The sequence below is a fragment of the Pseudotabrizicola sp. 4114 genome, assembly GCF_031457365.1.
GTDB lineage: Bacteria > Pseudomonadota > Alphaproteobacteria > Rhodobacterales > Rhodobacteraceae > Pseudotabrizicola.
Window position 1 is genome coordinate 442309 of record NZ_JAVDWP010000001.1, and the last position, 450854, is coordinate 893162.

The following is a 450854-nucleotide window of genomic DNA, read 5'->3' on the forward strand; positions in this document are numbered from 1 at the left end:
ATCTACACCTATACCGAGGCTCAGGCCACAGCGGCCGAGGCCAGCAAAGCCGTGTATCAGGCGGCGCTGAACGCGGCGGGCAAAGGCGCGATCACCACCGAGATCCTGCCCGCGCCGGAGTTCTACTTTGCCGAGGACTACCATCAGCAGTATCTGGAAAAGAACCCCAACGGCTATTGCGGCATCGGTGGGACAGGTGTGACCTGCCCGATCGGCACCGGCGTCACGGCCTGATTTTGCCGGCGGCCAGCCCCTTGGCCAGCCATGATGTGCTGGTGATCGGGGCCGGGCCTGCGGGGTCGGCTGCTGCGGTCACCGCTGTTCGCGCAGGCTTGCGGGTGGCGCTGATCGACAAGGCCGCGTTTCCCCGTGACAAGCTGTGCGGCGGCGGCGTGACCGCGCGGGCGCATGCCCATGCGCAGGCGGTGTTCGGCGATCTGCCGGAGGGGGTGTTCCATATCAGCCGGGCGGTGCGGTTCTCGGACGGCACCACCACACTCGCACGGCTGGACCATACGCCGCCGATCTACATGACCATGCGGGCTGCCTTTGATGCCGAGTTGCGCGCCCGGGCGATTGCTGCGGGCGCGCAGGATTTTTGCGGCCAGCGCCTGAACGAGTGTGCGCCGCAGGCCGGGCGGGTCACGCTGGCGGATGGTCAGGTGCTGACCGCCCCCATGATGATCGGTGCCGATGGCGTTCATTCCGGCGTGGCCCGCGCCCTGTTTGGCCGGGCGATTGACCCCGCCACCATCGGCTTTGCGCTGGAGGCAGAGGTGCCGGGCCCACCGGGGCCGGAGACCGAGCTGGACATGACCGCGCTGCCCTGGGGCTATGGCTGGGACTTTCCAAAGGCGCAGGGGCGTACCTTGGGCATCGGCGGGGTATCAGTGCAGGACAAGGATATGCGCCCGCGCTTTCACGCGTGGCTGCGGGCGCGGGGTGTGGACCCTGCTGCCGTCAAGATCAAGGGTCACCATCTGCCTTCGGGCGCGTCGCGGGCGGTGCCGGGGCGGGGCGCGGTGCTGCTGGCAGGTGATGCGGCGGGGCTGGTTGACCCGATCACCGGCGAGGGCATCGGCTGGGCGATCCTGTCGGGGCAGCTGGCGGCAGAGGCGGCGGCAGAGGCGTTGCAGGCGGGCGCCCCACAGACCGCGCTAACGCGCTATCAGCACCGGATGCACCCGATCCGGGCCGAGCTGGTGCGGGCGCGCCTGCTGGCAAAGCTGGTGTATCACCCGCTGCTGCAGCCGCGCCTGCTGCGGGCGCTTGCGACATCGGACCATTTCCAGCGCCGCTATCTGGCGCTGCTGGCGGGCGAGATGGATTATGCTGACCTTGGCCCGCGCCGACTGGCCGGGGTGGCGTGGCGCGTGCTGCGGGCGCGCGCCGGTTCCAGTCACCTTGACGCCAGCGGCAGCGGCAGCTAGGGCCAGTGACGCACATGCCAGAGGTTTTGCCATGCCCACTTACACAGCCCTGACCACCCTTGCCGGTGACGATGCCGCCGAGGCCTTGGCCCAAGCGCTGGAGCGGATGCAGCCCGAGCCGCTGGAAGTGGAAATCTATGATGATGCCGAGATGCCGGGCCTTGCCCGCGTGGTCGGGCTGTTTGCCAAAGAGCCGGATGCCACGTTGCTTGACGTGCTGGCCGAGGCGTTTGGCGCGACCCCGTTCAGCGTGACCGAACAGGCGCAGCGCACCTTTACCGCGCTGACCACCCTGCCGGGTGAGGCGGCGGCCAAGGCCCTGGCCGAAGCGATCGAGGCGATGGAGCCCCCGCCCTATGGTGTGGGCGCGTTCGAGATTGAGGACGAGTCGGGGCTGTGGGAGGTGGGGTCGTACTTCCTGGATCAACCCGACGCCGGAATGCTGGACGCGCTTGGCGCGGCGCATGGGGCCAAACCCTTTGCGATTTCGGAACTGCCGGAGATCGACTGGGTGGCCAAGGTGCGGCGCGAGCTTGCCCCGGTCGAGGCCGGACGGTTCTTTGTGTTCGGCAGCCATGATGCGGAGCGCGCTGCAGATCTGGGGCCGGACCGTGTGGCGTTGCAGATCGAGGCGACGGTGGCCTTTGGCACCGGCCACCATGGCACCACGCTGGGGTGTCTGCGCGCCTTTGACCGGTTGTTCAGCGATGGCTTCGCACCTGCAAAAGTGGCCGACATCGGCTGTGGCACCGCCGTTCTGGCGATGGCGGCGGCGGCGGTTCTGCCGGATGCGCTGGTGCTGGCCAGTGACATTGACGAGGTGGCGGTGGATGTGGCCCGCGCCAATGTGGCGATCAACGGGCTGGACGGCCGGATCGAATGCATGGAGGCGGCGGGTTTTGCCCATCCGCGTCTGGCCGAGGCGGCGCCCTATGATCTGGTCTTTGCCAATATCCTGAAAGGTCCGCTGATCGAGCTGGCCCCGCCGATGGCGGCGCATCTGGCACCGGGGGGCGTGTGCATCCTGTCGGGGCTGCTGGTGGTGCAGGCCGAAGCGGTCACAGCGGCCTATGTCGCGGCCGGGTTTGAGCCGGCCGCGCGCGAGGATATCGGCGAATGGTCCACGCTGGTTATGCGGCGTTTGTGAGACAAAGGCCGGCGATTGTCGCCGGAAAGCCGCCTTTATTGCCCGAAAGCTGCCACATTTTCGCCCTACCCTGACAGGGTGGGGCGTATGAGTGTGGAGACTGGTCATGTCTGACCCAAGCATCACAGAATTCAACACCCGCATTGCGCGTATTCAAAACGCCCGCGCCAAAGGCCATGGCTTTGAGGCCGAGGGCACGCTTGGACGATCTTTTTACACCCGCTCTGATCCAAGATATCGTCGCAGGTGGCGTGTGCCGGTCCTGCGTCCGCTGGTCTTTGCGCTGGTGTTCGGCACCTTGCTCAAGGCGCTGCTTCTGAACCAACTGGGTGCAGCGGCCTATGAGGCGCGCGTCGCTGGGCTGTTGGCGGGGCAGGGGATTGATCGCATTGGCGGCTGGCTGATGCAGGCTGACCCGGTCACCTTGGCTGTGGCCCGCCAGATCGCGCTGTTCGGGCGTGTCGAGGGCTGATCCGTTCCGGCACGACGGGCACACCAAAAAGGCCGCCAGAGCGATGCTCGGCGGCCTTTGTATTCGGCTGATCCTTGGGCGAAGCCATTGGCCGTCAGCCAAAGGTTCAGCGGGTCAGAGTCTCGATGTCGCCGCGGCACAGGCCGATATCGTCCAGCTCACGGTCCGACAGACGGGACAGGGCTTTACGGGTCACGCGGGCGTCGTTCCAGGCAGACACAGCGGCAAACATGCTGCTGACGCCCTGAACAGCGCGGAAAATCGAGATGGCGCCGAACGGCGCCGTGCGGGTCGTCTCATAGGCGGCCATGGCGGTTATCCTTTTTAAACTGCTTATGTGAGAGGCACTTTTGCCCTCGCTCTGCCAGATAACGATGCGGCATGCGCAAAGCAAGATAGCCACTTGGCATGGCAGCCATGCGCCAATTGCATGGGCCTTCGCCCCAATTCCGCCTTGATTTTAAGGGTCCCGGGTCGTTTGGTCGCCAATCACGCGCCGAAGGTCGCTTTTGCTGCGACTGCGTAACAGGTGTGTGACCAAAGCGCAGGGTCAGGCGGGGCCGTCACGGGCCCTGGGGAATTGGCTTGGCGAATGTTCCCCTTTCGTGCTAGCTCTTGAAAAAGCAGGACAACCGGAAAACGGGGGCGAAGGCAGGTATGCGGGTGCTGGGAATCGATCCGGGGTTGCGAAACCTTGGCTGGGGCGTGATCGACGTGGCAGGCGCGCGCATCACCCATGTCGCCAATGGCATCTGTCATTCCGACGGGCGCGAAGCGTCTTTGGCCGAGCGTCTGCGCAGCCTGCACGCCCAACTGACCGAGGTCTTGCGGGTCTGGCAGCCCGATTCTGCCGCCGTGGAGCATACGTTTGTGAACAAGGACGCGGTGGCGACGTTGAAACTGGGACAGGCGCGCGGCATTGCGCTGCTGGTTCCGGCGCAATTCGGGCTGGCGGTCGGGGAATACGCGCCCAATGCGGTCAAGAAATGCGTGGTGGGCGTCGGGCACGCGGCCAAGGTGCAGGTGGATCATATGGTGCGTCTGCAACTGCCGGGCGTGGTGATCGCGGGGGCCGACGCCGCCGATGCGCTGGCCATCGCGATCTGCCACGCGCATCATCTGCAATCATCGGGCCGGCTGGAGGCCGCATTGAAAAGGGCTGCAGGATGATCGGAAAAATCTCGGGCCGGCTGGACTGGCGGGGATCAGGCGAGGTGCTGATCGACGTGCGCGGCGTGGGCTATATCGTGCATGTGTCGGACCGCACCCTTGCCGGCCTGCCGCTGCTGGGCGAGCCGGTGTCGCTCTATACCGAACTGCTGGTGCGTGAGGATCTGCTGCAGCTGTTCGGCTTTCCGACCATGCTGGAAAAGGAATGGCACCGGCTGTTGGTCACGGTTCAGGGTGTGGGCGCCAAGGCGGCCTTGGCGATTCTGGGCGCGCTCGGGCCCGAAGGGGTCGCACGGGCGATCACGCTGGGCGATGCGCGGGCGGTGCAGGCGGCCCCCGGCGTCGGGCCGAAACTGGCGCAGCGGGTCATTCTGGAGCTGAAGGCCAAGGCTCCGGCAGTGATGGCGGCGGGCGTCAGCCTGTCGGCGCGGGCCGAGGTGGATGAGCAGGTGATTGAGGATATGGCGGCGGAGGCGGTGGCCCCGGCCCGGGCCGCCCCGAAGAAGGCGGCCCGGGCTGATGAGGGCCCGGCCCGGCGCGCAGGCTTTACCGCCGACGCGCTGTCGGCGCTGCTGAACCTGGGCTACGGGCACGGTGATGCCGCGCAGGCGGTCGCCACCGTCGCAGGCGAAGAGCCGGAGGCGGACACCGCCACGCTGATCCGCAAGGCGCTGCGCCTGCTGGCACCGAAGTAGGGGGGCGCTGCCCCCCGCCCTGCGGGCCCCCCCGGAGTATTTGGAAAAGCTGCAATTCAGGGCCTGTCGGGGGCGTGGCTCTTTTCAAGGGCGCTGGCATTTCCCATATCAGGGGCTGTGACACAGGGGTTTGTGATGGGCGGATACGTCAAGACATTCATGCTGATGGCGGCGCTGACGGCGTTGTTCATGGGATTGGGCGCGATGCTGGGCGGGGCCAGCGGGGCGGTGATTGCACTGGCCATCGCCGCAGCGATGAATGTGTTCGCGTACTGGAACTCGGACAAGGCCGTGTTGTCGATGACCGGGGCCAAGGCGGTGGATGAGACCAGCGCACCGGCTCTGGTGCGGATGGTCAACCGGCTGGCCGATGGTGCGGGCATGCCGCGGCCAAAGGTCTATGTGATCGACACCGACCAGCCCAATGCCTTTGCCACCGGGCGCAACCCCGAGAATGCGGCGGTGGCAGCGACCACGGGGCTGTTGCGGCGGCTGAGCGAGGAAGAGGTGGCGGCGGTGATGGCGCATGAGCTGGCGCATATCCGCAACCGCGACACGCTGATCATGACGGTCACCGCGACCTTTGCCGGGGCAATTTCGATGCTGGCCAATTTCGCGCTGTTCTTTGGCGGCAGCCGTGACCGGCCCGGCGGCATGATCGGCACCATCGCGCTGATGATCCTGGCCCCCTTGGCGGCGGCCCTGGTGCAGATGGCGATTTCCCGCTCGCGCGAGTATGAGGCGGACCGGGTCGGGGCCGAGATCTGCGGCAATCCGTCCTGGCTGGCGGCGGCGCTGCGCAAGATCGAGGCCTTTGCCAAGGGCATCGACAACAACGCGGCCGAGCGCAATCCGGCGATCGCGCATATGTTCATCATCAACCCGCTGCATGCCCATGCGCATGACAGGCTGTTTTCCACCCACCCCAACACCGCCAACCGGATTGCCGCGCTGGAGGCGATGCAGCCGGTGGCGCAGTCTTCGGTGTCACGGTCTTCGGTGCCGCGTGCGGGCGCGCGCGTTGCGCCGAAATCGGGGCCATGGGCCTGATGCGGGGGGCGTGATCTGACCGCTTGCAAAACCCCCGGCGTTCGGGGATTGTTCCGCCATGTTGCAGCCAGACCCCGCCCTGCGCCCCGAGCGCCTGCCCGAAGACACTGACCGCGCCTTGCGCCCGCAAGGGCTGGACGAGTTTATTGGCCAGCAGGAGGCGCGGGCCAATCTGCGCGTGTTCATCGAAGCCGCGAAGATGCGCGGCGAGGCGATGGACCACACGCTGTTTCACGGCCCGCCGGGCTTGGGCAAGACCACACTGGCGCAGATCATGGCGCGCGAGCTGGGGGTGGGGTTTCGCATGACCTCTGGCCCGGTGCTGGCCAAGCCGGGTGATCTGGCGGCGATCCTGACCAATCTGGAGCCGCGCGATGTGCTGTTCATCGACGAAATTCACCGGCTTTCCCCCGTGGTGGAGGAAGTGCTTTATCCGGCGCTGGAGGATTTCGCGCTGGATCTGGTGATCGGTGAAGGGCCTGCTGCGCGTACGGTTCGCATTGAATTACAACCGTTTACGCTGGTGGGGGCCACCACGCGGCTGGGTTTGCTTACCACGCCGCTGCGTGACCGCTTTGGCATTCCGACCCGGCTGGAGTTTTACACCGAAGCCGAGTTGTTCGAGATCGTGACGCGCGGGGCGCGTCTGTTGGGCGTGCAGGCCGAACCCGAGGGCTGTCGCGAGATTGCCCGCCGCGCCCGGGGCACGCCGCGTATTGCGGGGCGCCTGCTACGCCGGGTGGTGGATTTCGCGCTGGTGGAAGAGGGCGGGCGGATCAGCCGCGCGCTGGCCGACCGGGCGCTGACGCGGCTGGGGGTCGATCATCTGGGGCTGGACGGGGCCGACCGGCGCTATCTGGTGCTGCTGGCCGAGAATTACGGCGGCGGCCCGGTGGGGGTGGAGACGATTGCAGCGGCCCTGAGCGAGCCGCGCGATGCGATCGAAGAGGTGATCGAGCCCTATCTTTTGCAACAGGGCCTGATCCTGCGCACCCCGCGCGGGCGGATGCTGGGGACCAAGGCGTGGCGGCATCTGGGGCTGGAAGCGCCAAGGACGCCGGGGCAGGGTGATCTGTTCGAGGGGTGAGCCTGTGGCCGATGTGGAAGCGCTCCGCGCGGGAGTATTTTCAAAAGGTGCAAGACCTCAGGCGCGCGACAAGTGGCTGAGGGTGTCGGGACCAAGAGTTTCGTGACCGATCAGCCGGAAGGCGGGGGCGTCGGCGAGGCGGGTCAGTTTGAGCGGGCCAAGGGCGGCGGTGCCGTCCGCGCCGATCAGTTTGCCCGCGCTCAGGTGGATCAGGTCATCGACAAGGCCGCCTGCGATCAGGGCGGCGGCGATGGTTCCGCCGCCTTCGCTCAGGATCCGGGTGATGCCTTCGGCGGCGAGCAGGCGCAGCGCCGCTGTCATGTCCAGCCGGCCCTGTGGTGCGGGGCAGGGCAGCAGGCGCGCGCCAGTGGCGGCCCAGGCCTGTTGGGCGGCATGGGGCGCGTCGGGGGCGTGGAGGATCCAGACCGGATGCTGGCGTGCGGTGGCGCCAAGGCGGCTGTCGGGGCGGTGCGACAGGGTGCGGTCCAACAGGATGCGCAGCGGCTGATGGGTGGCCCCGAGGTCGCGCGCGGTCAGATCGGGGTCATCGGCGCGGGCGGTGCCGGAGCCGACCATCACCGCATCATGGCTCAGGCGCAGACCATGTACATAGCGGCGGGCCTGCGGGCCGGTGATCCAGCGCGACTCGCCGCTGGCGGTGGCGATGCGCCCGTCGATGGTGGTGGCGAGTTTCAGGGTGACGAAAGGCAGGCCTTTGGTCACGCGCTTGAGGAACCCTGCGTTCAGGCGAGTGGCTTGTTCTACAAGGATATTTTCGGTAACCGCGATCCCCGCTGCGCGCAGCATGGCATGCCCCTTGCCCGACACACGCGGGTCGGGATCAGTGAGGGCGGTCACCACGCGGGCAACGCGGGTGGCGATCAGCGCTTCGGAACAGGGCGGGGTGTGGCCGTGATGGGCGCAGGGCTCCAGCGTAACATAGGCGGTTGCCCCCTGCGCATCGCCCGCCATGTCCAGCGCGCGGCGTTCGGCATGCGGTCGGCCGCCCGGCTGGGTCCAGCCCCGGCCCAGTATGCGCCCCTCGCGCACGATCACGCAGCCCACCGCCGGGTTGGGCCAGGTGCGGCCAAGCCCCCGCGCGGCAAGCGCGAGGGCGTGGGCCATATGGGTGTCGTCTGTCGGGTTCACTCTTCGGTTTTTTCTCCGGGCCGGAGTTCGCTGACGAATTTGTCGAAGTCGTCGGCGGCCTGGAAGTTCTTGTAAACGCTGGCAAAGCGGACATAAGCCACGGTGTCGATCCGGGCGAGGCTTTCCATCACGATGTCACCGATGGTGCGCGACGGGATATCGGTGTCGCCGATGGATTCCAGCCTGCGGACGATGCCGGAGATCATCTGGTCGATGCGCTCGGGGTCAATCGGGCGCTTTTGCATGGAAATGCGGATCGCGCGTTCGAGCTTGCCGCGATCAAAATCTTCGCGTTTGCCGGAGGATTTGATCACCACGAGGTCGCGCAACTGCACGCGTTCATAGGTGGTAAAGCGCCCGCCACAGGCCGGGCAGAACCGCCGCCGCCGGATGGCGACGTGATCCTCGGCCGGGCGCGAGTCTTTGACCTGGGTGTCGATATTGCCGCAGAATGGGCAGCGCATTGGCTCCCTCCTCGCTTGTTCGTTGATATGCCTGCCTCTGGTCCCGGTGTTGCCCCGGGTATGTATCCACGAACTATAGGGGGAAGTCGGCGATCTGGGCTAGGGTGAAGTTGCAGGCACATGATCTGGGGGGGCATGTGTGGCGTCGGAGACTCAGGAGGGACGGGTTTGCGGCTGGGATGCGTATGGCGGACGTATGGCTTTGCGCATGACACGTGCGTCGGGCGGCACAAGCGCCCGCACGCCGCGCACAGCGTCAAGGGATGGTTCAGGAAAACAAGGCATCACCCAACTGGTCGATGGCCTGCTTTGCCTTGGCGATGCTGGCCCCGGTCGCGTCATCAAGGCTGGGACGGGTGTCGGCACGGATCAGCTGGTGGGTTTTGACCTCGTCGCCAAAGGTCTTTTCGATACGGGCTGCGATGCGAAACACGCTGCCCTCTTTGATCGGCTCGGGGAAAATACGGAAGTCGTTGTGCAGAACGGGTTCAGCAGCGGCGGGTGCGGTGGTGGATTTGCCGAACAGGCGGGAGAGGAATGAGGTCATGGGGGCTCCGGTGTTTCAGGGACCATAATGATAGCGGTACCGGAAAATTTCCAGCACGTCTTTCGGATGGTGTAGGGCGGGGTTCACTCCGCCATTGGTCTCATGAGGCGCGCGGCGGGGTGAACCCCGCCTTACGGATGGGTTTGACAGGCCGGGGCGGGGAACGTCCGCGCGGGTGACGGGCGGAGCGGCAGGATGGGTGGGTTCAACGAAGACTGAAAATCATGTTAGTCGAGGTTCAAAGACCTGACGGACCGCCAATCATATGCTCTGACGCGGCTTTGCTCTGCGGGAATGTCATCTCGCGTTAGTCCAGTGCTGGCGTAGAACCCATCGGCGAAAGAACCCTCTGACGGCATTGGCGCACCGCTATCAAGGCTGTCCTTTGACACGACCAGTACTGAAACATTTGGATGTCCGTGTTCGGCACAGAGTGCAGCGGCTTCGTTGAGATAGCTGCTGAGACCTTGGCCGTTGACTTTCGACATGCCAAGTCTGCGCGCCAGTTCGGAATAGGTAAGGGCCAGCTCACCAGCCAAAGACGCCTTTGCGACAATCTTAATTGTCGCAAAGGCGCGTTCTTTTGTGAGCGCAGAGACTTTGCGGTGCATCGTCACTGATCCAGGAACGACCGCAGCTTCCGGCTCCGGCTCGGGTGCTTCAGCTTCCTAAGCGCTTTCGCCTCGATCTGCCGGATCCGTTCGCGCGTCACGCTGAACTGCTGGCCTACCTCTTCCAGCGTGTGGTCGGTGTTCATGCCGATGCCAAAGCGCATGCGCAGGACGCGTTCTTCGCGCGGGGTGAGCGAGGCCAGAACGCGGGTCGTGGTTTCCTTCAGGTTTTCCTGAATGGCGCTGTCCAGCGGCAGGATCGCGTTCTTGTCTTCGATGAAGTCGCCAAGCTGGCTGTCTTCCTCGTCGCCGATCGGGGTTTCCAGCGAAATCGGTTCCTTGGCGATCTTCATCACCTTGCGGACCTTTTCCAGCGGCATCTGCAGCTTTTCGGCCAGTTCTTCCGGCGTCGGCTCGCGGCCGATTTCGTGCAGCATCTGGCGGCCGGTGCGGACCAGTTTGTTGATCGTCTCGATCATGTGGACCGGAATCCGGATCGTGCGGGCCTGATCCGCGATGGACCGGGTGATCGCCTGACGGATCCACCAGGTGGCGTAGGTCGAGAATTTATAGCCGCGACGGTATTCGAATTTATCGACGGCCTTCATCAGACCAATGTTGCCTTCCTGAATAAGATCAAGGAACTGCAAGCCGCGGTTGGTGTATTTCTTGGCGATGGAGATCACGAGGCGCAGGTTTGCCTCGACCATTTCCTTCTTGGCTTGACGCGCCTCTTTCTCGCCCTTTTGCACCTGATTGACGATGCGGCGGAATTCGGAAATGTCGACGCCGATATACTGGCCGACCACGGCCATCTCGGCGCGCAGTTCTTCGACCTTGTCGCGCGAGCGTTCCATCAGCGCCTGCCAGCCGCGACCGCCCTTGGCGGCCATGCGGTCGCACCATGACGGGTCCAGCTCATAGCCCTGATATTCGTCGATGAATTCGCGGCGGTTGATGCGGGCGGCATCGGCGAGTTTGACCATGCCCGAGTTGATGGTCATGATCTTGCGGTTGATGCCATAAAGCTGGTCGATCAGTGCTTCGATCCGGTTGTTGTGCAGGTGAAGTTCGTTCACCAGCACCACGATTTCCGAGCGCAGTTTCTGATAGGCGGCTTCATCGGTGGCGGAGAAGCGGGCTTTTTCGGACAGGGTGGCGGTCATCCGCGCTTCCTGCATATCGGCCAGCTTGACATAATCGCGCGCGATGACGGCGAGGGTTTCCAGAACCTTTGGCTTCAGCGCCGCTTCCATCGCGGCCAGCGACATGTTCGACGCTTCGTCATCATCATCGTCATCATCGCTGCGCATCAGCGGGTTGCCGTCGGCATCCAGCTCGGGCTCTGACGATTCCGTCCGGCGCGGGGTGGCGGCGGCGGACACGTCCACGCCTTCCAGACCGGGGGCACCGATGGGGCCGTCCATGTCTTCTTCGCCATCGAGGCTGCGGCCAAAGGTGGCCTCGAGGTCGATCACGTCGCGCAACAGGATGTCTTCGTTCAGCAGTTCGTCACGCCAGATCGTGATGGCCTGAAAGGTCAGCGGGCTTTCGCACAGGCCCAGGATCATCGTGTTGCGACCGGCCTCGATCCGCTTGGCGATGGCGATCTCGCCCTCACGCGACAGCAGTTCCACGCTGCCCATCTCGCGCAGGTACATCCGTACCGGGTCATCGGTGCGGTCGAGCGTTTCGGTGGTAGAGCCTGCAACCGCCACTTCGCGCGAGGTAGAGGTGGTTTCGACCAGATCGCCGCCGATCACCGGATCGGCGTCTTCAACCTCGTCATCCTCGATCACGTTGATGCCCATTTCGGACAGCATCGACATGACATCTTCGATCTGTTCCGACGACACCTGTTCCGGCGGCATGACCTGATTGAGCTGCTCGTAAGTGATGTAGCCACGCTCGCGGGCGTCGGCGATCATCTTCTTGACGGCGGTCTGGCTCATGTCGAGAGAGACATCGGCCTCGTCTGCTTCGGGTTTGCCGTCGTCGGTGTCTTTCAGGGCCATGGGTGCTCCTTGAGGGCGCGAAGGGCGAATCGGTGCGGACGTTTCCGAATCAATACCGCGAATCACGCCGGGATAAAGGTCGGAGTCTGCATTTTCTTGCCCGATTGGTCGGGAAAAGGGTTACTCATTGCTTACCACCACGCCCGCCACGGGTGAAATCAATGGAGTCGTGCAGCGAACGGGCGCGGGTCAGCTCATCACGGTCCAGTTCCACACCGTTCGGTGCAATGACTGATTCGCCCTTGGCATCCTGTGGACCACGGGCGGCGGAGTGGCGGGCCTCGGCGGCTTTGGACACGCGCCAGGTCAGGCCTTCGTCAGCCACGCCTGTTACATCGTCTTCTGCATCGGCAATTTCAAGTCTGTGCGCGCGATCAGCCTGCAACCGGGCCAAGGCTTCGGCCAGACAATGCTCGGCGGCGTCGTCCGGGGCGCCCGGTCCGATGGCGGCGGTGATGCGGACATGGGGGTGCAGCAAAACGGCTTCGGTCGGCAGCGGCGCCTCGGTCATCAGCAGCCCCGGCAGATCGGGCGCGGACTGGTGATAGAGGATCAGGCTGCGCAGCATGTCATGGCCATGACCGATGAAATCCAGCCGCTCCAGCGCTGATTCGAACCGGGCGATCAGGCTGGGGTGGTGGATGCAGGCGGCAAGCACCACCGCCTCGCGCAGGGTGTCCTGCACCAGACCCTCGGGAGTGGCGAGCAGGGACAGCTTGGTGCTGGCCATCGGCGCGACGGGTTGGAACGGCTTGCCCCTTTGGCCCGGCTGCCACGGCGCGCGGGGCGCGCGCGGGGTAAAGGGGGCAAACGGGCGGGCATTGGTGCCGAACAGATCGCCGCGCAGGCGCTTGATTTCCTCGCCGTAGTGACCCCGGATCGACGGATCTGCGATGCGTTTGAGTGCTGCGCGCAGGGTTTTGTCCAGTGCGGCCTTGCGTTCGGGGCTGTCGAAATTCTTGCCCTCGGTCTCGCGTCGCCACAGCAGGCTGACCATCGGCTGGGCGGTGTCGATCACCTTTTGCATCGCAGGCGCGCCCTGCTGCTTGATCAGGTCATCGGGGTCCAGCCCCGGTGGCAGCACGGCAAAGCGCAGGCCCTTGCCCGCCTCCAGCAGCGGCAGGGCGAGGTCGATCACCCGCAAAGCGGCCCGGATGCCCGCCGTGTCGCCATCAAGGGCGATCACCGGCTCATCCGCGATGCGCCACATCAGGCGCAGCTGGTCTTCGGTGACGGCGGTGCCGAGGGGCGCGACGGTGGCCTGAAACCCGGCCTCGGACAGGGCGATCACATCCATATAGCCTTCGGCCACGATCAGCGGCTGGCCCTTGCCCGCCGCCTCACGCGCCGGGGCGTGATTGTAGAGGTTGCGGCCCTTGTCGAACAGCTCGGTTTCCGGCCCGTTGAGGTATTTGGCGTTGTCTTTCGGGTCCATCGCCCGGCCACCCAGCGAAATTGCCCGGCCCCGGGCATCGCGGATGGGGAAAATGATGCGGTTGCGAAAGCGGTCATAAGGCTCGCCGCCCTTGTCGGACTTGGCGCACAGCCCCGAGGCCACCAGAAGGTCATCGGAAACCCCCTTTTGCTTCATGGCCAGTTGAAGCCCGTGCCAGCCATCCGGGGCAAAGCCGATCTCCCACCGCTCCACCGCCGCCTCGGACAACCCGCGTTTGGCGATATAGGCGCGGGCATCGGCGGCGGCGCCGGTTTTCAGCTGCAGGCGGAACCATTTCACCGCCTCTTCCATCACCTGCGCCAGCTGGGTGCGGTGATCCTGCTTTTCCGCCGCACGTGGGTCGCGGGCGGGCATCTGCATTCCGGCCTCGCGCGCCAGAATCTCCACCGCCTCCATGAAGCCGGTGTTTTCGGACTCCTTGATGAAGGTCAGCACGTCGCCTTTGGCATGGCAGCCGAAGCAGTAGTAAAACCCCTTGCGGTCATCGACATGAAAGCTGGCGGATTTTTCCTGATGAAACGGGCAGGGGGCCCACCAATCGCCCTTGGCCATGTTCGACTTGCGCATGTCCCAGGTGACCTTGCGCCCCACGACTTGTGAGAGCGAGATCCGGGTGCGCAATTCATCAAGGAAACCGGGTGGCAGGGACATGGGGTCTATATCGGGGTTCCGGGCTTTCGAGTCCAGCGCGGGCGGCGGCTTCGGACGCCTCCGGCGGGAGTATTTTGAAAGCAGCAATGCGGGGGCGTTGTCTGTGGTGGCTGGCGGCGGTAAGGGCGGGGCAGCGAAATGGGGGCGGATATGGACGCGGATCAGATCGGGGCTTTGTTCACGCGGGCGGATGGCAGCTATTTGTGCGCCCGCTGGGGGCGGCCCATCGTGCCGGTGGTGTTCGGGGTGGATGATGCCACGCTGGGGGTGATCAAGGGCGCGGTCGAGGCGGTGGTGGCCTTGGCCGGGCACAGCATCGACGAGACCGACCCTGAGCTGGGCGCGAACCTGATGGTGTTTTTCGTGCGCGACTGGGATGAGCTGCGCGGGGTGCCCGGTCTGGGCCGGCTGATCGAAGGTCTGCCCGCGCTGCTGGACCGGCTGGAGGCAGCAGAAGCCAACCAGTACCGGGTGTTCCGGTTTGACGCGGCGGGGGCGATCAAGGCCTGTTTCGTGCTGGTGCGGATGGATGCGCATCTGAGCGACCTGCCCGCCGAGACCTTGGCGTTGTCGCAGGCGGTGCAGACGGTTTTGTCATGGAGCGAGCGGGCGTTTGCCGGGGCATCGCCATTGGGGATGGTGGATGGCGCGGCGGTGCTGAAGCCTGACATTGCCGGGGTGATCCGGGCGGCCTATGGCCCGATGATGCCGGTGGTGGCGCGCGATGCCAGCCACGCGTTGCGGCTGGCGGCGCGGATCAGTTTGACGGAGGGACGGGGATGACCGAGATCGACATCTTGCCGGAGCCTTCGGTCAGTTCGTTGGCGTGGGCGAGGTAGATCAGGGCGCTGTTCTTTGCGTCATAAATCCGGGTGATGCGCAGGGATTTGAGGATCAGCGACTGGCGTTCGGAAAACACGGTCTCGCCGCTTTTGTCGTCATCAATATCGCCGATGGTGATCGGGCCGGTCTGCACGCAATCGACAGCGGAGTAAGACGGATCCTCGAACCAGTTGCCGTTCGACAGCCGGTCGATCAGCGAGCGGTCGAAATAGGCGAGGTGGCAGGTGACGCCTTGCACTTTGGGGTCAGCCACGCTTTCGATGATGATGTCATTGCCGACCCAGTCAACGCCGACACGGCCGACTTCTTCGGCAAGGCTCGGGGTGGCGAGGGTCAGGGCGAGCAGAAGGGCGGCGCGGTGCATGGGGGGTCTCCGGTTCAGGACGGGGGGTAACGTGGTGCGGCGGGGCGGGTTCCGTGGGATTGGAAAAGGGGATGGCTGTGCAGAGTGGAAAGAGGGGCGCGCATCGGTTTGAGGTCCGGGTCTACTATGAGGATACAGATCTGGCGGGCATCGTCTATTACGCCAACTATCTGAAATTCATCGAGCGGGGCCGCAGCGAATGGGTGCGGGCCTGCGGGGTCGATCAGGCGCGGCTGCGGGCGGAGGAGGGCATCGTTTTTGCCGTGCGGCGGGTGGAGGCGGATTATCTGCGGCCGGCGGTCTTTGAGGATCAGTTGGTGGTGACCACGGAACTGGTAGAGCTGGGGGGCGCCAAGATCGTGCTGGATCAGGCGGTCTGGCGCGGGGAGGAACGGTTGTTTGCGGCCCGGGTGGTGCTGGTCTGTCTGGGATCTGAGAAGGGGGCCGTAAGGATACCGGCCGGGGTGAGGGCTGTGTTGCAGGGGGGTGTGTAACACAGGGGGAAGGGTGTTTGTGCGAGTAAAATCAAGAGGTTGATAGGTTGATTTTAACGAAGTTTTAACGCTTGAGGGAGGCGAGGACGGGGTCTGGGGGGCGTTGGCTCGCACCTCTGGCGGTCAGTCCGCCGTCGTTTCTGACGGCGGTGCCTTTGGCGAAAAGGTCACCGTGACCGGACTCGTTCCTGACGATCTGAGGGGCCCCGGCCAGGAGTTGTGGTCAAAGCCCGGATGCCATGTGCGCAGCTCCGTCGGCGAAATCCACTCCAGCTCCAGCTGTTCGGCAGGCGCATAGGCCTCAAACTGATACAGCGAATTCATGAAGGCGTTGCAGTCCTCGGAAACGCCTGCGGGAAGGATGGACACCTGAATGCTGGTATCCCCCGACAGGAAGACCGAGCCTCTTCGTGGGCATTCCTTGACAACGACATGATGATCGCCGTCCGGCGATGACAGGTCGGCATGGGTCACATCCTCCTGACAGGCGGCCAGCAAAAGCAGGCAGGCCAAGACGCCATGTCGGGGTCGGAGCAGGGGGGCGGCGATCATCCGGTCATATCCCGCTGGCGTCATGGACGACATCGCCGCTGAAGCTGCAGGCCGCGCCGTGATAATAGGTGCAGCCGGACACTTCTTCCATGCGGAGGGTGTAGGCATCGAGAAACTGCAGATTGATCCGGCAGAACTCCTGGTTCGTCTGCGACACCTTTTCGCTGGCGACAAATCCCTCATTCGGGACCTCAAGGGTAGCTGTCTCTGCCTCCGCTTCGATGACCAACTCCCCGCTGATGCCGCCGCCGCATCCCGGCAGATCACCGGTCATCGGGACGGTTGTGGTGATGTCGATCGCGTAGCGCGCTTCGGACAGGGGGGTGAGCAGAACGCTCAGATTCTGGCCGGAGTCGCCTTGATACATCCCGCTGCGCGGGTCGTAATCCTCGGCATGGAGGGGAGCCGCCGACAGCAACATGCTTGCGGCGATCACGCCTGGTCCAGACATTTTGAGAGCGTTCATGTTTCCTCCAGACGCATCGTGGGGGAGGCGCGGAGCGGTCCCGGCTTCCTATGGTGCCACATTAAAAGAGAAATCCGGGTGAGCAATGGAAACCCGACGCGCGTCCGGGTCTGAGACGCACACCGGCGGATTTGCGCAGACAGGGCAGGAGGCTGCGTGCCGCCGTGCCGCCGGTCCAGCCGCGTGGCTCCTGTCCGCCTGACGACTGCCCGAGCCGGCCCGCGCCCTTTGCCTGTTACAGGATGTTTCAGCCATCTGCCGCCTTGTGACGCAGTTGTGTTGGCAATCCGCTTCAAATCCGGATAGAATCACTGCTAACAGGCGGTCAACAAGGCCCCGATAACAAGAGCAGGCGTAATGGAAACCGAAACCCTTGCGATGGCGCAGGAGATTGATTTCTCCTTGATCGCCCTTTTTGCACGCGCAACGCTGACGGTGAAGGTCGTCATGCTGATGCTGATGGTGATGTCGTTCTGGTCCTGGGCGACCATCGTGCAGCGCCATATCATCTATCGCGCCGCGCGCCGGGAGGCCGAGGTGTTTGACCGCGCGTTCTGGTCGGGCGAGCCGCTGGACGAGCTGTTTGAAAAGATCGGGCCGACGCCCGAGGGGGCGAGCGAAAAGATCTTTGCTGCCGGGATGATGGAATGGCGGCGCAGCCACCGGCAGGATGGCGCGCTGATCGCGGGCGCGCAGGCCCGGATCGACCGGGCGATGAACGTGGCCATCGCGCGTGAGAGCGAGCGGCTGAACACCGGGCTGTCGTTTCTGGCGACCACTGGTGCAACTGCGCCGTTCATCGGGCTGTTCGGCACGGTCTGGGGCATCAAGCACAGCTTTGAGCAGATCGCCATCAGCCAGAACACCAACCTGGCCGTTGTGGCCCCCGGCATTGCCGAGGCGTTGCTGGCGACCGGCATCGGTCTGGTTGCCGCTATTCCAGCGGTGGTGTTCTACAACAAGCTGAACTCTGACAGTGAGCGGATTCTGGGCGGCTATGAGAGCTTTGCCGATGAATTCGCGACCATCCTGTCGCGCCAGCTGGACACCTGAGCCATGGCGGGCGGGGTTCAACAGAAATCTGGCGGCGGGTCGGGCCGCCGTCGCCGGGGCAAGTCGGCGGCGATGGCCGAGATCAACATCACGCCGTTTGTCGATGTGATGCTGGTGCTGCTGATCATCTTCATGGTGGCCGCGCCGATGCTGACGGTGGGGGTTCCGGTGGAGCTGCCGCGCACGGCGGCGAGTGCCTTGCCGACCGAGCAGGAAGAGCCACTGACCATCACGCTGACGGCGGACGGGCGGACCCTGATTCAGAATACCGATGTGGCGATTGATGAGCTGATTCTGCGGCTGACGGCGATTGCGGCAGAGCGGACCAGCAACAAGGTGTTTTTGCGTGCCGATGGGGCGATCCCCTATCAGCGGGTGGCGGAAGTCATGGGCGCGCTGAATGCGGGCGGGTTCAACTCGATCGGTCTGGTGACCGATACGGACGGGCCTGCGATGAACGGCAGCGGCAACTAAGGCCGATTGGGAAAACGCACGCGCAATGCAGACGGGCACCCTCATTTCCGGCGCTGGCCATGCGGCTTTGATCCTCTGGGTGATGCTGGGGGATTGGCTGTTCACGCGCAAGGATGCTCCGCCGGTCGAGGTGGCGGAGGTGTCGCTGATCTCATCCGCCGAATTTGACGCGATGGTGGCGGCGGCGCCCTCGACGCCGGAGCCTGCGCCTGCGCCGGAACCCGCGCCCGAGCCGCCTGCGGCAGAGCCGGAGCCTGCGCCTGCGCCTGAGCCTGAGCCTGAGCCTGAGCCTGAGCCGGTCGTAGAGCCGCCGCCGCCGGTGGTGCCGGACCTGCCTGCGCCGGTGGCCGAGCCGGAGCCTGTGCCAGAGCCGGAACCCGTGCCTGATCCGTTGCCGGAAAACAACGGCGTGGCCGATGCGCTGCCGTTGCCGGTGGACCCGGACCCGATCCCCGAAGTGCCGTTGCCGCCGACCGCCAGCCCCCGGCCCAAGCCCGCGCCGCGCGTGGCTCCGGTGCCGGTGGATGCGCCCGAGCCGGTGGTCGATGTGGCCGAGGCCCCGGTCGAGGCGGTGACGCCGGACCCGGTCGATGAGCCCGAGGTGGTGGAGCCCGAAGAGCCCGAGGCGCAGCCCGAAGAGGCGGGCACCGTGCTGGAGACCGAGGCCAACCAGACCGAGCAGGTCGAAGCCTCTGGCGCGCCGCCAAGCAGCCCGCGCCCGCGTGGCCGCCCGGTGCGCAGTGAAGCACCGCCGACCCAGACGGCGGCGGCAACGCCGGATCCCGCGCCAACCCCCACGCCTGCGCCGACACCTGACACCAATGCCGATGCCGTGGCGGCAGCGCTGGCCGAGGCTTTGGCGGCAGAAGATCCGGCCCCGACCGGCGGCGCCACCAATGCGCCGCAGGGGCCGCCGATGACCAGCGGCGAGCGGGATGCCTTGCGCGTGGCGGTGCAGCAGTGCTGGAACGTCGGCTCGCTGTCGTCGGATGCCTTGCGCACGACCGTGGTGGTGTATGTCTCGGTGGCGCAGAACGGGGTGCCGGATGCAGGCTCGATCCGTCTGATCGACTCGACCGGCGGCTCTGAGGCGGGCGCGCGTGGCGCATTTGAAGCGGCGCGGCGGGCGATTATCCGCTGTGGCGCGCGCGGTTTCCCGCTGCCGGCCGACAAATATGACCAATGGCGTGAGATGGAGCTTGTGTTCAATCCTGACGGGATGCGGATGCGATGATCACGTTTACGCCAGATTTTGCCGAAACGGAGCAATGCCTGTTCCTTTTCCCCCTGACCCCGGCGATGGCTGCGCTATGCTGCCCGCAACAGACCGAGGACAACCCGAGGCCATGATGACAGTAAAACGCTTTCTGATTCCCGCCCTTGCGCCGGTTCTGGCCCCCGTTCTGGCTATCGTCTTGATGAGCCTGTTCGGGGCGCAGAGCCCGGCACAGGCTCAATCCGGGCCGTTGCGCATCGAGATCACCGAAGGGGTGATTGAACCCCTGCCGTTTGCGGTGCCAGATTTTGTTGATGAGGGCGGCGCAGGCGAATACGCGCGCAACATCGCCCGCGTTATCGCCAGCGATCTGTCCGGCACCGGATTGTTCCGCGAGATCCCGCGCGAGGCGCATATCGCGCGGGTCAGCAGCTTTGACAGCTCTATCGGCTATGAGGACTGGAAGGCGATCAACGCGCAGGCGGTGATCACCGGGGCGGTGACGGTTTCGGGCGACCGGATCGTGGTGAAGTTCCGGCTGTTTGACGTGTTCAGCGGCCAGCAACTGGGCGAGGGGCTGCAATTTGCCGGCACCACCCAGACCTGGCGGCGGATGGCGCATAAGGTGGCGGATGCCGCCTATAGCCGGATCACCGGCGAGGGCGGGTATTTTGATACCCGCGTGGTGTTTGTCAGCGAATCCGGGCCAAAGAACCAGCGGCTGAAGCGGCTGGCGGTGATGGATTACGACGGTGCCAATGTGCAGTATCTGACCGACTCGTCGTCCATCGTGCTGGCGCCCCGGTTCTCGCCCACCGGCGACCGTATTCTGTACACCAGCTATGCCACCGGCTTTCCGCGTATTACGCTGATGGATGTGGGGTCATTGCGCACCCAGACGCTGGCCGAGCAGCAGGGCACGATGACATTCGCGCCACGCTTTTCGCCCGATGGCGGGCGTGTGGTGTTCTCGCTGGAGCGCGGCGGCAATTCGGACCTGTATATGCTGACCGTGGGCTCGGGCAATCTGAGCCAGCTGACCAATGCGCCGTCGATTGAGACCGCGCCGAGCTTCAGCCCGGATGGCAGCCAGATCGTGTTTGAAAGCGACCGTTCCGGCACGCAGCAGCTGTATATCATGCCCGCAGGCGGCGGTGAGGCGCGGCGGGTCTCAAACGGGCAGGGGCGCTACAGCACCCCGGTCTGGTCGCCGCGCGGCGACATGATCGCCTTCACCAAGCAGCATCAGGGCCGGTTCCACATCGGCGTGATGCGCACCGATGGTTCGGAAGAGCGGTTGCTGACGGCGTCGTTTCTGGATGAAGGCCCGACCTGGGCCCCGAATGGCCGGGTGATCATGTTCACCCGCGAAACCAGCGGGGCAGGCGGATCGGCGGCGCTGTATTCGGTGGATATTTCCGGGCGCAACCTGCGTCAGATCCCGACGGACGGTGCGGCATCTGACCCGGCGTGGTCGCCGCTTTTGCCCTGAGCTGAAATGGCGCGCCCGATTCACAGGGCGCGCAAACTCTGATAAGATCATGGCATCGAGCCAGGAATAAAGGAAACTGAATATGTCGCTTCTTCCCAAGGCCCTTCTCCTTGTCGCTGCCTTTGGGCTGGCAGCCTGTAACAACCCTGACCGTTTTGGCGCTGGTGGTGCCGGTGCGGGCGGCGCAGGTGGTGCGGGCGGCGGCATGGGCGGTGGTTTTGTTGACACCACGGGTCTGGGTGATCCGAACAATCCGCAGTCGATTGCCTATTTCAACCAGCGCGTCGGCGACCGCGTGCTGTTCCCGGTGGATCAGCACACGCTGACCGATCAGGCGCGTCAGGTGCTGTCGGGGCAGGCGCAATGGCTGATGACCAACGCCTCTTATGCGGTGATCATCGAAGGCCATGCCGATGAGCAGGGCACGCGCGAATACAACCTGTCGCTGGGCGCTCGCCGGGCGGCTGCGGTGCAGAACTACCTGATTTCGCAAGGCGTGCCTGCAGGCCGGATGCGCACGGTGAGCTATGGCAAGGAGCGCCCGATTGAAGTGTGCTCGACCGAGGCCTGCTATTCGCAGAACCGGCGCTCGGTGACGGTGCTGTCGATGGGCGCGGGGGCGTAAGCGGATGCTGCGGGCTGCCGTAACGGCGCTGGTGTTGATGGCGGGGCCTGCGTTTTCGCAGGCCAACGCGCAGACGCTGGCCGATATCCGGGCCGAGCTCGGCTCGCTTTCTGCCGCGTTCAACGGGCTGAAGGCGGAACTGGTGCAGTCCGGGGCCTCTGGCGGGGCGCTGGCCGGTGGCTCGGCGTTGCAGCGGATGGATGCGATGGAGGCGGAACTGTCGCGGCTGACCGCGCGGGCCGAAGAGATCGAGCTGCGGCTGAACCGGGTGGTCAGCGATGGGACCAACCGGATCGGCGATCTGGAATTCCGGCTGTGCGAAGTGACGCCGGGTTGTGACATTGCCTCGGTCGGCACCACGCCGCTGTTGGGCGGCGATAGCGGCGGTGGCGGTGGCGGTGGGGCTGCGGCCCCGGCGCAATCGCCCAATGCGGTGGTGATCGAAGAGCCGACCGGCCCGGTTGCGGGCGGGGTGGAGCTGGCGGTGGGCGAGCAGGCGGATTTTGACCGGGCCCGGGCGGTGCTCGGTCAAGGTGACTTTCGCACCGCCGCGGACCTCTTTGCGACCTTTACCCAATCCTATCCTGGCTCGCCGCTGAGCCAGGAGGCGCAGTTCAGCCGGGGGGAAGCCTTGGTGCAACTGGGGGAAACCTCGAATGCGGCGCGGGCCTATCTGGAGGCGTTTTCGGTGAACCCGGACGGACCGTTTGCCGCCGAGTCGCTGTTGAAGCTGGGTGAGTCCCTGGGTGTGCTGGGGCAGACGCCGGAAGCCTGCGTGACGCTGATCGAGGTGGGCACGCGCTATCCCGGCAGTCTGGCGGCAACGCAGGCACAGGTGGCGATGCAAGGGTATCAATGCCAGTGAGCGACCCGGACCGGACGGTCACTGACCTTGATCTGATTGAAAGCGCCCGTCGGGCGCTTTCATTGATTCCGGGGCAGGGCAGTGTCGGGTTGGCGGTGTCGGGCGGCGGCGATTCGATGGCGATGCTGCATCTGATGCAGGCGGTGGCGCAGCGGCCCTTGGCGGTGGCGACGGTGGACCATGGCCTGCGCGCCGGGGCGGCGGCAGAGGCGGCGCAGGTCGGGCAGGTTTGCGCCGGGCTGGGGCTGCCGCATGAGGTGCTGGTCTGGGCGCATGGCGCGGTCGAGGGCAATCTGATGGCAGCGGCGCGGCGCGCGCGCTATGGCCTGCTGGCCGATTGGGCGCGAAGGCGCGGTATCGGCGCGGTGCTGGTGGCGCATACGGCGGATGATCAGGCGGAAACCGTGCTGCTGGGGCTGGCGCGGGCGGCGGGGCTGGACGGGCTGGCGGGCATGCGTCCCGGCTGGCAGCAGGGGGGGGTGGCGTTTCACCGGCCTTTGCTGGCGGTGACACGGGCGGGGTTGCGTGGGTTTTTGCAGCGACGCGGGCTGTGGTTTGTGGATGACCCCAGCAATGAGGACCCGGCCTTTGACCGGGTGAAGATGCGGGCTGCGCTGGCGGGTCTGGCTGCGGTGGGGATCACCTCGACCGGGCTGGCGACGGTGGCGCGCAATCTGGCGGCGGTGCAGGCCGATCTGCGCGGGCTGGTGGCCGGTGCGGCTGAGCGGCTGGTGGTGGAGCGGGCGGGTGCGCTGGAGATGGACCGGGCGGGCTTTGCCGCATTGCCGGATGAGCTGGCGCGGCGGCTGGTACAGGCGGGGCTGATGTGGCTGTCGGGGGCCGACTATCCGCCACGTGCCGGGGCGCTGGCGCGGATGGTGCAGGGCTTGCGCGACGGGCGGGACGGCACGCTGTGGGGCAGCCGGCTGGTGCATCGCAAGGGCCGTGCGCTCTTGCTGCGCGAGCCGCGCGCGCTGGGGCGGGAGGTGGCTTTGGGTGCGGTGTGGGACGGGCGCTGGCGGGTGACGGGGCCGGGCGCGGGCGTGGTGCGGGCGGTGGGCGCGCAGGGGCTGGCGCAGCTGCCCGATTGGCGCGCGGGCGGGATCGCGCGCGAGGCCGCACTGGTCACGCCGGGGGTCTGGCTGGGGGACCGGCTGCTGGCGGCCCCGGCCCTCGCATCAGGATTAACGTCTGGTAAAGAATTTGCTGCGACATTGACGGCAGGTTTTGGCTTATTCCTGTTATCGCATTGAACCCAGCGCCGTTCTGTCTATCTTAGGAAAGAAGACCGTCGCCCCGTTCCGGGCGGCGGACATGTGGGGAGACGCTTGCGTGGGCAATGCACGAAATATCGCATTCTGGGTCGTTCTGTTTTTTCTGATCCTGGCGCTGTTCAATCTTTTCAGCGGGAATCAGACCGCCACCTCGTCGCGCCAGATCTCCTATTCGGATTTCGTGCAGCGCGTGGATGCGGGTCAGGTGTCCAGCGTGGTCATCGACGGCGAACGGCTGCAGGTGCGCGGCAGTGACGGCAATACCTATGCCGCCATCGTGCCGCAGGGCACCGATGTGACCGACCGGCTGGTCGCCAAGGGTGTAGAAGTGCGGGCCGAGGCGCAGCAGCAATCGGGTTTCGTCTCGATCCTGATGACGTTCCTGCCGTTCCTGTTGCTGATCGGGGTCTGGATCTTTTTTATGAACCGGATGCAGGGCGGTGGCAAAGGCGGGGCGATGGGCTTTGGCAAGTCGCGCGCCAAATTGCTGACCGAAAAGCATGGCCGGGTGACGTTTGACGACGTGGCCGGGATTGATGAGGCCAAGGAAGAGCTTGAGGAAATTGTCGAATTTCTGCGCAACCCGCAGAAATTCAGCCGCCTTGGTGGCAAGATCCCCAAGGGCGCGCTGCTGGTTGGCCCGCCCGGTACAGGTAAGACCCTGCTGGCCCGCGCGATTGCCGGCGAGGCAGGCGTGCCGTTCTTTACCATCTCTGGTTCCGACTTTGTCGAGATGTTCGTGGGCGTCGGCGCATCCCGGGTGCGCGACATGTTCGAGCAGGCGAAAAAGAACGCGCCCTGCATCGTGTTCATCGACGAGATTGACGCTGTGGGCCGTGCCCGGGGCGTCGGCATCGGTGGCGGCAATGATGAGCGCGAGCAGACGCTGAACCAGCTTCTGGTCGAGATGGACGGGTTTGAGGCGAATGAGGGGGTGATCATCGTCGCCGCCACCAACCGCAAAGACGTGCTGGACCCTGCCTTGCTGCGTCCGGGCCGGTTTGACCGCCAGATTCACGTGCCAAATCCCGACATCAAAGGGCGTGAGAAGATTCTGGGTGTGCATGCCCGCAAGGTGCCGCTGGGGCCGGATGTTGATCTGCGCACGATTGCGCGCGGCACCCCCGGATTCTCGGGCGCTGATCTGATGAACCTTGTGAATGAGGCGGCTTTGATGGCCGCGCGTATTGGCCGTCGCTTTGTCGCGATGGACGATTTCGAGAATGCCAAAGACAAGGTGATGATGGGGGCCGAGCGCCGCTCGATGGTGCTGACGCAGGACCAGAAGGAAATGACCGCCTATCACGAAGCTGGCCACGCCGTTGTCGGCATGGCTTTGCCGAAGTGTGACCCGGTCTACAAGGCAACGATCATTCCGCGCGGCGGTGCGCTGGGTATGGTGATGAGCCTGCCGGAGATGGACCGTCTGAACTGGCACCGCGATCAGTGCGAACAGCGCATCGCGATGACCATGGCCGGGAAAGCCGCCGAGATCATCAAATGGGGTGAGGATTCGGTGTCGAACGGGCCTTCGGGTGACATTCAGCAAGCCTCGGCTCTGGCGCGCGCCATGGTGCTGCGCTGGGGGATGTCGGATGTGGTCGGCAATATCGACTATGCCGAAGCGGCAGAGGGCTATTCCGGCAATACCGGCGGCTTCTCGGTCTCAGCCGAGACCAAGCGGCTGATCGAGCAGGAAGTGAAACGCCTGATCGACGAAGGCTATGAAACCGCGCGGCGCATCCTGATCGAAAAGAACACCGAGTTTGAGCGTCTGGCGCAGGGTCTGCTGGAATATGAAACGCTGACCGGCGACGAGATCAAAAAGGTGGTTGCCGGTGAAAAGCTGGGTGGCGATGACGATGCCGACAAACCAGCCTCGGGCGGCGGACTGGCGTCGATTCCGTCGATCCCCAAGCTGAAGCCGAAAGCCACCGGCGGGCTGGAGCCGGAGCCGACGGCCTGATACCCGGTTGATTGACATACCCCCGGAGCCTGACGGCTCCGGGGGTTTTTATTTGCGCAAAAGGGGTGGGGAATGGCGGCGTTGAAACCGACCGGTTTTGTGGGGCGGATCATCTGGCTGGGCGTGGTGCCCGACCGAGCGCGGCAGTTGCAGGCAGAGCCGGTGGCAACCTTGCGCGCGCATTTTGACGGGCCGATGGGCGAGGCGCATGGCGGGCTGACGCGGCCCGCCTGCAGCCGGGTCAAGGCGCTGTATCCGCGCGATACAGTGATCCGCAACACCCGGCAGTTTTCGGTGATGGGGGCAGAGGATCTGGCGCAGATCGCGCAGCGTATGGGGCTGGAGACGCTCGACCCTGCGCTGGTGGGGGCAACGATGGTGATCGAAGGCCTGCCGGATTTCACACATCTGCCGCCATCGTCGCGCCTGCAAGGTGAGGCGGGGGCAACGCTGGTGGTGGATATGGAAAACCGCCCCTGCGTGCTGCCCGGCAAACCGATTGAAGCAGCACACCCCGGCTTTGGCGCCAAGTTCAAGACGGCGGCCAACGGACGGCGCGGCATCACCGCCTGGGTGGAGCGCGAAGGGGTTTTCAGTCTGGGTGAGGCGATTTCGCTGTACGTGCCCGACCAGCCGGTCTGGGCGCATCTGGCCGAAGCGCGGCGCGGATAGCGGTTTGCGGCGATTTTTGCTGGCGACAGGTCGGAAATGCCTGTGTCGCAGGCACGTCCCCCGGTAACACTGGATCCAGGCGCCGCAAAAAGGTGCAAGCCTGACCCTGGGAGAGAGAGATGGCCTTTGCATCCGATATCGAGATCGCCCGCGCAGCAAAAAAGCTGCCGATTCAGCTGATCGGCGCGAAACTTGGGATACCCGAGGCCGATCTGCTGCCCTATGGCCATGACAAGGCCAAGGTCGGGCAAGGCTTTATCGCGTCTTTGCAGGGCCGCCCCGATGGCAAGCTGATTCTGGTGACGGCGATCAACCCGACCCCGGCGGGCGAGGGCAAGACCACGACGACGGTGGGGCTTGGCGACGGGCTGAACCGGATCGGCAAGCGCGCGGTGGTCTGTATCCGCGAGGCCTCGCTTGGTCCGAATTTCGGCATGAAAGGCGGGGCTGCGGGCGGTGGCATGGCGCAGATCGTGCCGATGGAAGAGATGAACCTGCATTTCACCGGCGATTTCCATGCGATCACATCGGCGCATAACCTGCTGGCGGCGATGATCGACAACCACATCTACTGGGGCAATACGCTGGACATTGACGCGCGCCGCATCGTGTGGCGGCGGGTGATGGACATGAACGACCGCAGCTTGCGCGATGTGGTGACCAGCCTTGGCGGCGTGTCGAACGGCTATCCGCGCCAGACCGGGTTTGACATCACGGTGGCGTCAGAGGTGATGGCCATTCTGTGCCTTGCGCGCGATCTGGACGATCTGGAAAAGCGGTTGGGCGACATTGTGGTGGCCTATACCCGTGCGAAAACCCCGGTGACCGCGCGCGACATCAGGGCGGATGGCGCGATGACGGTGCTGCTGAAGGATGCCATGCAACCGAACCTTGTGCAGACGCTGGAGAACAACCCGGCCTTTGTGCATGGTGGCCCGTTTGCCAATATCGCACACGGCTGCAATTCGGTGATCGCCACCACCACCGCGCTGAAGCTGGGCGAGTATGTGGTGACCGAAGCCGGATTCGGTGCCGATCTTGGGGCGGAAAAGTTCTTTGACATCAAGTGCCGCAAAGCAGGCTTGCGCCCGGCGGCGGCGGTGATCGTGGCCACGGTGCGGGCGATGAAGATGAATGGTGGCGTCGCCAAGGCCGACCTTGGGGCCGAGAATGTGGCGGCGGTGCAGGCAGGCTGCCCCAACCTTGGCCGTCACATCGCCAATGTGAAGGGGTTTGGTGTGCCGGTGGTGGTGGCGATCAACCATTTCACCACCGATACCGGGGCCGAGGTGCAGGCGGTCAAGGAGTATGTGGCGGCGCAGGGCGCCGAGGCGATCCTGTGCAGACACTGGGCCCAGGGCGGCGCGGGGATCGAGGATCTGGCGCGCAAGGTAGTGGAGCTGGCAGAAAGCGGTGTCGCGGACTTCGCGCCGCTTTATCCCGACGACATGCCGCTGTTTGCCAAGATCGAGACGATTGCCAGGCGGATCTATCACGCCGGGGCGGTAATCGCCGACAAGGCGGTTCTGGATCAGCTGAAAGCCTGGGAGACGGCGGGTTATGGCGCTTTGCCGGTCTGCATCGCTAAGACGCAGTACAGCTTTACCACCGATCCGACCGTGCGGGGCGCGCCGGTGGGCCATACCATCCCGCTGCGCGAGGTGCGGCTGTCGGCGGGGGCGGGGTTTGTCGTGGCGATCTGCGGCGAGATCATGACCATGCCCGGTCTGCCGCGGGTGCCGAGTGCCGAAGTGATCCGGCTGAACGCGGATGGCGATGTCGAAGGGCTGTTCTGAACGCCGCGCGGGCGCGCAGCGGGACAAATCCCCGCGTTGCCCTTTGCCGGGCGGCGCTTTATGTCGGGGCATCTCAACGGGAAGGAACTTATGCGCAAACCTGCCGAGTGTGAAACCATGGTCCATATCCGGGCCGAGATTGACCGGCTGGACGAAGATCTGGTCAGGTTGCTGGCCGAACGCGCGGGCTATATCGACCGCGCCGCCGAGATCAAGGCCGAGGTGGATCTGCCTGCCCGCATCGGCTCACGGGTCGAAGAGGTGGTCACGAATGTGCGCCGCCACGCGACGGCTTATGGCCTGCCGCCAGATCTGGTGGAAAAGCTGTGGCGGCGGTTGATCGACTGGTCAATCGCGCGCGAGGAAAACCGGCTTGGCCCGGATTCGATGCGAAAGGATGGTTGAGATGACGGCGGTGGTGATTGACGGCAAGGCGTTTGCCGCAGGGGTGCGGGCGCGGGTGGCGGCCCATGTGGCGCGCCTGTCTGAAGAGCATGGTGTGCAACCGGGGCTGGCGGTGGTGCTGGTCGGGGAAGACCCGGCGTCGCAGGTCTATGTGCGCAACAAGGGCGTGCAGACGGTCGAGGCCGGGATGACCAGTTTTGAGCACAAGTTGACGGCGGATACCTCGGAAGCGGATCTGCTGGCGCTGGTGCGCGCGCTGAATGCCGACCCAAAGGTGCATGGCATTCTGGTGCAATTGCCGCTGCCGGGGCATGTGAACGCCGATCTGGTGATCAACACGATTGACCCGGCCAAGGATGTGGACGGGTTCCATATCTCGAACGTCGGGCTGCTGGGGACCGGGCAAAAGGCGATGGTGCCCTGCACCCCGCTGGGCTGTCTGATGATGCTGCGCGCCTATCACGGGTCTTTGGCGGGGATGACGGCGGTGGTGGTCGGGCGGTCCAACATTGTGGGCAAGCCGATGGCCCAGCTGCTCTTGGGCGACAGCTGCACAGTGACCATTGCGCATTCGCGCACCCGCGATCTGGCGAGCGTGTGCCGGGGTGCGGATATTCTGGTGGCGGCGGTCGGCCGGCCAGAGATGATCACCGGCGACATGGTGAAACCGGGGGCCACGGTGATTGACGTGGGCATCAACCGGGTGGAGCGGGACGGCAAATCCCGGCTGGTCGGCGATGTCGATTTCGCCAGCGTCTCGGCGGTGGCGGGGGCGATTACCCCGGTGCCGGGCGGGGTGGGGCCGATGACCATCGCGTGCCTCTTGGCCAATACGCTGACCGCCTGCTGCCGGGCGCATGGGTTGCCTGAGCCGGAGGGGCTGACGGCCTAAGCCCGGCGCGGCATCGGGATGGCGCGGGCGACCGCGCCACCACACAGGATTGCCAGTGCGCCGGGCTGCATCAGCCCGGTCAGCGACGGATCATGGCTCCACAGCCCGCCGGTATAGGTGCCAAAGGCGGGCAGGATCAGCCGGTTGCGGTCGGCCAGAAAACAGCGCCAGACCTTGCCCGCCAGCCGCGCCTTGGGGTGGTAATGCCCCGACACCTCACCCTGCGCCCCCGGTTCGGCGATGTGGCGGAACACCAGCGCCCCCAGATGCACCTCGGCCCGGTGGCTGCCCGCAATCTCCAGCGGCCCGGCGTCATGGTTGCCCGCGATCCAGATCCAGTCGCGCCCGGCGATCAGCCGCGTCAGCCACAGCCGACAGGCCTCATCCAGCCCGTCCAGACTGGCGGCATCATCAAAGCTGTCGCCCAGACAGATCACCGACCGCGCCCCGGTGGCCTCGATCTCGGCCTCCAGCCGCAGCAGGGTCTCATGGGTTTCATAGGGCGGCAACAGCGCGCCGGCACGGCGGGCCAGACGCTCTGACTTGCCAAGGTGCAGGTCCGACACGCACAGGAGCCCGCGATCCGGCCAGAACAGCGCGCCCGAGGGGCGGGCGATCAGTTGTTCACCGGCAAGGGTCAGGGCAAAGCTCATGCCGCCTGATCTGCCCGCGCCGGGCGGTCAAGGCAATCCCCTGCCACATTGCTGCTTGCCAAATACTCCCGCCGGAGGCGTCCGACATCTCCCCCAGCGCGCCGTTTCAGGCCAGCCCCGCCGCTTCCATCAGCCGCCGGGCGGCGTCTTCGGCCAGCCGCTCGCGGCCTGCGCCTTGCACCGGGATGCGGCCCGGTTCGAGGAAAAGCGGCGCTGACAGCGGCGACAGGCGGGGCAGGCGGCGGGTCTCGATCCGGCCTGCGACGCGGGCGAGCAGGTCTTCGATGCGGGAAAAGTCGATCAGCCCGCGCATCGCCTCTTCCCGTGTGATCTGCAGCAGCAGGTGGTCGGGGTCGTATTTGCGCAAGGTGTCGTAGAGGATGTCGGAGGAGAATGTCGCCTGACGCCCCGATTTGCGCCGGCCCTGATGGCTGCGTTCGATCAGACCGGCGATGATGGCGCTGGCGCGGAAGGTGCGTTTCATCACCGCATTGCCCGCCAGCCATGTCTCCAGCCCGTCTTGCAGGGCGGTCAGGTTGAACAGGGGCGCGGCATCCTCAACCGCGTCGATGCTCCAGATCAGGGTGGCGTAATCGGTGGCGACAAAGCCGAGCGGGGCGAGGCCCGCCTCTTCCATCGCTTTGGTCAGCAGCAGGCCGAGGGTTTGCTGGGCGTTGCGACCGGCAAAGCCGTAGACCACCAGATGCTCGCGCCCGTCATGCGGGAAGCTTTCGCAGAGCAGGGTATCAGTGTCGGGCAGGCGTGACACCTCGCGCTGGAGGGAGAGCCATTGCGCGGTGTGGGCGGGCAGGTCGGGCCAGCGCTCTTGTTGGAATATGTCAAGAATCCGCTGGGTCAACAGTGTGGATGTGGCGAATTTTGTGCCATTGAACACAGCGACCCGTGGATCGCGGCCGGGCTGGTTGGTCACCTCGACCGTCATTTCGCGCAAGCCTTCATAGCGCACGACCTGCCCGCCGATCAGAAAGGTGTCACCGGGGGTGAGGGTGGCGGCGAAGGCTTCCTCAACTTCGCCCAGCGGGGTGCCGCCGAAGCGGTTCTTCAGACGGACTTTCAGAGTCTCGGTGTCGATGATGGTGCCAAGGTTCTGGCGGATCACCGCCGCCGCGCGCGGGTCGCGCAGGTGCCATTGGCCATTGGTCTGTTTCAGGCGCTGCCAGCGGTCATAGGCGCGCAGGGCGTAGCCGCCGGTGGCGACGAAATCGAGCGTGGCGTCAAAGGCCGGACGGGTCAGCGCGGCGTAGGGGCCTGCCGTGATCACCTCGGCATAAAGCTGATCGGCGTCGAAGGGACCGGAGCAGGCGGTCAGCAGGATGTGCTGGCACAGCACGTCGCGCGGGCCGGGGCCACGCGGCTCGCCATCCAGCGTGCCCTCGCGCACGGCATCAAGTGCGGCTTTGCATTCCACCACCTCAAAGCGGTTGGCAGGCAGTAGCAGTGCCTTGGAGGGCGCGTTGTAGCGGTGGTTGGCGCGGCCGATGCGTTGGACGAGGCGTTTGACGTTTTTCGGCGCGCCGACCTGAATCACGAGGTCCACATCGCCCCAGTCGATACCAAGGTCGAGGCTGCCGGTGCAGACAATGGCGCGCAATTGGCCCGCGACCATCGCGGCCTCGACCCGTTCGCGCTGTTCGCGCGACAGGCTGCCGTGGTGGATGCCGATGGGCAGGTCTTCGGTATTGGCGAGCCAGAGGTCGCGGAAGAACAGCTCGGCCTGCGCGCGGGTGTTGTGAAAGATCAGCGTGGTGCGGTGCTGTTTGACCTGCTCCAGAATGGCCGCCATCGCATAGCGCCCGCCACCGCCCGCCCAGGGCGGCGGCGTGTCGGTTTCCAGCATCTGGATGTCGGGGGGCGGGCCGGGGTCGGCGAGCAAAATGCCGGTGTCGGGGGCGAGGAAGCGGGCGAGGGCGGGCGGGTCTTCGACCGTGGCGGACAGACCGACGCGGCGCAACCCGGGCGACAGGCTTTGCAACCGGGCCAGCAGCAGCGTCATCTGGTCGCCGCGTTTCGATTCGGCCAGCGCATGCAGCTCATCCAGAATCACCCGTTGCAGGCCGGCAAAGATGCGCGGCGCGTCCTCATAGGACAGCAGCAGCGCGAGGGATTCCGGCGTGGTCAGCAGGATATGCGGCGGGTCGGCGCGCTGGCGGCGGCGCTGGGTATAGGTGGTGTCGCCGGTGCGGTCCTCGACCCGGATCGGCAGGTTTGCGCCCTCGATAGGCGTGCGCAGGTTGCGGCGGATGTCGGCGGCGAGCGCCTTGAGCGGGGAAATATAGAGCGTGTGCAGGCCCTTGGCCGGGGTTGCGGTCAGCTCGGCCAGCGTGGGCAGGAACCCGGCGAGGGTCTTGCCGCCGCCGGTGGGCGCGATCAGCAGGGTGGCCGGGTCGCCCGCGCGGGCCAGCATGTCCCACTGATGCGGATGCAGGCTCCAGCCTTTTGCGGTGAACCACTGCGACAGGGCGGGGGTGAGGGTGTCCATCCGCGCAAGGTAGCCGGGTGGGGGGCGGCGTCAACGCTGCAAAGGCAGGCAGTTGGTCAGGCGGTGGGGCGGGCGCTCAAAGGCCGCGCTGATTTTGCTTGAAGGCGGGTGCGCCGGGGCCTAATCGGTTGGGCATGCGAATGCTTTTCCTTGGCGATGTGATGGGCCGGACCGGACGCGCGGCGATTGCCGAGCGGTTGCCGGGTTTGCGGCTGGAATGGAACCTCGATTTCGTGGTGGTGAATGGCGAAAACGCCTCATCCGGCGCGGGTCTGACGCCGGAGCATGCGAAACTCCTGCTCGCGGCGGGGGCGGATTGTGTGACGCTGGGCGACCATGCTTTTGACCAGAAGGATATGTTGTCGTTCATCGAGCAGGAGCCGCGGATCATCCGGCCGATCAATTTCAGCAAGGTGGCACCGGGCAAGGGCTGGCGGGTGTTTACCGCGACCCAAGGCCGCAAGGTTCTGGTGGCGCAGGTGCTGGGGCAGGTGTTCATGAAGCGACCGTTTGACGATCCGTTTTCGGCGATTGAACAGGTGCTGAAGTCGCATCCGATGGGCGGCATGGTGCAGGCGGCGATTGTCGATGTGCATGCGGAAGCCACCAGTGAGAAGATGGCGATGGGGCATTGGTGTGACGGGCAGGCATCGCTTGTTGTCGGCACCCATACCCATGTGCCGACCGGCGACGGGCAGATCTTGACGGGTGGCACCGGCTATCTGACCGATGCCGGCATGTGCGGCGATTACAATTCGGTGATCGGGATGGAAAAGCTGGAGCCGCTCCGCCGCTTTATCACCGGTATGCCGAAAGCACGGTTCGAGCCTGCGGGCGGGCCTGCCACGCTGTCGGGGGTTTATGTGGAAACCGATGACCGCACCGGCAAGGCGGTCAAGCTGCGGATGATCCGGGTGGGCGGACGGCTGGAAGAGGCGCGGGTGTGAGGCGGGGCCAGCGGTTTGGGCCAGAGGCTGCGGTTCTGATCAGGCAAGGGGAATAATGGTGGGATTTGAGCTGGATCAGGCGGTACAGGCCTATGTCGCGCTGGCGATACTGGTGGGTATGCTGGCGTTGTTCGTGCGGGAAACCTATCCGGTCGAGGTGACGGCCATCGGCGGTGCCTGCCTGATGCTGGTGCTGGGGATCCTGCCGCAGGGCGATGCCGTGAACGCGCTGTCGAATGCCGCGCCATGGACGATTGCGGCAATGTTCATCATCGCGGGCGGGCTGGTCCGCACGGGCGCGCTGGATTCGGCGACGCAATATGCGCTGCGCTATGTGAAGACGCATCCGAAATCTTCGCTGGTGGTGATCTCGCTGGGTGTGATCGGCATGTCGGCGTTCATGAACAACACGCCGATTGTGGTGGTGATGATCCCGGTGTTCATGCAGATCGCGCGGCAACTGGCACTGTCGCCGTCAAAGCTGATGATTCCGCTGTCTTATCTGGCGATTCTGGGGGGCACGATCACGCTGATCGGCACCTCGACCAATATCGTGGTGGATGGTGTCGCGCGGGAGCGCGGGCTGGAGCCGTTCGGGATTTTCGAGATCACGCCGCTGGGCATTTGCGCGTCTCTGGTCGGGCTGACCTATCTGGCGCTGTTCACCAAGCGGCTGTTGCCGGACCGTGACAGCATGGCCATGATGCTGACCGACCGCAGCCGGATGAAGTTCTTTACCGAGGTGGCGGTGCCCGAAGACAGCCCGATCATCGGCCAGAAGGTTGATGAGGTCGGGCTGTTCAAGCGCGACAACATGCGGGTGGTCGATGTGTTGCGCGGCGATGCCAGCTTGCGGCGTCAACTGGCGGAGGTGGCGCTGGAGGTGGGGGACCGGGTGGTCTTGCGCACGCCGATGTCAGAGGTGCTGGCGCTGCAGGAATCAAAAGAGCTGCGGATGGTGGACAAGCTGTCTTCGGTCCAGACCTCGACGGTGGAGGTGCTGATCACGCCGGGCTGTGCGATGGTGGGGCGGTCTTTGGGCAGCCTGCGGTTGCGGCGGCGCTATGGGGTGTACCCGCTGGCAGTGCACCGCAAGAACCAGAACATCGGGCGGCAGCTGGATGATCTGGTGGTGCAGGTCGGGGATACGCTGCTGCTGGAGGGTGCACCCGCTGACATTCAACGGCTGGCGGCCGAGATGGACGTGGTCAATATCTCGGAACCGTCGGACCGGGCCTACCGACGGACCAAGGCCCCGATCGTGGTGCTGGTGCTGGCCGGGGTGGTGGGGTTGTCGGCGCTGAATGTGGCCCCGATTCTGCTGCTGGCGATGATCGGCGTGGGGGTGGTGCTCCTGACGCGCTGCATTGATGCGGACGAGGCGTTCGGCTTTGTCGATGGCCGGCTGATGGCGCTGATTTTCGCCATGTTGGCCGTGGGCGCGGGGCTGGAACATTCGGGCGCGGTGCAGCTGATCGTTGATCTGGTGTCGCCGTTCATGCGGGGTTTGCCCCCGTTCCTGCTGATCTTTGTGGTCTATTCGCTGACTTCAATCCTGACCGAGATTGTGTCGAACAATGCGGTGGCGGTGATCCTGACGCCGATTGTGATCGGCCTTGCGGCGCAGATCGGGGTTGATCCGAGACCGTTTGTGGTGGCAGTGATGTTCGGGGCTTCGGCCTCTTTTGCGACGCCGATCGGCTATCAGACCAACACTCTGGTCTATGGCCCGGGCGGGTATCGGTTCAGCGATTTTCTGCGGATCGGTCTGCCGCTGAATGTAGTGATGATGGTGGCGATCTCTGGATTGATCCCGCTGTTCTTTCCGTTCTGAAGGGAAATCGGATGCGTAAACTCTTGCTTTGCCTTGTCCTTGCCGGCTGTGTCGGCGGGGTGCCCGGCAACCCGGTGCCACAGGAGGCGCGGCTGTCGGCCGAGGTGTTGACGCTGACCTTGTCGGATGGCACGGTCTGCCGCGCGAACTGGGTGGCGGCCCCGGTCGGGCGGATGGAGGCGTGTGGTCCGGGCTATGGCTATGCGGTGCGGGTGATCGACAACCCCAACTTCCTGCGCCAGATCTGGACCGAGCTGACATCGGCGCTGGGGGCCGAGGGCGCGGTGGCGCCGCTGGCCGAGGTGGTGATCACCGATCCGGCGGGCGTTGACCGGGTATTTGCCTCGCCACCCCCGGTAAAGGACGTATTTTAAGGACGGGTTTTATGGCACCTAAATTTGGAACAAGCGGTCTGCGCGGGCTGGTCACGGAGCTGACGCCTGAGCTGGTGGCGGATTACACCCGCAGCTTTCTGGCGGTGTGCCCGGTGGGCACGGGCCTGTGGGTCGGGCGCGATCTGCGCGACAGCTCGCCGCAGCTGGCGGAAGAGGTGATTGCGGCGGCCCGGGCCGAGGGCGTTGCGGTGATTGATTGCGGGGCGGTGCCGACCCCGGCGCTGGCGATGGCGTCGATGGCGGCAGGGGCGGCGGCGATCATGATCACCGGCAGCCACATTCCGGCCGACCGCAACGGGCTGAAGTTCTATGTGCCGGATGGCGAGATCACCAAGCGCGACGAGACCGCTATCCTGGCCGGTCTGGGCCGGGCATCGGCGGGGCTGACGGCGGCGCGGCGCGGCACCTTTCAGGCGACGGGCGACTGGGCGGCGCGTTATCGCGCGGCCTATGGTCTGGCGCTGGAGGGGATGAAGATCGGGGTCTGGGCGCATTCGGCGGTCAGCCGCGAGGGCATGGTTGCCTGTCTGGAAGCACTGGGCGCACGGGTGGCGGTGCTGGGCCAGTCCGAAGACTTCATCCCGGTCGATACCGAAGCGGTGCCCGCCGATGTGCGCGCGCAGTTCAAGATCTGGGCCAATGGGGCAGAGTCGGAAGGTCTGGATGCGATTGTCTCGACCGATGGCGATGGCGACCGGCCCTTGGTGGCGGATGCCAGCGGGCAGATCGTGCCGGGCGATGTGCTGGGCCAGATCACGGCGGCGCTGGTCGGGGCCGGGGTGGTGGTGACCACCGTGTCAGCCAACACCGGGGTCGATCTGTCGGGGCGGTTCGGGCAGGTGGTGCGCACCCGCATCGGATCACCCTTTGTGATTGCGGCGATGGAAGCGGCGGGCGGGCGCGTGGTCGGCTATGAGCCGAATGGCGGCTTTTTGCTGGGCTTTGATGCCGAGGGGCCGGAGGGTCCGCTGCCGCGTCTGATGACGCGCGACAGCCTGCTGCCGATTGTGGCCGCGCTGATTGAGGCAAAACGCGCCGGGTCGCTGGCCGCGCGGGTGGCCGAAGAACCGGCGCGCTTTACCGTGACCGACCGGCTGGAGCATGTGCCGGTAGAGGCGTCGCAGGCGCTGCTGGCAGAGCTGGGCGATGGCGGTCTGGCCGGGTTTGCGGCACCTTTGGGCGTGGTGGCCTCGGTCGACCGCACCGACGGGCTGCGCGCCACGCTGGAGGGCGGCGGGATTGTGCATCTGCGCCCCTCGGGCAACGCCCCGGAGTTCCGGGTTTATGCCGAGGCCGATACGGTCGGGGCGGCGCAGGCGCTGATGGCGCAGGCCTTTGCACAGGTCAAGGCGCGTCTGGGCTGAGCCTTGCAGCGGGCGTGCGGGCTGGTGTAAGGGAACCCAACACGCAAGAGACGGGTAGGAGTACGGGTCATGGCTGGCCATTCAAAATGGGCAAACATCCAGCATCGCAAGGGCAAGCAGGACAAGCTGCGCTCCAAGATGTTTTCCAAGCTGGCGAAGGAAATCACCGTCGCCGCCAAGATGGGCATGCCCGACCCCGAGATGAACCCGCGCCTGCGGCTGGCGGTCAAGGCTGCCAAATCGGTGTCGATGCCCAAGGATGTGATCGACCGCGCCATCAAGAAAAGCCAGATGGGCGACGGCGCGGATTACACCGAGATCCGCTATGAAGGTTACGGCGTGAACGGGATTGCGATCATCGTCGAGACGATGACCGACAACGTGAACCGCACTGCCAGCAACGTGCGGTCGTATTTCAGCAAGGCCGGCGGCAATCTGGGCACCACCGGATCGGTGGCGCACAGCTTTGACCGGGTGGGCGAGATCTCATATCCCGCCTCTGTGGGCGATGCCGACACGGTGATGATGGCCGCGCTGGAGGCGGGTGCCGATGATGTCGAGTCCGATGAGGACGGCCACTGGATCTATTGCTCGGTCGAAGCCTTGAACGAGGTGTCGGACGCGCTGGAGAAATCACTGGGCGAATCGATTGAGTCGAAGCTGATCTGGAAGCCGCAGACCCTGACCGAGGTCGATCTGGACACCGCCCAAAAGCTGATGCGGTTGATTGATCTGCTGGAAGAAGATGATGACGTGCAGACGGTCACGCATAACTTTGACATCCCCGAGGACGTGGCGGCGCAGCTGTAAGCTGCGCTTTCCCCTCGGGCGACGACAGCGGGACGGCTGCTCAGGCGTTGCGCTGGCGCAGCCGCGCCATCCCGGCGGCGTTGATTGTGTCGAGCTGGTCATACAGCGCGAAATCCGCCGCATAGTGCGTGCGCACCGCGTCGCGCAGATCGGCAGGGATGCTGGCCGCCTCGCGTCCGATCACGCTGACATTCAGCCGGGGCGCGGTGGCGCTGATCCCCAATGCGGACAGAACCTGCGGCAGCATCGCATCCAGCTGGTGATAGGGGATGATCACATCGGCCAGCGGGTTGCCGCTCGCGTCCAGAAAGATGCGGCCCTGTGAATAGGGCTTGCCGGTGTGGTCAAACACATTCCAGTCGGCGGCCTGCCAGAATTCGGCAAAGCTCATGTCAGGGGGCAAGGGGGCCTCGACCTGATTGCCCTTGCGGTAGCGGAACCACGACAAGATCCAGTCCAGCGGGTCACGCATGACGCCAAAGCGGAAAAAGCTGTCGAACTCTTTGCCGGGGGTGTCGAACAGCGCTTTGAAATCCTGACGGATTTTGGCCAGCGGCAGGTGTTTGCCCTTTGGACCGGGTGGGCTGGAAATCTCGGCATGGTCGGCAAGGATGGCCTCGATCGAGGTGGATGCCGCCTTGGTATTCGCGACGAAGAGGAACTTGTGCTTTACACTGATCAGCATTCGGGATCCGCTGTTGCCCGACAGCCCACAGTGGCCCGCCGTTTACCGGCTAAATCGCCTGATTTGGCGGGATGATCAAGTGTTTCATGGCAGGGCGCACCGGGTAAGCGCAGGTCTGCGTAAGGGGGCGCCGGAGGGACGGTCCTTTGTTCCGGATGGGTTTAATTCTGCAAGGCCCTTGTCATCGGCGGGCAAATGGGGCATATAGGGCAGGCAAAGCTTCTTCTCTTTCGGTCTTCTGTCTGCTTCGGCCCACAGTCACACGATCTAGACGACTCTCGGCCGGGCCACCGCATGTTGTGGGTGGCATACACTACAGGAGATCTCACGATGGCCAATGGCACCGTGAAATGGTTTAACGCAACCAAAGGCTTCGGCTTTATCGCGCCAGAAGGCGGCCAAAAAGACGTGTTCGTGCACATCACCGCGCTGGAACGCGCTGGTATCCGTGCTCTGAACGACGGTCAGGCTGTGACCTTCGATCTGGAACGTGACCGCAACGGTCGCGAATCGGCGACCAACCTGGCTCTGGCCTGATTTATCAGGTCTGATCCTTCGGTCAGACATTTGAAACGGGGGTGGCGCAAGCTGCCCCCGTTTTGCGTTGTGGGGTTGGTCCGCAGCCCGGATCAGGCCCCGGCAATCAGTGCGGCGGCGATCAGCCACATCGTGATGCCGATGATCAGCTCCAGCCAGACCCAGGCCCTGGGGTTGGCAAACAGCGGCGCCAGCAGGCGCGCACCAAAACCAAGCGCGGTGAAAAACGCAAAGCTGCCGACAATGGCCCCCGCGCCAAAGTGCCACTGCTGCGGCGCATATTGCGCCGAAATCGCACCGAGCAGCACCAGCGTATCCAGATAGACATGCGGATTGGCCCAGGTCAGCACCAGAACTGTGGCGAGGGTTCGGCCTAGGCTGGTGGCATTCCCCTGCGCCGGGCGCAGCGCCTCGCCGCCCTTGAGCGCCGCGCGGAACCGCAACGCGCCATAGGCGATCAGAAAGGCCGCCCCGGCATAAAGCATCACGGTCGTGATCCACGGCGCAAGCGCTGCAAGGCTGCCAAAGCCCGCCACCCCGGCGGCGATCAGCAGCGCATCGGACAGCGCGCAGGTCAGCACCACGGGCAACACATGGTCGCGCCGCAGGCCCTGACGCAGCACAAAGGCATTCTGCGCACCGATGGCGGCGATCAGCGACAGCGAAGTGAGAAATCCGGCGACAACAGCGGTCATAGGTGGGGCCTTTCGATGTTGGCTTGCCTTAGACCGGAGACGAGGGGCAATCCAGATCATCTTTTTGGCAAGTCTCGACGTTGCCGGTCCTTTCCTGCCCTGAGACACGCTGCTTTGGCCACTCTGTGGGGCGGCTCGTGTCCGGCTATGCTGCTGGCGCAATAATCTGCCCCGAAGCCGGACCGGCGCTGACACCGGGTCCGGTACGATCAGGGTAGCGCCGAGCCGTGGCCACGCTGCGCAGATGTTACGGTTACAATAAGCCCCTTGTCACTGTCCGGCGCGCACCGCAGGTTGCGGGCATGACTGCGCCAAGACCTGCCGACACCCCCGTACAGGCCATCCTGTGGATGCTTGCCTCCGGCCTCAGCTTTGTGGGGGTGACGGGGATCGTGCGCTATCTGGGCACCGATCTTCCGGCGGCGCAATCGGCCTTTGTCCGGTTTGGCTGGGGCGTGGTGTTTCTGGCGCCGACCCTGATTCCGATGCTGCGCGGCGGGCTGCCGGGCCTGCATCTGCGGCTGCATCTGGGGCGCGGGCTGGTGCATGTGGCGGCGGTGGTGTGCTGGTTTTATGCAATGGCCCGGATCCCGGTCGCCGAGGTGACCGCGATCGGCTATCTGAACCCGGTGCTGCTGACGCTGGGCACGGTGGTGTTTTTCGGCGAGCGGCTGTCGCTGCGGCGGGTGCTGGCGATTGGCGTGGCCCTGATCGGGGCGCTGATCGTGCTGCGGCCCGGCCTGCGCGAGGTGACGGACGGCCATATCGCGCAGATCTGTGCGGCGGTGTTCTTTGCCGGATCGTACCTGTTCGCCAAACGCCTGTCGGCGGTGGCCAGCGCCGGGCAGATCGTGGCCATGCTGTCGCTGGTGGTGACTGTGGCGCTGGCCCCGTGGGCGCTCTGGGTCTGGGTGCCGATGAGCCTCGTGCAACTGGCATGGCTGGCTGTCGTGGCCGTTTGCGCGACAGCGGGGCATTACTGCATGAGCCGCGCTTTTGCCGCCGCCCCGATTGCAGTGTCGCAGCCGGTGGTGTTCCTGCAATTGATCTGGGCCGCGCTGTTGGGCTGGGCGGTGTTTGGTGAGGCGGTGGATCTGTTCGTGCTGATCGGCGGCGCGGTGATCGTGGGGTCGGTAAGCTATATCACCTGGGCCGAGGCCCGAAAGCGCCGGCGCGACGTGGTGCCCGAGGTGCTCTAGGCCCCGGCGTGGAGGGGGGCGCTGCCCCCCGCCTTCGGCTCCCCCCGGAGTATTTCCAAAGCAGCAATCACAAGGGCATCGTCCCTGCATTGCTGCTTTCCAAATACTCCCGCCGGAGGCGCTTTGAGGAGACGCGCGGCACGTGCGCGACGAGACAAAAAGCTTGCGCGTGTCGCGCGCTCCATTCTGTTGAAGTCGCGACAGTCAGGCCTGTGCCTTGCCTGCCAGAAAGGCGCGGGCGGTGTCGAGCGCTTCGCGGATGGTCACATCCATGTCGAGATAGCGATAGGTACCCAGGCGGCCGACAAAGGTGACGCCGGTTTCGGCCCGTGCCAGCGCCTCGTATTCGGCCAGCAGGGTCTGTTCGGCGCTGAGCCGGATCGGGTAGTAGGGAATGTCATCGGGCCCGGCGGCGCGGGCATATTCGCGGTAGCAGACGGTGCCTGCGTGCTGTTCCCATGGCGCGAAATGCTTGTGTTCGGTGATGCGGGTATAGGGCACGTCGGGGTCGGGGTAGTTCATCACCGCGCAGCCCTGATGGTCGCCGCTGTCGGTGAACCGCTCAAAGTCCAGCGTGCGATACCCCAGCCGCCCGAGGCGGAAGCCGAAATAGCCATCCAGCGCGCCGGACCAGAAGATGTGATCCGCGCCGGCGGCCATGCTGGCCTGATAGGGCGTGTTCAGCTGGGTGGTGATCAGCGGATGGTCGAGCAGGCGGGCGATCAGGGCGGTGTAACCCTCTTGCGGGATGCCCTGAAACCGGTGGCTGAAGTAGTTGTCATCATAGCTGAATCGCATCGGCAGCCGCTTGAGGACCGAGGCGGGCAGCGCGCGGGGCGACAGGCCCCATTGCTTTTCGGTATAGCCCTTGAAGAACGCCTCATAGATCTCGGGGCCGACCATCTGCAGCGCCTGTTCCTCGAAGTTGGCAGCCGGGGCATCTGCGGGGGTGGCGCGGCTGGCGATAAAGGCCTGCGCCTCGGCCGGGCGCAGGGTCTTGCCAAAGAACTGGTTGATGGTGTGCAGGTTGATCGGCATCGAATAGACCGTGCCGCGCGCCGTGGATTTCACCTGATTGCGATAGGGCATCATGGTGGCGCGCTGGCAGACATAGTCCCACACCCCGGCATCGTCGGTGTGAAAGATATGCGGGCCGTAGCGGTGGACCATGACGCCGGTCTCGGGGCAGCGTTCGGTGTGACAATTGCCGGCAATGTGGTCGCGGCTGTCGATCACGGTGCTGTGCAGACCGGCTTCGGCCAGTTCTCGCGCGATCACTGCGCCCGAGAACCCGGCACCGACAATCAGAATGGCCATGCAACAACTCCGCTTTGGGTGCTGAGATGTTTAGACGCCATGGGGTGCGGGCACAACCTGCACCGCAATGTGACTGCTGACCTCTTGCCCTGCCTGTTGCGATTGTGAAATTACGGTGTATCCGCCTGATCTGTGGGCGGAGAGGCAGGCAGGATCAGATGGCGGAAACAGAACACGGGGCGGCGGGCAGGCGGTTTGTGATCATCGGCCTGCCACGCAGCGGCACCACCTATCTGATGAGTTTGCTGAACTCGCATCCCGAGGTGACCTGTTCGGGAGAGGTGTTCAACCCCTATTCCATCATCGAAACCGGCGAGTCGGACTACGATACGGGTCGGCTTTTTGCGCGCGATACTGCGCCGCGCTATTTCCTGAAGGATTTTTTTGAGCGTTATGAAGCGGAGCCGTGGAAGCGGATCGGCTTCAAGCTGATGCTGGGGCATAACATCCGGGTTCTGACGCAGCTGCCAGAGCTGGCGGATATGTCGATCATCTATGTGCATCGCAACAACCGGCTGGCGCAGGTGGCGTCTTACCTGAAGGCGATGCAGACGCTGACCTGGGCGCAGACCAGCCGGACGCGCGAGATGAAGCAAAAGATCGTTGCGACGCCGCAACTGATCAGCCATCAATGGCACGAATACGCAGCGATGGATTTTCTGTTTGCCGCGTGGTTGCAGACCCTGCCCAACCCCAGCATCACGCTAGAGTATTGTGATATGTTCAGACCGGAGTTCAACGCGCAGATCTGTGGCTTTCTGGGGGTTGCGCCAGACCCGGCGATGGCATCGCCGCTGGTCAAGCAAGGTGCCAACCGGGTGCTCGACCGGTTTGAGGTGCCAGAACCGATCGAGGCCTATATGCGGCAGCTTGGTCATGCCGATTGGCTGGAAGACGAACTGAGCTGAATGAAAATTCTTTATGTCAATTGGGTCGATTATCTGGACCCGGAAGGCCGTGGCGGCGGCGTGTCGTTGTATCAGCGCAATCTGATGCGGGCGCTCGCCGCTTTCGAGGGTGTAGAGCCGTCGTTTCTGGCCTGTGGCACCTCGTATGATCCGATCCGGCGACAGCCGCGCTGGGAAAAGATGCGTCATGGCCCGCAGCAGGACCGCGCGCGGCGGTTTGATCTGGTGAACTCGGGGACGCTGGCACCCGGCCATGCGTCGTTCGGGCAGGCCGCGCAGGTCAGCCATCCGGCGACCGAGGCGGTGTTTTTCGATTTTCTGGCGCGGACCGGCCCCTATGATGTGATCCATTTCAACAATCTGGAAGGCATTCCGGTTGATGTGCTGCGGCTGAAAGAGCGGTTTCCGGCGAGCCGGTTGGTGCTGAGTTTGCACAACTATTACCCGTTCTGCCCGCAGGTGAATTTCTGGCAGGACGAGGCGCGCAATTGTGTCGATGACGAGCAGGGGCGGCGCTGCGTCACGTGTTTGCCGAACAGCTGGAACGCGGGCCAGATCCGGACGGGGCATGGATTGGCCTACCGGATGAAAGTGGTGGGGATTGCGCCCGACAGCTGGGTGTTCCGGCAGACATTCCGGGTGATCTTTGGTCTGGGGCGGCGTTTGGGGCGGCTGCGCGGGCAGCGCAAGCGGCAGACCTTGTTGGCGGGGTCGAGGCAGGCGGAGGCGGCGCGGGTGCAGGCCGGGCTGGCGTTTGTGCAGCGCCGGGCGGCGATGGTGCAGCGGATCAATGCGCAGTGCGATCTGGTGCTCTGCGTGTCGGACCGGGTGCGGCAGATCGCGCTGCGCGAAGGGATACGCGCAGACAAGGCGGTCACGAATTACATCGGCACGGTGGAGGCGCAAAACTATGCCACAGCGCCGGAGCGCGGGCCGATCCTGCGCCCCGATGGCACGGTCAAACTGGCCTATTTCGGCTATATGCGGCGCGACAAGGGGTTCTACTTTTTGCTCGACGCGCTGGAGGCATTGCCTGACGCCGATTTGGCCCGCCTGCATTTGGTTGTGGCCGCGCGGCGGGGCGAGGCGGAGGTGATGGCGCGATTGGCGGCACTGGCCCCAAGGATGGCGGGGTTTGAGCATCAGGATGGCTACGGCCATGGCGATCTGGACCGGCTGCTGGAAGATGTGGGCGTCGGCCTGTTGCCGGTGATGTGGGAGGATAACCTGCCACAGGTGGCGATCGAGATGCATGCGCGGCGTATTCCCTTGTTGTGCAGCGATCTGGGCGGCGCGCGCGAGCTGGGCAACAGCCCGGAGTTCGTGTTTCCGGCTGGTGACATGGCGGTGTTCGGTGCGCGGATCAGGGCGATCCTGTCGGGCGAGATCGTGGCGGAGGATTACTGGCGCGGGGCCATGGTGCCAGAGACCATGGGGCCGCACATCGACAAGCTGCTGGCGCTTTATCGCGGCTGAGGCGCGAGACGTTAAGGCGGGGGCGGCTGGCCTGTGGTGAGGACCGATTGCACAAAGGGGCTGTCGGTCCAGCGGACCGATACGGCAGGGTCAAAGATCGTCTCGCGCCCCTCGGCGATCAGGTCAAGGTATTTGCGGTATTCTTCGGCATTGTTGAAATGCTGGCCGCGCGCCACCTCGGACACCGCCTTGGCGCGGAAGGCGGCGTTGTATTTGAAATGGCCAAACAGTAGCGCGCGCGGCGACAGCCGGGTTTCGCCGACATAATGCAGCCCGTCGGTCAGGCGCATCCAGGGCTGGTAGCGCAGCAGCGCGATTTTCTGGGCCACGAACAGCTCGGGTCGCGAGCCGGGCAACAGGCGGTGGCGGGTCGCTGATGTCCAGGTCGGGGCATCAGAGAACGGGCCGCGCCCGAGCGAGGTGCTCAGGAACGGCGCGCGGTCGATGTAGGGGGCGGCGGTGAACGGGGCCTGATCGGCGAAGTCGGTCGCGGAGAGCGGGCCTTGGGGGTACATGTCCAGCATAAAGATCCGGGCGGCGTCGCAGTCCTGGAATTCGGGGCGGGCGAGCAGGTCGGGCAGGTGGCCGCTGGCGTCTGCGGTCCATGTCAGCAGCTCATCGGCATCCGCGATCAGCGACCAGCGGTCAGCGCGGTAGGCCGCGATCAGCGCCTGTTGCCAGAGCACGCCGTAATGCGATTGGCCGTAGTCGGAATCGACCGAGAACAGCGCCACATCGGGCTGGTCGGCGAGATACTCGAGTGTGCCGTCATCGGACCCGTTGTCGGCGATCAGGAAGCTGTCGACGCCAAGGCTGCGGTAATGGCTCAGGAAATGCGGCAGCATGGTGATTTCGTTGCGCAGGCAGGCCACCACCGCGACCGGGGCGGTGCTGGCCCGGTCCAGCCGCGCGGGCGGCGAGATCAGGTCGAGCGCGTGGGATTGCGCGCCAAGACGAGCGGGCAACAGGGTGGGCCAGATCTTGCCTGTTGCCGGGCGGCGGGTTTTGGCCACGCGGGCGGCTTCGGCTTGCAAGGTGTGGCCGTCGAGATGGGCCAGCTTGACGTCCGATCCGGCAAAGGGCAGGCAGGCGTTTTCCCATTTCGGCACCGCCAGCCCGCCGGGCCGCGCATGGCGCAGGACGTGGACGCGGTAGCCATCGCCTGTCACGTGGATGCCCGAGAGCGACAGCAGATCGCCGACCAGCTTATCCTCCATGAACGAGGCCTGAATCAGGCGCTGGCCCTCGGCGGTGTCGGCGGCGGTCAGCAGAGCGCTGATGGCGGGCGGGCTGAGCAGATAGCCCGAACCGCCATCGGCATAGGTGGAAGGTTCGGGCGATTTGTCCAGATCATGGCGACCACGCAGGGAGGCCGATTTCTCCATATGCCAGGTGCGGTCCATCTGGCCGCGCGCGCGGGCCAGCGGGCGGCCGTAGTAATCGGCGCGCAGGTAGCTCAGGCTGAAGAAGTATTCCTCGACATGCAGAAAACAGTCGTCATCGACCTTGAGCATCCGGCGGCCGGGGAAGTGCTGGTGAACATGGGCAATGGCGGCAAGGGATTTCTGCGGCAGGCCTTCGTAATCATCGGGGGCGTCGAGGCAGACGATATCGGGCTCGGGCGGGGCCTTCGGCTCTCCACCGACCACGACGATATAGGGAATGCCGAGGCGGGTCAGGTCGGCCAGCCAGCTGGCGCGCATGGCGGGGATGCGGGTGGCCAGGTTGGGGCGACAGGACATGACCACGACGACCGTGTTGAACAGCGCGGTGGCGGCGTCGGGGGGCGGGGTGTTGTCATGGGCGGTGGGGTTTTGGGGCAGGCCAAGGGCGGTGTGGACCGGGGCGGCGAGGTCGGAGTCTGTGTGCATGGCGCGCAGGGCCTGCTGGGCGGCGGGCGAGGCGGCGAGCGCAGCAGCGGTGATTTCCCCGCTGTTGCGCAGGTGCTGGAGCTGTGTCAGCATGAGGCTGACCGCGTCGGCATCGCTGCGCAGCGCGCGCAGCAGGCCGAGGCTGACCGCCAGCCCCAGATGCCCGGCTGCGAGGCCGGAGAGGGCGAGGGCGTCGGTCAGACAGCGTTGCAGCGCGGCCATGCGCTGCGCCGGGGGCGTGTCGGGCCATGTGGTGATCAACGTAAAGGCAGCCTCGCCCAGACGACGCTCCAGCATCTCGAACGGCGAGGGGCGGGTGACGCGGCCAAGCGTGGGCAGGCTGCGGGTGAGGGCGGCGGGCACGTCGAAATCGGCATCATGCGTTGCGCCGGGGCGGAACAGGTCGCGCAGCAGGAGGTCAGGGTGCCACGGGGCAGTCTGGCGCAGGGTGTCGGTCGGCAGCAGGCAGAGCGCTGCGGAGTCGGTGCCTTGCACGTTGAGACGAGAAAGCTCTGACAGGGCGGCGGCGTGCTGGTGCGGGTTGGTCTGATCCGGGTCAGACAGCGTGGCAAAGGCCCGCTTTGCCGCCAACAGGTCGGGCGCGGAGGCGGACAGGGTCCGCGCGTCGGTGACGGTGGAAAGCCGCGACCAGAACCGGGGCGACAGGCCATAGGCCATCAGCGCGGTGGCTGTCACCGTGGCGCGCAGATCGGGCGGCAGGCGGGGCAACTCTACGATCAGCGCCAGCATGCCATCCATCAGGCAACGGCACGGGGTGCGGCCCCAGGGGTCTTTGGCCTGCGCGGTGATCAGCGCGCAATAGGCGTCAAGGATCTGCAGGCGCTTGGCCTCGGGCACCGGCAGGGTGCCGGGGCGGGCCACGGTCTGCGCGATCCAGCCCAAGGCCGAACTGGCCAGCCAGCCGCCGTGGCGGTTGGCCAGAAGGTGCATGCGGTTGATGACCTGATCGTGGTCGCCCGCCATCAACTGAAACGGCAGGCGCAACGAGACATAGCCCACCTCGTCGCTGGGGCGGACCGGGGGCAGCCCACGCGCGGCGATGGCGGGGTAAAGCAGGTCAAAGGCGTTCTGTTCGCAAAAGCTGGGGCAGAGGGTGAGGGCAAGCTGTTCGGTATCGGTGCCGGTCAGTTGCGGCAGGGCGGTGGCAAGCCAATCTGACAATGCCGCCCGATCAGGGCGGCTTGCCAGAAGTCGCGCAAGATCGGCGGTGAGGTCTGCCAGAGGCGAGGCGGCGGCGCTGCGCGGGGCGGCGGCCAGAGCGGGGGCCTTGGCTGTGACCGAGATGGCCGTGGAGGGCAGAAAATCCGTCCGGCCAAAGCGGACAGCGGCGGCGCGCAGGGCGGTCTGCACCTGCGGACCCAAGGTCTGCCACAGGCCGGAATAACGCACATGTTCAATCGCTTGCAGGGCGGCAAGATCGTCGTGGCCGAGACTGCCGCTGGTGGTCAGCCGCAGCAGGCGGTCGGCGAGGGCGGTGCGGTTGATCTGCATCGGCGCAAGGGCGCGCCCCGATGCAATGTCGATCACGTGCAGGCGGGCAGAGTCTTCGGGGCCGGTGTCGAGCCAGATCCGCCCCGGGATCAGCACTGCGGCGATGCTTTCGGGCAGGGCAAAGGTGTTTGGCACCGATGTCTGCGCCTGCGTGGCGGGGCGCAGCGGGATGGGCGCGGTTGATCCGGGCAGGATCACTGCATGGCGCGGCGTGGTCTGACCCCTTGGCAGCTGCTCGGCCAGTTCCATCCGGTCGGTCAGCACCAGCCCCTTGCCGGGCTGCACGCCCTGCCACAGCCGGTCGAAGGTCTGGTCGCGGGTCTCGATGGACTCCCACGGCACCGCACCTTCGACGCCGCATTGCGTGATCCGGCGCAGGTCGGGGTAGCCGCGCCGCAAGAGAAAGCGGGCGTGGCGGTCGAGGCGGGGCAGGCTGCGATAGCGGCCCAGCACGGTTCCGTCCAGATCGACGGTGACGGTCTGGGCGGCAAAGGTCAGCCGGACGGAAAAGCGGGTTTTGGGGAAGGTGACGGCGTGATGCTCTTCGCGGTGCCAGCCGGTGCGGTCCTTGCGGTTGACCACCGCCAGCCCGTCGCTGAGCCGCAGCGACAGGTGAAACGGGATGTGATCGGGGGTGTCGGTGTAGAAGTTCAGGTTGGCGTAATAGGTCCAGGCAGGGTCTACCTGACAGTGAAAGGCGGCGCCGTTTGCTGTGCGGAAGGGGATCATCCGGGGCCTTTTGCGGTGTTGATCTGGGCTTGGTTATGCGGCGCGGGGCCGGGCGATGCAATCATCCGATGGGCGGCAGCCGGAGAATGCGCCGGATGATGCGCGGCGTGGCCGGGTCCACCGTGCCGGGGGTGCCGATCCAGCCGCGCCACAGCCCGACCCACCACAGATGCAGCAGCAAGGGCAGGGCCTTGGGATAGTGCCGCCCGCCGTGTCGGTGAATCCCGGCCAGATGGGCCGTGGCGGCCCGAAGCGCCAGTCTGCGGTGCCAGCCGGCCGGCAGCGGCGGCGGAACATCGGGCTGCCACCGCTCCAGCGCCCGCACCCGGTTGCGCAGGGGGGGCAGGGGGATCTGGGCATTGGCGGCGATGGGCGTGGATGCCCATGCGACCGGGGCCTGCGCCCGACTGAGCCACAGTGCCTGTCCGGTCAGGGTGAGCTGCGCGTCAGCGCCACAGGGCGGGCGGGCAAAGCTGGCGCGGGTCAGGATGGCTTGCTGCGCCGGGTCCAGATCGAAGGCGTCATCCGGGGTGAGGGGCCGGGCGGGTGCATCCGGTCCGGGCTGGATCAGCGGCAGCACAACCGCCGCCAGATCGCTGTGCAGCAGCGCCTCTGCCGCCTGAGCCAAGGCCGCATGGTCAGGATGAACCTGTGCGGGCAGGTCGATGACAAGGCGGTCGTTGCCAATGGGCTGGTCCGCTGTGGCGCGGCCGAACAGCGGCGCGAGGGGCGAGTCAGGCGCGGGCAGCGGGTGCGGCGCGGCACCGGGCGCGGGCTGGCGGATGATGACAGGCGCATCCCCCGTCAGGCTGAGGGCGGTCAGCGCGCTCAGGTGGCGGTCCCAGCGCCAGTCGGGGTGCAACTGGTGGCGGGCAAAGAAGCGGGCGGCGTCGCGCCGGAACCGGGCGGCGCGGTCAGGAGTAGTGATCGCCTCCAGCCGTTCGCAACACAGACGCGTGGCCAGCCGGGCCAGCCCGGTTCCGGCACCGGATTTATCGGCGGCGCGGAAGATTTCGGCCGAGGTTTCCAACACCGGGAATTGCTCGAACACGCGGTCGCTGTCGGTGCGGGTGATCTGGCCCTCACGCTCCAGCGTGTAAAGATAGAGCGGTCTGGGGATATGGCGCAGCACATCGGTTTTCGCGGCGAGGCGATGAAAGAAGGTGTGATCTTCATACCACGTGCCCTCGTCAAAGCGCAGATCGCCGATGAAATCACGCCGGTACAGTTTGTTCCAGGCCGAGGGGAAATGGCAGATGACATCGGCCCAGTCCGGCAGGGGATAGGCCGTGGCAAGCGGCGGGTTGTCCGGCTCGGGGCGGCCATGGATTGCGGAATGCGGATGACGGCTGCCGTCAGGCGTACAAAAGGCGACTCCGCAGGCCACCCAACCGGCGGCGCTGGTGTCTAGATCGTCGTGCAGGGTTTGCAGGAACGCAGGCTCGAACCGGTCGTCGCCGTCGAGAAACGCGATGACCGGCGCGCGGGCAAGATCCAGCCCGGCGTTGCGCGCGCCGGACAGGCCCCGGTTTGCCTGCCGGATCAGCTGAAAGCGCGGGTCTGTGCCAATGGCGGCACGGGCCTGTGCGGCGGTGTCATCGGTGGAGCCGTCGTCGATCACCAGCGCCTCGAACCCGGGAAAGGTTTGCGCCCGGAGCGAGGCGATGGCGGCACCGATACAGGCGCTGACGTTATAGGCGGGAACGATCACGCAGATCTGCGGCGGGGCTGACGGCATCATCACAGGCTCCGTCCGGCAAGAGGGGCACCTGTGGCGGCGGGTGTACCCGCCCGGAGGGCGACGAAATCTGTGCGGCACGGATAAGCAGAAGGTGCGCGTGAGGTCGGAGCAAGCAAACGGATCATGCGCCAAGCCACCACAAAACCGGTACGATTGCCACCCAAAACATGTCGACCGAAGATGGCTTGATGGGCTGAAGGGTGTCGGGTTTTCAGTTGGTATGGGCCGGTGGCGCGGGGTGCAGGTCACCGGCAGATGTCAGATCACGTAGATATGGTCGGCCAGGTCGGCCAGATCGGTCACGCCGGGGATATGGATCAGCGTGTTGACACCGCCCAGATCAAGCACGGCCCCTTCGGCTGTCAGCCGGCCATATTGCTGCACGATCTGCGCCCCGGTGGGGGGAGGCCCATCGAACATCCAGTGCATCAGGTGGATCCGGTCGCCCTCGGTGGCATCGAAATCGCGGATGTAGGTCGTGCCATAGTGGCGGTAGAACAGAAATGTATCCGCCCCGGCATTGCCCCAGAGGTGATCGGTGCCTGCACCAGCAGCGATGGTGTCATTGCCCGCGCCTCCGGCGATCAGGTCATTGCCGGGGCCGCCCCAGATTGTGTCATTGCCGGTGCCGCCATGGACTGTATCGTCGTTCAGCCCGCCAAAGATCAGGTCGTCGCCGGCATAGCCGAACAGCTGGTCATTGCCCGCACCGCCGCCCATCATGTCGTTGCGCCCGCCGCCCATGACGGTGTCATTGCCCGGCCCGCCCCAGAGCGAATCCTGACCGCCGCCGCCGTCGAGCATATCATCACCCGTACCGCCGCCGATCAGATCATCGCCGTGCCGCCCACGGATCAGGTCGTTGCCGGGGCCGCCCCACAGATCATTGTTGCCCCCCGCAGCCAGAATGGTGTCGTGGCCAGGCCCTGCATACACCGTGTCGGCACCAAAGCCGGTATAGAGCAGGTCATCCCCCGGTCCCGCTTGCAGAAAATCGCGCCCCCCAGCCCCGGTCAGGATGTCGTTGCCATTGGTGCCGGGAAGGTCAAGGCTGGTGGTGGAAGGGTTCGCCCATGCCGGATCGGTGGTCCAGTCCGCCAGCTGCGCCCGCTCCACCGGGGCAGAGGGCATGACTGTGCCGCTGCCGCCTGTGCCACCGCCTCCGGTGCCACCTCCACCCGTGCCACCCCCTCCGGTGCCGCCTCCGCCCGTGCCGCCCGTACCGCCGCCGCCGGTGCCACCACCACCCGTGCCGCCGCCGCCCGTGCCGCCGCCGCCCGTGCCGCCGCCGCCTGTGCCGCCGCCGCCTGTGCCGCCGCCGCCCGTGCCGCCGCCGCCCGTGCCGCCGCCGCCCGTGCCGCCGCCGCCCGTGCCGCCGCCGCCTGTGCCGCCTCCGCCTGTGCCGCCGCCTCCGGTGCCACCGCCTCCGGTGCCGCCTCCGCCCGTGCCGCCGCCTCCGGTGCCACCACCACCCGTGCCGCCACCGCCTGTGCCGCCGCCGCCGGTACCGCCGCCGCCCGTACCGCCGCCACCCGTACCGCCGCCTCCGGTGCCGCCTCCGCCCGTGCCGCCTCCGCCCGTGCCGCCTCCGCCCGTGCCGCCTCCGCCCGTACCGCCGCCGCCGGTGCCACCACCACCCGTGCCGCCGCCACCCGTGCCACCGCCGCCCGTGCCGCCGCCGCCCGTACCGCCGCCACCCGTACCGCCGCCTCCGGTGCCGCCTCCGCCCGTGCCGCCTCCGCCCGTACCGCCGCCGCCGGTGCCACCACCACCCGTGCCACCACCACCCGTGCCGCCTCCGCCCGTGCCGCCGCCACCGGTGCCGCCTCCGCCCGTGCCGCCGCCGCCACCGGTGCCGCCTCCGCCCGTGCCGCCGCCGCCACCGGTGCCGCCTCCGGTAAGGTCCGGGCCTCCGGGGCTGAGGGCGCCGTCGCCTTCGCCATGGGCGGAGCCGCCGGTCGCGCTGGCGGTCAGGATCTCGACGGAAATGCGGGACGGACCGATGCCCTGAGGCAGGATTTCGGCCAGGGTGAGCGGTTGGCCGTCTGCCGAGAGGATGGTGACGCTGCGGCCGTTGAAGCTGATGGTGAGACCATCGCCGCGCGGGGAGACAGAAAGCTGGCCTGCGTCGCGCATCATGGGCCAGTCGGTCAGATCAAGCCGGTCGGCCCCGCGCTGAAAATCGGTGATCGTGGTTTGCGTGGCGCTGCTGCGCAGCACAAAGCTATCATTGCCGGTGCCGCCGGTCAGCCGGGTGCCGGAGGCGGCGGCGATCAGCACGTCATTGCCCGCACCGCCGGACAGAGCCTGACCGGGTGCGCCACTGGTGAGGATATCAGCGCCGGTGGTGCCGGTCACAGTGCCGCCGCGCCCGGTGCCGTCGATGACAGCGCCCATATCCCCGAGTGACCATTCGAGCAGTGTCAGGCCGCGCTCTGTCTCGCCTCCGACATAGAGGTACAGCCGGTCGCCGAAATGGACGATCTCGATTGCCGTGACATTGGACAGCCCGCCGGTGACGCTGTTTTCAATGGTGGCAAGGGCTTGCAGGGTGCCACCCGGCAACAGGCGGAACAGGGTCACGCCATCATCACCGCCGCCGGCCGCGACAAAGACCTGATCCCCGACGGTGATCGTATCGACCGCCCGGACCGATGCAAACCTTGTGTCACGGCTGTCGAGCAGATGATCGGTGATGCTGAGCTGCCCCTGTGCGGACAGCCGCATCACGGTGAGGCTGGAAGACCCCGCCGCTGCGGCAATCACAAAGGTCTGGCCGCCCATGCGCACCACGTCGAGATCGGACAGGCTGGCGACAGCAAGGCCATCGGTCGCGGACAGCGCAGAGGTGCGGGTCAGGCTGTTGGCCGCCGGGTTGTGGCGGTGCACCGTCAGGATCGTGCGGGTGGCATCAACGCTGAGCAGCAGCGGCCCGCCCGCGTCGGCCACCTGCATCAGAGTCTGGCTGCCAGTCAGGGCTGCCCCGGCCCCGGAAAGCTCGGTCATCGCGCCACGGGCCGGATCGAATACCGCAATCCGCCCGGTTGCCGGAGACAGGACATAGAACTGCGCGCCCGCATCCGGTTGATCCGCGGTCAGCATCCGCCCGGCAAACCCGGCGGGCAGTGCAAGCGAATAGGGCCGCCCGACCGCGCCTGCCAGATTGGACCCCCAGCCGGTCAGGCCGTTGGCCCCGGCGATGCCGACCATCAGAGCGGTGGTGCCGCCAAGATAGGCCACCGCCATATTTGTTTCGGCCAGCAGGCCGTGACCGGTTGAAATCGCGCTGGCTGCGATCGGGGCGAGCCGCCCGTCTGGCGCTATCTGATAGGTGGCCACCCCGCCATTGGTGCCCGAATAGGCCACCAGCCGCAAACCTGACGGACCAGTGATCACCGACAGATCAACGACACCCAGATCAACAGCCGCATTGCCGCTGCCAAAACGCTCCACCACACGCAACATATCAAAGCCCCCGATTGCCGACACCTGGAGGCGAGGGTGGGCAAGGGCCGGGAAATGGCCGCGACCGCAAGCGGGCGGTCTTCGGGCTTTTCAAGCGGAGTTATGAAAAGCTCGCTGAAATTGCTGTTCAATTTGTTCGGTTTCTGCAGAGGATATGATGATCTTTCCCATCCCAGGATCAGCGAAATTCTCCTTTGCGCAGCTCAGGATAGTGCGTAATGTCTGGCGTGGGCGATGGATGGTGTCGCATTGTGAAATGGGTGGCCGTGATGGTTTTGGTGGCTGGCATCGGGGTTGCTCCGCGCGCCGGGGTGGCTGGCCCCTTGACCTTTGACTGTGTCGGCCTAGGCGCCAAATCAGGGGATGCCGAAGCGGTGTGCGCGTTGTTCGGGCAGCGTCTGGCGGCGGCTTTTCCGGGCAGGCTGGTGACGCGTGCCCCCGCAGCAGATGTCGTGCTGGCGATAGACCGGGCCACTGCGCGCAGCTTTATGGCGCGGCTGGACTGGCGTGGGCAGCCGCCCGGCGAGATGCGTGGCATTGCACGGCAGGACGCCGATCTGGATGATGCGGCACGGTCTGAGCTGATTGACTCTTTGATGCACCTTTCATTGCGATGACAGATCGTGGCTGCTTTGCGTTGACCTGAAGCGTGCCCGTCGGGGCCGGATCACAAGGATATTGTTTGATGGCAAAAGATCACGCATTCGGAACCGGGGCCGGAGATGGGCCAATTGCCATCCGGCAGGCCGCGCTGCGCGAACCGGGTGATGTGGCCGGATCTGTCGCCACCACGGCGCAGGTTACAGTGGGGGATACGTTTTCCGGGGGCATCTATCCGGCCGCGCCCGGCACCCCACCGGATGCAGACTGGGTGCGGGTCGAGCTGGTGGCGGGGCAAACCTACGTGTTCACGGCCTATGGCATCGGGGGTGCTGCGGGGCTGCGCGATCCGATGCTGACAGTGCGCGATGGGGGCGGACGACAGGTTGCCTTCAATGATGACGCGGAGCCGGGCGCGGGCAACCTGATGTCGATGGTCCGGTTCACGCCGTCGACCAGCGGGATTTATTATCTGGATGTCCGCGGCGTTGGTGGCCACACCGGGCACTATACGCTGCGCACGGCCACGGATGTCTTTACGATTGAGCAGGGGGCGAGCCAGCTGACAGATATGGGCTGGGGCCTCTCCGGCTCTGCGTTGCGGCTGGCGGGGGTGACTGCGGGATCTGCCCTGACGGTCAACCTGTCAGCGCTGTCCCCCGAGGGGCGCGAACTGGCCCGCATGGCGCTGGAGACCTGGAGCGCGTACACCGGGATCAGTTTTGTCGAGACGGGCAATGCGGGCGCAACGATCAGCTTCCGGGACCGTGACCCGCAGGCGGGCCCGGGGCTTTATGCCTATGCCGGGCCGGTCAATATCGCATTCGATGGAAGCTATGCCACGGGTCAGGTCACGATCAGCACCGGGTGGTTGGGCACGTTTGGCACGACCTATGGCAGCTATTCCTATCTGACCTATCTGCACGAGATCGGCCATGCGCTTGGTCTTGGCCACGGCGGATTTTATGACGGGAATGCAGCTTATGGCAGGGACAACCACTATCTGAACGACAGCTATCAGATGAGCATCATGTCGTACTTCGGGATTGACGAAAACAGTTATGTCACCGGAACGAGCTATCTGCCGATCACGCCGATGCCGGCAGATATTCTTGCGATGCAAATGCTTTATGGTGTGTCACCTGTGGTTTTTGCCGGCGATACGGTCTGGGGCGCGCAATCCAGTATTCCCGGGCGTCTGGGCGTTGCGATGAGCGTCATGTTCGATGGCGCCGCGCGGCCTGGCTGGATGATTGGCGGGCAAGCCTTTGGCTTTACCATCATGGACAGCGGCGGTGTTGATACGATGAATTTCAGCCGCACCAGTGCCGCGCAGCTGATAGACATGCGGCAGGGCGGGATTTCCAACGTCTACGGACAGGTCGGGACTGTCGTGGTCGCGCTGGGCACGGTGATTGAGAACGCGGTCGGCGGCACAGGCGCGGATACGATCTATGGCAATGACGCGGACAACTTTTTCATGCCGCTTGCCGGCAATGACGTGATTTATGCCGGTGCGGGAAATGATGTGGTCTGGTCGTCATTCGGGAATGACTTTGTTGACGCCGGTGACGGCAATGATGAGGTCTGGGGCGCGCAGGGGTTTGACACGCTGTATGGTGGCAATGCCAGTGACACTCTGGGCGGCGGGATCGGCAATGACATGCTTTATGGTGGGGCGGGTCCGGATCAGGTCTGGGGCGGCGTTGGCGATGATGAGGTGAATGGCGGTACCGGCGCGGATGTATTGGCCGGGGGCGTGGGCCGTGACACGCTGGACGGCGGGGCTGGCAATGACATCATTTACTCCGCGCCGGACAATGATCAGGCCTATGGTGGAGCCGGGGATGATTTCATCTGGGGCGGGCCAGGCAATGACCTGATTTTCGGCGGCGACGGCAATGATACGATCGCGGCGGGATTGGACAATGACACGGTCTCGGGCGGGGCCGGGGCGGACACATTTGTGTTTTACCGCGACCCTGCGGTCACGCGGATCACTGACTTTTCACCGGCCGATGGTGACAGGCTGGACCTGACCCGTGTCTTGTGGGAGTCGCGGTTCGGCACGCTGACCCCGCAGCAGATTGAAAGCCGGTTTGCCAGCCTTGACGGCAACGGCAATACCGTTCTGTCTTTTGGTGACGCAGGCACGACGATTGTTCTGGTCGGATTTACCGACATTAACGTGCTGGATCAGCACATCTCGATTTTCTGACGGCGTGGAGGAGATGATTCCGGCCTGACCGCAGGGGTCATTTCATCAGCTGGGCATGCGCGGCAAGCGCGGCTTCGACATCGTCGAAATACGACAGCTTGCCCTGATGCAGCAGAATGGCGGCATCGCAGAACTTGCGGATATCGCTGGGATTGTGGCTGACCAGAACCGCGCTGGATTGCTTCATCCGTTCGGTAAAAACGGCAGCGCTTTTCTCGCGGAAGCGGGTATCGCCGACGGCCGTGACTTCATCGACCAGATAGATGTCAAAGGAGATGCCCATGGAAATGCCAAAGGCAAGGCGTGAGTACATGCCCGAGGAATACGTGCTCATCGGCATGTGAAAATGCTTGCCGAGTTCGGCAAAGTCTTCGACGAAATCAGTAAGGGTTTCGGTGTCGACGCCGTACACCCGTGCGATAAACTTGGTGTTCTGCGCGCCGGTCAGGTCCCGGTGAAAGCTGCCCGCAAAGCCGACCGGCCATGAGACGGTGCCCTGCACGATCACGCGGCCGGTGGTCGGTGGCATCGTGCCCGATATGATCTTGAGCAGCGTGGATTTGCCCGCGCCGTTCCGGCCAAGCAGAGCCAGGGATTTTCCCGTCGGCAGGACCAGGTTCAGATGGTCGAGGACGGAATACCATTCGCCCCGGACCCAGAACCCTTTGGACAGGTCTTCAAACACCATCATGGCCGTGAGCACCCCACCGGCATGCGGTCAGCCCCGGTCTCTCAGGCTGTAGTAGACCAGTGCAACTGTGGCCCAGGCCATCAGCAGAAAGCCCATGATCATGGCCATCAGGGTAAAGCGCATTGGATATTCTGCATCCTGCGCCTTTGTCGGGGGGATATAGGCGGCCAGATAAAGCGACTGGCGGTTGGCATTCGAGATCGCCGCGCTTTTGGCCGCAAGGGCGGCGGTGTAGTTGCGTTCGGCAAATTCAAGATCGACGCTCAGCCCTTCGTATTTGGCCATCATCTCGGGGTAGGTGTCGTCAGAGTTCGAATTTCCGGTGGTGCCAAAGAAATTGCGCTCTTGCTCGATCCGGTTGCGGATCACTTCGATCTGGCGGATCAGCTGCGCGCGTCTGGGATCGTCAACGCGGGTGGAGGGGTCAAGCAGGTCGAGTTCGACCAACGCCTGCGCCAGCTGTTGCTGAAGGTTGGACACGACGCCCAGCCGGCCCTGAATATCTGCAATCGGGTCCACAATACGCGACTCGGCACGAAACACCGTCAAAGCGCCGCGCGCCACCCGCAGGTTGGCCACTGCCTGCTCCAGCTCGCGGTCGGCATTGATCAGGGCATCCCGGCGTGAGGTGTCATTGAGCTGGTTGATCATGATCTGGCTCTCTTCGAGAATCACTTGCGCGATTGACTGAGCCGTATCGGGATCAAGGGCTTGCACGGTAACGTCGATCAGACCGGAAGAAGTATCGTAAGACAGGCGCAGAATCCGTTTCCAGAAACGGTACAGCTCTTCGGTGGTGGCATCTTCCCAGATGGAATACACCACATCGGTGGGCCAGCCCTGCTTGTAATGCGCGCGCAGGTCGATGCGGGCGTCGACCTTTTCCATCATGGTCTGGCTTTGCATGAATTCATGCAGCACGCCTGCGTTTACCCCCTGAGCCGACCCGGTCAGAAACGAAAGGCCGCCCAGAATGGCGCTGGCGCTGTTGCCATCCTCTTGCCGGATCGTGAACCCGGCGCGGGAGGCATATTGGTCATTGGCGAGGGCAAACAGATAAAACGCGCTGACAATACCGGGGAGAATGACAAGCGCGAGGAAAGACAGCATCAGGCCATAATGCCGGCGCTTGAGCATTGCCGGACCGGCCACGGGCCGCATCTGAGCCGCAGGTGCCGGATCAGGGACAGCAGCAGGCTTGGGCGCGGCCGGTGCCGGGGCTGGTTTTGGGGCGGCTGCTGCTGCCGGAGCCGGGCTGGCGGGTGCTTTTGGCGCTTCGGCAGCCGGTTTCGCCGGTGCCGGTTGCGGGGCGGCTGGTGCAGGGGCGGCGGCCGCCGGAGCGGCGGCGACGGGCGCGATTTTGGCTGCGGGGTTGGCGGGCGGGGGTGCTACCTGCGGAGCGGGGGCCGCGTTCGGGACGGGTGCCTGTTTCGCCGCCGGGGCCACAGCTACCGGCTTGGCAGCGGGCGGAGCCTGGGCAGGGGAGGGCACCGATTTGAGGGGAGATGACGCTGTTGCAGATGCAGATGAGGCAGGCGCAGGTGCCTGAGAGGCTGCTGTCGTGTGCGGTTTCGCCGGTTCGCTCAAATTAAGCCCGTCCTGAATAATTTGCACTCTGTACTTCATTACTACATAACCAGAGCCGGATTCACCAGAGCATCGAATGTTACGACGGTGAATAGTGAAGTCGTGCGGTGTCACGACTTCGGGAACAGGCTGTGGGAACAGACTGCGGGAACTGACGGACGGTGGCAGAGAGCAGCACGATGGCAATGACCAATACTCCGCACTTGCCGATGGACCGGCCCAGACAACGTCGCAGTTGGGCGACGTTCCGCACGGTGTCGGCGCTGATGTTGCGCGAGATGTCAACGCGGTACGGCCGGTCACCGGGGGGCTATGCCTGGGCCTTGCTGGAGCCGGTCGGGGCCATTATCGTCATGTCGGTCGGGTTCGGGCTGTTGTTTCGCAATCCGGCGCTCGGGAATGACTTTCTGTTGTTCTACGCAACCGGTTACATGCCGTTTTCGCTGTATCAGTCGATTTCGAATGTAACGGCGCGGTCGATTTCGTTTTCCAAACCCTTGCTGATGTATCCTGCCGTCACCTGGATGGATTCATTGCTGGCGCGGTTCATTCTGAACACGCTGACCGGTTTGCTGGTCACCATCCTGGTTTTCGCGGGCATTCTGGCGTTCTCAAGCACGACGACGATCCTTGATCTGCCTTTGATTGCTCTGGCGATGGGGCTGTCAGCGCTGTTGGGGTTGGGGATCGGCACCCTGAACTGCTATCTGGGCACGCGGATCGAAGTGTGGGACATTGCCTGGTCAATCCTCAGCCGGCCCCTGTTTATCGTCTCGGGGGTATTTTTCCTTTATGAGGGTATTCCGGAGGGCGCGCAGAACGTGCTGTACTACATGCCGTGGATGCACATTACCGGCCTGATGCGCGAAGGGTTTTACCCGACGTACCGGCCCGAATATGTGTCGGTCGGTTACGTGTTGCTATGTTCCATGCTGCCACTGGTCTTTGGCATGCTGCTGCTGCGGCGCTATCACAAGGATCTGTTGAACCGCTGAAGCGGTCAGGCAGTCAGGACTGATAGCCCGGCTGCTGGTCCCAGGCCCAGGCGTCGCGGATCATCTGGTCCATGGTGGAATGGGAGCGGACCCAGCCCAGCTGGCTTTCGGCACGCTGGCTGCCTGAGACCAGCACAGCGGCGTCACCGGCACGGCGTGGGCCCTCGATGATCGGGACCGGGCGGTTGGTGACCTGTCCGGCATGGCGGATGACATCTCGGACTGAAAAGCCGTTGCCGGTGCCAAGGTTGAACGCCGTGCTGCCCTTGCCATCCAGCAACCAGCGCAGGCCCAGAACATGCGCCTGCACCAGATCGGTCACGTGGATGTAATCGCGGATGCAGGTGCCGTCGGCGGTCGGGTAATCGGTGCCATGCAGCACCAGCGCATCGCGGCGACCGGCAATCGCCTCCAGCATCAGGGGGATGAGGTGGGTTTCCGGGCGGTGCTGTTCGCCCACCTCACCCTCGGGGTCGGCCCCGGCGACGTTGAAATAGCGGAAGATGACGTGTTGCAGGCCAAAGGCCGCGCCGAAATTCGCCAGAACATCCTCGATCGCGCGTTTGGAGGCGCCATAGGCATTGATCGGGCGTTGTACGGTGTCTTCGGTCAGCACCACGCCATCCTGATCGCCATAGGTGGCGCAGGTGGAGGAAAAGATGAAGTTGAGGCAGCCATGGGCGACCGCCGCCTCGGCCAGATTAAGCGCGCCGCCGATATTGACGCGCCAGTAATGCGCAGGGTCTTTCATGCTTTCGCCAACCAGCGACAGGGCGGCAAAGTGCATCACTGCCACCGGGCGATACTGCGCAAAGGCGGCATCGACCGCGGCACGGTCCATCAGATCGCCCTTGACCAGGGGGCCGAAGCGGACCGCCTGTTCCCAGCCGGTGGACAGGTTGTCAAACGTGACCGGGATGAAGCCCGCATTTCTGAGCGCCTTGCAGGCATGCGAGCCGACATAGCCCGCGCCGCCAGTTACCAGAACATGATCCAAAATCCGTCTCCGCATCTGTGGTTGCGTCTTGGTGACATGTGTGGATTGGGGCGGCAACCGGAAAACCGGGGGTTTTGCGGCAAGGAACCGGCATTTGAGGTTGAGCCTGTGGCGTTGCTGCCGCATACCGTGCGGGCCGGATCTGGCCGGGGCGATACAGGTTCACACAACAGACGATGCAGAGTTTCTGATGCGGACCAATGCGAAACTGGTCGCTGTGGTTGTGACATTCAACCGGCTTGCACAGGTGCAGCGCACGCTTGCAGCTTTGCTGAGCCATCCTCCAGAGCAGCTTCACGCAGTGATCGTCGTGGACAATGCCAGCACGGATGGTACGCCGGACTGGTTGGCGGATTGCCCGGATGCGCGGGTTCAGGTGGAGCGGCTGAGTGAGAACCGGGGCGGCGCAGGTGGCTTTGCCCATGGCATGGCCTGTGCTTGGCAAGGCCATGATGCCGACTGGATTGTGGTGATGGACGATGACGCCCGGCCCGGCCCGCAGGCCCTTGCCCGGTTTCACGCGTTGGACCAAGAGGGCGCTTTTGACGGGCTGGCGGGCGTGGCGGCGGCGGTGCGGCACCCTGATGGCAGGATCTGCCGGATGAACCGCCCCACGGTGAACCCGTTCTGGCACAGACGGGTGTTTCTGCGCACGCTGCTGGGGGGCGGGCGGGCGGCGTTTCATCTGGATGACGCGGCCTTTGCCGGGCAGGCGCTGCGCCCGATTGATGGCGCGTCCTTTGTCGGGCTGTTCCTGTCGCGGCAGGCGCTGGAGCGGGCCGGGCTGCCGGACCCGTCGCTGTTTATCTATGCCGATGATGCGATCTACACGATGACCCTGACCCGGGGCGGTGGGCGGCTGGGATTTGCCCCTCAGATCGGTTTTGAACATGACACCGCCTCGTTGGGTGAGGGGGGCATGGTGACGCCGTTGTGGAAGGTTTACTACTATCACCGCAACCGGCTGCTGCTGTACCGGTTGGCGGCTGGCTGGGCGTTCTGGCTGCTGTTGCCGCTGTGGCTGGTGCAATGGCCGCGACAGGCGCGGCTGTACCCCGAGGCGGCCCGGCCCGCGTTTCGCCGTCTGTTGTGGCGGGCGATTCGCGATGCTGTCACCGATGACAGATCGCTGAGCCATGCTGGGGTGATGCAGTTGGCCACCGCTCCGGCGGGGCAGCCTGATTAACAGGATGTTAACGGCGCAATCTGTGCGCTGCGGCATTATTAGGCCATTCGCGCCTAGGGTTTGTTCAACGCAAGAATGAACCCAGGAGCCACGGCAATGCCGGACACCACGCAAAACCTTGTCATGCCCTATATTCTGCCGGCACAGGCGCAAAAGCATGTGACCCATAACGAAGCGCTGCTTGTTCTGGATGGCGTGGTTCAGCTTTGTATCGAGGCGGTTGGCCAGAATGATCCGCCTGCCAGTTTTTCCGATGGTCAGATCTGGGGAATCGGGCCTGCGCCGACCGGGGCCTGGGTCGGAAATGTCGGTGCCTTGGCGATGCGGGCAGCGGGGGGATGGATCTATATCACCCCGCGTGAAGGGTGGCGCGCCTGGGACCGGACGACGGAGGCGATGCGGGTCTATCGCAACGGGGGCTGGGGCGGGTTGCCGCTGCAACAGGTCGACGGGCTGGGCATCGGCACCGGCTTTGACGCGACGAACCGGCTGGCGGTGGTGTCGCCCGCGACGTTGCTGACGCATGACGGAGCCGGGCATCAGCTGAAGATCAACAAGGCGGCTGCCGGGGACACTGCGTCGCTGCTGTTTCAGTCCAACTGGTCCGGGCGTGCCGAGATGGGGCTGTCCGGGTCTGATGCCTTTGCGATCAAGGTCAGTGCGGATGGAGCGGCCTGGGCTGATGCCTTGCTGGCGGCGCCGGGCAGCGGGCAGATCACGCTGCCCGCCGGGGCATTGGTGTCGGCTGGCAGCGCCGCCGCCCCGGCGCTGGGCTTTGCAGGCGATGTGGACACCGGACTGTTCCGCCCGGCAGCGGACCAGATCGGAGCCGCGACCGGCGGGGTCTTGCGCTGGCTGCTGGGCAACAGCGCCTGTCAGATTGACGTGCCGGTAACGGGGCTGGCGGTGACGCAGAGCGATGCCGATGTCACCGCTGGCCGCCTGATGCGCACGGGGGCCGGACCGGCGCAGGCGTTTCGTCGGGGCAACATTCTGGGCACCGTCAGTCACGCAAGTGGGGTGCCGACCGGGGCGGTGATCGAGCGGGGCGGCAATGCCAATGGCGAATATGTGCGTTTTGCCGATGGCACCCAGATCTGCGTCACCGTTGCGCAGACTGTGAATGTGACCACGGTTGCCGGTTCGGTGTTTCGCGGGATCGGGACTGCAACCCTTTGGCCAGCGGCGTTTTCGGCGGTGCCCTTCGTCATGCACCAATCGACGGATACCACGGTTACGCTCTGGGGTGGTCCGCAAGCCAACAACTCGGCAACGAGCGCCGTGCCCCGGCTCTTTGCGTCTGCCTCTGTCAGCGGGGTTCAGGCCTGGAGTCTTGGCATTGGCCGCTGGTTCTGATTTTGCATCTGGAGATGGCGATGAAGCTTACCTTTTCCCCTGTCCGTATGGACACAGCCCTGACCGCCAGCGTGCAGGGTGACACCATCACCCTCAACGGCGAGGCACTGGACTTTGGCCCGCTGCCTGATGGCGCGACCCTGCCGCGTGATGCGATCAATAGCCCATGGATCGCGGGCGATGTGAGCCGGGATGACGCAGGCGTACTGATTGTGCCGCTGATCCTGCCGCACGGGGCATCCGCCCCGCCCGAGACGTGCTGGCCCGAACCGCTGAGCGTGACGGGCGGCCCGGTTGCGCTGCCGCCTTATGCTATTGATTTTAATCAGGATGTGCCAAATGACGAAGATTGATTTTTCGATGATGGTAACGGCGGAGTCGCGTGCGGTTGCGGCCTTGTCTGTCGCGCGGAGCGAGGCGGCAGCGCGGCTGGCGGCGCTGATCGAGGCGGCCACTGCGGCATTGTCAGAGGGGATACCCCTGGCCGAGCAGCTCACCTGGTCGGCAAAGGAAACCGCCGCAGAGGCGGTTCTGGCCGGAACCGCCTCGCCGATACAGGAGGCTTTGCTGGAGGCAGAGGCGGGTCAGAGTGGCGAGACCGTGATGCAGCTGGCAAGCTCGATCCTGTCGCATGCCGAGGCGTATCGGGCTGAAGTGACCCGCTATGTCGGTCTGCGGCGTCAGGCCAGCGCGTCGCTTGCGGCCTGCAGCACGCCGGAGGAGCTGGCGCAGGTTCTGGAGATGTTGGAAGCACGTCTGTAGTCTCGACTGCGTCTGGTGATGTGTCGAAGCTGTTTCACCGGACGGATGAACTGAATCGGAGTGGGCGGAAAGCGCTTGCTCCGAACCCGCTGTAAGGGCAAGTCTGGGAGGGAATGCGCAAGAATAGGGGTGGAACCCGTGTTCGAATGCTTTCATAATTTGATAAAGTACATCAAGGAATGCCCATGCCAGTCACAGCAGATATGGATCTGGATTTTGCGATTGTCATCCTGCCGGATGAGCCATTGGCGGATCTGATTGTAGAACAGCTGGAGGCCGCACGACCCGGACGGGAACTGGTGCTGAAGTCCAACCTTGCCGAAGCGGCGGCGGCTCACGGTGAACGCCCGTTGCTGCTGGTGCTGGCCGATCCGGTCGAGGCGTTGGCACGCTGTCTGCAAAGGGCAGGGTCGGCGGGGGCAGCACTGGCTGCGTGGAAATCAGAGATTGCTCCGCTGCTGACCGCCGCCCGCCGCTTGCGGAGGCGGATCTGGCTGGTTGATGCACGGGCTGTGGCATCGGGTGATGCGGCAACACTGGCGCTGATCGCGCCGGGCAGTCTGGCGCAGGTTCGCGGCGACGTGCCGGCGCTGCCGGATGCGATTTACATGGTTCTGGCCGAGGCCCTGCTGGCCCGAGATGCCGAGGCGGGCCGGTTCGCCGGTGAGATTGCCGCCCTGCGCCGTGGCGCAGGCGCGGCGCTGGTTGACATGACCCTGTGTGAAGATGCATTGGCGCGCTATGCCGACTTGACGCAGGAAACCGCTTTGCTGCGGGATCATATTGCGCTTCATGCCGCCACAACCCTGCGCGAGGCAGCGGATACAAATGCCCAAGCTGAGGCGGCGGAGCAGGCAAGACTGTCGGCAGAGCTTGCAAAGCTCGAAGAGATCGTGGCCGACCGGAATCTGCAAAAAGCAAAAGCAGAGGCGCTTCAGCGCAAGCTGGATGACATTCAGGCCAAGGCAGTCCAGCGGGAGTTTGTGCTGAGCGGTATTCTTCTGGCTGATCAGGCGGCTGACCGAACCGAACAGGAACGTATCCGCGCCGATGGTTTGGAACATGAGCTGCACCGCGTTTATGGCTCGCGTTCGTGGCGCATCACACGGCCGCTGCGGGCCGTCCGGTCCGGGCGCAAAGGTTAAGGCCACCTTGTGATGAACAGTCCGGGTGTGATGCAAGGCGGCTGGCACGCATTGATTCCCCACAGACTGAAAGACGAGAGGGCCGGGGCCAGATGCCAACCGACATAACCGGAGACACGCAACCCGCTGCCCCGGCTTTGATGCGGGCCGCAGCGTACCTGTTTGTCGATGTGCAGCACGGGCTGTGCAACCGGCTGCGGGCGATGGCCTCGGCTGCGGCGATTGCAGAATCGACGGGGCGGCAGTTGGTCGTGATCTGGCGGCCCGATGCCCATTGCGAGGCCCGGATTTCAGACTTGCTGCGCTATCCGGGGCCGGTGCTGGAGGATGAAACGGCGGATGTGTTCCGGCATCTGGCGGCGCAGAGCTATAACTACATGGAAATCGAACCGGGGTCCTGCCACAATGCCCTCATTCTTGGCACGGGCGATGCGGGCGGGGATGTGTTCATCCGTTCAGCCTATTCGCTGAAAAGCCCCCATGTGACGATGATACGCGAGCAGGCATTTCTGCAATCTCTGGTGCCGTCAGAGGCGGTGCTGGATCTGGTTGCCCGGGTTCCGCACCCCTCTGACATTGCCGTGCATATCCGGATGGGGACGGGGCCGGAGTTTGAGCATCTGCCCTACGAATCCGCACGCAACTGGCCGCCAGAGCGGCACCTTGAACTGGTGGAATGGCGCAAGAAAAGCGATGTTTCGCGCTTTGTCAGGCGGTTGGAAAGCTTGTTTGCCAATGGCGCGCAGACCGCGTTTGTGGCCGCTGATCTTGCGGCGACCTATACCGCACTGCAGGATCACTTCGGATCAAAGATCCGCTTCCTGCCGCGCGACAGCTTTGACCGCTCTGCCCGCCAGCTGCAATATGCGCTGGCGGATCTGATGCTGCTGACCGCCGCCCCGATGATGCTGGCCAGTCACTGGAGCTCGTTTTCCGATGTGGCGCAGCGCCTGGCACGGCAGTTCCGCCCGGTCGAAAAAAGCGGCATCGACTTCTGAAGCCGGGGCGATCAGGCCCGGCTCAGATTGCAAGCGACGCAAGCGTCGGTGTTTGGGACACGGTTCCGGAGCCCCGGGGGGCGTGGAACAGCCGCATATCTTCCAGATCAAGGCGGAAGCTCTTTTTGGGCAGCGGAATGACCAGCGTATGAAAATTCCTGGCCCAAGCCAACGGATCCTGCGGCTGGATCGTGTGCAGCTGGACAATCCGGCCCGGAGTCTGACTGAGCCGGATCGGGTCGGCCAGTTGGGTATCAAGGCGGTCGTCGCCGACGACAGACCGGACAAACGGGTAAAGGTTTGTCTGCAGGCTGCTTTGGAGTGACCAGGCCAGACCCAGAGTATCGCCCGCCTGAAACTGGCCAAAGCCCAGACCGAAATTGAGTGTGAACCATCCCGGCGTGCCGGTGACCACGATATCCGCGTTGAGCAAGCGGCCTTCGGCAGAGTTTACGGTAATCGCAGCGCTGCCATTCGCCTTGTCCCAGCAGAAATAAACGTTGTGCGAGACATGCTTGCTTTCTTCGGCAATGCATTTGAACGAGGCCTCGCGCAACTGCCGCAAGAGCGAGGTCGTTTCAGCGATAACGGAATGAGTCATGCCCACTTTCCTTTGGCGAACCCGAGGGGTGCGGCCCTGTCGGGCCGTAGTTTCGTCTGCATTCTTGCAAGCACAGGGCCCAGCGGTGGCCCTGTGCCGATTTTGCCCGTGTCAGCCTTTGGCGCCTTGTCCGCGGGCGTAGACATCTTCGTAGCGGATGATGTCGTCTTCGCCCAGATAGCTGCCGGTCTGCACCTCGATCAGCACCATCGGCACCTTGCCGGGGTTTTCCATCCGGTGGACAGCGCCCAACGGGATATAGACCGACTGGTTTTCGGTCAGCAGCTTGACCTCATCGCCGACAGTGACGCGCGCGGTGCCTTCGACAACAATCCAATGCTCGGAGCGGTGGTGGTGTGACTGCAGGCTGAGCGCGGCACCCGGTTTGACGACAATGCGTTTGACCTGAAACCGCGAGCCGATCACCAGACTTTCGAACATGCCCCATGGCCGGTGGTCGGTCGGAAAGGCGGTGGCCTGCGAACGTCCCTTGGCCTGAAGGGCGGCGACGGCCTCTTTGACGCGCTGGCTCTGGGATTTGTGGGCGACCAGAACCGCGTCGGTGGTGGCGATGGCCACGATGTCTTTCAACCCGATCCCCACCAGCTCGACACGCGGCGATTCGGAACGGAGCAGGGTATCTTCGCAGCCGATCGCAGTGGCGTTTTCAGAGGCGACATTGCCCGCAGCGTCTGGCCCGGCTTCCTGCCAGACCGCATCCCAGCCGCCCAGATCAGACCAGCCGGCAGAAAACGGCATCACCGCAAGGTTGGTCGCTTTTTCCATGATTGCATAATCAATGGAAATATCAGGCACACTTGCCCATGCAGCCGGGTCCAGCCGGATAAACGACAGATCGGGTGCCGAATTCAGCACGGCGGAATTGACATGCGTCAGCACCTCTGGCGCGTGGCGCTCAAAGGCTTTGACCAGAGTGTCGGCGGTGAACAGGAAAATCCCCGCATTCCACAGGAAGGTGCCGGCGGCGATCATCTCGGCGGCCTGATCAGCTTTTGGCTTTTCGACAAAACGCGCCAACGATTGCGGAACCTTTGCCGCAGGATCAGAGCCGGGGGCCAGTTCCAGATAGCCATAGCCGGTTTCCGGCCGGGTTGGCGTGATGCCAAAGGTGACGATATCGCCCGCCAGCGCCCGCGGGGCCGCGCCCATCACCGCCTCGCGGAACGCGGCGGCATCGGGCACCACATGGTCAGACGGGGCGACCAGCAGCAGCGCCCCCGGTTGGGTGGTTTGCAGATGCAGGGCTGCGGCCAGCACGGCGGGGGCGGTGTTGCGCCCCTCTGGCTCAATCAGAATACCCTGCGGGCTGGTTTCCATCGCGGCGAGCTGTTCGACGACGATAAACCGGAAATCATTGCCGGTGATGACAAGCGGCGCGCTGAACCCGGTCCCAAGCAGACGGCGGACTGCGCCCTGAAACAGGCTTTCCTCGCCGGTCAGCCGGGAAAACTGCTTTGGAAACGACTTGCGTGACAAAGGCCAGAGCCGGGTGCCCGACCCTCCACACAAAAGCACCGGATGAATGATCGTTGTCATGAAAAAACCTGTCAGTTGCGAAATGTTGTCTGGTTGGCCAGAAACCAATCATAGGTTTCGGCAAGTCCTGCCTCAAGCGTGATGCGCGCCTGCCAGCCCATGCGGGCCAGACGGCTGACATCCATCAGCTTGCGCATGGTGCCATCGGGCTTGGTCGGGTCCGTGGTAATGCGCCCGGTAAAGCCAGTGACCGCAGCCACCATCTGCGCCAGTTCCAGAATCGAGACATCGGTGCCGGAACCGACGTTGATATGGCTCAGCATCGGCTGGGTATTGGCGTCATACTCGGCCTTTGGCAGGTCGAGTACGAAAAGCGAGGCCTCTGCCATGTCATCCACATGCAGGAATTCGCGCATCGGCTTGCCCGAACCCCAGATCGTCACCTCTTCCACACCGCTTTGCGCCGCTTCGTGAAAGCGCCGGATCAGGGCGGGCAGCACGTGCGAATTCTGCGGGTGGAAGTTGTCGCCCGGCCCATACAGGTTGGTCGGCATCACCGAGCGGTAATCGACGCCATGCTGACGGTTGTAGCTTTCGCACAGCTTGATCCCGGCAATCTTTGCAATCGCATAGGGTTCATTCGTCGGTTCCAGCGTGCCGGTCAGCAGCGCGTCTTCGCGCATCGGCTGGGGCACCGCTTTGGGATAGATGCACGATGAGCCGAGTTGCAGCAGCCGCGTCACCCCGGCGGCAAAGGACTGATGGATGATGTTGCATTCGATCATCAGGTTTTCATAGATGAAATCTGCCGGATAGGTGTTGTTGGCGTGAATGCCTCCCACCTTGGCCGCCGCCAGAATGACCACATCGGGCCGCTCTGCCTGCATGAAATTCTGCACGGCCTGCTGGCTTGTCAGATCAAGCTCGGCATGGGTGCGGGTCAGAAGGGACAGGTCTTCCCCTGCGGCTTTGCGCGCCTCAAGCCGGCGCAGGATCGCGCCACCAACCATGCCGCGGTGACCTGCGATATAAATTTTCATTCGTCGCTTTCCTTGTGACGATAATTTCAATCAGTTTAGCCAAATCAAACGGCCGACTCTCTCTGCATACGCAGCACGACGCACCCACCACCGATGGTCGCCGAACCCCTGCGCTGCCGGAGGCACCGCTTTGGATCTCCGGGCAGGTGACGGTGTGGCCCCGGCTGCCCTTTGGGCAAGGACTGTGATGATGTGACCGTCCTCCGTGCTGTAGATGTGAACCTGCCACGGCCGCAGACTGCCATTGCAGGGCTGACCCCTTGTCTGCCCTGAATTTATACGGTGGTTTGCGTAAGATGCCAGCCCGGGTGGCGAAATATTGGCCAACTTGCGTTATGCGCCTGAAAAACAGTCATGAAGATCAGTCGGGCAGCGGAGTGGCGGCCAGATCCCGGCCGTCACTCCGACGTAACCTGATTCCGCAGCCCGAAGGCAGAGCCAAACAGCCCCATGATCGAAGAGGCGGCAACCATCGGCGACTCTGTCACAAGGATCGTGTCTTTGGGATTGATCTTGAAAGACCGCGCCGCAAACAGGCCCGCCGCACTGGTCAGGTCGATCGTAAAGACCACCTGTGTCTTTTGTGGCCCCGAGCTATCCGTGCGCAGCGATTTGGCGGTATAGTTGCGCAGGATCAGGATGCCCTTTGGGTCCGCCCGTGTGTCAACCAGACCGCCGACCAGCGACAGGGCTTCCATCGCGCTGACCTCTTCGCGGTCGAAGTAGATCAGCTCTTCGCGTCCGGTGGCGCCCATGGCGGTAAAGTAGCGGCGGTCTTCTTCAACGAAAACCTTGTCGCCACCCTTCATCAGAACGTTTTTCGAGCCGTCCGAAAACAGGCTTTCGGAACGGATCTCATAGGTCCTGCTGTCACGGATCAGGCGGACCAGCGGGTTGCGCAAATTGGTGGCGATGCCACCGGCCTGTGCGATCAGCGACAGGATCGTGGTGTTGCGGTCCATCAGGGGATAGGGGCCTGCGCGCCCGACACCGGTGACGATGTCGACGGAATTCAGGCGGCCCACCTCGACCGTCAGCTGGACCTGAGCCGAAGGCACAGTGGGGGCCAGAGCCGTCTCGATTTCCTGCCGCACCTGCGAGGGAGTTTTGCCGCGCACCGCCACATCGCCAACGTAGGGCACAAACAACGTGCCTTCGGGCGATACGGTCAGGTTGGGCAGCGCCACCGAGCGTTCGCCCTGCGTCGCGATCAGTGAATTGTTCTGCGGATCCCAGATCACCAGCGAAATCTTGTCGCCTGACGCGATCAAAGGGCTGTTTGCGCCCGAACTGTTGGGCAGCCACAGGTAAGAGCCAGGCCACCCGGTCGGGGGCCAGTGCGCAACCTGACCCACCGTGTCGCGGGTCACCTCAACAACCTGGAATTCGGCGTTCTCATCCTTCTGGCCGCGCAGAACTTCACTCTGAAGCGCCGCGCCCCGGGGGGTCGAACAGGCAGCAAGAACCGACAGGCCCAGCACTATAACAGCCAATTTGGGAAGTCGCCCAACCATTGTCTTACGCTCACCCATCTCAATCGATTCTGTAAAAACGTTCTATAGCCATAGCATCAGACTGAACAGTATCATCAATACGTTGTCCACAGGGTGTTGTGGCATACTACAGGTGGCGTGAAGACACTGGGTGCGACCCACTTTAACATCGTGCTTCAAGCCCCTGACAACCGGTCATTTTTTTGATCCGGTTGCCAGCGCTTATTCCCTGGGCAGCTCTAGTTTTGCTGCGCAACGGTCAGCAGATACTTGCCGTAGTCATTCTTGCGGAATACCTCGGCACGGCGCATCAGATCATCTGCCGTGATCCAGCCCAGCAAAAATGCAATCTCATCCGGGCAACCGACCTGAAGCCCCTGACGCCCGGTCAGCGTGCGGACAAAGTTGCCCGCGTCCAGCAGGCTTTCATGGGTGCCGGTGTCCAGCCAGGCGTAGCCCCGGCCCATCTGTTCGACCTGCAGGCTGCCCTCTGCCAGATACATCAGCAACAGATCGACAATCTCCAGCTCGCCCCGCGCCGAGGGTTTGATCTGCCGCGCGAACTCGGGCGCGCGGCCATCCAGAAAGTACAGGCCCGTCACCGCATAGTTTGACGGCGGCGCGGTCGGTTTCTCGATGATCTCCTGCACCTTGCCGGTGCTGTCAAAGCCGACCACGCCATAGCGCTCGGGGTCGGTGACGCGGTAGCCGAACACCGTGCCGCCGGTGGTGCGGCTGTCGGCGGCTTTCAGCAATTCGGGCAGGCCGTGGCCAAAAAAGATGTTGTCGCCCAAGACCATGGCCGATGGCGCGCCATCAAGGAAATCTTCGGCCAGCAGATAGGCCTGCGCCAATCCGTCAGGGGAGGGCTGCACGATCCACTCAAAGCGCACGCCCCATTGCGACCCGTCGCCCATCAGGCGCTGAAACTGCGGCTGATCGTCGGGGGTGGTGACAATCGCAATCTCGCGGATGCCCGCCAGCATGAGGGCCGACAGCGGGTAATAGATCATCGGTTTGTCATAGATCGGCAGCAGCTGCTTTGACACGCCCATGGTGATCGGCCAGAGCCGGGTGCCGGAGCCGCCTGCCAGAATGATGCCTTTGCGCTGTGTCATGCCAATACCTTCAGTTCACTAAGAGCGTCCCGCAGACCTGCGCGCCAGTCTGGCCGCGCAAGTCCGAAGGTTGCTTCGTTTGTGGTGCAATCGAGACGCGAATTCAGCGGGCGCCGGGCCGGGGTCGGGTAATCGGCGGTGGGGATGTCCACAACCGCGACCTTGCGTCCGGAAAGATCAAAGATCGCGCGGGCAAACCCGGCCCAGCTGGTGTCGGGCGCGCCCGAGAAATGGTAGCTGCCCGACAGGGCAGGGTCGTCACGCAGCCGGTCCGCGATGGTCAGGCAGGCCTGCGCAATCGCCGCCGCCGGCGTCGGGCCGCCCACCTGATCGCCCACCACGGTCAGCCGGTCGCGGGTTTCGGACAGGCGCAGCATGGTTTTGACGAAATTGCTGCCATCGGGCGAAAACACCCACGAGGTGCGCAAGATGCCATGCGTCGCCCCAGTCGCGCGCAGCCGCGCCTCGCCCTCGGCCTTGGTGCGGCCATAAGCGCCAAGCGGGGCCACGGGGTCTGTCGGCAGAAATGCAGAGTCCCCAGCGCCGTCAAAGACATAATCGGTAGAGATATGGACCAGCGGCACACTCGCCTCGGCGCAGGCCCGCGCCATCGCTTCGGGGGCGAGGGCGTTGACCAGATGCGCGGTGGCCTCGTCGGTTTCGGCCTTGTCGACCGCCGTGTAGGCGGCGGCATTGATCACCGCGTCAGGACGGGCCGCCAGAATCGCGCGGGTGCAGGCGGCGGGGTCGGTCAGATCGGCCTGATCCCGGCCCAGAAACACCGCATCGGGCGCGAGCCGCTCCAAGGCGCGGGCCACCTGCCCGGTTTGTCCGAAGACCAGCAGTTTCATGACCTGGATCCCAGCCGCTGGCCCACGCCCTGACGGTCGAGCAGCGGACGCCACCAGCTTTCATTGTCGAGATACCAGCGCACCGTCAGGCGCAGCCCCTCTTCGACCGTGACCGAAGGCGACCAGCCCAGTTCTTCGCGCATCCGGGTCGGGTCGATGGCGTAGCGCGCATCATGGCCGGGGCGGTCGGTGACATAGGTGATCAGCCGATCATGCGGCGCGCCGTCCGGGCGCATTTCGTCAAGCAACGCGCAGATCGTGCGCACCAGATCAATGTTGCGCCGCTCATTCTCGCCGCCGATGGCATAGCTGCGCCCCGGCTGGCCCTTTTCCAGCGCCAGCAGCAGCGCGGTGGCATGGTCCTCGACATAGAGCCAGTCGCGCACATTCTCACCCTTGCCATAGACCGGGATCGGGCGGCCATGCAGCGCGTTCAGGATCACGACCGGGATCAGCTTTTCCGGAAAATGAAACGGCCCGTAATTGTTGGAGCAATTGGTCAGCACCACCGGCAAGCCATAGGTCTCGTGCCAGGCGCGCACCAGATGATCACTGGCGGCCTTTGACGCGGAATAGGGGCTGCGCGGGTCATAGGGCGTGGATTCGTTGAACTGGCCGGTCGGGCCAAGGCTGCCGAACACCTCATCGGTAGAGATGTGGTGAAAGCGGAAGCCATCCGGCCGCCCCTGCGCCTGCCAATAGGCGCGGGCGGCCTCCAGCAGGTTGAAGGTGCCGGTGATATTGGTGTCGATGAAATCGCCCGGCCCGTCGATCGAGCGGTCGACATGGCTCTCCGCCGCCAGATGCATCACCGCATCCGGAGCATGGATGCTGAAAATGCGGGTCAGGGCTTCGCGGTCACGGATATCCGCGTGCTCAAAGGCATAGAGCGGCGAGTCGGCGACCGAAGCCACGTTTTCCGGATTGGCGGCATAGGTCAGCGCGTCAAGATTGACGACATGGTGACCGTGCGCCACCGCCTGACGGACCACTGCCGAGCCGATGAACCCGGCCCCGCCGGTGACGAGAATTTTCATGGTGTCGTTCCTGTATCGAAGGGCGTGTCGAACGCGGCGAAGGGCTGGGCCGCGCGGTCCTTGTCGGACAAGACCGGCTGCGCGACGGGCAGGGGCCAGTCGATGCCGCAGCTGTCCCACAGCACCGCGCCGTCACAATCGGGCGCGTAGACATCGGTGCATTTGTATTGCACCTCGGTATCGGCAACCAGCGTGACAAAGCCGTGCAGAAAGCCCTTTGGCACCAGCAGTTGCTGGCCATTCTCTGCGGTCAGCTCGGCCCCGGTCCAGTGCCCATAGGTCGCAGAGCCCCGGCGGATATCCACGGCCACGTCAAAGATCGCGCCCCGTGTGCAGCGCACCAGCTTGTCCTGCGCGTGGGGGGGCTTTTGAAAATGCAGGCCGCGCAGGGTGCCCGGTTCGGCGGAAAATGAATGGTTGTCCTGCACAAAGGCAAAATCCAGACCGGCAGCCGCCATCCGTTCCGCATTCCAGCTTTCGCTGAACCAGCCCCGGGCATCGCCAAAACGCCGGGGCGTCAGCAGCATGACACCGGGCAGCGACGTTGGTTTTATGTCAAGCATCCGGGCTACCGTCCTACTGCATCATAGGCCACAAACCCGGCGTCGAGCACTGCGGCACGTTCATAGATATTCCGAAAATCCGCCATGCGGGCCACACGCATTGCACCGGACAGGCGGCTCAGGTCAAGGGCGCGGAATTCATTCCATTCGGTCAGCAGCATGACCAGATCCGCGCCTTCGGCGGCGGCATAGGCATCGGCGAACCATTCGACGCTGGGCAGCAGATGCTCGCCCTCGCGCCGGCCTTGCGGGTCAACCACATGCACCTTTGCCCCCGCGCCGATCATGGCGGGTACGATGGTCAGCGACGGTGCTTCGCGCATGTCGTCGGTGTTGGGCTTAAAGGTCACGCCAAGCACGGCCACGGTCTTGCCGTTGAACGAGCCGCCGCACAGCTCCTGCGCTTTGTCAATCATCCGGCGCTTGACCTCGGCGTTCACCGTGATCACGGTTTCGGTGATCCGCTGCGGCACCCCATGTTCCTGGCCGATCCGGGCAAGGGCCTGGGTATCCTTGGGAAAGCACGATCCGCCATAGCCGGGGCCTGCGTGTAAAAACTTGTTGCCGATGCGCCCGTCCAGACCCATGCCCTTGGACACGGCTTTCACATCCGCGCCCACCCGTTCGCACAGAGCGGCGATTTCGTTGATAAAGCTGATCTTGACCGCCAGAAAGCCATTGGCGGCGTATTTGATCATCTCGGCGCTTTCCAGATCGGTGAAAACGATCGGAAAATCGCGCAGAAACAGGGGGCGGTACATATCCGACATCAACTGCCGGGCGCGGTCACTGTCCAGCCCGATCACCACCCGGTCAGGGCGCATGAAATCGTCAATCGCGGCACCTTCGCGCAGAAACTCGGGGTTGGAGGCCACGTCAAACTCGGCGTCGGGCCGGGTATGCCGGATCACTTCGGCAACCTTGCGGTTGGTGCCGACTGGCACCGTGGATTTGGTCACCACCACAGCATAGCCAGTCAGCGCATTGGCAATCTCTGCGGCAGCGGCCATCACATAGGTCAGATCGGCATGCCCATCCCCGCGCCGGGTCGGCGTGCCGACCGCGATGAACACCGCATCGGCGCCAGCAACCGCCTGTTGCAGATCGGTGGTGAACTGGAGCCGCCCCGCTTCGACATTGCGCTGCAGCAGGGTGTCGAGGCCCGGTTCATAGATCGGAATGATTCCGGCCTGTAGCTGGGCGATTTTATCGGCTGATTTGTCGACGCAAATAACGTCATGGCCAAAATCTGAAAAACAAACTCCCGAAACCAGACCGACATAGCCGGTTCCAATCATTGCGACCTTCATATGTCCCTCCGTGAACAACGGCCCATGGCCCGCTTGTCCAGTATCACACTTGTTAAGATCCGGTGCGGATCACTGCCAATGTCTGGGGTGGTATCCCCGATGCCGCGGCAAAAAAAGGCTGAAAGTGCGGCAATCTGCACCTGTGAGGCAGGAAATGGTCATAAAGGCGCATTCCCGCTGAATGACACAGAGCGTTGGGAAGCGGTGCCGCAACGGGAGGCAGGGCCAGAGGTCAGCGGATCAGCCGGCCCCAGAGGTCATATTCCCCGGCCTCGTCAACCTTGACCGTGACGATATCGCCGGGAACCAGCGCCTGATACCCCTCGTCGATGAACAGGTTGCCGTCGATCTCGGGCGCATCGGCCATGGTGCGGCAGGTGGCGCCGTCGCCATCCACCTCATCGACGATGACTTGCAGGGTGCGGCCCACCTTGGCGGCAAGTTTCGCCTCGGAAATGCCTCGGGCCTTTTCCATGAACCGGTCCCAGCGATCCTGCTTTTCATCAGCGGGCACGTGACCCGGCAGGTCGTTGCTGCGCGCGCCTGCGACGTTTTCGTATTGAAAACAGCCGACGCGGTCCAGCTGCGCCTCATCCAGCCAGTCAAGCAGGGTCTGGAATTCGGCTTCCGTCTCGCCGGGGTAGCCGACGATAAAGGTCGAGCGCAGGGTGATGTCGGGGCAGGCGGCGCGCCAGGCGGCGATTTCATCCAGCGTCTTTGCCGCCGCAGCCGGGCGCGCCATCCGGCGCAGGGTGTCGGGGTGGGCGTGCTGAAACGGGATGTCCAGATAGGGCAGGATCAGCCCCTCGGCCATCAGCGGGATCAGGTCACGCACATGCGGGTAGGGGTAGACGTAATGCAGCCGGACCCAGGCCCCCAGCTTGCCCATTTCGCGCGCCAGATCGGTGATGTGCGCCCGTACCTCGCCGCCTTTCCAGGGCGACAGGTCATGCTTGCGGTCGACGCCGTAGGCGCTGGTGTCTTGGCTGATCACCAGCAGCTCGCGCACCCCCGCCTCGACCAGCTTTTCTGCTTCGCGCAGCACCGCATGGGCGGGGCGGCTGACCAGACGGCCGCGCATGTCGGGGATGATGCAGAACTTGCATTTGTGATTGCAGCCTTCCGAGATTTTCAGATAGCTGTAATGCCGGGGAGTCAGGCTGACACTTCGCGCGGGCAACAGGTCGATGAACGGATCGGGCGACGGCGGCACCGCGCCGTGCACGGCATCCAGAACCGCCTCGTATTGATGGGGACCCGTCACAGCCAGCACCTTTGGGTGCGCGCCGGTGATATACTCGGGCTCCGCGCCCAGACAACCGGTCACAATCACCCGGCCATTCTCAGCCAGAGCCTCGCCGATGGCATCAAGGCTTTCGGCCTTGGCAGAGTCGAGGAAACCGCAGGTGTTGACGATCACCGCATCCGCGCCCTTGTAATCGGGGCTGATCGCATAACCTTCGGCCCGCAGGCGGGTCAGAATCCGTTCGGAATCGACCAGCGCCTTGGGACAGCCAAGGCTGACCATGCCAATGGTCGGCTGCCCGGGGCGGGGGACCTCGGAAAAGGTGGCGCGCGGGGCCAGATCAGGGCGGAGGTTGGGTGGATTTTGCGACATGGCGCGGTCTATACCTGTGTTTTCCGCAGGCGGATAGGGGGTAAGACCCGCCTCAGGCGCCTCCCACCCGCCCACCCCGGCGCCCTCGGCGGGTCTTTTGGGATTCGATCTGCCGGTGTCGCCGCGTGGGGTGGGTGTCGGATGCGCGCCGCGCGGGAGTATTTGGGAAAGCTGCAATTGCAAGGGGCTTGCGGTTTTGGACCGGGCGCGGAAGGGTGTGGGCAAAAGGGGAGGGGTGAGGATGCAGGAGATGGAACGGCCTTTGGTGCTGTGCTGCCCGTTGCCGAGGACGTTGGAGCTGATTTTCACGCCGCAGCGGCTGGCAGAGCTGCGGGCGCGCTACCGGCTGGTGGAGACCACTGACGAAGCCCTGCCGGGGCTGGATGATGCGGTGCTGGAGCAGGCGCGCTATATCATCGGGCAACCGCCCTTGGCTGAGGCGACGCTGGCGCGGTTGAGTGCATTGCGCTGCATCTTCAATGTGGAATCCAACCTGATCAACAACATGCCTTATGATCAGGTGTTTGCGCGCGGCATCCATGTGGTGACGACGGGGGCGGTGTTTGCCGGGCCGGTGGCCGAGATTGGGCTCGGATTTGCACTGTCGCTCTTGCGCAATATTCACGGCGCCGATGCCGATTTCCGCGTCGGGCGCGAGGCCTGGGGCGGGGCGGGCAATACGCAGGCGCGGCTGTTGACCGGGGCAGAGGTCGGGATCATCGGCTTTGGCGATCTGGGGCGGGCCATGGCGCGCGTGTTGCAGGGCTTTCGCCCCCGGCTGCGCATTCATGACCCCTGGCTGCCAGAGGCGCGGATTGTGGAGGCCAGGGCGGAGCCGGCCACGCTGGAGGCAGTGATGACGCAATCGGATGTGGTGTTTGTCACCGCTGCGGTGACCTCGGAGAACCGGGGCTTTCTGGGAACGGAGGCCTTTGCCGCGATGCGCCCGGGTGCTGCGTTTATCTTGCTGAGCCGGGCGGATGTGGTGGATTTTCCGGCGCTGATGGCGGCGGTGGCCTCGGGTCATATTGTTGCGGCCTCGGATGTGTATCCCGACGAACCGCTGGCGCCGGATCATCCGGTGCGCGGCCTGCCGGGGTTTTTGCTGTCGGCGCATCGGGCCGGGGCGCTGGATGTGGCGTTTCAGCGAATGGGCGAAATGGTCTGGCAGGATATGGCACTGCTCGACAAGGGCCTGCCTCCCAACCTGTGCAAGCGGGCCGAGCGCGAGACGGTGGCGCGGATGCGCTCGCGGCCCGTGAATGTGAACTGACCCGATCGGCGGCGCCCCGCCGATGCGGTGACGCGCGTCGGCGGGGCTGTGCTGATGCGTTGCGGGCCGGGCGCATTGCGGCGTAGAATCGGGAAAACCCCGTGGGGAAGGCAGTCATCATGCGTTGGTTGATCCGTTCTGTTCTGGCCTTGTCTTTGCTGGTGTTTCTGGCGGTGGCGGCGGTGTTCATGATCCCGTCGGAGCGGATCGCTGCCCTTGCCGCCGAGCGCTTTGCCGAAGTGACCGGGCGCAGGCTGGTGATCGAAGGCTCGGTCCGGCCCAGTTTCTTTCCCACGCTGGGCGTGCAGACCGGGCCGGTTTCGGTGTCGAATGCCGATTGGGGCCTTGAGGGCGACATGCTGCGCGCCGAGGGGCTGAGCATCACGCTGGATCTGGCGGCGCTGATGGGCGGCGAGGTCAGGATCACCGGGATTTCGGCACAAGGCCCGCAGTTGGTGCTGGAACGGGCGCGGGACGGGCGTGAAAACTGGGTGTTCGGCGGGCAGGACGGTGGCAGCGCCGAGGCCGGGATGGCGGGCGAGGGCACGCCGTTCACGCTGGATCTGGCCGAGGTGTCAGACGGGCGTTTTACCTTTGTCGATCACGGCGCGGGCAGCCGGGTTGTGCTGCGCGCGGTCAACGGTGAGGCCCGCATTCCGGCGTTTCTGGGCGCGGCAGATTTCACTTTTGACGCAATCATGAACGAACAGCCGTTTGAAACCCGGCTCAACGTTGCAGAATTCGCACCTTTTCTGGAGGGCAGGCTTGTCGGCGTCGATCTGGCGCTGACAGCGGGCGAGGCTGATCTGCGCTTTGCCGGACAGGCGGGGTGGAACCCGCTGGCGGCTGAGGGCGACCTGGTGGCAAACCTTGCCGACCTGTCGGCCATCTCCGCGTTGGCGGGGATGGCAAAGCCTGATTTGCCGCAGGGCTTGGGCGCGCAAAAGGTGGAGGCGACGGGGCAGCTGACCCTGACCGACGCGCTGTCGCTGCACCTACGCGGCGGGGCGCTGACGCTGGATGACAACCGGCTGACGCTGGATGCTGACCTGACCACGGCGGGCGTGCGTCCGAACCTGTCAGCGCAGGTGCAGGCCGGGGCGCTGTCGCTGGCGGCGGCGATGAGCGGGTCGGGTGGCGAGATCGGCGGCGGCGCGCGCGGTGGCACGCAGGCCGATGGCTGGCCGACCGCGCCGATTGATGTCTCTGCTCTGGGGCTGATGGATGCGTCGGTTGCACTGACGGCGGACAGTGTCGATCTGGGCGTGGCAAAGTTTGGCACCACGCGGGTGGTGACCACGATTGACCGGGCGCGGGCGGTGTTTGATCTGCGCCAGATTGCCGCCTATCAGGGCACGGTCAGCGGGCAGTTCGTGGTCAATGGTCGCAACGGGCTGTCGGTGGGCGGCGATCTGGTGCTGTCGGGGCTGGCGATGCAGTCTTTGCTGATGGATCTGGGCGGCTATGACCGGCTGATCGGAACCGGCGATCTGGCGCTGAAATTCCTGGGCGTCGGCAATTCGGTCGATGCGATCATGCGCAGCTTTTCCGGCTCTGGCAATCTGCGCCTTGGCAAGGGCGAGTTGCGCGGGCTGGATATTGCCGGAATGTTGCGCACGCTGGATGCGGGCTTTGTCGGCGAAGGGCAGAAGACGATTTTCGAGGCGGTGACGGCGGGCTTTACCATCGACGGCGGCGTGCTCCGCAACAGTGATCTGGCGTTTCAGGCGCCCTATGTGACCGCAACCGGCAATGGCGAGGTCAACCTTGGCGCGCGCACGCTGGATTACCGGCTGCGCCCGGTGGCTCTGGCGGCGGTCGATGGGACTGGCGGGGTGATGGTGCCGTTGCTGATCACCGGCAGCTGGGCCAGTCCGCGGTTTCGCCTCGATCTGGAGGCCTTGGCGCGGGAGCGGTTTGAGGAACAGGCCAAGGAGGCGGAGGCGCGGGCCAAGGCCGAGCTGGAGCGCAAGGCCGAGCAGGAACTGGGCATCATTCGGCAGGAGGGCGAAAGTCTGGAAGACGCCGCCCGCCGCCGGGCGCAAGAGGCGATTGACGCCGAAGCCGGGCGGTTGCTGGAGCGGCTGCTGGGCGGCGGAAACTGAAGCAGGCGGCCCTGCGGCCGCCTGCCGTATCCCCCAAAGGGCTTAGTTGACTTCTGACGACGGGCGCGGCGTCTCTGCCGTCTCGGCGGGCAGCACTGGCAAGGTGACGCCCGGCAATGTGCCGGTCAGACTGTCCAGAAACGCCACCAGTTGCGCGGTTTCCTTTGGTGCGAGTTGTTCGCCCAGCTGGCTTTCGGCCATGACCTCGACCGCAACCGCCAGATCCCAGACCTTGCCGGAGTGGAAATAGGGTGCCGTCAGAGCGACGTTGCGCAGTGGCGAGGCGCGGAACACATATTCGTCATCCACGGTTTCGGTGACGGCAAAACGGCCCTTGTCCCCCGGCGGCAGAATCTCGGCGCCGGGTTTTTCGATCAGGCCAAAGGGATAGTAGCCATGGCCGCCGACGTTGACGCCCGAATGGCAGGATGAACAGCCCTTGTCCATGAACAGGGTCAGACCGGCCTTGGCATCATCGCTCATCGCGTTGTCGTCGCCGTTCAGCCAGGAATCGAACGGGGCGGGCGTGATCAGCGTGGCCTCGAACGCCTCGATCGCCTTGGCCATGTTGTCAAAGGTCACAGGATCGGGTTCAGCCGGAAAGGCGGCGGTGAACCAGGTCACGTATTGCGGCATGGATTTGAGTGTAACCTCGACCTGCTCGGGCGTGTTCGCCATCTCGACCCCGGCCTGAATCGGGCCTTTTGCCTGTGCGGCAAGGTCGTCGGCGCGGCCATCCCAGAACTGCGCCTCGTTGAGGACCGCGTTCAGCACGGTGGGCGAGTTGCGCGGTCCCTTTTGCCAGCCATGGCCGACGCTGGTTTCCATGTTGTCATCGCCGCCGGTCGCAAGATTGTGGCAGGACGCACAGGAAAACACCCCCGACGCCGAGAGGCGGGGATCAAAGAACAGCGCTTTGCCAAGCTCGATCTTCTCGGGCGTGACCGGGTTGTCCTTGACCGCCGGGATGGTCGAGGGCAGGGGTTTGAATTCATCCGCCGCGCGGTCGCGCAGCGCATCTGCCATGACCGGCCCGGCAAGGGCCGAGGTCATCAGAGCAAGGATCAGGGTTCGTTTCATGCCATATCTCCGTATGTCATAAGGTTGCTCCCGAAACCTTAGAACGATTCCAAACACGCGTCCGTGATCTGGATCAATTCTAAATCAATCATGCTGGCTGTGTGTTCTGGGACCGGAAAACGCGCGCCGCCAGGCGGGTGCTGGTCCGCGCGCGATCCGGCGGATCAGCGCGGCGTCAGGTCTGACGGGCTGTCAGGATCATAGGCAAGGCCAAAGCGGACGCCGTTCAGCGTATGGGTGCAGCAGGCGCAGCCTGGGCGCAGGTTTGCAGGCGACAGCTCTGGATCAACCAGAGCCAGACGGTTGGCGTCATCCACGAACAACCCGCTGAAATAGCTGCTTTCTCCGGTTGCAAAGAGGCGGCGGCGCTCGTCTTGCGTCCGCGCGACCATCCAGAACACCGGCTCTTCGCGGTCCAGCCGCGATACGGCTTCGGCATGCACGGCGGGCCAGTCCTGCCCGACCCTGGACAGCAGAAAGCGAAACAACGGGGTATAGTCAAACGCCCCCAGACGCCCGCTCTTGCGCATTTTGCCACGGGTCACGCCATCGGCTTCGGCGGTCTTTTCGGCCTTGGTGTGGCGCTCCCAGCGGTAGTCACCGCCGCCGGGATGCCGGACACCGCGCGCCAGCGTGTTGACCTTGCGGTAAAGCGGTTCTTTCTGTCCGCCCCGCCCCATGATCAGCGGCGGCGGTCGCGCCGCGCGCTCATCGGCTGGAATGCAACGCCAACATGCGCTTCGCAATAGGGTTTGCCGGGCAGGCTGGGCAGACCGCAGAACCAGAAATCCTCGGTCGCGGGGTCGCCGATCGGCCATTTGCAGGTGCGCTCGGTCAGTTCCATCAGCGTCAGGCGCTTGGCGTGCTTTTCGACCTCACGCACCGAAGCCAGTGCCTCGGGGCTGATCTCATTGGCCGACGGCTGCGGTGGCAGCGGCTGACCGGCGGGGATGATCGCCTTGCGCACCGGCAGCGGCGTCACATTCGACGGCGCTGCGGGGGCCGCTGCGGCGGGCCGCTCCGGCGCTGCCGGACGCGGGGCTGCCGCAACCGGCTCGGGGAGCGGCTCTGGCGCGCGTGGCGCCACAGGCTCTGGCTTGGCAGTCACGACCGGGGCTTCGTCCTCGGCCTCATCCTTGCCGCCGCCGACACGGTTCGACAGGCCCAGACGATGGACCTTGCCGATCACCGCATTGCGCGTGACACCGCCCAGTTCCTTGGCGATCTGGCTGGCCGACTGGCCTTCGGCCCACATCTTCTTGAGCGTTTCAACCCGCTCATCCGTCCAGGACATGGTGATCTCCGCTATTGGGCTGGGATAAGGACTTCGCCGCGCATTCTAACCGCGACGGCACGGGATACAAGCAGGCAGGCCGAAGATCAAGCGCCGCCCGTCGAATCCGCGTGCCGGAGTCCGGTTTGCCGCCAGTTTTCCGTTTACAGAACCGGAATCTTGGCCTATTGCAGCCCAATGACCCAACGGCACGCCCTTATCCGACGTCCCCGACGCTTCTGAGCGACAGGTTACGCATGGCCCGGCGCACAGGGCCACCCCCAGACATTGACAGCCCCGCATTGACACTCCCCGCGGGCACCCGCTACGCCTTGGCTTTCTCCTGTGTGCAAGCAGGGACAGTCCGTGCGCCGGTCCCGCCAGCTTCCGAAAGGCATGTGCCATGATTTCCGCCGTTCTGCCCACCTATAACCGCGCCCCCCTTGCCTTTGTGTCGGGGGAGGGCAGCTGGCTCACGTCCGAGGACGGCAGCCGATACCTCGATCTGGGGGCCGGCATCGCCGTCAACGCTCTGGGCCATGCCCATCCGGCACTCGTAGGGACGCTGACCGCGCAGGCGCAAAAGCTGTGGCATGTGTCCAACATCTACCGCATCCCGGAACAGGAGCAGCTGGCCGAGATGCTGGTGGACCTGACCTTTGCCGACACGGTGTTCTTTACCAACTCAGGCACCGAGGCGGCCGAGCTGGCCATCAAGATGGCGCGCAAGCACCACTATGACGCGGGCCACCCCGAACGCACGCAGATCATCGCCTTTGAAGGCGCATTCCACGGCCGCTCTACCGGCGCGATTGCGGCGGCCGGGTCGGAAAAGATGGTCAAGGGCTACGGTCCGCTGATGCCGGGCTTTACCCAGCTGAAATGGGGCGATCACGATGCCATCCGCGCGGCGGTCACCGACCAGACCTGCGCCGTGATCATCGAGCCGATTCAGGGCGAGGGCGGTATCCGCGTGGTGCCCGATCAATGCCTGAAGGGCTTGCGCGATCTGTGCGACAGCACCGGGACGCTTCTGATCTTTGACGAGGTTCAATGTGGCATGGGCCGCACCGGTAAACTTTTCGCCCATGAATGGGCCGGGGTCACGCCCGATATCATGATGGTCGCCAAGGGCATCGGCGGCGGCTTTCCGCTGGGCGCGGTGCTGGCCACCGAACGGGCCGCTTCCGGCATGGTCGCGGGCACCCATGGCTCCACCTATGGCGGCAATCCGCTGGGTTGCGCCATCGGGGCTGCGGTCACCGGAATTGTCTCCGAGCCCGCGTTCCTTGATGCCGTCAGCCAGAAGTCCGCGCAGTTCCGGCAGGGGCTCGAAGGGCTGGTCGCCAGCCATCCGAAGGTGTTTGCCGCAGTGCGTGGTCAGGGCCTGATCCTGGGTCTGAAATGCGTGGTGCCCAATACCGATGTGGTCAAGGCCGGCTACGGCCGCCACATCCTGACCGTCGCCGCCGCCGACAATGTGCTGCGCCTGCTGCCTGCCCTCAACATCCCCGAGGCGGACATCGCCGAGGCGCTCTCCCGCCTCGATGCAACCGCCACCGATCTGGAAGCCGCTCTCTGATCCGCTTGCACCTTTGATAAATACTCTCGGGGGTCCGGGGGCAGACAGCCCCCGGCGCTTGCCGCCAAAGAAAACGAAATGACATGAAACACTTTCTCGATATCCACACCACCGACGCCGCCGATCTCAGATCCATGATCGACTCGGGCCTTGCGATGAAATCCGCCCGGCTGGGCCGCCCGCGTGGCGCGCCTGATGATGATCAGCCGCTGGCCGGTCACATGGTCGCGCTGATCTTTGAGAAGCCCTCCACCCGGACCCGCGTGTCGTTTGATGTCGGCGTGCGTCAGATGGGCGGGCAGACCATGGTGCTGTCGGGCAAGGAAATGCAGCTGGGCCATGGCGAGACCATTGCCGACACCGCCCGGGTGCTGTCGCGCTATGTTGATCTGATCATGATCCGCACCTTCGAGGAGGCGACGCTGCAGGAGATGGCCGAACACGCCACCGTGCCGGTGATCAACGGTCTGACCAACCGCACGCATCCGTGCCAGATCATGGCCGATGTGATGACTTATGAAGAGCATCGCGGCCCGATTGCGGGCAAAAAGGTGGTCTGGGCTGGCGACGGCAACAATGTCTGCGCGTCTTTCCTGCATGCTGCCGGGCAGTTCGGCTTTGATTTCACCTTCACCGGGCCAGAGACGCTGGACCCGGAGCAGAAGTTTGTGCAATTCGCCCGCGCCAAGGGGTCGGATGTGCTGATCGAGCGCGATCCGCACACGGCGGTGATCGGGGCCGATCTGGTGGTGACCGATACCTGGGTCAGCATGCACGACCCCGAGTCGGCGAAAGAGCGGCGTCACAACCAGCTGCGCGGCTATCAGGTCAACGAGGCGCTGATGGCAGGCGCGAAACCGGACAGCCTGTTCATGCATTGCCTGCCCGCGCATCGCAATGACGAGGCGACCAGCGCCGTGATGGACGGCCCGCATTCGGTGATCTTTGACGAAGCGGAAAACCGGCTGCACGCACAAAAGGCGATCATGCGCTGGTGTCTGGGCAAGTAGGCCTTTTGTGGGTGAGGCGGGGTGAACCCCGCCCTACCCATAACCCCCGATACCCCATGGCACACCGCACCATGGTCTTGCCGTAGGGCGGGGTTCACCCCGCCATATGGTGCGGCAAAGGCGGGGTGAACCCCGCCCTACGGCGGGTGCGCAGGCGCGCCCGTGTCAGCCCATCTGGTGTTTCAGGATGACGGGGATGATCAGATCCTCCTCATCCTCCAGATGCCGGATCAGCTGACGCTCGAACGGGGCAAGGCTGGCGTGAAAGGCGAGGGCCGCCTCGCGCGGATCATTGGCTTGCAACGCATCGTTGGCCGAGGCGACAAAGCCATCAAGCAAAGCGTCCAGCGCGTGATGGTCGCGGTCCAAGAGCTCGAACCCGCGCGCAAGGCGCGGCTCCAGCTCCTGCATCGCCGGAAAATAGCTGGCATCTTCAACCTGATGATGGCCGATCAGCCCCTGCACCAGCTGTTCGCCGCCGCGCAGCAACCGGCCTTGCCAGCGTTGCGGGTCGATCCGGCCGCCGCTCATATGTTCGGCATCCAGCCGCAGGCCCGACATAAGGTCGCGAAAGCCCAGATGACGGTCGAGCCAGAACGCAGACAGTCCTTCGAACCCGGGCACATCTGACCAACCCGCGCGGGGCCAGTCGGCCAGCAGGGTGACAAGGTCGGGCGGCAGGCGGTCGCGGCTGGCAAGATCATCGGTCATGCCCCTCACATATCCCATCCGCGCGTGGCTTCAACCACCCTTGACGCCTTGGCGCCATGCGCAGATCACTTGCATCAACACCGAATTGGCATCAGCACAAAAGGACTTACCCCATGCATCACCGCTCGATCGCCGTCTATGATCGCTTCCTCGCCAACCTGTCGCGCATTCTGACCAAGGCCGAGGCGCATTGCACCGAACATGCCATCAAGCCCGAGGCGATGCTGACCTTCCGGCTGTTCCCCGACATGTTCCCCTTTGTCCGTCAGGTGCAGCTGGCCTGCGATTTCGCCGCCCGCGCCGCCGCTCGTCTGGCGGGAGAGGAGCCGAAGGGCTTTCCCGACACCGAGACCAGCTTTGCCGAGTTGCAGGCGCGGATCGAGGCGGCGCGCGGATACATGGCCGGGTTTGACGCCACCCGCTATGACGGGGCGGAAAGCCGCAAGATCACGCTGAAAATGCGTGGCCAGGACGTGACCATGACGGGCGAGAATTTCCTGAACCTGTATTCCCTGCCGCAGTTTCACTTTCACCTGACCACCGCCTATAACATCCTGCGTCACAATGGGGTGGCCTTGGGCAAGGGCGATTACATGGGCGGCTGACAGGTCATTCCGCGGGGCGTGGGGGAGCGTGTGGCACCGCCTGCACCTCATCCGCGCCCGCTGTGCGCCCTGCCAGCAGGGCCACCACGATCAGCAGCAGCGACAGCACGGCATAGGTGACGCGGAAGCCGATTGCCTCGGCGACGAAACCGATGCTGGCCGGGGCCACCAGAATGCCGGCGTAGCCCACCATGGTCACCGCCGCGATTGCTGTGCCCGAGGCGACACCGGGATAGTTCCCGGCGGCGGAAAACATGATCGGCACCATATTGGCGACGCCAAGGCCGGTGATAAAGAACGCCGCAATCGCCAGCGTATCATTGGGGGCAAGCGCTGCCAGCATCATCCCCGCCGCCGCCAGCAGGCCCGACACCCGCAGGGTGACGACCGCGCCAAAGCGGTTGCGCAGGGAATCTCCCGCAAACCGCATCAGCGCCATGGCCCCGGCAAAGAAGGCAAAGCCAAGGCCCGAGCGGAACACATCCGACCCCATATCCTTTTGCAGATAGAGCGCCGCCCAATCCAGCACCGCGCCTTCGGGCACCATCGAAAACAGGGCCATCGCACCCAGCAGCCACAACCCGGCCTCGCGCGGCAGCAGGGCGGTTTTTCCGACTGTACCTGTCGTGACCACCGGCACAGGGCCTTCGCCGCGCAGGAATGGCATCACCGCAAGCACCACCGCCGCCGTGATTGCGGCCACCAGTGCTGCCTGTATTTCGGCCCCCCAGTGTGAGATCACCCAGGCCCCGGCGAAGCCACCGACAAAGCCGCCAAGGCTCCAGAATCCGTGGCTGGATGACATGATCGCCCGGCCAAGGCGACGTTCCACCTCGACCGCGTTGGCGTTCATCGCCACATCCATGCAGCCGATCAGGGCACCAAGGATGGCCATGGCAGGCACCAGCAGCGCAAGGGATGGTGCAAACACCACGATGGGAAGCACCGCCGCCGACGACAGCGCAAAGACGCGCAGCACCGCGACGGAGCCGAAGCGCGCGATCAGGCGGCCGGTGAACAGCATGGCCCCCACAGCACCGAGGCCGAGCACAAGGATCAGGATGCCAAGGGTAAATTCGGTGATCTGATGCCGTGGCAGCAGCAGCGGGATCTGCGGGGCCCAGGCCCCCATGACAAAGCCCGCAGCGGCGAACATCGCCGCCACCGCCCAGCGGGCGCGTCTTGCCTCGGTCATGGTCATACCCGGTCTCCTTTTTGTGCGTCCTTGCGTAGACCGGGCGCGGAGAGGGGAAAAGCCCCCCTGGCTTCACAGATTATGTCAGCGCTAACGGAGGTGTGGCGCGCGCAAGCCGCGCGCAAAAGAAAACGGCGAACCGGGGGAGGACCGGTTCGCCGCAAAACCTGTTGGCGCAGGGAGGAGGAGAGCGCCTTCAGGAGGCTGGTGTCAGGCCGTAACCCGTTGACGGATCACGATTTCTGACGTGTTCATTTGCCGTAGGCGGCTTCGTGTGCAATATCTTCGATCGACACGCGGGCGACATTGATGTCGGCCAGATCGCGGTCGGACATTGCCGACAATTCGTTCAGGGTTTGCAGATAGACCGCGCGACGTTCGCGGGCCACATTCCACTTGGCCAGAACATCGCCCATCCATCCGCCGACCTGAAAGCCAGCAACCGTTTGCGTGTTCGTATAAGCCATGATCGTATCCTCTTCATCATCTTCGGATCGGACAAGGCGGCCCATCCGCCCTTTCCGTTGACTGTAAGATGGGGCAAATGCTGCAGGTGCACAATCCTGCGATTGGCCAAAGCCGATATGCGCGGACTGCATGGCTTATGCGGTGGCTCTTCAGGAAACAGTCATGTTTTGCCATATTAAAGCCATAGTCAGCGCTCGCTGACCCGCTTTCCGGTGCGTCACCCCGCGTTTGCGCCGTGTCCGGCTGCGGTGTCAGGCCCGGCCCAGCAGGCCCAGCATCTGTACCGCCGCCGCCTCTGGCGACAGCTCACCCGCCTCAACCCGCGCACCCAATGCCGCCATCGAGCCTTTGGCCGGTTCGCGGTCCAGCACCGCCAGCAGGCCGCGCCGCACCTCTTCGCCGAACCAGTGCCGGGCCTGATGGGCGCGGCGGCTGTCCCAGTGGCCGTGCGCGCGCCGCCAGTCGGCCAGCGCCTGCATGTCGGCCCAGGCCTCGGCCAGCCCGTCGTTTTCCACCGCCGACACACAGACCGCTTTGGGAAACCCTTCGGGGTCTTGCGCGCGGCGGCGCAAGAGGTGCAGCGCGCCGGCATAATCGGCGCGGGTGCGCATGGCGGCTGGTTTCAGATCGCCATCGGCCTTGTTGACCAGAATCATGTCGGCCATTTCCATGATGCCGCGCTTGACGCCCTGCAACTCGTCGCCGCCTGCGGGGGCAAGGAGCAGGATGAACAGATCGCAGATCTCGGCCACCACGGTTTCCGACTGGCCCACGCCGACGGTTTCCACCAGCACCACATCGAAGCCCGCCGCCTCGCACAGCGCCGCCGCCTCACGCGAGCGGCGGGCGACGCCGCCCATCTGCGCCTGACTGGGCGAGGGGCGGATGAAGGCGGCGGGTTCGCGGCTGAGCCGTTCCATCCGGGTCTTGTCGCCCAGAATCGAGCCGCCCGACCGGGCCGAGGACGGGTCCACCGCCAGCACCGCGACCCGCAGGCCCTGTGCGACCAGCATCATGCCGAACGCCTCGATAAAGGTGGATTTGCCCACCCCCGGCGTGCCCGACAGCCCGATCCGCAGCGCCTGCCGCCCCGCCGCGCGGGCGTTTGCGACCAGCTCCACCGCTTCCAGCCGGTGATCGGCGCGCGCGCTTTCCACCCGGGTGATCGCCCGCGCCAGGGCTCTGCGGTCGCCGGCGATCACGGCTTTGGCCAGTTCGGTCATCTGCATGCGTGCATCCATCTGTCACAACTGCTTGATATCGGTGTGCCATCCGGCACTTTCCCGCCGGTTGATGATCAACAGGCCCACCTTTTGCTCTGTCATGCCCTATAGTTTGCCATGATGCCAGTCTGAGCCGCCCGTCCGGCCAATTCCCCAAGGAGCCTTTGATGTTGCCTCGTTGTGTTGTCGCCGGACTTGCCGCGCTGTCTTTGTCCACGCCGCTTTTGGCGCAAGAGTCGAACGTGGCGCGCTATACGGTGTCTGTCAGCGGCCTGACGGCGGGAAAGGTGACGCTTGCGGCCCAGCATGAAGGCGCGCGCTATGTGATCAGCTCGAATTCCGCCTCTGCCGGGCTGGCCGGGGTGTTCCGTTCGTTCACCTTGGCCTCGCGCACGCAGGGCACCGAACGCAACGGGCGTCTTATCCCGCAGCGCTATTCGGCGGATGCCAAGGGCGCGCGGCAAGGGCGCGGTGCGGAACTGGCGTTTGATGGCGGGGTGGCCACGGTGGTCCGGGCCGATCCGCCCGAACCGGATGCCCCGGTGGTGGACCCTGCGCGGCACAAGGGTGTGGTTGATCCGCTGACCGGCCTCTATTCGGTGCTGCGCGACACCACGCCCGCGACGGCTTGCCGGGTTGATGTGAAGATGTTCGACGGCCACCGCGTCAACAGCGTCACGCTGTCGTCGCCACAGGCCGATGGTGAGGGGCTGACCTGCCGGGGCCTCTATCGCCGGATCGACGGCTATCCGGCCAGGGAACTGGCCAAGAAACCCGAGACAGCCTTTACCGTCACCTATCGCCCGGCCGAAGGCGGCGTGTTGCGGGTCACCGAAGTGTCGGTGGACAGCGCCTTTGGCCTCGCGCGGATGGTCCGTGACGACTGATCCGGCGCTTGGGTCTTGATCTGCGCGGTGCGGGGGCCTAACCCCGGCGCATGTCTGAGCCAAGTTTGCCCCCTGATCCGCTGCCAATTGACGAGGTGATCCCCGCGCTGCAAGCCGCGATGGCGGCGCAGGGGATGGCCGTGCTGCAAGCTCCCCCCGGTGCGGGCAAGACCACGCGGGTGCCGCTGGCGTTGCTGGGGCAGGTGACGGGGCGTATCCTGATGCTGGAGCCGCGCCGCCTTGCCACCCGCGCCGCCGCCGCGCGCATGGCCGACACGCTGGGCGAGCCGTTGGGACAGACCGTCGGCTACCGGATCCGGGGCGAGTCAAAGACCAGTGCCGCCACAAGGATCGAGGTGGTGACAGAAGGCATCCTGACCCGGATGATCCAGTCTGATGCCGAATTGCCCGGCATTGGCCTGATCATCTTTGACGAATTTCACGAGCGTTCCTTGCAGGCCGATCTTGGCCTTGCATTGGCGTTGGAAATCCGGGGGGCGTTGCGGCCCGATCTGCAATTGCTGGTGATGTCGGCGACATTGGATGCGGCCCCGGTGGCGGCGCTGATCGGGGATGCGCCGCTGATCACCTCGCAGGGGCGCGCGTTCCCGGTCGAAACCCGCTGGCTGCCGCGCCCGCCTGATGCCTCGCTGCGCCATGAGGCGGCGGTGGCGGGGTTGATCCGGCAGGCGCTGGATGAGGTGCCTGAAGGGGATGTGTTGGTGTTCCTGCCCGGCGAGCGCGAGATCCGCCGGGTCGAGGTGCAGATGCAGGGCATTCCGGGCCTGACCATCCGGCCGTTGTTCGGCGCGATGGAGTTTGCCGCACAGCAGGCGGCGCTTGCCCCAGCGCCGGGGCGCAAGCTGGTGCTGGCGACTTCAATCGCCGAAACCTCGCTGACCATTCCGGGGGTGCGGGTGGTGGTCGATGGCGGCCGGTCGCGTCGCGCGCGCTTTGACGCGGGCTCCGGCATGTCGCAGCTGGTGACCGAGCGGGTGACACGGGCCGAGGCCGAGCAGCGGCGCGGCCGGGCCGGGCGGGTGGCGCCCGGCGTGTGCTACCGGCTGTGGACGCGCGGCGAAGAGGGTGGCATGGCCGCCTTTCCCCCCGCCGAGATCGAGGCGGCGGATCTGACTCCGCTGGCGCTGGAGCTGGCGTTGTGGGGGGCGGTGGATCTGCCGTTCCTGACCCCGCCGCATCCCGGCGTGCTGGGGGAGGCGCAGGCGCTGCTGCACGGTCTGGGCGGGCTGGATGCCAAGGGCGGTATCACCGCCCATGGCCGCGCGCTTGCCGCGCTGCCACTGCACCCGAGACTCGCGCATATGCTGGTGATCGCCGGGCCAAAGGCGGCCCCGCTGGCCGCGCTGCTGGCGGAGCGTGACCCGCTGCGCGGGGCAGGGGCGGACCTGCTGGCGCGGCTGAAAGCCATCGACAAACCGCCTGCCGAAGCGCACCGCCCGACCATCGAGCGGATCCGGGTGGAGGCCCGTCGTCTGGCGCGGATGGTGCCGACCGCCCGGATGGCGGATCTGTCACCGGCGCAGATGGCAGCACTCGCCTATCCTGACCGCATCGGGCTGCGCCGCGCGGGCGACGCCCCGCGTTGGGTGCTGTCGGGCGGCAAGGGGGCGGCAATGGCAGCAGGTCAGCCGCTGTCGGGCGCGCGGCTGATCGTGGCCACCGATCTGGACGGCGACCCGCGCGAGGCGCAGGTGCGGCAGGCTGTGGCGATCACCGAGGCCGAGCTGCGTGCGCTGTACGCCGACCAGATCGTCTGGACCGATGTCTGCGAATGGTCGCGCCGCGACGGCAAGGTGCTGGCCCGCAAGCAGGAACGCTTTGGCGCGCTGGTGCTGGCCGAGCGCAACTGGCCCGACGCCCCGCCCGAGGCCATGGCCCGCGCCGCCCTTGACGGGCTGCGCCAGATTGGTCTGCCCTGGACCGCGAGCGCCCGCCGGTTGCGCGCCCGGTTGCGGCTGGCGCGGGGCGACGACTGGCCTGAACTGGACGATGCCACCCTGCTGAACACCGCTGAAGGCTGGCTGCTGCCGCATCTGGCAGGCAAACGCAGCGAGGCCGAGTTGCGCGCACTGGACCTGACCGAGCCGCTGAAGGCCCTGATCGGCTGGGAGCGGATGGCCCAGACTGACGCACAGGTGCCGGGCAGCTTTGAGACCCCGCTGGGGCGCAGGGTGCCGATTGATTATGACGGCGACCACCCGTCGATCGAGGTCCGTCTGCAGGAGATGTTCGGGGTGACCCGTCACCCCACCGTCGGCGCGGCCCGTTTGCCGTTGCGCATCACCCTGCTGTCTCCGGGCCAACGCCCGGTGCAGGTCACGCTGGACCTGCCCGGGTTCTGGGCCAACAGCTACGCCGATGTGCGCAAGGACATGCGCGGCCAATACCCGCGCCACCCCTGGCCCGAAGACCCGACCACCGCCGACCCGACCCTGCGGGCCAAGCCGCGCGGGACGTGAAGAAAATGGAACGCGCTGTCGCGCGTGAGGTTTTTGTCTCGGCTCTGGCCTGCGGCCAACCGCCTCGGGTCTGCGCTCCGCGCGGGGAGTATTTGGAAAAGCTGCAAAGTCGGGGCGGGTTCTTTGGCTTTGCAGCTTTCCCAAATACTCCGGGGTTTGGGGCAGCGCCCCAATACTTGGGTGGGGCAAAGGTGAATCGCTTGACGAGGGGGACAATCGCGCGTAAACGCAGCCAACGAATTCGAGGTCGCGCATGCGCGGGCCTTGTAGATTTTGCACCTTACGCCCTGCTGGCGTTGACTTGAAGGATTACGACGATGTCGCGCGTCTGCGAACTCTCGGGCGTTGGCCCGATGACCGGTAACACCATCAGCCACGCGAACAACAAGTCGCGTCGCCGGTTTCTGCCGAACCTGAACGAAGTTACCCTGATTTCTGACATTCTGGGCCAGTCGTTCAAGCTGCGGATCTCGGCCGCGGCCCTGCGCACGGTTGACCATCGCGGTGGGCTGGATGCGTTTCTGGCCAAGGCCAAGGACGTGGAGTTGTCCGGCACTGCGCTGAAGATCAAGAAAGACATTGCAAAGGCTCAGGCATCCGCCTGATCCGTTGTTGTCGCAATTGAAAGACCCGCCCGCAGGATTGCGCGGCGGGTTTTTTGTGTTTGGCGTCAGGATCATGAGTATTTTTGCCAAGATGAAAGCGCGGCGGCAGACTTGTCTGGCGCGAAGCGCTCGCATCCTGGCCTGATTGCGCCCGTCGGCGGATCGCGCCCGGTCTGAGCATTGCCGAAGCTAAAAGGGGATCAGGCCGCTGCACTGGCGGGGCAGCGGCGACGGCCTGAAACAGTGTGACGCGTCTGGCGCGGATCAGTTGGCGCAGAATGCCTCTGCCTGGTCGCCAAAGGCCTTGTAGCGACGCCAGAAATCATTGTCGTTGTCGGATTTCGACATCCGGACCTTCTGCGCGCGGTCGGGGTCTTTGAAGAAGGCCGCCGCCTTGCGCTGATCGCCGCCGCGCAGGGTCATGTCGGCGACCTGCTGCACACAGGCGCAGACCGGGCGGGTGGCGGCCTTGCGGTCAGAGCCGAGACAGGCGCGCTCAATCGGGCCGGCCAGCACGGCTGCGGTGGAAAGCGAGAGAAGCATGGCGGCGCAAGCTGCCAGAACAACAGGTTTCATCATCTTTATCTGCCTCATTGCCGGGGACGGGGAACCCCTCCGCCACAGGTCGTTTTTCTGACAGCATCATGACGATTCGTCCGGCGTTTTTCAATGCCGCAGCGCGGCTCGGCGGTGGATTGCCCAAAGCGGCCAGCCCTTGGGTGCCGGCTTGTCTGCGCCACAAGATCAAGCGGTTTGGCGTGCTGGTTGTGCCTGTGTCTGGCCCGTGATGACCCGGGTGATCTGCCCGCATCATCCGCCGGATGGCGGGAATCAGGGGGGCGGAACCGACTCAGCCTGCCCATTGTGCCGTCACCGGGCCGTAAACGCTGCATCCCCCTTCCCGGCCCCATATTTCCAAGCTATATGCCGCGCATGACCCAGCTTGATCTCATTCGCAATTTCTCGATCGTGGCCCATATCGACCACGGAAAATCCACCCTCGCCGACCGGCTCATTCAGTTGACCGGGACGGTGGCTGCGCGCGATATGAAGGCGCAGATGCTGGACAGTATGGATATCGAGCGCGAGCGCGGGATCACGATCAAGGCCAACACGGTGCGGATCGAGTATCCGGCCAAGGATGGCAAGACCTATATCCTGAACCTGATCGACACCCCCGGCCATGTCGACTTTGCCTATGAGGTCAGCCGCTCGATGCGCGCGGTCGAGGGGTCGCTCTTGGTGGTGGATGCGAGCCAGGGGGTTGAGGCGCAGACGCTGGCCAACGTCTATCAGGCGCTGGACGCCGGGCATGAGATTGTGCCGGTGCTGAACAAGATCGACCTGCCCGCCGCCGAGCCCGAACGGGTCAAGGCGCAGATCGAGGATGTGATCGGGCTGGATGCGTCGAACGCGATCAACATCTCGGCCAAGTCGGGTCTGGGGATTCCCGATGTGCTGGAGGCGATTGTCACCCGTCTGCCCGCGCCCAAGGGCGACCGCGATGCGCGGCTGAAGGCGATGCTGGTGGACAGCTGGTATGACGCCTATCTGGGCGTTGTCGTGATGATCCGCGTCATCGACGGCGTTGTGCGCAAGGGCGACCGCATCAAGATGATGCAGACCGGTGCGGTCTACGGCGTTGACAAGCTGGCGGTGCTGAAACCGCAGATGGTGGATATTGACGAACTGGGGCCGGGCGAGATTGGCATCTGGACCGGCTCGATCAAGCAGGTGCGCGATACCCGCGTCGGCGACACCATCACGTCCGAGAAAAAGGGCTGCGAAACCGCGCTGCCGGGGTTCAAACCGGCGCAGCCGGTGGTGTTCTGCGGCTTGTTCCCGGTCGATGCCGCCGATTTTGAGGATCTGCGCGATGCGATTGAAAAGCTGCAGCTGAATGATGCCTCGTTCAGTTCCGAGATGGAAACCTCGGCCGCCCTTGGTTTCGGCTTCCGCTGCGGCTTTCTGGGCCTGCTGCACCTTGAGGTGATCCGCGACCGGCTGGAGCGGGAGTATGATCTGGATCTGATCACCACCGCGCCGTCCGTGGTGTTCAAGCTGCATATGAAGGATGGCGAGGTGCGTGATCTGCACAACCCCGCCGACATGCCCGACCTGACCTATATCGACCACATCACCGAGCCGCGGATCAAGGCCACCATCATGGTGCCTGATGAATACCTTGGCGATATTCTGAAGCTGTGCCAGGACCGGCGCGGCATCCAGCTGGACCTGTCCTATGCCGGATCGCGCGCGATGGTGGTCTATGACCTGCCGCTGGCCGAGGTGGTGTTCGACTTCTACGACCGGCTGAAATCGGTGACCAAGGGCTATGCCAGCTTTGACTATGTGATCAGCGAATACCGCGAGGATTTTCTGGTCAAGATGTCCATTCTGGTCAACGAGGAACCGGTTGACGCGCTGTCGATGATGGTCCACCGCGACCGCGCCGAAGCGCGGGGCCGGGCGATGGTGGAAAAGCTCAAAGAGCTGATCCCCCGGCACATGTTCAAGATCCCGATTCAGGCCGCCATCGGCGCGCGGGTGATTGCGCGCGAGACATTGAGCGCGATGCGCAAGGACGTGACGGCGAAATGCTACGGCGGCGACGCCACCCGGAAGCGCAAGCTCTTGGACAAGCAGAAGGCCGGGAAGAAGAAGATGCGGCAGTTCGGCAAGGTGGAGATCCCGCAGGAGGCGTTTATCTCGGCGCTGAAGATGGATGGGTGAGGAAAGGCTCAACCAACCCTCGACTTGACGAGATGATGGCGTGTGCAGACTGAGTTCTCGTCGGGTCAAAGGTGGGCGCCCCTACATCACATCCGGCCGTTGAATGGTAAAATGTAGGGCGGGGTTCACCCCGCCGCCCAACCCTCACCCATAAACACCACCCCTCGGCGCGACCGTGACCACCAGCCGCCCATCCTCGATCCGGTAGACAATCCGCCACTCGCCGACCCGTACACGCCACTGGTCAAGTTCGCCCACCAGTTTGAGGCATCCCGGCGGGCGGGGGTTTTCCCCCAGCCCGGCAATGGCGCGTTTGATTGGGGCTGACAGGCGGGCATCTTTCATCCGCCGCAGTGCCTTGGCTGCTGAGGCGGAATACTCGATGCGATACGCGGTCATTCGGCAGCGTCAGCCGCTTCGATCTCGGCCCACAGCTGGTCATGCGGCACGGCTTTGCCCGGATCGGCCAGATACTCGGCATAGGCGGCAGCGCCCATTTTCGCCAGTTCCGCATCCTCCAGCGATTCGTAATAGGCCATCGCCTCGACCGAGATCATCACCGCGACCGGTTTGCCGTGCTTTTCGATGATCACATCCTCGCGCCCGTGCTGGACCTTGCCCAAGAGGTCAGACAGGGTTTCGCGGGCTTGCGAGACGGAGACGGTGATCATGGGTCTGTCCATTTTGTACGAAACTTACAAAATGGACGATAGGCCTTTGCAAAGGAAAAATCAACCGTCGCCGCAATCAACAAAAAGGCGGAGCCGCAGCCCCGCCTTTCCCATGGGTTTCCATAAACCCGTTCAGTTCGCGGCGATCCGCGCCTCTTCTGTGATCGTGGCACCGGCGACTTGCAGGTCGCGGCCGGCTCCGGCGACGGTGCCGCAGGCGGTGAGGGTGAAGGCGGCGAGCAGGGACAGGAGGGTCAGGCGGCTTTTCATCGGGGTTCCTCTCGGTGATTTCAGGATCAAACGCGCGGGGGCGGTTCTGGTTCCTTTTGCAGGCGGGCTTTTGCAATTTTAACCTGACATTAACGATCGGCGGCCATTGTGGGCGCATGCGTATGCTTGTCCTCCTTTTGTTGCTTTCTGCCTGCGGTGCCCAGCCTGCGCCGCAGTTTTTTGGTGCCGTGCGCACCGATGTCAGCCGCGACGGGCGCAACTATACGGTGTTTCAGAAGGGGGAGGCGGTGGAGGTGATCCGTCTGGGCTATGCGCGGCGCGGCGAGCATCAGGGCATCCGCGCCACCATGATCGCGCTGATCCCCGAGGTGACGAGGTGTAGGTTGATCGAGCAGAGTTTGCAGGGCGACAGCGGCGAGATGCGGGGGCGATTGCGGTGCTGAAGCACGGGGAGCATTGATCGCGCGGCGCGGCCCGCCCTATACAGACGGGCACGCTGACCCGAGGATGCCCGATGATCACCGACCCGCCTGCCTTTCTGCGCCGCTTGTTCGACCGCGCGGTCGAGGTGGCTGACCCGATGCGAAGCCTTGCCCAACATCTGCCGCCGCGCCCGGCGGGCCGGGTGGTGGTGGTGGGGGCCGGCAAGGCCAGCGCGCGGATGGCCGAAGCGGTGGAGGCGGCCTGGGGGCCGTGTGACGGGCTGGTGCTGACCCGCTATGGCTATGGGCGCCCCTGTCAGGGGATCGAGATTGTGGAAGCAGCACACCCGGTGCCCGATGCCGCCGGGCAGGCGGCGACCGCGCGGATGCTGGAGCTGCTGGAAGGGCTGGGGGAGGGGGATTTCGTGCTCGCCCTGATCTCGGGCGGGGCGTCGGCGCTGCTGGTGGCCCCCAGCCATGACGTGACGCTGGCGGAAAAGCAGGCGGTCAACGCGGCGCTGCTGGCGTCGGGCGCGCCGATTGACCGGATGAACACGGTCCGCAAACACCTGAGCCGGGTCAAGGGCGGGCAACTCGCCGCTGCCGCCTATCCGGCGCGGATGCTGACGCTGATGATTTCTGACGTGCCGGGGGATGATCCGGCCTTTATCGGCTCTGGTCCGACGGTGGGCGATGCGACCACGCCTGCAGATGCGATGGCGATCCTGACCCGGTGGCAGATCGCGGTGCCGGGGTCGGTGCAGGCGGCGCTGCAAAACGGCTCCAGCGTGGTGCCGCCGGGCGATCCGCGCCTGTCGCGGGTGACCAACCGGATCTATGCGGCCCCGGTGCAGTCGCTGAACGCAGCTGCCGCGATTGCGGCCGAGGCGGGGTGTGAGGTGCGGCTGCTGGGCGACGCGCTGGAGGGCGAGGCGCGCGAGGTTGCCGCCGCGCAGGCGCAGGAGGCGCTGCGGATCAAGGCCGCGCTGCGCCCCGGCGATGCCCCGGTGCTGCTTTTGTCAGGGGGCGAGTTGACCGTCACCCGGCGCGGGGACGGGATTGGCGGGCCGAATGCCGAATATGCGCTGGCACTGGCGATTGCGCTGAACGCAGCGCCCGGTATTCATGCCATTGCCTGCGATACCGATGGGGTGGATGGCGCGGCAGAGGTGGCGGGGGCGGTGATCTCCCCTGAAACCCTCGCGCGGGCACAGGCCGCCGCGCTGGACCCCGCAGCCGCGCTGGCGCGCAATGATGCCCACACGTTCTTTGCCGGGATCGGGGGGCAGGTGGTGACCGGCCCGACGCTGACCAACGTCAACGACTTTCGCGCCATTCTGATTGCACCTTAGTCGCGCGCAACCCTGATTGACGTACCTCAGATTTTGGGGCTAAGCCTGAAATATGGGCAGGCCAACCGTCACAGACATAGCGCGCGAAGCCGGGGTCAGCCTTGCCACGGTTGACCGCGTGCTGAATGCGCGCCCCGGCGTACGTGACAAGACCATTGCGGCGGTGACGGATGCGGTGGCCCGGCTGGGCTATGTGCGCGACATGGCGGCGGCCAATCTGGCACGCGGGCGCAGCCTTCGCGTTGCCATTCTGCTGCCCGATACCGAAAGCCAGTTTCTGCAGACGTTGCAGGATGCGCTGCAACAGGCCGCAACCCTTGCAACTTCCGCCCGGATGCAGGTTGAGCTGTTGCGCTTTCCGGCAAAGGATATGCACAGCCTTGCCATGATGCTGGCGGATCTGGCGGCGGGCGGTATCTCGGGCGTGGCGCTGATGGCCCCGGAAACCCCGGTGGTGCGCGATGCGCTGCGGGCGCTGCACGCGGCCGGGGTGCCGGTGGTGGCGATGGTTTCTGATCTGCCGAACTCCGGTGTCACCCATTTTGTCGGCATTGACAGCCATGCTGCCGGGCGGACTGCGGGCGTGCTGATGGGGCGGTTTCTGGGGGGAAAGACGCCGCGGGTGATGGTGATCGCCCAATCCATGCTGTTGCGCGACAGTATCGAGCGGCGTCGTGGCTTTGATGCCGTCATGCAGCGCGACTTTCCCGGCATCGAGGTGGGTCAGACGCTGGAAACCCACGGCGCGTCTGAGACCTTGCAGCAGGTGATGGCGGTGTCGCTTGCCGCCAGCGGGCCGGTCGGGGGCATTTACCTGTTGGGCAGCGGTCACCGGGCACTGGCGCAGGTGCTGTCCGACCTGGGTTTGCTGGGCCGGGTGGTGACCATCGGGCACGAGCTGACCCCGCACACCATTGCGGCGCTGGAGGCAGGTTGGATGGATGCGGTGATCGCGCAGAATGTCGGCCATATTGCCCGCAGCACCCTGCGCGTTTTGCAGGCAAAGGCCGATCAGCAGCCGATCAACGAATCACAAGAGCGCCTGCGGCTGGAAATTATCCTGCGCGAAAACCTGCCCCCGAGCCTGTGATCCATTGGTCAAAGCGGTTTGAATTCGCGCGCAGGCCCAAATGATGTGCGTACCTCAAAATTGATGGACAGGCCGGATTTCCCTGCCTATCGTCACAGCAGCAATCACGATGGCGGCCGGAGGAGGGACGTCCTTGTGTGTTTGCACTCAGGGAGGAACATCAATGAAGGCAAGACTTTTGACCGCAACCGCGGTCGGCGCTGTGTTGTCCGCCACCGTGCTGACTGCCAACGTCGCCTCGGCCCAATCCAATGAACTGACCTTGTGCTGGGCGGCCTGGGATCCGGCCAACGCGCTTGTCGAACTGTCCAAGGATTTCGAGGCACAGTCCGGCATCAAGATGAAATTCGAATTCGTGCCATGGCCCAACTATGCCGACCGGATGCTGAATGAGCTGAACTCTGGCGGCCAGCTCTGTGACCTGCTGATCGGTGACAGCCAGTGGATCGGCGGCGGCGCGGAAAATGGCCATTACATCAAGCTGAATGATTTCTTTGCGGCCGAGTCGATCAGCATGGACGATTTCGCCCCGGCCACCGTTTACGCCTATTCCACCTGGCCCAAGGGCGAGCCGAACTATTACGCGCTGCCCGCCATGGGTGACGCCAATGGCTGGTTCTACCGCAAGGACTGGTTCGAGCGGGATGACATCAAGGCCGCCTACAAGGAAGCCACCGGCCAAGACCTGCGCGAACCGCAAAGCCAGAAAGAGCTGCTGCAGATCGCGCAGTTCTTTCAGGGGCGCGAGATTGACGGCCAGACCGTCTATGGCGCGTCGATCTTTACCGAGCGCGGGTCGGAAGGCATCTCCATGGGGGCCACCGGCGCGCTGTACGCCTGGGGCTTCAAATATGAGAACACCCCCGGTGCCTATGACATGGAGGGTGCAGTAAACTCCCCCGAAGCGGTTGAGGCGCTGGAGTTTTACAAGGAGCTCTACAAGACCGCGACGCCCCCCGGCTATGACAACGCCTATATGGAACAGTCGCTGGATGCGTTCAAATCCGGTCAGGTCGCGATGGCGATGAACTGGTTCGCCTTTTTCCCCGGCCTTGCCGCTGACCCGACCGTGGGCGGCGACAAGATCGACTTTTTCGTGAACCCGGCCCAGAACCAGCCAGCCTCTACCCTTGGCGGGCAGGGCATTTCGGTGGTCAGCTATTCCGACAATGTTGATGGCGCTCTGGCCTATGTCAAATGGTTCGCCCAGCCCGATGTGCAGCAGAAATGGTGGTCGATGGGCGGCTATTCCTGCCATCTGTCGGTGCTGAACGACCCCGGCTTCAAGGACAGCGCGCCCTTTGCCGCCGACTTTCTGGCGGCGATGGATAACGTCTACGACTTCTGGCAGGAACCGGCCTATGCCTCGCTGTTGCTGGCGATGCAGGACCGGTTGCACAACTATGTGGTGGCCGATCAGGGCACCGCACAAGAGGCTTTGGACGGTCTGATCGCCGACTGGACCGAAGTGTTTGAAGACGAAGGCAAGCTGTAACGCCGCCTTTGCGGGTGCGCCGGGCTACCGGCGCACCCTTGTCCCCTCGCAGGACCGATTTCATGACCGATACGCCGATCGACCGAATGGCACGCGCCACGCCGCGCATCGTGGCCCGCCGCGTGCGCGGATTGTCAGACCGCGCCATCGCCTGGCTGTTCGTCGCCCCCACCATCTTTTTGTTGCTGGCGATCAACATCTTTCCGCTGATCTGGACCGTGCGGCTGTCGTTCACCAACTTCGCCGCCAACAGGCCGGGGCGCGAGGTGGAATGGGTAGGCCTGCGCAATTATGAGCGTATCCTGACCAGTGACGGCATCTGGTCGAACATGCAGACCACGGCGCATTTCCTGATCTGGACCATCACGCTGCAGGTGGTGATCGGGTTTACGCTCGCCTGGCTGATCAACCGCAAGTTCAAGGGCAATGACCTGTTGACCACGCTGATCGTGCTGCCGATGATGCTGTCGCCTGCTGTGGTCGGCAATTTCTGGACCTTTCTGTATCAGCCGCAGATCGGTCTGTTCAATTACATGGTCGAACTGCTGACTGGCACACCTGCCAGCTCATTTTCGATGCTCGGGGCCGGGGGGCTGGCGAAATGGTCGATCATCATCGTCGACACCTGGATGTGGACGCCCTTTGTCATGTTGATTTGTCTGGCGGGCCTGCGCTCGATCCCCGACTATATCTATGAGGCGGCAGAGGTGGACCGCGCCAGCAAATGGCGGCAGTTCTGGACCATCACCGTGCCAATGGTGCTGCCGTTTCTGATGCTGGCGGTGCTGTTCCGGGGCATCGAGAATTTCAAGATGTTCGACATGGTGGTGCTGCTGACTGGCGGCGGGCCGGGCAATGAGACCCTGCTCGCCAGTATCGACCTGAAGCGTGAGGCATTCGAGAAATGGCGCACAGGCTATTCCTCGGCCTATGCGATTATCCTGTTTGTGACCGTGTTTGGTCTGGCTTCGATCTATGTCAAAGCCCTGAACAAGGTGAAGGAGCGGTGATGAACCATCCGCCACGCCGCTTTCCAACCGCCCCCCACCCCCGGCCCCTCCCCACAAGGAGGAGGGGAGGTGCCCGGCCGGTCCACCTGCGCCTCCCGCCATCCGCTTTGCGCCTCCCTCCCCCCTCGTGGGGTCGGGGCATGTCCCCGACGGCTGGGGTGGGGGGGCTGCGCGCGGCCGGCAGAACCGGAGACCAGCCATGAGCGCTTATTCCGTCACCGAACCATCGCGCGCATCGAAATCCATCGCCGCCGTGCTGGTGGTGGTCTATGCGATCATCACCCTGCTGCCGCTGTTGTGGATCATCTCTACCGGGTTCAAATCCGGGCCTGACAGCATCAGCTATCCGCCACGCGTGCTGTTCGAGCCGAGTCTCGAAGGCTACGTCAACCTGTTCACCACCCGCACAAGGATCGGGGCCGAGCAGTTCGCCGCCCTGCCGCCGCCGGAGACCTGGTATGATGACATCGTGCGCCAGAGCGGCACCGTGATTGCCGGGCAGTCGCGGTTCGGCGAGCGCTTCATGAATTCGGTGATCATCGGCTTTGGCTCCACCGCGCTGTCGATCTTTCTGGGCACCCTGGCGGCTTACGCGTTTTCGCGGTTCAAGGTGCCGCTCAAGGATGATCTGTTGTTCTTCATCCTTTCGACCCGGATGATGCCGCCTATTGCCGTCGCCATCCCGATTTACCTGATGTACCGCGAGCTGGGCCTGTCGGACACCCATCTGGGCATGATCCTGCTCTATACGGCGGTGAACATCTCCCTCGCGGTCTGGCTGCTGAAAGGCTTCATCGACGAGATCCCGCGCGAATATGAAGAGGCGGCGCTGATTGACGGCTACACCCGGTTTCAGGCGTTTCGCAAAGTGGTGCTGCCGCAGGCCGCGACGGGCATCGCCAGCACCGCGATCTTTTGTTTGATCTTTGCCTGGAACGAATATGCCTTTGCCGTGCTGCTCACCTCGGGCAATGCCCAGACCGCCCCGCCCTTTATCCCGACCATCATCGGCGTCGGCGGGCAGGACTGGCCCGCCGTAGCGGCTGGCGCCACGCTGTTCCTGTTGCCGGTGATGATTTTCACCATCCTGCTGCGCAAGCACCTTTTGCGCGGGATCACCTTTGGCGCGGTGCGCAAATGACACGATTTTTCTGCGAAAAATCCGGGATGCCCGGTTCTGCCGCTGCCGCATTCGTCCTGGTCCAAATACTCCCGCCGGAGGCTCCTGCGGCGGGGGATAGGAGCCTCCGGCGGGAGTATTTTTGCCAAGATGAAAGGGCGTGCCCATGTCATTTCTGACCGGACTTCTGCGGTTGCGGCGGGGGCCGTGGGAGAACCTGTCGACGGTTCTGATCGCGCTGGGGGTGGTGATGCTGATGCAGCCGTTCTTTCTGTGGGCGTTTACCTACAGCTTTCTCGTGACTCTTGTCGGCACGGTGATGTTCATCATCACCAGCCATTTCCCGGAGTAGCGCGCTGTGGCTGAAATCGTGATCCGCAATCTGCGCAAGGAGTTCGGGGCATTTGCCGCCGTGCAGGGCTCGTCTTTCACCGTTGGGGACGGTGAGTTCTTCATGCTGCTCGGGCCGTCGGGCTGTGGCAAGACCACCACGCTGCGGATGATCGCCGGGCTGGAGCTGCCGACAAGTGGCCAGATCCTGATGGATGGCGAGGATGTGTCGCAGCGCCCGGCGTCACAGCGGGACATCGCCATGGTGTTCCAGATGTTTGCGCTGTACCCGCATATGAATGTGCGCCGCAACATCAGCTATCCGCTGGTGAGCCAGGGGGTGCCACGGGCGCAGGTGCAGGCCAAGGTGGCCGAGGTGGCGCGGATTCTGGGCATCACCGATATCCTCGACAAGCCGGTGGGCGGGTTGTCGGGCGGTGACCGGCAGCGGGTGGCGCTGGGGCGGGCCATCGTGCGCAACCCCAAGGCGTTCATGATGGATGAGCCGCTGGGGGCGTTGGATGCCGAGTTCCGCGAGCATATGGCGGAAGAGTTGCGGGCTTTGCATGACCGCATGGGGGCGACCACGGTCTATGTCACCCATGATCAGTTGGAGGCGATGCAGATGGGCGACAAGATCGTGGTGATGAATCACGGCGTTGTCGAGCAGTTCGGCACCCCGCAAGAGATTTACGACCATCCGGCCACGCTGTTTGTCGCCGATTTCATCGGCAGCCCGTCGATGAATCTCCTGCGGTTTCAGGGGGCGGTGCAGGCGGGCGATGCCTCGGTCCAGCTTGGCGGGGTGACCATTGCCACGCCCGAATTGCAGCAGGCCGCCAGCCCGCGCGATCTGGTGCTGGGGGTGCGGCCCGAGCATGTGGTGCTGAGCGACGCCGCCCCGTATCGCGGGCGGATTCTGGCCAGCGAGTATCTGGGCACCTCGCAGATCATCACGCTGGATTGTGCGCATGGCACGGTCAAGGCGCGCGCGCCGTCGGGTCAGGCGGTGCGCACGGGTGATACGGTGGGGCTGGATTTTCGCGCCAGCACGCTGGCGCTGTTTGATGCGGGCTCGGGTCAGGCGTTCCGCACGGCGGCCAATGCGGGGGTGCTGTATGGCTGAAGTCATCCTGTCCCATGTGTCCAAGGCCTTTGGCGCAACGCAGGCGTTGCGGGATGTCACGCTCACCATTCCCGATGGGGCGTTCGTGGTGCTGCTTGGCCCCACCGGCGCGGGCAAGACCACGACGCTGCGGCTGATCGCGGGGCTGGAGCGGCCTGACAGCGGTGACATCGTGATCGACGGCGAGTCCGTCCTCAACGACACCCCGGCGCAGCGCGATGTGGCGATGGTGTTCCAGCAATACTCGCTCTACCCGCATCTGTCGGTGCGCGACAATCTGGCCTTTCCGTTGCGCAGCCCGGTGATCAACATGCCCGAGCCTGAGATCACCAGACGGGTGCAGGCGGTGGCAGAGGCGCTGCGCATCGGCCACAAGCTGGACAACAAGGCCACCGCCCTGTCGGGGGGCGAGATGCAGCGGGTGTCGATTGGCCGCGCGCTGGTGCGCCAGCCGCGCATTTACCTGATGGACGAGCCGCTCAGCAGTCTGGATGCCAAACTCCGCGCCGATCTGCGGGTGGAGCTGAAACGCATCCATGCGGAACTGGGGGCGACGTTTCTCTATGTCACCCATGATCAGATCGAGGCGATGACCATGGCCACCCATGTCGGTGTGCTGGATCAGGGCCGGCTGGTGCAGTTCGGCACCCCGCGCCAGATCTACGAAGATCCGGTCAGCACCTATGTCGCCAGCCGTCTGGGTCAGCCCCGGATCACCCTGCTGCCCGCCGGCAGCTTTGGCCCCGGGGCTCCGGCGGGGGCGGTGCAGATGGGGCTGCGGCCCGAACATATCCTGATCGGCGAGGGCGAGCCTGCCACCGTGCGCCGGGTAGAGCGGCTGGGGGATCAGACCCGGTTGCATCTGGCCTTTGGCCCGCATGAGATCATCACCCTTGCCGATCCCCACACGCCGCTTGGCACCGGGGATACCATCGCCATCCGCCCGCAAAACCCGCTGTGGTTTGACGCGGGCGGTAACCGTCTCTGAGGAGCAGGCCCATGAAACAGTTCATGAATGTCAAGGAAAGCCTGATCACCGAGGCCATTGATGGCGTGGTGCGGGCCTCGGGCGGGGCTTTGGTGCGGCTGGATGGCTACCCGCATATCAAGGTGGTGCTGCGCAGCGACTGGGACCGCGCGAAGGTCGCGCTGGTCTCGGGTGGTGGCTCGGGGCACGAGCCGAGCCATGCCGGATTTGTGGGACAGGGCATGCTGACGGCGGCGGTGTGCGGCGATGTGTTTGCCAGCCCCTCGGTCGATGCCGTTCTGGCGGGGATTCTGGCGGTGACCGGCGCGGCGGGCTGTCTGTTGATCGTCAAGAACTACACCGGCGACCGGCTGAACTTTGGCCTTGCCGCCGAACGCGCCCGGGCGTTCGGGCTGAAAGTGGAAATGGTGATCGTTGATGACGATGTGGCGCTGCCTGATCTGCCGCAGGCGCGCGGGGTGGCAGGCACGTTATTCGTTCACAAGATCGCGGGAGCAATGGCCGAGGCCGGGGCCGACCTGGACACCATCGCCGCGGCGGCGCGGGTGGTGATCGGCGGGGCGGTTTCCATCGGCATGTCGCTGGACACCTGCACCGTGCCCGGCAGCCCGAAGGAAGACCGGATCGGCGCGGGCAAGGCCGAGCTTGGGCTGGGTATTCATGGCGAAGCCGGGACAGAGCAGGTGGCTTTTACCGGGGCAAAGTCGGCGATGGCCATGGTGGTTGACCGGCTGATGCCGCATCTGGGGCACGGCGATCATGTCGCGCTTCTGAACAATCTGGGCGGGACCACGCCGCTGGAAATGAGCGTGCTGGCCGAAGAACTGGGGCGGTCGGCTTTGGCCGACCGGGTGAAATGGATCATTGGCCCGGCCCCGCTGATGACCTCGCTCGACATGCACGGGTTTTCGGTGTCGCTGCTGCCGGTGACAGCGGAGCAGGAACAGGCGCTTGCCGCGCCGGTGGCCCCTGCCGCATGGCCGGGGCTGCACCGGCTTGGCCCGGTGGGCCTGCGGAACTTGCCCGACGGGCTGACCCCGATCCAGCCAGAGCCTTCGGCCCATCCGCAGCGTGCGGCCTTGATCGCGCGTTGCTGCGCCGCGCTGATCGCGGCCGAGGCGGATCTGAACGCGCTGGATGCCAAATCGGGCGATGGCGACACCGGATCGACCCTTGCGGGCGCGGCGCGGGCGCTCGCGGGCGCGTTGGACCGGATGCCGCTGGCCGACACCACCCAGCTGTTCCGCGCCATCGGCACCGAGCTGAGCCAGACCATGGGCGGCTCATCCGGCGTGCTGCTGGCAATCTTTTTCACCGCAGCGGGCGATGCGTCTGCGGGTGGCAGGAACTGGATCGGTGCCTTGGCCGCCGGGCTGGACCGGGTGCAGCAGGTCGGTGGCGCCCATCCGGGTGACCGTACGATGATCGACGCATTGGCACCGGCCCTGGCGGCGTTGCCCGAGGGCGTGTCGGCCGCCGCCACAGCGGCCCGGCAGGGCGCCGATGGCACCGCCACCATGACCCGCGCCAAAGCCGGGCGCTCCAGCTATCTGTCGGCTGACAAGCTGGCGGGATTTAACGATCCGGGCGCTGAAGCGGTGGCGCGTTTGCTGGAAAATCTGTCACGAATCGACTGACTGTGCCGGGCTTTCCGTTGAAAGTTTAAATGTGCAGCGATGATATATTGATTGTGTTGAGGAATTCGGTCTCTGTAGGCGCGAAGCCTGAACCGAGTATCCCCTATGATCCCCACAATTGCGCTGGAATCGCCGCTAGGCCCGGACCTTGCCCTGCTGATGCAGCGCCATACCACCGAAATGCACGCCGACACCCCGCCCGAGAGCATCCACATGATGGATGCCGCACAACTGGCAGGGCCCGGCATCTGGTTTTTCGTGATGCGCGAAGAGGGCGAGCCGATCGGCATGGGCGCGTTCAAACGGATTGACGCCACCCATGCCGAAATCAAGTCGATGCATGTGCTGGCCGAGGTGCGGGGCAGGGGCCTGTCGCGCCGGATGCTGGAACACCTCGTCGATGCCGCCCGCGCCGAGGGCTTTACCCGCCTGTCGCTGGAAACCGGGGTGCAGCCCACCTTTGTCGCCGCCCGGGCGCTATATTCAAATGCGGGCTTCACCGAATGTCCGCCGTTTGAAGGCTATACTGACGATCCCAATTCGGTTTTCATGACGCGCAGCCTTGTCTAACCCGCCCGCTTCGCGCAAAAAGGGCGCAACGGTCCCGTAGCTCAGCCGGATAGAGCAGCTGCCTTCTAAGCAGCGGGTCGGGGGTTCGAGTCCTCCCGGGATCGCCAAAACTGCCTTTTTGCCAGACCCACGACAGCCCAACCCCGCATCTGCCGCAGGGGGGAGCGTATGGGTCGCCTTCCCGTCAAACACCGATCACGCCAATTGCAAAACGACGAAACCGCCGATCTTGCGATCAGCGGTTTTCGTTGTGCATCAGTGATTTAATTGGTGGAGCCACGCGGGATCGAACCGCGGACCTCTTGAATGCCATTCAAGCGCTCTCCCATCTGAGCTATGACCCCACCGGGTATCGTCACGTTTCCGTTTCGATGGGCGGTATTTAGGCGAGGGCGTGGGGGGGTGCAAGTGGTTTTTTGCGTCCCGTCCCACGCCGATGCGAAATCTCAGGTCTCGTCGTCATCCCCGGCCACATCGGCCAGTTCGTCCAGCGAAACATTGTCATCTGCATCATCTTCCAGAAGATCATCATCCAGTTCCGCATCGTCGGTTGCGGTCTCCAGCAGATCGTCATCGGCTTCCAGATCATCGACCAGAACCTCTTCGTCCTTTTCAGGCACGACGCGGGCAATGACCGATGCCGCCATCTTGCGGCGGGCAGATTCGATATCCACGACCTCACCCGTGTAGGGGCTGACGATCGGGGAGCGGTTCAGGTCATAAAAGCGTTTCCCGGTGGTCGGGCAAATACGCTTTGTACCCCATTCTTCCTTGGGCATGGTGGTTCCCTTAAGGCTGTGGAATTGCAGTAACGGCGTCGCTTGCCACAAGGGCCCGCGTCTGTCAAAGGCTTTTGGCCAAAGGATGGCCAAGGTCAAAGGCTTTTGGCCGGAGTGGGCCAAGGACAAAGGCTTTTGGCCCCATTGCGGCCATTGTCAAGGTGGCTATTCTGTCCCGGCCTTGCAAGAGCGATACATGCACCAGCTTCCCGGTTCCCCTCCTGTCGAAATTACCCTGCGCCGGTCTGCCCGGACGCGGCGGTTTTCGCTGCGGGTGTCGCGGCTTGATGGCCGCGTCACCCTGTCGATGCCGCTGCGCGCCCGCGAGTCGGAAGCGTTGCGCTTTGCGGCCGAGCAAGAGGGCTGGATCCGCCAGACGCTGGCGCAGATGCCGGGGCGGCAGGTGGTGGGCTTGGGCGATCTGATCCCGGTCGAGGGCCAGATGCGGCAGCTGGTCGCGGGGGCGGGGCGCTCGGTCCGGCTGGAGGGTGATTCGCTGTTCATCCCGGGTGATCCGGCACAGGCCGGGGTGCGGGCCGGGGCCTTTCTCAAGGTGCTGGCGCGGGACCGGCTGGCCGCCGCCTGTGACCGTCATGCCGCCCGACTGGGTCGCCGCTACACCCGGCTGACGCTGCGCGACACCCGGTCCCGCTGGGGGTCGTGCGCGCATGACGGGGCGCTGATGTTTTCGTGGCGGTTGATCATGGCCCCGGCTCCGGTGCTGGATTACGTGGCGGCCCATGAGGTGGCGCATCTGGCGCAGATGAACCACTCGCCGGCGTTCTGGGCGGTGGTTGAGCAGCTGTTCCCCCGCTGGCAGGTGCAGCGCAGCTGGCTGCATGCCGAGGGGCAGGTGCTGCATGGCTACGTCTTTGGCCCGCAGAGCAACGCGATGGATTGACCCCGGCGCAAAAGCGGTGCTTGGCTTGTGATCATGCCCATCACACCCCGCCTGACCGATCCCAACGCCGCCGCCCATGAGCGCCTGTATCGCAGCCTGCGTCAGCAGGTGATGCATGGCGAGGTGCCGCCGGGCCAGCCGATGACCCTGCGCGGTCTTGCCAAAGACTATGGCGTGTCGATGACCCCCGCGCGTGAGGCGATCCGTCGTCTGGTGGCCGAGGGGGCGCTGACCATTTCCAGCTCGGGCCGCGTATCGACGCCCGAGCTGACGCCCGAACGGATCGAGGAACTGGCCGCGATCCGCGCCCTGCTGGAACCCGAGATGGCCGCCCGTGCCCTGCCGCGCGCCCATTTCGCGCTGATCGACCGTCTGGCCGCGATCAATGCCCTGAACGCCGAGGCGGTGCAGCGGCAGGATGCGGTGGCCTATGTGCGCACCAATCTGGAATTTCACCGCACGCTCTATCTGCGGGCGCAGGCCCCCGCGATGCTGGCGATCTGCGAGACGGTCTGGCTGCAACTGGGGCCGACGATGCGGGCGCTCTACTCGCGGTTGCGCCGGAAGGAGCCGCCGCAATACCACCGGCTGATCCTCGCTGCCTTGAAAGCAGGCGACGAGCCGGGGTTGCGGCTGGCGGTGCGGACAGATGTGACACAGGGGCTGCGCCATCTGGCGGGGTGACGACAAAACCAGTTGTGAAAACGCAAGGTTTTGGCGCTATTGTCGCCCGTATTGAAACAGTTGGCTCGCATGACCGCACATCACAACGCCTTCTTGCTGTCCGGCAGCCGGGTTGACCGTCGCACCACCAGCCTTGGCGTTTATGGCGCTGATGGCGGGCTGTTGCCCGATTGCGCGATCCGCACCGCCTCCTGGACGACCCTTTCGGCGGCGCAGGCCGGGGCGCCGTCTGACGCCCCGCTGATGTTCGGCCCGGCGCTGTTTGCGGGGTCGGTCGACAAGCAGTTCGGCTTTGTATTGCTCAACGCGCTTGGGCGGCTCTGGGCGTTGGAGGGGCTGCCGCCGGAGACTGTGATCACCTATGCCGCCAAACCGCTAGCCCGCGCACCCGGCTATGCCGTGGTGCCTGCGATCCTGCGCGGGCTGGGGCTGTCGAACCCGGTCATGATCACCGAAGGCGCGCTGCGGTTTGAAACCCTGCACACCGCCGAAGAGCGCTTTGGCGAATGCCGCGGCGGCACCGGCGAGCCTGCGTTTTACGACTGGATCGACCGCCGCTGGCCGCCCCTCGGCACGCCCGACCCGGATCGCAAGGTCTATGTCACCCGCAGCGGGCTTGGCCCGAAAGCGGGCCGCTATGCCTGTGAAGACCATCTTGAAACGCTGCTGGCGGCAGAGGGCTACCAGATCTATCGCCCCGAAGCGCATGATGTACAGCATCAGGTGCAGACCTTTCAGGCGGCGGGCAAGCTTATCTTTGCCGAAGGCTCGGCGCTGCACCTGTTCGCGCTGATCCGGCAGCCGGGGCAGGTGTCGGCGGTGATCCATCGGCGCGACGCATTGCCCGATGTGATGCTGGCGCAGATGGCCGACCGCCCCGGCACGCCCACCACCGCCCTGAATGCGGTGCAGACGCTGTGGTGGCCGCCGCAACGGGGTGAGCATCTGGGTCTGTCGGTGCTGGATTTCGACATGCTGCACGATGGTCTTGTGGCCCTCGGGCTGATCAGCGGCAGCGGCTGGCAGGCCCCGTCACCGGCAGCGGTGGATCGCTCTCTGGCAGCGGGTCTGGAGCCCGGAGAGCAGTTGATGGATACGGCCCAACGGGCCGGATGGTTGAAAACACAGCGCGAAGCGCGGCGAAAGGGATAGGGACATGTTCAAACAGGCCAATGGGGTGAAATACACCAGTTTCATGGCGGGGCTGCACCGCGAGGTGCTGTTTGACTGGTATATCGAAGTGGGGTGCCGCACCGGCCGCATATTCGCCAATGCGCGGGGCAAGACCATCGCGGTGGACCCGTTCTTTCGCGCCGAAGCCAATATTATCGGCTCGAAACCGGCGCTGCATGTGTTTCAGCAAACCAGCGATGATTTCTTCGCCGGTGAGTTTCTCAAGGCGATGAAGGTCAAGCTGTCGTTCAGCTTTCTCGACGGGATGCACCTGTTCGAATTTCTGCTGCGCGATTTCATCGCCACTGAAAAGGCCAGCGATTCCAAGGGGGTGATTGCCCTGCACGATTGCTGCCCGTTCAATCATGAGATGACCACCCGCGATCTGTCGGCGATCCCGAAACAGGCCTGGACCGGCGATGTGTGGAAGCTGATCCCGATCCTGATGGAATACCGCCCCGACCTGCGGATTACCGTGCTGGATGCCGCGCCGACCGGGGTGGTGCTGATCAGCGGGCTGGACCCGAAATCAAAGGTGCTGGACAAGAAATACGCTGAAATTACAGAACTTTACGCTGACATGACTTTGGAAGAGTTCGGGCTGGAGGCGTTTAACGCGCTGTTTGACTATGAGGATACTGCGGGTTTCATGGCGGCAGGCTATCCGCTGTTCTCTGGCGTGAAGCTGGCCGAAGAGGCTGCGTTGAAGCCCGAGAAAGTTACCCCCTGAGGCGCAGCCGGGGGGCTTGCAGCCCCCCGGACAAAAGCTCAGGCGTGGATTGCGCCATCGCCGCAGGCCAGTGCGGCCTCACGCACAGCCTCGCTATATGTTGGATGCGCGTGGCAGGTCAGCGCCAGATCTTGGGCGGAGGCCCCGAATTCCATCGCCACACAGACCTCATGGATCAGATCCCCGGCAGCGGGGCCGATGATGTGGCAGCCCAGAATCCGGTCGGTTTCCTTGTCGGCGATCAGTTTGACAAAGCCATCGGCCTGAAACACCGCCTTGGCACGGGCGTTGCCCATAAAGCTGAACTTGCCAACCTTGTAGGCGCGACCCTGTTCTTTCAGCTGCTCTTCCGTCGCCCCGACCGAGGCCACCTCCGGCGTGGTATATACCACACCGGGGATTACGTTGTAGTTAACGTGGCCATGTTTTCCGGCGAGTATTTCGGCCAGTGCCATGCCTTCATCTTCGGCCTTGTGGGCCAGCATCGGGCCGACGATCGCATCGCCGATGGCGTACAAGCCCTTGATATTGGTTGCAAAGTGATCGTCGGATTTGATCTGCCCGCGCGGCAGCATCTCTACCCCCAACGCCTCCAGCCCCAGACCGGTGACATAGGGCTTGCGGCCGGTGGCAACCAGAACGACATCTGCCGCAATCTCATGCGCGGAGTCGTCCTTGCGCAGCTTGTAGCTGACCTTGGCCCCGGTTTCGGCAAGTTCAGCGCCCTGAACGGCTGCGCCCAGAACGAACTTAATACCTTGTTTGGTCAGGATTTTCTGGAACGCTTTCGCCACTTCGGCATCCATGCCGGGGGTGATGGCGTCAAGGTATTCCACCACCGTCACCTGCGCGCCAAGCCGGGCGTAGACCGAGCCCATCTCCAGCCCGATCACACCGGCGCCGATCACCACCATGGATTTCGGTACCTCTGACAACTCCAGAGCGCCGGTCGAGGTCACGATGATCTTTTCATCAACGGTCACTCCGGGGAGCGACGACGGCTCGGAACCCGTTGCAATCACGATGTTTTTTGCGGTGTGAACGTCGTCGCCGACCTTGACCTGACCTGCCGCCGGGATGGTGGCCCAGCCTTTCAGCCAGGTGATCTTGTTCTTTTTGAACAGGAATTCGATGCCCTTGGTGTTGCCGTTGATGACATCATCCTTATAGGCCAGCATCTTGGCCCAATCGACGGTGGGGTTTGCCCCCATCAGGCCCATTTTTTCAAAGTTTTCATGGACTTCGTGCAGCTGATGCGTCGCGTTCAACAGCGCCTTGGACGGGATGCAGCCCACATTCAGGCAGGTGCCGCCCAGCGTGCCGCGCACTTCGACGCAGGCCACTTTCAGCCCCAGCTGTGCCGCACGGATCGCGCAGACATAGCCGCCGGGGCCTGCGCCAATGATGATCACGTCAAACTCTGCCACGGTCTTTCCTTTCGGCAATCACGGGTCTGGCCCGCGTATGGTTCATGTATGGCTGACGTATGGCGAAGCGCCTTACGTCAGTGCAGCCACAATCATCGTGATGGTGGCGGCAAAACCGATGCCCCAGACGACCGAACGCCAGGGGCGCAGGCCGAGGGCATAGGCGGGAATGTAGAGGACGCGGGCGGCCAGATAGACCCAGGCGGCGGTCTGGGTGACCGGGGTCGACTGCTGGCCGAGGGTGACGACTGTTACGGCGAGGGTGAACAGGATCAGGCCCTCGAAATGGTTGTTCAGGGCGCGTTGCAGACGCGCGGTGCGGATGGACAGCTGGCGCGACGGCGGTTTGTCGCGGGCCGAAGAGGTGTAGCCGGTGCCGAGTTCCATGTTCGCTGGGACCGCGAAGAGGAGGAACTGGATCGCCTGCAGCAGACCCGCGAGGGCGAGGGCGGTGAGTTCGGGGGTCATGGGGTGTCAACTCCGGCATGGGGGGGCGGGGTGAACCCCGCCCTACGCCCGTTTGAACCGTGGGGTAGGGCGGGGTTCACCCCGCCGCGCCTTTACAGATCCATCAGCAACCGGCGCGGGTCTTCCAGCGCCTCTTTGACGCGCACGAGGAAGGTCACGGCGCCTTTGCCATCGACAATCCGGTGATCGTAGGACAGCGCCAAGTACATCATCGGGCGGATGACGATCTGGCCGTTCACCACCACGGGGCGGTCCTGGATCTTGTGCATGCCGAGGATGCCCGATTGCGGCGGGTTCAGGATCGGCGACGACATCAGCGAGCCGTAGACGCCGCCGTTGGAGATGGTGAAGCTGCCGCCCTGCATGTCGGCCATGCTCAGCTTGCCATCACGGGCGCGGGCACCCAGTTGGGCGATGGTCTTTTCGATCTGGGCAAAGCCCATCTGGTCGGCGTCGCGCACGACAGGGACGACCAGACCGTTGGGGGTGCCGACAGCCACGCCCATGTGGACGTAGTGCTTGTAGATCACATCGCCGCCGTCGATTTCGGCGTTGACCTCGGGCACTTCCTTCAGCGCATGGGTGCAGGCTTTGACGAAGAACGACATGAAGCCCAGCTTGACGCCGTGTTTCTTTTCAAACGCGTCCTTGTATTCGTTGCGCAGGCCCATGATGCCCGACATGTCGACTTCGTTATAGGTGGTCAGCATGGCGGCGGTGTTCTGCGCGTCTTTCAACCGGCGGGCGATGGTGGCGCGCAGGCGGGTCATCTTGACCCGCTCTTCGCGGCTGGCATCATCGGTGCTGACCGGGCCGCGCGGGATGGCGGCGGGGGCCGGGGCGGGGGAGGCAGCCGGAGCCGGGGCTTTGGCCACGTCTTCCTTCATCACGCGGCCATCGCGGCCCGAGCCCTGCACCTGATCGCGGGTGAGGCCAGCTTCGGCCATGGCCTTCTTGGCGGATGGCGCGTCTTCGACATCCTTGCGTTCGGTCAGGGTTTCGGGGCCTGCGCCGGGGGAATTCACCGCCTCGGCGTCTTTGGCCTTGGGCTCGTCCTTGGGCTTGGCTTCGTCCTTGGGGGCGGCGGCGCCTTCGGTGATGATGCCAAGCCGGGCGTTGGCGGCGACGGTTTCACCCTCTGGCACCAGAATTTCGGCCAGCACACCGGAGGCGGGGGCCGGAACCTCGACCGACACCTTGTCGGTTTCAAGTTCGCACAGCATCTCGTCCTGTTTCACCACATCGCCGACCTTTTTGAACCAGGTCGAAACGGTGGCCTCAGAGACCGATTCACCAAGGGCGGGAACCATTACGTCAGTCATCTTTGTCTTCCTCCACGCCACTTCGGGCGTTTTTGACAGGGGCTGGCGGGGCCGGGCGGCGGCCCCGCGGCGGATGTCGTGATCAGAGTGTCAGGGCTTCGGATACCAGCGCATCTTGTTCCATCTTGTGCCGGCTGGCCAGACCCGTGGCGGGTGAGGCCGAGGCCGAGCGGCCAACATAGCGCGGGCGCGACTGGGTGGCGCCGATCTTGGTCAGCACCCATTCGATGTTGGGTTCGACAAAGGTCCAGTACCCCTGATTCTTCGGCTCTTCCTGACACCAGATGATTTCGGCGCCTTTGAACCGTTCCAGTTCCTTGGACATCGACTGAACCGGGAAGGGGTAGAACTGTTCCAGCCGCAAGAGATAGACATCATCGGCACCGCGCTTGTCGCGTTCGGCCAGCAGGTCGTAATAAACCTTGCCCGAGCACAGCACGACGCGTTTGATCTCGGCGTCGGGCTTCAGCGTGAGGTCTGAATGGCCCTTTTGCGCATCATCCCACAGCACGCGGTGGAAATACGAGCCGGTGGTGAAATCTGCGGCATCCGACACCGCCATCGGGTGACGCAGCAGCGATTTCGGCGTCATCAGGATCAGCGGTTTGCGGAAAGAGCGGTGAATCTGACGGCGCAGGATGTGGAAGTAGTTCGCCGGGGTCGAGACGTTGGCCACGATCCAGTTGTCATTTGCCGACATCTGCAGGAAGCGTTCGGGCCGGGCCGAGGAATGTTCCGGCCCCTGACCTTCATAGCCGTGCGGCAGCAGGCAGACGAGGCCCGACATGCGCAACCATTTGGATTCGCCCGAGTTGATGAACTGGTCGAACATGATCTGTGCGCCATTGGCGAAATCGCCGAACTGCGCTTCCCACAGGGTCAGGGCGTTGGGTTCGGACAGCGAATAGCCATATTCGAACCCAAGCACCGCATATTCCGACAGCATCGAGTCAATCACCTCATACCGCGACTGACCGGTGCGGATGTGGTTCAGCGGGTAGTAGCGTTCTTCCGTGCTTTGATCGACCAGACCGGAATGCCGGTGGCTGAAGGTGCCGCGCGTACAGTCCTGACCGGACAGGCGGACGGGCGTGCCTTCGGTGACAAGGCTGCCGAATGCGAGGGCCTCGGCGGTGGCCCAGTCAAAGCCTTTGCCTTCGGCGAACATCTTGGCCTTGTTGTCGAGCAGGCGGCCAACGGTCTTGTGCAGGTCAAAGGCTTCGGGCGGCGTGCTGAGGGCGACACCGATTTCGGCCATGGTTTCCGGTTTGATCGCGGTCTCGCCGGCCTGATATTCCTCGCGTTCACGCTCAAAGCCAGACCAGCGGCCATCGAGCCAGTCGGCCTTGTTCGGTTTGAAGCTTTTGCCCGAGTCGAATTCTTCGTTCAGGCGGGCCTGAAACGCGGCTTTCATATCCTCGATCTCGCCCTCGGGGATGAGGCCGTCCTTGACCAGACGTTCGGTGTAAAGCTGCAAGGTGGTCTTGTGCTTTTTGATCGCGGTATACATCGCCGGGTTGGTGAACATCGGCTCGTCGCCTTCGTTGTGACCAAAGCGGCGGTAGCAGAAGATGTCGAGCACGACATCCTTGTGGAACTTCTGGCGGAATTCGATCGCCACTTTCGCCGCATGCACCACGGCTTCGGGGTCGTCGCCGTTGACGTGGAAGATCGGCGCTTCGACCATCAGGGCGATGTCGGTCGGGTAGGGGCTGGAGCGCGAGAAGGCGGGCGCGGTGGTGAAACCGATCTGGTTGTTCACCACGATATGGATGGTGCCGCCGGTGCGGTGGCCTTTCAGCCCTGACAGGCCGAAGCATTCGGCCACAACGCCCTGACCAGCAAAGGCCGCGTCACCGTGCAGCAGGATCGGCAGCACCATGGTGCGGTCGGCGTCGTTCAGCTGGTCTTGCTTGGCGCGAACCTTGCCCAGCACGACCGGGTTCACCGCCTCAAGGTGCGAGGGGTTCGCGGTCAGCGACAGGTGGACCTTGTTGCCGTCAAACTCCCGGTCAGACGAGGCACCAAGGTGGTATTTCACATCGCCCGAGCCATCCACGTCTTCGGGCTTGTAGGAACCGCCCTGAAACTCGTGGAAAATCGCGCGGTAAGGCTTGCTCATCACATTGGCCAGAACCGACAGGCGGCCCCGGTGCGGCATGCCGATCACCACCTCTTTCAGGCCCAGCTGACCGCCGCGCTTGATGATCGCTTCCATCGCGGGGATCAGCGCTTCGCCGCCATCAAGGCCAAAGCGTTTGGTGCCCATGTATTTGACATGGAGGAATTTTTCAAAGCCTTCGGCTTCGACCAGCTTGTTCAGGATGGCGCGGCGGCCTTCGCGGGTGAACTGGATCTCTTTGCCGTAGCCTTCGATCCGCTCTTTCAGCCAGCTGGCCTGTTCCGGGTCGGAAATGTGCATGTATTGCAGCGCAAAGGTGCCGCAATAGGTGCGTTTGACGATATCCATGATCTGGCGCATCGACGCGACCTGCAGGCCCAGCACGTTGTCGATGAAAATCGGGCGGTCCATGTCGGCTTCGGTAAAGCCGTAAGAGCGCGGGTCGAGTTCCGGGTGCGGGGTCTGGTCGCGCATGTTCAAGGGATCGACATCGGCGATCAGATGGCCGCGGATCCGGTAGGCGCGGATGATCATCAGGGCGCGGATAGAGTCCAGCACGGCGCGCTGCACTTCGGTATCCGACAGCGACACGCCTTTTTCGGCGGCTTTGGCGGCGATCTTGGTGGCGGCGCCGCGGCCCTCTTTCGCGGGGGCAGCCACCGGCCATTCGCCGGTCAACGCGCCGGTCAGGTCATCCGATGGCATTGGCGGCCAGTCGGCGCGGGCCCAGCTTGGCCCGGCAGCGGCTGCCTGGGCATCGGATGAGCTTTCGCCAAGGTCGCGGAAAAACGCGGCCCATTGCGCATCGACCGACGCGGGATCAGCGGCATGGCGGGCCTGCAACTGGTCGATGTAATCGGCATTGGCCCCGTCAAGGAACGAGCCTGCGCGGAATTGGCTGTTGGGGGATTGCTCGGTCATGGAGTAACCTTATCTGGGTTGGGACCGTATCGGTTTTTTGAACCTGAGGGCAGGGCTGCGGACAGACCGCAGCCCCGGGTCTTTTACTTGCCAAGGGCTTTCATCACGGCTTCGCCCAGCGTGGCCGGGCTGTCGGCCACGATGATCCCGGCGCTGCGCATGGCTTCGATCTTGGATTCCGCGTCGCCCTTGCCACCGGCCACAATGGCACCGGCATGGCCCATGCGACGGCCCGGAGGGGCGGTGCGGCCGGCGATGAACCCAGCGGTCGGCTTCCAGCGGCCGCGCTTTTTCTCATCGGCCAGGAACTGCGCGGCCTCTTCTTCAGCCGAGCCGCCGATTTCGCCGATCATGATGATCGACTGGGTTTCCGGGTCGGCCAGGAACATTTCCAGCACGTCCAGATGCTCGGTCCCCTTGATCGGGTCGCCGCCGATGCCGACAGCGGTGGACTGGCCAAGGCCCAGATCGGTGGTCTGCTTAACCGCCTCATAGGTCAGCGTGCCGGAGCGTGAGACCACGCCGACAGAGCCGCGACGGTGGATATGGCCGGGCATGATGCCGATCTTGCAGGCGTCAGGCGTGATGACGCCGGGGCAGTTCGGCCCGATCAGGCGCGATTTCGACCCTTGCAGGGCGCGCTTCACACGCATCATGTCCAGCACCGGGATGCCTTCGGTGATGCAGACGATCAGCTCCATCTCGGCATCAATCGCCTCAAGGATCGAGTCGGCGGCAAAGGGTGGCGGCACGTAGATGACAGAGGCATTGGCTTGGGTCATGGCCTTTGCTTCATGCACCGAATTGTATACCGGCAGGTTAAGATGGCTTGAGCCACCTTTGCCGGGGGTGACGCCGCCGACCATTTTGGTGCCGTAAGCAATCGCCTGTTCGGAGTGGAATGTGCCCTGCGAGCCGGTAAAGCCCTGACAGATCACGCGGGTATTTTCGTTTACGAGAACGGCCATCGGGGCCTCCTGAAGAAAAAAGGGGTCTTTGCCGCAAGCGGCATGTGGGTGGTCCGCCGCTTGCGCGGGGGGTTATCTGTAATCGCCGATCCCGTGGTCGGGGCAGGAAATGGCGATTTCGCCCGTCGGAACCTTGCCTGACCGCGCCCAGTCGGACTGCTCCTGGCAGACCGGAACATGGTTGGTGTGGTTGTCCGGTGTGACAACCGCAGCGCCACAGGCAGCCAGCAGAGTCAGACCGGCAAGGCCGGAAACGAGCGATATGCGCATGAGATTTACCCTTTCACCGCTTTGACAATCTTTTCCGCCGCATCCGACAGGTTGTCGGCGGCAATCACGTTCAGGCCGGAGTTGCGGATGATGTCCTTGCCCAGCTCCACATTGGTGCCCTCAAGCCGGACCACCAGCGGCACCTTCAGGCCGACCTCTTTCACTGCAGCAATCACGCCTTCGGCGATGATATCACAGCGCATGATGCCGCCGAAGATGTTGACCAGAATGCCTTTGACGTTCGGGTCAGAGGTGATGATCTTGAACGCCTCGGTCACCTTTTCCTTGGTGGCGCCGCCGCCAACGTCGAGGAAGTTCGCAGGTTCCGCGCCATACAGCTTGATGATGTCCATCGTAGCCATCGCGAGGCCGGCGCCGTTGACCATGCAGCCGATTTCGCCATCCAGAGCGATGTAGTTCAGGTCGAACTTCGACGCGGCCAGTTCCTTCGGGTCTTCTTCCGACTCGTCGCGCAGGGCGGCGATATCGGGGTGGCGGTACATGGCGTTGCCGTCGAACGCCATCTTGGCATCCAACAGCTTCATGTTGCCGTCTTTCATGACGACCAGCGGGTTGATTTCCAGCATGTCCATGTCTTTGTCGACGAACAGCCGGTACAGGTTCTTGACGATCTGGCCGCACTGCTTGATCTGGTTGCCGGTCAGGCCCAGAGCAAATGCCACACGGCGGCCGTGGTAGTCGGAATAACCCGCTGCCGGATCGACGGTAAAGGACAGGATCTTTTCGGGCGTGTCATGCGCCACGTCTTCAATGCTCATCCCGCCTTCGGTCGAGCAGACGATGGAAATGCGGCTCGACTGGCGGTCGATCAGCAGGGCAAGATACAGCTCGCGCTCGATGTCGGAACCGTCTTCGATGTAGATGCGGTTGACCTGCTTGCCTTCTGGTCCGGTCTGCACGGTCACAAGGGTGCGGCCCAGCATCTGGCGGGCGAATTCGGCGGCTTCTTCCACCGAGCGGGCAAGGCGGACGCCGCCCTTTTCACCGGCCGCAGGCTCGATGAACGAGCCTTTGCCACGGCCACCGGCGTGGATCTGCGCCTTGACCACCCACAGCGGGCCATCCATTTCACCGGCAGCGGTTTTCGCCTCTTCGGCTTTCAGCACCACGCGCCCGTCTGAAACGGGAACCCCGTAGGCCCGCAAAAGTGCCTTGGCCTGATATTCGTGGATGTTCATATGCAGCGTCCTCTGGGTCGTGAATTTTGATGCGTCATGCCACGAATGCGGGCAGTAACCAAACAGGTTCGTGCGTGTTAGCGCAAAAGCAAGCTAAATTCCGCCATTTGTGATCACACGGTTAAAGGGTGTGATCACAGAATTCCGGGCTGTGATCACCTGTCTCTTCGCGCGGGTGCAAATAACGCTTGCGGCATGGTTTGCCGCTGATTCGGTGGTCTTTCAGGGTGCGGGTGTTGCGGCGATCAGAACCTGACCCCGCGGCAGCATGACCGGTTCGGCGGTGGCGTGCCAGCCGCTGCCGGTGCAGGCCTGCATCACATCGAACTGGCTGAAATGATAGGGTGGACGGTCTGGATGGGTGACCACGCCATCGGCCTGACGGCGCGACCCGGCAGCGGGGTCGGGCGACAGGAAGACCGAAAAGAGCAACCGGCGCAGCTGCGGCAGGCGGGGGCGGATCTGTATCAGCGCCGCCTTGAGCGTGGTGAGGGGCAGGTGGGTGAACACGCCAAAGACAATGGCGAAATCCATCGTGGGGGGCACGCCGGGGAGGGCGAAGGTGCTGTCTTCGATCAGGTGATGTTCGGGCAGGCGGTCGGGCTGGGCCAGTTCCACCGCGCGGCCCCGCAGCATCAGCGCGCGGCTGGCATCGGTGGCCCAGTAGTGGCCGGGATTGAGGAAGGGCACCGCCTTGCATCCCAGCCGCAGCGAACCTGCACCGATATCCAGCAGGCGGTGATCTGGCTGCATCCCGGCATCGCGCAGGATCTGCATCTGGATGCGTCCGGTCTCGTCCCAGCGCCCGCCGACGATGTCGCGGTGGCGGCCTTTGGCGAGGGCGGAGTCGTAGAAGCCGGGGACGAGGTAGGGGGAGACGGGATGAGCCATGGGGCTATTCCGCCGGAGGGCCGTCTTCCCGGCGGCCTGTGGCCTCCTGCACCAGCGCAAGGCAGAGCTCCGTCGCCTGTGCCATGTCCTGCACCGACACCCATTCCAGCGGGCCGTGAATGTTCTGCATACCGGTGAAAAGGTTGGGGCAGGGCACGCCCATTTCGGTCAGGCGCGAGCCATCGGTGCCGCCGCGAATGGGCACCGACACCGGCGTGACCCCGATCCGCGCGCAGGCGGCGCGGGCGAGGTCGACCGGCGTCATGTCGTTTTCCAGCCAGTAGCGCATGTTGCGGTATTGCGGCGTGATGGTGCAAGTAATCTCAGCCCGTGGCTCGGTGGCCTGCACCGCCTCGCACACGCGGCGCAGGATCTCGCCCTTTTGGGCCAGCCCGTCGCGTTCAAAGTCGCGCAGGATGAAGTGCAGCGTCATTTCGGACGCGCCGCCGGTCAAGTCGGTGGCGTGGATAAAGCCGTCGCGGCCAGCGGTGGTTTCGGGGGTCATGGTGGATTGCGGCAGGGCGGCGATGATCTTCGACGCCAAAGTGATCGCGTTGACCATGCGGCCCATGGCGGTGCCGGGGTGGATCGACACCCCCTTGACCGTGACGACCGCGCCGTCGGCGGAGAAGCTTTCGTATTCGACTTCCCCCACAGCACCCCCGTCGAAGGTATAGGCGAAGTCGGCCTTCAGGTCTGCAGGCAGCCGTTTGTCGACGCCGCGGCCGATTTCTTCGTCGGGGGTGAAGGCGATGCGGATGGGGCCGTGCGGGATGGACGGGTTTTCCAGCAGGTGGCGGGCGGCGGTCATGATGATGGCGACGCCCGCCTTGTCATCAGCGCCGAGCAGGGTGGTGCCAGAGGCGGTGATGATGGTGTGGCCCTGCTTGGTGGCGAGGTAGGGGTACTCGGACGGCGACAGGACCAGACCGGGCGCATCTGGAAAGGTGATGTCGCCGCCGTTGTAGCCGTGGATCACGCGGGGCTTCACGCCGGTGGCGTTGAACTGCGGGGCGGTGTCGACGTGGGCGAGAAAGCCGATGGTGGGGCCTTCGGCGGTCGCGGGGATCGTGGCGAGGACGGTGCCGTAGTCGGTCACCTGCACTTCGGCCGCGCCGATCTGGGTCAGCTCGTCGGCCAGGAGCCGCAGGATCTGCCACTGGATTTGCGTGGAGGGGCCAGTGGGGGAGGCGGCGTCACTCTGGCTGTCGAGGGCGGCGTAGCGGGTCAGGCGGGTTTCCAGCTCGGCGTCGAAAAGGGTCATCTTGGGCTTCCTTGGGGGTCTGCCAGAGTTGGCAAGACCTGCGGGGGGAAGTCAAGGGAGGGGGTGGGTGCCCCCTGTGTTACACGTTGCAAGATATCATGGAATCAATGGGTTAGGGGTGCAAAATTAAGGAATTGGTAAGGTTTTGCTGACGCCGCCCCACGGGCAGGATGCCTTAGGGCACAAGCGCTACCGGCGGGTCGCGGGGTGCAGCGCGGTTTCCAGAATGCCCTGCTGCGCGCCCAGAACCTGCGCGGTCCGGCCGACGATCAGCGGGTCGCAGGTGCCCACCACCTCCGTGTTCTTGCCCGGATAATCCACCGACGACAGGAAATGCCGCATGCAATTCAGCCTTGCGCGCTTTTTGTCATTGGATTTGACAATCACCCAAGGCGCATCGGCGGTGTCGGTGTAAAAGAACATCGCCTCTTTGGCCTCGGTATAATCATCCCAGCGGTCGAGCGAGGCCTTGTCGATCGGCGACAGCTTCCACATCTTGAGCGGATCGGTCTCACGCGCGGTGAACCGGGCGCGTTGCTCGGCCTGGGTGACGGAAAACCAGTATTTGAACAGCTTGATGCCGGACCGGACTAACATACGCTCCAGCTCCGGGGCTTGCCGCATGAATTCCAGATATTCTGACGGCGAGCAAAACCCCATCACCCGTTCGACCCCGGCCCGGTTATACCAGCTGCGGTCAAAGAACACGATTTCGCCAGAGGTCGGCAAATGCTGGATATAGCGTTGAAAGAACCACTGGCCCTTTTCGGTGTCGGACGGTTTGGTGAGGGCGACGACACGGGCATAGCGCGGATTGAGATGCTCCATGAAGCGCTTGATGGTGCCGCCTTTGCCTGCGGCATCGCGGCCTTCCATCAGGATCACAAACTTCTGGCCGGTCTCTTGCGCCCAGATCTGCAGCTTGAGGAGTTCGGCCTGCAGCTGGGCCTTTTCCGCCTCGTAATGCGCCCGGCCCAGCGGGCGGGCATAGGGATACTGCCCGGTTTCAAACGTCCGCCGGATCAGGTTTTCATCCACCGCCGGAAACCGGCGCGGGCCACTTGCGGCCTCGACGCTCGTGGCGTCAGCGGGCGCGGGGGGCGCGGGGAGCTCGGGGAGGGGCGGGGCCGAGAGGGCGGTATCCTGATGTTCCAAGCTGCTAACCTTCCCATGCGTGAGAGACGACTCGGCCTAGGAAAATAAGGCGTTTTGGCTGGGGTGGCGTTGATCTGAATCAAGGGGGAGGGGGGGAAGCTGTGTTGCATCAGCTTTAGTTGCGTTTCTCTTGCGCGGCCAGTTCATTTGCCTCCTTTAGCTTCGCATTCAACCAATCTCTGGCATATATTGCGATTTCAATTGCTTGCTTTTCTGGGTGTGTTTTGGGATTGGGGATGGACCAAACACCGCTTCTAGTTTTCACATCTGTGAGAACCAAATAGTGTTTCTGTTCTCGAATAGAACTCTTTGGAATTGTTCCTCCCGCGTAGAATCCATCTCTTGTATTTATGACTCCACTAGGTAGGTTGCGTGCTACTCCGCCACGCCCTACTACACTAACGCCGCGTATCGTCACTGATGCATTTCCAGAAATGGAAAAAATGTCATCTAATTTTACAGATCTGGGGCTTGCCTCTCGCTTTCCTTCAAAGACGTGATTCGCATGATCGCGTGATTGAAATGCGTAATGAAGCAAGATATCGTCTCTTTGTTGATGCAGAAGGCTGTCGGACCAACCCTTGGATGTTCCTTGATCTGTTGCGCGTCGAAGAGCGGAAACTGCCTTTACATAATGCTCAAGAATACCCGACCACGCGCGCCATAGCTTGCGTGTTTCCTTTGTTGTTACAAGTTCCACAACTAAATCCGCAACATACTCGACTTCGAGTTCGGCGTTGCTTAAAATATCTTCGTATCCTTGCCTCATATTTTGCTACCTTTTGATATACCCAACAAGTTCATGGTGGCCTATCGATGTTGGAAACCATCCTGCTCGCAAGACCTTAAAACTGCTAAACTACTAAGCTAATTTAAAATAAAAGCAATAACGCATGCGCTAGTGACAACACAGGGCCGCGCCCGACCTCGGGATGGCGCGCCGACGCTGGTTCTAGGCGCTTTATGGGTCAACATCTCCCACAGGAGTTCTAGGCGGAAACGTTGCAATGCGCCCTCCCGGGGGGAGGTCGGGCGCGGCCCGGGCCGCTTCGCGGCTGTTCCGGGCCAAGAGCTATTTGGCTAAGGATATTGTTTCAAAAGAAGAAAACAGAAGGCTCTAATGCAAAACGCGCGCCCCTTTCAGGGCGCGCGCTCAATCTCAAACTGTCAGCCGATCACGCCAGCGTCGGATCAATCGCCTTGCAGGCCTCGACCAGACCCTTCACGGCGTCGACCGATTTGTCGAACATCGCCTGTTCGTCCTTGTTCAGCGTGATGTTGACCACACGCTCCACGCCGCCGGCGCCGATCACGGTGGGGACGCCGACGTACATGCCGTTCAGGCCGAGGGCGCCGTCAACGTAAGCCGCGCAGGGCAGGAGGCGTTTCTGGTCTTTCAGGTAGGCTTCGGCCATCTCGATGGCGGAGGTCGCGGGCGCGTAGAAGGCGGAGCCGGTTTTCAAGAGGCCAACGATCTCGGCGCCGCCGTCGCGGGTGCGCTGCACGATGGCGTCAAGCTTGTCCTGCGTGGTCCAGCCCATTTGCACGAGGTCAGGCAGCGGCACGCCGCCGACGGTGGAGTAGCGGGTCAGCGGCACCATGGTGTCGCCGTGGCCGCCGAGCACAAAGGCGGTGACATCGCGCATCGAGACGTTGAATTCCACGCTCAGGAAGTGGCGGAAGCGGGCGCTGTCGAGCACGCCTGCCATGCCGACCACCTTGTTGTGCGGCAGGCCCGAGAATTCGCGCAACGCCCAGACCATCGCGTCAAGCGGGTTGGTGATGCAGATCACGAAGGCGTCGGGGGCGTGCTGCTTGATGCCCTCACCCACCGACTTCATCACCTTGAGGTTGATGCCCAGCAGATCGTCGCGCGACATGCCCGGCTTGCGCGGCACGCCTGCGGTGACGATGCAGACATCAGCCCCGGCGATGTCGGCGTAGGAGTTGGTGCCTTTCATTACGGCATCGAAGCCTTCGGACGGGCCCGATTGTGCGATGTCGAGGGCTTTGCCCTGCGGCGTGCCTTCGGCAATGTCGAACACGGTGATGTCGCCGAGTTCCTTGATCGCGGCGAGGTGGGCGAGCGTGCCGCCGATCTGGCCAGCGCCGATGAGGGCGATCTTGGGTCGTGCCATGGGTATTCTCCCGTCTGGTGGAATGAGTCGCGCCATGGGGTAGCCCCTTGTGACGAGTCTGGCAAGCGCTGCTTGGCGCGGTTTGTATGCGATTGTGTGCCGGGTGACTGGCGGGGCGGCGGTGTTTGCGCTAGCGGTGGCGCAAAGCGGAGGGGCGCGCGTGGAAGGTGTGGCATTCTGGGTGGCGGCGGTGGTGGCTGCCGCGCTGGTGGGCATGAGCAAGGGCGGTTTGCCTGCGGTCGGCATGCTGGGGGTGCCGGTGCTGGCGCTGGTGATCAACCCGGTGACGGCGGCGGGGCTGTTGCTGCCGGTTTATGTGCTGTCGGACCTGTTCGGGCTGTATGCCTACCGCCATGCCTTTGACCGCCGGGTGCTGGCGATTCTGGTGCCGGGCATGGTGGCCGGGGTGGTTGTGGGCTGGGCCACGGCGGCTTTGGTGCCGGGCTGGGCGGTTACGGCGCTGGTGGGGCTGATCGGGTTTGTGTTCGCGCTGAACCTGTTGGTGCGGCGCAAGGGGACGGTGGTGCCGCGCCCGGCGCGGGTCGGGCCGGGGCTGTTCTGGGGCGCGCTGACCGGGTTCACCAGTTTTGTGAGCCATGCCGGTGCGCCGCCTTATCAGGTCTATACCCTGCCCTTGGGGCTGACCAAGGTGGTGTTTGCCGGCACCTCGACCATCGCCTTTGCGATCCTGAATGCGGTGAAGCTGGTGCCGTACTGGCAACTGGGGCAGCTGAGCCCGGCCAATCTGTCGGTGGCGGTGGTGTTGATGCCGGTGGCGGCGGTGGCGGTGTTTGTGGGGGTAAAGCTGGTGAAGCTGCTGCCCGAGGCCGCGTTTTTCCGCTTTGTCACCTGGGCGCTCTTGGTGCTGTCGGTCAAGCTGATCTGGGACGGGATTTCCGGCGCGCTGGCGTGAGCGCATAAGAAAAGGGTGCCACGGGGGCACCCTTTTCCGGCCTTGAGGAAAGCCTTTTGAACATCGACCTTAAACGTCGTCGATGGTCTTCTTTACTGCGTCCTTGGTTTCGCCAACAGCTTTCTGGGCTTCGCCCTTGCGCTCTTGAACAAAGCCTTCGGCTTGCAGTTCCTTGTTGTCGGTTGCTTTGCCGACGGCCTGCTTCACGTTGCCCATGGCGTCGTTTGCAGTGCCTTTGATCTTGTCGCTTGTGCTGCTCATGGTTCATTCCCTCCATAAGGTGCAGTTGTATGGCAGACCAACGCAGCATCTGCAGGAAGGGTTCCGCGCTTTGCCGGGATTATTTCGGGGGGAGCCGTTTTTGTGGCGCAAGATTTTGTAGGCGTCAGATTTTGCGACCCCGCGCGGGCAACTCTTCGGTCACGGCCTCAAAGCTGTGGCCAGAGGCGACGAGGCACATCAGGCCATCGGGCAGGGTAACGGTGATGGTCCAGCTGCCGGAGGCGGGGGAGGCGAACACCTCGACCACGCCATTGTTGGCGGCGAGGCCCATGCTGCGGCGGGTTTCGCCATACCTTTCGGTGAGTTGGCCGAGGATCAGATCACGGCTGCCGCATTGCTGGGCGGAGTGGACGGTGGTGGCGGCAAGGATCAGCCCGGCAGCGCCGAGCGAGAAGGCGAGAAGCGTCTGGTTCATGGCGTGCCTTTCCGGTGTGTGTTGGGCGTCCCGAGACCAAAGCTGCGCCTTGAATACGTAGAATCGGTTAACCGGACGCCCGGCGCGGCGGCGGTCATGCTGCGATGCGGCAGATTTGCACTTGCGGTTTGTGACGGAATCGGGGTTTCTGGCGCAAGATTATTGCTTGAGGTCGAATCAATGGCTAAGCCCGCCCGCCCGTACCGATCAGTGCTCTATATCCCCGGCTCGAAGGAGCGGGCGCTGGAAAAGGCGCAAAGTCTGGCGGCCGATGCGATCATCTTTGATCTGGAGGACGCGGTGGCGCCCGAGGAAAAGGTCCGCGCGCGCGAGGTGTTGGCGCAGGCGCTGCATGCCGATTACGGGTCGCGGGCGCGGATCGTGCGGATCAACGGCTTTGATACCGCATGGGGCCGCGACGATGCGGCGGCCTTTGCCGATCATCCGGGGGTGGATGCAGTGCTGATCCCCAAGGTGAGCACGGTGGCCGATCTGGACGCGGTGGCGGCGCTGGTGCCGGGCAAGCCGCTGTGGGCGATGATGGAAACCGCGCTGGGCATGCTGAATGCCGGGGCGATTGCGGGCCATCCGGCGTTGCAGGGCATGGTGATGGGCACCAATGATCTGGCAAAGGAGCTGGGCGCGCGCAGCCGCGCCGACCGTCTGCCGATGCTGGCGGGGCTGGGGCTGTGCCTGCTGGCGGCCAAGGCGCATGACCGGGTGATCGTCGATGGCGTCTATAATGCGTTCAAGGATGACGAGGGTCTGCGCGCCGAATGTGTGCAGGGCCGTGACATGGGGTTTGACGGCAAAACCCTGATCCATCCGCTGCAACTGGAGATTGCCAACGCGGCCTTTGCCCCTGATGAGGCCGAGCTTGATCTGGCCCGCCGCCAGATCGCAGCCTTTGACGCGGCGCTGGCAGAGGGGCAGGCGGTGGCGGTGGTCGATGGCAAGATCGTGGAAAATCTGCACATCGTGACCGCCCGGGCGACCTTGGCGCGGGCCGAGGCGATTGCAGCGCTGGCGGTTTGAGGCCATGGTGCCGGCAGGCAACCAAAGGTGACCCATGACACTTCTTATCCTTGGCGTGGCGCTCTGGTGGGCCGCGCATTTCTTTAAACGTGTGGCCCCGGACGCGCGGGCCCGGATGGGCGAGGCGGGCAAAGGCGCGGTCTCGGTCGCCTTGGTGGTCAGCATCGGCATGATGTACTGGGGCTATGGTCAGGCGGATGGCCCGGTCTGGTGGGGGCGCAGCCCGGCGCTGGTCGGGATCAACAACCTGCTGATGGTGCTGGCGGTCTATTGCTATGCGGTGTCGGGCTCGAAAACCTGGCTGGCGCGCAAGGTGCGGCACCCGCAACTGACCGGATTCAAGCTGTGGGCGGTGGCGCATCTGCTGGTGAACGGTGATCTGCCGAGCTTTGTGCTGTTTGGCGGTTTGCTGGCCTGGGCCGTGGTCGAGGTCATCGTGATCAACCGCGCGCAGCGGGAGTGGGTGCCGCCGGCGCCGCGTCCGGTGGCCAAGGAGTTCGTGGCGATTGGCGCGACGATTGTGGTGACGCTGGTGGTGATGCTGATTCACAACTGGCTGGGCGTGCAGCCCTGGGGGTAAGGCGATGAAATTGTATCGGTTTCTGTCGGATGATGACACGTCGGCCTTTTGCCACAAGGTCACGGCGGCGCTGAACAAGGGCTGGGTGCTGCAGGGCGGGCCGGTCTATGCCTTTGACGCCGCGCGCGGCGTGATGCGCTGCGGGCAGGCGGTGGTGAAGGATGCGGCGGGCACCTATACGCCTGAGACAAAGCTGGGCGATCATTAGGCGGGTGCGTGCAAGCACGCCCATTGGCCGGAACTGGGAGACGGTGTGATGAAGACCAATCCGGGGCGTTTCTTTGAAGACTACCGGCTGGGTGAGGTGATTGCCCATGCGGTGCCGCGCACGCTGTCGGGCGGCGAGCGGGCGCTGTACCACGCGCTGTATCCGGCGCGGCATGCGCTCTGTTCGTCGGACCCGTTTGCGCAAAGCTGCGGGCTGCCTGCGTCGCCTCTGGATGATCTGGCGGCGTTTCATACGGTGTTTGGCAAGACCGTGCCCGACATCAGCCTGAACGCGATTGCCAATCTGGGCTATGCCGAGGGGCGGTGGCTGCTGCCGGTCTATCCGGGGGATACGCTGCGCGCGGAAAGCACGGTGATCGGGCTGAAGGAAAACTCCAGCGGGGCGTCGGGCGTGGTCTATGTGCGCACGCGCGGGTTCAATCAGGATGGTGCGCCGGTGCTGGAATATGTGCGCTGGGTGATGGTGAAAAAGGGGCGGCCGGATGCGCCCGCGCCCGCAGCCGTGGTGCCGCAGCTGGCAAGCGTGGTGGTGCCCGAGGCGCTGGTGATACCGGAGGGGCTGGATTTCACGCGGTACGATTTCGCGCTGGCGGGGGGGGAGCGGCATCGCTGGGGCGATTACACGGTGGGCGAGCAGATCGACCATGTGGACGGCGTGACGGTGGAAGAGGCCGAGCATATGCTGGCCACGCGCCTGTGGCAGAACACCGCCAAGGTGCATTTTGACGCGACCGTGCGCCCCGATGGCAAGCGGCTGATTTACGGCGGGCATATCATCAGTCTGGCGCGGGCGCTGTCGTTCAACGGGCTGGCCAACGCCCAGATGATCGTGGCGCTGAACGCGGGCGCGCATGCCAACCCGTGCTTTGCCGGAGATACGGTGCGGGCCTGGTCCGAGGTGCTGGACCGCGCGGAAACCCCGGCCCCCGGCGTGGGCGCGGTGCGGTTGCGGCTGGTGGCGACGCGCGGCGAGGCCTTTGCCCTGCGCGGGGCGGATGGCAGGTATCTGCCCGAGGTGCTGCTGGATCTGGACTACTGGGCCTTGATGCCGCTGTAAGAGGAAAAGATGCGGACAGGATTTGCGGGATCGGTTGTGGCGGGTGTTGTGGCTTTGGCCAACCCTGCGCTGGCGGAGGGTCTGTCGCCCGATGCCAAACGTTTTGTCGAAGGCAATCTGATCGGCACCTTCTATCATGAGATGGGTCACGCGCTGATCGATGTGTTGCAACTGCCCGTGCTGGGGCAGGAAGAGGACGCGGCCGATACGCTGGCGGTGGTGCTGATCCACGATCTGTGGGAGGCGGAGGACGCTGAATGGCTGGGCCGGGCGACGGCGGATTATTACTATTACACCGTGGATTGGTCGGGCGACGCGGCGGATGAGACAGAGTGGTGGGGCGTCCATGGGCCTGATGAGCAGCGCTATTACACGCACGTCTGCCTTTTCTACGGCACCGACCCTGAGAGGCTTGCCGAACTTGCGACCGAATATGAACTGCCCGAGGATCGCGCCGAAGGCTGCTCCGAGGAGTTCCGCCTGGCCGCCGAGTCCTGGGGGGCTTTTCTGGATGAGATCACGCTTGCCGAAGGCGATGCGCCCGCGCAAGGGCTGACGCTGGACGCGCGCAAGACCGCGCCCTATTACGCGCTTTTCGCCGAAGAGGTGCGCGTCTGGAACGAAACATTTGCGCTTCCCAGCCCGATCACGGTGCGGATTGAGGCCTGCGGCGAGGCAAATGCCTTTTACTATTCTGCCGACTCATCCATCACCATGTGCACCGAATATGTCGACTGGCTGATCTCGATCGCGAAGGAGGCGGATTTGTGATCACAGCCTGAAAATTCGTGATCACAAAGCCGGAAAATTTCAAGTGTTATCGCTAAAATGCTGCGCATGCACCATTGCGGCACGTGACAGGCCCAAAAAAAGCGCTATTCAGAGACATAACAATCGAAGCGCGCCCCGGGCCGGACCGTTCCGGGACAAGCCAGCGACGAAGGGAACCGAAATGGCGAACGTCAAACGGGGCAAACGGCCTCTTTCCCCGCATTTGCAGATTTATCGTCCGCAATTGACCTCGATCACCTCGATCCTGACGCGGATCACCGGCAATGCGCTGATCGTGGGCACGATGCTGGCGGTGTGGTGGCTGCTGGCGGCGGCGACCTCACCCGAGTATTTCGCGACGGCAGATGCGGTCGCGACCAGTTGGTTCGGCGATCTGGTGTTTACCGGCTCGCTCTGGGCGGTGTGGTATCACTACCTTGCCGGGCTGCGGCACCTGTATTTCGATGCGGGCAAGGGTCTGGACATTCCGACAGCGGAAAAGCTGGGCTGGGGTGTCATCATCGGCTCGGTCGTGCTGACCGTGATCACAATTCTTCTGGTTCAGTGAGGGGCAGGCAGATGCGGTATTTGACCGATCGTAAGCGGGCCGTTGGCAAAGGTGCATCCGGCACCGGGACGGAACATCACTGGGCGATGCAGGTGACTTCGGTGGGGCTGGCTTTACTGCTGCCCGCCTGGCTTTATATCTTTGGCTCGGCCCTTGGTGGCACGCAGGCGGAGGTGGTGGCGACATTCTCGCGCCCGTTCCCGGCGATCCTGACCGCGCTGCTGCTGGTGGTGGGGATGAAGCATTTCGCTGCCGGGGCCCAGATGATGATTGAAGATTACGCCCGTGGGGCGGCTCGGAAATGGGCGGTCATTCTGGTGACCTGTCTGGCCTGGGCGATTGCGGCGACGGGGCTGTTTGCCCTGGCGCGCATGGCGCTGTGAAGGAAAGAACATGACGGCTTATCCTTATGAAGTGCACGACTATGATGTGGTCGTGGTGGGTGCGGGCGGTGCGGGCTTGCGCGCCACGCTGGGCATGGCAGAGCAGGGGCTGCGCACCGCCTGTGTGACCAAGGTGTTCCCGACCCGCAGCCACACGGTTGCGGCGCAGGGTGGCATTGCTGCGTCGTTGGGCAACATGGGCCCCGACAGCTGGCAGTGGCACATGTACGACACCGTAAAGGGGTCGGACTGGCTGGGCGACACCGATGCGATGGAATACCTCGCGCGCGAGGCCCCCAAGGCGGTGTACGAGCTGGAGCATTACGGCGTGCCGTTTTCGCGCACCGAAGAGGGCAAGATCTATCAGCGCCCGTTCGGCGGCCACACGACTGAGTATGGCGAAGGCCCGCCGGTGCAGCGCACCTGTGCGGCGGCTGACCGGACCGGCCATGCGATCCTGCACACGCTCTATGGGCAGAGCCTCAAGAACAACGCCGAGTTCTACATCGAATATTTCGCGCTGGATCTGATCATCACCGATGGTCGTTGCACCGGCGTGGTGGCGTGGAAGCTGGATGACGGCACCATGCATGTGTTCAACGCCAAGATGGTGGTGCTGGCCACGGGCGGCTATGGCCGCGCCTATTTCTCGGCGACCTCTGCCCATACCTGCACCGGTGACGGCGGAGGCATGGTGGCGCGGGCGGGTCTGCCGCTGCAGGATATGGAGTTCGTGCAGTTCCACCCGACCGGCATCTATGGCTCCGGCTGTCTGATCACCGAAGGCGCGCGGGGCGAGGGCGGCTATCTGACCAACTCCGAAGGCGAGCGGTTCATGGAACGCTATGCGCCGCATTACAAGGATCTGGCGCCGCGCGATTACGTGTCGCGCTGCATGACGCTGGAGATTCGCGAAGGCCGGGGCGTGGGCGCGAATGGCGACCATATCAGCCTGCACCTGAACCATTTGCCGAAAGAAACGCTGGATCTGCGGCTGCCGGGGATTTCGGAAAGCGCGCGCATCTTTGCCGGTGTGGACCTGACCAAAGAACCGATCCCGGTGCTGCCGACCGTGCATTACAACATGGGCGGTATCCCGACCAACTATTGGGGTGAGGTGCTGAACCCCACCGCCGACGCGCCCGATGCGATTTTCCCCGGCCTGATGGCTGTGGGCGAGGCGGGCTGTGCATCGGTGCATGGTGCGAACCGGTTGGGGTCGAACTCTCTGATCGACCTTGTGGTGTTTGGCCGCGCTGCGGCCATCCGCGCCGGCAAGGTGGTGGACCCGGAGTCGGCGACACCTTCGACCAACGTGGCCGAGGTTGACCGTGCGCTGGCCCGCTTTGACGGCTTGCGCCATGCCTCGGGGGCGACCCCGACCGCCGATCTGCGGCTGGAGATGCAAAAGACCATGCAGGCCGATGCGGCGGTGTTCCGCACCGACAAGACCCTGGCCGAAGGCGAGCGCAAGATGACCGAAATCGCCGGACGTGTCGGCGATCTGAAGGTCACGGACCGGTCTCTGGTCTGGAACAGCGACCTGATGGAGACGCTGGAGCTGACCAACCTGATGCCGAACGCTTTGGCCACGATCTATGGGGCGCATGCCCGCACGGAAAGCCGGGGCGCGCACGCGCATGAGGATTACCCGACGCGCGATGATGCCAACTGGCGCAAACATTCGCTGGCCCATGTCGATGGCAACAAGGTCACGCTGAGCTATCGCGCTGTGCATGTCGATCCGCTGACCACCGAGGCCGAGGGCGGGATCAGCCTCAAGAAAATCGCCCCGGCAGAGCGGAAATTCTGATGCAGCATAGCCCGGCACATCGGCCCGTTTCCGCCGCCGCACGCGAATGTGCAGCGGTCGGGGCTGGTGTGGCCGGGGCCTTGCGTCATCCTGTGCGCCGGAGCGTGCAAAGGATGATGCAGATGCGTTGGATGGCTGTTTGTGGGGTGATGCTGTTGGCCGCTTGCGACCCGCAGCAGGTGGCCGATCAGGCCGGGCGGCGGATTGCCGCAACGGTGGTTCTGCCGGTGGTGCAACTGGATATGCCGACGCCTCTGGCGCGGCAGGCGACCGATTGTATCCTGCGCAATGCCACGGCGGCCGAGGTGCAGGCTTTGGCGCGGGATGTGGCGGTGGTGGCGGGGTCGTCGACCAAGGCCACGATCCGCGGCATTGCGCTGCGCCCCGAGACTTCGGCCTGTTTTGCCGCCAACGGCGTGCCGCAGGTGCGGCCATGATGCGGGCATCGGTGCTGGGCCTGCCGCTCTTGCTGCTGGCCTGTGGCCCGATCCCGGTGGCGCAGGCCGAGCGCGAGTGCTTTCAGCGCGCCCGTCTGGCGCAACAGCCGCGCGGCGAGATTGGCGTGGGCATGAGCTCGGATGGCCGGGCCCGGTCCCGTGTCAAGCTGGAGGTCAGTTCAGACTTTATCATGGGGCGTGACCCGTCGGCGGTCTACGACTCTTGCGTTGTTCAGAAATCCGGGCAGCCTCCCAGCCGCCCGCTCTATGCATTCCCGGAATGGAAGGGATAAACCATGGTCCAATTCACGCTTCCCAAGAACTCTACCATCCGCACCGGCAAGACCTGGCCGAAGCCGGAGGGCAAGAATGTACGCAAGTTCCAGATCTATCGCTGGAACCCGGATGACGGGAAAAACCCGCAGGTCGATACCTATTTCGTGGATATGGACACCTGCGGCCCGATGATTCTGGACGCGCTGATCAAGATCAAGAACGAGATCGACCCGACGCTGACCTTTCGCCGGTCGTGCCGCGAGGGGATCTGCGGGTCCTGCGCGATGAACATCGACGGGATCAACACCCTTGCCTGTATCTACGGGCTGGACGAGGTGAAGGGCGATGTGAAAATCTATCCTCTGCCGCATCTGCCCGTGGTCAAGGATCTGATCCCGGACCTCACGCATTTCTACGCCCAGCATGCCAGCATCATGCCCTGGCTGGAAACCAAGACCAACCGGCCCGCGAAAGAATGGCGGCAGTCGATTGATGACCGGGGCAAGCTGGATGGCTTGTATGAATGCGTGATGTGCGCCTGTTGCAGCACGTCCTGCCCGTCATACTGGTGGAATGGTGACAAGTATCTGGGGCCTGCCGCGTTGCTGCACGCGTACCGCTGGATCATCGACAGCCGCGATGAGGCGACCGGCCAGCGGCTGGACGAGCTGGAAGATCCGTTCAAGCTGTACCGCTGCCACACCATCATGAACTGCGCCAAGACCTGCCCCAAGGGGCTGAACCCGGCCAAGGCGATTGCCGAGATCAAGAAGATGATGGTCGAACGGGTGGTGTGACCCCTGTCGCACACTGATTTCAGGCCCCGGGTGATCCGGGGCCTTTTTCGTTGCGGCACTGGATATGCCGGGCGCTGTGGCCTAGGTTTGCCTGATGCGCCGCCCTGATCCGTGCGCAGGAAGGATCACCCTATGCCGCTCTTGCAACTGATCTATGCCTCGCGGCCCTTTGGCTTTGACGGGGCGACGCTGACTGCCATTCTGTTTGATGCCCGCCGCTGCAATACGCGCGATGACATCACCGGCGCGCTGATCTGCCGGGATGATCTGTTCCTGCAACTGCTGGAGGGGCCGGCGGCGGCGGTGGAGGCGGCCTATGCCCGCATTCGTGCCGATGACCGGCATATCGAGGTGCGCGAGTTGCTGCGGCGCGAGATTGGCGATGACGCCCGCCTGTTCGGGGCCTGGGCGATGAAGGATGATCCGGCGACCAGCCTGATCTGGTCGCGCGACGAGGTGGCGGCGGGCGTGCCGGAGCGGGCGGGCGAGGCGGCGGTGCTGGCGGTCTTTGCACGGCTGGCCGACGCGGGCTGACCATGCCGCTGTTGCTGCTTCTCCTGCTGCTGTCGGTGCTGATCTACATGTGGATCGCGCGGCGCAACAGCACGCTGACCCGCGCCTGCCGGTGGCGGCAGGAACGATCTGCCGGGCAATGGCGTTGTGCTTCGTGCGGGGCGGTTATGCCGGGCACGCAAGAGCCACGCGATTGCCTGCGGCCACAGGAATAGCCCAATGCCTCCCCGCTTTTGAGCAAGGTCCTGTGCGTGAGCGCAGGGTGTTGAGAGTGGCCGGAGGGGGCTTGGGCTGTTAGCTTCGCGGCCAGAACAGACGTAAGGGAATGGTATGGGACAGTTGGTTGACGGCGTCTGGCATGACGAATGGTATGACACCAAATCCACCGGCGGCGCGTTCGAGCGCAAGGAATCGCGCTTTCGCAACTGGGTGACGGCGGATGGCTCGCCCGGCCTCTCGGGCGAGGGCGGGTTCAGGTCGGAAAGCGGGCGCTATCACCTCTATGTCTCCTACGCCTGTCCCTGGGCGCATCGCACGCTGATCTTTCGGGCGCTGAAGGGGCTGACCGGGCATATCCCGATCTCGGTGGTGCATCCCGACATGCTGTCGGATGGCTGGACCTTTGCCACCGATTTTCCCGGCGCGACCGGGGACCGGCAGTTCGGCCTGCCGTTCCTGCGCGATGTCTATCTGCGCGATACGCCGGATATGTCAGGCCGGGTGACGGTGCCGGTGCTGTGGGATACGCAGACCGGCCGGATCGTCAGCAACGAGTCTGCCGAGATCATCCGCATGTTCAATTCTGCCTTTGACGGGATCACCGGCAATACCGATGACTACTGGCCCGAGGATTTGCGCGAAGGCATTGAACCGGTCAACGCCCGGATTTACGACACGGTGAACAACGGTGTGTACAAGGCCGGGTTTGCCACCACCCAAAGCGCCTATGATGAGGCGGTGCAGGCGCTGTTTGACTCGCTGGACTGGCTGGAGGCGCATCTGGGGGCGAACCGCTATCTGATGGGCGACCGGCTGACCGAGGCCGACTGGCGGCTGTTTCCGACGCTGATCCGGTTCGATCCGGTGTATCACCTGCATTTCAAATGCAACCGCCGCCGGATCATCGACTATCCGAACCTGTGGGGGTTCACGCGCGAGCTGTATCAATGGCCGGGCGTGTCAGACACGGTGCGGGTCGATCATTTCGTGCGGCATTATCACTACAGCCATGACACCATCAATCCGAACCGGATCATTCCCATCAATCCGGTGCTGGATTATGCTGCCCCACACGGGCGCGGCTGAGGCGCCCTGTTTGAGGGAGCCGTTGTGAAGCCTGATGTCCCCGCCCATGTGGCCCCCGAAGATGCTGCCGCGCGCCGCGCGGTGGCGCCGGTGATCTGCTATCCGGTGGAGGGGCTGCCCCCGCCCGACCTTGCGCCCTATCTCGCGGCCCGCGAGGGGTGGGAGCAGGTGGCCGAGGTCTTGGTGCCCGCGCGCGAGGCGCGATGCTTTGACGTGCCGGCGGGGCATTTCTTTCGCATCACGAGCGTCGAGGGGCCGCAGGTCGGCGATCTGAACCTGTGGAACGCGCAGGATCTGCACGAGCGCTTCTACAGCGGCAAAACCCGCGCGCTGCACGGCACGCATCTGAGCGCGGGGGACCGGATGTGGTCGAACCTGCCTTATCTGCGCGAGATGGCGCTGATCACGGCGGACACGCTGGACTGGTACGGCTTTGATGCCTTTGGCGGCGGGGTGCATGATGTGATCGGCACCCGCTGCGACCCCTATACGCACAACCTGCTGTCGGGTGGGCAGTATCATCACTGCTGCCATTCGAACCTGACGCGGGCGCTGGCGGCGCGGACCGGGCTGACAGCGGCAGAGGCGGAACTGCACGTGCATGACGTGCTGAACGTGTTCATGTGTACCGGCTTTACCCGCGAGACCGGGCAGTATTTCATGAAGGCCAGCCCGGTGCGGCCCGGCGATTTCATCGAGTTTCATGCGTCGATGGATCTTCTCGGCGCCTTGTCGGCCTGTCCCGGCGGGGATTGCTCAACCGTGCATTCGTCGGATCAGGCGGCGTGTTATCCGCTGCTGGTGCAGGTGTTCAGGCCACAGCGGGCGGTTCCGGGCTGGCAGGTCAGCCCGGCGAATGGCTATGACCGGAGCCACGGGCTGTAGCCGTCAAGGGCCTGTCTGCCCCCCGCGCTTCGCGCCCCCCCCGAGGATACTTTCGACAGAAAGCGGATCAGCTGTACCGCTCGACCGAGGCGGCCATCGCGTCACTGTAGCGGTCGCCATAGGCCCAGCCGATGGGGAGCGCGATTTCGATCCGTGCGAGGTCAGCGGCGGACAGGGTGATGTCCGGGGCCTGCGCCCAGGCGGAGAGGTGCGCCGCGCTGCGGGTGCCGGGGATCGGGATCAGGTGCTCGCCCAGATGCAGGCACCAGGCGAGGGCGAGGGCGGCAGGGGTGTGGCCCATGTCGGCGGCAAGCTGTTGGAAGGTCAGCAGCTTTTGTTTGTTCCGCGGCCAGTTCTCGGGTGAAAAGCGCGGAATCGTGGTGCGGAACGGGCCGATGTCGTGCAGGTCCGGGTCGATCATCGGATCGCCAAACGCCCCGCGCGCCAGCGGCGAGAACGGGACAAAGGCGACGCCCAGTTCGGCGCAGGTCTGGATCAGGCCCAGTTCGGGCTGGCGGGTCCAGAGGGAGTATTCGTTCTGCACCGCCGTCACCGGATGCACCGCATGGGCGCGGCGCAGGGTATAAGGCGCGACCTCGGACAGGCCATAGCCGCCGATCTTGCCCGCTTTGATCAGCGCCGCCATGGTTTCGGCCACCGCCTCGATCGGGCAGGCCGGGTCGTGGCGGTGCAGATAGAACAGGTCGATGCGGTCAACCCCCAGCCGTTTGAGCGAGCCGTCGAGTTCGGCGCGCAGATGGGCGGGATCGTTGTTGATGCCACGCGTGGCCCCGGGCACGATACCCGCCTTGGTGGCGATCACCGGGCGGTGCGGGCGGGTGGCAAGCCATTGGCCGATCACGGTTTCTGACACGCCGTTGCCATAGACATTGGCCACGTCAAGAAAGGTGATGCCATGGTCCCATGCTGCATCAAGGCAGGCGTGGGACTCGGGCGTGGTGGTCGGACCGAAGATGCCGCCAAAGGACAGGCAGCCCAGACCGAGGGCAGAGACGCGGGGGCCGTTGACCCCGAGGTGGCGGTATTTCATGGGCAATCCGGTCAGGGGGTCATGTAATGCAGCCCGGTGAACCGCGCGCGAAAGGCGCGGGTACGGGCGGCGACGGTTTCGGGCGCGTTGGAGCGCAGGCCTTCGGCGATCAGCGCGGCCAGCGCCGGGGCATCGGCAGGGGTGACGCCCCGGCGCACCAGTTCTGGCGTGCCGATGCGCAAGCCGTTCATATCGCCGGGAACCTCGGGAATCGGCAGGCCGATCCCACAGGCGAGGAACCCTGCCTTGCGCAGGGTTTTGGATGCGGCTTGCCCGCCGCCAAAGCCTGCAGCCTCGATGGCGAACTGGTGGGTCTGGGTCGCGCCGCGACCGGTGGCAAAGACCGGCAGGCCGAGGGCGCCCAACTCGCGGGCGAGGGCTTGCGCAAGCGCAACCATCGCCTGCGCATAGGCCGCGCCATGGTCGCGCCAGTCCAGCAGGGTGATGGCGAGTGCGGCGGATTTGGCGGCGTCAAAGTTCGCGGTCAGGCCGGGAAAAGCGATCTGGTCGAGCCGTTCGGCAATGGCGGCGTCATTGGTGACGATCAGCCCGCCCGCCGGGCCGCCGAGGGATTTATAGGTGCTCATCGTCATCAGATGCGCGCCCTGATGCAGCGGATTGCCCCAGGTGCCCCCGGCGATGATGCCGCATTGATGGGCGGCATCGAACAGGACTTTCGCGCCGACCTCATCGGCAATCTCCCGGATCTCGGCCACCGGGTGCGGGAACAGGTTCAGGCTGCCGCCGATGGTAATCAGCTTCGGGCGCGTTTGCAGGGCAAGGTCGCGAAGTCCGGGCAAATCAATGGTATAGCCATCGGAGTTGACCGGGGCAGGATGGGTGGTCAACCCGTAAAGCCCCGCGCATCCGGCGGCATGATGGGTGACATGGCCGCCGATCGCGCCGGGCGGGGCGATGATGGTGTCGCCGGGTTTGGTCAGCGCCATGAAGCCGTAAAGATTGGCCAGCGCCCCCGAGCCGACGCGGATTTCGGCGTAGTTTGCGCCGAAAACTTCGGCGGCGAGTTCGGCGGCAATGACCTCGATCTCTTCAATCGCCTCCAGCCCCATTTCATATTTATCCCCCGGATATCCGAGGCTTGGCCGGGAGCCGAGGCCGCGCGACAGGGCGGCTTCGGCGCGGGGGTTCATGATGTTGGTGGCGGGATTGAGGTTGAAGCAGTCCTGATCATGGACCTGCAGGTTCTGCGCGATCAGCGCCTCGATACGGGCGCTGACCTGCGCCGAGGGCGCGGTGGCGCGGGTGGCGAGCGTCTGGACATGGGCTTCGGTCGGAACCCAGGGGCGGGGGGCGAGGTGGGGCATCGGCTATCCTTTGGCAAAGGCGGCGTGCAGGGCCATGTCGATCATCGCGGCAAAGCCGGTTTCCCGGTCGGGCGCGGGCAGGGCCGCGCCGGTCAGGATGTGGTCTGACACGGTAAGGATCGACAGCGCCCGGCGCTGGTAGCGGGCGGCGAGGGTGTAAAGCTCGGCGGTTTCCATCTCGACTGCGAGGCAGCCATGGCGTTGCAGCTGATCGGTCAGGTCGGAGCGTTCGTCGTAGAACGTGTCAGAGGTGAAGATGCCGCCGACATGCACCGGCGCGCTGGCGGCGGCATAAGCCTTTGACAGCAGGCCGAAATCGGCGACCGGGGCAAAGCGCAGCTCGCGGAAGATGCTGGTGGAGGGCGAGCCGATGCTGGAGGCCGCTTGCGCCAGCACCACATCGCGCAGGGCGATCTGCGGCTGCAAGGCCCCGCAGGAACCCACCCGGATCAGGGTTTGCGCGCCATAGTCGCGGATCAGCTCGTTGGCATAGATCGACATCGACGGCATGCCCATGCCGGTGCCGTGGATGGTGACGGGGTTGCCGCGCCAGGTGCCGGTATAGGCCAGCATGCCCCGGGTTTCCGACACCAGACGGGGGCTGTCCAGAAAGCGCGTGGCCGCCCAGCGGGCGCGGTAGGGGTCGCCCGGAAGCAGGCAGGTTCCGGCAATCTCGCCCGGCTTGGCCCCGATGTGAAAGGTCATGTCGCCCCCTCGTGGCTGTCTCTGGGGAAGTTGTGCTTGGTTCGGTGGAGGAGGGCAAGCGCGATCGGGGGATGGCGGGCCGTTGCCGCCCGGGGTGTCGCCGCGAGGGGGGGAGGTGATTTTCCGGGCAGGGGGCGGGGAGGTTTGCGGAGCGGCGGTAAGGCGCTGATGTTGCAAGGAATTTTTGGTATGATTTGAGTCTGATCCGTGGCCGGTTTGCGTATGGTTTACGTCATGACATCTGTGCGGGATTTTTGTGCCCATGGCTTTGGTGCTGAGGGCGCAGGTGCTGATGGGGCGCCGCCCCCCACCCCAGCCCTCCCCACAAGGGGGAGGGCGGCACTTGGGGCAGGTCGCCGTCTTTTCCCCCAGAGGCCACCGCATGGTGCGGTGTCTCCCTCCCCCTTGTGGGGAGGGCCGGGGTGGGGGGTCGTTGGGGCAGGTCGCCGTCTGCTTCCGTCAGAGACCACCGCGTGATGCAGGTGTCTCCCTCCCCCTTGTGGGGAGGGCTGGGGTGGGGGGCGTTGGGGCAGGTTGCCGGGGTTGCCAGACAAAGGCCGCCGCGTGGTGCAGCGGCCTCCCCCTCCATGGGACGGGGGTCTGGTGACCCTCAGCTGCCGACGGAGCGGGCGGCGGCGGAGCCGCCGAAGCCGCCCCGGCTGGCGACGGCGGCGCGGCTCATCGGGGGCTGGCCTGCGGTGGTCGGGCCTTTGGCAAAGGCCGTGGTGCCCATCTTGCCGGTAGAGTTCAGCCGCGACAGCTGGGTGCCGCCGTTGGGCGTGGCAAAGCCGCCACCGGCCTTTGGCACCACCGGCTGCGCCATGGCGCGGCCGCCGCCAAGGGCCTGACCGATCAGATAACCCGCGAGCAGCGGCATGAAGATGCTGCCGCCGCCGCCGCCGGTGGCGGCTGCGGGATCGCCGCCGCAGGCGCCGGCGCCGTGTTCCTGTTCGCACAACTCCTGGCTTTCATAGCGCGGGGCGGTCTCAGAATGCACCGCCTGTGCCTCGGCAAAGGTTGTGGTGCAATCCTCGCGGGTGAACCAGCCGTTCTGCGCCGCTGCTGCCATGCAGCTTTCGACATCGGGAAAGGCCGCCGCGTCGGTCTGTTCTTCCTGCTGACAGGCGGCAAGTCCGAAGGCGGCTGCCCCCAGAATCCCCAGCGATACCGCGCGTGATCTTTTCATGGCTTTACCCTTCAATGAAATGCGGTTTGAACCGCGACAGGTCTTGCGTGATCAGGGCGCGGTCTTCGCGCAGGCCCATGCCGACGCAGGTTTCCCCCACCACCCAGGCCCCGATCACCGGGCGCATGCCGCCCATGACCGGCAGCGGCTGATAGGCCTGCACGATCATCGGGTGGCGGTCATACTCGCGGTTGGTCGCGCGCTCCAGCACCCGGCCCTGCGCGGTGATGGTGACCGACGCCCCCTCGCGCGAGAAGATGGGTTTGGTCACGTGCCCCCCCAGCATCAGATGGGCTGCATCGGCCAGACCCTTGGTGTCATCGGCAAAGAATGATGGCAACAGGTTGGGATGGCCGGGAAACAGCTGCCAGAGCACCGGCAGGATCGCCTTGTTCGACAGCAGCGCCTTCCACGGCGGTTCGATGAACCGGCATTGCGCCGATGCCAGATGCGCCGAGAATTCGTCGGCGAACAGGTCTTCCCACGGGTAGAGCTTGAACAGCGTGCCGATCACCCGGTCCTCAGAGTCGGTGAACTGACCCTCTTCGCTGATGCCGATCTTTTCCAGATCGGTGTAATGCGCGCCCATCCCGGCCTCACGTGCGGCCCAGGCCATGGTTTCGACCGTGGCGTAATCCTCGGGCGCGCCCGCCATGGCGGCGAAATGCAGGTCGGTGTCGGGCGGAAAGATCTCGGCAAACCGCTCCACCAGCGCTTCATGCAGGCGGTTGAACTGGTCGGAGCCTTCGGGCAGCACGCGGGCGGCCAGCTGATCTTCATACCACAGCCACTGAAAGCTGGCGGATTCATAAAGCGATGTCGGTGTATCGGCGTTGTATTCCAAGAGCTTGGCCGGGCCCTTGCCATCATAGGCCAGATCGAAGCGGCCATAGACCTCGGGCTCGCCCGCCTCCCAGCTGTCCTTGATGAAATCCCAGCGCAGGCGGGGCAGGCCCATGCGGTCCATCAGCGATTCATCGGCCAGAACGGTGCCGACCGCTTCGCGGCACATGGCATGGAGTTCGGTGCAGGGATCCTCGATCCGGCCCTCGACCTCGTCCAGCGTGAAGCTGTAGGCCGAGGTTTCGTCCCAATAGGGCTCGCCGTGCATGTCGGCAAAGGTAAAGCCAAGCTCTGCCGCCTTTGCGCGCCAGTCGGGGCGTTCGGGCAATGGGATACGGTCCAAATCTCTCTCCTGTGGTCGCCATTGATATGGCGGCGCGATAGCCTCAGGGCAACCTGTGCTCATGCAACCGTGTCGATATGTCCGGTCAGAATGTCTTGAAGGTCATCGTGGTCAGGGTGCGGCTGATGCCGGGAATGTCGAACAGGGCGGCGTTGAGGAACTGGCCCACGTCCTGTTCATCGGGGATGTAGACCTTGGCCATCAGATCATATTCGCCGCTGGTCGAATACATTTCTGACACCACCTCGCGGTCCCAGATGGCACTGGCCACCTCATAGGTCTTGCCGGGGGTGCAGCGGAACTGAACGAATACGCAGCGCATGGGGGTCTCCTGTCCTGTGACGCAGCCTAGCCTGTGGCGGGCGCGTGGAAAAGGGTCAGCCTTCGGTTTGTGTGCTCAGGGTGAGGGGGACGCTGGCGGGTTTGAGGTCATCCACCACCAGCGGCCCCTTGGGGAGGGCAAGCCGCGCGCGCACCACCCAGAACAGCCGCTTTTCCGCGCGGGTGATGGCGACATAGGCGAGGCGTTTCCACAGTGGCAACCCGGCTTCGGACCGCCCGGCTTGGGCTGCGGCAAAGAGATCGGGGGCGAAGACCTGCACGTTTTCCCATTGCGAGCCTTGCGCCTTGTGGATCGTGACTGCCGCGCCATGCAGAAACGCCGCCCCCATGGTGGCGGCCGAGGCGATGAAGGGTTCATCCTCATCCGGGCGTTCGATCTTGATGATGCTGGCGGCAGAGACTTGCGGATCTTCGGCGCCGACCACATGGATCTTGGCAAAACCGGGCTTGTTGCCGGGGCCGAGGTAGATCACCTGCGCGCCCTTGATCAGGCCCCGCGCCTCGAGATCGATGCGCTTTTTGCGGTGCTTGAGCGGCAGCTCGATCCCGTCGCAGATCAGCGGCTCGCCGGGCAACAGCGCGTCATCGGGCGCGCCATGCGCCGCGCGGAACGCGGTGATCAGCCGGATGCGGGTGGCATTGCGCCAGACCAAGGCAGGGGAGCGCGCCATCATGTCGGCATCGACCCGTTCGGCCCAAACCACGCGCTCGTCGCGTTTGGACGCGTCTTCGACCATGCGCTCGAACTGATCGAACCCGATGCTGTCATCGGCCAGCGCATGCGCCAGATCGAGGATCGGGTTGTCCTGCGCCTGCCGGTGGATGCGGCTGAGCATCAGTTTCTTGGACTCCCCAAGCCGGTCAAACACCATGCTGCCCGACTGCCCGACCGGGGCCAGCTGGGCGGGGTCGCCGAACAGCACCAGCGTCGGGAAAATCTCGCGCAGGTCGTCAAACTGCCGCTCGTCCAGCATCGAGGATTCGTCGATGAAGCCGACATCCAGCGGCTCTTCGCGCCGTTTCCAGCCTTGGATAAAGTCGGACCCCCGCAAGCCAGCCGCCGCCAAGGCCCCTGGAATCGAGGCCACTTGTTGATAAAAGGCAAAAGCCCGGTCCAGCGCCAGATCGGGCAGATCGTCGATCACCGGGCGGTTGCCGACGCCGGTCAGCCATTCCGCGATCTTTTCATATTGCGGGTCATAGACCGGGGTATAGAGAATGCGGTGGATGGTGGTGGCCGGAACCCCGCGCATCCGCAGGACTGAAGCCGCCTTGTTGGTGGGGGCCAGCACCGCCAGCGTGCGCCGTTCCTTGCGCCGCTTGCCCTCGTAATCGCCCGACACGATCTCGACCCCGGCGTCGATCATCGCGCGGGTCAGCTGCGCCAGCAGCATGGTCTTGCCCGACCCGGCCTTGCCCATCACCGCCAGCACGGTGGATTTGCCCTCACCCGGCGGGGTCAGCCCGCCATGGTCCAGATCAATCCCCGCCGCCAGCAGATCAGCGGCCACACGGTCATGCGCCTCGGCCTGATCGTCGGAAAGGGTCAGTTGGGCCAAGGCTGACTTGGCGGCGCGTGCGGTCATGCTCATGCGCGCGACCATAAGGCCAAGGCCCGGCCTGCACCAGACGCAACACGCCCGCGCCTCAGTTCTGCCGCCCGGTTTCGGGGTGCGCTCTGGGCAGACCGGATTGCATCTCGGCCCGCGCCACACGCAAGGCATCATCGACCTGAGCCGCGGTCGCGGTCAGCCCGTTTTGCAGGGCATATGACCGAAGATCTTCCAGCACATCGAAAATCCAGTCGTGGTGCATCATATCATCCGCAGAAATCCGGTCCGCTCGCCGACCCGCCACTGTCTGCTGCCCAGTATAGGCGCTTCGCCCGGCCGGGTATCACCACAAATGATCCGGCCATGAGAATACCGCCGCAAGCAAGCGCTTCCGGCGGTATGTATCGCGGTCTTTGGCGGTCTCAGCCCCGGCGGCTCGCTTCCAGCGTGTCGTCAAAGGTGCGCAGCCCGGTGGTGGGCGCCTGCACCAGCACCGCCATATTGCCGGGCTTGTGCTGGTTGCGCAGCATCTTGGTATGGGCCTTGGGGATATCGGCCCAGGGGAACACTTCCGACATGCAGGGGTCCAGCCGCCGTTCCACCATCAGCTTGTTGGCCGCCGCCGCCTGTTTCAGATGGGCAAAGTGGCTGCCCTGCAAACGCTTCTGGTGCATCCACATGTAGCGCACGTCAAAGGTGCAGTTGAACCCGGAGGTCCCGGCACAGATCACCACCATGCCGCCCTTTTTGCACACCAGACAGCTGACCGGAAAGGTCGCCTCGCCCGGGTGTTCGAACACCATATCGACGTTCACGCCCTTGCCGGTGATGTCCCAGATCGCCTTGCCGAACTTGCGGGCTTCAGTGAACCAGGTGGCATATTCTGGGCTGCCGACTTTTGGCAGCTGGCCCCAGCATTTGAAATCATTGCGGTTTATCACGCCCTTGGCGCCCATCGACATCACGAAGTCACGCTTGCTCTCGTCGCTGATGACGCCGATCGCATTGGCCCCCGCCGTGTTGATCAGCTGGATCGCGTAAGAGCCAAGGCCGCCCGATGCGCCCCAGACCAGCACGTTCTGTCCCGGTTTCAGATCATGCGGTTCGTGGCCGAACAGCATCCGGTAGGCGGTGGCAAGGGTCAGGGTATAGCAGGCCGATTCCTCCCAGGTCAGGTGCTTGGGGCGCGGCATCAGCTGCTGCGCCTGCACGCGGGTGAACTGGGCAAATGACCCATCCGGCGTCTCGTAGCCCCAGATCCGCTGCGTGGGCGAAAACATCGGGTCGCCACCGTTGCATTCTTCGTCATCGCCATCGTCCTGATTGCAGTGGATCACCACCTCATCGCCGACTTTCCAGCGCTTGACCTTGTCACCCACCGCCCAGACGATGCCCGAGGCATCCGATCCGGCAATGTGATAGGGCTGCTTGTGGCCGTCAAACGGGCTGATCGGCTGGCCGAGGCCCGCCCAGACGCCGTTGTAATTCACCCCCGCCGCCATCACCAGTACCAGCACCTCGTTGCTGTCGATGGCCCAGGTGTCCACCACCTCTTGCAGCATCGCGACTTCGGGCTCGCCGTGCCGCTCACGCCGGATCGCCCAAGAATACATCTGTTTGGGCACATGACCAAGCGGCGGCATCTCGCCGATCTCGTACAGGTCTTTGATCGGCGCCTCATAGGCGGCGATGGCGGGTTGGGTATCCAGAGCCATGGGGGCCTCCATCCTGATGTCATCCATGCCGCGCTGCAGAATCGGCGCGGGATGTGCCAAGGAATATGAACCATCGCGCAACATTACAATAGCTCAGAGGTCTGTTTTGTAATTTTATGTCCGCCGCGTCGCAGAAAGATCGGGCTCCACTGCCGGTTCGCCCAGCCGCTGCCGCACTGACGCCGCGTAAAACGCCAGCAAATCGCCCATTCCGGGCTGGATCGTGCCCGACTCGTCCAGAATGCCGCGACTGCACAGGGCGGCCCGTCCCTCGGCCTCGGCCTGCGCCAGCCCGCCGGAGGGCAGGCGCAGCACAGCCTCCACCGCCTCCAGCCGCGCCACCAGCTCGGGCACCGGCACCGCCATCGCGATTGAGGCCGCCACCAGCGGCGCGGGCAGCACCGGCACCACCCGCTCGACCTCGGCCATCAGCCGCAGGCCCAGAGCCTCCAGATCACCACCCGCCGCCTGATGCGCGCTGAGGGAAAGCGGTGTGCCAAAGCCTGCAGCCGCCGTGCCGAACAGATAGCGGTTGCCACCCGCCCGCTTCAGAGCGATGCGCAAGGCCTCCCACAGCACCCGGACAATCGGCGCGCGGAACCGCCGCCCGCCGATCCGCGCGGCCCGCACCAGCAGCGCATCCTCCAGCACCCGGTCATAGGCCAGCCCCACCGGCACAAAGACCACATCGCGCGCGCCTTTGCCGATCGCGGCCGGATCGAACCCGGCCCAGATATAGGACAACAGCCCCATCCGCGCGGCCCCCACCCGCCCGGCCAGGCTGAGCCCACCTTCGGGAAACACCGCCTGCGTGGTGCCTTCGGCGGTGGCCATCTGCACATAGCGCGCCAGCACCCGGCGATAGAGCGCGTTGTGGCTGCCGCGCCGGATGAAATAGGCCCCCATCGCCCGGATCAGGCGGCTCAGCGGCCAGACCCGCGCCCATTCGCCCACGGCATAGGAAATCGCGGCCCGCCCCGACACCAGCCAGGTGACCAGCACGTAATCCATATTGCTGCGATGGTTCATCACAAAGATCACCGTGGCGCGCGGATCAATGGCGCGCGCGGCTTCAGACACCACCCCGACCCGCACCCGGAAAAATACCGCCGACAGCGCCCGCGCCGCGCGGGTGGCAAAGCCGAAATAGAACAGTGCCGAAAACCCCGGCACGATCTCGCGCGCATAGACCCGCGCTTCTTCCAGCGCCACTTCGCCGGGCACGCCGGTTGCGGCGGCATGTTCGGCCACCGCCTCCAGCACGGCGGGGTCATACAAGAGCCGCACCACCATGTCCTGCCGCCGCATCAGCTTGAACGGCTCAACCTTGCGCTCCAGCCGGGCGTTCACCTTTGCCAGCAGCCGCTCCAGCCGACGGCGGAAAAACCAGCGCACGCCCGGCCCGATGACCCGGTCCAGCGCCGCCACACCCGGCAGCGCAAACAGCACCACCACCAGCCATACAGGGATCTCGACGGTTTGAAACATGTGCCAACCCTAGCCAAAGCCAGCGCCCGCGCAAATGAATTGCACCTTTTCCAAATACTCCGGGGGGGCGCGAAGCGCGGGGGGCAGCGCCCCCCTCCACGCCTGCCTCCCGCGATGCCGCAATGCAGCGAATTGACAACGCCAGAATATTTCCCCTATCTGGCATCAAGCGAAACAATATTGCGCGCCAATGAGTCGCGTGATGGAGGCCACATGACCGCCCAGACCAAAAAAGACGCCCCCTGGCTGTTCCGCACCTATGCCGGACATTCCACCGCCACAGCTTCGAACGCGCTCTATCGCAACAACCTGTCCAAGGGGCAGACCGGGTTGTCAGTCGCCTTCGATCTGCCGACGCAGACCGGCTACGATTCCGATCACGAGCTGGCAAAGGGCGAGGTGGGCAAGGTCGGTGTGCCGGTCGCGCATCTGGGCGACATGCGGGCGCTTTTTGATGCGATCCCGCTGGAGCAGATGAACACCTCGATGACGATCAACGCGACCGCGCCCTGGCTGCTGGCGCTGTATATCGCTGTGGCCGAAGAGCAGGGGGCGGATGTGGCCGCGCTCAACGGCACGGTGCAGAACGATCTGATCAAGGAATACCTGTCGCGCGGCACCTATATCTGCCCGCCGAAACCCAGCCTGCGCATGATCACCGACGTGGCCGCCTATACCCAGCAGTATCTGCCGAAGTGGAACCCGATGAACGTCTGCTCTTACCACCTGCAGGAGGCGGGGGCGACGCCGGAGCAGGAGCTGGCCTTTGCGCTGGCCACGGCCTGTGCGGTGCTGGATGATCTGAAGACCAAGGTTCCGGCCGCAGACTTTCCCAATATGGTGGGCCGCATCAGCTTTTTCGTCAATGCGGGCATCCGGTTCGTGACCGAGCTGTGCAAGATGCGCGCCTTTGTCGATCTGTGGGACGAGATCACCGAACACCGCTATGGCATCACCGATGCGAAATACCGCCGGTTCCGCTATGGGGTGCAGGTCAATTCGCTGGGCCTGACCGAGCCGCAGCCTGAAAACAACGTCTACCGCATCCTGCTCGAGATGCTGGCGGTGACGCTGTCGAAAAACGCCCGCGCGCGGGCGGTGCAATTGCCGGCATGGAACGAGGCGCTGGGGCTGCCGCGGCCCTGGGATCAGCAATGGTCGCTGCGGATGCAGCAGATCCTGGCCTATGAGACCGACCTGCTGGAATATGACGATCTGTTCGACGGCAATCCGGCGATTGACCGCAAGGTGCAGGCGCTGAAGGAAGGTGCGCGCGCTGAACTGGCGCAGATTGATGCCATGGGCGGGGCGGTGGCCGCGATTGACTACATGAAGGGGCGGCTGGTCGAGGCCAATGCCGACCGCATTGCCCGGATTGAATCACAGGAGACCACGGTGGTCGGCGTCAACCGCTTTACCAGCACCGAGCCGTCGCCGCTGACCACCGGCGATGGCAGCATAATGGCCTCGGACCCCGAGGCCGAGGCGGATCAGATCGCCCGGCTGCACAGCTGGCGCAAGGCGCGCGATCCGGGCGCGGTGACGACCGCGCTGGCCGCACTGGCGCAGGCCTGTGCGGATGGCAGCAATGTGATGCCCGCCTCCATCGCCTGTGCCAGGGCCGGTGTCACCACCGGCGAATGGGGCGCGGTGGTGCGCCGGGCCTTTGGCGAATACCGCGCGCCCACCGGCGTCAGCCGCAACCCGTCGAACAGGACCGAAGGGCTGGAGCCGATCCGCGAGGCGGTGGCCACGCTGTCGTCAAAGCTGGGGCGGCCGCTGAAGTTTCTGGTCGGCAAGCCGGGGCTGGACGGGCATTCGAACGGGGCCGAACAGATTGCCGCCCGCGCCCGCGACTGCGGGATGGAGATCCATTATGAGGGCATCCGGCTGACCCCGGCAGAGATTGTCGCCGCCGCTCAGGATCAGGCGGCGCATGTGGTCGGGCTGTCGATCTTGTCGGGCAGTCATATCCCGCTGATCACCGAAACGCTGGAGCGGATGCGCGCGGCGGGGCTGTCGCATATCCCGCTGGTGGTGGGCGGCATCATCCCCGAGGCCGATGCGGCGCGCTTGCGCGCGCTGGGCGTGGCGGCGGTCTATACGCCCAAGGATTTCGAGCTGAACCGGATCATGCTGGATATTGTCGGGCTGGTCGACGCCGCGCCGATGGCCGCCGAATAGCGGCGCGGCCCCCCCCCACCCCAGCCGTCGGGGCAGTGCCCCGACCCCACGAGGGGGGAGGGAGGCGCTTTGATCTGATGCGGGGGTGTCCGGGGCTGATGTCGACAAGGGGGCTGCCGCCCCCTTGGACCCCCGCGAGTATTTTTGCCAAGATGAAAGGGGGGCCGTCGGGGTGAGGGCCGCCCTTTGGTCAGATCGACAGGCAGACGTATTTCAACTCCATATAGTCATCCATGCCGTGGTGGCTGCCTTCGCGGCCAAGGCCGGATTGTTTGACACCGCCAAACGGGGCAACCTCGGTCGAGATGATGCCGGTGTTGACGCCGACGATGCCGTATTCCAGCGCCTCTTGCACCCGGGTGATGCGGCCGATCTCGCGGCTGTAGAAATAGGAGGCGAGGCCGAAGATGGTGTCGTTGGCCTTGGCGACCACTTCCTCTTCGGTGTCGAACTTGAACAGGGGGGCGAGAGGGCCGAAGGTTTCTTCGGTGGTGACGATCATGTCTTCGGTGACGCCGGTGAGGATGGTGGGTTCAAAGAAGTTGCCCCCCAGCTTGTGCCGGTTGCCGCCGGTTTCGATTTTCGCGCCTTTGGAGGTGGCATCGGCGATGTGTTCTTCGACCTTTTCCAGCGCGGCGGCGTTGATCAGCGGGCCGAACTGCACGTCTTCGGACAGGCCATCGCCGACGCGGGTTTTGGCGACGGCGGCCTGCAGTTTTTGCGCAAAGGCGTCATAGACCCCGGCCTGCACATAGATGCGGTTGGCGCAGACGCAGGTCTGGCCGTTGTTGCGGAACTTAGACATCATCGCACCGGCGACGGCGGCATCCAGATCGGCATCGTCGAACACGATGAACGGCGCATTGCCGCCCAGCTCCATCGAGCATTTCATCACCTGTTCCGCCGCTTGCCGCAGCAGGATGCGGCCGACTTCGGTCGAGCCGGTGAAGGTGAGTTTGCGCACGAGATGATTTTCGCAGAACTCCTTGCCGATGTCGGAGGATTTCTTGGAGGTGATGACCGAGAGGATGCCCTTGGGCAGGCCCGCGCGTTCGCCAAGCACCGCCATGGCGAGGGCCGAGAGCGGGGTCTCAGCCGCCGGGCGGGCGACGAAGCCGCAACCGGCGGCCAGCGCCGGGCCGGCCTTGCGGGCGATCATCGCGTTGGGGAAGTTCCATGGCGTGATCGAGCCGACCACGCCGATCGGCTGTTTCAACACCGTGATGCGTTTGTCGCGCTGATGGCCGGGGACGGTTTCGCCGTAGACGCGCTTTGCCTCTTCGCCGAACCATTCGATGAAGCTGGCACCATAGGCGATCTCGCCCTTGGCTTCGGCGAGGGGTTTGCCCATTTCTGCGGTCAGGATGGTGCCGAGGTCGTCCTGATTGGCCATCATCAGGTCGAACCATTTGCGCAGCACCTGCGCGCGTTCCTTGCCGGTACGGGCGGCCCAGTCCTTCATCGCCGCATTGGCGGCGTCGATGGCGCGGGCGGTCTCGGCCCGGCCAAGGTTGGGCACGCGGGCGATTTCATCGCCGCGCGCCGGGTTCACCACGGCGAATGTGTCGCCGTCATCGGCGTCAATCCACTCGCCCGCGACATAGGCGCGTGTGGCAAGCAGGGTCGGATCTTTCAGCAGCGACGCGAGATCGGTCACGGAATCGAGCATTTGGGGCCTCCCATTTCGGTCATGCTCATGCAAAGCATGGGGCGGGCGGGCTTGTCCAGTTCTGTCGGGCAGGCAGGGCGAGATCGTGCCAGTTTTTTGATCAAATCGGGGCGGGTAGGATGGATTTCGAGACTGAGGCCGACCGGGCCTATGCCAATGGCGCGTTCATTGCGGGCGCGGAGGGGTTTGTGCCCCGCTGGCGGGCCAAGGCGGCGGCGTTCCGGGCGCAGGCGCGGGCAGAGCTGGGGTTGGCCTATGGGCCGGGGGCGCGGCAGCGGTTTGATCTGTTCCGGCCCGAGGGCGCGGCGCGCGGGGTGATGCTGTTTGTGCATGGTGGCTACTGGATGGATTTTGGCCGGGAGGACTGGTCGCATCTGGCGGCGGGCGCCGTGGCGCGGGGCTGGGCCTGTGCGGTGCCGTCCTACACGCTGGCGCCCGGCGCGCGGATTTCGGAGATGACCGGGGAGATCCGGGCGGCGGTGCGGGCGGTGGTGGCGCAGGTGCCGGGACCGGTGGTGGTGACCGGGCATTCGGCGGGCGGGCATCTGGCGGCGCGGATGGCTTGTGCGGGCGGGCCGGAGGTGGCGCGGGTGGTGCCGATCTCTCCCCTGGCCGATCTGCGGCCGCTGATGGAGACGCAGATGAACGCCACGCTGCGGCTGGACGCGGCGGAGGCGGTGGCAGAGAGCCCGGCGCTGTTGCGCCCGCGGGCCGGGGTGCAGGCGCATGTCTGGGTCGGCGGGCAGGAGCGACCCGCGTTTTTGTGGCAGGCGCGGCTGCTGGCCGAGGCGTGGGCCTGCCCGTGGACGGTTGACGCGGGGCGGCATCATTTTGACGTGATCGACGGGCTGGCCGATCCGTCAAGCCCGCTGATGGAGGTTTGTCTGGGCGGGTTCTGACGCGGGGCCGAAGCCGGGGGGGATGATCGGTGGCAAGCGGGTGGCACGGCTTTGCGCGGGAAACCCGATCAGGAGTTGGCGTGCATCCGCTCGATATAGGCGCGCATTTCTTCGGCCTCGTGGCGCGCGTCGCGCAGGCCGCCCATGGCGGCGCGCAGCTCGGCCTCGGTCTGGGCGATCTGGTTCATCAACTCGGCCTCGCGTTGTTCGAGGTAGATGATGGCCTGATCGCGGGTTTCCTCGGCCTCGTGCAGCATGGTGGACAGCCGGTCCATCTCGCCCATGTCGCCACCGGCGACGCGGGCAAAGCGGTGCATGACCCAATGCGAGAACCATCCCATGGCAAAGGCGGCCATCAGGATGATTGCGGTGACGATGATGAATTCGGTGCGGTTCATTCGCTGCGGTTCATACGGCCATGGGGGTCAAGATCTGACGTGTCCCTTGGCTAGCCGTCACGCGACGGGCGCGCAAGGGGGCGGCGGGTCTTTTCTGCCGGGGCGACAGAGGGGCCGTCTTCGTCGGCGAGGGCGGCAGCGGCATCCGGGACCGCACCGGCCTGTCCCGCAGAGGCGGGTTCGCCTGCCGCTGCCGCGGAACCCGCCGGGGTTGCAGCGGTCTGCGGCTGATCCAGCAACCTGATTTCGATGCGGCGATTTGCCTCGCGCCCCGCTTCGGTGGCGTTGTCGGCAATCGGGTCGGCCTCACCATAGCCGGTGGCTTTCAGGGCATCGACCGTGATGCCACGCCCTTGCAGCGCCAGAAGCACCGCATCGGCGCGGGCCTGGCTGAGCGCGCGGTTGCCGCTGTCAGAGCCCTGACTGTCGGTGTAGCCCGCGATTTCCATCCGCACGGCGGGGCAGTCTTCGAGGGCTTCGGCCAGGTCATCCATGATGCCTATGGTCTGACCGTCGATTTCGGCGGACCCGGGGGGAAAGGTGATCTTGCGTTTGGCCAGAACGGCGGCAACATCGGCGGCGCATTCCTGCGGGGTGGGCAGGGCGGCGAGCGGGTCCAGCTCTTCGTCATAGCGCACGGCGACCTTGAAGGTCTGGCCCTGACCCAGTTTGTCGGACAAGACCTGCGAAATGCGGCCGCGTGCGTTCTGCGAGCCGGTGACGCCTTCAACCTCGACCGTATCGGCGCGGACCAGCAGTTTGCCTTCGGCCAGCTCGCCCAAGGCCTCCAGCCCGGCCAGCACGCGGACCGGCCAGCCATCGGGCAGGTCGTCATCAAGCCGGGTGGCGCTGTAGACCTTGCCGACGCCAAAGCGCGCCTGTGCGTAGCTGGCGACGGCATCGCGCAACAGCTCATCCGTCACCCGGCCCCGCAGCTCGACCCGGCCTTCGGCGGACAGGGTGGCGGTGAATTCGGCGGGGCCGAGGGCGGTGGTGGAGGTACGCTCCAGCGTGGCGGTCAGCGAGAACACGTCGGGCAGGGCGGAGTCGAGTTCGCCCACAACGCGGTCGAAATCGGATTGCGACACGCTGTCGGCGGCGACGAGCGACACATCGGCATCGGAAAAGGTGACGGTGGCCGCGCCAAGGGTTTTGACGGCCCCGATCGCGGTCGAGACGGCATCGGCCCAGCTGGGGGTGGGGACGCCCAGACCGACGATGCAGTTGGCCCGGCCCGGAACCCCGGCAGCGGAGCCTGCGGCAAGAATGCGGGCGCGGGCGCGGTCGGTATCGGCAGAGCAGGCGTCAAACCGCGCGCCCTGCGCATCCAGCACAAAGCGCAGGGTAAAGGGCGTCAGCACCGGGCGGGGGGCGGAAATGTCGATGGCGACCTGCAACCCGGCGGGGCGGGCGAGGTTCAGCTCATTGGTCAGGCGGCGTTGTTCGTCGGCGCTGGTGGCGATGGCGGTGATTCTGACCCGTCCCGCCGAGACCGAGACCTTGGACCGGGGCAGGCGCTTGACCGCCTCCATCCCATAGGCAAAGGCATCGTCCCAGCCTTCGGGGGCGGGATAGGCGGCGGTTTCCAGCATGTCGGAAATGGCGCCGTCCGACCGCAGCGACTGCGCCTCGGCCAGCAGGGCCTCGGCCGAATCGCTGGTGGGCAACAGGCCGATCAGCTGGATGCCATCATCATTGCGCAGCATCTCGACCGAGAATTTCGGGGCCTCGATCGCCTTGACCGGCGTAACCTCCAGCTGGTCGCGGACCCGCGAGGCGTCGATCACGGTTCCGGCCAGATTGACGGCGCGAAAGCGTGCGGCCTCATTCGGGGCGGTGCCGATCAGGTGCAGCTGCAAGCCATCGGCCTGCGGCGTGGCCCAGGTGATGCCCGCGTCCAGAAGACGCGAGGTGACCGCCTGTTCCGAGCGCTGTTCGATCACCACAGCCGATGTCCAGGCGGCCAGCGCGGCAACAACGCCCGCGCCGGTGACGGCGGCCAGCGCGATGACGCCATGCGGCAGCTGCCGGTTGTCAAGCTGGCTGCGGACATTGCTGCCGATCCGGAAGGTGAGATTGAGCAGGCGCTTGGGCAAGGCATGGTCCTGTCTGGAAGTCTGTCTGGGCCCTGCAGGATGGCAGGGGCGGAAACGGCAGGCGCGCATGATCGCGCGCCGCCTGCTGGTGCCCTGTCTTAAAAGCGCACAGCGCCGGGATCAATCATAGCCATGCGGCGGCGGCAAGAAACAGCGCAGCGATCAGCCCGGCATCGCGGTTCGACCGGAACTCAATCAGGCAAGAGGCAGGGTCATCGACATCAAGCCGCGCCATCTGCTGTACCATATGCCCGCCAAAGGCCCAGACCCCGGCCAGCGCCACCACCAGTTGCAGCGGATCACGCTTGGGCACCAGCGTAAGCAACACCGCCAGCGTCATCAACAAAACGGTGGCCACCAGAAATAACCGCAGCCACCAGCCGGTATGGCTGCCAAACAGCCGCGCCGTCGATTTGACCCCGATCAGCGCATCATCCTCGCGGTCCTGATGGGCGTAGATGGTGTCGTAAAACAACGTCCAGGCGATGCCCGAGGCATAAAGCGCAATCGCGGCAGCCGGCACGGTGCCGGCATGCGCAGCCCAGGCCAGCACCGCGCCCCAGTTGAAGGCGAGCCCCAGAAACACCTGCGGCCACCAGGTAAAGCGCTTGGCAAACGGGTAGATCGCGACCAGCGCCAGCGAGGCGATGCCAAGTTTGACCGCCAGCCCGTTGTAGCTGAACAGGATCACCGCCGCCAAAGCCGCCTGCACCGCCATCCACACCACCGCCTGCCGGACCGAGACCTGCCCCGAAGGAATCGGGCGGGATCGGGTGCGGCTGACCAGTGCGTCGATCCGGCGGTCGGTGATGTCATTCCAGGTGCAGCCCGCGCCGCGCATCAGGAACGCCCCCGCCGCACAACTGAGTGCCAGCCACAGATCCCACATCCGGTAGCTGTCCGCCGCCGCCGCCAGCGCGATGCCCCACAGGCAGGGAATCAGCAACAGCCAGGTGCCGATGGGCCGGTCAGCACGGCTGAGCCGCAGATAGGGGCGGGCGGGCACGGGGGCAAACTGGTCCACCCAGTTGTCTGAGGGCGCGTCGGCCACGCTGCCCGGCGCATGCCCGCTTTCGGCCTCTGGCGTTTCCGGGATTTGGGACATAGCGTGGCGCCTATGGATGCAAAGGTCAGACTCTATGTAGATCAGCCCTTGGGCGCGGGGCAAGCGGTGGCTGTCGGCCCCGAGCAGGCGACGTATCTGTTTGCGGTGATGCGGCTGCCGGTGGGGGCGGCGGTGTTGCTGTTCAACGGGCGCGATGGTGAATGGCTGGCGCGGGTGGTGGATGCGGGCAAGCGGCGCGGCGCGCTGCTGTGCGAGGCGCAGACCCGGGCTTTGCAGCTGCCGCCGGACCTGTGGCTGCTGTTTTCGCCGGTGCGCAAGGAGCGCACGCATTTCATCGTGGAAAAGGCGGTAGAGCTTGGCGTCGCGCGGCTGGTGCCGGTGACCACGCGCTTTACCCAAGGCGAACGCTGGCGGCAGGACAAGCATCTGGCCCATGCCATTGAGGCCGCCGAGCAATGCGGCGCAACCTTTGTGCCTGAGGTGGGCGAAGTGCAGCCGCTGGAGCGGGTGCTGGCCGACTGGCCTGCAGACCGGGCGCTGCTCTGGGCCGATGAGGCCCTTTCGGGGCAGTCTTCTGCCCTGACGGGCGGCATGGTTCCGGGGGGGGCTGCGGCGATTCTGGTCGGGCCGGAGGGCGGGTTTTCCGATGAGGAAAAAGCCCGCCTGCGCGGCCTGTCCTTTGTGCGCCCGATCAGCCTTGGCCCCCGCATCCTGCGCGCCGAGACCGCAGCGGTCGCGGCACTGGTGCTGTGGCAGGCGGCGGCGGGGGACTGGCGATGATTCGCCCCGAGGTGCAGGCGGCCCTGTGGCGCTGGCGCGAGGTGGCGCTGGGGGCGGTGGTGCTGGCCCTTGGCCTGTGGCTGATCCGGCTGGGCGGCTATCTGCTGGTGCCGCTGGGGGCGGTGGTCGGGCTTGCGGGCGTCGCGCTGGCGGTGCTGGCTTGGCGGCGGCTGCGCTTTGTCGCGGCGGGCGAGGCCCCGGGCGTGGTGCAGGTCGATGAGGGGCAGGTCAGCTATATGGGGCCGCAGGTCGGCGGCTTTGTCAGCTTGCGCGATCTGGTGGAACTGCGGCTGATCGGGATTCGCGGGCGGCGGCTGTGGCGGCTGAAACAGGCCGACGGGCAGGCGCTCTTGATCCCGGTCGAGGCGGCGGGGGCCGAGGCGCTGTTCGATGCCTTCTCCAGCCTGCCCGGCCTGTCGAGTGCCGGTCTGGTCGCAGCACTGGCGCCGACCCCCGGCACTGGCAGCCGGGCGGTGCTGGCGGGCGGCGAAAACCGCGTGGTCTGGCGCAAGGCAGGGCGCGGGGTGGTGACGGCACCGGACTGAGCGCGCCAGAGTGACCAATAACCTTTTGTGATATGTCGCCCGCGCTGCATCGCGCCGTCTTGACTTGGCGCGCGGCGCAAGACACGTGTAGCGCCCAGACCAATGACCTCAGCCGGAGCCTGATTTCCATGTCCATCCCACAATCCGGCGGCGGCGTGATCGAGAGTTTTGACCAGCTTGCCGGTCTGATGGAATCCGGCAACAAGCCGAAATCCGACTGGCGCATCGGCACCGAACACGAAAAGTTCGGCTGGCTCGAGGGCAGCCATGCACCCTTGCCCTATGCCGGCGAGCGCTCGGTCTCGGCACTGTTCGCGGGCCTTGAGGCGCGCTTTGGCTGGACCCCGGTGCGTGAAGGCGACAATGTGATCGGCCTGCACCGCAACGGCGCCAATATCAGCCTGGAACCCGGCGGGCAGTTCGAATTGTCGGGCGCAATGGTGACCGACATGCACGAGACGGCGGCAGAGCTGCGCCTGCATCTGGATGAGGTGGCGTCGATTGCGGGGCCAATGGGCGTGCAGTTCATGGGGATCGGCGCCGCGCCGGAGTGGTCGCATGACCAGATGCCGGTGATGCCAAAGGGCCGCTACCGGCTGATGACCGATTACATGGGCAGGGTCGGCACCCATGGCACCCAGATGATGTACCGCACCTCGACCGTGCAGGTGAACCTCGACTACGCCTCCGAGGCCGATATGGTCAAAAAGCTGCGGGTGGCGATTGCGCTGCAGCCGGTGGCGACCGCGCTGTTCGCCTCCAGCCCGTTCTTTGACGGCAAGCCCAACGGCCACCGCAGCTGGCGCAGCCGGATCTGGCGCGGCCTGGATGACAGCCGCACGGGCATGCTGCCCTTTGCCTTTGACGGCGATTTCGGGTTTCAGGCCTATGTCGATTGGGTTCTGGATGTGCCGATGTATTTCGTCTACCGCGATGGCAAATACATCAACGCGCTGGGCCAGTCGTTCCGCGATTTCCTGAAAGGTCAGCTGCCCGCCCTGCCGGGCGAGCTGCCGACCCTGTCGGACTGGGCAGACCACATGACCACGGTGTTCCCCGAGGCAAGGGTCAAGAAATACATCGAGATGCGCGGCGCCGATTGCGGCGACGAGGCCCATATCAACGCGCTGCCCGCCTTCTGGCTGGGGCTGATGTATGACCAGACCGCGCTGGATGCCGCCTGGGATCTGGTCAAGGGCTTTGATGCCGGGACCCGCGAAGCATTGCGCGTCGCCGCCTCAGTCTCGGCCCTGAAGGGCGAGGCGAACGGGGTCCGGCTCGATGCGCTGGCGCGTGCGGCGGTGGAGCTGTCACAGGCCGGTCTGAAAGCGCGCGGCCTTGGCGAAGAGATCTATCTCGCGCCACTTCACGGCTCATTGGAACGTGGCGAGGTGCAGGCCGACCGTTGGCTGCGCCTGTATCAAACGGAATGGCAGCACTCCCTGACCCCGATCTATCAGGCGGCCAGCCTCTGAGGGGGGCCAGCCCCCCGCGCTTCGCGCCCCCCCGGAGTACTTGGGCCAAGATGAATGGCAAAAAGACGATGGCCTTTCATCTTGGCCCAAATACTCCCGCGCGGAGCGCATTTCCGAGGAGACGCGGCGCAGCCCGCGCGACGAGACAAAACAACGCGGCGCAGCCGCTCTATCGGATCAGATGTCGAAGGCGGGCGTGGCGGCGGTTTATTTCTTGCCGATCTTTGGCTCAAGCCCCTGACGCAGCCGGGCGATGTTGGTGCTGTGGCGGGCAAAGATCAGCGCGCCCAGTATGATGGCAAGCAGGGTCATCTCTGGATAGCCCAGCACCGCCAGCCAGACCGGGGCAAGGGCAGCGGCGACCAGTGCCGAGAGTGACGAGATCCGGCTGATCGCAGCCGTCACCGCCCAGGTCGCGCAGGCGGCAAGGCCCACGGGCCATGCCAGCGCCAGCAGGGTGCCGAGTAAGGTGGCGACTCCTTTGCCGCCCTTGAAGCCAAGCCAGACCGGGAACAGGTGGCCGAGGAACGAAAACAGCGCCGCCAGCTGGGCCGCATCCGGCCCCACAGCTGCGCGGGCGATCAGCACCGCGATGCCGCCCTTGCCCGCATCGAGCAGCAGGGTCGCGAGGGCTGCGGGCTTGTTGCCGGTGCGCAGCACATTGGTGGCACCAATATTGCCCGACCCGATCTTGCGCAGATCGCCCAGACCCAGCGCGCGGGTGATCACGATGCCGAACGGCACCGAGCCCAGCAGATAGGCAAGGGCTGCGGTCAGAACCAGCAGGAGCGGGGCAGAGGTGAAATCTGGCATTTACGAGGTGGCTCCATAAACCTGATGACCGGCGACAAAGGTGGCCAGAACCTTACCCTCCATCCGGGTGCCGTCAAACGGCGTGTTCTTTGACTTCGACGCCAGCGTGAAGCGGTCGAGCACAAAGGGCGTGTCGGGGTTGAACAGCACGAGGTCCGCAGGCGCGCCCTCGGCCATGCGGCCTTGCGGCAGGCCAAGGCGGCGGGCGGGGTTCAGCGCCAGCGCCCGGAACAGGTGCGGCAGGGTCAGCTGACCCGCGTGCAACAGGCGCAGGGCGGCGGGGAGCAGGGTTTGCAGGCCCACCGCGCCGCTGGCGGCATCCTCGAACGGCAGGCGTTTGGATTCCTCGTCGGCGGGCGTGTGGAAGCTGCCGATCACGTCGATCAATCCGCTGGCTACCGCCTCGATCATTGCCAGACGGTCATCTTCCGACCGCAGGGGCGGGGTGAGTTTGAAGAAGGTGCGGTAATCGCCCACGTCAAATTCGTTCAGCGTCAGGTGGTGGATCGAGACGCCTGCGGTCACATCCAGCCCGTTGGCCTTGGCGCGTTCCAGCGCGGGCAGGCTGCGGGCGGTGGTGATCTGGTCGGCGTGGTAGCGCGCGCCGGTCATCTCGATCAGGCCCAGGTCGCGGTCCAGCCCGATGCGTTCCGCCATTGGATGCACCGCCGGGATGCCGCGCAGGGACGCGAACTTGCCGCTGGTGGCGGCGGCACCGTGCGAGAGACCCGGCTCTTGCGGGTGGCCGATCACCAGCGCGCCAAGGCTGCGGGCGTAGGTGAGGGCGCGGCTCAGCACCTTTGGGTCGGTGGTGACGCGCGTGGCATCGGTGAAGGCGATGGCCCCGGCATCCAGCAGAAAGCCGATCTCGGTCATCTCGCGCCCGTCGCGGCCTTTGGTCAGCGCGGCCATGTGGCGGATGCGCACCGGCGAGGCCTCGGCGGCGCGGCGGGTGACGAATTCCAGCACTTCAGGCGTGTCGATGGCGGGGGTGGTGTCGGGCCGCGCGATCAGGGTGGTGACGCCGCCTGCGGCAGCGGCCAGCCCGGCGGAGCGGAAGGATTCCTTGTGCCGCTCACCCGGCTCGCCGATCTTGACGCCCCAGTCGACGATGCCCGGCGCAAGACAGGCCCCGCCACAGTCGATGACCTGCGCGCCCTTGGGGGCCGAGGCCGCGCCGATGGCGGCGATCTGCCCGCCATCGAGGATCACATTGCCGGTGGTGACGGTATCGCCCTCGGGGTCGATGATGCGGGCGTTTTCCAGAAACAGGGTCATCGCGGGGCCTTTGTGCAGCAAAAGGGGCATCAGAGCGCCTGAGTCAGGCGGGCCGCGTCAGCGGCAGGGTTGGCTAGGTATTTGATCAGATGCTTGTCGCCGGTGGTGGTGATCACCTGCACCGAGCCAAAGAACGGGCGCGCAGAGGCGATTTGCGCGCGTGGAACGCTCAGCCCGCGCGGGCCAATCAGGCGGCGCGAGGTGAGATACCACAGGTCACTGAGCGCCTCCGAGGCGACGTACGCCGCGCGCACGGCGATGGCCAGCGCGGCCCCGACCGGCCCCATGACCGGATAGGGGTTACCCTGCCACAACAGGAACAGGCCGACCACCGCGCCAAGGGCGACGGCCATGATCAGATGCGCCCGCCAATAGGTCAGCCGGTCGGGGGTGAAGGTGGCAAGCAGGGTTTCGCCTTCGGTCAGGACGGGGGCGGTCATCCGGCCCCCCAGACAAACAGCGTGACAAAGATCGCCAGCAGGATCAGCACCACCATGGCCACCCGGCCCGACATCGCGGCATCAGACGGGCGCTTGACCACCGGCACCGGGATGGTGTCGGCGGCGGCGTCATAGCCGGCCATGCCGATCCGGGGCGGCAGGGGCACCTCGTCATAGCGCCCGATCAGGCGCAGCGGCGAGCGGGGCGACAGGCGGCCTTGGGTCAATGCGGGGCGGAACACCAGCAACAGCGGGCCGCGCAGGGCATCGAGCGTGGCGGTGTCGGCGGCAAGGCTGGCCTCGGCAATGCCCTGACCCTCGGTCAGATAGCGCGACAGGCCGTATTCGGTGAAGGCATCGGCATCGACGTATTCGGTCTGGGCCGGGTCGAGGCTGTCGACGCCCAGAGCCCCGGCCAGCGGGCCGGTTGCGAAGGCTTCGGCCTTCTCCTCCGGCAGGTCGATGGCGAAGACCCAGACGCAACGCTCCGGCCCCAGAGGGATGGCGAGCGGGTCGGTCATGCCATCACCCCGGCGGCCTTGGCCCCACGGTCGGCGCGCAGGTTGCGCGCCAAGAGGTCCATGCAGGCCATGCGCACGGCGACGCCCATTTCGACCTGTTCCTGAATGACGCTTCGGTTGATGTCGTCGGCGAGTTCGCCGTCGATCTCGACCCCGCGGTTCATTGGGCCGGGGTGCATGACGATGGCATCGGGCTTGGCATGGGCCAGCTTTTCGGCATCCAAGCCGTAGCGGTGGTAATACTCACGCTCGGACGGGATGAAGCCGCCGTCCATGCGCTCGCGTTGCAGGCGCAGCATCATCACCACATCGGCGCCTTCCAGCCCCTTGCGCATGTCGTCAAACAGCTCGCAGCCAAACTCGCCCACACCCGCAGGCATCAGGGTGGGGGGCGCGATCAGGCGAATGCGGTTTTCCATCTTGCCGAGCAGGATCAGGTTGGACCGGGCCACGCGGGAATGCGCGATGTCACCACAAATCGCCACGGTCAGGCGCTGGATGCGGCCCTTGGCGCGGCGGATGGTCAGCGCGTCGAGCAGCGCCTGTGTCGGGTGCTCATGCCGCCCGTCGCCGGCGTTCAAAACGGCGCAATTCACCTTTGACGCCAGCAGGTTGACGGCGCCGGAGGAGCCGTGCCGCACCACCAGCAAATCGGGGTGCATGGCGTTGAGCGTCATGGCGGTGTCGATCAGGGTCTCGCCCTTTTTGACGCTCGACTGCGACACCGACATGTTCATCACATCTGCCCCCAGCCGCTTGCCTGCCAGCTCGAAGCTGGCCTGCGTGCGGGTGGAATTCTCGAAGAACATGTTGATCTGGGTCATCCCCGCCAGCGCATCGGACTGCTTGACCGTGCGGCGGTTCAGATCGACATAACGGTCGGCCAGATCGAGGACGGCGAGGATTTCCTGAGGCGAAAGATGCTCGATCCCCAGCAGATGGCGGGCGCGAAACATGGGGCGGACTCCTTTGCGCGGGGGGATATGGGGTGCTTATGCCAAAGGTGCGCCTGATGGGCAACGGAGAACCGAGCCTGCTCCGTTTGGGCGTATGGCGGGCGTATGATCTGCGTGTGGCAGACGTATGGCAAACGTCAGGACGCATATGCATGTCTGGCCGCTGCGGCGGATGTTGCCAGATGAGGGGCGCTGCCCCTCAAACTCCCCGGAGTATTTGGGCCAAGATGAAGGCGGCTCATTCATCTTGGTCCAAATACTCCGGGGGGAGGGCGGGGGGAGGGCGGGGGTGACCCCCCATCGCCGAGGAGGAGGGCGAAGTCCCGACGACGAGACAGATCGCTTCGCCCGCAGGGCGTCTGCCGGATCCGGCCGGACCGGGGCAACCTTGTCTTGCGGGCAGGGGCCTGCGCGCCTAGCCTGCGCGGCATGGGAATCGCATCAGACATTCTGGCGGACTGGCATGCCTCGCAGGCGGCGCTGCTGTGGCAGGTCGATCTGGGCATCGACGAATGGCTGCTGGACGAGGCGCTGAACCGCTATGATCTGCCCGAAGCGGTGAAGCCCGCGCCGATGCTGGCCCCTGCGGTTGCGGCCTCTGCGGCCCCCGTGGCGCGGGGCGTGGCCCCATTGCCGGTGCCCGACGTGCCAAAGGTCGATCCCGTGGCCGAGGCGCGGGCGCTGGCGGCGCGGGCCAACTCGCTCGATGAGCTGCGGGCGGCGATTGGCGCGTTCGAGCATTGCGAGATCAAGCGCGGCGCGCGCAATCTGGTGTTTTCGGGCGGCCTGCCGGGCGCGCGGGTGCTGATTCTGGGCGAGGCACCGGGGGCGGAGGAGGACCGCGAGGGGCGGCCTTTTGCCGGGCGGGCCGGGCAGTTGCTGGACGACATGCTGGAGGCGATCGGCCTGTCGCGCGAGGGGACCACGAAGGACACGGCGGTGTACCTGACCAATATCCTGCCGTGGCGCTGTCTGGGCTATGGCGAGCCGGTGCCGGATGATGTTGCGATGATGCGGCCCTTTATCGAGCGTCACATCGAACTGGCCGCGCCAGAGGTGATTGTGGTGATGGGCAACACCCCGCTGTTTGCGTTGACCGGCACCCGCGGGATCGCGCGGGCGCGGGGGCAATGGCTGCAGGCGTTGGGGCGCCCCGTCTTGCCGATGCTGCACCCCGACAGCCTGCTGCGCACGCCGATCGCCAAGCGCGAGGCGTGGCAAGATCTGCTGGCGCTGGAGGCGCGGTTGTCACAATGAGCCGGATTGACGAGACGATGGTATTCATCCCGGTGCGGATCGCGGTGCTGACGGTCAGCGATACACGCACGGCGGCTGATGACCGTTCGGGCGATACGCTGGTGGAGCGGTTGACCGGGGCGGGGCATGTGCTGGCGGCGCGGGGGATCGTGACCGATGACCGCGACCTGATCGCCGGTCAGCTGCGGGCGTGGATCGCAGACACGGGCGTGGATGTGATCCTGACCACCGGGGGCACGGGCCTTACGGGCCGCGACGTGACAGTTGAGGCGCATCGCGATGTCTATGAGAAGGAGATCGAGGCTTTTGGCACGGTGTTCACCATCGTCTCGATGCAAAAGATCGGCACCTCGGCGGTGCAAAGCCGGGCCTGCGGTGGCGTGGCGGACGGCACCTATCTGTTCGCGCTGCCGGGCAGCCCGGGAGCCTGCCGCGATGCCTGGGACGAGATCTTGCGCTGGCAGCTGGATGTCCGGCACCGGCCCTGCAACTTTGTCGAGATCTTTCCCCGGCTCGAAGAGCATCTTCGCAGAAAGTAGCGACGGAACGGCGCAGCTGCGGCGTAACAGGCTTGTGGCTGGACGCTGACCCGGCGTGCGTTACTGTTTTGCTGTCCTTCTGACCCGGAGCCTTCATGCGATTTCTGGCACGTTCCCTGACCGGCCTGTTTCTGGCCGCCCTGACCGTCGGCCTGCTGGCGCTGGCCGCCAGCCTGATCGCGGGGGCGGTGACGGACCGCCTGGCCACCGACCGGCCCGGCCAGCCCGCGCGGGAGCGGGTGTTTTCGGCCAATGTGATGCTGGTGACACCGGGAACAGTGGCACCGCAGACCGTGGCCTTTGGCGAAATCCGCTCGCGCCGCACGCTGGAATTGCGCGCGCCGCGCGGCGGGCGGGTGCTGGAGATTGCCGAAGGGGTCGAGGATGGTGCGACCGTCACCGAAGGGCAGGTGCTGGTGCGGCTGGACCCGGCGGATACGACCTCGGCCCGCGATCTGGCGCAGGCGGGGCTGCGCGAGGCAAAGGCCGAAGGCCGTGATGCCGACCGGGGGCTGCTGCTGGCGCGCGACGATCTGGCGGCGGCAGAGGCGCAGGCGGTGTTGCGCGGGCAGGCGCTGACCCGGCAAGAGGATTTGCAGCGCCGCGGCGTCGGCTCGCCCGCAGCGGTGGAGACGGCGGCGCTGGCGCTGTCATCGGCGGAACAGGTGGTGCTGTCGCGCCGGTCCGCGCTGGCGCAGGCCGAGGCGCGGGTGGATCAGGCGGCCTCGGGCCTGGCGCGGGCGGGCATTGCGCTGGCCGAAGCCGAACGCGCGCTGGATGATACCGAGATCCGCGCCAGTTTCACCGGGCGGCTGAACGGGGTGACCGTGGTGGCGGGTGGGCTGGTGGGCGCCAATGAGCGGCTGGCCGAACTGATCGACCCGGACCGGCTGGAAGTGTCGTTCCGGCTGTCGACCGCGCAATTCTCGCGGCTGCTGGATGATCAGGGCAGTCTGATCAACGCTCCGGTTTCGGTCTCGCTGGATGTGCTGGGCACGGAGATTGCGGCGCAGGGCCGGGTGGAGCGTGTGGGGGCTGCGGTTGGGGAGGGCGCGACCGGGCGGCTGGTCTATGCCTCGCTTGACGGCGCACGCGGCTTTCGGCCCGGCGATTTCGTGACCGTGGCCATTTCCGAGCCGGAGGTGGCCGATGTGGCGCTGTTGCCGGCCAGTGCGGTGGACAGCCGGGGCGGCGTGCTGCTGGTCGGCGACGGGGACCGGCTGGAGGCGCAGGTGGTGCCGGTGCTGCGCCGTCAGGGCGATGATGTGATCGTGGATGCGCGCGGCATTGCCGGGCGCGAGGTGGTGGTGGAACGCTCGCCCCTGCTGGGGGCAGGTATCCGGATCAACCCGATGCGCCCGGGCGCAAGTGCGGCTGAGGCGACGCCGGTTGAGACAAAGGCGGAAACGGTGGTGCTGACGCCAGAGCGGCGGGCCGGGCTGATCGCCATGGTCGAGGCCAACAGCCGGATGCCGGATGAGGCCAAGGCGCGGGTGCTGGAGCAGCTGGCACAGGACCGCGTGCCCGCGCAGGTGGTGGCGCGGCTGGAAAACCGGATGGGGGGCTGAGCCATGGCAAAGATGCGCACCCCGCAGCGGGCCGGTGGGTTGATTTCCTATTTCACCCGGCACCGCACCCTTGCCAACCTGTTGTTCGTGCTGCTGATCGTGGCGGGGCTGGTCGCCGCCTCGCGCATCCGGGCGCAGTATTTCCCTGATGTGATCGTGGCCGAAGTTCAGGTCTCGGTCACCTGGAGCGGGGCAGGGGCCGAAGATGTGGACCGCGCCATCGTGCAGGTGCTGGAACCGGCGCTGCTGGCGGTGGACGGGGTGACCGATGCCCTGTCGCGCGCGGGCGAGGGGTCGGCGCGGATTTCGCTGGAGTTCGAGCCGGGCACCGATCTGACGCAAGCGGCCGAGGATGTGCAGTCGGCGGTGAATTCGGTGACGAACCTGCCCGCCGAATCCGAAGAGCCGGTGATCCGCCGCACCCAGTGGCGTGATCAGGTGACCGATGTGGTGATCACCGGGCCGGTGGGCGTGGATCAGCTGGCGCGCTTTGCCGATGAATTTGTCGGGCGTCTGTTTCAGGTGGGCGTGACGCGCACCACGATCCGGGGCATGGCGGACCCCGAAACCGTGGTCGAGGTGCCGTCGGTCGCGCTGATCCGGCATGACATCACGATGCGCGAGATTGCCACAGCGATTGCGGCAACGGTCCAGACCAACCCGGCGGGCAATGTCGGCGATGGCTCGGCCCGGGTGCGGACCGGGTCGGAGCGGCGGTCTGCGGCGGAAATCGCGGGCGTGGTGCTGCGCAGCCTGCCCGATGGCACCAAGCTGACCGTGGGCGACATTGCCACGATCACCGCCGCCAGCGCCGATGCCGGGCGGGCAAGCTATGTGGGTGCCAATCCGGCGATGACGGTGCGGGTGGACCGCAACGCCGAGGGTGATGCGATCCGGATGCAGTCGAGTGTCGAGGATGTGGCGGCGGAAATGCAACTGTCGCTGCCGCCGGGGGTGACAGTCGATCTGGTGCGGGCGCGGGCCGAAGAGATCACCGACCGGCTGTATCTGCTGCTCGACAACGCGATCAGCGGGCTGGCGCTGGTGGTGTTGCTGCTGTTCCTGTTCCTGAACGCGCGCACAGCACTTTGGGTCGCGGCGGGCATTCCAGTGGCAATGCTGGCAGCGGTGGCGGTGATGTATGCGGCGGGGCTGACGCTGAACATGATCTCGCTGTTTGCGCTGATCATCATGCTGGGCATCGTGGTGGATGATGCCATCGTGGTGGGCGAGCATGCCGATTTCCGGGGGCGGCATCTGGGCGAAGATCCGGTTGTTGCCGCCGAGCGCGGGGCGATGCGCATGGCGCAGCCGGTGGTTGCCTCGACCCTGACCACGATGATCGCGTTTTTCGGACTGGTGGCGATTGGCGGGCGGATGGGCGGCATGATCCGCGATATTCCGTTTACGGTGATCGCGGTGCTGGTCGCCTCGCTGGTGGAATGCTTCCTGATCCTGCCGAACCATATGGCGCATGCCATTGCCAAGGCGCGGCAGGAAAAATGGTATGACTGGCCGTCGCGGCAGGTCAATCGCGGCATGGTCTGGCTGGGCGCGCATGTGGTGAAGCCGTCGATCCGGGTGCTGATTGTGGCGCGCTATCCGGTGCTGGCGGGCGTGGTGGCGCTGTTTGCCGCCTCTGCCGCGCTGTTCATCCGGGGTGATCTGCCGTTCCGGTTCTTCAACGCGCCTGAGCAGGCCTCGGTCACCGGGAATTTCTCGATGCTGCCGGGGGCAGAGCGGGCGGATACGCTGGAGCTGATGCGCGAGGTGCAGCGCGCCGCCGAAACGGTCGGCGCGCGGCTGGAGGCCGAGCATGGGTTGAGTCCGATCACCTTTGCCATGGCCGAAATCGGTGGCTCCGGCGGGCGCGGGCTGGCCAGTGCCGAAGGCAAGGATGCGGACCTTTTGGGCAGCATCTCGATCGAGCTGATCAACCCCGATGCGCGGCCCTACTCCAGCAATGTCTTTGTGCAGGCCCTGCAGGAAGAGGTGCGCGGCCATCCGTTGATGGAAGAGCTGTCGTTCCGGGGCGGACGGTTCGGGCCGGGGGGTGATGCGCTGTCAGTCGATCTGTACGGCGCGTCGGCCACCGAGCTGAAGGCGGCAGCCGAGGCGCTGAAAACCCGGCTGGCGGTTTACCCCGAGGTCTCGGCGCTGGAGGATTCACTGGCTTATGACAAGGAAGAGCTGGTCCTGAACCTGACCCCGCTGGGCCAGTCGCTGGGCTTTGCCATCGACGAGCTGGGCCGCACCTTGCGCGACCGGCTGAACGGGATCGAGGCCGCGACATACCCGGACGGGCCACGATCCGCTGCGATCCGGCTGGAGCTGCCGCGCGATGAGCTGACGGCGGATTTTCTGGACTCGACGCTGATGCGCACCGCCACCGGGGCTTATGTGCCGCTGGCCGATATCGTGACTGTGGAGCAGCAGGCCGGGTTCTCGACCATCCGGCGCGAGAATGGCTTGCGGGTGGTCACGGTGTCGGGCGATCTGGCCGAGGATGACCCGGCGCGGGCCGCCGAGATTCAGGCCACGCTCCGCGAGACCATCCTGCCCGGGATCGAGCAGGATTTCGGGGTCGAGAGCCGTCAGGGCGGGCTGGTGCAGCAGCAGAACGAGTTTCTGGGCGATGCGACGACGGGGGTGATCCTGTGTCTGCTGGGGATTTATCTGTGTCTGGCGTGGATCTTTGCCAGCTGGACCCGGCCCCTGGTGGTGATGTCGGTGATTCCCTTTGGCCTGATCGGGGCGATGTGGGGGCATTTTCACTGGGGCGTGCCGTTGTCGATGTTCTCCATCGTCGGGCTGATCGGCATGTCGGGCATCATCATCAACGATTCCATCGTGCTGGTCTCGACGATTGACGAATATGCCGAAAAACGCGGGCTGTTTCCGGCCATTGTCGATGGCGTGGCCGACCGGTTCCGCGCGGTGCTGCTGACCACGATGACCACGGTGTTCGGCCTGTCGCCGCTGCTGTTCGAGCGCAGCTCGCAGGCGGAGTTCCTGAAACCCACGGTGGTCACGCTGGTCTATGGTCTGGCCTTTGGCATGGTGCTGGTGCTGGTGATGGTGCCGGCGCTGATGGCGGTGCAGGCCGATATCGGCAAGATGTTCCGGGCGCTGTCACGCGGCACACGGCGCGGGCCGCGTCTGGTGCTGGCGGCGACGGGCGCTGCGCTGGTGGCGCTGTTTGCGGTGACGCTGGCGCCGGTGGTGCTGGGCGGCTGGTTTGCAAGCGTGATGCCGGGCTTGCCGGTGATGACGCAGGGCGTGGCGTTTGGGGTGTTTGCGCTGGGGGCGGCGGTGGTGACGCTGGCGGCCTATTGGATCGCGCGGCTGGTGCCGGGCCGGCGCTGAGCGCCGGTCAGCCTGCTGGGCAGCGGGGCGGTCAGCCTGCCGGGCAGCCGCGAATTTCGACCGCGCGGCCCTGACCGCCGATCACGGTGACCACCACGGCGCTGCGGTTCAGCGCAAAGGGGCCACCCGAGGGCGGCACCATGTCGGCCACTGCCGTCAGGCTGCGCCCGTCGCGGCGCACCTGCGATTCCGACACCCAGACATTGGACAGGCCGGATTCGAAGATCACCACCTCGTCGCTGCCCTGCGCGGGCAGATCCATGCGGGCGGTGATCCGCATGCCATCGCGGATCGGCTCCAGCGTGCAGGTGATGCGGGCCAGCCCCGCCTCGGCCCCGGTCGCCGGGCGCGCCTTGAGGGCCGCGTTGATCGCGCTGTCGGCAAGGCCCGGTGCGGGCAGGGCGGTGCCCAGAAGCAGGGTGGTCGGGATGCAGATATCCTTGCACACCCCCAGATCGACCGAGGCTTTCAGCCGCACCGGTTTGCGCGGGTCTTTCGGCGTGACCTCGATCGGCAACACCAGCTCGTCATGATAGCCGACCGTCTGCATGCCATTGGTGCGGAACACATCCGGCGCGGGCCAGTGAAAGCGGACCGAACCCACGTTTTCAGACCCCGTCCAGTCAAACTGCGGCGGGATGCCCGCATCGCCGGGCGCGCGCCAATAGGTCTTCCACTTCGGGGCCAGATGCAGATGCAGCGCGGCCATATGGGTGCCAGACGCGGTCTGCCAGCCGGGCCGGAACTCGCCTTCGATCACATCGGACAGCCGCACCGACTGCGCCTGCACAGGGCTGGCGAGGGCGGGGCAAAGGGCGAGGCAAAGGGCAAGGGCGCGTATCATGACGGGCAAGATAAGCAGTGAAGGGGGAATGGGAAGTCACAAAGACGGGAAGCCATTGTAGCACTTGCCTCTTGAGGCAGGGCGGCATCAGGCTCATGTTGAGGGGATGCAAACGGCGCTCGGAGCAGTGGATATGGAACTTGGTGGCAAGCTGTTGATTGCAATGCCCGGTCTGGGCGACGCGCGCTTTGACCGCAGCGTGATTTTGATCTGTGCCCATTCTGAGGATGGGGCGATGGGGCTGATCGTGAACAAGCCGACGCCGGACCTGAGCTTTGCCGGGCTGCTCGATCATCTGGATATTTCCCGCGCGCCCGAGGGGCGTGACATCCGCGTGCATTTCGGCGGCCCGGTTGAACGCGGGCGCGGCTTTGTGCTGCATTCGGCGGATTACCCGCGCGGACCGGCGACGATGGCGGTGCCCGGTGGGTTTCTGATGACCGCGACGCTGGATATTCTGGAGGCGCTGGCGCAAGGCGACGGCCCCGATGCGGCCCTGCTGGCGCTGGGCTATTCCGGCTGGGGGCCGGGGCAGCTGGAGGAAGAGATTCTACGCAACGACTGGCTGCTGGCCGATGCGCCGGCGGATCTGATCTTTGCCGCCGATGACAGCGCAAAATGGGTCAAGGCATTGAAAACGCTGGGGATCGACCCGCTGACGCTGTCGGCGACAGCGGGGCATGCCTGAGCAGTCGGCTGCGGCTATTCGCCGTAAGGCACCCAGACGGTTTTCACCGCAGTCGCCTGCCGCAGGAAGCTGCGGCCCTCGGCCTCGGCGGCCATCCAGTCACGGGCGCGGCCGTGGTTGACCCAGGTGCGCTTGAGGTTGGTGGCCGATTCCGTCTCGATGATCGTTGAGACATCGGCTGACGAAAAGCTCCAGACCGCGTCGATATCCATGTGCCCGGCGAGGGGTTTGGCCAGATCGGCATGGGGTCCGGTGACGATGTTGACCACGCCTGCGGGCAGGTCAGAGGTTTCCAGCACCTGATAGAAATCGGTGGCCGACAACGGGAACGGCTCTGACGGGACCAGCACGCAGGTGTTGCCCATGGCAATCGCCGGGGCCATGACCGAGACCAGACCCAGCAGCGGGGCCTCATCCGGGCACAGCGCGCCGATAACGCCGCAGGGCTCGTTCATCGCCAGCGCCACGCCCCGGATGGGCACCGATTTCACCGCGCCGTCGAACTTGTCGGCCCAGGCGGCATAGGTGAACAGCCGGGCAATCGCGGCCTCTACCTCATTGGTCCCGGAACTGCCGGTCTGCGCTTTAATCCGGGCGGCGAATTCGTCGGCGCGGGCCGACAGGTTTTCGGCGATGTAGAACAGGATCTGTGCGCGGGTGTGGGCGGTGGCGCGGGCCCAGCCTTTGGCGGCCTGCGCCGCCTCGACCGCGTTGCGGATGTCCTTGCGGCTGCCGATTCCGGTCTGGCCCAAGAGCGCGCCCCGGGGGCTGTAGACTGCACGGGAGTAGCCGCCATCGGGCCGCGCCTGCTTGCCGCCGATGAACAGCTTGGCGGTGCGGTCGAGGCCTTCGACGGTGGCCGTTTTCGGCGCGGGCATCGCGGCGACGGGTTTCAGCGCCGCTGTCTTGCCCTTGGGGCGCAGATAGGCGTGCAACCCCTCCCATCCGCCCTCACGCCCGAAGCCGCTTTCGCGCACGCCGCCAAACCCGGCGGCGGCGTCGAACATGTTGGTGCCATTCACCCAGACCACCCCGGCCCGCAGCTTGGGGGCAATGTCGAGCGCGAGGTTCACATTCTCGGTCCAGACCGTCGCGGCAAGGCCGTAGCGGGTGTTGTTGGCCAGCTCCACCGCTTCCGCAGGGGTGCGGAAGGTCATGCTGACCAGCACCGGGCCAAAGATTTCCTCTTGCATCAGCGGCGAGGCGGCGGAAAGGCCGGTGATCAGGGTGGGCGGATAGAAACAGCCCTCGGGAAGCGGCGTATCCGCGGTGTATTTGTCACCCTCTGACGCATCGACCAGCCGGGTGATGGTGGCCAGTTGCACCGGATCGACCACCGCGCCCACATCAATGCATTTGTCCAGCGGATCACCGATGCGCAAGCCATCCATCCGGCGTTTCAGTTTGGCATGGAAACGCTCGGCCACCCCTTCCTGCACCAGCAGGCGTGAGCCTGCACAGCAGACCTGACCGCCGTTGAACCAGATCGCATCGACCAGCCCCTCGACCGCCGAGTCCAGATCGGCGTCGTCGAACACGATGTAGGGCGACTTGCCGCCCAACTCCAGCGTCAGCGCCTTGCCGGTGCCGGCGGTGGCGCGGCGGATCGCCTTGCCAACGGCGGTGGAGCCGGTGAAGGCGATCTTGTCGATGCCGGGGTGGGCGACCAGCGCCGCCCCGGTGTCACCATCGCCGGTGACGATGTTCAGCACGCCGCGTGGCAGGCCCGCCTCACGGCTGAGGTCGGCAAACAGCAGGGCGGTCAGCGGGGTGTATTCGGCGGGTTTCAGCACCACGGTATTGCCCGCCGCCAGCGCCGGGGCCACCTTCCATGCCAGCATCAAGAGCGGAAAGTTCCACGGGATCACCGCGCCGCAAACGCCCAGAGGCTCCATCCCCGGCAGCTCGGCGGGGGCCAGTTGCGCAAGGCCCGCGTGGTAGTAGAAATGCCGCGCGACCAGTGGCAGGTCGATGTCGCGGCTTTCGCGGATCGGTTTGCCGTTGTCCATCGTCTCCAGCACCGCCAGCAGGCGGGCGTGTTTCTGCATCAGCCGGGAGAGGGCGTAAAGATATTGCGCCCGCTTGTGGCCCGGCAGGCGCGCCCATTTCGGCTGCGCCCGCCGCGCGGCGGCAACGGCGGCATCGACCGAAGCGGCAGAGCCCTGACTGACCTGCGCCAGTGTCTTGCCGGTGGCGGGGCTTTTAGTGTCGAACAGGCTTTCCGGCGCGGTAAACCGGCCGTCGATGAAATGGCCAAAGCGCAGATCATGCCCGGCCAGCCAGGCCTGCGCCTCGGCCGTGCCCTCGGGGGCGGGGCCGTAGGACATGGAGTCGAAAATCTCGCGCACAGAGCTCACGGTCTGGTCCTTTCAGAAATCATCTCACATCGCCCCGGCGGGAACACCCGGCCCTACCTTGCGCGCTCCGCGCGGGAGTATTTTTGCCAAGATGAATGCGGCAGGGTTTCATCTTGGTCCAAATACTCACTGGCAACGACAGGGCTGGGGCAAGGCTGGCCATGGTCAGCCCATCGCGTGGCGGTTGGCGGCGGAGTAGTGGCCGGTCAGGTAATGGTCGAGCTGGCGTTCGATATCGCCCAGAAGGCTGGAGGCGCCAAAGCGGAACAGGTCGGGATAGAGCCAGTCGTCGCCGAGTTCATCCTTCATCAGCGCCAGATACAGCAGCGCGTCCTTGGCCTTGGCAATGCCGCCCGCCGGTTTATAGCCGACCTTGATGCCGGTGCGGTCCTGATAATCACGGATGCAGCGGATCATGGTCAGGGTGACGGGCAGGGTGGCGTTGACGCCCTCTTTACCGGTCGAGGTCTTGATGAAATCGGCCCCGGCCATCATGCAGATCAGCGAGGCGCGGGCAACGTTGCGCAGGGTGCCAAGCTCGCCGGTGGCGAGGATGGCTTTGACATGCGCCTCACCACAGGCGTCGCGCATCTCGCGCATCTCGTCATAGAGCGCCTGCCAGTTCTGGGTCAGCACATGGCGGCGCGAGATGACGATGTCGATCTCGCGCGCGCCTGCGGCCACGCTTTCGCGGATCTCCTGCACGCGCAGGTGCCAAGGCGACAGGCCCGCCGGAAAGCCGGTGGAGACGGCGGCGACGGGAATATCGGTGCCCTCCAGCGCGCGCACCGCCGTTTCGACCATGTCGTGATAGACGCAGACCGCGCCGACGGTCAGGCCATCCATGCCCAATGCGTGCAGCGTCTCGGCCCGCACCGGCTGGCGGGCCTTGGCGCACAGCCGCTGGACGCGGCCGGGGGTGTCGTCGCCGGAGAGGGTGGTCAGGTCGATCAGGCTGACCGCTTTCAAGAGCCAGGCGGCCTGATACTCCTTTTTCACCGTGCGCCGACCGCCCAAAGACGCGGCGCGGCGTTCGATCGCGGAGGTATTGGCCTGCACCGAGGCGACCCAGTCCAGATCCAGCGCCATGCCGGGATTGCGGTCATGCGGCGGGCGGGCGTGGGCAAGGGCCACAAGCCCGGTGGTCGTGGCGGGCACGTCGGGGGTAAGCGCGGTCACGGCAAGCCCTTTGCTGCGGTCAGTTTCGCTGCAATGTGGCATGGGTGCCGCGAGCGGGCAAGTCTGACGCGGCGACGATTTGACCTTTTGGTCAGAAATCAGCCGGGATCGCGGTCATCCAGCAGGATCGGGCTGACCGCCTGCACTTCGGGGTCATAGGTGGCCCATTCGGTGCCGACGCCCGTGGGGGGCAGGTCTTCCTTGTTGATCTCGCGGTGCAATTGCGCCTTGGCGATGAAATTCGCGGTGATCGGTGCGGTCAGGAACAGGAACAGCGTGATCATCAGCTCGTGCCAGCTGAGCCGTCCCTCAAAAAACCAGAAATACGCCATCGACGCGATCAGTGCCGACCCGACGCCGAGCGTGGTGGCCTTGGTCGGCGCGTGCAGGCGTTGCAGCATCTGCGGCAGTTTCAGCAGGCCAAAGCTGCCGACGAGGCCAAAGATGCCGCCAAAGACCAGAAGGGCGGCAAGAATGTATTCGACGATCAGGGTCATGCCAGCCTCATTCAATGATGTCGCCGCGCAGGACGAATTTGCAATAGGCCACGGTCGAGACAAAGCCGGTCATGGCGAACAGCAGTGCTGCCTCAAAATTGACGCCGGACTTGGTGCGCATGCCGTACAGAACAATCAGGGTGAGGACGTTGATCACCATGGTATCGAGCGCAAGGATGCGGTCGGTCACGCCGGGCGCGCGGAACACACGGTACAGGTTCATCGCCAGACCAAGGCCAAAGCAGAGAAAGGCGAAATCAAGGGCGTAGTGCAGGATCATTCGAATATCCTTTTCAGTCGTGCCTCGTAGCGGGTCTTGATGTCGGTGATGACGGCATCCGGGTCGGGCGCGTGCAGTGCGTGGATCAGCAGCACGCGGCCACAGGACGACATGTCAGAGGTGACCGTGCCGGGGGTCATGGTGATGGTGCCCGCCAGAATGGTGATGGCTTCGGGCGTTTTCAGATCAATCGGTATCGCCAGCCATCCGGAGCGGATGTCCGCGTTGGGCATGAACAGGACGATCTTTGCCACCTCGATATTGGCTTTGATGATGTCCCACATCACCAGCAGCACATAAGCGCCAAAGGCAGGCACCCGTTTGAGCGGGGGGCGGTTTGGCCAATAGGGGGCGGTCAGCATCGGGATGATGGTGGCAAGGATCAGCGCCATCACGACGCTGCCGACCTTGATCTGGTTGACCAGCAGAATCCAGGTTGCGAACAGCAGCATCGACAGCAGCGGGTGGGGGAAGAGGCGGCGCAGCATGTTACTTCACCTCTGGCAATTGGTTGGCCGCGATATAGGCGGCGGGGTCAAACAGGCTGGCGGCGGTCACCTCGATCCAAGCGATCACCGGACCGGCGAACACCGTCAGGGCCACAAGCCCCGCCAGCAGCGTGCCCACAGCGACAAAGGACAGCGCCTGTGCCGGATGGGTCGCGCCGTCACCTTCAGGCGCAGAGGCGTGGGCTTTCCAGAACAGGCTGGACCCGGCGCGGGCAAAGCCGACGATGGTGATCAGCGAGGTCACAAGGATCACCGACCACACCAGCGCCGCCTGATCTCGCAGCGCGTCCAGCACCAGCAGCTTGCCGATAAAGCCCGACAGCGGCGGCATCCCGGCGGTGGCGATGGCCGAGGTCATGAACAGGGCCGAGATCAGCCCGGCCTGCGCGATGGGCGGCAGCGCCTGGTGCAGCCCGTCATGCGCGCGGCGATAGGTCACCAGATCGGCGATCAGGAACAGCGCCGCCCCGGCCAGTGTGGAATGCACCATGTAATAGAGCGCCGCCGCGGTGGACGCGGGCGTAAAGGCCGAGATCGCGATAAAGGCGGTACCCATTGACGCCACGGCGGCAAAAGCCGCCAGCCGCGACAGGGTGGTCGCCCCCAGAATGCCAAGCGCGCCGATGATCAGCGTCAGCAGCGCTGCGGGCAGCATCAGGTCAGAGATCAGGGTGCCGGTGACCGGATGGCCGGGCGGCAAGACGATGACGCCAAAGCGGATCACCGCATAAGCCCCGATCTTTGTCATCACCGCGAACAGCGCCGCCACCGGGCCGGGGGCGTTGGAATAGGTGCCGGGCAGCCAGAACTGCAAGGGCACCAGCGCGCCCTTGATGGCAAAGACCATCATCAGCATCACCGCCGCCACCCGGAACAGGGCAGCGTCGCCCTGCGGCAGCTCTGCCGCCTTGACCGCCAGATCGGCGATGTTCAGCGTGCCGGTGATCGAATAGATCGCCGCCAGCGCAAACAGGAACAGCGACGAGCCGACCAGGTTGAAGGCAACGTATTGCACGCCCGCCCGCAGCCTGTCCTTGCCGCCGGAGTGGATCATCAGACCATACGAGGCGATCAGCAGAACCTCGAAGAACACGAAAAGGTTGAAGGCGTCGCCGGTCAGAAACGCGCCGCAGATCCCCATCAGCTGAAACTGGAACAGCGCGTGGAAATGCCGCCCGCGCGTGTCCCAGCCGGAGCCGATGGTGTAGAGCAGAACCGCAACTGCCAGCACGGCAGTCAGCGTGACCATCATCGCCGACAGCCGGTCCAGCACCAGCACGATGCCAAAGGGCGCGGGCCAGTCGCCGAGCATGTAGATTTCGGGGCCCTCGTTGCTGGCCGCGACCAGCAGCGCGATGCTGACCGCCAGCAGGCCGAGCGCGGCGGCCAGTGAAAACACGCGCTGCAACAGCAGGTCGTTGCGCATCAGAAGCACGATTGCCGCGCCCATGATTGCAGGCAGAAGAACCGGAACAGAGATCCAGTGATACATCATCTCGGACCCCCATCCACCGGGGTGTCATCGTCGTTCATATCCACCTTGTCATGGCCAGATTCGAGAAAGGCCCCCAGCGCCATCATCACGATCACCGCCGTCATCCCGAACGAGATCACGATGGCCGTCAGCACCAGCGCCTGTGGCAGCGGGTCGGCATAGCCGGGCGCACCCTCACCGTAGATCGCAGGCATGTTGGTTGCCAGCCGGCCCGAGGTGAAGATGAACACATTGACCGCGTAGGTCAGCAGGGTCAGCCCGACAATGACAGGAAACGTACGCTGGCGCAGCATCAGGTAGACGCCAGCGGCGGTCATCATGCCGATTGCGGATGCGACAAGAGCCTCCATCAGCGGACCTCCCCGGAGTTGAGGGTGCGGCCTTCGGACGGGTCGATGTCAAAGGGTTGCACGTTGATGGTCTCTCCGGCGCGCAGGCCGATGCGGGACAGCGAGGCAAGGGCCAGCATCACCGCCCCCAGAACGGTCAGGAACACGCCAAGGTCGAACAGGGCGGCGGTGGCAAGCTCAAACGTCTCCAGCGGCCAGAGCGTGACATAGCCAAAGGCCGAGGTCAGGAAGGGCAGACCGTTGAACCATGCGCCGATGCCGGTGGCGGCAGCGATCAGCACGCCACAGGCGATCAGCGCGTGGTAATCGACCTTTTGCCGTGCCGCTGTCCAGGCAAAGCCCGAAGCCATGTATTGCATGATCAGCGCAATCGCCACGATCAGACCGGCGATGAAGCCGCCGCCGGGTTCATTGTGACCGCGCAGGAAGATGAACACCCCCACCATCAGCGCGATGGGCAGCATGACCCGGGTGGCCACCACCAGCATCATCGGGTGACGGTCGCCCGCGCGCCGCTGATCGGGCCGCCAGGCCAGCAGCCGGTCATTGGCAGGACCGGCGCGCAGCAGCGCTTCGGTCAGGGCAAAGATCACCAGCGCGGCGATGCCCAGCACGATGATCTCGCCAAAGGTGTCATAGCCCCGGAAATCGACCAGAATGACGTTGACGATATTGGTGCCGCCGCCCCCCGGTTTGGAGTTGGTGATGTGATATTCGGAAATCGGGCTGAACGCCTGATCGCGGGTCATCAGCGCATAGGCCAGTGCGGCAATGCCGACACCTGCGATGACGGCGATGGCGCCATCCCACGTGCGGCGCACAGGGCTGCTTTCCATCGGGGTGGCCTTTGGCAGGAAATTCAGCGCCAGCAGCATCAGGATGATCGTTGCCACCTCGACCGAGATCTGGGTCAGCGCCAGATCGGGGGCCGAGAAATAGGCAAAGCTGACCGAAACCATCAAGCCCACGATCCCCACCAGAACCAGCGTCAGCAGGCGCTGGCGGTGATAGATCACGATGGCCACGGTTGCCAGCACCAGAGCCAGCCAGCCCAGCACGGGAACCGGGTGGACCGGCATCAGATCGCGGGTGCCCACGGCATGGGAGCCGGTGTCAAAGGCATAGTAAGACGCCGCCGCAATCGCCAATGTGCCGATGGCGATATAGCGGGTCAGCGCCCCGTCATGCAGGGTGTTGGCGATGCGCCCGGCAAGGGCGGCAAAGGGTTCGACAATGCCGTCAAAGATCCGCTTGGCCTCGGGCCGGGGGGTTGCGATCCACAGCGCCATCAGGCGCGGATGCAGGCCCATCAGCAACAGACCACCACCGACAGCCGCAAGCGACATCCACAGGGCGGGGGCATACAGCCCATGCCAATGGGTGATCTTGACGCTCACCACCTCACCCGTGACAGCACTCGCGGCGGCATTGACCAGCCATGCGGCGGTCACCATCGGGAACAGGCCGATCAGGATCACCAGACCGGCCAGCAGGGCCGGGGCAGCCCAGAGGCCAAAGCCGGGGTCATGTGGCTTGCTTGGGTAATCGGTGCGCACCGGGCCAAGGAAGGCGTGGGCGATGAACCGAAAGCTGTAGGCGACCGAGAACAGCGCGCCGATGGTGGCAAGTGCGCCCAAGAGCCAAGGATTTGCCATCCATGCGGTTTGCGACGCTGACTCCAGCATCAACTCTTTCGACAAAAAGCCGTTGAGCGGTGGGATGCCCGCCATCGACAAGGACGCGATGGTGACGATGGTAAAGGTGATCGGCATCAGCGTGCGCAAGCCGCCAAGGCGTTTGAGATCACGGGTATGCGCCTCGTGATCGACAATGCCTGCCGACATGAAGAGCGCTGCCTTGAAGGTGGCGTGGTTGATGATGTGAAACACCGCCACGGTCGCCGCAGCCGGGGTGCCAAAGCCCAGCAGCATGGTGATCAGGCCAAGGTGCGACACGGTGGAAAACGCCAGCAGTGCCTTCAGGTCATCCTTGAACAGCGCGATCTTGGCGGCCATCACCATGGTGATCAGGCCTGTGGTCGCGACGATGTAGAACCATTCCGGCGTGCCCGACAGCACCGGCCACATCCGGGCCATCAGGAACAGCCCGGCTTTGACCATGGTGGCCGAGTGCAGATAGGCCGACACCGGGGTGGGCGCGGCCATGGCATGCGGCAGCCAGAAATGGAACGGGAACTGCGCCGATTTGGTGAACGCGCCCAGCAGGATCAGGATCAGCGCCGGCAGATACCAGTCAGACGACTGGATCGCATCCTTGTTTTCCAGAATGACCGACAGGTCATAGCTGCCGACGATATTGCCCAGAATCAGCATGCCCGCGATCATCGCAAGGCCGCCGCCGCCGGTGACGGTCAGCGCCATCCGCGCGCCCTGACGCCCTTCGGGCAGGTGTTTCCAATAGCCGATGAGCAGGAACGACGACAGCGAGGTCAGCTCCCAGAATACCAGCAACAGCAGGATGTTGTCGGACAGAACAATGCCGACCATCGCGCCCTGAAACAGCATCAAGTAAGTGTAGAACTGCCCCATCGGGTCAGATTTCGCGAGGTAAAATCGCGCATACAGGATGATCAAGAGCCCGATACCAAGGATCAGACCGGCGAACAGCAGGCCCAGACCGTCAAGAAAGAAATTGGCGTTCAGGCCCAGCGACGGGATCCACTCGATCCGGGTCTGCACCACCTCGCCGCGCAGGACGGCGGGGGCGTTCAGGCCAAGCATCAGAAGGGCAAGGGCGGTGACAGATCCGGTTACCATGGCGCAGGCATTCTTGCCTGCGCGGATCATCAGACCGGGAAGAAGCGCACCAAGAAAAGGCAGCGCAGCAATCAGGGCGAGTGACATGAAACGGCGTTCCCTCGTCGTGGCGTGGCGTTTTTGCGTCGTTATCGTCGCGGCGGGTTTTTGCCGATCAAAGACCTTGCGAAAACATTTTCAAGACCTTTAGGGCCCACAACCGGTGACGGAAAGCATTTTCGGCAGCAGAAGGGCTGGCAACCCCCAAAAACGCGATAAGGCGGCGCGGCAACCGCGACTAGGTGTCGCGGCCCGAGGCATTCTGGTCGATCAGATAGCGGTGCGACAGGGGGATGGCGGCGGCACCCAGCACCCGCGCATTGGCCCCGACCGTGCCCTGACGGATGGCGGGGGCATCGATTCCGGCCAGATCCAGCCGGTGCAGCGCGTCATGGGTACGGGCGGTCAGCTCGGCGCGGATGGCGGTTGGCATCCAGCCGTCGATCAGCACCGCCTCCAGCTCGATCAGGGCGGCGGCGGACAGGATGGCATGGGCCAGACCGCAGGCTGCGCTGTCCATCCATGCGGTCAGGACCGGCTGGCTGACCCGCCAGTCCAGATGCTGCGCCCACAGATGGTCTGACGGCTCGCCCGCCGCCTCCATCGCGTCGGCCAGCACCGACATCGACGCCACATCCAGCAGACGCCGGGTTGTGCCATCCGGGCCGGGCACCGGAATCGGGCCGACGCCCGCTGCATTGCCGCTGCGCCCGGTGAACAGCTGGCCATTCAGCACCAGACCACCGCCGATGAAGGTGCCGAAGTAGAAATACAGAAAATCCTTGGGCCGCTCGCCGGTGCCGAACACCAGTTCGGCCCCGCAGGCAGCGGTCGCGTCATTCTGCACAAACACCGGCATACCTGTCAGCGCTGCCAGTTCGGCCTGAATGTCGCGGCTGCGCCAGGCATCCATTTCGGCCTGTGGCGCGCCGATGGATTGCACCCAGTTCCACAGCTGAAACGGCATTGCCACGCCCAGACCGCCAATGCGCCCGCGCGCGGCGGCAGGCAGGTCCGCGATCATCAGGGGCAGGGTGACTGATACGAAATCGACCACCGCCCCCGGGGTGGGATAGCGGTAGACCTGCCGCTCCAGCCGCAAGACCCGGCCCAGAAAATCCACCAGCGTCAGATCCGCCGAGCGGCGCCCGATCTTGAGCCCAAAGAAAAACGCGCCTTCAGGTGCAATCGACATCGGAATCGAGGGTTGGCCGATACGCCCGCGCTGCGGCTCGCCGCGCGCCAGCAGCCCGTCTTGTTCCAGCGCGCGCATGATGACCGAAACCGTCTGCGCCGACAGGCCGGTGATGCGGGCAATGTCGGATTTCGCCAATGCCCCGTGCTGGCGCACCAAGGTCAGCACCAGCCGTTCATTCTGGGCGCGCATGCCGGACTGATTGGTGCCGCGCAGCACCGGATCATCGGTGCCGGTGCGGTCCGGACTCGGTGCGGCATCGCTGAAGGGTGTCATCCGTCTCCCCTGATCACGCCTTTGCGCAGAATGACATTGGCATAAAGCGCGGTTTCGCTGCTGGCAACGATGGTATGCGCGGCGCGGATGCGTGGGTACAGGGTGTCACCTGCCATTGGCTGCACCGCATAGCCGGGCTTTAGCCGGCCACACAGCGCCTCGATCTCGTGGTGGATCGGGCCTGAGTGGTCGGGGTCGTTGTGCAGGCTGGCGCGGCAGATTGCAAAGGGCGCGTCATCATCCAGCGGCAGCACAGTCAGGATCGCCTGCAACAGCGGCAGCAGGCCATGACCATCGGCGCGCACCAGGCGGCGGGCATGCTCTTGCGCGGGGTAGTTGCCATCGACGATGGCAATCTCGTCGCCATGACCCATGGCGCGCAGGGTGGCCAGCAGCTCTGGCCCCAGAATGGATGGTATTCCGATCAGCATGTGTTGTGTCACCCTCAGGCGCTGTGCCCGACGGCTTCCTCCCCGGTCACAGGTTGAGGATGATTCAGCCCTTCTGTCAATATTAAATCACTCTTATTTATTTATATTGACGCGCTGACCCGAATCGGGTTTTGTAAGCGAACCGCAGCAGGAGGAACGGCTGCGTCTAAAACTTGCAGCAGGGGCCGACGCCTCTGACATCCTTGGGAGGAACCGCATGAAACTTTCGATGAAAGCCCTTATGGGCTCGGCCGCGCTTGCGCTGATGGCAACCACAGCCTCGGCTCAGACCAGCGCCTGCCTGATCACCAAGACCGACACCAACCCGTTCTTTGTGAAAATGAAAGAAGGCGCCGAAGCCAAGGCCGCCGAGCTGGGCGTGACCCTGAAATCTTACGCTGGCCGGATCGACGGCGACCATGAAAGCCAGGTCGCAGCGGTTGAGGCCTGTGTGGCCGACGGCGCAAAAGGCATTCTGATTGCAGCATCCGACACCAAGGCAATCGTGGACTCGGTTGCCGCTGCCCGCGCTGCAGGCGTGCTGGTGATCGCGCTCGACACCCCGCTGGACCCGATTGACGCGGCGGACGTGACCTTTGCCACCGACAACTTTCAGGCCGGTCTGCTGATCGGTCAGTGGGCGAACGCCACTTTGGGCGCAGACGCCGCCAATGCCAAGATCGCGCTGCTGGACCTGTCCATCGCGCAGCCTTCGGTCGACGTGCTGCGCGATCAGGGCTTCCTGCAAGGCATGGGCATTGATCTGGCCGACCCGAACAAATGGGGCGACGAGACCGATCCGCGCATTGTCGGCAACGAAGTCACCTCGGGCAACGAAGAAGGCGGTCTGAAAGCGATGGAAGCCCTGCTGGCCAAAGACCCGGATATCAACGTGGTCTATACCATCAACGAACCTTCGGCTGCCGGTGCGTTTGAAGCGCTGAAAGCGGCTGGCAAGGAAAACGTGCTGATCGTTTCGGTCGATGGCGGTTGCCCGGGTGTGCAGGATGTCAAGGACGGCGTGATCGGTGCGACCAGCCAGCAATACCCGCTGCAGATGGCGGCTCTGGGTGTTGAGGCAATCGCCCAGTTCGCGGCGGATGGCACCAAACCGGCGCCGACCGAAGGCAAGGCGTTCTTTGATACCGGCGTGGCCCTGATCACCGACAAGCCGGTTGACGGTGTGGAGTCGATCGACACCACCAAAGGCACGGAACTGTGCTGGGGCTGATCCCGGTCCGGTTCTGACTCCGCAGTTGATTTGCGGGATCACTTGACCTCAGTGTAACGTATCAAGGGCGGCCATCGCGCCGCCCTTGTCATAGCCATCGCACAGCCACGACCGCTGTGCCGGGGGAGGGGAATGACATGACGGATGCAAAAACGGCTTCCAGCTTCGAAGAGGGCCTGAAAGGCGCCTCGGAAAAGGTGGCCGAATTCCACGAAGAGAAGAGCCCGCTGAAGCGGCTGCAACACTGGCTGCATCAGACACCTTCTGCGGTGCCGATGATTGTGCTGGTGGTGGCACTGCTGGTGTTTGGCGTTCTTGCCGAGAACTTCTTCAAGGCGGGCACATTGTCGGTGATCCTGCAGCAGATTGCCATCGTTGGCATTCTTGGCTGCGCGCAGACCATTGTCATTCTGACCGCCGGCATCGACCTGTCGGTTGGCGCGATTGCGGTGTTTTCCTCGGTTCTTATGGGGCAGGCCACCTTTCGCTATGGCGTTCCGGCAGAGATCGCCATCGTCATCGGCCTGATCCTCGGCACCGCAATGGGGGCCATGAACGGCTTGCTGATTGCCAAGATGAAGCTGCCCCCCTTTATCGCGACCCTTGGCACATGGCAGATCCTGCTGTCAGCCAACTTCATCTTTTCGGCCAACGAGACGATACGATCCTCTGACATCGCGACAACCGCCCCGGCCCTGCAGCTCTGGGGCGGGTCGATCCAGCCCGGCGGAGTCAAAATCCTGTACGCGGTGTTCCTGATGATTGCGCTGGTTGCCATCATGGCGTGGATCCTGCGCAACACGGCCTGGGGCCGGCATGTCTATGCCACCGGCGATGATCCGCAGGCGGCAGAGCTGGCGGGCGTGCCGACCGGCAAGGTGCTGATTCAGGTCTATGCGCTGGCCGGGTTCTTCTGCGCCGTGGCAGGCTGGGTGATGATCGGCCGCTTCGGCTCGGTTTCGCCGACCGCTTCCACCGGGCAGCTGGGGAATATCCAGTCGATCACGGCTGTGGTGATCGGGGGCATCTCGCTGTTCGGCGGGCGTGGCAGCATCGTCGGCATGTTCTTTGGCGCGCTGATCGTGGGCGTGTTCGAGATGGGCCTGCGGCTGGTGGGCACCGACCCGCAATGGACGTTCTTTCTCATCGGCGTGCTGATCATCTTTGCGGTCGCCGTGGATCAATGGATCAGAAAGGTGGCAAGCTGATGGAACCGCTTCTGAAAGGCACAAACCTTGTCAAACGCTATGGCAAGGTGACCGCACTGGATCATTGCGACTTTGACCTCTACCCCGGTGAAATTCTTGCGGTGATCGGCGACAACGGCGCAGGCAAATCCACGCTGATCAAGGCGATCTCGGGCGCGGTCATCCCCGATGAGGGCGAGATCATGCTGGAGGGCAAACCCGTGCGGTTCTCCACCCCGATCGAGGCCCGCGCAGCGGGGATCGAGACGGTGTATCAGACCCTTGCCATGTCACCGGCCCTGTCGATTGCCGACAACATGTTCATGGGCCGCGAATTGCGCGCGCCGGGGCTCATGGGCTCGGTGTTCCGCAAGCTGGACCGCCCCCGGATGGAGAAATTCGCCCGCGAAAAGCTGAACGAGCTGGGTCTGATGACGATCCAGAACATCAATCAGGCGGTGGAAACCCTGTCGGGTGGCCAGCGTCAGGGCGTGGCGGTGGCGCGGGCAGCGGCGTTCGGCTCCAAGGTGGTGATCCTGGACGAGCCGACGGCGGCGCTGGGCGTCAAGGAATCGCGCCGGGTGCTGGAGCTGATCCGCGATGTGCGCGCGCGGGGGATTCCGATCATCCTGATCAGCCACAACATGCCGCATGTGTTCGAAGTGGCCGACCGGATCCACATTCACCGGCTGGGCAAGCGGCTGTGTGTGATCAAGCCGGGCGAATACTCGATGTCGGACGCGGTGGCCTTCATGACCGGGGCAAAACTGCCCGAAGGCCTGGCAGAGACCGCATGACGCCCGAGGGCCTGGCCGATCTGATCCGCTCCCGCGCAGACGGGCAGGGGCGGTTTCTGACCGCCCTTGCCGGGCCGCCCGGCGCCGGCAAGTCCACCCTCGCAGCGGCGGTGGTTGCCGCGCTTGGCACTGGCGCGCGGGTGGTGCCGATGGACGGGTTTCACTATGACGATGCGGTGTTGAATGCCCGGGGCCTGCGTGCCCGCAAGGGCGCGCCCGAGACCTTTGATGTGCAAGGCTTCCTCACCCTGATCCGCCGTCTGCGCGATGAGGATGAAGGTGAGGTGGCGATCCCGGTGTTTGACCGCGATATGGAACTCTCGCGCGCCGCCGCCGATGTGGTCGTGCCCGCCGACCGGTTTCTGGTGGTCGAGGGCAATTACCTGCTGCTGAATGAGGGGCCATGGAAAGCCCTGCACCACGCCTTTGACCTGACCGTCTGGATCGACGTGCCTGAAGCCGAACTCGACCGGCGCCTGATGCGGCGTTGGCTGCATCATGGCAAAACCCCGGAAGCCGCGCGGGCGTGGATCGAGAGCAATGACATGCCAAACGTGCGCCGCACCATCGCAGGCTCGCGCCCGGCAGATGTCGCGGTGCGCTGGTCCTGACCGGCGCGCCTCTGTCATTCATCTTGGCAAAAATACTCGCAGGCGGTGAATTGGCGCTTGCGCCAAGAGGGGGGCGGCAGCCCCCCTTGCGACGGCGCCCCCAAGGACCACGCGGGCCTGCCGGTCAGGACCCGGGTGGCATCGCCTTGCGTTGGCGCGCGCGTTCCAGCCCCAGTTTGCGCTCGCGCCAGATGATCAGCACCCCGGCGCTGATCACCAGGGCCGCCCCGGCCAGCATGGTCGCGGTGGGCACTTCGGCAAAGAAGAACCAGCCGAACAGCAGGGCAAACAGCATTGAGGCGTAGTCGAACGGCGCAATCACCGAGGCATCGGCGCTGCGGTAGGATGAGGTCAGGAAAATCTGCCCCAGCCCGCCGATCAGCCCGGCGGTGACCAGCAGCGCCGCCTCGGTCCTGGTGGGTATGACCCAGCCATAGGGCAGGGTAACCAGCGACAGCAGGGTTGCGGTGACCGAGAACCAGAACACGATGGTGGCGGTCTGCTCGGCCTGCACCAGCTTGCGCACAAAGACCTGCGCCAGTGCCGAGAACACGGCGCTGCCCAGCACCATCATCGCCCCCAGCGCTTCGGCCGGGTTGCCGCCGCTGTTCAGCACGCTCAGGCGCGGCGAGACCACGATCAGCACGCCGACCATGCCCAGCACAACACAGGTGATGCGGAAGGCGCGGACCTCTTCGCCCAGAAACATCGCGGCAAAAATGACCGTCAGCAGGGGCGCGGTATAGCCGATGGCCGTCACTTCGGGCAGCGGCAGATAGGCAAGGCCGGCAAAGCCCAGCCCCATCCCCATCGTGCCCATCAGCCCGCGCCAGAAATGGCCGAACGGGTTGCGCGTGCGCAATCCGGTCGACAGCTCGCGCCGCCAGGCCAGCCAGATCAGGATGACGGGGATGGCGAAGAACGAGCGGAAAAACACCGCCTCGCCCGGCGGAATGTGCTCAGAGGTCGCCTTGATCATCGCCGACATCGTGATGAACAACAGGACCGAGATGATCTTAAGGGCTATGCCGCGCAACGGATTCATGCGCTCCATCGTGGCGGGGATGGTGCGGCCCTGCAAGGGGCGGGATTGTCCCCGGCACAATCCGGCTGAGGACCCCGGCGCAATCGCGGCTTCCCTGTCGGCGGCGGGTCTGATTTGCTGGGGCCAAAGGAGTCGCCCCATGCCGCATATCGCCCCCAAAGCCCCGCTGTCGCGTCGCATCACCCAAGGTCGCGGGCAAGAGCCTGCCGATCTGGTGCTCAAAGGGGGGCGGGTGTTTGACCTGATCACCGGCGATCTGGTGCAAAGCGATGTGGCGATCTGCGGCGATACCATTGTCGGTGTGTTCGGCGATTATGCCGGACGGCGCGAGATTGACGTGTCGGGCCGGATTCTGGTGCCGGGGTTCATCGACACCCATCTGCACATCGAATCCTCACTGGTCACGCCGTTTGAGTTTGACCGTTGCGTGACCCCGCGCGGGGTCACGACGGCGATCTGCGATCCGCATGAGATTGCAAATGTCTGCGGGATCAAGGGGGTAGAGTACTTTCTTGAAGCGTCGCTGCACTGTCTGATGGATATCCGGGTGCAGCTGTCGTCCTGCGTGCCATCGACCCATATGGAAACCGCAGGGGCAAGGCTGGAGGCGGCGGACCTTTTGCCACTGCGCGATCACCCGCGCGGCATCGGGCTGGCGGAGTTCATGAACTTTCCCGGGGTGCTGATGCAGGACGCGGGGGCGATGGCCAAGCTGGAGGGCTGGCAAGGCCGCCACATCGACGGCCACGCACCGCTGCTGCGCGGCAATGATCTGAACGGCTATATCAGCGCCGGCATCCGCACCGAGCATGAGGCGACGACCGCCGAAGAGGGTTTGGAAAAGCTGCGCAAGGGCATGCGGGTGCTGATCCGCGAGGGATCAGTCAGCAAGGATCTGCACGCGCTGGCGCCCTTGCTGACCGAGCGGCATGCGCCCTATCTGTGCTTGTGCACCGATGACCGCAACCCGCTGGACATCGCCGAACATGGCCATCTGGATTACATGATCCGCACCCTGATCGCCCTTGGCTGCCCGCCGCTGGCGGTCTACCGTGCGGCCAGCCTGTCGGCGGCAGAGGCGTTCGGGCTGAAGGATCGCGGGCTGATCGCGCCCGGAAAACGCGCCGACATTGCGGTGATCGACACGCTGGAGGGCTGTCATGCCAGCCTGGTGCTGGCGGGCGGCGTGGTGGCAGATGCCGCAGCCTTTGCCGCGCGCGGCACGGTCGCGCCGGTGGGGCGGCACTCGGTCAAGGCGCGGCGGGTGGGGCCACAAGATTTCCGCACCGGCGGCAACCGGAGCGAGACGCCGGTGATCGGCATTCTGCCGGGCAAGATCATCACCGAGCATCTGAGCTTTGAGATCGCGCCCGAGGATGGCGACAAGCGGCCTGACCTTGCGCGTGATCTGGTCAAGATCGCGGTGATCGAGCGGCACGGGGTGAACGGCAATATGGCGACCGGTTTTGTGAAGGGCTTTGGCCTGCAGCGCGGCGCGATTGCCTCGACCGTCTGCCATGACCACCACAACATCGCGGTGGTGGGCGCGGATTACGCCGATATGGCGCTGGCGGCGAACCGGCTGGGCGAGATCGAGGGCGGCTTTGTGGTGGTCGAGGGTGGGCGGGTGCTGGCCGAACTGGCGCTGCCGGTGGCGGGGCTGATGTCGCTGCAGCCGTTCGAGACGGTGCGGGATGCGCTGACCCGTTTGCGGGCGGCGGCAAAGGGGCTGGGGGTGGAGCTGGAAGAGCCGTTCCTGCAGCTGGCGTTCCTGTGCCTGCCGGTGATCCCGCATCTGAAGATCACCGATATGGGGATGGTGGATGTGGACCGGTTCGAGGTGATGCCGTGAGCCGTGCCGACGGGGGCGGCCTCGGGGGGCATCGAGCCCCCGCTCGGCCGCGCTGCCGCGCGCATGCGCCGGGCGGCGCGCGCAGGGCTGGCCGGGGCCTCCGGCGGGAGTATTTGGGAAAGCTGCAAGCCGGGGCGGTGGGCCGGTGATCGACAAGCTGGAGATGTTCATTGCCCTGGCCCGCGCGCGACATTTCGGGCGCGCGGCAGAGGCCTGCGGGGTGACGCAGCCCTCGCTTTCGGCGGCGATCAAGCAGCTGGAGGAGCATCTGGGGGTGCAGCTGGTGTTTCGCGGCTCGCGCTATCAGGGACTGACGCCGGAGGGGCAGCGGGTGCTGGAGCGGGCGCAGGGGATTGTGGCCGAAACGCGGGCGTTGCGCGACGAGATGCGCTCGGTCAAGCGGGGATTGGCGGGGAATTTGCGGATCGGGGTGATACCCACGGCATTGCCGATGGTGGCGCAGCTGACCACGCCGTTCACGCGGCGCCATCCGGCGGTGTCGGTCACCATCCTGTCGCGCACCAGTGCCGAAATCCGGGACGGGATCGAGCGGCTGGAGCTGGAGGCGGGGATCACCTATCTGGACAATGAGCCGCTGGGGCGGGTGTTGCGCCAGCCGCTGTATGCCGAATTCTACCGGCTGGTCTGTGCGCCGGGGACGCAGATGGCGGCGCGGGGGCAGGTGGAATGGGCCGAGCTTGCAGGTCTGCCCTTGTGCCTGCTGACCGGCGATATGCAGAACCGGCGGATCATCAACCAGCATCTGGCCGAGGCCGGGGTGCGGGCCGAACCGGCGGTCGAGTCGAATTCCACCATTGCGCTGATGGCGCATGTGGCGACCGGACAATGGGTGTCGATCCTGCCAAAGGCGCTGGCGGATCTGTTTGCCCGGTCAGGCGCGGTCAAAGCCGTGCCGATCGTGGCACCGGAGGCCGAGCATCTGGTCGGGCTGATCGCAGCACAGCGCGACCCGCCGACGCCGCTGATCGTGGCGCTGATGGAAGAGGCGCGGCGGATTGCTGACTGACCCTTGGGGGGTGCTGAATATGGTCCGTGCCGATTTGCACGTAGAGGTAAGCAAGGCTTTCCACTGTCGCTTTACGGCGTGGCTTTGCCAGCCTTGACCGGGCCGCAGGATCTGCGTTCGACCAGACGGCAGGCCAGTTCTATGCGGCGGGCGGGCATATGGGTGCCAAGGCTCAGGTCACGGACCAGATCGACGGCGGCGGCTCCGATGTGCTGCATCGGAATTTCAAGCGCGGTCAGCGCGGGCGTGAAGAACGCGCCCTGCGCCAGCCCGTCCATGCCCAGCACCGACACATCCCCCGGCACCGACAGCCCAAGGGCGGCAAGCCCCTGTAGCGCGCCCAGAGCCAGGCTGTCGCTGGCGCAGAGAACGGCGGTGAAATCGACGCCGCGGGCGCTGATCCTGGCCCGCAGCGCCTCGGCGGCGCGGTCGGGCAGCCAGTCGGCCAGATCCATCTGCAGATCAGGGTCCAGCGCGGCGCCGCCTGCGGTCATCCGGTCGCGCCAGCCTTCGACCCGGCGCTCGATGGTGCGGCGGCCCCTGTGGCTGAGAAACAGGATCCGGCGGTGGCCCAGCCGCATCAGGTAATCGGTGGCCATGGCGGCGGCAGCCCGGTTGGAGGGCGCGACTGAGGACAGCTGCATCAGCGGGTCATCGCCATTGACCAGCACCACCGGCTTGCGCGAACTGCGCGCCGCCGTCAGCATGTCTTCGTCATCCAGCGTCAGGAACAAAAGACCCGCCACCCGTGGGTCGGCGGCGGCCTCGGCCAGCGTCTGCCGCTCTTGCTCGGTCGAGGTGATGGCCTGCGTCACCAGCTCTGCCCGCAACAGCCGGACCCGTTCCTCGATGCCCTGCATCACGTTCAGGGTGAACTGGCTGCGGGCGTAATCCTCCATCGCGGCGGGGCTGGCGAGAATCAGCAGACGCTGGCCGGCGAGGGTGGAGGGCAGGGCATAGCGGAACTCCTGCGCCTTGCGCTGGATCTTCTCGACCAGTTCGGGCCGCACCCCCGGCGCACCCGACAGCGCGCGCGACACCGTGGCAATCGAGACGCCGCAGGCGGTGGCCAGATCGTCCAGCCTGATCCGCCGGCTGGGTTTGCCGCTCTTTCCCGGTGGGATGGTTTGCATGGGGCACCTTTTCTGACTGCCGCCCCAATATGCAAAAAATTTTCATGTTGTGCAAAAAAATTGCACTGTCATGATTTGAATACGGGCTGAAAAACGACCCCAAAGACATCAACCGGGGAGGGAAGATGCGACCACAGGCTGATCAGATCAGGCAAAAGCTGCGTCAACTGGTGCAGGGTCTGACCGACCTGCGCCATGATGGCCAGTTTGACGAGCCGAACCTTGACGGGACCGCTGGCGATTACATCAGTTTTGACAGCTGGGAATGGCCGCAGGGGGTTGGTCTCTATGGTCTGGCGCAGCTGTGGCGGCGGCATCGTGACCCGGCTTTGCAGGATTTGCTGGAGCGCTGGTATGCGCGGCATGTGGCGGCGGGACTGCCCGGTCTGAACATCAACACCACTGCGCCGATGCTGGCGTTGTCGCTGCTCTGGTCTGAAACCCATGATCCACGCTGGCAGCCGGTGCTGGACGATTGGGCCAACCGTTTAATGCGCGACGCGCCGCGCACGGCTGAGGGCGGGTTGCAGCATGATGTGTCCGACAAGGTGAACCCCGGCGAGATGTGGGACGATACCCTGTTCATGGCGGGGCTGTTTCTGGCGCGCTATGGCCATGCCTCGGGTCGGCTGGAGCTGGTGGATGAGGCGGTGCGGCAGTTTCTGGTGCATGCGCGCTATCTGTCTGACCCGGAAACCGGGCTGTGGTTTCATGGCTGGACCTTTGACGGGCGGCACAACTTTGCCCGCGCCCGCTGGGCGCGCGGCAATGCCTGGATCACGGCCTGCGTTCTGGACCTGTTCGAGATCCCCGATCTGCCCGGCTCGGTGCGGATGTACCTGACCGAAGTGCTGAAAGCGCAGGTTGAGGCGCTGTTGCCGTTGCAGACGGAAAGCGGCGCGTGGCGCACCCTGCTGGATGATCCGCAGAGTTACGAAGAGATCAGCGCCACGGCGGGCTTTGCCTACGGTCTGCTGAAAGCCGCGCGGCAGGGCATCGGCGGGCCGGACTGGGCCGAGGCCGGATGGCGCGGGGTGCAGGCGGTGCTGGCGAATATCGACGCTCAGGGCACGGTGCAGAATGTGTCTTATGGTACCCGCATGGGGCCTGATCTGCAGTTCTACCGCGACATCCCGTTGCAGCCCACCGGCTATGGTCAGGCGCTGGCGATCCTGTGTCTGGTCGAGGCCGAGGGCCAGCTTGTGACAGACGGGGCATCCCTATGATGGACGTGCGCTATGGCGGCAACCCCGCCGATGTGATGACCGCAACGACCGACCGGCTGCGCGCCGATTACATGGTCGAGGGGGCGTTCACCCCCGGCGCGTTGCGGCTGACCTATACCCATGTCGACCGGATGATCCTTGGCGGCGCGGTGCCGGTCGATGCGCCGCTGGTGTTCGGCGACGGAGCGGAGCTGGGGACCGCGTTCTTTTTCTCGGCCCGTGAGGGCGGTCTTGCCAATCTGGGCGGGCCGGGCGTGGTATCGGTCGATGGCACCGAATTCGCCACTGATAACCGCGATATCCTGTATATCGGGCGCGGCGCGCAGCGGGTGGAGATGCGCAGCGACGATGCCGCCCATCCGGCGTGGTTCTACCTCAATTCCGTGCCAGCGGGGGCAGATCACCCGACGCGGCTGATCCGGCGCGATCAGGCCAAGCACATCCAACTGGGCGATCCGGCCAAGGCGAATGTGCGCAGTCTGGCGATGTATATCCACCCCGAAGTGTCGCCGTCCTGCCTTTTGCTGATGGGCATCACCGATCCGGCGCCGGGCAGCATGTGGAACACCATGCCGCCGCATCTGCATGAGCGCCGGATGGAGGCCTATTGCTACTTTGACATGGGCGCTGACGACCGGGTGATGCACTTCATGGGCCGCCCGGATCAGACCCGGCATCTGGTCATTGCCAATGGCGATATGGTGCTGTCGCCCGCCTGGTCCATCCATATGGGGGCGGGCACCGGGCCCTATGCCTTTGTCTGGGGCATGACCGGCGAAAATCAGGCCTATACCGACTTTACCCCCGTTCCCATCGCGTCCTTAAGGTAAGCATCTGACATGCAAGGCTTTCTGTCCCATCCCCTGACTTCCGGCGCGGCCCTTGGCTATTGGCGTCTTGGCCAGACGGTCGAGACGCGGTTCGATCTGCCCGATCAGCCGATGGCGGGAGAGATGGACCCGTTCTTTTTCCTGACCAAGGACAAGAATTTCATCCCGCACGAATACCCCTGCCGCACGCAGTTTGCGGCGGACCGTCGCGAGCAGCGGCCGCAGATTGCGGGGGCGTTTCAGGCGGCGCGCAACTGGCTGCCCTTTGGTTCCCCCCGGCTGGATCTGTCGGGCTTCTGGTTCCGGCCCACGCATATCGCGACTTGGGCGGAAACGGTGATACGGGCGCAGGCGGCAGGGCAGGCGCGCTTGCGGCTGCGCACCTGTGGCGGGGCGGTCCTGTTCGTGAACGGGGCCGAGGTGGGCTGGATGGCGCCTTACAAGCGCAACGCCGAAACATCGGCGGAGTTCGAGGTGGCGCTGACTGCGGGCGACAACCGGGTCGAGGTGTTCTTCGACGATCTGGCCGAGCGGGATGCCCGCTATTACATCCAAGCCGACTGGCTGGACGGGCCGGAGGCCGAGGCGGGCATCCCGACCGATTGCACCACCGACCTTGCCCGTGCATTGGAAACCGCGCTTGCCACCATGCACTTTGACCAGCCTGCCTATACGGGCGGCGAGGTGGCGCTGGTGCTGCCAGTGCCTCTGCCGGTGGATGTGGCGGCTGCGATCCGGGTTGAGGGCGATTTCATGTCGCACCACCCCGCTGCGCTGCACCGCCATCTGCCCGCAGGGGCGCAGCGGCTGGTGATCGACCGGGCCGAGAACCTGCCCGGCGATTTCCGGCATTTCATTCCCACCCTGACCGCAGACGGCTTTGCCGCCACCCGCACCTTTGGCGTGGAAGTCTGCGATCTGGCGGCACAAGGCACTGTGCCCGCAACACTGGACCAGCGCATCGACGAGGCGCTGACCTGGGTGGCGACACGGGCCGAACCCGATACGGTGGCGGCACTGGCACGATTGGCGCAGGGGCTGTCCGGCCCCGAGACCGAAGCAATGATCGACGCGACCCTCCCCGCGATCGAGGATTGCTGGGATTGCGCTGATTTCGCGCTGGTGCCGCTCTTGTGGGGGCGCATCCGGTTTGGGCATTTGTTGTCCGACCGGGTGCGCGACCGGATTGACGCGGCCATCCTTGGCTATCGCTACTGGATGGATGAGCCGGGCAATGATGTGCAGTGGTATTTCAGCGAAAACCACGCGCTGTTGTTCCACACCTCGGCTTACCTCGCGGGCGATCTGCTGCCGGGTGCCACCTTCCGCCGGTCAGGCCGCACGGGGGCCGCGCAATCGGCTGTCGGGCGTGACCGGGTGCGGGCGTGGCTCGATCATTTCGAGGCGTGGGAGATGGCAGAGTTCAACTCTGCCCCGTATTTCCCGATTGATCTGAAAGGTTTGACCGCGCTTTACGCCCTTGCCCCCGATGCCGATATCCGCGAGCGGGCCGGCCGCGCCGTGGTGCGGCTGGTCGAGGTGGTGGCCAATTCGGCGCATCATGGCGTGATCACAGCGGCGCAGGGGCGCAGTTATGAGCACACGCTGCGCGCCGGGCGCACGCTGGAGTTGTCGGCGATCACCCGCATGCTCTGGGGCATGGGCCAGTTCGGCGCGCGGTTCCACTGCCTGCCGGGGCTGGCACTGGCGCTGCGCGATCATGGGCTGCAGCTGGATGCTGCGCTGGCCGACCGCGCCAGTCTGGCGGCGGGCGAGCAAGAATGGGTGTTTGCGCAAGGCGAAGGCCGGTTTGCAGCACTTTACCACGCGAAAACGGCTGGCTGGGCGATGGGGTCGACGGCGGCGTATCGCTGGTTTGACTGGGGCTATCAGGAAACGCTGATCCACGGTCGGCTGGGGACCAACCCCGACGCACAGATCTGGATCAACCATCCGGGCGAGGTGATCCATTCCGGCTATGGCCGCCCGTCCTATTGGGGCGGTTCGGCTTCGGTGCCGCGCGTGCAGCAATATCGCGGGCTGGCGCTGGTCTGGTTCGACGGCCAGCCCGAACAACCCGATTTCACCCATTGCTGGTTTCCGGCGGTCGCCTTTGACGAGAACCGGCTGAACGGGGACCTGGCGGCGGCCTGTGCGGGCGAGGGGGCGATGCTGATCCGCGCCTCGGACACGTTGGAGATGGTGGCTGACGGGCCGACGGCTGGGTGTGAATTGCGGCTGGCCGGACGGCAGGGCTGGTGGATCGTGCGGATGGGGGCAAAGGGGCAGGGGCTCGACGCTTACGTCGCGCAATTCTCGCAACTTAGCCCTGACACAGACGCAAATCCGCGTGCTACAGTCACGGTGGAGGACCCCGAATACGGCACAGTGCAGTTCCACGCCGATGGCCGGATCGAGGCAGAGGGACGTGTTGTAAATCCAAAAGACTGGACGGTCGCGGGGCACAGAACCCTGCACCGCTGAAGATACCCCCGGCGGGAGGCCGGGTCATAACAGAGGAGGAGACTGACATGAAAAACACGATGATCGCACTGGCACTTGGGGCCAGCCTGATGGGCACCACAGCATTGGCGGGCGATGTCCGCCTGATGTGGTACTCGGATGGTGTTGAGGGCGAGGTGATGAAAGACCTCGTCGCGCGCTTCAACGCCGAAAACCCCGGCATCAACGTCATTCTGGACGAGGTGGCCTACAAGGTGGTGCAGGAGCAGCTGCAGATCCAGCTCGAGGCCGGGTCGGGGCCGGATATCGCCCGCGTGACCAATCTCAAGACCCTTGCGCCGCATTGGCTCGACCTGACCCCGCATCTGGCAGATCCTGAATACTGGCGCACCAACTTTGGCGCCCATGCCGACTGGATGCGCGAAGATGGCAGCGAGGCCATCACCGGCTTCATGACCCAGCTGACCCTGACCGGCGGCTTTGCCAATGCCACGCTGTTTGAACAGGCGGGCGTGGCTTTGCCGGGCGCGGGGGCAACCTGGGATGACTGGGTGAACGCCGCCGATCAGGTCGCCAAATCCCAAGGCACAGCGGCGGCCTTTGCCATCGACCGCTCGGGCCACCGGATCTCTGGCCCGGCTGTGTCTTATGGCGCGAATTACATTGCGGCAGACGGGTCCCCCGCGCCGGTCGATGACGGGACCAAGGCCTTCGCCGAAAAGCTGGTGGGCTGGGTCGAGGGCGGGCAGATGCTGCGTGACACCTGGGTTGCGGCTTCGGGGTCCACCTATCGCGCAGCAGCGGATGATTTCATCAACGCGGCGATCCCGTTCTACTACTCCGGCAGCTGGCAGATCGCCAACCTGTCGACCAAGATCGGCGACGGGTTTGACTGGGTGGCAACCGGGTCGCCCTGCGGCACGGCGGGCTGTTCCGGTCTGGCCGGGGGCGCGGCTCTGGTCGCGGTGAAATACACCCAGAACGCCGAGGAAGTGGCGAAAGTCATGGAATATTTCGCGCGTGAGGACATCGTCAAAGAGTTCTCGGAACGCACCCTGTTCCTGCCTGCCCATGCCGGTGTGGTGGCGGCGGGTGGCATGAACTGGCAGACCGAGGACAAGAATGTGGGCGCAGCCCTGGACGCCTATATTGCGGCGGCGGGGGATATCCTGCCCGGTGCCGATGCGCTGCCCGCGTGGAAATGGGCAACGCCTTACTATGGGGCGCTGGTCAACCGGATCAGCCAGGTGATGGCGGGTGAGCTGACGCTGGAAGATGCCTATGCGCGCATCGACCAGGACATCACCGAAGCGGTCGCGGCGGCGCAGTAAGCCATGACCGGGGTAAAGGAAGTGTTGGGGGCCGTTGTGGCGGCCCCCCTGGGCTGGCTCGCCCGTCTGCTGGATACGCCCTTGCGGCTCTGGCAGCGGCTGGCGGGGCAGAATGGCATGGTGGCGTTTTTCCTGCTGCCGAACATGGCGATTTTCACCGTGTTCGTCCTGCTGCCGCTGGTGATCAACATCGCCTATTCGATGACCACTGGCGCGGCCCTCTTCCTGCCTGAACGCACCTATGTTGGTGCGGCGCAGTTTGAACGACTGCTGCGCTGCACCGATTACACCGACCTAATGACCTGTCAGGAAGATCAGTTCTGGATCGCGCTGCGCAACACCGGCAGCTTTGTTGTGCTGCAGGTCACGCTGCTGATCGTGGCCGCGACCATCACCGCGCTGATCCTGAACCGGGCGCTGCGCGCGCTCAGCTTCTGGCGGGCGGTGTTCTTTTTCCCGGTGCTGTTGTCGCCGGTGGTTGTGGGCCTGATCTGGCGCTGGATCCTGGACCGCAATGGCGTGCTGAATGCAGCGCTGGTCGGCATGGGGATGGACCCTGTGAACTGGCTTTTGGATCGAAACTATGCCTTTTCTGCCGCAATCGGCGTGACGATCTGGGCGCATCTGGGGTTTTTTGCCCTGATCCTGCTGGCCGGATTGCAAGCCATCCCGCGGGATTTGTATGAAGCCGCCGAGATGGACGGCACCAAGCCCGCCCGTGTGTTCTGGCGCATCACCTTGCCGCTGTTGATGCCCAATATGCTGGTGGTCATCGTGTTGGCGCTGATCCGGGCGGTGCAGGTGTTTGATGAGGCTTATGTGCTTACCGGGGGTGGTCCGGGCACGGCCACGCTGTTCCTGACCCAGTATATTTATGAGGTCGGCTTTGCCTCACTCCTGAAAAATCCGGGGCTTGCGGCGGCGGCGTCGATCCTGATGGGCGGGGTGCTGATCGTGCTGACCCTGCTGCAACTGGCGCTTGGCCGAAAGAACGAGCGGAAAGGAAAGCTGAAATGAGCCGCGTCATGGGCTTTCTCACCCGCCGCAAGGGCGGCACCGGCTGGGACTGGACCGATGTGTTCACCTTTGTCTGGCTGGGCTCTGCCGTGTTCATCATGTTCGGCCCTGCGCTTTGGCTGGTGATGTCGTCGTTCAAATCGCCCGCGCAACTGTCAGAGTTTCCGCCGACCCTGCTGCCCTATGAGGCACAGACCGTGGCGGTCGAAGGCTATGACCGCCCGCTGCCGCTGTTCTCAGTCACCGATGAGGCGGGCACCCGCCAGCTTGCCGAGGTGCGCCGCGTGGGCACCGTGGCGCAGATGGTCGACCCGGCAAACCCCACGGAAGTGCAGCGCATCAACATCGCCAACCGCACCCCGATGCGCGAGGTGGGGTTTTCCTGGGACAATTACCTTGACCCGTTCCTGCGCTTTGATTTTCTGACCTACACCAAGAACTCGATCTTTGTGACCGGGGTGGCGACGCTGATCACGCTGCTGACCAACTCCATGGCCGCTTTCGCGCTGTCGAAATATGAATTCCGGGGCCGGGGGTTTGTGGTGGTTCTGATCATCGCCACGCTGATGATCCCGCTGTCGGTCATTCTGGTGCCGCTGTATTCGATCGTGTCGGGGGTGGGGCTGATCAACTCGCTCTGGGGGGTGATCCTGCCTACGGTCGCGACGCCCACGGGGGTGTTCCTGCTGCGCCAGTATATGCTGACCATCCCCGATGAGCTGCTGGAGGCCGCTAGGATGGATCATGCCAGCGAATGGCAGATCTATTGGCGGATCGTGCTGCCCCTGACCGCGCCTGCGCTGGCGGTGCTGGCGATCTTCTCGGTGGTCTGGCGCTGGAATGACTTCCTGTGGCCGCTGATCGTGCTCTCGCGGCAAGAGGTCTATACGCTGCAAGTCGGCCTGAACGCCTATGCCGGAGAGCTGAATGTGCAATGGCACTATCTGCTGGCGATGACGGTGATCACCATGATCCCGGTCGTTCTGGTCTTTATCTTCCTGCAACGGTTCATCACGGCGGGCATCGCCGGAACCGGGTTGAAATAGAGGTTTCCCATGGGTCGCATACAGTTGCACGACATCCGCAAAAGCTTTGGCGCCGTCGATGTGCTCAAGGGCATTGACCTGACGGTGGAGGAGGGCGAGTTGGTGGTGTTCGTCGGCCCCTCGGGCTGCGGCAAGTCCACGCTCTTGCGCATGATCGCCGGGCTGGATCAGCCAACGGCGGGGCGGGTCGAGATTGACGGCACCGATGTCACCGCCCGGTCGGCGGCAGACCGGGGGCTGGCGATGGTGTTCCAGTCCTACGCATTGTATCCGCATATGACGGTGCGGGCGAATATGGCCTTTGGCCTGCAGAACACCCGCATGCCGAAAGCGGAAATCGACACGCGCATTGCCGAAGCCGCCCGGATGCTGGAGATCGAACCGCTGCTGGAGCGCAGGCCGGGGCAACTGTCCGGCGGGCAACGGCAGCGGGTGGCGATTGGCCGCGCCATCGTGCGGCGGCCGACGGCGTTTCTGCTGGATGAGCCGTTGTCGAATCTGGACGCCGAATTGCGGGTCAGCATGCGGGCCGAGCTGTCGGCTTTGCACGACCGGCTGGGGGCGACGATGATCCACGTGACGCACGATCAGGTCGAGGCGATGACGATGGCCGACCGGATTGTGGTTCTGCGCGCCGGAAAGGTGGAGCAGGTCGATACCCCGCTGAACCTGTTCAACCGCCCGGCCAATCTGTTTGTGGCCGGGTTCATCGGCGCGCCGGGGATGAACCTGTGGACCGGGCAGGCCAAGGGCGGGTCGGTGCAGCTGGACAATGGTGCCACGCTGCCGCTGCCGGTGGGGCTGGCCGTGCCGGATGGCGCGGTGACGCTGGGCATCCGCCCGCAGCACCTGCGCCCAGAGGTAGGCGGCCCATTGCGCGCCGAGGTGCGGCTGATCGAGGCTTTGGGGCCGGAAAGTGTGGTGCATGCCGATATGGGCGCGGGCAATGGCTTGCTGGCCGTGTTGCCCGGCCAGCCTGATCTGGCGCGCGGCGCGGTGATCGAACTGGGCTATGACCCGCAATCGGTGCATGTCTTTGGCGCGGACGGGCAGCGGCTGGGTTAAGCCAGCTCGGCTGTCATGAACGCTAGCATGGCGAGGTGCATCGCCTGCGTCTCGACATGGCCCGAGGCGGGTTCGCGGTGGATCACCAGCCGCCCGCCGTGCTGCGCATAAGCGGCCTGCACCTCCCGCAGCGCCGCAGCGGTGGCGGCGGGCGGGGTCAGCGGGTCCATATCGCCCAGACCGATGAACTGCGCCCTTGGCGCGATCATCCCGGCAATCTGCCCGTTCGAGGCCAGCGGCAACAGCCCCGGCACGGTCAGGTAAATCCCGTGCAGATCATGCTGGCCAAGTGCGATCAGCTGGCGGAAGTCGGCAAAGCAGCACGCCTGCGCGACCGCCCGCAGGCGCGGGTCCAGTGCGCCCAGCCAATAGGCCAGCGTGGCCCCCATCGACAGCCCGAACACGCCGGTCCGGCCCGCGTCCACATCGGGCCGCGCGCACAGCCAGTCCAGCGCCGCGATGTTCTCGGCCAGCATTTGCCCGGCGGGCGAGCGGCCTTCCCACAGCAGGGCCTTGGACAGGGCACTTTCGCTTTGCCCGGCACGGCTGCCGAAACACGGCATGTCGAGGCAGAGCGAGGCAATTCCGCGTGCCGCCAGCGCCCGGCCTGTTGGCGCGAACAGGGCGGGGCGGCCGTGGATCACCTCAGCCGCGCCGATGTCATAGCGGTTGCCATGGGCATGCAGGATCAGGACTGCTGGCAGGGGGCCGGTGCAATCGCGCGGGCGGCACCAGAAAGCCCGTATCTCTTCGCCGTTGCTGTTCAGCACAAGCTGTTGGGCAAGGCAGGTTGCATCATCGACAACCGTAGCCCCCGAGCTGCCTGTCAGTGGCGGGACCGGCAGGGTGATGCCGAATGCCGTCAGAAGATCGCTGCGCGTCGGTGCCATGGTGCCCCCCCGTGGTTCGGTCCGGTCAGAGTGGCGGTTGGGTGGGTACGGGTCCAGAGGCAAGAGCAAGGCTGTGCAAGAGCAAGGCTGTGGCAGCGTCCGGCGTGCAGATGCATCTGGACCTTTGCTTCATACCCGACTATAACACTCAGGTTAATGGAGCAGTCTCATGCAGGCAATCGCGCATCCGCGCCCGTTTCTTCGCCCCTCCGCTGATATTCCGGCCGCTGTTGCGGCCTTGCGTCGGCTTGCGCCGCGCTGTCAGGCCGGGGCGCGGCTGGATCTGTTCCATGCCTGTGCCATGCTCTCGACTGATTCCGGCGTTGCAGCCCGCAGCTATGCCGAGGCGCTGTTGCGCGGGCTGGCGGTGGTTCTGGGGCGGGTGCCGGTGCTGCACCAGCCGGGGGCGGGCGAGTTGTCGTTTGACGAGGCGTGGATTGCCAGCCTGCTGAATGCCGCCCGGCGCGGGGATGAGGACAGCATGCGCTTTATGCTGGCCTCGCGCCTGCCGCGTCATGCCCGGCGTCAGATCGGCTGGCTGGCGGCGCAACTGGCGCTGCGACAAGACCAGATGTGACTGACTGATTTTGTCGGATTTAGAATTATTCTAAAAGGGGGTTGCCCATGCCCGCTGTTGCCCCTATCTTGTGATTGCGGGTAGCCAGCCGACGTGCAAGCCAGTCCCGCCCCAGAATTCCGCAGTTATTTTTCAGGAGGTCAGGCATGGCGCAAGCTTCAGCCCAAATCAGCCCATCCGCACGGACAGCCGTGTGCGAGGCGCTTAATCAAGGCGTCGCCGAAACTGTCGTCGCCACGATGCTGGCACAAAACTTTCACTGGAACGTGACGGGCATGGGCTTTGGCCCGCTGCACGCGCTGTTCCAGACCATGTATGAAGATCACTTCGTCGCGCAGGATGATCTGGCCGAGCGTATCAAAGCGCTGGACGGTCATGCCGAAGGCCAGCTTTCGGCCATGCTGAAGCGCTCGAAAATTGCCGAGCATGATGGCCACGCCAAGGCCGAAGCCATGGTCGCCACGCTTTTGTCGGCGCAGGAAACCCTTGCCGCAACGATGGCGGGTCTGTCCGCTGTGGCCGAAGAGCATGGCGATCTGCTGACGCAGGATCTGGCCATTGGCCGGGCCCGCACGCATGAAAAATTCGCCTGGATGCTGCGCGCCCATCTGCGCTGATCCCCATCTGCGCTGATCAGAGCGGGCTTTTCACATCCCGCTTGGCGCACCGCTGTTCATAGGCGGGCGCCCAGTGGCGGTACTTGCCCATATCGTTTTGCTGATGCACCAGCAGGTCAATAAAGGCCTGCTGGTGTTTTGGTTTTTTCAGCGTTTTGAACAAGTCTTTCTGCGCCTTTGTCATCGAGCAGCCGATGCAATGGCCTTCGCGCTTGAACTTGCACACGCTGATGCAGGGGGAGGGGAGTTTGGTCATAACATCCTTGCAGGGCAAGATTGCCCTTTGGCTGGGGTCATTTGGTCAGGATCAGCTTTCCCGCGCGGGTGATGCGCAGCACATAGACCTGCCCGTCGAGTGCAATATGGGCCACCGGCCCGCCGTTTGTCAGACCCAGCGCATCATGAACCGGCGCGCTTGCGATCGCCGGCATTGGGGCCGGATTGGTGTTGGACGGGGTGTCTTGCATCACGGAAAAGCCTGCGCAGATGTGGGTGCCGGGACGGAACTTAAGCTCAACGATAGGTGACTGTTTTGATCGGATAAGTCAATTCCGAGTTTTTTACTTGGTAAGCAGGTTCAGCGCCGCCCGACGAATTCAAAGCGGAAATCGGTTTCCGCCCCGGCTGGCGGCGGCGGAAACGGCGCGGCGCGGCGGATGTGGTCCAGCGCGACCCGCTCCAGCGACGGATCGCCGGTAGAGCGCGCCACCCGTGCCGATGCCAAGGCCCCGGATGGCGCGACGCGAAACGCGACCACCACGGTTCCCCGCGCTGCATGTGCCGGCTTTCGGGTCCGCTCGATCTTGCGCAGCACAAGTCCGGGATAGCTGGATCGCGCCGCATTGCCCGCCTGCTGGTTGCCTTGGGCGCGGGCGGCACCTGCCGCTGCCGCAGCGGCGGCAGCGTTTTCCTGCCCGGTCTGCGCGCCCTTGCGGGCGTTGCGGTCGGCATTGCCTGCCGGGATGGCGGTACGCTTTTCAGCGGTACGCTTTTCGGGTGTTCGCTTTTCAGGCTTTTCGGCGCGCGGGCGGGGGCGGGGCGAGGTTTCGGGCGCGGCAGCGTCTGCCTCGACCGTTGTGGCCAGTTCGGTCGGCGAAACCGGTTGCGTGGCAGATGTCGGCGGGGCGGGGGCCAGGGATGCCACGACAGGCGGCGCAGGTTCGGGGGCTGCCGGGGGGGCATGATCCGCAAGCGGTGCAGCGGTCAGATCGGCGGTATCAGAGACGGGCAAGGACAATGCGGGGCGCGGGGTGTCGGCGGTCGCGGGGGCCACAGGGCTTGCCGTGGTCGTCACCGGTCGGGCTAACAGCGGCGGCGCAGGTGCTGCCTCGGTGGCCTCGACCGGCTGCGCGCCTTGGGCGAGATCCTCAAACGCCTCGCCCAGCAGGGCGATTGATGCGGTGCCGCCCCCCTCAATCGCAAGCGCATCCGGCTGCGGGGCAATCGCAATCGCGCCCGCAGCATGCAGCGCGCCTGACAAGGCCAGTGCGGCGACAAAGGGGAGGCGCGCGTGTTTCATGGTGCTGACCTTTCGGTGACAAGACGCACTTCGGCGGCACCGGCAGCACGCAGGGCATTGGCGATGCGCAGCAGATCCTGCGCGGGCAGGTCGCGGGCGGGCACCAGCCGCAGCACCTCTGCCCCCTCGGTCAGCCGGGCGGCGGCAAAGGCTTCGGGCGAGATTGGCTCACCCCGCCAGAGTGTCGTGCCATCGGCGCGCACCGCCAGCGCATCATCCGGCGCGCGGGTGGCCACAGATGCGGCCTCGATCAGTTGAACGTCGTGGTCCACAGGGGCTGCGACCTGACCGGCCACAAGAAAGAACACCAGCATCAGGAACACCACATTGATCAGGGTGATCGTCGGCTCAGTTTTGCGGCGGGGCGGGGGGGCAAGGCGCATCTTATCCTCCGATCACGCGCAGGGTGATGCCGGGCAGGTCGCGGACCGCATTCAGCACATCGACCAGCCGCTGCGCGGTCACCCCTTCGCCCGGTGCTACCACGACCAGCAGCGGCGCGCGGGCGGTCAGGGCGGCGGGCAGGGCGGGCAGATCGAGTGCGTGGGTATCCAGTGTCAAAGCCTCGGGTTGCAGGCGCAAAAACGCGGGCGCGTCGGTGCTGGCTGCAAGTCCGCCAGAGGCGGTGACCAGCGGCAGATCGCCAAAGCGGGTAAAGGTCGAGGACAGCATGAAAAACAGCAGCAGCAGAAAGATCACGTCGATGAGCGAGGTCATCGACAGCGCCCGCCGCCGCCGGGGTTGATCAAGCCGGCGCATGAACGCGGCCGGGTTGCACGACAGCTTCGGCGCGGGAGATCATGCCGGGGCAGAGCGCCGCTTCGATCACGGTTCCGGCCATGCGCCGCTCTGCCGCCATCCGCGATTCCAGCCAGGACAGCACAGCGCTGACCGGCATCGCCACCGCCAGACCGGCAGCGGTGGTCATCAGGGCCACCCAGATGCCGCCCGCCAGAACCGATGGGTCAACCGCTTGCCCGGCCCCCTGCATCGCCTGAAAGGCGTCGATCATGCCCAGAACGGTGCCGAACAGCCCCAGCAGGGGTGCTGTCTGCGCGATGGTGTCAAGCAGGCGAAACCCGGATTCGAGCCGCGCCAGCCGGTCTTCGGCCAGCGTGTAAAGCCGGTCCCGGGCGGCGACAGTGTCGGCCCGCATCGCCTCGGACAGCAGCGGGGCCAGATGGCTGGGGGCGGCTTCGCACAGGGCGCGGGCGCGGGTGGTCTGGCCCGCATCCTGCGCGGCGATCACGGCTTCCAGCCCCGTATGCCGGCCGACCCCGGCGGCGCGGAATTGCCAGAGCTTCCACAGCACCACCGCGCCTGCCAGCACCGACAGCGCCAGGATCAGCGCCACCACCGGCCCGCCCAACTCGATCAGCCCACGCAGGGCATCGCGTGCCTCCACCAGATGAATCATCCCGCCACCTCTACCCCGTCTACCGTGCTGGCTGGTTTCAGGGCAGCGGCGCAGGCCATCGGATCGGCCCCGTCGCAGGTCGAGACCCCGTTCAGCAGCACCTGTCCCAGATCATCGCAGGCCAGCCCGGCCACATCGAATTGCCGCACCCGTTGCCGCCCCTCGGGCAGCGCGGCAAAGTCGAACAGCGTAAACTGCGCGACCTTTCCCGCCTTGGTGAACAGCACAGCCTCGATCACCAGCCGTTCGATTGAAGCCCCAAAACCGTTGGAGGCCACAAAGGTCAGCCGACAGGCTTCGGGCTGCGATTCCAGCGTGTTAAGGTCGATCTGCAAGTCCTGCGCCCGTGCGGCGCCCGCGGCGATGGCCAATGCCATCGCCGCAAACGTCAGTCGTTTTACCATGTCAGCGCCTTTGCCACGCTCAGCTTGACGGTCCGGCCACGCCCGTTGTCCGAAGACAGGTTGTTGCGGAAGTCGCGGTCAAAGACGTTTTCGACGGCGAGTTGCACGTCAAACCCGTCCAGCGCGCCCGATTGCGGCTTCCACGCCACGAACAGGTCATGCGTGCCGTATCCGGCATAGCGCGTCTGGGTGATAGCGCCGGTGGCGGTGCTGCGGCTGGCGGTGGTGATGCCATCGGCGAAATTGCCGCGCCAGCCATATTCCACCCCCCGGTCGGGAATGCGCCCGCCCAGTGTCAGCGCCAGAGACTCGGCCGGGGTGGTGGCGATGGTGTAGCCAAAGTCGCGGTCCTTGCCCATGACATAGGAATAAGCCAGCCGCCCGAAGAACCGGTCGGTCTCATACCCGGCCTCGATCTCTGCGCCTTCGAACTGCGCGCGGGCGACGTTCTGGTGGAACACGCGCGACTGGGCCGGGGTGGTGGTGATCAGGTTGTCGATGTCGTTGCGGAACACCGTGGCCTTGAGTTGCAGGCTGTCGTCCGCCGAGAGCAGACCCTGCCGCGACCAGGCAAAGCCCAGTTCAAAGTTGGTGGCCTTTTCCTTTTCCAGCGACAGGGCCGGGGCCTTGGTCGTGGACCACGAATAGAGCTCATCCAGCGTCGGCAGCCGTTCGGTGCGGGCGACCGAGCCAAAGACCGAAAAATCGTCGGTGATCTTGTAGAGCGCGGCAAAGGTCAGGGCGCGGGCCTCATCCTTGACCTGTTGACCGCTGCGCACACCAGCACCGGGGGTGCGGGTGGCAAAGTCGATACGCGCGCCGGGGATCAGCGTCAGACGCTCGCCGATGACCAGTTCCGATTGCGCATAGACCCCGATCTTGCGGTCGGTGCCTTCGGGGTGAAAGCCGAGCGGCCCCGCACTGTCGGCGATGCGCTTCTGGTTGGTGGCCTGCAGGCCGACGGTCAGGAAATTCTCCCAACCCGCGCCCTGCATGCTGGCGGTGTTTTCAACCTTCAGCATCGCAGTGCGGTAAGCGTAATCCACATCGCAGAACACATTGGCGTTGGACGGTGACGGCAGACAGACTTGCGGCACGCCTGCCAGATTGCGGGCGTTGCGCTGGGTCACGCTGGTATCGGACCAGGCCAGCTGCACCTTTGGGTTCAGCCAGGCCAGATCGGTGGTCGCCTGCCATTCGGCGCTGAGCGTGGTGTCAGACACATCGCGCTGCACGATGCCAAAGCTTTCCGCGATCACATTGCCGCCGCCGGTCTGGGCCAGCGAGGCGTTGTCATTGTCACTTTCAAACCGCTGGAGCGACAGGCGCAGGGTCTGGGTCTCGCCCAGACGGAACGTGCCCTTGATCAGTGCCGCCGGGGAGGAGGATTCGGTGCCGCTCAGCACCGTTCCGGACCCATCCTTGTAATCGTCAGAGGTGCGGTAGCCGAGCGCCGCCAGAAACTCTGCCCCCTCAGCCGGGCGCATGGCCAGAATGGCAGACCCCATCTTGCCGTTGCCATTGCTGTCATAGCCGAATTTCAGCCGGACCGCGCCGGTCTTGCCCTCGGGGATGAAGTCTGCGGCATCCTTGGTCTCGAAGTTCACCGTGCCGCCCGTGGCACCCGAGCCATACAGCACTGCCGACCCCGGCCCGCGCAACACCTCGACCCGGCGATAGAGCTCGGGGTCGGTGAAGAATGACCCAAGCCGGTACTGCTCATAGAACTTGGGCACACCGTCGACGTTGACGATGATGCGCGCCTCGCTGGCGGTTTGTTCGGTGGTGCCGATGCCGCGGATGTTGAACGCGGTGCCCAGCGGGCGGTCAGAGCCTGCGGTCTGCACGCCGGGCACATTGCGGAACATCTGGCCGATGGTGGCGGGCTGCTCGCGGTCGATGTCGTCCTGCTCGACGGCGGTGACGGCCTGCGGCGTGTCGATCGCCACCTTTTGCTGACCGGCCCCCAGAATCAGGCGACCCAGAAATGTGCCCCCGCCCGCCGTATCCTGTGCGGCAGCCGGAGCGGCGATGGCGATGATGGCGGCGGTTGTCATCAGACGGGCGAGGCCCGCAATGCGCGGTTGCCCCGGATGGTTCGGTTGCATGGTGTCCCCTTGGTCGCGACGGTTTGTGGTCGGCTGGCGGAACGCTGGCACCCTGCGGGATCGGCTCTTGACCCCGTTGGACTCGGCTTCTAGATTGCCCAAGTAATTTCGTCAAGTATTGCGCCGCGCCATCCAGCCGAGGGCCAGACCCCCGCCAGACATGCGACTGCTTCCCGTGTCAAAGCCCATGTCCAAGGATGACCCCTATGCTGCTTTCCCCAGATGTGATCGCCCGGATCACCCATGCCCGCACCGAACACCCCAAGCTGCGCGAGCGCGATCTTGCCGCCGCCATCGGCCTGTCAGAAGCGCAGCTGGTGGCCGCCGAAGCGGGTGCTGCCGCCACGCGCATCGTCGCCGATCCGGCCCGTCTGATGCCGCATGTCTGCCGCTTGGGCGACGTGATGGCGCTGACCCGCAATGAAAGTGCGGTGCATGAGCGGCGCGGGGTCTACACCAATTTCCATTCGGGCGCGCATGCGTCGATGGTGCTGGGCGACGAGATTGATCTGCGGATCTTTCCGCGCCACTGGGTGCATGGCTTTGCCATCACGCGGGAAACCGAGCAGGGGATAAAGCGCAGCATTCAGGTGTTTGATGCCGCAGGCGACGCGGTTCACAAGGTGCATCTGGGCGCAGACTCCGACATCGCCGCCTTTGACGCTGCGGTGGCCGATCTGGCGCTGCCGGTGGATGCGCCGTTCGAGATCACCGCGCGCGCAGCACCAGAGCCTGCGCGCATTGACGCAGACCGGATTGACGCCTTGCGCAGCGAATGGGCGCAGCTGACCGACACGCATCAGTTTCTGGCCATGGTGCGGCGGCTGAAGATGAACCGTCTGGGCGCAAACCGGGCTGTTGGCACGCAATTCGCCCGTCAGCTGCCGGTGGAGGCGGTGACCTGGGCGCTGGAACGCTCGGCGGCGGACGCGTTGAAGATCATGATCTTTGTCGGCAACGAGGGCTGCATCCAGATCCACTCCGGTCTGGTCCACCGGATCGCACCGATGGGGCCGTGGCAAAACGTGCTCGACCCCCGGTTCAACCTGCATCTGCGCGCCGATCATATCGCCGAGGTCTGGCTGGTCTCCAAACCGACCAAACGCGGCCCCGCCGTGTCGGTTGAGGCTTTTGACGCCGAGGGACGGCTGATCCTGCAGATGTTCGGCAAGCGCGCCGAGGCCGACACCGATACCCGGGGCTGGGACCGGATGACCGAAGGTCTGGCCGCAGAGGTGCTGGCATGAAACGGGCGCAGACCCTGTCGGTCAGCGGGCTTTATGCGGGAATGACCACGCTGATTCTGCTGATGGCGCTGGCCACGGCGGCCCGCGCCGAAGACGGACCGCGCCGGGTGGTGGCGGCGGGCGGATCGGCGGCGGAGATCGTGTTTGCGCTGGGGCAGGGCGACCGCCTCATCGCGCGCGATTCGACATCGAGCTTTCCCGCAGCGGTGCTCGATCTGCCCGACGTGGGCTATGTCCGCCGCCTGTCGCCGGAAAACCTGATCGCGCTCGACCCCGATCTGATTCTGGCTGAACACGATGCCGGTCCGCCGGAGACCATCGAGATTCTGACCCATGCCGGTGTGCCGCTGGTGACGCTGCCCGATGCGCTGACCCCGGCGGATGTGCTGGCCAAGATTGCGGTGACGGCAGAGGCGCTTGGGGTGCCCGAAGCCGGAGAAAAGCTGGCGGCGCAGACGCAGGCGGAGCTGGATCTTGCGGCAGAGGCGGCGGCGTCGATGCCCGCGCAGCCCCGGGTTCTGTTCGTGCTGTCCTTGCAAGGCGGGCGGATTCTGGCTGCGGGATCAAACACATCGGCGGGGGCGATGATTGCGCTGAGTGGCGGGATCAACGCGGTTGACGGGTTTGAGGGCTACAAGCCGTTGACCGACGAGGCCGCGATTGCGGCTGCGCCGGATGTGATTCTGGCGATGGACCGGGGCGGCGATCTGGCGCTGGCGTCCGAAGAACTTCTGGCGCATCCGGCGCTGGCCCTGACCCCTGCGGCGCAAGGGGGCCATGTGCTGCGGATGGACGGGCTGTATCTGCTGGGCTTTGGCCCACGCACCGGGGCGGCCGCGCTGGAGCTGAATGCCGCTCTGCGCGCCACGCTGGCGACGGAGCGTGGCTGATGGTGGCGCTCGATGCCCCACGGCTGGCGGGTGACCGCGACGCGCAGGCGCGCCTGACCATGCTGGCGCTGTCGGGTGCGCTGGTTCTGACGGCGCTCTTGAGCTTGTCGCACGGGGCGTCGGGCGTGTCGTTGGGATCGCTGGTGCAGGCGCTGACCTCGGGCGAGGCGATGCCCGCCCGCGACCGGCTGATCCTGTGGGAAATCCGGCTGCCCCGGATGCTGACCGGCGTTCTGGTCGGGGCCTCGCTCGCGGTGGCGGGCGCGGTGATGCAGGGCCTGTTCCGCAACCCCCTCGCTGACCCCGGCCTTGTCGGTGTGGGGGCGGGGGCCGGGCTGGGCGCGGTGCTGGCGATTGTGCTGGGCGGGCTGGCCCCGCTGTGGCTGACGCAGGCTGTCGGCTATCATCTGGTGTCGGTGGCGGCTTTCCTTGGCGGCTGGGCCTCGACCCTGATCCTGTACCGGGTGGCCACGCGGTCGGGGCGCACGTCCGTGGCCACCATGCTGCTGGCGGGCATTGCGCTGGGCGCTCTGGCGGGCGCGGTGACGGGGGTGCTGGTCTATATCGCCGATGACCGGCAACTGCGCGATCTGACCTTCTGGGGGCTTGGCTCTTTGGGCGGGGCCAGCTGGCCCAAGCTGATGGCGGCGGGGCCGGTGATGCTGCTGGCGCTGGTGGCGGCGCCGTTTCTGGCGCGCGGGCTGAATGGGCTGGCCCTGGGTGAGGCGGCGGCGCATCACATCGGCCTGCCGGTGCAGCGGGTCAAGGCGGTGGCGATCCTGACGGTGGCGGCGGCCACCGGGGCCGGGGTGGCGATTGCGGGCGGCATCGGGTTCATTGGCATCGTCGTGCCGCACCTGTTGCGGCTGGCGACGGGGCCGGATCATCGGTTTTTACTGATCAATGCCGGGCTGGCCGGGGCCACGCTTTTGCTGCTGGCCGATCTGATCGCGCGCAGCATCATCGCACCGGCGGAACTGCCCATCGGCATCGTCACCGCCACCCTTGGCGCACCGGTGTTCCTGTGGATTCTGCTGCGGCGTCGCGGGTTGGTGGATCTGTAGATGCTGATTGCACAGGATATCCGGGTTTCTTTGGGCAAAACGGCGGTGTTGCACGGCATCAGCGCCGAAGCCCGTCCGGGTGAGGTCACGGTCATCGTTGGCCCCAACGGCTCGGGCAAAACCACGCTGTTGCGCGCGCTGACCGGCGATGTCGCCTATGGCGGGCAGGTCAGTCTGAACGGGCAGGATTGCGCCCGCCTGCGCCCGTGGGAGCTGGCGGCGATGCGCGGTGTGCTGCCGCAAGCCTCGGCGCTGGCGTTTCCGTTTACGGTGGCCGAGGTGGTGCGGCTGGGCCTGACTGCCGCCGCCCATGGCGCGCGCACCGATCTGGTGCCGCGTGCGTTGGCGGCGGTGGATATGGCGGGGTACGCGCCCCGGCTGTATCAGGAGCTGTCGGGCGGCCAACAGGCGCGGGTGCAGCTGGCGCGGGTGCTGGTGCAGGTCTGGGAGCCGGTGGTCGCGGGCGTGCCGCGCTGGCTGTTTCTGGATGAACCCGTGGCCAGCCTCGATATTGCCCATCAGCTGGCTGTGGTGCGACAGATGCGCGACTTTGCCGCGCGCGGCGGTGGCGTGGTCACGGTGCTGCACGATCTGAACCTGACCGCGATGGCGGCTGACCGGGTCTGGCTGATGGATCAGGGGCAGTTGACCGGGCAGGGGCCGGTGACCGAAGTGCTGACCGACACCGCGCTTGAACGCGCCTATGGCTGCCCGTTGCGCGTGGGCCGCCTGCCGCCCGCAGGCGGCTGGTTTTCCCTGCCGCAGGCCGCAGGGGCCGCGTAGCAACAAAAGGGACTGGCGGCGGAACGCTCTGCCACTTGCCCTTGGCAAAAATCCTGACGCAGACGTATTTCTGCGACCTTGGCTTGCGACCCGGATTGCACCCTTGCCCGAAGCGGCGTCGCGCGGCACTAAGGGTGGGGTGCAGCGGGGAGGATTGTCATGTTTGCCATGGTTACAGCCGGGCCATCGGCCATCGGGCGGGCTTTGGTCACGGCTTTGGCCGGGGCGGGATATGATGTGGGGTTTAGCCATCTGGGTGCTGCAGAGGCGGCGGCAGATCTGGTGGCGCGGGTCACGGCGCAGGGCCGTCGGGCACGGGCCTGGGAGGCGGATGCCGGGGATGAGGCGGCGGTGCAGCGTTTTCATGCCGAAGCGGCGGACTGGGCGGGTGACGCGCCCGATGTGCTGGTGAACAATGCGGGCATCCAGACCTGGGCGGGGCTCTTGGATCTGGAGGCCGGGCAATGGGATGCGGTGATGCATACCAATCTGCGCGGCACATTCCTGAACACGCAGGCGGCGGGCCGTGCCATGGTGGCGGCGGGCAAGGGCGGCAGCATTGTCAACCTTGGCTCGGGCTGCAACAAGCTCGCTTTTCCGAAACTGGTGGATTACACCGCCAGCAAGGGCGGGATCGAGCAGTTCACCAAATCGGCGGCGGTGGAGCTGGGGCCGCATGGTATCCGGGTCAACTGCATCGCCCCCGGCGCAATCGCAACCGAGCGCACGGCGGCAGAGGCGGGGGATTATGCCGCTACATGGTCAAAGGTGACGCCGCTGCGCCGGGTGGGCACGCCCGAAGACATCGCCGGGCCGCTGGTGTTCCTGTGTTCAGAGGCGGCAAGCTTCATCACCGGCCAGACGATCTGGGTCGATGGCGGGGTGTTTTCGCAGGCGGTCTGGCCCTATGTTCAGTAGCGCTTGCCGCGCGCGTCCGCGCTGCTAGATCAGGGCGATGACACAGACCGCATTGATCGTGGCCCATGGCCAGCCCTCTGACCCCGGACCGGCCGAGGCGGCGCTTGCCAGCCTTGCGGCGGCGGTGGCGCAGCATCTGCCGGGATGGCGGGTGCAGTCCGCAACGCTGGCAGCCGGAGGTGCGCTGACTGCGGCGGCGCAGCAGGCGGGGATGTCGGGTGGTCTGGTCTATCCGATGTTCATGGCCGATGGCTGGTTCACCCGCCAGCACTTGCCCGAGCGGCTGGTCAAAGCCTGTCGCGATGCGCTGTTTGCGGGCGGTTCCTGCGATCAAGCGGCATGTGGCGGCGCTGCGGGCTGTGCGCGCTGGCACATTCTGCCCCCCTTTGGGCTGGATGGTGCGGTGCAGGATCTGGCGCTGACGGTCCTGCACGAGGCCGGGGTGCCACCGGGGGGCGAGGTCTTGCTGGCGGCGCATGGGTCAGGCCGCAGCCCGGCCCCATCGGCGGTGGCCAATGCGGTGGCAACGCGGTTGCGGCACGGCCTGCTGCTGGCCCGGTGCGAGGCGGCGTTCATCGACCAGACGCCCCGGCTGGCCGAGGTCAGTGGCTTTGGCCCCGAGGCCGCCTGCCTGCCGTTTTTTGCGGCAGAGGGCGAGCATGTGACCGAAGACCTGCCTGAGGCGCTGGCCGAGGCCGGGTTTGCCGGGCGTGTTCTGCCGCCACTGGGGCGGGATGCACGGGTGCCGGGCCTGATTGCGGCGGCGCTTGCCGCCGCAGCCTCTTCACGCGATCAGTAGCGCACTGTATTGTGACAAAGCCTCTCTGGTGTCGTCCCACAAGGCTGGCAGCCGGGCGATAAGGCGGGTCGCCTCGGTCAGCTGATCGCGGCGGATCGCCAGTTCCAGCGCCGACAGCGCCTCGCACAATGCAACCGCGCCAAAGGTGCTGCTGCTGCCCGCCAGCCGGTGCGCAGCGCGGGCCATGTCGTCGTCCGGGACAGGGTGTGCCGTGATCTGGGCCAGAGTGGCGTCACCTTCGGCCAGCATCCGGGTCATCAGGCTGAGCATGACCGGATGCCCCACCGTCTCGGCAAGTTCGTGCAGGGAGTCGGTCTTCAGCAGCGTCGGCTGCGCCGGGTGGCCAGAGCCGGTGGGCAGAGCCGGTCCGGGTTGCAGATGGGCCAGCAATGTCTCCCGGTTGACGGGTTTGGTCAGACAGGCATCCATCCCGGCCAGCCGGAACCGCTCTTGTTCTTCGGGCAGCGCATGGGCGGTCAGCGCGATGATCCGTGCGGCGCGCGAGGCACCGCCCGCGCGGATGCGACGGCTGGCCTCGATCCCGTCAAGGCGCGGCATCGAAATGTCGGTGATGATCACGTCAAACCGCGTCTTGGCTGCCGCAGCCACACCTTCCAGCCCGTCGGAGGCTTCGGTCACCCGGTGATTGCAGCTGATCAAGGTACGGCGCAGCAAAAAGCGATTGATCTCATTGTCTTCGATGATCAGCACATCCAGAACCGGCGTGTCCGTTTGCGGCGGGCTGGCGGTTTTGTCCGGCGCGGGTGCGGGCACGGGCAGGGGCAAGGCGGCCTCGGCTGGCGGCAGGGGCAGACGCAGCCAGAACAGGCTGCCTTCGCCCGGCTCACTTTCCACCCCGATGCTGCCACCCATCGCCTGCACCAGCCGGCGGGCGATGCCCAGCCCCAGACCCGTGCCGCCGGTCTCGCGTCCGTAAGAGGAATCGACGGTGGCAAAATCTTCAAACACCCGGGTCAGTTCGGACTTTGGAATGCCGATGCCGGTATCAATCACCCGCACCTCGACCATTGGCGCGGTGGTGCTGCCGGTTTTGCGCGGCAGACGCTCGGTCTCGACAGTGATCGTGCCGTTGCGGGTGAACTTGACCGCATTGCCGATCAGGTTCAGCAAAATCTGCTGCACCCGCCCCGGATCGCCCCGGACAGGCCCCAGCGGGCCCGTCAGCATCACATGCCGGATCGAGGTGCCGTTGGTGCGGGCGATTCCTGCCTGAGTGGCGATGCAATCCCCGATCAGCCGCTCCAGATCAAACGCTGTGTCTGCCAGCCGGATCTGCCCCGCCTCGGCGCTGGACAAATCCAGCACCGATTCGACATGGCTCAGCAGGATATCGCCCGAAATCTCCATCACCCGCAGCAGCTCGCGTTGGGTGTCATCAAGATCGGTGTCGTGCATCTGCTCCATCGAGCCGATCAGACCGTTCAGCGGCGTGCGCATCTCGTGGCTCATGACGGCCAGAAACTTGGCCTTGGCCTTTTCGCCGGCGCGGGCCTGAGTCAGGGCCTGTTCCAGCGCCAGCTGATCGGCCTGCCGCCGCGAAATATCGCGCAGAAAGCCGACGATCAGCGCGCCACGGTTCAGATCACGGACCGCCATGGAAACCTCCAGCGGAAACGGCTGTCCACTGGCGCGGTGGCCTGTCAGCTCGAACCGCTGCGGCCCGGCCTGCACCGCGCGCGAGACAATGCCGCGCAAACGGGACTCATAAGCGTCCCGTTCGTCGTCAGAAAACAGCATCGGCACAATCTGCTGGCCCATCATCTGCTGGCGGGTAAAGCCAAACATGGCTTCGGCGGCGGGGTTGAACTCTACCACCCAGCCGCCACGGTTGGTCACCACGATGGCATCGGGTGAGGTGGCGATGATCAGCTGAAGCCGTTCGCCGACCGTCTGGTTTTCCTTGGCCTGCCGCTGGGTCACCCGGTACAGCCGCATGGCCATGACCGCCAGCATCACCAGCAGCAGGATCGTGGCGGCGATGGTCACCGCCAGTTGGGTCAGCGTATCCGACACGCGGGCGCGGGTCCGGTCGGTGCCCGCCGAAAACGCCTGCAACGAGCGCAGCGACAGGTCGCGGGCCAGCCGCTGCACCTCTTCGCTTTCAGATGCCATCTGCTGCAACGCCGTGGCCAGCACCGCATCAGACGAATCAACTGTGCTGACCCACCGGTCGATGAAGGCCTGCATCGCTTTGAGCGCGGACAGGTTTTCGGGTTGCAGGATAAAGGCCCCGTACAGCGGGCTTTGTTCCAGCATGCGCAACCGGCTGTACAACACGTTGAACCAGCGCCGCACATCTTCCAGACCGGTTTGACCGCTCTGCGCCTTGACCAGCGTGGTTTGCAGACGAAGGACCTCTACCTCGGTCTGCATCATGACCCATTGGCCGTTGTCACTGTCGGCCCGCTCCAGATCTGACATCCGGTCGCGGACATCCAGGACCAGTGTTCCGATCATGGCCAGCAATGCCAGCACAAGTGCGACAACGGCCAGCGTGCGAATCGATCCTGCCAGAGGTTTGCGGGGTCTGATCTGGAAAATCGTCATGCAAAGCCTTGCAACTGCTGGCCATATTCAGGCTAGATTACATTGGAGTTCCCTTCTATGCCAATTCGGCTTTCTTTCACACCGCAACAGTCCGGCATCGGACAAAGGATGGCCTGACCGTGCGGATGCTGCTCGCAGACGACCATGATCTGTTTCGCGAATCGGTGGCTGCGATGCTGACCGCTGACGGGGGAGTTGTGGTTGTGTCTGTGTCGCAGCTCGGGTCTGCGCTGGACAGTCTTGCAGACCAGACGTTTGATCTGATTTTGCTGGATTATCATATGCCTGGCATGAACGGGATGGAGGGGTTAAGGCGCGTCCGCCAGACCGCGCCACAGGTGCCGGTTGCAGTGATGTCGGGCACCACTCTGCGCGAATTGGCCGAAGAGGCGCTGGCAAACGGGGCGGTCGGCTTTGTGCCAAAGACACTGGGCATCAAGGCGATGATCGCGGCGGTCAAGCGTATGGCCGCTGGTGAGATCTTTGCGCCGATGTCGATGCTGGACGGCCCGCCGCCGCTGCAAGCCCCGCTGGAGGATCTGACGCGGCGCGAGCGCGAGGTGCTTGAAGGGATCTGCGACGGCAAATCCAACAAGGAAATCGCCCGTGATCTGGAGGTGCAGGAGGTGACCGTCAAGCTGCACGTCAAAACCCTCGCGCGCAAGCTGGGGGCCAGAAACCGCACCCATGCGGCAATGATCGCCCGCAATGCCGGTATGATCCGGCCCTGACCCTGCCTGTCGCTGCTGCCTTCAAAGGATGGGCGGTGGAAATCTGCGCCACCGCCCCCACAGGCCCGGTTGACCCTGCCCGAATGATCCTCTATTTCCAGCCAAGCGCGGGCGTTGTGTAATGGTAAGACCTTAGCCTTCCAAGCTAAAGACGCGGGTTCGATTCCCGCCGCCCGCTCCAGTCACTCTTCCGCAGGATTTGCCTTGTTCCAGCGGATCGACGACCACAACGCAATCCCGATCAGCGCCGCCCCGCCCAGCCCCGTGATCACCTCGGGGATATGGAACAGCGTCTGCACATACATGATCACCGACAGCACCAGAATGGCATAGAACGCGCCGTGTTCCAGAAAGCGGTATTGCGCCAAGGTGCCGCGTTCAACCAGCATGATGGTCATCGAGCGCACATACATCGCACCAATCCCCAGCCCGATCGCAATGACGAACAGGTTTGACGACAGGGCAAAAGCCCCGATCACGCCGTCAAAGCTGAAGCTGGCATCCAGCACCTCCAGATACAGGAACGCGCCGAGGCCGCCTTTGGCCGCACCTTCCAGCACCTGCTGGCTGCGGTCCAGCACACCGCCAAGCACCTCGACCAGCAGGAATGTCAGCAGGCCCCAGATCGCGGCGTGAAAGAAGGTGGTGGCATAGGCCGCACCCTTCTGCGCCTCGATCACTTCGGAAAAGACCAGCATCACCACCAGCACAAAGGCGATCTCGATGCCCTTGACCGAGGAATAGGCGGTGACCTTTTCTTCCAGCCAGCGCACCCAATGCACTTCTTTCTCGTGGTCGAAAAAGAACGACAGCGCCACCATCATCAGAAAGGTGCCGCCAAAGGCCGCAATCGGCAGATGCGCCTCGTGCATGATACGGCTGTATTCTTCGGGCTGGCTGGCGGCCATCACCAGTGCCGACCAGGGGCCGACATTGGCGGCAATGACCACAATCAGCAGCGGGAACACGATCCGCATGCCGAACACGGCAATCAGAATGCCCCAGGTCAGAAAGCGCTGCTGCCAGACCGGGGTCATATCCTTGAGCTTGTTGGCATTGACGATGGCATTGTCAAACGACAGCGAGATTTCCAGCACTGCCAGAACGCTGACGATAAAGAACACCTTCATCGCGCCGCCAAAGGTATGTTCGGTCGCAAAGCCCAGCCAGAGGCCAAGGCCAAGGCCGATTGCCGTGACGACAAAGGCCCACGTGAAATAGGACAGCGACGAGCGCTGCAATGCAGGGTTGGAAGACATGAGAAATGTACCGCGCGGCATGTGGCGGTTCAGGTGCCGACATCACAGGATTGCCGCAAAGTCCTGCCAGAGGGGCCCGGTCACCCGTAGGCGATTCTATGCGCCCTTTCAGGCGATCTTGCAAGTTCGGCCTTGGGGCGGCGCAGACGTGCCAGCCGGGAAGGCAACAAAAAAGGGGCCACTGTTGCCAGTGGCCCCGGATCAGCCCCGCAAGACCTTATTTCCGGGTAATACGCCCGTCCAAATAGGGGGTGTAGCCTTCGGCCTTGGCCAGATACTCCGCCAGAACATCGGCCAGATCGGGGCCGAAGTCATAGGCATTCGCCGCATCGACAAACATCCGGTAGCCGTCACCGCCACCCCGCATATAGTTGTTCGATACCAGAGTATATTCTGCCGCCGGGTCAATCGGTGCCCAGGCATCGCCGCCGACCAGAACCATCACATCCGACACGCGGCTGCCCGCGGGTTGTGCGGGATCAAAGCTGTATTGCAGCCCCGAAACCTGTGCAAAGCGACCGGCGCCATCCTCCAGCCCGCTGACCCCGTTTTCCAGCGCGGCCACGACAGCGTCCCCGGTCACGGTAAAGGTGGACAGCGTGTTCTGGAACGGCAGCACACTCAGCGCCTCGCCCATGGTCACCGGCCCCGCGTCAATCGACGTGCGCAAACCGCCGCCATTGGTGATGGCGATGGTCACGCCCTGATCCTTCACCCGGTCGAGCATCGCATCCGTCACCAGATTGCCCATCTGGCATTCACCCTGACGGCAGGTTTCGCGGCTGCCATCAATGGCCTCGGTCGTTTCGCCGATCACACGTGCCTTCAGCTCTTCAATCGGCCCGGCCAGTTCGGCCACCCGTGCCTCAATCGCCGGGTCAGGGGTGACGCTGGCATCCAGCAGGATCGTATCGCCGCCGGCGTGCATCAGCGTGCCATCGTCAGAGAACGTCAGCTCCAGATGGCCAAGGTATTTCGAATAGGCATAGGCCTGCACCACCGGCACCATCGCCCCCGACTCCTGGCTGACCCAGGTGGGGTAGGGGCCGGCGCGGTCGGGATCGGTTGCCGACAGATAGGTGTGGCTGTGCCCGCCCACCACCGCGTCAATGCCGGGCACCGCTGCCGCAATCTGCTGATCAAGGTTATAGCCGACATGGGTGACGGCGATGATCTTGGTGACCCCCTCAGCCTCGAGTGTGGCCACATCGGCTTTCAGACTGTCGATCTCATCCTGAAAGATCACCGTATTGCCGGGGCTGGAGGTCTCAGAGGTATCGGTCGCCAGCGCCGAGATGATGCCGATCTTCTCGCCGCCCACCTCCAGCACGACGTGATTCTGTACCCGGCCTGCCAGCACATTCGACTGGCTGACATCCAGATTGCCGGAAATCACCGGGAAGGTGACTTTGTCGAGGAAATCCGCCAGTCCCTGCGGGCCGTCATCAAATTCGTGATTGCCCAGAGCCATGGCATCGGGGGCCAATTGCTCCATGAACTCGGCCTCGACCGCGCCTTTGTAGGTAGTGTACATCAGGCTGCCCTGAAACTGATCCCCGGCATCGACAAAGATCACATTCTGACCGTCGGCGATCAGACTGTCGCGCAATTCGGTGACCTTGGTCGCAAGGCGGGCGATGCCGCCAAAGCACTTGTCTTCCGCCGCATCCTCGGCCGAACAGGTCGAGTCAGAACCGTTGATCGCCTCGATCCGGCTGTGGAAGTCATTGATATGCAGGACATGCAGGGTGTATTCGGCCTGCGCGGCCCCTGCAGACAGGGCCATGGCTGCCACAGACCCCAGCAAACGGTTTTTCATCACAATGCTCCCTTGATGGTTGATTGGGCAAGCGTGACTCGCGTCAGCCACGGAGTCAAACCCGCGCTTTGCCCGGATGCAGGGCTGACCTTGCGTCATCTTTGCGAAAGTCTGATGACGGTACGAACCATTGACCAAGCCGCGCGCAATGTGCATGGAAAGCCATGCTGATTTACAAGATCTTCCGCCGCCCCGAATGGGATGCCTTCCGCGCCGCCGGAGAAACCGCCGGGGCCCCGGTGGATCTGGCCGATGGCTTCATCCATTTCTCGACCGCCGCGCAGATCGCCGAAACCGCCGAGCGCCATTTCGGCACCGAAAGCGACCTTGTGCTGGTGGCGTTCCGCTCTGATGCCCTGGGGCCAGAACTGAAGTGGGAGCCATCGCGCGGCGGCGCTCTGTTCCCGCATCTCTACCGCGCGCTGCGTATGGCCGATGTGGTCTGGGACAAATCCCTGCCGCTGGGGGCCACCGGCCATATTTTTCCCGAGGGTGTCTGGTGAATCTGATCGAACGCGCGGGCCTCGCCGCCCTGCACCGCATCGACCCCGAGACCGCGCATGGCCTGTCGCTCAAGGCGCTGAACGCGGGTCTGGTGCCGCTGCCGGGGCTGGTCACCTCGCCCCGCCTTGCCTGTACATTGGCGGGGATGGCGCTTGCCAATCCGGTCGGCCTTGCTGCCGGGTTTGACAAGAATGCCACTGCACTGGCCGCACTGGCCCGCGCGGGTTTCGGCTTTCTGGAAGTGGGGGCGGCAACACCGCTGCCACAGCCCGGCAATCCGAAGCCGCGCTTGTTCCGGCTGACCGAAGACCGCGCCGCCATCAACCGCTTTGGCTTCAATAATGACGGCATGCAGGCCATCGCCGCGCGCCTGCAGAACCGCCCGCGCAGCCTGCCCATCGGCCTCAATCTGGGGGCCAACAAGACCTCTGCCGACCGCGCCGCCGATTTTGCGCAGGTGCTGGCCACCTGCGGACCGCATGTCGATTTTGCCACCGTCAATGTCAGCTCGCCCAACACCGAAAAACTGCGTGATCTGCAAGGCCCTGCGGCTTTGTCCGCCCTGCTGCAACGGGTGATGGAGGTGCGCGCCGGGCTTGCCACGCCGATCCCGGTATTCCTCAAGATTGCCCCCGATCTGACCCCGGATGAGGTCGCGGAGATTGGCCAGATCGCGCTGGCTGCGGGACTGGCCGGTATCATCGCCACCAACACCACGCTGTCGCGCGAAGGTTTGAAAAGTGCAGCCCGTGATGAGATCGGCGGCCTTTCTGGCGCGCCATTGTTCGAAAAGTCCACCCGCGTGTTGGCACAACTGTCGCAGGCCACCGCTGGCCGCATTCCGCTGATCGGTGTCGGCGGCATCAGCACCGCCGATCAGGCCTATGCCAAGATCCGCGCCGGGGCGTCGGCAGTGCAACTCTACACGGCGATGGTCTATCAGGGCATCGGCATCGCCGCCCGTATCGCCCGTGGTCTCGACACCCTTCTGGCCCGCGACGGATTCGCCTCGGTCGCCGATGCCACCGGAACCGGCCGCGCAGACTGGCTCTGACCCTGCCCATTGCTGCTTTGAAAATACTCATCTTTGCGCCGGTTTCGCTGCGGGGCCGGTCAGACTTGCATGCTGGCGGAAACGGCGTCTTGCAAACCGTCACATCACACTCTTTACATTTGATCAAATTATTGGTGATATTGCGGCAACCAGAGGAACCGCTATGCCACAGCCATTGATCGCCGGACTGAAAACCGATCGCCTGACCGCCTTTGCCGCGCGTGAAGCAACCCGTTATGGTCGCTCGCGTCCGAAATCTGCTGCGGCTTTGGCAAAAGGCGCAGGGGCCTTTCTGAACGGTGTGCCAATGCATTGGATGCGCGACTGGCCGATGCCGCACCTGCCGCTGGTGGCAAAAGCCAAAGGCGCACGGATCACCGATATTGATGGCTATGGCATCGACGATTTCTGTCTGGGCGACACCGGCAGCATGTTTGGCCATTCGCCAAAGCCGGTGGCTGACGCCATCCGCAAACAGGCACGCCATGGGCTGACCTATATGCTGCCCACGACAGCCGCGATGCAGGCGGGCCAGCTGCTGACCGAACGCTTTGGTGCGTTCCGCTGGCAGATCGCCACCACCGCCACCGACGCCAACCGCTGTGCCCTGCGCGTGGCGCGGGCGGTGACCGGGCGGCCAAAGGTGCTGGTGTTTCACGGCTGCTACCATGGTACGCTGGATGATACGATGGTCGAGCTGGCGGATGGCAACACCGTCAACCGCGCCGGGCTGGTGGGGCAGGTGCAGGATCTGAGCCTTGGGGCAGTGGTCTGCGAGTTCAACGATCTGGCCGGGGTCGAGGCGGCCTTGGCCAAAGGCGATGTCGCCGCCATCCTGACCGAGCCGGTGATGACCAATTCCTGCATGGTGCTGCCAGAGGCAGGCTTTCATGACGGCCTGCGCGCACTGTCGCGCCAGTATGGCACGCTGCTGATCATGGATGAGACCCATACCATTTCCTCCGGCCTGGGCGGCTACACCCGCCTTCATGGGTTGTCGCCCGACATGTTCGTGGTCGGCAAATGCGTCGCCGGTGGGATGCCAACGGCGGTCTGGGGGATGACCGACGCGGTGGCGACCCGTTTCAACGACTATGACGCCCGCCGCCCCGCCGGTCATTCCGGCATGGGCACAACGCTGTCGGGCAATCCGATGCAGTTTGCCTGTCTGGTGGCGACACTTTCCAAGGTCATGACCAAAGATGCCTATGCCCATATGGAAAAGGGGGCTGTGCGGCTGGCTGCGGGGCTGGAGGCTTCGATCACCACCCACGGCGCGCCCTGGCATGTGGTCCGGGTTGGCGCGCGGGTCGAGTTCATCTGTGCTCCCGGCCCGTTGCACAACGGGACCGAGGCCGCCGCCGCGCATCAGCCGCAGGTCGAAGCCGCGCTGCACGTAGCCCTGCTGAACCGGGGCTGTCTGATTGCACCGTTTCACAACATGATGCTGATCAGCCCCGCAACCAGACCCCGCCAGATTGACCGGCTGGTTCTGGCCTTCGATGAAATCCTGTCCGACCTTTTTGCCTGAGTGTCCCATGACCGCCATACACAGCCCCTCCGGATCAAGCGTTGCCGAAGCCGAAGCCTTTCTGGCCGCCCATCCGGAGATCGAAGCTTTTGACCTAATCTTGCACGATTCGAACGGAATTGGGCGGGGAAAGATCATCCGCAGGCATGAACTCCTGTCATTTTACAACAACGGCCGCCATCTGCCGATCTCCATTCTGGGGCTCGACATCTGTGGCGAGGATGTGCACGAAACCGGGTTGATCTGGGATCAGGGCGATGGTGATCTGCGGGCCTGGCCGATCCCCGGCACATTGGTCCCGCTGCACAACACCCAGCCGCCACGCGGCGAGGTGTTGATGTCGATGTATGATCTGGACGGCACCCCGATGACCTCTGATCCGCGTCATGCGTTGCAGCGCCAGGTCGATGCTTTGGCGTCCGAGGGGCTGACGCCCGCCGGGGCGTTCGAGCTGGAGTTCTTTCTGCTGGCCAATGACCGTGGCCCGGATGGCAAGGTGCAGCCCGCGCGCGACGTATTGGATGGCCGCAAGTCATCTAAAACAGAGGTCTATTCGGTGGATCACCTGCACGGCATGCTGCCCTTGTTTTCCGACATTTACGCCGGGGCGGCCAAGGCAGGTATCACCGCCGAGACGATGATTTCGGAATATGCCCCCGGCCAGTATGAGCTGACGCTGCACTACCGCACCGATGTGATGCAGGCGGCGGATGATCTGCTGCGGCTGAAGCGGATCGTGCGCGCGCAGGCGCGGGCACATGGCGTGACTGCCTGTTTCATGGCCAAACCCAATGAGGATTACGCCGGATCGGGCATGCACTTCCACGTCTCGATGATGGATGCCAACGGCAAGAACGTCTTTGTTGAAGAGCAGGAGGGGGCGTGGAACGCCGCCATCCTGCACGCCCTGGGGGGGCTGCGGGCCACGATGGGGGAATCGATGCTGGTTTTCGCGCCGCATGCCAATTCCTGGCGGCGCTTTGCCGCGCAAAGCTATGCGCCGGTCAGCCCGACATGGGGGGTGAACAACCGCTCGGTCGCGCTGCGGATCCCGGCAGGCGATATCCGGGCCCGGCGGATCGAACATCGCCCCGCCGGGGTGGATGCAAACCCGTATCTGGTGGCCGCGACGGTGCTGGCAGGCATCCGCCACGGCTTGCGGCACAAGATTGACCCCGGCCCGGAAACGGTGGGGAATGGGTATGAGGACGGGCAGGATGCGCCCGCAATCCCGCTCGATTGGCGGCAGGCGATCGAGGCTGCGAAAGCCTCGGCCTTCCTCAAGGAGGCGTTGGGCGACGACATGCACCGCACTTTTACCGCCGTCAAAGCGGCAGAGTATGCGCGGGTGATGCGCACCGTTTCAGAAGTCGATTTCGATCTTTACCTGCACACGGTCTGACCGGGCGATTTTTCTGCGAGAAATCGTTTAACGAATTTTCGCAGAAAATTCATCTACTTACATGTTGGCAGGTTGCGGGAAGCCCAGCACATGGTACCCGCCGTCAACATGGATCACCTCACCCGTGGTCGAGGCACCAAAATCCGAACACAGCCAGGCAGCCGTGCCGCCAATCGCCTCCAGCGTCGCATTCGCACGCAGCGGAGCGTTTTCCTCGGTGTGGCGATAGGTGGCACGCGCACCGCCAATGGCCGCCCCTGCGAGGGTCTTCATCGGGCCGGGCGAGATCGCATTGACCCGCACCTTCTGCGGCCCAAGATCATTGGCCAGATAGCGCGTCGCACTTTCCAGCGCCGCCTTGGCCACGCCCATCACGTTGTAATTGGGCGAAACCCGGTTGGAGCCCTGAAAGGTCAGGGTGATCAGGCTGCCGCCATCCGGCATCATCTCGGATGCGCGCCGCGCCACGTCGATGAAGGAAAAGCACGAAATGGTCAGCGAGTTCTGGAAATTCCCGCGCGAGGTGTTGATGAACCGCCCGGTCAGCTCGTTCTTGTCAGAAAAGGCGATGGCATGGATCAGGAAATCCATCGTGCCCCACCGCTCCTTGAGTGCGGCAAAACACGCGTCCATGCTGGCGTCGTTGTTCACATCGACATCGACCAGAAGGTCGGACCCGACGCTCGCCGCCAAAGGCTCCACCCGCTTGCCAAAGGCGTCGCCCTGATAGGAAAACGCCAGCTCCGCGCCCTCATCGGCCAGCGTTTTGGCAATGCCCCAGGCAATCGAGCGTTCGTTCGCCACGCCCATGACAAGCCCGCGCTTGCCCTTCATCCAACCGGCCATGTGTCGTTCCTTACGCGCGATATTTGCTCATCACCAATGTCGCATTGGTGCCGCCAAAGCCGAAACTGTTCGACAGGACCGAATCCATATCGACGCCCTCGCGGTAGACGGTGGCGATTTCTTCGGGCTTCAGTTCGGGGTCAAGCTGGGTGACATTGGCCGAGGCGGTGATGAAGCTGCCGTTCAGCATCAGCAGCGAATAGATCGCCTCATGTACGCCGGTGGCACCCAGGCTGTGGCCGGTCAGCGATTTGGTGGACGAGATCGGCGGCACCGATCCGTCGCCAAACACCCGGCGCACGGCTTTCACCTCGGTCACATCGCCTGCGGGCGTGCTGGTGCCATGCGCGTTGATGTAGCTGATCTTGCGATCGGACGGCAGGGTGGAGATCGCCTGCCGCATTGACCGCTCGCCGCCTTCACCCGATGGCGCCACCATGTCGTGGCCGTCGGAGGTGGCGCCATAGCCGGTGACCTCGGCATAGATCTTGGCCCCGCGCGCCAGCGCGTGGTTCAGCTCTTCCAGCACCACCACACCGCCGCCGCCTGCGATGACAAAGCCATCGCGGCTGGCGTCAAAGGCGCGGGATGCGGTTTCCGGCGCGTCGTTGTATTTCGAAGACATCGCCCCCATCGCGTCGAACAGGCAGGACAGCGTCCAGTCCAGCTCTTCGCCGCCGCCGGCAAACACGATGTCCTGCTTGCCGAACTGGATCAGCTCGGTGCCATTGCCGATGCAATGCGCGCTTGTGGAGCAGGCCGAGGTGATCGAATAATTCACGCCCTTGATCTTGAACGGCGTGGCCAGGCAGGCCGAATTGGTCGAGGACATGCCCTTGGTCACGCCAAAAGGCCCGATCCGCTTCGGGCTGCCGGAGTCGCGCACGATGTTATGCGCCTTGAAGAATGATTTGGTCGAGGGCCCGCCGGAACCGACGATTATACCGGTGCGCTCGTTCGAGATGTCCGACGCCTCCAGCCCCGAATCCTCGATCGCTTGCCGCATGGCGATGAAGTTATAGGCCGCGCCATCCCCCATGAACCGCAGGTCGCGTTTGTCGATGTTGTCTTCCAGCACGATCTGCGGCTGGCCGTGAATCTGGCTGCGGAACCCGCGCTCGGCGTATTCGGGCGCAAAGACAATGCCGGACTTTCCGGCCCGCAGGGATGCTTCGACCTCAGCGGCGGTGTTGCCGATGGGCGAGACGATGCCAATTCCGGTGATGACGACACGGCGCATGGGGGCCTCCTCAAGGTTTGTTACGGTTGTTTACGGCAGGGGACGTAAAGGGGCAAGCAGGATGGGGCAGGGCCAGACATGGCGCGCGTTCCGGTTTGATCCCTGGCGCTGGCCCGAACCGGCAGCCTGCCGCAGTTTACCATCAGGAAATCTGTCTGACTTAAGCTGAGGCCTGTCAGTTCGCCGAGATTTGGAAACGGCCCCGAAAACTGACTCTCAGAAGGCAAGAGGGTGGCATGGCACTGATCTACGATTTGATAGAGGTCACCGGGATCAGCCCGGATACCACTTATTCGACCGCCCAGGGCAATCTGGTGGGTGTCGTCAACTCGGCGCAGTTGCTTGACCACGGCAAGGACGATACCGATGGCGAATTCGACACTGGTGATCAGCTTCGCATTGGCGGGGTGTCTTATCGGATTGACCAGATTCAAAAGCCGAGCAGCAGCGGGCGCTTTACATTGGGCGATGGGTCGGAGCGAAGCTTTAATCCGGCAAGCGAAAGCAATCTCGCAGTCATTTTTCTGACTGTCTCGAATGGCGGAACTGTCCGCCGTTTCATCATTCCAAACGACAGCTATGGCGGCATTTCCATCCGGGAGATCCGGACAGGCAGTCTGACGAATGTCGGGGGAAGTGATGCGGCGGTGATCTCTACCGCAAGCAGCGGCATCAAAATCGTCTGCTTCGCGGCTGGATCCTTGATCGAGGTGGCGGGTCACGCACAGGTTGCGGTCGAATCCCTGTCGGCGGGTGACTGGGTGCAGACCGCCGATCATGGCCTGATGCAGATACGGTGGGTCGGCAGCATGACCCTTGACCGGCAGGCTTTGGCGGCTCACCCCCACTTGCGCCCGATCCGGATCAGCAAAGATGCGTTGGGGCCGGGCAGCCCGGCGCAGGATCTGTACTTGTCGCCGCAGCACCGGGTTCTGGTCAAATCGCGGATTGCCCTGCGCATGTTCGGTGCGGCAGAGGTTCTGGTTGCGGTCAGGCATCTGGTCGGATCAGGTGGTATTGACGTGGTGCAGGACACATGCCGCGTCGTCTATCATCATGTTCTGCTTGACCGGCATGAAATCCTTTTTGCCAACGGTGCCGCCTGTGAAAGTCTGTATCTGGGCGCGCAGGCGATCGGGGCGGTCGGTCGCGACGTTCTGGATCACGTCGATGCGCGCCAGACACGTGTCGGCGAAGCGTGTATATATTCCCCGGCGTGCCGGCCCTTGGCGAGCGGTCGCAAGGGCCATGCGCTTGGCAGGCGGCACAGGGCAAAGCAGCTGGCGTTGTTTGAACCCGCGCCAATACCAGCCAGGATGATCATGCCGGCCCGATCAGGCTTGCATGACACATTTGCATGATTTTCGCGGCAATCGCCTGCAGGCGGTGTTGTCAGGCTTCCTCTGACCGCTGGCGCGGATCAGGCCTCGCTGAGCGCCACCTTCATGTCTTTGACGATATAGATCACCTCGCCGTCCGCCTCGACGATCCCGTTGGCCACGCCCATGGTCAGGCGCCGGGTGCTGAGGGCTTTGGTGAAATCAATCTTGTACGTCAGCATCTTGCGATCGGGCCGCACCATGCCGGTCAGTTTGACCTCTCCCACACCCAGCGCATAGCCGCGCCCCTGCCAGCCGCGCCAGCCGAGGTTGAAGCCGGTCAACTGCCACAGCCCGTCAAGACCAAGGCAGCCGGGCATGATCGGGTTGCCGGGGAAGTGACAGTCAAAGAACCAAAGGTCGGGGGTGATGTCGAATTCCGCCACCACATGGCCCTTGCCAAATTCGCCGCCGTCTTCCGAAATTTCGGTGATGCGGTCCATCATCAGCATCGGCGGCGCGGGCAGCTGGGCGTTGCCGGGGCCAAAAAGTTCGCCACGCGCGCAGGCCAGAAGTGCGTCTTTGTCAAAGCTTGACGGAAATTGCCCCATTGCCGGCGGTTCCTCTTTGGTTTGGTGTCCTTCGTTTCAACGCTGTAACACTCGCAGCGAGTCAGAGGCAAGGGTGCCCGGCGCGGCACGGCTTGCAGCGGCGGCGTCACGTTTCCCTTGATTTCCATTGAAATCCGGGGGGCAAGCGCTTTATATGAAGGATGATGACAGGATTGCGCATGGAAAACACGGCACTGGAACGCGGAACGGAATGGCTGGCACGGGGCGGATTGCGCCCGACGCGTCAGCGGTTGTCGCTTGCCAGCCTGCTGGTCGGTGACGGTCTCAATCGCCATGTCACCGCGGAAAGCCTGTTCGCCCTGTCGGTCGAGTCTGGCGACCGGGTCAGCCTTGCCACGGTTTACAACACCCTGCGCGCGTTTTGCGAAGCGGGGCTGATGAATGAGGTCGTGGTCGACGGGTCGAAAAGCTATTTCGACACCCGCATGGACGACCACCCGCATTTCTATTGGGAAGACACCGCAGAGCTGACCGACGCGCCCAAAGACCAGCTGGAGATCAGCGGTCTGCCCGACGCGCCCGAGGGCACCGAGATTTCGCGGGTTGATGTCGTGATCCGCCTGAAACCGATCAAACTGACTGTCACGGCTGGCTGATTGGAGCGGCACCCGCGCTTGTGCCGGGGGTCACGGCAATCTCTTGCCGGAACGCTCCATCGCGCCCGAAGATCAGAATCCGGTCATCTTCGGTCACCACCGCAATGAAATCGCGGCCCATCGTCACCGCTGCCGGGCGCGCGCCGTCGGGCAGGGCCAGCTGGTCGGGCGTGGCCATCGGCGAGATATCCGGCATGCGGGTGACAAGCAGGCCAACCACGGTTATGACACCGACAATCATCGTGGCGGTGAGAACGATCACCAGCCATTTCAGAAGTCTCAGCGAAGGCGGAAGCGCTTCGGAGTCAGGAGTGTTGTTCATGTCAGGCCCTTTTGCCGATGCATCCGAGGACGAAGATATCACCCTGCAGGTGACCATCGCCGAGGGCTGCGCTGACCGTCTTGATAAGGCGCTTGCGCGGTCGGTGCCAGAGGAAGCGTCGCTGTCGCGCACCCGGCTGATGAAGATGATCGGTGAGGGGGCCGTCTGGCGCGGCGGTGAGGTGCTGACCGACCCCAAGACCCGCGTCGAGGATGGCGAGGTCATCACCCTGTTCCTCGACCCGCCGGTCAGCGTGGACACATTGGCCGAAGATATTCCGCTGACCGTGATCTATGAGGATGACCATCTGATCGTGGTCGACAAACCCGTGGGCATGGTGGTGCATCCGGCGCCCGGCACGCCCTCGGGCACGCTGGTCAACGCGCTGCTGGCGCATTGCGGCGACACGCTGTCGGGCATCGGGGGCGAGCGTCGCCCCGGTATCGTGCACCGGATCGACAAGGACACCACGGGCCTGCTGGTGGTGGCGAAATCCGACAAGGCGCATCACGGGCTGGCGGTGCAGTTTGAACGCCATGACGTGAACCGCCGCTATCTGGCGCTGGTCCATGCCGTGCCGAATGCCGCTGACCCACGCCTGCGCGGGATCAAGGGCGTCACTTTTGAAACAGGGGGGATCATCAAGATCGCCACCTTGCTTGCGCGCCACAAGACCGACCGCCAGCGTCAGGCCGTGGTCTGGCACGATGGCCGCCACGCAGTCACGCGGGTGCGGGTGCTGGAGGCGTTTGCCGATCAGGCGGCGCTGGTGGAGTGCTGGCTGGAAACCGGGCGCACCCATCAGATCCGGGTGCATATGGCCCATGCCGGGCATGGCTTGCTGGGCGATCAGACCTATGGCGGCAAGCGCAAGCTGTCACCAAAGGCGCTGACGCCGCTGGCGGCCGAGCAGGGCAACGGCTTTCCCCGGCAGGCGCTGCACGCGGCCACGCTGGGCTTTACCCACCCTGTCACCGATGAATGGCTGGAGTTCACCTCGCCCCTGCCAGAGGATATGGCGGCGCTCTTGCAGGCGATGCGCACCCCCAAAGAGTGACATTCGCGTGAGAACCCGGTCACAAACCTTCCCTATGGGAACGGAAGTGCCTTCATTCTGCGTTAAGTCAGGGATGATAACCCGTGCCCTTGAAGGGGCGGCGCACAGACCTTAGGTAACGTGGTCCCCCGGGGGCTGATGGCACCGGGGATAACAGGGGGCAAGAGATGAGCACCTATACCAACCTACCCGCACCAAGCCCGGAACAGGGCCTGAACCGGTACATGCAGGAAATCCGTAAATTTCCGCTGCTGGAACCGGAAGAAGAATACATGCTGGCCAAGGCATGGGTTGACCGGCAGGACAGCCCGTCGGCCCACAAGCTGGTGACCAGTCACCTGCGTCTGGCGGCCAAGATCGCCATGGGCTATCGCGGTTATGGCTTGCCGCAGGCTGAGGTGATTTCCGAAGCCAACGTCGGTCTGATGCAGGCGGTCAAACGGTTTGACCCCGAGCGCGGTTTCCGTCTGGCGACCTATGCCATGTGGTGGATCCGCGCCAGCATTCAGGAGTACATCCTGCGGTCGTGGAGCCTGGTAAAACTGGGCACGACCTCGGCGCAGAAAAAGCTGTTCTTCAACCTGCGCAAGGCCAAGGCCAAACTCGGCGCGCTGGAAGAGGGCGATCTGCGCCCGGAAAACGTCGCGCAAATCGCCAAGGATCTGTCGGTCACCGAAGAAGAGGTCATCGCCATGAACCGGCGCATGGCGGGGGCCGATGCCTCGCTGAATGCGACAGTCGGGTCCGAGGATGGCGGCGCGCAATGGCAGGACTGGCTGGAGGATGAAAACTCCGATCAGGCAGAGGCTTATGCCGAAAGCGACGAGTTGGTGATCCGCCGCCGTCTGCTGGTGCAGGCGATGTCGGTCCTCAACGACCGCGAGAAAGAGATCCTGATGCAGCGCCGTTTGGCGGACGAGCCGGTGACGCTGGAAACCCTGTCGGAAAAGCACTCGGTCAGCCGCGAGCGGATCCGTCAGATCGAGGTGCGGGCGTTTGAAAAGCTGCAAACCAAGATGCGCGAACTTGCCAAGGGCAAGGGCATGGTGGTTCCGGGCTGATCCGGTCCCCTACGCCTGCGATCCAGGGCGGCCCCGGCAACGGGCCGCCTTTTGCATGTCAGCCCCGACCTGTCTGCCAGCCCTTGGCCTTGGCCGCGCTGACGGATACGACTCTCTGCACAGACGGCGGGCATCCGCCGAAGATTTGACGTTTTTGTCGGCTGATGTGTCGTTTTTGTTTGCCCCCTTGCGCCGGGCAGGCTACGTCCTCGGCCTGAGGTTGAAAGGACCGGACCAACCATGACCATGCTGGGCACATTTCTAAAGCCGATGCACCCCGAGGGGTACAAATTCGTGGCGATTTTCGCCGCGATTACCCTGGTGCTGTTCTGGCTGTGGGAGCCTTTGGGCTGGATCGGCGTCGGCCTTACGGTCTGGTGCTACTACTTTTTTCGCGACCCCAAGCGCGCGGTGCCACAAGGTGCCGGCATTCTGGTGTCGCCCGCCGATGGCGTGATCAGCCTGATCGAACGCGCCGTGCCGCCGCCAGAGCTGGGCATGGGACCAGAGGCGCGGATGCGGGTGTCGGTGTTCATGAACGTGTTCAACTGTCACGTAAACCGCGCGCCGATTGCCGGCACCATTGGTGCCATGAGCTATCGCCCCGGCAAATTCCTGAACGCCTCGCTCGACAAGGCATCCGAGGATAACGAGCGCAATTCGCTGCGCCTTGACCTGCCCGATGGCCGCCAGATTGCCGTGGTGCAGATCGCCGGACTGGTCGCGCGCCGCATCATGTGGTGGGTGGCCGAGGGGCAGGGGATCCGCACCGGCGAACGCTTTGGCCTGATCCGTTTTGGCAGCCGCGTCGATGTCTACCTGCCCGAAGGTGTCAGCCCGCAGGTGGCCATCGGTCAGACCATGGTGGCGGGTGAAACCGTGCTGGCCGTTCTGGGCCGCGACCTGCCGCAAACCGTGAGCCGGATCGAATGAGCGAAGACCCCGCAGCACCCCTGCGGCGCAGGATGCACATTCTGCACCTGCTGCCGAACCTGATCTCTATCCTGGCGCTCTGCGCCGGGTTGACCGCCATCCGCATGGCGGTCGAGGGGCGGTTTGGCTGGGCGGTCGCGCTGATCGGCCTTGCCGCCGCTCTGGACGGCATCGACGGGCGGCTGGCGCGAATGCTGAAATCCGAAAGCGCGATCGGGGCCGAACTCGACTCTCTGTGCGATCTGGTCAATTTTGGTGTCACCCCGGCGCTGGTGCTGTATTTCTGGGGCATGCGCGCCGATACGTCGCTGGGCTGGATCGCGGTGCTGATCTATGCCGTCTGCTGCATGCTGCGGCTGGCACGGTTCAATGTCGGCAACCGCCTTCCCGAGGGCGAGGACAAGCCCAAGGGCTTTGTCGGCGTGCCGTCGCCTGCGGGCGCGATGCTGGCGCTTCTCCCGATCTACCTCGCCTATGGCTTTGACAACGCCCTGCGCCTGCCACCCTGGGCCGTCGCGATCTGGATGGTGTTTGTCGGCGGTCTGATGATTTCGCGGATGCCGACCCCGTCGTTCAAAGGGGTGCGGATCTATGCCGAAAACGCACGGTTCATTCTGGTTGGCTCGGTCGCACTGATCGCGGCCTTGCTGACATATCCGTGGGTCACGCTGTTGTTGCTGGATCTGGTGTATCTGGCGGCCATTCTGGTTCTCTGGCGCAAAAGTGCGCGTTCCCTAAGGAGTGTCGTCTGACATGGATATCCAAGCCGTCCGCAAGTCCTATGCCCGTTGGGCACCGATCTATGATGCCACCTTTGGCGTCATCACCCGGGTGGGGCGGCGCAGGGCGGTGTCGGTGCTGAACGGGCTTGGCGGCCGCGTGCTGGAGGTGGGGGTGGGCACCGGCCTGTCCCTGCCGGCTTACCGGTCCGATGTGTCGGTGACCGGCATTGATGCCAGTGCCGAGATGCTGGAAAAAGCGCAGGAAAAGGTGTCGGAGCTGGGTCTTGCCAATGTCGAGGCGCTGCGGCTGATGGATGCCCGCGTGCTGGAATTTCCCGACAGCAGCTTTGACCATATCTCGGCGCTGCACATCATGTCGGTGGTGCCCGAACCCGAACGGGTGATGGCCGAGATGACCCGCGTGCTGCGCCCCGGCGGCACCATCGTCATGGTCAACCACTTTGCCCGCGACCCGCAGGACAAGGGCGCGCTGCCCTGGCTGGAGCGGGTGTTTGCCCCCTTTGCCGACCGTCTGGGCTGGCATTCGGATTTCAAGCGCAGCACGGTGACCGATACCCGTGGCCTGAGCCTGATCGCGGAAACGCACCTGCCGCCCTTTGGCATGATGACCCTGATGCGGTTCCGCAAGGACTGACATCTGCGCTTTTTGTGAAGTGGCTTCCCTCCCGCGCCACGGATCGTTAGAATGATTGCGCTAACAGGGAGAGACAGCAGATGAAACCAGTTCGTTGGGGCGTGCTTGGCGCGGCCAAATTCGCGCGTGAGCATATGGCACCGGCCATTCACGCCGCCGAGGGGGCCGAGCTTGCCGCTCTGGCGACATCCGATCCGGCCAAGGCCGAGGGGTTTCTTGCGTTTTGTCCGGGCCTGCAACTGCACTCCAGCTATGACGCGCTGCTGGCGGACCCCACGATTGATGCGGTCTATGTGCCGCTGCCCAATCATCTGCATGTGGAATGGTCGCTCAAGGCGCTGGCCGCAGGCAAGCATGTGCTGACCGAAAAGCCGATCGCCCTGCGCGCAGACCAGATCGACCAGATCATCGCCGCCCGCGATGCCAGTGGCTTGCTGGCAGCCGAGGCGTTCATGATCGTGCACCACCCGCAATGGCAGCGGGCAAAGGAGTGGCTGGACGAGGGCAAGATCGGCCAGCTGCGCCACGTGGATGCGGCCTTCAGCTACAACAACGCCGCCGAGCCCGGCAATATCCGCAACCGCCCCGACACCGGCGGTGGCTCGCTGCGCGACATCGGGGTGTACACCCTTGGGTCGATGCGCTTTGTCACCGGCGCGGAACCCGTGGACGTGGCGGCCAGGATCATTCTGGACGCCGGGGTCGAGGTGTTTGCCGATCTGAATGCCATGATGCAGGGGCCGACCGGGCGTTTCACCTATCGCTCGATGACCTCGATGCGGCTGGCCAACCGGCAAGAGGTGGTGTTTCAAGGCGACCAGGGCATGATCCGCGTCGGCTCCGCCCCGTTCAACGCCAATGTGCATGACGTGGCCGAGGTCGAACTGCATCTGCCCGGTCAGCGGGTGATCACCGATCGCTTCCCGACCGCGAACCACTACAAGCTGCAAGTCGAAGCCTTTGGCCGCAGCCTGCGCACCGGCGCGGCCTATCCTTGTCCTTTGGAGTTTGTGCGCGGCACGCAAGCGATGATGGACCGGGTCCTCGATACGGCGGTGGAGATCAGCCTTTAGGGCAAAAAGCACAGGATTTCTGCGCCGCAGCGTCAAGCGGTGGCGCAGAGTTCTGCAAAACTTGTCTGGACAGGTTGACACATTTGGACAACACTTGATCCAAGGACGGGAATCGTCCGGGGGAGGGATTGCCCCGCGTTACAAGGCCAATCGGCCAGATGAATGCGTGGCCCAAGTTCAAAGTGACCAGACATGGCGACACGTTTTCCAGCGTTCTCCGCTGATGCCGACTGGGATATTCCTGACGATGGTGCCCGCGCGCCATCGTCAGATGCCATCGTGCATTCTTTTGCCGCCGAGGTGATCCTGCGCGTCGCGGCGCAGGCCCGCCGCGACAGGACTGAGGCCACGGCACCAAAGATCGCCCTGCTGAGCGAGGCGCTGCTGTGCAGCGATGACGCCGCCGCCCCCGATTTCGTGCGCGATGCCCGACTGGCGGGCATGCCCGCCGATACGCTGTACTACGGTCTGGTGGCGGGTGCGGTGCAGCAGGTCGGCAATGTCTGGGCCCGCGATCATGTCGAATTACCCGCGATGCTGCGCACGTCGCACCGGGTCTGGCGGATCATGAACGATCTGCGCGATGTCTTTGTGCGGATATCAGACCGCAAACCCGGTCAGCACGCGGTCTTTGCGCCCTGTCCACAGGAATGCCACATGATCGGCCTGACCATGACCGCAGACGATCTGCGCCGTCGCGGCTGGGAGATAGAGCTGGTCAGCAGCGACACCCACGACGGGTTGATTCAGGAGATCGAACGCCGCGCGCCGATCAGCGTGGCCTTGGGCGCTACTTCGCCAAGGATGACCCTGCCGCTGGCCCGGTTGGTGGTGGGCCTGCGCGCGCATATTCCCGGCGTCTGGGTGATGATCGGCGGCGCGATCACCACCCAGGAACCGGATCTGTTGTCGATGACTGGTGCCGATGCCGTGGCCAACAGCGCCGATGAGGCCGAAAACCTGATGCTGGCCCATATGGCCGATCTGGTCGAACGCCGCGCCAACCGGATTTAGCGCCGCAGGGGCGGGGAGGGTTAATCCTCCATCGCCTCCAGCTCGTCGATAAAGCCTGCGATCATCGACAGGCCCTTGTCCCAGAATTTCGGGTCCGATGCATCCAGACCGAACGGGGCCAGCAGCTCTTTGTGGTGCTTTGATCCGCCCGCTTTCAGCATCTCGAAGTACTTTACCTCAAACTCCGGCAGGCCATCGGCATAAGCGGCATAGAGCGCGTTCACCAACCCGTCCCCAAAGGCATAGGCATAGACGTAGAACGGCGAATGCACGAAATGCGGGATATAGGCCCAAAAGGTCTCGTATCCGTCCATATAGTCGAACACATCGCCCAGCGATTCCGCCTGCACACTCATCCACAGCGCGTTGATGTCATCCGGCGTCAATTCGCCCTCGGCCCGCGCGGCATGCAGCTTGCATTCGAAGTCATAGAACGCGATCTGGCGGACCACGGTGTTGATCATATCCTCGACCTTGCCCGCCAGCAGGGTCTTGCGCTCTGCCTTTGTCTTTGCCCCATCCAGCAGCTTGCGGAAGGTCAGCATCTCGCCAAACACCGAAGCAGTTTCCGCCAGCGTCAGCGGGGTCGATGACAGCAATTCGCCCTGACCCGCCGCCAGCACCTGATGCACGCCGTGGCCCAGCTCATGGGCGAGGGTCATCACATCGCGCGGCTTGCCCAGATAGTTCAGCATCACATAGGGGTGGACGGTGGAAACGGTGGGATGCGCAAACGCCCCCGGTGCCTTGCCGGGCTTGACCCCGGCATCAATCCAGCCCTTTTCAAAGAACGGCTTGGCAATCTCGGCCATCTCGGGCGCAAAGGCGCCGTAGGCGTCAAGCACGGTTTTCGTGGCCTCGTCCCAGCCGACCACGCGGGGCGCTTCCAGCGCCAAAGGCGCGTTGCGGTCCCAGACCTGCAACCGCTCCAGCCCCATCCATTTGGCCTTCAGCCGGTAGTAGCGGTGGCTCAGTTTCGGATAAGCCGCGACCACCGCATTGCGCAGCGCCTCGACCACCTCCGGCTCGACGTGGTTCGACAGGTGCCGGCCATGCTGCGGCGATGGCATCTTGCGCCAGCGGTCGTGGATTTCCTTTTCCTTGGCAAGGGTGTTGTGAACCCGGGCGAACAGCTTGATGTTCTTGTCAAACACCGCCGCCAGCGCCCGCGCCGCCGCCTCGCGCTTGGCGCGCACCGGGTCGGTCAGCAGGTTCAGCGTCGCCTCAAGGTTCAGCGCGTCCTCTTCGCCCTCGACCGCAAACATCAGGCCGGCCATGGTCTCGTCAAACAGCTTGTTCCAGGCACTCGCGCCGACCACCGACTCGTCATGCAGGAACTTTTCCAGCTCATCCGACAGCTGATGCGGCCGCATCGCGCGCATCCGGTCAAACACCGGCTTGTAGCGGGCAAGGTCCGCATTGGCGACAATCAGCGCGTCAAGCTGCGCATCTTCCAGCCGGTTGAACTCCAGGCTGAAAAACACCAGCGGCGTAGTGAAAGTGGTAATGTTGTCCTGCACATCGGCAATGAACTTGGCGCGGTCGCTGTCCATCGTGTTCTGGTAGTAGCGCAGGCCCGCAAACGACATCAGCCGCCCGGCCACGATGTCGATCTTCTCATAGGCCAGCACACAGGCCAGCATCGCCGCCGCATCCAGCCCGGCCAGCTTGCCCTCATAAGCCGCCGCAAACTCGGCACAAGCCGTTTCCAGCCAGTCCATGTCCGCCGCAAACTCCTTGGACTCGGGCGCAGGATACAGATCGCGCAAATCCCATTCGGGCAGGTTCCCGAACCCGGCCGAGCTGGCATTGGCATCAAAAACGGGTTGGGGCATCGGCAGGGTCATGGACCATCCTTCCAGAACATCTTTCCCCTCAAATAGGGGTTGCCTCGGGCAAAAGGCAACCCACCGCCCATTTTCGGTCTTTATTTATCTTTGGGAGCCGCGGGCAAAGGCCCGGTCTTTACGTCATCGGCGGGCACGGCCCCCGGCTCGGACACCTGCCGCAGCAACGCGCGCAGCCCGTCCAGCGTGTCAATCTCGGCCACGCCCTTGTCCTGCCGCCAGCGCAGCATGCGCGGAAAGCGCAGGGCGATGCCGGATTTGTGGCGCGGACTGGCCTGTATCCCTTCGAACCCGATCTCGAACACCAGTTCCGGCACCACCCGGCGCACCGGGCCGAAGCGCTCCACCGTATGCTTGCCGACCCAGCGGGTGATCGCGGCGAATTCCACGTCGGTCAGGCCGGAATAGGCCTTGGTGAACGGCACCAGATCATTGCCATCGCGGACCGCAAAGGTGAAATCGGTGAACAGATTGGCCCGCCGCCCGTGACCCGCCTGCGCATAGAGCATGACCGCATCGACCGTGAACGGGTCCAGTTTCCATTTCCACCAGTCACCACGCTTGCGCCCGGTGTGATAGGGGGATGAGAGCCGCTTGAGCATCAACCCCTCGGCCATCCGGTCGCGCGCCAAACCGCGCGTCGCGGTCAGCGCTTCCCAATCCCCAAGAGCTGCGGGGGAGGGCGACAGCGGCAGACCGGCGGGCAGGGCGGCCAGCATCGCCTCCAGCCGGGCGCGGCGCTCGGACAGCGGGGCCGCGCGCAGATCCACCCCGCCGTCTTCCAGCAGGTCATAGGCGAGGAAATGGCCCGGCACCTCGGCCAGCAGCTTTTTCGGCACGGTCTTGCGCGCAATGCGTTTTTGCAAGGCGGCAAAGGGCAGGGGGGCCTCGCCGCCCCAGGCGACGATTTCGCCGTCCAGCACGGTGCCCGGCGGCAGATGATCCTGCAGCGGGGCAAATTCGGGAAAGCGGTCGGTGATCAGATCCTCCCCCCGGCTCCAGACCGCGAATGCACCGGGGCGCGCGATGATCTGGCCCCGGATGCCATCCCATTTCCACTCTGCCAGCCAGTCCGTCGCCGGGCCAAGGCTGTCGGGCGTGGCCTCCAGCGGGCTGGCCAGCGCAAAGGGATAGGGGCGCGCCGCGCCCTCGGAGCCGCCTTCTTCGGTCAGGTCGGCAAAGCGGGTGCGGGCCGGGTCCCAATCGCCCATCAGCCGGTGCGCCATCACCGCCTCTTCCACCTCGGTCGCCTGCGCCAGCGCCCGCGTCATCAGCCCCCGGCTGACCCCCATGCGAAAGCCCCCCGTCAAGAGCTTGTTGAACAGGAACCGCTCCTCCGGCCCAAGCCCGGCCCAGACCGAGGTGACATAGGCCCGCCGCTCGGCCTCTGGACGCCCGGTCAGCGCGATCAGCGCCCGCAGGGTGGCATCCAGCGTCGGGTCGGTCTCGTGGTCTGCGCGGGGCAACAGGTGGGCGATGGTTTCCGCCAGATCGCCGGCAATGTTGTAGGATTCCTCGAACAGCCAGAGTGGCACCCCCGCCGCCTCTGCTGCCCAGGTGCGCAATTCGGTGACATTGACCGCCCGCTTCGGGCGACGGCCCGACAACAGGGCGATGGTCCAGACCCGGTCCGCCTCGGGTGCTGTGCGGAAATAGGCGGTCAGCGCGGCGGTTTTCTCGCCGGTTTTTGTGGTGGCGTCCAGCGCGTTGAACAGGGCGGCGAAACGTTTCATGCGCGGGTGCCCCGGGCCTGTGTTGCAGCGGGGGCTGTCTGCCCCCGCACCCCCGAGAGTATTTGGGAAAGCTGCAAGATCACAGGAGCCTGCTTTCTGTTTGCGGTTCCACCCCGGCCCCTGTGTCCGGGTCTGATCCGCTGTCCAGCTCGGCCTCATCGCCGCCGAATTCGGTCTGCACGATGCCAGCCTCATAGCCCTGTTCCTCCAGCCAGCGGCGGAACGGGGTGGTGTAGCCATGGGTCACAAACACGCGCGCGGCCCCGGTGGCGCGGATGGCGGTGTTCAGGCCGGGCCAGTCGGCGTGATCCGAGATCACAAAGCCGGTGCCAAAGCCCCGGCGACGGCGGATGCCGCGCAGCGCCATCCAGCCGCTGGCAAAGGCCGCCGACGCCGGGCCAAAGCGCCGCGCCCACGGGGTGCCAAGTGCCGAGGGCGGCGCAATGATCAGCGCGCCGGGGTGCGATTTCGCGTCAATCCCGGCGGTGACGCGGGTGGTGGGGGGCAGGGCATAGCCCTGATCGCGCAGGATGCGGGTGGTCTCTTCCACCGCGCCATGCGTCAGGATCGGTCCGGCCTCGGGCAGCATCGTCATCAGCCGCTGCGCCTTGCCCAGACCATAGGCCGCCAGGATCGACGCCCGGCCCTCGGCGGCATTGGCCTGCCACCACGCCGCCAGTTGCGAAGCGACCACCGCCTGCGGCTGCCAGCGAAACAGCGGCAAGCCAAAGGTACATTCGCTGATGAAGGTGTGGCAGGGCACCGGGACAAAGGGCTCTGACAGCCCGTCATCCTCGACCTTGTAGTCGCCCGACACCACCCAGACCTCACCGCCACGCGCCACCCGGATCTGCGCCGATCCCGGCACATGGCCTGCGGGGTGAAAGCTGACCTGAACCCCGCCAATCTGCCGGGTCTCGCCATAGGCGATGCCCTCGACGCTGATCTCCCCCAGCCGGTGCCGGATCACCGGCAATGCCTGATGGGTACACAGATAGTGGCCATGGCCCCACCGGGCATGGTCGCTGTGGCCATGGGTGATCAGCGCCCGGTCCACGGGCCGCCATGGGTCGATGTAGAACCCGCCCTCGGCGCAAAAGATGCCGCGATCGGTAAAACTGAGCAATTGTGCAGACATGAGCAGAGCCTAGCACGTCCCCGTCCCTAGGAAAGGGTCACAGGACACATTTGCGCTGCACAAAAAACGGGCGAATGGGCCTTATGCGGGCAGGAAATGCAGGCTCCCCCTTTCGCTGTTGGAACCGGGCTGATTAACTGGCGTTAAGGACCGGGGAACGAGGGCCGTTGTGACCAGCTATTTTAATGAGATGTATCAGGGTGACTCTGTGCGTGCGCCCTATGCGCGCCTGCAGAACTGGATGAATTCCATGCCTGCCGAACTGCGCCAGATGAAGCAGGCCGAGGCCGAGGCGCTGTTCCGCCGCATCGGCATCACCTTTGCCGTCTATGGCGAAGGCGGCGATCCCGACCGGCTGATCCCGTTCGACATGTTCCCCCGGGTGTTTTCCGGCGCGGAATGGGCAAAGCTGGAACGCGGCATCAAACAGCGCGCGCGCGCGCTCAATGCCTTTCTGGTCGATGTCTATGGCCGGGGTGAGATTGTGCGGGCCGGGCGCATTCCGGGGCGTCTGGTCTATCTGAACGAGGCTTATGAAAAGGCGGTGGCGGGCTTTGTGCCGCCCAAGGGCGTCTATTCCCATATCGTCGGCATCGACCTTGTGCGCACCGGGCCGGATGAGTTTTTCGTGCTGGAAGACAACTGCCGCACCCCGTCGGGCGTCAGTTACATGCTGGAAAACCGCGAGATCATGATGCGGATGTTCCCCGAGCTGTTCCGCGAAAACCGGATCGAGCCGGTGGACAACTACCCCGAAATCCTGCGCCGCACCCTGGCGAGCGTCGCCCCCACGAAATGCGACCGCGAGCCGACCGTGGTGATCCTGACGCCGGGCCATTACAACTCGGCTTATTACGAGCATTCCTTCCTCGCCGATCTGATGGGCGTAGAACTGGTCGAAGGCCAGGATCTGTTCGTCGAGGGCGAGTTCGTCTTCATGCGCACCACCGAAGGCCCGCGCCGGGTGGATGTGATCTACCGCCGTCTGGATGACGCCTATATCGACCCGCTGTGTTTCCGCCCCGACAGCATGCTGGGCGTGCCGGGGCTGATGGATGTGTATCGCTCCGGCGGTGTCAGCATCTGTTCGGCGCCGGGGGCCGGGGTGGCCGATGACAAGGCGGTGTACACCTATGTGCCGGAAATGATCCGGTTTTATCTGGGTGAAGAGCCGATCCTGAACAACGTGCCGACCTGGCAATGCGGCAAGGCCGATGATCTGAAATATGTGCTGTCGCATCTGAACGAGCTGGTGGTCAAAGAGGTTCATGGCTCGGGCGGTTACGGCATGCTGGTGGGGCCAAAGGCCTCGGCGGATCAGGTGGAGATGTTCCGCGCCCGCATCACCGCCAACCCGAACAACTACATTGCCCAGCCCACGCTGGCGCTGTCCACCACGCCGACCTTTGTGGCCGAAGGCATCGCCCCCCGCCACGTTGATCTGCGGCCCTATTGCCTTGTGGGTGAGCGGATCGAGCTGGTGCCCGGCGGGCTGACCCGCGTGGCGCTGACCGAAGGGTCGCTGGTGGTGAACTCGTCGCAGGGCGGCGGGGTCAAGGATACCTGGGTGCTGGCGGAGTGAACAGAACATGCTGAGCAGAACCGCTGACAACCTCTTCTGGCTCGCCCGCTATCTGGAGCGCGCCGAAACCTCGGCCCGGCTGCTGGAGGTGGGGGCGCGCATCGCGCTGATGCCCTCGGCCGCGGGCTATCGCAACGAATGGGAATCGCTGCTGCATGCCAGCGGCACCGCCAATGGCTTTGCCAAGAAATACGGCGACGCCGTGCAGCGCAATCTGGAAAGCTGGTTCTTTTTCGACAGTGACAATGCGTCCTCTGTCATGTCCTGCATCACGGCGGCGCGCGAAAACGGCCGCATCGTGCGCACGGCGCTGACCACGCAGGTCTGGGATGCGCTGAACACCGCGTATCAGGAGTTGCGACAACTGGAACGCCGCCCGCGATCAGAGCTGGACCTGTCGCTCTTGACCGACTGGACCATGCGCAACACCGCCCTTGTGCGCGGCTCGATCGACGCGACCCTGCTGCGCAACGATGGCTGGGATTTCCTCAATCTGGGGTATTTTCTGGAACGCGCCGACAACACTGCGCGGCTGATGGATGTGAAATACTACGTCCTGCTGCCGCGTCTCGAATTCGTCGGCTCCGGCCTCGACAATTACCAATGGACCACGCTGTTGCGCGCGATGTCGTCGCACCGGGCGTTTCACTGGGCCTACGGCGGCGAGGTGACGGCGGCCAAGATTGCGCATTTCCTGATCCTCAACCCGCAATGCCCGCGCAGCCTGATCACCTGTGTCGAAGGCATGACCAGTCATCTGGACCGGCTGGCGCGTGGCTATCAGCGCAAAACCCTTGCGCAGGAACGCGCCCGCAGCATTCAGGCCGAGCTGGCGGAACTGCGGGTCGATGATATCTTTGAAGAAGGCCTGCACGAGTTTCTCAGCCGGTTCATCGGCGATATGGCGCGGGCGGGATCGGTGATCCGGGACTGTTATCTGAATGGGGATGTGCGCTGATGCTGCTGACCGTCGATCATGTCACCCGCTATTTTTACGACCAGCCGGTGCGCGGCGTGGTGCAAAGCCACCGGCTGATGCCCTCGCAATGCGCCGGGCAAAAGATGCGCAGCTGGAAGGTCAGCGTCAGCGACGGCCAGATGGGCGGCGGCTTTCGCGACGGCGCAGGCGACTGGGTGCAGGGCTGGACCGTGCTCGGCCCGGTGAACGAGATCACCGTGCATGTGACCGGCGAGATCGAGACCTTTGATCAGGCCGGCGTGCTGCGCGGCCACAAGGAGCTGACCCCGCCCGAGTGCTATCTGCGCTCCACCCACCCGACCGAGGCCGATGCCGCCCTTGCCGCGCTGGCCGAGGGGCTGACCCCGGCACAGGACGCGCTGGCGGCGGCGCATCTGATCTCGGAGCGGGTGTCGGACGCGATCGTCTACACCGCCGACACCACCAACGCCCATACCACCGCCGCCGAGGCGCTGGCACAGGGCACCGGGGTGTGTCAGGATCAGGCCCATGCGGTGATCGCCATCGCCCGCCACATTGGCCTGCCCGCGCGCTATGTCTCGGGCTATCTGCTGGTCGGCATTGACGGCGCCGCGCATGACGCGGCGCACGCCTGGGCCGAGGTGTTTATTGCCGGGCTGGGCTGGGTCGGCTTTGACCCCGCCAACCGCTGCTGCCCCGATGACCGCTACATCCGCCTTGGCTCCGGCCTTGATTCGCCGCATGCCGCGATGATCCGGGGCATCGCGCGCGGGCAGGGCGAAGAGAGCCTGGATGTCTCGGTCACCGTGCAGGCGACGCAGAACCAGTCGCAAACCCAGCAATAGCGCAGGATCGGCGGCAAATTCCCAATTTCCGCCCCGCTTTTGCCACAGCCTCTGCGCAGCCTGTTCCTTGCGACAGGATCGCAGGGGGGAACCATGGCCTTGGCCTATGATTTTGACATTTTCGACGTGATCCCGGACTCCGGGTCCACTGATCCGCAGCTTGACGGCTTTCTGTCACGGGCCGGTTTCGCGCCCGGGCGCGACCTTGCCACCGTGGCGCTGTTCCGTGACCCGCTTACGGCACAGGCGCTGCGCGATGCCCCACCGGGCCTGCGCGATTATTTTCTGGCATCCGGCTTCGGTCTCAACACCTATGCGTCAGGCGCACCTCCGGGCCGCTATCCCGCCCGGGATGAAGCGGCGCGGCTGGCCCTGATCCAGCGGCTGGCCGACAATGCCCCGCACCACACCTTGCCCCGGTCCGAAGACTCTGTCGAAGGCGGCGACGTGTTCCGGCTGGAGGCCTTTCTCGCCGCCCTTGATGAGTGCGAACCGATCAAACTGACCGGCAGCAATCTGCCGGACCACAGCGCACGCCCCCTGCCACCGGTGTTTGAACACACCGACCCGATTGCCACTCAGCCGCCAGATGCAGACATACCCTCGCAGCGTCGCAAGTTCTGGCAAAGCCGCTTTTTCCGCCTCGGCGCTGCCGCCGCGTTGGTGCTGGCGGTCATGCAACTGGCCAGCGGCCCGGCCCTGACCGTATTGGCCAGCCTGTAAGCTGTGCGCTGTTGCAGGGGCGGGTTGCATGATCGCCCTTTCCATCCCCGCGCCCCGGCAGTAGCGTTCCGGCCTGAGTCTTGGGGGCGTGAATATGACCTATTGTGTCGGGCTGTTGCTGAACGAAGGCATGGTGCTGTTGTCGGATACGCGCACCAATGCGGGGCTCGACAACATTGCCACCTATCGCAAGATGTTCCACTTTGAGGATCCGGGTGAGCGGATCATCACCATCGTCACCGCCGGCAGCCTGTCGGTGACCCAGACCACCATCGCCCGCCTGCGCGAAGCGGTGGAGGACAAGGATGCCACCCCCGACACCTCGGTCATGCTGGCCCCCACCATGCTCAAGGTCGCCGAGATCGTCGGCAATGCGCTGGCCACGGTGCGCCGCGAGATCGACGAAAAGCTGTCGATGGCCCAGGGCGCCAGCGCCACGATGATCGTGGCCGGGCAGCGCAAGGGCGGGGCGATGCGGATGTTCCTGATCTATCCCGAGGGCAATTTCATCGAAGCCACCGAAGACACGCCGTTCCTGCAGATCGGCGAGCACAAATACGGCAAGCCGATTCTCGACCGGGTGGTGAAGCCCACCACCTCGATCAGCGATGCGCAAAAGGCAGTGCTTTTGTCGATGGATTCCACCCTGCGCTCCAACCTCTCGGTCGGAATGCCGCTGGATCTGTGCGTGATCCCCGCCGACGAGTGCAAGATCGGCACCCTGCGCCGGATCGAAGCGGGCGACGAATCCTTCCGCACCATGAGCGATGCCTGGTCCCACGCCCTGCGCGAAGGCTTCAGCCAGATCACGATCTGACCCGGTTTCCCCTGCCCATTGCTGCTTTCCAAATACTCCCGCGCGGAGCGCATCCCGAAGGTGCCGCTGTGCGCGGGGTCAGACCTCAGCGATGCTGGTCGAACAAGGCGGCGGTCAGGTCGTAAAACCGCCCCCGATGCGCCGGTGTTTCCATCGGCACCTCATGCTCTGCGCCCTGAAACAGCTCCAGCCGCCCGTTGCGCCAGCCCGCCATCCGCAGATAGACCGGGCCGGTGTCGACCACCTTTTCCGCCGTGCCGAGCGCGGTCAGCGCCGGCATGTCCGGGGCAGGGGCCAAGGCCATGTCACGGCATTCCACCAGAGCTGCATGCAGCCAACCCATGCTTGGCCCGGCCAGCGCCAGTTCCGGGCGCGCCGTCACTTGCCGCTTCATGTATTGCCACATCTCCGGGTCGGTGGTCAGCACATTGCCGGCAAACTCGGCCTCCATGATATAGCTCTTGCCGGTGGTGCTGGGGGCAAAGCGATGCGCCTGCCCGAACCATCCTGACATCTGTGCAATGGGCTGCGCAAAGGGCCGCATCCACGCCGCCATCGCAATCCCCCACATCGGGGCCGAAAACGACGCGGCCTTGACCGGCAGGCCGCGCATCAGCGACCGCAGCGCAATCGCGCCGCCCATCGAATGCGACAGCAGGTAATACGGCTCTGGCAGACCCAGCCCGCGCGCCAGCTCCAGCACCGCCTGCACGTCCAGCTGATAATCCTGAAACCGGGTGACATGGCCCATCATCCGGTCGGGCAGCATCCGGTCGGCCAGCCCTTGCCCGCGCCAGTCTATTGCCACCGTCGCATAGCCGCGCGCCTGCAGATCTGCTGCAGCGAGCCCGTATTTCTCGACATATTCGGTGCGGCCGGGAAACAGCAGCACCGTGCCTTTTTCCCCCACCGGCCAGACTCCCGCCCGGATCCGCAGCCCGTCGGTGGTGGTCAGCCAGAACGCCTCCCCACCCTCTGGCCCGAGGGCGAGGTCCGCGTAAAACGGCGCGGTGGGGAACGTGGTCTGGCTCACCCCAGAACCGATCCCAGTTTCATCGCCAGACCCATGCTGCCATCCACCGCCAGCTTGCCCTGCATGAAGGCCATGGTCGGGTTCAGGTCGCCGTCCAGGATGCGCTTGAACACCTCGGCGCTGGCGGTCATCGTCACATCGGCGGGCTCGTCGCCTGCATGCACCCCATCGGGGTCGAGCATGATCGCGCCCTCGCCCTCGATCACGAACTTGGCGACGCCATCAAAACCGCCCGACAGCTTTTTCGACAGCACTTCGACGGCCTCAGTTACCACGGCGCTCATGTAAAATTCCTCTCTGCCTTGTGACGGCTTGGATATGGTGTTCCTGCGCCAATGCGCTACCATCATCATATGAAAGTTCAGCATCGGTTTCTCAATCCTATCGTAGCGGCAGTTTCAGCAGTTTTTCTGCTGGCTGCACCTGTCCGGGCAGAAGAACCGCTGGATGGCCTGTTTGACCGGCTGAAAACAGCCGACGACCGCGCCGCCGCCCGGCTGGAGCGCGAGATCTGGAATGAATGGTCCAAAAGCGGATCATCCGCGATGGATCTGTTGCTGCAGCGCGGGCGCGATGCCATGGCCGCCGGCAACACGGCCGAGGCGATTGAGCACCTGACCGCGCTGACCGACCATGCCCCCGATTTTGCCGAAGGCTGGAATGCCCGCGCCACCGCCTATTATCAGGCGCGCCAGCTTGGCCCTTCGGTGTCGGACATCGCCCGTGCGCTGACCCTCAACCCGCGCCACTTTGGCGCGCTGGCGGGTCTGGGCGCGATTTATGAAGAGCTGGACAATCCGCAAAAGGCGCTGGAGGTGTACCGCGCCGCGCTGGCTATACATCCCAACCTGCGCGGCGTATCAGACAGCGCCAAGCGGCTTGAGGCAAAAGTCGCAGGCACCGATCTGTAAGGGCAGGGATTAGGGCACAGCATGAGCGCGACCACGGGCCGGGTCACGGCGGTCCTTGGGCCGACCAACACCGGCAAGACCCACTATGCCATCGACCGGATGCTGGGCCATCGCACCGGGGTCATCGGCCTGCCGTTGCGTTTGCTGGCGCGTGAGGTCTATGACCGCATCGTCGCCCTGCGCGGCCCTTCGGTGGTGGCGCTGGTGACGGGCGAAGAGCGCATTGTGCCCGACCGCACCCAGTATTGGGTCTGCACCGTTGAGGCGATGCCGCTGGAGATCGGCGCGGATTTTGTCGCGATTGACGAAATCCAGCTTTGTGCCGACCCGGATCGGGGCCATGTCTTTACCGACCGGCTGCTGCGGGCGCGCGGGTTGCATGAGACGCTGTTTCTGGGGGCCGAAACCATGCGCCCGGCGATTGCAGGGCTGGTGCAGGGCGTGACCTTCCTCAAACGCGAACGCTTCAGCCAGCTGACCTATACCGGGTCAAAGAAAATCAGCCGGATGCCGCCGCGCAGCGCCATTGTCGGCTTTTCGGTCGAAAACGTTTACGCCATCGCCGAACTGATCCGCCGGCAAAAGGGCGGCTGCGCCGTGGTCATGGGCGCGCTTTCGCCGCGTACCCGTAACGCGCAGGTGGCGCTGTATCAGAATGGCGATGTCGATTATCTGGTCGCCACCGATGCCATCGGCATGGGTCTTAACCTTGATATCAAGCACATCGCCTTTTCCGCCACCGCCAAATTCGACGGCCACCGGATGCGCGGGCTGTACCCGCAAGAGCTGGCGCAGATCGCGGGCCGTGCCGGGCGGCACACCGAAAACGGCACCTTTGGCGTGACCGGCGACGCGCGGCCGATTGATGAAGATGTCATCGAGGCCATCGAAAACCACCAGTTCGCCCCGGTGCGCAAGCTGATGTGGCGCAATCATCAGCTGGATTTCGCCAATGCCGACCGCCTGATCCGCAGTCTGGAAGAGCACACCTCGAACGAATGGCTCACCCGCGCGCGCGACGCCGATGATGTGCTGGCGCTCAAGGCGCTGGTCGACATGGCCGAGGTGCGCGAGCGTCTGACCGGCCCGAAACGCGTGCAATTGCTGTGGGATGTCTGCCGCATCCCCGACTTCCGCGGGTCATCGGACAGCGACCATGCGGGCTTGCTGGCGCGGATTTTCGAGTACCTCTGTGGCCGGGGTCTGGGCGGGGGCAGGGTGCCTTCGGACTGGATCGGCAAGGCCGTGGCGCGCATCGACCGGACCGATGGCGATATTGATGCCATTTCCAAACGGTTGGCGTATATTCGCACCTGGACCTATATTGCGCAGCGCAAAGGCTGGGTTGATGACGAAAGCCATTGGCGCGACGAGACGCGCGCTGTAGAAGACCGCCTGTCAGATGCGTTACACGCACGACTGACGCAGAGATTTGTAGACCGGCGGACAAGTGTGCTGCTTCGCCGGTTGAAACAGAAGGAGACCCTCGTGGCCGAGGTGAATGACAAAGGCGAAGTGACGGTAGAGGGCGAGTTTGTCGGCAAGCTGGAGGGATTCCGGTTCCGGCAGGATGCCAGCACGTCGCCCGATGAGGCAAAGGTGATGGCGCAGGCCGCCGTTCAGGCGCTCAAGCCCGAATTCCACCTGCGGGCGGACCGTTTTTACAACGCGCCCGACACCGAGATGGATTTCACCGAACAGGGGGGCCTGATGTGGGGCACCACTGCGGTCGGGAAACTGGTCAAGGGGGCCGAGGCGCTGCGCCCGGCGGTCGAGGCTTTCGTCGATGACGAAGCCGGGTTCGAGGTTGCCGAAAAGGTGCGCCGCCGTCTGCAGCACTTTATCGACCGCAAGGTCGCGGCCCAGTTCGAGCCGCTGGCCGCGATGAGCCGGGACGAGACGCTGACCGGGCTTGCGCGCGGGTTTGCCTTCCGTCTGGTCGAGGGTCTGGGCGTGCTGCCGCGCGATGTGGTGGCCAATGATGTCAAGGAACTGGATCAGGACGCGCGTGGCGCGCTGCGCAAGCATGGCGTGCGCTTTGGCCAGTTCACCATCTTCCTGCCGCTGTTGCTGAAACCCGCGCCGACCCGGCTGCGGCTGGTGCTGTGGTCGCTGTGGAACGGGCTGGACGAGTTCCCCGAAAGCCCGCCGCCGGGGCTGGTCACCATTCCCAACATGGCCGAAGTGCCGAAATCGCATTACACGCTGGCGGGCTATCACCCGGCTGGCAGCCGTGCGATCCGCATCGACATGCTGGAACGTCTGGCCGACATTCTGCGCCAGAAAGACAGCCGCGCCGGGTTTGAGGCGACGCCGGACATGCTGTCGATCACCGGTATGACGCTGGACCAGTTCGCCGATCTGATGGCTGGCCTCGGCTACAAGGGCGACAAGGCCGAGCGGCCAAAGGTCAAGGCGGCGGAGCCGGTCGTGGTGGTCCCCGAGATCGACCCCGACCTGCCGCAGAACCCGATTCCCGAAGAGGTGTCGGTCCTCGCGCCCGTGCCGGCCGAGCCAGAGTCCGCAGAGCCTGCGGCCGAAGCGGCGCCCGAGATGGAGTCGTTCTACACCTTCACCTGGGCGCCGAAGCCCCGCAACGCCCGTCCTGAGCGCGGCCCACGTCCGCAAGGTGAGCGGCGCGAGCGTCCGCAAGGTGAGCGTCCGCAGGGCGACAAGCCTCAGGGGGATCGGCCACAAGGGGAACGTCCGCAGGGGGATCGTCCCAAAGGCGACCGCCCGAAGACCGACCGCCCGCGCGGCGACAAACCGCAGGGCGACCGTGGGCCGCGCCCGCAGGGCGACGGCAAGCCCTATGGCAAAGGCGACCGTGGCAAGGGCAAGGGCGACCGCCCGGACCGCAACGACAGCAACAAGCCGCGTCAGTTCGAGGCCCGCCCGCAGCGTGCCGACAAACCGATCGACCCCGACAACCCCTTTGCCGCGCTTCTGGCGCTGAAGGGCAAGGTCTGAGGCTTGGCCGGGCCGGGGGCAAAACCCGCGCCCGACACCCAGCCGCGCCTGCGGCTGGACAAATGGCTGTGGCAGGCGCGGTTTTTCAAATCGCGCGGCCTGTCTGCCGAAGTGATCGAAAGCGGCCATTGCCGGGTCAACGGCCAGCGCACCAAGAAACCCGGCCACGGCATCTGCATCGGCGATGTGCTGACCTTTGCCCAAGGCGCACAGATCCGGGTGATCAGGGTGCAGGCGCTTGGCCTGCGTCGTGGCCCCGCCGCCGAGGCGCAAGAGCTTTATCTTGACCTCGACCCCCATGTGGCACCAGAGGCGCTTGAATGATCCCGGCGCTTGCTCTAGCTAGTGACCCGACCAATCCAAGGGCCTGATCCGATGACTTATGTGGTGATTGATAACTGCATCGCCTGCAAATACACCGACTGCGTCGAAGTCTGTCCGGTGGACTGCTTCTATGAAGGCGAGAACATGCTGGTCATTCATCCCGATGAATGCATCGACTGCGGCGTATGCGAACCCGAATGCCCGGCCGACGCGATCCGCCCGGATACCGAGCCGGACATGGATGAATGGGTGTCGTTCAACCGCAAATATTCGGAAATGTGGCCAGTGATCACGGTGCGCAAAGACCCGATGCCGGACGCCGAGGCGCGGGATGGCGAGAAAGACAAGCGCGACAAGTATTTCTCGGAAGCGCCCGGCGAAGGCAGCTGACGCCTTCGTGCCACCCGATTCGACACAGCCGCCATGCTGATTCGGCATGGCTTGCGAAAATTCAATGATTTCAGGTCAAGTTAGCCGTCTGACGCGGATTTGCGGCAGTTGGAATCAGGTGAATTTTGTGATATACAATCGTTACAAATAATCATGGACGCCTGACACCCTGCTCAGCGCTGCTCGCCTGAGGTGGGAATTCTAGTGACAATAGTCATCGCATCGCCGGACATGATCATGTCCGGGCGGTTCTTTTGTCGCCAGAGGGCCTCCGCTATTAGGAAGCGACTGAATGACCAAGTCCAAAAGACCCGAGTTCCGCCCGAATGAATTCGTTGTATATCCCGCTCATGGCGTGGGCAAGATCATGTCCATCGAAGAGCAGGAAATCGCCGGGTTCAAGCTGGAGCTGTTCGTCATCACCTTCGAAAAGGACAAGATGACGCTGCGGGTTCCCACCCACAAGGCCACCGAAATCGGCATGCGCGCCCTGTCCGCCCCCGATGTGGTGTCCAAGGCGCTGGACACGCTGAAGGGCAAGGCCAAGGTCAAGCGGGCGATGTGGTCGCGCCGTGCGCAGGAATATGAGCAAAAGATCAACTCCGGTGATCTGATGGCGATTGCCGAGGTGGTCCGCGACCTGCACCGCAGCGACGACCAGCGCGAACAGTCCTATTCCGAGCGTCAGCTGTATGAGGCCGCGCTGGAGCGCCTGACCCGTGAAGTCGCTGCCGTGTCCGGTGTCGATGCAGGCTCCGCTGCCAAGACCGTCGATGACGTTCTGGTCAGCCGCGCGGCCTGATCCACGTCTGTTCTGACAGAAAACGGCGGCCCCATCGGCCGCCGTTTTTTCATGTCAGCAGGGCCGCTGCCCCTGACAGCGCCGCCAGCCACGCCATCTGCTGGCTGGCCCCCAGAATATCGCCGGTCTGCCCACCGATCCGCGCCCGCGCCAGCAGCGCCACCGCCAGCCCCGCTGCCGCCGCAGACACGGCCATCGCCCCGGCCACCAGCCCGAGCGGTGCCGCGATCAGCAAGGCCAGAGCCGCCGCCAGCAGCGCCACGCTGACCGGCGGCTGCCCCACCGAATGCGACAGACCGCCGCGCCGCGCCTGCGGCAGCAGCGCCATGATCAGTGCCATCGGTGCACGCGACAGCACCGCCGCCACGACAATCGCAGCGTAAGCCCCCGCACTCAGCAGCGCCCCCAGCGCTGACCACGCCGCCAGCGTCACCAGCAGCAGCGCCAGCGTGCCGTAGCTGCCGATATGGCTGTCCTTCATGATCTCCAGCCGCCGCTCGCGGGTCCAGCCGCCGAACAGCCCGTCGGCAGTGTCGGCCAACCCGTCCTCATGCAAAGCGCCCGTCGCCATGGCCCCCGACGCCAGCACCAGCGCCGCCGCCAGCCCGACCGGCAGGCCAAGCGCCATCGCCGCCCAGCCCAAGCCCGCCGCCAATGCTCCCACCACCAGCCCCACCAACGGCCATGCCCAGCAGGCCTGTGGCCGGTGATGTGTGGTCTGCGGAAACGGCAACCGGCTCAGCAAGCCAAAGGCCGAGGCCAGATCGGCCAGAATCCACACCGGCCTGTCGCGTTTAATGGTCATCGCGTCCCTTCCCGGCTGGAAACTCCTGCGCCCAGTCTGTAGCCAAGGCCCCAACACCTTGCAACGCAGGAACCTGACATGACCGCGCCCTTTCCCACGCTCGACAGCTTTCGCGCCGTTCTGGCCGCGCAACCCGGGCCCGACGCCACCGCAGGTGCGGCGGCTGCGGCGCGTAACGGGCAACTGACCAAGCCACCGGGCTCTCTGGGCCGGTTGGAGGAGCTGGCGATCTGGCTGGCCGGCTGGCAGGGCAGGGAGAAACCGCAGGCCAGTGCGCCGCAGGTGGTGATCTTTGCCGGAAACCACGGCATTGCCGCCCGCGGGGTTTCCGCCTTTCCGCCCGAGGTGACGGTGCAGATGGTCGCCAACTTCCGCCACGGCGGGGCCGCGATCAACCAGCTGTGCCGCGCTTACGGCGCGTCGATGACCGTTCATGCGCTGGATCTGGACCGTCCCACTGCCGATTTCACCGAAAGCCCGGCGATGACCGAGGCTGAGGTTGTCGCCGCCCTGACCACGGGCTGGCATGCGGTTGACCCAAAGGCCGATCTGCTGGTGACCGGCGAGATGGGCATCGGCAACACCACCTCTGCCGCCGCCATCGCCGCCGCCCTGCTGGGTGGCGCGCCCGAAGATTGGGTCGGGCGGGGCACCGGCGTGGATGATCACGGCCTTGCCCGCAAGGCCGATGCGGTGCGGGCGGGCCTTGCCACCCATGCCGCCGTGCTGTCAGACCCGCTGCAGGTGCTGCGCTGCCTTGGCGGGCGCGAGATTGCAGCCATGGCAGGGGCCATCGCCCGCGCGCGGGCAGAGCGGATTGCGGTGGTGCTGGATGGTTTCATCTGCTGCGCGGCCGCACTGGTGCTGGACCGCGCGCAACCCGGCGCGCTGGACCATTGCATCGCGGGGCACGTCAGCGCCGAAGCGGGTCATGGCCGTCTGCTGTCCGCTCTGGGCAAAGAGCCGCTGCTGAATCTGGGCCTGCGTCTGGGCGAAGGGTCGGGCGCGGCGCTGGCGTTGGGCGTGGTTCAGGGGGCGGTGGCCTGCCATTCCGGTATGGTCACCTTTGCCGAGGCCGGGGTCAGCGGCGGCTGACCGGCGACATATCAGCCGTTCGGCATGCTCAGGGCCAGCATCCGCCCGCCTTTTTGATAGCGGACTTCGGATGCGGTGATCGCCTGCACCCGGCCGCCATCAATATTGTCGCCGACCCGCACCTTGCGGTAGCGGCCATTGGGCTGGCGCACCAGCGCGTAGCGCTTGGACTGGGTGCCATAGACCCCGATCAGGTTGAGCTTGCCCAGATTGAGCGCATTCACGAATGTCGCCTGCTTGGCCACATTTGCCTTGGTCGGAATCCGCGGCGCGGCTGAGGCTACTTCCGGCTCGTCATCCGCTTCATCGGTTTGCTGCGAACGCGCCGCAGGGGCCGCGGTCGAGGCCACCACCTCTGGCTCGGCCCGGCGGGTTGCCGCGGCGACGGCAGCTTCGACCGCGCGGCTCATGTCGCGGGGGCGTGGAGCGGGCACGCGCGACACCGAAACCGCCAGCGGGCTGAGGTTCGCGTCAGCGGCACTGGCCACAGCCGCCTCTGCCACCGCCATATTCACCGCCAGCGATGCCGCCTCGGATGCCTGCCGGGCCGCCTCACCCGCCGCCAGAATGGCTTGCGGGCGCAGGCGTGGGCGCAGGCTTGCAAAGCGGCTGTCTTCGGCAGGGGCGAGCGAGGCGTCGTCGTCACTGACCGCCTCGGGGGCCAAACCCTCGGGACGCAGACGCGGGCGCGCGGCGGACAAGGCCGGATCGGCGGCAAAGGTCTCGGCGGGTTGGACTGCGCCATCAGCCGCAGGTGCCCCGGCCTCTGGCGCTACCGCCTGTGCCACAGCATCGGCGACCGCCGCTGCGGCTGACTCAGCAGCAGTTTCGGCGGGGGCGACCGCTGCCACCGCGGCAGCCGGGCGTGGCGGAGGCACGCGGGCTGGCTTTCCGGCAATCAGCATCACCCCTTCGGGGGTCACGATGCCCTCGGCAGTCGGCACGATGCGACCGTTTTCGTCAAACTGATAGACTGTGCCAAAGGGCGGTGGCGGCATCTGCTCGGCGGGGGGCGAATCGCCACTGGCGGCAGGCGCGGTCAGCAGCAACGGATCGCTCAACGCGGGCGGTGCGTCCATTCCGGCCAGAAAAATCTCATCCTGCGCCGCCGGATCAGGCTGGGTGGCGGCGGCCAGAACATCCTGCACCCCGGTCTGCGGTGCTGGCTCGGCGGGCACCTCTGCCGCAACCTCATCCGGCACCTCTGGGGCCGCCACATCGGCGACGGCCTCATCCGGCGCGTCCAGGTCCAGATCAGTCAGGTCAACATTCACCGGCAGATCGGCGGAGTCCTGAAGATCGGCCTGTAGCACGCCCTCGTCGCCGGGGAGCTGACCATCGGCAATCGCCTCGTCATCAATCCCGGTCTCGAACCCGGCGACCTGCACGTCATTTGCCGCCTCATCTGACCGGGTCAGATAAAACGATGACCAGGCCGCAACAATGGCCAGCAACAACAGCAGGATGCCGGTCAGGATCAGCCCCAGATAGCGCGGCTTGCCACGCTGGGGCATGCCGCGCGCGCTCAGCCCCTTGGCCAGTGCATCGGGCGACACAGGTTTCTGACGCGCCAGTGATTGCGCGGCAGCCGACACACTCGCCTTGGCGGGGGAGCCGTCCAGCGGGGCCGCAAGGGTTGACGCCGGAGCGAGGGTCGAGGCGGCGGCAGCGGGTCTTACCACGGTCGTCGCAGCCGGGGGCCCCGCGTTTGGCACGGGCTTTTTCTTGCGGGTGCCGGGAATGCTGGGCGCGGTGACCATGTTGCCCAAGCTGCGAAGGCCTTTGCTGGCCTTGTTCATCACCGACGCAGGCGGCGCCGGCGGATCACCGGGCATCCGGCTGGGCGCTGGCATCGGGTCGTCATAGCTGAATTTCGGCACCGGACGCGCCGCAGCGGGGCGGTCGACCAGCGGCTTGGCCGCTGACGCTTGCCCTGCGCCCGGTCCTGCCGCCGGGCTGGTGGCCGTGCCGACCGACCGCGAGGCCGACAGCGCTGCAGGCCGTGCAGCGGCGGCTTCGGGCCGGATCTCGGGCCGTGCCGCCGACGGAGCAGCCGCGCCCAGCGGGCGGGCCGCACCCTCTGCCGGGCGGCGGGTGGAAAACGCCATCATCGCCGCCGAAGACAGCGGCGGCGGCAGATCATCTGCGCCGGAACCGGAACCATCAGGTTTGCCCGTCTCGGGCATGCGCGTATCCGGCTTCAGCAACTCTGCTTTGCCAAATTCTGCTTTGCCAAATTCTGCTTTGCCAGACTCCGTTTTGCCAGACTCCGTTTTGGCAAAATCCTGCGCAGGCCGTGCAGCGGCGGGTACGCTTCCCTCATCTGCAGCATCGTCCTGCGGCACATCAACCGCCATCGGCGCCTCGGCCTCATCCTCAGCGGCAAGGTTTACCGGCGATGCCATTGTGGTGCGGGGCCGCACCGGATCATAGGCCGGGGGCAGGGGCGAGGGCGGTGCAGCAGGTTCCCGGCGTGGCTGCGGTATCGGGTCTGAAACCGGCATCGGCTCGGAGCGCGGGGCAGGTGCAGGGGGCATTTGCGGCGCAGGTGCCGGTTCAGGCGCCGGGATTTCAACCGGCGTTTCCGGCACGGATGGCTTTGGCCGATAAGGCTCCGGCAGCTCGGGGGCGGGCGGTGCAGGCACAGGATCCGCGGGGGCAGGTGGTGCCGGGGCAGGAGCCACAGGCTCGGGTGCCACAGGTTCTGGCGCCTCGGGCTCCGGCTGTGCCGGTTCCGGCAGATCTGGCGCAGGAACTTCCGGCTCTGATGCGGCAGGTTCCGGCAGCTCTGGCGCGGGTGTAACGGGCGCAGGCATCTCCGGTTCCGGCAGGTCCGGTTCAGGCATCTCCGGTTCGGGCTGACCGGGGCCAGCACCCTGTACCGTCCCCTCAATTGCGGCTTCCGCCTGCGACATCTCGCGCGCGATGATCGTCACCGGCTCGGCATCCGCCTCGACCTGCTCGCCGCCTTTTAACAGGCTGGGGGCCAGCGCCGACGGACCAAAGAACGGCTCCTTGTCAAACCCGCGCTCGGGATTGGCGACAAAGGACAGCGGGTTGAACCGGTGCTCGGTGGCAAAACCCTCAGCCTCGGCCAAGGTCTCGCGCGCGACGACCGCCACGGTGACGGTCGGACCGTCCCCCATCCAGTCATAGGCCAGCTCATCCAGCGCATAGGGCGTGCGCCCGTCCAGCGCCGCCTCGATCTGCGCGCGGCGGGTGGTGTCATCCGGCCCGGCGGCTTCGACCTCCAGATACAGGATCTGCGATTCCGGCAGGATCAGCTTGGTGGTGATCCCCTTTGGCGACAGGCCCAGAGCGGTGGAGCGCAGATAGTCCAGCGCCGCCCCCATATCCGGGTCGGCAAAGGCCACGGTTCCGACATCCAGCCAACCCCGAGACGTCCGGTGCAGGAGCGTGATGCCGTCTTCGGTCAGGTTCAGGGCAAAACTCGGTTTCATGTCCGGCATCTAGCATGAGGAAACAAGGTGCGGGAACCGTTCCTTGCGGGCTAAGTCTTTCCTACAGCAGCTTTCCGCCGAAGGGAAGAAAAAGCCCCGTGATCGCCAAGGATCGGCTTGCGGCCCGCGTTCCATGTCTGGAAACTGATCGCACCAATTGGAGAAGACACCATGCGTATCCTGCAAGCCGCCCTGATCGCTTCGCTCTTGTCGGCCACGGCCCTGACCAGCGCCTATGCCCAGACCCAGACCCCACCGGTCCCCCAGATCACCGTGACCGGCGAGGGCGTCATTGATGGCATTCCCGACATCGCCACCCTGTCGCTGGGCGTGACCACCACCGGCGACACCGCGGCCGCCGCGATGGCGGCCAATACCGAAGGGCTGAACGCGGTGATGGCCCGGCTGAAAGCGGCGGGCGTGGGTGACCGCGACATGCAGACCACCAATCTATCGATCAACCCGAACTGGACCAGCTATGACAGCGGCCAGCGTCAGCGCATCGACGGCTACACCGCCTCGAACCAGCTGACGGTGCGGATCCGCGACCTTGCCGGTCTGGGGCAGGTGCTTGACGCTGCCATTCAGGACGGGGCCAACACCTTGAACGGATTGAGCTTTGGCCTGTCCCAACCGCGCCCGGCGATGGACGCCGCCCGCAAGGCCGCCGTCGAAGACGCCCGCGCCCGTGCCACCCTGCTGGTCGAAGCCGCCGGGGCCACGCTCGGCCCGATCGTGTCGATCACCGAGGGCGGCGGCTACATGCCACCGCAACCGATGTTCCGCCAATCCGCCGATGCCGCAGGGGCCGTGCCGATGGCTGCGGGCGAAGTCGCCACCAGCGCATCGGTGACCGTGGTGTTTGAAATCACTCAGTAACCGCTGATAATCTGCCGGGCGCGCTTCACACCGCGCCCGGCAGATTTAGTTATATTTCAGGCGGTTGCCCCCTGTGTCGCCTTGTCCATCGCCTGATCCAGATCGGCGATGATGTCGGCCAGATCCTCGATCCCGATCGACACCCGCACCACATTCGGCGCCGCCCCCGCCTTGACCTGATCCGCCTCGGACAGCTGGCGGTGGGTGGTCGAGGCCGGATGAATGATCAGGCTGCGGGTATCGCCCAAATTGGCGACATGGCTGAACAGCTTCAGACTGTCGATCAGCTTGACGCAAGCGTCATAGCCGCCCTTCAGCCCGAAGGTGAACAGCGCCCCCGCGCCCTTGGGGCAGATCCGCGGGATGCGGTCCGCATAAGGGCTGCTCTCCAGCCCGGCATAGGTGACCATCTCGACCCGCGGGTCAGCCTCCAGCCATTTGGCCACCGCCATTGCATTTTCGACATGCCGCTGCATCCGCAGCGACAGGGTCTCGATCCCCATCAGCGTGTAATGCGCGCCCTGCGGGTTCATCGTCATGCCCAGATCGCGCAGACCGACGGCGATGGAGTGGAAGGTAAAGGCCATCGCCCCGAGGGCGGGGTGAAAGGCCAGCCCGTGATAGGCAGGCTCGGGTTCGGACAAAGACGGGAACTTGCCGCTGGCCGACCAGTCGAACTTGCCCGAATCAATCACCACGCCGCCGGTCACGGTGCCGTTGCCGGTCAGATACTTGGTGGCCGAATGCACCACCAGCGTCGCGCCATGCTCGATCGACTTGCACAGATAGGGCGTGGCGGTGGTGTTATCCACGATCAGCGGCAGGCCGACCTTGTCGGCAATGGCGGCAATCGCATCCAGATCGGTGATGTAGCCGCCCGGATTGGCAATCGTCTCGCAGAATATCGCGCGGGTGTTGTCATCCACCGCCGCCTCCAGCGCCGCCAGATCGTCGAAATCGACGAATTTGGCCGACCAGCCAAAGCGCTTGATGGTCTGGCTGAACTGCGTGAGCGTTCCGCCATAGAGCCGCGTCGAGGCGACAATGTTCAGTCCCGGCCCCATCAACGGAAACAGCGCCATCAGCTGCGCCGCATGGCCTGACGAGCAGCAGACCGCCCCGGCCCCGCCCTCCAGCGCACAGACCCGGTTCGCCAGCGCCGACACGGTCGGGTTGGTCAGGCGGGAATAGATATACCCGACCTCTTGCAGGTTGAACAATTTGGCCGCGTGATCCGCATCGCGGAACACATAGGCGGTGGTCTGGTAGATCGGCACCTGCCGCGCGCCGGTGGCCGGGTCAGGCTCGGCCCCCGCATGTATAGCCAACGTGTCAAAGCCGTAGCCGGGTGTATCGGTCATCTGGTGTCCCCCCTTGATGGTTCCGGCGGAACGCTACCGGGGATCGCCGCAACCATCAACCGCTGCTCTGTACTCAGATCTCAAGATACAGCCCCTGCATTGCAGCTTTCCAAATACTCCCGCCGGAGGCTCCTGCGGCCACTGCCGGACGCTCCGCGGGGAGTATTTGGAAAAGCTGCAATGCAGGGGGTGCTTTGGCGTCAGCGCAGCCACAGGCCTTCGCGCTTAAGGGTGTTGCGGATCACCTGTTCCCGGTGCGGCAGGTTGGCGCGGTCAAACAGGGCACGGGCGCGGCGGCCCTGATTCTGGTAGACCATGGACTTGACCGGGGCATAATCGCGCAGCACCCGGCGCAGCGGCTGATCTTTCGCCACGGCCTCCAGCACCTCGACCGCGCGGTCGCTTTCGCGGGCATAGAGCAGCGGCAGGGTGCGGTAGTGGCAGGTCACATCGCCATCCAGCCCGGCAAGGCCCGGGCCGGGCCGCCCGCCGCCAAAGGACTGGATCACCAGTGGCAGCGCCACCTGATCCAGCCAGGGGTCCAGCTCCTGCAGCACCAGTTCGGGCGGGCGGTCGTTGCGGATGGATTTCGCATAGGACAGGAACCGTGCACCAAAGCGGCGGGGGCTGTCGTGAAAGAACCAGCCGGCGTTGAAATAGAGATAGCGTTGCCAGTATTCATCCGGCTGGCTCAGATCCAGCGAAGCGGCAAAATCCAGGCCAAAGCGGTCATAGAGCGATTTCCAGATCGCCCCGTAGCCCGGCCCGTACAGTTCCAGCCGGGGCCAGGTGCCCTCGCGCCGCATGCTGGCAGCGGGGCGGGCGAAATCGAGGTCCAATGTGGCCAGATCGCCGGTGATCAGCGTGTCGCTGTCCAGAAACAGAAACGGCGCGTCGGGCAGGGCAGCGAGGGCCTCGATCTTGTTGCCATAGGGATAGGCCTGCCCGAACACCTGCGACTCGAACGGCACAACCGTTGCGCCCAACCCTTCCAGCGCCGCGCGCGCGGCGGCGCTCATCCGGGGATCGGTGGTCCACAGCGGCCCCGGCTGCGGCTCGCAGATCACCAGCTGGCCTGCAAAATCCGGATTGGTCAGCCGCAGCGAGCCTGCCAGCAGGATCGCCTCATATTGCAGGCGACCGGCCTGACCAATGGCCATGAGGGTAAAGTCTTGGCGCGTGTTGCGGCGGGGGGCGGGCATCAGTCTTCCCATCGAGGACGTTTCGTCTGTCTAGCGGCAATCGGGGGGCCGCGAAAGCCCGCCAGAGTCTCCCTCACGCCCCAGAATTTGAGAATCATTCGCAATCAGATTGACATTGCGACTAATTCGCATATCTTGACGGTCTCGGATCCCCCTGTTCAGGATACATTTTCATGCTGGCGCGACGCACGTTTCTGGGGCTGATGGCGGGGGCACTGGCCCCCCGGCTTGGCCTTGCCGACACCCCCGCCATCGTGGCCACCACCGGGATGATCGCTGACGCCGCCCGTGCGATGACCGGGCTGCCGGTGACAGCGCTGATCGGGCCGGGGATGGACCCGCACGGCCACAGGCCGACCCGCAACGACATTCTGACCCTGTCGCGCGCCGATCTGGTGCTGTGGCACGGGCTGAACCTTGAGGCGCAGTTTGCCAAGCTGATGACCGGGCTGGCGCAGAACGCCACCGTGCTGGCGGTGGCCGAGGCCCTGCCTGCTGACCTTTTGCTGTCGGATCCCGCTTATCCCGACCGCCCCGACCCGCATGTCTGGTTTGACCCGGGCCTCTGGTCGCAGGTCACGCAGGCGATGGAGCCGACACTTGCCCCGTTCTCTCCTGATGTTGCAGCCAAAGCAGCGGCTTACCGCGCGTCCATTGATACCATCGGCACCTATGCAAAAGACGTGCTGGCCACGATCCCGGCCGAGTCCCGGCTGCTGGTCACCGCGCATGACGCCTTTGCCTATTTCGGCCGTGCCTTCGGGCTGGAGGTCGAGGGGGTGCAGGGCATTTCCACCGAATCCGAAGCCGGGCTGTCGCGCATCGCCGAACTGGTCAATCTGCTGGTCGACCGGCGCGTGCCGGCGGTCTTTGTCGAAAGCTCGGTCTCGGACCGCGCCCTGCGTGCGCTGATCGAGGGGGCGGCGGCCAAGGGCCACACAGTCCGCATCGGTGGCGAGCTGTTTTCGGATGCAATGGGTCCGGAGGGCAGCTATGAGGGCACCTGGGCCGGCATGATGGATCACAACGCCACCACCATCGCCCGCGCGCTGGGCGGCGAGGCACCGGAACGCGGCGCGATGGGGATGCTTGGGTCAGATGGCTGAGGATGCGGAGAGCAGATGGCTGATGCAGGCCGGGAATGACACGGCAAAGGACGACGCGCTGCAGGTGCAGGGGCTGACCCTGCGCTACAATGATGTGCTGGCGCTGGATGGTGCAACGGCGCGCTTTCCCACCGGCAGCATGACCGCGATCATCGGCCCCAATGGGGCAGGCAAATCCACCTTTCTGAAATCGGTGCTGGGGTTGGTCGAAGCCGAGGGCACTGTCAAAGCTTTTGGTGGACCGGTCGCGACAGCAATGCCCCGCATTGCCTATGTGCCGCAACGCGCGGCGGTGGACTGGAGCTTTCCGGTCCGGGTGATCGACGTGGTGCTGATGGGCTGCTACCGCAAGACCGGCCTTCTGGGCCGGATCGACCGGCGGATGGCGGCGCATGCCATGGCGGCCCTCGCCCGCGTCGGCATGCAGGATTTTGCCCGCCGCCAGATCGGGGCCTTGTCGGGCGGCCAGCAACAGCGGGTGTTTCTGGCCCGCGCTCTGGCGCAGGGGGCAGACCTGTTCCTGCTGGACGAGCCCTTTGCCGGGGTCGATGCCGCCACGGAATCTGCAATCATCACGGTGCTGAAATCGCTGCGCGACAGCGGGGCCACCATCATCGCCGTCCATCACGACCTGACCACCGTGGCCGCTTATTTCGACCGGGTTCTGCTGATGAACCGCCGCACGCTGGCCGAAGGTCCGGTGGCCGAGACCTTTACCCGCGCCGCATTGGCGCAGGCTTACGGTCCCGCGCTGATGCTGGACCCGACCGGGAGCTCTGCCGCATGATCTGGCAGGCCCTGTTGCTGCAAGGCGGGTACAATTCCGTGCTGGTCAGCCTCGGGGCCGCGCTTCTGGGGGCTGCGGCAGGGGCTGCGGGGGCGTTTCTGACCCTGCGCCGCCGGTCGCTGATGTCGGATGCGATGGCCCATGCCACGCTGCCGGGGATCGGGCTGGCGTTTCTGGCCATGGTGGCGCTGGGCGGCGATGGCCGCTTTCTGCCCGGGTTGATGCTGGGCGCGGCCCTCACCGCTGCGGCGGGCCTGTGGGCGGTGCAGCGGCTGGCGCGGCAGATGCACGAAGATGCGGCCACCGGCGCGGTTCTGGCCAGCTTTTACGGCGCGGGCATTGTGCTTCTGACGCTGATTCAGGGCCTTGGCACCGGCCGCCCGGCGGGCTTGGAAACCGTGCTGCTGGGCTCAACTGCCGGAATGTTGCGCGCCGACGCGCTGGTGATCGGCTTTGGCGGTCTTGCGGTCAGCTGCGCGCTCTGGGCGCTGCGCCGCCCGCTCGCCATGGTCGCCTTTGACCCGCTGCATGCCCGGATGATGGGCGTCAACCCGCGCCGGATGGATGCCGCCCTGATGGCGCTGGTGCTGGCGGTGGTGTTGGTCGGCTTGAACGTGACCGGGCTGATCCTGATCGTGGCGCTGCTGGTCACCCCCGCCGTCACCGCACGGTTGTGGAGCACGACCGTCACCGGCACCGCCACGCTTTCGGCGCTGATCGGGGCCGCCTGCGGCTATGTCGGTGCCGCGATCTCGGCCTCGGTGCCCGACCTGCCCACCGGCCCGGTCATCGTGCTGCTGGCGGCAGGCGTTTTTGCCCTGACGCTGCTGCTGCGGGGCCACCGCGATGGATGAATTTCTCTATCTCTCGCTGCCGCCGATGGTGATCGCCTCACTCGCCGCCATCGCCTGCGTGTTGCCCGGCAATTTCCTGCTGCTGTCGCGCCGCGCCATGCTGGGCGATGCGATGAGCCATGTGGTGCTGCCCGGCATCGTCGCCGCCTTCCTGCTGACCGGGTCGGGCAGCGGCGTGGTGATGGGGGCAGGGGCCCTTGCCGCCGCAGGTCTCTCTGCGCTGCTGATCGAATTCGTCACCCGCCGCGCGCAGATGGAGCCGGGGGCGGCGATGGCCGTGGTGTTCACCGCGATGTTCGCGCTGGGTGTGGTGCTCTTGGAGACCACCGGCACCTCGGGCGTGCACCTTGATGTCGAACACGCGCTCTATGGCAATCTGGAAAGCCTGATCTGGCTGGGCGCTGCCCCGCCCGAGCTCTGGCGCCTTGCGCTGATCGCGGCGGGGCTGGGTCTGGCGCTGCGGCTGGTCTGGCGGCCGCTGGTGCTCGCCACCTTCGACCCGGTGTTTGCGCAGACCCAGGGCATTCCCGTGGCCTGGCTGCGCGCGGGGTTGACCGCCGCCACGGCATTGGCCGCTGTCGCCGCGTTTCAGGCCGTCGGCTCGATCCTCACCATCGCCATGCTGATCTGCCCCGCCGCCTCGGCGCGGCTGCTGACCCGCACCCTGCCGTCGCAACTCATCGCCTCGCTCGGCTTCGCCGTCGCCTCGGCGCTTCTGGGCTATATCCTGGCGGGCTATGCGCCGCTCTGGGTGGGCCTGCCCTTCACACTGTCGGCCTCTGGCATGATCGCCACGGTCTCCGGCCTGATGCTGGCCAGCTCTGCGCTGATCGCTTCCCATCGCGCCCGCGCCGCCCTATAAGGCCGCGAACCCAAACGTGAGGCCACGCCGATGCGCACCGCCGAAATCACCCGCACCACCGCCGAGACCGAGATCACCGTCTCGATCAACCTCGACGGCACCGGCACTTATGACGTGGACACCGGCGTCGGGTTTTTCGACCACATGCTCGACCAGCTTGCGCGGCATTCGCTGATCGACATCACCCTGCGCGCCAAGGGCGACCTGCACATCGACGACCACCACTCGGTCGAGGATTGTGGCATCGCGCTGGGTCAGGCCCTGACCCGCGCGCTTGGCGACAAGACCGGCATCCGCCGCTACGGCCACTTCGCCCTCGCCATGGATGACACCCAGATCTCCTGCGCGCTTGATTTGTCGGCGCGTCCGTTCCTGGTCTGGAACGTCGATTTTCCGACCCAAAAGATCGGCACCTTTGACACCGAACTGGTGCGTGAATTCTTCCAAGGGTTCTCCACCCATGGCGGCATCACCCTGCATGTCGACCGCATTCACGGGCTGAACAGCCACCACATAGCCGAGGCCGCGTTCAAATCCGTCGCCCGCGCCCTGCGCATGGCGGTCGAACCCGATCCGCGCATGGCGGGCCAGCTGCCCTCTACCAAGGGCGCGCTCTAACCCATTTTCTGTCTTCAAATATCCCCGCCGGAGGCTCCCACAGTCCCGCCGGGCGCAAGGGCCCAGGATCATGCTCACCGTCCTCGTCGATTACGATAGCGGCAACCTGCACTCCGCCGAAAAGGCGTTCCAGCGCATGGCGGCAGAGACCGGCGGTGGCGAGATCCTCGTGACCTCGCGCCCCGAAGATGTGGCACGCGCCGACCGCATCGTGTTGCCCGGTGACGGCGCTTTCCCGGCCTGCCGCCGCGCGCTTGGCGATGTCGGCGGCTTGTTCGAGGCGATTGAAGAGGCGGTGACCCTCAAGGCCCGGCCCTTCCTCGGCATCTGCGTCGGCATGCAGATGATGGCGAGCTGGGGCCGCGAATATAGCGACACCCCCGGCTTTGACTGGGTGCCGGGCGAGGTGGTGAAAATCACTCCCGCCGATCCGGGCCTGAAAGTCCCGCATATGGGCTGGAACGATCTGGTGATCGACAACCCCCATCCGGTGCTGGCGGGGATCGAGACCGGCGATCACGCCTATTTCGTCCACTCCTATCACTTCCGCGTCACCGATCCGGCGCATCGGCTGGCACATGTCGATTACGCAGGCGATGTCACCGCCATCATCGGGCGTGGCACCATGGTCGGCACCCAGTTTCACCCGGAAAAATCGCAAGCCACCGGCCTGCGCCTTATTGCCAATTTCCTGCAATGGAAGCCGTAAACCCGGCTGATCTTCAGTCAATCCTTGACGAAATCGCACATTCGATGGCGGCAGCGACCGACCGGGGCCAGCCGGCCACCTATATCCCCGAACTGGGCCGCGTCAGCCCCGATCAGTTCGGCATCGCGCTGTGTCTGCCGGATGGCCAACAGCTGAGCGCGGGCGACGCCGCCACCCCGTTCTCGATCCAGTCGATCTCCAAGGTCTTTACCCTCGCCATCGCGCTTGGCCGGCTTGGCGATGCGCTCTGGGCCCGCGTCGGGCGCGAACCCTCGGGTGCTGCCTTCAACTCCATCGTCTCGCTCGAACATGACCGGGGTATTCCGCGCAATCCCTTCATCAACGCCGGGGCCATCGCCGTCACCGATGCCATCCTGCAGGGCCTGCAACCCCGCGACGTGCTGGCCGAACTGCTGCGCTTTCTGCGCATGGCGGCCGAGGATGATGACATCCACATCGACAAAGCCGTGGCCGCCTCTGAGCTCGCCCATGCGCACCGCAACACGGCCCTCGCCGAATTCATGGCCGCGCATGGCAATCTGCAAAACCCCACAGCGCTGACCATCGGCACCTATTGCCACCAATGCGCGGTGGAAATGTCCTGCCTGCAACTCGCCCGCGCCGGGCGCTTTCTGGCAGGGCTGCCCGGTTGCCCGCGCCCGGTGTCGCCGTCCCGCATCCGCCGGATCAACGCGCTGATGCTGACCTGCGGCCATTACGACGCCTCGGGCGATTTCGCCTATCGTGTTGGTCTGCCGGGAAAATCCGGGGTCGGCGGCGGCATCCTCGCCATTGCCCCGGGGCGTGCCAGCATCGCGGTCTGGTCGCCCGGCCTCAACGCGCAGGGCAATTCCAAACTCGGGGCCGAAGCGATGGAGCATCTTGCCCGCGCCACCGGCTGGTCGGTGTTCGGCTGACCGCCGCGCCGGCAAACCCGGCTCCGCCATTCCCGCACAGCAAAAAGCGCGCGGCCCTCCGCCGGGCCGCGCGCTTCTGTTCCAAGCCCGATGCCTGTTACTTCACCCGGCTCCAGGTGCCGCCGTCGCGGCAGATCCCCAACACGCAGCCGGAAATCGCCAGACCATTGCCCTGCAACACCATCTTGGCGTTGTAGGTCTTGTTGCGATCCGGCGACCAGACCTTGCCATCGGCGTAGGCGCCGCCGCCCTTGGCTTGCATATCCCAGATGATCCGCTTGCCGACATTGTCGGATTTGATCTCCTTGCCCGACCCGTCAAAGGCCTTGACCAGCGTGCCACAGACGGCAGCGCCGCAGGTCTGCACCTGCACATGGCCAAAATTGCCGTTGTCATCCGGCTTGGTCTTCCAGATGCCGACTGCCGGATCGGCAAAGGCGGTGGAAGCGGTGAAAATAACGGCGGCAGCCAGTGCCACCCGTTTCGCGAATCTGTTCATTCCGGGCTCCTCCCTGAAGCTGTTCAAAGCATCCGCAATCCACCCCCACCCTTGCAAGCATGACGTGGGGTCGCGCGGCTCTTGGCATCGCGCGCCTGCCATGCCAAAGGGGGGCAAAGCCAGAAAGGGTGCGCCATGATCCTCTATCCCGCGATTGATCTGAAAGACGGCCAATGCGTCCGCCTGCTGCGCGGCGAGATGTCCGCCGCCACCGTCTTCGGCGACGACCCCGCCGAACAGGCCGCCAGGTTTCAGGCGGCAGGTTGCGACTGGCTCCACCTTGTCGACCTCAACGGCGCATTCGCAGGCCAGCCGGTCAACGCGTCGGCGGTCGAGGCGATTCTGGCCCGCATCACCGTGCCCGCGCAGCTTGGCGGCGGCATCCGCGACATGGCCACGATCGAGATGTGGCTGTCAAAGGGCCTCGCCCGCGTCATCCTCGGTACCGTGGCGGTGGAAAACCCCGATCTGGTGAAAGAGGCCGCCCGCGCCTTTCCCGGTCAGGTGGCCGTCGGCATCGACGCCCGCAAGGGCTTTGTCGCCACCAAAGGCTGGGCGACCGAGACCGAGGTGCAGGCCACCGACCTTGCCCGCAGCTTTGAAGATGCCGGCGTCGCCGCCCTGATCTACACCGACATCGACCGCGACGGCGCGATGCAGGGCCCCAACATTCCTGCCACCGAGGCTCTGGCGCGCGCGGTCTCGATCCCGGTCATCGCCAGCGGCGGCGTCTCGTCGATGGCCGACCTTGCGGCGCTGAAGGCCACGGGCGTCATCGCCGGGGCGATCTCGGGCCGCGCGCTCTACGACGGGGCCATCGACCTCGCCACCGCCCTCAAAGCCCTGAAATCCTGATTGCTGCTTTCAAAATACTCCGGGGGCAGCGCCCCCCTTTCCCCGCCCAACCACACGCGCTAGGGTCCGCATATGCTGAAAATCCGCATCATCCCCTGCCTTGATGTCGCCGATGGCCGCGTGGTCAAGGGCGTGAACTTCGTCAACCTGATCGACGCGGGCGATCCCGTCGCGGCCGCGCGCGCCTATGATGCGGCGGGCGCGGATGAGCTGACCTTTCTCGACATCCACGCCACGCACGAAAATCGCGGCACCATGTTCGATCTGGTCACCCGCACCGCCGAGCAGTGCTTCATGCCGCTGACCGTCGGTGGCGGCGTGCGCACGCATCACGATGTGCGCGCACTGCTGCTGGCCGGGGCCGACAAGGTCAGCTTCAATTCCGCCGCCGTCGCCAACCCCGATGTGGTGGCCGAGGCGGCAGACCGCTTCGGCAGCCAGTGCATCGTGGTCGCCATCGACGCCAAGACCGTGGCTCCCGGCAAATGGGAGATTTTCACCCATGGCGGCCGCAAACCCACCGGCATCGACGCGGTGGAGTTTGCCCGCACCGTCGCGGCCAAGGGGGCGGGGGAGATCCTGCTCACCTCGATGGACCGCGACGGCACCAAGGGTGGCTACAACCTGCCGCTCACCCGCGCCATCGCCGATGCCGTCAGCATCCCGGTGATCGCCTCCGGCGGCGTCGGCACGCTCGACCATCTGGTCGAGGGGGTGACCGAAGGCCACGCCTCTGCCGTGCTGGCGGCAAGCATCTTCCACTTCGGCACCTTTACCATCGGTCAGGCCAAGGCCCATATGGCCGCTGCCGGCATCCCCGTGAGGCTGACATGACCAACCCCGCCGTGCCCCATACCCTCGACCGCCTCGCCGCCACCATCGCCGCCCGCAAGGGGGCCGACCCCGAGTCCAGCTGGACCGCCAAGCTGCTGGCCAAAGGCCCCGAAAAATGCGCCGAGAAATTCGGCGAAGAGGCGATCGAGGCGATCATCGAGGCGGTCAAAGACGACCGGGCAAAACTGACATCCGAGGCGGCAGATGTGCTCTACCACCTCTTGGTCATGCTCACCGCCCGCGACGTGCCGCTGGCGGATGTGCTGGCCGAACTCGACCGGCGCGAGGGGGTGTCGGGCCTTTCTGAAAAGGCAGCGCGGCGGACATGACAGGAGAGTGAGTATTTTTGCCAAGATGAAAGGGCAAGCAATCCTCTTTTCATTCATCTTGGCCTAAATACTCATCTTGCGCCGCCAAAGCCGGGGCTGCGGCTACAGACCCAGACGCGGGATCTCTATCGCCGGGCAGCGGTTCATCACCACCTGCACGCCGCGTGCGCGGGCGCGCGCTGCCGCGCCCTCATCCTCGACCCCCAGCTGCATCCAGACACAGACCAGCTCGGGAAACCGCGCCAGCGCCTCATCCACCACCGCGCCCGCCTCTTCGGAGCGGCGGAAGATGTCGACCATGTCGACATGCCCCTCGATCTCGGACAGGCTGGCGCGCACCACCTCGCCCAGCGCCACTTGCCCGGCCTGACCGGGATTGACCGGAATCACCCGGTAGCCCTGCCGCGCGAGATAGGCCGCCACCCGGTGGCTGGGCCGCTCGGGTTTGGGGGACCAGCCGACCAGCGCGATGGTGCGGCTGCGGGTCAGGATATCGGCAAGGCGGGCATCTTCGGCAGCGGTCATGGGGTCACCTGTCAGGAAAGCCGGAAAAAGAAAAAGGCGCCACGGGGATGAACCCGGGCGCCCAGTCGTGGAACGAGGGACAGTGAATGAGAAACGGGAGTTCCAACCCGCAACTCGTCATATGGAGATAAGAACTTTAAGGCGCCCTTAAAGCTCATGTCGCGCTTTTGTGAACCACCCGCTGGCTGGCGGCATACAGCGACACCGCAGCGGCGTTGGACACGTTCAGGCTGCCAAAGGCGCCGGTATAGGGGATTCGCGCCAGATAATCGCAGGTCTCCCGGGTTTTCTCGCGCAGGCCCGGCCCCTCGGCCCCCATCACCAGCGCGATCGGGCGCTTGTTGGCCAGATCGAGCGCGCCCTCCAGCGTGTGTTCGGCCTCGCCCTCCAGCCCGATCAGGATATAGCCCATGTCGCGCAATTCCTGCATCGCATCCGACAGATTGCCGACCCGCAGATAGGGCTGGCGCTCCAACGCGCCGCTGGCGGTCTTGGCCAGCGCGCCGGTCTCTGGTGCCGAATGGTGGCGCGGTGCGATCACCGCCCGCGCGCCGAACACCTCGGCGCTGCGCAGCACCGCGCCCACGTTATGCGGATCGGTCACCCGGTCCAGCAGCACGACCAGCGGCGCACCCGCGCCCGAAATCGCCACATCGGCCAGCTTGCCCCAGTTCAGCGGCCGCACCTCCATCGCCGCGCCCTGATGCACCGAGCCGTCGTCAATCGGCACGTCAAATTTGCGCGGGTCGGCAATCTCGGGCTCGATCCCCGATTGCGCCACTGCCTCTTCCAGCTTGTCGAGCGCGTTCTTGGTCAGCACCAGCCGCAGCTTTTCGCGGGCCGGATTGACCAGCGCATCGCGCACCGCATGCAGGCCGAACAGCCATACGGTCTCCTTCGCATCGGCGCGCTTGCCGCGTTCCTTGTCGATCACCCATGTCGGTTTGGTGGTTCCGGTCTTCATCATGCAGCCCATTGTTTCTGGCTTTGCAGAATGCGGCGGGGCAGGGGGGATGCGCAAGCCGAAACTCTTGGCCAGCCATTGCATTCGGTGCTTGACGCCCCCCGGCCCCTTGGGTATTCCGCCCCCGTCGGGTGACGAGCTGCAAGGTGCGGCAGCGGACTGTAACTCCGCCGGGGAGACCCACGCCTGGTTCGATTCCAGGGTCACCCACCATCTTTCCAGATGGGGACCGACAACCGAGAAAACCGCCTCCGGGCGGTTTTTTCATGTCTGCGGACAGCCCGCAAATCCCCCGCATCGCCCTGCGCAGGTAGGGATTGCCAGCCTTGACGGATTTCGGGACGGCCAGCACCCTTTGATCTGTTTCGCGGCAAACCGACTGTTTTTCACCCGTATTTTCAGAGGTTCTCATGACCACTCTGCTCTGGCTCGCGCTTGCGACCGTGCTGACGATATCAGGCGATTACCTGATCAAGCTGGCAACCCTGTCGCCGCAAGGTCTGCGCTCGGCACAGTTCGCCATAGGCGCGCTGTGCTATGGCGCCCCGGCGATTGCCTGGTATGCGCTGATGCAGACCCACAGCCTTGCCATGGTGGCGGTGCTTTATTCCACCGCGACATTGATCCTGCTGACCCTGTTGGGGGTATTCGTGTTCCGTGAAAGCTTTGGCCTGCGCGACGGGCTTGGCGTCAGCCTTGCCCTTGCCGCCGTTCTGGTGATGCACAAACCGGAATAGCGCGCGCAGAATGCGAGGGGGCAGAAATGAAAAAGGGCAGCCGAAGCTGCCCGTTTTCAGACCGAAATGGAGCGGGCGAGGCGATTCGAACGCCCGACCCTAACCTTGGCAAGGTTATGCTCTACCCCTGAGCTACGCCCGCACCGTTTCGGTAAGCGGTGATTTAGGGGATGGCGCGGATGCCTGCAAGAGGAAAATGCACGCCCCGTCGCATTTTTCGCAAAGACCCGCAAAGGCCCAATGAAAAAAGGCCCCGGCATCATGCCGGGGCCTTCAAGCTTCTGGAATGCAAGGGTTATTCCAGCTCGATCAGCAGATCCTTGGCGTCGATCTGGCTGCCCGGCTGCACATGCAGCGCCTTGACCACCGCCTCGCGGTCGGCGTGCAGCCCGGTTTCCATCTTCATCGCCTCGATGGTCAGGAGCAGATCGCCAGCCCGCACCTTCTGCCCCACGGTGACGGCAATGCTGGCCACCGACCCCGGCATCGGCGCGCCGATATGGGCGGCGTTGCCCTCGGCCGCCTTGGGCCGGGCGGCGGTTTTCGCCTTGACCGCACGGTTGGGCACCCGGATCACCCGGGGCTGGCCGTTCAGCTCGAAGAACACCTTTACGTCGCCATCTTCCGACACATCGCCCACCGCCTGCAGCCGGATTTCCAGCGTTTTGCCGGGGTCGATCTCGGCGGTGATCTCCTCGCCCGAGGTCATGCCGTAAAAGAACGTCCGCGTCGGCAGAATCCGCACCGGGCCATACAGCCGGTGGCGGGCGCGATACTCCATGAACACCTTGGGATACATCAGGTATCCGTTCAGGTCTTCCTCATCCAGCATCTCGCCATCGGCCTCTTCCTGCCCCAGATGCAGCTCTTGCGACAGTTTGGCGCGCACCTCGTTCAGATCGACCGCTGGCAGCGTTTTGCCGGGCCGCTCTGTCAGCGGGGCCTCGCCTTTGAGCACCTTTTTCAGAATACCCTCCGGCCAGCCGCCATGCGGTTGCCCCAGATTGCCCTTGAGCATATCCACCACCGAGTCAGGAAACGCCAGTTCCACGCCCGGGTCTTCGACCTGTGCCCGGCTTAGTCCCTGCGCCACCATGATCAGCGCCATGTCGCCCACCACTTTCGACGATGGCGTCACTTTCACAATGTCACCGAACATCTGGTTGGCATCGGCATAGGCCTGCGCCACCTCGGGCCAGCGCTCTTCCAGCCCCAGGGACCGCGCCTGCGCTTTGAGGTTGGTAAACTGGCCGCCGGGCATTTCGTGCAGATAGACCTCCGACGCCGGGGCAGGGGTGCCCGATTCGAACGCGGTGTATTGCGCGCGGACCTGCTCCCAATAGTTGGAAATCTCGCGGATCGCGGCGATATCGAGGCCGGTATCGCGCTCGGTATGGCGCAGCGCCTCGACAATCGAGCCGAGGCAGGGCTGCGAGGTGCCGCCCGAAAACGCATCCATCGCCGCATCCACCGCATCCACGCCCGCCTCACAGGCGGCAAACACCGTCGCTGCCGCAGCACCCGAGGTGTCGTGGGTGTGGAAGTGCACCGGCAGGCCCACCTCCTGCTTCAGCGTCTTGATCAGCACCCGCGCCGCCGCCGGTTTCAACAGCCCCGCCATATCCTTGAGGCCCAGGATATGCGCGCCAGCCCCCTTCAGCTCCAGCGCGCGTTCGACATAATATTTCAGATCATATTTCGCGCGGGCCGGGTCCAGCAGGTCGCCAGTGTAGCAGATCGTGCCTTCGCAAACCTTGTTCGACTCCAGCACCGCATCCATCGCCACGCGCATATTCTCGACCCAGTTCAGCGAATCGAACACGCGGAACACATCGACCCCGGTCTCGGCCGCCTGTTTCACAAACGCCTGCACCACATTGTCGGGATAATTGGTGTAGCCCACGCCATTGCTGGCCCGCAGCAGCATCTGCGTCATCAGGTTGGGCATCTGGGCGCGCAGATCGCGCAGCCGCTGCCAAGGGCATTCCTGCAAGAAACGGTAGGCCACGTCAAACGTCGCCCCGCCCCAGCATTCCACACTAAAGAGCTGCGGCAGATGGGCGGCATAGGCGGGGGCCACCTTGATCATGTCGATCGACCGCATCCGGGTGGCCAGAAGCGACTGGTGCCCGTCGCGCATGGTGGTGTCGGTGATCAGCACCTTTTTCTGCGCGCGCAGCCAGTCCGCCACCGCCTGCGGGCCCTTTTGCTCCAGCAGGTTGCGGGTGCCCATCGCCGGTTCCGCGCGCACCTTCGGCGCTCTGGGGGCCTTGGCCTCGGCATGCGGCTTGGCGCGGCCCACGGTCTCGGGGTGCCCGTTCACGGTGATATCGGCGATATAGGTCAGGATCTTGGTCGCCCGGTCGCGCCGCTTGCGAAAGGCAAACAGGTCGGGCGTCGTGTCGATGAACTTGGTGGTATAGCTGTCATCCAGAAAGGTCGGATGCTTCAACAGGTTGATGACAAACTCGATATTCGTCGCCACACCGCGGATCCGAAACTCACGCAAGGCCCGGTCCATGCGAGCGATCGCCTTTTCCGGCGTCTGCGCATGCGCCGTCACCTTGACCAGCAGCGAGTCGTAATACCGCGTGATCACCCCCCCGGCATAGGCGGTGCCGCCATCCAGACGGATGCCATTGCCGGTGGCCGAGCGATAGGCGGTCAACCGCCCGTAATCGGGGATGAAATTGTTCAGCGGGTCTTCGGTCGTCACCCGGCATTGCAGCGCATGACCGTTCAGCTTCACACCGTCCTGCGATGCGACCCCGGTCGCCTCTGCCAGGGGCTTGCCCTCGGCAATCAGGATCTGCGCCTGCACGATGTCGATGCCGGTCACCTCTTCGGTCACCGTATGCTCGACCTGCACACGCGGGTTCACTTCGATGAAATAGAATTTCTCATCATCCATATCCATCAGGAACTCGACGGTTCCCGCGCATTCATAATTCACATGGGCACAGATCTTGCGGCCCATCTCGCAGACTTCGGCGCGCTGCGCTTCGGTCAGATAGGGGGCAGGGGCGCGCTCCACCACCTTCTGGTTGCGGCGCTGGACGGTGCAGTCACGCTCCCACAGGTGATAGATCTGGCCATGCTTGTCGCCCAGGATCTGCACCTCGACGTGGCGCGCGCGCTGGATCATCTTTTCCAGATAGCCCTCGCCATTGCCAAACGCCGCCTCGGCCTCGCGCCGGCCTTCGCGCACCTTGGCCTCCAGCTCGTCTTCCGACAGGATCGGCCGCATCCCGCGCCCGCCGCCGCCCCAACTGGCCTTGAGCATCAAGGGATAGCCCACCGCCTTTGCTTCGGCCTTGATCGCCGCCATATCCTCGCCCAGCACCTCGGTCGCAGGGATAACCGGCACCCCGGCCTCGATCGCCACCCGCCGTGCGCTTGCCTTGTCGCCAAGCGCCCGCATCGTCTCGGCGCGGGGCCCGATAAAGGTGATCCCCGCCTGATCGCAGGCCTCGACAAAATCGGGGTTCTCCGACAGCAGTCCATAGCCGGGGTGGATTGCATCCGCGCCGCACATCTTGGCCACCCGGATGATTTCCGGGATCGACAGGTAAGCCCCCACCGGCGACAGGCCCTCACCGATCCGGTACGCCTCATCCGCCTTGAAGCGGTGCAGCGACAGCTTGTCCTCTTCGGCAAACACCGCCACGGTTTTCTTGCCCATCTCATTTGCGGCGCGCATCACGCGGATCGCGATCTCGCCCCGGTTGGCGACAAGAATCTTGCTGAACTCGGGCATGGTCTACTCCTCAAAGACGTGGCAACCGCGCGGCACAGGCGCGTCATTCCGCCTCACTCTATTGGTGCCGCACTGCAGCGCAAGGGCGCTCTGGTCCCGGACTGCAAAGTTTGCGAAATATGCAGGCAGATGTTTGCACCTGCGAAATCCCGCCTTTCCGCAGCGAAAATGTGAACAAGTCACGAACAGACGCTTTTCATCCCGCCAATCCGGCGTATAAATGGCGCATGACCGATTGGGATGAAAACGACGCCTTCGAGGCCGCCGCCGCACCGCAACACGTGCCGCTTTCGCAACGTGCCATGGCCGCACGGCCTGCGCCCTACCTTGATGACCTGAACCCGGCGCAGCGCGCCGCGGTTGAGGCGCTGGATGGCCCGGTTCTGATGCTGGCTGGCGCAGGCACCGGCAAGACCAAGGCGCTGACCAGCCGCATCGTGCATCTTCTGAACACCCAGCGCGCCCGCCCGAATGAGATCCTGTCGGTGACCTTCACCAACAAGGCCGCGCGCGAGATGAAGGAACGTGTCGGTCGCCTGCTGGGGCAAGTGGCCGAGGGCATGCCGTGGATGGGCACCTTTCACTCGCTGTCGGTAAAGATCCTGCGCCGCCACGCCGAGCTGGCGGGGCTGAAGCCGAATTTCACCATTCTCGATACCGATGATCAGCTGCGACTGCTGAAACAGTTGATCGCGGCGGCGGATATTGATGAAAAACGCTGGCCCGCCCGCATGTTGGCCGGGATGATCGACGGCTGGAAAAACCGCGCCCTGACGCCGATGAACGTGCCCTCGGCCGAGGCGTCGGGCTTCAACAACATGGGCACCGAACTTTACGCCGCTTATCAGGAGCGTCTGCGCACCCTGAACGCCACCGATTTCGGCGACCTTCTGCTGCATTGCGTCACCATCTTTCAGGCCCACCCCGATGTGCTGGGCCAGTATCAGCGCTGGTTCCGCTATATTCTGGTCGATGAATATCAGGATACCAACGTCTGCCAATACCTCTGGCTGCGGCTCCTGGCGCAATCGCACAAGAACATCTGCTGCGTCGGCGATGACGATCAGTCGATCTACGGCTGGCGCGGGGCAGAGGTCGGCAATATCCTGCGGTTCGAAAAGGATTTCCCAGGTGCTGTCGTAATCAAGCTGGAGCAGAACTATCGCTCCACCGCCCACATCCTCGCCGCTGCCTCCGGCGTCATCTCTGCCAACAAGGGCCGTTTGGGCAAAACCCTGTGGACCGCCGGCGAGCCGGGCGAAAAGGTCCGCCTGATCGGCCATTGGGACGGCGAGGAAGAGGCGCGCTGGATCGGCGAAGAGGCCGAGGCCTTGCAGCGCGGCACCCGTGGCCTTGATCCGGTCAGCCTCGACCATCAGGCGATTCTGGTCCGCGCCTCGCACCAGATGCGCGCGTTCGAGGACCGTTTCCTCACCATCGGTCTGCCCTACCGCGTCATCGGCGGCCCGCGATTCTACGAGCGGCTGGAGATCAGGGACGCCATGGCCTATTTCCGCCTCGCCGTCTCGCCCGAGGATGATCTGGCGTTCGAGCGTATCATCAACACCCCCAAACGCGGTCTGGGTGACAAGGCGCAGGGCGACATCCAGCGCATGGCCCGCGCCGCTGGCGTGCCGCTGCTCGACGGCGCGCGTGAAGCGGTGGCCAAGGCCACCATCGGCGGCAAGGGCGGCGGCCAGCTGCGCCAGTTTGTCGAAGGCGTCGACCGCTGGCATCAGGTCACGCTGAACCCCGATTACAACCACATCGCCCTCGCCGAACAGATCCTCGACGAATCCGGCTACACCACGATGTGGCAAAACGACAAGACACCCGAGGCACCGGGCCGGCTCGACAACCTCAAGGAACTGGTCAAGGCGTTGGAACAGTTCGACAATCTGCAAGGCTTTCTGGAACACGTCAGCCTGATCATGGACAATGAGACCGAAGAGGCGTCCGAGAAAATCTCGATCATGACCCTGCATGCCGCCAAGGGCCTCGAATTTCCCGTGGTCTTCCTGCCCGGGTGGGAAGACGGCCTGTTCCCCAGCCAGCGCAGCATGGACGAATCCGGCCTGAAGGGCATCGAGGAAGAGCGCCGCTTGGCCTATGTCGGCATCACCCGGGCCGAACGCATCTGCACCATCTCCTTCGCCTCCAACCGCCGGGTCTATGGCCAGTGGCAAAGCCAGTTGCCCTCGCGCTTCATCGACGAGCTGCCGTCGGATCATGTCGAGGTGCTCACCCCGCCCGGCCTTTACGGCGGCGGCTATGGCGCGGCCGCCCCTGTCGGCTTCGGCTCCGGGCTGGAGGAGCGGGTGTCAAAAGCCGATGTCTACAACTCCCCCGGCTGGCGGCGCTTGCAGGCGGGCCAGTCCAACCGCCCGGTGCAGCAGCCAAAGGAGCAGCGCCACGTCACCATCGACGCCGAGGCGATTTCCGCCTTCACCATCGGTGACCGGGTGTTCCACCAGAAATTCGGCTATGGCAAAGTCACCGACATCGAAGGCGACAAGCTCGATGTCGATTTCGAACACGCAGGCCCCAAAAAACTCGTCGCCCGCTTCGTCATTCCCGCAGCAGAAGTGGACGACGTGCCGTTCTGACGATGGCAAAACCTTGACTGCCCTTGGCCATTCATCTTGGCAAAAATACTCAAATCCCACCGCAGCCCCAAGCGAAGCCCTCAGCCGCGCCGGGCCCGCTCCAGCCCGTAGATCACCAATCCCGCGACCAGCCCCCAGAACGCGGCCCCCACGCCAAACACCACCACGCCGGACCCGCCGACCGCCAGGGTGATCGTGGCCGCAAACCGCGTCTCTGCCACCGCAAACGCCCCGGCCAGTGCCCCCATCAGCGGTCCCAGCAGCGCCAGCGCGACCAAAGCCTCCATCACCTGCGGCGGCAGCGCGCCCAACAGCACCAGAATCGCGGGCGAACACAGGCCCAGCAGCACCCAGATCACCGCATAGGCCAGACCGACTTTCCAGCGCTGGTCGCGGTCGGGGTGAACATCATCGCCCATGCAGATCGCTGCCGTGATCGCGGCCATGTTGATCGTATGCGCGCCAAACAGCGCCGAGACGGCGGAAATCCCACCCGTTACCGCCAGCGCCCGCGTCACCGGCGGCTGATAGCCCGCCGCCCGCATCACCGCGAATCCCGGCAGGTTCTGGCTCGCCATCGTCACCAGATACAGCGGCAGGCCAAGCCCGATCAGCACGCCGATGTTCCAGTCGGGCATCACGAAGACCGGGGCAGGGGCCGGAAAGGTCAGGGCGGGCAACAGCGCGGCCCCTGTGCCAAAGGCCAAAGCCACCCCGGCCGCCAAAGCGGCCAGCACCGCCAGCGCCGGATTCCACAGCCGCACCAGCGCGAATACCGCCACCATCGGCAGCACCAGTCCCGGTGCCGCCTCTGCCGCCCCGGCCCCACGCAGACAGAACGGCAGCAGCACCCCCGCCAGCATCGCCGCCGCAATCCCGTCAGGGATCGCGGCCACCAGCCGGCTCAGGGGCCGCACCGCAGCGGTCAGCGCCACCAGCCCGCCCGCCAGCACAAAGGCCCCGACCGCCTCGGGCATGGTGATTCCGGTCGTTGCGGCGATCAGCGCAGCCCCAGGCGTGGACCACGCCAGCACCACCGGCACCCGGTTCCACACCGACAGCCAGGCCGACCCCACCGCCTTGGCCAATGAGATCGCCAGCACCCAGCTTGCGGTCTGACCCGCGTCCGCCCCCACCGCCAAAGCCGCCGCCAGCACCAGCGCGATGGTCGAACCATAGCCGACCAGCGCCGCGACAACCGCCGCTGAAATCAAGGAAATCCGCATAACGCCCCCGTTTGCCGCGACTATTCCGGTCCAGCCCGGCAACCGCAAGCCCTGAAAATGAAAACGGCGACGCCCAGGGAGGAGGAGGGGCGCCGCCGCATCATTCACGACCAACCCCAGGGAGGAGGAGGGGGTCGGCGTATCCGGGAACCCGAACCCCAGGGAGGAGGAGGGGGCGCAGGTTCCGCTTTTCAATCCAACCCCAGGGAGGAGGAGGGGGCAGGACCGAAGCCTGTGGGCGTCAAATCGCCCGGAATTCGGGTGCGGCGACCCCAGGGAGGAGGACGGGGCCGCCGCCATTCCGACCGGCTCAGGGAGGAGGAGGAGCCGTTCGAACTGTGCTGAGGGATGGAACCCTCGGATTTCGGGCGCGGCGACCCCAGGGAGGAGGAGGGGGCCGCCGCTGATCCGACCGGCTCAGGGAGGAGGAGGAGCCGTTCGAACTATGGTGAAGGACAGACCTTAAAAAGTCGTTCCCTCGAATGATCCGCGGCACCCTCAGGGAGGAGGAGAGAGGGTGCCGCTGTACCGATCGGCCTCAGGGAGGAGGAAGAGGCCGCTCGTATCAGATAGGAGCGCGTGCTCCGGTTTAAAGGGCGTCGGTATCAGGGAGGAGGTTGATACCGACGCTTTTGCTACAGACCCCAGGGAGGAGGAGAGGGGCCTCGCAAAGACAATTCACTTCCCGTAAGCAGCCTCGTTGGCAACACGGGTGATCATGGCGCGGTGAATGCCCAGATCAGCCAGTTCGCGGTTCGACAGCGCCTGCAGTTCGCGGACAGTCTGTTTGAACACCCGACGACGTTCCAGACCGACGCGAATGGTTTTGACGATGGCCGCAGCCCGGTCAGCAATGCCGTAGGAAGCGGCACGCGAGGAGTTTACATAAGCCATAGCACTCTAGCCTCTTGGTTCAGGTCCGTTGCAGCGTTCTGCTGCGTTGTTAGGGGTAACATGGGGCAAATGCTGCAACTGCACAATAGCATTGATGCGCAAGGCTGCCATGCACCGACCGCATGGCTCAACGTCACGGAAACGTCATTAATAACAGCGCCTTCGCGCAAAATTTGAGCAATTGGTCAAGCAATCCTTGAGCTTTGCTGCAAAGACCGCAACTGTGCTGCAACGACAGGCAAAAGGAAAACAGCAATGGGTGTCTCGCGCGATGATGTGATGGCGGCTCTGGCCGGAATCAGGCTGCCAGAGGGGGGGAGCCTTGTGTCTCAGGACATGATCCGGGCGCTCACACTCGACGAATCTGCCGATGGCCTGACCGTCCGCTTCGTGATCGAGGCCCCAAGTCCCGAAATCGCCCGCCAGATTGCCCCCCTGCAACCGCTGGCCGAATCGGCCGTGCGTGCGCTGCCGGGCGTCCATTCGGTTCAGGCTGTCACCACCGCCCATGGCCCTGCCGCCAAACCTGCCGCGCCCAGCCTGAAAATCGGCCAGCACCCCACCCCGCAACAGGGCGGGCCGCAAAAGCTGACCGGCATCGACCGCATCATCGCCATTGGCTCGGGCAAGGGCGGGGTCGGCAAATCCACCGTATCTTCAAACCTCGCCGTCGCCCTGGCGCGGCAGGGGCGTCGCGTCGGCCTTCTGGATGCCGATATCTACGGTCCCAGCCAGCCCCGGATGATGGGCGTCAACCGCCGCCCCGCCAGCCCGGATGGCAAGATCATCGAACCCATCGTGGCGCATGGCGTCACCATGATGTCGCTTGGCCTGATGCTCAAGGATGACGAGGCGGTGATCTGGCGCGGCCCGATGATCATGGGCGCGCTGCAACAACTCCTGACTCAAGTGGCCTGGGGTGAGCTGGATATCCTGCTCATCGACCTGCCCCCCGGTACCGGCGACATTCAGCTGACCCTGTGCCAGCGAACGCAGCTGACCGGGGCCATCGTCGTCTCGACTCCGCAGGATGTGGCGCTGATTGATGCGCGCAAGGCGCTGGATATGTTCCTCAAGCTGAAGACCCCGGTGCTGGGGTTGATCGAGAACATGTCGACCTTCTGCTGCCCCAATTGCGGGCATGAGACGCAGATCTTTGGCCATGGCGGGGTCAAGGCCGATGCCGCGCGCCTTGATCTGCCGTTCCTGGGCGAGCTTCCGCTGACCCTCGCGGTCCGCCAGGCGGGCGACTCTGGCACCCCCATCGCCGCCACCGACGCGCCCGAGGCCGAGGCCTATGCGCGGCTGGCCCACCGCCTGATTGCGGGCGGCATGGCCTGACCCAAGCCGGGACGGGCCGGGATCAGCCGGGAAACGCTGATCACGGCGAATCACGCAACCGGGATTTTCTGGGAAACCGGGGTGAAAACCCCGGTTTCTTGCGTTTCCGGGGTCATCGTCCTGTCATACAAGGCCATTTTGCGGCGCATTTACGCCCGGGCCGGAAAAATTCTCACCTTGGGCCGGGAAACTCTGGGAAAAAATGTCCGCACTACATTTAGCGTTCACGCGGACGTTACCGGCTATAAATTACTGCATCTTGTTCATAATGCCCTCTAGATGCTGTTGCAGACATGCCGCAGCACCACCATCCGCCCGCCTTTGCCCGAAAATTCCCGTTGCTTCCCAGATAATCCCATGGCATCCCTTGGTCATCGAAACGGGCAGTACGAACAGCAGCGGCAGCTTAAGACCGCAAACAGGCGAAACAGTCAGGCTTCATACAGGCAAACCCGTTTAGACAACACAGATCCGGCGCGCGAGCGAGCAGACATCTCCCCCAGGTGGCGCGCGTAGCTGGACGCCCAGCGATGGGACAGGCGGCGGATCGAGCAGTGGCAGCAGCTCGGTCCGCCGTATTCATTTCAGACCCCCGCACAGGGGGCGCAACGACGGAAAGGGACGGGCGCAAGCTCAGGCAATATGTCGGACATGTTTCGCGGTGAATACTACCAAAAGGTAGATTCCAAAGCCCGGGTCCTGATCCCGGCGCCGTTCCGACGTGTCCTCGATGCCGGCGATCCCCGCACCTCTGACACCCCCCGCACCCGTATGGTCATCGTTTATGGCGGCAAGAACCGTCAGTTCTGCGACTGCTATTCCATGGCAGGCGCCGATGCTCTGGCGCGCTGGGTCGAAACCATTCCATTGGGCAGCAAAGACCGGATCAAGGCCGAACGCGATCTGGTCACCCGCTCTGCGACCGTTGAAATCGATGACGATGGCCGCATCGTGCTGCCCGGGCCGGTCCGGGAAAAGCTGGGCATCACCCCCGAGATGATCAAGGAAGGCGTCGAATCCGCCCTTGCCGGTGCAACCGACCGCTTCTCGCTGTGGCGTGGCGATGTCTACCGCGATGTGTTCGGCGATGACGAAGATGAAGATGACGGCGAAGATGCCCTTGCGGTGGTTGGCCGTTACCCAAAGGTCGGGTGAGATGGCAGAGAACGGCGATCAGCAACAGGGTCGCGCCCCGCATATCCCGGTGCTTTTGCGCCCCATTCTCGACCTCTGCGCGCCGATTGGCGGGCTGTGGCTGGATGGCACCTTCGGGGCAGGGGGCTATGCCCGCGCGCTGCTCGATGCCGGGGCCGATGTGATCGGCGTGGACCGTGACCCGATGGCGCTGCAGATGGCAGAGGCTTGGCGCGGCACCTATGGCGACCGGCTGACGCTGGTGGCAGGCACCTTCTCCAACCTTGATCAGTACAGCGACACCCCCCTGGATGGCGTGGTGCTCGATCTTGGCGTCAGCTCGATGCAGCTCGATCAGGCCGAGCGTGGCTTTTCCTTCATGAAGGACGGCCCCCTGGACATGCGCATGTCGCAGGACGGCCCCTCTGCCGCCGATCTGGTCAACACCGCTGATGAAACCCGGCTCGCCGATATCCTCTATCACTACGGCGAGGAACGCGCCTCGCGCCGCATCGCAAAATCCATTGTCGAGCACCGCACCCGCGCGCCAATTGAAACCACGCTGCAACTGGCCGAAATCGTCGCCCGCTGCCTGCCACGCCCCAAACCGGGGCAAAGCCACCCGGCGACCCGCAGCTTTCAGGCGATCCGCATCGCGGTGAACACCGAATTTACCGAACTGGCCGAAGGGCTGATGGCCGCTGAACGCGCGCTCAAACCCGGCGGGCTGCTGGCCGTGGTCAGCTTTCATTCGCTCGAAGACCGCATCGTCAAACGCTTTTTCCAGCTGGCCTCCGGCACCGAGCCCAACACCAACCGCTACGCCCCGCAATCCACCCTGAACACAGCGCGGTTTGACATCGTGACCAAACGCGCTGTCGGCCCCGACGACCGTGAGCTCGATGAAAACCCGCGCTCCCGCTCGGCCAAGCTGCGCATTGGCCGCCGGACCACGGCGCCTGCCCAGACCCTCGATCCGCAGGCCCTTGGCCTGCCGGAACCGCCGCCCCAGAAGAAAGGACGCCGCTGATGCGCCCCGTCATCTATGTGCTGTCCTTCATCGCCGTGCTTGGCCTTGGATTCTGGGCGTACCGCGAACATTACGATACCCGTCAGGCCCTGCGCGAAGTCTCGGCGCTCAATTCCGAAATTGCAGGGTTGCGTGAGGCGCTTGCCCTGCAACGCGCCGAATGGGCCTACCTCAACCGCCCCGACCGCCTGCGCGAACTGGCCTCGCTCAACTTTGAACGTCTGGGCCTGATGCCGCTGGAGCCGACACAATTCGGCGATGCCGCCAACCTGTCCTACCCGGCGGTCGAGGAATTCTTCGGTGATATCAACAACTCCGTCATGGTCAACGGTCAGCTGAACGGCGAGGAGGAACCCCTATGACCCGCACCCCCCTCCGCCCGCTTGCCCGGATTCTCAAGGCCCGCGCCCAGGGTGAAAACCCCGATGTGATCGAGCGCGAAAATCTGCGCCTGCGTCATGAACAGATGCGCGATGTCTCGCGCAACCGTGCTGAAGTGCGCCTGCTGATCCTTGGGTTCTCGTTTTTCGTGGCCTTTTCCGCCATCGGCATCCGCATGGGCGCGCTGTCAGCGAGCGAAGCGGCCGAGCCGCGGTCGCTGGCTTCGGGCGCCGAAATCCTGGCCCAGCGTGCCGACATCACCGACCGCAACGGTCGGGTGCTGGCGACCAACATGCTGACCCATGCGCTGTATGCGCATCCCAAAGACATGGTCGATCCCGCCCGCGTTGCCACCGAACTGGCCGCGATCTTCCCCGAGTTGAAAGCCGATGATCTGACCCGCCGTTTCACCGATGGCCGCAGCTTCATCTGGCTCCGCAAGGTGCTCAGCCCCGAACAGATGCAGCAGGTTCACGACATCGGCGATCCCGGCCTGTTGTTCGGCCCGCGCGAGATGCGGCTTTATCCCAACGGCACGCTTGCCGCCCATATCCTTGGCGGCTCGTCCTTCGGGGCCGAAGGCGTGCATTCCGCCGAAGTCATCGGCACCGCAGGGGTCGAGCGGGCGATGGATGCCCGCCTGCGCGACCCGGCACTGGTCGCCACCCCGCTGGAGCTGTCGATTGACCTGACCGTGCAGGCGGCAGTCGAGGAAATTCTGGACGCGGGCATCACCATGATGAACGCCAAGGGCGGCGCCGCCATCATCATGGATGTAAAAACCGGCGAGATCCTGTCGCTGGCCAGTCTTCCCGCCTTTGACCCCAACAACCGTCCCAACCCGGTGCTGCCGAAAGACGCCGAGCCGGGCGACAGCCCGCTGTTCAACCGCGCGGTGCAGGGCGTGTACGAACTGGGATCGACCTTCAAGATCTTTGCCGCCGCGCAAGCCATGGAACTGGGCCTTGTCGGGCCTGACACCATGGTTGACGCCAATGCGCCGATGCAATGGGGCAAGCACCGCATCAAGGAATTTCAGGGCAAGAACTATGGCCCGCTGCTGTCGGTCACCGATGTCATGGTCAAATCCTCCAACGTCGGCACCGCCAAGATGGCGCTGCAGATCGGTGGGTTGCGCCAGCAGGCCTTTCTCAAATCGCTGGGCTTTTTCGAGGCCACCCCGGTCGAACTGACCGAAGCCCCCGGCGCGCGGCCGCTGCTGCCCGCCCGCTGGCCCGAAATCGTCACCATCACCACCTCTTACGGCCATGGCATGTCAGCCAGCCCGCTGCACCTCGCCACGGCCTATGCCACCATCGCCAACGGGGGAATCACCGTCAAACCGACGCTGATCAAACAGACCGGCCCGCGCCCCGGCACCCGCGTCATGCGCGAAGATGTGGCCGATGCCTCGGTGTCGATGCTGCGGCAGGTGGTGACACGCGGCACCGCCAGCATGGCCGAAGTGCCGGGCTACGAGGTGGCGGGCAAAACCGGCACCGCCGACAAACCCAAACGCACCGGCGGTTATTACAAAGACAAGGTGATCAACACCTTCGCCTCGGTCTTCCCCGCGTCGGACCCGCGCTATGTCGTGCTGGTCACCCTGGATGAACCCGTGGAAACCTCGGGCACCGAGCCGCGCCGCACCGCTGGCTGGACCTCGGTTCCGGTCGCGGCCGAGATCACCAGACGCATCGCGCCCTTGCTGGGCATCCGGCCAATGGTTGAAGCTCCCCCCGCGGATAGGCTAACAGCCGTGCGGAACTGAGGGGACATGACATGGCACCGCATCCGGCACCGCGCCGCGCGACACTGGCAGATCTTGGGCTGACCCCAAGGGCGGGGGCGAACCCTGCCATCATCGGCATCACGGCAGACAGCCGGGCCGTGCAGCCCGGCTTTCTCTTTGCCGCGCTGCCGGGCAGCCGGCTGCATGGCGCAACCTTTGCCGCCACCGCAATCGAACAGGGGGTCACCGCCATCCTGACCGACAGCGCAGGCGCGCGCCTGCTGCCGCCCGGCCCGACCTCGGTCGTCGTGGTCGAAGACGCGCGCGAGGCCTTTGCCCGCGCCGCCGCCCTGTGGTTCGGCGCGCAGCCCGCCCGCATGGTCGCAGTCACCGGCACCAATGGCAAAACCTCGGTGGCCACCTTTACCCGCCAGATCTGGGAAGCGCTGGACCATCCCGCCATCAACATCGGCACCACCGGGGTCGAGGGCGCATGGACCGCGCCATCAGCCCACACCACCCCCGACGCCTTCACCCTGCATGCCATGCTGGCCGCCGCCGCCGAGGCCGGTGTGACCCATGGCGCGATGGAGGCGTCAAGCCACGGTCTCGACCAGCGCCGGATGGATGGCGTGCGCCTCTGCGCCGCCGGGTTCACCAACCTGACACAGGACCATCTGGACTATCACCACACGATGGAGGCGTATCTGGAAGCCAAAGCCGCGCTGTTCACCCGGCTGTTGCCGGATGACGCGGTGGCTGTGGTCAACCTGAATGGCGCGCATGGCTCGGATATTGTCGAGCTGTGCCTGGACCGCGGCCTGCCCACCATGACCATCGGCCACGGGCAGGGGGCCGACCTGCGCCTGTTGTCGCAGCGCTATGATGCCACCGGGCAGGATCTGCGTTTTTCCTGGCAGGGCCAGCCCTACATGACCCGTCTCAACCTCGTCGGGGGGTTTCAGGCCGAAAACGTGGCCCTCGCCGCAGGCCTCGCCATCGCCTCCGGCGATGATCCGCAAGCCGTCTTCGCCACGCTTCCGAAACTGACCGGCGTGCGCGGTCGCATGCAACTTGCCGCCACCCGCACCAATGGCGCGGCGGTCTATGTCGATTTCGCCCATACCCCCGACGCCATCGAAACCGCGCTCAAGGCGCTGCGCCCGCATGTCATGGGCCGCATCCTCATCGTCTTCGGCGCCGGCGGCGACCGCGACACCACCAAACGCCCACTGATGGGCGCGGCAGCCGCCGCCCATGCCGATGTGCTCTTCGTCACCGACGACAACCCCCGCTCCGAAGACCCCGCCACCATTCGCGCCGCGATCATGGCCGCCTGCCCGGACGCGACCGAAGTGGGCGACCGCGCCGAAGCCATCCTGCGCGGCGTCGATGCGCTGCAACCCGGTGACGCCCTGCTGATCGCGGGCAAGGGGCACGAGACCGGCCAGACCATCGCCGGGCAGGTCTATCCGTTTGATGATGTGGAACAGGCCAGCGTCGCCGTTGCCGCCCTCGATGGGGTGATCTGATGCCAGCCACACCGCTCTGGACCGCCGCCGATGCCGTCACCGCCACCGGCGGCACATCCACCGCCACATGGCAGGCCACCGGCGTCTCGATCGACACCCGCACCCTGCAGCCCGGCGATCTGTTCGTGGCGCTGAAAGACGTGCGCGACGGCCACGACTTCGTGGCGCAAGCCCTGTCCAAAGGCGCCGCCGCCGCCCTGGTCACCCACCGCCCCGCAGGCGTGGCCGAAGATGCGCCGCTCCTCATCGTGCCCGACGTTCTGCAAGCCCTTGAAAAACTGGGCACCTTCGCCCGCGCGCGCACGCAAGCCAAGGTCGTCGGCGTCACCGGATCGGTCGGCAAGACCAGCACCAAGGAAATGCTGCGCGCCATCCTTGGCGGGCAGGGCAGGGTGCATGCCGCCGAGGCCAGCTACAACAACCACTGGGGCGTGCCGCTCACCCTCGCGCGGATGCCGCAGGATGCCGCTTTTGCCGTGATCGAGATCGGCATGAACCACCCCGGCGAGATTGCGCCCCTCGCGCGCATGGCGCAGCCGCATGTGATCCTGATCACCACCGTCGGTGCGGCGCATCTGGAGGCGTTTGCCGATGTCGAGGCCATTGCGCAGGAAAAAGCCGCGATCATGGATGGCCTTGTGCCGAATGGCACCGCCATCCTCAACGCCGACCTGCCCACCACGCCGATCCTCCTGGCCAAGGCCGCCGCCACCGGCGCACAGGCGGTGCTGTTCGGCACCAGCCCCGGCGCGCAATACCATATGGACCACGCCGACATCACCGATGATGCCACCGTGGCCCGCGCCACCCGCAACGGCGCGCCCGTGCTGTTCAAGGTCCGCACCCCCGGCAAGCACTTCGCGCTCAACGCCCTCGGCGCGTTGGCCGTCGCCGATGCGCTTGGCTGCGATGCCACCATCGCCGCCTGCGACATCGGCAACTGGCAGCCGCCCAAAGGGCGCGGCACGCGTGAGACGATCCAGCTGGACCGCGTGGACGAAACCAGCTTCCAGCTGATCGACGACGCCTTCAACGCCAACCCCGCCTCGATGGCCGCCAGCCTCGACGTGCTCATCGCCGCCCAGCCCGAAAACGGCGTCGGCCGGGTCGGGCAGGGCCGCCGCATCGCCATCCTCGGCGACATGCTGGAGCTTGGCGCGACCGAGGCCGCGCTGCATGCCGCCATCGCCCGCCATCCGGGCCTCGCCGCGATCCATACCATCCACTGTGTCGGCCCGCGTATGCGCGTCCTGCACGCGGCCCTCCCGCGCAGCCAGCGCGGCGACTGGGTAGACACCGCCGCCGACCTCGTCCCCCGCGCCCGCCAGCTGGTCGATGCGGGCGACATCGTGCTGGTCAAGGGCTCAAAAGGCTCCAAGGTCAGCCTCGTCGTTGACGCCCTGCGCAAAATGGCCCAAGGCACCGCCCCAACAGAAGGGACCGCGTAAATGTTGTATATGCTGACAGAATTCTCCGCCGGGGGGGATTTCTTCAACCTGTTCCGCTACATAACCTTCCGCGCCGGTGGGGCCTTTCTGACTGCGCTGATCTTTGGCTTCATGTTCGGCCAGCCCCTGATCAACATCCTGCGCCGCAAGCAGGGCAAGGGCCAGCCGATCCGCGATGACGGCCCGGCCTCGCATTTCGCCAAGGCGGGCACGCCCACCATGGGGGGCCTTCTGATCCTCTCGGCGCTCCTGGTCTCCACCCTGCTCTGGGCCCGGCTCGACAATCCGTATGTCTGGATCGTCTTGCTGGTCACCATCGCCTTTGGCCTGATCGGCTTTGCCGATGACTATGCCAAGGTCACCAAACAGACCACCAAGGGCGTCTCGGGCAAGGTCCGCTTTTCTGCGGGGCTGATCATCGCAGCGCTTGCAACCTTCGCCGCCGCCAGCTTTCACCCCTCGGGCCTGACCAACCAGCTGGCCTTTCCGTTCCTGAAAGACCTGCTGCTGAACATGTCGGTCTTCTTCATCCCCTTCGGCATGATCGTCATCGTCGGCGCCGCCAATGCAGTGAACCTGACCGACGGGCTGGATGGCCTTGCCATCATGCCGGTGATGATCGCCGCAGGCACCTTCGGCGTGATCGCCTATGTGGTCGGCAACTTCAATTACACCGATTATCTCGGCGTCCACTTCGTGCCCGGCACCGGCGAGCTTCTGATCTTCTGCGCCGCCCTGTTCGGTGGCGGCATGGGGTTCCTGTGGTACAACGCCCCCCCGGCTGCGGTGTTCATGGGTGACACCGGCAGCCTCGCGCTTGGCGGCGCGCTCGGCGCCATCGCGGTCTGCACCAAGCATGAAATCGTATTGGCCATCGTCGGCGGGTTGTTTGTGGTCGAGGCGCTCTCGGTGATCATCCAGGTGCTCTACTTCAAACGCACCGGCAAACGCGTCTTCCTGATGGCCCCGATCCACCACCATTTCGAGAAAAAGGGCTGGGCCGAACCCCAGATCGTGATCCGCTTCTGGATCATCAGCCTGATCCTCGCCCTGATCGGCCTCGCCACGCTGAAGGTGCGATAACCCAACCCTTTTGCTCATTCATCTTGGCCCAAATAGTACACGGGGGGTTGCCGGTTGTGCGCCATTGGTCCGAGCGCAATCGGCGACGGGTGTGAAACCCCCGGTGCAACGCCAGCCACAGACACCGCCATTCACCATATGGCGGCCGCCTACAGGTAGGGCGGGGTTCACCCCGCCACTCGTGCCGCCAAACCTTAACAACCTCCTAATTCCACACACCCAACCCATTGAAATAACCCACTCCCCCTCCCTGTAACACAGTGGGCACCCTGTGAAAGAGTCCGACCTCTACCCCCCGGTCAAAGCCTTCCTCGAAGCGCAGGGCTATACCGTCAAGGCCGAAGTCGGGGCGGCCGATGTCATGGCCTGCCGCGAGGCGGACCCGCCGCTGATCGTGGAGCTCAAGACCGCCCTCAACCTGCCGCTGATCCTGCAGGGCGTGGCGCGGCAGGGGCTGTTTGACCACGTCTACCTCGCCGTGCCCCAGCCCGCAAAATGGACCCACCGCTACCGCGACCTGATCGCCCTGCTGCGCCGCCTCGGCCTTGGCCTGCTGACCGTCCGCGACGGCAGGGTGGAGGCGCATCTCGACCCCGCCCCCTATCAGCCCCGCAAGAACGCGGCCCGCGCCGGGCGGCTGCTGCGCGAGTTCCACAAGCGGCAGGGCGACCCCAACATCGGCGGCACCACAAGGGTCAAGCGGATGACCGCCTACCGTCAGGATGCCCTGCGCCTCGCCGCCGCCCTTGCCGCGCTGCCGGACGGCACCAGCCCCGCCGCCCTTGCCAAGGCCACCGGCATCCAAAGGGCCGGGGCGATCCTGCGGGACAATCACTACGGCTGGTTCGATCACCCGGCCAAGGGCCGCTATGCCCTGTCGCCCGCCGGGCACGCAGCACTTGCCGCCCCCTTTCCAGACGCCGCCGCTTCCCCTATCCCGTGAGGGTCAGATGAGAAGGGGCGGCAGATGATTCCAGTCAAGGGCTACGCAGGTGCAAAGGTCGCCGTTCTGGGCCTCGGCCGCTCTGGCCTCGCCACCGCCCGCGCGCTGATCGCGGGCGGGGCAGAGCCGCTGTTGTGGGACGACAGCCCCGAGGCGCGCGACAAGGCGGAGGCCGAGGGCTTCACCCTCACCGACTTGAGCCGCGCCAACGCCTTTGACGGTGTGACCTGCTTGATCACCAGCCCCGGCATCCCGCATCTTTACCCCACGCCGAACAGGATCCTCGCCCGCGCGCTGGAGGCGGGTGTGCCGGTGGACAATGACATCGGCCTGTTCTTCCGCAGCTTTGCCACCTCGGACTGGGAGGACTTCGAGACCATGCCGCGCGTGGTCTGCGTGACCGGCTCGAACGGCAAATCCACCACGACCGCGCTGATCCACCATATTCTGGAGGTGGCGGGGCGGCCGGTGCAGATGGCGGGCAACATCGGCAAGGGGGTGTTGTCGATCGACCCGGCCCAGGATGGCGAGGTGGTGGTGCTGGAACTGTCCAGCTACCAGACCGACCTTGCCCGCGCGCTGACGCCGGATGTGGCGGTCTTCACCAACCTGTCGCCCGACCATCTGGACCGGCATCACGGCATGGGCGGCTATTTCGCCGCCAAGCGGCGGCTGTTTTCCGAAGGCGGGCCAGACCGCGCGGTGATCGGCGTGGATGAGGTCGAGGGCCAGTTTCTGGCCAATCAGATGGGCATGGGGCCGCAGGACGACCGGGTGATCCGGATCTCGTCGGGGCAGAAGCTGGACCAGTTCGGCTGGAGCGTCTTTGCCCGCAAGGGGTTCCTGTCGGAATGGCGCAAGGGGCGGCAGGTGGCGAGCATTGATCTGCGCGAGGTGTCGGGTCTGCCGGGCGCCCACAACCACCAGAACGCCTGCGCCGCCTATGCGGCGTGCCGGGCGCTGGGGATTGCGCCGAAGATGATCGAGGGCGCGTTCGGCTCGTTCGCCGGGCTGCCGCACCGCAGCCAGCTGGTGGGCGAGCGCGGCGGGGTGCGCTTTGTCAACGACTCCAAGGCCACCAATGTCGACAGCGCGGCCAAGGCCTTGCAGGCGTTCCCGCGCATCCGCTGGATTGCGGGCGGGATGGGCAAGGACGGCGGGATCGCGGCGCTGCAGCCGCACCTTGGCGCAGTGGTGAAGGCTTACCTCATCGGCCATTCGGCCCGCGACTTTGCGCTGCAACTGGGCGAGACCCCGCATGAGATCTGCGAGACCATGGCGCAGGCCGTGGCCCGGGCGGCGGCCGAAGCCGAGGCAGGCGAGGTGGTGCTGCTGGCCCCGGCGGCGGCCAGCTTTGACCAGTACCCCAATTTCGAGAAGCGGGGCGAGGATTTTGTGGCGCAGGTGAAGGCGCTGACTGGCGGCTGAGGCCCCTGGGGGCCGGAGAAGAGCCTCCGGCGGGAGTATTTGGCAAGCAGCAAAGCCCTTCGCGCAGAGCTGTCCCGGGTAGGGCGCGCAGATCCGCAGGCGGCAGGATTTCCGCGGCCGGACCCGGTGCTGCGGTGACGGGGCTGTGAGCGAAGAGGGCATGCTGTGGAGCAGCTTTCTGCTGGCTTTGCGGGACGTTCCCGGTTAGAGTTTCAGACAGACCCGGCAAACGGGCAATCGGCAGAGCAGACGTTACAGGCGGTTATCCCATGACTGAAATGGTCTATGGCTCCAGTCCCGTTCGGGTGACAGAGCCGGTGTTGCCCCGTTGGTGGCGCACCATCGACAAATGGTCGCTGACGGCCATCATGGTGCTGTTTGGCATCGGGTTGCTGCTGGGCCTTGCCGCGAGCGTGCCGCTGGCCAGCCGCAACGGGCTGAATGATTTCTATTATGTGCAGCGACAGGCCGTGTTTGGCGTGATCGCGCTGCTGGCGATGGCCGGGGTGTCGATGATGCCGCCGGTGATGATCCGCCGTCTGGGCGTGATCGGCTTTGCCGGAGCCTTTGTGGCACTGATGCTGCTGCCGTTCTTTGGCACGGATTTTGGCAAGGGGGCGGTGCGCTGGTTCAGCTTTGGCTTTGCCTCGGTGCAGCCGTCGGAGTTCCTGAAGCCCGGTTTCATGGTGATTGTCGCCTGGATGATGGCGGCCAGTCAGGATCTGAACGGGCCGCCCGGCAAATCGGTGTCGTTCGCTCTGACCTTTGTGGTGGTGATGCTGCTGGCGATCCAGCCCGATTTCGGTCAGGCGGCGCTGATCCTGTTTGGCTGGGGGGTGATCTATTTCGTGGCCGGGGCACCGATCACGCTGATCGGCATCATTCTGGGCATCGTCACCTTTGGCGGCACCATTGCCTATGAAAGCAGCGAGCACTTTGCCCGCCGGATCGACGGCTTTCTGAACCCGGAGATCGACCCGCGCAGCCAGATCGGTTATGCCACCAACGCCATTCAGGAGGGCGGCTTTTTTGGCGTCGGCGTGGGTGAGGGGCAGGTGAAATGGACCCTGCCCGATGCGCACACCGACTTTATCATCGCGGTCGCGGCCGAGGAATACGGGCTTATTCTGGTGCTGGTCATTCTGGCGCTGTACGGCACCATCGTCGTGCGCAGCCTGTTCCGGCTGATGCGCGAGCGGGATCCGTTCATCCGGCTGGCGGGCACCGGGCTGGCCTGTATCTTTGGGGTGCAGGCGATGATCAACATGGGGGTTGCGGTGCGGCTGTTGCCCGCCAAGGGGATGACGCTGCCCTTTGTCAGCTATGGCGGGTCGTCGGTGATTGCGGCGGGCATCACGGTGGGGATGCTGCTGGCCTTGACGCGCACGCGCCCGCAGGGTGAGATTGGCGATATCCTCCGCAGGGGCCGCTGATGGCACAGGGAAAACTGCTTCTGATCGCAGCCGGTGGCACCGGGGGGCATATGTTCCCCGCGCAGGCGCTGGCCGAGGCGATGGTGCGCCGGGGCTGGCGGGTGAAGCTGTCAACCGATGCGCGCGGGGCGCGCTATGCGGGCGGTTTTCCGCATGTGGTTCAGGTAGAGCAGGTGGCCTCGGCCACCTTCGCGCGGGGCGGGGCCCTCGCCAAGGCTTTGGTGCCGTTCCGCATCGCGGGCGGTGTGCTGGGGGCGGTGGTGGCGCAGCTGCGCGACCGGCCTGCGGTGGTGGTGGGGTTTGGCGGTTATCCGACGATCCCTGCGCTGGCGGCGGCCTGGGTGTTGCAGCGGCCTCGCATGATTCATGAGCAGAACGGGGTGTTGGGGCGGGTGAATGCGCTGTTTGCGCCACGCGTTGACACCGTGGCCTGTGGCACCTGGCCGACCGATCTGCCCGAAGGGGTGACCGGCGTGCATACCGGCAACCCGGTGCGGCTGGCGGTGCTGGACCGCGCAGGGGCGGGCTATATCGCGCCCGGCGATTACCCGATGTCCTTGGTGGTGATCGGCGGCTCTCAGGGCGCGCGGATATTGTCCGAGGTGGTGCCGGTGGCGGTGGCGCTGCTGCCCGATGCGATCCGGCGCAATCTGCGGGTGGCGCATCAGGCGCGGGCCGAAGATCTTGACCGCGTGGTTGACGCTTATGTGCAGGCGGGCATCCGGGCCGAGGTGAAACCGTTTTTCAGCGACATTCCGGCCCGCCTGTCCGAGGCGCAGCTGGTGATCTCGCGCGCGGGGGCATCTTCGATTGCTGACATTTCGGTGATCGGGCGTCCGGCGATCCTGATCCCCTATGCGCACGCGACCGGCGACCATCAGGCCGCCAATGCGCGCGGGTTGGGCGGCGCAGAGGCTGCGATCGTGATCCCGGAAAAGGTGCTTGACGCCGAAAGCCTCAGCGGCCACATGGCGGCGGTGCTGTCGCAGCCCGACGCCGCCAACCGGATGGCCGCCAATGCCTTGAGCCAAGGCCGTCCCGATGCCACCGAACGCCTGGTGGCGCTTGTCGAAGCCCTCGCAGAAGGAGCCCCGCAATGAATGCGGCCACAAAACTTCCCCTTGAACTGGGGCCGATCCATTTTGTCGGTATCGGCGGCATTGGCATGTCTGGCATTGCCGAAGTTCTGATGACGCTGGGCTATACCGTGCAAGGGTCGGATTCCAAGGCCAGCAAGATCACCGACCGGCTGGTGTCGCTGGGGGCCACGGTGTTCGAGGGGCAGGCAACAGAGAATATTGGTGCTGCGGCGGTGATCGTGATTTCTTCGGCCATCAAGAAGGGCAACCCCGAGCTGGAAGAGGCGCGGCGGCGCAAGCTGCCGGTGGTGCGCCGGGCCGAGATGCTGGCGGAACTGATGCGGATGCGGTCCAACATCGCGGTGGCGGGCACGCATGGCAAGACCACCACGACGACGATGGTGGCGACGCTGCTGGACAAGGGCGGGTTTGACCCGACCGTGATCAACGGCGGCGTGATCCATTCTTATGGGTCCAATGCCCGCGCCGGGGCTGGCGAGTGGATGGTGGTGGAGGCGGACGAATCTGACGGCTCGTTCAACCGGCTGCCGGCCACGATTGCCATCGTCACCAACATCGACCCAGAGCATATGGAGCATTGGGGCAGCTTTGATGCGTTGCGCAAAGGCTTCCTCGATTTCGTGTCCAATATTCCGTTTTACGGGCTGGCGGTGTGCTGCACCGACCATGCCGAGGTGCAGGCGCTGGTCGGCCGGGTGGCGGATCGTCGGATCGTCACCTTTGGCTTCAACGCGCAGGCCGATGTGCGGGCGGTGAACCTGAGGTTCGAAAATGGCAGCGCCTTGTTTGATGTGCTGCTGAATAACGAGGACGAAGGTTCGAAAATTGAAGGTTGTGTGCTGCCGATGCCCGGCGATCACAACGTCTCGAACGCGTTGTCGGCGATTGCCGTGGCCCGGCATCTGGGCATGAAAAAGGACGAGATCCGCGAGGCTCTGGCGGGGTTTGCCGGGGTCAACCGGCGCTTTACCAAGGTGGCCGAGGTGAATGGCGTGACCATCATCGACGATTATGGCCACCACCCGGTCGAGATTGCGGCGGTGCTGCGCGCGGCGCGGCAATCGACCAAGGGCCGGGTGATCGCGGTGCATCAGCCGCACCGTTACAGCCGGTTGTCGAGCCTGTTCGAGGATTTCTGCACCTGCTTCAACGAGGCAGATGTGGTTGCGATTTCAGAAGTCTATGCTGCGGGCGAAGACCCCATTCCGGGGGCCAGCCGCGATGATCTGGTGGCCGGGCTGATTGCCCACGGCCATCGCCATGCCCGCGCGGTGATGGATGAGGCCGATCTTGCCCGCCTGTTCCGCGAACAGGCGCGGCCCGGCGATATGTTTGTTTGCCTTGGGGCCGGGACGATCAGCACCTGGGCCAACAATCTCCCCGCCAAGCTGGTGGGGAAAGCGGCATGACCCCGGCGCTGACCGCCGCGCTTGTGTGGCTGGTGGCGGCAAATGTCATCGCCATGTTTCCCAGCAAGGATCACCATTGGCGCGCGGCTTATGTGCTGATCGCCATCGGCATTCCGCTGGTGGGCTGGGTCACGGCGCAAAGCGGCCCGATCTGGGGCCTGCTGATCCTTGCGGCGGGGGCAAGCGTGTTGCGCTGGCCGCTGATCCACTTCTGGCGCTGGCTCAAGGGTCGGACCGGCACACCGGCGGAGTGATCCGCCGGTTTTGCGTTCAGGCCCGCCCCTGATCCGGGGCCGGGGGGTAGGGTTCGGCGCGGCGCGGGTCAACTTCGCGGATCGAGGCGCTTGGATCCATCGTCGGGCTTTCGGGGCGCGCGAGCGGCGTGGTGGCGCGCATGCGCCGTGTGCTCCACAGCCCGAACGGGATGCCCCCGGCAAGGCCGATGATGCCGGCGACGGCAAAGAGCTGCCAGCCGTATAGCCCTGCCGTCAGGCCGGCAATGACGGCGACACCGGCAAAACAGCCGACAGCAAGCGGGACAATGGTGGAACGCAAGTATGGGAAGGCCATGGCTTTCTCCTTTGGTTCTGAAAAGCGTCATGATGTGTAACGCCGGGCTGTGCAGCAAAGTTCCGCCAAGCCTGAACGGCAGCAGCCGGAATGAAAACTTGGGATAGCGCAGCGCAGAATGGCCCTGACCTCGGGGAAAGCACAGGAAAGCTGGAACCTCTGGGCGGTTCGGTCGTTTATTCAGCATCTGGCAGACAGATGGCCACCCTTGGCCGCGTCTGCGTCAAAGGAGGACTTGCTATGCAAACCCAAACCTATGCTGACACCACCTCGACCCGTGCCATCGGCAATTCGCTGATCTCTGGCAAAACCATTCAGGGCACCCGCGTCTACAGCCCGGCTGGCGATGAGTTGGGCCATATTGATGATGTGATGATTGACACGTCGTCGGGCAAAGCGGTGTACGGCGTTCTGGAATTCGGCGGCTTTCTGGGAATTGGCAGCGATCATCATGCCATCCCGTTCGGCAAGCTGAAATATGACACGGCGCGTGAAGGCTATGTCACCGACCTGACCAAAGAGCAGCTTGAGAACGCTCCGGCTCAAGAAGCAAGCTGGCGTGAAAACCGCGACTGGCAGCAGCGCAGCCATGAATACTACGGTGTGGCCCCTTACTGGCTGTAAGGCGCACCAAATCGACAGGCTGACTGTGTATCTGTGAGGTATCTGTGAGTCTGATTGAATGTACGGCCTGAGGCGGGCGCAGCACATTGCTGCGCCCGTTTTCATACGGGCCGGGTCTTGTCATTGGGGCGCGCGCGCGGGTAGCTAGGGGCATGACCCAGACTCTTCCCACCCCCCGCGGCACCCTGACCCCCAACCGAGCCCTGGCTGATCTGACCTGGCTGCGCGTCGGCGGCCCGGCGGACTGGCTGTTCCAGCCTGCGGATGAAGATGATCTGGCGGGGTTTCTGGCGGAGGCGCCACGCGATGTGGCGGTGTTCCCGATGGGGGTCGGGTCGAACCTGATCGTGCGCGATGGCGGCTTGCGGGCGGTGGTGATCCGGCTGGGGCGTGGCTTCAACGGCATTACGATTGACGGTGACCGGGTGACGGCGGGGGCGGCGGCGCTGGATGCGCATGTGGCACGCCGCGCGGCCGAGGCGGGGCTGGACCTGACCTTTCTGCGCACCATTCCGGGCAGCATCGGTGGTGCTGTGCGGATGAACGCGGGGTGCTACGGGTCATATGTGGCGGATGTGCTGCAAGAGGTGCGGATCGTCACGCGGGCGGGCCAGATCGAGGTGCTGCCCGCCGCCGCGCTGGATCTGCGCTACCGGCAATCGCAATTGCCAGAGGGGGCGGTTGTGGTGAGTGCCACGTTCCGTGCGCCTGCCGGTGATCCGGCAGCCTTGCAGCAGCGGATGGAGGAGCAGCTTGCCAAGCGCGACGCCAGCCAGCCGACCAAAGAGCGCAGCGCCGGATCAACTTTTCGTAATCCGGTCGGGCATTCCTCGACCGGGCGGGCGGATGACAGCCATGAGCTGAAGGCCTGGAAAGTCATTGATGACGCCGGAATGCGCGGTGCGACGCTGGGCGGGGCGCAGATGAGCCAGATGCATTCAAATTTCCTGATCAACGCCGGTGGCGCAACTGCCGCTGATCTGGAAAATCTGGGCGAAGAGGTGCGAAAAAAGGTTTTCCAAACCAGCGGGATCACGTTAGAGTGGGAAATCATGCGGATCGGCGAAGCGTAACAGCCAACTGGCCGCAAAATAACAAGAATAAGGGTCCGAAATGTGACCCGAGAGGCAGTAAATGGCGGGAACATCTGGCAAGGTGTCCCGCGTGGCGGTTATCATGGGTGGGCCATCCGCTGAGCGGGAGGTTTCCTTGTCCACAGGCAATGCCTGTGCACATGCGCTGCGCGAGGCGGGATATGACGTAGTCGAGGTCGATGCCGGCCCGGACCTGCCCGCACGGCTGAGCGAAATCAAACCGGATGTCGTGTTCAACGCCCTGCATGGCCGCTGGGGCGAAGACGGCTGTGTGCAGGGTCTGCTGGAATGGTTGCGGATTCCGTACACGCATTCCGGTGTGCTGGCGTCTTCGCTGGCGATGGACAAGCAGCGCACCAAAGAGGTGTACCGCGCCGCCGGTCTGCCGGTGGCAGACTCGGTAATCGTGTCGCGGGATTCGGTCGAGGCGGGACATGTGCTGCCGCCGCCCTATGTGGTCAAGCCGAACAACGAAGGCTCGTCGGTCGGCGTCTATATCGTGCATCCGGGCAGCAACGCGCCGCGTCTGGCGGCCGCAATGCCCGAGCAGGTGATGGTCGAGGCCTATGCGCCGGGGCGCGAGTTTTCGATTTCGGTGATGGATGACCAGGCGCTGTGCGTGACCGATATCCTGACCGATGGCTGGTATGATTATGATGCCAAATACAAACCGGGCGGCAGCCGTCATGAGGTGCCTGCAAAGATCCCCGCCGAGATTGAGGCGGCCTGTCTGGACTATGCCTTGCGCGCGCATCGGGCGCTGGGGTGCCGGGGCCTGAGCCGCACCGATATCCGCTGGGATGAATCCAAGGGGCTGGCGGGGCTGATCCTGCTGGAAACCAATACCCAGCCGGGAATGACCCCCACCTCGCTGTCGCCCGAGCAGGCGGCGCATATGGGCATTCCGTTCCCGCAGCTTTGCGCCTGGATTGTGGAGGATGCGTCATGCAACCGCTGAGCGCGCCCCGCCGTCAGCCGCCGCCACTGGCCGCCATTCCGCTGCGCCGCGATCCGGCACCATCGCGTTGGGCGTACCGGATGCAGCGTCTGTGGCTGACGCCGCTGTTCCGGGTGATGTTCCGGGTGGGCGTGCCGACCTTTGTGCTGGCGTCGGTGGTCGGGATCATCCTGGCCGATGAGGGCCGCCGTGAGGCGATTGCGGGCGGGATCACCGAAATCCGCACCCAGTTTCAGAACCGGCCCGAGTTCATGGTGGGTCTGGTCTCGGTGGTCGGGGCCTCGCCGGAGCTGGCCGATGTGGTGCGGGCGCGGCTGGATCTGAAGCTGCCCCAATCGTCGTTTGATATTGACCTTGGCGTCGCGCGGGCGCGGATTCAGGAACTGGATGCGATTGCGCGCGCCGATCTGATCGTGCGCTCGGGCGGGGTGCTGGAGGTGGCGATTACCGAACGCGAACCCGCGCTGTTGTGGCGCACGGCGGACGGGATCGAGATGCTGGATGCGACCGGGCACCGGGTGGCGAGCCTTGGCGCGCGCAGCGACCGTCCCGATCTGCCGGTCATCGCCGGGGATGCGGCGGACAGTGCCACGCCCGAAGCCCTGGCCCTGCTGGCCGCGGCCGCCCCGATTGCGTCGCGTGTGCGCGGGCTGGTGCGGGTGGGGGAGCGGCGCTGGGATGTGGTTCTGGACCGCAACCAGCGCATTCTGCTGCCCGCCGACAAACCGATTGCCGCCATTGAACGGCTGATCGCCCTGCATCAGGCGGGTGATCTGCTGGGGCGCGATATTCTGACCGTGGACCTGAGAACCGACCATCGCCCCGTGCTGCGTCTGGCGCCCTTTGCGCTGAACCAGTTGCGGCAATCACAGGGCATCGACACCAGCGGGAGCCAGCTATGACCGACCTCTATCAGGCGCAGCGCGCCATGCGGAACATGCGCCGCGCCGCCATGCAACGCGGCGTCATTGCCATTCTGGACATCGGCACATCAAAGATTGCCTGCCTGATCCTGCGTTTTGACGGGGTGGACAGCTTTGGCGACGATACCGTGGGGCCGATGGCCGGGCAGTCGTCGTTCCGGGTGATCGGGGCCGCCACCACGCGGTCGCGCGGGGTGCGCTTTGGCGAAATCGCGGTGATGGCAGAAACCGAGCGCGCTGTGCGCACCGCCGTGCAGGCGGCGCAGAAGATGGCCAATGTGCGGGTGGATCATGTGATCGCCTGTTTCTCGGGCGCCGAGCCGCGCAGCTATGGTCTGGCCGGTGAGATTGATCTGGAAGACTCGGTCGTGACCGAGCAGGACGTGGCCCGTGTGCTGTCGGCCTGTGACATGCCTGATATCGGACAGGACCGCGAAGTGCTGCATGCGCAGCCGGTGAACTTTGCGCTGGATCACCGCTCGGGCCTTGGCGATCCGCGCGGGCAGATCGGCAATCGGCTGGCGACCGACATGCACCTGCTGTCGATCGACGGCAACGTGGTGCAGAACATCCTGCATTGCATTCAGCGCTGTGATCTGGAACTGGCGGGGATGGCGTCTTCGGCCTATGTCTCGGGCATCTCGGCCCTGGTCGAGGACGAGCAGGAGCTGGGGGCTGCCTGCATCGACATGGGCGGCGGCTCGACCGGGATTTCGGTCTTCATGAAAAAGCACATGATCTTTGCCGATGCGGTGCGGATGGGCGGCGATCATGTCACCTCTGACATCTCCAAGGGTCTGATGGTGCCGATGGCCGTGGCCGAGCGGATCAAGACCAAACATGGCGGCGTGCAGGCGACCGGCATGGATGACCGCGAGATGATCGAGGTCGGCGGCGATAGCGGCGACTGGGAAAAAGACCGCCGGCAGGTCAGTCGGGCCGAGCTGATCGGCATCATGCGGCCCCGGGTCGAGGAAATTCTGGAAGAGGTGCGCGCGCGTCTGGATGCGGCAGGGTTTGACAGCCTGCCCAGCCAGCAGATCGTGCTGACCGGGGGGGCAAGCCAGATCCCCGGACTGGACGGGTTGGCGAGCCGCATTCTGGGTCAGCGGGTCCGTCTGGGCCGCCCGCTGCGGGTGCAGGGGCTGCCACAGGCGGCGACGGGGGCCGCGTTTTCATCGACCGTGGGGCTGTGTCTGTTCGCGGCGCATCCGCAGGACGAATGGTGGGATTTCGAAATTCCGGCCGAACGCTACCCGGCGCGGTCGCTCAAGCGGGTGGTGAAATGGTTCAAAGACAACTGGTGACCCCAATATCCTGCGTGAGTGGCGAAATCCCGCTGAAATAGTTGCAACAAACCCCATATTTTGTGGGGTCTGGGTGCTTTTTTGAGTGACGACTGGCAGGCATGTGGATATTCTAGGGGGTAATTCGAGGGTAAACGCGCCCGGGACAGGCGCGCAACCCCGATCAAGACATCAGACGCGGCGGCAAGACGACCACTGGCGGCACAACAAAAAGACAGGCGGATAGGCAATGGCACTCAACTTCATCGTGAACGCGCAGCGCGAAGAGCTGAAGCCCCGGATCACCGTGTTTGGTGTCGGTGGTGCAGGGGGCAACGCGGTCAACAACATGATCGAACAAAACCTTGAAGGGGTGGAGTTCGTCGTGGCCAATACCGATGCACAGGCCCTGCAGCAATCCAAGGCAACGTCGAAGATCCAGATGGGGATCAAGGCGACCGAGGGTCTGGGCGCAGGGGCCCGCCCGACAGTGGGTGCTGCCGCAGCGGAAGAGACCATTGAGGAAATCGTCGATCATCTGGCGGGCGCGCATATGTGCTTTATCACCGCCGGCATGGGCGGCGGCACCGGCACCGGGGCAGCACCCATCATCGCGCAGGCCGCGCGGGAGCTGGGTGTGCTGACCGTCGGCGTTGTGACCAAACCCTTCCAGTTCGAAGGCGCCAAGCGGATGAAGCAGGCCGAAGACGGCATCGAGGCGCTGCAAAAGGTTGTGGATACGCTGATCATCATCCCGAACCAGAACCTGTTCCGTCTGGCCAATGAGCGCACCACCTTTACCGAAGCCTTCGCCATGGCCGATGACGTGCTGTATCAGGGCGTCAAAGGCGTGACCGATCTGATGGTGCGCCCGGGCCTGATAAACCTCGACTTTGCCGACGTGCGTGCGGTGATGGACGAGATGGGTAAGGCGATGATGGGCACCGGCGAAGCGTCGGGCGAGGATCGCGCGGTTCAGGCGGCAGAGAAGGCGATTGCCAACCCGCTCTTGGACGAGATCAGCCTGAACGGCGCAAAAGGCGTGCTGATCAACATCACGGGCGGCTACGATCTGACCCTGTTCGAGCTGGACGAGGCCGCGAACATCATCCGCGAAAAGGTCGATCCGGACGCGAACATCATCGTCGGCTCGACGCTGGATACCAATATGGAAGGCATGCTGCGCGTGTCGGTTGTCGCAACCGGCATCGACGTGGCGGTGGCCAAGGCTGAAACCCCGGTGGCGCGCCGGTCGATGGCGGCCCCGCTGCCGTCGCACCTGACCGCCCCTGCGGCTGAGGCCCCGGCACAGCAGCCCGCGTTTTCGGTGCAGCACGCTGCAATGACGCCTGCGCCACAACCGGCACCGCAGCCGGTTCAGCACGCTCCGGCCCCGCAACAGCAGCAGCTGTTCGACCCTGTTGCCGCCCGCGCGCCTTATGCAGAAGAGCACAGCGACGAACTGCCAGCTCCGGCCTATCGCCCGCAGCCTGCGGCTGCCGCGCCGTCGCGCGGTGTGCCGATGCATGACGATGCAGCGGCCTTTGTCGCGCCGCGCCCGCGCGCCGCTGGCACCCCGTCGCCCGAGGCTCTGGCCCGGTTGCAGGCTGCTGTTTCGCGTGGTCCGGGGCAGGGCGCCGCACCGCGCCCGGCCGCTGCCGCGCCGCAACCCGCTCCTGCGCAAAAGGCCGCCGAGCAGGCCCGCCCGCGCTTTGGCATCGGGTCGCTGATCAACCGCATGGCCGGTGGTGGCCATGAGCAGGCGGCATCCGAGCGTCCGGCCCCCGGCCGCCAGCAGCCGCCGGTCACGTCCTACGACGACGAGCCGGAACTGAGCGCTGATCAGGAGCGGATCGAGATCCCCGCGTTTCTGCGCCGCCAGGCGAACTGAGAAACGGTTGTAACAATTATCGGAAAGCCCGCACTGTGTGCGGGCTTTCTTGTTTTTAATCAAAGATTTACGGCTCATTCTTTCTGTCACGAACCGACATAAACCGTGAGTTGGCTTTGGCTTCATAAATCCTTAATTCAATGTCATGGAACACTGCCGCAACTTTCGCCGCCCGCGCGGCGTTGGTGGGCGGCTTAACCTGAGATTAACCTTATACGACGACCAGGGGTCTGACTTTGCAGAATACGCTGAAATCCGCTGTGGTGTTTGAAGGTCGGGGTTTGCACTCCGGCGCGCCCGTGCGCATGGTGGTGCGGCCTGCTTCGGCAGATTACGGCATCTGGTTCAAGCGCGTGGATGTGACCTCGGGCGATCCGATGATTGCGGCGCGCTGGGATCAGGTGGTGCCGTCGCGGCTGTGCACGCTGATCCGCAATGCGGCGGGCGTCGAGGTGTCGACGATCGAGCATGTGATGGCGGCGCTCGCCGGTTGTGCGATCCATAACGCCGTGATCGAAATTGACGGACCGGAAGTGCCGATCTTGGATGGCTCGGCGCTCGCCTTTGTCGATGGCTTTCTGGCCAAGGGGCTGATCGAACAATCCGCCCCGGTGCGGGCGATCCGCGTGGTCAAACCGGTTGAGGTGCGTGAGGGCGAGGCGATAGCCCGTCTGGACCCGGCGGATATGCTGGAGATCGACTTTTCCATTCAGTTCGACGAAGCCGCCATCGGATTTCAGGCCAAGCATCTGAACCTGTCCAACGGCGCGTTTGTGCGCGAATTGGCCGACAGCCGCACCTTTTGCCGTCAGTCCGATGTCGATGCGATGCGCGCACGTGGGCTGGCCCTGGGCGGCACACTTGACAATGCGGTGGTGTTCGAGGGCGACCGCGTGCTGTCGCCGGGCGGCCTGCGCCACGAGGACGAGCCGGTGCGCCACAAGATGCTGGATGCGATGGGCGATCTCTATCTGGCAGGTGGGCCGATTCTGGGCCGTTACACCGGCATCCGCGCCGGCCACGCGCTGACCAACCGCCTGCTGGTGGCGTTGTTCGCCGATCTGACCGCTTGGCGGATGATGGAATGCAGCGCCCTGACCGTTGGAAAACTGCCCGGCATGGGTGTGCATCGCAGCGACCTTCCCGCAACGGCCTGACAGGGTTGTGATCTTAGGCGCAAAGGCGTTTTGCGCAGCGGATTTTTCTGTGCTAGGAGGTCTGCAACAGGGCGGAAACCGCGCCGCAGACAGCGTGCGTTCCGGGTGGTTTGATGGATAGGCAGACGATGGCAGTCGGAAAATCGGGCGCGAAATGGCTGAGCATCGCGCTCGTTCTGTCGATTCTCTCGGCGTGTGGGTCGCGGACGCAAGAGCGACCGCTGGACAGCTACACTGCCGAAGAGATTTACAAACAGGGCGAGCTGGAGCTGGAAACCGGGTCAAAACCCGAAGACGCGATCCGCTATTTCCAGGAAGTGGAGCGGCTGTACCCCTATTCCGAATGGGCCAAGCGGTCGCTGATCATGCAGGCCTTCAGCCAGCACAAGGCCAAGGAATATGAAGAGGCGCGCTCGACCGCGCAGCGCTTTCTCGACAGCTATCCCGGCGATGATGATGCGCCCTATGCGTCTTATCTGATGGCGTTGTCCTATTATGACCAGATCGACGAAGTTGGCCGCGATCAGGGCCTGACCTTTCAGGCGCTGCAAAGCATGCGTCAGGTGATCGAGCAGTATCCTGACAGCGATTACGCCCGCTCTGCCATGCTGAAATTCGAGCTGGCCTTTGACCATCTGGCCGGCAAGGAAATGGAGATCGGGCGCTATTACCTGAAACGGCGCAATTATACCGCCGCGATCAACCGCTTCCGGACCGTGGTGCAGGATTTCCAGACCACCACCCACACCGCCGAGGCGCTGCACCGGCTGGTCGAGGGCTATCTGGGGCTGGGCCTGACGGCCGAGGCGCAGACGGCAGGGGCCATTCTGGGGTACAACTATCAGTCCTCGCCATTCTATGACGACAGCTTCCGCCTGCTGAAGGGCCGGGGTCTGGCACCCGAGGCGCAGGGCGACAGCTGGCTGAGCCAGGTGTATCGTCAGATGATCAAGGGCGAGTGGCTGTGATCACGGCGGGGTGAACCCCGCCCTACGGGAAAACCTATGCTCCGTTCGCTTGATATCCGCGATGTGCTGATCATTGATCGGCTGACCCTTGATCTGGCGGCCGGTCTCAATGTGCTGACCGGTGAAACCGGGGCGGGCAAGTCGATCCTGCTCGATGCGCTGGGGTTTGTGCTGGGCTGGCGCGGCCGGGCCGAGCTGGTGCGGGCCGGGGCCACGCAGGGCGAGGTGACGGCGGTGTTTGATCTGCCCCCCGGCCACGCCGCGCGCAGCGTGCTGGAAGAGGCCGGGATCGAGGCCGAGGATGACCTGATCCTGCGCCGGGTGAATACAGCCGATGGCCGCAAGACGGCTTTCGTCAACGACCGCCGGGTGTCGGGAGAGGTGCTGCGCGCCCTGTCCGAGGTGCTGGTGGAACTGCATGGCCAGCATGATGACCGGGGCTTGCTGAACCCGCGCGGGCATCGGGCGCTGCTCGACACCTTTGCCGGGCTCGACCTGACAGCCTCGCGCCGGGCCTGGGCGGCGGCGCGGGTGGCGCGCACGGCCTTGGCCGAGGCCGAGGCGGCGCTGACGGCGGCGCGGGCGGAAGAAGACTATCTGCGCCATGCGGTGGCCGAGCTGGACAAGCTGGCCCCCGAGCCGGGCGAAGAGGCCACGCTGGACGCGCGCAGGCGCGCGATGCAGGGGGCGGAGCGCATTCGCGCCGATGTCGCCCGTGCCTTGCAGATGCTGTCAGAGGACGGGGCAGAGGCCGCCTTGCGCGATGCGACCCGCTGGCTGGAAGGCGCTGCCGACAAGGCCGAGGGCGCGCTGGAGGCACCGCTGGCAGCAATCGGGCGCGCGCTGATCGAGCTGTCGGATGCGCAGGCCGGGGTCGAGGCCTGCCTCGCCGGGCTGGACGTGAACCCCGGAGATCTGGAAGCGGCGGAAGAGCGGCTGTTCGCGATCCGGGCGCTGGCGCGCAAGCATGGCGTGCTGCCCGATGATCTGGGCGGCTTTGCAACTGAGCTGCGGGCGCGCCTTCAGGCGCTGGACAATGGCGAGGCCGGGATCGGCGCTTTGCAGCAGGCGGTGACCGAAGCCGAGGCGGCCTGGCGCGCCGAGGCTGCACGCCTGACCGCAGCGCGGCGCGAGGCGGCGGCGCGGCTCGACCGGGCGATGGCGGCGGAACTGGCGCCGCTCAAGATGGAGCGGGCGGTGTTTGTCACCGCCGTCACGCGCGGCGAAGACGGCCCCGACGGCGCGGATGAGGTGACGTTTACCGTGGCCACCAATCCGGGCGCGCCCTCGGGCGCGTTGAACAAGATTGCCTCGGGCGGCGAGCTGAGCCGGTTTCTGCTGGCGCTCAAGGTCTGCCTGACCGCGCAGGCCGAAGGGCTGACGATGATCTTTGACGAGATCGACCGCGGCGTGGGCGGGGCCACCGCCGATGCGGTCGGGCGGCGGCTGAAGCTGTTGTCAGATACCGCACAGGTGCTGGTGGTGACGCACAGCCCACAGGTCGCGGCCCTGGGCGCGCATCACTGGCGCGTGGAAAAGCGGGTCGAGGCCGGGCAGACGCTGTCGACCGTCTACGCCTTGTCGGCTGCCGAGCGGGTCGAAGAGATTGCGCGGATGCTGTCGGGCGATACCGTCAGCGACGCCGCGCGCGAGGCGGCGCGGGCGCTCTTGGGGTAGGGCGGGACCCGGAACCCCTGCGCTGTTCGCGCAGACCGGCAGTGGGCAGAGAAAGAGCGCTCCGCGCGGGAGTATTTCAGAAAGGTGCAATGCGCAGGCCGGTCCTCTGGGGCCGGGGTCAGCCTTCGACCATGGCGAAGGTGGCGGTGAGGGCGAGCCAGCCGTCACCTTTGGCCACCAGAACGGCGGTGAGCAGGGCGCCGATGCGCGGCAGTTCCGCGCCACTCGCATCGCGCAGGCCGGTGACGACAAAGCGCTGGTGCAGCACGGCAGCTCCCGGACCAAGCGGGCGCAGCGCGGTCTTGCCGGTGACCAGCCGGGCCATGCGCGACAGGCCGGCAAATTCCTGTTCCATACCCTTGGCGATGGTGCTGCGGCCTTCGGCCCAGTGGCCGGTCAGGGCGTGAAAGCTGCCATCCTCGGCAAACAGGGCGGCGATGGCCTGAGCATTCTGGGCGCTGAAGGCGGTGGCAAAGGCGCGGGGAAAATCGGCGGCTTGGGTCATTGCGGCACCAGCTTTCCGGGGTTCATCAGGCCTTGCGGGTCAAGCGCCTGCTTTACTGCCCCCATTACTGCCCAGGCGGGGCCGTGTTCGGCGGTCATGTGTGACAGCTTGCCCATGCCGATGCCATGTTCGCCCGAGATGGTGCCACCAAGGCGCAAGGCGCGCTCGGCCATGCGGGAGGAGAGCTGTTTGGCGATGGCAAGCTCATTCGGATCGTCGGGGCGGATCAGCAGGATGGCGTGGAAATTGCCGTCGCCGACATGGCCGAGGATCGGGCCGGGGATGGGGGTGGCGGCAATGTCGGCGCGGGTCTCCTGCACGGCTTGGGCAAGGCGGGAGATCGGCACGCAGGCATCGGTGACGATGGCGGTGCAGCCGGGGCGGCTGGCGAGGATGGCGGGATAGGCCTGATGCCGCATCTTCCACAGCCGGGCGCGGTCTTCGGGCTGATTGGCCCAGTGAAAGCCGCTGCAGCCATGGTCGCGGGCAATGTCACCAAAGCGGGTGGCCTGTTCCGCCACCCCGTCCGGGCTGCCGTGGAATTCGACCAGCAGATGGGGCGCGGCGGGCATGGTCTGCCCGGACCACGCGGCGCAGGCGGCGACGGTCTCGGTATCGAGAAACTCGATCCGCGCCATCGGGAGGCCCATCTGGATGGTTGTGGTGACGCAATCAACAGCGCTGGCAATGTCGGGAAAGGCACAGATCGCGGCAGACACCGCTTCGGGTTGGCCGTGCAGCCGCAGGGTCAGTTCGGTGACCAGGCCCAGCGTGCCCTCGGAGCCGACCATCAGCGCGGTGAGATCATAACCGGCGGAGGATTTCGGGGCGGCGGAACCGGTGCGGATGATCTGGCCATCGGCCAGAACCACCTCCAGCGCCAGCACGTTGTCGCGCATGGTGCCGTAACGCACCGCCGTCGTGCCGGAGGCGCGGGTCATCGCCATGCCGCCAAGGCTGGCATTCGCGCCGGGATCGACCGGGAAGAACAGGCCGGTGGCGCGCAACTCGGTGTTCAGCGCTTCGCGCGTGAGGCCGGGTTGCACCACCACCCGCATATCCTCGGGGTGAACCGCCAGAACGGCGGCCATGCGGCTGAAATCGACCGTGAGCCCGCCCTGAGGGGTGAGCGCGTGGCCTTCGAGCGAGGTGCCCGCGCCCCAGCCGGTCATCGGCATGCGGTGGCGGGTGCAGATGGTGGCGATCTGTGCCACCTCGGCCGTGGTTTGTGGAAAGGCCACCGCATCGGGGGCGCGGCTGCGGATATGGCTTTCGGACTGGCGGTGATGATCCAGCACCGCCCGCGCAGTGCTCAGGCGGTCGCCCAGAAAGGCGAGATCGGGCAGGGCGGTTTCAAAGCTCATTGCATCCTCCGGCTGAGGCGCAAGTTACGGGGCGGCTGGCGCGCCTGCAACCTGTGTCAACGCGGTGGCGAGGTCGCCATAGCCGGTAAAGCGCCGCTCGTAGGCGAGGTTCAGCCGGGCGGCGCAATCGGCGGCCTTTGCGTCCAGCGCGGGGTCGTTGGTTTGCGCCTGATAGATGAGTTTGGTGTAATTGCCGAAATACATGTCGCGCAGCTCGGGGTGGCGGTCCAGCCCCATGGGACGCCAGACAAAGGCATCGAACTGGCGCACCAGAAAATCGGTGAGGTAAAACGCGGTGAACTCTTCCTCGGCCTTGGCGGCAAAGGCGGCGTTGCCCTCAAAAAAGCTGTAGCAATGCGGGCCTTCGACCATCTGCACGCCCAACTCGGCGCATTTGGCCTGCAGCAAGCCGCCGGTGCCGCAATCGGCGTAGACGATGAAGATCTGGTCATAGGCAGCGCGATGCGCGGCCACCGCCTGCTCCACCGCCGCCGGAATGCGGTCGGGCCAGAGGTGCAGGTTGGCGGGCAGGCATTGCAGATCAAGATGCGACCAGTGGTTTTGCTGCTTCAGCGCCAATATCTCATGCGCGAGGGCACCGCAGGCGATCAGCAGAACCCGGTCCGCGGTGGACAAGGGGCCGCTGAGGGACAGGCCGGTGGTGGTCAGGGTCGCATCATCGGGTGGCGTCAGCGCCACTGGCGCAGCCCCAGCATCAGGCTGCCGGCAAGGGCGGCGAGAGCGAGGGCCATCATCGGCACCTGCACCCACACAGCAAGGGCGATGGTCGCGCCTGCTGCGGTGATCACAAAGGCCAGCATCGCCAGAAACAGGGGGAGGGGCATGGGATACTCCTTTTCCTGAGGGGAATGTGGGTGTTCATGGCAGAAATGTGAAGCCCCAAGTCCAACAAAAAAGCCCCGGTCGTCAGCGACGCCGGGGCTGTTGCCGGTCAGGTCAGCGGTTACGCATTGAGCTGGTTATGCTTGCGCGCGACCCAGGCCTTGGCGGTTTCCACCGCGACGGCGGCATCGCGGCAATAGGCGTCGGCGCCGATGGCCTTGCCGAATTCCTCATTCAGCGGCGCGCCACCGACCAGCACGATGTAATCGTCGCGCAGGCCCTTTTCCTTCATCGTGTCGATCACGACCTTCATATAGGGCATGGTGGTGGTCAGCAGCGCCGACATGCCGAGGATATCGGGCTTTTCCGCCTCCAGCGCATCAAGGTATTTCTCGACCGAGTTGTTGATGCCCAGATCCAGCACTTCGAAACCCGCGCCTTCCATCATCATCGCGACGAGGTTCTTGCCGATGTCGTGGATGTCGCCCTTGACCGTGCCGATCACCATCTTGCCCATGCGCGGCGCGCCGGTTTCCACCAGCAGCGGCTTGAGGATGAACATGCCTGATTTCATGGCATTGGCCGACAGAAGCACCTCGGGCACGAACAGGATGCCGTCGCGGAAGTCGTTGCCCACGATGGTCATGCCCGCCACCAGTGCCTTGGTCAGCACGTCATAGGGGGTCCAGCCGCGACCGATCAGGATGTTCACGCCATCCTCGATCTCTTCTTTCAGGCCGTCGTAAAGGTCGTCGTGCATTTGCAGCACAAGTTCGTCATCCGAAAGATCAGCAAGGATGATGTCGTCGTCGGCCATGGGGTACGCTCCTGCGGCGGGATGTCTTGCAGCCTGCATGAGGCCAAATCGGTTTCGCGACTTTGCGGTTTACGACATGCCCCGACTGAAAGCCGACAGTGGCGGGTCGAGGTGGCAGAAGGGGTTGAAAAATGTTCACGATACGTTCATGGTCCGGGGCATGTCAGATCCTGATCCCACAGTCATGGCCGGCCAGCGGATCCGCGCGCGGGGTGTCGCGTCGAATGCAGTGGGGCGGTTTGAAGCGCAAAGCCGGGAGCGGGTCGATGACGGCTGGGATATCGCCGAAGACGAGCGGCTGTTGCGCACCGAGATCAGGGAAGAGCGGCCACGCTCGGCGCTGAGCTACAACCGCTCGCCCGATCTGCCGTTTGACCGCTCGGTGAACCCGTACCGGGGGTGTGAGCATGGCTGTGTCTATTGCTTTGCGCGGCCCAGCCACGCCTATCTGAACCTGTCGCCGGGCCTGGATTTCGAGACAAAGCTGATCGCCCGGCCGGGGATTGCCGGCGTGCTGGCGGGGGAATTGCGGGCAAAGGCCTACCGCGTGGCGACGGTGGCTCTGGGCACCAATACCGACCCTTACCAGCCCTGCGAATCAGAGCACCTGCTGATGCGGCAGGTGCTGGAGGTGCTGGCAGAGTTTCAGCATCCGGTTGCAATCACCACCAAGGGGACGCTGATCGAGCGGGACATCGACATTCTGGCCCCGATGGCGGCGCAGGGCTTGCTGCGGGTGGGGATTTCGGTGACCTCGCTGGACCCGGATCTGTCACGACGGCTGGAGCCACGCGCGCCTGCGCCCGCGCGGCGGCTGGCGATGATCCGGCGGCTGTCAGAGGCTGGGATTCCGGTGCGCGCGATGGTGGCGCCGGTGATACCGGGGCTGACCGACCGGGAGCTGGAGCAGATCCTGAGTGCTTGCCGCGATGCGGGGGCGCAGGCCGCCAGCTGGATCGCGCTGCGTCTGCCGCGCGAGGTGTCGCCGCTGTTTCAGGACTGGCTGGCGCAGCATGTGCCGGACCGTGCGGCCAAGGTGATGGCGCGGGTGCGCGAGATGCACGGCGGAAAGGACTATGACGCGCAATGGGGGCGGCGGATGCGCGGCGAAGGGATCTGGGCCGACCTGACCCGGCAACGCTTTGACAAGGCGGTGGCGCGGCTGGGGCTGAACCGACAGATGCCGCCGCTGCGCTGTGATCTGTTCCGGCCACCGTCCCGGGCGGGGGATCAGCTGGCGCTGTTTTGACCGCGACGGATTTTCTGCGAAAATCCGGAAGAACAGGTTTTCTGCGAAAACCTTGCGGGACGTGATCTTTCGCAGAAAGATCGTGCCTGCCGGTTTTTCGCAGAAAAACGGTTCTAGCCCCGGCGGTTCCGACGCTCACGCTTCGGGTCGTTCGAGGTATCGCCGGTGCCATCCGAGGCTGACGAGAACCCGCCCAGCTTGGCCGAGATGTCTTCCAGCGTCGGGCGCGGGCCCTTGGGGGTGTTTTCCAGTGCCTTGCGCATTGCCTTCAGATGCTCTGGCATGGTGCCGCAGCAGCCGCCGATGATGCGCACCCCGGCATCGCGCGCCAGCACCGCATATTCGCCCATCAGCTCTGGCGTGCCGTCGTAATGGATGTGCCCGTCGTGATATTTCGGAATCCCGGCATTGCCCTTGGCGATGATCGGGCGTTCGCTGCCGGTGGAGACAAAGCCCAGCACGGTGCGCATCAGGTCCGAGGCCCCGACGCCGCAGTTTGCGCCAAAGGCCAGCGGCGGGTTGACCAGTTTCTCGACCATTTCAGCCATCGCGGCTGATGTGGTGCCCATCATGGTGCGCCCCGCCGTGTCAAAGCTCATGGTGCCACACCACGGCATGCCAGCGAGGGCTGCCGCCTCGGCGGCGGCCTTGTATTCTTCGGGCGCAGAGATGGTTTCGATCCACAGCACATCTGCGCCGCCCGCTTTCAGACCTTCGGCCTGTTCGTGAAACATCTCGACCGCGCGGGCATGGGTCAGCGTGCCCATCGGCTCGAAAATCTCTCCCGTCGGGCCGACGGAGCCTGCGACGACCACTGTCCGGCCCGAGGCATCGGCAATCTCGCGCCCCAGCGCCGCGCCAACACGGTTCAACTCATGCACCCGACCTTCGGCCTGATGCAGCTTCAGCCGGCTGGCATTGCCGCCAAAGGTGTTGGTGAGAAAGATGTCCGACCCGGACTCGACCGCGCCGCGATACAGCGCGCGGATGTTGTCCGGCTGATCAATATTCCAGAATTCCGGCGGCTCGCCCGAGGACAGCCCCATGTTGAACAGGTTGGTCCCGGTTGCGCCATCGGCCATCAGCCAGTCGCGGGTGGAAAGCAGCTTGGAGAGGGCATCTTGCAACATCGGGACCTCGGCTTGAAAGGGTTGAGATCGGAATGCCAGAAGCGGGGGCCGGAGGCAAATCCAATTCCTGCGGGGCACTCAGGCAAAAGCCGCCCCGGAGGGCGGCCTGAGCCGGTTTGGGACGCAGATCCGCCGGAGCAGGATCAGAGTTCGGTCATCAACTGCGCTTTGGCCGCGATCAGCATCTCGGCCATCTTGGCGCGGATTTCGTGATCGCTGGCTTTTCCGGCCAGATCGGCGGTCAGTTTGCGCACGACATCTTCGATCCCGGCCTCTTCGAAATCGGCCTCGACCACGGTCATCGCATAGGTGGTGGCGTCATCCCCTGACTTGCCCATCAACCCGGCTGCCCACAGACCAACCAGTTTGTTGCGGCGGGCTTCGGCGCGGAACTGCATTTCTGCGTCATGGGCAAACTTGTTTTCAAAGGCATTTTCGCGGTCGTCGAAGGTGGTCATGGGTGGCCCCTTGGTTGAACTGGTGTTGCCTTTGATATGCCCTTCCCACCGCGTCACTGCAAGAGGCGGATGGGCGCAGCCCCGGCCTGTCGCTGCGGGATTTTCCGTCGATTTTTAATCATGGCACGGACAGGCGCAAGGTTGGGGCCTCTGGCTTGCGGTGGAGCCGGGCTTCACGTATAGGCCAGAGAAAGTCAGTTGAGGTGGTGCTTCACCGCCCCTGCCTGCATTTGTCGCGGAGAGTTCATGGCACGGCGCAAGAAGGTCTATGAGGGCAAGACGAAGATCCTCTATGACGGTCCGGAACCCGGCACGCTGATCCAGTATTTCAAGGATGAAGGCATCTCATCCGAGGCTCCGGTGACCAGCGAGGCCAAGGGCACCGAAGGCAAGGGCGTGCTGAACAACCGGCTGTCGGAATTCTTCATGACCGGGCTGAACAGCATCGGGGTGCCGACGCATTTCATCAAGCGCCTCAACATGCGCGAGCAGCTGGTGCGGATGGCCGAGATCCTGCCGCTGGAAGTGGTGGTGCGCAACTTTGCCGCAGGCGAATTGTCGACCAAGCTGGGGATCCCCGAGGGCACGGCGCTGCCACGCCCGATCGTGGAATATTACTACAAGGATGACCGGCTGTCGTCGCCCATGGTGGCCGAAGAGCATATCGTGGCCTTTGGCTGGGCCAGCCAGCAGGATCTGGATGATGTGGTGGCGCTGGCGCTGCGGGTCAACGACTTCCTGTCGGGCGTGATGATGGGCGTGGGCGTGCGGCTGGCCGATTTCCGCATCGAAGTGGGCCGGGTGTGGGAGGGCGATTACATGCGCCTGATCATCGCCGACGAGATCAGTCCCGACAATTGCCGGCTGTGGGACATGCGCCCGGTGATTGACCGTGGCGACGGCCAGCCGGTGGCCGAGCCGGGGCCGATGGCGGATGTCTACACCGAACTGGCCCGCCGGCTGGGGGTGTTGCCCACCAATGTCACCCATTCGCCCAAGCCGACCCTGATCAATTAGCTGGGCCCGGCGCAACGCCGGGCGGGTTTGCGTCTGGTGATCCCTGCACGCCCCCTTGCTCCGAACGGGACGGGGCGGTAAGGGAGGGGCGGAATCCGGTCAGCCCCGATCCCGGTCAGCAAATGAGGAAGTGCCATGAAAGCCCGCGTCACCGTCATGTTGAAGACCGGCGTTCTGGATGTGCAGGGCGAGGCTGTGCGCCATGCGCTTGGCACGCTGGGCTTTGCCGGTGTCGAGGGTGTACGTCAGGGCAAGGTCATCGAACTCGATCTGGCTGCGACGGACGCGGCCAAGGCGGAAGCCGAGGTGAAGGCCATGTGCGATAAGCTGCTGGCCAATACGGTGATCGAGTCCTACCGCGTCGAGATTCTCTGACCGCGCACGGGTTGATCTGTTGCCGGGGGCTTCCGCCCCCCGTCGCTTCGCTCCTCCCCCCGAGAGTATTTTTGCCAAGATGAATATCAGCCGCGCTTTGTAAGGCGCAGGCGGATGCCGTTTGCGGCGCGCACGGTGAGGTGGGCGACAGGGACGGGGATGTCACCTGCAATGGCATCGAACTGCCAGTGGCGCAGCAGGTGGGCCAGCAGCAGCGGGCCTTCGACCATGGCGAAACCCGCACCGGTGCAGACGCGCGGGCCGGCCGAGAACGGCAGATAGGCGTCGCGGGCGCAGGTTTTGTTGCCTTCGCGCGACCAGCGGTCAGGGTCAAAGCCGTCAGGGTTGGTCCACAGCCGTTCGTGCCGGTGCAGGTGCCAGGGCGACAGCACGATCTGCGCGCCGGGGGCGACGGGGCGGTCACGAAAGGTCTCGGGGCAGGCGTTTTCACGCACCATCATCGGCACCGGTGGATAAAGCCGCAGGGTTTCGCGGAACACGTCGCGGGTGAATTTCAGCCGCGACATGGCGGCGAAATCGGGCTGGTCCGGCAGGGTGGCGGCCTCGGCAACCACCCGCGCCTGCGCCTGCGGATGGGTGGCGAGCAGGTAGAGCGCCCAGGCGAGGGCGGAGGCGCTGGTCTCATGCCCGGCGAGGAAGAAGATGGCGACCTGATCGACCATTTCTTCGGTGTTGAAGGTCTGGCCGGTCTGCGGGTCTGCGGTCAGCATGATTTTGGTCGCCAGATCATCGGGGGCGGTGCCAGCGGAAATCTCTGCTGCGCGGGCGGTGGTCATCTCGGTGATCAGCCCGCGGATCTTTGCCGCAGAGCGCAGCGTCGCGCGGCGGTGCAGCCGCGGAAACCAGCGCGGCAGCGGCAGAAAGGCGGCAAGGTTCAGGATCGGCTGGGTGCGCTGATAGGCGCGGAATTCATGGAACACCGCCTGTGCGGTCTGGTGTTCGATCGGGATCGAGAACAGCGTGCGGAAGATCACGTCGGCGGCGGCGTGGCTCATCTCCTCTTCGACCTCCACCTCGCCCGCGTGCAGGCGGGCGGTGGCGGCCTCGGCCGCCTGCCACATCGCCGGGAAGGTATCGCGCAACCGGCCGCCCTCGAACGCGGGGTCGATGATGCGGCGCTGGCGTTTCCAGACTTCGCCATTGGTGACAAACACCGAATCGCCAAGCAGCGGGTTCAGCCCTTCGCGGATGCGGTTGGATTTGGGGAAATCATCGGGGCGTGATTTCAGCACCAGATCAATGAGTTTCGGGTCATTGCACATGTAGCTGCGAAAGAACGGCGTGCGGAATTCGGCCATCCAAGCCCGGTAGAGGCGCGCAGGTTGCGCCGACAGAATATCATGCCGGAACAGCCGCAAATAGCGCCAGAGCGATACGCGGTCGGGGCGGGGTGTGGGTTTGGGCGGGGTCATGCCGTAGAGGTATAGCGGTTGACGGGCCGGGTGATACGGCTTTTCGACGGGGCGCGGCTGGCGTAGCGCGCGGCGAGGGTTTGCGGGCCGGCGGTGATCTGGAAGTAGTCATAATCGCCGGGGCGGTCAAAGGCGCAGAGGTACTGAAAATGCAGGCGGAAAAACCGCCAGCGCAGGGCCTTCCAACGCTCGGGCGACAGCGTTTGGGTGAACGCAGCAGACAGCACCAGCGGCCAGCGTTGGCCCGGTGGGGCCACACCTGTCACAGCCACCGGATCGCAAAGCGCAAAGGCGCAGCCGTCGCCGGGGGCGGTGACATCAACCCATGTGAGGTCATTGCGGGCCGAGAGATACGCCAGATCGGCGCGCAATCGAGTCGCTCCGGGCAGGAAACTGACCATCGGCACCACTTGCCCCAAGGACAGGAAGGCCAGCGGCGGGTGGCCTGTGGGCAAGCCCGAACGGATCATATCTGACAGGATCGACACCCCCAGATGCGCGCCCGACGAATGGCCAACCACCAGCACTTCGTCACACGCGCTGTCGAGAGCGGCGCGGATGGTGGTGGCAAATTCGGCCATCCGCGCCTCCAGCGCGGGCGGGTTGGCCCCGTTCCAGCGGGCGGAAAACGCGTAATCGTGCATCAGGTAATAGGCAAAGACCTTGTTATCGCGTGCCTTGAACCAACGCAGGATAAAGGGGATCGGAATCAGCCCGGTCACGATCAGCGCCGGGTGGGTATAGGCCGCGACCAGACGGCCAAAGCCCCAGCCGATGGCGCAGGCGAGCGCCAGTTGGCCCAGCAGAAACACAATCGGGTACAGCGCCGCGATCACCGGCCCCTTGCGCAGCCGCATCAGCCGGAACAGCGCCCCCGATCCGATATAGGCCCATGCCGTGCGCACCAACTGCGCATAGGTGGCGGGGATCGAGTTTGACATGCTGTCCCGCACGATGTCGGACCAGACCAGCACCTCGATCTCGGCCTCTGCCTTCTGCCCGTTGACCGTGCCTTGCGCGCGCCAGCCATAGGGGCCCTTGGTGGTCTTGGGCTGCAACGCGATCTGATAGCCGGAAATCGCAGCCTGATCGGCGGATTCCTTGCGGTACAGCTCGCGGTAGCGGCGCGGGTGGATCGGGTCATAGCCGGGGATATAAAAGACGCGGCGGCGAAAGGGCTGTGTGCCCTGCGCCGCTGTATCGGTTGTCATGTGCGCGACTTTGGCCATCCGCCCCTCTTTGCCGGGCAAGTCTAAGGGGCATTTCGGGCAGAATTAAGGGGGAAACCGGTCAGCCCAGCAGCGGAATGCCAAAGCGGTCAAAGGTTTCCAGCAGCCACCAGCTGAAATCGGTGAAGGCCCCGGTGACCAGTGCAAGGCCGACGACCAGCAACAGAATGCCCATTACCCGCTCAATCGCCCGCATATGCGGCTTCAGCCGCTGCATCAGGCCCAGCGAGCGTTCGACAAACAGCGCGGCCAGCAGGAAGGGCAGGCCAAGGCCAAGCGCATAGACCGCCAGCAGCATGGTGCCGCGCTGGACGGACCCTTCCTGTGCCGCCAGCGACAGTATCGCGCCCAGTTGCGGGCCGATACACGGCGTCCAGCCAAAGGCAAAGGCGAGGCCGAGGACATAGGCCCCAAACGCCGTGCCGCCCCGATCGCCCGCATCCAGCCGCGCCTCACGGTCCAGGAGCGGAATGCGGAACACGCCGAGGAAATGCAGGCCGAAGATGATCACCACCACACCCGAGATGCGGGAGAACAGCACCTGATTTTGCAGGAAAAACGCGCCGAACACCGAGGCGGTGAAGCCCAGCAGCAGAAAGACGGTGGACAGACCCATGACAAAGAACAGCGCCGGGATGATCACCCGGCGGCGGGCAGTCGCGTTGTCACGCATGTCGCCCATCGAGATGCCGCCCATATAGGCAAGGTAAGGCGGCACGATGGGCAGAACGCAAGGGGAGAGGAACGATAACACCCCAGCGGCCAGCGCGATCAGCATGGCGGGCAAGAGCGCCGCGTCGATCAGGTCTATTCCGAACATGGTTGGCTGTCCCCTTTGGCCAAGTGATAGCTTGGTCCGCCGCGCGCGTCACGGGGGCGGGGTGTCACATCGGCGTGGCCATTGTGAAACATCGCGCAACGGGACGGCAAAGGAAAGGGGGCGGCAGATTGCTCTGCCGCCCCCCTATGATCTGACGCGTGCCTTAGCGGCCCAGCGACCACCAGCCCTTGCGCTTGGGCTTGGCAGAGCCGTCTTCGGCCTCGGGTTCCGGGGCGTCGGCCAGGCCGGGGTCGACCGCAAGTGCGGTCTGGGGCGCTGCCGGCTCGTCCGAGGGTGCCGGTTGCAAGGCAGGCGCAGGTTTTGCGACCGCCTCGGGTTGCGGGGCCGGGGTTGGCTCCGCTACCGGTTCCGGGACTGGTTCTGCTGCGGCAACCGGCGCTGGCGCGGGTTGCGCGACCTCTGCCGCCGGCTCTGGGGCCACCACAGCCTCTGCCACCTTTGGCTTGCGGGTGCGGGTGCGCTTTTTCGGAGCCTCATCAGCCTCGGCCACAGGGTCTGCGGCTGCTGGCTCCGCAGTTGCCGGAGCCTCTGCCTCTGCCGGCGCGGGTTTTGGCTTGCGGGTCCGGGTGCGCTTTTTCGGCGCCTCGGTTTCGGGTGCCTCACCTGCCGGCTCTGCGGCGGCAGGTTCGGCAGTCTGCGGTGCAGCTTCTGCCACAGCGTCATCGCTGTCGTCGCCGTCATCGCCTTCGCTGTCGCCGTCATCAGACGTGCCATTGCCTTCGGCATCGGTGCCGTTGGGGCCTGCGCCTTTGCGGCGACGACGCCGGCGGCGCTTTTTCTTGCCGTTGCCGTCCGCCTGACGCGGATCGGCGGTGGCTTCGGCCTTGGCTTCGGTTTCGGTCTCTGCCTCCGGCTCGGCTTCTGCCTCGTCTTCGACATCATCCTCGAACGGCAGATCCTCGTCTTCGTCCTCGGCCACCGGCGCGCCCATCAGGCTGGAGTTGCCCGAGATCACCGCACCCGGCTCAGGCACCACGCGCAGCGCGGTCTTGAACTTTTCGATGGTGTAATCGGGGCTGATCATCGACGGATCAGCCTCCATCCGCACGGCCATGCCGTAGCGGGCCTCGATCAGCGCGATGTGTTCGCGCTTCTGGTTGATCAGGTAGTTGATGATCCCGACCGGAGCCTTGAGCAACACCTCTTTGGAGCGCTTGCGCGTGCCCTCTTCTTCCAGCGCGCGCAGAACCTGCAGCGCCATGGAATCGTCCGAGCGGATCAGCCCGGTGCCGTGGCAATGCGGGCAGGGCTGGGTGGTGGATTCGAGCATGCCGGGGCGCAGACGCTGGCGGCTCATTTCCATCAGGCCAAAGCCACTGATGCGGCCGACCTGAATGCGGGCGCGGTCGGTTTTCAGCTTGTCTTTCAGCTTCTTCTCGACGGCGGCGTTGTTGCGACGCTCTTCCATGTCGATGAAGTCGATGACGATCAGACCGGCAAGGTCGCGCAGACGCAGTTGGCGGGCCACCTCTTCGGCGGCCTCCAGGTTGGTTTTCAGCGCGGTATCCTCGATCGAGCCTTCTTTGGTGGCCCGGCCGGAGTTCACGTCGATGGCGACCAGCGCCTCGGTGATGCCGATGACGATATAGCCGCCGGATTTCAGCTGCACGGTCGGGTTGAACATGCCGCCGAGGTAACCTTCGACCTGATAGCGGGCGAACAGCGGGGTCGGATCCTGATACAGCTGCACCGCGCGGGCGTGGCTGGGCATGATCATGCGCATGAAGTCTTTGGCGACGCGGAAGCCTTCGGCACCCTCAACCAGAACCTCGTCGATCTCGCGGTTATACAGGTCGCGGATCGAGCGTTTGATCAGGTTGCCCTCTTCATAGATCGGGGCGGGGGCGATGGACTTCAGCGTCAGCTCGCGGATCTGTTCCCACAGACGCATCAGATATTCGTAATCGCGCTTGATTTCCGCCTTGGTGCGCTTGGCGCCCGCGGTGCGGATGATCAGGCCAGCGCCTTCCGGCACCTCGATCTCGCTCGCGATTTCCTTGAGTTTCTTGCGGTCAGGCGCGTTGGTGATCTTGCGGCTGATGCCGCCGCCGCGCGCGGTGTTGGGCATGAGCACGCAGTAGCGACCGGCGAGGCTCAGATAGGTGGTCAGCGCCGCACCCTTGTTGCCGCGTTCTTCCTTGACCACCTGCACCAGCATGATCTGGCGGACCTTGATCACTTCCTGGATCTTGTAGCGACGCGCGCGGGGTTTGCGCGGCTGGCTGATTTCTTCCGACACATCCTCTTCGGCGATCGATTCGATCTCGTCATCGGTGTCCGAGGCGTGGTCCATGGCGCGGTAAGGCGTCTCGCCATTGCCGTTGCCGTTGTCAGACCCGTTATCCGAGCCGTGGTCATGGTCATGCGCGTGGCCGTCATGGTCATGGCCCGCGGCTTCGGTGACCGGCGCTGCGTCGCTGTCCTGCTCGTCGTCGAGGTCGACCACATCCATGCCCGCCGGGCCGGAGGTCACGGCATCCTGGGCCTTTGCCTCTTCGGCAGCGGGTTTGGGGCGCGGCGCACGGCGGCGCGAGCGGCGGTTTTCCTCCTCTTCCTCGGCGCGGGCATAGGCGCGTTCTTCTTCGATCAGCGCTTTGCGGTCAGCGACCGGGATCTGGTAATAATCGGGATGAATTTCGGCAAATGCCAGAAATCCGTGCCGGTTGCCGCCGTAATCGACGAATGCCGCCTGCAGCGAGGGTTCGACCCGCGTTATCTTGGCAAGATAGATGTTGCCGGCGAGCTGACGTTTGTTGACGGTTTCAAAGTCAAATTCCTCGACCTTGTTTCCGTCGACCACCACAACCCGAGTTTCCTCGGGATGGGTGGCATCAATAAGCATTTTCTTAGCCATATCATTCCATTGCGCCTGAAACGCGTCAAACCCCCTGGCGGACCAGAGGGGCATTGATGCGGGGGGAGGCGTCTTGTTCGGGCGGGCGTGCGCGTCAGGCGTGACGGCAGAATGCCCATTGGGCACCCCACGCCGTCTATCGTCTTTGTCGCGCGCGTCATCGCGGTTCACGTCTGAGGGGCGGCTAGGCCCCCCACCTTCAAAAAGCCCGTGCATCCAAAGACTTGCGGGCAATGACAACAGCCTTGCGGCCGATCCGGCTGCCAGTCCGCGCGTCGCGTTTCATCGCGTCGGCCATGACTGACAGAGAATTCTGTGCAAAGAATATACCCTTGCCCGGCAACCCTAGCGGCAAAGCGCGCGCAAGGGCAATGGGCAATTTATGCCACACGCCATCCGGGCACGGATCAGGCCGCCCGCCCGGGGGTCAGTATTTGGCCGGAACGTAAAGTTCTGGCGGCAGGACGGCGCGTTCGTAATCGGGGTTGAACACCCGGTCGGGCAGGTGAACCTCTTCATGCGGGACCGGCTCGTAGGGGATCAGGCTGAGCAGATGGTCGATGCAGTTCAGCCGCGCGCGCTTTTTGTCATTGCCTTCAACGATATACCATGGCGCTTCGGGAATGTTGGTGCGCGCCATCATTTCCTCTTTGGCCTTGGTGTATTGTTCCCACCGCACCCGGCTTTGCAGGTCCATCGGCGACAGCTTCCACTGTTTCATCGGGTCGTGAATCCGCATCAGAAAGCGCATCTGCTGTTCTTCATCGGTGATCGAGAACCAGTATTTGATCACCGTGATGCCGGAGCGGACCAGCATCCGCTCAAAATCCGGCACATCGTGAAAGAATTGCTCGACCTGATCCTCATCGGCAAAGCCCATCACCCGTTCGACCCCGGCGCGGTTGTACCAGCTGCGGTCGAACAGCACGATTTCGCCGCCCGCAGGCAGGTGCGGCACATAGCGCTGGAAATACCACTGTGATTTTTCGCGGTCCGACGGGGCGGGCAGGGCGACTGCGCGCACCACGCGCGGGTTCAGCCGCTGGGTCAGGCGCTTGATCACCCCGCCCTTACCAGCGCTGTCGCGGCCCTCAAAGATCACCACGACCTTTTTCTTGTGATACTGCACCCAATCCTGCAGCTTGATCAGCTCGGACTGCATCCGGATCAAGGCGTGGAAATAGGTGTGCCGGTCAATCGTATCGGGGTGCTTTTCCTTGTAGATCCGCGAAATTTCCAGCGACAGCTGGGCATCTTCCAGCTCCAGCTCGAAGTCTTCGTCAAAGGTGTCGGCCAGTTCAGCCTGAAGCCAGTCTTGCGCGGGGGTATTGTCGGCGGTGTTCACGGCGGGAACCTTTCAGGGTTTTCCCGCCGTGAATACCTGTGGCTGTGTAACAGGAGTGCGACGGGATCAGGTGTAATCCTGCCTTTGCAATCCATATTTGGCCATCTTTTCGTTCAGCGTCCGGCGGGGCAGGCACAGCTCGTCCATCACCGCGACGATGCTGCCCTTGTGGCGGCGCATGGTGTTGTCGATCAGCATTTTCTCGAAGCTTTCGACATATTCTTTCAGCGGCTTGCCCTCGGTCGTCATCGCCGGGCCGGACGCCTCGTTATCGGCCATCAAAAGGCTGGCGATGGAGCCCGAGCCGCGCCGGTTCTGCAACACCGCGCGTTCGGCGATGTTGACCAGCTGGCGCACATTGCCGGGCCATGGCGCCTGCAACAGCTGTGCCGCCTCTTGTGCGGTGACCTGCGGCGCGTCGCAGCCGTATTCTTCGGCGAACTGTTCCGACATCCGGGTGAACAGGGTCAGAATATCCTCACCGCGCGCCCGCAGGGGCGGGCACAGGATGGTCATCGCACCAAGGCGGTAGAACAGATCGGCGCGCAGGATGTCTTCCAGCGTCTTGTCAGCCGCATGTTCGTTGCAGATCGCGATGATCCGGGTTTCCGGCGGGGTGCCGGATTCGTTGATCAGAGTCAGAAGGCGGGCTTGCAGCGACTGGCTGAGCGCCTCGACATCTTCCAGACACAGGGTGCCGCCGCGCGCCTCTTCGACCAGCGGGATCGCGCCATCTTCGGCCGGGCCAAAGAGCTTGGCCGCAAGCTGGTCTTCGGACCATGCCGCGCAAGAGATGGTGACGAATTTCTTCGATGCGCGCGGCCCCACGGCATGCAGCGCATGCGCCACCAGCGTCTTGCCGGTGCCGGTTTCGCCGTCGATCAGCACGTGGCTGTCGGCCTGGCCCAGATCGAGGATATCCTCGCGCAGACGCTCCATCACCGGGCTGCCGCCGATCAGCTTTTTCATCAGCACCGAGCCATCGGACAATTCGCGCCGCAAAGCGCGGTTGTCCAGCGTCAGGCGGCGGGCCTGGGTCGCACGTTTGGCCAGTTCGGTCATCCGGTCAGGGTTGAACGGCTTTTCCAGAAAATCATAGGCCCCGACCCGCATCGCCTCGACCGCCATCGGCACATCGCCATGGCCGGTGATCATGATGACGGGCAGGCCGGAATCCATGCTCATCAGCCGTTTCAGAAACGCCATGCCATCCATGCCCGGCATCTTGATGTCGCTGACGACAACGCCCGCGAAATCGGCGCCGATGCCTTTGAGCGCGTCTTCCGCACTGGCATAGGTTTCGGTGTCAAACCCCGACAGGGCCAGCCATTGGCTGATGGATTGACGCATATCGGCCTCGTCATCGACGATGGCCACTTTCATTGCGCGCGACATGAATACCTCATTCCGCAGCTTCCTGCTCTTTTATCGGCCCCAACAGGGGCAATTGCATTTCAAACACCGCGCCGCCGCCTTCGGCGTTGCGCGCGGTCAACCGGCCCCCCAGATCGCCCACGATCCCGGAGGAGATGGCAAGGCCAAGCCCGACGCCTTCGCCGGGTTTCTTGGTGGTGTAGAACGGCTCGAACAGGTTATCCAGATCGACGATCCCGTGCCCGTTGTCGCGCACCATCAGCATGGCAGTATCGCCCTGACTGAGGATCAGATCAATCTGTGGGCCCTGACGGTCCTTGGTCGCGTCCAGCGCATTGCGCAGCAGGTTGATGATCACCTGTTCCAGCCGGATCCGGTCGGCCAGCACCATCACCGGCTGGCGCGGCAGGGTGCGGGTGATCTTGACCACGCGCGCCTTGAGCTGGGGTTCCATCATCGACAGTGCAGAGCTGAGTGCCTGCTTCAGATCGACCGGCTCGAACGCCTCACCGCCCTTGCGGGCATAGGATTTCAGCTGGCGGGTGATCGCGCCCATCCGCTCGATCAGGTCGTCGATGCGCTGGAACGATGACAGCGCCTCTTCTGGGCGGCGGCGTTGCAGAAGCAGACGCGCGCCGGCCAGATAGGTTTTCATCGCGGCCAGCGGCTGGTTCAGCTCGTGGCTGACCGCTGCCGACATCTCGCCCAAAGCCGCCAGTTTGGACGACTGGGCGAGCGTCAGCTCGGCCACCGCCAGATCTTTCTGCACCTTTTCCCGCTCGGCAATCTCGCGTTGCAGGCGGGCGTTGAGCAGGCGCAGCTCTGCCGACTCGCGCCGGAAGCTCATGCTTTGCGACCAGGCCTTGCGCGACAGGGCGTAAAAGGTCAGCGCCAGCAGGATGGCAAAGCCCATGATTTCCAGCGCCAGCACGCCATTGACTCGCTCGCGCACGGAATCATAGGCGGTAAAGGTCACCATGCGCCAGCCACGGAACGGCACCCGCGCCTCGGTCTTCATCACGGCCTGACCGGCAAGATAGGCGTCGGGCGGGTTCTGCGCCCAGTCGGCGGTGGCCTGCAGCGCGCGCCCGATGGCCGACGGGGCTTCGCGCACCGCCAGTGCCTCGGACAATGGCAGCCCGCGCCAGCGCGGTTCGGTGGCCAGTATGACCGTACCTTCGCTGTCGGCGACCAGCACCGCATCCTGAAACCCGGTCCAGGCGCGTTCGTATTTCATCAGATCGACCGCCACCGCGATCACCCCCACCGGCCGCCCGTCCACGATGACCGAGCGGGAATAGGTGAAGTCAAATCCGGCGGTGCCACGTCGCGCGGCGGTAAAGATCGTGTCCTTGGCGCGCAGGGCATCGACGTAAAAGCTTTCGGTCCGGTAGGGCGTGCCCAGCAGATTGCGGTTGGTGGCCCCCACCACCCGGCCATCACGGTCCATCAGCATGATCGAGGCCACGCCGATTTCGGATTGCACCTTGATCAGGCGTTGCGAGGTCTGGGAAAAATTGCCGACCCGCAGCGCCTCGCCAAAGGCGGGGTCGGTGGAGAGCAGCAGCGGCACCACCGAGGTCCGCTGCAATTCCGAGATCATGTTGCCTGAGTAGAGCGCCAGCCGCAGATCGGCCCGGTTGCGCGTGGTTTCCGAGAACCGTTCGGTCAGCCAGCGGTTGGTAACCAGAACCACGCCGACGGCCAGCATAACCATCAGCGCAATCACCAGTTTGACGCGCCAGGAAATCCCCTGCACGTCTTCATCCTGATCAACTGGAAGCCGTGTGTCCGCCATGCGCGCGACTCTAGGCTCTGGTCAGAGCCGCCTCAAGCCGGGGCCGGTCAGGCAAGCGCCATCCCGCCCATCAGCGCGCGGAACATTCCGGCGCCATCGGTGCCGCCGTGAACCGGCTCGCAGGCGCGTTCGGGATGGGGCATCATGCCCAGCACGCGGCGGTTGTCAGACAGCACACCGGCGATATCGGCCATCGAGCCATTGGGGTTTTGCTCATAGGTAAAGGCAATGAGGTCTTCGCCTTGCAAGCGGGCCAGACCTTCGGCGTCGATGGTATAGTTGCCGTCATGATGCGCGATCGGAATCTCGATATCCTGCCCGCGTCCGTATTCAGAGGTATAGGCGCTGTTGGTGGTCTCGACCCGCAGCGTGACGCGCTTGCAGGCGAATTTGAGACCCGCGTTGCGCATCAGCACACCGGGCAGCAGGCCCATTTCGGTCAGCACCTGAAAGCCGTTGCAGATGCCCAGAACGAAGCCGCCTTTTGCGGCATGGGACTTGATCGCCGCCGCGATGGGGGATTGTGCGGCAATCGCGCCGCAGCGCAGGTAATCGCCAAAGGAAAACCCGCCCGGCACGCCCACCACATCAACGCCAAGCGGCAGGTCGGTATCCTTGTGCCAGACCCGTGCCACCTGAAACCCCGCCTGTTCAAAGGCCGATGCCAGATCACGGTCGCAGTTTGATCCGGGGAAGGTGATGACAGCGGCTTTCATGGGACTCTCCCTGAGGGTGCGATGAGTGTCGCCATAGCGCAAGTGGCAGCCCGCTTCCAGTCCGGGATTGGCCTATTTGCCGCGATAATGCAGCAAGACAAACACCCGGATCGCCGAGGCCAGCCCTGCATCGCCCTGACGGGCCGCATCAATGCGGGTGGCAAGGGCATTCACCGTCTCGTCCTGCTCAGTGGCGATGGTGCGAAAGGCATCCCAGAACTCAGGCTCCAAGGAGACGCTGGTGCGGTGCCCGTGCAGGGTCAGCGAGTGTTTGGCGGGGCGGGCGGTCATCGGCGCAGTCTAGCGGCGGATCGCCGTCGCGCAAAGGGGGTGACGCAGCAGCAGCTTCGGGGAACCGGTCTGGCCGGTAAGGGGTTGATCTGGTCGACATGCGTGTAACGGAGACTTGCCGATGCTGCCACTTGCCACCTATCGCCTGCAACTGCGCAACGGCGTGGATTTTGACCGTGTGCGGGGTGATCTGGATGCCATTGCGCGGCTGGGGGTCAGCCATCTGTATCTGTCACCGATCTTTGCGGCGGCATCCGGCTCCACCCATGGCTATGATGTGACCTGCCCCGATGCCATAGACCCGGATCTGGGCGGCATTGACGGATTTCGTCGTCTGGCCGCTGCGGCGCGGGCGCGCGGCCTTGGCATCATTCTGGATGTCGTGCCGAACCATACCGCGTTTTCACTGGAAAATCCGTGGCTGCGCGATGTGCTGCGCTATGGGCAGGAAAGCCGTTATGCGCAGCATTTCGACATTGACTGGTCTGCTGGGCGGTTGGTGCTGCCGTGGCTGCCGCGCCCGGTCAAGGCGCTGCTGGCCGAAGATGCGTTGCGGGTGGAACCCGATGCGCGGCTTGGGGCGGTACTGGTCGCGGGCGATGTGCGCCTGCCGCTACGCGGCGGGGCAGAGGGCTCGCTGGAGGAGGTGCTGGAGCGTCAGTGCTGGCAACTGGCCGACTGGCAGGCGGGCAGCGACTGCATCACCCACCGGCGGTTTTTCAACATCACCGAGCTGATCTGCATGCGGATCGACCGGGAAGAGGTGTTTGACGACATGCACCGGCTGGTTCTGGCCCTGATCGCCAGCGGCGATGTGCAGGGCCTGCGGGTCGATCATGTGGACGGTTTGCGGGCGCCGGGCGAATATCTGGCGCGGCTCCGCAACCGGGTGGGGCCGGATGTGCCGGTCTGGGTGGAAAAGATCCTGGTGGGAGACGAACCGCTGCCCGACTGGCCGGTCGAGGGCACCACCGGGTATGAGCATGGCCGCCACATCGCGCAGGTCCTGACCCCGCCCGGCGGGGTGGCAGCGCTGACTGCGCTGTGGTCGGGTGCACTGGGCCGCAGCACCGATTATCCGGCGACCCTGACCACCGCCAAGCGCGACATTCTGCGTTATGATCTGGCGGCAGAGGTGTTGCGGCTGGTCGATCTGGGCCGCGCCGCACTGGCCGACGACCCCGCGCATGATCCCGGCCCCGAAACCCTGCGTCAGGCGGTGATCGCGATGCTGGAGGGCATGCCGGTCTACCGCACCTATTTCGGCGAAACCGGGCAGTCGGCGGCTTTTGCCTTGCAGGCGGTCGAGCAGATGCGCGCCTATATCCGCGCCAGTCTGCGCCCGTCCACCACTGCGCTGCGCCTGACCGATTGTGTCGCACAGGCGCAGACCCCGGCAGAGGCCGCGTGCCGCGATTTCTTTCAGCAGACCAGCGGGGCGGTGCTGGCCAAATCGGCCGAGGATACCGCGCTCTATCGCTTTCTGCCCTATCCGGCGGCCTGCGAGGTGGGGGCCGCGCCCGATGATGTGGCGTTGACCTCCGACGGGTTCGCGGCGGTCTGGGCGGCGATGGCACCGGGGGCGATGGTGCTGACCTCGACCCATGACACCAAGCGCAGCGAAGATGCGCGCATGCGGCTGGTGGCTTGCGCGCACCTGCCCGACGCGGTGCAGATCCTGTGGCGCGAAACGTGCGCGCAGCCGCAGGTGCAGGCGGCTTTGGCCGGGGGGATGCGCAAGGATGAGCTGTGGGCTTTGATGCACGCCCTGCTGGCGGCCTGGCAACCGGCGGGCGACGTTGCCGACCTGCCCGAGCGGGTGGCGGCCTATCTGCAAAAGGCGATGCGCGAGGCAAAAGAGATCACCACCCCCTCTCATCCCGACGAGACGGCCGAGGCTGTGCCGCTTGGGCTGGCGCGCGATCTGGCCGCCGCTTGGCAAAGAGACCTGCCAGAGGCGGCGGCGGCGCTGATCGAGCGGGGTGAGATGCTGTCACTGGTGCAACTGGTGCTGAAAACCCTGTCGCGCGGCGTGCCCGATTTCTATCGCGGCTGCGAAGGCCCGGCATTCTGGCTGACCGACCCGGACAACCGCGCACCGGTCGATCAGCGCCAGCTGTTGGCGCTGGAGCAGGCGCAGACGTTCGGCGGGCAGAAATACCGCCTGACCCGCGACCTGCTGGCGCTGCGCCGCGAGCACATCACCGATCTGCGGGGGCCGGGCGGGACAACGCTGGATCAGGCCGGCCGGGGCTTTGTGGTGCGGCGACACACCAGAGCCGGAGTGATCAGTGTAGAGCTGCAAGCCGGACGCGCCCCGGTGCTGCGGCACACCCCTTTGGCGCAGGCCGGCATCGGGGATGCAGCTTGACCCACAGGTATAAAGAAAACCCCCGGACCTGTTGGTCCGGGGGTTTCTGCATCTGACAGCGTACAGGTCAGATCAGAATGCCAGGCTGAAATGTTCGCCCATATCGGGCTGCTTTCCGGTCAGTTTGGATTTCACCAGCTCAAAGGCAAAGCCAAGCCCGCCGGGGGTCAGCCAGACCTCTGCCTCGGTCGGGACCAGCCGGATCAGGCGGATGTCGGGGTCGTCGATGCCGTCGAACCAGCTGCTGGCCACCGGGTTCCACAGCTCTTCCAGCTTGGCCCGGTCCTGCACGATTCCGGCAGCACCCTCGATGCGGGCATGAATATCGTTCTCGCCGGTCACGATCAGCGAGGCATCAGACTCACCATTGGTAAGGGCGTTCACCAGATCGGTGCCCTGCGCGGTGATAAACCAGATCGCTGAATCTTCCTGCCGCGCATAGGGGGACATCGGAACATGGCGGGCGCTGCCGATCGCAAGCATCGCAGAATTCACGCCTTTGATTTCTTTCCAGAACTGATCGACCAACATCGGGATACCTCATTGTAGGACAGGGGCGGACATGGCCGCCTTCACCCTGTCAACTCCGGGCGGGAGGCGTGGTTCCAAAACCGGATGGGCCAGACCGCGCCGCAGCGTTCACGCTGTTGGCATTTGGTGCCGGGCTTGCCTGCGCTTATCTTTCGCAGGACCGCCTGCCGGGTTCCGGCCGCATTCAGGGAGCCGCAGACGCATGACCCCACCCCCCACAAGCGCCGAGGCGCGTGGCCTGCAATCCGCACGCGAGATTGAAGGCCATCTCAAGGCGCTGGAAACCTTTACCCCGATGGCGCTGGGCGTCTTGTCGGTGGCGTCGGGGATCTACACCTATCTGGGCGTCTCATCGCTGCTGAACAACTCTGGCGCGATGAGCTTTTTCGCGGCGGTGGCCTATTCGCTGGCAGTATCGGTCGCGATCTTTGTGTTCTGGAGCTATCTGATCCGCCTTTTGCCCGCGATGCGGAGTGCAGCCTCTAAACTTGGCTTGTTTTTGTCGATGGCGCTGGGGTCGCTGGCGATCATCGCCATGTCCAGCTGGCTGAACGCGGCGGCGCTTGCCGGCTCGGCGGCGGTGGAGCAGCATCTGGCCAGGACGGTGCAGGAGTATCAGGTCGGGCTGGAACAGACCAACCGGGTGACGGTGGCGGCGCAGGGGCTGGGCCTTGATGTCGCGCGCACGCGGCAAAGCTTTCAGGATCTCTCGGCGCAAGAGGCCACGGGCAATCTGTCTGGCACGGCGGGGCGGGGCGCGGTGTTCCGGGTTCTGACCCAGAAGGCGGACGAACTGGCCGGGCTGGAGGCGCAGATCGCGGCGCAAGGTCCGCTGGTCGAGGCCGCGTTTTCCGAAGGCAACCTGATCCTCAGCCGGATGCGGGCGCTGACCGCCTCCAGCGGTGATGTCGAGCAGCGCTCGGTCGAGTTTGCCGAAGAATCGGTGCGGCTGGCCGGGCTGATCGCGCAGTTGCGGCAACTTTCGGTGGCGCCTCTGGTGGCACGTGCAGCACAGGATCTGTCGGCCTCGGTCGTGGTGCCGGAACTGGACGGCTCGACCGACAGCATCCGCAGCGACCAGCGCAGCACGATTGATGCGGTGCTGACACTGCTGGCACAGCGAGCGACGACGCTGAAAGCGGCGGCGGATGAGGTGCTGGCGATGCCAACGCCGGATGACACCACCTATGCGCCGATCTCGACCGCCGATGCGGTGCTGCGCTATGCGGGCGATTTTGTCCCGTCCTGGGCCGGGGCGATTGCGATTGACCTGCTGCCTGCGGTGCTGGTGCTGATCATGATGGTGGCGCAAAGCGCGATCCGGACCGAGCGCGGCACCTCGGCCCCCGAGGAAACGATGACGCTGGCCGAAATCCGCGCCGCCGTGACCGCGCTGCGGGCACTGGAAGCGCCTGCGCCCGTTGCCGAACCGCTTGCAGAGCCGGGGCCGCCGCCGATGCGGGTGGCCGCTGTTGACCCCTTGCCTGAGGCGGCCGATGTGCCGCCGCCGCATCTGATCAGCGGCAGGCGCTGAATGACCGGCTGGCGGGTACCCCGTTCCGCGCGGGTGTTGCAGGCAATGCTGGTGGCGCAGGTGGCCTTGGCCGGGCTGATCGTGTTTGGCGATTTCAGCCGCGTGCTGCCCGATCTGTTCCGCGCCAACCCGGCCCCGCCCGCCGCCGTGCCGGTGCGCCCCGGCGATCAGACCCGCCGCTATGCGCCGCGTGATCTGCCGCGCGACCTGCCCGCCGGGCCAGGGTTTCCGCGCAGCGATGACGTGCCCGCGCGGTTGCAGTTCACCGAAATCACGGTTGACGGGGCCAGAACCGTGCTGCTGGAGGGCGCGATCGAGCCGGGCGATGCCGCCCGCTTTGCCGACTATCTGGAGCAGCGGGCGGCGGTGCCCGAACAGATCGCGCTGCACAGCCCCGGCGGGTCGGTCACGGATGCGCTGGAAATCGGGCGGATGATCCGCGCGGCAGAGGTGCCGACGCTGATGCCGGCGGGGGCGGCGTGTTTTTCGGCCTGCCCCTATATCCTTGCCGCCGGGACCGAGCGGCGGGTCAGCCGCACCGCGCTTGTCGGGGTGCATCAGCATTACTTTGGCGAAAGCACACTGTTGCCCGCCTTTGTCGCGGTCGAAAGCATTCAGCACGGGCAGGGCGAGGTGCTGGATTATCTGGACGAGATGGGCATCGACCTGCGGCTGGCGGCCCGCGCCATGCAGACCCCACCCGCCAATATCTACATTCTGGTCGAGGACGAGCTGACGGACTTTGCTTTGGCGACCGGGATGGTCGACTAGCGTTTCAAAGGTGGGTCAGAAGCTGCCGAACACCATGCCTAGCGCAATGATCAGGGCGCAGGCCAGGATGGGGATGACGACCGCCACCACAAAGATATCGCCGTAAGCCTGCCGGTGGGTCATGCCGCAGATGCCCAGCAGCGTGATCACCGCGCCGTTATGGGGCAGGGTATCAAGGCCCCCGGTGGCGACCGCCACCACCCGGTGCAGCAGAGCCGGCTCAGCGCCCTGCACAGCGGCCTGCGCGACCAGCGATGGCCCCAGCACATCCAGCGCAATCGACATGCCACCCGAGGCAGAGCCGGTGATCCCCGCCAAAGCCCCCGATGACAGGGCGGCCGAGATCAGCACATTGCCGCCCGACAGCCCCTCCAGACTGCTGCGCAACACCTCGAACCCCGGCAGGCTCGCGATCACCGCGCCAAAGCCGACAAGGCTGGCGGTGTTGAACAGGGGCAGCAGCGCGGATTCCGCCCCGGCATTCACCACCTGCATCATCTGCGGCGGGCGGCTGAGGATCAGGGCCAGCCCCAGCGCGAAAGCAAGCGCGGTGATCACCGACCACAGCCCCTTGACCCGCGCAAGCTCTGTCGCGCCATACCGCGCATCAGCCAGATAGCCGGTGTCGAGCGCGGGCAGGATCACGCTGCCCATCATCAGCGTCACCACCCCCACCGACAGGATCGGCACCAGCGCCACCCAGAGCGGCAGGGGCGTGTCGCGCGGCGGGGTTTCCGGCGTATCGGGCGGGGCCTCGCCCGCCATCCGCCGCACCCGCAGCTGCAGCCATGCAATCCCCAGCCCCAGCATCACCGCCGCCGCAATCAACCCCAGACCGGGGGCGGCAAAGGGGGTGGTGCCAAAGGTGGCCATCGGAATTGCGTTCTGGATCGAGGGCGTGCCGGGCAGGGCCGTCATGGTAAAGGTGAACGCGCCAAGGGCGATGCTCGCCGGGATCAGCCGGGCAGGCAGGTCGGTCCGGGCAAACAACGCCCGCGCAAGGGGCCAGGCAGCAAAGGCCACCACAAACAGCGAGACCCCGCCATAGGTCAGCACCGCACAGGCGGCGACCACGGCGAGGATGGCGTTTTGCGGGCCAAGCGCGGTTGCGATGGTCTGCGCCAGCCGCTGCGCCGCACCTGACGCCTCCATCACCCGGCCAAACACCGCACCCAGCAGGAACAGCGGAAAGAACGCGATCACAAACCCGCCCGCCGCCTGCATGAACACCTGTGTATAGCCCGCCAGCACCGGCGCGCCCGACAAACTGGCGGCCAGCAAGGCCAGCAGCGGGGCCAGCACCAGCACCGACATGCCGCGCCACGCCCCCAGAATGAGCAGGGCCAGAGCCATCAGGATCAGCAGAACCGTCATCTCGCCTCCTTGCTGCGCTGCAGCATAGCGCGTCGGCGGACGGGAGGATAGGGCGCCGCCGGGTCTGTCCGGGCGGCAGATGCGCACAGGCGGCGGATGGCTCTGCCTGCGCGGGTCAGCGCGCGAATTTCATCGGCAGGGTAAAGCTGTAGCTCGCGTCGGTCAGGCCCTTGGGGGCTGCAGCGAATTTGCCCGCTTGGCGCACGGCGCTGATTGCGGCCTCGTCCAGCGCGGCGTTGCCGGAGGATTTGGCGATTCCCACGCCGGTCAGCGCCCCGGCGCGGCTGACGGTCAGGCGCACGGTCACGGTGCCAGAGGCACCTCTGGCGGCAGAGGGATAGCGCTTGCGTCTCTCCACCCGTGCCCGTACCGACGCGCCCCAGCTGCTTTGCAGGTCGTTGATCCTGGCCGCAGACAGGGTTGCCGCCTGCGCCTCTCCGCCTTGACCAGCCTGCGCCCCACCACCGGTTCCGGCGGCTTTCTGCGCCACTTGCCCGGCCGAGGGTTGGCTGGCTGGCGGCTTTTTCTGTTCGGCGGGTTTGGCGACCTGCCTTGGCTCTGGTGGCTTTGTCACAACCTGCGGCTTTGCCTTTGGCCTGACCTTTGGCACAGGCTCCGGCTCTGGCTCCGGCTCAGGGGCGATGTCCGGCGGCGGCTCGGGCAGGGTGACATCGGCGACCAGCGGCGTGTCCGCCATCTGCGGCAGCGCCAGCATCGGCGGCGGTGCGGGGGGCAGCGCGGGTTCGGCGAGGGCGGCCATCTGCGGCGGCGGCTCGGGGGCCTCGGGCATCGCAAGCTCTGGCGCAGGTTCGGTGACGGGTTGCGGCGGGCGGTCCCAGTCGGCGACCAGATCGGCAAGGCTGGCATCGGCGGCTTGCAGCGATACCAGATCCTCGCCACCCGCGCCGGACGACACCGCACCCGCAGGGGCAGGCTGCGACACAAATGCCGCGATATGCAGGCCAATGGCAAGGGTCAGGGCGCAAACCGCCTGTACGGGTGCAGATGTCATGAACGCCCCCCTTCGGCCACGAGTTCAATGCTGGCAAACCCCAGTCCAGACAGTTTTGGCAGCAAACCAGCCAGAGTTGTGGCGGGCAGGGCGGTGTCTGCCCGCAGGGTCAGGCGGGGCGGTTCCGCCGTGCAATCAGCGGTGGCGCAATGGCTGTCGCGGCTGGCGCTGATCTGGGCCAAGGCGGCATCCGCCAAAGAGTCGCGATAACCGATCTGGCCGTCAGCGGCGATGAACAGGGTAAACTCGCCCTGCGCCTCGGCTTCGGTCTGCGCGACAGGCGGGGTGACCGCAAAGGGCTCGGGCGGGGTCAGACGGGCGGAAATCAGGAAGAAGATCAGCAGCAAAAACACCACGTTGATCATCGGCAGCAGGTTTTCGACAGGTTTCCGGCGGGGGGGATCACTGAAATTCATCGGCTACTCCACCAGCACCAGCCGCGAAAAACCCGCAGCGCCCAGCGTTTCCATCAGCACGACCAGCGCTTGCAGATCGGCCCCGTCCTGTGGCCGCAACACGATGGCATCATCAGGGCTGTCCATCAGCGCGGTCAGGGCGGCGGCCAGATCTTCGGGCGCGATGGCCCTGCCGTTCAGGCGCAGGCCCTCAGCAGACAGTTCCACCAGACGGGGCGGGCCAGAGTAGCTCCCGCCGCTGCCGGGCAGCGACAGCGGCACCGCCCGGTCGACGCCAAAGCGCGAGGCCAGCATGAAAAACACCAGCAGCAGAAACACGACGTCGATCATCGGCGTCAGATTGGGCCGCCTGCGGGGGCGATCTGCGCCAAAGCTGATCATTCTGCCGCCTGCTGCATCGGGGTCTCTGAGCTGGCCCCATGCAGGATCTGCGTCGCCGAATCCTCCATGTCATGGCGCAGCGAATCCACCACCGCCTCGAACCAGGTCAGCGCCACCTGTGCGGGGATGGCCACGGCCATGCCTGCGGCGGTGGTCAGCAGCGCCTCCCAGATGCCGCCCGCGAGTGCCGCAGGGTCGGCGCGGCTGCCCGCCTCTTGCAGGGCCTGAAACGCGGCGATCATCCCGGTGACAGTGCCCAAGAGGCCCAGCAAGGGGCCGATGGTCGAGGCCAGTTCGAGACCCCGCAATCCGGCGCGGGCCTTGAGCAGCAGGCCGCGCGCCACGCGCCCGGTTTCCGCTTCGGCGGCGTCGCGGTCCAGGCCGGGGTTCAGGGCGGCTCTCATCGCAGCATGGGCCAGAATGGCCCGCAGCGAGCGGCGCTTTTCCAGCAGGCTCAGGGCTTCTGCTGTTTGTCCCGTCTTCCACAGGGCCAGAGCCCTTGCTGTATGCCGCCCGCCCGACCACGCGCCGAACGACACAAGGCGCATGATTTTCCACAGAATCAGCGTGACTGTCAGAACCGACAGCAGCGCGATGGCCCACATCGCAGGGCCGCCCATTTCGACGAAGGACACAAAGGCTGACACGGCCGTTGCAGCGGTGTCTGTGCCCGGATCTGTAGCCGTTTCCATCTGCCTCTCCTGAGTTGCGGCTTTCGGGCTACAATTGGTGACTAAATTTGTCAACAAGGTGCGGAGACGATAACATGCACTTGCATGTATTTGTTGTCCCCGCTACCCGGCCCGCATGACGCAGCCACGGATGTCCGAAGCCACGCCGAACCCAAACACATAACGGAGTGGTCCATGACCCGTTTCAAATTCGCAGGGGCGCGCGGCCTGTTGTTCGCCAGCGCCAGCATTTTTGCCTTGCCGGCACTGGCACAGGACATCAGCCTTGACCCGATTCTTGTCGAACAACAGGATGAGCAGGCCGGGGCGGCGGACCGGGCCACCACGCAATACGTCTCGCAGGCCGAGCTGGAGCGCGCGCGCACCGGCGATCTGAAGGATCTGTTTGCCGGAATCGCCTCGGTCTCGGTCGGCGGCGCAATGCCGATTGCGCAGAAGATTTTCGTCAACGGCGTCGACATGCTGAACCTGCGGGTAACGCTGGACGGTGTGGCGCAGAACAACCGCGCGTTTCACCATGTCTCTGCCAATGCCATCGACCCCGGCCTGCTGAAAGCCGCGCGTGCCGATGCGGGCGTCGCGGCGGCGGATGCCGGGCCACATGCGATGGCGGGATCGGTGGTGTTTGAAACCGTGGATGCAGGCGATATTCTGGAAGACGGGCAGGCCATCGGCGGCAACCTGCGGCTGTCCTATGCCGACAACGGCAACACCCTGACCGGCGCGCTGACCGCTGCCGGGCGTCATGAAGGGTTTGAGTGGCTGGGCTATCTGAAATCCGCGCAGGGCGATGATTACAAGGCGGGCGCTGGTGATGTCGTCTCTGGCACCCGCGCCGATCTGCAAAGCGGGTTGGTCAAGCTGGCCTATGAAAGCGATCAGGGCGACCGGATCGAGTTTTCGGCCCAGCAGTTGCGGGATGCGGCGTTGCGCCCTTATCGAGCCAATTTTGGCGGTACAATCGGCGGTCGTCCGACCCCGGCAACGCGGGTTTATGACACCACCCGGACCAGCGTTTCGCTGAGCTATGAGAACACGCAAGCCACCGGCATGTGGGACCCCAAATTTGTGGTCGGGTTTTCGGAAAGCGAAGTCGATGTGCCCGATCCGTATCGCAGCGAAGGCACCTCGGGCACCCGGTCGCTGACGCTGCAGAACACCTTTAACCTGAGCGAGCGTGACACGGTGACGGTGGGCGTTGATGCCTATCGCCGCAACGGGCTGTATGAAGGGCCGGGGCTGCGGCTGGAGGAGAAATCGCGCAACATCGGGGTGTTCGCTCAGGCGCGGCTGGAGCCGGTGGAGCGGCTGAAACTGTCGTTCGGCCTGCGCGCCGACCGCCAGACCTTTACCGGCGTGACCGGCTGGCAGGACACGAATTCCGGTCTGTCCGGCAATGCTTCGGTGTCTTACGGCGTGACCGACGCTTTGACCCTGCGCGCCGGGGTGTCATCGGTGTTTGGCGGCATCGACATCGAGGACAACTATACCTATGACCGCGCACCACGCGCGCTCTGGTCTTATGCGACGCTGAAACCGTCGCGGTCGGAAAACATCGTGGCAGGCGTGGACTGGACCGATGGCCGCCTGACGCTTGGCGGCGAGGTGTTCCAGACCAAGATCGACGATGCGCGCGGGGCCGAAGATAACTTTGACTTTGAAAGCCGGGGCTTCAACCTTGGCGGCACCTATGGCTGGGGCGGCGGCTTTGCGCGGCTGACCTATTCCAACAGCAAGGTCAAAGTGAACGGCAACCCATCCAGCAGCTATGACGCGCAGGATTTCGGCGCGCCGCTGGGTCAGGTTCTGGCGTTCGAGGTGCAGCAAGAGGTCGGTGCCTCGGGTTGGACGCTTGGTGGCAGTCTGGATGTGGCCTTTGACTACAACGAGCTGCCTGCGGATGCGCAGAACACGCTCAAAGGCTATGAGGTGGTGAATGTGTTTGCGGAATACGTGCCGCCGCGCATGCAGAACCTGCGTCTGCGGGCCGAGGTAACGAACCTGTTTGACACCGATTTCGCCGACCGTGCGACCTATGGCGCGGATTTCAACACCGTGATCCCACTGCGCGAACCGGGCCGCACTGTGACGCTGTCGCTGGTGTCAAAGTTCTGATGCCTTCTGACGGCGGGGCAAATGACCCCGCCGTCAGGGATACAGCCGGATCAGCACGCGGCACAGGGCATAGGCCTCGTCCGTGCTGAGCCGGTGCGCGAATTCGGTCTGGATGGCGGCCATGTATTCGGGCCAGATCGCTTCATTCGCCAGCCGCCCGGCATCAGTCAGAAACAGCCGTTGCCCGCGCCCGGCCCCCGGCATCCGCTCGCGCCGGATCAGGCCTGCGGTGGCCATGCGGCTGACATGGCGCGACAGCGTGTATTGCGCGATGTGCAGCTGACGTTCCAGTTCGGCCATCTGCAGGCCGTCGCTGCTGCGGTCAATCTCCAGCATGATCTCGTGCCAGACCGGGTCTTCCATGCTGTGACGGCGCAGGGCGCGCGCGATGCGGGGAAAGGCGGTGCGCTGGATGCGCAACAGGTTGAACCATACCCGGTTATAGCCGATGCGCGGATCGTCATCGGGAAAATCCGGGGCAGGGGGCGGCAGGTCTGTGGTGTTGCTGGCGGTCACTGGCACATCCATTCGGGTGGGGTTACGCTTTCATAGCCGTTAAGCCCTTGCCCTGTCAGCCTTGACCTTGCCACCCGTCACCTTTCCAGCTGGTCACAGATGATGCAGCACCAGCGGCTTACCCTCAACCTGCATCACCTGCAGGTCCATGTCATAGATCGCCCCCAGCACTTCGGCAGTGCAGACCTGCGCCGGCGGGCCCTCAGCCGCGATGCGCCCGGATTTCATCGCAACGATATGATCGGCCCAGACCGCCGCATGGTTGATGTCATGCAGCACCACCACAATGCTGCGCCCCGCATCGCGCAATCCCGCCAGCCGCGCCATCACGCCGCGCGCATGCGCCATGTCGAGCGCGGCGAGGGGTTCATCCAGCAACAGCCAGTCCGCCCCCTGCGCCAGCGTCATCGCGATAAAGGAGCGCTGCCGCTGCCCGCCCGACAGGGCATCAAGAAAGCGGTCGGCCAGCGCGGTAAGGTCCATATCTTCCAGTGCCTGCTTGACCAGTTCTGCATCCCTCGGGCCGGGCCTGCCCTGATGATGCGGCCAGCGGCCAAAGCTGACCAGCTCGCGCACCCGCAACCGGCTGCCCAAGGGGTTGGATTGCGACAGGATCGCCATTTGTTTGGCTAGAGCGCGGGTATCGGTGGTGCCGATGTCGGACCCGTCAACGCGGATCTGGCCCGCCTGCAATGCCATCAGCCGACCCGTAAGCGACAACAGGGTGGATTTGCCCGCGCCGTTCGGCCCGATCAGCGCGGTCAGCTTGCCCTTGGGCAGGCGCAGCGTGATGTCTGACAGGATTGGCGTCTTGCCAATCTGGTGGCTGACGCCCTGAACCTCGATCATCTGATGCGCCCCCTTAGCAGCAGCCACAGGAAAAACAGCCCGCCGACGAACTCGATCACCACCGACAGCGTGGATTGCAGGCCAAGTGCGCGTTCGAACAGCGTCTGCCCGCCGACCAGCAGGATACCGGCGATCAGCATCGCCATGGGCAACAGCCGGGCATGGCGATGGGTGCCTGCCGCTTCATGCGCCAGCCCCGCGACGATCAGCCCGAAGAACGCAATCGGCCCGACCAGTGCCGTCGCGACAGAGACGAGCACCGCGACAAGCGCCAGTGCCAGCAGCATCAGCCGGTCATGCGCCAGACCCAGCGAGATGGCGATGGGGCGGCCAAGCGCCAGCACATCCAGACGTGGCGCTACCCACAGCGCCAGCCCGATCGCGCCACAGGTCAGCAGGGCCGCGATCGGCAGCAGATCGGTATTCACCCGCGCAAAGCTGGCAAAGCTGGCGTATTGCACCACGGCAAAGGCGTTGGGGTCCAGCAGCCGCGCCAGAAACCCGGCGGCCGAGCGGAACAGCACACCCAGGATAACCCCGGTCAGGATCAGCCGCGCCACATCCTGCCCGGCGCGGCCCAGCAAGGTGCCAAACAGCACCAGCGAGGCGGCGATCATGATCACCACCTCGACCGTGAACTTGACCGGCGCGGCCAGACCGGCAAAGCCGCTCAGGCCAAGGCTGGCGACCAGAGCGGTCTGCATCAGGATATAGAGCGCATCAAACCCCATGATCTGCGGCGTCAGAATCCGGTTGCGGCTGACGGTCTGAAACAGCACCGTCGCCACCGCGACCGCCGCCCCTACCAGCAGCATTCCGGCCAGTTTGCCCGTGCGCAGCGACAGCACAAACTGCCAGCTCGCGCCCAGCCCCCAGAACAGATAGGCGGCGCAGGCAGCGGTCAGTGCCAGTGACAATAGGGTGAAGCGTCTATCCACGCGCAGGCTCGCGGTACAAGAGCCACAGGAACAGCAGGCTGCCGACCACCCCCAGCACCGTGCCCACCGGCACCTCATAGGGATAGCGCACCAGCCGCCCGGTGATGTCGCAGACCAGTACCAGCGCCGCCCCGCCCGCCGCCGTGACGGGCAGGGTGGCCCGCAGGTTGTCGCCCATGCTGCGCGCGACGATATTGGGCACGACCAGCCCGATGAAGGGGATCATGCCGACGGTCACGATCACCAGCGCGGTCACTACCGCCACCACCACCAGCCCCAGCCGCATCACTGCATCGGGGTTCAGCCCCAGCCCGGTGGCGGTTTCCTGCCCCAGCCCCAGAATGGCAAAGCGGTCGGCGGCAAACCATGCGAGGGCCGCTGCGGCGGCGGCGATCCACAACAGCTCATACCGCCCGGCGATCACGCCGGAAAATTCGCCGGTGAACAGCCAGATGCTGATCATCTGCAACAGATCGGTCTGCCAGCCGATAAAGGTGACCATCGCGCCCAGAATCGTGGACAACACAATGCCGACCAGCGGCACCAGCAGCACCTCGCGCGCGGGCAGGCGGCGGATCAGCCGCAGGAACAGCGCGGTCCCGGCCATGGCGGCAAGGCTGGCGGCAACCATCTTGATCCAGATCGGCGCAGCGGGCGCGATCAGCGTGACCGCCAGCAACCCCAGCGCCGCACTTTCCGCCGTGCCGGTGGTGCCCGGCTCGACAAAGCGGTTGCGCACCAGCTGCTGCATCACCACCCCGGCAATGGCCAGCGCCGCCCCGGTCAGGATCACCGCCAGCGTGCGCGGCAGGCGCGACACGGTCAGGATCAACGCGGCCTGCGGGTCGGTGCCAAGGGTGGCCAGATCCATATCCGCCGCCCCGATCAACAGGCTGGCGGCGGACAGCGGCAAAAGCGCGAGGGTCAGGGCAAGGGCCGGGCGCATGGCTGGGCAGGTCTTTGGGCTATTTGGAGAACGCGGCGGTCAGTTCCGACAGGGTGGTGGTGATCGAGGTGTAGCCGCCACCCGCGATGTAGACCGGACCCGAGGACAGATAGAGGATCTGGCCCTTTTGCCCTGCCGTAGTTCCCGCAACCAACGGATTATCCAGCGTGGCCTGCGCGGAAGCCGTCTCGCCAATGGCGGCAGCGCGGTCCACCACGATCAGCCAGTCAGGGTTGGCCTGCGCGATGAATTCGAACGAGACCGCATCGCCATGGGTGTCGGGGTTCAGGTTCGCGTAGGCTTCGGGCAAATCAAGCGCGGTGTGCAGCCAGCCAAATCGCGAGCCCTTGCCATAGGCCGAGACCTTGGGTCCGTTGGTCTGCAGGATCAGCGCGGTGCCCTTGCCCGCCACGGCGGCCTTGGCGGCAGTCAGGGTCGCGTCATAGCTTGCCAGCAGCTCTGCCGCCTGTTCGGTCTTGCCGAACAGGGTGCCATAAGCCTCGATCCGCTGCCGCGCCTCGGTGGGGATGTCTTCCCAGATCGTCATGTCGATGGTGGGCGCAATCGGCGACAGCGCATCCACCTGCGTCGATGACCGCCCGCCCACGATGATCAGATCGGGCGCCAACCCGGCAAGCGCCTCCAGATCCGGCTCGAACAAGGTGCCCATCGGGTTGACCGGCACATCGGACAGATAGTCCACATACAGCTTGTCCGGGGTGCCATCCGGGGTCACGCCAAGCGCGGTCAGGGTGTCGATGGCGGCAATGTCGAACACGGCAATCTTTGCCGGACCAGCGGGGACCGAGACCTCGCCCTGCGCGGTCAGGATCGTCACCGGCTCGGCATGTGCCATAGTGACGGCAAACGGAAGTGCGGCCAGCAGGCCGAAAAACGGGGCACGGATCATCAGCAGCTCCTGAGGCTTTGGCGTGTGGCTGATGATCTGGCTTCACGCGGTTTGCGCCCTGTTACCGCCTTGTCTTGGCGGATTCCAGCGGATATTCCGTGTAAAACAGTAGGGAATTGCACATGATCGCCTCAACCGCCCGCTATGCAACGGAAAACGGCTCGAAATACCTGCAACAGCTGTGCAATCACTTTGCGCATAAGGTGGCGGTGAGCTTTGACGAGTCGCAAGGCACCGCCGCGCTGATGACCGGCCCGGCGACATTTGTGGCCGACACGGACGGGCTGACCATCCGGGTGACAGCTGACGATATGAAGGGGCTGATTCAGGCGCGGTTTGCCATTGATGTGCATCTGGTGACCTTTGCCCATCGTGAAGGTTTTTCGGGCCTGAGCTGGAATGTTGAAGACCTGCCCGAGGCCAGCGCCCCTGCCTGACCGGCCCCGCGGCGTGGGCCGTTGCGGCGTGATCATCTGGCCCAGTAGGCTGCGGCGCGGCTTTCTTCCTTGCTCAAGCCTGCCCGGGTCATCCAGAGCCGTGCCGCCTCGGCCTGCGCTTTATCGGCCGCGAAAAACACGAACCGGCGGGAGGGGGGCAGCACCAGCCTGTCGAGCAAAGTGACGGGCTGCACCGATGCGCCGATGATCCAGACCAGCCGCAGCCGGTGGGGCAGCGCCACTTGCTGCACATCGCCGGGATCTGGCACGCAAATGAAGGCCTGCCCGCAAGCGGTTGCGGGCAAAGCCTGAATCATCCGCATGATGACGGGAACGGCGGTTTCATCGCCCACCAGCCCGACCCAATCGGCAGCACTTGTGCCGCCGCCCCCCGGCCCGGTCAGGCCCACGGGATCACCCGGTTTCAACCCGGCCGACCAGTTGGTGACCCTGCCGCCGTCATGCAGAAAGATGTCAATGTCGATCCAGCTTCCCAGCGGATCCATCGCACGCACGGTATAGGGCGGGCGGTGCCACGCCTCCGGCCCGCCGGGCCAGTCGAGCCCGGCTTCAGTCTCAACCGGCAGACCGGCACCTTCGGGCCCGATCATGAACCGGAAATGCAGCCCCCCGGTCAGAAACCGCCGGAAATCGCCGGTCAGGCGCAGGCGCCGGAAATTCGGCGACAGGTCAAGCACATGCGCGACATGGCCTAGGGTCATTGTCAGCTTTGGCCGGATCGGGGTGGCGACGGTCATGCAAGCCCCTCTGATCCGGCGGGAAGGGTGCAGACGGCATCGGCGGCCCCCTCGGCATACGCGGTTCCGGCGTCCTGGGGGATCAGCACCTGCACGTTTTTCAGGCCCAGATCGGCCATCTGCCACGGCACCCCGCCACCAAACTGCAGATGCCCCATGCCGATGATGCCAACCGCCAGCGGTGCGCCGGGCAGGCGGGTGGCGTTTTGCAGCCGGATCGCAAAGGCGCGGTCCCAGACCTCTTGCGCGCGGATGAACCGGTCAAACGCCGGGTCGGCGGCAGAGGTTGCCACGCGGTCTGGGCGCGGCCCGCCGGTCAGCTCAAACACAAAGCGGCGATAGGCGTCGGGCGAGGGGCGGGGCGCGCTCAGGCCCTCTTTCAGCGCCTCCGGCACCGCGTCCCAGCCCTGTGCGCCGGTCGCGCGCACCAGATCGCGCGCCACGTTCAGCCCGACCATCGGCACCCGCATGTCCCGGCAAAACCGGAACAGCGGCAGGTATAGCTCGGGCGGAAAGCCCCAGACCGTGGCCCAGCCCACCTGTTCCAGAAACTCAGGCTCGGACAGCGCACCGGTCACCCATTGTGCCAGCACCGGGTCAGCGCGGGCGGGAAACATCTCGAACCCCATCACGATGGGGCGGTGCGCCAGCAGCCCGGCAGCCACGTAAAGCTGCCAGCGATGATGATCGGCACGGTCATGCCGCTCGCCCAGCAGCACCGCGTCAGAGGCGGCAAGGCGCGCCATCAGGGCAGGGTGGGTGATGGCGCTGCCGCCGACTGTCCAGAGGGGCTGGCTCATGCGCCTGCCTCCGGTGTGATGGTCAGCCCGGTCGGCTGGCCCAGAGCGTTCAGCGCGATATGCCGGCCCTCCACGATCTGCCAGCCGGCGACGGCACCGGCCCTGAGGTGCAGGTGGAAATCGGGGGTCATCACGTTGATGAACCCCATCGCGGGCCTGACGGTTTCGATACGCCCCTGCCAGCTTTGGGTGAAGCCCGTTTGGTCAACGGCAATGGTTACAGGCAAGGCTGATTCAGCCAGAGCACTCAACAGGACAAAGCCTGCATCCTGTTCGGCAGGGGTCTCTGATGCAGCGGTGGGTGGGTCCGACGGTTCGGGCACAACGGCAAGGCGGGCAAAGCCGGTCAGGGCGGCCTCCATCGGCGCGCCTCCTTCCATGCTGACGACGGCGGCGATCACCGCGCCGGAATTGTCCAGAAACGTCAGGCGGGGATAGGCGTTGCCCTGCATCACCGAGCGGCGGTCGATCAGGATCTGCGCCACCGGGGCCGGATCAATCGTCGCCGCATGGCACGCGCCTGACAGGCGCAGCCGCCCCGCCTCGGGCGTCACGGCCTGAACCACGCCGATCCGTTCATGCGTGGCCCCGCCGGTTTTGGCGATCACCATCACCCGCCCCATCCGGGGCAGGCGTTCCAGAACCCGGCCGGGGGCAGCCCCGACCAGCCGCTCCAGCGGCGGCAGGTCCGGCGGGGTGAGGGGGGCGGGGTGCAGGGCGGTCATGCCAGTTTCCTTTCCGGATCAGTGGGGCCGATGTGCAGGGTGTCATCCGCTTTCAGAACAGACGGAATGCGGTGGGCGACAAGAACGAGGGTGGTGTCTGGCAACTCCGCACGCAGCCAGCTCAGCAGATCGGCTTCGGCAGCAAGATCAAGCGCCGATGTGGCCTCGTCCATCAATAGCCAGTCGGGGGCGTTCAGAACGGCGCGGGCAAGGCCAAGCCGCTGGCGTTCCCCCATCGACAGCCCGGCCAGCCCGGTCTCTCCCTCACCAGAGGCAAGGCGGTGGCTCAGGCCAAGCCGGGACAACACCGCGATGACGCGGGAGGGATCCAGCGTGGCCGGATCCAGTGGGTGGCAGGCGGCGGCCATCAGCCCGTCGCCCAGCACCGGCGCACCCGCGGGCAGGAACAGGAACCGCCCCGCCGGGCGCACGATCCGGCCTTCGCCCCAGGGCCACAACCCGGCAATGGCGGCCAAGAGCGTGGTCTTGCCCTGACCCGAGGCCCCGGTGATCAGAAACACCCGGCCGGGGCGGATCACCCGGTCGGGCACGACATCCAGCCAGCGACCCTCGGGCGTGGCAAGGCGCAGGGCGGACAGGCGCAGCGCGCCATCTTCGGCCACGTCACGCCGGATGTTGCGCGGCGCGGCGGGCAGCGGTGACAGGGTGGTGGTCGCCTGCACCAAACCGTCAAGCCGCTCACAGACCGCCACAAATTCTGCCAGCTTGCGATAAGAGAAGATGAACCACGACAGCGTGGTCGTCACATTGGAAAAAGCCGATGCCAGCTGCATCAGCCCGCCCAGAGTGATCGCCGCCGCGAAATAGGCGGGCAGGGCGAAAAACGTCGGCATCCGCAACACCGTCTGCATGTAGGGGCGGCCAAACAGGCCCTGCACCAGCTCGGCCCGGATCAGCCGGTGCCAGTTTGCCGCCACCGCTGCAAAGCGGCTGTCCAGCCGCCTGCGCTCGGCCGCCTCGCCCCCCGATTGCGCGACCATGTCGGCGCGGTCGCGCAACTGGATCAGCGCATGGCGGAAATCGGCCTCGGCGCGTTCGCGGGTGAAGTAATGCCCTTTCAGGGGGCGGCCCAGCAGATGCGTGATCACGGTTGAAGCCGCGACATAAACCGGGGCAAGCCAGAACATATAGCGCGGGATCTCGATCCCGATGCCAAAGGCGGTGAAGCTGAGGGCAAAGCCGGACAGCGCCCACAAGATCGCCACGAAAGACACCAGCGACACCAGTTCCGAGATCAGATCCAGCGTGAATTCCAGCAGGCGGTCGACGAACAGGCGGCAATCTTCGGCCACCCGCTGATCGGGGTTTTCGACCGGCGCGGCGCTATAGCCGGGGCGCATCAGCCAATAGGCGCGATTGCCGATCCACAGATCCAGCGCCCGCCCGGTCAGCCGCGCACGCCACAGGATCAGCAGCTTTTTGCGCAGCCAGTCGGCCAGCAGCCAACTGCCCGCCGACAGGGCAATCAGCGCAAAGAACACGCCCACCTGCCGCAGGGCCGCAGCGGCATTCATCTGCTCCAGTGCGTCGTAAAACGCCTTGTTCCAGGCGATCAGCTGAACGGCGACCCAGACCCCGACAAAATTCAGTCCCAGCACAACGGCGTAAAGCGCAAAGCCCTGCCAAGCGCCCGGGCCAGTAGCAGTCAGGCGGGCCAGACGGCCTGCGCGGGCAAGAGTTGGTTTCAGTCCGGCAAACATACGCGCCCCGTTTCCTTGAGAAACGCCGCTGCACCCCTGTGCAGCGACGCCCGGTTTTGGTGTGACAACAGGGGATGGGTCAGAACCTGTAATCCAGCGTCAGCGCGACAGTGCGGGCAGGCCCGGTGTAGAGCTCCAGCGGGACGGTGTTTGCGGTGGCCACAGTGGGGGCACGTGAAAGGCCGGCGGTCGCCATGTCAAAGTAGCGCTTGTTCAGCACGTTGTTGACCGTCAGGTTCAGCACCGCGTTTTCGGCCACACCCCAGCTTGCGCCCAGATCCAGCACGCCATAGCCCGGCGGGGTGAAGTTGGCGTCGATGGTGGGCTTGCCCTTGCGCGCCAGCGTCGTGGTCGCCCGCAGGGTCAGGTCGTGGTCGGGCACCTCATAGCTGATCCCCATCACAGCGGTCAGCGGTGGCACCAGATGCTGGGTCCGGTCCGCCTGTGGCGTGGCTTTTGCCTTGCCATCCATCCAGGCCAGCGAGCCGGTCAGCTTCAGCTGATCGGTCAGGTCATAACCCGCCTCAAGCTCCACCCCCCAGGTCTTGACCGCCGAGATATTGCGATAGGTGATGTCATTGGTTCCGGGGACGAAGTAGAAGCTTTCGATGAAATTCCTGTACTCGGCCTGAAACGCATTCACCGCGAAAAAGCCCCGGTCGTATTCGCCGCGCAGACCGATCTCAACGCTATTGACCTCTTCGGGCAACAGCCCCGGCGCAGGCACCAGATCGAACGAGCCAGAGGTGGACGAGGTGTAAAGCTGCTGGAATGTCGGCAGCTTGAAGCCTTCGCCGTAATGCGCCCAGACCGAATAGGTGTCGCTCAGATGATAGGTCGCCCCCAGCGAGCCGAGCAGTTTGCGTTCCTTGCGTGTGGTGGTCGGGTTCGACGGGTGGGCGACGACGGAGTCGTTCAGCGTCGGGTCCATCCGATAGGTCGCAAAGCGCAGACCGGGGGTCAGCTCCAGCTTGCCATCCAGCAGGGTGATCTGGTCTTGCAGGAACAGATCGGCGCGGCGGGTGGTGCCATCGGTAAAGTTGAAACCGCTGGGCACACTGGCCACAGTCTCGCCTGTGGTCACATTGGTCAGAACGCGGCGGCGGTCATAGCTGGTTTTGGCGCGGTCGCCGTCAAAGCCAAAGGTCAGGACGTGATCACTTGATCCCAGCGAAAACCGCGATGTCGCCTGCAGGTCGAGTTCAAGGAAGTCTTCGCTGTAGTCGACATAGTCGATCTGGCGGGTGGTCTGGTTCGCGGCGGTGCGCTGCACCAGCAGCGCCTGCTGGGTGTAACCCGAGGGGGTCCAGCCCAGCGTGGCCCGGACCTCATTGACCGGTCCCGCGAATGTCCCTTCATAGTCCAGCGCATAACGGGTGCGGGAAATGTCGCGGGTGCGCGGGTTGTCGATGACAGTGGCACCCCCCGTCGCAGGGCCCAGCGTCAGGCGGTTGTCGGTCTCGGACAGCCGGTCCAGATGATCAAAGCTGAACCCCAGCTTCTGGCTGTCACTGACCGCCCAGTCCAGTTTCACCAGCGTCCGGTCAGAGGTACGGTCCAGCGGGTTGAACTGGCCGCAGGTCACGCCGCCATAGGCTACGGGGCGCGAACAGCCATAAATGCCGCCATCGGCGCGGGCATTTTTCAGCCGCATCTCGTGGTCAACCGTACGCGACCGCCCCACCATCAGCGCCAGATCCGGGCCGAATTTCTGCGCAAAAGCCACGGCCACATTGGTCGAATTTGTCAGCTGGCCATAGCCAAGCGTGACCTGCCCGCCACGGGTGTCGCCTTCGGCAATCAGATCCTCCGGCCCGATGGTTTCCAGCGCCAGAAGCCCGCCAAGCGCATCGGCCCCCCAAAGCACCGAGGACGGCCCGCGCACGATGTCGGCCTGTCTGGTAAAGCTCAGGTCCAGATAGTCGCGTGAGCCGTCGATGATGCGCTCGGGAATGCGGCCGCCATCGACCACCATCTGCACCCGGTTGCCCTCGACCCCGCGGATGCGGACGCCGGTTTGCCCGCCAAACGGGTCAGCGCCCGACACCTGACGCGCCGCCGTCACCCCCGGCACATGGCGCAGCAGGTCTTCCAGCGACTGTACGTTGCGCGCGCGCAGCTCCTGACCGTCGACGACGGTGATATTACCTTGAATCTTGCGCAAGGTGCGGCCGATCCGGTCAGCAAAGACGGTGATCGGGTCCAGCGCGATGACATCGCTGGTCTGCGTAGGCGTGCTCTGGGCCAGCGCCGGTGCGGACAGGGGGAGTGTCAGAAATAGCGCGGCTGAACTGCGCAAAAGCAGGCCGCGCATGCGGGGTGGTGCCATGATGTGTCCCATTCGTTGTTTTTTTGCGGGTTGCTGGCGAATGGGCTGGCCGGGTGCAGGCGGTGACCGCCTGTTGGTCTGTAAAAGGGCAGGGGAATGGTTTTGGCTAAAACGGGTCAGCAGTATGGGTGTCGTCATCAAAATGTCGGTCTGACCGGGGCTAATGCAGCAACGCCGCCTCGCGGTGGGTGGGGCGTTGCGGTCTGGCGCGGGGGGCGGTGGCGGTGACCGGCCCCAGACCTTTGGCCAGCGCCAGAGCGCAACGGATCAGATCCGGGTCCATGCGGCCAAGGGTCAGGGCAGCCACATGCCCCCGCGCCACGTCGGCCCGGTCGCGGCGCATCGACTGGATCAGGCCCATCAGATCGGCCTCTTCCGGGGTGACCCAGCCGCGACAGGTCAGGCAAAGCGGATTGCCAAAGCGGAAGGCCGACGGCCGGGCGCGACGCATGGCCTGAACCACCGTCAGAATGCGCATCGCCATCTGCGGCCCGTCCCGGTCATTCCAGCGCTCTGCGGCGGTTGCAAAGGCCATTTGCCAGGACTGGGTTTCGGGGTCACCAAAGCTGGTCAGGAAATGCCGTGTGATCGCCAGAACCCCCTTTGCCGTGTCATCAAGCTGCAGCCGGTCGAGGGGAAAGGCGTCGGGCGTGGGTTTATGCGCCTGCATCATCCCACCTGCCTTTCGTCGTCGGGTCTGGCGGGAAACGGGCGGATGTGTTCGGTGGACGGCCCCAGACCAAAGGTCTGCCCGCCAAACGGCCCCGCCCGGCGGGCGGGAAACCGCGACTGTGCCTCGATCGCGGCGCGAAAGTCAGGATGCAGCCCGCCACACATGGCGCGGGTCAGCCGATCGGTGGCAAGGAAAGTGTCGGAAAATCGGGTCATGCCAGTGTTCCTCTTGCGGGTGAACATCTGGCAACGGGCTGGACTGGCGATTTCCTACAAAAAGAATCGGGAATTGACAAGGGGCAGAGTCAGGCTCTTGTGATGATGGTGGCAGCCGGAGCTTTGTGCCAGCTCAAAGGCTTAAAACCGGTGGGTCTGGCGACGGGCCAGCAATGGCCTCCGCGCCTCTGCTCCCTCGTAAAAGCTTGAAGCGCTGCGGCCAAGCGTCATTCTGTCATGAGAAAGCCGGGGCAGGAAAAGTCTGCGCGGTAGATTACTGAACGTAATCAATATCTTATAGATAGAAGTGGCAGCCCGTAGGGGAGTCGAACCCCTCTTCCCAGGTTGAAAACCTGGTGTCCTAACCGATAGACGAACGGGCCACGCTGTCGGTGGGGGGTATGTAGAGTCGTTGTCTCTGACTCGCAAGAGGAAAAACGCGAAGGCTCAGCCAGAGGCGGGGGCGGCGTCTTCGAGGCGCAGTTGCACCTTGGTCCGGCCGCCCCAATGGTTCAGCTCCAGCCGTCCGGCCAGATGAAACCGGCGGTGGCCGGCGCTGTCCATGGCGGGGCCAAGCGGGGTGTCATAGGCGCCAAAGGCCATCGCCTCGACCTGCGCGCCCATACCGTCAGAGATCGCCAGTTTCAGGTGCTTGTCGCCGATCCGGCGCGGCACGACCGCCACATCGGCAAAGGCAAAGCGCGGGGCGGGGGCGCCCTGACCAAAGGGGCCTGCGGCCTCGATCTGTTCGACAAAGCCGGGGGTGCAGGCCGAGGGCATCAGCAGGCTGTCGATACGCAGGGCGCGCGGCCCCTCGGTGCCCGCGCCCTGACGGCCCAAAAGGTCCGACAGCCGTGCCATCGCCTCGTCCAGCCGGTCCTGGGCCACGGTCAGGCCTGCGGCCATCTTGTGTCCGCCGCCCTTGATCAGCAGCCCTTCGGCCGCCACGCGCTGCACGGCGGCCCCCAGATCGACACCGGCGACCGAGCGGCCAGAGCCTTTGCCGATCCCGCCCTCCAGCCCGATCACGATGGCGGGGCGGTTGAACGCCTCTTTCAGCCGGGCGGCAACGATGCCGACGACGCCGGGGTGCCAGCCCTCGGACGCGGCCCAGATCAGCGGTGCATCCAGACCCCGCGCCTCGGCCTGCGCCATCGCCTCTTCGCGGACGCGCTCGGTGATCTCACGCCGCTCCGCGTTCAGCTGATCCAGCCGGGCGGCCATGCTGGCTGCGGCGCGGGGATCGTCGGTGGCGAGCAGCCGCGCGCCAAGGTCGGCCTGACCGATGCGGCCCCCGGCGTTCACCCGTGGCCCCAGCACAAAGCCAAGCGCATAGGGGGTGGGGGCCTGATCCATGCGGGCAACATCGGCGAGCGCGACCAGCCCGGCGCGCTCGCGCCGCGCCATCACCCGCAGGCCCTGCCGCACCAGAGCGCGATTGACGCCGATCAGCGGCGCCACATCGGCGACGGTGGCCAAGGCCACCAGATCGAGCATCGCCATCAGGTCGGGGCCCTGCACGCCCTCGGCGCGCAGGCGGCGGTTGGCCTCGACCAGCATCAAAAACACCACCGAGGCAGCGCACAGATGCGCCAGATCGCCCGACTCGTCCTGCCGGTTCGGGTTCACCACTGCCACCGCTGCGGGCAGGGTATCAGTGCCGAGGTGGTGGTCCAGCACCACCACATCACAGCCCGCCGCCGCGATCGGATCGTGTGACAGGGTGCCACAATCGACGCAGATAATCAGGTCATGCGCCGCACCCAGTGCCTGCATGGCGGGGACGTTGGGGCCGTAGCCCTCGTCTATGCGGTCGGGGATATACAGCGTGGCTTCACGCCCCATCGCCCGCAGCCAGATGATCAGGAGTGCCGCCGAGGCACCGCCATCGACATCGTAATCGGCAAACACCGCGATGCGCTGCCGCGTCTTGACGGCGTGCAGAAAGCGGTCGGTGGCGGCGGCCATGTCGCGCAAGGTCAGCGGGTCGGGCAGCAGATCGCGCAACACGGGCGCAAGGAAAGCCGGGGCATCGGCGGGCAAGACGCCGCGCCGCACCAGCGTGTGACACAGCGCCATCGGCAGCCGGGTCTGTTGCGCCATGGCCTCGGCCAGACGCTCTTCTTCGGTCTCGGGGCCGGTCCAGCGGCGACCGAGAACGGAGGCGTCTACGTTGAGGAAGGCGCGTGGGATCATGGCTGGGGTCTGCACCAAGCGGGGCGGGGCTTCAACCGGAAATGTGGCGCGCGGGGGCGTCTGGGGGACGCGCGCCGCGCGGGAGTATTTCAGAAAGGTGCAATGCAAAGGGGGCGCAGGATGGCCTGCGCCCCTGCGGTGTCAGCGGCGGATCGGGTTGCGATAGATCATGCGGCGGACCGAGCCGGTTTTCGACCGCATCAGGATGGTTTCGGTGGTCAGGTGGCCGGGTTCGCGCTTGATGCCGGCCAGCAGGCTGCCGTCGGTGACGCCGGTGGCGGCAAAGATCACGTCGCCGCGCACCAGATCGTCACGGGTATAGACGCGGTCGAAGTTCTCGATCCCGGCCTTGCGGGCGCGGGCGCGTTCGTCGTCGTTGCGGAACAGGAGCTTGCCAAAGAACTGGCCGCCCATGCATTTCAGCGCGGCGGCTGCCAGCACGCCTTCGGGCGCACCGCCGGAACCCATGTACATGTCGATGCCGGTCAGGTCGGGCTCGGCGCAGTGCATGACACCGGCCACGTCGCCGTCGGTGATCAGGCGGATGGCGGCGCCGGTGGAGCGGATTTCGGCGATCATCTCTTCGTGGCGGGGGCGTTCCAGCACGCAGACGGTGATGTCATTGGTCGAGCAGCCCTTGGCGGCGGCGAGGGCTGACACCCGCTCGGACGGGGTCATGGCGAGGGTGACGGTGCCGGGGCGGTGGCCGGGGCCGATCGCCAGCTTTTCCATATACACGTCGGGGGCGTGCAGCAGCGAGCCGCGCGGGGCCATCGCGATCACGGTCAGGGCGTTGGGCATGTCCTTGGCGGTGAGGGTGGTGCCCTCCAGCGGGTCGAGGGCGATGTCCACTGCCGGGCCTTGTCCGGTGCCGACCTCTTCGCCGATGAAGAGCATCGGGGCTTCGTCCCGCTCGCCTTCGCCGATCACGACCACGCCCTTGATGTCGAGCAGGTTCAGCTGGTCGCGCATGGCGTTGACCGCCGCCTGATCGGCGGCTTTCTCGTCGCCGCGACCGATCAGGTTGGCGCTGGCCAGCGCGGCGGCCTCGGAGACGCGGGCGAGGCCGAGGGACAGCAGGCGGTCCTGGAATTCGGCGACTTTGGGCGGGGCGACGGGCATGATCTGTCCTTTTTTGGGAAATGCGCTCGTGCTTCCTTTAGCCTGCCCCATCGCCCTGGGGCAAGCGTGATGGCGCTAACCGGGCCGGGAAATCAGCGCGGCGCGGCGTCGGTTCCCTCTGTGTTACAGCCTGACGCATGCAGGGAAATCAAAGGCTTGACCCTGCGGGGTTCAGGAGTCGTTAACCTTTGCCCCCCGTCGCAAGGGGGCAAAGCCGGGGAGGCTGGCGCGGGTCTGAGGGAGTTCAGACCTCTTCGATGCGGATCGCCACGGGCGCGCCGAGCAGGACGCCGGTGGTGCCGAACTGCTCCAGCGCATAGGCCACATCGGCGGGAGAGGCTTTGTGGGTGACGATCAGCACCGTGGCCTTGTCATCGGCGGCCCCGGGCTGGTTCAGCTGACGCATCTGGTCAATCGAGATGCCGGCCGCGCCCAGAGCGGTCGCGATCTTGGCCAGCGCGCCGGGTTTGTCGAGGAGGGTCATGCGCAGGTAATAGGGCGCAGGGGTCGCTGATTTTGCCGCCACAGGTTCGGCCAGCGAGGTGGCAGGGCGGCCAAAGGTCGAGAGCCGGGTGCCGCGCGCGATGTCGATCACATCGGCCATCACGGCGCTGGCGGTCGGGCCTTCGCCCGCGCCCGCGCCGCGCATCACGATCTGGCCCACAGAGTCGCCTTCGAGCACCACCATATTGGTGCCGCCCTGCAACTGGCCGAGCGGGCTGTCGGCGGGGACAAGGCAGGGCGTCATGCGCTGTTCGAGGCCCCGCCCGGTCATCTGCGCCACGCCCAGCAGCTTGATGTGATAGCCCATGTCATCGGCCAGATTGATGTCTTCGATCGAGACATTGCCGATGCCTTCCAGCTCGACCTTGTCAAAGCTGACGCGGGTGCCAAAGGCGATGGCGGCCAGCAGCGACAGTTTGTGGCCCGCGTCGATGCCGCCGACATCAAGGTTCGGGTCGGCCTCCAGATAGCCCAGCTGCCGGGCCTCTTCGAACACCACCTCATAGGGCAGGCCAGCGGCTTGCATCCGGGTCAGGATATAGTTGCAGGTGCCGTTCATCACGCCCATCACCCGGCGCATCTGGTTGCCGGCCAGACCTTCGGTCAGGGTCTTGATCACCGGGATGCCGCCTGCGACGGCGGCCTCGAACCGGATCACCTTGCCCTGCGCTTCGGCGGCGACGGCCAGGTCGTGACCGTGATGCGCCAAGAGCGCCTTGTTCGCGGTGACCACATCCTTGCCCGCCGCGATGGCGGCTTCGGTGGCCAGACGGGCCGGGCCCTCATGGCCGCCCATCACCTCGACAAACACGTCGATGTCGTCGCGGCGGGCGAGGGCCACCGGATCGGTTTCCCACGGGTAGTTTGACAGGTCGGCATCGCGGTTCTTTTTCGGATCACGGGCAGAGACGGCGGTGATCACCACCGGGCGGCCAGCGCGGGCGGCGATCAGGTCGGCATGGCGCTGGACGATCTTGACCACGCCGATGCCGACGGTTCCCAGACCGGCAAGACCAATTCGCAGGGGGGCTGGCATGGGGGACTCCGTCTTTTGGGGTGTGCTGTGCTTTGATCGCGGTCTTAGCGCGGCTGTGGGGTCAAGGCAACGCGGCGCGGCTGTGACAGGGGTGGGGGGCGGTGAAAACCCCGGTTGTGCCTATTGGCTGCGCAGCTGATCGGCGCGGGCGCGCAGGCGGTCGGCGCGCGCTGTCACCGGGGCGACCGCTGCGGCGCTGGTGCCCACCGCATCGGCCTGCGCCAGAATGCCGCCCAAGGGCACCAGAACCGGCGGCGGCGCGTCAGCGGTCTGCGCGATGTCGGGCAGGGGCGCGCAGGCGGTCAGCCCGAGGCAGAGCAGGGCCACAAACGTGGCGCGGGGCGTCAGGGCGCTGCGGAGCGGGCGGGCAAGGGGCATCATCTGGCGATCCATCGGCGGCAGGGCTGGCCGCATCGCGCCGACCCTAGGCAGGTTCACCGCCTCGGGCAAGGGGGCGCGGCGGCCAAGCCCCTATCCCTGCGGCGGCGGCTGGTTTATGGGCTGGTAACCTGTCCGCCAGATCCGGAGCGCATGATGCCTGACCAGACCCCTGATGCCACCGCTGTTCTGGCCGAGCTGCGCCCGTCGCCGCCCCGGCGGGTGGTGGGGGTGACGATCCTGGCGCTGTTGGGCAGTGCGCTGGTTTATCTGGCGCTGGCCTTTCCGCCCGATGCGCTGGGCTGGACGGTGTTCTTGCTGGGCTTCGGTGCGGTCGCGCTGTGGCTGGCGGTGCGGATGTGGCAATCGACGGCTCAGGGGCTGGTACTGACGCGCGAGGTGTTGCGCGATCAGGCGGGGCGGGAGCTGGCACGGGTGGATCAGATCCGCGCGGTCAACCGGGGGGTGTTTGCGTTCAAGCCGGCGGGCGGGTTCACGCTGTCGCTGACGCAGGGCGGCCCGCGTGGCTGGGCGCCGGGGCTGTGGTGGCGGCTGGGCCGGTCAGTGGGCGTCGGCGGTGTGACCCACCGGCACGAGGCGCGCTATATGGCCGAGGTGCTGGATGCGCTGATCAAGGCGCGCGGTTAGCCGCAGGCTCTGATCAGGGCGCGCGGTTACCCGCAGGTTCTGATCAGGGCGCGCGGTTACCCGCAGGCGACGCCCTGCATGCAGATCTTTGGCAAAAACCGCGGGCGGGTGACGATGACATGGCGCAGGACGCCGTCTTCGACATTGCCCATCACCCAGTCCACCGGGCCGATGAGGGGAACAAAATCGACATTGGCCTCGACCACGATCAGCGCGTCGCCGTCATGCATCACCGGCAGATGGTCTTGCAATCCGGGCAGGGTGGCGGTGGTCAGGCGCGGGATGGTCGTGGTGCTGGCGCGGGACCACAGCACCTCGTACCGGTTGCGGGCTTCGCTGTAAAAGACCGAGGTGATCCGGGTTCTGGTCGGCAGCGACGGTCCCATCATGTATTGCATCGTATTGAACATGCCGGTCACATAGGCCTCGGTCACGTTGTCCTGTTTGCGGGTCACCAGATCGGAAACCGAGTAGGCGGCCTTTTGCGAGCGGTTCACCACATCAAAGGCATCCCAGAAGGTGAAGGTGCCGAAGATGCAGAACATGTAGATCGGCATGACCATCAGCATCTCGGCCGCTGCCAGACCGCGTTCGTCACGCTTGAAACGGCGCAGCGCGGTGCGGGTCATTTGCAGAAGGTTGCGCATCATGATGTCACCAGCCTCAGGACGGTTCGTTGACAAAGGACGAGATGGACGAGATGCCGACGCCGCCGGTGCTGTCGGGAAACAGCTGACGGCCCAGGATCATGCGGGGGAACAACACCGGCACCACGATGCAGGCCCGCACCAGCATCAGCTGTTGCTGCTGGCCTAGTGAGAAGCTGACGACGGGCTGGATTTCCTCGTCGTTGTTGACGCAGGTGACCGGGGTTTGCGGCATCGCCCAGGTCTGGGTCGAGACCGCCTGCAGCTCGATCATCATCTGGTCTTCGCAATTGCCGATAATGCGGGCGCGGGCGCAGATATCGCGCTTCAGGCTTTCCTGCGTGGGATTTACCTTGAGGCCAAGGCGCAGGTCGCGCATCGCCACATCCAGCGCGTGGTCCAGCATCACCGATTTGATCATCAGGATGCCCACTTCGGCGGCCCAGAAGAACATGCCGACGTAGAGCGGAAAGAACAGCGCGAACTCGACCGAGGCCAGCCCGCGCTCGTCCTTGCGGAAGGGGCGGAAGAGGGTGCGGATGCGGGGGATCATTGGGTCAGTTTCAACTGGCTGATGTTGGTGGCGATGGAGCGGAAGGCGGTGCTGATCTCCAGCCCCTGCGCGTTGAAGTAATGCGCGGGCGAGCTGGCGCATTGCTCGATCTGGGTACGTCCGTTGGTGGGGGCCTCGAACGCGATGCCGTAGACCATCACCTCGCGGGCCTTGGCCAGAGTGCAGACTTGCTGCAGCTGGGTGTTCATGTTGTTGATCGGGGTCTGGGTACGCATCGTGTTCATCTGGTTGGTCTGTGTCACGCCCAGCGGGCGGACGTAAAACTGCTGTGCGGCCCAGGAGACGCGCACGCTTGCCCACAGATCCTGCCATCTTTGCTGCGTGGCACCGGTATAGGTGGCGGTCGTGCTGTAGCAGGTGCTGGTGGAGGGTGTGGTGCCGTTCCAGGGACGCGAATGCCAGGCGTTGAGGTGCGGCACATAGAACGGGCGGCTGTTGCAGATGTTGGAGGAGGACGAGGTGTTGACGCGGGCCTGATGAAAGACCGAGTAAAGGCCGCCGGACGTGGCGCGCCAGATCGGCGAGGTTCCGACGCGGAAGCCGCTGTTCATCCGCTCTTCGGCGAAATGCTCGCCATCGGTCATCAGCACGATGATCTTCATTGCTTCGCGGTCGTCGTATTCAAACGGCCGGTTGCCGAAATACGATGGTGTCTGGCCCGCAGAGACCATGCCGGTATAGAGCGACCGCGCCGAGGGATCGAGCAGCGCAGCACCCCATTTCAGCCCGGCGTTGATCGAGGTTGCGCCGATCGCGGTCAGGCCGTTGATGTGGTTTTTCAGCGCCGTGCGGTCGTTGGTGGGGGCACGGATGACGTTGACTTGCGACGGCGGGCACCAGCGGTTGCCTATGTCCACCACCGCACTGGAATGAGTGGGGGCGATATAGCCGGTCGAGGTGGTCGAATAGGTGTCGGCATGGGCCGTCACCGGCATCGGCGTTGTCCGTGACAGGGTCAGGCTGCCATAGGTCGAGCCGGGCAGGTCAAAGCAGTTGACGTAATCGACGAGGTGGTCGTCCTGCGAGGTGAACATGGTCTGCAGATACTGCGGCAGGTTAACCTGACCGTTGTAGGGCACGATCCCGATCGAGACCCGGTTTTCGATGTCCTGCGACATCACCGTGTCGATGAATTCGCTGGCGGCGGATTTCAGGTTGGTCAGCTTGGTGCCCGCCATCGAGCCGGACACGTCAAGCACCAGCATGATTTCGATATTGTTGATCCGCTGCTCGGCCTGTGAGGCGCCACGGGCGACGAGCTTTGTGCTGTCGGACAGATCATAGAGGTTCATGAAGATCGGCGTCAGCTCGATCTCGGCCTCGGCCCGGACGGTCGAGGCGTTGAACGTGCGCTGGAACTGCACCAGCCGCAGGTGATCGGTCATGTCGGCCTTGGCAAAGTAATCACGCACCACGCTTTCGGCATCCAGCTCTTGCGTCAGCGAGGCGGCGGCGAGGGTGGCGCGGTCCAGCGTCTGCTGCTGCTTGGTGCGCACGGTCTCAAAGTTGATGATGTCGATCCCGACCCCGGCCAGCATCAGCATCAGCGTCGCCATGATGGCGGTGAAGACGACGACATGGCCGTCTTCATCCCTTGCGAAACGCAGGGCACTTTTGCGCGAAAGCCTTTTGGCAGCACTGATCATTCTGCGGTCCATTCCACTGTCCCCAATTGCCGGAAGTCCCGCCCCCACGGATCTTTGGCCCTATTTCTCGACCGCAGAAAACGCATTCAGCGCGGCAGAATTATGGCATGGACAGAGCAGGCGGGTGGCGGTGCAGAGATACGGAATGAATGGAGCTTGCAGGGCAGGACTGTTGCCGGGGCTGCAACAGCCGACGGGGTGTCGCCATCTGTGCCACAGCAGGAAATCGGCAGTCCAGCGGCGAGTCGCTACGATTCGATTCGTTTTTTCTGCGCTCGCAGGACAGTTTTTGCGGTGAACTGTTCATAAACACCCGTTAGGCTGGAAATGGGCGCAGTGCGTTGCGCCCGGCCTGACAGGAGGATGGCATGTTAAGGGACGGCGAACCGAGTTTCCGGGAGTCTGTGGATCTGATGTTCAACCGCGCCGTGCGGCTGATGGACCTCAGCCCCGGACTGGAGCAGAAAATCCGGGTGTGTAACTCGACCTACACCGTGCGCTTTGGGGTGCGTCTGCGCGGCAAGATCGAGACGTTTACCGGCTATCGCTCGGTGCATTCCGAACATATGGAGCCGGTCAAGGGCGGCATCCGCTATGCGCTGTCGGTCAACCAGAACGAGGTCGAGGCGCTGGCGGCGCTGATGACCTATAAATGCGCGCTGGTGGAAACCCCGTTTGGCGGCTCCAAGGGCGGGCTGTGCATCGACCCCCGCGCCTGGGATGAACAGGAGCTGGAGCTGATCACCCGCCGTTTTGCCTATGAGCTGATCAAACGCGACCTGATCAACCCGGCGCAGAATGTGCCCGCCCCCGACATGGGCACCGGCGAGCGCGAAATGGCGTGGATCGCCGATCAGTACAAGCGGATGAACACCACCGACATCAACGGCAACGCCTGTGTCACCGGCAAACCGCCGCATGCCGGCGGGATTCAGGGCCGGGTCGAAGCGACGGGGCGCGGCGTGCAATACGCGCTGCAGGAATTCTTCCGCCACCCCGAAGACAAGGCCAAGGCCGGTCTGACCGGCGGGCTGGAAGGCAAGCGGGTGATCGTTCAGGGTCTGGGCAACGTGGGCTATCACGCCGCCAAGTTCCTGTCCGAAGAAGACGGCTGCATCATCACGGCGATCATCGAACGCGATGGCGCGTTGCAAAGTGATACCGGCCTGAATGTCGAGGATGTGCGGCAGTGGATGGCCAAGCAGGGCACGATTCAGGGCTATCCGTCGGGGTCGTTCGTGGCCGATGGCACGCCCCTGCTGGAGGCAGCGTGTGACATTCTGATCCCGGCGGCGATGGAGGGCGTGATCCATATGGAAAACGCGCCCCGCATTCAGGCGCCGCTGATCGTCGAGGCGGCGAATGGCCCGGTGACCTTTGGTGCGGATGAGATTCTCCGCGAAAAGGGTGTGGTGATCATCCCCGACATGTACGCCAACGCGGGCGGGGTGACGGTGTCGTATTTCGAATGGGTCAAGAACCTGTCGCATATCCGCTTTGGCCGGATGCAGCGCCGCGCCGAAGAGGGGCGGTCGCGCATTCTGGTCGAAGAGCTGGAACGGTTGTCGGCGGATCAGGGCCTGGGCTGGACCCTGTCGCCGGATTTCAAGGAAAAGTTCCTGACCGGATCGGACGAGCTGGCGCTGGTGCGCTCGGGGCTGGATGACACCATGCGCACCGCCTATCAGGCGATGCGCAAGGTCTGGCATGAGCGCGATGATGTCGATGACCTGCGCACGGCGGCCTATATCGTCTCGATCGGCCGGGTGGCGACGGCCTATCGGTCCAAGGCGCTGTAAAGCGGCTGATTTGGCCATCTGCGACATCTGGTGTCGCGGATGGCCAAGGCGGCGCGGTGGAACCTTGCCAATCTGCGCCTGACCCGGTCTGATGCCTGCGGATCGGTGATCCCGGTTTCAGAACCCGGTCAGGGAAAGGTCTGCCATGCGCTATTCCGGTTTCAGGGTCATCACCCAGGGTCTGTTCGGCAATACCGGATGGACACCGGCCTGGCGTAACCCGGCGCCAAAGGCTGAGTATGACGCGGTGATTATCGGCGGTGGCGGGCATGGGCTGGCCACGGCCTACTATCTGGCGAAAAACCACGGGCTGACCAATATCGCGGTGCTGGAAAAGGGCTACCTCGGCTCTGGCAATATCGGGCGCAACACCACGATTGTGCGCGCGAATTACTTTCTGCCCGGCAATTCGGAGTTTTACAGCCATTCCCTGAAACTGTGGGAGGGGCTGGAGGCGGATCTGAATTACAACGTGATGCATTCGCAGCGCGGGCTGATCAACCTGTTCCATTCCGACGGCCAGCGCGACGCCTTTGCCCGGCGCGGCAATGCGATGCTCAATCAGGGCGATGATGCGGTGCTGCTGGACCGTGACGGCGTGCGCGAGCTGCTGCCCTATCTCGATTTCGACAACACCCGCTTCCCGATCTATGGCGGGCTGCTGCATGCGCGCGGCGGCACGGCGCGGCATGATGCGGTGGCCTGGGGCTATGCCCGCGCCGCCGATCAGCGCGGGGTCGATCTGATCCAGAACTGCGAAGTGACGGGGATTGATATTCAGGGCGGCCGGGTGACCGGGGTGCAGACCACGCGCGGGGCGATCCGGGCGAAAAAGGTAGGCATGGTGGCCGCGGGCCGCTCCGGTCAGGTGGCGGCGATGGCGGGGCTGCGGCTGCCCATTGAGTCCCACGTGCTGCAGGCCTTTGTCACCGAAGGGCTGAAACCGGTGATCGACCATGTGATCAGCTTTGGCATGGGGCATTTCTATATCAGCCAGTCCGACAAGGGCGGCCTCGTCTTTGGCGGCGATCTGGATTTCTATGCGTCATATGCCGCGCGCGGCAATCTGCCGATGGTGGAGCATGTGATGGAGGCGGGGATGACGTTGATGCCGATGATCGGCCGTGCCCGCGTCCTGCGGTCCTGGGGCGGGATCATGGACATGACGCCCGACGGATCACCCATCATCGACCGCACGCCGGTGGACGGGCTGTTCATTGATGCGGGCTGGAACTATGGCGGGTTCAAGGCCGTACCGGCGAGCGGCTATTGCATGGCGCATCTGATGGCCACGGGCGAGAGCCACCCCGTCGCCGCAAAGTTCCGGCTGAACCGCTTTGCGACGGGGCATCTTCTTGACGAAGAAGGCACCGGCAGCCAGCACAACCTGCATTGAGGGGCGCGATGATTTTGAACGCTTTCCGCTCTCCTCTGGCGTCGGATGCCTCCGGCGGGAGTATTTCAGCCAAGATGAAATCCGGTTGCGTTTCATCTTGGCCCAAATACTCCGGGGTGAGGGCGCAGCCCGAGGGGCGGAGCCCCTTACCGCCATCTGCCACAAAGGACACCCTATCATGCGCCTGACCTGCCCGCTCTGCGGCCCGCGCGACCGGCGGGAATTCTATTACTATGGCGCGGCGGAGTATCTGAACCGGCCCGCGCCGGACGCAGCACCGGAGGCCTGGGATGACCATCTGCACAACCGCGACAATCCGGCGGGGGTGACGCAAGATCTGTGGTATCACGAGCAGGGCTGTTGTTCCTGGCTGAAGGTCACCCGCAATACCGTGACGCATGAGATTCTGGCAGTGGAGAGCGTTGCCGGGGCAGGCACGGCTGGGGGTGCCGCATGAGGATCGACGGCAAGGGCCGGATTGACCGGACGCGGCCTGTGACCTTTCGCTTCGATGGCCGTGCCTACGCGGGATACAAGGGCGATACGCTGGCCTCGGCGCTGATCGCCAATGATGTGCGCGTGGTGGGGCGCAGCTTCAAATATCACCGCCCGCGCGGGATTCTGACCGCCGGGTCAGAGGAGCCGAATGCGCTGGTCGAGATTGTCGGCCCCGCAAACCAGACCCCCAACACGCGCGCGACCGTGCAGGAGCTGTTTGAGGGGCTGGCCGCGCGCAGCCAGAACCGCTGGCCGTCGCTGGGGTTTGATCTGCTGGAGATCAACGATCTGGCAGCCCCCTTCCTGTCGGCGGGGTTCTACTACAAGACCTTCATGTGGCCGCGCCGGTTCTGGGAGGGGCTGTATGAGCCGCTGATCCGGCGTGCGGCTGGGCTGGGCAGCCTGTCGGGGCGGCATGATGAAGGGGTCTATGAAAAGGCCTGGGCGCATTGTGATCTGCTGATCATCGGGGCCGGGCCTGCGGGGCTGATGGCGGCGCTGACGGCGGCGCGCGCCGGGGCCGATGTCATTCTGGCCGACGAGTCGTCGGAGCCGGGTGGGCGGCTGTTGTCGGATGAGGGCGAGATTGACGGCGCCCCGGCGATGGACTGGGCGGCAAAGGTGCTGGCGGAGCTGGCCAGCCTGCCCAATGTGCGGCTGATGACGCGCACCACCGTGACCGGGGCCTATGATGACGGCACCTATGGCGCGCTGGAGCGGGTGGGGCTGCACCGCAGCCCGCGCCCGAACCTGCCGCGTGAGTGTTTCTGGCGCATCGCGGCCAGGCGCGCGGTGCTGGCGGCGGGCGCGCTGGAGCGGTCGGTTGCCTTTGAAGACAATGACCGGCCGGGGGTGATGCTGGCCTCGGCGCTGTCCAGCTATCTGAACCGCTACGGCGTGGTGCCGGGCAGGCGGGTGGTACTGTTTGGCAATAATGACAGCCTGCGCGCGACCGCCCGTAGCCTGATGGCGGCGGGGGTAGAGGTGGCGGCAATCCTTGACAGCCGCGAGGATGCGCCGGATGAGCCGGGGATCGCGCTGCACAAGGGCGCGCAGGTGATCCGCGCGCGGGGGCGAATGGGCCTGCGCGAGATCATGGTGCGCGCCGGGGGGCGGGAGTTCCGGCTGGAGACCGAATGTCTGGGGGTTTCGGGCGGCTGGAACCCGTCGGTGCATCTGACCTGCCATCTGAATGGCCGTCCGCGCTGGTCGGACGCGCTTGCGGCCTTTGTGCCGGTCGAGGGCGCGGTGCCGGGGATGCTGGTGGCGGGGGCGGCCAATGGCACGTTTTCGACCCATGGCTGTCTGGCGGCGGGGGCCGAGGCGGCGCGGGCGAGCCTTGCCGCCTTGGGGATCGCTGCGGGCGCGGTGGAGTTGCCGCAGGCCGAGGATGCGCCCTACGGCATCGCGCCGCTCTGGGCGGTGCCGGGCAAGGGGCGGGCCTGGCTGGATCTGGCCAATGATGTGACGGTCAAGGATGTGGCGCTGGCCGCGCAGGAGGGGTTTGCTTCGGTCGAGCATATGAAGCGCTACACCACGCAAGGGATGGCGCCTGATCAGGGCAAGAATTCCAACGTGGCGGCGCTGGCGGTGCTGGCAGATGCGACCGGGCGCGGGATTGCCGAGACCGGCATCACCACCTTCCGCCCGCCCTATGCGCCGGTGTCGATTGCCGCGATGGGGGCCGGGGGCCGGGGGATGGGCTTTGCGCCGCAGCGGTTTCTGACCAGCGATCAGGCCAGCCGCGACCGTGGGGCACCGATGGTGGAGGCGGGGCTGTGGTATCGGCCCGGCTATTTCCCCAAAGCGGGGGAGACGACCTGGCGCGAGGCGTGTGACCGCGAGGTGATGATGGTGCGGTCTTCGGTCGGGGTCACTGATGTCTCGACTTTGGGCAAGATTGACATTCAGGGGCCGGATGCGGGGCGGTTTCTGGATTTCGTCTATAGCAACACGTTTTCCACCCTGCCGGTGGGCCGCGTCCGCTATGGGCTGATGCTGCGTGAGGATGGTCATGTGCTGGATGACGGGACCTGTGCGCGGCTGGGGCAGGACCATTGGCTGATGACCACCACCACCGCCGCTGCCGGGCTGGTGATGCGGCATCTGGATTTCGTGCATCAGGCGTTTTGTGCCGGATGGCAGGTGCGCTTTGTGTCGGTGACGGAGAGCTGGGCGCAGTTTGCGGTGGCCGGTCCACTGGCGCGGGATCTGGTGACAAGCGCGCTGGGCCATGCGCCGGATCTGCCGTTCATGGGTTGCACGCCGGTGGTGGTGCAGGGCGTGGCGGCGCGGTTGTTCCGGATCTCGTTCTCGGGCGAGGAGGGCTATGAGCTGGCGGTGCCCACCCGCTATGGCGAGGCGCTGTTCCGCGACCTGACCGCCCGGGCCGAGACGATGGGCGGGGGGCTGTATGGGATGGAAGCGCTGAATGTGCTGCGGATCGAAAAAGGGTTCATCACCCATGCCGAGATCCATGGACGCACCACCGCCTTTGACATTGGCATGGACAAGATGGTGAGCGCCAAGAAGGACTGTATCGGCAAGGCTGCCGCCGCGCGCCCGGGGATGGTCGGGCCGGCGCGCGAGCAGATGGTGGGTCTGATGCCGCTGACCGGTTCGGTGCTGACGGCGGGCGCGCATCTGTTTGCGCAAGGGGCAGAGCTGGTGCGTGAAAATTCGGCGGGATATGTCACCTCGGTCGGGTATTCGCCGACGCTGCACAGCCACCTTGCGCTGGGGTTTCTGAAGAATGGCCGCGCGCGGCACGGCGAGACGGTGCGGCTGGTGGACCGGCTGCGCGGGGTGGATGTGCTGTGCACGGTGACCGATCCGGTGTTCCATGACCCGAAGGGGGAGAAACTGCGTGCCTGAGCTGATCGCAAAACCCGCACTCGGCGCGTTCCCCGTCACCCATGCCGGCACCACGCTGGCCGAGGCTGACCTGCCACAGATGACATCCATTGCCCCCTGGCCGGGACAGGCGGAGGCGGTGGGCCGCGCGCTGGGCATGGCGTTTCCGCTGCCCAATGCGGTGACAGAAGCGGAGGGCAAGCGATTGGTCTGGGCCGGGCGTGACATGGCCTTTCTGATCGGGGCTGCCGCGCCGGCGGGGTTGGCGGCGGCTGTCACCGATCAGTCTGACGGCTGGGTTGCGCTGACCCTCTCGGGCGCGCAAGCCGTTGATGTGCTGGCGCGGCTGGTGCCGCTGGACCTGCGGGCTGCGCAGCGGGGGCAGGCGTTTCGCACCGCGCTGAACCACCTGCCGCTGATCCTGATTGTCGAGGGGGAGGGGGGCTTTACCCTGCTCACCTTCCGCTCGATGGCCCGCACCGCCTGGCACGAGGTTGAGGAGGCGATGGTGAAGGTCGCGGCCCGGGCGGCGCTGGTTCTGTAAGGCCGCGCCGGGGGAGGGGGCAGGAGCCTCCGGCGGGAGTATTTTTGCCAAGATGAAAGCCCGGGCTCTTTTGCATTGCAGCTTTCCCAAATACTCCCGGGGTAGCTCAGCGGTTTCGCCACCGGTTCAAGAAACCGCTGAGCTGGGGGGCAGGCAGCCCCCGGGGTCGGCCGCCGGGATTACCAGTGGCCGGTGTTTGCCATGCTGGCCCAGGGCTCGGCGGGGGCAAGGGCGTCGCCCTTTTGCAGGATTTCGATCGAGATGTTGTCGGGGCTGCGGACAAAGGCCATGCGGCCATCGCGGGGGGGTCGGTTGATCAGCACGCCATTGGCCTGCAGATGGGCGCAGGTGGCGTAGATGTCATCGACCTCATAGGCCAGATGGCCGAAGTGGCGGCTGTCCGAGGGCAGGCCGTCATCGCCGTCCCAGTTCCAGGTCAGCTCTACCGGGCAGTCCGGCTGGCCGGGCGGGGCCATGAAGATCAGCGAGAACCGCCCCTGTTCGCTGTCATGCCGCCGGGTTTCTTCCAGCCCGAGCAGGCGGTAAAACGCCATTGATGCCTCCAGATCCAGTACCCGGACCATGGTGTGCAGATATTTCAGTGCCATCGTATGTCTCCCGATTGATTGGGGGGCATCTTAACGCGGTGGCTGGGAAAGGCGAGGGGGCAGGGTCAGAATGAAGATCTGATGCGGATGCCAAGACCCAGATCGCGGCCGTCGTAGCGGCTGATGTTGGATCTGGTCCTGCGGGTTTCGAGCGAGAAGACCGGCTCGAAGCCAAAGGCGCTCAGCCGGGTCAGCGACAGATCGACCGAGGCAGAGGCGGTTCTGTCATGGCGGCCGCTGTTGCCGAACGCACCGCCAAAGAACACCGGATAATCGCGCAGTCCCAGCCCGAGCGCGCCCGAAAGCTGAACCCCGCCGAGGGATTTGCCGACACTGTAGCGCAGTTCGGACGACAGGCTTTTGTTCTCTTGATTGGCATCATAGGACACGGTTTTGCCCGCGATCAGCCGGAAGCCGATCACATCGCCCGAGGGCAGCCGGTGTTCGGTGGCGCTGTCGATCATCAGGGCGGTTGCCGCCGGGGCGGTGCCGGTCCGCCATTGGCGTTCCAGCGCCAGACCCAGCCGGGTCAGGGTGGCCGGTGACAGGCGCTGGGTGAGCGACGCGTCAAGCTTTGCCCGGTTTGCATAGTGGTGCCCGGCCAGCCAGGACTGGCCAAGCTGCACCCCGCCGCGCAGGAAGGTGTCTTCGGTCACCGCGCGGTAATGTGACAGCTGGACATCGGCGGTCGAGGTGGAAAAATCCGAGCCGCGCGCCAGCGGGGCGATACGCCGGGCGCGGTCATTCAGCACCACGGCGCTATGCGTCAGCCGCAGACCCAGATCGGTGCCGCGCCGTTCGGTGCCGGTCAGCCGATAGCGCAGGCCAAAGCCCAGACGGGTCTCGGCTCCGGGCAGGGCGCGCGAGCTGGGGGTAAAGATGAAGTGGGTCGGGATGCCGTCAATCGACAGCATCGGGTCTTGGGCGCCGTTGTTGACGTTCTCGCTGGGGCGGAAGGTGGCGTCAAAGCTCAGATGCAGGCGCGTGACCCGGCGCAGCGACTGAAAATCGGTGATCGCCACGGCCTCGGCCTGCGCGGTCGGCGCATCCTGCACCGCGCGCCGCAGCCAGTATTGCGCAACCAGTGACTGGCCCTGACCATGGGCCGCTTTGGCGGCCAGCCGGGCGGCGACAAAGCGTTCGTGCTTGCTGTCGCCTGCGGCAAAGGCGCGGCTGGCGTTCTGGCGGGCGGCCTTTGGCTGGCCATGGGCGAGGTCGACGGCCGCCAGCACCGACAGGGCGGCGGCGTCCTGTGGGTTGGTCTGCAGCTGGTGCTGCGCCAGCTGGCGCGCGGTTTGCAGATCACCGGCGGCGAGGGCGTATTCAGCGGGGGACGGGGGGCGTGCGCCCCCCGATCCGGCCATCACGGCCAGCGCCAGTACCAGCGCCACAAGCCGGGCGGGGCTGCGGGCCATCGCTGCGGTCAAGGTGCCGTGGACGAGGGGCAGGGTGACGGATCGCCGGGAGCGCAGCGGTCGGCCACAAAGACCCCGCGTTCGAGCACGTCCGAATTGCCAGGGATCGGTCTCATTTCAACTGCGCCCGCAACGGCCGATGCGCCGGTGCCGCCAAAGGCCCCGGCATAGGTGCCTGCGGTCCTGGTATCGCGGTAGACCACAGTGCCGCCAAAGGTGCCGTCGGGGTTGATGGTGGCGATTTGCAGGAACACATCCTGCAAGGGTATTCCGCTATCCACCATTCTGCGGTCGCTGATACTGCCTTCGATGCCGGTCCGTGCGCCGCCCGGTGCGGGGGCGTTGAAATCGGCGTTGATGATGACTTGCCCGGTGGTTCTGAAGGGGCGGTTGGGCTCTGCCGGATCGCCCGGTGGCAGGGCAGGATCGACCGGATCACCGCCATTCAGCAGCCCGGCATAGCTGCCGCTATAGGTGGCGATGCCACTGTCGGTGGGGCGCGAAAACGCCTCATCGACCGCATAGGTCGATCCCCAGACCATTTCGGTGAACTGGCCGCTGCCGACGACGCCGGCGCTGACCGCGCCTTTGGTCGAGGTGTCGAACAGGGCGACGTAATAGCGGCTGGTGTTGGTGTCCTGCCAGGTAAAGGCCTGATAGCCAGCGGTGTCGAGGGTGGCATCGCGTTTGAACGGGATCGAGCGGCCGCCGGTGCCCAGCGGGTCGATCACCAAGGACAGCGTGCCGCCATTTGCCGGGCTGTAGGTCGCGCTGCGCAGGTTGCCGCGCAGGGCCTCGGGGATCGGATCAACCGGCGGCGGCGGCGGTTCGGTCGGGGGCGGCGTGGGCGCCGGAGGCGGAACCGGGGGGCAGGGCGCCAGAGGGTTGCTGTCGCACTCCGGCGTGTTGTTCAGGGGATTCCCGCCACAACTCGCAACGGCAAGACCGGCCGCAAGGGCCGCGATCACACGCCAATTCATGATTACCTGCTCGGTTATAGTGTTCTTTTGCGGCCAAAACTGCCTGCCTCACGGCTTTGTGTCAATGAATCCATACGCCTGTGCCACGGCCTGATGCAGAATTGCCGCGCACCCTTGCGAGGGTTCCCCAACCTCTCGTATCCTGCGCGCTGACACGACCCATATCTTGTGAACGCCCGGATTCGAAAGGCCCCCCTCATGCCGCTTTCCCCTGATCAGATTGCTGAAATCGACGCAGCCCGCGCGACGCCCCGCCAGACCCTGCGGGCGGTGTCCGAGGGGATGGAGGCGCATCTGTACCGCGCGCAGGAGGTGCTGGATCACGGCTTTATCCGGGTGATCGACTATATGGGCGATGATGCGGCCATCGTGCAGGCGGCGCGCGTGAGCTACGGCGCGGGCACCAAACATGTGTCGAATGACGAAGGGCTGATCCGCTATCTGATGCGGCACTGGCATTCGACCCCGTTCGAGATGTGCGAGATCAAGCTGCACGTCAAACTGCCGGTGTTCGTCGCCCGCCAGTGGATCCGCCACCGCACCGCCAACGTCAACGAATACTCCGCGCGCTATTCGATCCTGGACCGGGAGTTCTATATCCCCGCGCCCGACCAGCTGGCCGCGCAAAGCACGGTCAACAATCAGGGGCGCGGGGCGGTGCTGGAGGGCGCGGAGGCCGCGCGGGTGCTGGAGGTGCTCAAACGCGACGCGGGGCAGGCGTTTGACAGCTATGAGTCGATGCTGAGCCAAGAGGGCCAGCAGGGGCTGGCGCGGGAACTGGCGCGGATGAACCTGCCGATGAACACCTATACCCAGTGGTATTGGAAAACCGACCTGCACAACCTGTTCCACTTCCTGCGCCTGCGCGCCGACGCCCATGCGCAATATGAGATCCGGGTCTATGCCGAGGCGATTGCGGCTTGTGTGAAGGACTGGGTGCCTTTGGCCTTCGCCGCGTTCGAGGATTACCGCATGGGCGGAGTGACGCTGAGTGCGAAGGCAATTGACTGTGTGAAGCGCATGCTGAACGGTGAAAAAGTGACGCAGGAAACCTCTGGCATGAGCAAGGGGGAATGGCGGGAGTTTCAGGGGGTTTTGGGGTGAGTGGGTTGATCGAAGGTTTTGCAGCCATTCTATCTGGAAATGCCTTCGCAAATGCATTCTGGGTTTTCGTTGGAATCGTGTCCGGGGCGATAATTCAACACTTGCTCGGTTGGATTAATCAGGCATCTCAAAGGAAGTATGCCAAGACGGCGCTTAAAACTGAAATTGATCTGAACTTAGATGAAATCAAGCATTTTCTGACAAGGATAGACTTCCTTCGCAGTAGAATTTCGGCGGGCCAGATTAATGAAAATGACCTCTTCATTTCAATGCAAGGGTTTGACTATTCTATAGTTAATCCTCTGGTAATGAGCGGACATTTCCATGTAATGCTTGGGCATGAAAAAGTTTCACGTTACTTTAGTTTTATGAGGTTTTTTAACGCTCAAAATTCGCATGTAATAAACTCCAATCTCCGTATGGAGCACGAACGGATGAAGTCGTTGGACTATCTGTCGGGGCTGCAAGATGAAACTGAAAGGTTGAGTTTTGGATTGGAAGAGGTTAGGCACTCTGTTGGTGGTTATTCAGCTAAAATGACCATCGCTACTCCGAAAAATTTGGAGAAGCGATAGCTGGGAATGCTGACCGAATATCGAGCATAAATCTAAGGATAACCCAGTAGGGCGGGGTTCACCCCGCCACCCCACCCGCGCACCCAATGACCCGCCGCATCGGCGGGGTGAACCCCGCCCTACAGATGGTGCAAATGGCGCCCCCAACCTCCCCCTATCCCCGCACCCCGAATCACCTTATGCTGCAGCGCAGAAACGGGGGCGGTATGGGTCAGGTCATCACGGTTGCGCAGCAGAAGGGCGGGTCGGGCAAGACCACGCTGTCGGTCAATCTGGCGGTGGAGCTGGTGCGGCGGGGGGTGTCTGTGGCGCTGCTCGATACCGATCCGCAGGGCTCTCTGGGCCGCTGGTTCATGGCGCGGCGGGAGCGGTTGGGGGATCCGGGGATGGATCTGTCGACCGCCTCTGCCTGGGGCGTGGGCTATGAGTGCGAAAAGCTGCGCAAGACCCATGACATCGTGATCATCGACACGCCGCCCAAGATCGACGCCGATCTGCGGCCCAGCCTGCGTGAGGCGACGCTGGTGCTGATCCCGGTGTCGGCCAGCCATGTCGATCTGTGGGCGACCGACGGGGTGCTTGACCTTGCCGCGCGCGAAAACCGGACCACGCTGATCGTGCTGAACCGCTGCAAGGCGGGCACGCGGCTGGGCGAAGAGGTGGCCAATGCGGCGGGCGATCTGGCCGAGGTGGCGACGGCGCGGCTGGGCCAGCGGGTCGCCTATGCCGAGACGATGGGCAACGGGCTTGCGGTGTCGGAGGTGGGCAAATCGCCCGCCGCGACCGAGATTGCGGCGCTGGCCGATGAGATTTTGGCGCAGCTTCAGTCCTGAGGTGTGTCGTCTTTTGCGGGTGGCTGATCCGGCCCGCGCACGATCAGCACCCAGAACGCCAGCGCGCCAAGGGCCGCAAAGATCATGCCCCAGCCCGGACTGTCATTGACAAACTCCACCAGCGCCCAGGCCACCGGCGCCAGCGCTGACAGCCAGCGCACCAGCGGATTGGCAAAGAACGGGTGGTTGGGGTCGAGGAACTTTTTCATGCGTGCCTTTCGCTGCTGCATAGCAGGTAGCGTTTCCGCCCGCGCAATCCAAGCCCCGATGCCACGATTTCTGTCGGTTCCGGTCTTTGTTCTGCCCTGATCTGCGGGTCAGGATGGCGGCATGCGTGTGCCCTTTGCCCTGTTCCTGATGTCTTTTGCTGCCGCCATGTTCAGCTATGGCCTGATAGGGATGGTGGAGTCTGCGCCGGTTCTGGTGGCGCTGCTGTCAGCATTTGCCGCGCTGATCCTGATGCTGCGCGCCAGAGTGGTGCCGCAGGCGCCAAGGACCGCGCCGCGCAGCATTGTGATCGACGGATCGAACATCATGCACTGGAACGGCGAAACCCCGCAGCTGGCCACGCTTCAAGAAGTGGTCCGCTCGCTGACGGACCTGGGCTATCAGCCGGGCGTCGTGTTCGATGCCAACGCCGGGTACAAGCTGGCGGGGCGGTATATGGATGACCGTCCGTTGGCGCGGGCTCTGGGTCTGCCCGCAGACCGGGTGCTGGTGGTGCCAAAGGGAAGCCCCGCCGATCCGGTGATCCTGAAGGCGGCGCGCGAGTTGGGGGCTGCCGTGTTGAGCAACGACCGCTTTCGCGACTGGGCCGACGAGTTTCCCGAAGTGGCGCAACCGGGCCATTTGCGGCGCGGCGGCTACCGCAATGGCGTGCTCTGGCTGGAGACCGGCGCTTAACGCTTGCGCCGTTTGACGCCGCCGCGCTGACCGGGGCGGCCAGCGGTGGAGCGGCCGGCCATTTTCTGCGCCTCATCCACCGCGTCGTCGACCGCTGACTGCCGGGCGAGGGGATCGTCAGAGATGGTCAGCTCGACCGCCTCCAGCCGTTTGACCTCATCGCGCAGGCGGGCGGCTTCCTCGAACTCCAGGTTCTCGGCGGCCTTGCGCATTGCCGTGCGCAGCGCGTCGAGATGGGCGGCGAGGTTCTGGCCGACCATCGGCTTGTCGACCTTGGCGGTGACGCGGGCCATGTCGGTGTCGCCCTGCCACAGGCCTTGCAGCACATCCTCGATGTTCTTCTTCACCGTCATCGGCGTGATGCCGTGCTCAATGTTATAAGCGATCTGCTTGTCGCGGCGGCGGTTGGTTTCGCGTAAAGCCCGCTCCATGCTGCCGGTGATGCGGTCGGCGTACATGATGACCCGGCCATCGGCATTGCGCGCGGCGCGGCCGATGGTCTGGATCAGCGAGGTTTCCGAGCGCAGGAAGCCCTCTTTATCGGCATCGAGAATCGCCACCAGCCCGCATTCGGGAATATCCAGCCCCTCACGCAGCAGGTTGATGCCGACCAGCACATCGAAGGCACCAAGGCGCAGGTCACGCAGGATTTCGATGCGTTCGATGGTGTCGATGTCGGAGTGCATGTAGCGGATGCGGATGCCCTGTTCGTGGAAATACTCGGTCAGGTCTTCGGCCATGCGCTTGGTCAGCGTGGTGACCAGAATGCGCAAACCTTGTGCGGCCACCTTGCGGATTTCATCCAGGAGGTCATCAACCTGCATCTCTACGGGGCGGATCTCGACCTGCGGATCGACCAGCCCGGTCGGGCGGATCACCTGTTCGGTGAACACGCCGCCGGCCTGATCCATCTCCCACGCGGCCGGGGTGGCGGACACGAACACCGACTGCGGGCGCATCGCATCCCATTCCTCGAACTTCAGCGGCCGGTTGTCCATGCAGGACGGCAGGCGGAAGCCATGTTCGGCCAGCGTCATCTTGCGCCGGAAGTCGCCCTTGTACATGCCGCCGATCTGCGGAACGGAAACGTGGGATTCATCTGCAAAAACGATGGCATTGTCGGGGATGAACTCGAACAGCGTCGGCGGCGGCTCGCCCGGGGCGCGGCCTGTGAGGTAGCGCGAATAGTTCTCGATGCCGTTGCAGACGCCGGTGGCCTCCAGCATTTCCAGATCGAAATTGGTGCGCTGTTCCAGCCGTTGCGCTTCCAGCAGCTTGCCCTCATTCACCAGCTGGTCGAGCCGGTGGCGCAGCTCTTTCTTGATGCCGATCACCGCCTGCTGCATTGTCGGGCGCGGGGTGACGTAGTGGCTGTTGGCGTAGATGCGGATCTGTTTGAAGCTGTCGGTCTTGGCCCCTGACAGCGGGTCAAATTCGACAATCGCCTCCAGCTCTTCGCCAAAGAAGCTGAAGCGCCAGGCGCGGTCATCAAGGTGGGCGGGCCAGACCTCCAGCGAGTCGCCGCGCACCCGGAAGCTGCCGCGCTGAAACGCTTGGTCGTTGCGGCGGTATTGCTGCGCCACGAGTTCCGCCATCACCTTGCGCTGGTCATAGGACTGGCCCACCACCAGATCCTGCGTCATCGCCGAATAGGTCTCGACCGAGCCAATGCCGTAGATGCACGAGACCGAGGCCACGATGATCACATCATCCCGCTCCAACAGCGCCCGGGTGGCCGAGTGGCGCATCCGGTCGATCTGTTCGTTGATCTGCGATTCCTTTTCGATATAGGTGTCGGACCGCGCGACATAGGCTTCGGGCTGGTAGTAATCGTAGTATGAAACGAAGTACTCCACTGCGTTCTCAGGGAAAAACCCTTTGAACTCGCCATAAAGCTGTGCGGCGAGGGTCTTGTTGGGGGCAAGGATGATCGCCGGGCGTTGGGTTTCCTCGATGATCTTGGCCATGGTAAAGGTCTTGCCGGTGCCGGTTGCGCCCAGCAGCACCTGATTTTGCTCGCCCGCCCTGACGCCCGCTGACAGTTCCGCAATCGCTGTCGGCTGATCACCTGCGGGCTGGAACGGGGTCGACAGCACAAAGCGCCGACCGCCTTCAAGCTTGGGCCGGGTCAGCACATCGGGGCGTTCGGTCAGCGCATTGGCGTTGTTATGGGGCATGGCATCCTTCCGGGGAGCTGGGGGCCGGGGGCGAATCCCTGCGAAGGTTTCCAGCGCGGGGCATTGCAGGCGCCAATATATTCCGTTTTTGTTCTGGTTAAAGGGGGGCGTTGACGGAAGATTAACCCAGCTTGCGGCAAGGTTAAGGGAAGCGATTCAATTTTAGCGAAAACACGGCGAAAACTTGCAGCTTTCAGTTGAAATGCAAGGGCGGCTTTGGCACAGTGAACGGGCAAGCAGCAACGGAAGCTGTCGGTTGATCGCACCACACCCCACCCACACCCCGTGGTCAGCCGACAGCGACTTGCCCCCGCCTTGGGCCCCGCCTTGGGCCTTGCGTCTCCCCCCGGTTTTCCGCCATATATCGCCTGTCTGTTCAGGAGGTTTCCCCATGCGCGCCCGCATCTATCAGCCGACCAAAACCGCGATGCAATCGGGCACCGCCAAGACCAAGGGCTGGCTGCTGGATTTCGCCCCCGCTTCGGCGCGCGAGGTTGACCCGCTGATGGGCTGGACCTCATCGGGTGACACCCAGGCGCAGGTGCGGCTGCAGTTCGACACGCTGGAGGCGGCTGAGGCCTATGCGCAGGCCAAGGGCATCGACTATGACGTGCAACTGCCAAAAGCCCGCAAACCCCTGATCCGCGCCCGTGGCTACGGCGAAAACTTCGCCACTGACCGCCGCGGTGTCTGGACGCACTGACGGCTACGCCGGTCTGCAACGCACGCGAGCGGGCCGTCAGGGCGCAGAGCCGGTGTCGATGTCGGTCAACTGCCAGATGCTGGCAGCAAAGATCTGCTCGGTACGAAACCGTGCATGGGCATCATAGGGAAACACCAGCCACAGCGGGCCGCGTTCGCGCACGCCAAAGGTCTTGCCATTGATCCGGGTGGCGATGATGGTGGCCTGCGCCTCCAGCATCGACGGGTTCAGAGTGATTGAATAATCATTGGCGGCCCGCAGCCGCAGGCCGCCGGCGACAGACCCGGCTGAGACCACCACATCTGTCAGGGCCGGGCCAGAAAACTCCATCAGCCCGGTGGTCCAGATGGTCGAGGTGGTGAAGCTGTGCTGTTCAAACGAATCAAGGTCGGCAAGGCGCAGCCCCTGTGCGCCGTCGGGTCCATGCAGGGTCAGCAGAACCACACCTGCCGTATCAGATTGGGCCGGGGAAAGACCGCCGGGCAGGAGTGTCAGCAGAGCAAAGCCGCCAAGGGTCAGCACGGTTGATCGTTTGAGCAAATCCATCAAAGCCCCCGGAAGCAATTTGTTCATGCCCAATAGAACATCATTCTACGGCAACAAAAATCGTCAATATGTGATTGCCCATCCAGGCGGTTGCGATGCGTAACTTGCTGCCAATTGGGCATAAGTGTGCACCCCACTGCCATATAAGGCAAGATACGGATAATTACTTTCACGATATCAGATCGTTGCGTCCTGTCTGTGCAGGGCTCGACCCTAAGCACCCTATTGGCATAGGCATGCACCCCCTTGGATTTCCAAGAAAGAAGTAAGCCCGCACAAGGCGGGCTTCGGATCGTGAAGGTCTGAATGTGGACCAATTCACGCTTTGCAGGATAGAAAGCAGCCTGTCGGGGTCAAGGGCACTGCGCCAATCCTCGACTGTGAATGGCGTGAACTGGGCGGGCATCCCTTACAGATTTGTAAAGGCATCGGCAGAATGCTGGATGCTGACCATCAAGCAAACCGGTCGCGAGATGAGATGGTAGTGGCCACCACGTTCGGCCTCAATGCCGGGCAAAGCCCCTTGGCCGCCGAGGTGTCCGGCGCTCGCAACCCGCATGCGGGCGGGGCAGGGGCAAAGAACCTCCGCCGTGCGCTGGATGCGTCGTTGTACCGGTTGGGCATCGATGATGTCGATCATTGCCGGATGCATAAACGCTGGCAACCGAACCCCGGGTGCCGGGGCCGATTGCGATGCAGACCGAATACCCGCTCGTGGCCCGCGATGGGGAGGCCGAACATGTTCCCGCCGCCCGGGCAGGGGGCATGGGCGAGCCAAGCGACTTGATCGGACCAAAGCGGACAGTCGACCGATAGCGCTTGCCAAAAAAGTCTTCGTCCCAATTGCGGGAAATTGTCCGTCCAAGTTCGGCTATCGACATAACAAAGGTGTCAAGGGACGCCACCGCGGGAGGGGCGGACTTCTTTTGACGCGGGCTTGCGTTGCAGTGCCGTCGCTATGGTCAGAAGTGGTGTCGCCAGCAAGCAACCGCTTTTCGTTCGCAATGGTATGATCTCGGTCGGGTCATGGGCGGCCAAGTGACGGATGGAACGGATCAGGATACTTTGATGGACAAAAGCGTTTTGGCCTCTGCGGTTGTCTTGATCACGGGCATCGTCTGGGGCGTTTACTGGGCTCCGGTGCGGGGCATCGCCGAACTTGGGCTTGACGGGGCATGGGGCACCGGGGCCATCACGCTCGCGGCGGCACTCTTGCTCCTGCCCTTTGTTCTCACTGGCAAAGGTGCGTTTCGTGGCAAAGACAGTGTCGGGATCATTTCCGTCGGCCTCGGAGGGGCCGCCTTCGCGCTCTATTCCATCGGTTTTCTTTACGGGAAGGTCGCCCTTGTCGTCCTGCTGTGGTTCTTCAGTCCCGTTTGGAGTGTGCTCATCGCGAAATATGTGTTGCGTATGCAGCTGCCGCGACTGCGCGTCCTGGCCATTGTCGCCGGGCTCGCCGGGCTGTTCATCATGCTCGGCGGCGATGGCGGGCTTCCGGTTCCAGCCAATCTGGGAGAGTGGATGGCCTTTTGCGGCGGTCTGATCTGGGCTTTTGCAACTGTGGGGATGCGATTGAGGTCCGACCTCGCTCCTTTGCCATCCGCCTTCCTCTTTGCTTTCGGCGCGACAGTGATCTCGTTTGTCAGCGCGCCATTTCTGGAACCCCTGCCGTCCGTTGCGGGAGAGGATCTCCTTGCGATCGCGGTTCAGGTTCTTTTCACCGCAGGTTCCTGGTGGGTTCTTTCGATTGCGGCGCTCATGTGGGCGGCCGTGCGTCTTGATCCGGCGCGTGTCGGCATCCTGCTGATGCCAGAGGTCGTGTTCGCAGCAGTGACTGCGGCGATGTTCGCGGGTGAAACCCTCGCGATCAGCGAGCTTATCGGCGGCGCGCTGGTGGTCCTTTCCGGGGTGCTTGAAGTCTGGCCCACAAAAAGGGGTACAGGAGATGGGCCGCCAAGGAAGATGGCTCAGCCAAGATCCGCCTGACATCCTCTTTCTGCCCCTGGCGAAGATGCTGACGCACCCGGCCATACTCGGCGTCCGACAGAGCCAGCCAGGAACCACATCCGGCTCCATGGTCGAAGGGATGCGGCATCCGTGCGCCCTCCGGCTGGGGCTGCAAGCTGAGATGTGATGCAAAATCAACAAAGGCCGCTGCAAGAACAGATGACATACTGCACGGACATCCTTCGAAGGCGCGGGCTTTGATCAATCCAGGGCGGCGCGTGTCGCAGTGGCCAGTCGCTTGACGCCCTCGGTCAGTCTGGCTTCATCGTTCAGGGTAAAGTTGATGCGGATGGCGCGTCGGTTCTGGCCTTCGGGGTCAAAGACGCTGGAGGGGGTGATGCAGACACCATGGTTCAGCGCGACACGCAGCAGGTGGTCGGTGTTCAGGTTGGCATCCCGTGCGGTCGCCCAGACGAACATGCCACCCGACGGCGTATCCCAATCGTAAAGATCCCCCAGATGGTCGGTCATGGCAGCGCACAGGGCGTCGCGGCGGGCCCGGTAGAGCGCAAGCGTCGCAGGGAGGACGCGGTCAGTCAGGCCAGAGCCAAAGGCTTCGAGCGCAATGCGCTGCGATAGCCCCGGAGTGCTCATGTCAGAGCCCTGCTTGGCCGTCACCAATGCCCGGATCATGCCCGGAGCGGCGATGACCCAGCCGACGCGCAGTCCGGGGGCCAGTTCCTTGGACAACGTGCCCAGATAGACCACGGGGCCGTCGTAGGGTGCCCCGCCCGCCAGCGTCAGCATGCGCGGCAGCGGAATGCCGTCGTAGTAAAGCGTGCCATATGGATCATCCTCGATCAGCCAGGTGCCAGTCGCATGCGCGGCGGCCACCAAGGCACGGCGCTGATCGAGGTCGACCAGTCGCCCGGTAGGGTTCGAGAAGTTGGGCACGGTATAGGCAAATTGTGCATCCTGAAGCGCGGCTTCCGGCGAGAAGTCATTCCCCTCCAGCCGCATCGGGCGATAGGTCGGGCGGCGCGGCTTCCAGGCATCGAGCGCTCCCAGATAGGCCGGACTTTGCGCGGCAATCACCTGGCCGTCGTCCACCAGCACCTTGCCCAGAAGGTCCAGCGCCTGCATGCCGCCGGTGGTGATCAGAACGTTCTTACGGCTCAGGCCCAGCCCCGGTGCCGAGAACCTTTCGGCAATCATGTCGCGCAGCGCGGGCAGGCCTTCGATCGGCGCATAGGCCAGCGCATCGCGGGGATGGTTGGCAACCGCAGCCCGCGCCAATTCCGCAAGGTCCGGAATGGGCCAGGTGGCCGGATCGGGCAAGCCGCCCGCCATGTTGATCAGCCCGGGGATTTGCCCGGCCGACAGGAAGATCTGAGTGACATCGTTGGTGTCGGACAGCCAGGCGGCAAAGGCGGGACGGATCATGGCAATCGATACCGGCCGTCACCGAAACCTCTGCCATGGTTATCCTGAAGCAGGACAAACAGTGGAAGCGCCCGCGTTAGCGGGCACCCGGTGTCAGGCCCTTGGCGCGGGCAACGATCGTCGCCGCGTCGATTCCGAAGTGGCGGTACAGATCGCCGATGGTGCCGGTCTGCCCGAAATGCTCGACCCCAAGTGCCACTGTGCGGTGGCCCTGCACGCCGCCCAGCCACGCCAGCGTGGCAGGGTGGCCGTCGATCACCGTGACCAGCGTGCAATGGGCAGGCAGGCCCTGCATCAACCGCTCGACATGCGACAGGGCGGCGGCATTGCCGCGCGAGTGTGCGCGCTGCGCCGCCGTCCAGCCTGCATTCAGCCGGTCGGCCGAAGTGACAGCCAGCACACCCACATCCCGACGGCCCTCGGCAAGGGCACCCGCGGCCTTGATCGCCTCGGGCGCGATGGCCCCCTGATAGGCAATCACCACCTCGCAGTTCGGCCCCGGCGGACGCAGCCAATAAGCTCCGTCGATGGCCCCTTGGCGGAATGCGTCGTCGTGGCGCTTGCCAGGCTGTTCGATGGGGTTGGTGGTCAGCCTCAGATAAACTGATCCGCCGGTTTCATCACGCAGCCAGGTGCGCTCATCCGGGTCGCCTTCGCCGTCACGTTGCAGGTAGTCAAAGGCCCAGGCCATGATGACCGCGAGCTCATCGGCAAAGGCAGGCTCGAAAGCGGCCAGCCCGTCCTGCGCCATGCCGATCATTGGTGTACCGATCGACTGATGCGCGCCGCCTTCAGGGGCCAGCGTCACACCGGACGGGGTGCCGACGATCATGAACCGTGCATCCTGATAGCAGGCGTAATTCAAGGCATCGAGACCGCGGCAGACGAACGGATCATAGACCGTGCCGATGGGGATCAGACGTTTGCCGAACAGGCTGTGCGACAGCCCGGCCGCGCCCAACAGCAGGAACAGGTTCATCTCGGCGATGCCCAGTTCGATATGCTGGCCTTCCGGCGTGAACTCCCACCTGGCTGTCGAGGGGATGCGGTGCTCGATGAAGGCGTCGGCCTGAACTTTGCGGGCAAAGAGCTTGCGCCGGTTGACCCAAGGGCCGAGGTTGGTGGTGCCCGTCACATCGGGCGAGCTGGTCACGATGCGGGCAGCCAGATCGGAGGAGCCTTTGGAGAGATCGTCAAGAATCTTGCCAAAGGCCGCCTGCGTGGACACCTCACGTTCGGTGTCGATGCCGATCTGCGGCACCGCCAGCTTGGCGTCATGATACCGGCGGCGCCCCTTGGCGAAAAAGGGGACGCGGGTGAGGTAGTCCTTCAGCGCGGGCACATCGGTGACGGTCGCGAACGGCTCCCATTCCTGACCTTTGGCCACGCCCATATGCGCCTGCCACGCCTCGAACTGGGTTGGGTTCATCAAGCCGCCATGATTGTCCTTGTGTCCGGCAATCGGCGTGCCCCATCCCTTGATCGTGTAGGCCAGAAAGCAGGTCGGCCGGTCGTGGTCGATGCCGGCAAAAACCTCGGCCATCGTCTCAACGCAGTTCCCGCCGAGGTTCTCCATCAACGCCGCCAGCTCCGCATCGCTGCGCCTCTCGATCAGCGCAGAGACCGGACCCTGATCGCCAAGATCATCTGTCAACCGCTTGCGCCAGGTGGCCCCGCCCCTAAAGGTCAGCGCGGCATAGTCCTGATTGGGACAGCGGTCGATCCAGTCGCGCAAGGCGTCGCCGCCGGGTTCAGCAAAGGCCCCCCGCTGCAACGCGCCGTATTTGACGCGCACAACATCCCAGCCAAAGGCCTCGAAGATCTTCTCGACGCGGGCAAAGAGTCCCTCGCGCACGATTCCGTCCAGCGACTGACGGTTGTAATCGATGATCCACCAGCAATTGCGCAGATCGTTTTTCCAGCCCTCCTGCAGCGCCTCATAGACATTGCCCTCGTCCAGTTCGGCATCACCCACCAGCGCAACCATACGGCCCAAGGGCAGATCATGGCCCCAGCGTTTCGCGGCGATGAAATCCTGCACCAGCGAGGCGAAGGCCGTGATCGCCACCCCCAGGCCTACCGAACCGGTCGAGAAATCGACATCATCCACATCCTTTGTGCGGCTCGGGTAGCTTTGCACCCCATGCAGACCGCGGAAGGTCTCCATCTTCTCGCGGGTCTGGTTGCCCATCAGATACTGGATAGCGTGGAAAACCGGTGAGGCATGGGGTTTCACCGCCACCCGATCCTCGGGCCGCAGCGCCGAGAAATAGAGCGCGGTCAGGATCGAAACCATCGACGCCGACGAGGCCTGATGCCCACCGACCTTGATGCCATCCACCTTCGGCCGGATATGGTTGGCATGGTGGATCATCCAGTGCGACAGCCACAACAGCCGCTGTTCGAGGGTCTTGAGGTGAGCCATGCGAAAGTCCGTCCTGCTGGGAAGATGCTTGGCGCAGCATATCGACCTTCAAGTGGCGATAATCGCCAATTTTTCGAACGGATGCCGGGTTTTCCTGGAGAATTTCACCACGCAGCGTGAGAAATCTCGCTTTATGCGTCAAGCAAGCGGCGACGCGAGGCGCAACCGGTCGATTGCTACCGCAAGGGTTGGTCCTTGACGCGGGCGATGCGGCAGCAATGCCGCACCCCCGTCAGACCGCTCTCCGCCCTTTCCTAAGGGCGTGACGTGATCGGCCCCGAACGGTCGTTCGGTCAGCAAAGCGTGGGTGTCCGCAGTGGCGCCAGTCATTCTACAAGTCTTGCTCAGCGATCGGCCCGGGCGGCGAGCGGGCATAATGCTATCAACTACTGGCCAAAATCTGCCCGATAACCGCTGGGTGTCGTGCCGACGGCGCGGCTGAACGTCCGTGCAAAATGTGCCTGATCCGCAAAGCCCGAGATGAAGCCGATCTCTGCCAATCCAGGGCCGTTGGCCTTGCACAGATGCGTGGCCGCAACCTCCACCCTGGCCTCTGTCACGAGGCGAGAGAACGAGACCGACCTTTCGGTCAGGCGACGTTGCAGGGTGCGGGAGGAGGCCCCGGTTTCGGCGGCCAGACCGGCAACCGTCCAGCGGCGCACCGGGTCAGCCACCAGGCGCTTTCGCAGGGATGAAACCGCATCGGGATCCGGGCCTGTGGCCGTTTTCGCGGCTGCCTTGGGCCTTCCCGTTGCCGTGAGGTTGACGCTGCCGACGCCTTGTTTCACATCCGGGCAGTGCCACTTGCCATGGCTGCGCCAGACCGCGCCCGTCGCGTCGGTCAGCGTCACGGCCGCCGATCCGATCATTTCGGACAGGACTGCAAGCAGGCCCAGAACCAGGAGGCTTTCCGCCAAAGTGGGCGGCGGGCCATTGTCGCGGGCCTGATGCGTCAGGCGAAAACTGTTTGCCCCAACGAGGTCTGACGCGATCCTGTGCCGCCCGTGGCTGAACCGCTCCAGCCGGTGCCAGCGGTCCATGAGATCGGGCATGTCCTTCGCCTGCGTCAGGGCCTGCACCACAGGTTCAGGTGCCATCGACGGCGCAGCGTCTGCGATCGACAGGATTGCCAGCGGACCATGGCCTGCAAGGATTTCACCAAGCACATTGCGCTTGGCCACGAGGGGCACATGCGCGGTCGCGGATGTCGGCACTGGCACAGATATACCCTGCCGGGACAGCCCGGCTGCGACCAGACGCATCATCGCGGCCGAGGCAAAATCGGTTCCTTCGACTGGTCTCGTCATGCGGGCTGCTCCATTCGGACCACAGCATAGACCGAAGCGGGTGGTGTGTTCAAAGGACCGAAGGTCCGGCGCCGTGCCACCAGACCCAGACGGGAAAGCATCGCCGCCGGGATCGGGCAGCGCTGCCCATGGGTGACGAGGCGCAGGTCGCCATCCGGTTTGAGAACCGTCATGCATTCCGCCACGATCCGGAGCACCTTGGCCAGCGGCACCGACAGCAGCGGCAGACCGCAAATCACCATATCCGCGCCACCCGAACCAAAAGGGCTAACATGGCGGATATGCGCAGCATCATCATGGATCACCGCGACCCGCGGGAACCGCAGCGCGAGGGCGGTGGCAAAACTCTCGCTGGCTTCTATGACGGCAACTTGCGCCGCCGGAATCCCACGGCGCAGCAGGGCCACAGTAAACACTCCTGTACCGGGGCCGAGTTCGATCACGGGTCCAGAGGTCGCCGTCAGGCCTTGTGTCATGGCTTCTGCAAGCTTCGCGCTTGAAGGGGCCACGGCCCCGACACACAGCCGGGCCCGCCGCCACCCGCGCCCGAACAGCCAAGGGCAGGCCAGTGATTGCACTGCACCACACCGGTTGGCACCGTCCTTCCTCATGCCGCAAAGTCCTCGGCCCGGACCGGGAAGCGCACGGCGCGTTGTCCTGTCGCCGCCCGGATCGCATTGGCGATGGCACCGGGGCCGGCGACCATGGCAGTCTCTCCCGCGCCTTGTGGCGGGCGGTCACTCTGGATCAGATCCACAGTGATGGGCGGAACATCGGTCATGCGCGGGATCGGCGCATCCGCAAAGGTCTGGGCCGCGACATGCCCGGCATCCGTGGGCAGATCGTCGGTCAGAACCATGCCTAGGCTCCAGACCAGATTGCCTTCGCATTGCGCGCGCACCTGATCGGGGTTGATGACCAGCCCGCAATCATGCACGCACCACAGCCGCGTCACACGCACCCGGCCACGGACGTCCACGGCCACATCGGCCACTGCTGCCGCGTGGCTCGTGTCCTTGTAGGTGCCGCACGCGATCCCGCGCCCCACACGCATCCCATCGACAGGGGCAGGCGTGCTGCCCCAAGATGCAATCTCACCCACCCGTTCAAGAACCCCTGCCAGCAACGGGTCTGCGACATGGGCAAGCCTGAACGCCAAGGGATCGACGCCCGCAATCAGTGCGGCCTCGTCCATGGCGCATTCGATGGCCAGCGCATTCGGGCCGGCCCCCAGACCCCGCCATGGGCCGGTGTGCACGGGCAGCCGCACCATGTCATAGGCGGCGCGGGCGCGACCCAAAAGATACGGGGCGGCCATACCGCGAGCCACGCCACCGTCGCCCGCGAACATGTCCGTCCCGCGCTGCATCCAAGGCGGCACGACAGCGGCTGTGAACATGATGTGCGAGCTCATCTGCGCATGGTCCCAATCGGTGATGCGCCCTTGCGCCACGCGCGCCCTGATCCTGTGCGACGATGGCGGGCGATGGAACCCCAGCGCGAACTCCTGCGCGCGGGTCCACTGGACCTTGATCGGGTTTCCGGTGGCAAGCGTCAGCGCCGCCGCCTCGGCCTCGACCGTGCAGATCGTCTTGCCGCCGAAGGCCCCGCCGATCCGGCAGGACTGGACCGTGACCGATCCGAGCGGTAGCCCAACGGCATCGGCCAGAAAGTCGCGGATATAGAAGGCGTCCTGCGTGCCGGCCCAGACCCGCAGCGTGCCGTCCTGCCATGCGGCTACCGCCGCGCGCGGCTCGATGGGGCCATGGGCCGCCATGGGAACATCAACGCGCAGGTCGACATCCCAAGCGCCATCCTCTGGCGCGCCGTCCAGAACCACATGGGGCAACACACCGACAGACAGGCGGGCATCTACGTCGACGGCCCGTGCGATATCCGAACGCGCAGGCGGGGCGGCAATGGACCACTCGATCTCCAGAGCCTCCGCGATGGCGTCCAGCGCACCGGGCCGGGCCGCAACGATGCCCAGCCCCTGCGCCTGTCCGATTGGCGGACCGCACTCTTCGACCACCGCAACAAAGCCCGGCACAGCGCGCGCGGCCTCAAGGTCCCAGCGCAAGGGGCGGGACTGCACCTCGCCCGAGGCAGGGGCCCGCAACACGCGGCCATACTGCATTCCCGGCAGACGAATATCGGCAGCATAAAGCGGCGCGCCGGTGACGATCTCGCGCCCGTGGGTGATTTCGGGGCTGGCACCGATCAGGCCCCCGGCGCGAAGGCTGCGCAAATCGGCCAAAGGGCGGGACGTGACGCTGATCACACCTGCAATCTGCCCCGACGCCAGGGCATCGCGCAGGGCGGCACAGGCCTGTGCGAGCGGTTCGGCGAACAGCATCACGGATTCACTGCCGACTGTCGCCTTGACGCGCGGCATGTCGGTTGCGTGCAGCACCACATCGACTATGTCCCATGCGACCCCGAGTTCGGCGCAAGCGATCTGCTTCAGCGCGGTCGCGATGTTCTGCCCCATCTCGGCGCGGGGCAGCGTCAGGGTGAATCGCCCGTCCCGGTGCGCGACCCAGCCAAGCGCTGTCGCGCTATCGGGTTGAGGGCGCTCTGGAATGACAGGGACCTGGCTCCAGACACCTGCGCCTGCGCCGATCAGGGCCACCACCCCACCACCGGCAGCAGCGGCAAGAAGCGCGCGCCGCCGCATCAGACCCGCTCCGCCGCAGACAGGACCGCTGCCCGGATCCGCGGGTAGGTTCCGCACCTGCAAAGGTTGGCGTCCATCGCCGCATCGACATCTTCAGCCGACGGATCGCGGACCTGTTCCAAAAGCGCGACCGCCGCCATGATTTGCCCGGCCTGACAATACCCGCATTGCGGCACCCCATGGTCCAGCCATGCCTGCTGCACTGGGTGCAGGATGTCCGCCTCGGCCAGCCCTTCGATCGTCCTTACGTTCAGGCCTTCCACATTACCGGCCCGCGTGATGCAAGATCGCGTGGCCACACCGTCAACGATGATCGTGCAGGCGCCGCAAATCCCAACCCCACAGCCAAACTTTGCACCCGTCAGCCCGAAGTGTTCGCGCAGAAGGAACAGCAGCGGCTCATCGGCCCAATCCGGCGGGATGTCGTGGGTTTGACCGTTCAGAATAGAGGACATGAGGAGCTCCCGTTCGTCGCTTGAACGGCAGATACCGCATGGATGCTCGATGGTCTTGAACGATCCCGCCAAACTGGATGAAAGCTATCGAAGCTGATGGCAGACATTCACATCGCCCGCAGCGAACCAAAACTGTCCGCCCCTTGCGAAGGTCGTGATGTGATTGGCCCTTTTCTGCCGTTCAGCGTCACAGAAATGCTGCGGCGGGGCCAGTCGAACTGGCCAGTTTAGAGTGATCCTGAAAAGCTGTCTGTGCGCCGTGAACAAGTTGCTCTCGCCATTCCCGTCAAGACAACGTCGCTGCGTCACCGCTCACAAGCACGGGGCTACCCTTCACATCATCGAACCGGACTTCGATACGCGACGGACGGCCCATATCCGCTCCTTGATGGATGATCAGATCGCCAGACGATAACATGTCCTGATCGCGCAGCATTCCCGCCAAGGCTGCTGCGGCCGCACCGGTGGCGGGATCTTCCAGCACGCCACCAGAGGCAAATGCGTTTCGAACATGAAACACCCTGTCGTTTTCGCGGTATGCCAAGGTGATGGTAACCAGACGGTGCTGCTTCATGAAGCTGCGTCCAGCGTCCAGCTCATACTGCATCCTTGCCAGATCCGCGCGGCTGGTCAGAGCGAGAAACAAGTGCTCGGCCCCAGCGTTCATCCGCATTACGGGCAGGTTTTTGTCCAGATCGGCGCGGGAGTAGTTCAGCAGCTGCAAAGCGTCCTCGATCAGCGTTTCGCTCGCTGGTTGGCTTTGGGTGGGCAGCGAGCGCAGGGTGGCGCGAGCCGTGCCGTTATTCATCCGCGCTTCAACTTCGATCTCGCCGGTGCGAAGCGACAGGCGATAGCGCCCGTCACCTTTTTCGGCAGCCAGCACCGCGCCGAGCGCGATGGTCGCGTGACCGCAGAACGGCACCTCGGACTCAGGCGAAAAATAGCGCGTGGTCCAGCTTTCTCCGCTGAGGGCAGCAAAGGCGGTTTCGGAATAGCCGACCTCTGCCGCGATGCCTTGCATCTCGGTGGAGGAGGGCAGGGTGTCCGCCAGAACCACCCCGGCCGGGTTTCCGCCCCTTCCGTGTTCGGTAAAGGCTGCAATTTTATGTATCTGCATGGCGTGTCTCCTGAGTATGGTTCGTAGAGTATCAGGAATGCGACCGCGAATACCCCTTGCCAAGGAGGTTGTTTCGGGTTTTTTTGTCGCAAATGTAAAGGCAATTCGGTGATTTACCTTTCATGATAAAACAAGGTCTCGACGCGACCGACCGCAGGATCCTCGACCTGCTCCTGCACGATTCCCGCATCAGCCTGCGCGCCATCGGCGCAGAGGTCGGCCTGAGCGCGCCTGCGGTGCGCGACCGCGTCTTGCGGCTGGAAGATGTGGGGATCATCGACTCTTTCAGCATACGGCTGAATCCTCGCGCGCTTGGCTTCACTCTGGAGGCGGTGCTGCGTGTCGAGCCGCTGCCGGGCAAGATGAAGCTGGTGGAACGAATGCTGAGCGACATGCCCGAAATCGTGGAGTGTTCGGTTGTGACTGGGGACGATTGCTTTGTCGCCCGTATGGTGTTGCGTGATGTAGCAGAGCTTGATCGCCTTCTCGGCCCGTTGCATGATGTCGCCCGCACCAAGACCAGCATTGTTCACCGCCAGCCGGTTCCGCCGCGCCGCGCTCCCTTTTAGCGTGGCGTCTCAATATGCTGCGCGATCCGGCTCCAGACGAGGAAGCGGCCAGGAACACCCTCCGGTTTTGGTTCAACACGGCGCGCCGCAGGAAAAACCCCCAAAACCTGCACACTTATGCCTAATCCACAGCAAACATTCGGGTGTGGTAGGGCCGGAGGGACTCGAACCCCCAACCAAGGCGTTATGAGCGCCCGGCTCTAACCATTGAGCTACAGCCCCGTACCGTTGCCTTGCCTAGCAGATCATGCGCGCGGGTCAAGGATGGGCGGGGCGGGACCGGGTTGGTTTGTTGCGCCCAAATCGGGAAACGCGTAAGGGAGACCCGACAGCGGATTCCCTGAACGGAGACGGGCGATGACCAAAGGCCACAACGGGTTGACCTATGCCGATGCGGGCGTGAATATTGACGCAGGCAATGCGCTGATCGAGCGGATCAAGCCTGCCGCCAAGCGCACGATGCGCTCGGGCACCATGGGCGGGCTCGGCGGCTTTGGCGCGCTGTTCGACCTCAAGGGCGCGGGCTACAATGATCCGATCCTGGTGGCGGCGACCGATGGCGTGGGCACCAAGCTGCGGATCGCGATTGATACCGGCAATGTCGATACGATCGGCGTCGATCTGGTGGCGATGTGCGTCAATGATCTGGTGTGTCAGGGGGCGGAGCCGCTGTTCTTTCTCGACTATTTCGCCACCGGCAAGCTGGAGCTGGATCAGGCCACCCGCATCATCACCGGCATCGCGGCGGGTTGCGAGGCCTCTGGCTGCGCGCTGATCGGCGGCGAGACGGCGGAAATGCCGGGCATGTACCATGGCGGCGATTTCGACCTGGCGGGCTTTGCCGTCGGCGCGATGGAGCGCGGGGCAGATCTGCCTGCGGGCGTGGGCGCGGGCGATGTGCTGCTGGGCCTTGGCTCCAACGGGGTGCATTCCAACGGCTATTCCTTTGTGCGCAAGGTGGTGGAGCTGTCGGGGCTGGGCTGGGATGCAGACTCGCCGTTCAGTGACGGCACTCTGGGGGCTGCCCTGCTGGCTCCGACGCGGCTTTATGTCAAACAGGCGCTTGCGGCGGTGCGGGCCGGGGGCGTGCATGCGCTGGCCCATATCACCGGCGGCGGGCTGACCGAGAACCCGCCGCGCGTGATCCCCGAGGGGTTGGCCTGCGAGATTGATCTGGGGGCCTGGACCCTGCCGCCGGTGTTCGACTGGCTGGCGCGGACGGCGAACATGTCGGAACCGGAACTGCTCAAGACCTTCAACTGTGGCATCGGCATGATGCTGGTGGTGGCCGAAGACCGGGCTGACGCCCTGACCGATCTGCTGGCGGCTGAAGGCGAGACCGTGATCCGCATGGGGCAGGTGGTGCCGGGTGAGGGCGTGATCTACAAGGGCCGCCTGCTGTGACACGGGTTGCCATCCTGATCTCTGGGGGTGGCTCGAACATGCTGCGGCTGGTGGAGGCGATGCAGGCGACCGGCTATGCAACGCCGGTGCTGGTGGCGTCAAACGACCCGGCGGCGGGTGGTCTGGCACGCGCAGCGGCGTTGGGCGTGCCTACGGCGGCGGTGGATCACCGCGCTTTTGGCCGCGACCGGGCCGCGTTTGAGGCCGAACTTTTGCAGCCCATTCTGGCGGCCCGGCCCGATGTGCTGTGCCTTGCCGGGTTCATGCGGGTGCTGACCCCCGATTTCGTGCGCCGGTTTGACGGGCGGATGCTGAATATTCACCCCTCGCTGCTGCCGAAATATCCCGGCCTGCACACCCATCAGCGCGCGCTGGACGCGGGCGATGCCGAGGCTGGGTGTACGGTGCATCAGGTGACTGCAGAGCTGGATGCCGGGCCGGTTCTGGGGCAGGCGGCGGTGCCGGTCCTGCCCAATGATACGGCTGAGACGCTGGCGGCGCGGGTGCTGGTCGAAGAGCACCGGCTGTATCCGCAGGTTTTGCGGCAGTTTGTGGCGGGGCTGTCCTCAGGGCAAGCGCAGCAGGCCGGTTAAGCCAGCGCCAGACGGGCTGCGACACGGTTCAGCACCGGGCGGGCGATGCCGGTTCCGGTGCCACTGACCGGGCAGAGCGACGGGAACAGCCGGTGGATTTCTTCCCGCGCGGCGTGATCAAAGGCCGACAGCGATTTGCCCCCGGCGAACAGGCTCTCAGACGGCGCGCCTTCGGCAAAGATCACCTGATGCTCTTCGCACAGCAAATGGCAATAAGTGACCATCGGCCGGCGCACCCGGCGGATGCTGCGCCCGTTCACCAGATGCACCGCAGCGGCGAGGGTTTCGCGCTCCCCCATCGTCAGCTCTGATGGCCAGCCGGTCACTAGCATCCGGTGCTGGGGCGAGACCAGCAGCTTGCGCCGGTTGCCCGCCGTCCCTGCGTCAAACCGCACGGGGGCCATGCTGCCCAGACCGCAGACCTTGCGCCGTCCGGTCCAGACCACCGGGCTGTAGCCGTTGTCCATGGTTTGCAGCCGGTCTCCGGGGCGGATCATTTCGACCGGAACCTCGCCGCGGTCAGTGCGGATCAGCGTGCCCCCGACAAAGCACGGAATGGCGGGCGGGGTGGGCGGATAGGTGGAAAACGGCAGCTTTTCAGCCCGCGCAGGTGTTGCCCCCGGCCCGTACTGCACTGTGCCCGGCGTGATCGCCCCGGTCTGAAAGACGAAGCGGGCGGGGCTGGTAAAGATCTGATGCCCTGATGATGAGGCCCGGCCCTGGAACTGATCGTGCTGCGGGTTCAGGCTGGAATAGATCGGCGGACCTGGCGGGTCATCATCGGGCCAGACGTAGATATCGACAAACTGACCATTGCTGAAAACGCTCTGACCGTTGTTTACCTGCCGCACCACAATGCGGTAAGTGATGTCTGCGCTGCCCAGGGGTTTGACCCCGGACAACGTGACTTTCATCGCGTCACCATTGCCCGTCGACGAGACAGACTGGTAAGTGCCAATCTGATCGCCACGCAGATAAAGTTCGACTTGTGACATTCTGTCCGGTTTTCTGCGTGCTTTTGTTAAGAATTTAGCAGCTTTGATGGCCCTTGTCTTAGTGAAAACCGTCAGAATCACGGTTGCAGGGCTTTTCAAGGCGAATGGTGCCGCCTATAGCGGAAAGACACCTGTTGCGGGATGCCCCCGCGGCCCCTTGAAAGACGCGACCGATGCGCACAATCACCACGACCGAAGACCTTGCGGCATTCTGCGAGGCTGCCAAATCCCACCCTTATGTGACGATCGACACCGAGTTTCTGCGCGAGCGGACCTATTGGTCAAAGCTGTGCCTGATCCAGATGGCGCTGCCCGGCAAGACCGGCGATGCGGTGCTGGTCGACCCGATCGAGGGCGAGGCGATGAGCATGGAGCCGCTCTATGACCTCTTTCGCCACAAGGCGACGGTCAAGGTGTTTCATGCCGCCCGGCAGGATCTGGAGATCTTCTTTGTCGAGGGCAATGTCTTTCCCGAACCGCTGTTCGACACCCAGATCGCGGCCATGGTCTGCGGTTTTGGCGAACAGGTGGGCTATGAGACGCTGGTGCGCAAGATTGCCAAGGAAAATCTGGACAAGACCAGCCGCTTTACCGACTGGTCCCGCCGCCCGTTGACCGATGCGCAAAAGGAATATGCCATTGCCGATGTCACCCATCTGCGGGTGATCTATGAATGGCTGGCGGCGCAGCTGGCCAAAAACGGGCGCGCGCATTGGGTCGGCGAAGAGCTGGCGGTGCTGGTCAATCCTGAAACCTACACCACCACCCCCGATGAGGCCTGGCTGCGGATCAAGACCCGCACCACCTCGGGCCGGTTTCTGGCGGTGGTCAAGGAACTGGCGCGGTTCCGCGAGGAGTATTCGCAGAAACACAACGTGCCGCGCAGCCGGGTGATGAAGGATGACGCATTGCTGGAGCTGGCCTCGACCCGGCCCACCTCGGTTGAAGAGCTGGGCCGGTCACGCCTGTTGATGCGCGAAGGCCGCAAGCCCGAGATTGCCGATGGCATTCTGGCAGCGGTCAAGGCCGGTCTGGCAATGAAGCCGGAAGACATGCCAAAGGTCGCGGATGAGCGCGAACAGATTCAGGTCAACCCGGCGCTGGCCGATCTGTTGCGGGTCTTGCTCAAGGCCAAGTCGGAAAGCCTGGGCGTGGCGCCAAAGCTGATCGCCTCATCCTCTGACCTTGACGCCATCGCCGCCGGTGGCCGCGCGGTCGAGGCGCTTGGCGGCTGGCGCAAAGAGGCGTTCGGCGATGATGCCCTGCGGCTGTGCCGGGGCGAGATTGCCCTGTCGGCCAAGGGCAACGAGGTGCGGGTGGTGCGGCTGTAGCCTTACCGGCGGGTGGTGCGCGCCGAGCGCGCGCCCTGAACCGTCACGCGCGAGATGTCTTCCAACCGGCGGGGGCCAAGGGTCACCGCCGCCGTCACTTCGCGGGACCGCACAGTGCCGGCTGCGGTCTGGGTCACCGGGGGCAGGGCGCGGAATTCCAGCACCAGATGGGTGGGATCATCGCTTTCCGCCTCGACCAGTTCAGCCTGCCACCAACCCTGACTTTCCATAACCCCGGTGGCCCGCACGATCGCGCCGCCGCTGTAGGGTTCGACGCTCAGCGTGACCACATCTGCGACCAACGGCCGTGGATCAACCTTTGCGACAAGCGGCGCGATGGTTTCCACCCGCTCTGACCGGCCAAACCAGTTGAACGGGTTCAGCCGCGAGTCCCGCACCGACCCGCAAGAGGTGAGAACCAGAACGGCAACAAGGGCAGCGGTCACAGGACTCTTCATCGTGGGGCGTTTCATTGGTCCATCCATCTTCGCTTTGCCATTGGGTAGCCGATCAGCCTGCTTTTGAAAAGGGCGGGGTTTGATTTGGCGGCAAAGGGGCTGGACGTGGGCCGGGGCGGGCATTACCTCAGGGGCAAAGGAGCCCCGCCCATGGCCACCGCCGCATTTGAAGACATCGCCGAGACCTTTGATTTTCTGGACGATTGGGAAGACCGCTATCGTCATGTCATCGAATTGGGCAAGGCGATGCCGCCCTTGCCCGAAGAGTTCAAGGTGCCCGCGCTGAAGGTGGACGGCTGCGCCAGTCAGGTCTGGCTGCGCCCGGTGGTGACGAAGGGTCAGTTCGATTTCCAAGGCGACAGCGATGCGATGATCGTGCGCGGGCTGATCGCCATTCTGCATGCGCTATACTCCGGCGTGCCGGTGGATCAGGTGGCAGCCGTGGATGCCCCGGCCGAACTGGGCCGTCTGGGTCTGAATGACCATCTGTCGGCGCAACGGTCCAACGGGGTGCGGGCCATGGTTGACCGCATCCGCTCGGTCGCGGCGGCAGTCTGAACCGGCAGTTTAAAGCGGCGCGCAGGCCGCTGTCAGCCAGTCCAGCACCGCACCCGACACGCGCGGCCCGATCTTTGCCAACACCTCGGCGTGATAGGCATCGAGCCAGACCCGTTCATCCGGCGACAGCCGGTCGAGCCGGATCAGGCGGCGGTCCAGCGGCACAAAGGTCAGCGTCTCGAAACTGTATTGCGCACGAATGTCGCCCAGACCCGTCGCCACCTGCACCACGATCAGGTTTTCCAGCCGGATGCCGAACGCGCCTTCGCGGTAATAGCCGGGCTCGTTCGACAGGATCATCCCCGGTTCCAGCGGCACCTCTGACAGCCGGCTCAGCCGCTGCGGCCCCTCATGCACGGACAGGAACGCCCCCACACCATGCCCGGTGCCATGGTCAAAATCCTGCCCCGCCACCCAGAGCGGGAACCGCGCCAACGGGTCCAGATCGCGCCCGGCCAGCCCCTTGGGAAACCGCGCGCGCGAAATCGCGATCATGCCCTGCAACACGCGGGTGTAGCACAGCCGCGCCTCGTCCCCCGGATCGCCGACCGCCACCGTGCGGGTGATGTCGGTGGTGCCGTCGCGGTATTGCGCGCCGGAATCCACCAGCAAAAGCTCGTTGTTCTGCACCGCCCGGTTGGTCTCACGCGTGACCCGGTAATGCATGATCGCGCCATTCGGCCCGGCACCGCAGATGGTGTCAAAGCTGATGTCATGCAGCGCATTGGTGGCGCGGCGAAAGCCTTCCAGCGCGGTGACCACATCAATCTCGGTCAGCGTATCCGGCGGCTGGCGGTCCAGCCAGGCCAGAAATTCCACCATCGCCGCCCCGTCGCGCAGATGGGCCGCGCGCATGCCCGCAATCTCCGCTGCGGTCTTGCGCGCCTTTGGCAGGCGGCAAGGATCATCCCCCCAGACCACCGCGATGCCCGCCCCGGTCAGCTCGTCACTGACCGCCAGCGGGGCAGAGGCGCGGTCCACCCGCACCGGGCCAGACAGCGTGCGCAGGGCGGGCACAAAGGCGGCTGGCGGGCGCAGGCTGATCTGTGGCCCCAGATGCGCGCGCGTCGCGCCATCCAGCTTGGCAGGGTCGGTGAACAGGGTCACACGGCCATCGTCATGCAAAATGGCAAAGCCTTGCAGCACCGGGTTTTTCGGCACATCTGCACCGCGGATGTTTAACAGCCAGCAGATCGAGTCGGGCAGGGTGAGCACCGCCGCGCGCTGTCCGGCCGCGCGCAACCCCTCGGCCAGCCGCGCGCGTTTGTCGGCGCCGCTGATCCCCGCCAACGCATCCGGGTGGGCAAAGGCCAGCCCACAGGGCGGAGGCGGCTGGTCGGGCCAGATCGCATCGACCAGATTGCGGGTGGCGCGCAGCCCGATCCCCGCAGGCTCCAGCACCGCGCGCAGCGTGGCGATCTCATCGGCGGTGTGCAGCCAGGGGTCAAAGCCGAGTTCGCCCGTGCTCAGTTGCGCCTTGATCCAGTCTCCGGCTTTCGCCTCGGGCCATGGCACCGGGGTGAACTGCCCCAGATCGACCTGCGCCTTGACCTGCACCCGGTAGCGCCCGTCGATGAACACCCCCGCCACGTCGCGCAGGATCACCGCAAACCCCGCTGATCCGGTAAACCCGGTCAGCCATTGCAGCCGCTCATCCCGCGCCGCGACGTACTCGCCCTGATGCGCATCGGCGCGCGGCACGATGAACCCGGCCAGCCCGTCGCGCACCAGCACCTCGCGCAGCGCGGCCAGACGCGGCGGCCCCTGATCCGGCGTGGCGTGGCTGTCAAAGCTCTGGAACATGGTATTCACCTTGCTAAAATACTCCGGGGGGGGGCGCGACAGCGCGGGGGGCAGCGCCCCCCTCCGCCCGCAACCACGGGCGCGACCCTACCCGGTCTTGCGCATCCCCAACACCCGGGCGCGCTTGCGCGGATCGGTGTCAAACAACCCTGCCAGCTGTTCGGTCATCGCCCCGGCCAGCTGTTCAACATCGGTGATCGTCACCGCGCGCTGATAATAGCGGGTCACGTCATGGCCGATGCCGATGGCGATCAGCTCCACCGCGCGTCTGCGCTCCACCATCGCGATCACGTCGCGCAGGTGTTTTTCCAGAAAGTTCGCCGGGTTGACCGACAGCGTGCTGTCATCCACCGGCGCGCCGTCGGAAATCACCATCAGGATCTTGCGCGCCTCGGGCCGCGAGGCCGCGCGGCGGTGCGCCCATTCCAGCGCCTCACCGTCGATGTTTTCCTTGAGCAAGCCCTCTTTCATCATCAGCCCCAGATTGGGCCGCGCCCGGCGCCAAGGGGCATCCGCGCCCTTGTAGATGATGTGGCGCAGATCATTCAGCCGCCCCGGTTGCTGCGGGCGGCCTTGCGCCAGCCACCGCTCGCGGCTTTGGCCGCCCTTCCAGGCGCGGGTGGTGAAGCCGAGGATTTCCACCTTGACCGAGCAGCGTTCCAGCGTGCGGGCCAGCACATCGGCGCAGATCGCCGCGATGCTGATTGGCCGCCCGCGCATCGAGCCGGAGTTGTCGAGCAAAAGCGTCACGCAGGTATCGCGGAACTCGGTGTCCTTTTCCTGCTTGAACGACAGCGGCGTGGTCGGGTTCGCCACCACGCGGGCCAGACGGCCCGCATCCAGCGTGCCCTCTTCCAGATCGAAATCCCAGGAGCGGTTTTGCTGCGCCTGCAAGCGGCGCTGCAACTTGTTGGCCAGACGGCTGACCGCGCCTTTCAACGGCTCCAGCTGCTGGTCAAGGTAGGCGCGCAGCCGTTCCAGTTCGGCGGGTTCGGCCAGATCTTCGGCGCGGATTTCTTCGTCAAAATCGGTGGTGTAGACGATATAGGCCGGGTCCGCCGCCGAATGCGGGGCAGGGGGCGGCGGCTCCAGCGGGGCCTCGCCTTCGGGCAGTTCGGCTTCCTCGCCCTGCTCCATATCGGCGCTGTCTTCCATCGAGACCTGCGCCTGGCTTTGATCCTGCTGCTCTTCCTGACTACGTTCGGGGCTGGCTTCGGACTCGTCCTGTTCGGACTGCTCGTCGCCCTCGCTTTCGGGGCTGTCCTCGTCTTCCTGCGCCTCGTCATCGGCCTGATCATCATCGGGCGCGTCGGGGTCGTCGCCCAGCTGATCGCCATAGCCGAGGTCGGAAATCACCTTGCGGGCCAGCCGGGCAAAGGCCGCCTGATCGGCGAGCACATGGTCGATGTTTTCCAGTGTGCCGCTGGCCTGTTCCTCGATAAAGCCGCGCCACAGGTTCATCACATTGGCGGCCCCCGGCGGCAGATCGCGCCCGGTGGCCAGATGCCGCACCAGATAGCCCGCCGCCACCGACAAGGGCGCATCCTGCGCGTTGGTGATCTGGGCATAGCCCTTGCGGTCGGCCTCATGCCCGATCTTGGCGTCGATGTTTCCGGCGGTGCCGGGCATTGCCCGCGCGCCCACCGCCTCGCATCGGGCGGTTTCCATTGCGTCGTAGATGTCGCGCGCCAGCTGGCCGGTGGGGGCATAGCGGTTTGACACCGCCTCGTCATGAAACTTGCGGCGCAGTGCAAAGGCATCGGCAGTGCCGCGCGCGAGCAGAACCTCATCGCGCGTCATCCGGCGGCTGACCTGCGGCAGACGCACGCCATCGCGGTTCATGCCGGGCGGGTCGACCGAATAGGTGACGGTCATCTCCGGATCATCGGCCATGACCTTGGTGGCCTCGGCCAGAGCCTTCTTGAACGGATCGGCTGGGTTGTCGGTGGGTTTGCTCATCTCACGCCCCGGTCAGGGCGGGGGTCACCCCGCCGATGTGGCACAGGCGGGGGAGACCCCGCCCTGCCGCGTTATTTCATCGCCATCGAGGCCGCCGACTCGGGAAGTTCCTCGGCAAAGCAGCGCTGGTAGAACTCGGCCACCGTCTGCCGCTCCAGCTCGTCGCATTTGTTGAGGAAGGTCAGCCGGAAGGCATAGCCCACGTTGCGGAAGATCTCGGCGTTCTGCGCCCAGTTCAGCACTGTGCGCGGGCTCATCACGGTGGACAGATCGCCGTTCATGAACGCGGTCCGCGTCAGGTCTGCCACGGTGACCATCTGGTTGATCACCTTGCGGCCTTTTTCGGTGTTGTAATGCGGGCTCTTGGCCAGAACGATGGCGGCTTCGGCATCATGGCTCAGATAGTTCAGCGTGGCCACAAGGCTCCAGCGGTCCATCTGCGCCTGGTTGATCTGCTGGGTGCCGTGATAGAGGCCGGTGGTATCGCCCAGACCCACGGTGTTTGCGGTGGCAAACAGCCGGAACGACGGGTGCGGGGTGATGATTTCGTTCTGGTCCAGCAGGGTCAGCTTGCCATCGGTTTCCAGCACGCGCTGGATCACGAACATCACATCGGCGCGGCCTGCGTCATATTCGTCAAACACGATTGCGACTGCATTGCGCAAAGCCCAGGGCAGAATCCCCTCGTGGAATTCGGTCACCTGCTTGCCGTCGCGCAGCTTGATCGCATCCTTGCCGATCAGGTCGATCCGGCTGATGTGGCTGTCCAGATTGACGCGCACGCAAGGCCAGTTCAGCCGGGCGGCCACCTGCTCGATATGGGTCGATTTGCCGGTGCCGTGATAGCCCTGGATCATCACCCGCCGGTTATAGGCAAAGCCCGCCAGAATGGCCAAGGTCGTATCAGGATCGAACTTGTAGGTCGGGTCAATCGCTGGCACGCGGTCGGTGGCTTCGGCAAAACCCTTGACCTTCATGTCGGTGTCGATGCCGAACACCTCACGCACGGAAATTTCTTCAGTCGGTTTCATCGCGTGATCCAGTATCCTGCTTTTCCTGTCTGGCCGTCCGGCCCGTTCCTGTGGAGTTGTGGAACATAACGCCGGGGGGTTCAAGGGGAAGGGCGGCATTCTGCGCCATTCCCGTCCACGTTCCCATTTGCGTGAGCCGGAAACCTTTGGCGCGCCAGATCCGTAGCAAAGGGGTAAGGTTCACGCAAACGGAGGCGATGATGAATAGACGTGCAGTCATTCTGGGGGGCGTGGCCCTGATGGGTCTTGGCCAGATTGCGGGCCGGTCGGCCTGGGCCGCCGAGGGGAATTTTGAGGTCCAGCTGACCGAGGCCGAATGGCGGGCCAGGCTGAGCGATCTGGCCTACCGCGTGCTGCGCGAAGAGGCGACCGAGCGCGCCTTTACCAGCCCGCTGGACACCGAAACCCGCGCGGGCACCTATCATTGCGCCGGTTGTGATCTGCCCGCGTTTTCGTCGCAGCACAAGTATGACAGCGGCACCGGCTGGCCCAGCTTCTGGCAACCACTGCCCGATGCGATCCGCACCAAGGCCGACCGCAGCCTGTTCGGCACCCGCACCGAAGTGCATTGCCGCCGCTGCGGCGGGCATTTCGGCCATGTGTTCAGCGATGGCCCGCAACCGACGGGCAAGCGCTATTGCATGAACGGGGTTTCACTGGCGTTCCGCGCCGCCTGACCCCCACGATTATTCTGCGAATAATCTGCAATACGAAAACAGCGGGCAGTGCCCGCTGTTTAAGATTTTTCGCAGAAAAATCGCTTTTTCGCAGAGAAATCGTTTTTCGCAGAAAAATCGTGCCGACACTCACTCGCGGAAATAGCGGCTGTCCTTGATCTGGTCCCAGGCCCAGACCACCTCTTGCAGCCGTTCTTCGTCCGAACGGTCGCCGCCGTTCATGTCGGGGTGCAGATCCTTGACCAGCGATTTGTATTGCTTGCGGATCTCGGTCTTGGTCCAGGTGTCGCGGGCATCCAGAATCTCGATCGCCTTGCGCTCGGTCGGCGGCAGTTTGCGGGTCGAGGTGCCGGCGGGCCGGCTGCCCGGGTTCTGCGTGGCTTTCTCACCCAAGAGCGACAGCGGGTCATCGACCCCCAGCCGGGCCCAGGCCCGGCCATCATCCTTGCGGCTGAACGGCTTGGTCTCGCGCTCCCACACCCGGTCCTTGTCGAGGAACTTCTGGAAATCATCATCCGATGTGCCCTGAAAGAAGTTCCATTTCAGGTTATATTCGCGGATGTGCTCCTTGCAGAACCAGAAAAACTCATCCAGCAGATCCGGACTTTTGGGCGCGCGGTAGGCCCCGGTTTCGGTGCAGCCGGGAAAGTCGCACGGCTTGTTCGAGGTGTCGAAGGCCCCGGACATCCCCCGGCGTGTGGTTTTCTTGCGCTTCTTGTCCGCCGAGACGCGGATGTCGAATTCAAACGGGGGTTTCGTGACCATGGTCTGCCTTTCCTGCGGCCCGTTGTCTTTCCGACTCGGGCGGCACAGTTTAGGGGTTTGAGCGGCAGATTGAAGAGGGAGAAGTCAAAAATGACCGTGAAGGACGAAATGCAACAGCGGCTGATGGCCGCCTTTGCGCCGCAACAGATTGAGATCGTGAACGAAAGCCACAAACACGCCGGGCATTCCGGCGACGACGGATCGGGCGAAAGTCATTTCCGCATCGTGCTGCGGTCTGAGGTTCTGGCCCGGATGAGCCGGGTGGCCCGGCACCGCGCTGTTCATGCCGCCTTGGGCGACCTGAACAAGCGGGTTCATGCCATAGCACTGGATCTGGGCTGAGGCGCTCTGCGCCTCAGCTTTCCGCGACCAGCCCTGCCGCTTCGATCCCGGCAGTTGCCGCTACAGCGTCATTGTCAGAAGAGTCGCCGGTGACACCGACCGCGCCAAGGATAGTGCCCTTGGCATCGCGCACCAGAACCCCACCCTTGACCGGCACGAAATCGCCGCCATAAAGGCCGTTCATCGCCTGCACGAAATAGGCTTGGGCATCGGCGCGAGCCTGAATCGTGCTGCCGGGCAGGCCCAGCATGATGCAGCCATTCGCCTTGCCGTGCGCGATGGCAAAGCGGCCCGGAGAGGCGCCGTCTTCGCGTTCAAACGCGATCGTGTGCGCCCCTGCATCCAGCACCACCACCGACAGCGGTTTCATCCCCGCCTCGCGGCCCTTGGCCAGAGCGGATTTGATGATCGTGCGGGCGTGTTCGATGTTGATGGTCATGCTGCCTCTGCCTTCTTTTCCAGCCGCCGCGCGTGCAGGACGGGTTCGGTGTAGCCCGAGGGCTGCACGCGCCCTTTGAGAACCAGATCGCAGGCGGCGCGGAACGCCACCCCGTCATAGCCCGGTGCCATCGGCTGATAGAGCGGATCCTCCGCGTTCTGCCGGTCCACCACTTCTGCCATCTTGCGCAGCGCAGCCATCACCTGATCCTCGGTGATCACCCCGTGGTGCAGCCAGTTGGCCAGCGCCTGCGACGAGATGCGGCAGGTGGCCCGGTCTTCCATCAGCCCGACATCATGGATGTCAGGCACCTTGGAGCAGCCCACGCCCTGATCAATCCAGCGCACCACATAGCCCAGAATCCCTTGGGCGTTGTTTTCCACCTCTTGCCGGATATCGTCTTCCGACCAGTTGGCCCCCTGCGCCAGCGGAATGGTCAGCAGCGCGTCCAGCGTGCCACGCGGGCCGCCGCGGGCAAGCTCGGCCTGCCGGGCCAGCACATCGACGCGGTGGTAATGCGTGGCATGCAAAGTGGCGGCGGTGGGTGAGGGCACCCAGGCGCAATTCGCCCCGGCCTGCGGATGGCCGATTTTCTGCGCCAGCATATCGCCCATCAGATCAGGGGCAGCCCACATGCCCTTGCCGATCTGCGCCCGGCCCTGAAGGCCGCAGGCGAGGCCGATATCGACATTGCGGTCCTCATAGGCCTTGATCCAGCTTGACGCTTTCATGTCGCCCTTGCGGACCATTGGTCCTGCTTCCATGCTGGTATGAATCTCATCGCCGGTCCGGTCGAGGAAACCGGTGTTGATGAACGCCACCCGTTCCTTTGCCGCCCGGATGCATTCCTTGAGGTTGGCGCTGGTGCGGCGCTCTTCATCCATGATGCCCAGTTTGACGGTAAAGCGGGGCAGGCCCAGCACCGTCTCCACCCGGTCAAAGATCTCGCAGGCAAAGGCCACTTCTTCGGGGCCGTGCATCTTTGGCTTGACCACATAGACCGAGCCCATGGTCGAGTTGCGGGTGCCTTCGGTCTTGTTCAGATCGTGCATCGCGCAGAGCGTGGTCAGGAACGCATCCAAGATGCCTTCGCCGATTTCGCGGTCGTCTTCGGTCAGGATCGCGGGGTTGGTCATCAGGTGGCCGACATTGCGCACCAACAAGAGCGCGCGCGATTTCAGCGTCAAAGCGCTGCCATCCGGCGCGGTCAGGGTCAGATCCGGGGTCAGACGGCGCACCGACTCTTTGCCGCCCTTGACGATCACCTCCGACAGATCGCCCTTCATCAGGCCCAGCCAGTTGCCATAGGCCAGAACCTTGTCGGCCGCATCGACGGCGGCAACCGAGTCTTCGCAATCCATGATCGCCGACATCGCCGATTCCAGCCGGATGTCAGAAACATGCGCCAGATCATCGCGCCCGGTCGGGGTGGAGGCGTCGATCTGCACAGCGATGTGCAAACCGTTGTTTTTCAGCATGATCGTCGTGGGCGCGGTCGCATCGCCGGTGTAGCCGGCAAACCGCGACGGATCGGCAAGGCCGACGGCATCTGCTGCCCCGGTCACCCAAAGCTGGTCCCCCTCAACGCGAAACCCCCGGGCTTCGGACCAGGAGCCTGCGGTCAGCGGCACCGCCTCATCCAGAAAGCTGCGGCCCCAGGCGACAACGCGCGCGCCGCGCGCCGCGTCATAGCCTTTGCCGGTCGGCAGATCGCCCAGAGCATCGGTGCCATAAAGCGCGTCATACAGGCTGCCCCAGCGCGCATTGGCGGCGTTCAGCGCGTAGCGCGCGTTCATCACCGGAACCACCAGCTGCGGGCCGGGAACCAGCGTGATTTCGGGGTCGGTCTGCGTGGTTTCAATCGAAAAATCCGGGCCCTCGGGCACCAGATAGCCGATCTCGGTCAGAAAGGCGCGGTAGCTGGCGGCGTCAAACGCCTGCCCGCGACGGGCCTTGTGCCAGCCGTCAATCTGGCTCTGCAACGCCTCGCGCCGGGCCAGCAGCGCGCGGTTCTTTGGCATCAGATCGGCGATGGCGGCAGCAAAGCCATCCCAGAAGCTGTGGGAGTCGATCCCGGTGCCGGGCAGCGCGTGTCGTTCGACGAAATCAACAAGGCGGGCGTCAACCTTCAGCCCGGTGATGGCGATACGGTCGGTCATGGGGTGTCCTTGTCTTTGGGTTCAGTGCCCGTTCCGGTGCGCGGTGGGATACCATGGTATGCGATGCGGGCAGAGATACTGAAAAACGCTGGCAGAGGCAACAAAAGCGGTCATGTTATTTTACCAAAAATCCGATCACAGCTTTTGCGTTTGGCAGAGAGTGAGACGTTTAGCCATCAGGCTAAGTTTTAATTTGCGGCGGGGCCGGGATGTGATACTAAGCCATATGGCTCAGCATAACGCAAACCTGTCGCGCATCTTTCACGCGCTTGGCGACCCGACCCGCCGGGCGCTGTTGCAACGGCTGGGGCAGGGGGCGTTACCGGTGTCGGTGCTTGCCGCGCCCACCGGTTTTGCGCTGCCCACGGTCTTGCGTCATCTGGAGGTGCTGGAGCAGGCGGGCCTGATCCAGACCGAAAAGCAGGGCCGCACCCGGCTCTGCCGCGCGGTTCCGGTCACGCTGAGTGTCGCGACCGACTGGCTGGCGACCGTCCGCGCCGAGTGGGAGGCGCGGACCGACCGTCTGGAAGAGTTTCTTGCAACGCTGGAGGATGATGATGATCCTGAACCCCGAGACTGATCTTGAACTGGTGCGCCACCTGACCGCCCCGCCCGCCAAAGTCTGGCGCTGCTGGACCGAACCCGCGCTGCTGGAACAATGGTTTGCGCCGAAACCTGTGGTCACGCGCGATGTCAAAATCGACCTGCGCCCCGGCGGCATCTTTGCGACCACGATGGATATTCCCGGCATGGACAGCCAGACCGGCGCGGGCTGCATTCTGGAGGTTGTGCCAGAGCGGCGGCTGGTCTGGACTGACCTTCTTGGCCCGGGTTATCATCCGGCTGCGGACAGCTTTGGCATGACCGCCTTTATCCTGCTGGAGCCCGAAGGCACCGGCACTCTCTACCGCGCCATCGCCCTGCACCGCACCCCCGATCAGCGGAAATCGCATGAGGATATGGGGTTTCACGACGGCTGGGGCACGGCGGCGACGCAGCTTGATGCTGTGGCGGCGGCACTATGAGCGGGCGCAGTCTCACCCTGACGCGGCTGATCGCAGCGCCGGTGCCAAAGGTCTGGCGCTGCTGGACCGATCCGGCGTTGTTGCCGCAATGGTTCGGACCCGAGGGGTTCACCTGTCGCACCCATGACATCGACCTGCGGACGGGTGGCCAGTGGCTGTTCGACATGACCGGGCCGGATGGCAAGGTCTGGCCCAACCGCCACCGCTACACAAGGATGGAAGCACCGCACCGGCTGGAGTTTCTGTTGGACGCAGGCGCGGACGATGAGGCGGCGAATGAGGTGGTGATGACCCTGACCGCCGAGGGCGATGCCACCCGCATCCGCTATGAGATGACCTTTCCCAGTCTGGCTGCGCGGGCGATGGCGGTGGGGTTCGGGGCGGTGGAGCTGGGGCATCAGACTTTGACCAAGCTGGCAGCAATGGCGCAGGGCGATTAACCCGGTTTGCGCCTTGCTTCGCCCCGGCAGCGATCAGAGCAGAAGCGCACCTCATCCCAGACCTTTTCCCACTTCTTGCGCCAGGCAAAGGGCCTGCCGCAGGTGGCGCAGATCTTGGCCGGCAGATCGCCCTTTTTTACCATCTTTGCCATGGCTTACAGCCCAAGGCTCAACTGTGCCGATGACACCGGAATGCGCCTGCGCGGCGCGCGGTCGTTGACGAAACGCGGATCGGCGCGGCTGGCGTGGCGTTCGATGATCTCGACAATCTCGGCGCGCGGCGCGGTCTCGCGCAGGCCAAAGACCGCATCGCGCGCCGCCCGCTGGGCGGCCATCACATCGACCACCGGCTCGGGGTAGCGCCGCCCCAGCAGCCCGCGCGCGCCCTCCCACCGCCACGGGCTTTGCAGAAACACATCCGGCACTTCGGCCAGTTCCGGCAGCCAGCGGCGGGTGAATGCGCCGGTCGGATCCTGATCAAGCCCCTGTTTCACCGGGTTGTAGATGCGCGGCGTGTTGATGCCCGTCGTGCCCGACTGCATCTGCACCTGTGGCCAGTGTATCCCCGGCTCGTAATCGGTGAACCGCCGCGCCAGCACCGGCCCGGTCGCCCGCCAGTCGAGCCACAGGTGATAGGAGGCCACCGAGGTCACCATCGCCCGCATGCGGAAATTCAGCCAGCCGGTTGCCGCCAGATAGCGCATGCAGGCATCGACAAAGGGCAAGCCGGTTTCCCCCGCGCTCCATGCCGCCAGCCGGCTGGCGTCGGGATCGCGCGGGCGCAGGTGTTCGGCGGCGCGGTGCAGGCAGCGCACCTCGATCTGCGGCTCATCCTCCAGCTTTTGCATGAAATGATCGCGCCAGGCCAGACGGCTTTGAAAGCTGGTCAGCGACCTCGGCCAGCGCCCGCCCGGGCGCTCGGCCAGCCGGACCGTGGTTGCCTGCGCCACCTCGCGCCCCGACAGCGCCCCCAGCGCCAGATAGGGCGACAGCCGCGAACAGGCGCGCTCGCCGGTCAGGGGCGAGGACATGGCAGAACGATACGGCTCCCCGCGCTTGGTCAGAAAGGAGTCGAGCGCCAGCAGCCCATGCTGCCGCCCGCCCGCCTGCCGGTGGGCGCAGCGATCTTCGTCAAGCCGCAGGGCGCGCGCAGTGGGGATCACCCCCGGCTCTACCCCGGAAACCGGGGTCAGCCCTGTGGGCGCGGGCAGTTGCGGCTGCGCGGTGAAGCTGTCGCGCTTGCGCGCCCAGCCATCCCGCCCCTTCAGCCGCCGCACCACGCCCGATTGCGGCAGCTCGGTCCATTCCACCCCCGCCGCTTTGGCCCAGGCGGCAACGCGTTTGTCGCGGGCAAAGGTCCACAGATTGCCGGTCTCTTCATGGCTGACGATATGGCTGATCTTGTGCTGACGGCGCAGCCGCTCCATCACCTCGACCGCGTCGCCGACCCGAAGGGTCAACCGCGCCCCCGTCGCCATCATATCCTGCCGCAGATCGGTCAGGCATTCAGCGGTAAATTCCCATTGCCGGGCCGAGGTATCGGGCAGCGCCCAATACTCCGGCTCCACAATATACAGCGGCAGAACCGGCCCGAGGCTTGCCGCCAGCGTCAGGGCCGGGTGGTCATGGACCCGCAGATCGCGCTTGAACCAGATGAGAACATTCATGGAACATATCAGATAGCGGCTGGGGCAGATTCGTAAAGACCTGATCCGCCGCGCGCAGGTTTTTTCCCCCGGTCCAATGCCTTCGGGCTTGCGCGTGGCGGCACAGCGCATAGCTTGGGCGGGCAGGAGAACCAGACCCATGACCGACGCCCGTGCCATTCACCTTGCCGATTACCGGCCGTTTTCGCACCTTGTGGATCAGGTCGCGCTGAGCTTTCAGCTGTCCCCGCAAGCCACAAAGGTGCAGGCGCGGCTGGAGATGCGGCCAAACCCGGCGCGGGGCAGCGGGCATGACCTGCGGCTGGATGGCGAGGGGCTGCGCCTTGTGTCGCTGTCGCTTGACGGGCGGGCGCTGCCGGTGCAGCCCGATGACACCGGGCTGACCATCCCGGCGGCAGGCCTGCCCGACGCGCCGTTCGTGCTGGAAACCGAGGTCGAGATCGCGCCCGAAGGCAATACCGCGCTTGAGGGGCTCTATATGTCGCGCGGCATGTACTGTACCCAATGCGAGGCCGAAGGCTTTCGCAAGATCACCTTTTACCCCGACCGCCCCGATGTGATGGCGCGGTTCCGGGTGCAGGTGGCGGGCGATCTGCCGGTGCTGTTGTCCAACGGCAATCTGGTGGCCGAGGGGCCGGGCTGGGCCGAATGGGATGATCCCTGGCCCAAACCCGCCTATCTCTTCGCCCTGGTCGCGGGCGATCTGCGCGCCCATTCCGCCCGGTTCGTCACGATGTCGGGCCGCGATGTCGCACTCAACATCTGGGTGCGGCCGGGGGATGAGGGGCGCTGCGCCTATGCGATGGACAGCCTGATCCGCTCGATGCGCTGGGATGAACAGGTCTACGGGCGCGAATATGATCTGGATGTGTTCAACATCGTCGCGGTCGATGATTTCAATATGGGCGCGATGGAGAACAAGGGGCTGAACATCTTCAACTCCAAATTCGTGCTGGCCAGCCCCGAGACCGCCACCGACGATGATTTCGCCCGGATCGAGGCGATCATCGCGCATGAGTATTTCCACAACTGGACCGGCAACCGCATCACCTGCCGCGACTGGTTTCAGCTGTGCCTGAAAGAGGGGCTGACCGTCTACCGCGACCAGCAATTTTCCGGTGACATGCGGTCGCATGCTGTGAAACGGATCGAGGATGTCCTGATGCTCCGCGCCCGCCAGTTCCGTGAGGATCAGGGGCCCCTCGCGCATGCGGTGCGCCCCGAGTCCTATGTCGAGATCAACAATTTCTACACCGCCACGATCTATGAAAAGGGTGCCGAGGTGATCGGCATGTTGAAACGTCTGGTCGGCGATGACGGCTACGCCCGCGCGCTCGATCTGTATTTCGACCGCCACGACGGGCAGGCGGCGACGATCGAAGATTGGCTGGCGGTGTTTCAGGATGCCACCGGCCGCGATCTGACCCAGTTCAAACGCTGGTATTCCGAAGCGGGCACGCCCCGGCTGAAGGTGACAGATGACTTTAACAACGGCACCTACACGCTTCATTTCGAACAGGAAAACCAAAGCACCCCCGGTCAGCCGGTCAAGGGCGTAAAGGTGTTGCCAATTGCGGTGGGGCTTTTGAACCCCAATGGCGACGAGGTGGTGCCGACCACCGTGCTGGAGATGACGCAAGCCCGGCAATCCTTTCGCTTTGACGGGCTGGCGGCGCGGCCCGTGCCCTCGATCCTGCGCGGCTTTTCCGCGCCAGTGCTGCTGGAGCGTAGGGTGAGTGCCGAGGAGCGGGCATTCCTGCTGGCGCATGACACCGACCCGTTCAACAAATGGGAGGCGGGGCGGGCACTGGCCAAGGATCTGCTGGCGCGGATGGTGACCGAAGGCGCTGCACCGGGGCCGGACTGGCTGGATGCATTGGCGCGGGTGGCGCAGGATGACAGCCTTGACCCGGCGTTTCGCGCGCTGTGCCTGCGGCTGCCGTCGGATGACGACATGGCGCAAACGCTGCACGCCTCGGGCCATGTGCCTGATCCGGCGGGCATTTATGCGGCCCGCAGGCGAATGGGGGATGCACTGGCGCAGCGGCTGGCCGGGGTGTTGCCGGGGCTGATGGCGGAGCTTGCGGAACCGGGGCCGTTTACGCCCGACGCCCGCGCAGCGGGCCGCCGCGCGTTGCGACTGGCCGCGCTGTCGCTGCTGTCGCGTGTCGATGGCGGCACCGCCGCGCGGGCCGCCTTTGCGACGGCCGACAACATGACCGAAGAGGTCGGCGCACTGTCCTGCCTGCTCGACATTGGCGCGGGGCAGGAGGAGCTGGCGCGGTTTGAATCCCGCTGGCGGGCCGACCGCAATGTGATGGACAAGTGGTTTGCGCTGCAGATCGGCTTTGCCAGCCCGGAACGGGCGGCAGAGGTGACGCGCGCCCTGACCGATCACCCGGATTTCGACTGGAAGAACCCCAACCGCTTCCGCTCGGTGATCGGGGCGCTGTCGGGCCATCACGCCGGGTTTCACCACAGCAGTGGTGCTGGCTATGCGCTGGTGGCGGACTGGCTGTTGCGGCTCGACCCGCTGAACCCGCAGACGGCAGCGCGGATGTCGACTGCGTTCGAAACCTGGCCACGCTATGATGCCGACCGGCAGGGCATGCTGCGCGATGTGCTGCGCCGGATGCTGGCGACCAAAGGCCTGAGCCGGGATCTGTCCGAGATGGCAGGGCGCATGCTGGGCGACTAGGCGCGCGCGTGGCGGGCCGGGCCCGAATTTTCGCCGAAAATTCGGCGGCGGCCGGGGGAATGATCCGTCAGCCGAGCTTGCGGAACAGCCCGGTCAGCCGCTTGGTCTCGGCCTCGATCCCGTAGGGCGGGTTGATCATCACCATGCCAGAGCCTTCCATCCGGTGCCCGTCGCGCACCGGGGGGAAGCGCACCTCATGCACCAGCGCCTCGGGCGCAATGGCGCGCAGTTCGGCCAGCATCGGCTTGTGATAGCCTTCGCGCAGGATCGGATACCACAGGTAGAGGATGCCGACATTCCACTTGCGGTGCAGCTGGCCGACCACGCGCGGAATCGTCTCGTAATCGGTCTTCACCTCATAAGACGGGTCGATCAGCGCCATGCCGCGCCGGGGCGTCGGCGGGCAGATCGACAGCGCCTTGGCCAGACCATCCTCGTGATAGACCTTGGCCCCGAACGGCGCAGAGGCATAGTCCAGCGCCGCATGTTCCTGCGGATGCAACTCGCACAGATGGATGCTGTCGGTTTCGCGCAGCAGATGCCCGGCGATCAGCGGGCTGCCGGGATAGGCGGCTGGCCCCCGCTCGTCACGCGTGGCGGCCAGAGCGCGGCTATAGGGGTGGGTCGCGGGAAACCAGCCCTCGGCAATGGCGATGCCCTTGGCCGCCTCGCCGGTCTTCACCGCTTCGGGGGCGGTCAGATCATACAGCCCGCGCCCGGCGTGGGTTTCCACATAGGTCAGCGGTTTGTCCTTGCGGGTCAGGTAATCGAGCGTGGTGGCCAAAAGCGCGTGCTTGTGGACATCGGCAAGATTTCCGGCGTGATACAGGTGTTGATATGACAGCATGCGCCTGCCCTAGCAGGTAGGGCGCAGCGCTGCAAGACGGGGTAGGGCGGGGGTCTCCCCGCCTTTGGCGTCGCAAGGCGGGGAGACCCCCGCCCTACTCCTCGCGTTTATGGCCCGCCAGATCACGGGCGGCTTTTTCTGCCTCGGCCTTTTGCCGGTCGCGCTCCGTTCGGGTCACGCCAAACTTCACCGCGTTCTCATCCGCCTTGGCGCGGGCCGCCGTGCGGGCGGCCTGCTTTTTCACGCGGGCAAGGTTGACGATCTCGGCCATTCGTTTCACGCTCCCTGCCCGCAGCAGGGGCTGCGGGCGTTCGATGCTTCCATAGCCCCCCCGGCGCTTGTGATCCGGGTCAGTCGACCCGGACCGCCTCTCACCCCTTGGGGCCGATCATTTCCTCGGGCCGCACCACGCGGTCAAAGGTTTCGCCGTCGACATAGCCAAGCGCAATCGCTTCTTCGCGCAGGGTGGTGCCGTTCTTGTGCGCGGTCTTGGCCACTTTGGTCGCCGCGTCATAGCCGATGGTCGGGGCCAGTGCCGTCACCAGCATCAGCGATTCCTTCATCAGCTTGTCGATCCGCGCCACATTGGCCTGCGTCCCCACCACCATATTGTCGGTGAACGACCCCGCCGCATCGCCCAGAAGCTGCATGGATTGCAGCAGGTTATACGACATCATCGGGTTATAGACGTTCAGCTCGAAATGCCCTTGGCTTCCGGCAAAGCCGATCGCGGCATCATTGCCCATCACATGCGCGCAGACCATGGTCAGCGCTTCGGCCTGCGTCGGGTTGACCTTGCCCGGCATGATCGACGACCCCGGCTCGTTTTCCGGCAGGATCAGCTCGCCCAGACCCGAGCGCGGGCCGGAGCCCAGGAGGCGCAGGTCATTGGCGATCTTGAACAGGCTGGCGGCCACGGTCTTCAAAGCACCCGAGAACATCACCATGGCGTCATGCGCGGCCAAGGCCTCGAACTTGTTGGGCGCGGTCACAAAGGGCAGACCGGTGATCTCGGCAATGCGGGCAGCGACGCGGGTATCCCAGCCGACGCGGGTGTTCAGCCCGGTGCCGACAGCGGTGCCGCCCTGTGCCAGTTCATAAATGTCGGGCAGGCACATCTTGACCCGCGCGATGCCCTTGGCGACCTGCGCGGCATAGCCGCCGAATTCCTGGCCCAGCGTCAGCGGCGTCGCATCCTGCGTATGGGTGCGGCCGATCTTGATGATATCCTTGAACTCTTCGGATTTTGCCACCAAAGCGGCATGCAGCTTTTCCAAGCCCGGCAGCAGCACATCGCGCGCCATCATGCCCGTCGCCACGTGCATCGCGGTGGGGAAGGTGTCGTTTGACGACTGCCCCATGTTCACATGGTCATTCGGGTGGACCGGCTTTTTCGAGCCCTTTTCCCCGCCCAGCATCTCGATCGCGCGGTTCGAGATCACCTCGTTCGCGTTCATGTTGCTTTGCGTACCCGACCCGGTCTGCCAGACCACCAGCGGGAAGTTGTCGTCGAACTTGCCGTCAATCACCTCGGTCGCGGCGGCGGCAATCGCCTGGCCCAGCTCGGCCGAAATGTCGCCCTGATCGACATTGACCAGCGCACAGGCCTTTTTGATCACGCCAAGCGCGCGGATGATCGCGACGGGCTGCTTTTCCCAGCCGATCGGAAAGTTGATGATCGACCGCTGGGTCTGTGCGCCCCAGTATTTGTCGGCGGGAACCTCAAGCGGGCCAAAGCTGTCGGTTTCGGTACGGGTGGCGGACATCGGCAAGCCTCCTGATTTTGCTGCCCCGTCCTTACGGTGCGGGCGCAGAAAAATCAATTGGCATACCGTCGCATACCACGCGAAAGCGCATTGCTTTTGCCACAACCGGCGGTGTGCTACTGCTTGCGGAACTTGTCCAGGCTGACCACTTCGGCGTCATGCTGCGGCGGCGGATCATCGTCGCCGTCGTCATCACCTTCGTCGTCCTCTTCGTCTTCGGCATGGCTTTCAAAGCGCAGGCCGAATTCGACCGAGGGGTCCACAAAGGTGCGCACCGCATCGAACGGAATCACCATCGGCTCGGGCTGGTTGCCGAAATTCAGCGTGATGGTGAAACCGTCATCGGTGACGGTCAGGTTTTCAAACCAGTGCTGGATCACGATGGTCATTTCCGCCGGATAGCGGGCTTTCAGCCAATCGGCCATCTCCACCTCGGGGTGGGTGGTGTCAAAGGTGATGAAAAAATGATGCGCGCCGGGCAGGCCGTTCTGGCCGACATCTTCCAGCACCGACTGGATCAGGCTGCGCATCGCGCGATGCATCAGGTTTCCGTAATCAATCGACCGCGCCATCTTAAACCCTCAGCTTTCCGTAGAGCCAGCATAGGGGTTTTGCCCCCGAAGGAAAGGGGTCAGGCGGCACTGATTACAACCGACAGCAGCGCCGAGGCGGCCAGCACCTGCCAGAGCGGGCGGTGAAACCACAACAGCAGCAGCGCCGACAGGGCGGCAAGGCCAAGCGCGGTCAGGTTCAGACTGGCCAGATCGGGGACGATCAGCTGCAGCGGGCCAAAGCTGCGGGGCGTGACAGCGCCGAACAACAGGTGCAGCGCAAACCACAGCGACAGATTCGCAATGACCCCGACCACCGCCGCCATGATCGCGCTCAGCGCGCCCGAAAGCCGGGGGTCGGCGGTGATGCGCGCCAGATAGGGGGCCGCGACAAAGATCCACAAAAAGCACGGCACAAAGGTCATCCACAGCGCGACACTCGCGGCGGCAAGGCCCATGGCCCAGCCACCCGCGCCGTACCCTGCCATGAACCCGACGAATTCGTTGACCAGAATCAGCGGGCCGGGTGTGGTTTCGGCCAGCCCCAGCCCGGCCATCATCTGCGGCGTGGTCAGCCAGCCCTGTATCGCCACCACCTCTTGCGTCATCCAGGCCAGCACCGCATAGGCACCGCCAAAGGTCAGCACCGCGAGTTTGGAAAAGAACCAGCCGACATCGAACAAGATGCCGCCCTGCACCCAGAGCAGCGCCAGCGGTAGCAGCCAGACCGTCAGCCACAGGGTCAGCGTCGGCAATGTGCGCGGCGCAGTAACCTCGGGCAGGGCGGCGCGGTTGCCCCGCGCGGTCAGCAGCCCCCAGAGCCCGGCGGCAAGGATGATGACCGGAAACGGCAGATTAAGCATGAACAGGCCCAGAAAGGCCAGCACCGCAATCCCATAGGCCGCCCGCCCGCGCAGCGCGCGGCGCGCCACCCGGATCAGGGCCTCGATCACGATGGCGATCACCGCCGCCTGCACCCCCAGAAACAGCGCCTGCATCAGCGGCAGCTCGCCCCAGGCGGCATAGGCCATCGACAACACCAGCACGACCAGCGCGCCCGGCAGCACAAACAGCCCGCCCGCGATCAACCCGCCGACCGTGCCATGCAGCCGCCAGCCGGCCCAGGTCGCAAGTTGCATCGCCTCTGGCCCCGGCAGCAGCATGCAAAACGACAGGGCCGACAGATAGTCCTTTTCAGTCAGCCATTTGCGTTCATCCACCAGAACCCGGTGCATCAGCGCAATCTGCGCCGCAGGGCCACCAAAGGACAGGATGCCGATCCGGGCAAAGGTGTGAAACAGGTCAGCGCGTGTGGGTGTCATGCCCGCAAACTAGCGGCGTCAGGCGACGCCTGCAAGACAGGCCAGCCAGTCGAGGAACCCCGCCGGATCTTTAGCCCCGGCGGGGAAGAAATTTGACGTGTGGTTGCAAGCAGCACGTCAAACTGGGGGCTTTCGCCACCCCTTGCAAGCAGCAGCGTGGCCAAGGCCGCGCCTGATCTGTCTACGGGCGATTCCCTAAATCGAGGTTAATGGCGCTATGTCGTGTGCGGTATTACAGCCCGTCGAACGCGCACAGCGCATGCACATCCATCCCCATCGCCTCCAGCCGTTTGCGCCCGCCCAGATCGGGCAGATCGACCACAAAGGCGCAGCCCGCCACCTGCGCGCCCAGCCGTTCGATCAGCCGGATCCCGGCCTCTGCGGTGCCGCCGGTGGCCAGCAGATCATCGACCAGCAGCACCGTCTCGCCGGGTTGCATCGCGTCTTCATGCACCTCGACCACCGCCTCGCCATATTCCAGCGTATAGGCCTGCGAAATCGTCTGCCCCGGCAGCTTGCCCTTTTTGCGGATCGGCACAAAGCCGGTGGCCAGCTGATGCGCAACCGCACCGCCCAGGATAAAGCCCCGCGCCTCCAGCCCCACCACCTTGTCGATCCGCACGCCCACATAGGGGGCCAGCAGCTGATCGACGCACATCCGGAACCCGCGCGGATCGGCAAACAGCGTGGTGACATCGCGGAACAGGATGCCCTCATGCGGGAAATCCACGATGGTGCGGATGTAATCCTTGACGGTCTTGCGCGCGGTCATGCTCGGGCTTTCAGGGTTCGGGCGGATACAGATGGCGCAGCAGCCGCGCATCCTGATCCGCGATGGTGACGGTGGCGTTGGAGTTCTGCGACAGGATCGACACGCCCTCATAAGCCGGGCTGTCGATGTCGAACAGCGGGCCGGTGACCTGGAAAATCTCTTCCAGCACCACCGAGACGATTTCCGTTGGCTTGATCGCCGCCGAAATCAGGATCGAGGCTTCGGTGATCCCGGTCTCAGCCGCCCACCAGACCGAGGCATAGCCCACCCCCATCACGCCGGGGGCGGTCAGACCGGGCACCTCGTCCATCACATCGCCCTCGGCGGCATCGCTCAGGGTCAGGCGGATATCGGCCTCGGGCCCCTCCACCCGGGTGATGGTCAGGCCCGACCCGGCACGGTTGATCTGCAGCAGCGCGTAATCGACGCTGACCGACAGCAACATCGGCATGAACCGCCCGGTTTCCACCGCTGACGGCAGCACACTCAGGGTCAGATCGGTCTTCTGCCAGAGCATCGGGTCTTGCTGACACTCACCGCCAGGCGGCGCGCCACAGCTGGCGGCACGAAAGAAATCGGCGTCAGGCAGCAGGCCCTCGACCTGCACCCCATCCTCGGCAAGCGCCGGGGCGGCGAGGCAGAGCAGCGCGGCGGCAAGGGCTGCCTTGAGGGTGGGTCGCCAGGTCACAACACCCGCCCGGCAACCGCATCAAGCTTTGCCAGCAGGTCGGGGTCGCGCATCGCGGGGGCGGTCATGATGGCATGGTCCAGCGCCCGGTCGCAGCCCTGCGGGCAAGGGGCGCGCGTGGGGCCGAGCAGTGCGGGCAGGCGGGCCACCAGATCGCGCGCCAGCCCGGCGTTGCGCCCCATGGTCGCCATCACCTGCGCCACATCGACCGCGCCATGCGACGGGTGCCAGCAGTCGAAATCGGTGACCATGGCAAGGCAGGCATAGCACAGCTCGGCCTCGCGGGCGAGTTTGGCCTCGGGCATACCGGTCATGCCGATCAGATCGGCGCCCCACTGGCGATAGAGGCGCGACTCGGCGAGGGTGGAAAACTGCGGCCCCTCCATCGCGACATAGGTGGCCCCCTCATGCACCTGCGCCCCGGCGGCGCGGGCGGCGGTGGCGACATGGGCGGACAGGCGGGCGCAGGTCGGGTGGGAAAAGCCGACATGGGCGACACAGCCGCTGCCGAAGAATGATTTCTCGCGGGCAAAGGTGCGGTCGATGTACTGGTCCACCACCACGAAATCGCCGGGCACATAGTCTTCGCGCAGCGAGCCGACCGCTGACAGGGCCACCACATCGGTACAGCCCAGCCGTTTGAGCGCGTCGATATTGGCCCGGTGGTTCACCGTGCTGGGCGAATGGACGTGGCCCCGGCCATGACGCGGCAGAAAGGCCATGGCAACGCCCCCCAGCCGCCCCATCAGCACCTCATCCGAGGGCTTGCCCCAGGGCGTGCTGACCTTGACCCAGGACGCCCCCTCCAGCCCGTCGATCTGATAGAGGCCCGAGCCGCCGATAATGCCGATCATGCTGTCCATATGGGTGCTCCCGTGCCCGCCCCTTGCGGTTCGGGCCGATCTTATGCGCTGGAACGGGACGGGGGAAGGGGGTGGGTTCCCGCTGTGTTACAAGGAGGGAGAGTGAGGGAAAACAAGGGGTTGTGGGTGTGGGATTAGGGGATTGTTAAGGATTGGAGCGGGGGAGTCAGTCGGGTTGGGTGCGTTGCAGGATGCCGGTGGCGGCCGCCGGAACCCAGCGTTTGCCCCGTGACCTTTTGACTCGTGCCCGTTGATCCTCAATCACCAGCTTCAACGAGCGAAGCGTCAGAGGCTGGTGACCTGAAAGTGGATCTAAACAAATAACCCATCGTCGATGTCTATGGTCTGATCAGTGAACATGAGCCGTTCGATATTGGCGAAGCTGTCCACGCCATTGATCTGCGTGCCGCCGATGTGCGAAATCTGGTAGAGTCCGTTGACGATGTCGATCTGATATTCCGACCGCGCGCCAGCCAGCACGAGAGTGTCGGTGCCTGCGCCGCCGTCGAATGTGTCAGCGGACCATCCGCCGCCGCCGTAGAGAAAGTCATCTCCATTCCCGCCATACAATGAATCAGCCCCGGTTCCGCCATAAAGCCGGTCGTCGCCGTTGCCGCCGTAGATGATATCATTTCCGGCCCCCCCATAGAGGCGGTCGTCAGTCAGATGTGAGCCTGACGCGTCAATATAGTCCGCTTGCGCGGACCCCCTGATTTCACGAGCGAGACTGTTTACCGACTCGCTATATAAATAGATGCCTGCACCCGTCACACCAGACGCGTCGATGTTGTGCGTTGCAAGCGGCGCGCCGGAGACCGGAACCAGAACCTTTACAGCGCCATTGTCCATGACTTCAACAGAACTGCCGAAGCGCACAATCTCCACCCGATTATAGCCGTTTGTCGCCGCCGCGCCGCTGACAAAAAGGGTATTCCCCGTCACCGAGGCAGAAAGATTTGTCGGAGCCGGGTCGATATCTATAGTCTGATCAGTGAACATGAGCCGTTCGATATTGGCGAAGCTATCTACGCCGTTGATCTGCGTGCCGCCGATGTGCGAAATCTGGTAGAGTCCGTTGACGATGTCGATCTGATATTCCGACCGCGCGCCAGCCAGCACGAGAGTGTCGATGCCTGCGCCGCCGTCGAATGTGTCAGAGGACCACCCGCCGCCGCCGTAGAGAAAGTCGTCTCCATTCCCGCCATACAATGAATCAGCCCCGGTTCCGCCATAAAGCCGGTCGTTGCCGTTGCCGCCGAAGATGAAATCATCACCGGCCCCGCCATAGAGTTGGTCGTTGGTCAGATGGGAGCCGTCAACGTAGATATAGTCCGCTTGTGCGGAACCCGTAACGTTGCGTGCGAGGGTGTTGACGGACGTGCTGTACAAATAGATGCCTGCACCCGTCACACCAGACGCGTCGACGTTATGCGTTGCAAGCGGCGCGCCGGAGACCGGAACCAGAACCTTTACGGCGCCATTGTCCATGACTTCAACAGAACTGCCGAATCGCAGAATTTCCACGCGTCCTGTAGCATCCGCCGCCGCGCCGCTGACAAAAAGGGTATTCCCCGTCACCGAGGCAGAAAGATTTGTCGGAGCCGGGTTGATGGCAATGGTCTGATCCGTAAACCTGAGCAGTTCGATGTTTGCGAAGCTGTCCACGCCATTGATCTGCGTGCCGCCGATGTGCGAAATCTGGTAGAGTCCGTTGACGATGTCGATCTGATACTCCGACCGCGCGCCAGCCAGCACGAGAGTGTCGGTGCCTGCGCCGCCGTCGAATGTGTCAGCGGACCATCCGCCGCCGCCGTAGAGAAAGTCATCTCCATTACCGCCATACAATGAATCAGCCCCGGTTCCGCCATAAAGCCGGTCGTCGCCGTTGCCGCCGTAGATGATATCATTTCCGGCCCCGCCATAGAGTTGGTCGTTGGTCAGATGGGAGCCGTCAACGTAAATATAGTCCGCTTGTGCGGAACCCGTAACGTTGCGTGCGAGGGTGTTGACGGACGTGCTGTACAAATAGATGCCTGCACCCGTCACACCAGACGCGTCGACGTTATGCGTTGCAAGCGGCGCGCCGGAAATCGGAACCAGAACCCCTACAGCGCCATTGTCCGTAACTTCAACAGAACTGCCGAATCGCAGAATTTCTACGCGACTATAGCCGTTTGTCGCCGCCGCGCCGCTGACAAAAAGAGTATTTCCCGTCACCGAGGCTGAAAGATTAGTCGGCAAATTATGTCCCCCAAAAAACACAGACGCCAAGACAGCATCACTTTCACAGTATGGTTACCGCATGTTTTTTGTGATGTCTTTTGATATTTCAGACGTGGATCAGTTGCTCCTTTCCACGTCCTTTAGCGCCTTGGAGGTACTTTAAATGCTTTTCCAAAATAAGAATTTTTGATTCAGCGTCAGTCGGACAACTTTAGCATATCAGAGGTCGGCGGGGCGGAATGGCCCCGCCAGATGGCTTCGTCCCCTACAACGTGATGCGGAAGCGGGCGAAGCCGTCTTCGCCGTCGCCGGCGGGTTCGACGTTCAGGCCACGCTCCTGCACCTCGGCCAGATAGGCGGTGGCTTTGGGGCCGGTGTCGAAGGTGACGGTGGCGCCGCCGGCGGGGGCAAAGCTCCAGTTGGCATCCGCCGCCGGGCTGATGGTGCCCTGATCGACGATGTAGCGCACGATCACGTCGCGGTTGGTGTCGGGCGCTTGCAGGATGGTGGTGCTGCCGTCGGCCCCGGGGAAGCTGCCGCCGCCGCCGGCGCGGTAGTTGTTGGTGGCGACGATGAATTCTGCTGCCGGATCAACGGGCTGGCCGTCCAGCATCAGGTTGGTGATGCGGTTGGCCTCCGCTGCGACCAGCGCGCCGTCGCTGTCGTATTTCGACGGCTGGGTCAGGTCGATCTGATAGGTGACGCCGTCGATCACGTCGAAATTGTAGCTGGGGAAGGCGGGATTGATCAGCGGCTGATCGGCCGCGCCGGGGGTGATCTGGTTGAAGATCCCGGCGCTGCGCTCCAGCCAGTCTTTCAGCTGCGCGCCGGTGATGCGCACGGCTTGCAGGGTGTTGGGGTAGAGGTAGAGGTCGGCGACGTTCTTGATGGCCACAGGCCCCACGGCGACATCGGTGTAATACTCCGGCCCGCCGCGCCCGCCCGCCTTGAACGGCGCGGCGGCGGAGAGGATCGGCAGGCCCTCATGCTCGGTGCCTTGCAGGAGTTGGGCCACGTACCACATCTGCGCCAGGCTCACGATCTGCACCGAGGGGTCATCGGCGACCAGCGCGAAATAGCTGTGCAGGGGGGCGGAGGTCTGGCCGACCTCGGCCCGGACATAGGCGAGGGTGTCGGCGTGGGTCTGGGCGGTGGCTTCGATCGCGGGGGCGTAATCCTCGGCCAGCGGCTTGATGGAGCGGTCTTCGAGCCGCTCATAGATCGGGCGCAGGGTGGATTCGTGGGCGGCGACCGACCATGTGCCGCCGTCATGGGTCAGCATCAGGTCGATCAGGCCCATGTGGCTGCCCCAGAAGCCGGGCATGACGGCGGGTTTGCCGCGCAGGGTGCCTGCGGCGTTGTCGATGCCCTCGCCCTCAAAGTCGGTGCCGGGGAACTGGCGGTGGTGGTGGCCGGTGACCAGCGCGTCGATGCCGTCAACGGCGGCCAGATGCAGGGCGGCGTTTTCCATGCCTTCGGCATTGGGGCCCGCGTCGATGCCGGAGTGGCAGAGCGCGATGACGATATCGGCACCCTCTTCGCGGATCTGCGGCACCCAGGCTTGCGCGGCCTGCACGATGTCACGCACCTGCACCTTGCCGTCGAGATGGCTGCGGTCCCATTGCAGGATCTGCGGCGGGACAAAGCCGATCAACCCGATGCGGATCGGCAGTTTCGCGCCGCTGCCATCGGTCAGCTCGCGGTCGAGGATCACATAAGGCGGGGCGTAGAGGTCGTCTTCGCGGGGCGACGCGCCAAGGGTTTTGGCGACGTTGGCGCAGAGCACGGGGAAGTCGGCGCGGGCGTTGACCAGATCGAGGAAAGGCAGGCCGTAGTTGAATTCATGGTTGCCCAGCGTGCCCGCGTCAAAGCCGAGCGCGTTCATGCCGGCAATGACCGGATGCAGATCGCCCTCTTTCATGCCACGCGAATAGGCGATGAAATCGGCCATCGGGTTGCCCTGCATGTAATCGCCGTTGTCGACGATGATGCTGCTGCCAGCCTCGGCCCGGACAGCGGCGATCAGGCTGGCGGTGCGGGCCAGACCCATGGTGTCGTTGGGCTTATCGGCATAATAATCATAGGGTTGGACGTGGCAATGCAGGTCGGTGGTCGCCAGAATCCGCAGATGGGCCTGACCGGCCTGCGCGCGCGCCGCAAAGGGGTGCAAAGCCACAAGGCTGCCTGCGGTGGAGGTCAGCAGGAACTGACGGCGGGACAGGGCGATGCGTGACTGGGCGATCCGGGACTGGGCGATCATGGGGTAACCTCATCGGTTCGGGGAGTTTTGCTGTGGTCTATCCTGCCAATGTAACAGCTTTGCGCGCAAGACTCATCTTTGGGTTGCGCACCTGCGGTGTCGCCGCTGCGGCGGGTTTGAGCCGGGCAGGCGGGGAAACCCCCGCCCTACCGCTGGCGCGGACGCCTGCCCGCTGCTTCAGTCGCCGGGGCGCAGGTGCTCGAAGACCTCGGTGACGATGGTGTAATCGCGGTAGCCCATCCGGGCGAGCGGGTGATAGCGGGACGGGTCAAAGCGGCCGTCCACCACGCAGTCATCACGCAGGTGAATGCCGGTGACCTCGCCCAGAATCAGGAAATTGTCGCGGCCCTTCAGCTCGATGATCTGGCTGACGACGCATTCCAGCGTTGCGGGCGTATCAGCAACGCGCGGGCAGGATATGGTGGTGCAGGCGGCCTTTGCGACCCCGGCGGCGGCAAATTCATCGCGGTCGCGCGGCAGGGCGGCAGAGCTGTCGCTCATCGCTTGCAGCATGTCGGCGGCCACGATGTTGACGGCAAACACCCCGGTTTCGCGCAGATTGTTCAGGCTGTCCTTGGCGCCGGTGCTGGAGAACATCACCTGCGGCGGCACGTAAGCGATGGCGTTGAAAAAGGAATAGGGGGCGAGGTTGTCGCCCTGACTGCCGGTGGTGGAGATCCAGCCGATCGGGCGCGGGGTGACGATGGCGTTGAACGGGTTGTGCGGCAGGCCGTGGCCGTCTTCGGGGCGGTAGAACATGCGGCGATCCTTTGGGAACAGTGATTTGAACCTGACATAAACGCATGTTACGGGCGCATGTCACGGGGGGCCAAGGGGGAATCGCCCGTGGTTCCGGGATTTAGCGCGAGGGTTGGTCCGGGTGTACAAGCTGGAGGAAGAGACCGAAGCCGACTGGTGGGAGGTAGAGGCGCTGTATGACCTGTGCTTTGCGCCCGGTCGCACCGCGCTGTCATCTTACCGTCTGCGCGATGGGGTGCCGACGGTGGCGGCGCTGTGCCTGACCTTGCGCGATGCCGATGGCACGCTGGCGGCGGTGATCCGCTATTGGCCGGCACTGGTCGGCGGGCAGGATGTGCTGCTGCTGGGGCCGATTGCGGTACACCCGACCCGGCAGGGCGAGGGTCTGGGCGGACTTTTGATCAACGAAAGTCTGGCGCAGGCCCGGCGTTTGGGCTGGGAGCGGGTGCTGCTGGTGGGGGATGCGCCCTATTACAGCCGCTTTGGCTTTCGCAAGCTCGACGGCGTGGTGATGCCGCCGCCGACCAACCCCGACCGGGTGCTGGGGCTGGCGCTGAAGGCCGGGGCCTGGGATGGGGTGACGGGGGCGGTCACGAAAGCCACCTGAGCGGGTGGGGACGAATGTCGCCTGAGGACGAGGCCATTGCGCAGCAGCGGTTTCCCCCCATATCATGCGGTATGAAACCCTTGCCCGCTGATCTGTCCACCATTGTGCCGCCCGGTGATCTGTCGCCGGAAATCCGCGCGCTTGCGGCGCGGCACAAGCGCGCCAACGGGCCGGTGATGGCCATGGTCAACCGGCTGGGCGGCACGCTGGAAAAGCAGATGGCGCTGGTGCCGCAGGTCTACCGCACCCAGATCGAGCGGGTGGTGGGGCAGGCGCTGTCGGCGGCGATGACCGTGGCGGGGCAGGGCGACCGCTTGCCCGACACCGGCACCCGGGGGCCGCTGTTCGCCGCGATGGCGACCGGCGCTGCGGGCGGGGCCGGGGGGCTGGCCACCGCTCTGGCCGAATTGCCGGTGACGGTGACGGTGATCCTGCATGCGATAAGGCAGGCGGCGCGGGCCGAAGGGTTTGACCCCGATGATCCGGCGATCCGGGCCGAATGTATCCGGGTGTTCGGCGCAGGCAGCCCGCTGGCCGAGGATGACGGGATCAATACCAGTTTCGTCTCGGCCCGGCTGACTCTGACCGGGCCTGCGGTGCAGAAGGTGATCGCCAGTGTGGCCCCCAAGCTGGCAACGGCGCTGGGGCAAAAGCTGGCGGCGCAGGCGATTCCGGTGATCGGGGCGGTGACTGGGGCGGCGCTGAATGCGGCGTTTCTGAACTATTACTCCGAGATTGCACGGGTGCGGTTTGCCCTGCTGCGGCTGTCGCAGACCCATGGGGCCGAGCAGGTGCTGGCCGATTTCCGCACCGCCGTGGCGGCACCGCGGTTGCGGGCGGGGACCTGACGGAGCGGCTGCGCCGCGTTGGTTTTTTAAGCGCGCCTCTGGCCAGAGGCCAACTGGCGCGCGCCCAGATGCCTCCGGCGGGGATATTCAAGTACAGATGATGGGGCTCGGGCTTGGTGCCGGGCCGATCAGTCAATCCGGGTCGATAGAAACTCCATCAGCGCGGGGCGGGCGCTGTCGTCACCGTTCGCGCGGGCCTGATCAATCACGGCGCGCACCTGCGAAAGGTCGATCCGGCGCAACAGCGATTTGACCGGGCCGATCGAGGCGGGGCGCATTGACAGGGTCTTCAACCCGAGTGCGGCCAGCGCCAGCGCCTCAACCGGGCGGCCCGCGTCTTCGCCGCAGAACGACAGCGGGGTGCCGTAGGTGGCGCAGCGCGCGATGATCTGTTCGAGAAACCCGAGGAACGACAGGTTGAGCATGTCATAGCGGCGGCGCACCCGTTCGTTTTCGCGGTCAGCGGCAAAGAAGAACTGCTTGAGGTCATTGCCGCCGATCGAGATGAAATCGGTCAGCTCGAAAAACGCCGGCGGCGCAAAGGCGAGGCTGGGGGTTTCCAGCATCGCGCCGATTTCCAGCTGTTCGGGCACCACATGGCCCAGCGAGCGTTCGCGGTGCACCTCGCGCAGCACATGGCTGCGGGCCTGCTGGAACTCGGAAAACTCCGAGATGAAGGGGAACATCACCGTCAGCGGGCGGCCATCGCTGGCGCGCAGCAGCGCCTGAATCTGCATGCGCAGCACGCCCGGTTTGTCGAGCCCGACCCGGATTGCCCGCCAGCCCATTGCCGGATTGGGTTCGTCATTGGGCTTCATATAGGGCAGCACCTTGTCCGACCCGATGTCGAGGGTGCGGAAGGCCACGCGCCTGCCCTGCGCCGCATCCATCACCCGGGCGTAAAGCCCGGCCAGTTCGGCGCGGCGCGGCATCTTGTTGCGCACCAGAAACTGCAACTCGGTGCGGAACAGGCCGACGCCATCCGCCCCCGACCCGCCAAGGCTGGGCAGATCGGCCATTAGCCCGGCATTCATGTGCAGACCGATGGTGGTGCCGCATTTTGTCAGCGCCGGCAGATCGCGCAGCGAGGCGTAACGCGCCTGTGCCTCTGTCTGCATCGCGATTTTGTCACGGAAGGCGCGGGCGACGGTTTCCTCGGGCCGCAGATGGGCGATGCCCTGATCGCCATCGACAAGGATATGGTCGCCGTTCAGCGCCTCGGTCGTCACCCGTCGGGCGTGAATCACCAGCGGAATCGCCAGCGCCCGGGCGACGATGGCCGCGTGGCTGCCGACCGAGCCTTCCTCCAGCACCACGCCGCGCAGCTTGCGGCCATATTCCAGCAGCTCTGCCGGGCCGATGTTGCGCGCGACAAGCACCGGGTTTTCCGGCATCTCGGCCCCGGTATCGGCACCTTGCCCGGTCAGGATGCGCAGCAGGCGGTTCGACAGGTCGTCCAGATCATGCAGGCGTTCGCGCAGATAGGCGTCGGGCACCTGTTCCAGCCGCGCGCGGGCGGCGGATTGTTCCTTTTCTACAGCGGCTTCGGCGGACAGGCCGCTTTGGATGTCTTCTTCCATCCGGCGCAGCCAGCCGCGCGAATTGGCAAACATCCGGTAGGCTTCCAGCACCTGCTTCTGGTCTTTGTCCAGACTTTCGGCGGACAACAGGTCATCGACCGAGACGCGCAGCTGGCCCACGGCTTCGCGGATGCGGTCAATCTCGAACAGGGGGTCATCGGCGACCGGGTTGGTGACCACCACGCGCGGCTCGTGCAGCCAGACATTGCCTTCGGCGGTGCCTTCCTGCCCGGTGGAGCCGCGAAACATCACCGGCTGGCGGTGCAGGGCGCGCATGCCGTCTTCATCGCTGGTAAAGGCCCCGAGTTCGGTCATTTCGGCCAGCACCATGGCGACGACTTCGAGCGCATAGATCTCGTCATCGGAAAACTGCCGCGCGGTTTTGGATTGCACCACCAGCACACCCAGCTTTTCGCCGACCCGCTGGATCGGCACGCCAAGGAAGCTGGAGTAAATCTCCTCCCCGGTTTCGGGCATGTAGCGAAAGCCTTTTTCGGCGGGCGCATCGGCGGTGTTGACAGGCGTGTTGGTGCGCGCGACCCGCCCGACCAGACCTTCGCCCAGCTTCATCCGGGTCTGGTGAACCGATTCCGCCTTCAGCCCTTCGGTGGCGCAGAGTTCCAGCGTTTCAGAGTCGCGGAACAGATAGATCGAGCAGACTTCGGTGTGCATCGAATCGGCGATCAGATGGGTGATCTGGTCCAGCCGCTCCTGCCCTTTGGATTGCGCGCCCAGCACATCGCGCAGGCGGCGCAAAAGTTTGCGGCTGTCACTTTCCGACCGTTCGGGCATGGTGGGGTATCCTCTGACTTGTGCCCTCTATAGGCGAGGCACAGGCGAAAGGGGAGGGCAGAAACTCGCCGCATCGCGGCATGGCGGGGCACCGGCGGGCGATTGCCTGAAAAGCTGGCAGTTGCAGGCGGGTGCGACATGCAACCGCCGGAAAGCGCGGCGTTCCGGCGGTGGGGTCGTGGATGCGCTTCAGGCCGAAGCTCAGGCCTTGTCGAGCTCAAAGCAGTCGTGCAGGGCCTGCACGGCCAGTTCCATGTAGCGGCGGTCGATCAGGACCGAGATCTTGATCTCTGACGTGGCGATGACCTTGATGTTGATGTTCTCGGCGGCGAGCGCCTTGAACATCCGGGCGGCAACGCCGACCTGACTGCGCATGCCGATGCCGACGACCGAAACCTTGGCGACATCGGTATCAGAGATCAGCTCGTCATACATGATGATCCCGGCGGCGCGGGCCTCTTCCATCGCCTTTTGCGCGCGGGCGACCTGATTGACCGGGACTGAAAAGGTCATGTCGGTCACGGCACCGGAATGGGTGCCGTAGTTTTTCTCGGAGATGTTCTGAACGATCATGTCGACGTTCACCCCCGCATCGGCGAGCGGGCCAAAGATCGCCGAGGCGACGCCGGGGCGGTCCTCGACCGTGACCAGCGTCATTTTCGCTTCATCGCGGCTGTAGGCCACGCCAGAGACGACTTTCGATTCCATGATTTCATCCTCGTCGCAGACCAGGGTTCCAGAGTTCTCATCGGTGTCCTCGAACGAGGACAACACGCGCAGCCGCACCTTGTAGCGCATCGCAAGCTCGACCGAGCGGGTTTGCAGCACCTTGGCCCCCAGCGAGGCCAGTTCCAGCATTTCCTCGAACGCGATCTTGTCCAGCTTGCGCGCTTTGGAGGCGATGCGCGGGTCGGTGGTGTAGATGCCGTCAACATCGGTGTAGATGTCGCAGCGCTCGGCCCCGAAGGCGGCGGCAAAGGCGACGGCGGTGGTATCCGATCCGCCCCGGCCCAGCGTGGTGATGCGGCCCTCGGGGGACAGGCCTTGAAAGCCCGCGACCACGGCGACCTTGAAGCCTTCGGCAAACTTGGCGTCGATATTGGCGCGCGGAATGTCGATGAAGCGGGCCGAGCCATGCGCCGAGGTGGTGTTGATCGGCACCTGCCAGCCCTGCCAGCTGCGGGCGGGAATATCCATTTCCTGCAGGCGCAGCGCCATCAGCCCGGCGGTGACGTTTTCGCCGCTCGACACCACGGCATCGTACTCGCGGGCGTCATAAAGCTTTGACGTGCCCTCGACATAGCCGACCATGCGGTTGGTCTCGCCCGACATGGCGCTGACGATGACGATCACGTCATAGCCACGGGCCACCTCGGCCTGCACCTTTTTCGCGGCATTCTCGATCCGCGCGAGGTCGGCGACAGAGGTGCCGCCGAATTTCATCACCAGAAGCGGCATGGATAGTCCTCCCCACGGCCCCCAAAACAATCGGGCGTGTCATAGGCCGGGCCGGGGGGCGGCGCAAGCCCTGCTGCGCGCGGGCCCTGTGCCCGAAGTGAAGATGAGTATTTAAGCCAAGATGAAAGGGCACAGGCGCGCGGATTTCATCTTGGCAAAAATACTCCCGCCGGAGGCACCTGACGCCGCTGCAGGGCGCTGGCCTCCGGTTAGAGCGCGCGCCAGCCGATGTCGCGGCGGCAGAAGCCTTCGGGCCAGTCGATGGCATCGACCATGGCATAGGCGCGGGCCTGGGCCTCGGCCAAAGTCGCGCCGCGCGCGGTGACGTTCAGCACGCGGCCGCCTGAGGCGGTGATCTGGCCGTCGGTCAGGCTGGTTCCGGCATGGAACACCATCTGCGTTGAGGATTCGGGCAGGGCGTCAAGGCCCCGGATGGCGCTGCCCTTGGCATAGGCGCCGGGATAGCCCTGCGCGGCCATCACCACGGTCAGGGCGTGGTCATCGGCCCAGTGCGCCCGACTCTGGTCCAGCCTGCCTTCGGCGCAGGCGAGCAGCAGGTCCAGCGCCTGCGCGCCAAGCCGCATCATCAGCACCTGGGTTTCCGGGTCGCCGAAGCGGGCGTTGTATTCGACCAGCCGGCACTGGCCGCCCTCGATCATCAGCCCGGCATACAGCACGCCGGTATAGGGCGTGCCGCGCCGCGCCATCTCGGCAATCGTTGGCAGCACGATCTGCTCCATCGCCTGCTGTTGTAGCGCAGGCGTCAGCACCGGGGCGGGAGAATAGGCCCCCATGCCGCCGGTGTTGGGGCCGGTGTCGCCCTCGCCTGCGCGCTTGTGATCCTGCGCTGTGCCGATCGGCAGGGCGTTGACGCCATCGGTCAGGATGAAGAACGACGCCTCTTCTCCGGCCATGAACTCCTCTATCACCACCTCGGCCCCGGCTTGCCCGAATTCGCCGCCGAACATGTCGTCGATGGCGGCGAGCGCCTCATCGACCGTCATCGCCACGATCACGCCCTTGCCGGCGGCCAGACCATCGGCCTTGACCACAATCGGCGCGCCTTGCGCCTGCACATAGGCGCGGGCGGGTGCGGCTTCGGTGAAGCGGGCCCAGGCGGCAGTGGGGGCGGCGCAGGCGTCGCAGATTTCCTTGGTAAAGGCTTTGGACGCCTCCAGCCTTGCGGCCTCGGCCGAGGGGCCAAAGGTCAAGAGCCCCGCCGCGCGGGTCGCATCGGCGACACCGGCGGCCAGCGGCGCCTCTGGGCCGACGATGACAAAGTCAATCGCATTGGCCGCGCAGAACGCCACCACCGCACTGCCGTCGAGGATGTCGATATCGGCACATTCCGCCAACTGCGCGATGCCCGCGTTGCCGGGGGCCACGATCAGCCGGTCGGTTTTCGGGTTTTGTTTCACCGCCCAGGCAAGGGCATGTTCGCGCCCGCCGGAACCGAGGATCAGGATATTCATGGGCCGCGCCCCCCTTTGCCGGTCTGTGTCCCATCGCCCTTAGCGCGCAGGCCGGGGGCGGACAAGAGCACATGCCCGGCAAATGCCGTGGCTTTGCGCGCCGAATGCCATGATTGTGCCGGGATTCATGGTCAGATTGCGCGGAGTGACCTGTATCAAGGAGTGTCTGATGAACCGTCGTGATGTGATTGCCGGGCTTGGGGCAGGGTTTGCGCTGCTGGCCACCGGGGCCTTGGCGCAAAGTGATCCGCTGGCTGCGGCCTTTGCCGAATTGCCGGTTCAGGCGCGCCGCAATTGCCAGATCGAATTGCAGATGGCTGAGTTGTACGCCGGGGCGATTGATGGCGCTTATGGCAAGGGCACGCGGGCCGGACTGATCGCGGCGGCGCAAAAGATCGCGGCAGACGGGCGGCGGGGCACGCCGGATGTCGCCACGCTGGCGGGCGCGCGCGCCTATCTGGCGCGTCTGGCCAATGGCGAGTTCATGAACCAGCTTTATGACGATGGCTATGAGGGCTGACGGCCATGAGGGCTGAGGCCGGTTGCACAGCGCCCGGCGCGCTGGCACAAAGGCGGTATGGAGCTTTTTGACGACGATCCCGCGCCGCCCGGCAACAGCCCTGAATACACCGTCTCCGAACTGTCGGGGGCGGTCAAACGGGTGATCGAGGGCGAATTCGGCCTTGTCCGCGTGCGCGGCGAGGTGGGGCGGGTGTCGCGCCCGGCCTCGGGGCATTTGTATTTCGACCTCAAGGATGACCGCTCGGTGATCGCCGCGATCTCGTGGAAGGGGCAGGTCGCGAAAATGCAGGTCCGCCCCGAAGAGGGGATGGAGGTGATCGCCACCGGGCGGATGACCACCTTTCCGGGCCAGTCGAAATATCAGCTGATTGTCGAGGATGTGGCCCCGGCAGGGGCCGGCGCGCTGATGGCGATGCTGGAAAAACGCCGCGCGGCGCTGCAGGCCGAGGGGCTGTTTGACGCCGCGCGCAAGCAGCCGCTGCCCTATCTGCCGCGGGTGATTGGGGTGGTGACCTCGCCCTCGGGCGCGGTGATCCGCGACATTTTGCACCGGCTCCGCGACCGCTTTCCCTGCCATGTGCTGATCTGGCCGGTGGCCGTGCAGGGCAAGGACTGCGCCCCGCAGGTGGCGGCGGCCATTCGCGGCTTCAATGCGATAGAACCCGGTGGCCCTGTGCCGCGCCCCGATGTGCTGATCGTGGCGCGAGGGGGTGGGTCGCTGGAGGATCTGTGGGGGTTCAACGAGGAAATCGTGGTGCGGGCGGCGGCGGAATCGGCGATTCCGCTGATCTCGGCGGTCGGGCATGAGACCGATACCACGCTGATCGACCATGCGTCAGACCGGCGCGCGCCGACGCCGACGGCGGCGGCGGAAATGGCGGTGCCGGTGCGGCTGGACCTGCTGGCGGCGGTCGATGCCTATGGCGCGCGACTGAGCCGGGCGCTGGCGCAAGGCGTGGCCCTGCGCGGGCAGCGGCTGCGCGATCTGTCCCGCGCGTTGCCCCGGCTGGAGTCGCTTCTGGCAACACCGTCGCAGCGGCTGGACACGGCGACCGGGCGGCTGGCGGGTGGCTTGTCGCTGGCGGTCAGCCGCAAGCGCGGCGGCTATGAGCGGCAGGCGGGGCGGCTGTCGCCGTCATCGCTGGCGGGGCTGGTGGTGCGGCGGCGCGAGGCACTGGCGCGGCGCGGCGAGGCGCTGGAGGCGCGGATCGCGCGCAAGCGTGACCTCTGGCACGGCAGCTTTGACAAATGGGCATCGCGGCTGGCCCCGTCGCTGGCGCGGCTGGTGACACAGGCCGGTGTGAAGATCGCCGAGCAACGCCATGGCCTGACAGGCATTTCCGCCCGGCTGGACAAGGCCCCGGCGCAGCGCCTGAGCGATCTGTCGCGGCGGCTGGACGCGCTGGACCGCACCCGGCAGACGCTGGGCTATGCCCAGACCCTGCGGCGCGGCTATGCCGTGGTGCGCGGCGATGGCGCGGTGGTCACCAGCAAGGCCGCCGCCGAAAAAGCCGGCACGCTGGAGGTGGAATTTCACGACGGACGGCTGGCGCTGGGCGGTCAGACGGGGCGCGCCGCCCCGCGCAAGGGCGGCGGGGCAAAGCCGCCGGAACAGGGGTCGTTGTTCTGAAAATACGGGTTTCAGGCTAAGATCCCGCGACCATCGGCCCTGAAATGTCTGAAACTGGAAAGCCATGGCCGCTTATGCTGGGCTGCTTCTGCGCCGTTTTTGCCTTGGCGATAGGGCGGACGCTCCGCGGGGAGTATTTGGAAAAGGTGCAATGCACAGGGGCTGGCTTTTGTGGCTGGCTTTTGGGGCTGGCTTTTGGGACCGCCTTTTGGGGCCGGGTGCCAAGGGCGTTGACCGGGCGGGGGCAAAGGCGTATGCCGCGTTTTGTGGTGCTTTGTTACCGGATTGCGGGCCACGTTAAACATTCCGCTAAAAGGTCTTGGGGTCAGGCCCCGAAACCTTTGCCGGTTTCGGGGTTTTCTTTTTGCCGGGAGGTGTCGGCATGTCTGAGACTTGGAACACGCGCACAAAGCTGGTGCATGAGGGCAGCCGCCGCAGCCAGTATGGCGAGATGGCCGAGGCGATTTTCCTGACGCAAGGATTTGTCTATCCGACCGCCGAGGCGGCGGAGGCGCGCTTTGTGCAGGCGGGGGCGGATGAGTTCATCTATGCCCGCTACGGCAACCCGACAACGCGGATGTTTGAAGAGCGGATCGCGGCGCTGGAAGGCACCGAAGATGCCTTTGCCACCGCAAGCGGCATGGCGGCGGTCTCGGGTGCGCTGACGTCGATGCTGCGGGCGGGGGATCATGTGGTGTCGAGCCGCGCGCTGTTCGGCTCGTGTCTTTATGTGCTGGAAGAGGTTTTGGCGCGGTTCGGGGTCAAGGTCACCTTTGTTGACGGGGCCGATCTGGAGCAGTGGCACGCAGCTGTGACGCCGGGGACCAAGGCGGTGTTTTTCGAGTCGATGTCGAACCCGACGCTGGAGCTGGTCGATATCCGCGCCGTGTCAGAGATTGCCCATGCGGCGGGGGCGCTGGTGGTGGTGGACAACGTGTTCGCCACGCCGATTTTCTCGCGCGCGGTCGATCAGGGCGCGGATGTGATCGTCTATTCCGCCACCAAGCATATTGACGGGCAGGGCCGGGCGCTGGGCGGCGTGGTCTGCGGCACGCAGGCCTTTGTCCGCAAGGTGCTGGAGCCCTATATGAAGCATACCGGCGGCAGCATGTCGCCGTTCACCAGCTGGATCATGCTCAACGGCATGGCGACGCTGGATCTGCGCTGCCGGGCGATGGCGGAGTCGGCTAGGAGCATTGCGCAGGCGTTGCAGGGCCATGAAAAGCTGGGGCGGGTGATTTATCCTGGGCTGGAGAGCCACCCGCAGCACGCGCTGTGCATGGAGCAGATGGGCTCGGGCGGGACTTTGGTGACGTTTGACATTGCGGCGGGCAAGGAGGCGGCGTTCCGTTTTCTGAACGCGCTGGAAATTGCCAAGATTTCCAACAATCTGGGCGATGCCAAGACCATTGCGACCCATCCCGCCACCACCACCCACCAGCGCCTGCCGCAGGATCAGAAGGACAGCCTTGGCATCACGCCGGGGCTGATCCGGCTGTCGGTCGGGCTGGAGGATGCGGGCGATCTGATTGCCGATCTGATGCAGGCGCTGGAGCGCGCCTGAGTCTTCTGCGCCCCGAGGCTTGCGCGGCGGGGCGCGGTGATTATATTCGGGGTCCGGTCCCCATGGGGTGCAAATGTCGCACCTCGCCGCGCCGGGCGACTGATCCGACGCCGGCCTGCCTGCGTATACCTGTTGACATTGACGGTCTGGCGCACGCGCCCGGCCCGAACCGGAAGGACCGATCCCCATGAATATCCACACCCCCGATATTGACCGCAAGCCGAGCCGGGATGAGGCCGAGGCGGCGCTTGCGCTGCTGCGCCAATGGGCGCGCAGCTCGTCGGATGACGAGATTGCCACGCTCGAGCCGTCGGTGGGCTATCTGCTGCCGGGGCAGGCCGCCCCTGCGCTGAGCCGCGCCTATCCGCAAGATTTCAGCGTGAGTGCGGCCTACAAGGACAGCCTGCCCGATCTGCAGAACGGTCCGGCCAGCCTGATCCGGGGCGAGCGGCAGCGGATTCAGCATGTGGGGATTTCCAACTTCCGCCTGCCGATCCGCTATCAGACCCGCGATGCCGCGCCTTTGCTGCTGGAAACCAGCGTGACCGGCACTGTCAGTCTGGAGGCTGGGAAAAAAGGCATCAACATGAGCCGCATCATGCGGTCGTTCTATGCTCATGCCGGGCGCACCTTTGGCTTTGCGGTGATCGAGGCAGCGCTGGATGATTACAAGGCTGATCTGGGCAGCTTTGATGCGCGCATCCAGATGCGGTTTTCCTATCCGATGCAGATGCCGTCGCTGCGGTCGGGTCTGGCGGGCTGGCAATATTACGAGGTGGCGTTCGAGCTGGTCGAGGCGGCAGGGGTGCGCAAGAAGATCGTGCATCTGGATTATGTCTATTCCAGCACCTGTCCGTGCAGTCTGGAGCTGTCGGAACATGCGCGCAGCACGCGCGGCCAGCTGGCCACACCGCATTCGCAACGCTCCGTCGCGCGGATTTCGGTCGAGGTGCTGGACGACACGCTGTCGGTCGAGGATCTGGTCGAGATTGCGCGGGCCGGGGTGGTCACCGAAACGCAGGTGATGGTCAAGCGCGAGGATGAGCAGGCCTTTGCCGAGCTGAACGCCGCCAACCCGATTTTCGTCGAGGATGCGGCGCGGCTGTTCTGTGCGGTGCTGAAACGCGACCCGCGCATCGGCGATTTCCGGGTGCTGGCCAGCCATCAGGAAAGCCTGCACAGCCATGATGCGGTCAGTCTGCTGACCGAAGGCGCGACATTTGCGCAGGACAGCCTTGATCCGCGCCTGTTCCAGTCGCTGTTCCATATCGGCTGAGCCCTGATCACGGGCAATTGACGGCCCCGAGGGGCAGGCGTAGAAGCCGTGCATCATGGTCGATGCACGGCCCATTGCGAATGTGATCGGCGCGCTGCTGATCTTTCTGGCCACCATGATGCTGGCACCGGCTGTGGTCGACTATCTGGCAGGTCTGCCGAATTACAGGGACTTTCTGGAATCTGCGCTGATCACCGGCGGCGTCGGGCTGGCGATGAAGATTGCGACCGCCAATGCCGACCTGTCGCGCTTGAACACCCGGCAGGCCTATCTGTTGACTGTGATGGTCTGGGCCGGTTTGCCGCTGTTTGCCTGCCTGCCCTTCATGCTGGGCGCGCCGGGTCTGGGGTTCACCGATGGGTATTTCGAGGCGGCCTCGGGGCTGACCACCACAGGCTCGACTGTGATCGTCGGGCTGGATGCGCTGCCACCGGGGATGAACCTGTGGCGCGGCATGCTGAACTGGATCGGCGGGCTTGGCATCGCCTTTGTCGCGATGATTTTTCTGCCGGTGATGCGGGTCGGCGGCATGCAGTTTTTCCGCACCGAAGGCTTTGACACGCTGGGCAAGGCGCTGCCGCGCGCGACCGATATCGCGTGGGCGCTGTTGGGCGTGTATGCCGGGCTGACGGCGCTGTGCATTCTGGTCTATCTGGGTCTGGGCATGACCGCGCTGGACGCCGTGGTGAACGGGGCGGCGACGATTGCGACGGGCGGATTTTCGCCGTCTGATGCGTCACTTGGCAAGTATCCGGGGGCGGCGGAATATGCGGGGGCGGCTTTCATGCTGCTCGGCAGCTTTCCCTATATCCTCTACGCCCGCATGGCGGTGGGACAGCGCGGCGCGATGGTCTGGGATGCGCAGGTCTGGGCGCTGCTGCGCTGGACCGCCTATGCCGTGGCCAGCGTGACGCTGTGGCGGCTCTTGACATCCGACATGGCGGCCGAGCAGGTGTTTCGCGAGACGCTGTTCAATCTGGTTTCGATCATCACCGGCACCGGGTTTTTCAGCGGCACCTTCGCGGCATGGGGCGGCTATTCGATGGCGGTGGCGCTGATCGTCGGGCTGATCGGCGGCTGTTCGGGCTCGTCCTCGGGCGCATTGTCGGTGTTCCGGGTGCAGGTGGCCTGGGCGGCGGTGCAAAGCCAGATCGCCCGCATTCATTCGCCGGAACGGATCGCGCCGGTGCGCTATGCGGGGCGGCGGGTCGAGGATGAGGTGATCAACGCGCTGATGCTCTATGTCACCGGCTATATCCTGCTCCTTGGGGTGCTGACGGTGGCGATGTCGCTGGTGGGGGTCGACATGATCTCGGCCCTGTTCGGGATCTGGACCTCGATCGGCAATATTGGCTACGGCTACGGGCCGATGCTGGGCGACACCGGCACCTTCCGGGATTTCCCGGATGCAGCGAAATGGCTGATGACGCTGACGATGCTGCTGGGGCGGCTGGGCTTGCTGGCGGTGCTGGTTGTGGCTTTGCCGTCGTTCTGGCGGGCCTGATGCCCCGTGTGTGATTGACTCGGGCGCGGGGCTTCGCCAAGGCTCGGGCCATGACAGACGTGCGACCCGTGACCTATGTGATCGGCCTTCTGGTGGCAACCATGGGGGTGTTCATGCTGTTCCCGCTGGCGCTGGACCATGCGGCGGGCGACCCGAACTGGGGCGCGTTTCTGCAGGCGTCGATCCTGTGTCTGGTGGCAGGCGGCGCGATGGCGCTGGCCTCGGCCAATGGCGCGGGCGGGTCGATGAGCTTGCAGCAGATCTTTTTGCTGACCACCGGGGTCTGGGTGGCGATGCCGGCCTTTGGCGCGCTGCCGCTGATTCTGGGCGCGCCGGGCCTGTCGGCGACGGATGCGATGTTCGAGGCGGTGTCGGGCATGACCACCACCGGCACCACGGTGATTGTCGGCATCGACGCGCTGCCGATGGGGGCCAACCTGTGGCGCGGCATCCTGCAATGGCTGGGCGGTCTTGGGATCGTCATCGTGGCGCTGCTGTTCCTGCCGGTGATGAAGGTGGGGGGGATGCAGTTCTTCCGCTCCGAAGGCTTTGACACGCTGGGCAAGGTGCTGCCGCGCGCGCTGGATATCTCGTCGGCGCTGATCCAGATCTATGTCTGGCTAACGGTGGCCTGTGCGATGACCTATTTCGCGCTGGGGATGAGCGGGTTTGACGCGGTGATGCACGCGCTGACCACGGTATCGACCGGCGGCATGTCCAGCTATGACGCGTCTTTCGGCATGTTTCAGGGGCCGCTGGAATATGCGGCGGTGGCCTTCATGATTCTGGGCAGCCTGCCGTTCATCCGCTTTGTGCAGCTGGCGCAGGGGATATTCCTGCCGATCTGGCGCGACCCGCAGGTGCGCGCCTATCTGCGCTGGAACCTCTATGCGATCATCGCGGTACTGCTGTACGAAGTGCTGACCCATGACATGTCGATCAGCGTGGCCCTGCGGGAATCGGCGTTCAACATCGTCTCGACGTTTTCCGGCACCGGCTATTCCTCGGTCGATCTGTCGGGCTGGGGGCCGTTTCCCTTTGTCATCCTGATCGTGGTCGGGCTGATCGGCGGCTGCACCTCTTCGACCGGGTGTTCGGTCAAGGTGTTCCGCTATCTGATCCTGTTCGAGGCGATCAAGGTGCAGATCAAGCGGCTGCACAACCCGTCGTCAGTCAACCCGCTGCGCTATGACGGGCGCACGGTCGGGCAGGACGTGCTGGATTCGGTGATCGTGTTTTTCACGCTGTTCATGCTGACCTTTGGCCTGCTGGCGGTGGGGCTGTCGCTGACCGGGCTGGAGTTCAAGACCGCAGTGACCGCCGCCTGGACCAGCATCGCCAATGTCGGCCCGGTCTTTGGCCGCGAGGTCGGGCCCACCGGCGCGGTGCATGGCTTTCCGGACTCGGCCAAGTGGATGATGATGGCGGGCATGTTGCTGGGCCGGCTGGAGCTGTTGTCGGTCTACGTGCTGTTCATGCGCCGGTTCTGGCAGAACTGACCCCGGCGCCTCACCGCGCCTTGCGCATCGTCTGTCTGAAACATCACGGGGGGTGCGACGCGCCAGGGGGGCTGGCCCCCCGGCACCGCCAGACGGGCGCGCCTTGCGCCCTATTCCCAGCAGCTGACCAGCACGGTCATGCCGGTTGCCTTGCGGGTCAGATCTTCCGGGGCCAGCGCCCCATTGGCCGTGGAATCGGTCGCCGTGACCCCCTGACCATCCAGCATCTGCCGCAGCACGGTGCCGGAGGCCGCGAATTCCACGCCGTCGGGCAGCACCCGCGCCGGATCGGGGACGCGCGGCAACAGCATGCCCAGCACCGCGCCGGTGCTATCCAGCACCGGCCCGCCGGCATCGCCGGGCAGGGTGGTGATGCCCAGCCGTTTCACGCCCTGCTCGCCGTTCAGGCCCTGCACATCTTCGAGCAGGCCAAAGGTGATGACCGGGGCGGGCAGCGCATCCTCATAGGAATAGCCCGCAACCGCCACTTCTGACCCGACACGGTCGGTCGCGGTCTGGAACCCGGCAAAGGCGGGCGGGGCGAGCGGGGTCTTGGGGGTCAGCAGCGCAAGGCCGCTGCTGGCGTCGGCAAAGCTGACCGTGGCCTCGGTCACGCCATCCAGCGTGATGCGGCCGCACTGCGCCACAGCGGCGGCAGGGGTCACCACACGCCCGGTGGCATCAACATAGAACCCCGAGCGCGACAGGATCGGGCGGCGCAGTTCCAGCCCGGCCAGCAGGCCCCGGCGGGCGGCGTCGGTCATCGGCACCATGCCGGGATCAAGGGCCCGGTTGCCGACAGCGCGGAAGCTGGATTGCATCAGTCCCAGCACCCGGCCGGCCTGATCGGCCTGATCGGGGGACCAGAGCAGGATATAGCCCTTGACCAGCCCGGCGCTGGTTTCGGCAAAGGCATAGCTCTGGCGGGTGGCAGAGGTGCCGTTGATCTCGAACGACCGCTCGCCCCGGCTGCGCTCGCCGGTGGTGGGGATCAGGGTCAGGCTTTGCAGGATGTCGTACAGGCCATAAAGCGCTGCCTTGTCGCCGGGTTGCGAGATCAGGATAACCTTCAGCCCGCCCTCCGCCCTGGGCGCAAAATGCACGAAGGGCGGCTCGTAATGGTCGAATTGCACCAGACCAAGCGGCAGGGTGATTTCGATCCCGGATTCGGTTTCGGACACGGTTTCAAAGCCATATTCGGCCGTATCGGCCTGCCAGTTCGCAACCAGCGTGGCGCGTTGGCGACTGGTCAGAATGCCGGTCGGCTCTGCCCCCATCGCGCTCTGCCAGGCGGCCATCGAGGTGCGGGTGCCGGGGCCGAACGCGCCGTCGATGCCTGCGGCGTAAAAGCCTTCCCATTGCAGGGCGCGTTGCAGGTCTTCGCGTTCGGCAAGCGTCAGCTCTGCCTCTGACCGGCGGGCTTCAGCCGGGGTTTCCTCGATGGGTTCGGGAATGGGTTCGGGCAGGGGGGCCGGGGCGGCCTCAACCGTCGCCTCGGGGGCAAGCGGCGTCACCTCGACCGGCAGATCCGGGGCAAGCGGCGCAGCCAGCGGTGCCAGCGGGGCGGCTGGCTGCCCGCCCACAGGCCAGAACCGGGCGCGGAAGTTGGTGCCATCGGTCACGTAGCTGTCCCGCGGGATCAGGTTTTCGCGGCGCAGGTCAGCCAGCCGCTGTGCGGCCACTTCGGGCGTGTAGGGGCCAAGCGCGATGCCATACCAACGCGACCCCAGCTCATAGCCCTCGACATCGGGAAAGGCGGCGGCATAGGCGCTGGCGCGGGCTTCGGCCTCGGCCAGCGTGGGCTGGGCTTCGACCTGCACCCAGGATTGTTGTTGTGCGGCGGCCATCCCGGCCCAAAGCATCACCGCCACCGTCCAAAGCCCAAATCCTGCGCGCAGCATTCCGTTCCTTCCGCTTTCCACAACCCGCCAGCCTGACCGCCCACCTTTGACAGTGGCGCGGCGGCGCATTGACCCTGCCGAGCCTCTTGCCTATGACAGCCGGGCATTTCAAGGGTTTTACGTGCCCAAAGGGGTCACCATCATGTCAGACAGTCAGCGCTCAGGCGCGGAACCGGCGACGATCACGGCACCACGCTCCTTTCAGGAGATTATCCTGCGGTTGCAGTCCTATTGGGCGGCCAAGGGCTGCGCGATCCTGCAACCCTATGACATGGAGGTGGGGGCGGGCACCTTTCACCCGGCCACCACGCTGCGGTCGCTGGGCACAAAGCCCTGGGCTGCGGCCTATGTTCAGCCCTCGCGCCGGCCGACCGACGGGCGCTATGGCGAAAACCCGAACCGGTTGCAGCATTACTACCAGTATCAGGTGATCATCAAACCGTCGCCGCCGGACCTGCAAGAGCTGTATCTGGGCAGCTTGCGCGCCATCGGGCTGGACCCCGCCCTGCACGACATCCGCTTTGTCGAGGATGACTGGGAATCCCCCACGCTGGGCGCCTGGGGTCTGGGCTGGGAGGTGTGGTGCGATGGCATGGAAGTCAGCCAGTTCACCTATTTCCAGCAGGTCGGCGGCCATGACTGCCGCCCGGTCAGCGGTGAGCTGACCTACGGTCTGGAACGTCTGGCGATGTATGTGCTGGGCATCGACCATGTGATGACCATGCCGTTCAACGATCCCACAGCCCCGATCCCGCTGACCTACGGCGACATCTTCCGCCAGACCGAAGAGGAATATTCGCGCCACAACTTCGACGGGGCCTCTACCGACATGCTGTTCCAGCATTTCAAGGATGCCGAGGCGGAATGTGACCGTCTGCTGGGTTTTGACCCGCAGGATGCCAAATCCGGCAAGCGCATCATCATGGCGCATCCGGCCTATGACCAGTGCATCAAGGCCAGCCATCTGTTCAACCTCTTGGACGCGCGCGGCGTGATTTCGGTCACCGAGCGGCAGGCCTATATCGGGCGGGTGCGGGCGCTGGCGAAGAAATGCGCCGATGCCTTCCGCCAGACCGAAGCGGGCGCGGATGCGGCCGGGGCGGTGGCATGAACGGCAAGATAGCAGCGGGGGCGATCGTGATATCAGCAATTTTGGCCGGTGTAGGGGTCTGGTACCAGCAGGAATACGCGTTCTACGCGCCGGTCAGCTTCACCCCGGGGCAGGAAATCACCCTGACCACGATTGAGAGCGGTCAGCCCGAACCGATCCTGGCCGAAGGCGTCACCGGCATCGACGCCGACAGCAGCCCGCTGCGCTTTCGCGCCTGTTTCACCACGCCGATGACGCAGGCGATGCTGTCGGAAACCTATGTCGCCTATGACGGTGCTGTGCCGCTGGTCGCGCCCGGCTGGTTTGACTGCTTTGACGCGGTGGAAATCGGCACCGCGCTGGAGCGGGGCGAGGCGCTTGCCTTTCTGTCGCAAGCGGGCGTTGCCGCCGATATCGACCGTGTGGTCGCCGTCTTTCCCGATGGTCGGGCTTATGCCTGGCATCAGTTGAACCCCGCTGCCGAGGATTGATCCGATGTCTGATCTGCTGATCGAGCTGTTTTCCGAGGAAATCCCCGCCCGCATGCAGGCCCGCGCCCGCGAAGACCTGAAAAAGCTGGTGACCGATGGTCTGGTCGAGGCGGGGCTGACCTATGCCTCTGCCGGGGCGTTTTCGACGCCGCGCCGCTTGACCCTTGCGGTGGAGGGGTTGAGCGCGGAAAGCCGCGCCGTGCGCGAGGAACGCAAGGGGCCGAATGTGTCGGCTCCCCCGGCGGCGGTGGAGGGGTTTTTGCGCTCGACCGGGCTGACGCTGGAGCAGCTGGAAAAGCGCGCCGATAAAAAGGGCGAGGTTTACTTTGCGGTGATCGAAAAGCCGGGCCGCAAAGCGCACGAGATCATCGCCGAGGTGCTGGAAAGTGTGATCCGCACCTTCCCATGGCCAAAGTCAATGCGCTGGGGCAACGGGTCTTTGCGCTGGGTGCGACCGCTGCATTCCATCCTGTGCCTCATGTCCGATGAGGGTGGGGCCGAGGTGGTGCCATTGAGCGTCGACGGCATCGTGTCGGGCAACACCACACGCGGCCACCGCTTCCTGTCGCCGGGGGCGTTTTCTGTAACGTCTTTCGAGGATTACGCGGCAAAGCTCAAGCGCGCCCATGTCATTCTGGACTCGGCCGAGCGCGAAGACGCGATCTGGGCCGAGGCGCAGACCCTCGCCTTTGCCGCCGGGATGGAACTGGTCGAGGACAAGGGCTTGCTCACGGAAGTGGCCGGTCTGGTCGAATGGCCGGTGCCGCTGATTGGCCGCATTGCCGATGACTTCCTCGGCCTGCCGCCCGAGGTGCTGCAAACCTCGATGAAGGAACATCAGAAGTTCTTTTCCGTCCGCAACCCGAAAACCGGGCGGATCGAGGGCTTTGTCACCGTCGCCAACACCACCACCGCCGACCATGGCGAGACGATCCTGAAGGGCAACCAAAAGGTGCTGGCGGCCCGGCTGTCGGATGCGAAGTTCTTTTGGGAGAATGACTTGCGCGTGGCCAAATCGGGCATGGGCGAGTGGGAAGAGGGGCTGAAAGCCGTCACCTTCCACAACAAGCTGGGCTCACAGGCCGACCGGATTGCCCGCATCGCGGCGCTGGCGCGCGACATCGCGCCGATGGTCGGGGCCGATGCCGATCTGGCGGAACGCGCGGCCAGGCTGGCGAAACTCGACCTGCGCTCGGCCATGGTTGGCGAGTTCCCCGAATTGCAGGGGCTGATGGGCATGTACTACGCCCGTGAAGCCGGAGAGCCGGAAGCGGTGGCCCTCGCCGCCCGCGACCACTGGCGGCCCAAGGGCGAAGGCGACACCGTGCCCACCGACCCGGTCTCGGTCGCGGTGGCACTGGCCGACAAGATCGACACGCTGACCGGCTTCTGGGCGATTGACGAGAAACCCACAGGGTCAAAAGACCCGTTTGCGCTGCGGAGAGCGGCGTTGGGGGTTATTCGGTTGGTGTTGGGGAATGGGGTGCGGGCCGACATCTTGGCGCTCTTTTCAGCGGCTATTAGGCGCGCCAACGCTGACAGCCTGCATACCTTTGTCGATGAAGATGTCATCTTTGACGGCAACCACCTCGGCTGGCCGCAGTTTTTCTTGTACTCCCTGTCTGACTGGGCATCGCCCGAAGCGATTGATTATTTGGCTCGGGCGATTAATTCTGATGATTTGAATTTCGACGAACGCAAAGCTGCTGCCGGGAACATTGCCTCGCGGATTATGGCTGGCAGTGTTGAAGAAACTAACAACCTCCTCGCCTTCTTCCACGACCGACTCAAAGTCTTCCTCAAAGACCAGGGCATCCGTCACGATGTCATCGACGCCTGCCTCGCCATGCCCGGCAATGATGACCTGACCCTGCTGGTCAAGCGCGCCACCGCCTTGCAGGCCACGCTGCAGACCGAAGACGGGGCCAACCTTGTCCAGGGCACCAAGCGCGCCAGCAACATCCTGACGCAGGCCGAGGCCAAGGATGGCGTGGAATATTCCTTCGGCGCCGACCCGAAATTCGCCGAGACCGACGAGGAACGTGCGCTGTTCGCAGCCCTTGACGCAGCGGAACAGACCATCGCCCCGGCGATGAAGGCCGAAGACTTCGCCACCGCCATGCAGGCGATGGCGGCCTTGCGCGCCCCCATCGACGCGTTCTTCACCGCCACCCAGATCAACACTGAAAACCAGATCCTGCGCCGCAACCGGTTGAACCTGTTGCACCGGATCCGCACCATCTGTCTGTCGGTGGCCGACCTGACCAAACTCGACGGCTGATTTCATCTTGGCGAAAATACTCTCCGGGGGTGAGGAGCAAAGCGACGAGGGGGGCGGAAGCCCCCCTTTTCCACATCGGCACCCGGCGCATCCCTGATCCGAGAGGCGCTTGCCTGACCCCGGAATCGGTGTAGTGTCGGCGCAGAAGAAGGAATGCCGCAGTGCAGAAACTTGACGCCGCCACGATTGCCGGCGACCCGATGGTCGCCTTTGCCGAAGTCACGCCGACCGCCCGCATTGACCGCGTGGCGCATGGCTGGCGGGCAAAGTGCCTGCAACGGCTGGTGCGGCTGGATCTGCCGGTGCCGCAGACCGTGGCGCTGCCGGCGCTGACGGTGCGGGCGATTGCGGCGGGCACGCCGGTGGATTGCGCGGCGATCCTTGCGCATTTCGGCGCCTCGCCGCTGATCTCGGTCCGGCCTTCGCCGGAAAACCCCGATTGGGGCGGGCCTGCGACCGTGCTCAACATCGGGCTGAACGCCGAGCGGCACAAGGCGCTGGCGGCGCGTCATGGCCAGCAGGCGGCGGATGCGATCTATCTGCGTTTTGTGCAATCCTATGCCACCCATGTCGCCCGGCTCGACCCCGACATGTTTGCCGCAAGCGCGCCCTCGCCCGAGGCGGTGACGGCGGCGTTGCAGGTCTATGCCACCGAAATGGATGAGGAATTTCCGCAAGACCCGGCGCGGCAACTGTCCGAGGTGCTGCGCTCGATGGCCCGCGCCTGGGAAGGCACGACGGCGCGGCTCTTGCGGCAGGCCAAGGGCGCGCCGGTCGATGCGCCGCTGGGGCTGGTGGTGCAGGCGATGGCGCAAGGGCTGGGGCAGGGGATTTCCGGCTCTGGCGTGGTGCAGTTTGTCGACCCGGTGACGGGCGAGCCGCAGATCACGGGCCGTTATCTGGGGCAGGGGCAGGGCCGCGATGCGCTGAAAGCGCCGCAGGCGATGTTCCTGACCCATGATGCGCGCGGCCCCTCGCTGGAGGATATCGCGCCCGATCTGGTCGCCGATCTGATCCGCCATGGCACCGCCTGCCGCGCCCGCCTGCGTGAGGAGATGCAGATCGAGTTCACCATCGAGGATGGCCGTCTGGCGGTGCTGGATGCGGTGCGGGTTCAACGCTCGGCCCGTGCGGGCTTGCGCATTGCGGTGGCACTGGCGACCGACGGGGTGATTCCGCGTGAAGAGGCGGTGCTGCGGGTAGAGCCTCGGGCGTTGACGGAACTGCTGCACCCGCAGGTCGACCCGCGCGGCACGCGCGATGTGATCGCGCGCGGCATTGCCGCCAGCCCGGGGGCGGCGGTCGGGCGGATCGTGTTTTCCAGCCATGCGGCGCAAGCCAGTGCGGCGCGGGGCGAGCCCTGCATTCTGGTGCGGCGCGAAACCGCGCCCGAAGACATCCGCGGCATGCACTCGGCGGCCGGGGTGCTGACCGAACGCGGCGGCGTCACCAGCCATGCGGCGGTGATCGCGCGCGGGCTGGGGCTGCCTTGCGTGGTCGGGGCCGATCTTCGCTTAGATGCCAAGAACAAGCGGGTTCAGGCCAATGGCCGCAGCTTTGGCGAAGGCGATGTGATCACGGTCGACGGCACCACCGGGCAGGTGCTGGCCGGGTCGGTCGATATGCTGGCCCCGGCGCTGGACAGCCATTTCCAGACCCTGCTGGGCTGGGCCGATGAGTTCCGCGATATCGGCGTGCGCGCCAATGCCGACACCCCCGCCGATGCCGCCACCGCGCGGCAATTTGCGGCGCAGGGCATCGGGCTGTGCCGGACCGAGCACATGTTCTTTGAAGAGGATCGTCTGGTCGCCATGCGCGAGATGATCTTTGCCGATACCTCGCAGGACCGGGCGGCATCCTTGGCGCGGCTGTTGCCGATGCAGCGGGCGGATTTTGTGCAACTGTTTGAAATCATGGCCGGGTTGCCGGTCTGCATCCGGCTGTTCGACCCGCCGTTGCACGAGTTTCTGCCCCACAGCCGCGAGGGCTTGCGCGAACTGGCCGAGGCGCTGGACAAGCCGTTGTCAGAGGTGACACGGCGGGCCGAGGCGCTGACCGAGTTCAACCCGATGCTGGGCATGCGCGGCGTGCGGCTGGGGGTGGTCCTGCCCGAGATCTACGACATGCAGGCGCAGGCGATCTTTGAGGCCACGGTCGAGGTGGCGCGGCGCGGCGCGGCGGTGGTGCCGGAGATCATGATTCCGCTGGTGAGCGCGCGGCGCGAGGTGGAGCTGGTGAAAACCCGCGTCGATGCGGTCGCTGCCGCCGTGCGGGTCAAGGCGGGGCGGGATTTCGACTACAAGCTGGGGGTGATGGTGGAAACCCCGCGCGCCGCCCTGCGCGCTGGCGAGATTGCGCAACATGCGGCGTTTTTGTCGTTCGGCACCAATGACCTGACCCAGATGACCTATGGCCTGTCGCGCGATGATGCCGGGCGGTTCATGAACACCTATGTGCAGCAGGGCGTGTTCCCCGAAGATCCGTTCCACATTCTGGATGTCGATGGCGTGGGGGAACTCTTGCTGATCGGCGCGGAGCGCGGGCGCAAGACGCGGCCCGATCTGACGGTTTCGATCTGTGGTGAGCATGGTGGCAACCCCGAATCAATCGCCTTTTGCCGCAAGGCCGGGTTCGATTATGTGTCCTGTTCACCCTATCGTGTTCCCCTTGCACGGCTGGCGGCGGCCCATCTGGCGCTGCAGGATCGTTGTGGATAACTCAAAAACAGACACAATATCATGTGACTGCGCGGGTTTCTTCATCTGATTTCTTAAGAGCTGCGCGAAAATCCGCCGATGCATCGCTTAAAAGCGTTGCATTTATGATACATAGGTAGACTCTGCCCCGTTCCCTGCTTTATGCCCGGCGGCTGTTGCGCGGTGCTGTGAATTTCACCGGTTCCGTGCAGCCCCAAGGCAACAGAACGGAACACGAGACAATGCGCTTGCGACAAATCATGGCCTCGGCTGCGGTGGCAGTCTGTGCCACGGGTGGAGCGGCCTTCGCCGATGTGACGGTGAGCCAGTCCAACAGCCCGGATCTGGGCATGGCTGAACAGATCGCCTCTCTCATGGGGGCAGAACATGCAACGGTCGGGGCGATGCCGCAGGATCGTCTGGCGGCGCTGGCGACCGGCCCGGCAAAGCCGCAACCCGTGGTCAAGCAGCGGATCGCCAAGGGAAAGACCGTCGAACCGGCCCAGCCCGTGCTGATCCGGTATGAAGAGAGTTTTCTTGCAGCACAGCCCGCCCCAAAGGGCGATGCGCAATGGCAATGCCTGCAAAAGGCGCTGTATTTCGAGGCGCGGGGCGAAAGCCTGAAAGGCCAGTTTGCGGTGGCCGAGGTGATCCTGAACCGGGTCGAAAGCCGCGAATACCCCAATTCGGTCTGCGGTGTGGTGCAGCAGGGCGGCGGTGGCGGCTGCCAGTTCAGCTATGTCTGCGACGGCAACAGCGATGTGATGCGCGACCGGGAAGCCGCTGACAAGGCGGGCCGGATTGCGGCGATCATGCTGAACGGTGCGCCGCGCGGGCTGACTGCGGGGGCCACGCATTTCCACACCCGCGCGGTGAACCCGCGTTGGGCGCACCGCTTTCCGCGCACGGCGGCCATCGGCGCGCATCTGTTCTACCGCCAGCCCGGGGCCTGACCGCACGGCATGTCGCGGGGCTTGCGCCCGATGTCGGCATAGGGCTATCGGATGCGGGGGCAGGGTGTAACCTGCCCCCGATCCTTTTGGGCCATTGGGGGGCCAGATGACCAGCGACATCCGCCTCGCCTTTGCCCACCCGGAAGAGCGCAGCCAGGCTTCGGCCAGTGCCGACCCGCGTGACCGGATTTCCCTGCGCGATCATGTGGTCGAGGTCGATATCGGCGCGTTCCAGCAGGAACGCGGCCACAAGCAGCGGGTCATGTTCAACGTGGTGGTCGAGGTGGCGCCGGTGACGGCGCCGCTGAATGATGATGTGGACCGGATCCTGTCCTATGACCGGATCACCTGGGCCATCGCGCATGAACTAGCGGCGGAACGGCTGAACCTGCTGGAAACGCTTGCCGAGCGGGTGGCAGAGCGGATTCTGGCCGAGCCGCAGGCGATGCGCGCCTTTGTGCGGATCGAAAAGCTGGATATCGGGCCCTATAAACTGGGGGTCGAGATTGTGCGCAGCCGCGCCGAGGTGCCGCTGCGGGTGGTGGGGCAGGACGGGCTGGAATCGGCGGTGCATCCGCTGGTGGTGCATCTGGACAATGCCACGCTTGCCACCGGCGATCTGACCGCGCGACTGGACGGCTTGCTTGCACGGGGTGCGCCGCTGATCTTGACCGTGGGCCTGCCGGATGGCCCGCGCCCGCAGACCGGGCACCGCCCGACGCAGCGCCGGATTGATCTGCTGGCCATCGAGCAGAATGCCTGGACCCTTGCCGCGCGCGACCCGCGCTGTGTGGTGGTGGCGACCCGGACCGAAATTGACTGGGCCATCAAGCGGGGGCAGCCCGTGGTCTGGGCCCCGTCAAAGATGGTGCTGGATGCGGTCGATGGCCCGAAATCGGCAGAGCCGGTGGCGCTGGCGCTGTGGCTTGCCGAAGAGATGGCGGCGCGCGCGCTGGTCGTTCACGGGAATGTTGCACTTCCGGCGGGAAGCCGCGTTCCGGTCGAGCAGGGCTGACCGATGTGCTTGCCAAAGCGGCGGTTTGGGGCCTAATCCGGGCGCATGACATACCTTCGCCCGATCCCGCTGCAGGATGCCGCCCGCCCGAGTGATGCCCTGACCCTCGCCGGGGGCTGGTGCCGCTTTACCCATGTGGAAATTCTGGAGCGGGGCCGTGCGCCCGTGGTGCTGCCCGCGTCCGAGGCACCGCCCAGCCTGCTGTCGCCGCTGTTGTCTCCGCGCGCCGATTTCGCCGGGCTGACGCTGGACCGGCCCCGGCTGATGGGCATTCTGAACGTGACGCCCGACAGTTTTTCCGATGGTGGGCTGTTTCTGAAGCCCGAAGCCGCAATGATGCAGGCCCGCGCGATGGCGGCACAGGCCGATATTCTGGATGTCGGCGGCGAAAGCACCCGGCCCGGTGCGGCAGAGGTCCCGGTCGACGAGGAAACCGCGCGCACAGGGCCGGTGATTGCGGCGCTGCGCGCGGCGGGGATCGAGCGGGCGGTGTCGATTGACACGCGCAAGGCGGCGGTGGCACGCGCTGCGCTGAAAGCGGGAGCGGGGATCGTCAATGACGTGACCGCGCTGCAGTTTGATGCCGATATGGCCGCGCTGGTGGCCAAGGCCGGGGTGCCGGTGATCCTGATGCATTCGATCCTGACGCCGGACCGGATGCAGGACGGCCCGGTTTACGACGATGTGCTGCTCGATGTGTATGACGCGCTGGCCGCCCGTGTGGCCGCGGCCGAGGCGGCGGGCATCGCCCGCGACCGCATCGCGGTTGACCCCGGCATCGGCTTTGGCAAGACCCTCGCCCATAACCTTGCGCTGCTGGCGCGGCTGAGCCTGTTTCACAGCCTTGGCCTGCCGGTGCTGCTGGGGGCCAGCCGCAAGCGCTTTATCGGCACGCTGAGCGGCGAGGATGACGCCGCAAAGCGGATGTCGGGCAGCATCGCCGTGGCGCTGGCGGGTGTCGCGCAGGGGGTGCAGATGATCCGTGTGCATGACGTGGCCGAAACGCGGGCGGCGCTGACGCTGTGGCAGGCCGTCACCCAGACAACACCAGACGCAAAACAGGGGGAAAACCCATGACGCGCAAGCTTTTCGGAACCGATGGCGTGCGGGGCCGCGCCAATACCTATCCGATGACCGCCGAAATGGCCCTGAAACTGGGTGCTGCGGCGGGGCGGTTTTTCCGCCGCGATGGCGGCTCGGCGCACCGGGTGGTGATCGGCAAGGACACCCGGCTGTCGGGCTATATGCTGGAAAATGCGCTGACGGCGGGGCTGACCAGCACCGGCATGAATGTGCTGCTGCTCGGCCCGGTACCGACTCCGGCGGTCGGCTTTCTGACCCGCAGCATGCGCGCCGATGTGGGGGTGATGATCTCCGCCAGCCACAACCCGCATCAGGACAATGGCATCAAGTTCTTTGGCCCCGACGGGTTCAAACTGTCGGATGAGGCTGAGGCCGAGATCGAGGCGCTGCTGGAGGGTGAAATCCAGCTGGCGCAGGCCGCCAACATCGGCCGGGCCAGACGGATCGAGGATGGGCGCGGGCGCTATCAGGAATTCGTCAAGACCACCTTTCCCGCCGGGCTGCGGCTCGATGGGCTGAAAGTGGTGATCGACTGTGCCAACGGGGCCGCCTACCGCGCCGCACCAGAGGTGCTGTGGGAGCTGGGGGCGACGGTGGTGCCGGTGGGTGTCAGCCCGAACGGCACCAATATCAACGACCGCTGCGGCTCGACCCACACCCAGACCGCCGCCGAGGCGGTGGTGGCGCATGGGGCGGATGTGGGGATCTGTCTGGACGGCGATGCCGACCGGGTGATGATCCTGGACGAGGCGGGCCGGGTTGCCGATGGCGACCAGATCATGGCGATGATGGCCTCACGCTGGGCGATGGATGGCAAGCTGCGCGGCGGCGCGCTGGTCGCCACGGTAATGTCGAACCTTGGACTGGAGCGGTTTCTGACCGGGCAGGGCATCGGGCTGGAGCGCACGGCCGTGGGCGACCGCTATGTGGTCGAACGGATGCGGGCCGGCGGGTTCAATCTGGGCGGTGAGCAGTCGGGCCATATCGTGATGACCGACTATGCCACCACCGGCGACGGGCTGATCGCGGGCCTGCAGTTTCTGGCCGAGATGGCCCGCACCAGCCACAAGGCGAGCGCCCTGGTGCGGCAGTTCGACACCGTGCCGCAGATGCTGAAGAATGTGCGCTTTGCGGCGGGCAAGACACCGCTGGAGCAGGCCTCGGTTCAGGCGGTGATCGCCGCCAACACCGCCCGGATTGCGGGCAAGGGCCGGATCCTGATCCGCAAATCGGGGACCGAGCCGCTGATCCGGGTGATGGCCGAATGCGAGGATGAGGGCATGCTGGTGCAGGTGGTGGATGAGATTGTCGGCGCGGTCGAGGCGGTGGTGTAGGGGGCTTCCCCCTGTGTTACACTTGGTGGATTTCAATCTTATCAATGGGTTGGCCCTCGAACTTTAAGGCGTTTTTAACGATTTCCCACAGCGGCCAGTGACGAAGCGGGAGGGGTGGCCATGGCCATGATCACCGGAATTGAGGATTTTTTCACCAAGGGCTGCGGGCGCTGTGCGCGGTTTGACACAGCCGATTGTTCGGCGCTGCTGTGGCGCGCGGGGCTGAGCCAGTTGCGCGCCCTGCTGCGCGGGGCAGGTCTGGTCGAGACGGTGAAATGGGGGCATCCGTGTTACCTGCATGCCGGGCGCAATCTGGCGATCATCGGCGCGTTCCGGCAGGAGTTCCGGCTGACATTCTTTCACGCCGCATTGCTGAAAGACCCCGAGCGGGTGCTGGAGCGGCAGGGGGAAAACACCAGACATGCCGATATGATCCGGTTTACCGATGCGGCACAGGTGACAGCGCTGGCCCCGGTGATCCGCGCCTATGTGGCCGAGGCGATGGGATATGCCGATGCAGGTGTGGTGCCGGTGAGAGAGCAGGCCGCGCTTGACCTGCCCGGGGCTTTGGTCACGGCGCTGGACGCGGACCCCGACTATGCCGAGGCGTTTCACCGCCTGACACCGGGGCGGCAACGCAGCTATGTGATTGCGCTGTCTTCGGCCAAGACCGAAGCGACGCGGGTGGCGCGGGTGGAAAAGTTCCGCGACAAGGTGCTGGCGGGCAAGGGCGCGACCGAGCGTTAGGGGTCTGGCGCGTTCTGGCCGTGGGCCGCGGCGTCAGCGCGCAGCCTGACCCGGCGCGCGGCTGGCACGGTCGGGGGAACCAAAGCGGGTGGGGCGCGTTGGAGTGGCAGAGCCTGTGTTGCCTTGTCTTGACCCCATGCCACGCCCGGCGCCGCCCTCTGACTTGCCTGCTGTGGCCAACCCAGAAAGGATGACCCCGATGACCGGAGCCCTGATCCCGTTTTTATCGCTGCTGACCATGCTTGCCGTTCTGGTGTTCGCCATGATCAGCAAAGCCCGCGTCGAAGAACGCCGCCACGACCCCAATGCGCCGAAATCCACACTTGCCAAGGATGGCAAATATGGCGGCGTGGCGTTTCTGCTGCCGCTGGCC

The 450854-nt window shown here is 64.9% G+C and carries 423 protein-coding genes, 7 tRNA genes and 1 riboswitch (2 of these 431 only partly in view); of the genes, 225 read left to right on the forward strand and 205 right to left on the reverse strand.

Annotation, left to right across the window (positions count from 1 at the left end):
- The 4 genes from msrA to J2X53_RS02245 all read left to right on the forward strand — a co-directional run.
- Window positions 1-234 carry the final stretch of a peptide-methionine (S)-S-oxide reductase MsrA gene (msrA, locus tag J2X53_RS02230; protein WP_349035845.1) on the forward strand. Its footprint begins 423 nt before the window's first position, so the window shows 234 of its 657 coding nt (coding positions 424-657); its start codon lies beyond the left edge, outside the window; it ends in the stop codon at window positions 232-234.
- Between the two features lie 20 nt (window positions 235-254).
- On the forward strand, window positions 255-1430 hold the full coding sequence (locus J2X53_RS02235; RefSeq protein ID WP_349035846.1) for a geranylgeranyl reductase family protein: 1176 nt from the start codon (window positions 255-257) through the stop codon (window positions 1428-1430).
- A gap of 250 nt (window positions 1431-1680) precedes the next feature.
- Window positions 1681-2577 carry a 50S ribosomal protein L11 methyltransferase gene (locus tag J2X53_RS02240; protein ID WP_349036282.1) on the forward strand — a complete coding sequence of 299 codons (897 nt, stop codon included), beginning with the start codon at window positions 1681-1683 and terminating at the stop codon, window positions 2575-2577.
- A 106-nt stretch (window positions 2578-2683) separates the two neighbouring features.
- The gene (locus J2X53_RS02245; protein ID WP_349035847.1) at window positions 2684-3049 is read left to right on the forward strand and encodes a hypothetical protein; all 366 of its coding nucleotides are present in this window, start codon (window positions 2684-2686) and stop codon (window positions 3047-3049) included.
- A 106-nt stretch (window positions 3050-3155) separates the two neighbouring features.
- Here J2X53_RS02245 and J2X53_RS02250 read toward each other — a convergent pair whose 3' ends face one another.
- Entirely contained in the window at window positions 3156-3359 is a 204-nt protein-coding gene (locus J2X53_RS02250; RefSeq protein WP_349035848.1) for a DUF1127 domain-containing protein, read from the reverse strand.
- Between the two features lie 347 nt (window positions 3360-3706).
- Between J2X53_RS02250 and ruvC the strand changes: the two genes are divergently transcribed.
- From ruvC to ruvB, 4 genes are all read left to right on the forward strand, one after another.
- Window positions 3707-4219 (forward strand): crossover junction endodeoxyribonuclease RuvC, encoded by a 513-nt coding sequence (gene ruvC, locus J2X53_RS02255; RefSeq protein ID WP_349035849.1) that lies wholly within the window; start codon window positions 3707-3709, stop codon window positions 4217-4219.
- Window positions 4216-4914, forward strand: coding sequence for a Holliday junction branch migration protein RuvA (ruvA, locus tag J2X53_RS02260; protein ID WP_349035850.1), 699 nt, complete (start codon window positions 4216-4218; stop codon window positions 4912-4914). Before ruvC ends, ruvA begins: the two co-directional genes overlap by 4 nt.
- Before the next feature lie 135 nt (window positions 4915-5049).
- The gene (gene htpX, locus J2X53_RS02265; RefSeq protein WP_349035851.1) at window positions 5050-5964 is read left to right on the forward strand and encodes a zinc metalloprotease HtpX; all 915 of its coding nucleotides are present in this window, start codon (window positions 5050-5052) and stop codon (window positions 5962-5964) included.
- 58 nt (window positions 5965-6022) lie between these two features.
- A complete protein-coding gene (ruvB, locus tag J2X53_RS02270) occupies window positions 6023-7051 on the forward strand; it encodes a Holliday junction branch migration DNA helicase RuvB (RefSeq protein WP_349035852.1) in 1029 nt (342 codons plus the stop codon).
- Window positions 7052-7108: 57 nt separating this feature from the next.
- Here the strand turns inward: ruvB and ribD are convergent, their stop codons facing one another.
- The 6 genes from ribD to dnaG all read right to left on the reverse strand — a co-directional run bounded on the left by ribD (window position 7109) and on the right by dnaG (window position 13944).
- Window positions 7109-8176: a bifunctional diaminohydroxyphosphoribosylaminopyrimidine deaminase/5-amino-6-(5-phosphoribosylamino)uracil reductase RibD gene (gene ribD, locus J2X53_RS02275; protein ID WP_349036283.1), complete on the reverse strand. Its 1068-nt coding sequence runs from the start codon at window positions 8174-8176 to the stop codon at window positions 7109-7111.
- 20 nt (window positions 8177-8196) lie between these two features.
- A complete protein-coding gene (gene nrdR / locus J2X53_RS02280; RefSeq protein WP_118150506.1) occupies window positions 8197-8664 on the reverse strand; it encodes a transcriptional regulator NrdR in 468 nt (155 codons plus the stop codon).
- A gap of 268 nt (window positions 8665-8932) precedes the next feature.
- A complete protein-coding gene (locus J2X53_RS02285) occupies window positions 8933-9211 on the reverse strand; it encodes an HlyU family transcriptional regulator (RefSeq protein ID WP_349035853.1) in 279 nt (92 codons plus the stop codon).
- A 227-nt stretch (window positions 9212-9438) separates the two neighbouring features.
- The gene (locus tag J2X53_RS02290) at window positions 9439-9822 is read right to left on the reverse strand and encodes a hypothetical protein (protein WP_349035854.1); all 384 of its coding nucleotides are present in this window, start codon (window positions 9820-9822) and stop codon (window positions 9439-9441) included.
- A 2-nt stretch (window positions 9823-9824) separates the two neighbouring features.
- Complete coding sequence (gene rpoD / locus J2X53_RS02295) at window positions 9825-11837, reverse strand: RNA polymerase sigma factor RpoD (protein ID WP_349035855.1); 2013 nt, start codon at window positions 11835-11837, stop codon at window positions 9825-9827.
- A gap of 124 nt (window positions 11838-11961) precedes the next feature.
- Window positions 11962-13944 carry a DNA primase gene (dnaG, locus tag J2X53_RS02300; protein ID WP_349035856.1) on the reverse strand — a complete coding sequence of 661 codons (1983 nt, stop codon included), beginning with the start codon at window positions 13942-13944 and terminating at the stop codon, window positions 11962-11964.
- Window positions 13945-14094: 150 nt separating this feature from the next.
- Here dnaG and J2X53_RS02305 point away from each other — a divergent pair, with 150 nt between their 5' ends.
- Entirely contained in the window at window positions 14095-14727 is a 633-nt protein-coding gene (locus tag J2X53_RS02305; protein WP_349035857.1) for a hypothetical protein, read from the forward strand.
- On the opposite strand, the gene J2X53_RS02310 is transcribed toward J2X53_RS02305, so the two are convergent.
- On the reverse strand, window positions 14702-15151 hold the full coding sequence (locus J2X53_RS02310) for a CreA family protein (RefSeq protein ID WP_349035858.1): 450 nt from the start codon (window positions 15149-15151) through the stop codon (window positions 14702-14704). The two genes, J2X53_RS02305 and J2X53_RS02310, sit on opposite strands and share 26 nt — an antisense overlap.
- A 71-nt stretch (window positions 15152-15222) precedes the next feature.
- Here J2X53_RS02310 and ybgC point away from each other — a divergent pair, with 71 nt between their 5' ends.
- Window positions 15223-15645, forward strand: a complete 423-nt coding sequence (gene ybgC, locus J2X53_RS02315) for a tol-pal system-associated acyl-CoA thioesterase (protein ID WP_349035859.1) — start codon at window positions 15223-15225, stop codon at window positions 15643-15645.
- Between the two features lie 123 nt (window positions 15646-15768).
- Here ybgC and J2X53_RS02320 read toward each other — a convergent pair whose 3' ends face one another.
- Window positions 15769-16221 (reverse strand): hypothetical protein, encoded by a 453-nt coding sequence (locus tag J2X53_RS02320; protein WP_349035860.1) that lies wholly within the window; start codon window positions 16219-16221, stop codon window positions 15769-15771.
- Complete coding sequence (locus J2X53_RS02325; protein WP_349035861.1) at window positions 16202-16663, reverse strand: hypothetical protein; 462 nt, start codon at window positions 16661-16663, stop codon at window positions 16202-16204. The genes J2X53_RS02320 and J2X53_RS02325 overlap by 20 nt, the downstream gene beginning before the upstream one ends.
- 357 nt (window positions 16664-17020) lie before the next feature.
- Between J2X53_RS02325 and tolQ the strand changes: the two genes are divergently transcribed.
- The 12 genes from tolQ to folD all read left to right on the forward strand — a co-directional run bounded on the left by tolQ (window position 17021) and on the right by folD (window position 29393).
- Entirely contained in the window at window positions 17021-17716 is a 696-nt protein-coding gene (gene tolQ / locus J2X53_RS02330; protein ID WP_349035862.1) for a protein TolQ, read from the forward strand.
- A gap of 3 nt (window positions 17717-17719) precedes the next feature.
- Complete coding sequence (gene tolR, locus J2X53_RS02335; RefSeq protein ID WP_349035863.1) at window positions 17720-18190, forward strand: protein TolR; 471 nt, start codon at window positions 17720-17722, stop codon at window positions 18188-18190.
- Window positions 18191-18215: 25 nt separating this feature from the next.
- Entirely contained in the window at window positions 18216-19424 is a 1209-nt protein-coding gene (locus tag J2X53_RS02340; protein WP_349035864.1) for a cell envelope biogenesis protein TolA, read from the forward strand.
- 184 nt (window positions 19425-19608) lie between these two features.
- On the forward strand, window positions 19609-20898 hold the full coding sequence (gene tolB / locus J2X53_RS02345; RefSeq protein WP_349036284.1) for a Tol-Pal system beta propeller repeat protein TolB: 1290 nt from the start codon (window positions 19609-19611) through the stop codon (window positions 20896-20898).
- A gap of 82 nt (window positions 20899-20980) precedes the next feature.
- Window positions 20981-21523 (forward strand): peptidoglycan-associated lipoprotein Pal, encoded by a 543-nt coding sequence (pal, locus tag J2X53_RS02350; protein ID WP_349035865.1) that lies wholly within the window; start codon window positions 20981-20983, stop codon window positions 21521-21523.
- A 4-nt stretch (window positions 21524-21527) separates the two neighbouring features.
- The gene (gene ybgF / locus J2X53_RS02355; protein ID WP_349035866.1) at window positions 21528-22388 is read left to right on the forward strand and encodes a tol-pal system protein YbgF; all 861 of its coding nucleotides are present in this window, start codon (window positions 21528-21530) and stop codon (window positions 22386-22388) included.
- Window positions 22379-23641 carry a tRNA lysidine(34) synthetase TilS gene (tilS, locus tag J2X53_RS02360; protein WP_349035867.1) on the forward strand — a complete coding sequence of 421 codons (1263 nt, stop codon included), beginning with the start codon at window positions 22379-22381 and terminating at the stop codon, window positions 23639-23641. Before ybgF ends, tilS begins: the two co-directional genes overlap by 10 nt.
- Before the next feature lie 79 nt (window positions 23642-23720).
- Complete coding sequence (gene ftsH, locus J2X53_RS02365; RefSeq protein ID WP_349036285.1) at window positions 23721-25628, forward strand: ATP-dependent zinc metalloprotease FtsH; 1908 nt, start codon at window positions 23721-23723, stop codon at window positions 25626-25628.
- Window positions 25629-25700: 72 nt separating this feature from the next.
- On the forward strand, window positions 25701-26300 hold the full coding sequence (locus J2X53_RS02370; protein ID WP_349035868.1) for a sulfurase: 600 nt from the start codon (window positions 25701-25703) through the stop codon (window positions 26298-26300).
- Window positions 26301-26419: 119 nt separating this feature from the next.
- On the forward strand, window positions 26420-28096 hold the full coding sequence (locus J2X53_RS02375) for a formate--tetrahydrofolate ligase (protein WP_349035869.1): 1677 nt from the start codon (window positions 26420-26422) through the stop codon (window positions 28094-28096).
- A gap of 90 nt (window positions 28097-28186) precedes the next feature.
- Window positions 28187-28501 carry a chorismate mutase gene (locus J2X53_RS02380; protein WP_349035870.1) on the forward strand — a complete coding sequence of 105 codons (315 nt, stop codon included), beginning with the start codon at window positions 28187-28189 and terminating at the stop codon, window positions 28499-28501.
- 1 nt (window position 28502) lies between these two features.
- Window positions 28503-29393 (forward strand): bifunctional methylenetetrahydrofolate dehydrogenase/methenyltetrahydrofolate cyclohydrolase FolD, encoded by an 891-nt coding sequence (gene folD / locus J2X53_RS02385; RefSeq protein ID WP_349036286.1) that lies wholly within the window; start codon window positions 28503-28505, stop codon window positions 29391-29393.
- Here folD and pdeM read toward each other — a convergent pair.
- Together pdeM and J2X53_RS02395 are read right to left on the reverse strand one after the other, a co-directional pair.
- The gene (pdeM, locus tag J2X53_RS02390; RefSeq protein WP_349035871.1) at window positions 29390-30046 is read right to left on the reverse strand and encodes a ligase-associated DNA damage response endonuclease PdeM; all 657 of its coding nucleotides are present in this window, start codon (window positions 30044-30046) and stop codon (window positions 29390-29392) included. The genes folD and pdeM overlap by 4 nt on opposite strands.
- A 106-nt stretch (window positions 30047-30152) precedes the next feature.
- Window positions 30153-32546, reverse strand: a complete 2394-nt coding sequence (locus J2X53_RS02395; protein WP_349035872.1) for a ligase-associated DNA damage response DEXH box helicase — start codon at window positions 32544-32546, stop codon at window positions 30153-30155.
- A gap of 134 nt (window positions 32547-32680) precedes the next feature.
- On the opposite strand from J2X53_RS02395, the gene J2X53_RS02400 reads away from it, so the two are divergent.
- The 5 genes from J2X53_RS02400 (at window position 32681) to J2X53_RS02420 (ending at window position 37896) form a co-directional block, all read left to right on the forward strand.
- Window positions 32681-33493 carry a TIGR00282 family metallophosphoesterase gene (locus tag J2X53_RS02400; protein ID WP_349035873.1) on the forward strand — a complete coding sequence of 271 codons (813 nt, stop codon included), beginning with the start codon at window positions 32681-32683 and terminating at the stop codon, window positions 33491-33493.
- A 55-nt stretch (window positions 33494-33548) separates the two neighbouring features.
- Window positions 33549-35327, forward strand: a complete 1779-nt coding sequence (locus J2X53_RS02405) for an SLC13 family permease (protein WP_349035874.1) — start codon at window positions 33549-33551, stop codon at window positions 35325-35327.
- A gap of 11 nt (window positions 35328-35338) precedes the next feature.
- A complete protein-coding gene (locus J2X53_RS02410) occupies window positions 35339-35701 on the forward strand; it encodes a hypothetical protein (protein ID WP_349035875.1) in 363 nt (120 codons plus the stop codon).
- A gap of 11 nt (window positions 35702-35712) precedes the next feature.
- Window positions 35713-37086, forward strand: a complete 1374-nt coding sequence (locus J2X53_RS02415; protein WP_349035876.1) for a phosphomannomutase — start codon at window positions 35713-35715, stop codon at window positions 37084-37086.
- Between the two features lie 69 nt (window positions 37087-37155).
- Window positions 37156-37896, forward strand: a complete 741-nt coding sequence (locus tag J2X53_RS02420; RefSeq protein WP_118150531.1) for a YebC/PmpR family DNA-binding transcriptional regulator — start codon at window positions 37156-37158, stop codon at window positions 37894-37896.
- Window positions 37897-37936: 40 nt separating this feature from the next.
- Here J2X53_RS02420 and J2X53_RS02425 read toward each other — a convergent pair whose 3' ends face one another.
- Window positions 37937-38581, reverse strand: a complete 645-nt coding sequence (locus J2X53_RS02425; RefSeq protein ID WP_349035877.1) for a sulfotransferase family 2 domain-containing protein — start codon at window positions 38579-38581, stop codon at window positions 37937-37939.
- Window positions 38582-38911: 330 nt separating this feature from the next.
- On the opposite strand from J2X53_RS02425, the gene J2X53_RS02430 reads away from it, so the two are divergent.
- Entirely contained in the window at window positions 38912-39118 is a 207-nt protein-coding gene (locus J2X53_RS02430; protein ID WP_101922075.1) for a cold-shock protein, read from the forward strand.
- A 92-nt stretch (window positions 39119-39210) separates the two neighbouring features.
- Here J2X53_RS02430 and J2X53_RS02435 read toward each other — a convergent pair whose 3' ends face one another.
- Window positions 39211-39813 carry a LysE/ArgO family amino acid transporter gene (locus J2X53_RS02435; RefSeq protein ID WP_349035878.1) on the reverse strand — a complete coding sequence of 201 codons (603 nt, stop codon included), beginning with the start codon at window positions 39811-39813 and terminating at the stop codon, window positions 39211-39213.
- 302 nt (window positions 39814-40115) lie between these two features.
- Here J2X53_RS02435 and J2X53_RS02440 point away from each other — a divergent pair, with 302 nt between their 5' ends.
- Window positions 40116-41012, forward strand: coding sequence for a DMT family transporter (locus tag J2X53_RS02440; RefSeq protein ID WP_349035879.1), 897 nt, complete (start codon window positions 40116-40118; stop codon window positions 41010-41012).
- A 204-nt stretch (window positions 41013-41216) separates the two neighbouring features.
- Here the strand turns inward: J2X53_RS02440 and glf are convergent, their stop codons facing one another.
- Window positions 41217-42329 carry a UDP-galactopyranose mutase gene (gene glf / locus J2X53_RS02445; RefSeq protein WP_349035880.1) on the reverse strand — a complete coding sequence of 371 codons (1113 nt, stop codon included), beginning with the start codon at window positions 42327-42329 and terminating at the stop codon, window positions 41217-41219.
- A gap of 158 nt (window positions 42330-42487) precedes the next feature.
- Here glf and J2X53_RS02450 point away from each other — a divergent pair, with 158 nt between their 5' ends.
- Window positions 42488-43237: a sulfotransferase gene (locus J2X53_RS02450; RefSeq protein ID WP_349035881.1), complete on the forward strand. Its 750-nt coding sequence runs from the start codon at window positions 42488-42490 to the stop codon at window positions 43235-43237.
- A complete protein-coding gene (locus tag J2X53_RS02455) occupies window positions 43238-44713 on the forward strand; it encodes a glycosyltransferase (RefSeq protein WP_349035882.1) in 1476 nt (491 codons plus the stop codon).
- An 11-nt stretch (window positions 44714-44724) separates the two neighbouring features.
- Here J2X53_RS02455 and J2X53_RS02460 read toward each other — a convergent pair whose 3' ends face one another.
- From J2X53_RS02460 to J2X53_RS02470, 3 genes are all read right to left on the reverse strand, one after another.
- Window positions 44725-48825, reverse strand: coding sequence for a glycosyltransferase family 2 protein (locus tag J2X53_RS02460; RefSeq protein WP_349035883.1), 4101 nt, complete (start codon window positions 48823-48825; stop codon window positions 44725-44727).
- A 61-nt stretch (window positions 48826-48886) separates the two neighbouring features.
- Window positions 48887-50566 carry a glycosyltransferase family 2 protein gene (locus J2X53_RS02465; RefSeq protein ID WP_349035884.1) on the reverse strand — a complete coding sequence of 560 codons (1680 nt, stop codon included), beginning with the start codon at window positions 50564-50566 and terminating at the stop codon, window positions 48887-48889.
- A 258-nt stretch (window positions 50567-50824) separates the two neighbouring features.
- The gene (locus tag J2X53_RS02470) at window positions 50825-54055 is read right to left on the reverse strand and encodes a hypothetical protein (RefSeq protein ID WP_349035885.1); all 3231 of its coding nucleotides are present in this window, start codon (window positions 54053-54055) and stop codon (window positions 50825-50827) included.
- Window positions 54056-54249: 194 nt separating this feature from the next.
- On the opposite strand from J2X53_RS02470, the gene J2X53_RS02475 reads away from it, so the two are divergent.
- Together J2X53_RS02475 and J2X53_RS02480 are read left to right on the forward strand one after the other, a co-directional pair.
- On the forward strand, window positions 54250-54648 hold the full coding sequence (locus tag J2X53_RS02475; protein ID WP_349035886.1) for a hypothetical protein: 399 nt from the start codon (window positions 54250-54252) through the stop codon (window positions 54646-54648).
- A 68-nt stretch (window positions 54649-54716) separates the two neighbouring features.
- A complete protein-coding gene (locus J2X53_RS02480) occupies window positions 54717-56849 on the forward strand; it encodes a M10 family metallopeptidase C-terminal domain-containing protein (protein ID WP_349035887.1) in 2133 nt (710 codons plus the stop codon).
- A 37-nt stretch (window positions 56850-56886) separates the two neighbouring features.
- On the opposite strand, the gene J2X53_RS02485 is transcribed toward J2X53_RS02480, so the two are convergent.
- Entirely contained in the window at window positions 56887-57540 is a 654-nt protein-coding gene (locus tag J2X53_RS02485) for an ABC transporter ATP-binding protein (RefSeq protein WP_349035888.1), read from the reverse strand.
- Window positions 57541-57567: 27 nt separating this feature from the next.
- Window positions 57568-58650, reverse strand: a complete 1083-nt coding sequence (locus J2X53_RS02490) for a sugar transporter (protein ID WP_349035889.1) — start codon at window positions 58648-58650, stop codon at window positions 57568-57570.
- Window positions 58651-59312: 662 nt separating this feature from the next.
- Here J2X53_RS02490 and J2X53_RS02495 point away from each other — a divergent pair.
- Window positions 59313-60122 (forward strand): ABC transporter permease, encoded by an 810-nt coding sequence (locus J2X53_RS02495; protein WP_349035890.1) that lies wholly within the window; start codon window positions 59313-59315, stop codon window positions 60120-60122.
- A gap of 13 nt (window positions 60123-60135) precedes the next feature.
- Here the strand turns inward: J2X53_RS02495 and galE are convergent, their stop codons facing one another.
- Complete coding sequence (gene galE, locus J2X53_RS02500; RefSeq protein WP_349036287.1) at window positions 60136-61122, reverse strand: UDP-glucose 4-epimerase GalE; 987 nt, start codon at window positions 61120-61122, stop codon at window positions 60136-60138.
- Between the two features lie 187 nt (window positions 61123-61309).
- Between galE and J2X53_RS02505 the strand changes: the two genes are divergently transcribed.
- The 6 genes from J2X53_RS02505 (at window position 61310) to J2X53_RS02530 (ending at window position 66566) form a co-directional block, all read left to right on the forward strand.
- Complete coding sequence (locus tag J2X53_RS02505; RefSeq protein WP_349035891.1) at window positions 61310-62305, forward strand: glycosyltransferase; 996 nt, start codon at window positions 61310-61312, stop codon at window positions 62303-62305.
- Between the two features lie 96 nt (window positions 62306-62401).
- Window positions 62402-63661, forward strand: coding sequence for a DUF2793 domain-containing protein (locus J2X53_RS02510; RefSeq protein WP_349035892.1), 1260 nt, complete (start codon window positions 62402-62404; stop codon window positions 63659-63661).
- A 20-nt stretch (window positions 63662-63681) separates the two neighbouring features.
- On the forward strand, window positions 63682-64014 hold the full coding sequence (locus tag J2X53_RS02515; protein WP_349035893.1) for a hypothetical protein: 333 nt from the start codon (window positions 63682-63684) through the stop codon (window positions 64012-64014).
- Entirely contained in the window at window positions 64001-64423 is a 423-nt protein-coding gene (locus J2X53_RS02520) for a hypothetical protein (RefSeq protein WP_349035894.1), read from the forward strand. Before J2X53_RS02515 ends, J2X53_RS02520 begins: the two co-directional genes overlap by 14 nt.
- A 185-nt stretch (window positions 64424-64608) precedes the next feature.
- On the forward strand, window positions 64609-65568 hold the full coding sequence (locus tag J2X53_RS02525) for a hypothetical protein (protein WP_349035895.1): 960 nt from the start codon (window positions 64609-64611) through the stop codon (window positions 65566-65568).
- 92 nt (window positions 65569-65660) lie between these two features.
- Window positions 65661-66566 (forward strand): hypothetical protein, encoded by a 906-nt coding sequence (locus tag J2X53_RS02530; RefSeq protein ID WP_349035896.1) that lies wholly within the window; start codon window positions 65661-65663, stop codon window positions 66564-66566.
- Between the two features lie 22 nt (window positions 66567-66588).
- Here J2X53_RS02530 and J2X53_RS02535 read toward each other — a convergent pair whose 3' ends face one another.
- From J2X53_RS02535 to rimO, 10 genes are all read right to left on the reverse strand, one after another.
- Window positions 66589-67167 carry a hypothetical protein gene (locus J2X53_RS02535; RefSeq protein WP_349035897.1) on the reverse strand — a complete coding sequence of 193 codons (579 nt, stop codon included), beginning with the start codon at window positions 67165-67167 and terminating at the stop codon, window positions 66589-66591.
- A 111-nt stretch (window positions 67168-67278) separates the two neighbouring features.
- The gene (locus J2X53_RS02540; protein ID WP_349036288.1) at window positions 67279-68715 is read right to left on the reverse strand and encodes a mannose-1-phosphate guanylyltransferase/mannose-6-phosphate isomerase; all 1437 of its coding nucleotides are present in this window, start codon (window positions 68713-68715) and stop codon (window positions 67279-67281) included.
- 20 nt (window positions 68716-68735) lie between these two features.
- Window positions 68736-69704, reverse strand: coding sequence for a GDP-L-fucose synthase (locus J2X53_RS02545; protein ID WP_349035898.1), 969 nt, complete (start codon window positions 69702-69704; stop codon window positions 68736-68738).
- Window positions 69705-70102: 398 nt separating this feature from the next.
- Window positions 70103-71197, reverse strand: a complete 1095-nt coding sequence (locus J2X53_RS02550) for a polysaccharide biosynthesis/export family protein (RefSeq protein WP_349035899.1) — start codon at window positions 71195-71197, stop codon at window positions 70103-70105.
- A 239-nt stretch (window positions 71198-71436) separates the two neighbouring features.
- Window positions 71437-72315: a glucose-1-phosphate thymidylyltransferase RfbA gene (gene rfbA / locus J2X53_RS02555; RefSeq protein ID WP_349035900.1), complete on the reverse strand. Its 879-nt coding sequence runs from the start codon at window positions 72313-72315 to the stop codon at window positions 71437-71439.
- Window positions 72312-73166 (reverse strand): dTDP-4-dehydrorhamnose reductase, encoded by an 855-nt coding sequence (gene rfbD / locus J2X53_RS02560; RefSeq protein WP_349035901.1) that lies wholly within the window; start codon window positions 73164-73166, stop codon window positions 72312-72314. The genes rfbA and rfbD overlap by 4 nt, the downstream gene beginning before the upstream one ends.
- Complete coding sequence (gene rfbB, locus J2X53_RS02565) at window positions 73163-74203, reverse strand: dTDP-glucose 4,6-dehydratase (protein WP_349035902.1); 1041 nt, start codon at window positions 74201-74203, stop codon at window positions 73163-73165. Before rfbB ends, rfbD begins: the two co-directional genes overlap by 4 nt.
- Entirely contained in the window at window positions 74200-74766 is a 567-nt protein-coding gene (rfbC, locus tag J2X53_RS02570) for a dTDP-4-dehydrorhamnose 3,5-epimerase (protein WP_349035903.1), read from the reverse strand. The genes rfbB and rfbC overlap by 4 nt, the downstream gene beginning before the upstream one ends.
- 5 nt (window positions 74767-74771) lie before the next feature.
- Entirely contained in the window at window positions 74772-76076 is a 1305-nt protein-coding gene (locus tag J2X53_RS02575) for a UDP-glucose/GDP-mannose dehydrogenase family protein (protein ID WP_349035904.1), read from the reverse strand.
- 232 nt (window positions 76077-76308) lie between these two features.
- Window positions 76309-77694, reverse strand: coding sequence for a 30S ribosomal protein S12 methylthiotransferase RimO (gene rimO, locus J2X53_RS02580; protein WP_349035905.1), 1386 nt, complete (start codon window positions 77692-77694; stop codon window positions 76309-76311).
- A gap of 250 nt (window positions 77695-77944) precedes the next feature.
- Here rimO and J2X53_RS02585 point away from each other — a divergent pair, with 250 nt between their 5' ends.
- The gene (locus J2X53_RS02585) at window positions 77945-78967 is read left to right on the forward strand and encodes a hydroxyacid dehydrogenase (protein ID WP_349035906.1); all 1023 of its coding nucleotides are present in this window, start codon (window positions 77945-77947) and stop codon (window positions 78965-78967) included.
- Window positions 78968-79086: 119 nt separating this feature from the next.
- A complete protein-coding gene (locus J2X53_RS02590) occupies window positions 79087-81072 on the forward strand; it encodes an AsmA family protein (RefSeq protein ID WP_349035907.1) in 1986 nt (661 codons plus the stop codon).
- Between the two features lie 42 nt (window positions 81073-81114).
- Here J2X53_RS02590 and J2X53_RS02595 read toward each other — a convergent pair whose 3' ends face one another.
- The 3 genes from J2X53_RS02595 to J2X53_RS02605 form a co-directional block, all read right to left on the reverse strand.
- Complete coding sequence (locus J2X53_RS02595; protein WP_349035908.1) at window positions 81115-82152, reverse strand: cytochrome-c peroxidase; 1038 nt, start codon at window positions 82150-82152, stop codon at window positions 81115-81117.
- A gap of 164 nt (window positions 82153-82316) precedes the next feature.
- A complete protein-coding gene (locus J2X53_RS02600; protein WP_349035909.1) occupies window positions 82317-82832 on the reverse strand; it encodes a hypothetical protein in 516 nt (171 codons plus the stop codon).
- A gap of 2 nt (window positions 82833-82834) precedes the next feature.
- Window positions 82835-83446: a GcrA family cell cycle regulator gene (locus J2X53_RS02605; RefSeq protein ID WP_349035910.1), complete on the reverse strand. Its 612-nt coding sequence runs from the start codon at window positions 83444-83446 to the stop codon at window positions 82835-82837.
- Between the two features lie 382 nt (window positions 83447-83828).
- On the opposite strand from J2X53_RS02605, the gene J2X53_RS02610 reads away from it, so the two are divergent.
- Both J2X53_RS02610 and argF read left to right on the forward strand, forming a co-directional pair.
- A complete protein-coding gene (locus J2X53_RS02610) occupies window positions 83829-85007 on the forward strand; it encodes an aspartate aminotransferase family protein (protein ID WP_349035911.1) in 1179 nt (392 codons plus the stop codon).
- A gap of 83 nt (window positions 85008-85090) precedes the next feature.
- The gene (gene argF, locus J2X53_RS02615; RefSeq protein WP_349035912.1) at window positions 85091-86017 is read left to right on the forward strand and encodes an ornithine carbamoyltransferase; all 927 of its coding nucleotides are present in this window, start codon (window positions 85091-85093) and stop codon (window positions 86015-86017) included.
- 165 nt (window positions 86018-86182) lie between these two features.
- On the opposite strand, the gene J2X53_RS02620 is transcribed toward argF, so the two are convergent.
- Window positions 86183-86728: a hemerythrin domain-containing protein gene (locus tag J2X53_RS02620; RefSeq protein ID WP_349035913.1), complete on the reverse strand. Its 546-nt coding sequence runs from the start codon at window positions 86726-86728 to the stop codon at window positions 86183-86185.
- A gap of 113 nt (window positions 86729-86841) precedes the next feature.
- Here J2X53_RS02620 and J2X53_RS02625 point away from each other — a divergent pair, with 113 nt between their 5' ends.
- Window positions 86842-87333 carry a DUF1993 domain-containing protein gene (locus J2X53_RS02625; protein WP_349035914.1) on the forward strand — a complete coding sequence of 164 codons (492 nt, stop codon included), beginning with the start codon at window positions 86842-86844 and terminating at the stop codon, window positions 87331-87333.
- A 4-nt stretch (window positions 87334-87337) separates the two neighbouring features.
- Here the strand turns inward: J2X53_RS02625 and J2X53_RS02630 are convergent, their stop codons facing one another.
- The 3 genes from J2X53_RS02630 to meaB all read right to left on the reverse strand — a co-directional run bounded on the left by J2X53_RS02630 (window position 87338) and on the right by meaB (window position 90225).
- Window positions 87338-88534 (reverse strand): MFS transporter, encoded by a 1197-nt coding sequence (locus J2X53_RS02630; protein WP_349035915.1) that lies wholly within the window; start codon window positions 88532-88534, stop codon window positions 87338-87340.
- Window positions 88535-88779: 245 nt separating this feature from the next.
- The gene (locus tag J2X53_RS02635) at window positions 88780-88995 is read right to left on the reverse strand and encodes a DUF1127 domain-containing protein (protein WP_118156032.1); all 216 of its coding nucleotides are present in this window, start codon (window positions 88993-88995) and stop codon (window positions 88780-88782) included.
- Window positions 88996-89247: 252 nt separating this feature from the next.
- Complete coding sequence (meaB, locus tag J2X53_RS02640) at window positions 89248-90225, reverse strand: methylmalonyl Co-A mutase-associated GTPase MeaB (RefSeq protein ID WP_349035916.1); 978 nt, start codon at window positions 90223-90225, stop codon at window positions 89248-89250.
- 161 nt (window positions 90226-90386) lie between these two features.
- On the opposite strand from meaB, the gene J2X53_RS02645 reads away from it, so the two are divergent.
- The 3 genes from J2X53_RS02645 to rpmB all read left to right on the forward strand — a co-directional run bounded on the left by J2X53_RS02645 (window position 90387) and on the right by rpmB (window position 94191).
- Window positions 90387-91106, forward strand: a complete 720-nt coding sequence (locus J2X53_RS02645; protein WP_349035917.1) for a DUF3108 domain-containing protein — start codon at window positions 90387-90389, stop codon at window positions 91104-91106.
- A gap of 50 nt (window positions 91107-91156) precedes the next feature.
- On the forward strand, window positions 91157-93586 hold the full coding sequence (gene hrpB / locus J2X53_RS02650; protein ID WP_349035918.1) for an ATP-dependent helicase HrpB: 2430 nt from the start codon (window positions 91157-91159) through the stop codon (window positions 93584-93586).
- Window positions 93587-93903: 317 nt separating this feature from the next.
- Entirely contained in the window at window positions 93904-94191 is a 288-nt protein-coding gene (gene rpmB / locus J2X53_RS02655; protein ID WP_349035919.1) for a 50S ribosomal protein L28, read from the forward strand.
- 264 nt (window positions 94192-94455) lie between these two features.
- Here the strand turns inward: rpmB and J2X53_RS02660 are convergent, their stop codons facing one another.
- Complete coding sequence (locus J2X53_RS02660) at window positions 94456-94734, reverse strand: hypothetical protein (protein WP_349036289.1); 279 nt, start codon at window positions 94732-94734, stop codon at window positions 94456-94458.
- A 101-nt stretch (window positions 94735-94835) separates the two neighbouring features.
- Here J2X53_RS02660 and J2X53_RS02665 point away from each other — a divergent pair, with 101 nt between their 5' ends.
- Window positions 94836-94979, forward strand: a complete 144-nt coding sequence (locus J2X53_RS02665) for a hypothetical protein (RefSeq protein WP_349035920.1) — start codon at window positions 94836-94838, stop codon at window positions 94977-94979.
- 145 nt (window positions 94980-95124) lie between these two features.
- A complete protein-coding gene (gene lepA / locus J2X53_RS02670) occupies window positions 95125-96924 on the forward strand; it encodes a translation elongation factor 4 (RefSeq protein WP_349035921.1) in 1800 nt (599 codons plus the stop codon).
- Between the two features lie 144 nt (window positions 96925-97068).
- On the opposite strand, the gene J2X53_RS02675 is transcribed toward lepA, so the two are convergent.
- The 3 genes from J2X53_RS02675 to J2X53_RS02685 form a co-directional block, all read right to left on the reverse strand.
- On the reverse strand, window positions 97069-97323 hold the full coding sequence (locus J2X53_RS02675; RefSeq protein WP_349035922.1) for a type II toxin-antitoxin system RelE/ParE family toxin: 255 nt from the start codon (window positions 97321-97323) through the stop codon (window positions 97069-97071).
- A complete protein-coding gene (locus J2X53_RS02680) occupies window positions 97320-97595 on the reverse strand; it encodes a type II toxin-antitoxin system Phd/YefM family antitoxin (RefSeq protein ID WP_349035923.1) in 276 nt (91 codons plus the stop codon). Before J2X53_RS02680 ends, J2X53_RS02675 begins: the two co-directional genes overlap by 4 nt.
- A 132-nt stretch (window positions 97596-97727) precedes the next feature.
- Window positions 97728-97865 (reverse strand): entericidin EcnAB, encoded by a 138-nt coding sequence (locus tag J2X53_RS02685; RefSeq protein WP_349035924.1) that lies wholly within the window; start codon window positions 97863-97865, stop codon window positions 97728-97730.
- 116 nt (window positions 97866-97981) lie between these two features.
- On the opposite strand from J2X53_RS02685, the gene J2X53_RS02690 reads away from it, so the two are divergent.
- The 12 genes from J2X53_RS02690 (at window position 97982) to J2X53_RS02745 (ending at window position 109073) form a co-directional block, all read left to right on the forward strand.
- Complete coding sequence (locus J2X53_RS02690) at window positions 97982-98269, forward strand: hypothetical protein (RefSeq protein ID WP_349035925.1); 288 nt, start codon at window positions 97982-97984, stop codon at window positions 98267-98269.
- 71 nt (window positions 98270-98340) lie between these two features.
- Window positions 98341-99600, forward strand: a complete 1260-nt coding sequence (locus tag J2X53_RS02695; RefSeq protein WP_349035926.1) for a glycerate kinase — start codon at window positions 98341-98343, stop codon at window positions 99598-99600.
- 52 nt (window positions 99601-99652) lie between these two features.
- Window positions 99653-100690 (forward strand): LacI family DNA-binding transcriptional regulator, encoded by a 1038-nt coding sequence (locus J2X53_RS02700; protein ID WP_349035927.1) that lies wholly within the window; start codon window positions 99653-99655, stop codon window positions 100688-100690.
- A gap of 163 nt (window positions 100691-100853) precedes the next feature.
- The gene (locus J2X53_RS02705) at window positions 100854-102185 is read left to right on the forward strand and encodes an extracellular solute-binding protein (protein WP_349035928.1); all 1332 of its coding nucleotides are present in this window, start codon (window positions 100854-100856) and stop codon (window positions 102183-102185) included.
- Window positions 102186-102247: 62 nt separating this feature from the next.
- Window positions 102248-103195, forward strand: coding sequence for a sugar ABC transporter permease (locus tag J2X53_RS02710; protein WP_349035929.1), 948 nt, complete (start codon window positions 102248-102250; stop codon window positions 103193-103195).
- Between the two features lie 199 nt (window positions 103196-103394).
- Window positions 103395-104336 carry a carbohydrate ABC transporter permease gene (locus J2X53_RS02715; protein WP_349035930.1) on the forward strand — a complete coding sequence of 314 codons (942 nt, stop codon included), beginning with the start codon at window positions 103395-103397 and terminating at the stop codon, window positions 104334-104336.
- A gap of 145 nt (window positions 104337-104481) precedes the next feature.
- Window positions 104482-104667, forward strand: a complete 186-nt coding sequence (locus tag J2X53_RS02720; protein ID WP_349035931.1) for a hypothetical protein — start codon at window positions 104482-104484, stop codon at window positions 104665-104667.
- Between the two features lie 6 nt (window positions 104668-104673).
- Window positions 104674-105771 (forward strand): ABC transporter ATP-binding protein, encoded by a 1098-nt coding sequence (locus tag J2X53_RS02725; RefSeq protein WP_349035932.1) that lies wholly within the window; start codon window positions 104674-104676, stop codon window positions 105769-105771.
- Window positions 105764-106759: an ABC transporter ATP-binding protein gene (locus J2X53_RS02730; protein WP_349035933.1), complete on the forward strand. Its 996-nt coding sequence runs from the start codon at window positions 105764-105766 to the stop codon at window positions 106757-106759. The genes J2X53_RS02725 and J2X53_RS02730 overlap by 8 nt, the downstream gene beginning before the upstream one ends.
- 11 nt (window positions 106760-106770) lie before the next feature.
- On the forward strand, window positions 106771-108396 hold the full coding sequence (locus J2X53_RS02735) for a dihydroxyacetone kinase subunit DhaK (protein ID WP_349035934.1): 1626 nt from the start codon (window positions 106771-106773) through the stop codon (window positions 108394-108396).
- A 159-nt stretch (window positions 108397-108555) separates the two neighbouring features.
- Window positions 108556-108966 carry a GNAT family N-acetyltransferase gene (locus tag J2X53_RS02740; protein WP_349036290.1) on the forward strand — a complete coding sequence of 137 codons (411 nt, stop codon included), beginning with the start codon at window positions 108556-108558 and terminating at the stop codon, window positions 108964-108966.
- 30 nt (window positions 108967-108996) lie between these two features.
- Window positions 108997-109073: transfer RNA gene (locus J2X53_RS02745), tRNA-Arg, on the forward strand.
- A gap of 161 nt (window positions 109074-109234) precedes the next feature.
- On the opposite strand, the gene J2X53_RS02750 is transcribed toward J2X53_RS02745, so the two are convergent.
- Window positions 109235-109310, reverse strand: a tRNA-Ala gene (locus J2X53_RS02750).
- A 102-nt stretch (window positions 109311-109412) separates the two neighbouring features.
- Entirely contained in the window at window positions 109413-109745 is a 333-nt protein-coding gene (locus J2X53_RS02755) for a TIGR02300 family protein (protein WP_118156010.1), read from the reverse strand.
- A gap of 196 nt (window positions 109746-109941) precedes the next feature.
- Here J2X53_RS02755 and J2X53_RS02760 point away from each other — a divergent pair, with 196 nt between their 5' ends.
- The 4 genes from J2X53_RS02760 to J2X53_RS02775 all read left to right on the forward strand — a co-directional run bounded on the left by J2X53_RS02760 (window position 109942) and on the right by J2X53_RS02775 (window position 113233).
- Window positions 109942-110646 carry a SprT family zinc-dependent metalloprotease gene (locus J2X53_RS02760; RefSeq protein WP_349035935.1) on the forward strand — a complete coding sequence of 235 codons (705 nt, stop codon included), beginning with the start codon at window positions 109942-109944 and terminating at the stop codon, window positions 110644-110646.
- A gap of 33 nt (window positions 110647-110679) precedes the next feature.
- On the forward strand, window positions 110680-111330 hold the full coding sequence (locus tag J2X53_RS02765; protein ID WP_118156012.1) for a GntR family transcriptional regulator: 651 nt from the start codon (window positions 110680-110682) through the stop codon (window positions 111328-111330).
- 69 nt (window positions 111331-111399) lie between these two features.
- The gene (locus J2X53_RS02770) at window positions 111400-112482 is read left to right on the forward strand and encodes a glycosyltransferase family 61 protein (protein ID WP_349035936.1); all 1083 of its coding nucleotides are present in this window, start codon (window positions 111400-111402) and stop codon (window positions 112480-112482) included.
- 4 nt (window positions 112483-112486) lie between these two features.
- Window positions 112487-113233, forward strand: coding sequence for a class I SAM-dependent methyltransferase (locus J2X53_RS02775; protein ID WP_349035937.1), 747 nt, complete (start codon window positions 112487-112489; stop codon window positions 113231-113233).
- Between the two features lie 38 nt (window positions 113234-113271).
- Here J2X53_RS02775 and lpdA read toward each other — a convergent pair whose 3' ends face one another.
- From lpdA to mdh, 12 genes are all read right to left on the reverse strand, one after another.
- Window positions 113272-114660: a dihydrolipoyl dehydrogenase gene (gene lpdA / locus J2X53_RS02780; protein ID WP_349035938.1), complete on the reverse strand. Its 1389-nt coding sequence runs from the start codon at window positions 114658-114660 to the stop codon at window positions 113272-113274.
- A 72-nt stretch (window positions 114661-114732) separates the two neighbouring features.
- Window positions 114733-115128 (reverse strand): MAPEG family protein, encoded by a 396-nt coding sequence (locus J2X53_RS02785; RefSeq protein ID WP_349035939.1) that lies wholly within the window; start codon window positions 115126-115128, stop codon window positions 114733-114735.
- A 92-nt stretch (window positions 115129-115220) separates the two neighbouring features.
- Window positions 115221-116450: a 2-oxoglutarate dehydrogenase complex dihydrolipoyllysine-residue succinyltransferase gene (gene odhB, locus J2X53_RS02790; RefSeq protein WP_349035940.1), complete on the reverse strand. Its 1230-nt coding sequence runs from the start codon at window positions 116448-116450 to the stop codon at window positions 115221-115223.
- Window positions 116451-116532: 82 nt separating this feature from the next.
- A complete protein-coding gene (locus J2X53_RS02795; protein ID WP_349035941.1) occupies window positions 116533-119493 on the reverse strand; it encodes a 2-oxoglutarate dehydrogenase E1 component in 2961 nt (986 codons plus the stop codon).
- Window positions 119494-119576: 83 nt separating this feature from the next.
- Window positions 119577-120461, reverse strand: coding sequence for a succinate--CoA ligase subunit alpha (sucD, locus tag J2X53_RS02800; protein WP_349035942.1), 885 nt, complete (start codon window positions 120459-120461; stop codon window positions 119577-119579).
- Window positions 120462-120533: 72 nt separating this feature from the next.
- Window positions 120534-120731: a hypothetical protein gene (locus J2X53_RS02805; protein WP_349035943.1), complete on the reverse strand. Its 198-nt coding sequence runs from the start codon at window positions 120729-120731 to the stop codon at window positions 120534-120536.
- A gap of 5 nt (window positions 120732-120736) precedes the next feature.
- On the reverse strand, window positions 120737-121930 hold the full coding sequence (gene sucC, locus J2X53_RS02810) for an ADP-forming succinate--CoA ligase subunit beta (protein ID WP_349035944.1): 1194 nt from the start codon (window positions 121928-121930) through the stop codon (window positions 120737-120739).
- Between the two features lie 222 nt (window positions 121931-122152).
- Window positions 122153-122821, reverse strand: a complete 669-nt coding sequence (locus J2X53_RS02815) for a class I SAM-dependent methyltransferase (protein ID WP_349035945.1) — start codon at window positions 122819-122821, stop codon at window positions 122153-122155.
- Window positions 122822-122825: 4 nt separating this feature from the next.
- Window positions 122826-124085, reverse strand: coding sequence for a peptidase T (gene pepT, locus J2X53_RS02820; RefSeq protein ID WP_349035946.1), 1260 nt, complete (start codon window positions 124083-124085; stop codon window positions 122826-122828).
- A gap of 189 nt (window positions 124086-124274) precedes the next feature.
- Window positions 124275-125240 (reverse strand): polyphosphate kinase 2, encoded by a 966-nt coding sequence (ppk2, locus tag J2X53_RS02825; protein WP_349035947.1) that lies wholly within the window; start codon window positions 125238-125240, stop codon window positions 124275-124277.
- A gap of 115 nt (window positions 125241-125355) precedes the next feature.
- Window positions 125356-126009 carry a hypothetical protein gene (locus J2X53_RS02830; RefSeq protein WP_349035948.1) on the reverse strand — a complete coding sequence of 218 codons (654 nt, stop codon included), beginning with the start codon at window positions 126007-126009 and terminating at the stop codon, window positions 125356-125358.
- Window positions 126010-126415: 406 nt separating this feature from the next.
- Window positions 126416-127378, reverse strand: a complete 963-nt coding sequence (gene mdh / locus J2X53_RS02835) for a malate dehydrogenase (protein WP_349035949.1) — start codon at window positions 127376-127378, stop codon at window positions 126416-126418.
- 160 nt (window positions 127379-127538) lie between these two features.
- Between mdh and J2X53_RS02840 the strand changes: the two genes are divergently transcribed.
- A complete protein-coding gene (locus J2X53_RS02840; RefSeq protein WP_349036291.1) occupies window positions 127539-128291 on the forward strand; it encodes a sulfite exporter TauE/SafE family protein in 753 nt (250 codons plus the stop codon).
- Window positions 128292-128360: 69 nt separating this feature from the next.
- Here J2X53_RS02840 and J2X53_RS02845 read toward each other — a convergent pair whose 3' ends face one another.
- Together J2X53_RS02845 and J2X53_RS02850 are read right to left on the reverse strand one after the other, a co-directional pair.
- Window positions 128361-128552: a CsbD family protein gene (locus J2X53_RS02845; RefSeq protein WP_349035950.1), complete on the reverse strand. Its 192-nt coding sequence runs from the start codon at window positions 128550-128552 to the stop codon at window positions 128361-128363.
- A gap of 124 nt (window positions 128553-128676) precedes the next feature.
- Window positions 128677-128988: a hypothetical protein gene (locus J2X53_RS02850; protein ID WP_349035951.1), complete on the reverse strand. Its 312-nt coding sequence runs from the start codon at window positions 128986-128988 to the stop codon at window positions 128677-128679.
- A gap of 180 nt (window positions 128989-129168) precedes the next feature.
- On the opposite strand from J2X53_RS02850, the gene J2X53_RS02855 reads away from it, so the two are divergent.
- The 15 genes from J2X53_RS02855 (at window position 129169) to J2X53_RS02925 (ending at window position 139636) form a co-directional block, all read left to right on the forward strand.
- A complete protein-coding gene (locus tag J2X53_RS02855) occupies window positions 129169-130023 on the forward strand; it encodes a CoA ester lyase (RefSeq protein ID WP_349035952.1) in 855 nt (284 codons plus the stop codon).
- Window positions 130024-130057: 34 nt separating this feature from the next.
- On the forward strand, window positions 130058-130603 hold the full coding sequence (locus J2X53_RS02860; RefSeq protein ID WP_349035953.1) for an NnrU family protein: 546 nt from the start codon (window positions 130058-130060) through the stop codon (window positions 130601-130603).
- A gap of 4 nt (window positions 130604-130607) precedes the next feature.
- Window positions 130608-130811 carry a DUF1737 domain-containing protein gene (locus tag J2X53_RS02865; RefSeq protein ID WP_349035954.1) on the forward strand — a complete coding sequence of 68 codons (204 nt, stop codon included), beginning with the start codon at window positions 130608-130610 and terminating at the stop codon, window positions 130809-130811.
- A gap of 48 nt (window positions 130812-130859) precedes the next feature.
- Window positions 130860-131888, forward strand: coding sequence for a MaoC family dehydratase (locus tag J2X53_RS02870; RefSeq protein WP_349035955.1), 1029 nt, complete (start codon window positions 130860-130862; stop codon window positions 131886-131888).
- A gap of 9 nt (window positions 131889-131897) precedes the next feature.
- Entirely contained in the window at window positions 131898-132659 is a 762-nt protein-coding gene (locus J2X53_RS02875) for a DUF4344 domain-containing metallopeptidase (RefSeq protein WP_349035956.1), read from the forward strand.
- 181 nt (window positions 132660-132840) lie between these two features.
- Window positions 132841-133227, forward strand: a complete 387-nt coding sequence (gene sdhC / locus J2X53_RS02880) for a succinate dehydrogenase, cytochrome b556 subunit (RefSeq protein ID WP_349035957.1) — start codon at window positions 132841-132843, stop codon at window positions 133225-133227.
- 11 nt (window positions 133228-133238) lie between these two features.
- The gene (sdhD, locus tag J2X53_RS02885; RefSeq protein ID WP_349035958.1) at window positions 133239-133610 is read left to right on the forward strand and encodes a succinate dehydrogenase, hydrophobic membrane anchor protein; all 372 of its coding nucleotides are present in this window, start codon (window positions 133239-133241) and stop codon (window positions 133608-133610) included.
- Between the two features lie 10 nt (window positions 133611-133620).
- The gene (gene sdhA / locus J2X53_RS02890) at window positions 133621-135423 is read left to right on the forward strand and encodes a succinate dehydrogenase flavoprotein subunit (protein WP_349035959.1); all 1803 of its coding nucleotides are present in this window, start codon (window positions 133621-133623) and stop codon (window positions 135421-135423) included.
- Window positions 135424-135545: 122 nt separating this feature from the next.
- The gene (locus tag J2X53_RS02895) at window positions 135546-135860 is read left to right on the forward strand and encodes a hypothetical protein (protein ID WP_349035960.1); all 315 of its coding nucleotides are present in this window, start codon (window positions 135546-135548) and stop codon (window positions 135858-135860) included.
- The gene (locus tag J2X53_RS02900) at window positions 135857-136153 is read left to right on the forward strand and encodes a hypothetical protein (RefSeq protein WP_349035961.1); all 297 of its coding nucleotides are present in this window, start codon (window positions 135857-135859) and stop codon (window positions 136151-136153) included. The genes J2X53_RS02895 and J2X53_RS02900 overlap by 4 nt, the downstream gene beginning before the upstream one ends.
- A gap of 3 nt (window positions 136154-136156) precedes the next feature.
- Window positions 136157-136933, forward strand: a complete 777-nt coding sequence (locus J2X53_RS02905) for a succinate dehydrogenase iron-sulfur subunit (protein WP_349035962.1) — start codon at window positions 136157-136159, stop codon at window positions 136931-136933.
- A 132-nt stretch (window positions 136934-137065) separates the two neighbouring features.
- Window positions 137066-137467: a BLUF domain-containing protein gene (locus J2X53_RS02910; protein WP_349035963.1), complete on the forward strand. Its 402-nt coding sequence runs from the start codon at window positions 137066-137068 to the stop codon at window positions 137465-137467.
- A gap of 2 nt (window positions 137468-137469) precedes the next feature.
- Window positions 137470-137661, forward strand: coding sequence for a hypothetical protein (locus tag J2X53_RS02915; protein WP_349035964.1), 192 nt, complete (start codon window positions 137470-137472; stop codon window positions 137659-137661).
- A gap of 115 nt (window positions 137662-137776) precedes the next feature.
- On the forward strand, window positions 137777-138751 hold the full coding sequence (locus J2X53_RS02920; protein ID WP_349035965.1) for a glutathione S-transferase family protein: 975 nt from the start codon (window positions 137777-137779) through the stop codon (window positions 138749-138751).
- A gap of 24 nt (window positions 138752-138775) precedes the next feature.
- Window positions 138776-139636, forward strand: a complete 861-nt coding sequence (locus J2X53_RS02925) for a DUF1989 domain-containing protein (protein ID WP_349035966.1) — start codon at window positions 138776-138778, stop codon at window positions 139634-139636.
- Window positions 139637-139703: 67 nt separating this feature from the next.
- Here J2X53_RS02925 and J2X53_RS02930 read toward each other — a convergent pair whose 3' ends face one another.
- The 10 genes from J2X53_RS02930 to J2X53_RS02975 all read right to left on the reverse strand — a co-directional run bounded on the left by J2X53_RS02930 (window position 139704) and on the right by J2X53_RS02975 (window position 150187).
- Window positions 139704-140687, reverse strand: coding sequence for an aldo/keto reductase (locus tag J2X53_RS02930; RefSeq protein ID WP_349035967.1), 984 nt, complete (start codon window positions 140685-140687; stop codon window positions 139704-139706).
- Between the two features lie 11 nt (window positions 140688-140698).
- A complete protein-coding gene (locus tag J2X53_RS02935; protein ID WP_349035968.1) occupies window positions 140699-142012 on the reverse strand; it encodes an aminotransferase class I/II-fold pyridoxal phosphate-dependent enzyme in 1314 nt (437 codons plus the stop codon).
- Between the two features lie 3 nt (window positions 142013-142015).
- On the reverse strand, window positions 142016-142717 hold the full coding sequence (gene deoD / locus J2X53_RS02940; RefSeq protein WP_349035969.1) for a purine-nucleoside phosphorylase: 702 nt from the start codon (window positions 142715-142717) through the stop codon (window positions 142016-142018).
- A gap of 610 nt (window positions 142718-143327) precedes the next feature.
- Entirely contained in the window at window positions 143328-143903 is a 576-nt protein-coding gene (locus J2X53_RS02945) for a DUF1190 domain-containing protein (protein WP_349035970.1), read from the reverse strand.
- Between the two features lie 4 nt (window positions 143904-143907).
- Window positions 143908-145089 carry a glutathionylspermidine synthase family protein gene (locus tag J2X53_RS02950; RefSeq protein ID WP_349035971.1) on the reverse strand — a complete coding sequence of 394 codons (1182 nt, stop codon included), beginning with the start codon at window positions 145087-145089 and terminating at the stop codon, window positions 143908-143910.
- A gap of 85 nt (window positions 145090-145174) precedes the next feature.
- Window positions 145175-145411 (reverse strand): Lrp/AsnC ligand binding domain-containing protein, encoded by a 237-nt coding sequence (locus tag J2X53_RS02955; protein ID WP_118153250.1) that lies wholly within the window; start codon window positions 145409-145411, stop codon window positions 145175-145177.
- A 55-nt stretch (window positions 145412-145466) separates the two neighbouring features.
- Window positions 145467-147023 carry an AAA family ATPase gene (locus J2X53_RS02960; protein WP_349035972.1) on the reverse strand — a complete coding sequence of 519 codons (1557 nt, stop codon included), beginning with the start codon at window positions 147021-147023 and terminating at the stop codon, window positions 145467-145469.
- Window positions 147024-147078: 55 nt separating this feature from the next.
- On the reverse strand, window positions 147079-147246 hold the full coding sequence (locus tag J2X53_RS02965) for a hypothetical protein (protein ID WP_349035973.1): 168 nt from the start codon (window positions 147244-147246) through the stop codon (window positions 147079-147081).
- Between the two features lie 160 nt (window positions 147247-147406).
- Entirely contained in the window at window positions 147407-148699 is a 1293-nt protein-coding gene (gene ccrA, locus J2X53_RS02970) for a crotonyl-CoA carboxylase/reductase (RefSeq protein WP_349036292.1), read from the reverse strand.
- A gap of 114 nt (window positions 148700-148813) precedes the next feature.
- Entirely contained in the window at window positions 148814-150187 is a 1374-nt protein-coding gene (locus tag J2X53_RS02975) for a 1-acyl-sn-glycerol-3-phosphate acyltransferase (RefSeq protein ID WP_349035974.1), read from the reverse strand.
- A 213-nt stretch (window positions 150188-150400) separates the two neighbouring features.
- On the opposite strand from J2X53_RS02975, the gene J2X53_RS02980 reads away from it, so the two are divergent.
- Window positions 150401-152371: a protein meaA gene (locus tag J2X53_RS02980; protein WP_349035975.1), complete on the forward strand. Its 1971-nt coding sequence runs from the start codon at window positions 150401-150403 to the stop codon at window positions 152369-152371.
- Between the two features lie 190 nt (window positions 152372-152561).
- Here the strand turns inward: J2X53_RS02980 and J2X53_RS02985 are convergent, their stop codons facing one another.
- Window positions 152562-154040 (reverse strand): NAD-dependent succinate-semialdehyde dehydrogenase, encoded by a 1479-nt coding sequence (locus J2X53_RS02985; protein WP_349035976.1) that lies wholly within the window; start codon window positions 154038-154040, stop codon window positions 152562-152564.
- 119 nt (window positions 154041-154159) lie between these two features.
- Here J2X53_RS02985 and J2X53_RS02990 point away from each other — a divergent pair, with 119 nt between their 5' ends.
- Window positions 154160-154939 (forward strand): alpha/beta hydrolase, encoded by a 780-nt coding sequence (locus tag J2X53_RS02990; RefSeq protein WP_349035977.1) that lies wholly within the window; start codon window positions 154160-154162, stop codon window positions 154937-154939.
- A gap of 68 nt (window positions 154940-155007) precedes the next feature.
- Here J2X53_RS02990 and J2X53_RS02995 read toward each other — a convergent pair whose 3' ends face one another.
- From J2X53_RS02995 to ubiA, 3 genes are all read right to left on the reverse strand, one after another.
- Window positions 155008-155337 carry a hypothetical protein gene (locus J2X53_RS02995; protein WP_118153231.1) on the reverse strand — a complete coding sequence of 110 codons (330 nt, stop codon included), beginning with the start codon at window positions 155335-155337 and terminating at the stop codon, window positions 155008-155010.
- A gap of 50 nt (window positions 155338-155387) precedes the next feature.
- Window positions 155388-157433: an OmpA family protein gene (locus J2X53_RS03000; RefSeq protein ID WP_349035978.1), complete on the reverse strand. Its 2046-nt coding sequence runs from the start codon at window positions 157431-157433 to the stop codon at window positions 155388-155390.
- Between the two features lie 124 nt (window positions 157434-157557).
- A complete protein-coding gene (ubiA, locus tag J2X53_RS03005) occupies window positions 157558-158538 on the reverse strand; it encodes a 4-hydroxybenzoate octaprenyltransferase (RefSeq protein ID WP_349035979.1) in 981 nt (326 codons plus the stop codon).
- 12 nt (window positions 158539-158550) lie between these two features.
- Between ubiA and J2X53_RS03010 the strand changes: the two genes are divergently transcribed.
- From J2X53_RS03010 to J2X53_RS03020, 3 genes are all read left to right on the forward strand, one after another.
- On the forward strand, window positions 158551-159279 hold the full coding sequence (locus J2X53_RS03010; protein ID WP_349036293.1) for a 16S rRNA (uracil(1498)-N(3))-methyltransferase: 729 nt from the start codon (window positions 158551-158553) through the stop codon (window positions 159277-159279).
- Window positions 159276-159824, forward strand: coding sequence for a hypothetical protein (locus tag J2X53_RS03015; protein ID WP_349035980.1), 549 nt, complete (start codon window positions 159276-159278; stop codon window positions 159822-159824). Before J2X53_RS03010 ends, J2X53_RS03015 begins: the two co-directional genes overlap by 4 nt.
- Before the next feature lie 128 nt (window positions 159825-159952).
- The gene (locus J2X53_RS03020) at window positions 159953-161299 is read left to right on the forward strand and encodes a glutamate--cysteine ligase (RefSeq protein WP_349035981.1); all 1347 of its coding nucleotides are present in this window, start codon (window positions 159953-159955) and stop codon (window positions 161297-161299) included.
- A gap of 207 nt (window positions 161300-161506) precedes the next feature.
- On the opposite strand, the gene plsY is transcribed toward J2X53_RS03020, so the two are convergent.
- From plsY to J2X53_RS03045, 5 genes are read right to left on the reverse strand one after another with little or no spacing between them, the layout of a single operon-like run.
- A complete protein-coding gene (gene plsY / locus J2X53_RS03025; protein WP_349035982.1) occupies window positions 161507-162112 on the reverse strand; it encodes a glycerol-3-phosphate 1-O-acyltransferase PlsY in 606 nt (201 codons plus the stop codon).
- Window positions 162113-163390, reverse strand: coding sequence for a dihydroorotase (gene pyrC / locus J2X53_RS03030; protein WP_349035983.1), 1278 nt, complete (start codon window positions 163388-163390; stop codon window positions 162113-162115).
- Window positions 163391-163419: 29 nt separating this feature from the next.
- Window positions 163420-163830 carry a hypothetical protein gene (locus J2X53_RS03035; protein WP_349035984.1) on the reverse strand — a complete coding sequence of 137 codons (411 nt, stop codon included), beginning with the start codon at window positions 163828-163830 and terminating at the stop codon, window positions 163420-163422.
- Window positions 163827-164351 (reverse strand): hypothetical protein, encoded by a 525-nt coding sequence (locus tag J2X53_RS03040; RefSeq protein ID WP_349035985.1) that lies wholly within the window; start codon window positions 164349-164351, stop codon window positions 163827-163829. The genes J2X53_RS03035 and J2X53_RS03040 overlap by 4 nt, the downstream gene beginning before the upstream one ends.
- Entirely contained in the window at window positions 164348-165307 is a 960-nt protein-coding gene (locus J2X53_RS03045; protein ID WP_118153212.1) for an aspartate carbamoyltransferase catalytic subunit, read from the reverse strand. Before J2X53_RS03045 ends, J2X53_RS03040 begins: the two co-directional genes overlap by 4 nt.
- Window positions 165308-165736: 429 nt before the next feature.
- Between J2X53_RS03045 and J2X53_RS03050 the strand changes: the two genes are divergently transcribed.
- From J2X53_RS03050 to J2X53_RS03065, 4 genes are all read left to right on the forward strand, one after another.
- Window positions 165737-166564, forward strand: a complete 828-nt coding sequence (locus J2X53_RS03050) for a uracil-DNA glycosylase (protein WP_349035986.1) — start codon at window positions 165737-165739, stop codon at window positions 166562-166564.
- Window positions 166561-167103 (forward strand): molybdenum cofactor biosynthesis protein B, encoded by a 543-nt coding sequence (gene moaB / locus J2X53_RS03055; protein ID WP_349035987.1) that lies wholly within the window; start codon window positions 166561-166563, stop codon window positions 167101-167103. Before J2X53_RS03050 ends, moaB begins: the two co-directional genes overlap by 4 nt.
- A 95-nt stretch (window positions 167104-167198) precedes the next feature.
- Window positions 167199-168671: an HlyD family efflux transporter periplasmic adaptor subunit gene (locus tag J2X53_RS03060; RefSeq protein WP_349035988.1), complete on the forward strand. Its 1473-nt coding sequence runs from the start codon at window positions 167199-167201 to the stop codon at window positions 168669-168671.
- A gap of 3 nt (window positions 168672-168674) precedes the next feature.
- Window positions 168675-172037, forward strand: a complete 3363-nt coding sequence (locus J2X53_RS03065; protein ID WP_349035989.1) for an efflux RND transporter permease subunit — start codon at window positions 168675-168677, stop codon at window positions 172035-172037.
- A 31-nt stretch (window positions 172038-172068) separates the two neighbouring features.
- Here J2X53_RS03065 and J2X53_RS03070 read toward each other — a convergent pair whose 3' ends face one another.
- On the reverse strand, window positions 172069-172881 hold the full coding sequence (locus J2X53_RS03070) for a protein-disulfide reductase DsbD domain-containing protein (protein ID WP_349035990.1): 813 nt from the start codon (window positions 172879-172881) through the stop codon (window positions 172069-172071).
- Between the two features lie 133 nt (window positions 172882-173014).
- Between J2X53_RS03070 and J2X53_RS03075 the strand changes: the two genes are divergently transcribed.
- On the forward strand, window positions 173015-173569 hold the full coding sequence (locus J2X53_RS03075) for a YqgE/AlgH family protein (RefSeq protein WP_349036294.1): 555 nt from the start codon (window positions 173015-173017) through the stop codon (window positions 173567-173569).
- 14 nt (window positions 173570-173583) lie between these two features.
- On the opposite strand, the gene J2X53_RS03080 is transcribed toward J2X53_RS03075, so the two are convergent.
- The 10 genes from J2X53_RS03080 to J2X53_RS03125 form a co-directional block, all read right to left on the reverse strand.
- Window positions 173584-175896 (reverse strand): aldehyde dehydrogenase family protein, encoded by a 2313-nt coding sequence (locus J2X53_RS03080; protein ID WP_349036295.1) that lies wholly within the window; start codon window positions 175894-175896, stop codon window positions 173584-173586.
- A 195-nt stretch (window positions 175897-176091) separates the two neighbouring features.
- Entirely contained in the window at window positions 176092-177015 is a 924-nt protein-coding gene (deoC, locus tag J2X53_RS03085; protein WP_349036296.1) for a deoxyribose-phosphate aldolase, read from the reverse strand.
- Between the two features lie 188 nt (window positions 177016-177203).
- Complete coding sequence (locus J2X53_RS03090; RefSeq protein WP_349035991.1) at window positions 177204-177602, reverse strand: Na+/H+ antiporter subunit G; 399 nt, start codon at window positions 177600-177602, stop codon at window positions 177204-177206.
- Window positions 177603-177609: 7 nt separating this feature from the next.
- The gene (locus J2X53_RS03095; protein ID WP_349036297.1) at window positions 177610-177879 is read right to left on the reverse strand and encodes a K+/H+ antiporter subunit F; all 270 of its coding nucleotides are present in this window, start codon (window positions 177877-177879) and stop codon (window positions 177610-177612) included.
- Complete coding sequence (locus tag J2X53_RS03100) at window positions 177879-178370, reverse strand: Na+/H+ antiporter subunit E (RefSeq protein WP_349035992.1); 492 nt, start codon at window positions 178368-178370, stop codon at window positions 177879-177881. Before J2X53_RS03100 ends, J2X53_RS03095 begins: the two co-directional genes overlap by 1 nt.
- Before the next feature lies 1 nt (window position 178371).
- Window positions 178372-179883 carry a monovalent cation/H+ antiporter subunit D gene (locus tag J2X53_RS03105; protein ID WP_349036298.1) on the reverse strand — a complete coding sequence of 504 codons (1512 nt, stop codon included), beginning with the start codon at window positions 179881-179883 and terminating at the stop codon, window positions 178372-178374.
- Window positions 179883-180236 carry a Na+/H+ antiporter subunit C gene (locus tag J2X53_RS03110; protein ID WP_349035993.1) on the reverse strand — a complete coding sequence of 118 codons (354 nt, stop codon included), beginning with the start codon at window positions 180234-180236 and terminating at the stop codon, window positions 179883-179885. The genes J2X53_RS03105 and J2X53_RS03110 overlap by 1 nt, the downstream gene beginning before the upstream one ends.
- On the reverse strand, window positions 180236-183100 hold the full coding sequence (locus J2X53_RS03115) for a monovalent cation/H+ antiporter subunit A (protein ID WP_349035994.1): 2865 nt from the start codon (window positions 183098-183100) through the stop codon (window positions 180236-180238). Before J2X53_RS03115 ends, J2X53_RS03110 begins: the two co-directional genes overlap by 1 nt.
- Window positions 183101-183290: 190 nt before the next feature.
- On the reverse strand, window positions 183291-184523 hold the full coding sequence (locus J2X53_RS03120; protein WP_349035995.1) for an ROK family transcriptional regulator: 1233 nt from the start codon (window positions 184521-184523) through the stop codon (window positions 183291-183293).
- Entirely contained in the window at window positions 184520-184954 is a 435-nt protein-coding gene (locus tag J2X53_RS03125) for an RbsD/FucU domain-containing protein (protein WP_349035996.1), read from the reverse strand. Before J2X53_RS03125 ends, J2X53_RS03120 begins: the two co-directional genes overlap by 4 nt.
- A 241-nt stretch (window positions 184955-185195) precedes the next feature.
- Between J2X53_RS03125 and J2X53_RS03130 the strand changes: the two genes are divergently transcribed.
- From J2X53_RS03130 to J2X53_RS03145, 4 genes are all read left to right on the forward strand, one after another.
- On the forward strand, window positions 185196-186185 hold the full coding sequence (locus J2X53_RS03130) for a sugar ABC transporter substrate-binding protein (RefSeq protein WP_349036299.1): 990 nt from the start codon (window positions 185196-185198) through the stop codon (window positions 186183-186185).
- A 137-nt stretch (window positions 186186-186322) separates the two neighbouring features.
- The gene (locus tag J2X53_RS03135; RefSeq protein WP_349035997.1) at window positions 186323-187393 is read left to right on the forward strand and encodes an ABC transporter permease; all 1071 of its coding nucleotides are present in this window, start codon (window positions 186323-186325) and stop codon (window positions 187391-187393) included.
- Entirely contained in the window at window positions 187393-188169 is a 777-nt protein-coding gene (locus J2X53_RS03140) for an ATP-binding cassette domain-containing protein (RefSeq protein ID WP_349035998.1), read from the forward strand. The genes J2X53_RS03135 and J2X53_RS03140 overlap by 1 nt, the downstream gene beginning before the upstream one ends.
- On the forward strand, window positions 188166-188780 hold the full coding sequence (locus J2X53_RS03145) for a nucleoside/nucleotide kinase family protein (protein ID WP_349035999.1): 615 nt from the start codon (window positions 188166-188168) through the stop codon (window positions 188778-188780). The genes J2X53_RS03140 and J2X53_RS03145 overlap by 4 nt, the downstream gene beginning before the upstream one ends.
- 124 nt (window positions 188781-188904) lie before the next feature.
- On the opposite strand, the gene J2X53_RS03150 is transcribed toward J2X53_RS03145, so the two are convergent.
- A complete protein-coding gene (locus J2X53_RS03150; RefSeq protein ID WP_349036000.1) occupies window positions 188905-189825 on the reverse strand; it encodes a DMT family transporter in 921 nt (306 codons plus the stop codon).
- Between the two features lie 139 nt (window positions 189826-189964).
- On the opposite strand from J2X53_RS03150, the gene ade reads away from it, so the two are divergent.
- Together ade and J2X53_RS03160 are read left to right on the forward strand one after the other, a co-directional pair.
- A complete protein-coding gene (gene ade, locus J2X53_RS03155) occupies window positions 189965-191677 on the forward strand; it encodes an adenine deaminase (protein ID WP_349036001.1) in 1713 nt (570 codons plus the stop codon).
- A gap of 145 nt (window positions 191678-191822) precedes the next feature.
- Entirely contained in the window at window positions 191823-192704 is an 882-nt protein-coding gene (locus J2X53_RS03160; RefSeq protein ID WP_349036002.1) for a LysR family transcriptional regulator, read from the forward strand.
- Between the two features lie 71 nt (window positions 192705-192775).
- On the opposite strand, the gene J2X53_RS03165 is transcribed toward J2X53_RS03160, so the two are convergent.
- The gene (locus J2X53_RS03165) at window positions 192776-193837 is read right to left on the reverse strand and encodes a LacI family DNA-binding transcriptional regulator (RefSeq protein ID WP_349036003.1); all 1062 of its coding nucleotides are present in this window, start codon (window positions 193835-193837) and stop codon (window positions 192776-192778) included.
- A 125-nt stretch (window positions 193838-193962) separates the two neighbouring features.
- Here J2X53_RS03165 and J2X53_RS03170 point away from each other — a divergent pair, with 125 nt between their 5' ends.
- Genes J2X53_RS03170 through ugpC form a run of 7 tightly spaced genes read left to right on the forward strand, consistent with a single transcriptional unit; the run spans window position 193963 to window position 202815 of the window.
- Window positions 193963-195063, forward strand: a complete 1101-nt coding sequence (locus J2X53_RS03170; protein ID WP_349036004.1) for a glycoside hydrolase family 88 protein — start codon at window positions 193963-193965, stop codon at window positions 195061-195063.
- On the forward strand, window positions 195060-195893 hold the full coding sequence (kduI, locus tag J2X53_RS03175) for a 5-dehydro-4-deoxy-D-glucuronate isomerase (RefSeq protein WP_349036005.1): 834 nt from the start codon (window positions 195060-195062) through the stop codon (window positions 195891-195893). Before J2X53_RS03170 ends, kduI begins: the two co-directional genes overlap by 4 nt.
- A gap of 9 nt (window positions 195894-195902) precedes the next feature.
- Window positions 195903-198377, forward strand: coding sequence for a hypothetical protein (locus J2X53_RS03180; protein WP_349036006.1), 2475 nt, complete (start codon window positions 195903-195905; stop codon window positions 198375-198377).
- Window positions 198378-198424: 47 nt separating this feature from the next.
- Window positions 198425-199687, forward strand: coding sequence for an ABC transporter substrate-binding protein (locus J2X53_RS03185; protein WP_349036007.1), 1263 nt, complete (start codon window positions 198425-198427; stop codon window positions 199685-199687).
- 3 nt (window positions 199688-199690) lie between these two features.
- Entirely contained in the window at window positions 199691-200704 is a 1014-nt protein-coding gene (locus J2X53_RS03190; RefSeq protein ID WP_349036008.1) for a sugar ABC transporter permease, read from the forward strand.
- Complete coding sequence (locus J2X53_RS03195) at window positions 200701-201750, forward strand: carbohydrate ABC transporter permease (protein ID WP_349036009.1); 1050 nt, start codon at window positions 200701-200703, stop codon at window positions 201748-201750. The genes J2X53_RS03190 and J2X53_RS03195 overlap by 4 nt, the downstream gene beginning before the upstream one ends.
- Window positions 201751-201759: 9 nt before the next feature.
- A complete protein-coding gene (gene ugpC, locus J2X53_RS03200) occupies window positions 201760-202815 on the forward strand; it encodes a sn-glycerol-3-phosphate ABC transporter ATP-binding protein UgpC (RefSeq protein ID WP_349036010.1) in 1056 nt (351 codons plus the stop codon).
- On the opposite strand, the gene J2X53_RS03205 is transcribed toward ugpC, so the two are convergent.
- Window positions 202812-203705, reverse strand: coding sequence for a CocE/NonD family hydrolase (locus J2X53_RS03205; protein WP_349036011.1), 894 nt, complete (start codon window positions 203703-203705; stop codon window positions 202812-202814). The two genes, ugpC and J2X53_RS03205, sit on opposite strands and share 4 nt — an antisense overlap.
- Window positions 203706-203874: 169 nt before the next feature.
- Between J2X53_RS03205 and J2X53_RS03210 the strand changes: the two genes are divergently transcribed.
- On the forward strand, window positions 203875-204282 hold the full coding sequence (locus J2X53_RS03210) for a hypothetical protein (RefSeq protein ID WP_349036012.1): 408 nt from the start codon (window positions 203875-203877) through the stop codon (window positions 204280-204282).
- A 146-nt stretch (window positions 204283-204428) separates the two neighbouring features.
- Complete coding sequence (locus J2X53_RS03215) at window positions 204429-204899, forward strand: DNA starvation/stationary phase protection protein (RefSeq protein WP_349036013.1); 471 nt, start codon at window positions 204429-204431, stop codon at window positions 204897-204899.
- A 16-nt stretch (window positions 204900-204915) separates the two neighbouring features.
- On the opposite strand, the gene J2X53_RS03220 is transcribed toward J2X53_RS03215, so the two are convergent.
- From J2X53_RS03220 to J2X53_RS03255, 8 genes are all read right to left on the reverse strand, one after another.
- On the reverse strand, window positions 204916-205155 hold the full coding sequence (locus tag J2X53_RS03220; protein ID WP_349036300.1) for a DUF1289 domain-containing protein: 240 nt from the start codon (window positions 205153-205155) through the stop codon (window positions 204916-204918).
- 37 nt (window positions 205156-205192) lie between these two features.
- Window positions 205193-205330 carry a hemin uptake protein HemP gene (locus tag J2X53_RS03225; RefSeq protein WP_349036014.1) on the reverse strand — a complete coding sequence of 46 codons (138 nt, stop codon included), beginning with the start codon at window positions 205328-205330 and terminating at the stop codon, window positions 205193-205195.
- Window positions 205331-205476: 146 nt separating this feature from the next.
- Window positions 205477-206418 (reverse strand): TonB family protein, encoded by a 942-nt coding sequence (locus J2X53_RS03230; protein ID WP_349036015.1) that lies wholly within the window; start codon window positions 206416-206418, stop codon window positions 205477-205479.
- Complete coding sequence (locus tag J2X53_RS03235) at window positions 206415-206801, reverse strand: biopolymer transporter ExbD (RefSeq protein ID WP_349036016.1); 387 nt, start codon at window positions 206799-206801, stop codon at window positions 206415-206417. The genes J2X53_RS03230 and J2X53_RS03235 overlap by 4 nt, the downstream gene beginning before the upstream one ends.
- 1 nt (window position 206802) lies before the next feature.
- A complete protein-coding gene (locus J2X53_RS03240; RefSeq protein WP_349036017.1) occupies window positions 206803-207177 on the reverse strand; it encodes a biopolymer transporter ExbD in 375 nt (124 codons plus the stop codon).
- Window positions 207164-207835 carry a MotA/TolQ/ExbB proton channel family protein gene (locus J2X53_RS03245; RefSeq protein ID WP_349036018.1) on the reverse strand — a complete coding sequence of 224 codons (672 nt, stop codon included), beginning with the start codon at window positions 207833-207835 and terminating at the stop codon, window positions 207164-207166. The genes J2X53_RS03240 and J2X53_RS03245 overlap by 14 nt, the downstream gene beginning before the upstream one ends.
- Window positions 207832-208239 carry a hypothetical protein gene (locus tag J2X53_RS03250; protein WP_349036019.1) on the reverse strand — a complete coding sequence of 136 codons (408 nt, stop codon included), beginning with the start codon at window positions 208237-208239 and terminating at the stop codon, window positions 207832-207834. Before J2X53_RS03250 ends, J2X53_RS03245 begins: the two co-directional genes overlap by 4 nt.
- Complete coding sequence (locus J2X53_RS03255; RefSeq protein ID WP_349036020.1) at window positions 208233-210347, reverse strand: TonB-dependent receptor; 2115 nt, start codon at window positions 210345-210347, stop codon at window positions 208233-208235. The genes J2X53_RS03250 and J2X53_RS03255 overlap by 7 nt, the downstream gene beginning before the upstream one ends.
- Window positions 210348-210553: 206 nt before the next feature.
- Here J2X53_RS03255 and J2X53_RS03260 point away from each other — a divergent pair, with 206 nt between their 5' ends.
- The 6 genes from J2X53_RS03260 to J2X53_RS03285 all read left to right on the forward strand — a co-directional run bounded on the left by J2X53_RS03260 (window position 210554) and on the right by J2X53_RS03285 (window position 216048).
- Window positions 210554-211594, forward strand: coding sequence for a ChuX/HutX family heme-like substrate-binding protein (locus J2X53_RS03260; protein ID WP_349036021.1), 1041 nt, complete (start codon window positions 210554-210556; stop codon window positions 211592-211594).
- Complete coding sequence (locus J2X53_RS03265) at window positions 211591-212484, forward strand: hemin ABC transporter substrate-binding protein (RefSeq protein ID WP_349036022.1); 894 nt, start codon at window positions 211591-211593, stop codon at window positions 212482-212484. The genes J2X53_RS03260 and J2X53_RS03265 overlap by 4 nt, the downstream gene beginning before the upstream one ends.
- Window positions 212484-213548, forward strand: coding sequence for an iron ABC transporter permease (locus tag J2X53_RS03270; protein ID WP_349036023.1), 1065 nt, complete (start codon window positions 212484-212486; stop codon window positions 213546-213548). The genes J2X53_RS03265 and J2X53_RS03270 overlap by 1 nt, the downstream gene beginning before the upstream one ends.
- On the forward strand, window positions 213549-214331 hold the full coding sequence (locus J2X53_RS03275; RefSeq protein WP_349036024.1) for a heme ABC transporter ATP-binding protein: 783 nt from the start codon (window positions 213549-213551) through the stop codon (window positions 214329-214331).
- A 159-nt stretch (window positions 214332-214490) separates the two neighbouring features.
- Window positions 214491-215249, forward strand: a complete 759-nt coding sequence (locus J2X53_RS03280; protein WP_349036025.1) for an SDR family NAD(P)-dependent oxidoreductase — start codon at window positions 214491-214493, stop codon at window positions 215247-215249.
- A 37-nt stretch (window positions 215250-215286) separates the two neighbouring features.
- Entirely contained in the window at window positions 215287-216048 is a 762-nt protein-coding gene (locus J2X53_RS03285) for a CbiX/SirB N-terminal domain-containing protein (protein WP_349036026.1), read from the forward strand.
- On the opposite strand, the gene J2X53_RS03290 is transcribed toward J2X53_RS03285, so the two are convergent.
- Window positions 216034-218616, reverse strand: coding sequence for an ATP-binding protein (locus tag J2X53_RS03290; protein WP_349036027.1), 2583 nt, complete (start codon window positions 218614-218616; stop codon window positions 216034-216036). The two genes, J2X53_RS03285 and J2X53_RS03290, sit on opposite strands and share 15 nt — an antisense overlap.
- 125 nt (window positions 218617-218741) lie before the next feature.
- Between J2X53_RS03290 and J2X53_RS03295 the strand changes: the two genes are divergently transcribed.
- Window positions 218742-219347, forward strand: coding sequence for a response regulator transcription factor (locus J2X53_RS03295; RefSeq protein WP_349036028.1), 606 nt, complete (start codon window positions 218742-218744; stop codon window positions 219345-219347).
- A gap of 107 nt (window positions 219348-219454) precedes the next feature.
- A tRNA-Gly gene (locus J2X53_RS03300) sits at window positions 219455-219528 on the forward strand.
- Window position 219529: 1 nt separating this feature from the next.
- On the opposite strand, the gene J2X53_RS03305 is transcribed toward J2X53_RS03300, so the two are convergent.
- Both J2X53_RS03305 and J2X53_RS03310 read right to left on the reverse strand, forming a co-directional pair.
- Window positions 219530-220627, reverse strand: coding sequence for a DUF475 domain-containing protein (locus tag J2X53_RS03305; protein ID WP_349036029.1), 1098 nt, complete (start codon window positions 220625-220627; stop codon window positions 219530-219532).
- Window positions 220628-220823: 196 nt separating this feature from the next.
- Window positions 220824-222425, reverse strand: coding sequence for a bifunctional metallophosphatase/5'-nucleotidase (locus J2X53_RS03310; RefSeq protein ID WP_349036030.1), 1602 nt, complete (start codon window positions 222423-222425; stop codon window positions 220824-220826).
- A gap of 164 nt (window positions 222426-222589) precedes the next feature.
- On the opposite strand from J2X53_RS03310, the gene J2X53_RS03315 reads away from it, so the two are divergent.
- The 4 genes from J2X53_RS03315 (at window position 222590) to J2X53_RS03330 (ending at window position 226916) form a co-directional block, all read left to right on the forward strand.
- Complete coding sequence (locus tag J2X53_RS03315; protein ID WP_349036031.1) at window positions 222590-222928, forward strand: DUF952 domain-containing protein; 339 nt, start codon at window positions 222590-222592, stop codon at window positions 222926-222928.
- Window positions 222925-223983 (forward strand): quinone-dependent dihydroorotate dehydrogenase, encoded by a 1059-nt coding sequence (locus J2X53_RS03320; protein WP_349036032.1) that lies wholly within the window; start codon window positions 222925-222927, stop codon window positions 223981-223983. Before J2X53_RS03315 ends, J2X53_RS03320 begins: the two co-directional genes overlap by 4 nt.
- A gap of 163 nt (window positions 223984-224146) precedes the next feature.
- Window positions 224147-225514: an aspartate aminotransferase family protein gene (locus J2X53_RS03325; protein ID WP_349036033.1), complete on the forward strand. Its 1368-nt coding sequence runs from the start codon at window positions 224147-224149 to the stop codon at window positions 225512-225514.
- Window positions 225515-225521: 7 nt separating this feature from the next.
- Window positions 225522-226916, forward strand: a complete 1395-nt coding sequence (locus J2X53_RS03330; protein ID WP_349036034.1) for a glutamine synthetase family protein — start codon at window positions 225522-225524, stop codon at window positions 226914-226916.
- 57 nt (window positions 226917-226973) lie between these two features.
- Here J2X53_RS03330 and J2X53_RS03335 read toward each other — a convergent pair whose 3' ends face one another.
- Together J2X53_RS03335 and fabB are read right to left on the reverse strand one after the other, a co-directional pair.
- Window positions 226974-227762, reverse strand: coding sequence for an SDR family oxidoreductase (locus J2X53_RS03335; protein ID WP_349036035.1), 789 nt, complete (start codon window positions 227760-227762; stop codon window positions 226974-226976).
- 10 nt (window positions 227763-227772) lie between these two features.
- On the reverse strand, window positions 227773-229002 hold the full coding sequence (gene fabB / locus J2X53_RS03340; protein ID WP_349036036.1) for a beta-ketoacyl-ACP synthase I: 1230 nt from the start codon (window positions 229000-229002) through the stop codon (window positions 227773-227775).
- A gap of 236 nt (window positions 229003-229238) precedes the next feature.
- Here fabB and J2X53_RS03345 point away from each other — a divergent pair, with 236 nt between their 5' ends.
- Entirely contained in the window at window positions 229239-230363 is a 1125-nt protein-coding gene (locus tag J2X53_RS03345; protein ID WP_349036037.1) for a Hint domain-containing protein, read from the forward strand.
- Window positions 230364-230422: 59 nt separating this feature from the next.
- Here the strand turns inward: J2X53_RS03345 and fabA are convergent, their stop codons facing one another.
- A complete protein-coding gene (gene fabA, locus J2X53_RS03350; protein ID WP_349036038.1) occupies window positions 230423-230932 on the reverse strand; it encodes a bifunctional 3-hydroxydecanoyl-ACP dehydratase/trans-2-decenoyl-ACP isomerase in 510 nt (169 codons plus the stop codon).
- A 179-nt stretch (window positions 230933-231111) separates the two neighbouring features.
- Between fabA and irrA the strand changes: the two genes are divergently transcribed.
- Window positions 231112-231549 (forward strand): iron response transcriptional regulator IrrA, encoded by a 438-nt coding sequence (gene irrA / locus J2X53_RS03355; RefSeq protein WP_349036039.1) that lies wholly within the window; start codon window positions 231112-231114, stop codon window positions 231547-231549.
- On the opposite strand, the gene J2X53_RS03360 is transcribed toward irrA, so the two are convergent.
- Entirely contained in the window at window positions 231536-231871 is a 336-nt protein-coding gene (locus tag J2X53_RS03360) for a DUF6476 family protein (protein ID WP_349036040.1), read from the reverse strand. The genes irrA and J2X53_RS03360 overlap by 14 nt on opposite strands.
- Between J2X53_RS03360 and J2X53_RS03365 the strand changes: the two genes are divergently transcribed.
- From J2X53_RS03365 to J2X53_RS03395, 7 genes are all read left to right on the forward strand, one after another.
- Complete coding sequence (locus tag J2X53_RS03365) at window positions 231870-232928, forward strand: RluA family pseudouridine synthase (RefSeq protein ID WP_349036041.1); 1059 nt, start codon at window positions 231870-231872, stop codon at window positions 232926-232928. The two genes, J2X53_RS03360 and J2X53_RS03365, sit on opposite strands and share 2 nt — an antisense overlap.
- A gap of 167 nt (window positions 232929-233095) precedes the next feature.
- Window positions 233096-233989 (forward strand): RNA polymerase sigma factor RpoH, encoded by an 894-nt coding sequence (gene rpoH, locus J2X53_RS03370; protein ID WP_349036042.1) that lies wholly within the window; start codon window positions 233096-233098, stop codon window positions 233987-233989.
- A gap of 240 nt (window positions 233990-234229) precedes the next feature.
- Window positions 234230-234922 (forward strand): phosphatidylserine decarboxylase, encoded by a 693-nt coding sequence (locus J2X53_RS03375; RefSeq protein ID WP_349036043.1) that lies wholly within the window; start codon window positions 234230-234232, stop codon window positions 234920-234922.
- Window positions 234919-235674: a CDP-diacylglycerol--serine O-phosphatidyltransferase gene (gene pssA / locus J2X53_RS03380; RefSeq protein ID WP_349036044.1), complete on the forward strand. Its 756-nt coding sequence runs from the start codon at window positions 234919-234921 to the stop codon at window positions 235672-235674. Before J2X53_RS03375 ends, pssA begins: the two co-directional genes overlap by 4 nt.
- Window position 235675: 1 nt before the next feature.
- Entirely contained in the window at window positions 235676-236299 is a 624-nt protein-coding gene (locus tag J2X53_RS03385) for a methyltransferase domain-containing protein (protein ID WP_349036045.1), read from the forward strand.
- A gap of 80 nt (window positions 236300-236379) precedes the next feature.
- On the forward strand, window positions 236380-237372 hold the full coding sequence (locus J2X53_RS03390; RefSeq protein WP_349036046.1) for a Gfo/Idh/MocA family oxidoreductase: 993 nt from the start codon (window positions 236380-236382) through the stop codon (window positions 237370-237372).
- Between the two features lie 192 nt (window positions 237373-237564).
- Window positions 237565-238386, forward strand: a complete 822-nt coding sequence (locus J2X53_RS03395; protein WP_349036047.1) for a cobalamin-dependent protein — start codon at window positions 237565-237567, stop codon at window positions 238384-238386.
- A 20-nt stretch (window positions 238387-238406) separates the two neighbouring features.
- On the opposite strand, the gene J2X53_RS03400 is transcribed toward J2X53_RS03395, so the two are convergent.
- The 3 genes from J2X53_RS03400 to J2X53_RS03410 all read right to left on the reverse strand — a co-directional run bounded on the left by J2X53_RS03400 (window position 238407) and on the right by J2X53_RS03410 (window position 243104).
- The gene (locus J2X53_RS03400) at window positions 238407-240233 is read right to left on the reverse strand and encodes a M3 family oligoendopeptidase (RefSeq protein WP_349036048.1); all 1827 of its coding nucleotides are present in this window, start codon (window positions 240231-240233) and stop codon (window positions 238407-238409) included.
- Between the two features lie 80 nt (window positions 240234-240313).
- Complete coding sequence (locus J2X53_RS03405) at window positions 240314-241966, reverse strand: ATP-dependent DNA ligase (RefSeq protein ID WP_349036049.1); 1653 nt, start codon at window positions 241964-241966, stop codon at window positions 240314-240316.
- A gap of 79 nt (window positions 241967-242045) precedes the next feature.
- A complete protein-coding gene (locus tag J2X53_RS03410) occupies window positions 242046-243104 on the reverse strand; it encodes a ligase-associated DNA damage response exonuclease (RefSeq protein WP_349036050.1) in 1059 nt (352 codons plus the stop codon).
- Between the two features lie 190 nt (window positions 243105-243294).
- Between J2X53_RS03410 and J2X53_RS03415 the strand changes: the two genes are divergently transcribed.
- From J2X53_RS03415 to J2X53_RS03435, 5 genes are all read left to right on the forward strand, one after another.
- Window positions 243295-244686 (forward strand): circularly permuted type 2 ATP-grasp protein, encoded by a 1392-nt coding sequence (locus tag J2X53_RS03415; RefSeq protein WP_349036301.1) that lies wholly within the window; start codon window positions 243295-243297, stop codon window positions 244684-244686.
- A gap of 7 nt (window positions 244687-244693) precedes the next feature.
- A complete protein-coding gene (locus J2X53_RS03420) occupies window positions 244694-245644 on the forward strand; it encodes an alpha-E domain-containing protein (protein WP_349036051.1) in 951 nt (316 codons plus the stop codon).
- Window positions 245644-246471: a transglutaminase family protein gene (locus J2X53_RS03425; RefSeq protein WP_349036052.1), complete on the forward strand. Its 828-nt coding sequence runs from the start codon at window positions 245644-245646 to the stop codon at window positions 246469-246471. The genes J2X53_RS03420 and J2X53_RS03425 overlap by 1 nt, the downstream gene beginning before the upstream one ends.
- Window positions 246472-246564: 93 nt before the next feature.
- Complete coding sequence (locus tag J2X53_RS03430; RefSeq protein WP_349036053.1) at window positions 246565-247194, forward strand: hypothetical protein; 630 nt, start codon at window positions 246565-246567, stop codon at window positions 247192-247194.
- Window positions 247195-247288: 94 nt separating this feature from the next.
- The gene (locus J2X53_RS03435; RefSeq protein ID WP_349036054.1) at window positions 247289-248011 is read left to right on the forward strand and encodes a peptidase; all 723 of its coding nucleotides are present in this window, start codon (window positions 247289-247291) and stop codon (window positions 248009-248011) included.
- Between the two features lie 85 nt (window positions 248012-248096).
- Here J2X53_RS03435 and J2X53_RS03440 read toward each other — a convergent pair whose 3' ends face one another.
- Both J2X53_RS03440 and J2X53_RS03445 read right to left on the reverse strand, forming a co-directional pair.
- Window positions 248097-249044: an alpha/beta hydrolase gene (locus J2X53_RS03440; protein WP_349036055.1), complete on the reverse strand. Its 948-nt coding sequence runs from the start codon at window positions 249042-249044 to the stop codon at window positions 248097-248099.
- Window positions 249041-249328 carry an SCP2 sterol-binding domain-containing protein gene (locus J2X53_RS03445; RefSeq protein WP_349036056.1) on the reverse strand — a complete coding sequence of 96 codons (288 nt, stop codon included), beginning with the start codon at window positions 249326-249328 and terminating at the stop codon, window positions 249041-249043. The genes J2X53_RS03440 and J2X53_RS03445 overlap by 4 nt, the downstream gene beginning before the upstream one ends.
- Window positions 249329-249397: 69 nt before the next feature.
- Between J2X53_RS03445 and J2X53_RS03450 the strand changes: the two genes are divergently transcribed.
- The 5 genes from J2X53_RS03450 (at window position 249398) to J2X53_RS03470 (ending at window position 254441) form a co-directional block, all read left to right on the forward strand.
- Window positions 249398-249955 carry a tetratricopeptide repeat protein gene (locus J2X53_RS03450; protein ID WP_349036057.1) on the forward strand — a complete coding sequence of 186 codons (558 nt, stop codon included), beginning with the start codon at window positions 249398-249400 and terminating at the stop codon, window positions 249953-249955.
- Window positions 249956-249976: 21 nt separating this feature from the next.
- On the forward strand, window positions 249977-252925 hold the full coding sequence (locus J2X53_RS03455; protein WP_349036058.1) for a helicase-related protein: 2949 nt from the start codon (window positions 249977-249979) through the stop codon (window positions 252923-252925).
- 3 nt (window positions 252926-252928) lie between these two features.
- Entirely contained in the window at window positions 252929-253249 is a 321-nt protein-coding gene (locus tag J2X53_RS03460; RefSeq protein ID WP_349036059.1) for an RNA-binding S4 domain-containing protein, read from the forward strand.
- 51 nt (window positions 253250-253300) lie between these two features.
- Window positions 253301-253639: a ferredoxin FdxA gene (fdxA, locus tag J2X53_RS03465; protein ID WP_349036060.1), complete on the forward strand. Its 339-nt coding sequence runs from the start codon at window positions 253301-253303 to the stop codon at window positions 253637-253639.
- Between the two features lie 292 nt (window positions 253640-253931).
- Window positions 253932-254441 carry a CarD family transcriptional regulator gene (locus tag J2X53_RS03470; protein ID WP_100197925.1) on the forward strand — a complete coding sequence of 170 codons (510 nt, stop codon included), beginning with the start codon at window positions 253932-253934 and terminating at the stop codon, window positions 254439-254441.
- Between the two features lie 49 nt (window positions 254442-254490).
- Here J2X53_RS03470 and cobS (J2X53_RS03475) read toward each other — a convergent pair whose 3' ends face one another.
- Entirely contained in the window at window positions 254491-255246 is a 756-nt protein-coding gene (gene cobS, locus J2X53_RS03475) for an adenosylcobinamide-GDP ribazoletransferase (protein WP_349036061.1), read from the reverse strand.
- A 78-nt stretch (window positions 255247-255324) separates the two neighbouring features.
- Between cobS (J2X53_RS03475) and cobT (J2X53_RS03480) the strand changes: the two genes are divergently transcribed.
- A complete protein-coding gene (gene cobT, locus J2X53_RS03480; protein WP_349036062.1) occupies window positions 255325-256341 on the forward strand; it encodes a nicotinate-nucleotide--dimethylbenzimidazole phosphoribosyltransferase in 1017 nt (338 codons plus the stop codon).
- Between the two features lie 11 nt (window positions 256342-256352).
- Here the strand turns inward: cobT (J2X53_RS03480) and J2X53_RS03485 are convergent, their stop codons facing one another.
- Entirely contained in the window at window positions 256353-259802 is a 3450-nt protein-coding gene (locus J2X53_RS03485) for a hypothetical protein (protein ID WP_349036063.1), read from the reverse strand.
- Between the two features lie 171 nt (window positions 259803-259973).
- Between J2X53_RS03485 and J2X53_RS03490 the strand changes: the two genes are divergently transcribed.
- Window positions 259974-260681 (forward strand): SIMPL domain-containing protein, encoded by a 708-nt coding sequence (locus tag J2X53_RS03490; RefSeq protein WP_349036064.1) that lies wholly within the window; start codon window positions 259974-259976, stop codon window positions 260679-260681.
- A 56-nt stretch (window positions 260682-260737) separates the two neighbouring features.
- Here the strand turns inward: J2X53_RS03490 and J2X53_RS03495 are convergent, their stop codons facing one another.
- Both J2X53_RS03495 and J2X53_RS03500 read right to left on the reverse strand, forming a co-directional pair.
- Window positions 260738-262042, reverse strand: coding sequence for an O-acetylhomoserine aminocarboxypropyltransferase/cysteine synthase family protein (locus J2X53_RS03495; RefSeq protein WP_349036065.1), 1305 nt, complete (start codon window positions 262040-262042; stop codon window positions 260738-260740).
- A gap of 200 nt (window positions 262043-262242) precedes the next feature.
- Window positions 262243-263244, reverse strand: coding sequence for a hypothetical protein (locus J2X53_RS03500; RefSeq protein WP_349036066.1), 1002 nt, complete (start codon window positions 263242-263244; stop codon window positions 262243-262245).
- Between the two features lie 173 nt (window positions 263245-263417).
- Between J2X53_RS03500 and J2X53_RS03505 the strand changes: the two genes are divergently transcribed.
- The 7 genes from J2X53_RS03505 (at window position 263418) to J2X53_RS03535 (ending at window position 269097) form a co-directional block, all read left to right on the forward strand.
- A complete protein-coding gene (locus J2X53_RS03505) occupies window positions 263418-264350 on the forward strand; it encodes a zinc ABC transporter substrate-binding protein (protein WP_349036067.1) in 933 nt (310 codons plus the stop codon).
- A 22-nt stretch (window positions 264351-264372) separates the two neighbouring features.
- Window positions 264373-265137, forward strand: a complete 765-nt coding sequence (locus J2X53_RS03510) for a metal ABC transporter ATP-binding protein (protein WP_349036302.1) — start codon at window positions 264373-264375, stop codon at window positions 265135-265137.
- Window positions 265134-265991, forward strand: a complete 858-nt coding sequence (locus J2X53_RS03515) for a metal ABC transporter permease (RefSeq protein WP_349036068.1) — start codon at window positions 265134-265136, stop codon at window positions 265989-265991. The genes J2X53_RS03510 and J2X53_RS03515 overlap by 4 nt, the downstream gene beginning before the upstream one ends.
- Complete coding sequence (locus J2X53_RS03520; protein ID WP_349036069.1) at window positions 265984-266853, forward strand: metal ABC transporter permease; 870 nt, start codon at window positions 265984-265986, stop codon at window positions 266851-266853. The genes J2X53_RS03515 and J2X53_RS03520 overlap by 8 nt, the downstream gene beginning before the upstream one ends.
- A gap of 30 nt (window positions 266854-266883) precedes the next feature.
- On the forward strand, window positions 266884-267471 hold the full coding sequence (hisB, locus tag J2X53_RS03525; RefSeq protein WP_349036070.1) for an imidazoleglycerol-phosphate dehydratase HisB: 588 nt from the start codon (window positions 266884-266886) through the stop codon (window positions 267469-267471).
- A gap of 70 nt (window positions 267472-267541) precedes the next feature.
- Window positions 267542-268180: an imidazole glycerol phosphate synthase subunit HisH gene (hisH, locus tag J2X53_RS03530; RefSeq protein ID WP_349036071.1), complete on the forward strand. Its 639-nt coding sequence runs from the start codon at window positions 267542-267544 to the stop codon at window positions 268178-268180.
- Complete coding sequence (locus J2X53_RS03535) at window positions 268168-269097, forward strand: glutaminase (RefSeq protein WP_349036072.1); 930 nt, start codon at window positions 268168-268170, stop codon at window positions 269095-269097. Before hisH ends, J2X53_RS03535 begins: the two co-directional genes overlap by 13 nt.
- A 97-nt stretch (window positions 269098-269194) precedes the next feature.
- On the opposite strand, the gene J2X53_RS03540 is transcribed toward J2X53_RS03535, so the two are convergent.
- Window positions 269195-269596, reverse strand: coding sequence for a DUF2147 domain-containing protein (locus J2X53_RS03540; protein ID WP_349036073.1), 402 nt, complete (start codon window positions 269594-269596; stop codon window positions 269195-269197).
- A 135-nt stretch (window positions 269597-269731) separates the two neighbouring features.
- Here J2X53_RS03540 and hisA point away from each other — a divergent pair, with 135 nt between their 5' ends.
- From hisA to J2X53_RS03555, 3 genes are all read left to right on the forward strand, one after another.
- A complete protein-coding gene (hisA, locus tag J2X53_RS03545) occupies window positions 269732-270451 on the forward strand; it encodes a 1-(5-phosphoribosyl)-5-[(5-phosphoribosylamino)methylideneamino]imidazole-4-carboxamide isomerase (RefSeq protein ID WP_349036074.1) in 720 nt (239 codons plus the stop codon).
- Between the two features lie 72 nt (window positions 270452-270523).
- Window positions 270524-271285 carry an imidazole glycerol phosphate synthase subunit HisF gene (gene hisF, locus J2X53_RS03550; protein ID WP_349036075.1) on the forward strand — a complete coding sequence of 254 codons (762 nt, stop codon included), beginning with the start codon at window positions 270524-270526 and terminating at the stop codon, window positions 271283-271285.
- Window positions 271282-271614 (forward strand): phosphoribosyl-ATP diphosphatase, encoded by a 333-nt coding sequence (locus J2X53_RS03555; RefSeq protein ID WP_349036076.1) that lies wholly within the window; start codon window positions 271282-271284, stop codon window positions 271612-271614. Before hisF ends, J2X53_RS03555 begins: the two co-directional genes overlap by 4 nt.
- Before the next feature lie 102 nt (window positions 271615-271716).
- Here the strand turns inward: J2X53_RS03555 and J2X53_RS03560 are convergent, their stop codons facing one another.
- A complete protein-coding gene (locus J2X53_RS03560; RefSeq protein WP_349036077.1) occupies window positions 271717-272139 on the reverse strand; it encodes a CoA-binding protein in 423 nt (140 codons plus the stop codon).
- A 154-nt stretch (window positions 272140-272293) separates the two neighbouring features.
- Window positions 272294-273103, reverse strand: coding sequence for a 23S rRNA (guanosine(2251)-2'-O)-methyltransferase RlmB (gene rlmB / locus J2X53_RS03565; protein ID WP_118153347.1), 810 nt, complete (start codon window positions 273101-273103; stop codon window positions 272294-272296).
- A gap of 129 nt (window positions 273104-273232) precedes the next feature.
- Between rlmB and J2X53_RS03570 the strand changes: the two genes are divergently transcribed.
- Both J2X53_RS03570 and J2X53_RS03575 read left to right on the forward strand, forming a co-directional pair.
- A tRNA-Tyr gene (locus J2X53_RS03570) sits at window positions 273233-273316 on the forward strand.
- 197 nt (window positions 273317-273513) lie between these two features.
- Window positions 273514-273840 (forward strand): hypothetical protein, encoded by a 327-nt coding sequence (locus J2X53_RS03575; protein ID WP_349036078.1) that lies wholly within the window; start codon window positions 273514-273516, stop codon window positions 273838-273840.
- Between the two features lie 67 nt (window positions 273841-273907).
- Here J2X53_RS03575 and J2X53_RS03580 read toward each other — a convergent pair.
- A tRNA-Gly gene (locus tag J2X53_RS03580) sits at window positions 273908-273982 on the reverse strand.
- A gap of 153 nt (window positions 273983-274135) precedes the next feature.
- Window positions 274136-277597 (reverse strand): pyruvate carboxylase, encoded by a 3462-nt coding sequence (locus tag J2X53_RS03585; protein WP_349036079.1) that lies wholly within the window; start codon window positions 277595-277597, stop codon window positions 274136-274138.
- A 227-nt stretch (window positions 277598-277824) separates the two neighbouring features.
- Here J2X53_RS03585 and J2X53_RS03590 point away from each other — a divergent pair, with 227 nt between their 5' ends.
- Entirely contained in the window at window positions 277825-280203 is a 2379-nt protein-coding gene (locus tag J2X53_RS03590; RefSeq protein ID WP_349036080.1) for a UvrD-helicase domain-containing protein, read from the forward strand.
- A gap of 80 nt (window positions 280204-280283) precedes the next feature.
- On the opposite strand, the gene J2X53_RS03595 is transcribed toward J2X53_RS03590, so the two are convergent.
- Window positions 280284-281429 (reverse strand): benzoate/H(+) symporter BenE family transporter, encoded by a 1146-nt coding sequence (locus tag J2X53_RS03595; RefSeq protein ID WP_349036081.1) that lies wholly within the window; start codon window positions 281427-281429, stop codon window positions 280284-280286.
- Window positions 281430-282107: 678 nt separating this feature from the next.
- Entirely contained in the window at window positions 282108-282323 is a 216-nt protein-coding gene (locus J2X53_RS03600; protein WP_349036082.1) for a DUF1127 domain-containing protein, read from the reverse strand.
- A gap of 255 nt (window positions 282324-282578) precedes the next feature.
- Between J2X53_RS03600 and J2X53_RS03605 the strand changes: the two genes are divergently transcribed.
- From J2X53_RS03605 to J2X53_RS03670, 14 genes are all read left to right on the forward strand, one after another.
- Window positions 282579-283664, forward strand: coding sequence for an Mrp/NBP35 family ATP-binding protein (locus J2X53_RS03605; protein ID WP_349036083.1), 1086 nt, complete (start codon window positions 282579-282581; stop codon window positions 283662-283664).
- A 651-nt stretch (window positions 283665-284315) separates the two neighbouring features.
- Complete coding sequence (locus J2X53_RS03610; protein ID WP_349036084.1) at window positions 284316-284819, forward strand: division/cell wall cluster transcriptional repressor MraZ; 504 nt, start codon at window positions 284316-284318, stop codon at window positions 284817-284819.
- Window position 284820: 1 nt separating this feature from the next.
- Window positions 284821-285828, forward strand: a complete 1008-nt coding sequence (rsmH, locus tag J2X53_RS03615; RefSeq protein WP_349036085.1) for a 16S rRNA (cytosine(1402)-N(4))-methyltransferase RsmH — start codon at window positions 284821-284823, stop codon at window positions 285826-285828.
- Window positions 285828-286190, forward strand: coding sequence for a cell division protein FtsL (locus tag J2X53_RS03620; RefSeq protein ID WP_349036086.1), 363 nt, complete (start codon window positions 285828-285830; stop codon window positions 286188-286190). The genes rsmH and J2X53_RS03620 overlap by 1 nt, the downstream gene beginning before the upstream one ends.
- Entirely contained in the window at window positions 286187-287980 is a 1794-nt protein-coding gene (locus J2X53_RS03625; RefSeq protein ID WP_349036087.1) for a penicillin-binding protein 2, read from the forward strand. Before J2X53_RS03620 ends, J2X53_RS03625 begins: the two co-directional genes overlap by 4 nt.
- An 11-nt stretch (window positions 287981-287991) precedes the next feature.
- Window positions 287992-289473: a UDP-N-acetylmuramoyl-L-alanyl-D-glutamate--2,6-diaminopimelate ligase gene (locus tag J2X53_RS03630; protein WP_349036088.1), complete on the forward strand. Its 1482-nt coding sequence runs from the start codon at window positions 287992-287994 to the stop codon at window positions 289471-289473.
- Window positions 289473-290921: a UDP-N-acetylmuramoyl-tripeptide--D-alanyl-D-alanine ligase gene (gene murF, locus J2X53_RS03635; protein WP_349036089.1), complete on the forward strand. Its 1449-nt coding sequence runs from the start codon at window positions 289473-289475 to the stop codon at window positions 290919-290921. The genes J2X53_RS03630 and murF overlap by 1 nt, the downstream gene beginning before the upstream one ends.
- Window positions 290922-292004 carry a phospho-N-acetylmuramoyl-pentapeptide-transferase gene (mraY, locus tag J2X53_RS03640; RefSeq protein ID WP_349036090.1) on the forward strand — a complete coding sequence of 361 codons (1083 nt, stop codon included), beginning with the start codon at window positions 290922-290924 and terminating at the stop codon, window positions 292002-292004.
- A gap of 271 nt (window positions 292005-292275) precedes the next feature.
- The gene (locus J2X53_RS03645) at window positions 292276-292947 is read left to right on the forward strand and encodes a DUF2161 family putative PD-(D/E)XK-type phosphodiesterase (protein ID WP_349036091.1); all 672 of its coding nucleotides are present in this window, start codon (window positions 292276-292278) and stop codon (window positions 292945-292947) included.
- A 24-nt stretch (window positions 292948-292971) separates the two neighbouring features.
- Window positions 292972-294375 carry a UDP-N-acetylmuramoyl-L-alanine--D-glutamate ligase gene (gene murD / locus J2X53_RS03650; protein WP_349036092.1) on the forward strand — a complete coding sequence of 468 codons (1404 nt, stop codon included), beginning with the start codon at window positions 292972-292974 and terminating at the stop codon, window positions 294373-294375.
- A gap of 269 nt (window positions 294376-294644) precedes the next feature.
- Window positions 294645-295808, forward strand: a complete 1164-nt coding sequence (gene ftsW, locus J2X53_RS03655) for a putative lipid II flippase FtsW (RefSeq protein WP_349036093.1) — start codon at window positions 294645-294647, stop codon at window positions 295806-295808.
- Complete coding sequence (locus tag J2X53_RS03660; RefSeq protein ID WP_349036094.1) at window positions 295808-296908, forward strand: UDP-N-acetylglucosamine--N-acetylmuramyl-(pentapeptide) pyrophosphoryl-undecaprenol N-acetylglucosamine transferase; 1101 nt, start codon at window positions 295808-295810, stop codon at window positions 296906-296908. Before ftsW ends, J2X53_RS03660 begins: the two co-directional genes overlap by 1 nt.
- Window positions 296905-298317 carry a UDP-N-acetylmuramate--L-alanine ligase gene (gene murC, locus J2X53_RS03665; RefSeq protein WP_349036095.1) on the forward strand — a complete coding sequence of 471 codons (1413 nt, stop codon included), beginning with the start codon at window positions 296905-296907 and terminating at the stop codon, window positions 298315-298317. Before J2X53_RS03660 ends, murC begins: the two co-directional genes overlap by 4 nt.
- Window positions 298314-298571, forward strand: coding sequence for a DUF2484 family protein (locus J2X53_RS03670; protein ID WP_349036096.1), 258 nt, complete (start codon window positions 298314-298316; stop codon window positions 298569-298571). Before murC ends, J2X53_RS03670 begins: the two co-directional genes overlap by 4 nt.
- 16 nt (window positions 298572-298587) lie before the next feature.
- Here the strand turns inward: J2X53_RS03670 and J2X53_RS03675 are convergent, their stop codons facing one another.
- On the reverse strand, window positions 298588-298887 hold the full coding sequence (locus J2X53_RS03675; RefSeq protein WP_349036097.1) for a hypothetical protein: 300 nt from the start codon (window positions 298885-298887) through the stop codon (window positions 298588-298590).
- Between the two features lie 240 nt (window positions 298888-299127).
- On the opposite strand from J2X53_RS03675, the gene J2X53_RS03680 reads away from it, so the two are divergent.
- From J2X53_RS03680 to recN, 9 genes are all read left to right on the forward strand, one after another.
- Window positions 299128-299511 carry a PRC-barrel domain-containing protein gene (locus J2X53_RS03680; RefSeq protein WP_349036098.1) on the forward strand — a complete coding sequence of 128 codons (384 nt, stop codon included), beginning with the start codon at window positions 299128-299130 and terminating at the stop codon, window positions 299509-299511.
- Window positions 299512-299663: 152 nt separating this feature from the next.
- Window positions 299664-300584: a UDP-N-acetylmuramate dehydrogenase gene (murB, locus tag J2X53_RS03685; protein ID WP_349036099.1), complete on the forward strand. Its 921-nt coding sequence runs from the start codon at window positions 299664-299666 to the stop codon at window positions 300582-300584.
- A 61-nt stretch (window positions 300585-300645) separates the two neighbouring features.
- Window positions 300646-301563, forward strand: a complete 918-nt coding sequence (locus tag J2X53_RS03690) for a D-alanine--D-alanine ligase (RefSeq protein ID WP_349036100.1) — start codon at window positions 300646-300648, stop codon at window positions 301561-301563.
- Window positions 301551-302465 carry a cell division protein FtsQ/DivIB gene (locus J2X53_RS03695; RefSeq protein ID WP_349036101.1) on the forward strand — a complete coding sequence of 305 codons (915 nt, stop codon included), beginning with the start codon at window positions 301551-301553 and terminating at the stop codon, window positions 302463-302465. Before J2X53_RS03690 ends, J2X53_RS03695 begins: the two co-directional genes overlap by 13 nt.
- Window positions 302462-303793, forward strand: coding sequence for a cell division protein FtsA (ftsA, locus tag J2X53_RS03700; RefSeq protein ID WP_349036102.1), 1332 nt, complete (start codon window positions 302462-302464; stop codon window positions 303791-303793). The genes J2X53_RS03695 and ftsA overlap by 4 nt, the downstream gene beginning before the upstream one ends.
- 229 nt (window positions 303794-304022) lie before the next feature.
- Window positions 304023-305663, forward strand: a complete 1641-nt coding sequence (gene ftsZ, locus J2X53_RS03705) for a cell division protein FtsZ (protein ID WP_349036103.1) — start codon at window positions 304023-304025, stop codon at window positions 305661-305663.
- A 236-nt stretch (window positions 305664-305899) separates the two neighbouring features.
- Window positions 305900-306820 (forward strand): UDP-3-O-acyl-N-acetylglucosamine deacetylase, encoded by a 921-nt coding sequence (gene lpxC / locus J2X53_RS03710; RefSeq protein ID WP_349036104.1) that lies wholly within the window; start codon window positions 305900-305902, stop codon window positions 306818-306820.
- A gap of 128 nt (window positions 306821-306948) precedes the next feature.
- Entirely contained in the window at window positions 306949-307788 is an 840-nt protein-coding gene (locus J2X53_RS03715; protein ID WP_349036105.1) for an outer membrane protein assembly factor BamD, read from the forward strand.
- Between the two features lie 36 nt (window positions 307789-307824).
- Window positions 307825-309465: a DNA repair protein RecN gene (gene recN / locus J2X53_RS03720; RefSeq protein ID WP_349036106.1), complete on the forward strand. Its 1641-nt coding sequence runs from the start codon at window positions 307825-307827 to the stop codon at window positions 309463-309465.
- Between the two features lie 118 nt (window positions 309466-309583).
- Here recN and J2X53_RS03725 read toward each other — a convergent pair whose 3' ends face one another.
- From J2X53_RS03725 to J2X53_RS03745, 5 genes are all read right to left on the reverse strand, one after another.
- The gene (locus J2X53_RS03725) at window positions 309584-309970 is read right to left on the reverse strand and encodes an SgcJ/EcaC family oxidoreductase (protein ID WP_349036107.1); all 387 of its coding nucleotides are present in this window, start codon (window positions 309968-309970) and stop codon (window positions 309584-309586) included.
- Window positions 309967-311334 carry an FAD-linked oxidase C-terminal domain-containing protein gene (locus tag J2X53_RS03730; RefSeq protein WP_349036108.1) on the reverse strand — a complete coding sequence of 456 codons (1368 nt, stop codon included), beginning with the start codon at window positions 311332-311334 and terminating at the stop codon, window positions 309967-309969. The genes J2X53_RS03725 and J2X53_RS03730 overlap by 4 nt, the downstream gene beginning before the upstream one ends.
- A gap of 24 nt (window positions 311335-311358) precedes the next feature.
- Window positions 311359-312003: a DUF1638 domain-containing protein gene (locus J2X53_RS03735; RefSeq protein WP_349036303.1), complete on the reverse strand. Its 645-nt coding sequence runs from the start codon at window positions 312001-312003 to the stop codon at window positions 311359-311361.
- 20 nt (window positions 312004-312023) lie between these two features.
- Window positions 312024-312179: a hypothetical protein gene (locus J2X53_RS03740; RefSeq protein WP_349036109.1), complete on the reverse strand. Its 156-nt coding sequence runs from the start codon at window positions 312177-312179 to the stop codon at window positions 312024-312026.
- 119 nt (window positions 312180-312298) lie between these two features.
- Entirely contained in the window at window positions 312299-312994 is a 696-nt protein-coding gene (locus J2X53_RS03745; protein WP_349036110.1) for a B12-binding domain-containing protein, read from the reverse strand.
- A gap of 160 nt (window positions 312995-313154) precedes the next feature.
- Here J2X53_RS03745 and J2X53_RS03750 point away from each other — a divergent pair, with 160 nt between their 5' ends.
- Window positions 313155-314243 carry a PA0069 family radical SAM protein gene (locus J2X53_RS03750; RefSeq protein WP_349036111.1) on the forward strand — a complete coding sequence of 363 codons (1089 nt, stop codon included), beginning with the start codon at window positions 313155-313157 and terminating at the stop codon, window positions 314241-314243.
- 113 nt (window positions 314244-314356) lie between these two features.
- Here the strand turns inward: J2X53_RS03750 and bmt are convergent, their stop codons facing one another.
- Together bmt and J2X53_RS03760 are read right to left on the reverse strand one after the other, a co-directional pair.
- On the reverse strand, window positions 314357-315370 hold the full coding sequence (gene bmt / locus J2X53_RS03755; protein ID WP_349036304.1) for a betaine--homocysteine S-methyltransferase: 1014 nt from the start codon (window positions 315368-315370) through the stop codon (window positions 314357-314359).
- Window positions 315371-315516: 146 nt separating this feature from the next.
- Entirely contained in the window at window positions 315517-315831 is a 315-nt protein-coding gene (locus tag J2X53_RS03760; RefSeq protein WP_349036112.1) for a DUF1476 domain-containing protein, read from the reverse strand.
- Between the two features lie 246 nt (window positions 315832-316077).
- On the opposite strand from J2X53_RS03760, the gene J2X53_RS03765 reads away from it, so the two are divergent.
- Together J2X53_RS03765 and purS are read left to right on the forward strand one after the other, a co-directional pair.
- Window positions 316078-316848: a phosphoribosylaminoimidazolesuccinocarboxamide synthase gene (locus tag J2X53_RS03765; RefSeq protein WP_118152975.1), complete on the forward strand. Its 771-nt coding sequence runs from the start codon at window positions 316078-316080 to the stop codon at window positions 316846-316848.
- 135 nt (window positions 316849-316983) lie between these two features.
- The gene (gene purS, locus J2X53_RS03770; RefSeq protein ID WP_349036113.1) at window positions 316984-317223 is read left to right on the forward strand and encodes a phosphoribosylformylglycinamidine synthase subunit PurS; all 240 of its coding nucleotides are present in this window, start codon (window positions 316984-316986) and stop codon (window positions 317221-317223) included.
- Window positions 317224-317309: 86 nt separating this feature from the next.
- Here the strand turns inward: purS and J2X53_RS03775 are convergent, their stop codons facing one another.
- The 9 genes from J2X53_RS03775 to J2X53_RS03815 form a co-directional block, all read right to left on the reverse strand.
- On the reverse strand, window positions 317310-318656 hold the full coding sequence (locus J2X53_RS03775; protein WP_349036114.1) for a cytochrome P450: 1347 nt from the start codon (window positions 318654-318656) through the stop codon (window positions 317310-317312).
- Window positions 318653-319867: a hypothetical protein gene (locus J2X53_RS03780; RefSeq protein WP_349036115.1), complete on the reverse strand. Its 1215-nt coding sequence runs from the start codon at window positions 319865-319867 to the stop codon at window positions 318653-318655. The genes J2X53_RS03775 and J2X53_RS03780 overlap by 4 nt, the downstream gene beginning before the upstream one ends.
- A gap of 79 nt (window positions 319868-319946) precedes the next feature.
- The gene (locus tag J2X53_RS03785; RefSeq protein WP_349036116.1) at window positions 319947-320705 is read right to left on the reverse strand and encodes a cytochrome c biogenesis protein CcdA; all 759 of its coding nucleotides are present in this window, start codon (window positions 320703-320705) and stop codon (window positions 319947-319949) included.
- Window positions 320706-320868: 163 nt separating this feature from the next.
- Window positions 320869-323580, reverse strand: coding sequence for an Rne/Rng family ribonuclease (locus J2X53_RS03790; RefSeq protein ID WP_349036117.1), 2712 nt, complete (start codon window positions 323578-323580; stop codon window positions 320869-320871).
- A 427-nt stretch (window positions 323581-324007) separates the two neighbouring features.
- The gene (ppk2, locus tag J2X53_RS03795) at window positions 324008-324925 is read right to left on the reverse strand and encodes a polyphosphate kinase 2 (protein WP_349036118.1); all 918 of its coding nucleotides are present in this window, start codon (window positions 324923-324925) and stop codon (window positions 324008-324010) included.
- A 66-nt stretch (window positions 324926-324991) separates the two neighbouring features.
- The gene (locus J2X53_RS03800) at window positions 324992-326320 is read right to left on the reverse strand and encodes a sigma-54 dependent transcriptional regulator (RefSeq protein ID WP_349036119.1); all 1329 of its coding nucleotides are present in this window, start codon (window positions 326318-326320) and stop codon (window positions 324992-324994) included.
- A 7-nt stretch (window positions 326321-326327) separates the two neighbouring features.
- Entirely contained in the window at window positions 326328-328097 is a 1770-nt protein-coding gene (locus J2X53_RS03805; protein WP_349036120.1) for an ATP-binding protein, read from the reverse strand.
- 47 nt (window positions 328098-328144) lie between these two features.
- Window positions 328145-328813 carry a phosphoribosylformylglycinamidine synthase subunit PurQ gene (gene purQ / locus J2X53_RS03810; RefSeq protein ID WP_349036121.1) on the reverse strand — a complete coding sequence of 223 codons (669 nt, stop codon included), beginning with the start codon at window positions 328811-328813 and terminating at the stop codon, window positions 328145-328147.
- Between the two features lie 72 nt (window positions 328814-328885).
- Entirely contained in the window at window positions 328886-329104 is a 219-nt protein-coding gene (locus J2X53_RS03815) for a ribbon-helix-helix domain-containing protein (RefSeq protein ID WP_349036122.1), read from the reverse strand.
- Between the two features lie 121 nt (window positions 329105-329225).
- On the opposite strand from J2X53_RS03815, the gene treY reads away from it, so the two are divergent.
- Complete coding sequence (gene treY / locus J2X53_RS03820; protein ID WP_349036123.1) at window positions 329226-331475, forward strand: malto-oligosyltrehalose synthase; 2250 nt, start codon at window positions 329226-329228, stop codon at window positions 331473-331475.
- Window positions 331476-331547: 72 nt separating this feature from the next.
- Here the strand turns inward: treY and J2X53_RS03825 are convergent, their stop codons facing one another.
- A complete protein-coding gene (locus tag J2X53_RS03825; RefSeq protein ID WP_349036124.1) occupies window positions 331548-332006 on the reverse strand; it encodes a pyridoxamine 5'-phosphate oxidase family protein in 459 nt (152 codons plus the stop codon).
- Between the two features lie 202 nt (window positions 332007-332208).
- Here J2X53_RS03825 and J2X53_RS03830 point away from each other — a divergent pair, with 202 nt between their 5' ends.
- Window positions 332209-333540 carry a hypothetical protein gene (locus tag J2X53_RS03830; protein ID WP_349036125.1) on the forward strand — a complete coding sequence of 444 codons (1332 nt, stop codon included), beginning with the start codon at window positions 332209-332211 and terminating at the stop codon, window positions 333538-333540.
- Entirely contained in the window at window positions 333541-334311 is a 771-nt protein-coding gene (locus tag J2X53_RS03835) for a hypothetical protein (protein ID WP_349036126.1), read from the forward strand. It begins immediately after the preceding gene.
- Window positions 334312-334326: 15 nt separating this feature from the next.
- Here the strand turns inward: J2X53_RS03835 and J2X53_RS03840 are convergent, their stop codons facing one another.
- The 5 genes from J2X53_RS03840 to J2X53_RS03860 all read right to left on the reverse strand — a co-directional run bounded on the left by J2X53_RS03840 (window position 334327) and on the right by J2X53_RS03860 (window position 338186).
- On the reverse strand, window positions 334327-335685 hold the full coding sequence (locus J2X53_RS03840) for a GntP family permease (protein WP_349036127.1): 1359 nt from the start codon (window positions 335683-335685) through the stop codon (window positions 334327-334329).
- Window positions 335686-335800: 115 nt separating this feature from the next.
- Window positions 335801-336697, reverse strand: coding sequence for a TonB family protein (locus J2X53_RS03845; RefSeq protein WP_349036128.1), 897 nt, complete (start codon window positions 336695-336697; stop codon window positions 335801-335803).
- A complete protein-coding gene (locus tag J2X53_RS03850) occupies window positions 336694-337113 on the reverse strand; it encodes a biopolymer transporter ExbD (protein ID WP_349036129.1) in 420 nt (139 codons plus the stop codon). The genes J2X53_RS03845 and J2X53_RS03850 overlap by 4 nt, the downstream gene beginning before the upstream one ends.
- Before the next feature lie 3 nt (window positions 337114-337116).
- Window positions 337117-337494, reverse strand: coding sequence for a biopolymer transporter ExbD (locus J2X53_RS03855; RefSeq protein WP_349036130.1), 378 nt, complete (start codon window positions 337492-337494; stop codon window positions 337117-337119).
- Window positions 337491-338186, reverse strand: coding sequence for a MotA/TolQ/ExbB proton channel family protein (locus tag J2X53_RS03860; RefSeq protein WP_349036131.1), 696 nt, complete (start codon window positions 338184-338186; stop codon window positions 337491-337493). The genes J2X53_RS03855 and J2X53_RS03860 overlap by 4 nt, the downstream gene beginning before the upstream one ends.
- 174 nt (window positions 338187-338360) lie before the next feature.
- On the opposite strand from J2X53_RS03860, the gene J2X53_RS03865 reads away from it, so the two are divergent.
- Window positions 338361-340301: a TonB-dependent receptor gene (locus J2X53_RS03865; RefSeq protein ID WP_349036132.1), complete on the forward strand. Its 1941-nt coding sequence runs from the start codon at window positions 338361-338363 to the stop codon at window positions 340299-340301.
- A gap of 33 nt (window positions 340302-340334) precedes the next feature.
- Here the strand turns inward: J2X53_RS03865 and J2X53_RS03870 are convergent, their stop codons facing one another.
- The 5 genes from J2X53_RS03870 to J2X53_RS03890 all read right to left on the reverse strand — a co-directional run bounded on the left by J2X53_RS03870 (window position 340335) and on the right by J2X53_RS03890 (window position 344460).
- Window positions 340335-340829 (reverse strand): MarR family transcriptional regulator, encoded by a 495-nt coding sequence (locus tag J2X53_RS03870; protein WP_349036133.1) that lies wholly within the window; start codon window positions 340827-340829, stop codon window positions 340335-340337.
- An 81-nt stretch (window positions 340830-340910) separates the two neighbouring features.
- Entirely contained in the window at window positions 340911-341666 is a 756-nt protein-coding gene (locus tag J2X53_RS03875) for an ATP-binding cassette domain-containing protein (protein ID WP_349036134.1), read from the reverse strand.
- Window positions 341663-342604, reverse strand: coding sequence for an iron chelate uptake ABC transporter family permease subunit (locus J2X53_RS03880; protein ID WP_349036135.1), 942 nt, complete (start codon window positions 342602-342604; stop codon window positions 341663-341665). The genes J2X53_RS03875 and J2X53_RS03880 overlap by 4 nt, the downstream gene beginning before the upstream one ends.
- Window positions 342597-343550 carry an iron chelate uptake ABC transporter family permease subunit gene (locus J2X53_RS03885; protein WP_349036136.1) on the reverse strand — a complete coding sequence of 318 codons (954 nt, stop codon included), beginning with the start codon at window positions 343548-343550 and terminating at the stop codon, window positions 342597-342599. Before J2X53_RS03885 ends, J2X53_RS03880 begins: the two co-directional genes overlap by 8 nt.
- A 19-nt stretch (window positions 343551-343569) precedes the next feature.
- Complete coding sequence (locus tag J2X53_RS03890; RefSeq protein WP_349036137.1) at window positions 343570-344460, reverse strand: siderophore ABC transporter substrate-binding protein; 891 nt, start codon at window positions 344458-344460, stop codon at window positions 343570-343572.
- A 125-nt stretch (window positions 344461-344585) separates the two neighbouring features.
- On the opposite strand from J2X53_RS03890, the gene J2X53_RS03895 reads away from it, so the two are divergent.
- Window positions 344586-344897, forward strand: coding sequence for a DUF2218 domain-containing protein (locus tag J2X53_RS03895; protein WP_349036305.1), 312 nt, complete (start codon window positions 344586-344588; stop codon window positions 344895-344897).
- Window positions 344898-344929: 32 nt separating this feature from the next.
- Here J2X53_RS03895 and J2X53_RS03900 read toward each other — a convergent pair whose 3' ends face one another.
- From J2X53_RS03900 to J2X53_RS03955, 12 genes are all read right to left on the reverse strand, one after another.
- Window positions 344930-345655, reverse strand: coding sequence for a siderophore-interacting protein (locus J2X53_RS03900; protein ID WP_349036138.1), 726 nt, complete (start codon window positions 345653-345655; stop codon window positions 344930-344932).
- Window positions 345652-346455 carry a ChaN family lipoprotein gene (locus tag J2X53_RS03905; RefSeq protein ID WP_349036139.1) on the reverse strand — a complete coding sequence of 268 codons (804 nt, stop codon included), beginning with the start codon at window positions 346453-346455 and terminating at the stop codon, window positions 345652-345654. The genes J2X53_RS03900 and J2X53_RS03905 overlap by 4 nt, the downstream gene beginning before the upstream one ends.
- A complete protein-coding gene (locus J2X53_RS03910) occupies window positions 346452-347180 on the reverse strand; it encodes a hypothetical protein (protein ID WP_349036140.1) in 729 nt (242 codons plus the stop codon). Before J2X53_RS03910 ends, J2X53_RS03905 begins: the two co-directional genes overlap by 4 nt.
- Window positions 347177-348901 (reverse strand): SbmA/BacA-like family transporter, encoded by a 1725-nt coding sequence (locus tag J2X53_RS03915; protein WP_349036141.1) that lies wholly within the window; start codon window positions 348899-348901, stop codon window positions 347177-347179. Before J2X53_RS03915 ends, J2X53_RS03910 begins: the two co-directional genes overlap by 4 nt.
- A gap of 79 nt (window positions 348902-348980) precedes the next feature.
- A complete protein-coding gene (locus J2X53_RS03920; RefSeq protein ID WP_349036142.1) occupies window positions 348981-351230 on the reverse strand; it encodes a TonB-dependent hemoglobin/transferrin/lactoferrin family receptor in 2250 nt (749 codons plus the stop codon).
- Window positions 351231-351390: 160 nt separating this feature from the next.
- A complete protein-coding gene (locus J2X53_RS03925) occupies window positions 351391-351900 on the reverse strand; it encodes a hypothetical protein (RefSeq protein WP_349036143.1) in 510 nt (169 codons plus the stop codon).
- Window positions 351900-352118: a hypothetical protein gene (locus tag J2X53_RS03930; protein WP_349036144.1), complete on the reverse strand. Its 219-nt coding sequence runs from the start codon at window positions 352116-352118 to the stop codon at window positions 351900-351902. Before J2X53_RS03930 ends, J2X53_RS03925 begins: the two co-directional genes overlap by 1 nt.
- Before the next feature lie 308 nt (window positions 352119-352426).
- Window positions 352427-352501 (reverse strand) — tRNA-Glu (locus tag J2X53_RS03935).
- Window positions 352502-352565: 64 nt separating this feature from the next.
- The gene (gene recJ, locus J2X53_RS03940; protein WP_349036145.1) at window positions 352566-354314 is read right to left on the reverse strand and encodes a single-stranded-DNA-specific exonuclease RecJ; all 1749 of its coding nucleotides are present in this window, start codon (window positions 354312-354314) and stop codon (window positions 352566-352568) included.
- A gap of 141 nt (window positions 354315-354455) precedes the next feature.
- On the reverse strand, window positions 354456-355436 hold the full coding sequence (gene glpX / locus J2X53_RS03945) for a class II fructose-bisphosphatase (protein WP_349036146.1): 981 nt from the start codon (window positions 355434-355436) through the stop codon (window positions 354456-354458).
- A gap of 244 nt (window positions 355437-355680) precedes the next feature.
- The gene (locus J2X53_RS03950; RefSeq protein ID WP_349036147.1) at window positions 355681-356976 is read right to left on the reverse strand and encodes a homoserine dehydrogenase; all 1296 of its coding nucleotides are present in this window, start codon (window positions 356974-356976) and stop codon (window positions 355681-355683) included.
- 120 nt (window positions 356977-357096) lie between these two features.
- Complete coding sequence (locus tag J2X53_RS03955) at window positions 357097-357414, reverse strand: hypothetical protein (RefSeq protein WP_349036148.1); 318 nt, start codon at window positions 357412-357414, stop codon at window positions 357097-357099.
- A gap of 96 nt (window positions 357415-357510) precedes the next feature.
- On the opposite strand from J2X53_RS03955, the gene J2X53_RS03960 reads away from it, so the two are divergent.
- Complete coding sequence (locus J2X53_RS03960; RefSeq protein ID WP_349036149.1) at window positions 357511-358002, forward strand: hypothetical protein; 492 nt, start codon at window positions 357511-357513, stop codon at window positions 358000-358002.
- A 56-nt stretch (window positions 358003-358058) separates the two neighbouring features.
- Here the strand turns inward: J2X53_RS03960 and J2X53_RS03965 are convergent, their stop codons facing one another.
- From J2X53_RS03965 to J2X53_RS03975, 3 genes are read right to left on the reverse strand one after another with little or no spacing between them, the layout of a single operon-like run.
- Window positions 358059-358652: a TadE/TadG family type IV pilus assembly protein gene (locus J2X53_RS03965; protein ID WP_349036150.1), complete on the reverse strand. Its 594-nt coding sequence runs from the start codon at window positions 358650-358652 to the stop codon at window positions 358059-358061.
- A gap of 13 nt (window positions 358653-358665) precedes the next feature.
- Window positions 358666-359202 carry a TadE/TadG family type IV pilus assembly protein gene (locus J2X53_RS03970; RefSeq protein ID WP_349036151.1) on the reverse strand — a complete coding sequence of 179 codons (537 nt, stop codon included), beginning with the start codon at window positions 359200-359202 and terminating at the stop codon, window positions 358666-358668.
- Window positions 359199-360881, reverse strand: a complete 1683-nt coding sequence (locus tag J2X53_RS03975; protein ID WP_349036152.1) for a TadE/TadG family type IV pilus assembly protein — start codon at window positions 360879-360881, stop codon at window positions 359199-359201. The genes J2X53_RS03970 and J2X53_RS03975 overlap by 4 nt, the downstream gene beginning before the upstream one ends.
- 356 nt (window positions 360882-361237) lie before the next feature.
- On the opposite strand from J2X53_RS03975, the gene J2X53_RS03980 reads away from it, so the two are divergent.
- From J2X53_RS03980 to J2X53_RS04000, 5 genes are all read left to right on the forward strand, one after another.
- Complete coding sequence (locus J2X53_RS03980) at window positions 361238-362668, forward strand: Glu/Leu/Phe/Val dehydrogenase (RefSeq protein ID WP_349036153.1); 1431 nt, start codon at window positions 361238-361240, stop codon at window positions 362666-362668.
- Window positions 362669-362813: 145 nt separating this feature from the next.
- Window positions 362814-364064: a sarcosine oxidase subunit beta family protein gene (locus tag J2X53_RS03985; RefSeq protein ID WP_349036154.1), complete on the forward strand. Its 1251-nt coding sequence runs from the start codon at window positions 362814-362816 to the stop codon at window positions 364062-364064.
- Between the two features lie 178 nt (window positions 364065-364242).
- Complete coding sequence (locus J2X53_RS03990) at window positions 364243-364521, forward strand: sarcosine oxidase subunit delta (protein ID WP_349036155.1); 279 nt, start codon at window positions 364243-364245, stop codon at window positions 364519-364521.
- Window positions 364518-367436, forward strand: a complete 2919-nt coding sequence (locus tag J2X53_RS03995) for a sarcosine oxidase subunit alpha family protein (protein WP_349036156.1) — start codon at window positions 364518-364520, stop codon at window positions 367434-367436. Before J2X53_RS03990 ends, J2X53_RS03995 begins: the two co-directional genes overlap by 4 nt.
- The gene (locus J2X53_RS04000) at window positions 367429-367959 is read left to right on the forward strand and encodes a sarcosine oxidase subunit gamma (protein WP_349036157.1); all 531 of its coding nucleotides are present in this window, start codon (window positions 367429-367431) and stop codon (window positions 367957-367959) included. The genes J2X53_RS03995 and J2X53_RS04000 overlap by 8 nt, the downstream gene beginning before the upstream one ends.
- 179 nt (window positions 367960-368138) lie before the next feature.
- Here J2X53_RS04000 and J2X53_RS04005 read toward each other — a convergent pair whose 3' ends face one another.
- From J2X53_RS04005 to J2X53_RS04015, 3 genes are all read right to left on the reverse strand, one after another.
- Complete coding sequence (locus J2X53_RS04005; RefSeq protein WP_349036158.1) at window positions 368139-368567, reverse strand: VOC family protein; 429 nt, start codon at window positions 368565-368567, stop codon at window positions 368139-368141.
- Window positions 368568-368632: 65 nt separating this feature from the next.
- Window positions 368633-369982: a hypothetical protein gene (locus tag J2X53_RS04010; RefSeq protein ID WP_349036159.1), complete on the reverse strand. Its 1350-nt coding sequence runs from the start codon at window positions 369980-369982 to the stop codon at window positions 368633-368635.
- A gap of 8 nt (window positions 369983-369990) precedes the next feature.
- Window positions 369991-370962: a hypothetical protein gene (locus J2X53_RS04015; protein ID WP_349036160.1), complete on the reverse strand. Its 972-nt coding sequence runs from the start codon at window positions 370960-370962 to the stop codon at window positions 369991-369993.
- A gap of 198 nt (window positions 370963-371160) precedes the next feature.
- On the opposite strand from J2X53_RS04015, the gene thyX reads away from it, so the two are divergent.
- From thyX to parA, 3 genes are all read left to right on the forward strand, one after another.
- A complete protein-coding gene (gene thyX / locus J2X53_RS04020) occupies window positions 371161-372066 on the forward strand; it encodes an FAD-dependent thymidylate synthase (RefSeq protein WP_349036161.1) in 906 nt (301 codons plus the stop codon).
- A complete protein-coding gene (locus tag J2X53_RS04025) occupies window positions 372036-372641 on the forward strand; it encodes a hypothetical protein (protein ID WP_349036162.1) in 606 nt (201 codons plus the stop codon). The genes thyX and J2X53_RS04025 overlap by 31 nt, the downstream gene beginning before the upstream one ends.
- 206 nt (window positions 372642-372847) lie before the next feature.
- Window positions 372848-373474, forward strand: coding sequence for a ParA family partition ATPase (gene parA, locus J2X53_RS04030; RefSeq protein ID WP_349036163.1), 627 nt, complete (start codon window positions 372848-372850; stop codon window positions 373472-373474).
- Here the strand turns inward: parA and J2X53_RS04035 are convergent.
- Window positions 373465-373683, reverse strand: a complete 219-nt coding sequence (locus J2X53_RS04035; protein WP_349036164.1) for a hypothetical protein — start codon at window positions 373681-373683, stop codon at window positions 373465-373467. The two genes, parA and J2X53_RS04035, sit on opposite strands and share 10 nt — an antisense overlap.
- Window positions 373684-373804: 121 nt before the next feature.
- Here J2X53_RS04035 and J2X53_RS04040 point away from each other — a divergent pair, with 121 nt between their 5' ends.
- The gene (locus tag J2X53_RS04040; protein ID WP_349036165.1) at window positions 373805-374377 is read left to right on the forward strand and encodes a hypothetical protein; all 573 of its coding nucleotides are present in this window, start codon (window positions 373805-373807) and stop codon (window positions 374375-374377) included.
- Here J2X53_RS04040 and uvrB read toward each other — a convergent pair.
- The gene (gene uvrB / locus J2X53_RS04045) at window positions 374374-376554 is read right to left on the reverse strand and encodes an excinuclease ABC subunit UvrB (protein ID WP_349036166.1); all 2181 of its coding nucleotides are present in this window, start codon (window positions 376552-376554) and stop codon (window positions 374374-374376) included. The two genes, J2X53_RS04040 and uvrB, sit on opposite strands and share 4 nt — an antisense overlap.
- Window positions 376555-376945: 391 nt before the next feature.
- Between uvrB and J2X53_RS04050 the strand changes: the two genes are divergently transcribed.
- A complete protein-coding gene (locus J2X53_RS04050) occupies window positions 376946-377257 on the forward strand; it encodes an ETC complex I subunit (RefSeq protein WP_349036167.1) in 312 nt (103 codons plus the stop codon).
- 36 nt (window positions 377258-377293) lie between these two features.
- On the opposite strand, the gene J2X53_RS04055 is transcribed toward J2X53_RS04050, so the two are convergent.
- Both J2X53_RS04055 and J2X53_RS04060 read right to left on the reverse strand, forming a co-directional pair.
- On the reverse strand, window positions 377294-377803 hold the full coding sequence (locus tag J2X53_RS04055; protein WP_349036168.1) for an oxidoreductase: 510 nt from the start codon (window positions 377801-377803) through the stop codon (window positions 377294-377296).
- A gap of 409 nt (window positions 377804-378212) precedes the next feature.
- Window positions 378213-378443, reverse strand: a complete 231-nt coding sequence (locus J2X53_RS04060) for a hypothetical protein (protein WP_349036169.1) — start codon at window positions 378441-378443, stop codon at window positions 378213-378215.
- Between the two features lie 428 nt (window positions 378444-378871).
- Between J2X53_RS04060 and J2X53_RS04065 the strand changes: the two genes are divergently transcribed.
- Window positions 378872-379789: a DMT family transporter gene (locus J2X53_RS04065; RefSeq protein ID WP_349036170.1), complete on the forward strand. Its 918-nt coding sequence runs from the start codon at window positions 378872-378874 to the stop codon at window positions 379787-379789.
- 222 nt (window positions 379790-380011) lie between these two features.
- Here J2X53_RS04065 and J2X53_RS04070 read toward each other — a convergent pair whose 3' ends face one another.
- The 7 genes from J2X53_RS04070 to J2X53_RS04100 form a co-directional block, all read right to left on the reverse strand.
- A complete protein-coding gene (locus J2X53_RS04070) occupies window positions 380012-381193 on the reverse strand; it encodes a PLP-dependent aminotransferase family protein (protein ID WP_349036171.1) in 1182 nt (393 codons plus the stop codon).
- A 76-nt stretch (window positions 381194-381269) separates the two neighbouring features.
- The gene (locus J2X53_RS04075; protein WP_349036172.1) at window positions 381270-383618 is read right to left on the reverse strand and encodes a 1-deoxy-D-xylulose-5-phosphate synthase N-terminal domain-containing protein; all 2349 of its coding nucleotides are present in this window, start codon (window positions 383616-383618) and stop codon (window positions 381270-381272) included.
- A gap of 386 nt (window positions 383619-384004) precedes the next feature.
- Window positions 384005-384925, reverse strand: a complete 921-nt coding sequence (locus tag J2X53_RS04080; RefSeq protein WP_349036173.1) for an AraC family transcriptional regulator — start codon at window positions 384923-384925, stop codon at window positions 384005-384007.
- A complete protein-coding gene (locus tag J2X53_RS04085) occupies window positions 384922-385401 on the reverse strand; it encodes a methyltransferase domain-containing protein (protein ID WP_349036174.1) in 480 nt (159 codons plus the stop codon). Before J2X53_RS04085 ends, J2X53_RS04080 begins: the two co-directional genes overlap by 4 nt.
- Before the next feature lie 131 nt (window positions 385402-385532).
- Entirely contained in the window at window positions 385533-387602 is a 2070-nt protein-coding gene (locus J2X53_RS04090; protein WP_349036175.1) for a molybdopterin cofactor-binding domain-containing protein, read from the reverse strand.
- The gene (locus tag J2X53_RS04095; RefSeq protein ID WP_349036306.1) at window positions 387602-388057 is read right to left on the reverse strand and encodes a (2Fe-2S)-binding protein; all 456 of its coding nucleotides are present in this window, start codon (window positions 388055-388057) and stop codon (window positions 387602-387604) included. Before J2X53_RS04095 ends, J2X53_RS04090 begins: the two co-directional genes overlap by 1 nt.
- A 286-nt stretch (window positions 388058-388343) precedes the next feature.
- Window positions 388344-389174 carry a PhzF family phenazine biosynthesis protein gene (locus J2X53_RS04100; protein ID WP_349036176.1) on the reverse strand — a complete coding sequence of 277 codons (831 nt, stop codon included), beginning with the start codon at window positions 389172-389174 and terminating at the stop codon, window positions 388344-388346.
- A gap of 122 nt (window positions 389175-389296) precedes the next feature.
- Between J2X53_RS04100 and J2X53_RS04105 the strand changes: the two genes are divergently transcribed.
- Entirely contained in the window at window positions 389297-389743 is a 447-nt protein-coding gene (locus tag J2X53_RS04105; protein WP_349036177.1) for an Lrp/AsnC family transcriptional regulator, read from the forward strand.
- 146 nt (window positions 389744-389889) lie between these two features.
- Here the strand turns inward: J2X53_RS04105 and J2X53_RS04110 are convergent.
- A tRNA-Ile gene (locus J2X53_RS04110) sits at window positions 389890-389965 on the reverse strand.
- Window positions 389966-390100: 135 nt separating this feature from the next.
- Here J2X53_RS04110 and purM point away from each other — a divergent pair.
- On the forward strand, window positions 390101-391147 hold the full coding sequence (gene purM / locus J2X53_RS04115; RefSeq protein WP_349036178.1) for a phosphoribosylformylglycinamidine cyclo-ligase: 1047 nt from the start codon (window positions 390101-390103) through the stop codon (window positions 391145-391147).
- Window positions 391144-391740: a phosphoribosylglycinamide formyltransferase gene (gene purN / locus J2X53_RS04120; protein WP_349036179.1), complete on the forward strand. Its 597-nt coding sequence runs from the start codon at window positions 391144-391146 to the stop codon at window positions 391738-391740. Before purM ends, purN begins: the two co-directional genes overlap by 4 nt.
- On the opposite strand, the gene J2X53_RS04125 is transcribed toward purN, so the two are convergent.
- A complete protein-coding gene (locus J2X53_RS04125; RefSeq protein ID WP_349036180.1) occupies window positions 391737-392735 on the reverse strand; it encodes a Hint domain-containing protein in 999 nt (332 codons plus the stop codon). The two genes, purN and J2X53_RS04125, sit on opposite strands and share 4 nt — an antisense overlap.
- A 173-nt stretch (window positions 392736-392908) precedes the next feature.
- Here J2X53_RS04125 and rnd point away from each other — a divergent pair, with 173 nt between their 5' ends.
- Entirely contained in the window at window positions 392909-394066 is a 1158-nt protein-coding gene (gene rnd / locus J2X53_RS04130; RefSeq protein WP_349036181.1) for a ribonuclease D, read from the forward strand.
- A 2-nt stretch (window positions 394067-394068) separates the two neighbouring features.
- Here rnd and J2X53_RS04135 read toward each other — a convergent pair whose 3' ends face one another.
- A complete protein-coding gene (locus tag J2X53_RS04135) occupies window positions 394069-394524 on the reverse strand; it encodes a hypothetical protein (protein WP_349036182.1) in 456 nt (151 codons plus the stop codon).
- A gap of 150 nt (window positions 394525-394674) precedes the next feature.
- On the opposite strand from J2X53_RS04135, the gene J2X53_RS04140 reads away from it, so the two are divergent.
- Window positions 394675-395082 (forward strand): SufE family protein, encoded by a 408-nt coding sequence (locus tag J2X53_RS04140; protein WP_349036183.1) that lies wholly within the window; start codon window positions 394675-394677, stop codon window positions 395080-395082.
- Between the two features lie 9 nt (window positions 395083-395091).
- On the opposite strand, the gene J2X53_RS04145 is transcribed toward J2X53_RS04140, so the two are convergent.
- From J2X53_RS04145 to cobS (J2X53_RS04155), 3 genes are all read right to left on the reverse strand, one after another.
- Window positions 395092-396885 (reverse strand): aminopeptidase P family protein, encoded by a 1794-nt coding sequence (locus J2X53_RS04145; RefSeq protein ID WP_349036184.1) that lies wholly within the window; start codon window positions 396883-396885, stop codon window positions 395092-395094.
- Window positions 396886-396972: 87 nt separating this feature from the next.
- Complete coding sequence (cobT, locus tag J2X53_RS04150; RefSeq protein ID WP_349036185.1) at window positions 396973-398844, reverse strand: cobaltochelatase subunit CobT; 1872 nt, start codon at window positions 398842-398844, stop codon at window positions 396973-396975.
- A gap of 71 nt (window positions 398845-398915) precedes the next feature.
- Window positions 398916-399875, reverse strand: coding sequence for a cobaltochelatase subunit CobS (cobS, locus tag J2X53_RS04155; protein ID WP_349036186.1), 960 nt, complete (start codon window positions 399873-399875; stop codon window positions 398916-398918).
- Window positions 399876-400075: 200 nt separating this feature from the next.
- Between cobS (J2X53_RS04155) and msrB the strand changes: the two genes are divergently transcribed.
- Window positions 400076-400552 carry a peptide-methionine (R)-S-oxide reductase MsrB gene (msrB, locus tag J2X53_RS04160; RefSeq protein WP_349036187.1) on the forward strand — a complete coding sequence of 159 codons (477 nt, stop codon included), beginning with the start codon at window positions 400076-400078 and terminating at the stop codon, window positions 400550-400552.
- A 129-nt stretch (window positions 400553-400681) separates the two neighbouring features.
- On the opposite strand, the gene J2X53_RS04165 is transcribed toward msrB, so the two are convergent.
- Complete coding sequence (locus tag J2X53_RS04165; protein WP_349036188.1) at window positions 400682-401317, reverse strand: J domain-containing protein; 636 nt, start codon at window positions 401315-401317, stop codon at window positions 400682-400684.
- Between the two features lie 90 nt (window positions 401318-401407).
- On the opposite strand from J2X53_RS04165, the gene J2X53_RS04170 reads away from it, so the two are divergent.
- Window positions 401408-401659 carry a BolA family protein gene (locus J2X53_RS04170; RefSeq protein ID WP_349036189.1) on the forward strand — a complete coding sequence of 84 codons (252 nt, stop codon included), beginning with the start codon at window positions 401408-401410 and terminating at the stop codon, window positions 401657-401659.
- 13 nt (window positions 401660-401672) lie between these two features.
- On the opposite strand, the gene J2X53_RS04175 is transcribed toward J2X53_RS04170, so the two are convergent.
- Together J2X53_RS04175 and J2X53_RS04180 are read right to left on the reverse strand one after the other, a co-directional pair.
- Window positions 401673-402098: a heme-binding protein gene (locus tag J2X53_RS04175; RefSeq protein WP_349036190.1), complete on the reverse strand. Its 426-nt coding sequence runs from the start codon at window positions 402096-402098 to the stop codon at window positions 401673-401675.
- Window positions 402095-404257: a malate synthase G gene (locus tag J2X53_RS04180; RefSeq protein ID WP_349036191.1), complete on the reverse strand. Its 2163-nt coding sequence runs from the start codon at window positions 404255-404257 to the stop codon at window positions 402095-402097. The genes J2X53_RS04175 and J2X53_RS04180 overlap by 4 nt, the downstream gene beginning before the upstream one ends.
- Before the next feature lie 226 nt (window positions 404258-404483).
- Between J2X53_RS04180 and J2X53_RS04185 the strand changes: the two genes are divergently transcribed.
- From J2X53_RS04185 to J2X53_RS04195, 3 genes are read left to right on the forward strand one after another with little or no spacing between them, the layout of a single operon-like run.
- Window positions 404484-404837 (forward strand): metalloregulator ArsR/SmtB family transcription factor, encoded by a 354-nt coding sequence (locus J2X53_RS04185; RefSeq protein ID WP_349036192.1) that lies wholly within the window; start codon window positions 404484-404486, stop codon window positions 404835-404837.
- Entirely contained in the window at window positions 404809-405282 is a 474-nt protein-coding gene (locus tag J2X53_RS04190) for an SRPBCC family protein (protein ID WP_349036193.1), read from the forward strand. Before J2X53_RS04185 ends, J2X53_RS04190 begins: the two co-directional genes overlap by 29 nt.
- Complete coding sequence (locus J2X53_RS04195; RefSeq protein WP_349036194.1) at window positions 405279-405722, forward strand: SRPBCC domain-containing protein; 444 nt, start codon at window positions 405279-405281, stop codon at window positions 405720-405722. Before J2X53_RS04190 ends, J2X53_RS04195 begins: the two co-directional genes overlap by 4 nt.
- Here the strand turns inward: J2X53_RS04195 and J2X53_RS04200 are convergent.
- Window positions 405719-405874: a DUF2256 domain-containing protein gene (locus tag J2X53_RS04200; RefSeq protein WP_349036195.1), complete on the reverse strand. Its 156-nt coding sequence runs from the start codon at window positions 405872-405874 to the stop codon at window positions 405719-405721. The two genes, J2X53_RS04195 and J2X53_RS04200, sit on opposite strands and share 4 nt — an antisense overlap.
- Window positions 405875-405877: 3 nt before the next feature.
- Complete coding sequence (locus J2X53_RS04205; protein WP_349036196.1) at window positions 405878-407389, reverse strand: FAD-binding domain-containing protein; 1512 nt, start codon at window positions 407387-407389, stop codon at window positions 405878-405880.
- A gap of 139 nt (window positions 407390-407528) precedes the next feature.
- On the opposite strand from J2X53_RS04205, the gene pepN reads away from it, so the two are divergent.
- Complete coding sequence (pepN, locus tag J2X53_RS04210; RefSeq protein ID WP_349036197.1) at window positions 407529-410087, forward strand: aminopeptidase N; 2559 nt, start codon at window positions 407529-407531, stop codon at window positions 410085-410087.
- A 67-nt stretch (window positions 410088-410154) separates the two neighbouring features.
- Here pepN and rlmJ read toward each other — a convergent pair whose 3' ends face one another.
- From rlmJ to J2X53_RS04265, 11 genes are all read right to left on the reverse strand, one after another.
- Window positions 410155-410934, reverse strand: coding sequence for a 23S rRNA (adenine(2030)-N(6))-methyltransferase RlmJ (gene rlmJ / locus J2X53_RS04215; RefSeq protein ID WP_349036198.1), 780 nt, complete (start codon window positions 410932-410934; stop codon window positions 410155-410157).
- 94 nt (window positions 410935-411028) lie between these two features.
- Window positions 411029-411205 (reverse strand): DUF4169 family protein, encoded by a 177-nt coding sequence (locus J2X53_RS04220; protein ID WP_349036199.1) that lies wholly within the window; start codon window positions 411203-411205, stop codon window positions 411029-411031.
- A gap of 100 nt (window positions 411206-411305) precedes the next feature.
- A complete protein-coding gene (fumC, locus tag J2X53_RS04225) occupies window positions 411306-412700 on the reverse strand; it encodes a class II fumarate hydratase (protein WP_349036200.1) in 1395 nt (464 codons plus the stop codon).
- Window positions 412701-412816: 116 nt separating this feature from the next.
- Window positions 412817-413272 (reverse strand): ClpXP protease specificity-enhancing factor SspB, encoded by a 456-nt coding sequence (locus J2X53_RS04230; protein ID WP_349036201.1) that lies wholly within the window; start codon window positions 413270-413272, stop codon window positions 412817-412819.
- A 59-nt stretch (window positions 413273-413331) separates the two neighbouring features.
- Complete coding sequence (chrA, locus tag J2X53_RS04235; protein ID WP_349036202.1) at window positions 413332-414573, reverse strand: chromate efflux transporter; 1242 nt, start codon at window positions 414571-414573, stop codon at window positions 413332-413334.
- Between the two features lie 232 nt (window positions 414574-414805).
- The gene (locus tag J2X53_RS04240; RefSeq protein WP_349036203.1) at window positions 414806-415345 is read right to left on the reverse strand and encodes an adenine phosphoribosyltransferase; all 540 of its coding nucleotides are present in this window, start codon (window positions 415343-415345) and stop codon (window positions 414806-414808) included.
- A gap of 10 nt (window positions 415346-415355) precedes the next feature.
- Complete coding sequence (locus J2X53_RS04245) at window positions 415356-416033, reverse strand: hypothetical protein (protein WP_349036204.1); 678 nt, start codon at window positions 416031-416033, stop codon at window positions 415356-415358.
- Window positions 416030-416896 (reverse strand): S-methyl-5'-thioadenosine phosphorylase, encoded by an 867-nt coding sequence (locus J2X53_RS04250; RefSeq protein ID WP_349036205.1) that lies wholly within the window; start codon window positions 416894-416896, stop codon window positions 416030-416032. The genes J2X53_RS04245 and J2X53_RS04250 overlap by 4 nt, the downstream gene beginning before the upstream one ends.
- Before the next feature lie 312 nt (window positions 416897-417208).
- Window positions 417209-419137: a hypothetical protein gene (locus J2X53_RS04255; protein WP_349036206.1), complete on the reverse strand. Its 1929-nt coding sequence runs from the start codon at window positions 419135-419137 to the stop codon at window positions 417209-417211.
- A 247-nt stretch (window positions 419138-419384) separates the two neighbouring features.
- Window positions 419385-421379: a bifunctional 2',3'-cyclic-nucleotide 2'-phosphodiesterase/3'-nucleotidase gene (locus J2X53_RS04260; protein WP_349036207.1), complete on the reverse strand. Its 1995-nt coding sequence runs from the start codon at window positions 421377-421379 to the stop codon at window positions 419385-419387.
- 177 nt (window positions 421380-421556) lie between these two features.
- On the reverse strand, window positions 421557-422138 hold the full coding sequence (locus J2X53_RS04265; RefSeq protein WP_349036208.1) for a flavin reductase family protein: 582 nt from the start codon (window positions 422136-422138) through the stop codon (window positions 421557-421559).
- 121 nt (window positions 422139-422259) lie between these two features.
- Here J2X53_RS04265 and J2X53_RS04270 point away from each other — a divergent pair, with 121 nt between their 5' ends.
- Together J2X53_RS04270 and J2X53_RS04275 are read left to right on the forward strand one after the other, a co-directional pair.
- Window positions 422260-422745: an N-acetyltransferase gene (locus tag J2X53_RS04270; RefSeq protein WP_349036209.1), complete on the forward strand. Its 486-nt coding sequence runs from the start codon at window positions 422260-422262 to the stop codon at window positions 422743-422745.
- Window positions 422746-422816: 71 nt separating this feature from the next.
- Window positions 422817-423593 carry an EcsC family protein gene (locus J2X53_RS04275; RefSeq protein WP_349036210.1) on the forward strand — a complete coding sequence of 259 codons (777 nt, stop codon included), beginning with the start codon at window positions 422817-422819 and terminating at the stop codon, window positions 423591-423593.
- Between the two features lie 128 nt (window positions 423594-423721).
- On the opposite strand, the gene ptsP is transcribed toward J2X53_RS04275, so the two are convergent.
- The 3 genes from ptsP to purD all read right to left on the reverse strand — a co-directional run bounded on the left by ptsP (window position 423722) and on the right by purD (window position 428895).
- Window positions 423722-425965: a phosphoenolpyruvate--protein phosphotransferase gene (ptsP, locus tag J2X53_RS04280; RefSeq protein ID WP_349036211.1), complete on the reverse strand. Its 2244-nt coding sequence runs from the start codon at window positions 425963-425965 to the stop codon at window positions 423722-423724.
- Between the two features lie 201 nt (window positions 425966-426166).
- Window positions 426167-427423 (reverse strand): aspartate kinase, encoded by a 1257-nt coding sequence (locus tag J2X53_RS04285; RefSeq protein WP_349036212.1) that lies wholly within the window; start codon window positions 427421-427423, stop codon window positions 426167-426169.
- 209 nt (window positions 427424-427632) lie between these two features.
- Window positions 427633-428895 (reverse strand): phosphoribosylamine--glycine ligase, encoded by a 1263-nt coding sequence (gene purD, locus J2X53_RS04290; protein ID WP_349036213.1) that lies wholly within the window; start codon window positions 428893-428895, stop codon window positions 427633-427635.
- A 169-nt stretch (window positions 428896-429064) separates the two neighbouring features.
- Here purD and J2X53_RS04295 point away from each other — a divergent pair, with 169 nt between their 5' ends.
- The 6 genes from J2X53_RS04295 (at window position 429065) to J2X53_RS04320 (ending at window position 436890) form a co-directional block, all read left to right on the forward strand.
- Window positions 429065-429415, forward strand: a complete 351-nt coding sequence (locus tag J2X53_RS04295) for a hypothetical protein (RefSeq protein WP_349036214.1) — start codon at window positions 429065-429067, stop codon at window positions 429413-429415.
- A gap of 57 nt (window positions 429416-429472) precedes the next feature.
- The gene (gene xseA / locus J2X53_RS04300; RefSeq protein WP_349036215.1) at window positions 429473-431047 is read left to right on the forward strand and encodes an exodeoxyribonuclease VII large subunit; all 1575 of its coding nucleotides are present in this window, start codon (window positions 429473-429475) and stop codon (window positions 431045-431047) included.
- 256 nt (window positions 431048-431303) lie between these two features.
- Window positions 431304-431380, forward strand: a riboswitch (SAM riboswitch).
- A 49-nt stretch (window positions 431381-431429) separates the two neighbouring features.
- Window positions 431430-432611: an O-succinylhomoserine sulfhydrylase gene (gene metZ / locus J2X53_RS04305; RefSeq protein WP_349036216.1), complete on the forward strand. Its 1182-nt coding sequence runs from the start codon at window positions 431430-431432 to the stop codon at window positions 432609-432611.
- Window positions 432612-432798: 187 nt separating this feature from the next.
- Window positions 432799-433887, forward strand: coding sequence for a GTP cyclohydrolase FolE2 (gene folE2 / locus J2X53_RS04310; protein ID WP_349036217.1), 1089 nt, complete (start codon window positions 432799-432801; stop codon window positions 433885-433887).
- Between the two features lie 55 nt (window positions 433888-433942).
- Window positions 433943-435391, forward strand: a complete 1449-nt coding sequence (locus tag J2X53_RS04315) for a potassium transporter TrkG (protein ID WP_349036218.1) — start codon at window positions 433943-433945, stop codon at window positions 435389-435391.
- A 50-nt stretch (window positions 435392-435441) separates the two neighbouring features.
- Window positions 435442-436890, forward strand: coding sequence for a TrkH family potassium uptake protein (locus tag J2X53_RS04320; protein WP_349036219.1), 1449 nt, complete (start codon window positions 435442-435444; stop codon window positions 436888-436890).
- A 110-nt stretch (window positions 436891-437000) separates the two neighbouring features.
- On the opposite strand, the gene J2X53_RS04325 is transcribed toward J2X53_RS04320, so the two are convergent.
- Window positions 437001-438791: a serine protease gene (locus tag J2X53_RS04325; protein ID WP_349036220.1), complete on the reverse strand. Its 1791-nt coding sequence runs from the start codon at window positions 438789-438791 to the stop codon at window positions 437001-437003.
- A 142-nt stretch (window positions 438792-438933) separates the two neighbouring features.
- Between J2X53_RS04325 and J2X53_RS04330 the strand changes: the two genes are divergently transcribed.
- The 10 genes from J2X53_RS04330 to J2X53_RS04375 all read left to right on the forward strand — a co-directional run.
- Window positions 438934-439902 (forward strand): glycine--tRNA ligase subunit alpha, encoded by a 969-nt coding sequence (locus tag J2X53_RS04330; RefSeq protein WP_349036221.1) that lies wholly within the window; start codon window positions 438934-438936, stop codon window positions 439900-439902.
- Entirely contained in the window at window positions 439899-440372 is a 474-nt protein-coding gene (locus J2X53_RS04335; RefSeq protein WP_349036222.1) for a DUF6446 family protein, read from the forward strand. Before J2X53_RS04330 ends, J2X53_RS04335 begins: the two co-directional genes overlap by 4 nt.
- A 4-nt stretch (window positions 440373-440376) precedes the next feature.
- Entirely contained in the window at window positions 440377-442653 is a 2277-nt protein-coding gene (gene glyS / locus J2X53_RS04340) for a glycine--tRNA ligase subunit beta (protein ID WP_349036223.1), read from the forward strand.
- Between the two features lie 200 nt (window positions 442654-442853).
- The gene (locus tag J2X53_RS04345) at window positions 442854-445370 is read left to right on the forward strand and encodes a putative PEP-binding protein (RefSeq protein WP_349036307.1); all 2517 of its coding nucleotides are present in this window, start codon (window positions 442854-442856) and stop codon (window positions 445368-445370) included.
- Between the two features lie 221 nt (window positions 445371-445591).
- Window positions 445592-446302 carry a cell wall hydrolase gene (locus J2X53_RS04350; RefSeq protein ID WP_349036224.1) on the forward strand — a complete coding sequence of 237 codons (711 nt, stop codon included), beginning with the start codon at window positions 445592-445594 and terminating at the stop codon, window positions 446300-446302.
- 106 nt (window positions 446303-446408) lie between these two features.
- Window positions 446409-447317 (forward strand): dihydroneopterin aldolase, encoded by a 909-nt coding sequence (locus tag J2X53_RS04355; RefSeq protein WP_349036225.1) that lies wholly within the window; start codon window positions 446409-446411, stop codon window positions 447315-447317.
- 45 nt (window positions 447318-447362) lie between these two features.
- A complete protein-coding gene (folP, locus tag J2X53_RS04360; protein WP_349036226.1) occupies window positions 447363-448394 on the forward strand; it encodes a dihydropteroate synthase in 1032 nt (343 codons plus the stop codon).
- Window positions 448391-449734 carry a phosphoglucosamine mutase gene (gene glmM / locus J2X53_RS04365; RefSeq protein WP_349036227.1) on the forward strand — a complete coding sequence of 448 codons (1344 nt, stop codon included), beginning with the start codon at window positions 448391-448393 and terminating at the stop codon, window positions 449732-449734. The genes folP and glmM overlap by 4 nt, the downstream gene beginning before the upstream one ends.
- Before the next feature lie 120 nt (window positions 449735-449854).
- The gene (locus J2X53_RS04370) at window positions 449855-450481 is read left to right on the forward strand and encodes a YdeI/OmpD-associated family protein (protein WP_349036228.1); all 627 of its coding nucleotides are present in this window, start codon (window positions 449855-449857) and stop codon (window positions 450479-450481) included.
- 199 nt (window positions 450482-450680) lie between these two features.
- Window positions 450681-450854, forward strand: partial view of a hypothetical protein gene (locus J2X53_RS04375; protein ID WP_349036229.1) — the 5' portion only. 33 nt of this gene lie beyond the right edge of the window; 174 of the gene's 207 nt are visible here — the first part of the coding sequence; it begins with the start codon at window positions 450681-450683; the stop codon falls past the right edge of the window.

Excerpts from the sequence above, each read along its gene's own strand:
- J2X53_RS02245 (WP_349035847.1), top strand. The coding sequence starts at position 2,684 with ATGTCTGACCCAAGCATCACAGAATTCAACACCCGCATTGCGCGTATT.
- J2X53_RS02250 (WP_349035848.1), bottom strand. The coding sequence starts at position 3,359 with ATGGCCGCCTATGAGACGACCCGCACGGCGCCGTTCGGCGCCATCTCG.
- ruvC (WP_349035849.1), top strand. The coding sequence starts at position 3,707 with ATGCGGGTGCTGGGAATCGATCCGGGGTTGCGAAACCTTGGCTGGGGC.
- ruvA (WP_349035850.1), top strand. The coding sequence starts at position 4,216 with ATGATCGGAAAAATCTCGGGCCGGCTGGACTGGCGGGGATCAGGCGAG.
- htpX (WP_349035851.1), top strand. The coding sequence starts at position 5,050 with ATGGGCGGATACGTCAAGACATTCATGCTGATGGCGGCGCTGACGGCG.
- ruvB (WP_349035852.1), top strand. The coding sequence starts at position 6,023 with ATGTTGCAGCCAGACCCCGCCCTGCGCCCCGAGCGCCTGCCCGAAGAC.
- ribD (WP_349036283.1), bottom strand. The coding sequence starts at position 8,176 with ATGGCCCACGCCCTCGCGCTTGCCGCGCGGGGGCTTGGCCGCACCTGG.
- nrdR (WP_118150506.1), bottom strand. The coding sequence starts at position 8,664 with ATGCGCTGCCCATTCTGCGGCAATATCGACACCCAGGTCAAAGACTCG.
- J2X53_RS02285 (WP_349035853.1), bottom strand. The coding sequence starts at position 9,211 with ATGACCTCATTCCTCTCCCGCCTGTTCGGCAAATCCACCACCGCACCC.
- J2X53_RS02290 (WP_349035854.1), bottom strand. The coding sequence starts at position 9,822 with ATGCACCGCAAAGTCTCTGCGCTCACAAAAGAACGCGCCTTTGCGACA.
- rpoD (WP_349035855.1), bottom strand. The coding sequence starts at position 11,837 with ATGGCCCTGAAAGACACCGACGACGGCAAACCCGAAGCAGACGAGGCC.
- dnaG (WP_349035856.1), bottom strand. The coding sequence starts at position 13,944 with ATGTCCCTGCCACCCGGTTTCCTTGATGAATTGCGCACCCGGATCTCG.
- J2X53_RS02305 (WP_349035857.1), top strand. The coding sequence starts at position 14,095 with ATGGACGCGGATCAGATCGGGGCTTTGTTCACGCGGGCGGATGGCAGC.
- J2X53_RS02310 (WP_349035858.1), bottom strand. The coding sequence starts at position 15,151 with ATGCACCGCGCCGCCCTTCTGCTCGCCCTGACCCTCGCCACCCCGAGC.
- ybgC (WP_349035859.1), top strand. The coding sequence starts at position 15,223 with ATGGCTGTGCAGAGTGGAAAGAGGGGCGCGCATCGGTTTGAGGTCCGG.
- J2X53_RS02320 (WP_349035860.1), bottom strand. The coding sequence starts at position 16,221 with ATGACGCCAGCGGGATATGACCGGATGATCGCCGCCCCCCTGCTCCGA.
- J2X53_RS02325 (WP_349035861.1), bottom strand. The coding sequence starts at position 16,663 with ATGAACGCTCTCAAAATGTCTGGACCAGGCGTGATCGCCGCAAGCATG.
- tolQ (WP_349035862.1), top strand. The coding sequence starts at position 17,021 with ATGGAAACCGAAACCCTTGCGATGGCGCAGGAGATTGATTTCTCCTTG.
- tolR (WP_349035863.1), top strand. The coding sequence starts at position 17,720 with ATGGCGGGCGGGGTTCAACAGAAATCTGGCGGCGGGTCGGGCCGCCGT.
- J2X53_RS02340 (WP_349035864.1), top strand. The coding sequence starts at position 18,216 with ATGCAGACGGGCACCCTCATTTCCGGCGCTGGCCATGCGGCTTTGATC.
- tolB (WP_349036284.1), top strand. The coding sequence starts at position 19,609 with ATGAGCCTGTTCGGGGCGCAGAGCCCGGCACAGGCTCAATCCGGGCCG.
- pal (WP_349035865.1), top strand. The coding sequence starts at position 20,981 with ATGTCGCTTCTTCCCAAGGCCCTTCTCCTTGTCGCTGCCTTTGGGCTG.
- ybgF (WP_349035866.1), top strand. The coding sequence starts at position 21,528 with ATGCTGCGGGCTGCCGTAACGGCGCTGGTGTTGATGGCGGGGCCTGCG.
- tilS (WP_349035867.1), top strand. The coding sequence starts at position 22,379 with ATGCCAGTGAGCGACCCGGACCGGACGGTCACTGACCTTGATCTGATT.
- J2X53_RS02370 (WP_349035868.1), top strand. The coding sequence starts at position 25,701 with ATGGCGGCGTTGAAACCGACCGGTTTTGTGGGGCGGATCATCTGGCTG.
- J2X53_RS02375 (WP_349035869.1), top strand. The coding sequence starts at position 26,420 with ATGGCCTTTGCATCCGATATCGAGATCGCCCGCGCAGCAAAAAAGCTG.
- J2X53_RS02380 (WP_349035870.1), top strand. The coding sequence starts at position 28,187 with ATGCGCAAACCTGCCGAGTGTGAAACCATGGTCCATATCCGGGCCGAG.
- folD (WP_349036286.1), top strand. The coding sequence starts at position 28,503 with ATGACGGCGGTGGTGATTGACGGCAAGGCGTTTGCCGCAGGGGTGCGG.
- pdeM (WP_349035871.1), bottom strand. The coding sequence starts at position 30,046 with ATGAGCTTTGCCCTGACCCTTGCCGGTGAACAACTGATCGCCCGCCCC.
- J2X53_RS02395 (WP_349035872.1), bottom strand. The coding sequence starts at position 32,546 with ATGGACACCCTCACCCCCGCCCTGTCGCAGTGGTTCACCGCAAAAGGC.
- J2X53_RS02400 (WP_349035873.1), top strand. The coding sequence starts at position 32,681 with ATGCGAATGCTTTTCCTTGGCGATGTGATGGGCCGGACCGGACGCGCG.
- J2X53_RS02405 (WP_349035874.1), top strand. The coding sequence starts at position 33,549 with ATGGTGGGATTTGAGCTGGATCAGGCGGTACAGGCCTATGTCGCGCTG.
- J2X53_RS02410 (WP_349035875.1), top strand. The coding sequence starts at position 35,339 with ATGCGTAAACTCTTGCTTTGCCTTGTCCTTGCCGGCTGTGTCGGCGGG.
- J2X53_RS02415 (WP_349035876.1), top strand. The coding sequence starts at position 35,713 with ATGGCACCTAAATTTGGAACAAGCGGTCTGCGCGGGCTGGTCACGGAG.
- J2X53_RS02420 (WP_118150531.1), top strand. The coding sequence starts at position 37,156 with ATGGCTGGCCATTCAAAATGGGCAAACATCCAGCATCGCAAGGGCAAG.
- J2X53_RS02425 (WP_349035877.1), bottom strand. The coding sequence starts at position 38,581 with ATGCTGATCAGTGTAAAGCACAAGTTCCTCTTCGTCGCGAATACCAAG.
- J2X53_RS02430 (WP_101922075.1), top strand. The coding sequence starts at position 38,912 with ATGGCCAATGGCACCGTGAAATGGTTTAACGCAACCAAAGGCTTCGGC.
- J2X53_RS02435 (WP_349035878.1), bottom strand. The coding sequence starts at position 39,813 with ATGACCGCTGTTGTCGCCGGATTTCTCACTTCGCTGTCGCTGATCGCC.
- J2X53_RS02440 (WP_349035879.1), top strand. The coding sequence starts at position 40,116 with ATGACTGCGCCAAGACCTGCCGACACCCCCGTACAGGCCATCCTGTGG.
- glf (WP_349035880.1), bottom strand. The coding sequence starts at position 42,329 with ATGGCCATTCTGATTGTCGGTGCCGGGTTCTCGGGCGCAGTGATCGCG.
- J2X53_RS02450 (WP_349035881.1), top strand. The coding sequence starts at position 42,488 with ATGGCGGAAACAGAACACGGGGCGGCGGGCAGGCGGTTTGTGATCATC.
- J2X53_RS02455 (WP_349035882.1), top strand. The coding sequence starts at position 43,238 with ATGAAAATTCTTTATGTCAATTGGGTCGATTATCTGGACCCGGAAGGC.
- J2X53_RS02460 (WP_349035883.1), bottom strand. The coding sequence starts at position 48,825 with ATGATCCCCTTCCGCACAGCAAACGGCGCCGCCTTTCACTGTCAGGTA.
- J2X53_RS02465 (WP_349035884.1), bottom strand. The coding sequence starts at position 50,566 with ATGATGCCGTCAGCCCCGCCGCAGATCTGCGTGATCGTTCCCGCCTAT.
- J2X53_RS02475 (WP_349035886.1), top strand. The coding sequence starts at position 54,250 with ATGTCTGGCGTGGGCGATGGATGGTGTCGCATTGTGAAATGGGTGGCC.
- J2X53_RS02480 (WP_349035887.1), top strand. The coding sequence starts at position 54,717 with ATGGCAAAAGATCACGCATTCGGAACCGGGGCCGGAGATGGGCCAATT.
- J2X53_RS02485 (WP_349035888.1), bottom strand. The coding sequence starts at position 57,540 with ATGATGGTGTTTGAAGACCTGTCCAAAGGGTTCTGGGTCCGGGGCGAA.
- J2X53_RS02490 (WP_349035889.1), bottom strand. The coding sequence starts at position 58,650 with ATGCTGTCTTTCCTCGCGCTTGTCATTCTCCCCGGTATTGTCAGCGCG.
- J2X53_RS02495 (WP_349035890.1), top strand. The coding sequence starts at position 59,313 with ATGACCAATACTCCGCACTTGCCGATGGACCGGCCCAGACAACGTCGC.
- J2X53_RS02505 (WP_349035891.1), top strand. The coding sequence starts at position 61,310 with ATGCGGACCAATGCGAAACTGGTCGCTGTGGTTGTGACATTCAACCGG.
- J2X53_RS02510 (WP_349035892.1), top strand. The coding sequence starts at position 62,402 with ATGCCGGACACCACGCAAAACCTTGTCATGCCCTATATTCTGCCGGCA.
- J2X53_RS02515 (WP_349035893.1), top strand. The coding sequence starts at position 63,682 with ATGAAGCTTACCTTTTCCCCTGTCCGTATGGACACAGCCCTGACCGCC.
- J2X53_RS02520 (WP_349035894.1), top strand. The coding sequence starts at position 64,001 with ATGACGAAGATTGATTTTTCGATGATGGTAACGGCGGAGTCGCGTGCG.
- J2X53_RS02525 (WP_349035895.1), top strand. The coding sequence starts at position 64,609 with ATGCCAGTCACAGCAGATATGGATCTGGATTTTGCGATTGTCATCCTG.
- J2X53_RS02530 (WP_349035896.1), top strand. The coding sequence starts at position 65,661 with ATGCCAACCGACATAACCGGAGACACGCAACCCGCTGCCCCGGCTTTG.
- J2X53_RS02535 (WP_349035897.1), bottom strand. The coding sequence starts at position 67,167 with ATGACTCATTCCGTTATCGCTGAAACGACCTCGCTCTTGCGGCAGTTG.
- J2X53_RS02545 (WP_349035898.1), bottom strand. The coding sequence starts at position 69,704 with ATGAAAATTTATATCGCAGGTCACCGCGGCATGGTTGGTGGCGCGATC.
- rfbA (WP_349035900.1), bottom strand. The coding sequence starts at position 72,315 with ATGACACAGCGCAAAGGCATCATTCTGGCAGGCGGCTCCGGCACCCGG.
- rfbD (WP_349035901.1), bottom strand. The coding sequence starts at position 73,166 with ATGAAACTGCTGGTCTTCGGACAAACCGGGCAGGTGGCCCGCGCCTTG.
- rfbB (WP_349035902.1), bottom strand. The coding sequence starts at position 74,203 with ATGAAAATTCTCGTCACCGGCGGGGCCGGGTTCATCGGCTCGGCAGTG.
- rfbC (WP_349035903.1), bottom strand. The coding sequence starts at position 74,766 with ATGCTTGACATAAAACCAACGTCGCTGCCCGGTGTCATGCTGCTGACG.
- J2X53_RS02575 (WP_349035904.1), bottom strand. The coding sequence starts at position 76,076 with ATGAAGGTCGCAATGATTGGAACCGGCTATGTCGGTCTGGTTTCGGGA.
- rimO (WP_349035905.1), bottom strand. The coding sequence starts at position 77,694 with ATGTCGCAAAATCCACCCAACCTCCGCCCTGATCTGGCCCCGCGCGCC.
- J2X53_RS02585 (WP_349035906.1), top strand. The coding sequence starts at position 77,945 with ATGGAACGGCCTTTGGTGCTGTGCTGCCCGTTGCCGAGGACGTTGGAG.
- J2X53_RS02590 (WP_349035907.1), top strand. The coding sequence starts at position 79,087 with ATGCGTTGGTTGATCCGTTCTGTTCTGGCCTTGTCTTTGCTGGTGTTT.
- J2X53_RS02595 (WP_349035908.1), bottom strand. The coding sequence starts at position 82,152 with ATGAAACGAACCCTGATCCTTGCTCTGATGACCTCGGCCCTTGCCGGG.
- J2X53_RS02600 (WP_349035909.1), bottom strand. The coding sequence starts at position 82,832 with ATGGGGCGGGGCGGACAGAAAGAACCGCTTTACCGCAAGGTCAACACG.
- J2X53_RS02605 (WP_349035910.1), bottom strand. The coding sequence starts at position 83,446 with ATGTCCTGGACGGATGAGCGGGTTGAAACGCTCAAGAAGATGTGGGCC.
- J2X53_RS02610 (WP_349035911.1), top strand. The coding sequence starts at position 83,829 with ATGATTTCCGCCGTTCTGCCCACCTATAACCGCGCCCCCCTTGCCTTT.
- argF (WP_349035912.1), top strand. The coding sequence starts at position 85,091 with ATGAAACACTTTCTCGATATCCACACCACCGACGCCGCCGATCTCAGA.
- J2X53_RS02620 (WP_349035913.1), bottom strand. The coding sequence starts at position 86,728 with ATGACCGATGATCTTGCCAGCCGCGACCGCCTGCCGCCCGACCTTGTC.
- J2X53_RS02625 (WP_349035914.1), top strand. The coding sequence starts at position 86,842 with ATGCATCACCGCTCGATCGCCGTCTATGATCGCTTCCTCGCCAACCTG.
- J2X53_RS02630 (WP_349035915.1), bottom strand. The coding sequence starts at position 88,534 with ATGACCATGACCGAGGCAAGACGCGCCCGCTGGGCGGTGGCGGCGATG.
- J2X53_RS02635 (WP_118156032.1), bottom strand. The coding sequence starts at position 88,995 with ATGGCTTATACGAACACGCAAACGGTTGCTGGCTTTCAGGTCGGCGGA.
- meaB (WP_349035916.1), bottom strand. The coding sequence starts at position 90,225 with ATGCAGATGACCGAACTGGCCAAAGCCGTGATCGCCGGCGACCGCAGA.
- J2X53_RS02645 (WP_349035917.1), top strand. The coding sequence starts at position 90,387 with ATGTTGCCTCGTTGTGTTGTCGCCGGACTTGCCGCGCTGTCTTTGTCC.
- hrpB (WP_349035918.1), top strand. The coding sequence starts at position 91,157 with ATGTCTGAGCCAAGTTTGCCCCCTGATCCGCTGCCAATTGACGAGGTG.
- rpmB (WP_349035919.1), top strand. The coding sequence starts at position 93,904 with ATGTCGCGCGTCTGCGAACTCTCGGGCGTTGGCCCGATGACCGGTAAC.
- J2X53_RS02660 (WP_349036289.1), bottom strand. The coding sequence starts at position 94,734 with ATGCTTCTCTCGCTTTCCACCGCAGCCGTGCTGGCCGGCCCGATTGAG.
- J2X53_RS02665 (WP_349035920.1), top strand. The coding sequence starts at position 94,836 with ATGACGATTCGTCCGGCGTTTTTCAATGCCGCAGCGCGGCTCGGCGGT.
- lepA (WP_349035921.1), top strand. The coding sequence starts at position 95,125 with ATGACCCAGCTTGATCTCATTCGCAATTTCTCGATCGTGGCCCATATC.
- J2X53_RS02675 (WP_349035922.1), bottom strand. The coding sequence starts at position 97,323 with ATGACCGCGTATCGCATCGAGTATTCCGCCTCAGCAGCCAAGGCACTG.
- J2X53_RS02680 (WP_349035923.1), bottom strand. The coding sequence starts at position 97,595 with ATGATCACCGTCTCCGTCTCGCAAGCCCGCGAAACCCTGTCTGACCTC.
- J2X53_RS02685 (WP_349035924.1), bottom strand. The coding sequence starts at position 97,865 with ATGAAAAGCCGCCTGACCCTCCTGTCCCTGCTCGCCGCCTTCACCCTC.
- J2X53_RS02690 (WP_349035925.1), top strand. The coding sequence starts at position 97,982 with ATGCGTATGCTTGTCCTCCTTTTGTTGCTTTCTGCCTGCGGTGCCCAG.
- J2X53_RS02695 (WP_349035926.1), top strand. The coding sequence starts at position 98,341 with ATGATCACCGACCCGCCTGCCTTTCTGCGCCGCTTGTTCGACCGCGCG.
- J2X53_RS02700 (WP_349035927.1), top strand. The coding sequence starts at position 99,653 with ATGGGCAGGCCAACCGTCACAGACATAGCGCGCGAAGCCGGGGTCAGC.
- J2X53_RS02705 (WP_349035928.1), top strand. The coding sequence starts at position 100,854 with ATGAAGGCAAGACTTTTGACCGCAACCGCGGTCGGCGCTGTGTTGTCC.
- J2X53_RS02710 (WP_349035929.1), top strand. The coding sequence starts at position 102,248 with ATGACCGATACGCCGATCGACCGAATGGCACGCGCCACGCCGCGCATC.
- J2X53_RS02715 (WP_349035930.1), top strand. The coding sequence starts at position 103,395 with ATGAGCGCTTATTCCGTCACCGAACCATCGCGCGCATCGAAATCCATC.
- J2X53_RS02720 (WP_349035931.1), top strand. The coding sequence starts at position 104,482 with ATGTCATTTCTGACCGGACTTCTGCGGTTGCGGCGGGGGCCGTGGGAG.
- J2X53_RS02730 (WP_349035933.1), top strand. The coding sequence starts at position 105,764 with ATGGCTGAAGTCATCCTGTCCCATGTGTCCAAGGCCTTTGGCGCAACG.
- J2X53_RS02735 (WP_349035934.1), top strand. The coding sequence starts at position 106,771 with ATGAAACAGTTCATGAATGTCAAGGAAAGCCTGATCACCGAGGCCATT.
- J2X53_RS02740 (WP_349036290.1), top strand. The coding sequence starts at position 108,556 with ATGCAGCGCCATACCACCGAAATGCACGCCGACACCCCGCCCGAGAGC.
- J2X53_RS02755 (WP_118156010.1), bottom strand. The coding sequence starts at position 109,745 with ATGCCCAAGGAAGAATGGGGTACAAAGCGTATTTGCCCGACCACCGGG.
- J2X53_RS02760 (WP_349035935.1), top strand. The coding sequence starts at position 109,942 with ATGCACCAGCTTCCCGGTTCCCCTCCTGTCGAAATTACCCTGCGCCGG.
- J2X53_RS02765 (WP_118156012.1), top strand. The coding sequence starts at position 110,680 with ATGCCCATCACACCCCGCCTGACCGATCCCAACGCCGCCGCCCATGAG.
- J2X53_RS02770 (WP_349035936.1), top strand. The coding sequence starts at position 111,400 with ATGACCGCACATCACAACGCCTTCTTGCTGTCCGGCAGCCGGGTTGAC.
- J2X53_RS02775 (WP_349035937.1), top strand. The coding sequence starts at position 112,487 with ATGTTCAAACAGGCCAATGGGGTGAAATACACCAGTTTCATGGCGGGG.
- J2X53_RS02785 (WP_349035939.1), bottom strand. The coding sequence starts at position 115,128 with ATGACCCCCGAACTCACCGCCCTCGCCCTCGCGGGTCTGCTGCAGGCG.
- odhB (WP_349035940.1), bottom strand. The coding sequence starts at position 116,450 with ATGACTGACGTAATGGTTCCCGCCCTTGGTGAATCGGTCTCTGAGGCC.
- J2X53_RS02795 (WP_349035941.1), bottom strand. The coding sequence starts at position 119,493 with ATGACCGAGCAATCCCCCAACAGCCAATTCCGCGCAGGCTCGTTCCTT.
- sucD (WP_349035942.1), bottom strand. The coding sequence starts at position 120,461 with ATGGCCGTTCTCGTAAACGAAAATACCCGCGTGATCTGTCAGGGCTTT.
- J2X53_RS02805 (WP_349035943.1), bottom strand. The coding sequence starts at position 120,731 with ATGCGCATATCGCTCGTTTCCGGCCTTGCCGGTCTGACTCTGCTGGCT.
- sucC (WP_349035944.1), bottom strand. The coding sequence starts at position 121,930 with ATGAACATCCACGAATATCAGGCCAAGGCACTTTTGCGGGCCTACGGG.
- J2X53_RS02815 (WP_349035945.1), bottom strand. The coding sequence starts at position 122,821 with ATGGCTCATCCCGTCTCCCCCTACCTCGTCCCCGGCTTCTACGACTCC.
- pepT (WP_349035946.1), bottom strand. The coding sequence starts at position 124,085 with ATGACCCTTTTCGACGCCGAGCTGGAAACCCGCCTGACCCGCTACGCC.
- J2X53_RS02830 (WP_349035948.1), bottom strand. The coding sequence starts at position 126,009 with ATGAGGCAAGGATACGAAGATATTTTAAGCAACGCCGAACTCGAAGTC.
- mdh (WP_349035949.1), bottom strand. The coding sequence starts at position 127,378 with ATGGCACGACCCAAGATCGCCCTCATCGGCGCTGGCCAGATCGGCGGC.
- J2X53_RS02845 (WP_349035950.1), bottom strand. The coding sequence starts at position 128,552 with ATGAGCAGCACAAGCGACAAGATCAAAGGCACTGCAAACGACGCCATG.
- J2X53_RS02850 (WP_349035951.1), bottom strand. The coding sequence starts at position 128,988 with ATGAACCAGACGCTTCTCGCCTTCTCGCTCGGCGCTGCCGGGCTGATC.
- J2X53_RS02855 (WP_349035952.1), top strand. The coding sequence starts at position 129,169 with ATGGCTAAGCCCGCCCGCCCGTACCGATCAGTGCTCTATATCCCCGGC.
- J2X53_RS02860 (WP_349035953.1), top strand. The coding sequence starts at position 130,058 with ATGACACTTCTTATCCTTGGCGTGGCGCTCTGGTGGGCCGCGCATTTC.
- J2X53_RS02865 (WP_349035954.1), top strand. The coding sequence starts at position 130,608 with ATGAAATTGTATCGGTTTCTGTCGGATGATGACACGTCGGCCTTTTGC.
- J2X53_RS02870 (WP_349035955.1), top strand. The coding sequence starts at position 130,860 with ATGAAGACCAATCCGGGGCGTTTCTTTGAAGACTACCGGCTGGGTGAG.
- J2X53_RS02875 (WP_349035956.1), top strand. The coding sequence starts at position 131,898 with ATGCGGACAGGATTTGCGGGATCGGTTGTGGCGGGTGTTGTGGCTTTG.
- sdhC (WP_349035957.1), top strand. The coding sequence starts at position 132,841 with ATGGCGAACGTCAAACGGGGCAAACGGCCTCTTTCCCCGCATTTGCAG.
- sdhD (WP_349035958.1), top strand. The coding sequence starts at position 133,239 with ATGCGGTATTTGACCGATCGTAAGCGGGCCGTTGGCAAAGGTGCATCC.
- sdhA (WP_349035959.1), top strand. The coding sequence starts at position 133,621 with ATGACGGCTTATCCTTATGAAGTGCACGACTATGATGTGGTCGTGGTG.
- J2X53_RS02895 (WP_349035960.1), top strand. The coding sequence starts at position 135,546 with ATGCGTTGGATGGCTGTTTGTGGGGTGATGCTGTTGGCCGCTTGCGAC.
- J2X53_RS02900 (WP_349035961.1), top strand. The coding sequence starts at position 135,857 with ATGATGCGGGCATCGGTGCTGGGCCTGCCGCTCTTGCTGCTGGCCTGT.
- J2X53_RS02905 (WP_349035962.1), top strand. The coding sequence starts at position 136,157 with ATGGTCCAATTCACGCTTCCCAAGAACTCTACCATCCGCACCGGCAAG.
- J2X53_RS02910 (WP_349035963.1), top strand. The coding sequence starts at position 137,066 with ATGCCGCTCTTGCAACTGATCTATGCCTCGCGGCCCTTTGGCTTTGAC.
- J2X53_RS02915 (WP_349035964.1), top strand. The coding sequence starts at position 137,470 with ATGCCGCTGTTGCTGCTTCTCCTGCTGCTGTCGGTGCTGATCTACATG.
- J2X53_RS02920 (WP_349035965.1), top strand. The coding sequence starts at position 137,777 with ATGGGACAGTTGGTTGACGGCGTCTGGCATGACGAATGGTATGACACC.
- J2X53_RS02930 (WP_349035967.1), bottom strand. The coding sequence starts at position 140,687 with ATGAAATACCGCCACCTCGGGGTCAACGGCCCCCGCGTCTCTGCCCTC.
- J2X53_RS02935 (WP_349035968.1), bottom strand. The coding sequence starts at position 142,012 with ATGCCCCACCTCGCCCCCCGCCCCTGGGTTCCGACCGAAGCCCATGTC.
- deoD (WP_349035969.1), bottom strand. The coding sequence starts at position 142,717 with ATGACCTTTCACATCGGGGCCAAGCCGGGCGAGATTGCCGGAACCTGC.
- J2X53_RS02945 (WP_349035970.1), bottom strand. The coding sequence starts at position 143,903 with ATGAAAAGATCACGCGCGGTATCGCTGGGGATTCTGGGGGCAGCCGCC.
- J2X53_RS02955 (WP_118153250.1), bottom strand. The coding sequence starts at position 145,411 with ATGCGCTGCGTATTCGTTCAGTTCCGCTGCACCCCCGGCAAGACCTAT.
- J2X53_RS02960 (WP_349035972.1), bottom strand. The coding sequence starts at position 147,023 with ATGAGCATGACCGCACGCGCCGCCAAGTCAGCCTTGGCCCAACTGACC.
- J2X53_RS02965 (WP_349035973.1), bottom strand. The coding sequence starts at position 147,246 with ATGCACCACGACTGGATTTTCGATGTGCTGGAAGATCTTCGGTCATAT.
- ccrA (WP_349036292.1), bottom strand. The coding sequence starts at position 148,699 with ATGGCTCTGGATACCCAACCCGCCATCGCCGCCTATGAGGCGCCGATC.
- J2X53_RS02975 (WP_349035974.1), bottom strand. The coding sequence starts at position 150,187 with ATGTTTCAAACCGTCGAGATCCCTGTATGGCTGGTGGTGGTGCTGTTT.
- J2X53_RS02980 (WP_349035975.1), top strand. The coding sequence starts at position 150,401 with ATGACCGCCCAGACCAAAAAAGACGCCCCCTGGCTGTTCCGCACCTAT.
- J2X53_RS02985 (WP_349035976.1), bottom strand. The coding sequence starts at position 154,040 with ATGCTCGATTCCGTGACCGATCTCGCGTCGCTGCTGAAAGATCCGACC.
- J2X53_RS02990 (WP_349035977.1), top strand. The coding sequence starts at position 154,160 with ATGGATTTCGAGACTGAGGCCGACCGGGCCTATGCCAATGGCGCGTTC.
- J2X53_RS02995 (WP_118153231.1), bottom strand. The coding sequence starts at position 155,337 with ATGAACCGCACCGAATTCATCATCGTCACCGCAATCATCCTGATGGCC.
- ubiA (WP_349035979.1), bottom strand. The coding sequence starts at position 158,538 with ATGTCCCAAATCCCGGAAACGCCAGAGGCCGAAAGCGGGCATGCGCCG.
- J2X53_RS03010 (WP_349036293.1), top strand. The coding sequence starts at position 158,551 with ATGGATGCAAAGGTCAGACTCTATGTAGATCAGCCCTTGGGCGCGGGG.
- J2X53_RS03015 (WP_349035980.1), top strand. The coding sequence starts at position 159,276 with ATGATTCGCCCCGAGGTGCAGGCGGCCCTGTGGCGCTGGCGCGAGGTG.
- J2X53_RS03020 (WP_349035981.1), top strand. The coding sequence starts at position 159,953 with ATGTCCATCCCACAATCCGGCGGCGGCGTGATCGAGAGTTTTGACCAG.
- plsY (WP_349035982.1), bottom strand. The coding sequence starts at position 162,112 with ATGCCAGATTTCACCTCTGCCCCGCTCCTGCTGGTTCTGACCGCAGCC.
- pyrC (WP_349035983.1), bottom strand. The coding sequence starts at position 163,390 with ATGACCCTGTTTCTGGAAAACGCCCGCATCATCGACCCCGAGGGCGAT.
- J2X53_RS03035 (WP_349035984.1), bottom strand. The coding sequence starts at position 163,830 with ATGACCGCCCCCGTCCTGACCGAAGGCGAAACCCTGCTTGCCACCTTC.
- J2X53_RS03040 (WP_349035985.1), bottom strand. The coding sequence starts at position 164,351 with ATGACCGACCCGCTCGCCATCCCTCTGGGGCCGGAGCGTTGCGTCTGG.
- J2X53_RS03045 (WP_118153212.1), bottom strand. The coding sequence starts at position 165,307 with ATGTTTCGCGCCCGCCATCTGCTGGGGATCGAGCATCTTTCGCCTCAG.
- J2X53_RS03050 (WP_349035986.1), top strand. The coding sequence starts at position 165,737 with ATGGGAATCGCATCAGACATTCTGGCGGACTGGCATGCCTCGCAGGCG.
- moaB (WP_349035987.1), top strand. The coding sequence starts at position 166,561 with ATGAGCCGGATTGACGAGACGATGGTATTCATCCCGGTGCGGATCGCG.
- J2X53_RS03060 (WP_349035988.1), top strand. The coding sequence starts at position 167,199 with ATGCGATTTCTGGCACGTTCCCTGACCGGCCTGTTTCTGGCCGCCCTG.
- J2X53_RS03065 (WP_349035989.1), top strand. The coding sequence starts at position 168,675 with ATGGCAAAGATGCGCACCCCGCAGCGGGCCGGTGGGTTGATTTCCTAT.
- J2X53_RS03070 (WP_349035990.1), bottom strand. The coding sequence starts at position 172,881 with ATGATACGCGCCCTTGCCCTTTGCCTCGCCCTTTGCCCCGCCCTCGCC.
- J2X53_RS03075 (WP_349036294.1), top strand. The coding sequence starts at position 173,015 with ATGGAACTTGGTGGCAAGCTGTTGATTGCAATGCCCGGTCTGGGCGAC.
- J2X53_RS03080 (WP_349036295.1), bottom strand. The coding sequence starts at position 175,896 with ATGTCCTACGGCCCCGCCCCCGAGGGCACGGCCGAGGCGCAGGCCTGG.
- deoC (WP_349036296.1), bottom strand. The coding sequence starts at position 177,015 with ATGGCGCTGGATCTGGACTGGGTCGCCTCGGTGCAGGCCAATACCTCC.
- J2X53_RS03090 (WP_349035991.1), bottom strand. The coding sequence starts at position 177,602 with ATGACCCTGATCGTCGAATACATTCTTGCCGCCCTTCTGGTCTTTGGC.
- J2X53_RS03100 (WP_349035992.1), bottom strand. The coding sequence starts at position 178,370 with ATGCTGCGCCGCCTCTTCCCCCACCCGCTGCTGTCGATGCTGCTGTTC.
- J2X53_RS03105 (WP_349036298.1), bottom strand. The coding sequence starts at position 179,883 with ATGTATCACTGGATCTCTGTTCCGGTTCTTCTGCCTGCAATCATGGGC.
- J2X53_RS03110 (WP_349035993.1), bottom strand. The coding sequence starts at position 180,236 with ATGGAGGCTCTTGTCGCATCCGCAATCGGCATGATGACCGCCGCTGGC.
- J2X53_RS03115 (WP_349035994.1), bottom strand. The coding sequence starts at position 183,100 with ATGTCACTCGCCCTGATTGCTGCGCTGCCTTTTCTTGGTGCGCTTCTT.
- J2X53_RS03120 (WP_349035995.1), bottom strand. The coding sequence starts at position 184,523 with ATGACACCCTTCAGCGATGCCGCACCGAGTCCGGACCGCACCGGCACC.
- J2X53_RS03125 (WP_349035996.1), bottom strand. The coding sequence starts at position 184,954 with ATGCTGATCGGAATACCATCCATTCTGGGGCCAGAGCTGCTGGCCACC.
- J2X53_RS03130 (WP_349036299.1), top strand. The coding sequence starts at position 185,196 with ATGGGCTCGGCCGCGCTTGCGCTGATGGCAACCACAGCCTCGGCTCAG.
- J2X53_RS03135 (WP_349035997.1), top strand. The coding sequence starts at position 186,323 with ATGACGGATGCAAAAACGGCTTCCAGCTTCGAAGAGGGCCTGAAAGGC.
- J2X53_RS03140 (WP_349035998.1), top strand. The coding sequence starts at position 187,393 with ATGGAACCGCTTCTGAAAGGCACAAACCTTGTCAAACGCTATGGCAAG.
- J2X53_RS03145 (WP_349035999.1), top strand. The coding sequence starts at position 188,166 with ATGACGCCCGAGGGCCTGGCCGATCTGATCCGCTCCCGCGCAGACGGG.
- J2X53_RS03150 (WP_349036000.1), bottom strand. The coding sequence starts at position 189,825 with ATGAATCCGTTGCGCGGCATAGCCCTTAAGATCATCTCGGTCCTGTTG.
- ade (WP_349036001.1), top strand. The coding sequence starts at position 189,965 with ATGCCGCATATCGCCCCCAAAGCCCCGCTGTCGCGTCGCATCACCCAA.
- J2X53_RS03165 (WP_349036003.1), bottom strand. The coding sequence starts at position 193,837 with ATGCAAACCATCCCACCGGGAAAGAGCGGCAAACCCAGCCGGCGGATC.
- J2X53_RS03170 (WP_349036004.1), top strand. The coding sequence starts at position 193,963 with ATGCGACCACAGGCTGATCAGATCAGGCAAAAGCTGCGTCAACTGGTG.
- kduI (WP_349036005.1), top strand. The coding sequence starts at position 195,060 with ATGATGGACGTGCGCTATGGCGGCAACCCCGCCGATGTGATGACCGCA.
- J2X53_RS03180 (WP_349036006.1), top strand. The coding sequence starts at position 195,903 with ATGCAAGGCTTTCTGTCCCATCCCCTGACTTCCGGCGCGGCCCTTGGC.
- J2X53_RS03185 (WP_349036007.1), top strand. The coding sequence starts at position 198,425 with ATGAAAAACACGATGATCGCACTGGCACTTGGGGCCAGCCTGATGGGC.
- J2X53_RS03190 (WP_349036008.1), top strand. The coding sequence starts at position 199,691 with ATGACCGGGGTAAAGGAAGTGTTGGGGGCCGTTGTGGCGGCCCCCCTG.
- J2X53_RS03195 (WP_349036009.1), top strand. The coding sequence starts at position 200,701 with ATGAGCCGCGTCATGGGCTTTCTCACCCGCCGCAAGGGCGGCACCGGC.
- ugpC (WP_349036010.1), top strand. The coding sequence starts at position 201,760 with ATGGGTCGCATACAGTTGCACGACATCCGCAAAAGCTTTGGCGCCGTC.
- J2X53_RS03205 (WP_349036011.1), bottom strand. The coding sequence starts at position 203,705 with ATGGCACCGACGCGCAGCGATCTTCTGACGGCATTCGGCATCACCCTG.
- J2X53_RS03210 (WP_349036012.1), top strand. The coding sequence starts at position 203,875 with ATGCAGGCAATCGCGCATCCGCGCCCGTTTCTTCGCCCCTCCGCTGAT.
- J2X53_RS03215 (WP_349036013.1), top strand. The coding sequence starts at position 204,429 with ATGGCGCAAGCTTCAGCCCAAATCAGCCCATCCGCACGGACAGCCGTG.
- J2X53_RS03220 (WP_349036300.1), bottom strand. The coding sequence starts at position 205,155 with ATGACCAAACTCCCCTCCCCCTGCATCAGCGTGTGCAAGTTCAAGCGC.
- J2X53_RS03225 (WP_349036014.1), bottom strand. The coding sequence starts at position 205,330 with ATGCCGGCGATCGCAAGCGCGCCGGTTCATGATGCGCTGGGTCTGACA.
- J2X53_RS03230 (WP_349036015.1), bottom strand. The coding sequence starts at position 206,418 with ATGAAACACGCGCGCCTCCCCTTTGTCGCCGCACTGGCCTTGTCAGGC.
- J2X53_RS03235 (WP_349036016.1), bottom strand. The coding sequence starts at position 206,801 with ATGCGCCTTGCCCCCCCGCCCCGCCGCAAAACTGAGCCGACGATCACC.
- J2X53_RS03240 (WP_349036017.1), bottom strand. The coding sequence starts at position 207,177 with ATGCGCCGGCTTGATCAACCCCGGCGGCGGCGGGCGCTGTCGATGACC.
- J2X53_RS03245 (WP_349036018.1), bottom strand. The coding sequence starts at position 207,835 with ATGATTCATCTGGTGGAGGCACGCGATGCCCTGCGTGGGCTGATCGAG.
- J2X53_RS03250 (WP_349036019.1), bottom strand. The coding sequence starts at position 208,239 with ATGGTAAAACGACTGACGTTTGCGGCGATGGCATTGGCCATCGCCGCG.
- J2X53_RS03255 (WP_349036020.1), bottom strand. The coding sequence starts at position 210,347 with ATGCAACCGAACCATCCGGGGCAACCGCGCATTGCGGGCCTCGCCCGT.
- J2X53_RS03260 (WP_349036021.1), top strand. The coding sequence starts at position 210,554 with ATGCTGCTTTCCCCAGATGTGATCGCCCGGATCACCCATGCCCGCACC.
- J2X53_RS03265 (WP_349036022.1), top strand. The coding sequence starts at position 211,591 with ATGAAACGGGCGCAGACCCTGTCGGTCAGCGGGCTTTATGCGGGAATG.
- J2X53_RS03270 (WP_349036023.1), top strand. The coding sequence starts at position 212,484 with ATGGTGGCGCTCGATGCCCCACGGCTGGCGGGTGACCGCGACGCGCAG.
- J2X53_RS03275 (WP_349036024.1), top strand. The coding sequence starts at position 213,549 with ATGCTGATTGCACAGGATATCCGGGTTTCTTTGGGCAAAACGGCGGTG.
- J2X53_RS03280 (WP_349036025.1), top strand. The coding sequence starts at position 214,491 with ATGTTTGCCATGGTTACAGCCGGGCCATCGGCCATCGGGCGGGCTTTG.
- J2X53_RS03285 (WP_349036026.1), top strand. The coding sequence starts at position 215,287 with ATGACACAGACCGCATTGATCGTGGCCCATGGCCAGCCCTCTGACCCC.
- J2X53_RS03290 (WP_349036027.1), bottom strand. The coding sequence starts at position 218,616 with ATGACGATTTTCCAGATCAGACCCCGCAAACCTCTGGCAGGATCGATT.
- J2X53_RS03295 (WP_349036028.1), top strand. The coding sequence starts at position 218,742 with ATGCTGCTCGCAGACGACCATGATCTGTTTCGCGAATCGGTGGCTGCG.
- J2X53_RS03305 (WP_349036029.1), bottom strand. The coding sequence starts at position 220,627 with ATGCCGCGCGGTACATTTCTCATGTCTTCCAACCCTGCATTGCAGCGC.
- J2X53_RS03310 (WP_349036030.1), bottom strand. The coding sequence starts at position 222,425 with ATGAAAAACCGTTTGCTGGGGTCTGTGGCAGCCATGGCCCTGTCTGCA.
- J2X53_RS03315 (WP_349036031.1), top strand. The coding sequence starts at position 222,590 with ATGCTGATTTACAAGATCTTCCGCCGCCCCGAATGGGATGCCTTCCGC.
- J2X53_RS03325 (WP_349036033.1), top strand. The coding sequence starts at position 224,147 with ATGCCACAGCCATTGATCGCCGGACTGAAAACCGATCGCCTGACCGCC.
- J2X53_RS03330 (WP_349036034.1), top strand. The coding sequence starts at position 225,522 with ATGACCGCCATACACAGCCCCTCCGGATCAAGCGTTGCCGAAGCCGAA.
- J2X53_RS03335 (WP_349036035.1), bottom strand. The coding sequence starts at position 227,762 with ATGGCCGGTTGGATGAAGGGCAAGCGCGGGCTTGTCATGGGCGTGGCG.
- fabB (WP_349036036.1), bottom strand. The coding sequence starts at position 229,002 with ATGCGCCGTGTCGTCATCACCGGAATTGGCATCGTCTCGCCCATCGGC.
- J2X53_RS03345 (WP_349036037.1), top strand. The coding sequence starts at position 229,239 with ATGGCACTGATCTACGATTTGATAGAGGTCACCGGGATCAGCCCGGAT.
- fabA (WP_349036038.1), bottom strand. The coding sequence starts at position 230,932 with ATGGGGCAATTTCCGTCAAGCTTTGACAAAGACGCACTTCTGGCCTGC.
- irrA (WP_349036039.1), top strand. The coding sequence starts at position 231,112 with ATGGAAAACACGGCACTGGAACGCGGAACGGAATGGCTGGCACGGGGC.
- J2X53_RS03365 (WP_349036041.1), top strand. The coding sequence starts at position 231,870 with ATGTCAGGCCCTTTTGCCGATGCATCCGAGGACGAAGATATCACCCTG.
- J2X53_RS03360 (WP_349036040.1), bottom strand. The coding sequence starts at position 231,871 with ATGAACAACACTCCTGACTCCGAAGCGCTTCCGCCTTCGCTGAGACTT.
- rpoH (WP_349036042.1), top strand. The coding sequence starts at position 233,096 with ATGAGCACCTATACCAACCTACCCGCACCAAGCCCGGAACAGGGCCTG.
- J2X53_RS03375 (WP_349036043.1), top strand. The coding sequence starts at position 234,230 with ATGACCATGCTGGGCACATTTCTAAAGCCGATGCACCCCGAGGGGTAC.
- pssA (WP_349036044.1), top strand. The coding sequence starts at position 234,919 with ATGAGCGAAGACCCCGCAGCACCCCTGCGGCGCAGGATGCACATTCTG.
- J2X53_RS03385 (WP_349036045.1), top strand. The coding sequence starts at position 235,676 with ATGGATATCCAAGCCGTCCGCAAGTCCTATGCCCGTTGGGCACCGATC.
- J2X53_RS03390 (WP_349036046.1), top strand. The coding sequence starts at position 236,380 with ATGAAACCAGTTCGTTGGGGCGTGCTTGGCGCGGCCAAATTCGCGCGT.
- J2X53_RS03395 (WP_349036047.1), top strand. The coding sequence starts at position 237,565 with ATGGCGACACGTTTTCCAGCGTTCTCCGCTGATGCCGACTGGGATATT.
- J2X53_RS03400 (WP_349036048.1), bottom strand. The coding sequence starts at position 240,233 with ATGACCCTGCCGATGCCCCAACCCGTTTTTGATGCCAATGCCAGCTCG.
- J2X53_RS03405 (WP_349036049.1), bottom strand. The coding sequence starts at position 241,966 with ATGAAACGTTTCGCCGCCCTGTTCAACGCGCTGGACGCCACCACAAAA.
- J2X53_RS03410 (WP_349036050.1), bottom strand. The coding sequence starts at position 243,104 with ATGTCTGCACAATTGCTCAGTTTTACCGATCGCGGCATCTTTTGCGCC.
- J2X53_RS03415 (WP_349036301.1), top strand. The coding sequence starts at position 243,295 with ATGTATCAGGGTGACTCTGTGCGTGCGCCCTATGCGCGCCTGCAGAAC.
- J2X53_RS03420 (WP_349036051.1), top strand. The coding sequence starts at position 244,694 with ATGCTGAGCAGAACCGCTGACAACCTCTTCTGGCTCGCCCGCTATCTG.
- J2X53_RS03425 (WP_349036052.1), top strand. The coding sequence starts at position 245,644 with ATGCTGCTGACCGTCGATCATGTCACCCGCTATTTTTACGACCAGCCG.
- J2X53_RS03430 (WP_349036053.1), top strand. The coding sequence starts at position 246,565 with ATGGCCTTGGCCTATGATTTTGACATTTTCGACGTGATCCCGGACTCC.
- J2X53_RS03435 (WP_349036054.1), top strand. The coding sequence starts at position 247,289 with ATGACCTATTGTGTCGGGCTGTTGCTGAACGAAGGCATGGTGCTGTTG.
- J2X53_RS03445 (WP_349036056.1), bottom strand. The coding sequence starts at position 249,328 with ATGAGCGCCGTGGTAACTGAGGCCGTCGAAGTGCTGTCGAAAAAGCTG.
- J2X53_RS03450 (WP_349036057.1), top strand. The coding sequence starts at position 249,398 with ATGAAAGTTCAGCATCGGTTTCTCAATCCTATCGTAGCGGCAGTTTCA.
- J2X53_RS03455 (WP_349036058.1), top strand. The coding sequence starts at position 249,977 with ATGAGCGCGACCACGGGCCGGGTCACGGCGGTCCTTGGGCCGACCAAC.
- fdxA (WP_349036060.1), top strand. The coding sequence starts at position 253,301 with ATGACTTATGTGGTGATTGATAACTGCATCGCCTGCAAATACACCGAC.
- J2X53_RS03470 (WP_100197925.1), top strand. The coding sequence starts at position 253,932 with ATGACCAAGTCCAAAAGACCCGAGTTCCGCCCGAATGAATTCGTTGTA.
- cobS (WP_349036061.1), bottom strand. The coding sequence starts at position 255,246 with ATGACCATTAAACGCGACAGGCCGGTGTGGATTCTGGCCGATCTGGCC.
- cobT (WP_349036062.1), top strand. The coding sequence starts at position 255,325 with ATGACCGCGCCCTTTCCCACGCTCGACAGCTTTCGCGCCGTTCTGGCC.
- J2X53_RS03485 (WP_349036063.1), bottom strand. The coding sequence starts at position 259,802 with ATGAAACCGAGTTTTGCCCTGAACCTGACCGAAGACGGCATCACGCTC.
- J2X53_RS03490 (WP_349036064.1), top strand. The coding sequence starts at position 259,974 with ATGCGTATCCTGCAAGCCGCCCTGATCGCTTCGCTCTTGTCGGCCACG.
- J2X53_RS03495 (WP_349036065.1), bottom strand. The coding sequence starts at position 262,042 with ATGACCGATACACCCGGCTACGGCTTTGACACGTTGGCTATACATGCG.
- J2X53_RS03500 (WP_349036066.1), bottom strand. The coding sequence starts at position 263,244 with ATGCCCGCCCCCCGCCGCAACACGCGCCAAGACTTTACCCTCATGGCC.
- J2X53_RS03505 (WP_349036067.1), top strand. The coding sequence starts at position 263,418 with ATGCTGGCGCGACGCACGTTTCTGGGGCTGATGGCGGGGGCACTGGCC.
- J2X53_RS03510 (WP_349036302.1), top strand. The coding sequence starts at position 264,373 with ATGCAGGCCGGGAATGACACGGCAAAGGACGACGCGCTGCAGGTGCAG.
- J2X53_RS03515 (WP_349036068.1), top strand. The coding sequence starts at position 265,134 with ATGATCTGGCAGGCCCTGTTGCTGCAAGGCGGGTACAATTCCGTGCTG.
- J2X53_RS03520 (WP_349036069.1), top strand. The coding sequence starts at position 265,984 with ATGGATGAATTTCTCTATCTCTCGCTGCCGCCGATGGTGATCGCCTCA.
- hisB (WP_349036070.1), top strand. The coding sequence starts at position 266,884 with ATGCGCACCGCCGAAATCACCCGCACCACCGCCGAGACCGAGATCACC.
- hisH (WP_349036071.1), top strand. The coding sequence starts at position 267,542 with ATGCTCACCGTCCTCGTCGATTACGATAGCGGCAACCTGCACTCCGCC.
- J2X53_RS03535 (WP_349036072.1), top strand. The coding sequence starts at position 268,168 with ATGGAAGCCGTAAACCCGGCTGATCTTCAGTCAATCCTTGACGAAATC.
- J2X53_RS03540 (WP_349036073.1), bottom strand. The coding sequence starts at position 269,596 with ATGAACAGATTCGCGAAACGGGTGGCACTGGCTGCCGCCGTTATTTTC.
- hisA (WP_349036074.1), top strand. The coding sequence starts at position 269,732 with ATGATCCTCTATCCCGCGATTGATCTGAAAGACGGCCAATGCGTCCGC.
- hisF (WP_349036075.1), top strand. The coding sequence starts at position 270,524 with ATGCTGAAAATCCGCATCATCCCCTGCCTTGATGTCGCCGATGGCCGC.
- J2X53_RS03555 (WP_349036076.1), top strand. The coding sequence starts at position 271,282 with ATGACCAACCCCGCCGTGCCCCATACCCTCGACCGCCTCGCCGCCACC.
- J2X53_RS03560 (WP_349036077.1), bottom strand. The coding sequence starts at position 272,139 with ATGACCGCTGCCGAAGATGCCCGCCTTGCCGATATCCTGACCCGCAGC.
- rlmB (WP_118153347.1), bottom strand. The coding sequence starts at position 273,103 with ATGAAGACCGGAACCACCAAACCGACATGGGTGATCGACAAGGAACGC.
- J2X53_RS03575 (WP_349036078.1), top strand. The coding sequence starts at position 273,514 with ATGACCACTCTGCTCTGGCTCGCGCTTGCGACCGTGCTGACGATATCA.
- J2X53_RS03585 (WP_349036079.1), bottom strand. The coding sequence starts at position 277,597 with ATGCCCGAGTTCAGCAAGATTCTTGTCGCCAACCGGGGCGAGATCGCG.
- J2X53_RS03590 (WP_349036080.1), top strand. The coding sequence starts at position 277,825 with ATGACCGATTGGGATGAAAACGACGCCTTCGAGGCCGCCGCCGCACCG.
- J2X53_RS03595 (WP_349036081.1), bottom strand. The coding sequence starts at position 281,429 with ATGCGGATTTCCTTGATTTCAGCGGCGGTTGTCGCGGCGCTGGTCGGC.
- J2X53_RS03600 (WP_349036082.1), bottom strand. The coding sequence starts at position 282,323 with ATGGCTTATGTAAACTCCTCGCGTGCCGCTTCCTACGGCATTGCTGAC.
- J2X53_RS03605 (WP_349036083.1), top strand. The coding sequence starts at position 282,579 with ATGGGTGTCTCGCGCGATGATGTGATGGCGGCTCTGGCCGGAATCAGG.
- J2X53_RS03610 (WP_349036084.1), top strand. The coding sequence starts at position 284,316 with ATGTTTCGCGGTGAATACTACCAAAAGGTAGATTCCAAAGCCCGGGTC.
- rsmH (WP_349036085.1), top strand. The coding sequence starts at position 284,821 with ATGGCAGAGAACGGCGATCAGCAACAGGGTCGCGCCCCGCATATCCCG.
- J2X53_RS03620 (WP_349036086.1), top strand. The coding sequence starts at position 285,828 with ATGCGCCCCGTCATCTATGTGCTGTCCTTCATCGCCGTGCTTGGCCTT.
- J2X53_RS03625 (WP_349036087.1), top strand. The coding sequence starts at position 286,187 with ATGACCCGCACCCCCCTCCGCCCGCTTGCCCGGATTCTCAAGGCCCGC.
- J2X53_RS03630 (WP_349036088.1), top strand. The coding sequence starts at position 287,992 with ATGGCACCGCATCCGGCACCGCGCCGCGCGACACTGGCAGATCTTGGG.
- murF (WP_349036089.1), top strand. The coding sequence starts at position 289,473 with ATGCCAGCCACACCGCTCTGGACCGCCGCCGATGCCGTCACCGCCACC.
- mraY (WP_349036090.1), top strand. The coding sequence starts at position 290,922 with ATGTTGTATATGCTGACAGAATTCTCCGCCGGGGGGGATTTCTTCAAC.
- murD (WP_349036092.1), top strand. The coding sequence starts at position 292,972 with ATGATTCCAGTCAAGGGCTACGCAGGTGCAAAGGTCGCCGTTCTGGGC.
- ftsW (WP_349036093.1), top strand. The coding sequence starts at position 294,645 with ATGACTGAAATGGTCTATGGCTCCAGTCCCGTTCGGGTGACAGAGCCG.
- J2X53_RS03660 (WP_349036094.1), top strand. The coding sequence starts at position 295,808 with ATGGCACAGGGAAAACTGCTTCTGATCGCAGCCGGTGGCACCGGGGGG.
- murC (WP_349036095.1), top strand. The coding sequence starts at position 296,905 with ATGAATGCGGCCACAAAACTTCCCCTTGAACTGGGGCCGATCCATTTT.
- J2X53_RS03670 (WP_349036096.1), top strand. The coding sequence starts at position 298,314 with ATGACCCCGGCGCTGACCGCCGCGCTTGTGTGGCTGGTGGCGGCAAAT.
- J2X53_RS03675 (WP_349036097.1), bottom strand. The coding sequence starts at position 298,887 with ATGGCCTTCCCATACTTGCGTTCCACCATTGTCCCGCTTGCTGTCGGC.
- J2X53_RS03680 (WP_349036098.1), top strand. The coding sequence starts at position 299,128 with ATGCAAACCCAAACCTATGCTGACACCACCTCGACCCGTGCCATCGGC.
- murB (WP_349036099.1), top strand. The coding sequence starts at position 299,664 with ATGACCCAGACTCTTCCCACCCCCCGCGGCACCCTGACCCCCAACCGA.
- J2X53_RS03690 (WP_349036100.1), top strand. The coding sequence starts at position 300,646 with ATGGCGGGAACATCTGGCAAGGTGTCCCGCGTGGCGGTTATCATGGGT.
- J2X53_RS03695 (WP_349036101.1), top strand. The coding sequence starts at position 301,551 with ATGCAACCGCTGAGCGCGCCCCGCCGTCAGCCGCCGCCACTGGCCGCC.
- ftsA (WP_349036102.1), top strand. The coding sequence starts at position 302,462 with ATGACCGACCTCTATCAGGCGCAGCGCGCCATGCGGAACATGCGCCGC.
- ftsZ (WP_349036103.1), top strand. The coding sequence starts at position 304,023 with ATGGCACTCAACTTCATCGTGAACGCGCAGCGCGAAGAGCTGAAGCCC.
- J2X53_RS03715 (WP_349036105.1), top strand. The coding sequence starts at position 306,949 with ATGGCAGTCGGAAAATCGGGCGCGAAATGGCTGAGCATCGCGCTCGTT.
- recN (WP_349036106.1), top strand. The coding sequence starts at position 307,825 with ATGCTCCGTTCGCTTGATATCCGCGATGTGCTGATCATTGATCGGCTG.
- J2X53_RS03725 (WP_349036107.1), bottom strand. The coding sequence starts at position 309,970 with ATGACCCAAGCCGCCGATTTTCCCCGCGCCTTTGCCACCGCCTTCAGC.
- J2X53_RS03730 (WP_349036108.1), bottom strand. The coding sequence starts at position 311,334 with ATGAGCTTTGAAACCGCCCTGCCCGATCTCGCCTTTCTGGGCGACCGC.
- J2X53_RS03740 (WP_349036109.1), bottom strand. The coding sequence starts at position 312,179 with ATGCCCCTCCCCCTGTTTCTGGCGATGCTGGCCTTTGTGATCACCGCA.
- J2X53_RS03745 (WP_349036110.1), bottom strand. The coding sequence starts at position 312,994 with ATGGCCGACGACGACATCATCCTTGCTGATCTTTCGGATGACGAACTT.
- J2X53_RS03750 (WP_349036111.1), top strand. The coding sequence starts at position 313,155 with ATGTCAGATCCTGATCCCACAGTCATGGCCGGCCAGCGGATCCGCGCG.
- J2X53_RS03760 (WP_349036112.1), bottom strand. The coding sequence starts at position 315,831 with ATGACCACCTTCGACGACCGCGAAAATGCCTTTGAAAACAAGTTTGCC.
- J2X53_RS03765 (WP_118152975.1), top strand. The coding sequence starts at position 316,078 with ATGGCACGGCGCAAGAAGGTCTATGAGGGCAAGACGAAGATCCTCTAT.
- purS (WP_349036113.1), top strand. The coding sequence starts at position 316,984 with ATGAAAGCCCGCGTCACCGTCATGTTGAAGACCGGCGTTCTGGATGTG.
- J2X53_RS03775 (WP_349036114.1), bottom strand. The coding sequence starts at position 318,656 with ATGACCCCGCCCAAACCCACACCCCGCCCCGACCGCGTATCGCTCTGG.
- J2X53_RS03780 (WP_349036115.1), bottom strand. The coding sequence starts at position 319,867 with ATGACAACCGATACAGCGGCGCAGGGCACACAGCCCTTTCGCCGCCGC.
- J2X53_RS03785 (WP_349036116.1), bottom strand. The coding sequence starts at position 320,705 with ATGTTCGGAATAGACCTGATCGACGCGGCGCTCTTGCCCGCCATGCTG.
- J2X53_RS03790 (WP_349036117.1), bottom strand. The coding sequence starts at position 323,580 with ATGGCTAAGAAAATGCTTATTGATGCCACCCATCCCGAGGAAACTCGG.
- J2X53_RS03800 (WP_349036119.1), bottom strand. The coding sequence starts at position 326,320 with ATGTCGCGCGCAATGAAAGTGGCCATCGTCGATGACGAGGCCGATATG.
- J2X53_RS03805 (WP_349036120.1), bottom strand. The coding sequence starts at position 328,097 with ATGGCGGACACACGGCTTCCAGTTGATCAGGATGAAGACGTGCAGGGG.
- purQ (WP_349036121.1), bottom strand. The coding sequence starts at position 328,813 with ATGAAAGCCGCTGTCATCACCTTCCCCGGATCAAACTGCGACCGTGAT.
- J2X53_RS03815 (WP_349036122.1), bottom strand. The coding sequence starts at position 329,104 with ATGACCGCCCGCCCCGCCAAACACTCGCTGACCCTGCACGGGCACCGC.
- treY (WP_349036123.1), top strand. The coding sequence starts at position 329,226 with ATGCTGCCACTTGCCACCTATCGCCTGCAACTGCGCAACGGCGTGGAT.
- J2X53_RS03825 (WP_349036124.1), bottom strand. The coding sequence starts at position 332,006 with ATGTTGGTCGATCAGTTCTGGAAAGAAATCAAAGGCGTGAATTCTGCG.
- J2X53_RS03830 (WP_349036125.1), top strand. The coding sequence starts at position 332,209 with ATGACCCCACCCCCCACAAGCGCCGAGGCGCGTGGCCTGCAATCCGCA.
- J2X53_RS03835 (WP_349036126.1), top strand. The coding sequence starts at position 333,541 with ATGACCGGCTGGCGGGTACCCCGTTCCGCGCGGGTGTTGCAGGCAATG.
- J2X53_RS03840 (WP_349036127.1), bottom strand. The coding sequence starts at position 335,685 with ATGACGGTTCTGCTGATCCTGATGGCTCTGGCCCTGCTCATTCTGGGG.
- J2X53_RS03845 (WP_349036128.1), bottom strand. The coding sequence starts at position 336,697 with ATGACATCTGCACCCGTACAGGCGGTTTGCGCCCTGACCCTTGCCATT.
- J2X53_RS03850 (WP_349036129.1), bottom strand. The coding sequence starts at position 337,113 with ATGAATTTCAGTGATCCCCCCCGCCGGAAACCTGTCGAAAACCTGCTG.
- J2X53_RS03855 (WP_349036130.1), bottom strand. The coding sequence starts at position 337,494 with ATGATCAGCTTTGGCGCAGATCGCCCCCGCAGGCGGCCCAATCTGACG.
- J2X53_RS03860 (WP_349036131.1), bottom strand. The coding sequence starts at position 338,186 with ATGGAAACGGCTACAGATCCGGGCACAGACACCGCTGCAACGGCCGTG.
- J2X53_RS03865 (WP_349036132.1), top strand. The coding sequence starts at position 338,361 with ATGACCCGTTTCAAATTCGCAGGGGCGCGCGGCCTGTTGTTCGCCAGC.
- J2X53_RS03870 (WP_349036133.1), bottom strand. The coding sequence starts at position 340,829 with ATGGATGTGCCAGTGACCGCCAGCAACACCACAGACCTGCCGCCCCCT.
- J2X53_RS03875 (WP_349036134.1), bottom strand. The coding sequence starts at position 341,666 with ATGATCGAGGTTCAGGGCGTCAGCCACCAGATTGGCAAGACGCCAATC.
- J2X53_RS03885 (WP_349036136.1), bottom strand. The coding sequence starts at position 343,550 with ATGCGCCCGGCCCTTGCCCTGACCCTCGCGCTTTTGCCGCTGTCCGCC.
- J2X53_RS03890 (WP_349036137.1), bottom strand. The coding sequence starts at position 344,460 with ATGATCCGTGCCCCGTTTTTCGGCCTGCTGGCCGCACTTCCGTTTGCC.
- J2X53_RS03900 (WP_349036138.1), bottom strand. The coding sequence starts at position 345,655 with ATGACCGTCGCCACCCCGATCCGGCCAAAGCTGACAATGACCCTAGGC.
- J2X53_RS03905 (WP_349036139.1), bottom strand. The coding sequence starts at position 346,455 with ATGAGCCAGCCCCTCTGGACAGTCGGCGGCAGCGCCATCACCCACCCT.
- J2X53_RS03910 (WP_349036140.1), bottom strand. The coding sequence starts at position 347,180 with ATGACCGCCCTGCACCCCGCCCCCCTCACCCCGCCGGACCTGCCGCCG.
- J2X53_RS03915 (WP_349036141.1), bottom strand. The coding sequence starts at position 348,901 with ATGTTTGCCGGACTGAAACCAACTCTTGCCCGCGCAGGCCGTCTGGCC.
- J2X53_RS03920 (WP_349036142.1), bottom strand. The coding sequence starts at position 351,230 with ATGGCACCACCCCGCATGCGCGGCCTGCTTTTGCGCAGTTCAGCCGCG.
- J2X53_RS03925 (WP_349036143.1), bottom strand. The coding sequence starts at position 351,900 with ATGCAGGCGCATAAACCCACGCCCGACGCCTTTCCCCTCGACCGGCTG.
- J2X53_RS03930 (WP_349036144.1), bottom strand. The coding sequence starts at position 352,118 with ATGACCCGATTTTCCGACACTTTCCTTGCCACCGATCGGCTGACCCGC.
- recJ (WP_349036145.1), bottom strand. The coding sequence starts at position 354,314 with ATGATCCCACGCGCCTTCCTCAACGTAGACGCCTCCGTTCTCGGTCGC.
- glpX (WP_349036146.1), bottom strand. The coding sequence starts at position 355,436 with ATGCCCGTCGCCCCGCCCAAAGTCGCCGAATTCCAGGACCGCCTGCTG.
- J2X53_RS03950 (WP_349036147.1), bottom strand. The coding sequence starts at position 356,976 with ATGCCAGCCCCCCTGCGAATTGGTCTTGCCGGTCTGGGAACCGTCGGC.
- J2X53_RS03960 (WP_349036149.1), top strand. The coding sequence starts at position 357,511 with ATGCCTGACCAGACCCCTGATGCCACCGCTGTTCTGGCCGAGCTGCGC.
- J2X53_RS03965 (WP_349036150.1), bottom strand. The coding sequence starts at position 358,652 with ATGATGCGCAACCTTCTGCAAATGACCCGCACCGCGCTGCGCCGTTTC.
- J2X53_RS03970 (WP_349036151.1), bottom strand. The coding sequence starts at position 359,202 with ATGATCCCCCGCATCCGCACCCTCTTCCGCCCCTTCCGCAAGGACGAG.
- J2X53_RS03975 (WP_349036152.1), bottom strand. The coding sequence starts at position 360,881 with ATGGACCGCAGAATGATCAGTGCTGCCAAAAGGCTTTCGCGCAAAAGT.
- J2X53_RS03980 (WP_349036153.1), top strand. The coding sequence starts at position 361,238 with ATGTTAAGGGACGGCGAACCGAGTTTCCGGGAGTCTGTGGATCTGATG.
- J2X53_RS03985 (WP_349036154.1), top strand. The coding sequence starts at position 362,814 with ATGCGCTATTCCGGTTTCAGGGTCATCACCCAGGGTCTGTTCGGCAAT.
- J2X53_RS03990 (WP_349036155.1), top strand. The coding sequence starts at position 364,243 with ATGCGCCTGACCTGCCCGCTCTGCGGCCCGCGCGACCGGCGGGAATTC.
- J2X53_RS03995 (WP_349036156.1), top strand. The coding sequence starts at position 364,518 with ATGAGGATCGACGGCAAGGGCCGGATTGACCGGACGCGGCCTGTGACC.
- J2X53_RS04005 (WP_349036158.1), bottom strand. The coding sequence starts at position 368,567 with ATGGCACTGAAATATCTGCACACCATGGTCCGGGTACTGGATCTGGAG.
- J2X53_RS04010 (WP_349036159.1), bottom strand. The coding sequence starts at position 369,982 with ATGGCCCGCAGCCCCGCCCGGCTTGTGGCGCTGGTACTGGCGCTGGCC.
- J2X53_RS04015 (WP_349036160.1), bottom strand. The coding sequence starts at position 370,962 with ATGAATTGGCGTGTGATCGCGGCCCTTGCGGCCGGTCTTGCCGTTGCG.
- thyX (WP_349036161.1), top strand. The coding sequence starts at position 371,161 with ATGCCGCTTTCCCCTGATCAGATTGCTGAAATCGACGCAGCCCGCGCG.
- J2X53_RS04025 (WP_349036162.1), top strand. The coding sequence starts at position 372,036 with ATGGCGGGAGTTTCAGGGGGTTTTGGGGTGAGTGGGTTGATCGAAGGT.
- parA (WP_349036163.1), top strand. The coding sequence starts at position 372,848 with ATGGGTCAGGTCATCACGGTTGCGCAGCAGAAGGGCGGGTCGGGCAAG.
- J2X53_RS04035 (WP_349036164.1), bottom strand. The coding sequence starts at position 373,683 with ATGAAAAAGTTCCTCGACCCCAACCACCCGTTCTTTGCCAATCCGCTG.
- J2X53_RS04040 (WP_349036165.1), top strand. The coding sequence starts at position 373,805 with ATGCGTGTGCCCTTTGCCCTGTTCCTGATGTCTTTTGCTGCCGCCATG.
- uvrB (WP_349036166.1), bottom strand. The coding sequence starts at position 376,554 with ATGCCCCATAACAACGCCAATGCGCTGACCGAACGCCCCGATGTGCTG.
- J2X53_RS04050 (WP_349036167.1), top strand. The coding sequence starts at position 376,946 with ATGCGCGCCCGCATCTATCAGCCGACCAAAACCGCGATGCAATCGGGC.
- J2X53_RS04055 (WP_349036168.1), bottom strand. The coding sequence starts at position 377,803 with ATGGATTTGCTCAAACGATCAACCGTGCTGACCCTTGGCGGCTTTGCT.
- J2X53_RS04060 (WP_349036169.1), bottom strand. The coding sequence starts at position 378,443 with ATGATCGACATCATCGATGCCCAACCGGTACAACGACGCATCCAGCGC.
- J2X53_RS04065 (WP_349036170.1), top strand. The coding sequence starts at position 378,872 with ATGGACAAAAGCGTTTTGGCCTCTGCGGTTGTCTTGATCACGGGCATC.
- J2X53_RS04070 (WP_349036171.1), bottom strand. The coding sequence starts at position 381,193 with ATGATCCGTCCCGCCTTTGCCGCCTGGCTGTCCGACACCAACGATGTC.
- J2X53_RS04075 (WP_349036172.1), bottom strand. The coding sequence starts at position 383,618 with ATGGCTCACCTCAAGACCCTCGAACAGCGGCTGTTGTGGCTGTCGCAC.
- J2X53_RS04080 (WP_349036173.1), bottom strand. The coding sequence starts at position 384,925 with ATGACGAGACCAGTCGAAGGAACCGATTTTGCCTCGGCCGCGATGATG.
- J2X53_RS04085 (WP_349036174.1), bottom strand. The coding sequence starts at position 385,401 with ATGACACAAGGCCTGACGGCGACCTCTGGACCCGTGATCGAACTCGGC.
- J2X53_RS04090 (WP_349036175.1), bottom strand. The coding sequence starts at position 387,602 with ATGCGGCGGCGCGCGCTTCTTGCCGCTGCTGCCGGTGGTGGGGTGGTG.
- J2X53_RS04095 (WP_349036306.1), bottom strand. The coding sequence starts at position 388,057 with ATGTCCTCTATTCTGAACGGTCAAACCCACGACATCCCGCCGGATTGG.
- J2X53_RS04100 (WP_349036176.1), bottom strand. The coding sequence starts at position 389,174 with ATGCAGATACATAAAATTGCAGCCTTTACCGAACACGGAAGGGGCGGA.
- J2X53_RS04105 (WP_349036177.1), top strand. The coding sequence starts at position 389,297 with ATGATAAAACAAGGTCTCGACGCGACCGACCGCAGGATCCTCGACCTG.
- purM (WP_349036178.1), top strand. The coding sequence starts at position 390,101 with ATGACCAAAGGCCACAACGGGTTGACCTATGCCGATGCGGGCGTGAAT.
- J2X53_RS04125 (WP_349036180.1), bottom strand. The coding sequence starts at position 392,735 with ATGTCACAAGTCGAACTTTATCTGCGTGGCGATCAGATTGGCACTTAC.
- rnd (WP_349036181.1), top strand. The coding sequence starts at position 392,909 with ATGCGCACAATCACCACGACCGAAGACCTTGCGGCATTCTGCGAGGCT.
- J2X53_RS04135 (WP_349036182.1), bottom strand. The coding sequence starts at position 394,524 with ATGAAGAGTCCTGTGACCGCTGCCCTTGTTGCCGTTCTGGTTCTCACC.
- J2X53_RS04140 (WP_349036183.1), top strand. The coding sequence starts at position 394,675 with ATGGCCACCGCCGCATTTGAAGACATCGCCGAGACCTTTGATTTTCTG.
- J2X53_RS04145 (WP_349036184.1), bottom strand. The coding sequence starts at position 396,885 with ATGTTCCAGAGCTTTGACAGCCACGCCACGCCGGATCAGGGGCCGCCG.
- cobT (WP_349036185.1), bottom strand. The coding sequence starts at position 398,844 with ATGAGCAAACCCACCGACAACCCAGCCGATCCGTTCAAGAAGGCTCTG.
- cobS (WP_349036186.1), bottom strand. The coding sequence starts at position 399,875 with ATGAAACCGACTGAAGAAATTTCCGTGCGTGAGGTGTTCGGCATCGAC.
- msrB (WP_349036187.1), top strand. The coding sequence starts at position 400,076 with ATGAATAGACGTGCAGTCATTCTGGGGGGCGTGGCCCTGATGGGTCTT.
- J2X53_RS04165 (WP_349036188.1), bottom strand. The coding sequence starts at position 401,317 with ATGGTCACGAAACCCCCGTTTGAATTCGACATCCGCGTCTCGGCGGAC.
- J2X53_RS04170 (WP_349036189.1), top strand. The coding sequence starts at position 401,408 with ATGACCGTGAAGGACGAAATGCAACAGCGGCTGATGGCCGCCTTTGCG.
- J2X53_RS04175 (WP_349036190.1), bottom strand. The coding sequence starts at position 402,098 with ATGACCATCAACATCGAACACGCCCGCACGATCATCAAATCCGCTCTG.
- J2X53_RS04180 (WP_349036191.1), bottom strand. The coding sequence starts at position 404,257 with ATGACCGACCGTATCGCCATCACCGGGCTGAAGGTTGACGCCCGCCTT.
- J2X53_RS04185 (WP_349036192.1), top strand. The coding sequence starts at position 404,484 with ATGGCTCAGCATAACGCAAACCTGTCGCGCATCTTTCACGCGCTTGGC.
- J2X53_RS04190 (WP_349036193.1), top strand. The coding sequence starts at position 404,809 with ATGATGATGATCCTGAACCCCGAGACTGATCTTGAACTGGTGCGCCAC.
- J2X53_RS04195 (WP_349036194.1), top strand. The coding sequence starts at position 405,279 with ATGAGCGGGCGCAGTCTCACCCTGACGCGGCTGATCGCAGCGCCGGTG.
- J2X53_RS04200 (WP_349036195.1), bottom strand. The coding sequence starts at position 405,874 with ATGGCAAAGATGGTAAAAAAGGGCGATCTGCCGGCCAAGATCTGCGCC.
- J2X53_RS04205 (WP_349036196.1), bottom strand. The coding sequence starts at position 407,389 with ATGAATGTTCTCATCTGGTTCAAGCGCGATCTGCGGGTCCATGACCAC.
- pepN (WP_349036197.1), top strand. The coding sequence starts at position 407,529 with ATGACCGACGCCCGTGCCATTCACCTTGCCGATTACCGGCCGTTTTCG.
- rlmJ (WP_349036198.1), bottom strand. The coding sequence starts at position 410,934 with ATGCTGTCATATCAACACCTGTATCACGCCGGAAATCTTGCCGATGTC.
- J2X53_RS04220 (WP_349036199.1), bottom strand. The coding sequence starts at position 411,205 with ATGGCCGAGATCGTCAACCTTGCCCGCGTGAAAAAGCAGGCCGCCCGC.
- fumC (WP_349036200.1), bottom strand. The coding sequence starts at position 412,700 with ATGTCCGCCACCCGTACCGAAACCGACAGCTTTGGCCCGCTTGAGGTT.
- J2X53_RS04230 (WP_349036201.1), bottom strand. The coding sequence starts at position 413,272 with ATGGCGCGGTCGATTGATTACGGAAACCTGATGCATCGCGCGATGCGC.
- chrA (WP_349036202.1), bottom strand. The coding sequence starts at position 414,573 with ATGACACCCACACGCGCTGACCTGTTTCACACCTTTGCCCGGATCGGC.
- J2X53_RS04240 (WP_349036203.1), bottom strand. The coding sequence starts at position 415,345 with ATGACCGCGCGCAAGACCGTCAAGGATTACATCCGCACCATCGTGGAT.
- J2X53_RS04250 (WP_349036205.1), bottom strand. The coding sequence starts at position 416,896 with ATGGACAGCATGATCGGCATTATCGGCGGCTCGGGCCTCTATCAGATC.
- J2X53_RS04260 (WP_349036207.1), bottom strand. The coding sequence starts at position 421,379 with ATGATCGCCCAGTCCCGGATCGCCCAGTCACGCATCGCCCTGTCCCGC.
- J2X53_RS04265 (WP_349036208.1), bottom strand. The coding sequence starts at position 422,138 with ATGTTCTACCGCCCCGAAGACGGCCACGGCCTGCCGCACAACCCGTTC.
- J2X53_RS04275 (WP_349036210.1), top strand. The coding sequence starts at position 422,817 with ATGAAACCCTTGCCCGCTGATCTGTCCACCATTGTGCCGCCCGGTGAT.
- ptsP (WP_349036211.1), bottom strand. The coding sequence starts at position 425,965 with ATGCCCGAACGGTCGGAAAGTGACAGCCGCAAACTTTTGCGCCGCCTG.
- J2X53_RS04285 (WP_349036212.1), bottom strand. The coding sequence starts at position 427,423 with ATGCCGCTTCTGGTGATGAAATTCGGCGGCACCTCTGTCGCCGACCTC.
- purD (WP_349036213.1), bottom strand. The coding sequence starts at position 428,895 with ATGAATATCCTGATCCTCGGTTCCGGCGGGCGCGAACATGCCCTTGCC.
- J2X53_RS04295 (WP_349036214.1), top strand. The coding sequence starts at position 429,065 with ATGAACCGTCGTGATGTGATTGCCGGGCTTGGGGCAGGGTTTGCGCTG.
- xseA (WP_349036215.1), top strand. The coding sequence starts at position 429,473 with ATGGAGCTTTTTGACGACGATCCCGCGCCGCCCGGCAACAGCCCTGAA.
- metZ (WP_349036216.1), top strand. The coding sequence starts at position 431,430 with ATGTCTGAGACTTGGAACACGCGCACAAAGCTGGTGCATGAGGGCAGC.
- folE2 (WP_349036217.1), top strand. The coding sequence starts at position 432,799 with ATGAATATCCACACCCCCGATATTGACCGCAAGCCGAGCCGGGATGAG.
- J2X53_RS04315 (WP_349036218.1), top strand. The coding sequence starts at position 433,943 with ATGGTCGATGCACGGCCCATTGCGAATGTGATCGGCGCGCTGCTGATC.
- J2X53_RS04320 (WP_349036219.1), top strand. The coding sequence starts at position 435,442 with ATGACAGACGTGCGACCCGTGACCTATGTGATCGGCCTTCTGGTGGCA.
- J2X53_RS04325 (WP_349036220.1), bottom strand. The coding sequence starts at position 438,791 with ATGCTGCGCGCAGGATTTGGGCTTTGGACGGTGGCGGTGATGCTTTGG.
- J2X53_RS04330 (WP_349036221.1), top strand. The coding sequence starts at position 438,934 with ATGTCAGACAGTCAGCGCTCAGGCGCGGAACCGGCGACGATCACGGCA.
- J2X53_RS04335 (WP_349036222.1), top strand. The coding sequence starts at position 439,899 with ATGAACGGCAAGATAGCAGCGGGGGCGATCGTGATATCAGCAATTTTG.
- glyS (WP_349036223.1), top strand. The coding sequence starts at position 440,377 with ATGTCTGATCTGCTGATCGAGCTGTTTTCCGAGGAAATCCCCGCCCGC.
- J2X53_RS04345 (WP_349036307.1), top strand. The coding sequence starts at position 442,854 with ATGGTCGCCTTTGCCGAAGTCACGCCGACCGCCCGCATTGACCGCGTG.
- J2X53_RS04350 (WP_349036224.1), top strand. The coding sequence starts at position 445,592 with ATGCGCTTGCGACAAATCATGGCCTCGGCTGCGGTGGCAGTCTGTGCC.
- J2X53_RS04355 (WP_349036225.1), top strand. The coding sequence starts at position 446,409 with ATGACCAGCGACATCCGCCTCGCCTTTGCCCACCCGGAAGAGCGCAGC.
- folP (WP_349036226.1), top strand. The coding sequence starts at position 447,363 with ATGACATACCTTCGCCCGATCCCGCTGCAGGATGCCGCCCGCCCGAGT.
- glmM (WP_349036227.1), top strand. The coding sequence starts at position 448,391 with ATGACGCGCAAGCTTTTCGGAACCGATGGCGTGCGGGGCCGCGCCAAT.
- J2X53_RS04370 (WP_349036228.1), top strand. The coding sequence starts at position 449,855 with ATGGCCATGATCACCGGAATTGAGGATTTTTTCACCAAGGGCTGCGGG.